The sequence below is a fragment of the Escherichia sp. 10290 genome (assembly GCF_030295155.1).
In the GTDB taxonomy this organism is placed as follows: domain Bacteria; phylum Pseudomonadota; class Gammaproteobacteria; order Enterobacterales; family Enterobacteriaceae; genus Escherichia; species Escherichia coli_F.
The window spans coordinates 3,964,969-4,425,383 of the sequence record NZ_AP025741.1 but is presented as its reverse complement, the minus strand read 5'-3'; the positions used below and the strand labels follow the sequence as shown (position 1 = coordinate 4,425,383).

Sequence of the window (460,415 nt, the reverse complement as noted above, 5' to 3'; positions counted from 1 at the left end):
TTCCCGATGTGCAACAAAGATAAGTAAGAGGCGGCTATGTCTGAGAAAACTTTTCTGGTGGAAATCGGCACTGAAGAGCTGCCACCAAAAGCACTGCGCAGCCTGGCTGAGTCCTTTGCTGCGAACTTTACTGCGGAGCTGGATAACGCTGGCCTCGCACACGGCACCGTTCAATGGTTTGCTGCTCCGCGTCGTCTGGCGCTGAAAGTAGCTAACCTGGCGGAAGCGCAACCGGATCGTGAAATCGAAAAACGCGGCCCGGCAATTGCTCAGGCGTTCGACGCTGAAGGCAAACCGAGCAAAGCGGCAGAAGGCTGGGCGCGTGGTTGCGGTATTACCGTTGACCAGGCTGAGCGTCTGACTACCGATAAAGGCGAATGGCTGCTGTATCGCGCCCACGTGAAGGGCGAAAGCACTGAAGCACTGTTGCCGAATATGGTTGCGACTTCGCTGGCGAAACTGCCGATCCCGAAACTGATGCGTTGGGGTGCAAGCGACGTGCACTTCGTGCGTCCGGTGCACACCGTGACCCTGCTGCTGGGCGACAAAGTTATTCCGGCTACCATTCTGGGCATTCAGTCCGATCGCGTGATTCGCGGCCACCGCTTTATGGGCGAGCCGGAATTCACTATCGACAATGCTGATCAGTATCCGGAAATTCTGCGTGAGCGCGGGAAAGTCATCGCCGATTACGAAGAACGTAAGGCGAAGATTAAAGCCGATGCCGAAGAAGCGGCGCGTAAGATTGGCGGTAACGCTGACTTAAGCGAAAGCCTGTTGGAAGAAGTCGCTTCGCTGGTGGAATGGCCGGTTGTGCTGACCGCAAAATTCGAAGAGAAATTCCTCGCGGTGCCGTCTGAAGCACTGGTTTACACCATGAAAGGTGACCAGAAATACTTCCCGGTGTATGCGAACGACGGCAAACTGCTGCCGAACTTTATCTTCGTTGCCAATATCGAATCGCAAGATCCGCAGCAAATTATCTCTGGTAACGAGAAAGTCGTTCGTCCACGTCTGGCGGATGCCGAGTTCTTCTTCAACACCGACCGTAAAAAACGTCTGGAAGATAACCTGCCGCGCCTGCAAACCGTGTTGTTCCAGCAACAGCTGGGTACACTGCGCGACAAAACTGACCGCATCCAGGCGCTGGCTGGCTGGATTGCTGAACAGATTGGCGCTGACGTTAACCACGCAACCCGTGCGGGCCTGCTGTCCAAGTGCGACCTGATGACCAACATGGTCTTCGAGTTCACCGACACCCAGGGCGTTATGGGGATGCACTACGCGCGTCACGATGGTGAAGCGGAAGATGTCGCAGTGGCGCTGAACGAGCAGTATCAGCCGCGTTTTGCTGGTGATGACCTGCCGTCTAACCCAGTGGCTTGTGCGCTGGCTATTGCTGACAAGATGGATACCCTGGCGGGTATCTTCGGTATCGGCCAGCATCCGAAAGGCGACAAAGACCCGTTTGCGTTGCGTCGTGCCGCGCTGGGCGTGCTGCGCATTATCGTTGAGAAGAACCTCAACCTCGATCTGCAAACACTGACTGAAGAAGCGGCGCGTCTGTACGGTGATAAGCTGACTAACGCCAACGTGGTTGATGACGTTATCGACTTTATGCTCGGTCGCTTCCGCGCCTGGTATCAGGACGAAGGTTACACCGTTGACACCATCCAGGCGGTACTGGCGCGTCGTCCGACTCGTCCGGCTGATTTCGATGCCCGAATGAAAGCGGTATCGCACTTCCGAACCCTGGATGCGGCGGCAGCACTGGCGGCGGCGAATAAGCGTGTATCTAACATTCTGGCGAAATCTGACGAAGTGCTGAGCGACCGCGTGAATGCCTCTACTCTGAAAGAGCCGGAAGAAATTAAACTGGCGATGCAGGTTGTGGTGCTACGTGACAAGCTAGAGCCGTACTTTGCTGAAGGTCGTTACCAGGATGCGCTGGTCGAACTGGCTGAGCTGCGTGAACCGGTTGATGCCTTCTTCGATAAAGTGATGGTCATGGTTGATGACAAAGAATTGCGAATCAACCGTCTTACCATGCTGGAGAAACTGCGCGAATTATTCCTGCGAGTTGCGGATATTTCGCTGTTGCAGTAATAACGTCGTTATTAAAAAGCCTGCCATCTGGCAGGCTTTTTTATCGCTAAATAATAGAGCAACCTTTAATAATCTTCTGCTGAATAAAGATTGTCTCATATATTAATTTTATGAGATTTTTTAGGATTATATCAAAGAGAAGAAAAGAACTTATTAAGCTAGAATAGCCACAGGTGCTTGAGACTGTTTGTCTCAGGTATTCACCGAAAGGCAGACAGAGAAAAGCCCCACCTGACTATAAATCAAAGTGAGGCCCCTCTATGCATAGACACCATAAGGTTAGCCTCTTACTCGTTGGAAATCAACACAGGAGGCTGGGAATGCCGCAGAAATATAGATTACTTTCTTTAATAGTGATTTGTTTCACGCTTTTATTTTTCACCTGGATGATAAGAGATTCACTGTGTGAATTGCATATTAAACAGGAGAATTATGAGCTGGCGGCGTTTTTAGCCTGCAAATTGAAAGAGTAAGAGTCTTCGGCGGGAAGTTATTCCCGCCTTTCTTACGGCGTTGCGCATTCTCATTGCACCCAAATTTATTCTTCACAAAAATAATAATAGATTTTATTACGCGAACGATTATTTATTTCCTGAATAAACAAATAAAAAAATCCCCGCCATTTGGCAGGGATCTTAGATTCTGTGCTTTTAAGCAGAGATTACAGGCTGGTTACGTTACCAGCTGCCGGGCCTTTAGCGCCGCTTTCGATGGTGAAGGACACTTTCTGACCTTCGTCCAGAGATTTGTAACCATCGTTCTGGATAGCAGAGAAGTGTACGAACACGTCTTTAGAACCATCGTCAGGAGTGATGAAGCCGAAGCCTTTGTCAGCGTTGAACCATTTTACGATACCAGTCATTTTACCGGACATAGTGTATTACCTTTAATAATTAATTGTGCCTTTCGGCGATATGGCGTGCTTTACAGATTTTGAAGCGTTAAAGGAAATGCACACTACGAGGGGTATCAACGATAACTCTTGAAGGGACTTGCCTTACTACACTGCTTTAATGGTCTGTACGTCAAACCGTTGAAGTGCATTAAGCCACGCATTGGTGGGTGATGCAACAATTATTTTTCATATTTATGATTAATCGGTTGGAAAACGGTCCTGTCATCAGGACCGTAAACAGCAATAAAGTGGATAAAAGTCTATTCCATCAACTGCTTACTTAACGCTGGGTTAGCTTGAATCAGACGCATCAATTTTAGTTCGGCACTTGAAGGCTTAACGCGTCGGGATTCCCATTCCTTTACCATGGCGACGGTAACGCCCAAAACCCGAGCGAAATCATCGATTTTTAACCCCGTACCTTTACGTAACTGCTCAATCTCGGTACAGGACGTTGTTCTATGCGTCAGAGTAATCTTCTGCGTTTCATCTTTAAAAACAATCTGTTCCAGGCTGCTCAACAGCTCATGCATGGGATCTTTATATTCCATTGAAAACTCCTCAAATCACACTGCGGGATCGTGAATTGCATCGAAGCTCATTAAGAATAGTCGGGAAAAGCAGACACAGCGGGAGTAAGGCAGGGCATGCTCTGCCTGTGATTCGATTCAGCCTTATACTTAGCGTGACTTATAGCGACCTAACGATCTGATAAATGCCGATATATCTTTTACCACTCCGGGATTGTAAAGATTTCGAAAATATGGCGTTCTGTAAAGACGTAAATCTCTGGCTAGAAAAAAGGCAACTGCAATGTCATTTTTTAACAATGAAACAACAAATTAACCTTGTTTCGTTTTCTCCATTATTTTACCAGGAAGATTACGTAGAAAGGGTATCCTGCAAGCCTGTCCTGGACTATCCTTGTCACGTCAGACACGCGTGTGTCGTTGTGCGCTTTTTTTGGGTGAAAGGAGTAAGAAAATGGCGACAGGAAAGTCCTGCTCTCGCTGGTTTGCGCCTCTTGCGGCGTTATTAATGGTAGTTAGCCTGAGTGGGTGTTTTGATAAAGAAGGCGATCAGCGTAAAGCGTTTATCGACTTCCTGCAGAATACAGTGATGCGTAGCGGTGAACGTCTACCAACCCTGACTGCCGATCAGAAAAAACAGTTTGGTCCTTTTGTCTCTGATTACGCGATTCTGTATGGTTATTCACAGCAGGTGAATCAGGCGATGGATTCCGGTCTGCGCCCGGTTGTAGACAGCGTTAACGCAATTCGCGTACCGCAGGATTACGTTACGCAAAGCGGCCCACTGCGTGAAATGAACGGTTCTCTGGGTGTGCTGGCGCAACAGCTGCAAAATGCGAAGTTGCAGGCCGATGCTGCGCACTCTGCGCTAAAACAGAGCGATGACCTGAAACCGGTCTTTGATCAGGCATTCACCAAAGTGGTAACGACGCCAGCTGATGCTTTGCAACCGTTGATTCCGGCGGCACAAACTTTCACGCAACAACTGGTGATGGTTGGAGACTACATTGCTCAGCAAGGTACTCAGGTGAGTTTTGTCGCAAATGGCATCCAGTTCCCGACTTCGCAGCAGGCAAGTGAATATAACAAACTGATTGCGCCATTACCGGCACAGCATCAGGCGTTTAATCAGGCCTGGACTACAGCAGTCACTGCAACCCAATAAAGAGTAAAAGCCCGAGCGATTATCGGGCTTTACTTCCCGCAGTCGCGGTTAGTCCGCGACGTGCGGATTCACACAGTTCTTCTCAACCTTTCCTTGTAACGCATCAATCAAGTTATCCACGGCACAGGCAGCCATGTCATAACGCGTCTCATGAGTGGCTGAACCAATATGCGGTACCGCGACGACATTTGCCATTGAGAGCAACGGCGAATCTACAGACAGTGGCTCTTGTTCGAAGACATCCAGCCCGGCGGCGTGAATTTCCCCTTTCTGCAATGCAGCAATCAGTGCATTTTCATCTACCACCGGGCCACGTCCGGCATTAATGAAAATGGCGGAGGATTTCATTTTGGCGAAATGTTCTGCGCCAAACAGATGATGCGTTTCATCAGTTAACGGCAGGATCAGGCAAACGAAATCTGACTCTTGTAACAGTGTATCCAAATCGCAGTAGCGGGCGTTGAAGCGTTCTTCTGCTTCTTTATGGTGGCGGCGCGCGTTATAGAGGATGGGCATATTGAAGCCAAAGTGCGCACGTTGTGCCAGCGCCATGCCGATCCGTCCCATCCCGACAATGCCCAGTGTTTTATGGTGAACGTCAGTGCCGTACCAGTCCGGGCCTATGCTCGCGGTCCATTCGCCTGCTTTTACCCGTTCTGCTACCTCCACAACCCGACGAGCGGTAGACAACACCAGCGCCATCAGCGTATCGGCGACGGTTTCTGTTAATACGGTTGGCGTGTGCATCAGCAGAATTTTTCGGGCGGTAAGCGCATCGACATCAAAATTGTCATAGCCTACGGAGATCGTTGAAGTGGCCCGCAGTTTTGGCATTTTTTCCAGTAATGCGGCGTCAACGTTTTCATTTGAACCCAGCAAGCCTTCGGCGTCGGCAAAAATTGCTGCATTTTGTTCGACGGTTTGTGGGCTGAGGTTTGCCACCTGATGAACGGTGAAATGCTCTTGCAGGCGTTGCAGTAAATCATCAGGTAAGGCTTTGTAGAGGATAACGGACGGCTTCATTCTTCTCTCCATTCACTGATAAGGCGATCACCTTAGCCTGAAATATGATGAAGGAAAACTGAAGAATGCCAGGTGATTTTTGCATCACCTGGCATGAAAGGGATTACAGCGGGCTTAAGGTAATTTCTACACGGCGGTTTTGCGCCTTACCTTCTGCGGTGCTGTTGCTGGCGATTGGGTTAGCCGGGCCAAGGCCCTGAGTACGGATGCGGCTGGCGTCCACGCCCTGGGTGATCAACGCGCTGGCAACAGAATCCGCACGCTGCTGGGAGAGACGCATGTTCAGGTCGTGACCACCCGTGCTGTCGGTATAACCAATCACGTTAACCGCCGTTTTCGGATACTCTTTCAGCACCATTGCCACGCCGGTTAGGGTGTTAGCGCCTGCCGGTTTCAGGGTCGCGCTGCTGCTGTCGAAGGTTACATTGTTCGGCATATTGAGGATAATGTTATCCCCGCTGCGGGTTACGCTAACACCAGTGCCGCGCATTTTGTCACGTAGCTTCGCTTCCTGCACATCCATGTAATAACCAACGCCGCCGCCCAGAGCTGCACCCGCTGCTGCGCCAATCAGCGCGCCTTTACCGCGATCTTTCTTCGAAGAAGAGAGCGCACCAATACCCGCGCCAACGAGAGAGCCCAGACCTGCACCGATAGCAGATTTACCTGCTTCGCGTTCACCTGTGTAAGGGTTAGTGGTGCAGCCAGATACCGCCAGAGCGCCACTCACTACGGCGGCAATAAGATAAACACGTTTCTTCATTGTTAATCCTTAATAACCTTTTTATTCTTTGCCACGGGTTCCGTGGCGGGAGATTATGCCGCGTGAACATGAAGATTATTCCTGGGAATACTCGGAAATTTGTAAGTAATATTTAACTGCTCAATACATCTAATCTTTCAGGAGCCTTCGGTTTGGCCAACTCATCCTCACGTTATTCTGTTCTTACTGCCGCTCACTGGGGGCCCATGCTGGTTGAAACCGACGGCGAAACCGTGTTTAGCTCGCGTGGCGCGTTAGTCACAGAAATGAAAAACTCCTTGCAGAGTGCGGTTCGCGACCAGGTTCACAGCAAAACACGGGTACGATTTCCAATGGTGCGCAAGGGCTTTCTCGCGTCACCGGAAAACCCGCAAGGCATTCGTGGGCAGGATGAATTTGTTCGCGTGAGTTGGGATGAGGCGCTGGATCTCATCCATCATCAACATAAACGCATTCGTGAGGCTTATGGTCCGGCATCGATTTTTGCTGGTTCCTACGGCTGGCGTTCAAACGGCGTGCTGCATAAGGCCTCGACATTATTACAACGCTATATGGCGCTGGCAGGCGGTTATACCGGGCATCTGGGGGATTATTCGACCGGTGCAGCACAGGCGATCATGCCGTATGTCGTGGGGGGCAGCGAAGTTTATCAACAGCAAACCAGTTGGCCGTTGGTATTGGAACATAGCGATGTCGTGGTGCTATGGAGTGCTAACCCACTCAATACGCTGAAAATTGCGTGGAATGCATCCGATGAGCAGGGGCTTTCTTACTTTTCCGCACTGCGTGACAGCGGGAAAAAGCTGATCTGCATTGATCCAATGCGATCGGAAACCGTCGATTTCTTTGGCGATAAAATGGAGTGGGTGGCACCGCACATGGGCACCGATGTTGCGCTGATGCTGGGGATCGCCCATACGCTGGTGGAAAATGGCTGGCACGACGAAGCGTTTCTGGCGCGTTGCACCACAGGTTATGACGTCTTCGCCTCTTATTTGCTGGGCGAGAGTGACGGAATAGCGAAAAATGCCGAATGGGCGGCAGAGATTTGTGGGATTAACGCAGAGAAAATCCGCGAACTGGCGGCTATTTTTCATCAAAATACCACCATGCTGATGGCTGGCTGGGGAATGCAGCGCCAGCAGTTTGGTGAGCAAAAACACTGGATGATCGTCACCCTGGCAGCAATGTTAGGGCAAATCGGCACGCCTGGCGGGGGCTTTGGTCTTTCTTACCATTTTGCCAATGGTGGTAACCCTACGCGCCGCGCTGCGGTGCTTTCATCTATGCAGGGCAGCTTGCCAGGTGGCACCGATGCGGTAGATAAAATCCCTGTAGCCCGTATTGTTGAAGCTCTGGAAAACCCTGGCGGTGCATACCAACACAATGGCATGAACCGTCACTTCCCGGATATTCGTTTTATCTGGTGGGCGGGCGGCGCCAACTTTACTCATCATCAGGATACCAATCGTCTGATTCGTGCCTGGCAAAAACCGGAGCTGGTGGTGATCTCCGAATGCTTCTGGACGGCAGCGGCGAAACACGCCGATATCGTCCTCCCTGCAACCACCTCGTTTGAGCGTAATGACCTCACCATGACCGGCGATTACAGTAATCAGCATCTGGTGCCGATGAAGCAAGTGGTGCCTCCACGTTATGAAGCGCGTAATGATTTTGATGTCTTTGCCGAGTTGAGTGAACGTTGGGAGAAGGGCGGCTGTGCGCGGTTTACGGAAGGAAAAAGTGAGCTGCAATGGCTGGAAACGTTTTATAACGTTGCACGGCAGCGCGGGGCAAGCCAGCAGGTTGAATTGCCGCCATTTGCTGAGTTCTGGGAAGCCAACCAGTTAATTGAGATGCCGGAAAACCCGGACAGCGAGCGGTTTATTCGCTTCGCCGATTTTCGCCGCGATCCGCAGGCGCATCCATTAAAAACCGCCAGCGGCAAGATTGAAATCTTCTCGCAGCGTATTGCCGATTACGCTTATCCGGATTGCCCTGGGCATCCAATGTGGCTGGAGCCGGACGAATGGCAGGGCAATGCCGAACCGGAACAGTTGCAGGTACTTTCTGCTCATCCGGCACATCGTCTGCACAGCCAGCTGAATTACAGTTCTCTGCGCGAATTGTACGCGGTGGCAAATCGTGAGCCTGTCACCATTCATCCTGACGATGCCCAGGCGCGCGGCATACAAGATGGCGATATTGTTCGGTTGTGGAACGCACGCGGGCAAATTCTTGCCGGAGCGGTCATTAGTGAGGGAATTAAACCTGGCGTGATTTGCATTCATGAAGGGGCATGGCCGGATCTGGATTTAACCGCTGACGGTATTTGTAAAAACGGCGCGGTGAACGTTCTGACCAAAGATCTCCCCAGCTCGCGGCTGGGGAATGGCTGTGCGGGTAATACGGCGCTGGCATGGCTGGAAAAATACAACGGTCCGGAACTGACACTTACAGCGTTTGAACCACCGGCCAGCTCATAATCCAGGTGGGTAGTTGGGTTTCATCCTGCCATGCGCAGTCGACAATGTGAAAACCCTGCGCATGGTAAAAATCTATCGCCGGTTGATTTTTTTGATAAACCTCCAGCATCAGATGGGGATGGCGCTGCTGCACATACTGCATTAGCGCCTTACCAATACCGCGTCTGACGGCCTTCGGTGCGACAAACATTGCAGCCAGAAATCGGCCTTCCATAATGCTGACAAAACCGAGAAGCTTACCGTCTTCTTCCCAGACCCAGTTTTGCGCGTTGGCAAGATAGGCATCCCGCACCAGCGGAATGCAATCACGCCAGTAATTCGCTTTTATAAAGGGATGCCCCCAGGTTGTACTTTCCAGCCACAATTCGAGGATCGCGGGGAGTTCTGAACGTTGCGCTTCCCGAATCATGGTTTATTTCCCGGATAGCAACAGCAGCCAACCACATGATCATTCACCAGCCCACATGCCTGCATAAAGGAGTAACAGATTGTGGTACCAACAAACTTAAAACCACGCTTTTTCAGGGCTTTAGATAGAGCGTCGGAGGCGGGCGTAGATGTAGGGATTTCGCTCAACGTTGTGGCTTGTGTCACCTGTGGTTGATGATTGACAAACGACCAAACAAAGTCGGCAAACGGTTCGCCGTTCTGTTCCATTTGCAGGTACGCCCGCGCATTACCAATAATTGCCTGAATTTTCCCGCGATGGCGGATAATCCCGGCGTCCTGTACCAGTCTTTCGACGTCCTCTTCCTGCATTGCTGCGACTTTCATCGGATCGAACTGATGAAAGCAGGCGCGATAGTTTTCGCGTTTTTTGAGGACGGTGATCCACGATAACCCTGCTTGTTGCCCTTCAAGGCAGATCATTTCGAACAGTTTTTTACTGTCAGTTTCAGGCACGCCCCACTCATTATCATGGTAGGCAATATAAAGCGGGTCCTGACTCACCCAGCCGCAACGTTCCATACTTTCCCTCGCTATGTACCCGATCGTAAAAATTTCAGCCGCTTTTCTTGACGCATCGGTGAAAAAGTCAATATTTAATACAGGGCTACTATGCCCGATATCCTTCATACAATGACAATAATATTGCCGAATTCGGCTCTTCCCTGGAGTCGTGTTAATGATCATAAAAAAAAGCGGTGGTCGCTGGCAGTTAAGCCTGCTGGCGAGCGTGGTAATCAGTGCCTTTTTTCTCAACACAGCTTACGCCTGGCAACAAGAATATATCGTTGATACGCAACCCGGACATTCCACAGAGCGCTACACCTGGGATAGCGATCATCAACCTGATTACAACGATATTCTGTCGCAACGTATTCAAAGTAGCCAAAGGGCGCAGGGACTGGAAGTCAATCTGGCGGAAGAAACCCCTGTGGATGTGACCAGCAGTATGAGTATGGGCTGGAATTTTCCTTTATATGAACAGGTTACAACCGGCCCGGTCGCGGCATTACATTACGATGGTACAACCACCTCGATGTATAACGAGTTTGGCGACAGTACTACTACACTGACTGATCCGTTATGGCATGCCAGCGTGAGTACCTTAGGCTGGCGTGTTGACTCCCGGCTTGGCGATCTCCGACCCTGGGCGCAAATCAGCTATAACCAGCAATTTGGCGAGAATATCTGGAAGGCGCAATCAGGCTTAAGCCGGATGACGGCGACAAACCAGAACGGCAACTGGCTGGATGTCACGGTAGGTGCTGATATGTTGCTCAATCAAAATATTGCCGCCTACGCTGCGTTATCTCAGGCAGAAAATACCACGAACAATAATGACTATCTGTATACGATGGGGGTTAGTGCCAGATTTTAACGTTATAGATACAATTGAAACCCATAAATAACAACTAATGTGGCGATAGTGGGGACTAACTTACTAAATAATAAATTTGGTGAATAATTGTCGAGTCATTCATTCCTGAACTAATGCATTTCATTCCGTTCTGATGGCATTTCATGCCGTTTTTCCCCAGGCATAAAGTGCACTTCGTTATGGTTGTCGGCAGAGATTTTTCCTTTTTATTACTGCAGGAATACTGCCATGACACCTTCAAATTATCAGCGTACTCGCTGGCTGACACTCATCGGTACTATCATTACCCAGTTTGCCCTGGGGTCGGTTTATACCTGGAGTCTGTTTAACGGCGCGCTTTCTGCCAAGCTGGGGGCTCCGGTAAGCCAGGTTGCTTTCTCTTTCGGCTTGTTAAGTCTGGGGCTGGCAATTTCGTCTTCTGTTGCGGGCAAATTGCAAGAACGTTTTGGTGTTAAACGCGTCACTATGGCTTCCGGCATTTTGCTGGGATTAGGTTTCTTCCTGACAGCACATTCCAACAACCTGATGATGCTGTGGTTAAGCGCCGGTGTGTTGGTTGGTCTGGCGGATGGTGCGGGCTACCTGCTGACGCTCTCAAACTGCGTGAAGTGGTTCCCGGAGCGTAAGGGACTCATCTCTGCTTTCGCTATTGGTTCTTATGGACTTGGTAGTCTGGGTTTCAAATTTATCGATACGCAACTGTTGGAAACGGTCGGTCTGGAAAAAACCTTTGTTATTTGGGGCGCGATTGTACTGGTGATGATTGTCTTTGGCGCAACATTAATGAAAGATGCGCCGAAGCAGGAAGTGAAAACCAGCAATGGTGTGGTGGAGAAGGATTACACGCTGGCAGAGTCGATGCGTAAACCGCAGTACTGGATGTTAGCAGTTATGTTCCTGACCGCCTGCATGAGTGGCCTGTATGTGATTGGCGTGGCGAAAGATATCGCTCAAAGTCTGGCGCATCTTGATGCAATTTCCGCAGCCAATGCTGTGACGGTTATTTCCATCGCCAACCTTTCTGGTCGTCTGGTGCTGGGCATTCTGTCTGACAAAATCGCCCGTATCCGTGTTATCACCATTGGTCAGGTCATTTCGCTGGTGGGCATGGCGGCCCTGCTGTTTGCACCATTGAATGCAGTGACGTTCTTTGCAGCGATTGCCTGCGTGGCATTTAACTTCGGCGGCACTATCACGGTGTTCCCGTCACTGGTCAGTGAGTTCTTCGGCCTAAATAATCTGGCAAAAAACTACGGTGTGATTTACCTCGGTTTCGGTATCGGCAGCATTTGTGGTTCGATTATCGCTTCACTGTTTGGCGGATTCTATGTGACTTTCTACGTGATTTTCGCCCTGCTGATTCTGTCACTGGCGCTTTCTACGACGATTCGCCAGCCAGAGCAGAAAATGTTGCGTGAGGCGCATGGCTCCCTTTAATGACCTGCCGCGAGCTACTGGGCTTTAGCCTTAGTGTGAATCAAACGCTTCAACGCAATGTATAAACAATGACGCGTAAAATTTGGGCCAGTGAACTGGCCCTTTTTACTGCTTTTTGTAACGCTAAAGTCTCTTTTCAAACTTGCATTTTTGTAAATTTGTGCTTCATGCACACTCTTTCCCCACACTTTTTCCCTTTGCTGTGGTCTACTTATTCGCGCGTGTAGATTTTACTTATCTGACTACCTCCGCACTTTTCCCCTGCCGGGCCTGAAAAGCCACTAAGCAGGGTGTTATCACCTGTTTGTCCAGGGTTTGTTTGCATGAGATACATCAAATCGATTACACAGCAGAAGCTGAGCTTTTTGCTTGCAATCTATATTGGCCTTTTTATGAATGGCGCGGTTTTTTACCGCCGCTTCGGCAGCTATGCGCACGATTTTACCGTCTGGAAAGGCGTTTCTGCTGTTGTTGAACTGGTCGCTACCGTACTGGTGACCTTCTTTTTACTGCGTCTGCTTTCGCTGTTTGGCCGCCGCAGCTGGCGAATTCTGGCATCGCTGGTGGTGCTCTTTTCTGCAGGTGCCAGCTATTACATGACTTTCCTTAATGTGGTCATTGGTTATGGCATCATCGCATCCGTCATGACCACCGATATCGATCTGTCAAAAGAAGTTGTTGGTCTGAACTTTATTCTCTGGTTAATCGCCGTAAGCGCATTACCTCTTATCCTTATCTGGAATAACCGCTGTCGCTACACCTTGCTCCGACAACTGCGAACCCCAGGGCAACGTATTCGGAGTCTGGCGGTCGTCGTACTGGCAGGTATTATGGTTTGGGCACCGATTCGTTTGCTGGATATCCAGCAGAAGAAAGTGGAGAGGGCGACAGGTGTTGATTTGCCGAGTTATGGTGGCGTTGTCGCGAACTCTTATCTGCCATCAAACTGGCTTTCGGCGTTAGGTCTTTATGCCTGGGCGCGGGTCGATGAATCTTCCGATAACAATTCTCTCCTTAACCCTGCGAAGAAGTTTACGTACCAGGCTCCACAAAACGTTGATGATACATATGTCGTTTTCATTATTGGTGAAACCACGCGCTGGGATCATATGGGCATTTTCGGCTATGAACGCAATACCACACCGAAACTGGCTCAGGAGAAAAATCTGGCGGCGTTTCGTGGCTATTCTTGTGACACGGCGACCAAACTTTCTCTGCGTTGCATGTTTGTGCGTCAGGGTGGAGCAGAAGATAATCCGCAGCGCACATTAAAAGAACAGAACATTTTCGCGGTATTGAAGCAGTTAGGATTCAGTTCTGATCTCTACGCTATGCAAAGCGAAATGTGGTTCTACAGCAACACGATGGCAGACAACATTGCTTATCGTGAGCAGATTGGTGCGGAGCCACGTAACCGTGGCAAGCCGGTAGATGATATGTTGCTGGTAGACGAAATGCAGCAATCGCTGGGGCGCAACCCGGATGGCAAGCATCTGATCATTTTGCATACCAAAGGTTCGCACTTTAACTACACCCAGCGTTACCCGCGCAGCTTTGCGCAGTGGAAGCCGGAATGTATTGGTGTTGATAGCGGCTGTACCAAAGCGCAGATGATCAACTCCTATGACAACTCGGTGACCTATGTGGATCACTTTATCTCCAGCGTGATTGATCAGGTTCGCGATAAGAAAGCGATTGTGTTCTACGCAGCTGACCACGGTGAGTCAATTAACGAACGCGAGCACCTGCACGGCACACCGCGTGAACTGGCACCGCCGGAGCAGTTCCGCGTACCGATGATGGTCTGGATGTCGGATAAATATCTGGAAAATCCAGCCAACGCGCAGGCATTTGCGCAGTTGAAAAAAGAAGCTGATATGAAAGTGCCACGCCGTCACGTAGAGCTGTACGACACCATCATGGGTTGTCTTGGCTATACTTCACCGGACGGTGGTATTAACGAAAACAACAACTGGTGTCACATCCCGCAGGCGAAAGAGGTCGTGGCTAACTAAGAGGCCTGCTGACTTTCTCGCCGATCAAAAGGCATTTTGCTATTAAGGGATTGACGAGGGCGTATCTGCGCAGTAAGATGCGCCCCGCATTCGGTGATTGGCGCAGCCTGGTAGCGCACTTCGTTCGGGACGAAGGGGTCGGAGGTTCGAATCCTCTATCACCGACCAAATTCGAAAAGCCTGCTCAGCGAGCAGGCTTTTTTGCATTTGAAGCCCATGAGGATGAGAACCTCCGGGGGCGGGGAGGTTCGACTCGAGCGAAGCGAGAGAACGTTGCGCCAGCAACGGCCCGCAGGGCGAGCCACGAAGTGGCGAGTAATCCTCTATCACCGACCAATTTAGAAAAACCAGCCTACGGGCTGGTTTTTTGCTTTCTGCGGCCTGAAGAGGATGAGAACTTCCGGGGGCAGGGAGGTTCGACTCCAGCAAAGCGAGAGAACGTTGTGGCAGCAACGGCCCGCAGTGGCGAGTAATCCTCTGGCACCGACCAAATCTGAACGTAGGCCTGATAAGACGCGTCAGCGCCGCATCAGGCAACGGCACCGCACTTATTGTCGGATGCGGCGTGAACGCCTTATCTGACCGACACACCACATATTTCCCTGCCAAATTTGCGCCCCACATCTCACTATCCATTAACGGATTTGTGACAGAATCCATTGTCTTTTTTTATATTTGCTTAAATCTTTTTTTGCGTTACTTATGGCTGGCGCTGGTATTTTCCGCTGTGCGTTTTAGCGTTCATGGTATTAATCGCTCAGATATCCATCTTTTCCTCAGATTTTTTTCATTAAATGCATAAAACTTAATCACCAAATGTTGCTAAATATTAAGCTGATTGTTCTGGTTATGTTGGCGTAGCACAAATTTCTCTGCTGCAAATAGCTGTTTGAAGTTTTTTTAATCTTTGTTTGTGGATTCTCACCGTTGGTGTAAATCCCGGTTGGCTGTATTGACGTTTTCACATTCTGTTGACAGATTGTAGGTCACGAGGGGCATTTTATGGAGGATCCGCACTGTTACACTGATGTTAATTAGTACGGCATCCCCACCTCATAACGTTGACCCGACCGGGTAAAAAACAAAAAAGGTCAGGCAGCGACAACCCACTGCAAAGGGTTAAAACAACAAACATCACAATTGGAGCAGAATAATGCGTATTTCCTTGAAAAAGTCAGGGATGCTGAAGCTTGGTCTCAGCCTGGTGGCTATGACCGTCGCAGCAAGTGTTCAGGCTAAAACTCTGGTTTATTGCTCAGAAGGATCTCCTGAAGGGTTTAACCCGCAGCTGTTTACCTCCGGCACCACCTATGACGCCTCTTCCGTACCGCTTTATAACCGCCTGGTTGAATTTAAAATCGGCACCACTGAAGTGATTCCGGGCCTCGCTGAAAAGTGGGAAGTCAGCGAAGACGGTAAAACCTATACCTTCCATCTGCGTAAAGGTGTGAAGTGGCATAACAACAAAGAATTCAAACCGACGCGCGAACTGAATGCCGATGACGTGGTGTTCTCGTTCGATCGTCAGAAAAACGCACAAAACCCGTACCATAAAGTTTCTGGCGGTAGCTACGAATACTTCGAAGGTATGGGCTTGCCGGAGCTGATCAGCGAAGTGAAAAAGGTGGACGACAACACCGTTCAGTTCGTGCTGACTCGCCCGGAAGCGCCGTTCCTTGCTGACCTGGCAATGGACTTCGCCTCTATTCTGTCAAAAGAATATGCTGACGCGATGATGAAAGCCGGTACGCCGGAAAAACTGGACCTTAACCCAATCGGCACCGGCCCGTTCCAGTTACAGCAGTATCAAAAAGATTCCCGTATCCGCTACAAAGCGTTTGATGGCTACTGGGGCACCAAACCACAGATCGATACGCTGGTCTTCTCTATTACCCCTGACGCTTCCGTGCGTTACGCTAAATTGCAGAAAAATGAATGCCAGGTGATGCCGTACCCGAACCCGGCAGACATCGCCCGCATGAAGCAGGATAAATCCATCAACCTGATGGAAATGCCGGGGCTGAACGTCGGCTATCTCTCGTATAACGTGCAGAAAAAACCACTGGATGACGTGAAAGTTCGCCAGGCACTGACCTATGCGGTGAACAAAGACGCGATTATCAAAGCAGTGTATCAGGGCGCGGGCGTATCAGCGAAAAACCTGATCCCGCCAACCATGTGGGGCTATAACGATGATGTTCAGGACTACACCTACGATCCTGAAAAAGCGAAAGCCTTGCTGAAAGAAGCGGGTCTGGAAAAAGGCTTCTCTATCGACCTGTGGGCAATGCCGGTACAACGTCCGTATAACCCGAACGCTCGTCGCATGGCAGAGATGATTCAGGCAGACTGGGCGAAAGTCGGCGTACAAGCGAAAATCGTTACCTACGAATGGGGTGAGTACCTCAAGCGTGCAAAAGATGGCGAGCACCAGACGGTAATGATGGGCTGGACTGGCGACAACGGGGATCCGGATAACTTCTTCGCTACCCTGTTCAGCTGCGCTGCCTCTGAACAAGGCTCCAACTACTCAAAATGGTGCTACAAACCGTTTGAAGATCTGATTCAACCGGCGCGTGCTACCGACGACCACAACAAGCGTGTTGAACTGTACAAACAAGCACAGGTCGTGATGCACGATCAGGCTCCGGCACTGATCATCGCTCACTCCACCGTGTTTGAACCGGTACGCAAAGAAGTTAAAGGCTATGTGGTTGATCCATTAGGCAAACATCACTTCGAAAACGTCTCTATCGAATAATTAAAAGCCATACAAGGTTGATGGCAAACGCAAAACTGCCGGATGCGCTCCGCTTATCAGGCCTACGAGAGTTCTGCAATGTATTGAGTTTGCACGATTTTGTAGGTCGGATAAGGCGTTCACGCCGCATCCGGCATGACCAAAGCGTACTTTGTCAACAATCTGCATACCCGGTGGTGCTGTGCCTTTAAGTGCAGCGCCATCCGGCAGCAATACTTAATTCCTTGTCCTATAAGGGCGGGAATTGATTTGTGAGCAATACAGACTCGCAGTTCCAGGCTGCGGGTCACTACAGAGAATCCGGGTTATGTTGCAGTTTATTCTCCGACGTTTGGGACTCGTCATCCCCACGTTTATCGGTATTACCCTTCTCACATTTGCCTTTGTCCACATGATCCCGGGCGATCCGGTGATGATCATGGCGGGCGAACGTGGGATCTCTCCAGAGCGTCACGCGCAATTGCTGGCAGAACTCGGCTTGGATAAACCGATGTGGCAGCAGTATCTCCATTACATTTGGGGCGTAATGCACGGTGATTTAGGCATTTCGATGAAAAGCCGAATTCCGGTATGGGAAGAGTTCGTGCCGCGCTTCCAGGCCACGCTGGAACTTGGCGTCTGCGCGATGATTTTTGCGACCGCGGTCGGTATTCCGGTTGGTGTGCTGGCTGCGGTTAAACGCGGTTCTATTTTCGATCACACGGCGGTTGGTCTGGCGCTGACCGGCTACTCCATGCCGATCTTCTGGTGGGGCATGATGTTGATCATGCTGGTTTCAGTGCACTGGAACCTGACGCCCGTCTCTGGTCGCGTGAGCGACATGGTGTTCCTCGATGACTCCAATCCGTTAACCGGTTTTATGCTGATCGACACCGCCATCTGGGGTGAAGACGGCAACTTTATTGATGCTGTCGCCCATATGATTTTGCCCGCCATTGTGCTGGGTACTATCCCGCTGGCGGTCATTGTACGTATGACGCGCTCCTCGATGCTGGAAGTGCTGGGCGAGGATTACATCCGCACCGCGCGTGCCAAAGGGCTGACCCGCCTTAGGGTGATTATCGTCCATGCGCTGCGTAATGCCATGCTGCCGGTGGTGACCGTTATCGGCCTGCAGGTGGGAACATTGCTGGCAGGCGCGATTCTGACCGAAACCATCTTCTCGTGGCCCGGTTTGGGGCGCTGGTTGATTGACGCGCTGCAACGCCGCGATTATCCGGTAGTGCAGGGAGGCGTATTACTGGTGGCGACGATGATTATCCTCGTCAACCTGCTGGTCGATCTGCTGTACGGCGTGGTGAACCCGCGTATTCGTCATAAGAAGTAAGGGGACATCATGTCACAGGTTACTGAAAATAAAGTGATTAGCGCACCGGTGCCGATGACCCCGTTACAGGAGTTCTGGCACTATTTTAAACGCAATAAAGGCGCGGTCATCGGGCTGGTTTACGTCGTCATCGTGCTGTTTATCGCGATCTTTGCCAACTGGATTGCACCCTATAACCCAGCGGAACAGTTCCGCGATGCACTGCTCGCCCCGCCAGCCTGGCAAGAAGGCGGCAGTATGGCGCACTTGCTGGGCACCGATGACGTAGGTCGTGATGTGCTGTCGCGGCTGATGTACGGCGCGCGCTTGTCGCTGCTGGTTGGCTGTCTGGTAGTGGTGTTATCGCTGATTATGGGCGTTATTCTCGGCCTGATCGCTGGTTACTTTGGCGGCCTGGTCGATAACATCATCATGCGCGTGGTCGATATCATGCTGGCGCTGCCAAGTCTACTGCTGGCGCTGGTGCTGGTGGCGATTTTCGGCCCGTCGATTGGTAACGCCGCGCTGGCGCTAACCTTCGTTGCGCTGCCGCACTATGTGCGCTTAACCCGCGCCGCCGTGCTGGTGGAGGTGAATCGCGATTACGTCACCGCGTCTCGCGTGGCAGGTGCTGGGGCGATGCGTCAGATGTTTATTAACATCTTCCCGAACTGCCTTGCGCCGCTGATTGTTCAGGCGTCGCTCGGTTTCTCTAACGCCATTCTCGATATGGCTGCTCTTGGTTTCCTTGGCATGGGAGCGCAGCCGCCAACACCGGAGTGGGGCACCATGCTCTCCGATGTGTTGCAGTTCGCGCAAAGCGCCTGGTGGGTCGTAACCTTCCCCGGTCTGGCGATCCTGCTGACGGTGCTGGCATTTAACCTGATGGGTGACGGTCTGCGTGACGCGCTCGATCCCAAACTGAAGCAGTAAGAGGTTCGAGATGGCGTTATTAAATGTAGATAAATTATCGGTGCATTTCGGCGACGAAAGCGCACCGTTCCGCGCCGTAGACCGTATCAGCTACAGCGTGAAACAAGGCGAAGTGGTCGGAATTGTGGGTGAGTCTGGCTCCGGTAAGTCGGTCAGTTCACTGGCGATTATGGGGCTGATTGATTATCCGGGCCGCGTGATGGCAGAAAAGCTGGAGTTTAACGGCCAGGATTTGCAGCGTATCTCGGAAAAAGAGCGCCGCAACCTGGTGGGTGCCGAAGTGGCGATGATCTTTCAGGACCCGATGACCAGCCTCAACCCGTGTTACACCGTAGGTTTCCAGATTATGGAAGCAATTAAGGTGCATCAGGGCGGTAATAAGAGCACTCGCCGTCAGCGGGCGATTGATCTGCTGAATCAGGTCGGTATTCCCGATCCGGCATCGCGTCTGGATGTTTACCCACATCAGCTTTCTGGCGGCATGAGCCAGCGTGTGATGATCGCCATGGCGATTGCCTGTCGGCCAAAACTGCTGATTGCTGATGAGCCGACCACCGCGCTGGACGTGACCATTCAGGCACAAATCATCGAACTGCTGCTGGAGCTGCAGCAGAAAGAGAACATGGCGCTGGTATTGATTACCCATGACCTGGCGCTGGTGGCGGAAGCGGCGCATAAAATCATCGTCATGTATGCCGGTCAGGTGGTGGAAACGGGCGATGCGCACTCTATCTTTCATGCGCCGCGTCATCCGTATACTCAGGCATTGCTGCGTGCGCTGCCGGAATTTGCTCAGGACAAAGAACGTCTGGCGTCGTTGCCTGGCGTCGTTCCTGGCAAATACGACCGTCCGAATGGCTGCCTGCTTAACCCGCGTTGCCCCTATGCCACTGACAGATGCCGCGCTGAAGAACCGGCGCTGAATATGCTCGCTGACGGGCGTCAGTCCAAATGCCATTACCCACTTGATGATGCCGGGAGGCCGACACTATGAGTACGCATGAGGCCACCTCGCAACAACCGCTGTTGCAGGCTATCGACCTGAAAAAACATTATCCGGTGAAGAAAGGCATGTTCGCGCCGGAACGTCTGGTTAAAGCGCTGGACGGCGTTTCGTTCAACCTTGAACGTGGCAAAACGCTGGCGGTAGTAGGTGAATCTGGCTGCGGTAAATCGACCCTCGGTCGGCTGCTGACGATGATCGAAACACCTACCGGCGGCGAACTGTATTACCAGGGGCAGGATCTGCTCAAGCACGATCCGCAGGCGCAGAAGTTGCGTCGACAGAAAATCCAGATCGTCTTCCAGAATCCCTATGGCTCGCTGAATCCGCGTAAAAAAGTCGGGCAAATTCTCGAAGAGCCGCTGCTGATCAACACCGGTTTAAGCAAAGAACAGCGTCGGGAAAAAGCGTTGTCGATGATGGCGAAAGTCGGCCTGAAAACCGAGCATTACGATCGCTATCCGCACATGTTCTCCGGCGGTCAGCGTCAGCGTATCGCCATCGCCCGTGGTCTGATGCTCGACCCGGATGTGGTGATTGCCGATGAACCGGTTTCCGCGCTGGACGTTTCAGTGCGTGCGCAGGTGCTGAATCTGATGATGGATTTGCAGCAGGAGTTGGGGCTGTCTTATGTCTTTATCTCGCACGACCTGTCGGTGGTGGAGCACATTGCTGATGAAGTGATGGTGATGTACCTGGGCCGCTGCGTGGAGAAGGGAACGAAGGAGCAAATCTTCAATAACCCGCGTCATCCGTACACCCAGGCGCTACTCTCCGCGACGCCGCGCCTGAACCCGGACGATCGCCGCGAGCGCATCAAGCTCACCGGTGAACTGCCAAGCCCGCTCAATCCACCGCCGGGCTGCGCGTTTAACGCCCGCTGTCGTCGGCGCTTCGGCCCCTGCACCCAGTTGCAGCCGCAGCTAAAAGACTACGGCGGTCAACTGGTAGCTTGTTTTGCTGTTGATCAGGATGAAAATCCGCAGCGGTAACTCACAAAACCGGGGCCATGCGCTCCGGTTTACTCAATCAGCTTCAACAGTGGCGACAAGCATAACAAAATGCCGTACAGCAGAATCATCCAGGCTTTAAACCCGCGAAGTTTTTCCAGTTGTGAGACTTTATAGATCAGGAAAAATGGAATGAGGCACGACACAATGCCATATAACGGGCTTCCCAACTGAAAGAACACCAGCACCGATACACGAAACGAAACCCAAATCGTCAACGTAATGACGATAAAAGCGCAGATCGCCAGAGTCAGCATGCGTGAGTTAATTTTCTGGGTATCAATAATTCGGCTTAACAGATTGAGAATAATGCCTTTAATGGCCTCGTGGAAACCGAGATAAATGCCAAAGAATGCGGTCAGTACGGCAAAGATATTCAGCACCGTAGAGGTGATATGAATGATATGCCCAGGGATCACCTGCGCGGCCAGTGCCAGTGCCGAGATATTTTGTTCAAAGGCAGAAACGGCTTCTTCGTGGCTAATTGAGAAGGTAAACGAAAAGGCAAAAAACAGGATCACCGCGATGAGCGTGACATAACTAATTCGGTGGGTACGCAGCGCGAGCCGGGTTGCCAGTACTTTATCCGCTTCCCGTTTACGATAGGCAATATTCATTGGGTTAAGTACCTGAATAAATACCGCAGAAAAGAAGCAAAAGGGAATGGTAAGCAGGACATCGCGGAAAAAGACGGAGGCTTGCGGGAAGGCGGTTATATTGGCGAAATTCCAGTGCGGGATCATCGCAAAACCGAACACGACGATAATCCCTACTTTGACCACCACCATTGGCCCGGAAATCTTAAACAGTAATCGTTCACCACCAGACGCAATTGCCACCAGTACGGCGAAAATGGCGACTTTATAAAGTAGAGATTGTGAAAGATCGGCATCGGTTAAACCGAAGGTTTTCAGGTACGAGGCGCTGTCGAAAACCACGGAGAGAGAGTAGATAAAAATCCCGTGGATAATCATCAAAAAGTAGATAACCCCGAGGAAAATTCCCCAGTTCTTCCCCAGGTAATGACTGATAATATCGGTGTAGTCATTACAGGAATCGCTTTCAGAAAGGGTTTTTAAATAAATGTCCTGCACTACCCAGGTGGCAGGATAAGCAATGATCGCTGCGGTAATAAATACCCAAATTCCCTTCAAGCCAATTTGTACTGGCATCAGCACGGTTCCGGCACCAATCGCCATGCCTATGCATAATAAAACCCAGCCGAAGTCGTAGCGTGTAAACGGCATTTTCTGATCGTGTTTCGGTAGTGTGTTGTGCTGCATAAAGTCCTGTCCAGAAAGAAGTCGGCCTCGCAAAAATGAATAAACCCAGTTTCTCTTGCGCAACAGGTGGAGAAGTCGAATACGCAGTATGTAAAAAATGAGGCAATAGATTCACTGGGGAGGTCGCGAGGAGGCGCAATTCTACAAAATTGCGCATTTCACTACCAGTCTGGAGTCAGCCCGGATATGAACTGCAACTATTGCAAATAAAGAAATTAAGCTGGAAGGCATCACGCAATGAGGAAGATTGCCGGGTGCTGACGGTAAAAAGCAATCGTAAAATCAGCGGCAAGCCGGAAAGGTTCCGGTGAGGCGCAATGTTGCGGGGGCTTAATCCCTGGTGGCATTGGTTGCTGGAGAGAGAAAACCCCCGCACGTTGCAGATATTCACCTGACAACATCACGGGGGCTAATCTTGAACCTAGACCACTCAAGAATAGCCGCGAAACGTTGTCATTACAACACAGGCGGCTATATGACGCTCGCAGAACTGGGCATGGCCTTCTGGCATGATTTAGCGGCTCCGGTCATTGCTGGCATTCTTGCCAGTCTGATCGTGAACTGGCTGAACAAGCGGAAGTAACGTGTCAGACGGGCGTCAGGCTGCCGTAATGGCAATTTGCGCCCGGACCAGGCCGCAGGGATAAAACTCTGCGGCCTTTTTCGTAAGAAAAATGCAACGGTTGCAAGCGGATAATATTCTGCGGAATGCGCAGCACAGAGTGAAGAAGTGATGGATTCTGGAACAGAAAAACAGTCGTAGAATCAGCGGCAAGCCGGAAGGGTTCCGGTGAGGCGCAATGTTGCGGGGGCTTTATCCCTGGTGGCATTGGTTGCTGGAGAGAGAAAACCCCCGCACGTTGCAGGTATGCACCTGACAACATCACGGGGGCCATTCTTGCATCCAAACAATACAAGAATAGCCGCGAAACGTTGTCATTACAACAGAGGCGGCTATATGACGCTCGCAGAACTGGGCATGGCCTTCTGGCATGATTTAGCGGCTCCGGTCATTGCTGGCATTCTTGCCAGTCTGATCGTGAACTGGCTGAACAAGCGGAAGTAACGTGTCAGACGGGCGTCAGGCTGCCGTAATGGCAATTTGCGCCCGGACCAGGCCGCAGGGATAAAACTCTGCGGCCTTTTTCGTAAGAAAAATGCAACGGTTGCAAGCGGATAATATTCTGCGGAATGCGCAGCACAGAGTGAAGAAGTGATGGATTTCGACGAACAAAAATGGCCGTAGAATCAGCGGCAAGCCGGAAGGGTTCCGGTGAGGCGCAATGTTGCGGGGGGCTTTATCCCTGGTGGCATTGGTTGCTGGAGAGAGAAAACCCCCGCACGTTGCAGGTATGCACCTGACAACACCACGGGGGCCATTCTTGCATCTAGACCATTCAAGAATAGCCGCGAAACGTTGTCATTACAACAGAGGCGGCTATATGACGCTCGCAGAGCTGGGCATGGCCTTCTGGCATGATTTAGCGGCTCCGGTCATTGCTGGCATTCTTGCCAGCATGATCGTGAACTGGCTGAACAAGCGGAAGTAACGTGTCAGACGGGCGTCAGGCTGCCGTAATGGCAATTTGCGCCCGGATCAGGCCGCAGGGATAAAACTCTGCGGCCTTTTTCGTAAGAAAAATGCAACGGTTGCAAGCGGATAATATTCTGCGGAATGCGCAGCACAGAGTGAAGAAGTGACGGATTCCGGAACAGAAAAACAGTCGTAGAATTAGCGGCAAGCCGGAAGGGTTCCGGTGAGGCGCAATGTTGCGGGGGCTTTATCCCTGGTGGCATTGGTTGCTGGAGAGAGAAAACCCCCGCACGTTGCAGGTATGCACCTGACAACATCACGGGGGCTAATCTTGAACCCAAACAACTCAAGAATAGCCGCGAAACGTTGTCATTACAACAGAGGCGGCTATATGACGCTCGCAGAACTGGGCATGGCCTTCTGGCATGATTTAGCGGCTCCGGTCATTGCTGGCATTCTTGCCAGTCTGATCGTGAACTCGCTGAATAAGTGGAAGTAACGTGTCATGCGGGCGTCAGGCTGCCGTAATGGCAATTTGCGCCCGGATCAGGCCGCAGGGGTGAAACTCTGCGGCCTTTTTCGTTCTTATTGCGGGTAAGGCACCCAGTCGCCGCCGTTCAGGCGAACGTACGGTTTATCCTGGTATTGAATAACTACTGCATTTGAGTTCTCGGAGACCGGTGCTGTTTGTGGCAACCCACTGGTGAGTTTTTTCCAGTCAACATTGTCTTCGGTGAAAATCTTACCATCAAGAACGCGAACCACCAGATCGGAGATAGCCAGGAAGCTGCTCGGTTGGTTGATGACAATCGGTGCCCCCTGATGTGGTGCCTTCATGCCGAAGAATTTCACCCCAACGGGGACGTCTGTGATAGACGGGCTAGGGATATCACGTAGGCCAGATACCTGCATTCTGTCGCCCTTCAGCGCGCCACCGTGTTCCGGCACCACTACCACCATCACTTTACGACCCGATTTCTCCAGTTCAGTAAAGAAGGCGTCCAGCTCATCAAAGAATTTCTGCGCTCGCGCTTTGTAATCCGCTGTTTTGCTGACGCCCGGATAATGGTTGCCGTCATGCAGTGGAAGCGTGTTGTAGAACGTGGCACTACGGCTGTTTTTATCTTTTTCGGTAACGTCCAGCCAGCGGTTAAGCACGGCGGTATCGTCATAAACCGGCGAACCATCAAAGCCCAACAAAATAACCGGCAGATTTGTTTGATCCATCAATTCGGTCTGCATGCCGCCATTTTCGCGAACTTCTTTCAAAAAACCGCCGAACTGGCCGTTATGTCCCATCATCAGGTGCTGGGTAAAGCCCAGTTTCGACAGGTTATCAAACAGATAGCAGTCGTTATTTGCCGGTTGATACAGATTAGTGTGCGAAGTCTGCCCGCAGCTGGCGCGCAGTAAACGGATCGCCGCCGGGCCACTGTAGGAGGTGGCGGAGTTAAAGTTCTTGAACTCAATATCGAAATGCGACCACAGCGGATGCGACATCAACCCGGCGGCTTCAATATCCGACCAGGAAAGCGAACAGATATTAATCACCAGTAGTTCAAATGGCTGAGCATCAGCGGGCAGCGAAGACGGGAAGGTCGATTTACGTTTCGCCTCCGCGTTATAGAAATTATTCAGCCAGGCGTTAAGGTTCGCCGTTGTTGGCGGTGCAGTTTGTGCGGGCATATCACCCACTACCGGTGCGCCACCCGTCGCCGCAACGGTTGCCGCTGCGTTACCACCCGTCGTTGTTACAGTGGTCGTCGGTTGACCGGCAGGCCACAAGGAGAAACTTGGTCCCGCCAGGGTAAGTACGTTCAGCCATAGCAGAATGGCAACCACAAAAACGGTAATGCGAATCCATTGTGACAGGAATAACCAGGCCACTAATAAAACAAAAATGGCCCCAATCATCTGCCAGTTAATAAAGCGTGTGACAAGGTCGATTAAATAATCGGTACTGAACCCCGCCACCTGCGAACCCTGGCTCATTATGCTTTCCGGGCCAGGCAACCAGGTGTCATGCCAGAACAAAGCAAAGCCGATCGGCAGGGCAATCCAGTGGCGTAAGCGATGCAGGCTGTAGCGCGGAATGGGCATCAGCAGAAACGCGGCAAACACCAGATTGAGGAGCGGATGGAAGTTAAGATATCCCGCCCACAACAGGCCGAACTTAACCAGAAAATAGAAGTTCCAGCCGGAAAGGCCGCGCCAGTATTGCCAGAGGGAAGAAGGCATGGCGGTATTTTGCGTAAATTGAGTCATTTTTTGGTTGCCCTGGCTTTTTCCGTGCGGCGTAACGTCCCGGCCGGTTTAACATAACGAGGTTTAGCAAAGAACAAACGTAAGGTGTCGCGAATGCGTCGCAAAGAGTGCCGCGCCAGATAGCCCAGCGGGAAAAATATCAGTGCGCAAACGACAATAATTTCAATGATATCGCTGATGGTCATCATGATGAGCGCTCCACAGCATCATCTAACAGTCGCATTGGTTCTGGTATTCTTCGCCAGTGGCGACCATCGTGCTCGGCATTGATGACCGGTTTAGAACTTTGCGTTAAAGGCAGCGGCATGCCCCATTGTTCTGGGGCAAGCAGGCGCATCTGCACCAGCTCGGCACTGATTTGATCATCTTCAAACCAGACCATACGGTTTGAGAAAATGTCGCCAGTCGGCAATGGGAAAATATGATTCAACGCGGTATCCAGATCGTTAATCCGACAGAATGAGAGAAACAGCACCAGCCGATTACCGCCAATGGTCATGATATCGCCGGTACGGTTAGGGCGACACAGCGTCAGGGCTTGCTCAACGCGGATACCCGGTACCGGACGTAGGGCAACCAGAACGCCTTTACCATGTGCAGGCAAGAGAGGGTTATTCATCATGTTGTTAACGGCATTACAGAACACATCCCACTTCTGGAAACCACGCAGTTTGAGCGGCTGGGTCATTGACAGCAAGGTAGTGATATCTTCCGGCACATAGCGACTAAACTTCTGCCCTTGCACGCTTTCGATCATCGTCAGACAGCGGGAGAGTGGCGCATTCCACGGGATAACCATATTTGCACCGCAGGCCAATAATAAACGTTCATCGGTGGCGCGCAGGCTTGCAGTATTTTCCCGTACGAGGATTTTCATCGCACTACCGCGCTGGCGACGCAGAGTATGAATGCTGCGGGCCAGTGGCTCGATTTGCGCATTTTGCTGTAAAGAAAAGACCACCGTCGCCGCCTGAGCTGTACGGGCTTCATTGAACAGAACTTCGTTATTGTTGAACAGTTGCCAGTGTTCCGATAGGGGCGGTGCACCTTCCAGTACAGCAACATTACTCAGAATGCGTTTTTCGTCGCTGCGTGGTTGGATCTCCGCCTCTTCGCTTTGAACTAATGTCCAGATACCATTTTGTTGCTGAACGCTAAGCTGCTGACGGGCGCTGACCCCTTTTTCGTTGCACCAGAAGGCAATATCCAGCAAATGTTGGTCGCCCTGAAAACGCAAACTGGCAAGACCAAAAAGTGAACGGTATTCCTCAAGCAACAATGAAAATTGTTTATCGTTATTATTTCCGGGATTAATTACCAAAAGCGAACAATGGTTTAACCTGCTCCATTTATTCATTTTATCCAACCATGAGCGAAGCCGCTCGGCAGGAATGTTTTGCCATGCGTTATTTGCGCAAACAAGAATAAAAAGGTAATTATTGGGATCAATAGAACACTGCAAATCACGGGCCAAATAGTATAGACCTTTTTCATGATTTAGCATTGAAAATAATTTTATTTTTTCCGGCCCTTGAGAATCATCTAATTGAAAGATTTTCGCCGGATCGCTGTCCATGCTAATGACCGCGACGTGTGCGGTTTCAGCCTGGGATGCAATTGTTTGATTCGCCAGACTGATAGCATCTTCATGGCGATCGACGTTAAACCACCAGACGCCGCCTGCTGGCATATGTCGCAGCTCATCCCATAATGATGAGATACCGATAGAGAATACAGGGTCCACAATGTCCCTCATGTCATCATTTTGTCTGATTATCAGTTTACTAGCGAAAGCTAAGAAATAAACCTACCATTGAAATTAAAACTTATCAGATTTAGCATGTGAATCAATTTAGCAGGTCACAAGACGTGTGATTTTAGTCTTTTCGTTTTTAACTTTTTTTGTTGCGTAACGGAAAGTCAAAAAGTGAGCAAATTCCCGTCTCGCCGTAAACAATAAACCGGCGAAATGCTCACGGTTAGAATTGTCTCATGAACGGTGCGGTTATTTCATAGGGATCAAGCAAATGAATAACAATGAACCAGATACTCTGCCTGATCCCGCGATAGGCTATATCTTCCAGAATGATATTTTGGCGTTAAAGCAGGCATTTTCACTGCCTGATATTGATTATGCCGATATTTCCCAACGCGAACAGTTGGCCGCGGCATTAAAACGCTGGCCGTTGCTGGCAGAGTTTGCGCAACAAAAGTAGGGGATTGGTGAATGGCCGTACTGGGATTGCAGGGGGTGCGGGGAGGCGTGGGGACAACAACCATCACTGCCGCATTAGCCTGGTCATTACAAATGTTGGGAGAAAATGTCCTGGTGGTCGATGCCTGCCCGGACAATTTGTTGCGCCTGTCATTTAACGTTGATTTTACCCACCGTCAGGGCTGGGCCAGAGCCATGCTGGACGGTCAGGACTGGCGTGACGCCGGGTTGCGCTATACCTCGCAGCTCGATTTGCTGCCTTTTGGTCAGTTATCCATTGAAGAACAAGAAAATCCTCAGCACTGGCAAACCCGGTTGAGCGATATTTGCTCCGGCTTACAGCAACTCAAAGCTAGCGGGCGTTACCAGTGGATTTTGATCGACTTACCGCGTGATGCCTCACAGATAACCCACCAGTTGCTGAGTTTGTGCGATCACTCGCTGGCAATCGTCAATGTGGATGCCAACTGCCATATCCGGCTGCATCAGCAGGCGCTGCCGGATGGCGCGCATATTTTGATTAATGACTTCCGTATCGGCAGTCAGGTTCAGGACGATATTTACCAGCTTTGGTTGCAAAGCCAGCGCCGATTACTGCCAATGCTCATTCATCGTGATGAAGCGATGGCTCAATGCCTGGCGGCTAAGCAACCAGTCGGTGAATACCGCAGTGATGCGCTGGCGGCTGAAGAGATACTGACGCTGGCTAACTGGTGCCTGTTGAACTATTCCGGGCTGAAAACGCCAGTCGGGAGTGCATCATGAGTATCCTGACCCGGTGGTTGCTTATCCCGCCGGTCAACGCGCGGCTTATCGGGCGTTATCGCGATTATCGTCGTCACGGCGCGTCGGCTTTCAGCGCGACGCTCGGCTGTTTTTGGTTGATCCTGGCCTGGATTTTTATTCCGCTGGAGCACCCGCGCTGGCAGCGTATTCGCGCAGAACATAAAAACCTGTATCCGCATATCAACGCCTCGCGTCCGCGTCCGCTGGACCCGGTCCGTTATCTCATTCAAACATGCTGGTTACTGATCGGTACATCGCGCAAAGAAACGCCGAAACCGCGCAGGCGGGCAATTTCAGGTCTGCAGAATATTCGTGGCCGTTACCATCAATGGATGGACGAGTTGCCTGAGCGCGTTAGCCATAAAACACAGCATCTTGATGAGAAAAAAGAACTCGGTCATTTGAGCGCCGGGGCGCGGCGGTTGATCCTCGGTATCATCGTCACCTTCTCACTGATTTTGGCATTAATCTGCGTTACCCAGCCGTTTAACCCGCTGGCGCAGTTTATCTTCCTGATGCTGCTGTGGGGTGTAGCACTGATCGTACGACGAATGCCGGGACGCTTCTCGGCGCTGATGTTGATTGTGCTGTCGCTGACTGTTTCTTGCCGTTATATCTGGTGGCGCTACACCTCTACGCTGAACTGGGACGATCCGGTAAGTCTGGTGTGCGGGCTTATACTGCTGTTCGCTGAAACGTACGCGTGGATTGTGCTGGTGCTCGGCTACTTCCAGGTGGTATGGCCGCTGAATCGTCAGCCGGTGCCATTGCCGAAAGATATGTCGCTGTGGCCGTCGGTGGATATCTTTGTCCCGACTTACAACGAAGATCTCAACGTGGTGAAAAATACGATTTACGCCTCGCTGGGTATCGACTGGCCGAAAGACAAGCTGAACATCTGGATCCTAGATGACGGCGGCAGGGAAGAGTTTCGCCAGTTTGCACAAAACGTGGGGGTGAAATATATCGCCCGTACCACTCATGAACATGCGAAAGCAGGCAACATCAACAATGCGCTGAAATATGCCAAAGGCGAGTTCGTGTCGATTTTCGACTGCGACCACGTACCAACGCGATCGTTCCTGCAAATGACCATGGGCTGGTTCCTGAAAGAAAAACAGTTGGCGATGATGCAGACGCCGCACCACTTCTTCTCACCGGACCCGTTTGAACGCAACCTCGGGCGTTTTCGTAAAACGCCAAACGAAGGCACGCTGTTTTATGGTCTGGTGCAGGACGGCAATGATATGTGGGATGCCACTTTCTTCTGCGGTTCCTGTGCGGTGATTCGCCGTAAGCCGCTGGATGAGATTGGCGGTATTGCCGTCGAAACGGTAACCGAAGATGCGCATACTTCTCTGCGTCTGCACCGTCGTGGCTACACTTCAGCGTATATGCGTATTCCACAGGCGGCGGGGCTGGCGACCGAAAGTCTGTCGGCGCATATCGGCCAACGTATTCGCTGGGCGCGTGGGATGGTGCAAATCTTCCGTCTTGATAACCCGCTCACCGGAAAAGGACTGAAGTTTGCTCAGCGGCTGTGCTACGTCAACGCCATGTTCCATTTCTTGTCGGGCATTCCACGACTGATCTTTCTGACTGCGCCGCTGGCGTTCCTGCTGCTGCATGCCTACATCATCTACGCGCCAGCGTTAATGATTGCTCTGTTTGTGCTGCCGCATATGATTCACGCCAGCCTGACCAACTCGAAGATTCAGGGTAAATATCGCCACTCTTTCTGGAGCGAAATCTACGAAACGGTACTGGCGTGGTATATCGCACCACCGACGCTGGTGGCGCTGATTAACCCGCACAAAGGCAAATTTAACGTCACCGCCAAAGGTGGACTGGTGGAAGAAGAGTACGTCGACTGGGTGATCTCACGGCCCTACATTTTCCTGGTATTGCTCAACCTGGTCGGTATTGCGGTCGGTATCTGGCGTTACTTCTACGGCCCGCCAACCGAGATGCTCACTGTCATCGTCAGTATGGTGTGGGTGTTCTACAACCTGATTATTCTCGGTGGTGCGGTAGCGGTATCGGTAGAAAGCAAACAGGTTCGCCGATCGCACCGCGTGGAGATGACGATGCCCGCGGCAATTGCCCGCGAAGATGGTCACCTCTTCTCGTGTACCGTTCAGGATTTCTCCGACGGTGGTTTGGGGATCAAGATCAACGGTCAGGCACAGATTCTGGAAGGGCAGAAAGTGAATCTGTTGCTTAAACGCGGTCAGCAAGAATACGTCTTCCCGGCCCAGGTGGCGCGCGTGATGGGTAATGAAGTTGGGCTGAAATTAATGCCGCTCACCACCCAGCAACATATCGATTTTGTGCAGTGTACGTTTGCCCGTGCGGATACATGGGCGCTCTGGCAGGACAGCTATCCGGAAGATAAGCCGCTGGAAAGTCTGCTGGATATTCTGAAGCTCGGCTTCCGTGGCTACCGCCATCTGGCGGAGTTTGCGCCTTCTTCGGTGAAGGGCATATTCCGTGTGCTGACTTCTCTGGTTTCCTGGGTTGTATCGTTTATTCCGCGCCGCCCGGAGCGGAGCGAAACGGCACAACCATCGGATCAGGCTTTGGCTCAACAATGATGATAACGCGATGAAAAGAAAACTATTCTGGATTTGTGCAGTGGCTATGGGGATGAGTGCGTTCCCCTCTTTCATGACGCAGGCGACGCCAGCAACGCAACCACTGATCAATGCTGAGCCAGCTGTAGCCGCCCAGACGGAACAAAATCCGCAGGTGGGGCAAGTGATGCCGGGCGTGCAGGGCGCTGATGCCCCCATCGTGGCGCAGAACGGTCCTTCGCGTGATGTGAAGCTGACCTTTGCGCAAATTGCGCCACCGCCGGGCAGCATGGTGCTACGTGGCATTAACCCGAACGGCAGCATTGAGTTTGGTATGCGCAGCGATGAAGTGGTGACGAAGGCGATGCTCAACCTCGAATACACGCCATCGCCATCGTTACTGCCTGTCCAGTCGCAGTTAAAGGTTTATCTCAATGATGAACTGATGGGCGTGCTGCCAGTGACCAAAGAACAGTTGGGTAAAAAAACGCTGGCACAAATGCCAATTAACCCACTGTTTATTACCGACTTCAACCGTGTGCGGCTGGAGTTTGTCGGTCATTATCAGGACGTGTGCGAAAACCCGGCCAGCACCACGCTTTGGCTGGATGTTGGGCGGAGCAGTGGACTGGATCTGACCTATCAGACCCTGAATGTGAAGAATGATCTGTCACACTTCCCGGTACCATTCTTTGACCCGCGTGATAACCGCACCAACACCTTGCCGATGGTCTTTGCGGGTGCGCCGGATGTTGGGCTGCAACAAGCATCTGCCATTGTCGCCTCGTGGTTTGGTTCGCGTTCTGGCTGGCGTGGGCAGAACTTCCCGGTGCTCTATAACCAACTGCCGGATCGCAATGCCATCGTTTTTGCCACTAATGACAAACGCCCGGACTTCCTGCGCGATCATCCGGCGGTAAAAGCCCCGGTGATTGAGATGATCAACCATCCACAGAATCCTTACGTCAAACTGCTGGTGGTCTTTGGTCGTGACGACAAAGACCTGTTGCAGGCAGCGAAAGGTATCGCTCAGGGTAACATTCTGTTCCGTGGTGAAAGCGTGGTAGTGAATGAAGTGAAACCGCTGCTACCGCGTAAGCCGTACGATGCGCCGAACTGGGTGCGTACCGATCGTCCGGTCACCTTTGGTGAACTGAAAACCTATGAAGAACAGTTACAATCCAGCGGTCTTGAGCCAGCAGCGATTAACGTTTCGCTAAACCTGCCGCCGGATCTCTACCTGATGCGCAGTACCGGCATTGATATGGATATCAACTATCGCTACACCATGCCGCCGGTGAAAGACAGTTCGCGGATGGATATCAGCCTGAATAACCAGTTCCTGCAATCCTTCAACCTGAGCAGTAAACAGGAGGCGAACCGCCTGCTGCTGCGTATTCCGGTATTACAAGGTTTGCTGGATGGCAAAACGGATGTCTCTATTCCGGCGCTGAAACTGGGCGCGACCAACCAGTTGCGGTTCGACTTTGAGTATATGAACCCGATGCCGGGCGGTTCGGTGGATAACTGTATTACCTTCCAGCCGGTGCAGAATCATGTGGTGATTGGTGACGACTCCACCATCGACTTCTCGAAGTATTACCACTTCATCCCGATGCCGGATCTACGCGCCTTTGCTAACGCGGGCTTCCCGTTCAGCCGGATGGCGGATCTGTCACAAACCATCACCGTGATGCCGAAAGCGCCTAACGAAGCACAGATGGAAACCTTGCTGAATACCGTTGGCTTTATCGGTGCGCAGACGGGCTTCCCGGCGATTAACCTGACGGTGACCGATGATGGCAGCACCATTCAGGGCAAAGATGCCGACATCATGATTATCGGTGGTATCCCGGACAAACTGAAAGACGACAAGCAGATCGACCTGTTGGTGCAGGCGACCGAAAGCTGGGTGAAAACGCCGATGCGCCAGACCCCGTTCCCCGGCATTGTGCCGGACGAGAGCGATCGCGCGGCAGAAACTCAATCAACGCTGACCTCTTCCGGTGCGATGGCAGCGGTGATTGGCTTCCAGTCGCCGTATAACGACCAGCGTAGCGTGATTGCGCTGCTGGCAGATAGCCCACGCGGTTATGAAATGCTTAACGATGCGGTGAACGATAGCGGCAAACGCGCCACCATGTTCGGCTCGGTCGCGGTGATCCGCGAGTCCGGTATCAATAGCCTGCGTGTTGGCGACGTCTATTACGTTGGCCATCTGCCGTGGTTCGAACGCTTATGGTATGCGCTGGCAAACCATCCGATTCTGCTGGCGGTGCTGGCGGCAATCAGCGTCGTGCTGCTGGCCTGGGTACTGTGGCGTTTGCTGCGTATTATCAGCCGTCGTCGTCTTAACCCGGATAACGAGTAATTGAAGATGAATGTGTTGCGTAGTGGACTCGTGACGATGCTGCTGCTGGCTGCCTTTAGTGTTCAGGCTGCCTGCAACTGGCCTGCCTGGGAGCAGTTCAAAAAGGATTACATCAGTCAGGAAGGGCGCGTCATCGACCCCAGCGACGCGCGCAAAATCACCACCTCCGAAGGGCAAAGTTACGGCATGTTCTTTGCCCTGGCGGCTAACGACCGTGCAGCTTTCGATAATATTCTCGACTGGACGCAGAACAATCTCGCTCAGGGTTCTTTAAAAGAACATTTGCCCGCCTGGCTGTGGGGCAAGAAAGAGAACAGTAAGTGGGAAGTGCTGGACAGCAATTCGGCCTCTGATGGTGATGTCTGGATGGCCTGGTCGTTGCTGGAGGCGGGGCGTTTGTGGAAAGAGCAGCGTTATACCGACATCGGCAGCGCGTTGTTAAAACGTATTGCGCGGGAGGAAGTGGTGACGGTGCCTGGGCTGGGTTCCATGTTGTTGCCGGGCAAAGTGGGATTTGCAGAGGATAACAGCTGGCGTTTTAACCCCAGCTACCTGCCGCCGACGCTGGCGCAGTATTTCACCCGCTTTGGCGCGCCGTGGACTACGCTGCGCGAAACCAATCAACGTTTATTGCTGGAAACCGCCCCGAAAGGCTTTTCGCCAGACTGGGTGCGCTATGAGAAAGACAAAGGCTGGCAGCTAAAAGCCGAAAAAACATTGATCAGCAGCTACGACGCTATCCGTGTTTACATGTGGGTAGGCATGATGCCTGACAGCGATCCGCAAAAAGCGCGGATGCTCAACCGGTTTAAACCGATGGCGACATTCACCGAGAAAAACGGCTATCCGCCGGAAAAAGTCGATGTGGCTACGGGGAAAGCGCAGGGTAAAGGACCGGTCGGTTTTTCTGCCGCCATGCTGCCCTTTTTACAAAACCGCGATGCACAGGCCGTTCAGCGCCAGCGCGTGGCCGATAACTTTCCCGGCAGCGATGCCTATTACAACTATGTGCTGACCCTGTTTGGACAAGGCTGGGATCAACACCGTTTCCGCTTCTCGACAAAAGGTGAGTTATTACCTGACTGGGGCCAGGAATGCGCAAATTCACACTAAACATATTCACGCTTTCCCTCGGTCTGGCCGTCATGCCGATGGTCGAGGCAGCACCAACCGCTCAGCAACAGTTGCTGGAGCAAGTTCGGTTAGGCGAAGCGACCCATCGTGAAGATCTGGTGCAACAGTCGTTGTATCGGCTGGAACTTATTGATCCGAATAACCCGGACGTCGTTGCCGCCCGTTTCCGTTCTCTGTTACGTCAGGGCGATATTGATGGCGCGCAAAAACAGCTCGATCGGCTGTCGCAGTTAGCGCCGAGTTCAAATGCGTATAAATCGTCGCGGACCACAATGTTACTTTCTACGCCGGATGGTCGTCAGGCACTGCAACAGGCAAGATTGCAGGCGACTACCGGTCATGCAGAAGAAGCTGTGGCGAGTTACAACAAGCTGTTCAACGGTGCGCCGCCGGAAGGTGACATTGCCGTCGAGTACTGGAGTACGGTGGCGAAAATTCCGGCTCGCCGTGGCGAAGCGATTAATCAGCTAAAACGCATCAATGCGGATACGCCGGGCAATACGGGCCTGCAAAACAATCTGGCGCTATTGCTGTTTAGTAGCGATCGGCGTGATGAAGGTTTTGCTGTACTGGAGCAGATGGCGAAATCGAACGCCGGGCGCGAGGGAGCCTCTAAAATCTGGTACGGGCAGATTAAAGACATGCCTGTCAGCGATGCCAGCGTGCAGGCGCTGAAAAAATATCTCTCTATCTTTAGTGATGGCGACAGCGTAGCTGCTGCGCAATCGCAACTGGCAGAACAGCAAAAACAGCTGGCCGACCCTGCTTTCCGCGCTCGTGCGCAAGGTTTAGCGGCAGTGGACTCTGGCATGGCGGGTAAAGCCATTCCCGAACTACAACAGGCAGTGCGGGCGAACCCGAAAGACAGTGAGGCACTGGGGGCGCTGGGCCAGGCGTATTCTCAGAAAGGCGATCGCGCCAATGCGGTGGCGAATCTGGAAAAAGCCCTCGCACTGGACCCGCACAGCAGCAACAACGACAAATGGAACAGTCTGCTGAAAGTAAACCGCTACTGGCTGGCGATCCAGCAGGGTGATGCCGCGCTGAAAGCCAATAATCCTGACCGGGCAGAACGCCTGTTCCAGCAGGCGCGCAGTGTCGATAACACCGACAGCTATGCGGTGTTGGGGCTGGGCGATGTGGCGATGGCGCGAAAAGATTATTCCGCCGCCGAACGCTATTACCAGCAGACGCTGCGCATGGACAGCGGCAATACCAACGCCGTGCGCGGGCTAGCGAATATTTACCGCCAGCAATCGCCAGAAAAAGCCGAAGCGTTTATCGCCTCGCTCTCTGCCAGCCAGCGGCGCAGCATTGATGATATCGAACGTAGCCTGCAAAACGATCGTCTGGCACAGCAGGCAGAGGCACTGGAAAAACAGGGCAAATGGGCGCAGGCAGCAGCACTTCAGCGGCAACGACTGGCACTGGACCCCGGCAGTGTATGGATTACTTACCGACTTTCGCAGGATCTCTGGCAGGCCGGACAACGCAGCCAGGCCGATACGTTAATGCGCAATCTCGTGCAGCAGAAGCCGAACGACCCGGAGCAGGTTTACGCTTACGGGCTGTACCTTTCAGGTCACGACCAGGACAGAGCGGCACTGGCGCATATCAACAGCCTGCCGCGTGCCCAGTGGAACAGCAATATTCAGGAGCTGGTTAATCGGCTGCAAAGCGACCAGGTGCTGGAAACCGCTAATCGCCTGCGAGAAAACGGTAAAGAGGCAGAAGCAGCAGCGATGCTGCGCCAGCAACCGCCTTCCTCGCGTATTGATCTGACGCTGGCTGACTGGGCGCAACAACGACGTGATTACGCTGCTGCCCGTGCTGCATATCAGAATGTCCTGACGCGGGAGCCAACTAACGCTGATGCCATTCTTGGCCTGACGGAAGTGGATATCGCTGCCGGTGACAAAGCGGCGGCACGTAGCCAACTGGCGAAACTGCCTGCCTCCGATAACGCCTCCCTGAACACACAGCGGCGCGTGGCGCTGGCGCAGGCGCAGCTTGGCGATACCGCAGCGGCGCAGCAGACGTTTAACAAGCTGATCCCGCAGGCAAAATCTCAGCCACCGTCGATGGAAAGCGCGATGGTACTGCGCGACGGTGCGAAGTTTGAAGCACAGGCGGGCGATCCAACGCAGGCGCTGGAAACCTACAAAGACGCGATGGTTGCATCCGGTGTGACCACGACGCGTCCGCAGGATAACGACACCTTTACCCGGCTGACTCGTAACGACGAGAAAGATGACTGGCTGAAACGCGGCGTGCGCAGCGATGCGGCAGATCTCTACCGCCAGCAGGATCTTAACGTCACCCTCGAGCACGATTACTGGGGGTCGAGCGGCACCGGTGGTTACTCCGATCTGAAAGCGCACACTACCATGTTGCAGGTGGATGCGCCGTATTCTGACGGGCGGATGTTCTTTCGCAGTGATTTCGTCAATATGAACGTCGGCAGTTTCTCCACTAATGCCGATGGCAAATGGGATGACAACTGGGGCACCTGTACATTACAGGACTGTAGCGGCAACCGCAGCCAGTCGGATTCCGGTGCCAGCGTGGCGGTCGGCTGGCGAAATGACGTCTGGAGCTGGGATATCGGCACCACGCCGATGGGCTTCAACGTGGTGGATGTGGTCGGCGGCATCAGTTACAGCGATGATATCGGGCCGCTGGGTTACACAGTTAACGCCCATCGTCGGCCCATCTCCAGTTCTTTGCTGGCCTTTGGCGGGCAAAAAGACTCCCCAGGCAATACCGGGAAAAAATGGGGCGGCGTGCGTGCCGACGGCGTGGGGCTAAGCCTGAGCTACGATAAAGGTGAAGCAAACGGCGTCTGGGCATCGCTTAGCGGCGACCAGTTAACCGGTAAAAATGTTGAAGATAACTGGCGCGTGCGCTGGATGACGGGCTATTACTATAAGGTCATCAACCAGAACAATCGCCGCGTGACAATCGGCCTGAACAACATGATCTGGCATTACGACAAAGATCTGAGTGGGTACTCACTCGGTCAGGGCGGTTACTACAGCCCGCAGGAATACCTGTCGTTTGCCATTCCGGTGATGTGGCGTGAGCGGACAGAAAACTGGTCGTGGGAGCTGGGGGCGTCTGGTTCGTGGTCGCATTCGCGCACCAAAACCATGCCGCGGTATCCGCTGATGAATCTGATCCCGACTGACTGGCAGGAAGAAGCTGCGCGGCAATCCAACGATGGCGGCAGCAGTCAGGGCTTTGGCTATACGGCGCGGGCATTACTTGAGCGTCGCGTCACATCCAACTGGTTTGTCGGTACGGCAATTGATATCCAGCAGGCGAAAGATTACGCGCCCAGCCATTTCCTGCTCTACGTACGTTATTCCGCCGCCGGATGGCAGGGTGACATGGATTTACCGCCGCAGCCGCTGATACCTTACGCCGACTGGTAAGTTTTCAGATAGCGCCTCTCTTAATGCCGCTGCGATCGGGTATACTCGGGCGGCAATCTGGGATTTCCGGGGGGAGACAATTTGCGCGTAAGTCGCTCGTTAACAATCAAGCAGATGGCAATGGTGGCAGCCGTTGTCCTGGTGTTCGTTTTTATTTTTTGCACCGTTTTGCTGTTCCATCTGGTCCAGCAGAATCGCTATAACACGGCTACGCAACTGGAAAGCATTGCTCGCTCTGTCCGCGAACCCTTATCTTCTGCCATTTTGAAAGGCGATATTCCCGAAGCGGAAGCTATTCTTGCCAGCATTAAACCGGCAGGCGTGGTCAGCCGTGCCGATGTGGTGCTGCCTAACCAGTTCCAGGCGCTGCGTAAAAGTTTTATTCCAGAGCGTCCGGTGCCGGTAATGGTTACTCGCATGTTTGAGCTACCGGTGCAAATCTCGCTGGGCGTTTACTCGCTGGAACGTCCGGCAAACCCGCAGCCAATTGCCTATCTGGTGCTACAGGCGGATTCCTTCCGCATGTATAAGTTCGTGATGAGCACCCTCTCAACGTTAGTGACCATTTACTTACTTTTGTCGTTAATATTGACGGTGGCGATTAGCTGGTGCATTAACCGCCTGATTTTGCATCCGTTACGCAATATTGCTCGTGAACTTAACGCCATCCCAGCCCAGGAGCTTGTTGGTCACCAACTGGCATTACCACGTCTGCATCAGGACGATGAAATCGGTATGCTGGTGCGCAGTTACAACCTCAACCAGCAATTGCTGCAGCGCCATTATGAAGAACAGAACGAAAATGCGATGCGCTTCCCGGTGTCGGATTTGCCGAACAAAGCCTTGCTGATGGAGATGCTGGAGCAGGTTGTCGCGCGTAAACAAACCACCGCGCTGATGATTATCACCTGTGAAACCCTGCGTGATACTGCGGGCGTGCTGAAAGAGGCGCAACGAGAAATTCTGCTGCTGACGCTGGTGGAAAAACTCAAATCGGTACTGTCGCCACGTATGATCCTCGCGCAGATTAGTGGTTATGACTTTGCTGTCATTGCCAACGGTGTACAGGAGCCGTGGCATGCTATTACTTTAGGTCAGCAAGTGCTCACTATCATGAGCGAGTGCCTGCCGATTGAACGTATTCAACTCCGTCCGCACTGTAGCATTGGCGTGGCGATGTTCTACGGCGATCTCACCGCCGAACAGCTTTACAGTCGCGCTATTTCTGCGGCATTTACCGCTCGCCATAAAGGTAAGAATCAGATTCAGTTCTTTGATCCGCAGCAGATGGAAGCCGCCCAACAGCGGTTGACGGAAGAGAGCGATATCCTTAATGCACTGGAAAATCATCAGTTTGCGATTTGGTTACAGCCACAGGTCGAGATGACCAGCGGTAAACTGGTCAGTGCGGAAGTGTTACTGCGTATCCAGCAACCGGATGGCAGTTGGGATCTGCCGGATGGCTTAATCGATCGCATTGAGTGCTGTGGGCTGATGGTTACCGTCGGTCACTGGGTGCTGGAAGAGTCCTGCCGACTGCTTGCTGCCTGGCAAGAGCGCGGCATTATGCTGCCCTTGTCGGTAAACCTCTCGGCGCTGCAACTGATGCACCCGAATATGGTGGCGGATATGCTGGAGCTGTTAACCCGCTATCGCATTCAGCCGGGAACGCTGATTCTGGAAGTGACAGAAAGCCGACGTATTGACGACCCTCATGCAGCGGTGGCAATCCTCCGCCCGTTGCGTAATGCCGGCGTTCGGGTGGCGCTGGATGATTTCGGCATGGGCTACGCAGGGCTGCGTCAGCTGCAGCATATGAAATCGTTGCCAATCGACGTGTTAAAAATCGACAAAATGTTTGTTGAAGGCTTGCCGGAAGATAGCAGCATGATTGCTGCAATTATCATGTTGGCGCAAAGCCTGAACTTACAAATGATTGCCGAAGGCGTGGAGACTGAAGCACAACGCGACTGGCTGGCAAAAGCGGGCGTTGGTATTGCCCAGGGCTTCCTTTTTGCTCGCCCACTCCCTATTGAAATCTTCGAAGAGAGTTACCTGGGAGAAAAGTAGCTACCCCAAACTGATTACAAAACTTTAAAAAGTGCTGGTTTGTGCGAGCCAGCTCAAACTTTTTAACCTTTTTGTTTCAATTATGATCCAGGTACATTTCTGTGATGTTGTCTGGGTGTTATTTTAAGGCCGCAGGTACCCCATAACCTTACAAGACCTGTGGTTTTACTAAAGGACACCCTATGAAAACCTCTCTGTTTAAAAGCCTTTACTTTCAGGTCCTGACAGCGATAGCCATTGGTATTCTCCTTGGCCATTTCTACCCTGAAATAGGCGAGCAAATGAAACCGCTTGGCGACGGGTTCGTTAAGCTCATTAAGATGATCATCGCTCCTGTCATCTTTTGTACCGTCGTAACGGGCATTGCGGGCATGGAAAGCATGAAGGCGGTCGGTCGTACCGGCGCAGTCGCACTGCTTTACTTTGAAATTGTCAGCACCATCGCGCTGATTATTGGTCTTATCATCGTTAACGTCGTGCAGCCTGGTGCCGGAATGAACGTCGATCCGGCAACGCTTGATGCGAAAGCGGTAGCGGTTTACGCCGATCAGGCGAAAGACCAGGGCATTGTCGCCTTCATTATGGATGTCATCCCGGCGAGCGTCATTGGCGCATTTGCCAGCGGTAACATTCTGCAGGTGCTGCTGTTTGCCGTACTGTTTGGTTTTGCGCTCCACCGTCTGGGCAGCAAAGGCCAACTGATTTTTAACGTGATCGAAAGTTTCTCGCAGGTCATCTTCGGCATCATCAATATGATCATGCGTCTGGCACCTATTGGTGCGTTCGGGGCAATGGCGTTTACCATCGGTAAATACGGCGTCGGCACACTGGTGCAACTGGGGCAGCTGATTATCTGCTTCTACATCACCTGTATCCTGTTTGTGGTTCTGGTACTGGGTTCAATCGCTAAAGCGACTGGTTTCAGTATCTTCAAATTTATCCGCTACATCCGTGAAGAACTGCTGATTGTACTGGGGACTTCATCTTCCGAGTCGGCGCTGCCGCGTATGCTCGACAAGATGGAGAAACTCGGCTGCCGCAAATCGGTGGTGGGGCTGGTCATCCCGACAGGCTACTCGTTTAACCTTGATGGCACATCGATATACCTGACAATGGCGGCGGTGTTTATCGCCCAGGCCACTAACAGTCAGATGGATATCGTTCACCAAATCACGCTGTTAATCGTGTTGCTGCTTTCTTCTAAAGGGGCGGCAGGGGTAACGGGTAGTGGCTTTATCGTGCTGGCAGCGACGCTCTCTGCGGTGGGCCATTTGCCGGTAGCGGGTCTGGCGCTAATTCTTGGTATCGACCGCTTTATGTCAGAAGCTCGTGCGCTGACTAACCTGGTCGGTAACGGCGTAGCGACCATTGTTGTTGCTAAGTGGGTGAAAGAACTGGACCACAAAAAACTGGACGATGTGCTGAATAATCGTGCGCCGGATGGCAAAACGCACGAATTATCCTCTTAATCTCACCACTTATGCCCGCACTCCCTTCCCCGAGTGCGGGTGTTTGCGCATAATTGACCCCTGTGCCTGAACTTACCACCTGGGTGAGTTCAGGTTTATTTCACTTCTTCCGTGACATTTTCATGTTCTTGCGGTCTAACACGAAGTGTTTTTAATGTCATTTAGACTGACCGACAACGGGCAGTTTTTTATTACCAGGATAGTTGATCAGGGGTTCACATGCAGGGCACAAAAATTCGACTTTTAGCGGGCGGTTTGCTGATGATGGCCACTGCTGGCTATGTGCAGGCAGATGCGCTCCAGCCTGATCCAGCATGGCAACAGGGGACGCTTTCCAACGGTTTACAGTGGCAAGTGCTGACCACGCCCCAGCGTCCCAGCGATCGCGTTGAAATTCGCCTGCTGGTTAATACCGGTTCGCTCGCCGAAAGTACACAACAGAGCGGTTACAGTCACGCCATCCCTCGTATTGCGTTAACGCAAAGCGGTGGCCTTGACGCAGCACAGGCGCGTTCATTGTGGCAGCAGGGGATCGACCCTAAACGCCCGATGCCGCCGGTAATTGTCTCTTATGACACCACGCTGTTTAATCTGAGTTTGCCCAATAACCGTAACGACTTGCTGAAAGAAGCGCTCTCTTATCTGGCAAATGCCACTGGCAAACTGACCATCACACCAGAAACCATCAACCACGCGCTGCAAAGTCAGGACATGGTGGCCACCTGGCCTGCCGATACTAAAGAGGGCTGGTGGCGCTATCGTCTGAAAGGATCAACCTTGTTAGGTCACGATCCTGCCGATCCGCTGAAACAACCCGTTGAAGCGGAAAAGATTAAAGATTTCTATCAGAAATGGTACACCCCGGATGCAATGACGCTGCTGGTGGTGGGAAACGTGGATGCGCGCTCGGTTGTCGACCAAATCAACAAAACGTTTGGCGAACTGAAAGGCAAACGTGAAACACCGGCTCCGGTGCCGACGCTTTCTCCGCTGCGTCCTGAAGCGGTGAGTATTATGACCGATGCGGTACGTCAGGACCGGTTATCTATCATGTGGGATACGCCGTGGCAGCCAATTCGTGAATCAGCCGCACTGCTGCGCTACTGGCGTGCGGACCTGGCCCGTGAGGCGCTGTTCTGGCACGTTCAGCAAGCGTTAAGCACCAGTAACAGCAAAGACATCGGTCTTGGATTTGACTGCCGTGTGCTGTATCTGCGTGCGCAGTGTGCCATCAACATCGAGTCACCAAACGACAAGCTGAACAGCAACCTTAATTTGGTAGCGCGTGAGCTAGCGAAGGTTCGCGATAAAGGTCTGCCGGAAGAAGAGTTCAATGCGTTAGTGGCGCAAAAGAAACTGGAGCTGCAGAAACTGTTTGCCGCCTATGCGCGAGCTGATACCGATATTTTGATGGGGCAGCGGATGCGTTCGTTGCAAAATCAGGTCGTTGATATCGCGCCGGAGCAATATCAGAAACTGCGCCAAGATTTCCTTAATAGTCTGACGGTAGAGATGTTAAATCAGGATCTGCGCCAGCAGTTGTCGAACGATATGGCGTTAATTCTTCTGCAGCCGAAAGGCGAGCCAGAATTTAACATGAAAGCGTTGCAGGCGGCCTGGGATCAAATCATGGCCCCATCTACTACTGCTGCCACAACCTCTGTTGCCACGGATGACGTACATCCTGAAGTGACGGATATTCCACCCGCACAGTAATGCCTGATGGTGATGAGTTAGCACAACCATCAGGTATTTATGGATGAGCTGGATAGAGGGGTAACACTTTATCCAGCCTTTTGCATATGCTGCTTTTACGCAGGCATCGCCTCACGCGGGATAATCGCGCCGCGATACTGAATAACGGTACTTGCGGTCAGGTGCCCGCGTTTCGCCGCATTTTCCGCACTGCCGCCCGTCAAACGTACCGCCAGATAACCGGCACTGAAAGAGTCGCCAGCTGCGGTGGTATCGATCACTTTTTCTTTCGGCAGTTTCACCGCCGGAACATCCACTAACCCTTCGCCAGCAATGGACACCAGGCAAGAATCCGCCCCGCGTTTCACCACCACTTCTTTCACGCCCGCGTTATGGGTGCGCGCAATGACGTCTTCCACCGGCTGTTGACCCCACAGCGCGTCTTCATCGTCCAGCGTCAGGAAGGCGATATCCGTGCATTCCAGCATTTGCTGGTACACCTGCTGTGTCTCTTCTTTGCTGGCCCACAGGCGCGGACGATAGTTATTGTCGAAAATTACTTTTCCGCCGTTGGCGCGGCATCCGCGCAACAAAGAAAGCAGTTTCTCGCGGCTGGTCGGGCTTAAGATCGCCAGGCTAATCCCGCTCAGGTAGAGATAATCGAAATTCGCCAGCTCTTCGCAAATCGCCGCAGATTGCTCGCTCTCCAGCCAGAATTTGGCGGCGGCTTCGTTACGCCAGTAGTAGAACGTACGTTCGCCGGTGCTGTCGGTTTCAATGTAGTAAAGGCCCGGCAGACGGTTTTCCATCCGTTGGGTCAGGGAAGTATCAACGTTCTCGCCGTGCCAGGCGTCCAGCATTTGCTGGCTAAAACTGTCCGTTCCCAGCGCCGTTACGTAATGAACGGTTAATGCCGCAGGATCGACCTGACGGGCGATATAGACGGAAGTGTTCAGGGTATCGCCGCCGAAACCGCGCTTAACGTCCGCGCCTTTCTCGGAAAGCTCAATCATGCATTCGCCAATCACGGCAATCTTTTTGGACATAGTCGTGAACCTGATCTGTAAAAATTAGCGTTAGTTTGCGCTGTGGTGGTTTGCTGGTCAACCATATTAAAACAGTGTTCCATTATTTTTTTGAGCCAGAACGTATTCCTGAAAGATTCCGTTGTGGAGTGGGGAAATTTAACCCGGCCAGGCGGTAAAGTTCTGCCCTTACGCGCCGATAATCTTTGTCGAGTCCGGGCAGCATCACTTTTAAACACAGGACATCTTTGATGATAAGGCAGGTTATCCAGCGAATAAGCAACCCTGAAGCAAGCATCGAGAGCTTGCAGGAACGGCGTTTTTGGTTGCAGTGTGAGCGTGCTTACACCTGGCAGCCGATCTATCAAACCTGCGGACGGTTAATGGCCGTGGAGCTATTAACGGTGGTCACGCATCCCTCGAACCCTTTACAACGTCTGCCGCCGGATCGCTATTTTACTGAAATCACCGTCAGCCATCGGATGGAGGTTGTGAAAGAGCAGATTGATTTGCTGGCGCAAAATGCCGACTTCTTTGTCGAGCACGGCCTGCTGGCATCGGTCAATATTGATGGTCCTACGCTCATCGCCCTGCGTCAGCAACCAAAAATCCTGCGCCAGATTGAGCATCTTCCCTGGCTGCGTTTCGAACTGGTAGAACACATCCGCCTGCCAAAAGACTCAACCTTTGCCTCGATGTGTGAATTTGGTCCGCTGTGGCTGGATGATTTCGGCACTGGGATGGCGAATTTCTCTGCGCTAAGTGAAGTACGTTACGACTACATCAAAATCGCCCGTGAGCTGTTTGTGATGCTGCGTCAGTCACCGGAAGGACGCACGCTCTTTTCTCAGCTTTTACATCTCATGAATCGCTATTGTCGCGGGGTGATTGTCGAAGGTGTGGAAACGCAGGAAGAGTGGCGCGATGTACAAAATTCGCCTGCATTTGCTGCACAAGGCTGGTTTCTTTCACGCCCGGCACCGATAGAAACGCTGAATTCGGCAGTTCTGGCGCTATAAGCTGCCTCATTTTCTGCCTGGCTGGACTATCTTTAGGACTGGCACAGGAAGAAATATGAGGAAGCGAATGATGAGCAAGGCAGGCAAAATAACCGCTGCGATTTCAGGGACTTTCTTGTTGTTGATTGTCGTGGCGATCATTTTGATTGCAACATTTGACTGGAATCGACTCAAACCGACCATCAACCAGAAAGTCTCTGCGGAGTTGAATCGTCCATTCGCTATCCGTGGCGATCTGGGCGTGGTGTGGGAGCGGCAAAAACAAGAAACCGGCTGGCGCAGCTGGGTGCCGTGGCCTCATGTGCATGCAGAAGACATCATTCTTGGCAATCCGCCGGATATTCCCGAAGTAACAATGGTGCATTTGCCGCGGGTAGAAGCGACGCTGGCCCCGCTGGCGTTGCTGACCAAAACGGTCTGGCTACCGTGGATAAAACTGGAGAAGCCCGACGCGCGTCTGATTCGTCTCTCTGAAAAGAACAATAACTGGACCTTTAATCTCGCCAATGATGACAACAAAGACATGAATGCAAAGCCGTCTGCGTGGTCGTTTCGACTGGATAATATTCTGTTCGATCAAGGGCGGATCGCTATTGATGACAAAGTAAGCAAAGCGGATCTGGAAATTTTTGTCGATCCGTTAGGCAAGCCGCTGCCGTTCAGTGAAGTTACCGGATCGAAAGGTAAAGCGGACAAAGAAAAGGTGGGCGATTACGTTTTTGGTCTGAAGGCGCAGGGACGTTATAACGGTGAACCGCTCACGGGCAAAGGTAAAATCGGCGGTATGCTGGCACTACGCGGCGAAGGTACACCGTTTCCGGTACAGGCTGATTTCCGCTCCGGGAATACTCGCGTCGCTTTTGATGGCGTCGTGAATGACCCAATGAAGATGGGCGGTGTCGATTTACGGCTTAAATTTTCTGGCGATTCGCTGGGTGATCTCTATGAACTGACGGGTGTTCTGCTGCCCGATACCCCGCCGTTTGAAACGGATGGTCGGCTGGTAGCGAAAATCGACACTGAAAAATCGTCGGTCTTTGATTATCGCGGTTTTAATGGGCGCATTGGCGATAGCGATATCCACGGTTCTCTGGTCTACACCACCGGCAAGCCACGACCAAAACTGGAAGGTGATGTCGAATCGCGGCAATTGCGGCTGGCAGATTTAGGGCCATTGATTGGCGTTGATTCTGGAAAAGGTGCAGAAAAGTCGAAACGGTCTGAGCAGAAGAAAGGCGAAAAAAGCATTCAGCCTGCGGGCAAAGTGCTGCCTTATGACCGCTTCGAAACCGATAAATGGGACGTCATGGATGCCGATGTCCGCTTCAAAGGTCGGCGCATTGAACATGGTAGTAGCTTGCCGATTAGCGATCTCTCTACCCATATCATTCTCAAAAATGCTGACCTGCGCCTGCAACCGCTGAAATTTGGCATGGCGGGAGGCAGCATTGCGGCGAATATTCATCTGGAAGGCGATAAAAAGCCGATGCAAGGACGGGCTGATATTCAGGCCCGTCGGCTGAAACTGAAAGAACTGATGCCCGATGTAGAACTGATGCAGAAGACGCTGGGGGAAATGAACGGTGACGCGGAACTACGCGGTAGCGGTAACTCGGTGGCGGCGCTTTTAGGCAACAGTAACGGCAACCTGAAACTGTTGATGAATGACGGGCTGGTGAGCCGCAACCTGATGGAGATTGTCGGCCTGAATGTCGGCAACTACATTGTCGGTGCGATATTTGGTGATGATGAGGTGCGGGTGAACTGCGCGGCGGCGAATCTGGATATTGCCAACGGTGTGGCGCGTCCGCAGATTTTTGCTTTTGATACTGAGAATGCGTTGATCAATGTTACCGGCACGGCAAGTTTTGCTTCGGAGCAACTGGATTTGACTATCGATCCAGAAAGTAAAGGGATTCGGATTATCACACTGCGTTCGCCGCTGTATGTGCGTGGGACATTTAAAAATCCGCAGGCTGGGGTGAAAGCCGGACCGTTGGTTGCTCGCGGAGCCGTCGCGGCGGCACTGGCAACGCTGGTAACACCGGCGGCGGCGTTACTGGCGCTGATCTCACCTTCCGAAGGGGAGGCTAATCAGTGTCGGACGATTTTGTCGCAGATGAAGAAGTGATGGAAACTGCCGGATGCGGCGTGAACGCCTTATCCGGCCTACAAATCCTTGCGAATTCAATATATTTTATGGAAATTCAGGCCTGATAAGCGTAGCGCATCAGGCTTTTCACTCTTATTACAACGATTGATGTCGCGTCTCATGGGTCAGCAGCAGGGCGATTAAGGTCAAGCCAGCCATCGCCGCCAGATATAACCCCACCGCACCTAACCCGTAGTTAGTCTGCAACCAGGCTGCGATATATGGTGCAACGGAAGCCCCGAGAATCGACGCTACGTTGTAAGAGAACGATGCTCCGGTGTAACGCACTTCTGTCGGGAACAGCTCTGGTAACAGCGCGCCCATCGGCCCGAAGGTCAGTCCCATCAGACTTAACCCCAGCAGCAGGAAGGCAAAAACCAGAATCGGGTTGCCAGAACCGAGCAGCGGGTTAAAGGCGAACAGCGCGAACAGGATGATCAGCGTGGTGATGATTACCATGCTTTTACGGCGACCAAAGGCATCAGCCAGTAATCCGGCGACTGGCACCATCACGCCAAAACCAATCACTGCCATCATCAGCATCCACAACACTTCGTTACGCGGCAGGCCAAGCCCAACTGGCGCGGCGGCGGTACTAAAGGTCATTGAGTAGACCGTCATGATGTAAAACAGCGTATAGGTTGCCAGCATAATGAACGTACCCAGTACGGTTACGCGAACATGTTTGGTCAGCAGCGTACCCAGCGGGATCTTCACCTGTTTTTTCGCTTTAGCGACTTTCTCAAACACCGGCGACTCATGCAGCGACACGCGAACATACAGGCCGATAATGACCAGCACCGCCGAGAAGATAAACGGCACGCGCCAACCCCAGCTCATAAACTGCTCGTCGGTCAGTAGCCAGGAAAGCAGTAAGAAAGTGCCGTTGGCAAAGAAGAAGCCAATCGGTGCGCCCAGCTGCGGGAAGGAGCCGTACAGCGCGCGTTTACGCGGTGGGGCGTTTTCTGTCGCCAGTAGCGCCGCACCGCCCCATTCGCCGCCTAAACCCAGACCCTGACCAAATCGAGCCAGCGCCAGCAACAGCGGGGCGAAAATACCAATCGTGGCGTAACCCGGCAGCAGACCAATCACCACGGTCGAAATCCCCATCGTTAGCAACGAGGCGACCAGCGTCGCTTTACGCCCAACGCGATCGCCAAAATGACCAAAGACGGCAGAGCCAATAGGGCGCGCGACGAAGGCGATGGCGAAGGTGGCAAGCGACTGTAGCGTTGCTGCCGTAGGATCGCCCTGCGGGAAGAAGATATGCGGAAACACAATAACGGCCGCAGTGGCGTAAATATAAAAGTCGAAGAACTCAATGGCCGTGCCAATGAGAGAGGCGACAAGGACTTTATTACGCGAGTTGATCGGCGTGTATTCTTGCTCGTGGTCGAGTGTTGTGGCTGTTGCTTGCATAATCTTTTCTTATTTTTTGGCTAACGAATAGCCATATTACGCACAGCAAAAGTGATATTTCAATGTGTAACAAATCGCGGAGTTGGTCGAAAATCAGCCAAAAAGGGAATAATGTTTAAGCTGGTGATTTTTCTTCTATGAAATGCTTCACATAATTTCATAAATGGTGGATAAAACTGGTTTTAGGTTAAATAAAAGTTACCAACTGGATTTATATGCTGGAGTAATGAGTTGGAATGAAATTGTTTGCTCCTAAGAGATGACAGAAAAGGCTCTGGGGAAGAGTTTAAGTGGTTATGTGCGCATGATAGCCGGATGCGATGCTGGCGCATTTTATCCGGCCTACGGGGAGCCAGGCCGAATAAATTCGTAGGCCGGATAAGGCGTTACGCTGCATCCGGCATATTTTAAGACTGCGTTTTCCCCGGCATTCTCGGGTCGTCTTTGTATTCGGCGGTGGCAATCCACGCCGCGCAAAACAGCGTCAGACGAGCGAAGAAGTAGAAAAACGCCATCAGTCCCAGCACGGAGCCAAATGCTGCGCCAGACGGAGATTTCATCAGCGATGGCAGTGTGTAGGTCATCACGATTTTAATCACTTCAAAACCTATAGCAGCAAGAAATGTTCCGCGAATTAGCGCTTTTTTGCGCGGACGGTGGCGCGGCAATCGCCAAAAGATCCAGAAGAAAAGCAGATAGTTGGCGAAGATGGAAATCGCAAGACCAATCAACCGCCACGTTGGTTTCAGCCACTCAATGCTGTTCAGGTGCAGGGCGCTAATAATCATTTGCTGCGCCGAACCGGCAACCGAGGTGATCGAAAGCGTCACAATGAGCGCAATCAACAAACCAATCAGCGAAATAAAATCACGCAGATATTTAACCCAAAATTTTTCCTGATCCTGTGGCGAACGTTCCCAGACATCGCGCGATTGAGCGCGAATCGCTTCACGCAGGTTACCCATCCAGTTGATGCCGGAATAAAGCGCCACCGCCAGGCCGACAAGCCCTACCGTCGTACGCTGTTGAACGGCGGTATTGATGGTGTTTTTCAATGTAGCTGCCAGCGTCGGATCGCTAATATTTTGCAGAATTTTGTCGAAGATATCCTGCAGCAGCATCGGATGGGAGGCCAGAACGAAACCAGCGGCGGCAAACGACACCATCAAAATCGGAATCATCGACAAAAATGAGAAATAGGTGATAGCCGCACCAAACTGATTACCCAGCCGATCGTTAAAGCGTTCAGTCGCGCGAATCAGGTGCGCAATAATCGGTTGGCGTTGGACTTTTTCGGCAGTAGTGGTGACGGTTTCCAGCGCCTGGCTAACTTTGCCGCCTTTCTCGCTATTATCCAACTGCTTAATCGGCTCGTGCTCCAGATCCTGGGTGGGACGTTTGATCTCGTTTTCCTGCGTCATCCGCTCTTTTGTCCTTCTGTCGTGGTCATTCTTAAAAAGTATAGTCGGTCAGTCCAGGTACTCTTTCATTACGCCAGCCAGCCACTGCATAAACAGGTTTACACGCCGGGAAAGCTCCCGACGCTGCGGATAAACCAGCGAAAGGGAGAGCGGCTCGGCACGGTAGCCAGGTAATACTTCAATAAGCCGCCCGGCACGCAGGGCTTCGCGCACGGCAATGCGCGGGATCTGAATAATCCCCAGACCGGCAAAACCGGCGGCGAGATAGTTTTCGCTACTGTTTACCGTCAACATGCCGCCAGACTTAAACCACTGGACGCCATTAACGCTGGCAACCTCAAAACCTAACGGATGTACACTCAGGTGGGGTGTGTAACGCACTATTGCGTGTGAAGTCAGATCGTCGGGGCTTTGTGGATAACCAAAGCGTGTCAGATAGTGTGGACTGGCACAGTTGACCATGGTTAGTTTGCCGAGGGGACAGGCGATAACACCATCTTCCGATAACGCGCCAGTGCGTATCACGCAATCAAAACCATCATGAAGAATATCTACCGGACGGTTATGGCTACTCAGTTCCAGCTCAATTCCCGGATGCTGATAGAGAAATTCCGACAGGCGCGGCAGTAACAGGCTTTTCGCGATTCCTGGTGGGATGTCGATGCGTAATTTACCGCTGATACTGGTGGCATCCTGTTGAAACAGACCGTCCAGTTCGTTGAGATTACTCAACACATCTTTTGCCCGTTGATAATAGGTCATGCCTTCTGGCGTGAGTTTGACCCGTCGCGTGGTGCGCTGGAGAAGCTGGGTGCCAAGTTGATGTTCCAGTGCCTGTATCTGGCGCGAAACACTTCCTTTTGGCAAAGCAAAGAAATCCGCTGCGCGGGAAAAACTTTCCAGCTCCGCGACTTTGATGAACAACTGCATTGCGTGAATTTTATCCATTTCTTTGACCGATTGTTGTTCACATCGAAACAGTAACGCGCATATCGCATTGTTTATTGTTTTTTCTAACATCTAATGCCGGGTTTCACAATGTTGTCATGACGAATGTGGCGATTTCTCAGTAGGAAAAGGGGAGAATAGCTTTATGAGAAAGGTGAATCCCCTTAAACAGAGCGTATTTTTCAGCGATTCCCTTTAAAGTGAATAGAGGACGTATTGGCTATTTGTGCTTATTTTTGTCTCATTGCCGTTTGTTATTTTGGCTTGTGGTCGCGGAATTTCATTTTTAATTGCATGCGTACTAGCCATCAATATAAGGAAATCCTCAAAATTGTTTTAAATAGTGCCCTCGACATGTAATTTCAGGCGTTTAGCTGTAACTATTTATATCGGTAACTATTTTCTACGCGTCATCTCTGTAGAATGGCCACCGCCAAATGGCGAATTCTTATTTTTTCTCGCGGGTAATACCCTTCCACTACTTAAGTCTTTTTAACGTATTCAGGTGGAGATTCAGTTATGCAAATAGTCATGTTTGACAGGCAGTCAATATTTATTCATGGAATGAAAATCAGTTTACAGCATCGTATTCCAGGAGTGAGTATTCAGGGGGCCAGTCAGGCAGACGAGTTATGGCAAAAGCTGGAAAGTTACCCTGAAGCCTTAGTGATGCTCGATGGCGATCAGGATGGTGAGTTTTGCTACTGGTTGCTGCAAAAAACCGTGGTGCAATTTCCTGAGGTTAAGGTGTTAATTACGGCGACGGATTGCAACAAACGGTGGTTACAGGAAGTTATTCATTTTAATGTGCTGGCCATTGTGCCTCGTGATTCAACCGTCGAGACATTTGCGTTGGCGGTCAATAGTGCGGCGATGGGGATGATGTTTCTGCCTGGAGACTGGCGAACGACGCCGGAAAAGGACATTAAAGATCTCAAATCGTTAAGCGCCCGCCAGCGGGAGATTTTAACCATGTTAGCGGCGGGCGAATCAAATAAAGAGATCGGCAGGGCGCTGAATATCAGTACCGGAACGGTGAAAGCGCATCTGGAATCACTGTATCGCCGTCTGGAAGTCAAAAATCGCACCCAGGCGGCAATGATGTTAAATATCTCCTCCTGAAGAGGATAATTTTACAGCCAGCAGGAAGTTAGCGGCTGGCTGTAAAAATATTATGGTTCGCCGTACAAACCAATTAAACGGCGTACCACACCATTAGTCCAGCCAAACCCATCCTGCAACGGATACTCGCCACCGCCGCCTTCGCGGGGAACACCATCGGCAATATGGTATTTCTCGATCAGTTTGTGCTGTTCCAGATAGAACTGATTCACCGTCTTCAGCCAGCTGCGCGCGATTTCATCACCCAGAAGGTCATCGCCGTACATTTTAAACCCCTGAATCGCCATCCATTGTAATGGTGCCCAGCCGTTAGGTTTATCCCACTGTTCACCGGTTTCGTACTCGCTTGCCAGAATCCCGCCAGGCGTAAGTAACCGACTGCGCACGGCGTTTGCCAGACGATCGGCCTGTTCATGGTTCGCCATACCGACATAGAGCGGCACAATGGCGGCAGCGGAAAAGAGCGCCAGTTGTTCGCGTCGCCAGTCGTAATCGCGGTAGATACCGTTTTCATCATCCCAGAGGTAACGGTTTACCGCATCGCGACGGGCACTGGCCTTCTGGCGGAACAGTGCTTCTGTCTCTTTCTCGCCTTTCAGCGCCGAGATGTTGGCGATGGCGCTCTCCAGTTTAAACAGGAAGGCATTCAGATCGATGGGGATGAACTGGGTGGTACGAATGCTCGCCAGACGACCGGTATCACGCAGCCAACGGGAAGAGTAATCCCAACCGGAGGCCGCCCCCGCGCGTAAATCGCGGTACACCTCGTTAGGCGGGCGACCAGAATGTTTCGCGGTTTCAACGTCCTCAAGCCAGGATTCGTCACGCGGCGTGTCGCGATCGTCCCAGTAACGGTTGAGCAGCGAGCCGTCGGGCATCCGCACAACATGGCGATAGGCCTGATTAGGGATCAACGATTCTGCGCCGTCCATCCAGAAGGCATATTCCATTTTCAGATGGTCGAGATAGCGGCGCGCGCCGCGTACACCATCTTCTTCAAACAACTCCACCATCAGCGCAAAAACCGGTGGTTGCGAGCGGCTCAAATAATAGGTGCGGTTGCCGTTGGGGATGTGACCATAGTTTTCGATCATCCAGGCGAAGTTATCGGCCATGCATTTCAGCAAATCTTCCCGACCACTTTCCGCCAGCCCCAGCATGGTGAAATAGGAATCCCAGTAGTAGGTTTCGCTAAAACGGCCCCCTGGAACAATGTAAGACTGTGGCAGCGCCAGCAGGGAAGACCACGGAATGTGATCTTGCGGTTCGCGGGTAAGCACCGGCCACAGCTGGTCGATATGTTCTTTCAGGGAATTTTGCGGGTCCGATACATACTCGCTGGAGTAGGTCTCCGGCAGCCAGAAGTGATTTTCAACAAACTTGCGCAAGTCAAAATCACGATGACGGCGCACTTTACGATAGCGGATTAAAATATCCAGCGGGTCCATTTTGGGTGCGCAGTCGGGAAAGGTTTTACTGTCGGGGAAAATTTTCGCCGACTGAACATGCTCGAACAGTTCGAGATAGCGATCGGCAGGCGTCAGCGCATCAGAGGCGGGCAGCCCTTCAATCATCTCGGGTTCTGGTTCTGCCTCGATCATCTCATCCAGTTTTAATTCATACGGGTCCAGTTCATAGCAGAGATCGACCTCGATCATCAGTTCGTCTGGATTAGAGTTTTGAATTTTCTGATTGAGCATAAGGATCCGACCTCCGAAATTCGTCGCTAATTATCGGGCTTTTCTTTAAGGGTAGTCATTCGCTCCGCCTGGTGGGCGACAAAGCGTGCGGTGGATCACGTTTATTAACTTGTCAAAAAATATAACGCACTAATATCAATAGAATTTATAAAAATACGGATTCCTTGTTGTTTTTCATTTTCAGAACATTCAATCCTGCTCTCGCCGCAATCATGATATGCCATTCCTGCTCTGTATAATAGGCGCAGGCTATCTTATTGATAGTTTATATTCATGTAATTGATTGATTCCTATCAAAAAGCGTATTTCCCTGTTTTTTATGATGGCTTTGTCTCGCAGAGACGTTTGCAGCATTCTGGAAAATTTTCTGGGTCACAATAACTCACCACCGTGAGGGAAGAATAATGAAAATGGTCTCACGTATTACCGCGATCGGCCTGGCTGGCGTCGCGATTTGCTATTTAGGGTTATCTGGTTATGTGTGGTACCACGATAATAAACGCAGTAAACAGGCCGATGTTCAGGCATCTGCTGTCAGTGAAAATAATCAGGTTTTAGGTTTTCTTCGCGAAAAAGGATGCGACTATTGTCATACGCCTTCGGCAGAATTACCCGCCTATTATTATATTCCTGGCGCGAAACAGTTGATGGATTACGACATTAAGCTTGGATATAAATCTTTTAACCTCGAGGCCGTGCGTGCGGCTCTGTTGGCAGATAAACCCGTTTCGCAAAGCGATCTGAATAAGATTGAATGGGTGATGCAGTATGAAACTATGCCGCCAACGCGTTACACCGCGCTACACTGGGCGGGTAAGGTGAGTGATGAAGAGCGGGCGGAAATACTTGCCTGGATTGCAAAACAGCGCGCGGAATATTACGCCAGTAATGATACTGCTCCGGAGCATCGCAATGAACCGGTGCAGCCTATTCCGCAAAAACTACCTACCGATGCGCAAAAAGTGGCGTTGGGTTTTGCGCTGTATCATGATCCCCGTTTATCGGCTGATAGCACCATTTCATGTGCACATTGCCATGCGTTAAATGCGGGTGGCGTTGATGGCAGAAAAACGTCGATTGGTGTTGGTGGTGCCGTTGGACCGATTAACGCACCGACGGTATTTAACTCAGTATTTAACGTTGAGCAGTTCTGGGATGGTCGTGCGGCAACATTGCAGGATCAGGCGGGTGGACCGCCGTTGAACCCGATTGAAATGGCGTCGAAATCCTGGGACGAAATTATTGCTAAGCTGGAAAAAGATCCGCAGCTTAAAGCGCAGTTCCTCGAAGTCTATCCGCAAGGTTTCAGTGGCGAAAATATTACTGATGCTATTGCTGAATTTGAGAAAACATTAATTACGCCGGATTCCCCATTTGATAAATGGTTGCGTGGAGATGAGAATGCGCTGACGGTGCAACAGAAAAAAGGCTATCAATTATTTAAAGATAATAAATGTGCAACTTGTCATGGTGGTATTATTCTCGGCGGACGTTCTTTCGAGCCGTTGGGGCTGAAAAAAGACTTTAACTTTGGGGAAATTACGGCGGCGGATATTGGTCGTATGAATGTTACTAAAGAAGAGCGTGATAAATTGCGTCAGAAAGTACCCGGTTTACGTAACGTTGCTTTAACGGCACCGTACTTCCATCGCGGTGACGTGCCGACGCTGGACGGGGCGGTAAAACTGATGCTGCGCTATCAGGTAGGCAAAGAGCTGCCGCAGGAGGATGTGGATGATATCGTAGCTTTCCTGCACAGTCTGAACGGGGTATACACGCCGTATATGCGGGATAAACAATAATTAATTTGATCGCCCGAACAGGAATGTTTGGGCGATTTTTATTACGACAATAAAGTCTGTTTTTAATATTATCATGTTAAATGTTTATATTATAAAAAGTCGTTTTTCTGCTTAGGATTTTGTTATTTAAATTAAGCCTGTAATGCCTTGCTTCCATTGCGGATAAATCCTACTTTTTTATTGCCTTCAAATAAATTTAAGGAGTTCGAAATGGACCAGAAGCTGTTAACGGATTTCCGCTCAGAACTACTCGATTCACGTTTTGGCGCAAAGGCCATTTCTACTATCGCGGAGTCAAAACGATTTCCGCTGCACGAAATGCGCGATGATGTCGCATTCCAGATTATCAATGACGAATTATATCTTGATGGCAACGCTCGTCAGAACCTGGCCACTTTCTGCCAGACCTGGGACGACGAAAACGTCCATAAATTGATGGATTTGTCGATCAACAAAAACTGGATCGACAAAGAAGAATATCCGCAATCTGCAGCTATCGACCTGCGTTGCGTAAATATGGTTGCTGACTTGTGGCATGCGCCTGCGCCGAAAAATGGTCAGGCCGTTGGCACCAACACCATTGGCTCTTCCGAGGCCTGTATGCTCGGCGGGATGGCGATGAAATGGCGTTGGCGCAAGCGTATGGAAGCCGCAGGCAAGCCAACGGATAAACCTAATCTGGTGTGCGGCCCGGTACAAATCTGCTGGCATAAATTCGCCCGTTACTGGGATGTGGAGCTGCGTGAAATCCCTATGCGTCCCGGTCAGTTGTTTATGGATCCGAAACGCATGATTGAAGCCTGCGACGAAAACACCATCGGCGTGGTGCCGACTTTCGGTGTGACCTACACCGGTAACTATGAATTCCCGCAACCGCTGCACGATGCACTGGATAAATTCCAGGCCGACACCGGTATCGACATCGACATGCACATCGACGCCGCCAGCGGTGGCTTCCTGGCACCGTTCGTCGCCCCGGATATCGTCTGGGACTTCCGCCTGCCTCGTGTGAAATCGATCAGTGCTTCAGGCCATAAATTCGGTCTGGCTCCGCTGGGCTGCGGCTGGGTTATCTGGCGTGATGAAGAAGCGCTGCCGCAGGAACTGGTGTTCAACGTTGACTACCTCGGTGGTCAGATTGGGACTTTCGCCATCAACTTCTCCCGTCCGGCGGGCCAGGTGATTGCACAATACTATGAGTTTCTGCGCCTCGGTCGTGAAGGCTATACCAAAGTACAGAACGCTTCCTACCAGGTTGCCGCTTATCTGGCGGATGAAATCGCCAAACTGGGGCCGTATGAGTTCATCTGTACCGGTCGCCCGGACGAAGGCATCCCGGCGGTTTGCTTCAAACTGAAAGATGGTGAAGACCCGGGATACACCCTCTACGACCTCTCTGAACGTCTGCGCCTGCGCGGCTGGCAGGTTCCGGCCTTCACCCTCGGCGGTGAAGCGACCGATATCGTGGTGATGCGCATTATGTGCCGTCGCGGCTTCGAAATGGACTTTGCTGAACTGTTACTGGAAGACTACAAAGCCTCCCTGAAATACCTCAGCGATCACCCGAAACTGCAGGGTATAGCCCAGCAGAACAGCTTTAAACATACCTAATAACATAATGTTGTAAAAACCGAATGCCCCGACCTTCAAAAACAGGTGGGGCATTCGGTTACTTATTAATGCAATAATATATTGGCTGTTTATTCATCGTGTTGATAAGATATATGTTATATGAATGTTATTAAGGGTGGCGAGACCGTTTAATATCACAATAAGGGATTATTTGCTTACTAATAATTCCTCTGCGTTTTAAACGTCTTTTTTTGTATTATAAATCCAGTTATCCAGCCCGACTATCATCACACATCATCATCCTGTTTTCCCGCTTCGTTTAAATTTATTTATCAATCAATTTGACTTAAGAGGGCGGCGTGCTACATTAATAAACAGTAATATGTTTATGTAATATTAAGCCGACTATGCAATCACTACATGGTAATTGTCTAATTGCGTACGCAAGACATAAATATATTCTCACCATGGTTAATGGTGAATATCGCTATTTTAATGGCGGTGAACTGGTTTTTGCGGATGCAAGTCAAATTCAAGTGGATAAGTGTGTCGAGAATTTTGTATTAGTTTCAAGGGACACGCTTTCATTATTTCTCCCGATGCTCAAGGAGGAGGCATTAAATCTTCATGCACATAAAAAAGTTCCTTCGTTACTCGTTCATCACTGTACCAGAGATATTCCTGTTTTTCAGGAGGTTGCGCAACTATCGCAGAATAAGAATCTGCGCTATGCAGAAATGCTCCGTAAAAGAGCATTAATCTTTGCGTTGTTATCTGTTTTCCTGGAGGACGAGCAGTTTATACCGCTGCTTCTGAACGTTTTGCAACCGAACATGCGAACACGAGTTTGTACGGTCATCAATAATAATATCGCCCATGAGTGGACATTAGCCCAAATCGCCAGCGAGCTGTTGATGAGTTCAAGCCTGTTAAAGAAAAAATTGCGCGAAGAAGGTACGTCATATTCACAGTTGCTTACTGAGTGTAGAATGCAACGTGCTTTGCAACTTATTGTTATACATGGTTTTTCAATTAAGCGAGTTGCAGTGTCCTGTGGTTATCACAGCGTGTCGTATTTCATTTACGTTTTTCGAAATTATTATGGGATGACGCCCACAGAGTATCAGGAGCGATCAGCACAAGAATTGCCGAACCGTGACTCGGTGGCAAGTATTGTTGCGCAAGGGAATTTTTACGGTACTAACTATTCTGCGGAAGAAATAAGATTATAGTTTTTACCCAGACATAAAAAAAACCCGGCATAGGGGACCGGGAAGAGGATAGTCTGCCGTCTCCAGACTAATAAACCGTTATAACACTCCCTGTTGGCACGGGAAACTTTGTGCTCTCAGTAAGTTAAATATAACTTTTACTGGAGATAAGATCAGCCATTTTTTTATAAACATAAGCTATGCGCTGTGTGAAAATATATTCTTCTTGCATTTTCTTATTATCAATTAACTGTTATGTCAAACTACTTTTTGGATAACTTTTGGTCCTACCAAATATGGCAGTTTATGCACGAAGAAGCGGTCTGGCATCATTTCATTAGTATACTGAAATTGAAATAATCGCAGTAATGAAATATAAGGGATAGTCATGACTCATGTCTGCTCGGTGATCCTCGTTCGTCGTTCATTGGATATTCATCATGAACAGCAAAAAATATCGTTGCACAACGAAAGTATTCTACTGCTGGATAAAAATTTGGCAGACGATTTTGCGTTTTGTTCACCGGATACACGACGACTGGATATCGATGAGCTGACAGTTTGCCATTACTTACAAAATATTCGTCAGTTACCGCGCAATTTAGGGTTACATAGCAAAGACCGTTTGTTAATTAACCAGTCCCCGCCCATGCCTCTGGTGACGGCGATTTTTGATAGTTTCAATGAATCCGGAGTAAATTCGCCGATACTGAGCAATATGCTCTACCTTTCCTGTTTATCTATGTTTTCTCATAAGAAAGAACTAATCCCCTTACTTTTCAATAGTATCAGCACTGTTTCAGGAAAAGTTGAACGCCTTATTAGCTTTGATATCGCTAAACGTTGGTATCTACGCGATATCGCGGAAAGAATGTATACCAGCGAGAGTCTCATCAAAAAAAAGTTGCAGGACGAAAATACCTGTTTCAGTAAAATATTACTCGCTTCCAGGATGTCGATGGCCAGACGATTACTCGAGTTACGTCAAATTCCTCTACATACTATTGCGGAAAAATGTGGGTATAGCAGTACGTCGTACTTTATAAACACATTTCGACAATATTATGGTGTAACGCCACATCAGTTTGCGCAACATTCGCCAGGTACCTTTTCCTGACATATTTCGCATTTGAATATTGGTCAGGATCTCACACGTGCTTCATGTGAAACTCTTCCCTGATGATTTCTGCCGGGCTACCGGCTAGTTCTCTTTCGCAGTATGCCAGGCGGTATAGGTATTTTCAGGAGGAAAAGACTCGGCATGTTTGGGATTATTAAGCTGACAATTCATACGATTACGGGAATGTGGGTCAGTATTGTGCTGTTCAAATTGATGACGAATGGCTGGAGTGGTTTTTACTTTCAGTGCTGTGTACTAAGCCTGGTATTCCTGACGGTTAGCTGGTTGTTGAGTGGTGAATGGTTAGCAGGAAAGAGTAAGGCTGAACCCTCACGTTCAACCTTACTCTCATTTACACGTTACGCTTTTTTAAAGCGGGCAAAGAGATGTTCCACTACAACGAAAAAGACTGGAACGAAGTAAATGGCCAGCACTGTTGCGGCAAACATCCCGCCCATCACGCCGGTACCTACCGCGTTTTGCGCGCCGGAACCGGCACCGTGGCTGATTACCAGCGGCAACACGCCGAGAATAAAGGCCAGAGAGGTCATCAGGATTGGGCGTAAACGCATCCGCGCCGCTTCGATGATTGCCTCTATCGGCGTTTTCCCTTCTTTCTGCATCATCTCAACGGCAAATTCGACGATCAGGATGGCGTTCTTGGCGGAAAGCCCGATGGTAGTCAGCAAACCAACCTGGAAGTAGACGTCATTACTTAAGCCGCGCAGATCGGTGGCCAGTAATGCGCCAACGACACCTAACGGTACAACCAACATCACCGAGAACGGAATTGACCAGCTCTCATAAAGTGCGGCAAGGGCGAGGAACACCACGACCAGTGAAATGGCATACAGCGCGGGAGCCTGGTTTGAGGATAACGCTTCCTGATACGACAGTCCGGTCCACGAGTAGCCGACGCCTGCCGGAAGTTTAGCGACCAGGTCTGCCATAAATTTCATAGCGTCACCGGTACTTTTCCCGGCCGCCGCTTCACCTAAAATCTCCATTGACGGGATGCCGTTGTAGCGTTCCAGTCGCGGTGAACCATAGGTCCATTCGGTAGACGAATAGGCCGAAAGCGGTGCCATCGTGCCAGAGGCGTTGCGTACATACCACTGGTTGATGTTATCCGGCAACATACGGAACGGCGTGCCTGCCTGGACATACACTTTTTTCACCCGCCCCTGGTTGAGGAAGTCGTTCACGTAGCTGCTGCCGAAGGCGGTGGAAATTGTCTGGTTGATATCAGACAGCGCCACACCCATTGCCTCGGCTTTCGCGGCGTTGACGTTCACTTTGAACATCGGCGTATCTTCCAGTCCGTTCGGGCGTACCCCGGTGACCTGATTCGGTGATTGCGCTGCCAGTGATAATAGCTCGTTTCGCGCCTGGGTCAGTTTTTCGTGCCCCAGGTTACCGTTGTCCAGCAGTTCCATATCAAAACCTGACGCGGTACCCAGTTCAGCCACCGCGGGTAAGTTGAACGGGAAGACGACGGCTTTATTGATACTGCTTAACGCAATCATTGCCCGCTGAATGATCGCGGTAACCGAGTTTTCCTCACCGACACGTTCAGACCACGGTTTGAGGCTGATAAACGCCAGACCGTTGTTTTGCCCCTGGCCACTGAAGCCAAAGCCGCCAACGGTAAACACCGACTGAACATTATCTTTCTCTTTTGTCAGATAATAATCAGTCACCTGTTGCAGCACTTTCTTGGTGTTAACCATGGTTGCACCGGAAGGTAACTGCGCGGTGGTCATAAATACCCCCTGATCCTCTTCTGGTAAGAAAGAGGTCGGCGTACGCAGGAACAGCACCGCCATCCCGGCGCAAATCAGCAGGTAGACCACCATGTAGCGACCGGTACAACGCAACAGCGAGCGGGTGCTGTCGGTATAGTGATGAGTCGATTTTTCAAACAGCGTGTTGAAGCGTGCGAACAGGGCGTTAGGTTTGTGACCGCCTTCCGGCGCGGCTTTCAGAATGGTGGCGCACAGGGCAGGGGTCAGGCTCATTGCCACAAATACTGAAAGCAGCATCGAGGAGATCAGCGTGATGGAGAACTGTCGGTAGATCTCCCCGGTTGCACCGCTCATAAAGGCCATCGGCATAAACACTGCGGAAAGAACAACGGCAATCCCGACCAGCGCACGTTGGATCTGCCCCATCGATTTATGCGTCGCTTCCTTCGGCGGTAGTTTATCTTCCGCAATGACACGCTCGACGTTCTCCACCACCACGATGGCGTCATCCACCAGTAACCCTATCGCCAGCACCATCCCGAACATAGTTAACGTGTTGATGGTGAAACCGACCGCCGACAAGATCGCAAACGTCCCGAGAATAACCACCGGTACGGCAATCGTCGGGATGATTGTGGCGCGGAAATTCTGCAAAAACAGATACATGACCAGGAAGACGAGGATGATAGCCTCAACCAGCGTTTTGAAAACTTCCTGAATAGAAATTTTGATAAACGGTGTGGTGTCGTAAGGATAAACCGTCTTCAGGCTTGCGGGGAAATAAGCCGATAAACGGTTCAGCTCCTCTTTCACCGCTCGCGAGGTATCCAGGGCGTTTGCTCCGGTAGCCAGTTTGATGGCGATCCCGGCAGCAGGTTTGCCGTTATAGCGCGCCACGGTGGAATAATCTTCCGCCCCAAGTTCGACGCGGGCGACATCACGCAGCAGTACTTGCGAACCATCTTGCTGAACTTTCAACAGGATTTTGCCAAATTCTTCCGGCGTTTGCAGACGCGTCTGCACAATGATCGAGGCGTTCAGTTGCTGGTCTGCCGCCTGTGGCATGCCACCCAGTTGACCACCAGAAATCTGGTTGTTTTGCACCTTAATCTGGGAAATAACATCGGAAGGTACCAGGTTGTATTTATTGAGTTTTTGCGGGTCCAGCCAGATACGCATGGCATACTCGGAACCAAAGAGTTGTACGCTACCAACGCCCGCGGTACGGCTTAGCGGGTCTTTGATATTAGACGCTACATAGTCCGCGATATCGTACTGGTTGAGACTGCCGTTATCAGAAATAAACGCCGCTACCATCAGGATATTACTGCTCGACTTATCGACGCTAATACCCTGCTGCTGCACCGCTTCAGGTAATGAAGGCATAGCGAGTTGCAGTTTATTTTGCACCTGAACCTGCGCGATATCAGGCGATGTCCCCGTCTCGAAGGTCAGAGTGATGGAGGCATTACCCGCCGCATCGCTGGTTGAAGACATGTACATCAGGCCATCAAGCCCATTCATATTTTGCTCAATCACCTGAGTGACCGAGTCTTCTACCGTTTGCGCATCGGCACCCGGATAGGTTGCGCTGACGGTAATGGTTGGTGGCGCAATCTGCGGATATTGCGCAACCGGTAAGTTCATGATCGCCAGACCACCTGCAAGCATCATAATAATGGCAAGTACCCAGGCAAAAACCGGGCGATCAATAAAATAGTTAGCCATGAAAGTCCCCTTAAGCCTGCAACGTTATTGTTTCGATTCGGTGCTGGCGTTTTCCTGGCTGGAGGAAATTGCACGTGCTTTGATACCCGGATGAATACGTTGCAAACCGGAAACGATCACCCGATCGCCAGCCTGCAAGCCAGAGGTGACAACCCACTGGTCACCGATGGCTTTGCTGGCTTCGATTTCGCGTAGCTGCACGACATCGTCTTTATCCAGAATGAGTGCCGTTGCTTTACCCTGGGCGTTGTGGGTGACGCCTTCCTGCGGCACCAGTAATACATTCTGGCGGCTACCTTCATCCACTAATGCCGTGACATACATACCTGGCAGCAAATCACCATTGGGATTGGGGAAAATTGCCCGTAAGGTCACGGACCCCGTGGTTTCATCCACCGTCGGGTCGGAGAATTTCAGCGTGCCGGTCTGGCTGTAACGTTTACCATTTTCCAGATTGAGCTGTACTGGCGTACTGCCCTGAACCTGTTTGATTTGTCCACTGGCGACCTCTTCTTTCATGCGCAAAAAATCCTGCACCGACTGCGTGAGATCGACATAAATCGGGTCCAGACGTTGCACGGTAACCAGTGAATCGGCTTGATTAGCGGTAACGAGTGCGCCGACGGTCACCGATGATTTTCCGCTGACGCCCGTAATCGGCGAGGTGACATTCGCGTATTGCAGGTTGATAGTCGCCTGTTCAACAGCCGCTTTGGCGACGGTGACATTGGCTTCTGCTTCATTCAGCTGGGTGCGTGCGGTGTCGTAATCCTGACGGCTAACGTAGTTGGTCTTCAGCAATGATGCCTGGCGGTTAAAGGTGATGCGGGCATTGCTGGCGGTTGAGAGTGCTTTCGCCAACGAGCCTTTGGCGGAGTTTAGATCGGCCTGTAAAGGCGCAGGATCAATCTGATACAGCGAATCGCCCTGGTTCACTTTATCGCCTTCGATAAAGTTGCGTTTAATGATAATACCGCCCACCTGGGGGCGTATCTCGGCAACTTCATAAGGAACGGTTCTACCGGGCAATTCGCTCAACACATTGACCGAACCGGGGGAGAGTGTGACGACACCGACCTCAGGCGTCATGGCGGCGGCGTTTTCCGTCGATTTGTCATCGCAGGCGGTGAGCATCGCGCCGCAGAATAACAACGGTATTAACAGTTTTCTTCTTCTGTTCATTTTAGTCCCTGAAAATTCTTGAGATATAACGGTTCTTTAAATTGCGCGCGAGGAGAGGTATGAGGGATTTACAGACCAGCGGCATAGTGGGGTTGTCAGCCAGTAAGATGGGATGCAAGCACAGTGATCGACATGGTGAGGTCAACGACAAAAAAAATGTTGCCGTTCTGCCAACAGTTCCTGCCAGCATTCGGGCAACGAAGGGTTCTACTGGTGGATACACATACCAGGGGAATAAAGTCGTTTTCGCCTCTCCTTTAGTCATCACCGGGGATAATGAAATCAGCATCTGCATCCCTCTTCATGCCTGCCATCATTTTCAGTTAATTATGTCCTGACTAAAAATAAGATGTGATACCCAGGGTGACGATGTCGCTCATACGTCTTAGTTTCAGCTTGTACATAATGTTGAATTTCTGAATCTTTAATGTTTGTTGCGAAATATTGAGCGTTGACGTGATATTGCTTTCGTTTTTGTTTTTCAGAATTAGCTGCATAATTTTGAACTGATTATGTGAAAAACATAATTGTGAATTCTTATGAGGCAAGTGTTTACCATAAGTAATCTCAAGAAGATTTTTGATACTTTCTTTGCGGCTGACAAAATAAATAGGCGCTTTAGCTTTTAGTTTACTGATGTGATAAGGTGCCAAAACAATAATTCTCTCGGCGTCTAATTTCTCCAGAAATTTAATCGCTTCTTCATCAAGGATATGGTTGTGATAGGTATCAATGATAACCTTGAAGGGTTTATTACCTACTTTTTTGATCTCTGACAGGGAATTGATTTTTATCATTTCGTGATTATCTTTCAACTGCCAAAAGCCCTGTAAAAGAAAAGAATCTTTCGTCATGAGAAAAATCATAACTTACTCCTTAGCCGTTATCGTTTCGAACATGTCATCCTTTTCATTATTTACATCCCTGTCCGAATCGTTGTTCAATATAGTAAACGCCTATAAGAACCTTGCCCTTCGTGAACTAATACGTCTATTAACACTAATCAATACTTCAGATTTATCCATCACGCACTCCATATATTGATCCTAAGTAAAATTCCTGGTTGTTATCAGATTGTAAGCTGCAAACAAAAAATTAACGTTTGCGGATTACTGCCCAAGAATAAGTTATCAATAACCAGTTTGTGATCTCTGAAGAATATTACTAAAGTTAAAATGTAATCCGATTTAAATATCGAGTCTCCTTGTTTCGACTTAAGCTGGCAATTGGATTGCCAGCTTTCTTTTAACGCATTGAAATTACCTGAGTAAATAACTCATTCATGTCTTCAGGTTTTTATATAGCGTCTGGAGACACGGATATTTATGCAATGTAATCAACGCCAGTTGCAAAAAAATGAACCCGGATTACTTATTTAACCGCCCATAGCATCAACGTTTACGGAACTCTTTGTTCACTTTCCCACAGCACTTTTAAAACATTAAACCTGACTACGGAAAATATCAGCCATGATAATGTTTGAAATGGCTAATTTGCCATGCAATGAAAAAAATCAGATAAAATTCAGTAGGTTGAAATACTCATCAGCAGGTAATTATTTCAATGATAGCGCGCAATTGATCTAAAATGCTGTGTAGCGGAGAGAGTATTAATTGGATCATAGTCACATCAAGTGACTATGATCCAGGTGGCAATAGGGATAATTATTGCTTTTTAACAAACAAACTGGCGAAGCTGAACAGGCTAGCGGCGCTAAATATCAGTTCAATTCCCACTAGTGTGGAAACCAGCGTTACAGAAACCATCGGCGTTGCACCAAGGAATATCCAGGCAATGACGATATCCAGCACACCAATAACGAGCTGTAGCCAACTGCCTTTCATTGAACGCTGACGATACCAACTCATCAGACGAATAACTCCTGCCACACAGAACAAACCGGCAATAAATGCCGCAATGGCAAAAATGCCCAGCTCCGGTGCGCGGATGAAGAAATAGCCGATCAATAAATAGGCGACTGCGACGAGGAAACCGGATAATACCGGCCAGAAATTATGACTGCGGTTGCTGAATAGCCCGACAATAAGCGCAATGCCCGAGCAGATTAATAATGCACCCACTACTGTGCTTAAAATGTCGCCAGAGACGAACGGAAAACTGATACACAGCAACCCGACGATAAACAGCAGCACGGCAATAAACTGGATTGCTCTGCGATGTTTTTTAAGCATCTCCAGATCAAACTTCAAAATTGTTGCCTTATCTATATATAACATAGAACCACCCTATAAAATTAAGAAGAAAATCCCCTGCTATCAATCTATGCCAAAAACGCGTCTAAGAATGCAGTCGATTTAATAAAAATTTCCTAATTACAGTATCTGATGCATCTGTAACTTATTGTATTGAAATAAAAATATCTGATTTTGATATTTTCCATCAACATGACATATACAGAAAACCAGGTTATAACCTCAGTGTCGAAATTGATTCGTGACGGCTCTTTCACTTTATAGTTGAGGATATTACGATGAAAAAAGTATTAGGCGTTATTCTTGGTGGTCTGCTTCTTCTGCCAGTTGTGAGCAATGCAGCGGATGCGCAAAAAGCAGCTGATAACAAAAAACCGGTCAACACCTGGACCTGTGAAGATTTTCTGGCTGTGGACGAATCCTTCCAGCCAACTGCAGTTGGTTTTGCTGAAGCACTGAACAATAAAGATAAACCAGAAGATGCGGTTTTAGATGTTCAGGGTATTGCAACCGTAACCCCAGCGATCGTTCAGGCTTGTACTCAGGATAAACAAGCCAACTTTAAAGATAAAGTTAAAAGCGAATGGGACAAAGTTAAGAAAGATATGTAATTCCGGGAATACGTTACATCGTACTTCCTTGCATATTGAACAGGTAGGAATACCTTCTTCAAAAGCAGCTATTCCTTCTGTTCATATTTAATCTCTATATTGAATGGGTTACAAAATGAATATTTCATCTCTCCGTAAAGCGTTTATTTTTATGGGCGCTGTAGCGGCTTTGTCACTGGTGAACGCACAATCTGCGCTGGCAGCCAATGAATCCGCTAAGGATATGACTTGCCAGGAATTTATTGATCTGAATCCAAAAGCAATGACACCGGTTGCGTGGTGGATGCTGCATGAAGAAACAGTTTATAAAGGTGGTGATACTGTTACTTTAAATGAAACCGATCTTACTCAAATTCCTAAAGTGATCGAATACTGCAAAAAAAATCCGCAGAAAAATTTGTATACTTTCAAAAATCAAGCATCTAATGACTTGCCGAATTAATGGGGCACAAGTAAAAAGGAGTAGCAAGTTGAGCCATCTTGCTGCTCCTTTTTGCATTTTTATATGACAGCAGAATTTATTATACGTCTTATACTCGCGGCAATTGCCTGTGGCGCTATTGGCATGGAAAGGCAAATGCGCGGCAAAGGAGCAGGGTTACGCACACATGTATTAATTGGCATGGGAAGCGCCCTGTTTATGATTGTTTCGAAATATGGTTTTGCTGACGTGCTGTCTTTAGATCACGTCGGACTGGACCCCAGCCGTATTGCTGCTCAGGTAGTGACGGGTGTTGGGTTTATCGGTGCGGGTAACATTCTTGTTCGTAACCAAAATATTGTGGGTCTGACGACGGCAGCCGATATCTGGGTGACTGCCGCCATTGGTATGGTTATTGGTAGCGGTATGTACGAACTGGGTATTTATGGTTCAGTGATGACCTTGCTGGTGCTGGAAGTCTTTCATCAATTAACCTTCCGCCTGATGAATAAAAATTACCATTTACAGCTGACATTAGTGAACGGTAATACGGTATCAATGCTCGACTGGTTTAAGCAGCAAAAAATAAAAACGGATTTAGTTTCGTTGCAGGAAAATGAAGATCATGAAGTGGTCGCCATTGATATCCAGCTTCATGCCACGACGTCGATAGAAGATCTGTTGCGATTATTAAAAGGTATGGCAGGGGTGAAAGGCGTTTCAATTAGCTAATCTGTGTGGTAGCGAAATCACACTCGCCACCCTACTGGAAATTCACACCAGATAATCAATATGCTGATGGCGTACCAACTCATTGATCCGCTTAAGATTGAGGATCATCATGATATTGTGTTTATGGCAGTAGAACGTTTTTAGCGATATTTTCAGTTTCTCCAGAATATCTTCCGTTGTCATTTGATTCGCAATGCAGCTTAGAACCTGATGCTGCTTGCGCGAAAGGGACACATCCGCTTCAGGCACAGAGCAGTAACTGCCATTGATGAGTGCGACAAAGTCGATGATGGTGATAGTTCGCGGAACAAAGGTCACCGGTACTTTCCCCAGGCAGCGTTTAATATTAAAGGGAGAGAAAATAATCACATGGACAGGTTTTAATCGTTCAATCTGAGTGAGCAAATTAGAATGAAATACATTATTCATTAATGTATCAATAATGACGAAGGCATGCTGATGCAACATTACGTCGATCTCTTCTTCGTTCTGTATATGAACGACATTACCTTTGCTCAGAATGTTTTTCATCGCAGTGAAGAACATCGTATCCCTGGTAATTATAAGAAACATAACCGACTCCTGGTGCGGACATTAACTTTATAATCAGTTTGCCAAAGGTAATTAACAGGACAGGGCTTATAATAATAATAGTTAGCTGGCTGTGTATTAATTTAATGTAATGCATGATGCAGATGCTGAGAAAGCATCTGCATCTCTCGGTGGTGTTATTTGACCAGCTCAGGTGTTACTTGACTCACCGCATTGGTGTAGTAAGGCGCGCCCCAGCCCGGTTCCGGCCAGAATGCACCATAGCCGTAATCCCACAGGTTATAGGTGGTATTAACCACTTCTCTCAAATGCCACACCTGGATTCCCTGCATATTCACTTCCAGGAAGTTATACGGGACTTTATTGATAAAGCCAGGTTGTTCACCCTGAATGGTACCGAGGATGGTAACAAAGTGATTACGATAGTTCACTGGATCAAGGAAGCCGCTTTGTCTGGCGAGCAGTCGGCCCTGATAGTTGGCTTCAATATCAGGCTTCGCATAGCTATCCAACGGTAATACAGCGATTTCTAACAACGTATCCGTTTTGCCATTGATAACGTTGATAACCTTCCCGCCAAAGCGCGCTTGTTGACCAACATATAACCCCGGCTGGTTATGAACAGCAACAAAACTTTTTTGAATATCAGGTTGGTTATTGCCTTTGATATTTTGCGGAATTGAACTACATGCGGCAAGCAAAAATGAAAGGCTGAGGATGAGTGCACCTTTTGTCATGTTCATGTTACTATCCTTATCAACAAATATTAAAACCATAATAGATATTTCTTTATAGTTTTCATCTGATTCTGAGGCGATATGCCTGATAGTAACGTAAACCTGTCTGATGTTTATATCCCTTCTGTTTAGTTTTATTCTGTTAATTTTGGGGCGTGACATGAGTATCCATCGCCCCATAAAATAGCCTTTTTTTAAAGGTACATAAAATCTATTTTTATTCAATACTTATAAAGCGCTAATGTTCAATATTATGGGATTATATTCTGGTAATGATTTGATAAGCGAATTCTTTTGCCAGTTGGTATTTCTATTTCCACCCCATAATTTATAGTTTTTTCATCAGGTAGCGATCTCTTTAAATAAGGTGCGTATGACATTTTTTTAGGATGAAACGTATCGTGTTGAAATATTTCGAATTGATATTCAGACATTTCTGCCCATGTTTGAATTTTATTGTATCGGGAGAGTGTCGTAAAGGCTTTAACTTGCTTATAACATTGTTTTTGGAATTCTTGCTGATATTTTATTATGTCGTTGTATGAAAGATTATTTACCCTGGTTTCTAATAATTCTATTATTGTCGAAGCAATTTCCGCTTTTGCTCTTAAAGAGTTGTCATTAATGGTTAATAATGTTGAAAATAAACCATTGATTTGTTTGTCAACATATTGTTCATCTTTATGTAATTTTGTGATAGGGTTTTCCTTATGTGAAAAAATAGTATCAAATAAATTTGCGTCAGTGAAGTTTACATTAAGTAGATCTTCGAAATAAAACCTTGACAAGGTTAGAACGAACCCGGACAGGTCCTGTCCTGTCATATTGAAATCAATAAAGTTGGTTCCAGCAAAGACTTTCATCCTGTTTTCATTTTTACTGTGCTCAATATACAACCTTGTCATTTTTTGGTACAAGCGTTGAATATCTTTTATATCAGTTGGTAGATCAGTTCGTTGCCCAGAAAAATTTTTATTTTCGGAAGAAACGGTTTGGACACTGAATCTTACTGGTATTCCCTCTTCTACGAGAATTTTAGTTATGATTGGCTTATTGGGCTTAGGATTAAAGACAACAATGATTTTAGATTCAGAGTTTTTATTCTTTTCGTATCTAATGTTATTAATCTGATTAAGTATTGATTGTGTCTGTTGCGTAAGTGGTGTCGAACTTATCGTTTCAATGTTATTAATAAGTTTTACAAGTTGAGCCACAACTTTTGAGTAGTCTGCATTTGTATATGTGGTGTTCGTGTGGCACGCATTAATTTGTTGGAGTTGTTGTTTCGCTAAATCAAATTGTTCAGCGTTATATCCTTCTTCAGACAATGAAAAATTAACGGGTTGCTGTTCTTCCTGATTATCACAAGGCCACATCGGTGTGTTTGGTGTTTTAACATTGTCGGTATCTGTTGTGCGGTTATAAATATCGCCGTGATATGTGTTTATCATACCTGGGGTAAAGTCAATTGACATAACATTCCTTATTGTTCATCTATTTCGCTAAATTTTTGCAAATCGGAGAATTAGAACAGGAATGGATTTTCTTCTACGCGGAAATAAACACAATGCGTCATATCTTCCTGATATAATTACCTTTAACTTCCCTTTCATTTCCACCCGGTAATATTTGTGTATAAAAAAAGGGCAGTGATAGTATCGTAAAGGAAAACATTAACAACTATCAAAAAGCGCTCATTTTAAAAAGTTATGATGTTCTCCGATAGTGTGTGAAGTGATATTTTTGTGATGTTTTAGATGTGTAATAATGAACCAGGTTGAAGTGTATTTAAAAATGTGTTGTATTGGCGACTGAAATCTGCCCTTTAAAAGGGGGGATAGCACTGAGACAAAGAGGCATTGCTTCTCCGATAAAATGTCAGAGAAGCATGATTGCGTGGTGATTGTCGATTGATGACTTACTGACGGATCCGTCATCATTCTCAAAGCATTAGTTAAGTTATTTGTGATTTTTAAGGATTATCCTATCTATGATTTTCTACTCAGAAGGATAAGACACTCACAATGCTCCTTATAGTTTACTGCTGGCATCTATTTAAAATAGCATTTGAGTCAAATAGCCCATCAAGATAGCCATACCTAAGATAACCGTCAGGAATGCAACTATCATCGGTATTCTGAACATTGATTTAAGTAATATCACTTCCGTCAGGCTTGCTCCGGCACTGCCGATGATTAATGCCATTAATGCTCCCGGACCCATTCCTTTTGTCATCAGAACAGATGCCAGAGGGATAACCGCCTCTGCCCGGATATACAGCGGGATTCCGACAACGGCGCTCAATGGGATGGCGAAGGGATTATCTGCCCCTGCATGAGCGGCAATCCACTCTGAGGGAATAAAGCCATAAATAAAAGAGCCTATTAATACCCCTAACAAAAGATATGGCAGTACATCTTTAAACTGTTGCAACGCATCTTTGGTGGCTAGTTTTATGGGATTAATACTTACCACAGCTTTGGTACTGCAACAGTTTACTACAGGTTTCTCAATGGCTTTAGCCGCTGGACTACAGCAACTCACTTTTATTGGCGTATAAGTCGTCCCCGGCGAAGTTTTGGCTGGAGAGCAACAATTTGCTGATGAGCTTTTACTGGCAATGATATGACGTTCAAATCTCAGAGAATCCAGGATAATACTGGCAAGTACGGAGACGCCGGCGGCGATAATCGCGTACAACAAGGTAACTTTCCAACCAAAGGTCACCCACATTAACCCGACGATAATGGGATTAAGTAACGGTGAAACAAATAAAAAAGTGAGAGTCGGACCAAACCCGGCTTTCGCTGACAACAATCCACGTAGCATGGGTATTGTCGAGCAACTACAGAACGGGGTAACGGCTCCCAACAGAGCAGCCAGGAGATAGCCTCTCCCTTTTCTGGCCCCCATCATCTGCTGGATTTTATGGTCTGGCACCTTTTGTCTTATCAGGCTGACACCGGCACTAATCACTATAAACAGCAAAGAAAGCTCGACGGCGAGAAACACAAACATCTCTGCGGCATCTTGCAGCATCGCAAGCCAACTACTCATAAGTAACCTCATTGAATAAAACTATATTTCCAGAATAATCGAAATAAAGTTCAGATCAAGATATTTCTGGTATTATCGAAATATCAACCAGACAGAGGGGGTGACACATGCAATTGGAAGAGGTCGCTAAGGCACTGAAAGAGTTAGGTCATCCGACCCGTTTGTTCATATTTAAGCATCTGGTCAAAGCGGGGGAACAAGGTTTGCCGGTCGGTGAGTTGCAAAAGCAGCTTGGGATACCCGGCTCTACACTCAGTCACCATATTTCAGCACTGGTATCGGTAGGGTTGGTCAAACAAAACCGTGAGAGTCGGACGCTGATGTGTGTTTCGCAATACGCAATGCTGGAAGCGATAATTGAATTCTTACGTGAGGAGTGCTGCGTAAACAGCAAAACAGATAGCGAAGGAGCCACGAAGAACAAATAAGGGGGCATATCCCCCTATAGTTATTTCAGGCGTTTACCCGCTTCATCAACCACTTTCTCGCCATCTTCCTTGGTGAACGCGCCTTGTTGCGCATCTGGCAGAATTTCCAGCACGACTTCTGAAGGGCGGCACAGGCGAGTTCCCAGCGGCGTCACCACAATCGGGCGATTAATCAGAATCGGGTGCTGAAGCATAAAGTCGATTAACCGATCGTCAGTAAATTTATCTTCTGCAAGGCCCAGTTCCTCATACGGCTCGACGTTTTTACGCAACAGCGCGCGTACGGAAATCCCCATATCGGCAATGAGTTTGACCAGCTCATCGCGCGTTGGCGGTGTTTCCAGATAATAGATAATGGTCGGTTCTGTACCGCTGTTGCGGATCATCTCCAGCGTATTACGCGACGTGCCGCAGGCCGGGTTGTGATAAATAGTAATGTTGCTCATATCAGTATCTCATTACGATGTGAAAGAGAGACGAAGCGCCAGCGCGGTAAGCGTCACAAACAGCACCGGCAGGGTCATGATAATCCCTGTACGGAAGTAATATCCCCAGCTGATAGTCATATTCTTCTGCGAAAGTACGTGCAGCCATAGTAGCGTTGCCAGGCTACCAATCGGTGTAATTTTCGGCCCCAAATCGCAGCCAATCACGTTGGCATAAACCATCGCTTCTTTGATGACACCAGATGCCGTGCTGCCATCAATGGACAACGCGCCAACCAGTACCGTCGGCATATTGTTCATAATAGAAGAGAGGAAGGCGGTGAGGAATCCGGTGCCGAGTGTCGCCGCCCACAGGCCGTGATCCGCCAGCACGTTGAGTACTCCAGAAAGATATTCCGTTAGTCCGGCATTGCGCAGGCCATAAACCACCAGATACATGCCGAGCGAGAAGATGACAATCTGCCAGGGGGCACCGCGCAGCACTTTACCCGTATTAATCGCATGACCGCGTTTAGCGACGGCAAATAATATCAGCGCGCCCACTGCCGCAATGGCGCTTACCGGAATGCCGAGCGGTTCCAGGACGAAAAATCCCACCAGCAGAAGCAGTAAAACAACCCAGCCAGTTTTGAAGGTGGCAGGATCTTTAACCGCTTCTACGGGAGATTTAAGCAGCGCCATGTCGTAGTTCTGCGGAATATCTTTGCGGAAATAGAGATGCAACATCACCAGGGTAGCCAGTATTGCAGCGATATCCACCGGCACCATCACCGAGGCGTATTCGCGAAAGCCGAGGCTAAAGAAATCTGCCGAAACGATATTCACCAGATTGGAGACAATAAGCGGCAGGCTGGCGGTATCGGCAATGAATCCGGCCGCCATAACAAACGCCAGCGTAGTGCCTTTGCTGAACCCTAAAGCCAGCAGCATGGCGATGACAATCGGCGTCAAAATAAGCGCCGCGCCATCATTGGCAAACAGGGCCGCAACGGTAGCACCGAGCAGGACAATCCAGGTAAACAGCAAGCGACCGCGCCCATTGCCCCAGCGTGAGACGTGCAGCGCCGCCCATTCAAAAAAGCCGGACTCATCCAGCAGCAGGCTGATGATAATGACGGCAATAAACGCAGCCGTCGCGTTCCAGACGATATTCCACACCACCGGAATATCGCCCGGATGGACCACGCCAGTAACTAACGCCAGTACGGCGCCCAGTGTCGCACTCCAGCCGATGCCTAAACCTTTCGGCTGCCAGATAACCAATACGATGGTCAGGACAAAGATAGCGCCCGCCAGTAACATCATGCCTCCTGGATAAAACACATTCGAATATTCATATGTGTTTAGATAAATTTTTTAACTACAAATATTCTTACTGTCTGCGGAACAATTTTGTCTGGCGAGGTTACGGACAATCACCTGAACCTTTTCCTGTTCGCATCGCCAGGCCTGCTCAATAATTTTCGCCGCCCATGCTGGAATATGCGGCGATAAACGGTAATGAACCCACTTTCCTTGCTTGCGGTCCAGCAATAGCCCACTTTCACGCAGTAATGCCAGATGGCGGGAGATCTTGGGCTGCGACTGATCGAGGGCAGTGCACAGATCGCAGACGCATAACTCTCCCAGTTCGCTGAGCAGTAAAACGATGCCCAGACGGGTTTCATCGGCAAGAATTTTGAAGAGTTGGATGGGTAACAGAAATGACATATTGCGCTCCTGATTGTTGCACTTAGTGTCTCTCTTCGAAGCGGATAAGTCAAAAACATATATGTTTTAACGAATGCATAAGTGCAAAAGTAAGTAATAGGTGTGAATTTTGAGTTGGGTATTCATTTGAAAGGAAGGCTGAATCAGGATGTAAAAAAACCGACTTTGCGTCGGTTTTTTACTCTTCAGCCAGAGTTGGTGGCTCTGGCTGGAGTGAGAATGCCCACATCTAACGGTTCAATACTATTAGCCAGTGGCTAACATTGCAAGCGTTAGCGATTTCTTCAGCTGGCGAAGGGACAGTTTGCTATACATGGTGGTGAAAGAGGATTGATATACTTTCATCGGGTCGCTGCCGTACCAAGCCTTGTCCGAATCCGGACGTAAAAAAACCGACTTACGTCGGTTTTTTTACTCTTCAGCCCTGAGTTGGTGGCCCTGGCTGGAGTGAGATAGCCATCATCTAACACATCAATGCTAATACCATACTGAAACTATTGCAAGGACATGCTGGTTTTATAACCCGCAAGTACTGTATGATTATCCAGTTGGCTCTGAGGCATTTTCACTCTGGCAATGCGCATAAACGCTTTCAAAGTCCTGATCAGTGGTACGGGTGGTGCCGTTAACTGATGCTCTGGCCGGAGTGAGATAGTCGTCATCTAACAATGAGGCATGCGCCGTGACAGGCAGTGGATGAGTAAGCGGATGCATTCTCACTCCATCGCATGGAGAAAACGGGTGATTGATAAAGCAATCATCGTTCTTGGGGCGTTAATTGCGCTGCTGGAACTGATCCGCTTCCTGCTTCAGCTTCTGAACTGATAGCGGAAACGTAACTAAGGGCAAAGAGCACACCACTCTTTGCCCTTTAACATTTAACGCATGGTAACGAACTCTTCTGCCGCCGTTGGGTGAATGGCGACGGTATTGTCGAAGTCTTTTTTGGTTGCGCCCATCTTCAGCGCCACTGCGAAGCCCTGCAACATTTCATCCATACCAAAGCCAATGCCATGAATACCGACAATCTTCTCTTCCGGTCCAACGCACACCAGCTTCATGCGGCACGGCTGGCGGTGAGTGGTGACGGCGGTATACATCGCGGTGAAAGAGGATTTATACACTTTCACCTGATCGTCGCCGTATTGCTCGCGCGCCTGCGGTTCCGTTAAACCAACAGTCCCAATCGGCGGATGGCTGAAGACCACGGTCGGAATATTGCTGTAATCCAGATGCTCATCCGGCTTGTTATTAAACAGGCGTTCAGAGAGGCGGCGGCCTGCTGCAACTGCCACCGGTGTCAGTTCCACTGCGCCCGTGTTATCGCCCACCGCGTAAATACCTTCAACGCTGGTATTTTGATATTTATCGACGACGATATAGCCTTTTTCGTTGGTTTTTACGCCAGCGGCTTCGAGGTTAATGTTGTCATTGGCAGGCTCGCGACCAATCGCCCAAATCAGGCAATCCACCGTTTCACTGCGACCATCTTCCAGCTCCAGCGTCAGGCTGCCATCGGCATTTTTCACTACCGCTTTCGGGATGGCGTTGGTGTGCAACTGCGGACCTTCGGCGTTCATCACTTCGACCAGCGTTTCAGAGATCATCGGGTCGAAGCTGCGCAGCGGCGCATGTTTACGAACAAACAGATGCGTTTTCGCGCCGAGGCCGTTAATCACGCCCGCCAGTTCAACGGCGATGTAACCCGCGCCAACAACCGCTACACGCTCTGGCAAAGCAGGAAGGGCGAAGAAGCCATCGGAATCAATACCGTATTCCACGCCCGGAATATCCGGGTGGCTCGGGCGACCGCCGGTGGCGATCAGGATATGATCGGCCGTGATGGTTTCGCCGTTTACTTCAATTGTTTTGGCATCAACGAAGCGGGCAAAGCCTTTGATTACATCAACGTTATTTTTACCGAGCACGTTTTCATAGGAGGTATGAATACGGTCGATATAGGCGGTACGGCTGGCGATCAACGTTTCCCAGTTGAACTTATTGATGGTGGTATCGAAACCATAATCCGGGCCGTACATGTGGATCGCTTCACGGATTTGCGCCGCGTGCCACATCACTTTTTTCGGCACGCAGCCAACATTCACGCAGGTGCCGCCCAGTTCTTTGGCTTCAATCAGCGCGCATTTCTGACCGTACATAGCCGCGCGGTTGATGGAGGCGATACCGCCGCTGCCGCCGCCGATGGCGATGTAATCATAGTGTTTAGTCATGACATATTGTCCTTATCGTTGATTACCGCGATTGTAGCGCGAGACGTAATAGGTGCCAGCGATGGCTGCAATTACTCTGGCACGATCCAGCTTACGGTGGCATGCCCGGTGCCAGCCGGAACCAGTTTGCTGTGCAACCACGGCAACACGTTATTCATCTGCTGTTCCAGTTTCCACGGCGGGTTAATCACAATCATGCCGGAAGCGGTCATGCCACGGCGATCGCTGTCTGGCAGTACCGCCAGTTCAATTTGCATAATCTTGCGAATACCGGTCGCTTCCAGCTCGTGGATCATGCGCTTGATTTGCTGACGCAGCACCACTGGATACCACAGCGCGTAGACGCCTGTGGCAAAACGTTTATATCCCTCGTTAATGCCGCTGACCACCGCCTGATAGTCGGTTTTCATTTCATACGGCGGGTCGATAAGGATTAAACCACGGCGAGAAACCGGCGGCAGCTTGGCTTTAAGCTGCTGGAAACCGTCGGCTTTTTCCACACGCGCACGGCTGTCTTTCTGAAATTCAGCACGCAGCAACGGGTAATCGCTCGGGTGCAGCTCGGTCAGTTGCAGACTGTCCTGCTCGCGCAGTAGCTGGCGAGCAATCAACGGCGAACCTGGGTAGTAACGTAACTGCCCGCTACGGTTAAAATGTTCCACCACGCTGATGTACGGTTCCAGCTCCGCAGGCAGATCGTCCTGCTGCCAGATACGGGCGATACCTTCGAGATATTCGCCGGTACGCTCGGCATGTTCACTGCCTAACTGATAACGCCCCGCACCCGCGTGGGTATCCAGATAGAGAAACGGTTTATCTTTCTCTTTCAGTGACTCGATGATCAGGCTCTGAACGGTATGTTTAAGGACGTCGGCGTGGTTGCCAGCGTGAAAGCTGTGGCGATAACTGAGCATGGGTAAAGGTGTTCCGGTAAGTAAAAATCGGCCCGTATTCGGGGCGCACAAAAGCCTATCAGGACAGTATACCGAAAAGAGGCCGTCGCCGCGAAAGCGTAACGTTTCTCATTGAAATTCACTACACTTAACCCCATGCTACACACATTATGTAAAGCGCCTGTTGAGCGCTTCCTTAACCTCTTTAACCAGGACTGCGCTAATGACGAATCCGTTACTGACTCCCTTTGAATTGCCTCCGTTTTCTAAAATTCTCCCGGAACATGTCGTTCCAGCCGTGACGAAGGCATTGAATGACTGCCGCGAAAATGTGGAGCGCGTAGTAGCGCAAGGGGCACCGTACACCTGGGAAAATCTCTGCCAGCCGCTGGCGGAAGTAGACGATGTGCTGGGGCGTATCTTCTCCCCGGTCAGCCACCTGAACTCGGTGAAAAATAGCCCGGAACTGCGTGAAGCCTACGAACAAACCCTGCCACTGCTGTCGGAATATAGCACCTGGGTAGGGCAACATGAGGGGCTGTATAAAGCGTACCGCGACCTGCGCGATGGTGATCATTACGCCACGCTGAATACGGCGCAGAAGAAAGCGGTTGATAACGCCCTGCGTGATTTTGAACTCTCTGGCATCGGTCTGCCGAAAGAGAAACAGCAACGCTACGGCGAAATTGCTACCCGTCTTTCCGAGCTGGGCAACCAGTACAGCAACAACGTCCTTGATGCGACGATGGGCTGGACCAAACTCGTTACCGACGAAGCGGAACTGGCGGGTATGCCAGAAAGCGCGCTGGCGGCGGCAAAAGCCCAGGCCGAAGCGAAAGAACTGGAGGGCTACTTGCTGACGCTGGATATCCCAAGCTATTTGCCGGTAATGACCTACTGCGACAACCAGGCCTTGCGTGAAGAGATGTATCGCGCTTACAGCACTCGCGCTTCCGATCAAGGCCCGAACGCCGGTAAGTGGGATAACAGCAAGGTGATGGAAGAGATCCTCGCGCTGCGTCACGAACTGGCGCAACTGCTGGGCTTTGAAAACTACGCCTTTAAATCCCTTGCCACTAAAATGGCAGAAAACCCGCAGCAGGTGCTTGATTTCTTAACCGATCTGGCAAAACGCGCCCGTCCGCAGGGTGAAAAAGAGCTGGCACAGCTGCGCACCTTCGCCAAAGCCGAATTTGGCGTCAATGAGTTGCAGCCGTGGGATATCGCTTACTACAGCGAAAAACAAAAACAGCACCTCTACAGCATCAGCGACGAACAGCTGCGTCCGTACTTCCCGGAAAACAAAGCGGTTAACGGCTTGTTTGAAGTGGTGAAACGTATTTACGGCATCACCGCCAAAGAGCGCAAAGATGTTGATGTCTGGCATCCGGATGTCCGTTTCTTCGAACTGTATGACGAGAACAACGAACTGCGCGGCAGCTTCTACCTCGACCTGTATGCCCGTGAAAACAAGCGTGGCGGGGCGTGGATGGATGACTGCGTAGGCCAGATGCGTAAAGCCGACGGTTCGCTGCAAAAACCGGTCGCGTACCTGACATGTAACTTCAACCGCCCGGTGAATGGTAAACCAGCGCTGTTTACCCATGACGAAGTAATCACGCTGTTCCACGAGTTCGGTCATGGTCTGCATCATATGCTGACCCGCATTGAAACCGCCGGTGTATCCGGGATCAGCGGGGTACCGTGGGATGCGGTCGAACTGCCGAGCCAGTTTATGGAAAACTGGTGCTGGGAGCCGGAGGCGCTGGCGTTTATCTCCGGTCACTATGAGACTGGCGAACCGCTGCCGAAAGAACTGTTGGATAAAATGCTGGCGGCGAAGAACTACCAGGCGGCGCTGTTTATTCTGCGTCAGCTGGAGTTCGGCCTGTTCGATTTCCGTCTACATGCAGAATTCCGTCCGGATCAGGGGGCGAAAATCCTCGAAACTCTGGCAGAAATCAAGAAACTGGTTGCCGTGGTACCGTCTCCGTCCTGGGGCCGCTTCCCACATGCATTTAGCCACATCTTTGCTGGTGGTTATGCGGCAGGTTACTACAGCTACCTGTGGGCCGATGTGCTGGCGGCAGATGCCTTCTCGCGTTTTGAGGAAGAGGGCATTTTCAACCGTGAAACCGGACAGTCGTTCCTCGACAACATTCTGAGCCGTGGTGGTTCAGAAGAGCCGATGGATCTGTTCAAACGCTTCCGTGGTCGTGAACCACAACTGGATGCGATGCTGGAGCACTACGGCATTAAGGGCTGATCATTCAGTGAAAATCTGCTTAATTGATGAAACAGGCACCGGAGACGGTGCCTTATCTGTTCTGGCGGCTCGCTGGGGGCTGGAACATGATGAAGACAACCTGATGGCGCTGGTGTTAACACCGGAGCATCTGGAACTGCGCAAGCGTGATGAGCCAAAACTTGGCGGCATCTTTGTTGATTTTGTTGGCGGAACGATGGCGCACCGTCGCAAATTTGGCGGTGGACGCGGTGAGGCGGTGGCGAAAGCGGTGGGCATTAAAGGCGATTATTTGCCGGACGTAGTAGACGCTACCGCAGGACTGGGGCGCGATGCCTTTGTGCTGGCTTCGGTCGGCTGTCGTGTGCGGATGCTGGAGCGTAATCCAGTCGTTGCCGCGCTGCTCGACGACGGCCTGGCGCGTGGTTATGCGGATGCGGAAATCGGCGGCTGGTTGCAGGAGCGTTTGCAATTAATTCACGCCTCCAGCCTGACGGCGCTGACTGATATTACCCCACGCCCGCAGGTGGTCTATCTCGACCCGATGTTCCCGCATAAGCAGAAAAGCGCGCTGGTGAAAAAAGAGATGCGCGTGTTCCAGTCGCTGGTGGGGCCGGATCTCGACGCTGATGGATTGCTGGAGCCTGCACGCTTGCTGGCGACCAAACGCGTGGTGGTAAAGCGCCCGGACTACGCGCCGCCGCTGGCGAATGTCGCCACGCCAAACGCGGTTGTCACCAAAGGGCATCGCTTTGATATTTATGCAGGTACGCCGGTGTGAAAGTAAAGCAGGGTAGTGTTATTGCTACCCTGTGTTCTGCAAGAATAATTAATGGCTTTCCGGCGTCTCAATCATGCGTTTCAGCCACGGCACCATCAACAGCATCACTACTGCAACGCCTAGCGTGACCAGACCAATCTTACCAAACACGTTGGTATAGACAGGCAACGTCTCAAGCGGATCGGTAATGTTGTCTGGTACTGCGGTAAATGTTGCCACATAGCCGCCCAGCAAGAACGCGGCAGCTTGCGTCAGGAACCACATCCCGAGAATAAAGCCCATCAAATGCTGCGGCACCAGGGCAGCAATCATCGCCAGGCCAAGGGCACTAATAAACAGTTCACCTAAACTCTGGAATAAGTAAACCAGCACGATAAACCATGGCGATGTCAGCCCTTGTGCATCAGCAAACCACATTCCCGCAGCGGCGGCTGTAAGAAAGCCCAGCGAGCACATAAACATGCCGAGAGTAAATTTCATCGGCATCGAGAGGTCTTTGCCTTTGTTACCCAGATGCGTGTAAATGCCTGCCAGTATTGGGCTGGCGAGTACCACCCAGAACGGGTTAAGCGCCTGGAAGCTGACCGGGTTGATGGAAAAGCCGAGAATTTCATGATGCACGTTGTTGATGGCAAAGAAGTTCAGCGACGTTGGCATCTGGGCGTAGAGAATGTAAAACACCACCGCTTCGAGCATCAGAACAAAGGCGACAAACATTTTATTACGCCCGGTTTTATCCAGCTTGAATGCCTGACGAAAGAAGATGATGGTGACGACGATGGAGAGAACAATCAGCACCAGATTGGCGACTTCTACGTTGTGCATCAGCCATGCACAGACGAAGATCATCACCACGCTGCCAAGTAACACGTACAACAGTTTGCTGAAGCTCATCGGGCGGAAGTCGGGTTCAGAACCAATGTCTTTCACCATTCCACGACAGGCGATGTAAACCAGTAGCGCGATAATTAACCCCGCACCGCACAGGTTGTAGGTGACTGAATAGCCGAATCTATCAGCGATCACAGGGGCCAACGATAACGCTATCAACGAGCCGATATTGATCGACATATAGAACAGGGTGAATGCGCCATCAAGCCGCGGATCTTTCGGTGGATAGCACTTCGAAAGCAAGCTGGCAGGGTTAGCTTTAAACAGGCCGTTACCGACAGCGATAGTCCCCAGGGCGATGAAAATCAGGTCAGGCTTAAGTAGCGACATGCCGGTCATGAAGTAGCCAATCGCCAGCACAAGTGCTCCGAGAACAATGGTGCGTTTGGTCCCCAGCAGGTGGTCGCCGACATAGCCGCCAATGGAAATGAGGCCATAGACCAGCGCAGCAAACGCACCAAAAGTGACAAAAGCCTGCTCTTGCGAGAATCCAAGCTGTTTAACGAAGAAAACCGCCAGTACGCCCTGCACGCCGTAGTAGCCGAATCGCTCCCATAACTCGACAAAAAAGATCATGAAAAATGGGCGAGGTTGCTGCAGCATCCCCATGGGTGTTGTTGTATTCATATTTATTAACCTTCCAATACCATCCTGAAAAGTATGAACGCGTAAGGGATAACGCGCGAAAAAGTTTACATCTGTCAGAGATTCTTAATATTGATGCGGTGAATAGATTAATACACTATTACAACAGAAAATAACCAGCTGATCACACTAATGATGGAAAATATGATGGTGTTAAATGTTGTATTGGCTGGGGATTTTGATTGCGTACGCAGATCGTAGGCCAGATAAGGCGTATACGCTGCATCAGGTAACAAGGCGCGCCAAAAAGCAAAACGCCCGCATATGCGGGCGTTCAGGCACACGTCGTGGAGGGAAGATTATTCTTCTTCGTCGCGCAGCGGAACAATCAGCATATCAACGTGAACGGTGTTGATCAGCTGACGTGCGGAAGACATCAGTTTGCTCCAGAAGTCCTGGTGGTGACCACAAACCACCAGATCCATATCGTATTTCTTGATTGCATCGACCAGAACCTGGCCCAGATCGCCGCTGCCGCTCAGGGTTTCAGTGATTGGGTAGCCTGCATTAGTGGAAAGCTCGGTCAGCGCATGATGTGTCTCTTCAGAGATGCGTTTCTGCATATCACCCAGATTCACATCAATAAGCCCGGTGTATAGGTCAGAGTAGTTTACATCTACGTGGATCAGAGAAACTTTCGCATTGTAGGGGCGAGCCATAGAGACTGCTTTCTCTACCAGAACTTTGCTTTCCGGGGAGAGATCGACCGCGATGAGAATGTGTTTATAAGCCATAGTGTTACTCCTTCCATAAAGTTGTCGATGACTGGCCAGCTAGCGTTTCTTGTGCCGTTACGTCACCCGCGTCCTGCGAACTACGTGCGCGGGGCTAACCCAGCCGTAAAGATTCAGTGTTAAGACCATCCTTACCTTATAGCGACCCGGATGATCCGTCAATCCGCCTTGCTTACCCGTTAGATAAACAAATTTTCGGCATGAATATATTGATAGTGGTTAACCTTCTGGAAAAAAAACAACCTGATCTCCTACACTATCTATAGAGCCGCTCGGATGTTGGTCACCACAAAAGCGGTTTCTCCAGGACCTGGTGTTAACTGATTGGCAGCGTATCGGGAGCGGTAGCCCCGGGGTGGAACTCCGCGGGCAGGTCGCCGGGGAGGAGGTATGATAAGCACCGTCGCATTATTTTGGGCTTTATGTGTCGTTTGCATTGTTAACATGGCGCGCTATTTCTCATCACTACGCGCGTTGTTAGTGGTACTGCGTAACTGCGATCCATTGCTCTATCAATATGTTGATGGAGGGGGCTTTTTTACCTCACATGGCCAACCCAACAAACAGGTGCGTCTCGTTTGGTATATCTATGCCCAACGTTATCGCGATCATCACGATGATGAGTTTATTCGCCGCTGTGAGCGGGTGCGTCGGCAGTTTATTCTGACCAGCGCATTGTGTGGTCTGGTGGTGGTCAGCCTGATTGCATTGATGATTTGGCATTAAGCACTTCAGCAAAAATAACGCATAAAAAAAGCGGGCCAGCAAACTGACCCGCTCGAGACTGATTACAAACGCAAAATTGCCTGATGCGCTACGCTTATCAGGCCTTGTATTATCCCTCCTGTGCAGAGAAAATCGGCCAGTTTTCTCTGCCTGCAGTCCGCATGCCGTATCGGGCCTTAGGTTTTCAACCTGTTGCGTAGATTTATGCAGCGGACTGCCTTTCTCCCAAAGTGATAAACCGGACAGTATCATGGACCGGTTTTCCCGGTAATCCGTATTTGCAAGGTTGGTTTCACGATGGAACATGAACTTCATTATATCGGTATCGACACCGCTAAAGAGAAACTGGATGTCGATGTGTTGCGTCCTGATGGTCGTCATCGCACCAAAAAATTCGCTAACACCACTAAAGGGCACGATGAGCTGGTGAGATGGCTGAAGGGTCACAAGATTGACCATGCGCATATCTGCATCGAAGCGACCGGCACCTATATGGAACCTGTCGCAGAGTGCCTTTACGATGCAGGTTACATAGTGTCAGTCATTAATCCTGCGTTGGGTAAAGCTTTCGCTCAGAGTGAAGGACTGCGTAACAAGACTGATACCGTGGATGCGCGCATGCTGGCAGAGTTCTGTCGTCAGAAGCGCCCTGCAGCCTGGGAAGCGCCTCACCCGCTTGAACGCGCGTTGCGTGCCCTGGTAGTACGCCACCAGGCGCTGACAGATATGCACACGCAGGAACTGAACCGCACTGAAACGGCGCGGGAAGTCCAGAGACCGAGCATTGATGCTCACCTTCTGTGGCTTGAAGCAGAGCTGAAGCGTCTTGAGAAGCAGATAAAAGACCTGACAGACGATGATCCGGATATGAAACACCGCAGGAAACTGCTGGAAAGTATCCCGGGTATCGGAGAGAAAACATCTGCGGTATTACTGGCTTATATAGGTCTGAAGGACCGCTTCGCCCATGCCAGACAGTTCGCCGCTTTTGCGGGTCTGACACCACGGCGTTATGAATCAGGCAGTAGTGTGAGAGGGGCAAGCCGGTTGAGTAAAGCCGGACATGTGTCGCTTCGCAGGGCGTTGTATATGCCTGCAATGGTAGCCACCAGTAAGACTGAGTGGGGACGGATGTTCCGTGACCGTCTGACGGCTAATGGCAAGAAAGGAAAGGTGATTCTTGGCGCGATGATGCGCAAGCTGGCACAGGTGGCGTATGGAGTGCTGAAGTCAGGCGTGCCGTTCGATGCGTCACGGCATAATCCGGTAGCTGCGTAAAAATCGCGGAAGGGATGAAAAAAACAGCGCCTGACGGCGCTGTGTCTGGCATGCCTGCAATCTGGGAAACCAGGGTAGAAAAAAACTTGCAGGCCATAACAGTATCTACATAATCTCTGCAATCTATTGAATTTGCATGTTTTTGTAGGCCGGATAAGGCGTTCACGCCGCATCCGGCATGAACAAAGCGCACTATGTCAACAATCTGAAGCGGGCCAGCTGACCCGCTCGTTTTTGTGTGTGCGATTACAGGAACTGCAAGGAGAGCCAGTACAGCCCGCCGGAAAGCAGTACCGCAGCCGGAAGGGTAAACACCCAGGCCATCAGAATGCTGGTCACGGTTTTACGCTGTAAGCCGCCGCCATCTACCACCATCGTCCCCGCGACAGAAGAGGAGAGTACGTGGGTAGTGGAAACCGGCATCCCGGTATAACTCGCCAGGCCGATAGACACTGCCGCAGTCATCTGGGCAGACATCCCCTGAGCGTAGGTCATGCCTTTCTTACCGATTTTCTCACCGATAGTCGTTGCCACACGACGCCAGCCAATCATCGTACCGATACCTAACGCCAGCGCGACCGCCATGATGATCCACACCGGCGCATACTCGATGGTGCTAAGCATGTCGGACTTCAGTTTCTTCAACAGGCGCTGATCGTCAGCACTCACGCCTGGCATCTTCACCACTTTGTCGATAGTGTCAGAAACGCACAGCATAATGCGGCGCATCTGGCTACGTTGATCAAGCGACAGCTTGTCGTAGCTTTCCACATCAGTAGTCAACATGCCTTTCAGGCGGTTGAGCGCGTTAATGGTATTCGACGGATGGCAATGGAACTCCGCAGGTTGCGTTGCGCCAGCTTCCGGAGCCGGTACTAACTGATCAGCACCGGTAGCCTGTTTCAGCAGCGCAGGGTGCTGCTCAAAGTAAGCTTCCACGTTGTTGATGGCATCACGGGTACGGGTGATTTCGTAGCCAGTGGCATTCATATTCACCACGAAGCCTGCTGGCGCGACGCCAATCAATACCAACATAACCAGACCAATGCCTTTCTGACCATCGTTCGCGCCGTGCGAAAACGCCACGCCGATAGCGGAAAGGATCAGCGCAATACGCGTCCAGAACGGCGGCTTTTTCTTGCCGTCTTTCTTTTCACGCTCCGCTGGGGTCAGGTGGATACGGGCGCGTTTCTTGGTGCCGCTCCAGTAGCGGCGCAGCAAGAAAATCAGACCGCCAGCAAACACCAGGCCGACAATAGGGGAAACGATCAGAGAACCGAAAATACTTAATACTTTCGGGATATTGAGTGCATCCACCACTGACGTCCCGGTCATCAACGCATTGGTTAAACCAATCCCGATGATCGCGCCAATCAGCGTATGAGAGCTGGATGCAGGTAAACCAAAGTACCAGGTACCCAGGTTCCAGATAATCGCCGCTAATAACATAGAGAACACCATGGCAAGGCCATGAGACGATCCCATATTAAGCAGCAGATCCGTCGGCAGCATATGCACAATGGCATAGGCAACACTCAGACCACCCAGCAAAACACCCAAAAAGTTGAACACCGCCGCCATAACCACGGCGAGCTGAGAACGCATCGCGCGGGTATAGATAACGGTTGCCACGGCGTTGGCTGTGTCATGGAAACCATTGATGGCTTCGTAGAACAGCACAAAAGCCAGTGCAAGCAATAATAACAGCCCGGTATGCAAATCCAGGCCAGCAAACAAATGTAGCATAGGACGTTACGCCATTTTGAGGACATGAACGCGGCGCATTATCAGTGACTTTCGCGGCGCGGGCAAAGTGAAATATAGACTTTTTTTGATTTGCCTCCTGTATGGATTTCACTCAAAAAATAATTATCTTATATAATTCAGGCAAATACTTCCTTTTAGTAATATTGATGCTGGTGCGACCACTGAGGAATCTTTACAATTCACGCCCGTTTTTTCTTAGAGGAGCGCAACGTGGAAAGGTTTGATGCCATTATTATAGGCGCTGGTGCGGCGGGTATGTTCTGTTCTGCGCTGGCAGGTCAGGCAGGACGCCGGGTTCTGCTGATCGATAATGGTAAAAAACCAGGGCGCAAAATCCTCATGTCTGGCGGTGGGCGCTGCAACTTTACCAACCTTTATGTCGAACCGGGCGCTTATCTGAGCCAGAATCCGCATTTTTGTAAGTCTGCACTCGCGCGTTTTACCCAGTGGGATTTCATTGATCTGGTCAATAAACACGGCATTGCCTGGCACGAGAAAACGTTAGGGCAACTCTTCTGTGATGACTCCGCGCAGCAGATTGTCGACATGCTGGTGGCTGAGTGCGAGAAGGGCAATGTGACCTTCAGATTGCGAAGCGAAGTGCTGAGTGTGGCGAAGGATGAAACAGGCTTCACGCTTGAACTGAATGGCATGACCGTCGGTAGCGAAAAAATGGTCATCGCGACCGGTGGGCTGTCAATGCCGGGGCTGGGGGCATCGCCGTTTGGTTATAAGATTGCCGAACAATTTGGCCTCAACGTGCTGCCGACCCGCGCGGGTCTGGTGCCATTCACTTTGCATAAACCGTTGCTCGAGGAGTTACAGGTGCTGGCGGGTGTGGCGGTACCTTCCGTGATTACAGCTGAAAACGGCACCGTTTTCCGTGAGAACTTACTCTTCACCCATCGCGGCTTGTCTGGACCGGCAGTGTTGCAGATTTCCAGCTACTGGCAACCGGGTGAATTTGTCAGCATTAATCTGCTACCGGATGTGGACCTCGAAACCTTCCTGAATGAACAGCGTAACGCACATCCGAATCAAAGCCTGAAAAACACACTGGCGGTTCATCTACCGAAGCGGTTGGTTGAACGCTTACAACAACTCGGGCAAATCCCGGATGTCTCGCTAAAACAGCTCAACGTACGTGACCAACAGGCACTGATTAGCACATTGACCGACTGGCGTGTGCAGCCGAACGGCACTGAAGGCTATCGCACTGCCGAAGTGACGCTCGGCGGCGTGGATACCAACGAACTCTCTTCACGGACGATGGAAGCGCGTAAAGTGCCTGGGCTGTACTTCATCGGTGAAGTGATGGACGTCACTGGTTGGCTGGGAGGCTATAACTTCCAGTGGGCGTGGTCGAGTGCGTGGGCTTGTGCGCAGGATTTGATTGCAGCGAAGTCGTCCTGACCTATTACCTAAAGATGAAAATTATTAGAGCCGCATTAAAAATGAGCTAATTTTGATAGTGGCTATCTTGTGATTATTTTCTAATAAGCCCGTGAACTGAAACCCTCCATGCTTAAAATAAGGTGGGGGAATGGTGATTAAAAATCGACCGAAGTCCAGATCTTTATAAAATATGAACAGGTTGAAAAAAGACAGTAACTTTACTGTTTTTTATACTTAACCATCAATGTTAAGTTATTTCATGATACCTAAGAAAAACCAGCGTTACGCAATTGGTCGACGCTGGTTTTATCCGGTACGTTGCAATTATTTTTTAGCAGAACCTGCTTCTAATATTGAAACGATTGAGAACAACGTAAAGCATACCGCTCCCAAACCGACCAGAACCCGCGAAGGAATAAAATATCCCATGTCGGTCTGCGCCATTTCCGCAAGAAACGATGCCAGGAAAAGGCAAAACAGGCAGGTGAAGACGGGAATCATCGGAATTCTGTTGGCTAACGAACAGGTACGTCTCCAGACCAGTGCCAGTAGCCAGACTTTTGAGAATATGCTGTAACAGATCATTCCAAGGCAAATGAGAATAATGCCGGGAGCCAGCCGAGCGCTTGCATCGGAACTGACTAAGACGTATATGCCCTGCAGCACCGTGATTGAGCCGAGAAAAATAACCCAATAACACCACAGCCAGTGCTCTTTGGATGAGAACGTATTACGTGTTTGATGGACGATTGTGGCTACAAGGCCAATGAGACAGGCACAGATTGCGGTTAACCCAAGCAATACGTGACCGGCGACATAATGTGGGGTTATGTCGGCACTGCGTAACAGCGTTATCGACCAAATGAAACCGAGCAGGGTGAGTAATACGGGAACGGCAATGAGGCAATTACCGATTAATGAAGAATAAGCCTGTACCGGCGTTCCGTCGCTTTTGCTCCCCGATGCATTTTTGGGAATGAGCAGAAAGTGACCGGATGACGCTGCCACTGTCGATACACAGGCGGCAATCATACCAACGCCGAAAATCACATGACCGGCGACAAACTCGTCTGCCATCACATCATTGCCTGCTAACAGTGCCCAACCCCATATCATGGTGATAATTGACCCCGCATAGCCAATAATGGGGAACAGTGTATTGTAAAACGTATTAACGCCGCGCGTGAGCTGCGAAATGATAATAAATGCGGTAGTGAATAATGCCAGGCATATGGCTGCCAGAGAAATCAGCACATGACCCGCGACGAAATACTCGCTTTGCCCTGAACTTTCCAGCACAAAGCCACCTAACGCGATACAAATTAACCCCATAATCAAGGGGATTAATTTGAAAAGCCACCCGATATATATGTTCACTTTAAACTCCTCAGGTATCCCTGCTAATATCGAAATGTGCATTAATGATAATTTCAGCCTGTTAATAAAATGACGAGATATCATTAAAGACAAATGCATAGCATAACTATAGCTGGGTTTACTTTGCCGAGTGCCACTTTTCAGCGTTCAAAAGGCCATGGTAAATAAATATTTATCCTAAGATTAATTCTTATTCTGTAGTTCTTTACAATTATCTTCCAGGGAGGGATTATTTTTCATTATTGGTAAAAGACCGGATAGTCTCGGTGTTTAAAATCAGCGAACATATAATTATTATTGTTTTATATCGTCGTAAATATGTCTTTCAGACATGTATCGTTTATTTTGTAACAAACAATTCAAAAATATCATAGGTTATTTATGAAAGCAATTCATAATCTGATTGGAAACAACTCCTTAAGCCATGAATATAAGCATTCAGATAAAGTTAACAATCATCAACACCATGGCGAGGTTGATAAAAAACATCTTTCAAAGACAGTTGAAGTTAATATACTGGATAAATTTTCGCAAATAGGTAACAATGCAGGCCTGCATATCATCTATTTCCTGCAATATGGTCACTGGAATGTAAATGACTATTTTCATCAGACGGTGAAAACATCGCTTTACAATAGTGAACCTTCTATAGATATCCAAGAATATAATAGTTTCGCCAACATGGATACTGACACGTTTATCTTTACAATTATACCAGACAATAACCATGTGTTAAAATTATCATCTCCCATAACCGTTACGATTGAGCGTAGGGATGGTTATTATTTTATTAATTTCTCCGGAGATAAATCAGACATAATTTATAAAGTTGATGGGCTTTCTATCATATCTGAAAATTTCTTTACTCTTCTTAGCGGTAATTTTAAACCTGACTGGCGTTGGGATGTCTCTACTGAGATGCTCACTAAGGAAAAGTTTGATAACTATGTTAAATCTGTGTTTTCAGAAATAGATTTTTATAAACACTGTGGTGTGATTAACCCACAAAATATGAACACGGCTTATTTTGGCGATACAGATGGAAGAGTAGGCGCTATACTTTATGCATTGCTCGTTTCAGGGCATATAGGCATCCGGGAAGAGGGGTGGAGTTTAATATGTGAATTATTAAATCACGAAAATATGGCTTCATCTGCATACGAAAAGAAAAAAATGGGAGAGCTCTACGCTTTATTAAATGCAAGAGACATGATCTTGAATAAGTTGCATAATCATGTTTTTTTAAAAGGCGATGCGATTACTCCTTGTATTTTCCTTGGAGATCATACAGGCGACAGGTTTAGTACTATTTTTGGAGATCAATATATCCTTACTTTGCTAAATTCTATGCAAAATATGGAGGGTAATAAAGATAGTCGTATAAATAAAAATGTCGTCGTTCTGGCTGGAAATCATGAAATCAATTTTAATGGTAACTATAGTGCACGACTAGCAAATCATAGACTCTCCGCCGGTGATACATATAACTTAATTAAAACGCTTGATGTTTGTAATTATGACCCAGAAAGGAAAGTTTTAACCAGTTAGACTGGCCCCCTGAATCTCCAGACAACCAGTATCACTTAAATAAGTGATAGTCTTAATACTAGTTTTTAGACTAGTCATTGGAGAACAGATGATTGATGTCTTAGGGCCGGAGAAACGCAGACGGCGTACCACACAGGAAAAGATCGCAATTGTTCAGCAGAGCTTTGAACCGGGGATGACGGTCTCCCTCGTTGCCCGGCAACATGGTGTAGCAGCCAGCCAGTTATTTCTCTGGCGTAAGCAATACCAGGAAGGAAGTCTTACTGCTGTCGCCGCCGGAGAACAGGTTGTTCCTGCCTCTGAACTTGCTGCCGCCATGAAGCAGATTAAAGAACTCCAGCGCCTGCTCGGCAAGAAAACGATGGAAAATGAACTCCTCAAAGAAGCCGTTGAATATGGACGGGCAAAAAAGTGGATAGCGCACGCGCCCTTATTGCCCGGGGATGGGGAGTAAGCTTAGTCAGCCGTTGTCTCCGGGTGTCGCGTGCGCAGTTGCACGTCATTCTCAGACGAACCGATGACTGGATGGATGGCCGCCGCAGTCGTCACACTGATGATACGGATGTGCTTCTCCGTATACACCATGTTATCGGAGAGCTGCCCACGTATGGTTATCGTCGGGTATGGGCGCTGCTTCGCAGACAGGCAGAACTTGATGGTATGCCTGCGATCAATGCCAAACGTGTTTACCGGATCATGCGCCAGAATGCGCTGTTGCTTGAGCGAAAACCTGCTGTACCGCCATCGAAACGGGCACATACAGGCAGAGTGGCCGTGAAAGAAAGCAATCAGCGATGGTGCTCTGACGGGTTCGAGTTCTGCTGTGATAACGGAGAGAGACTGCGTGTCACGTTCGCGCTGGACTGCTGTGATCGTGAGGCACTGCACTGGGCGGTGACTACTGGCGGCTTCAACAGTGAAACAGTACAGGACGTCATGCTGGGAGCGGTGGAACGCCGCTTCGGCAACGATCTTCCGTCGTCTCCAGTGGAGTGGCTGACGGATAATGGTTCATGCTACCGGGCTAATGAAACACGCCAGTTCGCCCGGATGTTGGGACTTGAACCGAAGAACACGGCGGTGCGGAGTCCGGAGAGTAACGGAATAGCAGAGAGCTTCGTGAAAACGATAAAGCGTGACTACATCAGTATCATGCCCAAACCAGACGGGTTAACGGCAGCAAAGAACCTTGCAGAGGCGTTCGAGCATTATAACGAATGGCATCCGCATAGTGCGCTGGGTTATCGCTCGCCACGGGAATATCTGCGGCAGCGGGCTTGTAATGGGTTAAGTGATAACAGATGTCTGGAAATATAGGGGCAAATCCACCAGTCATCACGGAATAATAAGAAATGAAGAAAATGAATGTTATTGTCTCGGTGCTTTGCAGGTTCCATTTAAACAGATGAAAAATCCTACTGATCCTGAGGAATTAGCTAATATATTTAATAAAAAACATAAAGAATATATGGATGATCCTCTATTCCATCTAATCCGAAGCAATATTATGAAACCCACAGATTTATATGCTGATTATTTTAATAACACTACTGATTTCAGACCAACACGTAATCATATCTTCATATGTGGAGAGAAACTCAAATGCGAAGACCCCAGAAAATACATTAGACAAAAATATGGCCATCATGGGCTCGGGGTAGATCAGAATCAACTATTTGATAATGGTATTATGGGTCTAAATTCCCGGAAGAAAGTACGTGATAAAAATAATGAAATAATTTATTTATCAGGGCTTAGTTGTTTTCAATCTCATTAAAATTCCATGAATACTGTGGTATGTCTTATTAATCCTGAAAGTATTTCATAGGTTTTCTTAATCGATTGTAGAGGTATGTTCTGATAACGCCTCTACAATCTCTAGGGATTTTGTCTACTTTGAGATAAGAAATTTCATATTATGCCTTAAGGCTGAATGATTTGTGCAAAATATAATTGTTTTTCCATCGAACATGAGGTGTATGTCATAAGATTAAATATTAACTACGTATTCCTCGCAGTGAATAGCATGAGGTAAAAAATGAAAATTGGAGCTGTGACCGGTACTCACGACAGTACTATGACAATCCCCGCAAATGATATTATGCAAGATCATGTTACCAACTTCACTAAAGAACTGTTTGGGTATATAGCAAATGGCTTAGATGATGACATATCAAGTATTGCCAGGACAATGCTCGGTGAAGTTGTGGAAAAAATAGATGACTGGCAAATAGAACGTTTCCAACAATCTTTTCAAGATGACAAGATTTCATTTTCCATACAGACGTATCAATCAGAAAAATATAGTATGCTATCGGGCATGCGTGTTCATATCCTACGCAGGAATAATAGTTATCAGTTTATTGTGACAATTAATGGAAAAAATTACGGTTGCCCTCTTGATAACATAGAAATAAATTGGCGCAGCATTGTTTGTTTTCTTAATGCCATGACAGAAGATGGTAATATGAATGATATTGTAGTTACTGAGTCGTACAAACCCCTCTGGGACTGGAAAACTTCGCAATACAATATATTTGATATTAAATTCGAAACAGTAATAAAGGCCCATTTTGCTAATAGAGTCTATTTCTCAAATTGTTCACCCGTTGATCCTACAAGTACCAGACCGACCTATTTCGGTGATACTGATGGCTCAGTCGGTGCCGTTTTGTATGCGCTTACTGCAACAGGTCATTTGGGTATTATGGCTGAAGGAGAAAATTTCCTTAGTCAGTTGCTTAATATAGAAGATGAAGTTCTCAACGTATTGCTAAGGGAGAACTTTAATGAGCAACTTGACACTAATGTTAATACAATAATCAGTATTCTGAACAGAAGAGATATAGTTTTAGAAAGTCTTCAGCCTTATTTGGTTATTAATAAAGGCGCAGTGACGCCATGTACGTTTCTGGGTGACCAAACCGGCGATCGGTTTAGTAATATCTGTGGCGATCAATTTATCATCGATTTGTTAAAACGCATAATGAGTATCAATGAAAATGTTCATGTATTAGCTGGAAATCATGAAACAAATTGCAATGGTAACTATATGCAGAACTTCACGCGCATGAAACCACTTAATGAAGATACCTACGCTGGGATAAAAGATTATCCTGTCTGTTTCTATGACCCCAAATATAAAATAATGGCAAATCATCATGGGATAACTTTCGACATACAACGCGAACGTTACATTTTAGGTCCGATAACAGTCTCTAAAGATGAAATGACCAATGTTCTCGATCCGGTCGAATTAGCGGCAATCATTAATAAAAAGCATCATACCATAATTAATGGTAAAAAATTTAAAATTAGCCGGGCCATCTCTTGTCAATCTTTTAATCGTTATTTTTCCATCTCGACAGATTACAGGCCCAAACTTGAAGCACTATTAGCATGCTCACAAATGTTAGGTATAAATCAAGTTGTTGCACATAACGGTAATGGTGGAAGAGAACTCATAGGTGAAAGGGGGGCTGTTTTAGGTCTGAACGCCCGTGACAGTAAACATGCCGGAAGGATGTACAGTATGCATAATTGCCAAATTAATCCTGGTGCAGGGCCTGAGGTAACCGCTCCCTGGACGTCTTACCAGCATGAAAAAAACAGAAATGAACTTATGCCTTTGAGTAGAAGGCGCACGCTGTTACAGCTTTGAACCATAGACAACATGAATATTAATGTTACTATCTGGTTGAGACTGTTGATAAAACGTAAAAAGGAATGCTCTGTTCCTGCAACTGAACAGGCGTGAAACGCTATCCAACAGGATGGATACCGTTTTATCAGCCAGTTTTATAGATCACACTTATGAGTATGCGTGTTTCATTTACGGCCAGGAATGCTGATGATGACAACATTACTACCCGTTTTCACTAAGCCTTCCCCATTGGCGCTCAATGCTCTGTGCGCTGGTCGTATTTGCCGTTTCCTTCTTATCCCGGATGGATGAATCCGCTGAACGTCGTTCGGTGGCAGTTGTAACACGCGTCTTTTGCTTACAGGGATTATGGCGGGTCGATTATGGATAAGAGTAAGCGCCATCTGGCGTGGTGGGTTGTCGGGTTACTGGCAGTGGTTGCTGTCGTGGCGTGGTGGCTGTTGCGCCCGGCAGGTGTGCCGGAAGGCTTTGCCGTCAGCAATGGGCGTATTGAAGCGACGGAAGTGGATATCGCCAGCAAAATTGCCGGGCGTATCGACACCATTCTGGTGAAAGAAGGCCAGTTTGTTCGTGAAGGTGAAGTATTGGCGAAGATGGATACTCGCGTGTTGCAGGAACAGCGACTGGAAGCCATCGCGCAAATCAAAGAAGCACAAAGCGCCGTTGCCGCCGCGCAGGCTTTGCTGGAGCAACGGCAAAGTGAAACTCGTGCCGCGCAGTCACTGGTTAATCAACGCCAGGCCGAACTGGACTCCGTGGCTAAACGTCATACGCGTTCCCGCTCACTCGCCCAACGAGGGGCTATTTCTGCGCAACAGCTGGACGACGACCGTGCCGCCGCCGAAAGCGCCCGTGCTGCGCTGGAATCGGCAAAAGCCCAGGTTTCGGCTTCTAAAGCGGCTATAGAAGCGGCACGTACCAATATCATTCAGGCGCAAACGCGCGTCGAAGCGGCACAAGCCACTGAGCGGCGCATTGCCGCAGATATCGATGACAGTGAACTGAAAGCCCCGCGTGACGGACGCGTGCAGTATCGGGTTGCCGAGCCTGGGGAAGTGCTGGCAGCAGGCGGTCGGGTGCTAAATATGGTCGATCTCAGCGACGTCTATATGACCTTCTTCCTGCCAACTGAACAGGCGGGCACGCTGAAACTGGGCGGCGAAGCCCGGCTGATCCTCGATGCCGCGCCAGATCTGCGTATTCCTGCGTCCATCAGCTTTGTCGCCAGCGTCGCCCAGTTCACGCCAAAAACCGTCGAAACCAGCGATGAGCGGCTGAAACTGATGTTCCGCGTCAAAGCGCGTATCCCACCGGAATTACTCCAGCAACATCTGGAATATGTCAAAACCGGATTGCCGGGCGTAGCGTGGGTGCGGGTGAATGAAGAACTTCCGTGGCCTGACGACCTGGTGGTGAGGTTGCCGCAATGACGCATCTGGAACTGGTTCCCGTCCCGCCTGTCGCGCAACTGGCGGGCGTGAACCAGCATTATGGAAAAACCGTTGCGCTGAACAATATCACTCTCGACATTCCGGCCCGCTGTATGGTCGGGCTGATTGGCCCGGACGGCGTCGGGAAGTCGAGTTTGTTGTCACTGATTTCCGGTGCCCGCGTCATTGAGCAGGGCAACGTGATCGTGCTGGGCGGCGATATGCGCGACCCGAGGCATCGCCGTGACGTCTGCCCGCGCATTGCCTGGATGCCGCAGGGACTGGGCAAAAACCTCTACCACACCTTGTCGGTGTATGAAAACGTCGATTTTTTCGCCCGCCTGTTCGGTCACGACAAAGCGGAGCGGGAAGTCCGAATTAATGAGCTGCTGACCAGCACCGGGTTAGCACCGTTTCGCGATCGTCCGGCAGGTAAACTCTCCGGCGGGATGAAGCAAAAGCTGGGGCTGTGCTGTGCGTTAATCCACGACCCGGAATTGTTGATTCTTGATGAGCCAACAACGGGGGTTGACCCGCTCTCTCGCGCCCAGTTCTGGGATCTGATCGACAGTATTCGCCAGCGGCAGAGCAATATGAGCGTGCTGGTTGCCACCGCCTATATGGAAGAGGCGGAACGCTTCGACTGGCTGGTAGCGATGAATGCCGGAGAAGTACTGGCGACTGGCAGCGCCGAAGAGCTGCGGCAGCAAACGCAAAGCGCCACGCTGGAAGAAGCATTTATAAATCTGTTACCGCAAGCACAACGGCAGGCGCATCAGGCGGTAGTGATCCCACCGTATCAACCTGAAAACGCAGAGATTGCCATCGAAGCGCGCGATCTGACCATGCGTTTTGGTTCCTTCGTTGCCGTTGATCACGTCAATTTCCGCATTCCACGTGGGGAGATTTTTGGATTCCTTGGTTCGAACGGCTGCGGTAAATCCACCACCATGAAAATGCTTACTGGACTGCTGCCTGCCAGCGAAGGTGAGGCGTGGCTGTTCGGGCAACCGGTTGATCCAAAAGATATCGATACCCGCCGTCGGGTGGGCTATATGTCGCAGGCGTTTTCGCTCTATAACGAGCTCACCGTGCGGCAAAACCTGGAGTTACATGCCCGTTTGTTTCACATTCCGGAAGCGGAAATTCCCGCGCGAGTGGCTGAAATGAGTGAGCGTTTTAAGCTCAACGACGTTGAAGATGTTCTGCCGGAGTCATTGCCGCTCGGCATTCGCCAGCGGCTTTCGCTGGCGGTGGCGGTGATTCATCGCCCGGAGATGTTAATCCTCGATGAGCCTACTTCTGGCGTCGATCCGGTGGCGAGGGATATGTTCTGGCAGTTAATGGTCGATCTTTCGCGCCAGGACAAAGTGACCATTTTCATCTCCACCCACTTTATGAACGAAGCGGAACGCTGCGACCGCATCTCACTGATGCACGCCGGAAAAGTGCTCGCCAGCGGTACACCGCAGGAACTGGTTGAGAAACGCGGAGCCGCCAGTCTGGAAGAGGCATTTATCGCCTATTTGCAGGAAGCGGCAGGGCAGAGCAACGAAGCCGAAGCGCCGCCCGTGATACACGACACCACCCACGCGCCGCGTCAGGGATTTAGCCTGCGCCGTCTGTTTAGCTACAGCCGCCGCGAAGCACTGGAATTGCGCCGCGATCCGGTCCGTTCGACGCTGGCGCTGATGGGAACGGTGATCCTGATGCTGATAATGGGTTACGGCATCAGTATGGATGTGGAAAACCTGCGCTTTGCGGTGCTCGACCGCGACCAGACCGTCAGTAGCCAGGCGTGGACGCTCAATCTCTCCGGTTCCCGTTACTTTATCGAACAGCCGCCGCTCACCAGTTATGACGAGCTTGATCGTCGGATGCGTGCGGGCGATATCACGGTGGCGATTGAGATCCCTCCCAATTTCGGGCGCGATATCGCGCGTGGTACGCCTGTGGAACTCGGTGTCTGGATCGACGGTGCGATGCCCAGTCGTGCCGAAACGGTAAAAGGTTACGTGCAGGCCATGCACCAGAGCTGGATACAGGATGTGGCGAGTCGGCAATCCACGCCCGCGAGCCAAAGCGGGCTGATGAATATTGAGACACGCTATCGCTATAACCCGGACGTAAAAAGCCTGCCAGCGATTGTTCCGGCGGTGATCCCGCTGTTGCTGATGATGATTCCGTCGATGTTAAGCGCCCTTAGCGTAGTGCGGGAAAAAGAGTTGGGGTCGATTATCAACCTTTACGTGACCCCCACCACCCGCAGCGAATTTTTACTTGGCAAACAGCTACCGTACATCGGGCTGGGAATGCTGAACTTTTTCCTGCTCTGCGCCCTGTCGGTATTTGTATTTGGCGTACCGCATAAAGGCAGTTTCCTGACGCTCACCCTGGCGGCGTTGCTGTATATCATCATCGCCACCGGAATGGGGCTGCTGATCTCCACCTTTATGAAAAGCCAGATTGCCGCCATTTTCGGTACGGCGATTATCACGTTGATCCCGGCGACGCAGTTTTCCGGGATGATCGATCCGGTAGCTTCGCTGGAAGGTCCAGGACGTTGGATCGGCGAGGTTTACCCTACCAGTCATTTTCTGACTATCGCCCGCGGGACGTTCTCGAAGGCGCTGGATCTGACGGATTTATGGCAACTTTTTATCCCGTTGCTGATAGCCATTCCACTGGTGATGGGCTTAAGCATCCTGCTGCTGAAAAAACAGGAGGGATGATGCGCCATTTACGCAATATTTTTAATCTGGGTATCAAAGAGTTGCGCAGTCTGCTCGGTGATAAAGCGATGCTGACGCTGATTGTCTTCTCGTTTACGGTGTCGGTGTATTCGTCAGCGACCGTTACGCCAGGATCGTTGAACCTCGCGCCGATCGCCATTGCCGATATGGATCAATCGCAGTTATCGAACCGGATCGTTAACAGCTTCTACCGCCCGTGGTTTTTGCCCCCGGAGATGATCACCGCCGATGAGATGGATGCCGGGCTGGACGCCGGGCGCTATACCTTCGCGATAAATATTCCGCCTAATTTTCAGCGTGATGTCCTCGCCGGACGTCAGCCGGATATTCAGGTGAACGTCGATGCCACGCGCATGAGCCAGGCATTCACTGGCAACGGTTATATCCAGAATATTATCAACGGTGAAGTGAACAGCTTTGTCGCGCGCTACCGTGATAACAGCGAACCGTTGGTATCGCTGGAAACCCGCATGCGCTTTAATCCGAACCTCGATCCCGCGTGGTTTGGCGGGGTGATGGCGATCATCAACAACATTACCATGCTGGCGATTGTGTTGACCGGATCAGCGCTGATCCGCGAGCGTGAACACGGCACGGTGGAACACTTACTGGTGATGCCGATAACGCCGTTTGAGATCATGATGGCGAAGGTCTGGTCGATGGGGCTGGTGGTGCTGGTGGTATCGGGATTATCGCTGGTGCTGATGGTAAAAGGCGTGCTGGGCGTACCGATAGAAGGCTCTATCCCGCTGTTTATGCTGGGCGTGGCGCTCAGTCTGTTTGCCACTACGTCAATCGGTATTTTTATGGGGACGATAGCGCGTTCGATGCCACAACTGGGGCTGTTGGTGATTCTGGTGCTGCTGCCGCTGCAAATGCTTTCTGGTGGATCCACGCCGCGCGAAAGTATGCCGCAGATGGTGCAGGACATTATGCTGACCATGCCGACGACACACTTTGTCAGCCTCGCGCAGGCCATCCTCTACCGGGGTGCCGGATTCGAAATCGTCTGGCCGCAGTTCCTGACGTTGATGGCAATTGGCGGCGCGTTTTTCACCATCGCGTTGCTGCGATTCAGGAAGACGATTGGGACAATGGCGTAATTACGGGGTTAATCTTCCTTCGGCAAGCACTGCAAATGCCCATGCCGCACGCCGCGCTGGGCGATAACGTCATCGGCAAAATGCTGCACGTCGCCCATGTCACCTTTCAACACGGCGATTTCCAGGCAATCGTCGTGATTGATATGTACATGCAGCGTGGCGACTGAGAGGTCGTGGTGATGATGCTGTGTGGAGACAATACGGCTGGCTAAGTCGCGTTTTTCGTGTTCATACACATACGACAGCACCGCGAAACCTTGTGTGCCGTGCTGCTGGGTGGCCTCCTGCGCCAGAGCGCTACGCAAAATATCGCGGATAGCTTCGGAACGGTTGTTATAACCACGACGCTGGCTCAGGCTGTCCAGCGTCTCCAGTAAATCGTCATCAAGGGTGATGGTGACTCGTTGCATTGACTTAAACCTTTTCTGTGGCGCGACGGCGCACGGGGAATGCGGGTAATACCGCGTTTTGTAGCACACGTCCGGCGTCAGAGGAAAAGGTTAATTTATCTCCCACCACCTGGGTTTCGACAATTTGCCCGTTATCCATCACCATCACCCGCTGACAGAAGCGCTCCACCAGACGTAAGTCGTGGGTGATAAACAGGCAGGCGGTGCCAAACTGCTGTTGTAGCTTTTTCAGCAGGCGAATGACGCCCGCCTGTAACACGAGATCAAGGTTAGAAACGGCTTCATCCAGAATCAGCAGTTTCGGTTCGACCGCCAGCGCGCGAGCCAGGCAGACGCGCTGGAGCTGACCGCCGCTTAACTGCGGTGGGCGTTTGTCTAGAACGCTGTCATCGAGATCGACCGCCTTCAGCATTTCGCTGGCACGCGCCAGTTGTTCCGATTTTTTCAGCGATAGCAGGTGGCGCATCGGTTCACGCAGGATCTCGCGCACGGTTTTGCGCGGATTCACGGCGCTGATGGAGTCCTGAAATACCATCTGAATATCGCGGCGGAATGCTTTACGCTGGGCGCGATTGAGCTTTGCCAACGATTCGCCGCGCCAGCTAATATTCCCTTGTGAGGGAGACTCTAAGCCTACCAGCAGCCGCGCGAGAGTGCTTTTTCCGCAGCCGCTGCGTCCCAGCAGGGCGACGGTTTCACCGCTTTTCAGGGTCAGCGAAACGTTATTGAGCACTGCCTGATGCTGGTGCTTACCGCTGAATCCACCGTGTGCGTACTGGTGTGAAAGGTCGGAGACGTTAAGTAAAGTCATGATGCCAGCTCCATACCATAAAGCGCGAGGTGAGCAGAAACCAGGCTGCGCGTTACCGCATGTTTGGGGGCATTAAACAGCGTTTCGACATCGCCCTGCTCAACAATCTTACCGTGAGACATTACCGCCACATCGTCTGCCAGACGTGCTACCACGCCCATATCATGGGTAACCAGCAGCATTCCCGGCGCTTGTTTTTGCATAATGCTTTCCAGCAGATCCAGAATGCGCGCTTGCGCCACTACATCAAGGTCGGTGGTCGGTTCATCGGCGATGATAAACGGTGATTCACATAGCACAGCCATCGCAATCATCATGCGCTGCAACATGCCGCCGCTCATCTCGAACGGGTACAGCTTCAGCACGCGTGCGGCGTTTTCCAGCCCTACCGCTTCTATGGCAGCGGTAAGCGTGGCGTCATCGGCGGGTTTCCCCAGTGCCTGGCAAGTTTCCCGCGCGTGCGTGAGCATGGTGTGCAGCGGATTGAAGGCACTGCGCGGGTTCTGCATGATAGTAGCAATTTTGATACCGCGCAGGGCGCAGGGAGAAACCGGTTTGCCATCGGCCAAAATTTCCCCCGCCGTCTGGCGAACGCCAGCGGGCAGAATGCCCAGCGTCGCGGCACAGGTCAGCGACTTCCCGCTGCCACTACCGCCGACTAACGCCAGCACGCGTCCGCGTTGCAGGGTTAACGATACGCCGTGTACCAGCGGTTGCGCGGCCTGTAGCGCGATATTACGTAGTTCAATCTGTTGCGGCATTAGTGTGCGTGCTCCGTCACCAGATGAGGGTCCAGATGATCGCGCAGTGCGTCACCCACCAGGTTAAAGGCCATCACGCTGATAAACAGCGCCAGTCCCGGCCAGAACATTTGCAGCGGCTGGGTCCAGATATACTGACGTGCATCGTTAATCATCACGCCCCATTCGGCGGTCGGGGCGGTCACGCCGAGACCGAGGAAGGACATCCCCGCGACGTGTAGCATCATATGGCCGATATCCAGCGTCGCCAGCACCAGCAGTGAAGGGATCACCGCGCCCGCCAGATGATCGATAAACACCCGCACATGGCCCGCGCCAGAAAGCCGTGATGCCAGCACAAACTCGCGCTGGCGCAGTGAAATCACCAGACTGCGCACCATGCGCGCGTACCACGCCCAGTGCGACAGGGCGATGGCGATAATTACGTTGGTCAACCCGGTGCCGAGCACGCCAACCATAAAGAACGACAGAATCGAGGTCGGGAAGGTCATAAACATATCCGCGACGCGCATGGTGGCCTGATCAACGCGCCCGCCAATCAGCCCGGCGCTGCCGCCAATAATCAGCCCTAATGTCAGCACCAACAGCAGGCAGGCCATTACCGAGCCAAGCGACACACGGGTCGCCGCCATCAGCCGTGAGAAAATATCGCGTCCTAAGTGATCGGTGCCCAGCCAGTGCTGTGCATCCGGAGAAAGCAGACGCGACGGCAAATCAATGACCTGGGGATCGTATGGCAGCCACCACTGGCTGGTGAGCGCAATCAGTGCCAGCAGGGCGATAATGATGAGCGCCAGGCGTACCGACCAGCGAGAAGAGAGGAAAAAGTTCACGCGTGCGCTCCTTCATGACGACGAATGCGCGGGTCCAGCGCGGCGTTGAGCAAATCGACAATCAAATTACAGACCACAAAAACCACCACCATCATCAGCGTAAAGCATTGGATCACCGGATAGTCACGGTTGAAAATCGCCGACACCGCATAGCGCCCGACGCCCGGCCAGGCAAAGATGTTTTCGATAATCATCGTCCCGCCAATCAGTTCGCCAATGTGCATCCCCACGGCGGTGATCATCGGCAGCGAGGCATTGCGCAGGATATGGCGGCGTTCGGTCTGTTTGTCGTTCAGGCCGCGCAGTCGCGCCCAGGTCACATGACGCTGACCCGCGACGTCCAGCATACTGGCGCGCAGCAGACGCGCGTTAATCGCCAGCGACATAAAAGCGATGGAAACCGCAGGCAAAATGATATGCTGCCAGCCGCCGTAACCCATCGCGGGCAGCCATTGCAGATACACAGAAAATGCCATCACCAGTAAAAACGCCAACCAGAAGTTAGGCATCGACACGCCAAGAAACGCGATAAAACGCACGGCGAAATCCGGCAGGCGGTCGCGATGGCGCGCCGCCCAGATGCCGAGCGGCACGGAAGTGAGCAGAATTAACACCAGCGCCGCGCCCGCCAGTTCCAGCGTGGCGGGCAGGAAGGTCAGCATATCGTCCAGCACCGGGCGTTGGCTGGCGAATGAGATACCAAAGTCAAGATGCAGCGCTTTCCACAACCAGGTTCCGTACTGCACGTACAACGGTTGATCCAGCCCCAGCATGGTGCGGGTAGAAGCCAGCATTTCCGGCGTCGGCGGTAGGTTAGACAGACGCAGATAATCGAGCGCCGGGTCGCCGGTGCCGAGGCGCAGCATCAGAAAAATGATCACCGAGGCGGCGAGCACCATCGGGATCAGCAGCAGAAAGCGGCGTAATACATAACGCAACATTAAGGTTTCACCGGTTTAATCTGTTCGAACGGGATTTCGGTGGCGATCGGCGCGTAGGGGATGTTACCCAGTTCCGGTTTTGAAACCACCATCATTGAGATATAGCTGATAGGCAGATAAACCGCCTCGTCATGCAGACGGGTCAGAATGTCGCGATACAGTGCCTGACGTTGGGTTTCGTCGTGTGTCGCCAGCACTTCGCCGATCTCTTTATCAATCAGCGGCTTGTCGGCTAAACCTTGCTGTGCCTGGAAGTCAGCGTGCGACGGTACGCGCATTGAACTCAGGAAGGCGTGTGGATCGTATGGCGCGCCCCAGGTACGGTGGAAAATCATGCCAAAACGACCGTCGCGTTGACGAGCATAGATACTGCTCTCTTCTTCGCCGATCAGCGTGACATCCGCGCCAATCTGGCGCATATCAGCCTGAATGATTTCGGCCATTGATTTGCTTAACGCATCGGTGCCGATGAACGACAGTTCAATGCGCAGCGGCTGACCATTTTTCTCGCGGATATCTTTGCCTGCGGGCAGCGTCCAGCCTGCTTGTTCCAGCAACGCTTTCGCTTTCTGCGGATCGTACTGGCGCGGTTTCAGGCCGAGATTGGCATAGGGCACGGAAGGGGCAAACAGGGTGTCGGCGACCTGCTGGGTGCCATACAACGCGTTATCGATCAGCGATTTTTTGTTTACCGCGTAATTGAGCGCTTCACGTACGGCCAGTTCGTTGGTGGGGGCTTTGGCGGTATTAAGCGCCAGCATCACGGTTTCGATCGGCTGTGACAGTTGGGTGTGGTAGGCCGGGTTCTGGCTAAAGCGGGCGAAGGTATCGAGCGGCAATAGCCCTTCATTACCGTATAGCAGATCGATATCGCCAGTTTCAAACGCCACCGCGCGGGTGGTCGGGTCCGGGATCACGTTAAAAGTGATCTTCTTCATCGCCGGCTTTTCGCCCCAGTAGTTTTCGTTACGGACGAAGACATCGTACTGATTCAGTTTCGATTCCTGCAAAACCCACGGCCCGGTGCCAATCGGCGCTTTAATCCCATTCATGGTTTCATGGTTTTTAAACTGCGAGGGGGCGATAAAGCGGAAAGGGCGGGGCAGGGCCAGTTCTTGCAGGAAAGGGTAGTAGGCGCTTTTCAGGGTGATTTGCAGCTCGGTTTTACTGAGAGCTTTGACATCAACAATCTGGTTTGCCAGCTCCAGCCAGGCGTGACGTTGACGGTTGTCGAGCACAGCGCGGAAGTTTTCTGCCGCGGCCTCTGCATCAAACGGTTCACCGTTAGAGAATTTCACATCATCACGCAGGGTGAAGGTCCAGGTTTTGCCATCTTCTGAATGGGTCCAGCTTTTTGCCAGCCACGGGATCACCGAACCGTCTGCCTGATATTTCACCAGTGGTTCATAAACCATGCTCTGGGCGAACATCTGGTTGGGTGTGTAAAGGTGCGGGTTTAGTGGCCCGACATTCACCGGCCAGGCGGTGGTGATTTCATCTGGTGCAGCGGCATGGACGATAAAAGACGCACAAGCCAGCAGCGCAAATAGAGTGCGGCGGAGTGTGGAGAGCATGGTAACCCCAATGGATTAAAATAGATGGCGGAAATAAGTATGACGATTTTAAGTATTCGTCATACTGATAACCTGTTCTGGATCAATAGATGGGCAGTCGGATGGGCTGGTCAGTTAACTGAATCGATCCATTGCACACTGTCGGCGGTGAGCGTAAAGGGAGTAGGGGTGCAGATCGCCAGACTTAAATTTTCAAGCTGACAATGGCTGACTGACAGCGAGGACTGATAGGTGCTGTCTACGCTGACGATTTGCCAGGCGCTGCCGCCACGTTGTTTAACGATGGCTTCTTTGCGTGTCCAGATGCGCCAGAACATTTCCAGTTGCTGATCTGGATGCACGGCGTCCATCTCGGCATGTTCTCCGAGGCTGAACACTGCGTTCGCCAGCCAGCGCCAGTTGGCACGCGGGCGAATCACTTCGATATCGCAGCCGACTTCGCCTTCATCGCTCAACAGTAGGGCAATATCGTCACCGCTATGGCTTAAGTTGAACCATAGCGGCGTTTCCGATGCGAATGCGGGTTTGCCTTGTTCACCGTAGATGATGTCCGGTAGTGGAGAAAGCGTGTGTGAAAGCAATGCACGCCCCGCCAGCCAGCGTTCGCGCCGTGGGCCTTGCGGTGCTTTATCGCGTAAAGCCGGTGGCAGTGGAGCTGCGCTTAAGGTCGAAACTTTCCCCAGAACTATCCGATACATATCAGGGCCAACGTTTAATGGAAAATGAAAGTGCGTATCGTATCACTTGTCGCCTCATCCCGGTAACCGACTTTTCGGTCTGCCCGGCCCCAGTAAGATCGCCAGTTTGCTACCGCCTTTGGTGGTTTCCATCCAGATTTTACACACGCTGGTTAATGGTACCGAAAGTAGCATCCCTACCGGGCCGAGCAGCCATCCCCAAATTAACAATGAAAGAAATACCACCATGGTGGACATCCCCAGGCGATGGCCCATCATCCGTGGTTCTAAAATATTGCCGATGACCATATGGACCACTAAAAACAATGCGCCGACCAGAATACATTCGTAAACGCCATTAAACAGCAGCACCTGAATCATTGGCGGTACGGCGGAAATTACCGCGCCGATATTGGGGACGTAGTTAAGCAAAAACGCCAGTACCGCCCACATCAGCGCAAACTGTACGCCCATAAGTTCCAGCCCCAGCCAGACGATAATGCCTGTCCATAAACTTAGCAGTGTTTTCAATGCCAGATAGTGCGAAACACCTTTTAAGGCGCGGTGTAGCCCGGCGATGTGAATCTGTGGATTATTCAACGCAAAACGCATTTTGTAGGGGACGTGGCGTACTTCAAACAGCATGAAAACTACGGTCATCACCAGCAAAAGTACGCTCGCCATTGCCCCGGAAAGCCCGGTCATTAGCGCCGTGGTGAAGGTAACCACTTTTTCCGAGTCCATCCGCTGCAGCATTCGCTCCGGCGACATATGCAAATTAAGAAAAGGCAACATCTCCTGCAATTTAAAAAGTTTGCGCGTCAGCTCCTTATTAAACTTCGGCAGCATAGAGATAAATTCGTTAAACGATGCCGCCAGTACGCCGACCAGCGCGGTTAGTGCGATCAGCATCACCACCACCACAATCGTAATGGCAACGGGGCGTTGTACTCCGCGACGAATAAACCAGGTGACGAGCGGGTTGAGGACGATGGCAAAAAACAGCGCCAGTAACAGTTGCACAATGATATCTGCCGCTGCGTGAATGCCCGCGAGGATCACTACCAGCGAGGCCAGTTTAAGCAGAATGTGCATGCCCGTTTTATCGGGTTGAGGGGTTTCCATTGGGGCTTCCTTGTGACTTTTTGTATTAAGTGTAGCGGGAGTCACGCCAGCAATATTCTGATTCTTACTGCTGATTTTCACGTCAGCACGTGGTAAAAATGAAACACTGTTGTAAAAATGTGGTGATCCTCATGCCCGAACCCGTAGCCGAACCCGCGCTAAACGGATTGCGCCTGAATTTGCGCATTGTCTCCATTGTCATGTTTAACTTCGCCAGCTACCTCACCATCGGGTTGCCGCTCGCTGTATTACCGGGCTATGTCCATGATGTGATGGGCTTTAGCGCTTTCTGGGCAGGATTGGTTATCAGCCTGCAATATTTCGCCACCTTGCTGAGCCGCCCTCATGCCGGACGTTACGCCGATTTGCTGGGACCCAAAAAGATTGTCGTCTTCGGTTTATGCGGCTGCTTTTTGAGCGGTTTGGGGTATCTGACGGCAGGATTAACCGCCAGTCTGCCCGTCATCAGCCTGTTATTACTGTGCCTGGGGCGCGTGATCCTTGGGATTGGGCAAAGTTTTGCCGGAACGGGATCGACCCTATGGGGCGTTGGCGTGGTTGGTTCGCTGCATATCGGGCGGGTGATTTCGTGGAACGGCATTGTCACTTACGGGGCGATGGCGATGGGTGCGCCGTTAGGTGTCGTGTTTTATCACTGGGGCGGCTTGCAGGCGTTAGCGTTAATCATTATGGGTGTGGCGCTGGTGGCCATTTTGTTAGCGATCCCGCGTCCGACGGTAAAAGCCAGTAAAGGCAAACCACTGCCGTTTCGCGCGGTGCTTGGGCGCGTCTGGTTATACGGCATGGCGCTGGCGTTGGCTTCTGCCGGATTTGGCGTTATCGCCACCTTTATCACATTGTTTTATGACGCTAAAGGCTGGGACGGTGCGGCTTTTGCGCTGACGCTGTTTAGCTGTGCATTTGTTGGAACGCGATTGTTATTCCCTAACGGCATAAATCGTATCGGCGGCTTAAATGTGGCGATGATTTGCTTTAGCGTTGAGATAATCGGCCTGCTACTGGTTGGCGTGGCGACTATGCCGTGGATGGCGAAAATCGGCGTCTTACTCGCGGGGGCGGGGTTTTCGCTGGTGTTCCCGGCATTGGGCGTAGTGGCGGTAAAAGCGGTTCCGCAGCAAAATCAGGGGGCGGCGCTGGCAACTTACACCGTATTTATGGATTTATCGCTTGGCGTGACCGGACCACTGGCTGGGCTGGTGATGAGTTGGGCGGGCGTCCCGGTGATTTATCTGGCGGCGGCGGGACTGGTCGCAATCGCGTTATTACTGACGTGGCGATTAAAAAAACGGCCTCCGGTGGAAGTACCTGAGGCCATCTCATCATCTTAAAACTTACTGAATAACCAGCGTATTAATGATGTTTTCTGCGGTGGTCTGTGCTTTTTGCTGATCGTCAGCTGGCAGCGTAATTTGCATGGTCAGCAGTTGATTACCCACATTACCCAGAATAACGGAAGAGTACGCCGTCTGGCCTTTCGCGGAGATAATGCTGTCTAACTGCTGCATTTTGTGACCTTTCAGCTCAATGGCTTTATTGGTTACCACTTGCAGCTGCGGATCGCGGCTACGTTGCTGATCTTCCAGGCGCTTCGCCAGCACCGCCAGATCTTCTTTCGGATCATCGCCCATGATGACGATGACTGCTTTTTGCCCGGTGGCGTCGGACCAGACATGCATGTTATTAGCCTGCGTTCCCAGCTTACCGCTCTGGTCGGTCATATCCGCTGGCAGCGAGAAACTTAACTTGCCATCAAGCAGGTTGACGGGATTCCCGGTAGCGTTACTTTCCGCGACCGAACCCTGCGCCGTAGCGTTAGTGTCTTTATCATCACAGGCCGCAAGCCCCATAACCAGCAGGCCAATTCCGACATATTTAACCAGATTGCGCATTGACTTCTTCCTTTCGATAAACGGCCATAACGGCTCATTCATCCATCTTATCACAACTCTGATAACGAACCTTTAACTCGCCTGCAAAGCGTTGATTTCGGATTTATCTGCCAGTCTTTTCAACAGCATATTGAGTAATACGCCATACATTGGCAGGAAGAAAACGATACTGATTAACACTTTGAAACAGTAATCGACCAGCGCGATTTCCATCCAGTGTTCGGCCATAAAGGCATCTGGGCTGCGCCAGAAGGCAATGAAGAAGAAGGCCAGCGTGTCGCTGACGTTACCAAACAGGGTGGAAGCCGTCGGTGCCAGCCACCAGCGACGACTCTGACGCAGGCGGTTAAAAACGTGCACGTCGAGGATTTGCCCCAGCGCGTAGGCCATGAAACTGGCGGTGGCGATACGGGCGACAAACAGGTTGAAGTGGGCGAGCGCGCCGAATCCCTGCCAGGAACCCATATAGAACAGCGACGAGATGACGTAGGAGATCAGTAACGCCGGGATCATCACCGCAAAGATGATACGACGGGCCAGCGGTGCGCCAAAAATACGCACAGTCAGGTCGGTAGCAAGGAAAATAAACGGAAAGCTAAACGCGCCCCAGGTGGTATGGAAACCAAAAATGGATACGGGAAGCTGAACCAGATAGTTACTGGAGGTGATCACCAACAGATGAAATAACGATAACCAGAACAACGCCTTATAGCGTTGAGTTTGCGAGAAAACGTTCATATTGTACCTTTTTGATTAACCATTGGGGTGAGGGAACCCAATACGTACGACACGTCTGTTACCTTAACATAATAACGTGCTGACCCTTTTTTCGAGCCGCCGCATGATACTGCTTTACGTTGACAATGCAATGGTTAATTTTCACGCAATCGTTAACCTGGTTTGCTTACGGACTCACAGGGCGTAAACTAGCGCCGTTTTTTTATGTGATGAGAAGAAAATGACCGATCTCTTTTCCAGCCCTGACCACACACTCGACGCACTTGGCCTGCGCTGCCCGGAACCAGTAATGATGGTGCGCAAAACTGTGCGCAATATGCAGCCAGGTGAAACGTTGCTGATTATTGCTGACGATCCGGCGACGACACGCGATATTCCTGGGTTTTGTACCTTTATGGAACACGAACTGGTTGCGAAAGAGACCGATGGACTGCCTTATCGTTATTTGATTCGCAAATCGGGGTAAGGTGGATCAGGCTAGCGGACCGATCGCGCTCAATTTTGCGGCTTGCAACCGGTTTGTAGGACGGATAAAACGTTCAAGCTGCATCTGGCGATACGGTGCACAATGCCTGATGCGACGCTGTCGCGTCTTATCATGCCTACGAGTTCGATGCCCTGTGTAGGCCAGATAAGGCGTTTACGCCGCATCCGGCACGCAAACGTAATGGAATGCACAAATGGATTATTTAATTCCAGTTTGTCTGGTATTGCTGGGATTGCTCGCGATCTTCACCCCCAATTGGCTGATCCCTGTTTTTATCGTCGTGGGGGGATGGCTGGGGGTACTTGCCTGGGGTTGGCTCTGGCTAATGATTTTTTTACCTTTACTTAACGGTGTCGGGCTTGCTTATGCCCTGTGGTTGATGTTCAAAAGGCCATCCATAGCATCCCGCTTGGTTGCTGCATGCTGTGTTATCTCCGTCATTCTGATGTTAGCGCTTTATTATGCTTTCCTGACTATGCCGCCGTTCCCGCCTCAGCACTAAGCCTGATAGCCAGAGGCTATCAGGCAACACTTTTACTTCCTGCGCAACAATCTTAACGCATTCGCTGTCACCAGCACCGTCGCACCCGTATCTGCCAGCACCGCCAGCCATAGTCCGGTCATCCCTAACAGCGTTGTGACGAGGAAGATCCCTTTCAGCCCCAGCGCAATGGTGATGTTCTGGCGGATATTGGCGTGAGTGGCGCGTGCCAGTTCAATCATCTGCGCCAGGCCGCGCAGGTGGTTATGGGTTAATGCTGCGTCGGCGGTTTCCAGCGCCACATCTGTGCCACTGCCCATTGCAATCCCTATGGCGGCAGCTTTCATGGCGGGCGCGTCGTTAATACCGTCACCGACCATCGCCAGAGGCGCATGTTGATTCAGCTCGGTCACCGCTTTGACTTTATCTTCTGGTAATAGGCCCGCTTTAAATTCCAGCCCCAGTTCACCGGCGATTGCCGCCGCTGCGCGTGGATTATCGCCAGTGAGGATCACTCCTTTGACGCCCAGGGCGCTCAGTTCGCTGATGGCAGTTGCGGCGTCGGCGCGCAGGGTATCCTGCAATGCAATGACACCCAGCACTTCATCGTTACGCACCACCAGTACTACCGTTTGCCCGGCGCTTTCCAGTTCGTTAATTAAACCAGCAAATGCAACAACCGGATGTTTTCCGGCAGCGCATATCAACACGCGCTCGCCGTTAATCAGTGCTTCAATACCAGACCCGACCAGCGCCCGCTGTGATTCGGCGGCAGGAATGGTTAGCGCAGCGACCTGTGCTTCACGCACAATGGCCTGCGCCAGTGGATGCGTCGCGCCTTGTTCTACCGCCGCTGCCAGCGACAGCAGTTCAGATTCACTAATCCCCGTTGCCGGATGAATCGCGGTAACGCGCGGTTTACCGACGGTCAGCGTACCGGTTTTATCAAACGCCACCTGGGTAACACGACCTAGTTGTTCCAGCGCCGCACCGCCTTTAATCAACGCCCCACGACGCGCTGCTGCCGCCAGCCCGGAGGTAATCGCCGCAGGTGTTGAGATCACCAGCGCACACGGGCAGCCAATCAGCAGCAGCGTCAGCCCTTTATAAATCCACTCTTGCCAGCTGGCGGCAAACAGCAGCGGCGGCACCAGAGTTACCAGCAGAGCGACCGCCATAATCGCTGGCGTGTAAATACGGCTGAAACGGTCGATAAACCGCTCAATCGGCGCGCGGCGCTCTTCGGCTTCTTCGATCAGTTTCAGAATGCGGTCAATGGCGCTGGCACCCGGTTCTGACAACACTTCCAGGGTAACCAGACGGTCTACGCTGGTGGCGCCTGCAGGAACTTTATCACCCGTCGCGCGCTCCACCGGAATGGATTCGCCGGTCAGGGCGCTTTCATCAAAACTGGCAAAGGGCGAGAGCAGTTTACCGTCGGCAGGTAAACGCCCACCTGCCGCAACTTCGATAACATCGCCCGGACGCAGGCTGTTAATTGCTACCTCTTCACGCTTGCCATTACGCAGGCGCGTGGCGGTTTCCGGTTTCAGCGCCATTAACGCGCTGACCCCTTGACGTGCGCGGCTGGCGGCCCAGCCTTCCAGTCGTTCACCAATCAAAAATAGCAGCAACACCATCGCAGCTTCGGCGGTTGCGCCAATAAACAGCGCGCCAATGGCGGCTACGCTCATTAACGTTTCAATGGCGAAGTAGCTGCCAGATTTGATCAGTCGTAATGCCTGGCGCGCAATCGGGTACAGCCCAACCAGCGTGGTCGCGATAAACGCCAGTTGCCCGAACGGATGATTAAACTGCTCCAGACCCCAGCTGATTGCCATCAACACGATTAGCGTAATCAGCGGCAGATTCTCTTTCAGGCGTGATTCTTGTTGTTCGTCGGCGGACTGTTCATCGCGCAGGGAATAGCCCGCTTTTTGCACCGCAGATTCAACCTGGGCACGGATGTCATTGTCGGCATCCACCACCAGTTTTTCGGTGGCGAACAACACCTGCACCTGATTCACGCCTGCAAGCTGGCGCACGGCATTTTCTACCTTGCGCGCACAGGCGGCGCAGTCCATGCCGCTGACTTTCCAGCTATAGCGGGTGCCGGAGACGTTTTCAGAGAGCGTTGGCGTGCTGGAACATGCGCCGTCGCAGCAACAGTCGTTGGCGTTCTGAACCGTGGTTAGCGGTTTGAACGCGGCAAATTGAGGGGCTTTCTTGCCGTGATTGTCAGGAGTCGACATGGCATCCTCCGGTTAAGTTTTTCTCATTAACCGAAGGATACACTCTGGAGTCGACTCCAGAGTCAAGTTTTATCAGAGATACAGCGAGCGGACGATGAGGAAGTGACCGGCAAAATAACAAGCGGCGGCAATCGCGTGGTCCGCACGGAAGCGTCGGCGATAGTGGCTACCCAGCCAGACAAAGTTACTGATAAACAGCAACGAAGCGCCGACAAATGCAGAAAGTGCCGGAGCGGTTGGACGGAAGAACCACAGTTCACCTGCCAGCCATACCATCACCAGCGTCATGCCGATAAACGTGCAGATAGGCCAACGATACTCTTCCAGACGCGTCCAGATAATCGCCAGTAACAGCGCACCCAGCACCAGCAACACCAGCGGCAAAGGCCAGAAGAAAGAGAGCGTCATCTGGCTGGCGAAATAGATGGTGTACAGCAGGTGCGAGAGGAAAAATGCGCCGATGGCATACATCAGACGTTGACGTGGCAACAGGGTTAGCGCATCGCCCAGCAGTGAGGCGCACAATCCCGCCAGCACCAGATAGCTAATGGCGTCGAACATCGGCGCTTGCCAGGCCAGCAACAGCAGGAGAAGAAGGGTTAATGGTTTAAATACCCAGCGTTGCCAGGTTGGCCCACGATACGATGCATCCACAGATAGCCATGCGGAAAGACAGACAGCGATAAACGACCAAAGCATCTTAGTTCCTTGAATTCGTTATTTTTTCGTAAGCGGAATGCCTACGGTCTTGCTTCCAGTTTAGTGGCGAGGGTGGACGGATGACAACACCATAACTGGCAGGGTATGCTTAATTCCGCATTTTCCGATGAGGGATAAAGATGAGCAAACCACCTCTTTTCTTTATTGTTATCATTGGCTTAATTATCGTCGCCGCATCGTTTCGTTTTATGCAACAACGACGGGAAAAAGCTGATAATGATATAGCGCCACTCCAGCAAAAGTTGGTGGTGGTGAGCAATAAGCGGGAAAAACCGATTAACGATCGCCGTTCGCGCCAGCAGGAAGTGACACCGGCAGGTACCAGCATGCGCTATGAGGCGAGCTTCAAACCGCAAAGCGGAGGAATGGAACAGACCTTTCGCCTCGACGCCCAGCAGTACCATGCCCTGACAGTGGGCGATAAAGGTACGCTGAGCTATAAAGGAACGCGCTTTGTCAGCTTTGTTGGCGAACAATAAGGTTATTTTTTAACTTTAAATTTCTTCTGCCAGACCAGCAGTTCAAACACGCCGAAAAGGAAAATGCGCACCTTTTCGGCGGTGGTCATCTGCGGGCCATCTTTCGGCAAAGTGGATTTCAATAGCGCCAGCTGCATACCATGCATCAGCACGGTAAAAATCAGCGCCACGTTAACGAAAATATTCAGCGGACGCGGGAAGGGATGCACCAGGTTGAGGATTAAAAATCCCCAAACGCAGAGCATTAACAAACGTCCAATATTAATCAACATCACTTTCTCCTTGTGCTTCGCGTTGATACAGCCGATAAGCCACCTGACCCGCCACTTTTTCCCGATGTAATGACCAGTTCGCCGGAACAGTGGGCAGACCGTTTTCGACTTCGCTTTCGACATAAATCAGGGCTTCGTCAGCCAGCCAGCCGTTATCTTCCAGTAAATTTATCGTCTCTTCTAACAAGCCACGGCGGAACGGTGGATCGACAAACACGATATTATGCGGTGTGCCTTTTTGCGCCAGGAATGACATCGCGTTGCTGTTCACCACGCGTGCATTGCCTGCTTTTAGTGTCGCCAGATTCTTAATTAACTGCTGAGAAACCGCGCGATCCATCTCAATCAACGTGGCCCCCGCAGCGTAGCGCGATAACGCTTCCAGCCCCAGCGCGCCGCTCCCGGCGAAGCAATCCAGACATTGGGCATCAACAATGACCGGAGCCAGCCAGTTAAACAACGTTTCGCGTACGCGGTCTGTGGTGGGGCGCAGACCTGGGCTATCAGGAACCGGGAGTTTACGGCCTCGCCACTGCCCGCCAATAATGCGGATTTGGCCGCTGCCGGAATGATTCGGTTTTTTCATGATAAATTGCTCAATCCGCCATATAACACATACTTGCAGGCGGTGATGTGAATTAAGTTAAGTGATAGACTATTTCATCATTTTTTTAGCTGCTATGTACATAGCGTTAACGCTGTGCCATGAAGCAACAGCGAGGAGTGTAGTCGCAAATGGCGAAAGAAAAAAAACGTGGCTTTTTTTCCTGGCTGGGCTTTGGTCAAAAAGAGCAGACCCCGGAAAAAGAGACAGAAGTCCAGAACGAACAACCGGTTGTAGAAGAAATCGTTCCGGCGCAAGAGCCTGCGAAGGCTTCTGAACAAGCCGTTGAAGAGCAGCCGCAGGCGCATACTGAAGCCGAGGCGGAAACTTTTGCTGCCGACGTTGTGGAAGTTACTGAACAGGTTGCTGAAAGTGAAAAAGCGCAGCCTGAAGCTGTTGCTGAACCGGAAGTTATTACTGAGCCGGAAACGATAGTTGAAGAAACGCCAGCGTCAGTCATTGAACCTGAAGTTACGCCAGAGCCTGTGGCTATCGAGCGTGAAGAGCTGCCGTTGCCGGAAGACGTCAAAGCCGAAGAGGTTTCGCCAGAAGAGTGGCAGGCCGAAGCGGAAACCGTAGAGATTGTCGAAGCGGCGGAAGAAGAAGCGGCTAAAGACGAAATCACCGACGAAGAGCTGGAAGCACAGGCGCTGGCTGCCGAAGCGGCAGAAGAGGCGGTGATGGTGGTTCCTCCGGCAGAAGAAGAGCAGCCGGTGGAAGAAATCGCTCAGGAGCAGGAAAAACCGACCAAAGAAGGTTTCTTCGCGCGCCTGAAACGCAGCCTGTTAAAAACCAAAGAAAACCTCGGTTCCGGATTTATCAGCCTGTTCCGCGGTAAAAAAATCGACGATGATCTGTTTGAAGAATTGGAAGAGCAATTGCTCATCGCCGATGTGGGCGTGGAAACCACGCGTAAAATTATCACCAATCTGACAGAAGGTGCGACCCGCAAGCAGCTTCGTGATGCCGAGGCGCTCTATGGCCTGCTGAAAGAAGAGATGGGTGAGATACTGGCGAAAGTCGATGAACCGCTGAACGTTGAAGGTAAAACGCCATTCGTGATCCTGATGGTGGGCGTCAACGGTGTGGGTAAAACCACGACGATTGGTAAGCTGGCGCGTCAGTTTGAGCAGCAGGGTAAATCAGTGATGCTGGCGGCGGGCGATACTTTCCGTGCAGCAGCGGTTGAACAGCTTCAGGTCTGGGGGCAGCGTAATAATATTCCGGTGATTGCCCAGCATACCGGTGCGGATTCTGCTTCTGTTATCTTCGACGCCATTCAGGCCGCTAAAGCGCGTAACATCGACGTTCTGATTGCCGATACCGCCGGGCGCCTGCAGAACAAATCGCACTTGATGGAAGAGTTGAAGAAAATCGTCCGCGTGATGAAGAAACTCGACGTTGAAGCTCCGCATGAAGTTATGCTGACTATCGACGCCAGTACCGGGCAGAATGCAGTAAGCCAGGCCAAACTGTTCCACGAAGCCGTTGGCTTAACCGGCATCACGCTAACGAAACTGGACGGCACGGCGAAAGGCGGGGTAATTTTCTCGGTGGCTGACCAGTTTGGTATCCCTATCCGCTACATTGGTGTCGGCGAACGTATTGAGGATTTGCGTCCGTTTAAAGCGGACGACTTTATAGAGGCACTTTTTGCCCGAGAGGATTAACAATGATTCGCTTTGAACATGTCAGCAAGGCTTATCTCGGTGGGAGACAGGCGCTGCAGGGCGTTACGTTCCATATGCAGCCGGGTGAGATGGCGTTTCTGACCGGTCATTCCGGCGCAGGGAAAAGTACCCTCCTGAAGCTGATCTGTGGGATTGAGCGGCCCAGCGCCGGGAAAATCTGGTTTAGCGGCCATGACATCACGCGTCTGAAAAACCGTGAAGTTCCGTTTCTGCGCCGCCAGATTGGCATGATTTTCCAGGATCACCATCTACTGATGGACCGTACTGTCTACGATAACGTGGCGATCCCGCTGATTATCGCCGGTGCCAGCGGTGACGATATTCGTCGTCGTGTATCGGCGGCGCTGGATAAAGTCGGGCTACTGGACAAAGCGAAGAACTTCCCTATTCAGCTTTCCGGCGGTGAACAACAGCGTGTTGGCATTGCCCGCGCGGTGGTGAACAAGCCCGCGGTACTGCTGGCGGATGAACCGACCGGTAACCTTGACGACGCGTTGTCAGAAGGAATTCTACGTCTGTTTGAAGAATTCAACCGCGTTGGGGTAACCGTATTGATGGCAACGCACGACATCAACCTGATTTCGCGGCGTTCCTATCGCATGCTCACCCTGAGCGATGGTCACTTGCATGGAGGCGTGGGCCATGAATAAGCGCGATGCAATCAATCATATCCGGCAGTTTGGCGGGCGTCTGGATCGCTTCCGTAAATCGGTCGGCGGCTCTGGCGACGGCGGTCGTAATGCGCCGAAACGCGCGAAATCCTCGCCAAAACCGGTAAACCGCAAAACTAACGTTTTCAACGAACAGGTGCGCTATGCCTTCCACGGCGCATTGCAGGATCTGAAAAGCAAACCGTTCGCCACGTTTTTAACGGTGATGGTTATTGCCATCTCTCTGACGCTGCCCAGCGTCTGTTATATGGTGTACAAAAACGTTAACCAGGCGGCGACGCAGTATTATCCGTCACCGCAAATCACCGTTTATCTGCAAAAAACGCTGGACGATGACGCCGCTGCGGGCGTGGTGGCACAGTTGCAGGCCGAGCAAGGTGTAGAGAAAGTAAACTATCTTTCTCGTGAAGACGCACTGGGCGAGTTCCGTAACTGGTCTGGTTTTGGTGGTGCGCTGGATATGCTGGAAGAAAACCCGCTTCCGGCAGTGGCGGTGGTAATCCCGAAACTCGATTTTCAGGGGACCGAGTCACTGAATACCTTGCGCGATCGTATCACCCAGATCAACGGCATTGACGAAGTGCGAATGGATGACAGCTGGTTTGCCCGTCTGGCGGCGTTGACCGGGCTGGTCGGGCGCGTTTCGGCAATGATCGGCGTATTGATGGTGGCGGCAGTGTTCCTCGTCATCGGTAACAGTGTGCGTCTGAGCATCTTTGCTCGCCGTGACTCCATTAACGTACAGAAACTGATTGGTGCGACAGATGGTTTCATCCTGCGCCCATTCCTGTACGGTGGCGCATTGCTGGGATTTTCTGGCGCATTGCTGTCATTAATTTTGTCGGAAATTCTGGTCCTGCGTTTGTCTTCGGCGGTTGCGGAAGTGGCACAGGTTTTCGGAACGAGGTTTGATATCAATGGCTTATCTTTTGATGAATGCCTGCTATTGCTGCTGGTATGCTCGATGATTGGCTGGGTGGCAGCCTGGCTTGCCACGGTACAACATTTACGCCACTTTACGCCTGAATAATAAAAGCGTGTTATACTCTTTCCCTGCAATGGGTTCCGTAGCAGGGAAAGAGACCCCGTTGTCTCTTCCCGGTATTTCATCTCTATGTCACATTTTGTGCGTAATTTATTCACAGCGTTGCATTGAACTTGTGGATAAAATCACGGTCTGATAAAACAGTGAATGATAACCTCGTTGCTCTTAAGCTCTGGCACAGTTGTTGCTACCACTGAAGCGCCAGAAGATATCGATTGAGAGGATTTGAATGACTGACAAAATGCAAAGTTTAGCTTTAGCCCCTGTTGGCAACCTGGATTCCTACATCCGGGCAGCTAACGCGTGGCCGATGTTGTCGGCTGACGAGGAGCGGGCGCTGGCTGAAAAGCTGCATTACCATGGCGATCTGGAAGCAGCAAAAACGCTGATCCTGTCTCACCTGCGGTTTGTTGTTCATATTGCTCGTAATTATGCGGGCTATGGCCTGCCACAGGCGGATTTGATTCAGGAAGGTAACATCGGCCTGATGAAAGCAGTGCGCCGTTTTAACCCGGAAGTGGGTGTGCGCCTGGTCTCCTTCGCCGTTCACTGGATCAAAGCAGAGATCCACGAATACGTTCTGCGCAACTGGCGTATCGTCAAAGTTGCGACCACCAAAGCGCAGCGCAAACTGTTCTTCAACCTGCGTAAAACCAAGCAGCGTCTGGGCTGGTTTAATCAGGATGAAGTCGAAATGGTGGCCCGTGAACTGGGCGTAACCAGCAAAGACGTACGTGAGATGGAATCGCGTATGGCGGCACAGGACATGACCTTTGACCTGTCTTCCGACGACGATTCCGACAGCCAGCCGATGGCTCCGGTGCTCTATCTGCAGGATAAATCGTCCAACTTTGCCGACGGCATTGAAGATGATAACTGGGAAGAGCAGGCGGCAAACCGTCTGACCGACGCGATGCAGGGTCTGGATGAGCGTAGCCAGGACATTATCCGCGCACGCTGGTTGGACGAAGACAACAAGTCCACGTTGCAGGAACTGGCTGACCGTTACGGTGTTTCCGCTGAGCGTGTGCGCCAGCTGGAAAAGAACGCGATGAAAAAACTTCGCGCTGCTATTGAAGCGTAATTACCGCTGTTAAGCAGAGAACCCTGGATGAGAGTCCGGGGTTTTTGTTTTTTGGACCTCTACAATAATCAATTACCCCCTCCGACAAAACGCCAATCCCCACGCAGATTGTTAATAAACTGTCAAAATAGCTATTCCAATATCATAAAAATCGGGTATGTTTTAGCAGAGTATGCTGCTAAAGCACGGGTAGTCATGCATAAAACGAAATAAAGTGCTGAACAACAACATCACAACACACGTAATAACCAGATGAATGGGGATTCTCAGGATGAATATAAAGGGTAAAGCGTTACTGGCAGGATGTATCGCGCTGGCATTCAGCAATATGGCTCTGGCAGAAGATATTAAAGTCGCGGTCGTGGGCGCAATGTCAGGTCCGGTGGCCCAGTACGGTGACCAGGAGTTTACTGGCGCAGAGCAGGCGGTTGCGGATATCAATGCTAAAGGTGGTATCAAAGGCAATAAACTGCAAATCGTAAAATATGACGATGCCTGTGACCCGAAACAGGCGGTCGCGGTGGCGAACAAAGTCGTTAACGACGGCATTAAATATGTGATTGGTCACCTCTGCTCTTCATCAACGCAGCCAGCGTCTGACATCTACGAAGACGAAGGCATTTTAATGATCACCCCAGCAGCAACCGCACCAGAGCTGACCGCCCGTGGCTATCAGCTGATCCTGCGCACCACCGGCCTGGACTCCGACCAGGGACCGACGGCGGCGAAATATATTCTTGAGAAAGTGAAACCGCAACGCATTGCTATCGTTCACGACAAACAGCAGTACGGCGAAGGTCTGGCGCGTGCAGTGCAGGACGGCCTGAAGAAAGGCAATGCTAACGTGGTGTTCTTTGACGGCATCACCGCCGGGGAAAAAGATTTCTCAACGCTGGTGGCGCGTCTGAAAAAAGAGAATATCGACTTCGTTTACTACGGCGGTTATCACCCGGAAATGGGGCAGATCCTGCGTCAGGCACGCGCGGCAGGGCTGAAAACTCAGTTTATGGGGCCAGAAGGCGTGGCTAACGTCTCGCTGTCTAACATTGCGGGCGAGTCAGCTGAAGGGTTGCTGGTAACCAAGCCGAAGAACTACGATCAGGTTCCGGCGAACAAACCAATTGTTGACGCGATCAAAGCGAAAAAACAGGACCCAAGCGGCGCGTTCGTCTGGACCACCTACGCCGCGCTGCAATCTTTGCAGGCGGGCCTGAATCAGTCTGACGATCCGGCTGAAATCGCCAAATACCTGAAAGCGAACTCCGTGGATACCGTGATGGGGCCGCTGACCTGGGATGAGAAAGGCGATCTGAAAGGCTTTGAGTTCGGCGTATTTGACTGGCACGCCAACGGCACGGCGACCGATGCGAAGTAATCATTAATCGGCAACTTTGGGTTGCCGCCAAATTGCTAATATCGAGTACGCATGCTTCATGCCGGATGCGGCGTAAACGCCTTATCCGGCCTACAAGATCCAAAGAAATCAGTAAATTGCAGCACACATTGTAGGCCTGATAAGCGTAGCGCATCAGGCAATTTCTCGTTGGTCATCACTTTTGAAATCAAACTTGACGATTAACGCTTCTCCCAGCCGCCCTGTTGTGCCGTAAACCCCAGCGCCTGCATAAACGCCGTCATCACGCCGCGATCTTCCACGCCTGCATCCGCCATCCACCAGCCTGAAACGCCAGGATTGTTACGCAAAACCTCTTCCAGCAGATATTGCCCCACACCGCGACGTCGGGTGACTTCCCGCACGCGCAGGGAATCCAGTGCCCCCTCGGTGCCGTTTAAGGTTACCCGCACGGCCGCGAGCAGGCGCTCGTTAAAACGCGCGGCGTAGATGCGGTGGTTATCGTCAACCTGTAAAGAGGAAGGGGAGTACTCCGGCCAGATCTTTTGCAGATCAATCCGGTCCTGGTCGCTAAAGTGTTCTAAACGAATGATGGTCAGCTTCATGGGAAACCCGTGTAAATCACAAAAGTGGAACCAGTGTAGCGAAATAATTTAATCGGAGGCTTTCTCTTTTTTATTTCTTTTGGCAGGTGATTAATTTTTTAACAGCAATAATTACAAATTAAAAACATTAGAGAATGAAAAATGTCCAGCATAATCCCCTGAATGGTAGTGAATTATTCCGCCCTTTGTACCGTTATTTTATGCTGACAACGGCGCTTTTTTCTGTTTATCTATCAATAAATTCAGAATATTATCTGTTCTTAATCGACTGAAAAATAGGGATTTTAATCGCTATTATCACAAAACACTGCGCTAAACCCTTAATCAGACAGGCAAAAACAGTGCAGTATAAAAAAAGTACAGTCTGATTTGTTAACACATAAAAACAAAGCAACACAACATCACGAATGGGGATTTTTGACTATGAAACGGAATGCGAAAACTATCATCGCAGGGATGATTGCACTGACAATTTCACACACCGCTATGGCCGACGATATTAAAGTTGCCGTTGTCGGCGCGATGTCCGGTCCGATTGCCCAGTGGGGCGATATGGAATTTAACGGCGCGCGTCAGGCGATTAAAGACATTAATGCCAAAGGGGGAATTAAAGGCGATAAGCTGGTGGGCGTGGAATATGACGACGCCTGCGACCCGAAACAAGCCGTTGCGGTCGCCAACAAAATCGTTAACGACGGCATTAAATACGTTATTGGTCATCTGTGTTCCTCCTCTACTCAGCCTGCTTCAGATATCTACGAAGACGAAGGTATTTTGATGATCTCGCCGGGGGCGACCAACCCGGAGCTGACCCAACGCGGTTATCAACACATCATGCGGACTGCCGGGCTGGACTCTTCCCAGGGGCCAACAGCGGCAAAATACATTCTTGAGACGGTGAAGCCCCAGCGCATCGCCATCATTCACGACAAACAACAGTATGGCGAAGGGCTGGCGCGTTCGGTGCAGGACGGATTGAAAGCAGCCAATGCCAACGTCGTCTTCTTCGACGGTATTACCGCTGGTGAGAAAGATTTCTCCGCGCTGATCGCCCGCCTGAAAAAAGAAAACATCGACTTCGTTTACTACGGCGGTTACTACCCGGAAATGGGGCAGATGCTGCGCCAGGCCCGTTCCGTTGGCCTGAAAACTCAGTTTATGGGGCCGGAAGGGGTGGGTAATGCGTCGCTGTCGAACATTGCCGGTGATGCCGCCGAAGGTATGTTGGTCACTATGCCAAAACGCTATGACCAGGACCCGGCAAACAAAGGCATCGTTGATGCGCTGAAAGCAGACAAAAAAGATCCGTCCGGACCTTATGTCTGGATCACCTACGCGGCGGTGCAATCTCTGGCGACTGCCCTTGAGCGTACCGGCAGCGATGAGCCGCTGGCGCTGGTGAAAGATTTAAAAGCTAACGGTGCAAACACCGTGATTGGGCCGCTGAACTGGGATGAAAAAGGCGATCTTAAGGGATTTGATTTTGGTGTCTTCCAGTGGCACGCCGACGGTTCATCGACGGCAGCCAAGTGATCATCCCACCGCCCGTGAAATGCGGGCGGTTTTAGAAAGGTTACCTTATGTCTGAGCAGTTTTTGTATTTCTTGCAGCAGATGTTTAACGGCATCACGCTGGGCAGTACCTACGCGCTGATAGCCATCGGCTACACCATGGTTTACGGCATTATCGGCATGATCAACTTCGCCCATGGCGAGGTTTATATGATCGGCAGCTACGTCTCTTTTATGATCATCGCCGCACTGATGATGCTGGGCATTGATACCGGCTGGCTGCTGGTGGCGGCGGGATTCGTCGGCGCAATCGTCATTGCCAGCGCCTATGGCTGGAGTATCGAACGTGTGGCTTACCGCCCGGTGCGTAACTCTAAGCGCCTGATTGCGCTCATCTCGGCAATCGGCATGTCTATCTTCCTGCAAAACTACGTCAGCCTGACTGAAGGTTCGCGCGACGTGGCGCTACCCAGCCTGTTTAACGGTCAGTGGGTTGTGGGCCATAGTGAAAACTTCTCTGCCTCTATTACCACCATGCAGGCGGTGATCTGGATTGTTACCTTCCTCGCCATGTTGGCGCTGACAATTTTCATCCGCTATTCCCGCATGGGGCGCGCCTGTCGTGCTTGCGCGGAAGACCTGAAAATGGCGAGCCTGCTTGGCATCAACACTGACCGGGTGATTGCGCTGACCTTTGTGATTGGCGCGGCGATGGCGGCGGTGGCAGGTGTGCTGCTCGGTCAGTTCTATGGCGTAATTAACCCCTACATCGGCTTTATGGCCGGGATGAAAGCCTTTACTGCTGCGGTACTCGGTGGGATTGGCAGTATTCCGGGAGCGATGATTGGCGGCCTGATCCTGGGGATTGCGGAAGCGCTCTCTTCTGCCTATCTGAGTACGGAATATAAGGATGTGGTTTCATTTGCCCTGCTGATTCTGGTGCTGCTGGTGATGCCGACCGGTATTCTGGGTCGCCCGGAGGTAGAGAAAGTATGAAACCGATGCATATTGCAATGGCGCTGCTCTCTGCCGCCATGTTCTTTGTTCTCGCGGGCGTCTTTATGGGAGTGCAACTGGAGCTGGACGGCACCAAACTGGTGGTCGATACGGCTTCAGACATCCGATGGCAGTGGGTGTTTATTGGCACTGCGGTGGTCTTTTTCTTCCAGCTTGTGCGACCTGCGTTTCAGAAAGGGCTAAAAAGCGTTTCCGGGCCGAAGTTTATTCTGCCCGCGATTGATGGCTCCACGGTGAAGCAGAAACTGTTCCTCGTGGCCCTGCTGGTGCTTGCGGTGGCGTGGCCGTTTATGGTGTCGCGTGGGACGGTGGATATCGCCACCCTGACCATGATCTACATTATCCTCGGCCTCGGGCTGAACGTGGTGGTGGGGCTGTCTGGCTTACTGGTACTGGGTTACGGTGGTTTTTACGCCATCGGCGCTTACACCTTTGCCTTGCTCAATCACTATTACGGTCTTGGCTTCTGGACCTGTTTGCCGATTGCCGGGTTGATGGCGGCGGCGGCGGGATTCCTGCTCGGCTTCCCGGTGTTGCGTTTACGTGGCGACTATCTGGCGATCGTTACTCTCGGTTTCGGCGAAATTGTGCGCATATTGCTGCTCAATAACACGGAAATCACCGGCGGTCCGAACGGAATCAGTCAGATCCCGAAACCGACTCTCTTCGGACTCGAGTTCAGTCGCACCGCCCGCGAAGGCGGCTGGGATACGTTCAGCAATTTCTTTGGCCTGAAATACGACCCGTCCGATCGCGTCATCTTCCTCTACCTGGTGGCGTTACTGTTGGTGGTGTTAAGCCTGTTTGTCATTAACCGCTTACTGCGAATGCCGCTGGGCCGCGCGTGGGAAGCGTTGCGTGAAGATGAAATCGCCTGTCGTTCGCTGGGCTTAAGTCCGCGTCGTATCAAGCTGACCGCCTTTACCATCAGCGCCGCGTTTGCGGGTTTTGCCGGAACGCTGTTCGCGGCACGTCAGGGATTTGTCAGCCCGGAATCCTTCACCTTTGCCGAATCGGCGTTTGTGCTGGCGATAGTGGTGCTCGGTGGTATGGGCTCGCAATTTGCGGTGATTCTGGCTGCAATTTTGCTGGTGGTGTCGCGAGAGTTGATGCGTGATTTCAACGAATACAGCATGTTAATGCTCGGTGGTTTGATGGTGCTGATGATGATCTGGCGTCCGCAGGGCTTGCTGCCCATGACGCGCCCGCAACTCAAGCTGAAAAACGGCGCAGCGAAAGGAGAGCAGGCATGAGTCAGCCATTATTATCTGTTAACGGCCTGATGATGCGCTTCGGCGGCCTGCTGGCGGTGAATAACGTCAATCTTGAACTGTACCCGCAGGAGATCGTCTCGTTAATCGGCCCTAACGGTGCCGGAAAAACCACGGTTTTTAACTGCCTGACCGGTTTCTACAAACCCACCGGCGGCACTATTTTACTGCGCGATCAGCATCTGGAAGGTTTGCCCGGCCAGCAAATCGCCCGCATGGGCGTGGTGCGCACCTTCCAGCATGTGCGTCTGTTCCGTGAAATGACGGTGATTGAAAACTTGCTGGTGGCGCAGCATCAGCAACTGAAAACCGGGCTGTTCTCCGGCCTGTTGAAAACGCCTTCTTTCCGCCGCGCCCAGAGCGAAGCCCTCGACCGTGCCGCAACCTGGCTTGAGCGCATTGGTTTGCTCGAACACGCTAACCGTCAGGCGAGTAACCTGGCCTACGGTGACCAGCGCCGTCTGGAGATCGCCCGCTGCATGGTAACGCAGCCGGAGATTTTAATGCTCGACGAACCAGCGGCAGGTCTTAACCCGAAAGAAACCAAAGAGCTGGATGAGCTGATTGCCGAACTGCGTAACCATCACAACACCACTATTTTGTTGATTGAACACGATATGAAACTGGTGATGGGGATTTCAGACAGAATTTACGTGGTCAATCAGGGGACGCCACTGGCAAACGGTACGCCTGAGCAAATCCGTAATAACCCGGACGTGATCCGTGCCTATTTAGGTGAGGCATAAGATGGAAAAAGTCATGTTGTCCTTTGACAAAGTCAGTGCCCACTACGGCAAAATCCAGGCGCTGCATGAGGTGAGCCTGCATATCAATCAGGGCGAAATTGTCACGCTGATTGGCGCGAACGGGGCGGGGAAAACCACCTTGCTCGGCACGTTATGTGGCGACCCGCGCGCCACCAGCGGGCGAATTGTGTTTGATGATAAAGACATTACCGACTGGCAGACGGCGAAAATCATGCGCGAAGCGGTGGCGATTGTCCCGGAAGGACGTCGCGTCTTCTCACGCATGACGGTGGAAGAGAATCTGGCGATGGGCGGCTTTTTTGCTGAACGCGACCAGTTCCAGGAGCGCATAAAGTGGGTCTATGAACTGTTTCCACGTCTGCATGAGCGCCGTGTTCAGCGGGCGGGCACCATGTCCGGCGGTGAGCAGCAGATGCTGGCGATTGGTCGCGCGCTGATGAGCAACCCGCGTTTATTGTTGCTTGATGAGCCATCGCTCGGTCTTGCGCCGATTATCATCCAGCAAATTTTCGACACCATCGAGCAACTGCGCGAGCAGGGGATGACTATCTTCCTCGTCGAGCAGAACGCCAACCAGGCGCTAAAGCTGGCAGATCGCGGCTATGTGCTGGAAAACGGTCATGTCGTGCTTTCCGATACCGGCGACGCGCTACTGGCGAATGAAGCGGTGAGAAGTGCGTATTTAGGCGGGTAATAACACGTTGATTGATAAGGAGTCAAAAGACTCCTTTGAGACAGGTTACAAATGTAAAATTGCCTGATGCGCTGCGCTTATCAGGCCTACTGGGTGAGTTGCAATATATTGAATTTGCACGATCTTGTAGGCCGGATAAGGCGTTTACGCCGCATCCGGCATGAAACGATGAGCAATCTGTAGAGTTTGATTCAGACCTTCTATTTTTCCCGCTTATCCGTGCCCCATCTCCCAATTTCCCTCACCTACGCCGTCACTGCCTTGTCATCTTTCTGACACCTTACTATCTTACAAATGTAACAAAAAAGTTATTTTTCTGTAATTCGAGCATGTCATGTTACCCCGCGAGCATAAAACGCGTGAATTCGCGCATTCGGTACAACAAGAGAGATAAACGATGAAACCGTTACATTATACAGCTTCAGCACTGGCGCTCGGACTGGCGTTAATGGGGAATGCACAGGCAGTGACGACCATTCCGTTCTGGCATTCTATGGAAGGGGAACTGGGTAAAGAGGTGGATTCTCTGGCCCAACGTTTTAACGCCGAAAACCCGGATTACAAAATTGTACCGACCTATAAAGGCAACTACGAACAGAATTTAAGTGCGGGGATTGCCGCATTTCGTACCGGCAACGCGCCTGCTATTTTGCAGGTTTATGAAGTTGGCACCGCCACCATGATGGCGTCGAAAGCCATTAAACCGGTGTATGACGTGTTTAAAGAGGCGGGGATTCAATTCGATGAGTCGCAGTTTGTGCCGACGGTTTCAGGTTACTACTCCGACAGCAAAACCGGTCACTTACTCTCCCAGCCGTTCAACAGCTCGACTCCCGTTCTCTATTACAACAAAGACGCCTTCAAGAAAGCGGGGTTAGACCCGGAACAGCCGCCGAAAACCTGGCAGGATCTGGCAGACTATGCCGCGAAACTGAAAGCCTCTGGTATGAAGTGCGGCTACGCCAGCGGCTGGCAGGGCTGGATCCAACTGGAAAACTTTAGCGCCTGGAACGGTCTGCCGTTTGCCAGCAAAAACAACGGCTTTGACGGCACGGACGCGGTGCTTGAGTTCAACAAGCCGGAGCAGGTGAAACACATCGCCATGCTCGAAGAGATGAACAAGAAGGGCGATTTCAGTTACGTAGGGCGTAAGGATGAATCTACCGAGAAGTTCTATAACGGTGATTGCGCGATGACGACCGCCTCTTCGGGTTCTCTTGCCAACATTCGCGAGTACGCCAAATTCAACTACGGCGTAGGCATGATGCCATACGACGCCGACGCGAAAGATGCGCCACAAAACGCCATTATCGGCGGAGCCAGCCTGTGGGTGATGCAGGGCAAAGATAAAGAAACTTACACCGGCGTGGCGAAGTTCCTCGACTTCCTCGCGAAGCCAGAAAACGCTGCCGAGTGGCATCAGAAAACCGGTTATCTGCCAATCACCAAAGCGGCGTATGACCTGACCCGTGAGCAGGGCTTTTACGAGAAAAACCCAGGGGCGGATACCGCGACGCGTCAGATGCTGAACAAGCCGCCGTTGCCGTTCACCAAAGGGCTGCGTCTGGGCAATATGCCGCAGATCCGCGTGATTGTGGATGAAGAGCTGGAAAGCGTGTGGACCGGTAAGAAGACGCCACAGCAGGCGCTGGATACCGCTGTTGAGCGTGGGAACCAGTTACTGCGCCGCTTTGAGAAATCTACGAAGTCTTAACCAGTGAAATGTCGGATGCGTTTCGCTTATCTGACCTGGCATCGCGTGTAGGCCGGATAAGCGAAGCGCATCCGGCACAGTTCAGGAATTAACCGTAATGTCATCATCCCGTCCGGTGTTCCGCTCGCGCTGGCTGCCTTATTTGCTGGTCGCGCCGCAGCTTATCATCACCGTTATCTTTTTTATCTGGCCTGCGGGCGAAGCGTTGTGGTACTCGCTACAAAGCGTCGATCCGTTTGGCTTTTCCAGCCAGTTTGTCGGCCTGGATAACTTCGTCACGCTGTTTCATGACAGCTACTATCTCGACTCCTTCTGGACGACGATAAAATTCAGCACCTTTGTCACGGTCAGCGGTTTGCTGGTGTCGCTGTTCTTCGCGGCGCTGGTGGAGTATATCGTGCGCGGCAGCCGTTTCTATCAAACCTTAATGCTGCTGCCGTATGCCGTGGCTCCCGCCGTTGCCGCCGTATTGTGGATCTTCCTGTTTAACCCTGGTCGCGGGCTGATCACTCATTTTCTCGCTGAGTTCGGCTACGACTGGAACCATGCGCAAAACAGCGGTCAGGCAATGTTCCTGGTGGTGTTTGCCTCAGTATGGAAGCAAATCAGCTACAACTTTCTGTTCTTCTATGCCGCGCTGCAATCCATTCCCCGTTCGTTGATTGAAGCCGCAGCCATCGACGGTGCAGGCCCGATTCGCCGCTTCTTTAAGATTGCGCTGCCGCTTATCGCCCCGGTGAGCTTCTTCCTGCTGGTGGTGAACCTGGTGTACGCCTTCTTCGATACCTTCCCGGTGATCGACGCCGCCACGTCCGGCGGGCCAGTACAGGCCACCACGACGCTGATTTATAAGATCTACCGCGAAGGCTTTACCGGACTGGATTTGGCTTCATCTGCCGCGCAGTCGGTGGTGTTGATGTTCCTCGTCATCGTGCTGACGGTGGTGCAGTTCCGCTATGTTGAAAGCAAGGTGCGTTACCAATGATTGAGAACCGTCCGTGGCTGACAATATTCAGCCATACCATGCTGATCCTCGGGATCGCGGTGATCCTCTTCCCGCTGTACGTGGCGTTTGTCGCGGCGACGCTGGATAAACAGGCCGTCTACGCCGCGCCGATGACGCTCATCCCCGGCACGCATCTGCTGGAAAATATCCACAACATCTGGGTGAACGGGGTAGGCACAAATAGCGCGCCGTTCTGGCGGATGTTGCTTAACAGCTTCGTGATGGCGTTCAGCATTACGCTCGGCAAAATTACCGTCTCGATGCTCTCGGCATTTGCCATTGTCTGGTTTCGTTTTCCGCTGCGTAACCTCTTCTTCTGGATGATTTTTATCACCCTTATGCTGCCGGTTGAAGTGCGTATCTTCCCGACAGTAGAAGTCATCGCCAACCTGAAAATGCTTGACAGCTACGCTGGTTTAACGCTGCCGCTGATGGCCTCTGCGACCGCTACTTTCTTGTTCCGCCAGTTCTTTATGACGCTGCCGGATGAGCTGGTGGAAGCGGCGCGGATCGACGGTGCATCACCAATGCGTTTCTTTTGCGACATCGTTTTTCCGCTGTCGAAAACCAATCTGGCGGCGCTGTTTGTGATCACTTTTATTTACGGCTGGAACCAGTATTTGTGGCCGTTGTTGATTATTACCGATGTTGATCTCGGCACCACCGTGGCAGGAATCAAAGGGATGATCGCTACAGGCGAAGGCACCACGGAATGGAATTCGGTGATGGCGGCGATGTTGTTAACGCTTATCCCTCCGGTGGTGATTGTTTTAGTGATGCAGCGTGCCTTCGTGCGCGGCCTGGTCGATAGTGAGAAATAAGATGGCAGGACTGAAATTACAGGCAGTAACCAAAAGCTGGGATGGCAAAACCCAGGTCATTAAACCGCTGACCCTTGATGTGGCGGATGGCGAATTTATCGTGATGGTCGGGCCGTCTGGCTGCGGGAAATCCACGCTGCTGCGCATGGTTGCCGGGCTGGAGCGGGTCACCGAAGGCGATATCTGGATTAACGACCAACGCGTGACCGAAATGGAGCCGAAAGATCGCGGGATTGCGATGGTGTTCCAGAACTACGCGCTTTATCCGCATATGAGTGTCGAAGAAAACATGGCGTGGGGGCTGAAAATTCGCGGCATGGGCAAGCAACAAATTGCCGAGCGTGTTAAAGAAGCGGCGCGCATTCTGGAGCTGGACGACCTGCTCAAGCGCCGTCCGCGTGAGCTTTCTGGCGGTCAGCGTCAGCGTGTAGCGATGGGCCGCGCGATTGTGCGCGATCCGGCGGTGTTCCTGTTTGATGAGCCGCTCTCTAACCTCGATGCCAAGCTGCGCGTGCAGATGCGCCTTGAGCTGCAACAACTGCACCGTCGCCTGAAAACGACTTCACTCTACGTTACTCACGATCAGGTTGAGGCGATGACGCTCGCTCAGCGGGTTATGGTGATGAACGGCGGCGTTGCCGAACAGATTGGCACGCCAGTTGAAGTCTACGAAAAGCCCGCCACTCTGTTTGTGGCGAGTTTTATCGGCAGTCCGGCGATGAACCTGCTGACAGGCCGCGTGAATAACGAAGGCACGCATTTCGAACTGGATGGCGGTATCGCGCTACCGCTAAACGGTGGCTACCGTCAGTATGCCGGGCGTAAAATGACTCTTGGCATTCGCCCGGAACATATTGCGTTAAGCTCGCAGGCAGAAGGCGGCATACCGCTGGTGATGGACACGCTGGAGATCCTCGGCGCAGATAACCTGGCGCACGGACGCTGGGGCGAACAGAAGCTGGTGGTGCGACTGGCGCATCAGGAGCGCCCGACGACAGGCAGCACGCTGTGGCTGCATCTGCCGGAAAATCAGCTGCATCTTTTTGATGGTGAAACAGGACAACGAGTATGAGTAACTGGCCTTATCCCCGCATCGTCGCCCACCGTGGCGGCGGTAAACTGGCCCCGGAAAACACCCTGGCGGCAATCGACGTTGGGGCAAAATACGGTCATAAGATGATCGAATTTGACGCGAAGTTATCGAAAGATGGTGAGATCTTCCTGCTTCATGACGACAATCTCGAACGCACCAGCAACGGCTGGGGCGTCGCGGGCGATCTGAACTGGCAGGATTTACTGCGCGTGGATGCAGGCAGTTGGTACAGCAAAGCGTTTAAAGGTGAGCCGCTGCCGTTGCTTTCGCAGGTGGCGGAACGCTGCCGTGAACATGGGATGATGGCAAATATTGAAATCAAACCCACCACTGGCACTGGTCCATTAACGGGCAAAATGGTATCGCTGGCGGCGCGCGAACTGTGGGCTGGTATGACGCCGCCGCTGCTGTCATCGTTTGAGATTGATGCTTTAGAAGCCGCACACCAGGCTGCACCGGAACTGCCGCGCGGTTTGTTGCTGGATGAGTGGCGCGACGACTGGCGCGAACTGACCACGCGGCTGGGCTGCGTCTCTATTCATCTCAATCATAAGTTGCTCGATAAAGCGCGAGTGATGCAGTTGAAAGACGCTGGATTACGGATTCTGGTTTATACCGTCAACAAACCCCAGCGTGCGGCAGAGTTGCTGCGCTGGGGCGTGGATTGCATCTGTACCGATGCGATTGATGTGATTGGCCCGAACTTTACGGCCCAATAGTTTTCAACGGAATATCAGGCTGCGGCGTGCTGGGCTGATTCAGCATGTCGCCGTTTCTCCTCTCCGGCAACATATGCTGCTGATTCAACGAACTATCCGGATTACGGTTGCTGTTTAACATCCCGCCGTTGGTGTTGGGCAGCATTTGCTGCCGGGCGGGATTTAGCTCCCCCGGCTGTGACTGCAATACCCGCTGCGAGTTGCTATTAAGCTGATTTTCTAAATGCTGCTGTTGTAATTGCGTCTGAGTTTTCAGTTGCTGATTCAGCATCCCTTTTTGCTGGATTTGCTGCGTTTGCATTTGAGTTTGCATCCGCTGCTGGCTGGGGATCTGATACCCCGGCTGGTTAGGGTTGTTCAGAGTATTAATGGGCTGTGCAAAGCCGACAAAAGGCAGGAGTGCCGTCAAAAGCAGAAGTCGTTTCATCGCGTATCCTCCTCTGAAGATATTCTTTAAGTTTACTCCTTTCCTGCAATCATCAGGATTAATTCAGAGTTATATACCAGGCTTAGCTGGGGTTGCCCCTTAATCTCTGGAGTATAACGATGATAAAACCGACGTTTTTACGCCGGGTGGCTATTGCTGCTCTGCTCACAGGAAGTTGTTTTAGTGCTGTCGCCGCGCCACCTGCGCCGCCGCCAGTCTCGTATGGCGTGGAGGAGGATGTCTTCCATCCGGTACGCGCGAAGCAGGGGATGGTAGCATCTGTGGACGCCACTGCCACTCAGGTGGGGGTAGATATCCTTAAGCAGGGCGGGAATGCCGTTGATGCTGCCGTGGCAGTGGGCTACGCGCTGGCGGTAACACATCCGCAGGCAGGGAATCTGGGCGGCGGCGGTTTTATGCTGATCCGCACTAAAGATGGCAATACCACCGCCATCGATTTCCGCGAAATGGCACCCGCCAAAGCGACCCGCGATATGTTCCTTGATGATCAGGGCAACCCGGACAGCAAAAAATCTCTCACTTCGCATCTTGCTTCTGGCACACCCGGTACGGTAGCGGGCTTCTCGTTGGCGCTGGAGAAATACGGCACCATGCCGCTGAACAAAGTTGTGCAGCCTGCGTTTAAACTGGCACGCGATGGTTTTATCGTTAACGATGCGCTGGCAGACGATCTCAAAACCTACGGCAGTGAAGTGCTACCAAATCACGAAAACAGCAAAGCTATCTTCTGGAAAGAGGGCGAACCGCTGAAAAAGGGCGACAAGCTGGTACAGACGAATCTGGCAAAGAGCCTGGAGATGATTGCCGAAAACGGCCCGGATGAATTCTACAAAGGCACGATAGCGGAACAGATCGCCCTGGAGATGCAGAAAAACGGTGGCTTGATCACTAAAGAAGATTTAGCGGCCTATAAAGCGGTCGAACGTACACCAATAAGTGGCGATTATCGCGGGTATCAGATTTACTCCATGCCACCGCCATCCTCCGGCGGGATCCATATCGTACAGATCCTCAATATTCTGGAAAACTTCGATATGCAGAAATACGGCTTTGGCAGCGCCGATGCGATGCAAATCATGGCAGAAGCGGAGAAATACGCCTACGCCGACCGCTCGGAATATCTTGGCGACCCGGATTTTGTCAAAGTACCGTGGCAGGCGCTGACCAATAAAGCCTATGCCAAATCTATTGCTGATCAAATCGATATCAATAAAGCGAAGCCATCCAGCGAAATTCGCCCCGGCAAGCTTGCGCCTTATGAGAGTAATCAAACTACCCATTACTCTGTAGTGGATAAAGACGGTAACGCGGTGGCGGTGACCTATACGCTGAACACCACCTTCGGTACGGGTATTGTCGCGGGTGAGAGCGGTATTCTGCTTAATAATCAGATGGATGATTTCTCCGCCAAACCGGGCGTACCGAACGTTTACGGGCTGGTGGGTGGTGATGCTAACGCTGTCGGGCCGAATAAACGCCCGCTGTCGTCGATGTCACCAACCATTGTGGTCAAGGATGGTAAAACCTGGCTGGTCACCGGAAGCCCAGGTGGTAGCCGGATTATCACCACTGTGCTGCAAATGGTGGTGAACAGCATCGATTATGGCATGAATGTCGCCGAAGCGACCAATGCGCCGCGTTTCCACCATCAGTGGTTGCCGGACGAGCTGCGTGTCGAGAAAGGATTTAGCCCGGATACGCTCAAGCTGCTGGAAGCAAAAGGTCAGAAAGTGGCGCTAAAAGAGGCGATGGGCAGTACACAAAGCATTATGGTTGGGCCGGACGGCGAATTGTATGGCGCTTCCGACCCACGTTCGGTAGATGATTTAACGGCGGGGTATTAATATCTTAAGCCCTCTCCCGGTAGGTGAGGGCTTTTAGATTACAAATTCTCTATTTCACCCGCGCCATATAATACGCATCGACATATTCGCCATTACGAAAAGCGTAATTTTTGCCGGTACCTTCTATGAGAAATCCGAATTTTTTATAGACTGCGATTGCCGGGGCGTTATCCGCAAACACCGTCAACTCAATACGATCTATCCGTAACCAGTTGTCGCACATTTCAATCAATTCGCGGATCAGGGCGCTGGCGATGCCACGGTTGTGCCAGCGGGAGTCAACACAGATACCAAAAGTTGCAACATGACTGCGACGTGGGCCTTGATAAGCTTCCACGAAAAGATGACCCACCACGATACTATCAATGCAGGCAACCAGTTGTTTAAATCCCTGGCGATCTTTCAATCTTTCTGGCCACCAGCCTTCCGAAGGATGAGGTAGTTGTAGCGTGTTGTAATACACCTCCGGCTGGGCGTGAATTTGCCTGATGGCCTCGTAATCCCGTGTTTCTGCGTGGCGTATTACTATCTCACTCATTCCTTTGTCCTCTTTGGGGTAAATGTCCCTTTCAACATCATTGACTTTCAAATGCGAGTCAAATGCATTTTTTTGCAAAAAGTGTTGGACAAGTGCGAATGAGAATGATTATTATTGTCTCGCGATCAGGAAGACCCTCGCGGAGAACCTGAAAGCACGACATTGCTCACATTGCTTCCAGTATTACTTAGCCAGCCGGGTGCTGGCTTTTTTTTTGATCTTTCGTTTTCAATTTATCCACGGGAAGTGCTTGTGATCGTTATGCGCACTCCAGTAGGAACCACGTCCGCTTTGCGCTAAGGTGTAAATAATCACCTTAAAAAGGACGAAATCATGGTCATCAACTGCGCCTTTATTGGCTTCGGCAAAAGCACCACCCGTTACCATCTGCCGTATGTACTTAACCGCAAGGATAGCTGGCATGTCGCGCATATTTTTCGCCGCCATGCGAAGCCGGAAGAACAGGCCCCCATTTACTCTCATATCCATTTCACCAGCGATCTCGACGAAGTACTAAACGATCCCGATGTTAAGCTGGTTGTTGTCTGCACCCATGCGGACAGCCACTTCGAGTACGCGAAGCGCGCGCTGGAGGCTGGGAAAAATGTGCTGGTCGAAAAACCGTTTACTCCGACGCTTGCCCAGGCGAAAGAACTTTTTGCGCTGGCGAAAAGTAAAGGGCTGACCGTCACGCCGTATCAGAATCGTCGCTTTGATTCCTGTTTTCTGACGGCGAAAAAAGCGATTGAAAGCGGCAAGCTGGGAGAGATTGTTGAAGTGGAAAGCCATTTTGACTATTACCGCCCAGTGGCAGAAACCAAACCTGGACTGCCGCAGGATGGCGCGTTCTATGGCCTTGGTGTGCATACGATGGACCAGATTATCTCGCTGTTCGGTCGCCCGGATCACGTCGCTTATGACATCCGCAGCCTGCGTAATAAAGCCAATCCTGACGACACCTTTGAAGCGCAGCTATTTTATGGCGATCTAAAAGCCATCGTCAAAACCAGCCATCTGGTGAAAATCGATTATCCGAAATTTATCGTTCATGGGAAGAAAGGTTCGTTTATTAAATACGGTATCGACCAGCAGGAAACCAGCCTGAAGGCTAACATTATGCCCGGCGAACCGGGATTCGCGGCGGATGATTCGGTCGGTGTGCTGGAGTATGTCAATGACGAGGGCGTGACGGTCAGAGAAGAGATGAAGCCAGAGATGGGCGATTACGGACGCGTTTATGATGCGTTGTACCAAACCATCACCAGCGGGGCGCCAAATTACGTCAAGGAATCTGAAGTTCTTACCAATCTGGAAATCCTTGAACGCGGTTTTGAGCAAGCCTCTCCCTCCACAGTGACTCTTGCGAAGTAAGTTTGATGACCTCTCGAATAGTTCAATTTTTTTGAACAGAGGGGTCAATTTTCACCCTCTATCATCCCAGGCGGATCGGGTCCACACTAAGCCCATCGAAATCATTCAGGGGGCGAATACAAATGATCTACTTACGCAAAGCAAATGAACGTGGTCATGCAAATCATGGCTGGCTGGACTCCTGGCATACTTTCTCTTTTGCCAACTATTACGACCCGAACTTTATGGGCTTCTCCGCGCTGCGCGTGATTAACGACGACGTGATTGAAGCAGGGCAGGGCTTCGGCACTCACCCGCATAAAGATATGGAAATTTTGACCTACGTGCTGGAAGGTACTGTTGAGCATCAGGACAGCATGGGCAATAAAGAGCAGGTTCCGGCGGGCGAGTTCCAGATTATGAGTGCGGGTACGGGTATTCGTCACTCAGAGTACAACCCAAGCAGCACCGAGCGTCTGCATCTGTATCAGATCTGGATCATGCCAGAAGAAAACGGTATTACGCCGCGTTATGAACAGCGTCGCTTTGATGCCGTACAGGGCAAACAACTGGTGCTCTCGCCGGATGCGCGTGATGGTTCATTGAAAGTGTATCAGGATATGGAACTGTACCGCTGGGCGCTGGTAAAAGATGAGCAGTCGGTGCATCAGATTGCCGCTGAACGCCGCGTCTGGATTCAGGTAGTGAAAGGTAATGTCACCATTAACGGCGTAAAAGCTTCGACCAGCGATGGTCTGGCAATCTGGGATGAGCAGGCAATCTCCATCCACGCTGACAGCGACAGCGAAGTGTTACTGTTCGATCTGCCTCCGGTTTAAAACTTAACGGCATTTTTGAAGCCTGCCTTTTTGCGGGCTTCATCGCTCGCCCCGGTCGCGTGCTGATGTACGCGACCGGGGTTTTGTCGCGTCTTTAGCACAATGCGATGCAATTGATTTAGTGTATATCTAATAATTATAAACAAGCACTGTTTTCTCCGGGAAGGTTCTGATGCGTCCGTGTTAAACTAAGAGAATCTATCTCTTTTGTACCTTCAGGACGATGAAAAAGAAAAGACCCGTACTTCAGGATGTGGCTGACCGTGTTGGCGTGACCAAAATGACGGTCAGCCGTTTTTTACGCAACCCGGAGCAGGTTTCCGTCGCTCTACGTGGCAAGATTGCCGCCGCTCTTGATGAACTGGGTTATATTCCCAATCGCGCACCCGATATCCTCTCTAACGCCACCAGCCGGGCGATTGGAGTCCTGTTACCTTCACTCACCAACCAGGTTTTCGCTGAAGTATTACGCGGTATCGAAAGCGTCACGGACGCACACGGTTATCAGACGATGCTGGCGCACTACGGTTATAAACCGGAAATGGAGCAAGAACGCCTCGAATCAATGCTTTCCTGGAATATCGACGGACTTATTCTCACCGAACGTACCCACACGCCCCGCACCTTAAAGATGATTGAAGTAGCGGGTATTCCGGTGGTGGAGCTGATGGACAGTAAGTCGCCGTGCCTCGATATCGCCGTCGGTTTTGATAACTTTGAAGCGGCACGCCAGATGACCACCGCCATTATTGCTCGCGGGCATTGTCACATTGCCTATCTCGGCGCACGCCTCGACGAACGTACTATCATCAAACAGAAGGGATATGAGCAGGCGATGCTGGATGCAGGCCTGGTGCCGTATAGCGTGATGGTCGAGCAATCTTCTTCTTACTCTTCCGGTATTGAACTGATTCGCCAGGCGCGGCGGGAATATCCGCAGTTGGATGGCGTATTTTGTACTAATGATGACCTGGCGGTCGGCGCGGCGTTTGAATGTCAGCGTCTGGGGCTGAAAGTTCCTGACGATATGGCGATTGCCGGTTTCCACGGTCATGACATTGGTCAGGTGATGGAGCCACGGCTGGCGAGCGTGCTGACGCCGCGTGAGCGGATGGGCAGCATTGGCGCTGAGCGCCTGCTGGCGCGTATTCGTGGCGAATCTGTGACACCGAAAATGTTAGATTTAGGTTTCACCTTGTCACCGGGCGGATCTATTTAAGCTCACAAATTTGAAGTAGCTCACACTTATACACTTAAGGCACGGATGGATATTGCTTCTGTTTTTGTCCGGCTGGACAATGTTACCGATAACAGTTACCCGTAACATTTTCTGATTCTTGTATTGTGGGGGCACCACTTTGAGCACGACTAACCATGATCACCACATTTACGTCTTGATGGGCGTATCGGGCAGCGGCAAATCTGCAGTCGCCAGTGAAGTGGCGCATCAACTTCATGCCGCGTTTCTTGATGGCGATTTCCTCCATCCGCGCTGCAATATCGAAAAAATGGCGTCTGGCGAACCGCTGAACGACGACGATCGCAAACCATGGTTACAGGCGCTTAACGACGCCGCGTTTGCCATGCAGCGCACCAATAAAGTGTCGCTGATCGTCTGTTCTGCACTGAAAAAGCACTATCGCGACCTGCTGCGTGAAGGTAATCCGAATCTCTCTTTCATCTACCTGAAAGGCGATTTTGATGTAATTGAAAGCCGTCTGAAAGCGCGCAAAGGCCATTTCTTTAAAACCCAAATGCTGGTGACGCAGTTTGAAACGCTGCAGGAGCCGGGTGCGGACGAAACCGATGTACTGGTGGTGGATATCGATCAACCGCTGGAAGGTGTTGTGGCAAGCACCATTGAGGTTATTAATAAAGGCAAATAAGTAGTGACTACATTAACGCTTGTTTTAACAGCAGTAGGGTCTGTTTTACTGCTGCTGTTTTTAGTCATGAAGGCGCGTATGCACGCTTTCCTGGCTTTGATGGTGGTGTCTATGGGGGCTGGCCTTTTTTCCGGTATGCCGCTCGATAAAATCGCAGCGACGATGGAAAAAGGGATGGGAGGCACCCTCGGCTTCCTGGCGGTAGTTGTCGCCCTGGGAGCCATGTTTGGCAAGATCTTACATGAAACCGGCGCAGTCGATCAGATTGCCGTCAAAATGCTCAAATCCTTCGGTCACAGTCGTGCGCATTATGCCATTGGCCTTGCGGGTCTGGTCTGTGCGCTACCGCTGTTCTTTGAAGTGGCGATTGTTCTGCTGATTAGCGTTGCTTTCTCAATGGCGCGCCACACCGGTACGAACCTGGTGAAACTGGTAATCCCATTATTCGCAGGCGTGGCGGCAGCGGCGGCGTTCCTGGTGCCGGGGCCTGCGCCAATGCTATTGGCATCGCAGATGAACGCTGACTTTGGCTGGATGATCCTGATTGGCCTGTGTGCGGCAATCCCGGGAATGATTATTGCCGGGCCGCTGTGGGGTAATTTCATCAGCCGCTACGTGGAGCTGCATATTCCTGACGATATCAGCGAACCGCATCTCGGCGAAGGCAAAATGCCGTCCTTCGGATTCAGCCTGTCGCTGATCCTGCTGCCGCTGGTGGGGCTGAAAACCATTGCCGCGCGTTTTGTGCCGGAAGGCTCTACCGCTTACGAATGGTTCGAGTTTATCGGTCATCCGTTTACCGCAATTCTGGTCGCTTGCCTGGTAGCAATTTACGGCCTGGCGATGCGTCAGGGTATGCCGAAAGACAAAGTGATGGAGATTTGCGGTCACGCGCTGCAACCGGCGGGGATTATTCTGCTGGTGATTGGTGCAGGCGGCGTGTTCAAACAGGTGCTGGTTGACTCTGGCGTAGGTCCGGCGCTGGGCGAAGCGTTAACCGGCATGGGCCTGCCGATTGCCATCACCTGCTTCGTGCTGGCAGCTGCAGTGCGCATCATTCAGGGTTCTGCCACCGTTGCCTGTTTAACGGCGGTAGGACTGGTGATGCCGGTTATTGAACAACTGAACTACTCCGGTGCGCAAATGGCGGCGCTGTCGATTTGTATCGCCGGTGGTTCGATTGTTGTCAGCCACGTTAACGACGCCGGTTTCTGGTTGTTCGGTAAATTTACCGGCGCGACCGAAGCCGAAACGCTGAAAACCTGGACCATGATGGAAACCATCCTCGGCACCGTTGGTGCCATCGTCGGGATGATTGCGTTCCAGCTGTTGAGTTAAGTTTGTTCGCCCGGTAGTTGTGACGCTACCGGGCTCTTTTCGAAAAACTCTCCTCGTTACCCCTTCATCCACATTCGAATGCCGTCAAGGAACATCTGAGTTGCCATCATCACCAGAATCAATCCCATCAGGCGTTCAAGTGCATTCACCCCTTTCTCGCCCAGCAGACGTAAAAATAGCGAAGACTGTAGCAGGATGACAAAGGTGCCACCCCAGGCCAGCAGCAGAGCAATTACCAGATGTCCCATCTGATTCGGGTACTGATGAGACAGCAACATCAGCGTGGCGAGAATAGTCGGCCCGGCGACTAACGGAATTGCCAACGGCACGATAAACGGCTCTTCACCTGCCGGAAGCCCGCTGCTATTTCCTGAAGCACTGGGGAAAATCATCTTAATGGCGATCAGAAACAGAATGATGCCGCCAGAAATGGAGACGGTTTCTGCCCGCAGGCTAAGAAATGCCAGAATTTTCTCACCCGCAAACAGGAACACCAGCATCACCAGGAGAGCAATAAGCAACTCTCGCACCATGATTGCCCGCCGTCTTTTCGGTTCAGTATGTTTCAGTACGGACATGAAAATAGGTAGGTTTCCGAGCGGATCCATAATCAGGATCAATAAAACTGCTGCAGAAATGATTTCATTCATAACTCAAATTCCCTGATAATTGCCGCGGACTTTCTGCGTGCTAACAAAGCAGGATAAGTCGCATTACTGATGGCTTCGCTATCATTGATTAATTTCACTTGCGACTTTGGCTGCTTTTTGTATGGTGAAAGATGTGCCACGAGGAGACCGGCACATTTATACAGCACACATCTTTGCAGGAAAAAAACGCTTATGAAAAATGTTGGTTTTATCGGCTGGCGCGGTATGGTCGGCTCCGTTCTCATGCAACGCATGGTTGAAGAGCGCGACTTCGACGCCATTCGCCCTGTCTTCTTTTCTACTTCTCAGCTTGGTCAGGCTGCGCCGTCTTTTGGCGGAACCACTGACACACTTCAGGATGCCTTTGATCTGGAGGCGCTAAAGGCCCTCGATATCATTGTGACCTGTCAGGGCGGCGATTATACCAACGAAATCTATCCAAAGCTTCGTGAAAGCGGATGGCAAGGTTACTGGATTGACGCAGCATCATCTCTGCGCATGAAAGATGACGCCATCATCATTCTTGACCCCGTCAATCAGGACGTCATTACCGACGGATTAAATAATGGCATCAGGACTTTTGTTGGCGGTAACTGTACCGTAAGCCTGATGTTGATGTCGTTGGGTGGTTTATTCGCCAATGATCTTGTTGATTGGGTGTCCGTTGCAACCTACCAGGCCGCTTCCGGCGGTGGTGCGCGACATATGCGTGAGTTATTAACCCAGATGGGCCATCTGTATGGCCATGTGGCAGATGAACTCGCGACCCCGTCCTCTGCTATTCTCGATATCGAACGCAAAGTCACAACTTTAACCCGTAGCGGTGAGCTGCCGGTGGATAACTTTGGCGTGCCGCTGGCAGGAAGTCTGATTCCGTGGATCGACAAACAGCTCGATAACGGTCAGAGCCGCGAAGAATGGAAAGGGCAGGCGGAAACTAACAAGATCCTCAACACATCTTCCGTAATTCCGGTAGATGGTTTATGTGTGCGTGTCGGGGCATTGCGCTGCCACAGCCAGGCATTCACTATTAAATTGAAAAAAGATGTGTCTATTCCGACCGTGGAAGAACTGCTGGCTGCGCACAACCCGTGGGCGAAAGTCGTTCCGAACGATCGGGAAATCACTATGCGTGAGCTAACCCCAGCTGCCGTTACCGGCACGCTGACCACGCCGGTAGGCCGCCTGCGTAAGCTGAATATGGGACCGGAGTTCCTGTCAGCCTTTACCGTGGGCGACCAGCTGCTGTGGGGGGCCGCGGAGCCGCTGCGTCGGATGCTTCGTCAACTGGCGTAATCTTTATTCATTAAATCTGGGGCGCGTTGCCGCCCCTGTTAGTGCGTAATACAGGAGTAAGCGCAGATGTTTCATGATTTACCGGGAGTTAAATAGAGCATTGGCTATTCTTTAAGGGTGGCGGAATACAAGAGTATTTACAGCCTTACCTGAAGTGAGGACGACGCAGAGAGGATGCACAGAGTGCTGCGCCGTTCAGGTCAAAAAAATGTCACAACCAGAAGTCAAAAATCCAGTTGGATGGGGTGACACAATAAAACAGGAAGACAAGCATGTCCGATCGTATCGATAGAGACGTGATTAACGCGCTAATTGCAGGCCATTTTGCGGATCCTTTTTCCGTACTGGGAATGCATAAAACCACCGCGGGACTGGAAGTCCGTGCCCTTTTACCCGACGCTACCGATGTGTGGGTGATTGAACCGAAAACCGGGCGCAAACTCGCAAAACTGGAGTGTCTCGACTCACGTGGATTCTTTAGCGGCGTCATTCCGCGGCGTAAGAATTTTTTCCGCTATCAGTTGGCTGTTGTCTGGCATGGTCAGCAAAACCTGATTGATGATCCTTACCGTTTTGGTCCGCTAATCCAGGAAATGGATGCCTGGCTATTATCTGAAGGTACTCACCTGCGCCCGTATGAAACTTTAGGCGCGCATGCAGATACTATGGATGGCGTCACGGGTACGCGTTTTTCTGTCTGGGCTCCAAACGCCCGCCGGGTCTCGGTAGTCGGTCAATTCAACTACTGGGACGGTCGCCGTCACCCGATGCGCCTGCGTAAAGAGAGCGGCATCTGGGAACTGTTTATCCCTGGGGCGCATAACGGTCAGCTCTATAAATACGAGATGATTGATGCCAATGGCAACTTGCGTCTGAAGTCCGACCCTTATGCTTTCGAAGCGCAAATGCGCCCGGAAACCGCGTCTCTTATTTGCGGGCTGCCGGAAAAGGTTGTGCAGACTGAAGAGCGCAAAAAAGCGAATCAGTTTGATGCGCCAATCTCTATTTATGAAGTTCACCTGGGCTCCTGGCGTCGCCACACCGACAACAATTTCTGGTTGAGCTACCGCGAGCTGGCCGATCAACTGGTGCCTTATGCTAAATGGATGGGCTTTACCCACCTCGAACTGCTGCCCATTAACGAGCATCCGTTCGATGGTAGTTGGGGTTATCAGCCAACCGGCCTGTATGCGCCGACCCGCCGTTTTGGTACCCGCGACGACTTCCGTTATTTCATTGATGCCGCACACGCAGCTGGTCTGAACGTGATTCTCGACTGGGTGCCAGGCCACTTCCCGACCGATGACTTTGCGCTTGCCGAATTTGATGGCACGAACTTGTATGAACACAGCGATCCGCGCGAAGGCTACCATCAGGACTGGAATACGCTGATCTACAACTATGGTCGCCGTGAAGTCAGTAACTTCCTTGTCGGTAATGCACTTTACTGGATCGAACGTTTTGGTATTGATGCGCTGCGCGTCGATGCTGTGGCATCAATGATTTATCGCGACTACAGCCGCAAAGAGGGGGAGTGGATCCCGAACGAATTTGGCGGGCGCGAGAATCTTGAAGCGATTGAATTCTTGCGTAATACCAACCGTATTCTTGGTGAGCAGGTTTCCGGTGCGGTGACAATGGCTGAGGAGTCTACCGATTTCCCTGGCGTTTCTCGTCCGCAGGACATGGGCGGTCTGGGCTTCTGGTACAAGTGGAATCTCGGCTGGATGCATGACACCCTGGACTATATGAAGCTCGACCCGATTTATCGTCAGTATCATCACGGTAAGCTCACCTTCGGGATGCTCTACAACTACACTGAAAATTTCGTCCTGCCGTTGTCGCATGATGAAGTGGTCCACGGTAAAAAATCGATTCTCGACAGGATGCCAGGCGACGCATGGCAGAAATTCGCTAACCTGCGCGCGTACTATGGCTGGATGTGGGCATTCCCGGGCAAGAAACTGCTGTTCATGGGGAACGAATTTGCCCAGGGCCGCGAGTGGAACCATGACGCCAGCCTCGACTGGCATCTGCTGGAAGGCGGCGATAACTGGCACCACGGTGTCCAGCGTCTGGTGCGCGATCTGAACCTCACCTACCGCCACCATAAAGCGATGCATGAACTGGATTTTGACCCGTACGGTTTTGAATGGCTGGTGGTGGATGACAAAGAACGCTCGGTGCTGATCTTTGTGCGTCGCGATAAAGAGGGTAACGAAATCATCGTTGCCAGTAACTTTACTCCGGTGCCGCGTCATGATTATCGCTTTGGCATTAACCAGCCGGGTAAATGGCGTGAGATCCTCAATACCGATTCCATGCACTATCACGGCAGTAATGCAGGCAATGGCGGCACGGTACACAGCGATGAGATTGCCAGCCACGGTCGTCAGCATTCACTAAGCCTGACACTACCACCGCTGGCCACTATCTGGCTGGTTCGGGAGGCAGAATGACACAACTCGCCATTGGCAAACCCGCACCCCTCGGCGCGCATTACGACGGTCAGGGCGTCAACTTCACACTTTTCTCCGCTCATGCCGAGCGGGTAGAACTGTGTATCTTTGACGCCAATGGCCAGGAACATCGCTATGACTTGCCAGGGCACAGTGGCGACATTTGGCACGGTTATCTGCCGGATGCGCGTCCGGGTTTGCGTTATGGTTATCGCGTTCATGGCCCCTGGCGACCCGCCGAGGGACATCGCTTTAACCCGGCGAAGTTGTTGATTGATCCTTGCGCGCGGCAAATTGACGGGGAGTTTAAAGATAACCCGCTGCTGCACGCAGGTCATAATGAACCTGACTATCGCGACAACGCCGCCATTGCGCCGAAATGTGTAGTGGTGGTTGATCACTATGACTGGGAGGATGATGCCCCGCCGCGCACGCCGTGGGGCAGCACTATCATTTATGAAGCCCATGTCAAAGGATTAACGTATCTGCACCCGGAGATCCCCGTCGATATCCGCGGCACTTATAAAGCCCTGGGGCATCCGGTGATGATCAACTATTTGAAACAGTTGGGCATTACTGCGCTGGAGTTGCTGCCGGTGGCACAATTTGCCAGCGAACCACGCCTGCAACGTATGGGGTTAAGTAACTACTGGGGCTATAACCCGGTAGCGATGTTTGCGCTGCATCCGGCGTATGCCTGCTCGCCAGAAACGGCGCTGAATGAGTTTCGCGATGCAATCAAAGCACTGCATAAAGCGGGTATCGAAGTCATTCTTGATATCGTGCTTAACCATAGTGCGGAACTGGACCTCGACGGTCCGTTATTCTCTCTGCGTGGGATCGACAACCGTAGCTATTATTGGATAAGAGAAGACGGTGATTATCACAATTGGACAGGCTGTGGCAACACGCTCAATTTGAGTCATCCGGCGGTGGTGGATTATGCCAGCGCCTGCCTGCGTTATTGGGTAGAAACCTGCCACGTCGATGGTTTCCGTTTTGATCTGGCAGCAGTCATGGGCCGTACGCCTGAGTTTCGTCAGGATGCGCCGTTGTTTACCGCAATTCAGAACTGCCCGGTGCTCTCGCAGGTGAAGTTAATTGCCGAACCGTGGGATATTGCGCCTGGTGGTTATCAGGTGGGAAATTTCCCGCCATTGTTTGCTGAGTGGAACGATCATTTCCGTGATGCTGCCCGTCGTTTCTGGCTGCATTATGATTTGCCTCTGGGGGCGTTTGCCGGGCGTTTTGCTGCCTCCAGCGATGTTTTTAAACGTAATGGTCGTCTGCCGAGTGCCGCGATTAATCTCGTCACCGCGCATGACGGTTTTACGCTTCGCGACTGCGTTTGCTTCAACCATAAACACAATGAAGCAAACGGAGAAGAAAATCGCGACGGGACCAACAACAATTACAGTAACAATCATGGTAAAGAAGGATTAGGCGGTACTCTTGACCTGGTTGAACGGCGGCGCGACAGCATTCACGCCCTGTTAACAACGTTGTTGCTCTCCCAGGGTACGCCGATGTTACTGGCCGGTGACGAACATGGTCATAGCCAGCATGGCAATAACAATGCCTACTGTCAGGATAATCAATTAACCTGGTTGGACTGGTCGCAGGCAAGCAGTGGTTTAACCGCATTTACCGCCGCGTTAATCCATCTGCGCAAGCGCATTCCCGCTTTGGTGGAGAATCGCTGGTGGGAAGAAGGCGACGGCAATGTCCGTTGGCTAAATCGATATGCTCAACCTTTAAGCACGGATGAGTGGCAAAACGGGCCGAAACAGCTGCAAATTCTGCTCTCGGATCGCTTTTTGATCGCAATTAACGCCACGCTTGAGGTAACAGAGATTGTTTTACCTGCTGGGGAGTGGCACGCCATTCCCCCATTCGCTGGAGAGGATAACCCAGTGATTACGGCTGTCTGGCAGGGACCTGCACACGGATTGTGTGTGTTCCAGAGATGATAAAAAAGGAGTTAGTCATGGTTAGTTTAGAGAAGAACGATCACTTAATGTTGGCGCGCCAGCTGCCATTGAAATCTGTTGCCCTGATACTGGCGGGAGGACGTGGTACCCGCCTGAAGGATTTAACCAATAAGCGAGCAAAACCGGCCGTACACTTCGGCGGTAAGTTCCGCATTATCGACTTTGCACTGTCTAACTGCATCAACTCCGGGATCCGTCGTATGGGCGTGATCACCCAGTACCAGTCCCATACTCTGGTGCAGCACATTCAGCGCGGCTGGTCATTCTTCAATGAAGAAATGAACGAGTTTGTCGATCTGTTGCCAGCGCAGCAGAGAATGAAAGGGGAAAACTGGTATCGCGGCACCGCAGATGCGGTCACGCAAAACCTCGACATTATTCGCCGTTACAAAGCGGAATATGTGGTGATCCTGGCGGGCGACCATATCTACAAGCAAGACTACTCGCGTATGCTTATCGACCACGTCGAAAAAGGCGCACGTTGCACCGTCGCTTGTATGCCTGTACCGATTGAAGAAGCCTCCGCATTTGGCGTTATGGCGGTTGATGAGAACGATAAAATTATCGAATTCGTTGAAAAACCCGCTAACCCGCCGTCAATGCCGAACGATCCGAGCAAATCTCTGGCGAGCATGGGTATCTACGTCTTTGACGCCGACTATCTGTATGAACTGCTGGAAGAAGACGATCGCGATGAGAACTCCAGCCACGACTTTGGTAAAGATTTGATTCCCAAAATCACCGAAGCCGGTCTGGCCTATGCGCACCCGTTCCCGCTCTCTTGCGTACAATCCGACCCGGATGCCGAGCCGTACTGGCGCGATGTGGGTACGCTTGAAGCTTACTGGAAAGCGAACCTCGATCTGGCATCAGTGGTGCCGGAACTGGATATGTACGATCGCAATTGGCCAATTCGCACCTACAATGAATCATTACCGCCAGCGAAATTCGTGCAAGATCGCTCCGGTAGCCACGGGATGACCCTTAACTCACTGGTTTCCGGCGGTTGTGTGATCTCCGGTTCGGTGGTGGTGCAGTCCGTTCTGTTCTCGCGCGTTCGCGTGAATTCATTCTGCAACATTGATTCCGCCGTATTGTTACCGGAAGTATGGGTAGGTCGCTCGTGCCGTCTGCGCCGCTGCGTCATTGATCGTGCTTGTGTTATTCCGGAAGGCATGGTGATTGGTGAAAACGCAGAGGAAGATGCACGTCGTTTCTATCGTTCAGAAGAAGGCATCGTGCTGGTAACGCGCGAAATGCTACGGAAGTTAGGGCATAAACAGGAGCGATAATGCAGGTTTTACATGTATGTTCAGAGATGTTCCCGCTGCTTAAAACCGGCGGTCTGGCTGATGTTATTGGGGCATTACCCGCAGCACAAATCGCAGACGGCGTTGACGCTCGCGTACTGTTGCCTGCATTTCCCGATATTCGCCGTGGCGTAACCGATGCGCAGGTGGTATCTCGCCGTGATACCTTCGCAGGGCATATCACGCTGTTGTTCGGCCATTACAACGGGGTTGGCATTTACCTGATTGACGCGCCGCATCTCTATGATCGTCCGGGAAGCCCGTATCACGATACCAACTTATTTGCCTACACTGACAACGTATTGCGTTTTGCGCTGCTTGGGTGGGTTGGGGCAGAAATGGCCAGCGGGCTTGACCCATTCTGGCGCCCTGATGTGGTGCATGCGCACGACTGGCATGCGGGCCTTGCGCCTGCGTATCTGGCGGCGCGCGGGCGTCCGGCGAAGTCGGTGTTTACTGTGCACAACCTGGCCTATCAAGGCATGTTTTATGCACATCACATGAATGACATCCAATTGCCATGGTCATTCTTTAATATTCATGGGCTGGAATTCAACGGACAAATCTCTTTCCTGAAGGCTGGTCTGTACTATGCCGATCATATTACGGCGGTCAGCCCGACCTACGCTCGCGAGATCACCGAACCGCAGTTTGCCTACGGTATGGAAGGTCTGTTGCAGCAGCGTCACCGTGAAGGGCGTCTTTCCGGCGTACTAAACGGCGTGGACGAAAAAATCTGGAGTCCAGAGACGGACTTACTGTTGGCCTCGCGTTACACCCGCGATACGTTGGAAGATAAAGCGGAGAATAAGCGCCAGTTACAAATCGCAATGGGGCTTAAGGTTGACGATAAAGTGCCGCTTTTTGCAGTGGTGAGCCGTCTGACCAGCCAGAAAGGTCTCGACCTGGTGCTGGAAGCCTTACCAGGCCTTCTGGAGCAGGGCGGACAGCTGGCGCTACTCGGCGCGGGTGATCCGGTGTTGCAGGAAGGTTTCCTTGCCGCGGCTGCGGAATATCCCGGACAAGTGGGCGTTCAGATTGGCTATCACGAAGCATTTTCGCATCGCATTATGGGCGGCGCGGACGTCATTCTGGTGCCCAGCCGTTTTGAACCGTGCGGCTTAACGCAACTTTATGGATTGAAGTACGGTACGCTGCCGTTAGTGCGGCGCACCGGTGGGCTTGCTGATACGGTTTCTGACTGTTCTCTTGAGAACCTTGCAGATGGCGTCGCCAGTGGGTTTGTCTTTGAAGATAGTAATGCCTGGTCGCTGTTACGGGCTATTCGACGTGCTTTTGTACTGTGGTCTCGTCCTTCACTGTGGCGGTTTGTGCAACGTCAGGCTATGGCAATGGATTTTAGCTGGCAGGTCGCGGCGAAGTCGTACCGTGAGCTTTACTATCGCTTGAAATAGTTTTCAGGAAACGCCTATATGAATGCTCCGTTTACATATTCATCGCCCACGCTTAGCGTAGAAGCTCTTAAGCATTCTATCGCTTACAAGCTGATGTTTACGATTGGCAAGGACCCGGTCGTCGCCAATAAACATGAATGGCTGAACGCAACATTATTTGCTGTGCGCGATCGTCTCGTGGAGCGCTGGTTACGTTCAAACCGTGCCCAGTTGTCGCAAGAAACGCGTCAGGTTTACTACCTGTCGATGGAATTTTTGATTGGCCGTACGCTTTCCAACGCCATGTTGTCACTAGGAATTTACGAAGATGTACAGGGCGCACTGGAAGCGATGGGATTAAATCTCGAAGAGCTGATTGATGAAGAAAATGACCCGGGCCTCGGTAACGGTGGTCTGGGACGTCTGGCGGCTTGCTTCCTCGATTCTCTGGCGACGTTAGGGTTGCCGGGGCGTGGTTACGGTATCCGTTATGATTACGGTATGTTTAAGCAGAACATCGTTAACGGTAGCCAGAAAGAGTCGCCAGACTACTGGCTGGAATACGGTAACCCGTGGGAATTCAAACGCCACAACACGCGCTATAAAGTCCGTTTTGGTGGTCGCATTCAGCAGGAAGGTAAAAAAACGCGCTGGATCGAAACCGAAGAGATTCTGGGAGTGGCTTACGATCAGATTATCCCAGGTTACGACACCGACGCGACCAACACGCTGCGTTTGTGGAGTGCGCAAGCCAGTAGCGAAATTAACCTCGGTAAATTCAACCAGGGTGACTACTTCGCGGCAGTGGAAGATAAAAACCACTCCGAAAACGTATCCCGCGTACTGTATCCGGACGACTCCACCTACTCCGGGCGTGAACTGCGTCTGCGTCAGGAATATTTCCTGGTTTCTTCGACCATCCAGGACATTTTAAGTCGCCATTATCAGTTGCATAAAACCTACGATAACCTGGCGGATAAAATCGCGATTCACCTCAACGACACCCACCCGGTGTTGTCGATTCCTGAGATGATGCGTCTGCTGATTGATGAGCATCAATTTAGCTGGGACGACGCATTTGAAGTGTGTTGTCAGGTCTTCTCCTACACCAACCACACGCTAATGAGCGAGGCGCTGGAAACCTGGCCGGTTGATATGCTGGGTAAAATTCTGCCGCGTCACCTGCAGATCATCTTTGAAATTAACGACTATTTCCTGAAAACCTTGCAGGAACAGTATCCGAACGATACCGACCTGCTGGGACGGGCGTCGATCATTGATGAATCCAACGGTCGTCGCGTGCGTATGGCCTGGCTGGCGGTTGTGGTGAGCCACAAGGTTAACGGTGTATCAGAATTACACTCTAACCTGATGGTGCAGTCGCTATTTGCTGATTTTGCGAAAATCTTCCCTGGACGTTTTACCAATGTCACCAATGGTGTGACCCCGCGTCGCTGGTTAGCGGTAGCGAACCCATCGCTTTCAGCCGTTCTGGACGAACACCTGGGCCGTAACTGGCGCACCGACCTTAGTTTGCTGAGTGAGCTGCAACAGCACTGTGATTTTCCGATGGTCAACCATGCGGTGCATCAGGCGAAGCTGGAGAACAAAAAGCGTCTGGCGGAGTATATCGCCCAGCAGCTGAATGTGGTGGTAAATCCGAAAGCGCTGTTCGATGTGCAAATCAAACGTATTCACGAATACAAACGTCAATTGATGAATGTGTTGCACGTGATCACCCGCTATAACCGCATCAAGGCCGACCCGGATGCGAAGTGGGTACCGCGCGTGAATATTTTTGGCGGTAAGGCGGCTTCAGCCTATTACATGGCGAAGCACATTATCCATTTGATCAATGACGTAGCGAAAGTGATCAACAACGATCCGCAGATTGGCGACAAGCTGAAAGTCGTGTTCATCCCGAACTACAGCGTTAGCCTGGCACAGTTGATCATTCCGGCGGCCGATCTATCTGAACAGATTTCTCTGGCAGGGACGGAAGCTTCCGGCACCAGTAATATGAAGTTTGCACTTAACGGCGCGCTGACTATCGGTACGCTGGACGGTGCGAACGTCGAGATGCTGGATCATGTCGGTGCTGACAATATCTTTATCTTTGGTAACACTGCGGAAGAAGTGGAAGAACTGCGTCGTCAGGGCTACAAACCGCGTGAATACTACGAGAAAGATGAGGAGCTGCATCAGGTGCTGACGCAAATCGGCAGCGGTGTATTCAGTCCGGAAGATCCGGGGCGCTATCGCGATCTGGTTGATTCGTTGATCAACTTCGGCGATCACTACCAGGTACTGGCGGATTATCGCAGCTATGTCGATTGTCAGGATAAAGTCGACGAACTTTACGAGCTTCAGGAAGAGTGGACCGCAAAAGCGATGCTGAACATTGCCAATATGGGCTACTTCTCTTCTGACCGTACAATCAAAGAGTACGCTGATCATATCTGGCATATTGATCCAGTGAGATTGTAAGTTCACTAAAAAATAGAACGGGGCCAAATCGGTCCCGTTTTTTTTCGCCTTTATTTCGGAGAAGTGTCCAGAGGGGCAAGGGGACTCGGGGGAGTATAATTTCGCCATTCAGAAAGAATGGAAAGAATAATGCAAAACAAAAAATGGATTTTGACCTCGCTGGTAATGGCTTTTTTCGGCATCCCCATACTGGCGCAATTTTTGGCAGCGGTTATTGCCATGCTGGGGGCCGGGCTTGCCGCTATTCTTGAGGCTTGCAATTTACTCTTTACGCCAACAATTTATCTTCTACTCAACGTCTTTATGCTGACGCTGGGGGCGATAATCCTATTTTTCTCTGGTCGCGTGTGGGCCGGTGATAGCGCACCAGAAAACAGAGAAATAGCCGTCTGGCGGCAATGCTTTTTTCTTTTACCTGCACTGTTAACTCTGGTTGGCTGGATAATCACGCTACATCTGGCAGATTATCAATTTCGCCAAATGGGAGCAGGTTGGTTGGCAGAGCTTATGCTCCCCTGGCTGGGAGTTTTGTTAGTCTCATTAGTCGGAGGTGAGTTCTGGTGGATAGTCATTATACCCGTTGGTGCGCATATTAGTTTTTCACTGGGGTATGGCTGGCCGACCAGATATCCTTTAACCGGCACGTACGGGTTACGTTGCCGTAATTCCCTCCTGTTTATCCTTCTCATGCTTGGTTTTATCGCTGGTTATCAGGCTTATTTATATAAACAGATTAATCCCGGCGTCGGTGTGCGTGAAAATATTGATATCTGGGCCTGGCGACCCGATAAACTCAATAATCAACTGCCGCCACTGCGTGGTAAACCGCAAATTCAGTTTACACAAAACTGGCCGCGACTCGATGGTGCTACAGCGGCGTACCCAATTTATGCTTCTGCCTTTTATGCGTTGAGCGTTATACCGGAAGATTTCCACACTTGGGAATATCTGGAGAACTCTCGTACCCCCGATGCATATAACAGGATTGTTAAAGGTGATGCCGATATTATTTTTGTGGCGCAACCTTCCGGTGGGCAGAAAAAACGCGCAGAGGAATCGGGCGTCACTTTGAACTACACTCCTTTCGCCCGTGAAGCATTCGTTTTCATCGTCAATGCGGATAACCCGGTTAATTCCCTGACTGACCAACAGGTGCGTGACATCTTCAGTGGCGCAATTACCAACTGGCGCACGGTTGGCGGTAACGATCAGGAGATCCAGACCTGGCAACGCCCGGAAGACTCTGGCAGCCAGACAGTGATGCAATCGCAGGTCATGAAAAATGTCCGCATGATCTCGCCGCAGGAAACCGAAGTGGCAAGCATGATGGAGGGAATGATTAAAGTTGTTGCCGAATACCGTAATACAAACAACTCAATAGGCTACACCTTCCGCTATTACGCAACACAAATGAACGCCGATAAAAATATAAAACTGCTAGCTATTAACGGTATTGCACCGACTGCGGAAAATATTCGTAACGGCAAATATCCGTATATCGTCGATGCCTTTATGGTAACGCGGGAAAATACTACGTCAGAAACACAAAAACTGGTCGAATGGTTTTTAACGCCGCAGGGGCAGAGTCTGGTGGAAGATGTGGGTTATGTACCGTTGCATACAACAATGAAATAACTTTTGAGAGAACGGAATCAGCGCGATGAATAAATTCATAGGCGTTTTACTGCTAGGTGCGGTTTTACTGGCGGGATGTGTCGACCGGGAAGGGTACTATAACAGCGTCAGGGAAGAAGAAAGCCATGGACTGACGTCTCTGCGGGGGCAACCAGAATTACGTTACAGCGATGATTGGTCAAGATGGCCGAGAGTGTACGGCGCTACAGCCTTATACCCGCTGTATGCTTCCGCGTATTATGAATTAGTACCCGAGCCAAAAGATAAGGATCGAACCTCGCTGGCCTGGCAGGCGTATGGTTTGCAACAAACCCGAACAGCTGAAGCCTACGATAGTCTGATCAAGGTTACCGCGACGGTTATTTTTGTTGCACAACCGTCGGAAGGACAGAAAAAACGTGCAGAAGAAGCAGGCGTTAAACTGAAATATACCGCTTTCGCCCGCGAAGCCTTTGTCTTTATCGTTGATATCAAAAACCCGGTTAATTCACTTAGCGAACAGCAGGTCAAAGACATTTTTAGCGGTAAAGTGAGTCGCTGGAATAAAGTGGGCGGCGGTGACGAAAGTATAAAAGTCTGGCAGCGGCCAGAAGATTCTGGAAGCCAAACGGTTATGAAGGGACTGGTTATGCAAGATACTCCAATGCTGCCAGCCAAAAAATCCACTGTTATCGATCTTATGGGCAGTTTAATTACCGAAGTCGCCGACTACCAAAACACAACATCTTCCATTGGATACACCTTCCACTATTACGTCACGCGTATGAATGACAATATGCTCAAAATGCGCAAACAGATCAAACTGCTGGCTATAAATGGCGTTGCACCTACAGAGGAAAATATCCGTAACGGCACTTATCCGTACATAATTGATGCTTATATGGTGACGCACGAAAACCCTACGCTGGAAACGCAGAAATTCGTCGACTGGTTTTTAAGCCCGCAGGGACAGCAATTGGTAGAGGATGTGGGCTATGTGCCGATTCATGACGCATCATACGAATCATCAGTGCAATAATGATGAATAAAATCAGACTTTATATTCCTCCGTTAATTCTTGGTTTTTTTATTGTGCCGTTGTTGGTGTGGCCGACGGTGGTTGCGCTGGCTGCTTCTGTTATCACGCTGAGTTTTCTGGGAGAGATACTGTTCTCTATCCCGCTCATGATCAGGCATATTTCGCTTCTGCAATTACAACTATGGTTATCGGCTGAATATGCGCTTTTCTGCTGTGCAATGGTGGGCGTTGGTTGGCAATTTGCGCGCAGAACGCCACCTGAATCGAAAAGCAGACTGCATTGTTGGCTGGTATTTGCACCGGTTTATTTCTGGTTGCTCCTGTGGAATATCATTTTCTATGTCGCGCCAGCGAATATTGCGTTGCTGGAGAATATGCGCAGTTTCTTTCTGACAGTTGTCTGGCTCCCACTAAATTTTTCACCATTTTGGTCCCAACCGTGGATTGACTTTGTCGGTCCAATAAGCGCACAGCTTGGTTTTGCGTTGGGATATTATTGCCAGTGGCGTAGCAAAAATAGAAGCCAGATACGGAAGTGGAGTGAGTGGGGAACGTGCCTGAGTTTTGTTACGTTGGGTATGATGGCGTGGGCTTTGCGGTAATTCCCTGACTCAAAAAGTAGGTCAGATTGTTGACAAAGTGCGCTTTGTTCATGCCGGATGCGACATGAACGTCTTATTGGCCTACAAGACCATGCAAATTCAATATATTGCATAAGCCACGTAGATACTGTTATGGCCTGCAAGTTTTTTTCTACCCCGGTTTCCCAGATTGCAGGCATGCCAGACACAGCGCCGTCAGGCGCTGTTTTTTTCATCCCTTCCGCGATTTTTACGCAGCTACCGGATTATGCCGTGACGCATCGAACGGGACCCCTGACTTCAGCACGCCATACGCCACCTGTGCCAGCTTGCGCATCATCGCGCCGAGAATCACCTTTCCTTTCTTGCCATTAGCCGCCAGACGGTCGCGGAACGCCCGTCCCCACTCAGTCTTACTGGTGGCTACCATTGCAGGCATATACAACGCCCTGCGAAGCGACACATGTCCGGCTTTACTCAACCGGCTTGCCCCTCTCACACTACTGCCTGATTCATAACGCCGTGGTGTCAGACCCGCAAAAGCGGCGAACTGTCTGGCATGGGCGAAGCGGTCCTTCAGACCTATATAAGCCAGTAATACCGCAGATGTTTTCTCTCCGATACCCGGGATACTTTCCAGCAGTTTCCTGCGGTGTTTCATATCCGGATCATCGTCTGTCAGGTCTTTTATCTGCTTCTCAAGACGCTTCAGCTCTGCTTCAAGCCACAGAAGGTGAGCATCAATGCTCGGTCTCTGGACTTCCCGCGCCGTTTCAGTGCGGTTCAGTTCCTGCGTGTGCATATCTGTCAGCGCCTGGTGGCGTACGACCAGGGCACGCAACGCGCGTTCAAGCGGGTGAGGCGCTTCCCAGGCTGCAGGGCGCTTCTGACGACAGAACTCTGCCAGCATGCGCGCATCCACGGTATCAGTCTTGTTACGCAGTCCTTCACTCTGAGCGAAAGCTTTACCCAACGCAGGATTAATGACTGACACTATGTAGCCAGCATCGTAAAGGCACTCTGCGACAGGTTCCATATAGGTGCCGGTCGCTTCGATGCAGATATGCGCATGGTCAATCTTGTGACCCTTCAGCCAGCTCACCAGCTCATCGTGCCCTTTAGTGGTGTTAGCGAATTTTTTGGTGCGATGACGACCATCAGGACGCAATACATCGACATCCAGTTTCTCTTTAGCGGTGTCGATACCGATATAATGAAGTTCATGTTCCATCGTGAAACCAACCTTGCAAATACGGATTACCGGGAAAACCGGTCCATGATACTGTCCGGTTTATCACTTTGGGAGAAAGGCAGTCCGCTGCATAAATCTACGCAACAGGTTGAAAACCTAAGGCCCGATACGGCATGCGGACTGCAGGCAGAGAAAACTGGCCGATTTTCTCTGCACAGGAGGGATAATACAAGGCCTGATAAGCGTAGCGCATCAGGCAGTTTTTTGTTTATCATCAGTCTCAGGTCAGATTGAAATCTGACCTGGCCACATTACGTTAATTTACGACGCCAGCGACAACCTCTGCTGCGTATACTCCCCTAGCCACTGACTCACACGGGATTGTTGCTGCGCATTCAGCCACATGCCTTGTTTTGTGCGACGCCACAGGGCATCGTCGGCGCGGCGGACCCATTCGTGATCCACAAGGTATTTCAGCTCCGCTTCGTAGAACTCATGACCGAAATCCTCCCCAAGATCGCTTACCGCCCCCGCATTGCCGAGCAGCAGCTCGCTGTTGCTGCCGTAAGTGCGCGCGTAGTGACGTGCCAGCGATTCAGTCAGGAACGGGTAACGGCGGCGCAGGCGGGCGGCATAATCGTCGCGATCGCCTTCAATGGCACCACCCGGCAGCACGCTCTCTTTCGTCCACGCCGGGCCAATGCCCTGATAATACGGCGTCAGTTTTTCCAGCGCGTGCTCCGCCAGTTTGCGGTAGGTGGTCAGCTTACCGCCGAATACCGATAACAGCGGAGCTTTGCCGTTTTCATCATGGATATCAAGGGTGTAATCACGGGTAATGGCCTGCGGCGAATCAGATTCATCATCACACAGCGGACGCACACCGGAGTAGGTCCAGACGATATCGTCCCGGCTTAACTGCTTTTTAAAGTGCGTGTTATACACTTTCAGCAGGTAATTGATTTCACTCTCTTCAATCTTCACTGCTTTTGGATCACCTTTGTATTCCACATCGGTGGTGCCGATGATGGAAAACTCGTCCATCCACGGGATCACGAAGACAATACGTTTATCTTCGTTTTGCAGAATGTAGGCTTGCTTCTGGGTATGCACACGCGGCACGACAATATGGCTGCCTTTGATCAGGCGAATGCCATAAGGTGAGGGTAGATGCATCCCGTCGTCGAAGAACTGCTTCACCCACGGGCCGGTGGCGTTCACGAGGCCGCGCGCTTGCCAGCTATATTTTTTGCCGGTATCGATATCTTCCGCTTCCACAATCCACAGGCCGTTTTCGCGGCGAGCAGAAGTGGCACGAGTACGGGTAAGCACTTCACCGCCTTTACGCACCACCATCTGGGCGTTGGCGAGTACCAGACGGGCGTCGTCTACCCAACAGTCGGAATATTCGAATCCGCGCTTAATTTCCGGTTTTAACACTGAATTTGCGCCAAAACGCAAACCGGTTGATCCCGGCAGGCTGGTGCGTTTACCCAGATGATCGTACATAAACAGACCAATACGGATCATCCACGCCGGACGCAGATGCGGGCGATGCGGCAGGCGAAAACGCATCGGGAAAGCGATATGGGGAGCCATTTTCAGCAACACTTCACGTTCAGCCAGCGCCTCGCTGACCAGGCGGAATTCATAGTGCTCAAGGTAGCGCAGGCCACCATGAATGAGTTTTGAACTGGCGGAAGAGGTCGCACAAGCGAGATCCTGCGCCTCCAGCATCAGCACGGATAAACCGCGTCCAGCGGCGTCTGCCGCGATACCAGCACCATTGATGCCGCCACCTATCACAATCAGATCTTTGGTTTCCATGCTGCCCTCATTCACTTTCGTTAAAGCTCATAAATGTTCGTTATCGAACATATTAGCAAAGAATCGCGCTTTGGGTAACATTGAAAAAACATTTTAGAGTGATATGTATAACATTATGGCGTTTATCTGCCGCTTCGACGTAAACTGTGCGGTAAATTTGCCCACTTGTTTGTAAAGAAAGAGAGACGCATGGATCAGTTCGAATGTATTAACGTTGCCGACGCGCACCAGAAGTTGCAGGAAAAAGAGGCGGTGCTGGTCGATATTCGCGATCCACAGAGTTTCGCAATGGGGCATGCGGTGCAGGCTTTCCATTTAACCAACGACACATTGGGCGCGTTTATGCGTGATAACGACTTCGATACGCCAGTCATGGTGATGTGTTACCACGGTAATAGCAGCAAAGGCGCGGCGCAGTATCTGCTACAACAGGGCTACGATGTGGTCTACAGCATTGATGGCGGCTTTGAAGCCTGGCAGCGTCAGTTTCCTGCAGAGGTGGCGTACGGCGCGTAACGCTTTATACTGTCCCCTTTTGTGTGGAATAAGCGACAGCAACGATGTTGATGATTACCTCTTTTGCTAACCCCCGCGTGGCGCAGGCGTTTGTTGATTACATGGCGACGCAGGGTGTTATCCTCACGATTCAACAACATAACCAAAGCGATGTCTGGCTGGCGGATGAGTCCCAGGCCGAACGCGTGCGGGCGGAGCTGGCGCGTTTTCTCGAAAACCCGGCAGATCCTCGTTATCTGGCGGCCAGCTGGCAGGCGGGCCATACCGGCAGCGGCCTGCATTATCGCCGTTATCCCTTCTTTGCTGCCTTGCGTGAACGCGCAGGTCCGGTGACCTGGGTGATGATGATCGCCTGCGTGGTGGTGTTTATCGCCATGCAAATTCTCGGCGATCAGGAAGTGATGTTATGGCTGGCCTGGCCATTCGATCCGACACTGAAATTTGAGTTCTGGCGTTACTTCACCCACGCGTTAATGCACTTCTCGCTGATGCATATCCTCTTTAACCTGCTCTGGTGGTGGTATCTCGGCGGTGCGGTGGAAAAACGCCTCGGTAGCGGTAAGCTAATTGTCATTACGCTTATCAGCGCCCTGTTAAGCGGCTATGTGCAGCAAAAATTTAGCGGGCCGTGGTTCGGCGGGCTTTCTGGCGTGGTGTATGCACTGATGGGGTACGTCTGGCTACGCGGCGAACGCGATCCGCAAAGTGGCATTTACCTGCAACGTGGGTTAATCATCTTTGCATTGATCTGGATTGTCGCCGGATGGTTTGATTTGTTTGGGATGTCGATGGCGAACGGAGCACACATCGCCGGGTTAGCCGTGGGTTTAGCGATGGCATTTGTTGATTCGCTCAATGCGCGAAAACGAAAATAATTCCAGGGATTTATAAATGAAACAAACACAACGTCACAACGGTATTATTGAACTGGTTAAACAGCAGGGTTATGTCAGCACCGAAGAACTGGTGGAACACTTCTCCGTCAGTCCGCAGACTATTCGTCGTGACCTCAACGAGCTGGCGGAGCAAAACCTGATCCTGCGTCACCATGGCGGCGCGGCACTGCCTTCCAGTTCAGTTAACACGCCGTGGCACGATCGTAAGGCCACCCAGACCGAAGAAAAAGAGCGTATTGCCCGCAAAGTGGCGGAGCAAATTCCTAACGGCTCGACGCTATTTATTGATATCGGCACCACGCCGGAAGCGGTGGCGCACGCGCTGCTTAATCACAGCAATTTGCGCATTGTGACCAACAATCTCAACGTCGCTAACACGCTGATGGTAAAAGAAGATTTTCGCATCATTCTTGCAGGTGGCGAATTACGCAGCCGCGATGGTGGGATCATTGGCGAAGCGACGCTCGATTTTATCTCCCAGTTCCGCCTTGATTTCGGGATTCTGGGGATCAGCGGCATCGATAGCGACGGCTCGCTGCTGGAGTTCGATTACCACGAAGTTCGCACCAAACGCGCTATTATTGAAAACTCGCGCCACGTTATGCTGGTTGTCGATCACTCGAAATTTGGCCGTAATGCGATGGTCAATATGGGCAGCATCAGCATGGTCGATGCCGTCTACACCGACGCCCCGCCACCAGCGAGCGTGATGCAGGTGCTGACAGACCATCATATTCAGCTGGAGCTGTGCTGATCCTGCACGGCTTCCCACGTCAGACCAAAACGCGCCAGGTATTTGCGTAGCCGATCCGCGTCGTTGACGCTGGCTTTGCCCTGGCGCGAAACATCAAAGAGTTCACGCCCGGCAGCGGAAAGCGATTTTGCCTGACGGCAGATAGCGATAACGTGTTCCAGTTGCAGCCGATCAAAGAGGTCGATGTTTTCCGCTTCAGCGCCCAGTAGCTGTGTAAGCACGGAAGGGCGGCTCTCCTGCCAGTTATAGCGCAGACGGTTTATCTCATCTTCTACGGTTTCAAGGGTGATACGCCCACTATCGGCAAACGTCGCCATGCGTGTGACGCTGGCAGAAAGCTCGCGAAAGTTACCGCGCCATGTTGCCTGGGGAGATGTCGCAAAGGCCAGCCAGGCGCGCCTCGCTTCGGTGTTAAAACGCACGCTGTCGCCGGTGAGTGAGGCGTGGCGCTCCACTTCATAATCCAGGTTCGGTTCAATATCTTCCTGGCGCTGGCGTAGCCCCGGCAGGGTGAAGGTCCAGAGATTGATCCGCGCGTACAGGTCTTCGCGAAATTTGCCTTCGGCAACCAGCTGACGCAAATCGCGCACCGTTCCGGCGATCAGCTGAAAATCACTGCTCACCTGGCGATCGCTACCAAACGGGTAAAAGGTTTTCTCTTCAATGGCTTTCAGCAACATCGCCTGTTCGTCTGCGCCCAGTTCGCCAATCTCATCAAGAAACAACATGCCACCGTTGGCGCTGCGTAATAATCCTTCACGAGATTCCCGCGCCCCGGTGAACGCGCCTTTCACATGACCAAACAGCGCGGACATGGCGGTATCGCCACGCAGAGTGGCGCAGTTCACTTCCACAAACTCGCCGCTAAACTGATGCCTCGCCTGTTTTAACTCGAAGATGCGTCGTGCCAGAAACGACTTTCCCGCACCGGTTGGGCCGTTGAGCAGGATCGGCGCGCGGGATCTAATCGCCACTTTTTCGATCTGCTCAATCATGCGGTTGAAATGGGAGTTACGCGTGGCAATGCCGGATTTGAGGAAATCGAGGGTTTGCTGGCGTTCTTCGGCAAAGCGGCTGGCAATAGCGTTATAACGGCTTAAATCGAGATCGATAATCGTCACCGCACCAGGGCTGTTGGGCTGTTCTTTTTTACGCGGTGGCGAAGATTGTATTAACCTGGCGGGCAGGTAACGCGCTTCCGCCAGCAGAAACCAGCAAATCTGCGCGACGTGGGTACCGGTGGTGATGTGAATTAAATAGTCTTCTTTATCAGGTTCGAACGCGTAACCACGGGCGAAATCATGCAGGCAGGCGTAAACCTCCTCGAAATCCCACGGGTTATGCAGTTCAATCTCAACGCTCACCACTTCTGTTTCTGGCGAAACATTGGCGATATCGCGTTTAAGCGTTTCAAACAGCGAGCGTCGTGCAACAATTCCAGTCGATTGATGACTAACGATTCTTGCTGACATAGACAGAGTGACGGACGCCATTTCGACCATCGCTGACTGCCGCGCCCGGCATAATCCAGTACGGTGCCGACAAAGCCAAAAGCCACTGTTTTACGCATCTTAGATATCCTTATAAAAGACGATATTTCATTATCGGTAAATTGGCTTCGTGGAAAATCTCCGTTTACGGACTGGAAGATTTTATCTATTTAAAAACAATGAATTAAAAAATTAATCTGCTTATTTAATTTTCTGGCACGACGGTTGCAATTATCAGGACAGCAAACAACGAAAAGAGAAAAACAAAATGAATTACGAATTACTGACCACTGAAAATGCCCCGGTAAAAATGTGGACCAAAGGCGTGCCGGTAGAGGCCGATGCGCGTCAGCAACTTATTAATACGGCGAAGATGCCGTTTATTTTCAAACATATTGCGGTAATGCCGGATGTACACCTGGGTAAAGGTTCCACCATTGGTAGCGTGATCCCAACCAAAGGAGCGATTATTCCGGCGGCGGTGGGGGTAGATATCGGTTGTGGAATGAACGCACTGCGAACTGCGTTAACGGCGGCTGACCTGCCTGAAAACCTGGCGGAGCTGCGTCAGGCGATTGAAACTGCCGTGCCGCACGGACGTTCCAATAATCGTAGCCGTCGTGATAAAGGCGCATGGGAGCATCCGCCTGTTAACGTCGATGCTAAATGGGCCGAGCTGGAAGCTGGTTATCAGTGGTTAACGCAAAAATATCCGCGTTTCCTTAACACTAATAACTATAAACATCTGGGAACGCTGGGAACGGGTAACCACTTTATTGAAATCTGCCTTGATGAGTCGGACCAGGTGTGGATTATGCTGCACTCCGGTTCACGCGGAATTGGTAATGCCATCGGGACTTACTTTATCGATCTGGCACAAAAAGAGATGCAGGAAACGCTTGAAACGTTGCCATCGCGTGACCTGGCGTACTTTATGGAAGGTACGGAATACTTTGATGATTACCTGAAAGCGGTGGCCTGGGCGCAGCTTTTTGCCAGCCTTAACCGCGATGCGATGATGGAAAATGTGGTAACGGCGTTGCAGAGCGTTACGCAGAAAACGGTAAGACAGCCACAAACGCTGGCGATGGAAGAGATCAACTGTCACCACAACTATGTGCAAAAAGAACAGCACTTTGGCGAAGAGATCTATGTGACGCGTAAAGGCGCGGTGTCTGCGCGTGCTGGTCAATATGGAATTATTCCCGGTTCGATGGGGGCGAAAAGCTTTATTGTCCGTGGGCTGGGAAATGAAGAGTCGTTCTGTTCGTGCAGCCACGGTGCCGGGCGGGTAATGAGCCGTACTAAAGCGAAAAAACTGTTCAGCGTGGAAGATCAAATTCGTGCCACCGCGCATGTGGAATGCCGTAAAGATGCCGAAGTGATCGACGAAATCCCGATGGCGTATAAAGATATCGACGCGGTGATGGCGGCACAAAGCGATCTGGTGGAAGTTATCTACACCCTGCGTCAGGTGGTGTGTGTAAAAGGATAAATGATGAAAAGGATGATTGCGCTGGATGGCGCACAGGGCGAAGGCGGCGGGCAGATCCTGCGTTCGGCACTGAGTCTGTCGATGATAACCGGCAAGCCATTTACCATCACCGGCATTCGCGCCGGGCGGGCGAAACCGGGGCTGTTGCGCCAGCATCTGACGGCTGTAAAGGCGGCGACGGAAATTTGCGGAGCAACGGTGGAGGGCGCGGAGCTGGGGTCGCAGCGTCTGGTCTTCCGGCCCGGTACCGTGCGCGGTGGCGACTACCGCTTTGCTATTGGTAGCGCCGGAAGTTGCACGCTGGTACTACAAACGGTACTGCCCGCGCTGTGGTTTGCCGATGGTCCTTCGTGTGTTGAAGTGAGCGGAGGTACCGATAACCCGTCGGCCCCGCCTGCGGATTTTATCCGCCGGGTGCTGGAGCCGCTGCTGGCGAAAATGGGAATTCATCAGCAAACCACATTATTACGCCACGGTTTTTATCCTGCCGGAGGCGGCGTGGTGGCGAAGGAAGTCTCGCCCGTGGCATCGTTTAACACCTTGCAACTTGGCGAGCGCGGGAACATTGTGCAGATGCGTGGAGAGGTGCTACTGGCTGGTGTGCCACGCCATGTCGCTGAGCGTGAAATCGCTACGCTGGCGGGTAGTTTTTCCCTGCATGAGCAAAATATTCATAACCTGCCGCGCGACCAGGGGCCGGGTAATACCGTCTCGCTGGAAGTCGAAAGTGAAAATATCACTGAACGCTTTTTTGTCGTCGGTGAAAAGCGAGTCAGTGCCGAGGTGGTCGCGGCACAGTTAGTGCAAGAAGTTAAACGCTACCTTGCAAGCCCGGCGGCGGTGGGGGAATATCTCGCCGACCAGCTGGTACTGCCAATGGCGCTGGCGGGGGCGGGAGAATTTACGGTCGCCCATCCCTCATGCCATCTGTTGACCAATATCGCGGTGGTGGAGCGTTTTTTGCCAGTGCGGTTTAGTCTGACTGAAGCAGACAGCGTAACGCGGGTGAGCATTGAATGATGCAGAGATGTAAGCCGGATCCGACGTATTATCCGGCTAAACTCACACCCCATATCCCATCATCTTCAGCAGTTTCTGCGCGTGTTGTACCGCGGCCTGACGGTGGGCGACACCGAGTTTTTGGTACAGATTGCGGATATGCGTTTTGATGGTGGTTGCCGCCACTTCCAGCTCGCCTGCAATTTGTTCATTGCTGTAACCGGAGTAAATCAGCCCCAATACCTGCCATTCGCGTTGGGTCAGCGGGCTGGTACGGATCAATTCTGGTACTTCCGGATGATTTAGCAGACGTTCAACGAAATTCTCATCAAAATGGGCGAATTTATGCCGATGATGTTGATTTATTTCCCGCAGAATACGCTGTGCACGGTGCTGTTCCAGCTCAGGCAACGTATTGAGTTGAATCAGTTGGCGTAACTGTTGCGCCATCGCTTCGCCTTCGATGACAAAGTGACTGATAAATCCGGTACGATTCGCCAGTTTTAATGCCTCCAGCAACACACGCTGGGCATCATTTTTGCGACCGGCCTGCCAGTATAGTTGATTAAGCAGCAACAGGTTACGGTTGAGATCGCTCATTAACCGCAGACTGCGGGCGTTTTCATTGAGTTCTTCAAGAACAATTTCTGCCGGTTCAAACTCGCCCAGCAATATTTGTGCACGGGCGATGTTGCGCCATTGACCTTGCAGGAAGTGGTTATTCGCAAACTCCGGTTTGGCTGTGTGACGCAACCAGTTAGCGGCGGCAGCTTTGTCGCCGGTCATTTGCCAGTAAATGACCCGGACTTTGTTGGCGTTAGAGATCCAGTCGCTGTGATATTTGCCATTTCCCAGCAGGTTTTCCAGACGATTCAGTTGGCTACGGGCGTTATCCAAATCACCTCGGGCCAGCGAGCATTGAATCAACATTGCCAGGCACTGGAGCTGTTGCTGTGGCTGATAAGACGACAAAACTTCAATCCCGCTGCGTGCCGATGCTTCGGCTTCGTCCAGCCGTGCCCAGGCCCATAACAGTTGTGCTCGGATACGTACCAGAAATTCATGCATTGGCAGCTGTTCCAGATGCTGCTCGTTGATCAGCTGGAATGCTTTTTCCTGCGTTTCCCACGCGGTTTGCAGGAAACCCTGAGCAAACAGAATTTCGCTTTGCTGGATTAAACTCCACAAAGCGTAGTGCCAGACATCGTGCTGGCGTGCCATCTGTTCGGTTTGCTGCATTAACGCCAGCGAGCGGGTCAGTTCCCCTTTGCAGTGCAATACTTCACCCAACACCGAAGTTGCTACAATGCGGCTGTAGAACCAGCCGGGAGGCAGTTCTTCCAGTGCCAGTTTTGCCAGCCGTTCAGCTTCATCCGGGTTACCATCGTTAATTGCCACCTGGGCGCGCAGAGCATTAAATTCTGCGTGCATAGTGCCTTCTCTGATGTCTTTGATTTCATGTTCAGCACGAGCCAGCAGGGTGTTTACTTCGCCGTAGCGATGCTGGCTTTGCATCAGCCACGCTTGTAATAACACCAACTGCGGATTTTCCAGCAAACTCTCCCATGGCAGGGCTTTAAGTGACTCTTCAAGTAGCGAAAGTTCGCTGTGGTTGAACAAACTCCAGGCGTGATTAAGCAGAATATCGCGCAGCATCAGCGCATCGCCTGCCGCCAGTGCATGATGAATCGCTTCGCTGGGGAATCCCTGGGCCATCCAGCTTTCTGCGGCGGCACTGTGGATTTTCGGCAGCTCCGCCGCCAGTTCCCACTGGCAGCGCTGGCGCAGGAAGTTGCCAAACAGCGGGTGATAGCAGAACCACTCGCCGCTATCATCCATCCGCTGTAAAAACAGCCCCTGACGCTCAATCTCTTCGAGGCGCATTTGCCCGTTTTCTTCGCCGGTCACACGAGTGATGAGTGCATCGTTCATTGAGCGCAAAATGGCGCTTTTCAACAGAAAATGGCGCGTTGCGAGATCGACGTTGTCCAAAACCTCATCGACCAGATAATCCGAAAGATGACTGGCATTGATTCCCGCCAGGCGACGTGCCGACTTATGGGCTGAGTGGGTATTCTGCCGGGCGGAGAGGGCAATTAACTGTAGCGCAGTCGCCCAACCGGAAACGTCATCGCAAATCCGACTGCTTTCTGCGGCTTCAATCGGCGATGACAGGCGGCAATCAAAAAACTGCTTCGCTTCCTGGTGGGTAAACGCCAGTTGCTGACTGCCAATTTCCAGCAGTTGGTCGCGAACACGCAGATTGGCAATGCCCAGTTGCGGAAGATTGCGTGACAGCACCACCAGGGTGAGATTTTCTGGTTGATGGCGAATAAAGAAGCGCATTGACTCGTGGATCACCGGATTAGTGATCAGATGGTAGTCATCGATGACCAGATAAAGTGGGCTATGCCATTCCGCCAGCTCAATGAAAAGCTGGGCAAAGAGTGACGTCAGGCTGGCATATTGCCGTTTTTGCGCCATCGTCTCACAAATCGCACAGTGACCGTTGGTTGCCTGTTGCACGGCGGCAATGAAATAGCTGGCGAAACGCTCTTGCTGGTTATCGCCCTCATCCAGCGAGTACCAGCCCAAATCGTTTTTGCCTGCCGCCCATTGAGAAATGAGCGTGGTTTTTCCGTAGCCCGCAGGACTCGTGATCAGCGCCAGCCGGAAGTTGTTCGCGCCGGAAAGTTTAGCCAGCAGGCGCTCACGAACCACGGTATGGTCGAGTCGAACCGGACGACTTAATTTTGACGGAATCAGCATAGTTAATCACTTCACTGTGGAAAATGAGGAAATATTATTTTTTTTGCGCTTCGTAATTAATGGTTATAAGGTCGGCCAGAAACCCTTCTAATGCAAGCGATGACGTTTTTTTATGTGTCTGAATTTGCACTGTGTCACAATTCCAAATGTTTATTAACAACTCACCTAATAACGACGCTGATGCAGCGAGAATACTGGGTTTTACGGTATTTTCCTCATGTTCATCAGTTTCATTTAAGCAAGGGAGTCTTCTCAATTCCTGATGAAAGAGCCATCTAAAAAGAGGATCTTAATAAACCTATTAAGAATGAGATGGAGCAAACTGGATGTTTTACTTATGAAACTGTTTCACTCCTTTACTTAATTTATAGAGTTACCTTCCGCCTTTTGAAAATACACAACGGCCATTTTTTGCACTTAGATACAGATTTTCTGCGCTGTATGGCATTGATTTGCTGCTAATCCTGTGGATTGCACTAGGTTTAAGTGGTCGAGATCACATTTCCTTGCTCATCCCCGCAACTCCTCCCTGCCTAATCCCCCGCAGGATGAGGAAGGTCAACATCGAGCCTGGCAAACTAGCGATAACGTTGTGTTGAAAATCTAAGAAAAGTGGAACTCCTATGTCACAACCTATTTTTAACGATAAGCAATTTCAGGAAGCGCTTTCACGTCAGTGGCAGCGTTATGGCTTAAATTCTGCGGCTGAAATGACCCCTCGCCAGTGGTGGCTGGCAGTGAGTGAAGCCCTGGCGGAAATGCTACGTGCCCAGCCATTCGCTAAACCGGTGGCCAATCAGCGACATGTTAACTACATCTCAATGGAGTTTTTGATTGGACGCCTGACGGGTAACAACCTGTTGAATCTTGGCTGGTATCAGGATGTACAGGATTCGTTGAAGGCTTATGACATCAACCTGACTGACCTGCTGGAAGAAGAGATCGACCCGGCGCTGGGTAACGGTGGTCTGGGACGTCTGGCTGCGTGCTTCCTCGACTCAATGGCAACTGTCGGTCAGTCTGCGACGGGTTATGGTCTTAACTATCAATATGGCTTGTTCCGCCAGTCTTTTGTCGATGGCAAACAGGTTGAAGCGCCGGATGACTGGCATCGCGGTAACTACCCGTGGTTCCGCCACAACGAAGCACTGGATGTGCAGGTAGGAATTGGCGGTAAAGTGACGAAAGACGGACGCTGGGAGCCGGAATTTACCATTACCGGTCAAGCGTGGGATCTTCCCGTTGTCGGTTATCGTAATGGCGTGGCGCAGCCGCTGCGTCTGTGGCAGGCGACGCATGCGCATCCGTTTGATCTGACAAAATTTAACGACGGTGATTTCCTGCGTGCCGAACAACAGGGCATCAACGCGGAAAAACTGACCAAAGTTCTCTATCCAAACGACAACCATACTGCCGGTAAAAAGCTGCGCCTGATGCAGCAATACTTCCAGTGTGCTTGTTCGGTAGCGGATATTCTGCGTCGCCATCATTTGGCGGGGCGTAAACTGCACGAGCTGGCAGATTACGAAGTTATTCAGCTGAACGATACCCACCCGACTATCGCGATTCCAGAGCTGCTGCGCGTGCTGATTGATGAGCATCAGATGAGCTGGGATGACGCCTGGGCCATCACCAGCAAAACTTTTGCTTACACCAACCATACCCTTATGCCAGAAGCGCTGGAACGCTGGGATGTGAAGCTAGTGAAAGGCTTACTGCCGCGCCACATGCAGATTATTAACGAAATCAATACTCGCTTTAAAACGCTGGTGGAGAAAACCTGGCCGGGCGATGACAAAGTGTGGGCCAAACTGGCGGTGGTGCACGACAAACAGGTGCATATGGCGAACCTGTGTGTAGTTGGCGGTTTCGCGGTGAACGGTGTAGCGGCGCTGCATTCAGATCTGGTGGTGAAAGATCTGTTCCCGGAATATCACCAGCTGTGGCCGAACAAATTCCATAACGTCACCAATGGTATTACCCCTCGTCGCTGGATCAAACAGTGCAACCCGGCACTTGCGGCTCTGTTGGATAAATCACTGGAAAAAGAGTGGGCTAACGATCTCGATCAACTGATCAATCTGGAAAAATTCGCTGATGACGCGAAATTCCGTCAGCAATATCGCGAGATCAAGCAGGCGAATAAAGTCCGTCTGGCGGAGTTTGTGAAAGTTCGTACCGGTATTGAGATCAATCCTCAGGCGATTTTCGATATTCAGATCAAACGCTTGCATGAGTACAAACGTCAGCACCTGAATCTGCTGCATATTCTGGCGTTGTACAAAGAGATTCGTGAAAACCCGCAGGCTGACCGCGTACCGCGCGTCTTCCTCTTCGGCGCGAAAGCGGCACCGGGCTACTACCTGGCGAAGAATATTATCTTTGCGATCAACAAAGTGGCTGATGTGATCAACAACGATCCACAGGTTGGCGATAAGTTGAAGGTGGTGTTCCTGCCGGATTATTGCGTTTCGGCGGCGGAAAAACTGATCCCGGCGGCGGATATCTCCGAACAAATTTCGACTGCAGGTAAAGAAGCTTCCGGTACCGGCAATATGAAACTGGCGCTCAATGGTGCGCTTACTGTCGGTACGCTGGATGGTGCTAACGTCGAAATCGCCGAAAAAGTTGGTGAAGAAAATATCTTTATTTTTGGTCATACCGTGGAACAAGTGAAGGCAATTCTGGCCAAAGGCTACGACCCGGTGAAATGGCGGAAGAAAGATAAGGTGCTGGACGCAGTATTGAAAGAGCTGGAAAGCGGTAAATACAGCGACGGCGATAAGCATGCCTTCGACCAGATGCTGCACAGTATCGGCAAACAGGGCGGCGATCCGTATCTGGTAATGGCGGATTTCGCAGCCTATGTAGAGGCACAAAAGCAGGTGGATGTGCTGTACCGCGACCAGGAGGCCTGGACTCGCGCGGCGATCCTCAATACCGCCCGCTGCGGTATGTTTAGCTCGGATCGCTCTATTCGCGATTATCAGGCTCGTATCTGGCAGGCAAAACGCTAAGGAAGCTCGATGGAAAGCAAACGTCTGGATAATGCCGCGCTGGCGGCGGGGATCAGCCCCAATTACATCAATGCCCACGGTAAACCGCAGTCGATTAGCGCCGAAACCAAACGGCGTTTGCTTGACGCGATGCATCAACGTATCGCCACGAAAGTGGCGGTAACGCCAGTCCCGAATGTCATGGTCTATATCAGCGGCAAAAAAATGCCGATGGCGGTGGAGGGCAGCGGCGAGTATAGCTGGCTGCTGACCACTGAAGAAGGAACGCAGTACAAAGGCCATGTAACGGGGGGCAAAGCGTTCAATTTACCGACGAAGTTGCCGGAAGGTTATCACACGTTGACACTCACCCAGGACGACCAGCGCGCGCATTGTCGGGTGATTGTCGCCCCGAAACGCTGTTACGAACCGCAGGCGTTGCTGAATAAACAAAAACTGTGGGGCGCCTGCGTCCAGCTTTATACGCTGCGATCGGAAAAAAACTGGGGTATTGGGGATTTTGGCGATCTCAAAGTGATGCTGGTGGATGTGGCAAAACGTGGCGGGGCTTTCATCGGTCTGAACCCGATTCATGCGCTCTATCCGGCAAATCCGGAAAGTGCCAGTCCGTATAGCCCGTCTTCTCGTCGCTGGCTAAATGTGGTTTATATCGACGTTAACGCCGTCGAAGATTTCCATCTTAGCGAAGAGGCTCAGGCCTGGTGGCAGTTACCGACCACGCAACAGACGCTGCAACAGGCACGGGATGCCGACTGGGTCGATTACTCCACCGTTACTGCGCTGAAAATGACAGCATTGCGGATGGCGTGGAAAGGTTTTGCGCAACGTGATGATGAGCAGATGGCCGCGTTTCGCCAGTTTGTTGCAGAGCAGGGCGACAGCCTGTTCTGGCAGGCGGCGTTTGACGCGTTACATGCCCAGCAAGTGAAAGAAGACGAAATGCGCTGGGGCTGGCCTGCATGGCCAGAGATGTATCAGAACGTGGATTCACCAGAAGTGCGTCAGTTCTGCGAAGAACATCGTGATGACGTCGATTTTTATCTCTGGTTGCAGTGGCTGGCTTACTGCCAGTTTGCCGCCTGCTGGGAGATAAGCCAGGGCCATGAAATGCCGATTGGCTTGTACCGTGATCTGGCGGTTGGCGTAGCAGAGGGTGGAGCAGAAACCTGGTGCGACCGGGAGTTGTATTGCCTGAAAGCGTCGGTGGGCGCACCGCCGGATATCCTCGGCCCGTTGGGGCAGAACTGGGGATTGCCGCCGATGGATCCGCATATCATCACCGCGCGTGCCTATGAACCGTTTATCGAGCTGTTGCGTGCCAATATGCAAAACTGCGGCGCGTTGCGAATTGACCATGTGATGTCGATGCTGCGTTTGTGGTGGATACCGTATGGCGAGACGGCAGATCAGGGCGCGTATGTTCACTATCCGGTAGATGATCTGCTCTCGATTCTGGCACTCGAAAGTAAGCGCCATCGCTGCATGGTGATTGGTGAAGACCTCGGCACTGTACCGGTAGAGATTGTCGGTAAACTGCGCAGCAGCGGTGTGTACTCCTACAAAGTGCTCTATTTCGAAAGTGACCACGAGAAGACATTCCGCGCGCCGAAAGCGTATCCGGAGCAGTCGATGGCGGTTGCGGCGACACACGACCTGCCTACACTGCGTGGCTACTGGGAGAGCGGGGATTTAACACTGGGCAAAACGCTGGGGCTGTACCCGGATGAAGTGGTATTGCGCGGTCTGTATCAGGATCGCGAACTGGCGAAGCAAGGGTTACTGGATGCACTGCATAAACATGGTTGCCTGCCAAAACGTGCGGGGCATAAGGCATCGTTAATGTCGATGACGCCGATGCTTAATCGTGGTTTGCAACGTTATATCGCTGATAGTAACAGTGCTCTGTTAGGGCTACAGCCAGAAGACTGGCTGGATATGGCCGAACCGGTAAATATTCCCGGAACCAGTTACCAGTATAAAAACTGGCGACGTAAGCTTTCTGCAACGCTTGAGTCGATGTTTGCCGATGATGGCGTGAACAAGTTGCTGAAGGATTTGGACAGACGGCGCAGAGCGGCTGCGAAGAAGCAGTAGAGAGCGGTTGATGCCGGATGCGATGCATCCGGCAGTCAGTGTTATCAAATCACCATATTCAGCAGCAGACAGCCTACCAGACCGCACACCGAGATAATGGTTTCCAGCATCGACCAGGACTTGATGGTCTCGCCGATAGTCAGGTTAAAGTACTCTTTGAACAGCCAGAAGCCCGGATCGTTCACGTGAGAGAAAATCACACTACCGGAACCAACCGCAATAACCATCAGTTCCGGGCTAACACCCGTCGTTGCAATTAGTGGTGCCGCGATACCCCCCGCAGTGATTGCCGCAACGGTTGCGGAACCCAGCGCGATACGCAGTACGGCGGCAATCGACCAGGCCATCAGCAGCGGAGAAATGTTGGTTTCGTGCATCATGGAAGCAATGTATTTGTCCACGCCGCTGTCTACCAGCACCTGCTTGAACGCACCGCCACCACCGATGATCAACAGCATCATCGCGATGATTTTGATGGAAGAAACCAGCGTGTCGTTAATCTGATCCATTGAACGACCACGGTTCAGACCAAAGGTGAACATCGCAATCAGCACGGCAATCAGCGTTGCCATTACCGGGTCACCGAGGAACTCCGCCACCGGCAGGAAAGCGTGACCTTTCGGCAGGATCATTTCGGCAATTGCACGCATCGCCATCAGCACAACCGGCACCAGAGAAGTCCAGACGCTGACGCCAAAGCTTGGCATCTCTTCTTCGCTGAAGGTTTTCGCGCTGTACAGACCTTCCGGGATTGGCTTATCGATACCTTTCAGCACGCGAGCGTAAACCGGACCCGCGAGAATAACGGTCGGGATTGCCAGAATAGTTCCGTACAGCAGGGTCTTACCCATATCGGCATTGAAAATGGTGGCAATCGCAGTTGGGCCCGGATGTGGCGGCAGGAAGCCGTGGGTCACAGACAGCGCAGCCGCCATTGGTACACCAACATACAGCAGCGGAATATTCGCGGAAGCCGCGATGGTAAACACCAGCGGCAGCATTAGCACGAAGCCCACTTCATAGAACAGGGCAAAACCGACAGTAAAACCGGTTAAAACTACCGCCCATTGGATGTGTTTTTTACCAAATTTGGCAATCAGCGTGGTGGCGATACGTTGTGCACCACCGCAGTCTGCCAGCATTTTGCCCAGCATCGCGCCAAAACCCATGATCAGGGCAAGGCTACCGAGCGTCCCGCCGACACCAGCTTTGATGGAGCCAATAACTTTATCCAGCGGCATTCCCTGCATTAATCCAACAGCAAGCGCCACGAGGACGAGAGCGATGAATCCGTTCATTTTGAAGCGGATCATCAGGAGCAACAACAAGATTACACCGATAGCAACAATGACTAATGGCATGATTTACCTGGCCTTTCATTTGTTATGGGTAACGTCAATTTTCTGACGACAAACTCTAATTATCCCAATCGGGAACAGAGATATTGCGGCACCACGACTGATACCCACTAAAACTAATTATTGTAGTCAGATGTCAGGAGTATGTTTGGTACCCACGTGAATGATACGGGTAACATCTGGCGTTTGAGAATCACCAGAGCGGGGTAAATTTAAATTATGAGAGGTTGGTCATATTATCGCGGGGAAACGTATGGACTGGATTTGCCGAGGCAATGTAGCGCCAACGCCTGGCAGACGGCCCGATAAGACGCTTTAGCGTCGCATCGGGCAATCTATAAAAGAGAGGATAACTTAGTAGTAAGAGTGTTCGCCGCGCTGGTGTTCGGTGAGATCGCGTACACCTTTCAGCTCCGGGAATTCGTTCAGCAGCTGCTTTTCGATCCCTTCTTTCAGCGTCACATCGACCATTGAACAACCGTTACAACCGCCGCCAAATTGCAGAATGGCGTAACCGTCTTCGGTGATTTCCATCAGCGAAACGCGACCACCGTGACCGGCAAGCTGTGGGTTGATCTGCGACTGCAGCATATACTCCACGCGCTCCATCAGCGGCGCATCGTCAGCTACTTTGCGCATTTTGGCGTTTGGGGCTTTCAGCGTCAGCTGAGAACCCAACTGGTCGGTAACAAAGTCGATCTCTGCATCTTCCAGGTAAGGCGCGCTTAACTCATCAACATACGCGGTCAGCAGGTCAAATTTCAGGGCAGTGTCGGTGGCTTCCACAGCGTCCGGCGGACAATAAGAAACACCACATTCAGCGTTAGGCGTGCCAGGGTTAATCACAAATACGCGGATTTGTGTCCCTTCTTCCTGATTTGCCAGCAGTTTGGCAAAGTGCGCTTGTGCAGCATCGGAAATACGGATCATAGTAATGGCCTAATAGTTGACTATTTTAGTTGGTTATAATACGCCCATCATCGAGGCTCTACAAGGTTCGACAAAGGCACCAGACCTGGACAGTCGCCGCACCATTGCGTAAAAGCAACTGCGCAATCTCTGCGACGGTACTTCCGGTGGTAACGACATCATCCACTATCACCATATGGCGACCTTGCACCGGCAATTCAAGGCGAAAGGCATTTTTCAGGTTGCGTTTGCGCAGCCGGGCGCTAAGAAAATGCTGGGTCGCAGTGGCCCGTGTACGTGTGACGGCTTCGCTATCCCATTGGCAGTGCAACCAGCGTGATAACGGCTGACACAGCAAATCGCTCTGATTAAATCCCCGACGCCAGTGACGCCGCTGCCATAACGGCACGCTGATGATGCGGTCCGGCAATTGCAAACCGGTGGCGCGACGAGCGTGTAAGACTTCCAATAGTAACAGACGTGACAGGGCGCTGGCGATTTCGCAACGCCGGGAAAACTTAAGCTGGTGGATGAGCGGACTTAACGGTGGTGCATAGTCGGCAACCGTGACCAGTCTTTGCCACGGCGGTGGTTTTTGCAGGCAGCGACCACAGGGAAGATGGGAGTGTGTTGCGGGTAATCCACATTGTGGGCATAACGTTTTATCTGTACGGGTGGCGCGAGAGCATACCGAACAAATCCCCCAATGACCTAACGCCAGGGGCATTCGGCATAGCCAGCATAATCCCGGTACTGTTAGCATATGTTCATCCTTGTAAGTAAAAAGAGAACAATAGCGGATGAATAACATCTGGTGGCAGACCAAAGGTCAGGGGAATGTTCATCTTGTGCTGCTGCACGGATGGGGACTGAATGCCGAAGTGTGGCGTTGCATTGATGAGGAACTTAGCTCGCATTTTACGCTGCATCTCGTTGATCTGCCCGGCTTCGGGCGCAGCCAGGGATTTGGTGCGATGTCACTTGCTGATATGGCTGAAGTCGTGCTGCGACAAGCGCCGGACAAAGCTATCTGGTTAGGCTGGAGTTTGGGCGGACTGGTGGCAAGCCAGATTGCGTTAACCCATCCCGAGCGGGTTCAGGCGCTGGTCACCGTGGCGTCGTCGCCATGTTTTAGTGCTCGTGACGATTGGCCGGGGATAAAACCGGACGTGCTGGCTGGTTTCCAGCAGCAACTCAGTGAAGATTTTCAGCGTACGGTGGAGCGGTTCCTGGCGTTACAAACCATGGGTACTGAAACGGCACGCCAGGATGCGCGAGCGCTGAAGAAAACCGTTCTGGCGCTGCCGATGCCGAAGGTTGACGTGCTCAATGGTGGGCTGGAAATACTGAAAACGGTCGATCTCCGCCAGCCGCTGCAAAACGTGTCCATGCCGTTTTTGCGATTGTATGGCTATCTCGATGGTCTGGTGCCGCGCAAAGTGGTGCCGATGCTGGATAAACTCTGGCCACACAGCGAGTCGTACATCTTCGCCAAAGCGGCCCATGCGCCGTTTATTTCGCATCCGGACGAGTTTTGTCACCTGCTGGTGGCGTTGAAGCAGAGGGTGTAGACAGCTGTTGAAATGGCGAGACAGAACTTTACTGGCTCGCCGCAGCCAACTCCTCTTCTGACACCCCGGTAAAACGCATGATGTCCGCAAGAGGGACTCCGGATTCAAGCATTATTTTGGCTATATGCAAGGCTTTGGATTGTTCCCCTTCTTGCCGCAATCTTTCCGCAATAGTCATTAAACTCTCCTTGTGTTTCGGTGAACGTTCGGCCACACCATCGATAAAATCATTAAAACGTACTGCATCGCCAGTTTGCAGTATGTAATTAAACAGCCCTTTGATTTGTCTGTCATTAGCGTATCCACTACTTAATAAGCAGGCCATTTGCTCTACCAGCCCCATCAGGTCGCGTTGACGTATATGTTTTTGGATTAACTCCAGCAGCGCCATACGTCGGTGCTGCATGATTTCATCATCAGGCATGACAGTGACATCAATCAGCGGGAATGCAGAGGCATAAAGCTGTCTGGCCAGTTTGGGATCGGCGAAACAATCCAGCCAACACAGTGAATAGGGATATGGGCTTTCAATGCCGTGGTAAAACAACAATGGCACCACCATCGGCAACGTTTTGTATCCGGCATCCAGGTGATTTTGCATTGCGGCAATGGCGTAACGCATCATGCGAAATGCGATCAGTTTGTTTGAGGTGCTTTGATGTTCAATCAGACAATAGATATATCCCGGTCCTTGTTCCGTTTTCACCGACCACAGCACGTCGGAATAGCTTTCACGCAGATCGTCATCAATAAAGCTGCTCGACTCCAGCTTGAGGGTTTTCATATCACAGAGCGCGTGAATAGGTGCCGGTAAATGGAACGCAAGAAAATCGCGCGCCGTCTCCGGTTGGCGTAAAAAGAGTTTGAACAGCGCATCGTGTGGGGTGGAACTCTGCTTTTTGCTCATGGCGTTCCTTCACCTGTTGTTTGAATGCCGCGACTCTACGCGCCACTCCACACCTGTGCATTAGCGAGTTTTCATCCCTGCGAGACGCTTTCAGAGGAACTTACGTTGTACTGCAAGAGTTGCATTTTTATGGAAAGCCGCACGCAAAAAAGCCCGGTTGCAAACGCATACCGGGCTTTCAAAACAGGTAGTAAAACAAGGTTAACGTAACGCCCACCACTCACGCAGACAGGCTTTGCCTTCCGGGCAGCTTTTACAACTGCCAGAGAGGCAGCCGTCAGGTTCTTCCTGAATCCGCACGGCTTTGCCCATACTTTCCAGCTGTTGCAGCATGGCGTTAATCATTGGCTGCGGGGTGTTCAGTGTCTGGCTTATCTGGGCCGCTTCCATACGGCCCCGTAATGCCAGCAAATCACGCACCTGAATGAGCGAAGCCATTGCTGTATCCTTAGTGGCAATCGCCAGTGGTGCTGGCTGCACAGCAACTGCTTACCGATTTGCGTGTTGCCAGCAGTTCGATATCGACCCGGCTACGTGCGCGACGCAGCAAACCGATGACCACGATGTTAAACAGGATAACCGCCAGAATGCATACCAGACTGTAAGTTGGATGCTGGCTGTAGCTGGCGACCTGGTAGAACAATGTTGCCAACGAGTAAGCGATATTTAGCCCCCACAGGATGGAGAAGCCCATCCAGCCACGGCTTGATTCACGGGCGATGGCCCCCATCACCGAGATACACGGTACATACAGCAGAACGAAAATCAGGTAGCTGTAAGCAGCTGCTGCGCTTCCAAATTTCTGATCCATCACGCCCATCGCTCCGGTACCCATTTCACCGTCGCCTTTGCTCGCTTCAATGGGGTTCATCAGTACGCTAAGACTGAAGGTGTCTTTCAGACTCTGCCAGGTTTCATCTACCGCGCTGAATAGCTCTTCACCGAGGTTAAATTCCGCCGGATTGAACTCTTCGTCCTGAATATTTTCTGCGGTGTAGAGGGTGTTGAGCGTACCCACCACCACTTCTTTCGCCATTGCGCCCGTGAACAGGCCAACCGTTGCCTGCCAGTTATCTTCATGTACACCAATCGGCTTGAAAACTGGGGTGATCACCCGGCTGACAGAAGCCAGTGCCGAGTCGTTGATGTTATCGACGATTTTCCCGCTCAGAGAGAAGCTGTTGAAAGCGCTCAGGAAAATGCTGACGATGATAATCACTTTACCAGCACGCAGAACGAAGCCTTTCAGACGCTGCCAGGTCTGGATAATCAGGCTTTTAACGTGTGGTACATGGTAGACCGGTAGCTCCATGACAAACGGCGTCGCTTCACCGCGCATGATGGTGTACTTGAGCATCAGGCCAGTCAGCACCGCCATCACAATACCGAGCATATACAGCGAGAAGACCGCCAGCGCACCGTTCTGCCCGAAGAAGGCAGCCGCGAATACGGCGAAGATAGCCAGACGCGCGCCGCAGGACATAAACGGTGCCATCATGATGGTCATCAGACGTTCACGCGGTGCATCAAGCGTACGTGCGCCCATTACCGACGGTACGTTACAACCGAAACCAACGATCAGCGGTACAAAGGATTTCCCGGGCAAGCCCAGCGCCTGCATCAGACGGTCCATCACAAACGCCGCACGCGCCATATAGCCGGAGTCCTCGAGGAAGGAGAGGAACAGGTACATCATGCCGATCTGTGGCACCAGTGGCAGAACGGTGTTAATACCGCCACCCAAGCCCTGGGCGAGGAAGATAGTCAGCCAGTCCGGGAAGTGGAGCGTGTAGCCAATCCACTGAATACCATGCACAAATAGCGCCACGGAGCCGACGTCAAACAGCGGCTGTAACGCCCCGCCGATGTTGATAGCCAGCAGGAACATCAGGTACATCACAAAGAGGAAAATCGGCAGACCGAGGAAACGGTTGAGCACGATTTTATCTACCGCAGTGGTGAAACGGCTGGGTTCTGCCGTCAGGGTGTTGCTTACCACATCACAGATGGCAGCAATGCACTGGTAACGCGCATCGGCAATGTGCAGCGCCGGATCGTCCATCTCATTACGCAGACGGGCGAGGGCGGCATCAAGATGCTGCGACGCTTCACCGGCGTAGGCGCGGCTGTAGATATCGCCTTCCAGCATTTGCAGGCCCAGCCAGCGACGTTGTTTGAGCGGGATGTCGGAAGGCATCACTTTTGCCAGTGAATCTGCTTCGTTGAGCAGCGGCTGTGCGTAATGCACCAGTTCCACATTCTCGTTAGCTTTATAGCGATCAATCGCCAGCTTGAGCGCTTCAATACCGCGACCACGAGTTGAAACCAGCGGGATCACCGGGCAGCCAAGACGCGCCGACAGAGCATCAATTTCAATGCGAATATTTTGCTTCTCGGCAATGTCGAGCATGTTCAGCGCCACGATGCAGGGAATGCCGAGTTCCAGCAGTTGTAGCGTCAGGTACAGGTTACGCTCAAGGTTAGACGCATCCACCACGTTAATCAGCAGGTCAGCGTCGCCACTCAAAATGTAGTGACAGGCGATTTGCTCATCGAGCGAGGTCTGCGATGAGATGGTGGTCAGAGAATAGGTGCCGGGGAGGTCCACCAGCGTGACCTGATGATCGGTGGTGGAGAATTGCCCTTCTTTACGTTCGACGGTAACGCCAGCCCAGTTACCTACACGCTGACGTGCGCCAGTGAGCTGGTTAAATAAGGTTGTCTTGCCAGAATTTGGATTACCAATTAAGCCAATGGTTAATTTTTTCATTGTTGTTATCACCGTATTAACAGGAAACCGCTTCCACTTCTAATAAGGCCAGATCTTTTTTGCGTAATACCAGGCTCACACGACGGGTTTCGATATGAATGGGGTCGCCAAGTGGAGCGACGCGCACCACATTAAAAGAGGAGCCAGGTAACATGCCAAGAGAAAGCAGTTTTTGGCGATATGCCGGGCTGATTTCACGGGAAAAGCCAGTGATTTTCCACGCAGTATCTGGAGTGTATTGCATAGGTGCCTACTTGTTTCTCATTAACTGGATAACTACCTCATGGGGCGTTTGACAGCGACATGAGACCAGATGATTTGCCAACGAAGGAGAGATTAAATAATCAACAACACAATGATAATGAGAATGGTTTCTATCAGCAATACTTAAAATGTGTGCGAATGTTGGTTTAGATAATAATCTGCGTGAATGTTGATGTGGCTCAAGGTTATATCGCAGCGAAAATATAATTCGAATGGCGAATTATCAGGGCGGGTTAATGTTTAATTAAGGTTTCATTTGTTAATGAAGTGATAAATATTGACGAAATATAGTGTGAGTTTGGTTGTGGAATAAAAATGCCGGAGATATTCTCCGGCATTTTTATGTCAGGCATGGCGTTCGTTGCCAGATGCGGCGTGAACGCCTTATCTGGCAGGTTTACGTTTGTCTATCAGGGCGTTTAACGTTTTTTGCCCATTGCTGCCGCCAGCGCATCCATCATTGCGCTATTACCGGCAGGCTGCGCTTCACGCCCGCGCGGTTTGGCTGCCGGGCGGTTGTTTTGCGGGCGTTCATTACCGCCCCCGCGACGGGCGTTGGTTTCGCCAGGCTGCTCGTCCAGACGCATAGTCAGGGCGATACGTTTACGCTGAAGATCCACTTCCAGCACTTTCACCTTCACAATGTCGCCCGCTTTCACCACGGTATGCGGATCTTCCACAAACTTGTTCGACAATGAAGAGATGTGAACCAGGCCGTCCTGATGTACGCCAATATCAACAAAAGCACCAAAATTGGTGACGTTGGTCACCGCACCTTCGAGGATCATACCCGGTTGCAGGTCGTTCATTGTCTCGACGCCATCGGCAAACTGGGCGGTTTTAAATTCCGGACGCGGATCGCGACCCGGTTTTTCCAGCTCTTTGATGATGTCAGTTACCGTCGGCACACCGAATTTCTCATCAGTAAAGTCAGACGCTTTCAGGTTACGCAGTTCGCTGCTGTTACCCATCAGATCTTTCAGTGCCTGCTGTGTTGCTGCCAGAATGCGTTCCACCACCGGATAGGCTTCCGGGTGAACAGTAGAGGCGTCCAGCGGGTTGTCACCGTGGTTAATGCGCAAGAAGCCTGCGCACTGCTCGAAGGCTTTTGGCCCCAGGCGGCTCACTTTTAACAGTTGCTGGCGGTTCTGGAACTGGCCGTTCTCATCGCGCCAGGCCACAATGTTTTGCGCCATCATGCGCGTCAGGCCCGCCACTCGGGTTAACAGCGGAACGGAAGCGGTGTTGAGATCGACGCCAACGGCGTTTACGCAGTCTTCTACTACTGCATCCAGTTTGCGGGCCAGCTGCGTCTGGCTGACGTCATGCTGATACTGACCTACGCCGATAGATTTCGGATCGATTTTCACCAGCTCCGCCAGCGGATCCTGCAAACGACGGGCGATAGACACCGCGCCACGCAGCGAAACATCGAGATCCGGGAACTCCTGCGCCGCCAGTTCGGAAGCCGAGTAAACCGACGCGCCTGCTTCGCTGACGATCACTTTCTGTGCGGTCACTTTCGGAAACTGCTTCTGAACGTCGAGATAGAAACGCTCGGTTTCGCGGGAAGCCGTACCGTTACCGATTGCCACCAGTTCAACGTTATGTTTTTCACACAAGGCAGCAACGGTCATCGCTGCTTTTGCGGCTTGTCCGGTGTGCGGATAAATGGTGTCGGTCGCCACCAGTTTACCCGTCGCATCGACTACCGCTACTTTTACCCCGGTACGCAGACCCGGATCGAGGCCCATCGTTGCACGCAGTCCGGCAGGGGCCGCCATCAGAAGATCGTGCAGGTTACGGGCAAAGACGTTGATTGCTTCATCTTCCGCGCGTTCACGCACTGTGCCCATCAGTTCGGTTTCCAGATGCATCAGCACCTTGATGCGCCACGTCCAGCTCACCACGCCTTTGCGCCAGCTATCCGCCGGGGCATTGTTCAGGCGCAGGCCAAGGTGATCCATGATGATTTGCTCGCAGTAGCTCTCTTTTGGCGGTTCGTCGAACTGCGGATCGGCATTCAGCGAAAGTTGGAGTACGCCTTCGTTACGCCCACGGAACATCGCCAGCGCGCGGTGAGAAGGCACCGTTGACAGCGGTTCGTGATGATCGAAATAGTCGCGGAATTTCGCCCCTTCCTCTTCTTTACCGTTCACCACCGTAGAAACCAAATGCGCGTTCTTCCACAGATAATCACGCACTTTCGCCAGCAGCGCGGCATCTTCGGCAAACCGTTCCATCAGGATATAGCGCGCGCCGTCCAGCGCGGCTTTGGTATCTGCTACGCCTTTATCGGCATCAACATATTGTGCAGCGGCGACTTCTGGCGTGTGCGACGGATCGTTCCACAGTAGGTCGGCCAACGGCTCAAGCCCTGCTTCAATGGCGATTTGCCCGCGGGTGCGGCGTTTAGGTTTGTAGGGCAGGTAGAGGTCTTCGAGTTCGGTTTTACTTAAGGTGGCGTTGATAGCATTCGCCAGTTCGTCGGTCAGTTTGCCTTGCTCGGAAATGGACTTGAGGATTGCCTGACGTCTCTCTTCCAGCTCGCGCAGATAGCTCAGACGCGTTTCCAGATTACGCAACTGCGTGTCATCCAGACCGCCGGTGATTTCCTTACGATAACGTGCGATAAACGGCACAGTATTCCCTTCGTCAAGCAGGCGAACGGCAGCGTCAACCTGTTCCGGGCGCGCCTGAATTTCACCCGCAATAATGCGGCAGAACGAATCATTCATCATGGTTTGAGTTCATCTTTTCGGATCAAAAATCAGGGGATAGTTATACGGACTGGCTGGCAAAAATGCCAGCCATCGGCAGGAGGTTAAGACTCTTCCTTACGGTTTCACGTACTCGATAGCATTAACATACCAGCTCGCTTCCCCGGCAGGGGTATTGACCACTGCCAGATCGCCCACTTCTTTTTTCAGCAATGCGCGGGCCATTGGGGAATCGATAGAGATGTAATCTTTACGGCCAAAAATTTCATCGTAGCCGACAATGCGAAAACGGTGAGTCACGCCATCGTCGTTTTCAATCTCCACCCATGCGCCAAAAAAGACTTTGCCTTCCTGTTGCGGGGAGTAATCGACGATTTTGAGATTTTCCATGCATTTAGTGAGATAGCGCACGCGACGGTCGATTTCACGCAGACGCTTTTTATTATACTGATAGTCAGCATTTTCGCTGCGGTCGCCCAGACTTGCAGCCCAGGTCACTTTTTTTGTGACCTCCGGGCGCTCTTCACGCCAGAGATAATTTAGCTCTTGTTTGAGTTTTTCATACCCTTCCCGGGTAACCAGGGGCGTTTTCATCTCGTTGATTCCCTTTGTCTGTTTGATAATGCGCACATTGGGTATAACGTGATCATATCAACAGAATCAATAATGTTTCGCCGAATAAATTGTATACTTAAGCTGCTGTTTAATATGCTTTGTAACAATTTAGGCTGAAATTCATACCAGATTTAGCTGGTGACGAACGTAAGCTTTTTTAAGAATACACGCTTACAAATTGTTGCGAACCTTTGGGAGTACAAAGAATGCAAGAGAACTACAAGATTCTGGTGGTCGATGACGACATGCGCCTGCGTGCGCTGCTGGAACGTTATCTCACCGAACAAGGCTTCCAGGTTCGAAGCGTCGCTAATGCAGAACAGATGGATCGCCTGCTGACTCGTGAATCTTTCCATCTTATGGTACTGGATTTGATGTTACCTGGTGAAGATGGCTTGTCGATTTGCCGACGTCTTCGTAGCCAGAGCAACCCGATGCCGATCATTATGGTGACGGCGAAAGGGGAAGAAGTGGATCGTATCGTTGGCCTGGAGATTGGCGCTGACGACTACATTCCAAAACCGTTTAACCCGCGTGAACTGCTGGCCCGCATTCGTGCGGTGCTGCGTCGTCAGGCGAACGAACTGCCGGGTGCGCCGTCACAGGAAGAGGCGGTAATTGCTTTCGGTAAGTTCAAACTCAACCTCGGGACGCGTGAAATGTTCCGTGAAGATGAGCCAATGCCGCTCACCAGCGGTGAGTTTGCGGTACTGAAGGCGCTGGTTAGCCATCCGCGTGAGCCGCTATCCCGCGATAAGCTGATGAACCTTGCCCGTGGTCGTGAATACTCCGCAATGGAACGTTCCATCGACGTGCAGATCTCGCGTCTGCGCCGCATGGTGGAAGAAGATCCAGCGCATCCGCGTTACATTCAGACCGTTTGGGGTCTGGGCTACGTTTTCGTGCCGGACGGTTCTAAAGCATGAGGCGATTGCGCTTCTCGCCACGAAGTTCATTTGCCCGTACATTATTGCTCATCGTCACCTTGCTGTTCGTCAGCCTGGTGACGACTTATCTGGTGGTGCTGAACTTCGCGATTTTGCCGAGCCTCCAGCAGTTTAATAAAGTCCTCGCGTACGAAGTGCGTATGTTGATGACCGACAAACTGCAACTGGAGGACGGCACGCAGTTGGTTGTGCCTCCCGCTTTCCGTCGGGAGATCTACCGTGAGCTGGGGATCTCTCTCTATTCCAACGAAGCTGCCGAAGAGGCAGGGCTGCGTTGGGCGCAACACTATGAATTCTTAAGCCATCAGATGGCGCAACAACTGGGCGGCCCGACGGAAGTACGCGTTGAGGTCAACAAAAGCTCGCCTGTCGTCTGGCTGAAAACCTGGCTGTCGCCCAATATCTGGGTACGCGTGCCACTGACCGAAATTCATCAGGGCGATTTCTCCCCGCTGTTCCGCTATACGTTGGCGATTATGCTATTGGCGATAGGTGGGGCGTGGCTATTTATTCGTATCCAGAACCGACCGTTGGTCGATCTCGAACACGCTGCCTTGCAGGTGGGTAAGGGGATTATTCCGCCGCCGCTGCGTGAGTATGGCGCTTCGGAGGTGCGTTCCGTTACCCGCGCCTTTAACCATATGGCGGCTGGTGTTAAGCAACTGGCGGATGACCGCACGTTGCTGATGGCAGGGGTAAGCCACGACTTGCGCACGCCGCTGACACGTATTCGTCTGGCGACCGAGATGATGAGCGAGCAGGATGGCTACCTGGCAGAATCGATCAATAAAGATATCGAAGAGTGCAATGCCATCATTGAACAGTTTATCGACTACCTGCGCACCGGGCAGGAGATGCCGATGGAAATGGCGGATCTCAACGCAGTGCTCGGTGAGGTGATTGCTGCCGAAAGTGGCTATGAGCGGGAAATTGAAACCGCGCTTTACCCCGGCAGCATTGAAGTGAAAATGCACCCGCTGTCGATCAAACGTGCAGTGGCGAATATGGTGGTGAACGCTGCTCGTTACGGCAACGGCTGGATTAAAGTCAGCAGCGGCACGGAGCCGAATCGCGCCTGGTTCCAGGTAGAAGACGACGGTCCGGGAATTGCGCCGGAACAGCGTAAGCACTTGTTCCAGCCGTTTGTCCGCGGCGACAGTGCGCGCACCATTAGCGGCACGGGATTAGGCCTGGCAATTGTGCAGCGTATCGTGGATAACCATAACGGCATGCTGGAGCTTGGCACCAGCGAACGGGGTGGGCTTTCCATTCGCGCCTGGCTGCCAATGCCGGTAACGCGGGCGCAGGGCACGACAAAAGAAGGGTAAATAAAACGGGAGGAGAAGGAGCCTCCTGTTTTATTTTGTGCACTCAGTATCTACTGAATGAATACGGTTTCAGACATCGGCACCATACGAAGTAAAGTGTACTGTAAGCTGATTGCAGGCTAGCGTATCCTGATTAGTAAAGGCACACTAAAGGAATAGCTTGATGCAACTTACCAACGAAGAACAAGCACAGATTGCTCGTATAAAAGAAAAAATCCCACGCATTGCCGCACTGGATCCTGAATGTAAGTTATTCGGTTCTGAAGGTTGGAAATATCAATGGCCGAAGCCTGCCAGCGAGGCGGAAATAGCTTCCTGGGAGAAAAAACATAGCGTCACTTTGCCACGGGAATATCGAATTTTTCTTCGCTATATCGCTAATGGCGGTCCGGCACATGCCTACGGTCTTGAATCTTTAGGCGGTACAGATATTTATGGCGATATAACAAAAGAAAGCCCTGTACCGCTTTATATGACGCAGCAGGATGTTGATGTGTTGAATGCTGGCCGTACAGAAGATGATGAAGAATATAGTTTTTTTGACGGCGCATTGACCATTCTCACCCTGGGATGTACTTATGATATTTGCCTGGTGGTGACGGGGCAGTATCGCGGAAGGTTAATGCTGACTGATGGTGATGAAGATTATCCGTTTGATTTTATATATGATAAAAATTTCCTCAACTGGTATGAACGCTGGCTGGACGATTTTATTGCTGGCATGAGTATGAAGGGTTTCGATAGAAGTTTGCCAGGAACGCAAATTCAACTGCGTGAGTGGTTTTTAACTGAGAAAATCCCGGATTTACGTAGATCCATTTTATTCTCGCTATGCCGTTTTCCACAGATAGAACCCGAAACTTTTGCCCTTTGGGAACATGTTTGCCGCACAGAGAATGATAAAGAATTGTGTGAAGAGGCATTCACAAGATTACGCCAAAAAAAAGGTTCTTGTGCTGCAGATATTTTTCGACTCTATTTTACAATGCCAGGTGAATTACGTGATATTGCTATTAAAGATCTCCGTTTTGCCTGTAGAGATAGTGTGGTGAATATTGAGGATTATATTCATTCACTGTTAATAATAATGCCTGAACTTGACGATGACACTCTATCCTCAGCTGTCTTTGCTATACGAGAAACAGAGTATAATAAATATGATACTTTTCTGCCGCTTCTCGAACGTATCACTGATGACCGTCAGCAAACATTATTGTGGGCGATGAGTAAGGCGCCTGATTTCAATGAAAGCCGAGGATTCGTTGAGTTGGTATTACCGCTTTTTGCATCATCAAAGATGGAGAATGTAAGGAAGGCTATTTTGTTGCTCATTGAAGTTAAAGATAATCGTATTCCACCATTGGTTGATGAAGCTGCAACTCGTTTCCCTGAACTGACCATTTTACGAGAAAACTACTATCTCAGGACGTGGGGACATAAGCCATAAATTAATGGTTCAGAAATGATCTAACGCGGAGAAAAATATGATCAGGGAACATATTCAGCAAGCGATAAATAATAGGTTAGCATTTGATGGCCCATTCAATGTTGTTCCTGAACCTGCAAGCACTGCGTTTGATGGCCGGATCCCGACATTGAAAAACGGTGTCTGGCAGAAGGCCAGCCCTATGTTGCAGGCGCGTTTTGCACATTGTGGACGTTGGTTAAGCGCTACACATGGAAGCTGGCTAAGTATAAGTGACATGGAAACGCTTTGGCAGGAACACATAGAAGATACGTTTCTTGATGAAATCAAAATGAATGCTGTAGCTTCAAGTGATAATTGGGATAACCATGCCTTGGGACTATTTCGTTCTCATCGCCTGTCACTTTTTGCCGGTAGTGATTACAGTTATGAAATGGTTTTTCTCCTTTGGCTAGATAGTACCGTTGAGCCAGAGGTCTGGGTTTATGACTGCAATGGGGAATCACGTTATAAAGATCTTAATGATTACCTGAATGCATATATTAATGATGACGTAAGCGCCTGTGAGCGCTCCTGGCGAGTAGAATGAATAGCCCCCCTTGCCCCTTTGATCCACAAACCGCACATTACCTCGGTACAGTGCAAATCCACTACAGCCCAACCACCTTCAACGCTGCCGTTAAGCATTATACCTGTTACATTAAAAAGCGTTTTAAAGGGTTTAAATGGGGAATTGGAACCGCTGGCTTATTGGCTATATTGCCCATGATCCCACAATGGTTGAAACCTTCTCATGACTTTAAACTCAACGCAATCAGTACGTTAATTCTTCTATTAATGTTGCCACTCCTCTTATCAATGTTCCTGTTAATCAGCAGAAGAATTAACGATTTTAAGTCAAAAACAAAGCAAGTTACTTTTACGAAACCCGTGCGTTATGCGTTTTATTTCGAGGGGATTGTTTTTTATGAATCTCATCAGCAGGGCATACTTCGCTGGGAAGATTTGTATAGCATTGACTATGAAGAAGATTATTTGTGGCTTTTTCTGCATTTACCGAAGAGTTTTCCCAGAGAAGCGACGAAAGCGTTTTGCGATATTTTCATTCCCGCCAGCGCGATAAAAGCGCAGCCTGAACTGGATACGTTTTTTCGTGAAACACGCCACTCGCTGGATTATCTGTTTGTCCCGTTTAATTCTGACAGAAAATAAAAAATCCCCCGTATCTGGTGAAACGGGGGATTTCGTCGCTTAACTTATCGGATTACAGTTTTGGACCAGCCGCTACCAGCGCGGCACCCGCAGGGGTGTCGGTGTATTTATCGAAGTTGTCGATAAACAGTTTCGCCAGCGTTTCAGCTTTTTCCTGCCACTGTTCCGGAGAAGCGTAGGTGTTACGCGGATCGAGGATTTTAGTGTCTACGCCCGGCAGTTCAGTCGGGATCGCCAGGTTAAACATCGGCAGAGTGAAGGTTTCTGCGTTATCCAGCGAACCGTTGAGGATAGCGTCGATAATGGCGCGGGTATCTTTAATGGAGATACGTTTGCCAGTACCGTTCCAGCCAGTGTTAACCAGATATGCCTGCGCACCCGCCGCTTGCATACGTTTCACCAGCACTTCTGCGTACTGAGTTGGGTGCAGCGACAGGAACGCCGCGCCGAAGCAAGCGGAGAAGGTTGGCGTCGGTTCGGTGATGCCACGTTCAGTACCGGCCAGTTTGGCGGTGAAGCCAGAGAGGAAGTGGTACTGAGTTTGATCGGCAGTCAGGCGAGAAACCGGCGGCAGCACACCAAAGGCGTCTGCGGTCAGGAAGATAACTTTAGTTGCGTGGCCCGCTTTGGAAACCGGTTTAACGATGTTATCGATGTGATAGATCGGATAAGAAACGCGGGTGTTCTCGGTTTTTGAACCATCGTCAAAATCGATAGTGCCATCTTCACGTACGGTGACGTTTTCCAGCAGCGCATCGCGACGGATAGCGTTGTAGATTTCAGGTTCCGCTTCTTTCGACAGCTTGATGGTTTTCGCGTAGCAGCCGCCTTCGAAGTTAAACACGCCGTCGTCATCCCAGCCATGCTCGTCATCGCCAATCAGGCGACGTTTCGGGTCGGTGGAAAGGGTGGTTTTACCGGTGCCGGAAAGACCAAAGAACACCGCAACATCGCCTTTCTCGCCAACGTTGGCGGAGCAGTGCATAGAAGCGATACCTTTCAGCGGCAGCAGGTAGTTCATCATTGAGAACATCCCTTTCTTCATTTCGCCGCCGTACCAGGTGCCACCAATCAGCTGCATGCGCTCGGTCAGGTTAAACGCCACGAAGTTTTCGGAGTTCAGACCCTGTTCTTTCCACTGCGGGTTAGTGCACTTCGCACCGTTCATAACGATAAAGTCTGGTTTGAAACCTGCCAGCTCTTCATCGCTCGGGCGAATAAACATGTTTTTGACAAAATGCGCCTGCCAGGCCACTTCGGTGATGAAACGGACGGAAAGACGAGTATCCGGGTTCGCACCACAGAAAGCGTCGACAACGAACAGACGTTTGCCGGAAAGCTGTTTGGTCACCAGGCCTTTAAGATGCTGCCAGGTTTCCGGAGAGAGAGGTTTGTTGTCGTTCTTACCTTTGCCTTTATCAGCCCACCAGAAGGTATCGCGAGTGGTATCGTCACGGACGATATACTTATCTTTTGGTGAACGACCGGTGAAGATCCCGGTATCGACGGCAACGGCACCCAGATTAGTTAACACCCCGCGCTCATAACCTGTCAGGCTCGGATCGAGCTCTTCCTGATACAGCAGGTCGTAGCTTGGGTTGTAAACGATATCATGTACGTCACTGATACCATAAGCCTCGAGTTCTTGCGGGGTCAAACCATTGTTAACGCGCATTTCACTGCTCCTTAGCCAATATGTATTGCCTGAATAGTAAAGTCTTTTTGGGGGTGTTAACCGCGACAAGGCTCATAGATTTACGTATCTGGAGAAATTCATATTTGACAAAAAACTCCGTGATTCCTGTCACGAAACGGTTGCTATTATCGCAGAAATAGCATTTTAGGTGTGGAAAATGTTCTTAAAAGGTTAAATCTTGGTTTATATGGCGGGAATATTGTGAGTGGAATCGCATTCCTGAATGAAATTGATGCAAATTCAATCAGTAAAGTATCGATTCACCACGCTAACTTTTTTTGATTATTTTCTGAAAAAAGCAAAATAGTACTGCCCGGATGCGATAATTAATCCACCTTTTGATTCTGGATAACTAACATGGATAACGTTGAACTTTCACCCGCAACACGCTGGGGGATGATTGCTACCGGATTACTTCAGGGTCTAGTTTGCTACCTACTGATCGCCTGGCTTTCCGGAAAAAATCACAGTTGGATTGTTTATGGCGTGCCTGCGACCGTCGCGTTTTCATCCGTTTTACTCTTCTCCGTGATCTCCTTTAAACAGAAGCGCCTTTGGGGATGGCTGGCGCTGGTGTTTATTGCCACGCTGGGAATGAGCGGCTGGCTGAAGTGGCAAACTGATGGCATGAACCCCTGGATAGCTGAAAAGGCGCTTTGGGATTTTGGTTGCTATCTGCTGCTGATGGCAATGTTGTTGCTACCGTGGATACAACAAAGCCTTCGCATCCGCAATGACAGTAGCCGCTATCGCTATTTTTACCAGTCAGTATGGCATAACGTACTTATATTACTGGTGATTTTTCTCGCCAATGGCCTGACGTGGCTGGTACTTTTACTGTGGGGCGAGTTGTTTAAACTTGTTGGCATCACGTTTTTCAAAACGCTCTTTTTTGCAACCGACTGGTTTATTTATCTCACGTTAGGTCTGGTTACCGCACTGGCGGTGATCCTCGCGCGTACACAGTCACGTTTAATCGACTCTATTCAAAAGTTGTTCACGTTAATCGCCACGGGGTTGCTGCCGTTAGTATCATTGCTAACCCTGATGTTTATCATCACCCTGCCGTTTACGGGCCTGAGCGCGATTTCTCGCCACATCTCCGCCGCCGGGTTGCTGTTGACGCTGGCCTTTTTGCAATTGATTTTAATGGCTATTGTCCGCGATCCGCAAAAAGCGTCACTTCCCTGGACGGGGCCGTTGCGTTGCCTGATTAAAACCGCTCTGCTGGCTGCTCCGCTGTATGTGTTCGTCGCCGCCTGGGCGTTATGGCTGCGGGTCGCTCAGTACGGCTGGACTGTCGACCGCTTGCAGGGCACGCTGGCGGTGCTGGTGTTACTGGTATGGTCGCTGGGGTATTTTGTCAGTATCGTCTGGCGTAAAGGGCAAACCCCTCTTGTTCTTCAGGGCAAAGTGAACCTTGCGGTTTCGTTATTGGTGTTGGTAATACTGGTGCTTCTTAATTCGCCGGTGCTGGATAGTATGCGCATTAGTGTGAACAGTCATATGGCACGTTATCAGAGCGGCAAGAACACGCCAGATCAGGTAAGTCTCTACATGCTCGAACAGAACGGTCGCTATGGACGTGCGGCGCTTGAGTCGCTGAAAAGCGATGCCGAGTATATGAAAGACCCGAAACGCGCACGGGATCTGCTGATGACGTTAGATGGAGAGCAACATCTTCAGGAACAGGTATCGGAAAAAGTATTAGCCGAAAATGTGTTAATTGCCCCAGGCTCTGGCAAACCGGATACGGCATTCTGGTCGGCCTTAATCCAGGATCGCTATAACGTGATGACCTGTATTGAAAAAGACGCCTGCGTACTGGTCGAGCAAGATCTGAATAGTGATGGTCAGGCGGAGCGGATCCTGTTTGCTTTTAATGATGACAGAGTCATTGTCTATGGCTTTGACTCAGATAGAAAAGAATGGGACGCGCTTGATATGAGTTTACTTCCGAACGAAATAACGAAAGAAAAATTACTCACAGCTGCGAAGGATGGAAAGCTGGGGACGAGGCCGAAAGCGTGGCGCGATCTGACGGTAGATGGTGAAACGCTAGAAATAAACTTAAGCAAATGACAATGCTTTTATCGGATACGACGCTTTATCTTACCAACAATAACTTGCGAATTATTGCGTAGGCCTGGTAAGCGCAGCGCATCAGGCCATTACGTCGTAAAATCCGGCAGAGCACTCTCTGCCGGACATACTCATTAATGAACTTGCGGATCTGCCGGAGACGCGTTGTTGCGGATTTCAGCAATATCCATCGCATTGAACAGATAGTGGTTACCGCAGTAATCACAATGCATGTCAATTTCGCCATCTTCCGCCAGGATACTATCGACTTCTTCATCCGGCAGCGTTTTTAGCGCGTCGGCGCAACGTTCACGCGAACAGGTGCATTTGAACTCCACATCCTGCGGATCGTAAACCGTCACCTCTTCTTCGTGATACAAACGCCACAACACTTCGTTTGCCGGTAAGGTCAGCAGTTCTTCGGTTTTGATGGTTTCGGTTAGCGTTGCCAGGTGGTCAAAGTCGTCCTGCTGGGCATTTTGCGCAGGCATTACCTGCAACAACATACCGCCTGCAGCCGGTTTGCCGTCTACGTCGCCGGTGCGAATAAACAGGCGCGTCGGCAGCTGTTCAGAACGCATAAAGTAATCTTCCAGGCAGGCCGCCAGGGTATCACCTTCCAGACCCACCACGCCCTGATAGCGTTCGCCTTTGCTCGGAGTAATGGTGATCACTACGTAACCATTGCCCACTAGCGTTTTCAGGTCGGCATTTTCTGGAATTTCGCCCTGCACGCGCGCCACACCGCGCATCTGCTGGTTGTTGTTACCATTAATAACCGCCAGATTCATCGGTCCGTCGCCTTGCAGTTGTACGGTGATATCACCATCAAACTTCAGCGTAGCGGTTAACAGGCTGGTCGCAACCAGCAGTTCTGCCAGCACGTTTTTAACGGGCTGCGGATAATCGTGATTCTCAAGGATCTGTTGCAGGGTTTCCGAAACGGTTACCAGTTCGCCGCGTACGGCAAAGTTTTCAAACAGATAGCGATGTAATTGGTCATGTTGCGGCATAATCATCTCTCTTGCAGGTGACAGTTATTCACTGTCGCCGTGTTTAAATCGTAACAGGTCGCGGCGCTCTTTTTTGTCCGGGCGTCGGTCCGGGTGCGGCATGGTTAAGGCATTAAGTTTACGTGCCAGCGCCATTTTTTCGCGTTTCTCTACACTTTCTGCAGTCTCTTCATACAGCAAGACTGCCTCGCTGGCGGGGCGACGCTGTTCAGTAATCGCCTTTACAATCACCGTTCGTTCGTCATTTCCCTGGCGCAGAGTGAGCGTGGCATTCAGCTCGACGATTTTGCTTGGCTTGCTGCGCTGCCCATTGTAGTGCACCTTACCGCCTTCGATCATTTCGCGGGCCAGCGCGCGGGTTTTATAAAAACGGGCGGCCCATAGCCATTTATCCAGTCGAACCTCAACAGCAGGTTTTTCTTTCATGGCGTCTCCTTCACATTAGCGAGGGGATCAGGCGGCGGTAGTCATTCAGTGACGGATGGTGCTGATACTGTTTCTCGGCAATCCCGGAGTCAGGATTAGTCACGCCGAGGCAGTAACGAATACCAAATTGTGCGGCAGCATCGAGAATCGCTTCGCTGTCATCAATAAACAGCGTTCTTTCAGCTTTCAGACCCGTAGCTTCGGCCACCGCATGCCATAACCGCTGATCCTCTTTCGGATAACCAAATGTGTGGGTGGAAAGTAATAAATCAAGGTGTGCGTCCAGACCGGTATGCTCAAGTTTTACCGCCAGGTTATGCGGATGAGCATTGGTGAGCAAAATTCGTTGCTTACCACTGGCTTTCAGTGCCTCAAGAAACGGAATGGTATCTTCACGCAGCACGGCACGCGGTCCCATCTCAGTGGTCATCGCACAGATATCCAGACCCAGTTGCTCACTCCAGTAATCAAGACAGTACCAGTTTAGCGTATGCTGCACGTCGTGATATTGCTGGCGCATATAGTCCATCGCTTCCTGTGGTGTGACCCCGTTTTTCGCCCCCCATGTTTCAGGCACCAGCTTTTGCCAGAAATAGTTATCGAAGGCGAGGTCGAGCAACGTACCGTCCATATCCAGCAGAACGGTATCTACGTCCTGCCAGGCAATGTTGATATGCATGAGGGAAATCTCCAGAGTGAAGCAATTTGCGCGACAGGGTAGCATAACCTGCCGCGCAAACGTGTTATTCGATAAGGCTTTCTGAAGGGGTGATCAGTTGCGGGTTCAGGCAGCTTTCATAATAGGCCTGAATCTCCATCATGCGAGTGCGATGACGCTGGTAACGACGCCATGCCTGTACGCCATTATAGATGGTGCTGCCCAGCATCGTCAGTAGCAAAAGTGTGGTGCTGAGATAGCGCCACAGGCCGGAACGATCCGGGATCGGATGAAGGCCTATATGCTGCGTACCATTGGCGTCGGTGAAGATTTTTGTGACGATGCCTTCGGCGTTAAACGGTGTATGCATCAGCATTTGCGCCAGTTTCTGGAAAGCGTTCCACTGTTCTTGCGGCGGGTAGTCGTAAAGTGATGTTGAAGGCCAGGGTTGATCAACAAAATCGCTGCCTTCGTCGCTGACAATCAGGAATCCGCCGGGGGCCGGACTGTTTAGTGATTGTGCCGCTCGCGCCGTTTCATGCGTGATAAACGGCGCGGTGGAGGTCGCCACCAGGTTATCCAGCGATTCCGCACTCACTGGGCGTAATAACACATTCACGCCATCGAGTTTCCCGGCGTTAGCGCGTTTAACCAGCGCGTCCCAGTCTTTACTGTTGCCGAGATTGACCAGCGCATTTTTCAGTCGCACACAATCATCTTTGGCAGAACAAAGATCCGCTGTCTTCAGTACGATATCGCCAAAATCATCAAGCAATACCATGCCGGATTTTTGAATTGCTGAACGTAATGAGGCGCTGACGCGAGATTCATCTTCCGGCTTTGGATGTAACTGGCGGTTAACTGCTTCGGTCAATGCCGTCGCTTTGTTGACCAGTTCAGATTCCGGTAATGGTAATGAACGGGCGTCATTCCAGATGATCTGCGAGCAGTCAAACGGTAAAAAAGGTGAGTTGGTTTTCGCGCTCCAGGTACCGGAAGTGCGAATATTACACATTCCCGTACCGCTAATACGCAATGTATCGCCAACCCGCACGCCAGCGTCAGCCAGTTGTTTCACGCTGGTGGCTTCAATGGTCTGCGCGCCTTTCATCCACGAGAGGGTGAATTTCAGCGGCATATCCAGCGGGATCCAGAATAACAGCATAAACAGCACCAGTAGCGAGCCCGCAGCGATAATCGTACTGCGCAGCCAGTGCTGTAACGGAAAGTTTTTTACTTCATCATGCAGCGAAAGATATCGCCCCTGACGCACTACGTGGCGGTCGAGATAGATATCGATATCGGTTTGTTGGCCGAGATCCTGAGCAATGTAGGGCTGCCAGTGTGCGGGATAGACCAGGTCGATAATACCGAGTGAAATATTGTTGATCTGTTCCTGATCGTTTTCGCCAAACAATCCCCAACGACGGGGTGTACCGCGCAGACAATGAATTTCCCGCAGGGAGGATTTTGCCGGGGGCGCGAATAGCCCCCACAGTCCTGCGCCCAGCAGCAGTAACGCGCCGCCTGCCAGCCACGGAACAAATACATCCGGGGTAATCAGGCAGAAAAAGAACATCAGGAAGGAGGCGACAATCAGCAACGCTTCGCGCAGCCCGCGCGGACGACTTAGCGCATACTCTTCGTGCGTTTCTTTGCGAATATTGAGTAGCTCGATTTGCTCACTCTCTTCCCCGCGAATAGACGCCTGTGTTGACGGAACAGGTTGCAAGGCATAGCCGCGAGTTTCCTGCATGTACTCCTGCAGCGTATGACCGTTTAGTGAAATAACCAGCGGCAGCGAATCGGTATGAATCAGTTCAACGCTATTCTCATCGTTGATGTACTGCTCCCAGAAAGGGGGCAGGTGGACTTCTACCGAATCGAGGTAGTAACGCCATTTATTCGGATCGTCGGTAGAGATGCCGTAACGCGTGATAGCGTGTGTCAGCATCATGACGTTGTTGCTTTCGGCATTCAGCGCCAGAGAGACCGGTGCCGCGCTGGCTCCCGTTGGGCCAGGCACCTGTAATACCTGCGTCAGGCTCTCAAGATAATTTTCAACGGCGCTACGTTCTTCAGGTGTGAGTTTACGCGTTTGCGCATCCGCGAAGGCGTTGGTCCAAGGCAGCTGACGCCGTCTGGATCGCACTTTTATCAGCCATCCCGCAAGTAGTGAGCAGGCCAGCAAAGCAGCTAAAAAAATCACAATGGTGCTCATGCTTTCCCCATCTTACTTAGTCTGTCAGGCGTGGTCAGTCGCACCGGACACAATACATGATTCTGCGGTTGGCTATCGGCAAGCGTGGAGTTTAACTTGAGCATCATTAAGCACATCACAGTAACCGCTGATCATAGCAAACCCTCTGAAGGCGGAATATCAGCAAATTCCTGGAGTTATTTCAACCTATTGACTTTTAATTTGATTTGAGGATGATTATTTAATAAGTTACATAAATGTAAATAACATGCAATTCACATTGCCGAAAGCGTGTCCGATATCGCACAATAACCGCTGATTTCACAGCATAGATCCCACGATGAGCAAATCATTACAAAAACCCACCATTCTGAATGTTGAAACTGTAGCCCGTTCACGACTGTTTACCGTCGAAAGCGTGGATCTGGAGTTCAGCAATGGCGTGCGGCGTGTTTATGAACGAATGCGTCCAACCAACCGGGAAGCGGTGATGATTGTGCCGATTGTGGACGATCACCTGATCCTGATCCGCGAATACGCAGTGGGAACGGAATCCTACGAATTAGGTTTTTCGAAAGGATTAATTGATCCGGGTGAAAGCGTCTACGAAGCCGCTAACCGCGAGCTAAAAGAAGAGGTTGGATTTGGTGCGAACGATCTGACTTTTTTGAAGAAGCTCAGCATGGCACCGTCTTACTTTTCCAGCAAAATGAATATCGTGGTAGCGCAAGATCTCTACCCGGAATCGCTGGAAGGCGATGAGCCAGAGCCGCTACCACAGGTGCGCTGGCCGCTGGCGCATATGATGGATTTGCTGGAAGATCCTGACTTCAACGAAGCACGTAATGTCAGCGCACTGTTCCTCGTGCGCGAGTGGTTGAAGGAGCAGGGGCGAGTGTAAATGCGTGAAGTTTGCCTGATGCACAATGCTTATCAGGCCTGCGAGACTCCTGCAATATATTGATTTTTCTCGATATTTTCAGACGGATAACGTGTTCACGCCGTATCCGGTATAAATAAAGTGACACTTTGTCAGCAAACAGAAAAAGGCGCCGAAGCGCCTTTTTAATCAGAACAATTCCTGTGCCTCGCCATTATCGATAATGGTCGTTCCCACCTCGTGCACCGCCTGTTGTGTCGGCTGTGTACCTTCGATGAAATACTCTTCGCGGCTGTTGCCACCATTAGCTAACTGCCCGGTGCTGCGATCGATATTCACCGTCACAATACCCGGCGGCGGCGTCAGCGGCTGTTCCGGCACGCCTTCAAGAACGGCTTTCATATAAGCGTCCCATGCAGGCTGGGCACTCTTGGCACCGCCTTCGTAACCTGAGATCTGATCTTTAATCGCTCCGGAAGCCGTTGTATGACCGAGATTACGACGGTGATCATCAAAGCCAATCCAGACCGAGGTCACAACGCCCGGACCGTAACCCGAAAACCACGCATCTTTCGAACTGTTAGTGGTACCGGTTTTCCCGCCGATATCGCGACGCTGCAAATCACGACCTGCACGCCAGCCGGTACCCTGCCAGCCTGGCTCACCAAAGATATTGGTGTTCAAAGCACTCTTAATCAGGAATGCCAGCGGAGTGTTGATGACGTGCGGTGCGTACTCCTGCGCGCCAGTCTTCGCGACTAACGCCTGATTCGCCTGCTCCAGCTGCGGCATTGGTACAGAAACATTCTGCTGCTCGCGGGAGATAGCGACATCTTCAACATCGTTATTTTCCAGCACGTTCGATTTCTGCGTATCACCGTAAATCACCGGAATATCGCATTCCGGGCAGGCTACTTTCGGTTTCGCTTCGAAAATCACGCCGCCCTGATCGTTTTCAATTTTGCTGATAAACCACGGGTCCACCAGGAAGCCGCCGTTCGCCATTACCGCGTAGCCGCGCGCCACCTGCATTGGGGTGAAGGACGCTGAACCCAGCGCCAGCGATTCGGTGTGGACAATGTTTTGCGCCGGGAAGCCGAAGCGTTGCAGATATTCTGCAGCGTAGTCGACGCCCATCGCCCGCATTGCGCGTACCATCACCACGTTTTTCGACTGGCCCAGTCCCTGACGTAAGCGAATTGGACCGGCATACTGTGGTGGTGAGTTCTTCGGCTGCCAGTCAGAACCGGCACCTGCATCCCAGCGGGAAATTGGCACATCGTTCAACATACTTGCCAGCGTCAGACCTTTATCCATCGCCGCGGTGTAGAGGAACGGTTTGATGTTGGAACCTACCTGACGCAGTGCCTGGGTGGCGCGGTTAAACTTGCTCTGATTGAAATCAAAGCCACCGACCAGCGCCATAACGGCACCGTTTTGCGGATTGATCGACACCAGCGCCGAGTTCACTTCCGGCACTTGTGCCAGCCACCATGCATCGCCAACCTGACGAACCCAGATTTGCTGACCCGTTTGCAGAACATCGGTCACTTTACGCGGCGTCGGTCCCTGCTGAGTATCCGAACGGTAAGGACGCGCCCAGCGAACGCCTTCCATACTCAATGCGACGGTCGACCCGTCCGCCAGCATCGCCGTCGCTTCCTGAGGATTGGCGCTGGTGACTGCGGCAGGCAGCAGCGGACCATAGGTCGGCAGCGCCTTCAGCGTATCGGTAATCTTGTTGTTATCCCACGCCGATTCGCCCACTTTCCACAGCACATTTGCCGGGCCGCGATAGCCGTGGCGCATGTCGTAGTCCAGCACGTTATTACGTACCGCCTGCTGTGCGGCCTGCTGCACTTTGCGGGTGATGGTGGTGTAAATGCGATAACCGTCTTCATAGGCACTTTCGCCATAACGGTTATACATCTCCTGGCGCACCATTTCGCTCAGGTACGGCGCAGAGAAAGCAATCTCCGGCGCGTGATAGTTAGCGTTAATCGCCTCAGTGCGTGTCTGATCGAACTGTTGTTGGGTGATATACCCTTCATCCAGCATCCGCGACAGTACGACGTTACGCCGCGCGACGGCACGATCCATTGAGTAGAGCGGATTAAAGGTGGAAGGCGCTTTCGGCAGCCCGGCTATCACCGCCATTTCGTTCAGCGTCAGTTGGTCGACCGTTTTACCGAAATAGACTTGTGCCGCAGCACCGACACCATAGGCGCGGTAACCGAGGTAAATCTTGTTCAGATAAAGCTCGAGGATCTCGTCTTTCGTCAGCAACTGTTCAATGCGAATCGCGAGGAAGACTTCCTTAATCTTACGCATCAGCGTGCGTTCTGGACTGAGGAAGAAGTTTCTCGCCAGCTGCTGGGTAATGGTACTCGCCCCTTGTGACGCGTGGCCGGAGAACAGCGCCACACTTGCCGCACGGAAGATCCCCACCGGGTCAACGCCGTGATGCTCGTAGAAGCGGCTGTCTTCCGTCGCGATAAAGGCTTTCACCATCTCCGGCGGGATTTGATCCAACGTAACCGGGATACGACGTTTCTCACCGTATTGAGCAATCAGCTCGCCATCGGCGCTGTAAATCTGCATCGGAATTTGCAGGCGAACATCTTTTAATGTCGCCACATCCGGCAGTTGTGGCTCGATGTAGCGGTATAGGCCATAAATCGAGCCTGCTCCCAGCAGAATGCAACAGACTGCAAGGATCAAAAAATACTTTACGAACTTCACTGGAAATTTCCCATTTAGTTTCATTTGGGCAGTTTATAAACAAACGCGCGGTAGTATAAAGGCAAGCCAGACGCATTGATATACCCGTCAGAGTGACGGGTGATAAGGAGATCATCACAATGGCATTTAAGATCTGGCAAATTGGTTTGCATTTACAACAGCAAGAAGCGGTGGCGGTTGCGATCGTGCGGGGCGCAAAAGAATGCTTTTTGCAACGCTGGTGGCGGTTGCCGCTGGCGAACGACATAATCAAAGATGGGCGGATTGTCGATGCACAGCGGCTGGCTAAAACGTTGTTACCGTGGAGTCGCGAACTGCCGCAGCGTCATCACATTATGTTGGCGTTTCCCGCCAGTCGCACATTACAGCGGTCATTTCCGCGCCCGTCGATGTCCCTTGGTGAGCGGGAGCAAACGGCCTGGCTGTCCGGGACGATGGCCCGCGAGCTGGATATGGATCCGGACTCCCTGCGCTTCGATTACAGCGAAGACTCACTCAGTCCCGCCTATAACGTGACTGCCGCGCAAAGCAAAGAGCTGGCAACGCTGCTTACTTTGGCAGAAAGGTTGCGTGTTCATGTTAGTGCGATCACCCCGGATGCCAGTGCATTACAGCGATTCCTGCCTTTTTTACCTTCTCATCAGCAATGTCTGGCCTGGCGTGATAACGAACAGTGGCTGTGGGCGACGCGCTATAGCTGGGGGCGCAAACTGGCGGTGGGGATGACTAGCGCGAAGGAGCTGGCGGCAGCGTTATCCGTTGATCCCGAAAGCGTCGCGCTATGTGGCGAAGGCGGATTTGACCCGTGGGAGGCGGTTTCTGTTCGTCAGCCGCCGCTACCGCCGCCAGGTGGAGACTTTGCCATCGCGCTGGGGCTGGCGCTAGGGAAGGCGTACTGATGAACCCGCCAATTAATTTTTTGCCCTGGCGACAGCAACGCCGGACCGCTTTTCTTCGTTTCTGGTTGCTGATGTTCGTTGCGCCTCTGCTGCTGACCGTCGGGATAACGCTAATATTGCGTCTGACAAGCAACGCCGAAGCTCGCGTAGATGCCGTTTTGCTTCAGGCGGAACAACAACTCGCCCACAGCTTACAAATAACGAAACCACGTTTGCTGGAGCTCCAACAAATTCGTGAGCAGCGTTTGCAAAGGCAGCGCCAGCGACAATTTACCCGTGACTGGCAATCTGCGCTGGAAGCACTGGCGGCGCTTTTACCCGAGCACGCCTGGCTGACAACGATAAGCTGGCAGCAGGGAACGCTGGAGATCAAGGGGCTAACAACAAGCATTACCGCGTTAAACGCGCTGGAAACGTCACTCCGCCAGGATGCTTCTTTTCATCTCAATCAGCGGGGGGCCACGCAGCAGGATGCGCAGGGACGCTGGCAATTTGAGTATCTGTTAACAAGGAAGGTTAGCGATGGACATGCTCTTTGACTGGTGGTTCGCCACATCACCCCGCCTCCGCCAGCTTTGCTGGGCATTCTGGTTGATGATGTTAGTTACGCTCATTTTTCTGTCATCGACACACCAGGAAGAGAGCGACGCATTAATTCGACTACGGGCAAGTCATTACCAGCAGTGGGCCGCACTGTATCGCCTGGTAAACACCACTCCCTTCAGTGAGGAAAAAACGCAGCCCTTTTCGCCACTGGATTTTCAGTTATCCGGCGCGCAACTGGTTTACTGGCATCCATCCGCGCAGGGAGGTGAGTTGGCGTTGAAAACGCTGTGGGAAGCAGTGCCGTCGGCATTTACACGGCTGGCAGAGCGCAACGTCAGCGTGAGCCGTTTTTCGTTAAGCGTGGAAGGTGATGACCTTTTGTTCACGCTACAACTGGAGACGCCGCATGAGGGTTAAACGCTGGTTGTTGGCAGGTATTGCATTGTGCCTTTTAACCGGTATGCGTGACCCTTTTAAACCGCCGGAAGATCTATGCCGGATTAGCGAACTTAGCCAGTGGCGCTATCAGGGGATGGTAGGGCGAGGCGAGCGCATCATCGGTGTAATAAAAGATGGGCAAAAAAAATGGCGACGGGTGCAGCAAAACGATGTGCTGGAAAACGGCTGGACGATCTTACAGCTAACGCCAGACGCACTAACGCTGGGAACCGGGACAAACTGCGAACCGCCACAATGGTTGTGGCAACGGCAAGGAGATACAAATGAAGCAATGGATAGCCGCACTACTGTTGATGCTGATACCCGGCGTACAGGCGGCAAAGCCGCAAAAAGTGACGCTGATGGTGGATGACGTTCCGGTAGCTCAGGTGTTGCAGGCGCTGGCTGAACAGGAGAAGTTGAACCTGGTGGTGTCGCCAGACGTCAGCGGTACGGTGTCGTTACATCTAACAGATGTTCCCTGGAAGCAAGCACTACAAACTGTAGTGAAAAGCGCCGGACTGATAACGCGTCAGGAGGGCAACATTCTCTCGGTGCATTCCGTTGCCTGGCAGAATGACAATATCGCCCGTCAGGAGGCGGAGCAGGCGCGGGCGCAGGCAAATCTGCCGCTGGAAAATCGCAGTATAACCCTGCAATACGCCGACGCGGGAGAACTGGCGAAAGCGGGGGAGAAGCTACTGAGTGCCAAAGGGAGTATGACCGTCGATAAACGCACCAATCGCCTTTTGCTGCGAGATAACAAAGCGGCGTTAAGCGCGCTTGAACAGTGGGTAGCGCAAATGGATCTGCCGGTCGGGCAGGTTGAGCTGTCGGCGCATATTGTCACCATTAATGAAAAAAGTTTGCGTGAGTTAGGCGTGAAATGGACGTTGGCTGATGCGCAACAAGCTGGTGGCGTTGGGCAAGTCACCACGCTTGGCAGCGACCTCTCCGTAGCGACGGCGACAACGCATGTCGGTTTTAACATTGGACGCATCAACGGACGTTTACTGGATCTTGAGCTTTCCGCGCTCGAACAAAAACAGCAGCTGGATATTATCGCCAGTCCGCGTCTGCTGGCCTCACATCTTCAGCCTGCCAGCATTAAACAGGGGAGCGAAATTCCATATCAGGTTTCCAGCGGGGAAAGTGGCGCGACGTCGGTGGAATTTAAAGAGGCCGTCCTGGGGATGGAAGTTACGCCCACGGTGTTACAAAAAGGTCGCATCCGGCTGAAATTACACATCAGCCAGAACGTTCCGGGGCAGGTGCTACAGCAGGCCGATGGCGAAGTGCTGGCGATTGATAAGCAGGAGATCGAAACGCAGGTCGAGGTCAAAAGCGGAGAAACGTTGGCGCTGGGTGGCATTTTTACCCGTAAAAATAAATCGGGTCAGGATAGCGTACCGTTGCTTGGCGACATTCCCTGGTTCGGGCAATTATTTCGTCATGACGGAAAAGAAGATGAACGACGCGAGTTAGTGGTGTTTATCACGCCACGACTGGTTTCCAGTGAGTAAACAGCCGTAAAAGCGGTAATGTTTTTACGCTGAACGTGTTTCATCTATTTGACGCGCGCAGGTATTTAGCATACAAGGAGTACCGATTTGAGAGTTGGTGCTCTTCGCTGCCTGCGTTCCATGATGATGATTTATCATTCAGGCGGCATTTTGCTGTCTTTTTTACGCTAATCTTACCCGGTGATTTATCGCCAGAGCGGTGGTAGCAAGGCAGCGCGCTTGCAGCGACCAGATATGCAGAGGGATGGGTGATTTATTCAGTTGCCAAACCCGCTGGAGTATTGAGATAATTTTCAGTCTGACTCTCGCAATATCTTATGAGGTTTCAGTTCATGTCCTGCGGCGCTCTCTGAGCGAAGCGGGTTTATCATTAACGAATAGTCTTAGTAGTACCGAAAAAATGGCAGAGAAACGCAATATCTTTCTGGTTGGGCCTATGGGTGCCGGAAAAAGCACTATTGGGCGCCAGTTAGCTCAACAACTCAATATGGAATTTTACGATTCCGATCAAGAGATTGAGAAACGAACCGGAGCTGATGTGGGCTGGGTTTTCGATTTAGAAGGCGAAGAAGGCTTCCGCGATCGCGAAGAAAAGGTCATCAATGAGTTGACCGAGAAACAGGGTATTGTGCTGGCTACTGGCGGCGGCTCTGTGAAATCCCGCGAAACGCGTAACCGTCTTTCCGCTCGTGGCGTTGTCGTTTATCTTGAAACGACCATCGAAAAGCAACTTGCACGCACGCAGCGTGATAAAAAACGCCCGTTGCTGCACGTTGAAACACCGCCGCGTGAAGTTCTGGAAGCGTTGGCCAATGAACGCAATCCGCTGTATGAAGAGATTGCCGACGTGACCATTCGTACTGATGATCAAAGCGCTAAAGTGGTTGCAAACCAGATTATTCACATGCTGGAAAGCAACTAATTCTGGCTTTATATACACTCGTCTGCGGGTACAGTAATTAAGGTGGATGTCGCGTTATGGAGAGGATTGTCGTTACTCTCGGGGAACGTAGTTACCCAATTACCATCGCATCTGGTTTGTTTAATGAACCAGCTTCATTCTTACCGCTGAAATCGGGCGAGCAGGTTATGTTGGTCACCAACGAAACCCTGGCTCCTCTGTATCTCGATAAGGTCCGCGGCGTACTTGAACAGGCGGGTGTTAACGTCGATAGCGTTATCCTCCCTGACGGCGAGCAGTATAAAAGCCTGGCTGTACTCGATACCGTCTTTACGGCATTGTTACAAAAGCCTCATGGTCGCGATACTACGCTGGTGGCGCTTGGCGGCGGCGTAGTGGGCGATCTGACCGGCTTCGCGGCGGCGAGTTATCAGCGTGGTGTACGTTTCATTCAAGTCCCGACGACGTTACTGTCGCAGGTCGATTCCTCCGTTGGCGGCAAAACCGCGGTCAACCATCCCCTCGGTAAAAACATGATTGGCGCGTTCTACCAGCCTGCTTCAGTGGTGGTGGATCTCGACTGTCTGAAAACGCTTCCCCCGTGTGAGTTAGCGTCGGGGCTGGCAGAAGTCATCAAATACGGCATTATTCTTGACGGTGCGTTTTTCAACTGGCTGGAAGAGAATCTGGATGCGTTGTTGCGTCTGGACGGTCCGGCAATGGCGTACTGTATTCGCCGTTGTTGTGAACTGAAGGCAGAAGTTGTCGCTGCCGACGAGCGCGAAACCGGGTTACGTGCTTTACTGAATCTGGGACACACCTTTGGTCATGCCATTGAAGCTGAAATGGGGTATGGCAATTGGTTACATGGTGAAGCGGTTGCTGCGGGTATGGTGATGGCGGCGCGGACGTCGGAACGTCTCGGGCAGTTCAGTTCTGCCGAAACGCAGCGTATTATAACCCTGCTCACGCGGGCTGGGTTACCGGTCAATGGGCCGCGCGAAATGTCCGCGCAAGCGTATTTACCGCATATGCTGCGTGACAAGAAAGTCCTTGCGGGAGAGATGCGCTTAATTCTTCCGTTGGCAATTGGTAAGAGTGAAGTTCGCAGCGGCGTTTCGCACGAGCTTGTTCTTAACGCCATTGCCGATTGTCAATCAGCGTAACAACAAGAAAGGTCAGGCCGCTTATCAAGCGGTCTATTAGCTTCAGGTTAATTGCAACGTGGTAAGCATTAACCTTTTAGTGGGGTGTTAAATGGATGAATTCAAACCAGAAGACGAGCTGAAACCCGATCCCAGCGATCGTCGTACTGGTCGTTCTCGTCAATCTTCTGAGCGTACTGAACGTGGCGAACCGCAGATCAATTTTGATGATATTGAACTTGATGACACTGACGATCGCCGTCCGACTCGTGCGCAAAAAGAGCGCAATGAGGAACCGGAAATCGAAGAAGAAATTGACGAATCCGAAGATGAAACCGTGGATGAAGAGCGCGTAGAACGTCGTCCGCGTAAGCGCAAAAAAGCAGCCAGTAAACCCGCTTCTCGTCAGTATATGATGATGGGCGTCGGCATTCTGGTTCTCCTGCTGTTGATCATCGGTATCGGTTCTGCGCTAAAAGCCCCCTCGACCTCTTCCAGCGATCAAACCGCGTCTGGCGAGAAGAGTATTGATCTTGCTGGCAATGCGACCGATCAGGCGAATGGCGTGCAGCCAGCGCCGGGAACCACGTCTGCGGAAAATACTCAGCAGGATGTTTCTCTGCCGCCGATCTCTTCTACGCCGACTCAAGGGCAAACCCCGGCGGCAACGGATGGTCAACAACGTGTTGAAGTGCAGGGTGACCTGAACAATGCGCTGACCCAGCCACAAAATCAGCAACAGTTGAATAATGTGGCGGTCAATTCCACGTTGCCGACTGAACCCGCGACGGTCGCGCCTGTTCGCAATGGCAATGCATCGCGTGACACGGCGAAAACGCAAACCGCTGAACGTCCGGCCACTACGCGTCCAGCTCGCCAGCAGGCGGTGATTGAACCGAAAAAACCGCAAGCAACCGTGAAAACGGAACCGAAGCCGGTAGCACAGACGCCGAAGCGTACTGAACCAGCTGCTCCTGTGGCGAGCACGAAGGCACCGGCTGCGACCTCTACGCCAGCACCAAAAGAGACCGCAACTACGGCTCCAGTACAGACGGCATCCCCGGCGCAAACCACGGCAACACCAGCCGCTGGAGGGAAGACCGCAGGTAATGTTGGTTCGTTGAAATCGGCACCGTCCAGCCATTACACTCTGCAGCTGAGCAGTTCCTCTAACTACGACAACCTGAACGGTTGGGCGAAGAAAGAGAATCTGAAAAACTACGTTGTCTATGAAACGACGCGTAATGGTCAGCCGTGGTATGTCCTGGTTTCTGGCGTGTACGCTTCGAAAGAAGAGGCGAAAAAAGCGGTATCTACATTGCCAGCAGATGTCCAGGCCAAAAACCCGTGGGCGAAACCGCTGCGTCAGGTACAGGCCGATCTGAAGTAATCAAGGTTATCTCCCGCAATGGTTTATCATCGCGGGAGTTGCCTGAAGCGCTGGATGCTGTCGGAGCTTTCTCCACAGCCGGAGAAGGTGTAATTAGTTAGTCAGCATGAAGAAAAATCGCGCTTTTTTGAAGTGGGCAGGGGGCAAGTATCCCCTGCTTGATGATATTAAACGGCATTTGCCCAAGGGCGAATGTCTGGTTGAGCCTTTTGTAGGTGCCGGGTCGGTGTTTCTCAACACCGACTTTTCTCGTTATATCCTTGCCGATATCAATAGCGACCTGATCAGTCTCTATAACATTGTGAAGATGCGTACTGATGAGTACGTACAGGCCGCACGCGAGCTGTTTGTTCCCGAAACAAATTGCGCCGAGGTTTACTATCAGTTCCGCGAAGAGTTCAACAAAAGCCAGGATCCGTTCCGTCGGGCGGTACTGTTTTTATATTTGAACCGCTACGGTTACAACGGCCTGTGTCGTTACAATCTGCGCGGTGAGTTTAACGTGCCGTTTGGCCGCTACAAAAAACCCTATTTCCCGGAAGCAGAGTTGTATCACTTCGCTGAAAAAGCGCAGAATGCCTTTTTCTATTGTGAGTCTTACGCCGATAGCATGGCGCGCGCAGATGATGCATCCGTCGTCTATTGCGATCCGCCTTATGCGCCGCTGTCTGCGACCGCCAACTTTACGGCGTATCACACAAACAGTTTTACGCTTGAACAACAAGCGCATCTGGCGGAGATCGCCGAAGGTCTGGTTGAGCGCCATATTCCAGTGCTGATCTCCAATCACGATACGATGTTAACGCGTGAGTGGTATCAGCGCGCAAAATTGCATGTCGTCAAAGTTCGACGCAGTATAAGCAGCAACGGCGGCACACGTAAAAAGGTGGACGAACTGCTGGCTTTGTACAAACCAGGAGTCGTTTCACCCGCGAAAAAATAATTCTCAAGGAGAAGCGGATGAAACAGTATTTGATTGCCCCCTCAATTCTGTCGGCTGATTTTGCCCGCCTGGGTGAAGATACCGCAAAAGCCCTGGCAGCTGGCGCTGATGTCGTGCATTTTGACGTCATGGATAACCACTATGTTCCCAATCTGACGATTGGGCCGATGGTGCTGAAATCTCTGCGTAATTATGGCATTACTGCCCCTATTGATGTGCATCTGATGGTGAAACCGGTCGATCGCATTGTGCCAGATTTCGCTGCCGCTGGTGCCAGCATCATAACCTTTCATCCAGAAGCCTCCGAGCATGTTGACCGCACGCTGCAACTGATTAAAGAAAATGGCTGTAAAGCGGGGCTGGTATTTAACCCGGCGACACCGCTGAGCTATCTGGATTACGTGATGGATAAGCTGGATGTGATCCTGCTGATGTCCGTCAACCCTGGTTTCGGCGGTCAGTCTTTCATTCCTCAAACACTGGATAAACTGCGCGAAGTACGTCGTCGTATCGACGAGTCTGGCTTCGACATTCGACTGGAAGTGGACGGCGGCGTGAAGGTGAACAACATTGGCGAAATCGCTGCGGCAGGTGCCGATATGTTCGTCGCTGGTTCGGCCATTTTCGATCAGCCAGACTACAAAAAGGTCATTGATGAAATGCGCAGTGAACTGGCAAAGGTAAGTCATGAATAAGTTTGAAGATATTCGCGGCGTCGCTTTTGATCTCGATGGTACGCTGGTGGACAGTGCTCCTGGTCTGGCTGCTGCGGTAGATATGGCGCTGTATGCGCTGGAGTTGCCCGTCGCAGGTGAAGAACGCGTTATTACCTGGATTGGTAATGGCGCAGATGTTCTGATGGAGCGTGCATTGACCTGGGCGCGTCAGGAACGTGCGACTCTGCGTAAAACAATGGGTAAACCGCCCGTTGATGACGACATTCCGGCAGAAGAACAGGTACGTATTCTGCGTAAACTGTTCGATCGCTACTATGGCGAGGTTGCCGAAGAGGGGACGTTTTTGTTCCCGCACGTTGCCGATACGCTTGGCGCATTGCAGGCAAAAGGCCTGCCGCTAGGTCTGGTCACCAACAAACCGACGCCGTTCGTCGCGCCACTGCTCGAAGCCTTAGATATCGCAAAATACTTTAGCGTGGTCATTGGCGGCGATGATGTGCAAAACAAAAAACCGCATCCGGACCCACTGTTACTGGTGGCTGAGCGGATGGGCATTGCCCCACAACAGATGCTGTTTGTTGGCGACTCACGCAATGATATTCAGGCAGCAAAAGCAGCCGGTTGCCCTTCAGTTGGCTTAACCTACGGATATAACTACGGCGAGGCTATCGATCTTAGCCAGCCTGATGTAATTTATCAGTCTATCAATGACCTTCTGCCCGCATTAGGGCTTCCGCATAGCGAAAATCAGGAATCGAAAAATGACTAAGCCCATCGTTTTTAGTGGCGCACAGCCCTCAGGTGAATTGACCATTGGTAACTACATGGGTGCGCTGCGTCAGTGGGTAAACATGCAGGATGACTACCATTGCATTTACTGTATCGTTGACCAACACGCGATCACCGTGCGCCAGGATGCACAGAAGCTGCGTAAAGCAACACTGGATACGCTGGCGTTGTATCTGGCTTGTGGTATCGATCCTGAGAAAAGCACCATTTTTGTTCAGTCCCACGTGCCGGAACATGCGCAGTTAGGCTGGGCACTGAACTGCTATACCTACTTCGGCGAACTGAGCCGCATGACGCAGTTTAAAGATAAATCTGCGCGTTATGCCGAGAATATCAACGCGGGTCTGTTTGATTATCCGGTGCTGATGGCGGCGGATATTCTACTGTATCAAACCAATCTGGTGCCGGTGGGTGAAGACCAGAAACAGCACCTGGAACTGAGCCGCGATATCGCTCAGCGTTTTAACGCGCTGTATGGCGATATTTTTAAAGTACCGGAGCCGTTTATTCCGAAATCTGGCGCGCGCGTAATGTCGCTGCTGGAGCCGACCAAGAAGATGTCCAAGTCTGACGATAACCGCAATAACGTTATCGGCCTGCTGGAAGATCCGAAATCGGTAGTGAAGAAAATCAAACGCGCGGTCACTGACTCCGACGAGCCGCCGGTAGTTCGCTACGATGTGCAGAATAAAGCGGGCGTTTCCAACCTGCTGGATATTCTTTCTGCGGTAACTGGCCAGAGTATCCCGGAACTGGAAAAACAGTTCGAAGGCAAGATGTATGGTCATCTGAAAGGCGAAGTGGCTGATGCCGTTTCCGGTATGCTGACTGAATTGCAGGAACGTTATCACCGTTTCCGCAACGATGAAGCCTTCCTGCAACAGGTGATGAAAGACGGCGCGGAAAAAGCCAGTGCACACGCTTCTCGTACGCTAAAAGCGGTGTACGAAGCGATTGGATTTGTGGCGAAGCCGTAATTTAACATTAATGCCAAAAACCGGGGGAACCCGGTTTTTTTATCCTCTTTTTGCAATAATCCGAAAAAATGTGAAGCGCCTCGCCATTTTCATATCTCACAGTTGCCACTTATCTTCAATTTAATGAAGATATAAATATTCACTTTATTGAAAATTTACTATGCGTCGAACGTTTATCAAAAAAGAAGGCGTCGTCATCACGACACTGGCCCGTTATTTGTTGGGTGAAAAGTGCGGTAATCGACTGAAAACCATAGATGAACTGGCAACTGAATGCCATTCATCGGTTGGTCTGACACAGGCCGCGTTGAAAACGCTGGAATCAAGCGGAGCGATACGGATAGAACGCCGTGGGCGCAATGGCAGTTATCTGGTGGAAATGGATAACAAAGCGCTGCTGAGTCATGTGGATATCAATAACGTTGTGTGTGCCATGCCTTTGCCCTATACCCGCTTGTACGAAGGTTTAGCAAGCGGGCTGAAAGCCCAGTTTGATGGCATTCCTTTTTACTATGCGCATATGCGCGGCGCGGATATTCGCGTGGAGTGTTTGCTTAACGGTGTCTATGACATGGCGGTGGTTTCCCGACTGGCGGCAGAAAGTTATCTCACGCAAAAAGGCTTATGCCTCGCGCTGGAGTTGGGGCCGCATACCTACGTTGGTGAGCATCAGTTGATTTGCCGTAAAGGGGAGTCTGCAAAGGTGAAACGCGTGGGGCTGGATAACCGTTCGGCGGATCAGAAAATTATGACCGATGTCTTTTTTGGCAGTAGCGATGTAGAACGTGTCGATCTCTCATATCACGAGAGTTTACAACGCATTGTTAAAGGCGATGTCGATGCGGTGATCTGGAATGTGGTAGCGGAGAGCGAACTGGCCATGCTGGGATTAGAAGCGATGCCACTGACGAACGATCTGCGATTTTTACAGGCTACTGAAGCCGTGATACTAACGCGTGCCGATGATTACCCAATGCAACAACTGCTGCGTGCAGTGGTTGATAAACAGGCCCTGCTTGCCCATCAACAACGAGTGGTGAGTGGGGAACAGGAACCCAGTTATTAAATGAAAGGCATCTGAAATGGAAACCAGACTCAACCTGCTTTGCGAGGCAGGCGTTATTGATAAGGACATCTGCAAAGGCATGATGCAGGTCGTCAAGGTACTGGAAACCGAATGCCATTTGCCAGTGCGCAGCGAGCAAGGAATGATGGCGATGACACATATGGCGAGCGCACTGATGCGCAGTCGCCGTGGTGAAGAAATAGAGCCGCTGGATAACGAATTGCTGGCAGAGCTGGCGCAATCCAGCCACTGGTCAGCCATTTTACAATTGCATCAGGTGTTGTTGAAGGAATTCGCACTGGAAGTTAACCCGTGTGAAGAAGGCTATTTGCTGGCCAACCTTTATGGATTATGGATGGCTGCTAACGAAGAGGTTTGAGGCTCCCGACAAATCCACGTCGCACAACCTAAATATTCAAAAAAATGAATATTTAATTCAAGGAACAGAAACGAGGCAACAAGATGTTTGTAGAAGCATTGAAACGCCAGAACCCGGCACTGATTTCCGCCGCACTAAGATTGTGGCAACAGGGCAAGATCGCCCCGGACAGTTGGGTAATCGACGTCGATCAGATACTGGAAAACGGTAAGCGGCTGATTGAGACGGCGCGGCTTTACGGCATTGAACTGTATCTGATGACCAAGCAGTTTGGTCGTAATCCGTGGCTGGCAGAAAAACTGCTGGCGCTGGGTTACAGCGGCATTGTGGCGGTGGATTACAAAGAGGCACGAATCATGCGCCGCGCAGGTTTACCGGTGGCGCATCAGGGGCATCTGGTACAAATCCCTTGTCATCAGGTTGCTGACGCCGTTGAACAGGGCACCGACGTCATCACCGTGTTTACACTCGACAAAGCGCGGGAAGTTTCTGCGGCAGCGGTGACGGCCGGGCGGGTCCAGCCTGTGCTGCTCAAAGTTTATAGCGACGATGATTTTCTTTATCCGGGGCAGGAGAGCGGTTTTGCACAGCATTCGCTGCATGAGGTGGTTGCTGAAATCCAGAAACTACCGGGGTTACATTTAGCCGGATTAACCCATTTCCCTTGCCTGCTATGGGATGAGGCTGCCGGGAAAGTTTTGCCAACACCGAACCTCCAGACGCTGGTCAATGCTCGTAACCAACTTCTGAAGTCTGGAGTTGTACTTGAGCAATTAAACGCGCCTTCAGCGACCAGCTGCACTTCGCTGCCATTACTGGCGGAATACGGTGTGACTCATGCCGAACCCGGCCATGCGCTGACGGGGACGATTCCGGCAAACCAGCAGGGCGACCAACCTGAACGTATCGCCATGCTTTGGCTGAGCGAAATTTCCCATCACTTCCGTGGCGACAGCTACTGCTACGGCGGCGGTTATTACCGTCGTGGTCACGCGCAACATGCGCTGGTGTTTACGCCAGAAAATCAAAGCATTACTGAAACATATCTCAAAGCCGTAGATGACAGCAGTATCGACTACACCCTGCCGCTGGCAGGCGAGCATTCGGTAAGCAGTGCTGTGGTGCTCTGCTTTCGCACGCAGATTTTTGTCAGCCGTAGCGATGTGGTGCTGGTATCGGGTATTCAGCGCGGCGCGGCAGAAATTGTGGGGCGTTATGACAGCCTCGGTAACCCTCTGGAGGCGTAATGGCGCGATTTGTGGTGTTAGTGATTGATAGCTTTGGCGTAGGCGCAATGAAAGATGTCACGTTGGTGCGCCCACAGGATGCCGGGGCGAATACCTGTGGTCACATCCTGAGCCAGTTGCCGCATTTGCAGCTACCAACGCTGGAGAAAATGGGGCTAATCAACGCATTAGGTTATGCGCCAGGCGATATGCAGCCGTCAGACTCCGCAACCTGGGGCGTGGCAGAGTTGCAACATGAAGGTGGCGACACCTTTATGGGGCATCAGGAAATTTTAGGCACGCGCCCGTTACCGCCGCTGCGGATGCCCTTTCGCGATGTGATTGACCGTGTTGAACAGGCATTAGTCACCGCTGGCTGGCGGGTTGAGCGCCGTGGCGAAGAGTTGCAATTTCTGTGGATTAATCAGTCGGTTGCCATTGGCGATAACCTCGAGGCGGATTTAGGCCAGGTCTATAACATCACCGCCAATCTCTCTGCGATCTCTTTTGACGACGCAATCAAAATTGGTCGTATCGTGCGTGAGCAGGTACCGGTCGGTCGGGTCATTACATTTGGCGGCCTGTTAACCGACAGCCAGCGCATTCTCGATGCGGCTGAAAGTAAAGAAGGGCGCTTTATTGGCATAAATGCGCCGCGTTCTGGCGCTTATGACAATGGCTTCCAGGTCGTACATATGGGCTACGGCGTCGATGAAAAAGTGCAGGTGCCGCACCAACTGCATCAAGTGGGCGTGCCCACGGTGCTGGTGGGTAAGGTGGCAGATATCGTCAGCAATCCTTATGGCGTGAGCTGGCAAAACCTGGTGGATAGCCAGCGGATTATGGATGTCACCCTTGACGAATTTAACACGCATCAGACGGCGTTTATTTGCACCAATATCCAGGAAACCGACCTCGCTGGTCACGCAGAAGACGTCGCACGTTATGCCGAACGTTTGCAGGTCGTTGACCGTAACCTTGTCCGGCTTGTTGAGGCGATGCAGCCAGATGATTGCCTGGTCGTGATGGCGGATCACGGTAACGATCCGACCATTGGTCACAGCCACCATACCCGTGAAGTAGTGCCAGTGCTGGTTTATCAGCAAGGGCTGGTCCACACGCAACTCGGTGTGCGCACCACGCTTTCTGATGTGGGGGCTACCGTGTGTGAATTTTTCCGTGCGCCACCGCCACAAAATGGTCGCTCTTTTCTTTCCTCCCTCCGGTTTGCAGGAGACACCCTATGAGTTTTGATCCGACGGGCTTCACCCTCGCCCATGAGCATCTGCATATTGATCTCTCCGGCTTTAAAAACAACGTGGACTGCCGCCTTGATCAGTATGCGTTCATTTGCCAGGAGATGAACGACCTGATGGCACTGGGGGTGCGTAATGTGATTGAGATGACCAACCGTTACATGGGGCGCAATGCACAATTTATGCTCGATGTAATGCACGAGACGGGGATCAACGTGGTGGCCTGCACCGGTTATTACCAGGACGCGTTTTTCCCGCAACATGTGGCGACCCGCAGTGTGCAGGAACTGGCGCAGGAGATGGTCGATGAAATTGAACAGGGTATCGATGGCACGGAGCTGAAAGCCGGGATCATCGCGGAGATCGGCTCCAGCGAAGGAAAGATTACGCCGCTGGAAGAGAAAGTTTTTATTGCCGCCGCGCTGGCACATAACCAGACCGGACGCTCGATCTCCACGCATACGTCGTTCAGCACGATGGGGCTGGAGCAATTGGCTCTGTTGCAAGCCCACGGAGTTGATCTTTCGCGCGTCACCGTTGGTCACTGCGATCTGAAAGACAACCTCGACAACATTTTGAAGATGATCGATCTCGGCGCCTATGTACAGTTCGACACCATTGGCAAGAACAGTTACTACCCGGACGAAAAGCGCATTGTGATGCTTCATGCGCTACGCGACCGTGGGTTGCTGAACCGCGTCATGCTGTCGATGGATATTACGCGCCGCTCTCATTTAAAAGCCAACGGTGGTTATGGCTATGACTATTTATTAACCACCTTTATTCCGCAATTGCGCCAGTCAGGATTCAGTCAGGCCGATGTGGATGTGATGTTACGTGAAAATCCCTCTCAATTTTTCCAATAAGGACAGACTCATGAAAAAGATTGGTGTTGCAGGCTTACAGCGTGAGCAGATTAAAAAAACCATTGAAGCGACGGCTCCTGGCTGTTTTGAAGTTTTCATTCATAACGACATGGAAGCGGCGATGAAGGTGAAATCCGGGCAACTGGATTACTACATCGGCGCGTGTAATACCGGTGCGGGCGCGGCATTGTCGATTGCCATCGCGGTGATTGGCTATAACAAAAGTTGCACCATTGCCAAGCCGGGCATTAAAGCGAAAGACGAGCATATCGCCAAAATGATCGCCGAAGGGAAAGTGGCGTTTGGGCTTTCCGTTGAGCACGTCGAACATGCGATTCCGATGCTGATTAACCATCTGAAATAAAAGGCACGACTATGGATCTGTATATTCAGATTATCGTGGTGGCGTGCCTGACGGGTATGACATCGCTTCTGGCGCATCGCTCGGCAGCCGTTTTTCATGACGGTATCCGCCCGATCCTGCCGCAACTGATTGAAGGCTATATGAACCGTCGTGAGGCGGGGAGTATCGCTTTTGGTCTGAGCATTGGTTTTGTGGCCTCGGTGGGGATCTCTTTTACCCTGAAAACCGGGTTGCTCAACGCATGGTTACTCTTTCTTCCTACCGATATCCTCGGCGTACTGGCGATAAACAGCCTGATGGCGTTTGGCCTTGGTGCACTCTGGGGCGTACTGATCCTCACCTGCCTGCTGCCGGTAAACCAGCTGCTGACCGCGCTACCGGTGGATGTATTAGGTAGTCTGGGGGAATTAAGCTCGCCAGTGGTTTCAGCTTTTGCACTGTTCCCGTTGGTGGCGATTTTCTACCAGTTTGGCTGGAAGCAAAGTCTGATCGCCGCCGTGGTAGTGTTGATGACCCGTGTGGTGGTAGTGCGCTATTTCCCGCATCTCAATCCGGAATCCATCGAAATCTTTATTGGCATGGTGATGCTGCTGGGGATCGCGATAACTCACGACCTGCGTCATCGTGATGAAAATGATATTGATGCCAGCGGGCTTTCGGTGTTTGAAGAACGCACGTCGCGGATTATCAAAAACTTACCGTATATCGCCATCGTAGGGGCGCTGATTGCCGCAGTTGCCAGCATGAAGATTTTTGCTGGTAGTGAAGTGTCGATCTTCACCCTGGAGAAAGCATATTCCGCAGGCGTTACACCGGAGCAATCGCAAACGCTGATCAACCAGGCGGCGCTGGCGGAATTTATGCGCGGGCTGGGCTTTGTGCCGTTGATTGCCACCACCGCGTTAGCAACAGGTGTGTATGCCGTTGCGGGCTTTACCTTTGTTTATGCGGTGGGCTATCTCTCTCCGAATCCGATGGTTGCGGCGGTATTAGGCGCAGTGGTTATTTCGGCAGAAGTCCTGTTACTTCGTTCGATCGGCAAATGGCTGGGACGCTACCCATCGGTACGTAATGCGTCGGATAACATCCGTAACGCCATGAATATGCTGATGGAAGTGGCTCTGCTGGTCGGTTCTATTTTCGCAGCAATTAAGATGGCGGGCTATACCGGATTCTCCATCGCGGTTGCCATTTACTTCCTCAACGAATCCCTGGGCCGTCCGGTACAGAAAATGGCGGCACCGGTCGTAGCCGTAATGATCACCGGCATCCTGCTGAATGTTCTTTACTGGCTTGGTCTGTTCGTTCCGGCTTAAGGAAGGTACCTATGAAGACGTTTCCTTTGCAAAGCCTGACGCTTATTGAAGCGCAGCAAAAGCAGTTTGCGTTGGTGGATACGATTTGCCGTCATTTTCCCGGCAGCGAGTTTCTTACACGCGGGGATTTAGGCTTAACGCCAGGGCTGAATCAACCGCGTATTACTCAGCGTGTGGAGCAGGTGCTGGCTGATGCGTTTCATGCGCCAGCGGCGGCGCTGGTACAGGGCGCAGGTACTGGAGCGATTCGTGCGGCGCTGGCAGCTTTGCTCAAACCGGGGCAGCGTCTTCTGGTGCATGACGCGCCGGTTTACCCGACGACTCAGGTCATTATTGCGCAGATGGGGCTGACGCTTATCACTGCTGATTTTAATGACCTGTCGGCACTGAAGCAGGTCGTCGACGAGCAACAACCAGATGCCGCGCTGGTGCAGCATACGCGCCAACAGCCGCAGGACAGCTATGTGCTGGCAGATGTGCTGGCAACATTGCGTTCGGCTGGCGTTCCTGCGTTAACCGATGACAATTATGCGGTGATGAAGGTGGCTCGAATTGGCTGCGAATGCGGCGCGAATGTTTCGACATTCTCCTGTTTCAAGCTGTTTGGACCAGAGGGTGTTGGCGCAGTGGTAGGTGATGCCGATGTTATTAACCGGATCCGCGCCACGCTCTATTCCGGCGGCAGTCAGATCCAGGGCGCACAGGCGCTGGAAGTATTGCGTGGTCTGGTGTTTGCGCCAGTCATGCACGCGGTGCAGGCGGGGGTATCTGAACGGTTGCTGGATTTACTTAACGGTGGCGCGGTGGCGGAAGTTAAAAGCGCCGTTATTGCCAATGCGCAGTCGAAGGTGTTGATTGTGGAGTTTCATCAACCGATTGCCGCCAGAGTGCTTGAAGAGGCGCAAAAGCGCGGCGCGTTGCCTTACCCGGTCGGCGCAGAGTCAAAATATGAAATCCCGCCGCTCTTTTATCGACTTTCCGGAACGTTTCGTCAGGCGAATCCGCAATTAGAACATTGTGCAATTCGCATTAACCCGAATCGCAGCGGTGATGAGACGGTATTGCGGATTTTGCGCGAGAGTATTGCCAGCGTTTAATTCTGGGAACGATGTTTTCGCAGAGGATGGAGAAAAATACGCCCTCGGAAAATTCAGAGGGCGTTAGCTCATTAAATCGGTGTTAGCCGATTTCTGTCAGAGACTTACTGTGCAGTAGGACCGCAACCGCCAATGATTTTAGAAATAGAAATTGCCGGGTGCAGCAGGTAGTCGTAAGAGCAGTTCTTATCACGGTTTTCAATATGACCAGTACATGCAGTTAACGTAGCCAGTACTGCACCTACCAGTGCAACTTTAATAAATTTGTTCATTTACATTCCCTATGTATTATATATTAATTAATATTCATTGATTATATGAATATAAGCGGACTGCTCATAAAGAACGATACAGGAATATTTAATTGGCGTCAGTGAGTGAATGACTTAATTTTGTAAGTCGCTGTAACGGTGAATATAATCCATTAGCAAATGATATTTATTAAGAGGGTATGCTTTATTTGCTGAATATATAAAAAGAGTGATAAAGAGGGCCAGAATTATCTGGCCCGGGTAAAATTAATGGTTAGAGAACCAGTTCAATTTATCGCGCAGGCCAACGACCCGACCAATAATAATTAATGAGGGACTGTTCATTTGCTGCGCCAGCTCGCCCAGTTGCGTGAGCGTACCGTCAATCACGCGTTGCGTTACCGCCGTACCGTTTTCGACAATCGCCACCGGCATTTCGCAAGGCATTCCGTGTTCAATCAGTTTTTGCTGAATGGTCGCGGCCTGATTAAGCCCCATATAGAACACCAGCGTCTGTTTTTCGGCTGCCAGGTTTTCCCAGTCCAGCTCGCCACCGGTTTTTAAGTGTCCGGTAATTAAGCGTACGCTCTGAGCATAATCGCGATGCGTGAGCGGAATGCCCGAATAGGCAGAGCAACCAGACGCTGCGGTAATACCTGGAACCACCGAGAACGGAATGCCTGCATTGCACAGTGTTTCCAGCTCTTCGCCACCACGGCCAAAAATAAACGGATCGCCGCCTTTCAGCCGCACCACGCGTTTGCCTTTTTGCGCTTCCCGCAGCAGGATCTGGTTAATCTCTTCCTGCGGTACGCAGTGGTATCCCGCGCGTTTGCCGACGAAAACGCGATCAGCATCGCGGCGTACCAGATTCATAATATCGTCAGAAACCAGACGGTCGTAGACCACCACATCTGCCTGCTGAATTTGTTGCAGTCCTTTTAGTGTCAGCAGACCGGCATCGCCCGGACCTGCGCCAACCAGCACCACTTCACCGCGATGATCGAGCGGTTCATTGATTAACTGTTCGGTCGTTTCGGTAATGGCTTTCTGATCGTTGTTCGCCAGCGACTGCGCCAGGCGATCATTAACGAACAGTTTTTCCCAGAAACGGCGACGTTCACCCATCGTGGCGAACTGTCGTTTGACCCGACCGCGTAACTGCCCCGCATATTTTGCTACCTGGCCGAGATGCAGCGGCAGCAGTGATTCAAGTTTTTCGCGCAACAGTCGCGCCAGAACCGGAGAGGTGCCGCCAGAGGAGACCGCTACCATGAGCGGGGAGCGGTCAATAATCGACGGCATAATAAAGCTGGCGGCTTTCGGCGCATCGACCACGTTACAGAAGATACGACGAGATTCGGCGGCTTCGCTGACACGCTGGTTAAGCGCGTCATCATCCGTCGCCGCAATTGCCAGCCAGCAGGTGTCGAGAAGGCTTTCATCAAATGGCCCTTCGACGAGGGTTAACATGCCTGCATCTGCCCATGCGGTGAACTGTGGAATAAACGCTAATGCATTCACCGTTAAGCGAGCACCTGCGTCTAACAGCAACCTTGCTTTGCGTTCCGCGACATCACCACCGCCGACAATCAAACAGTCGCGGTCGCGTAATTGGCAAAATATAGGCAAATGATCCACGTAAAAACCCCTTAATAATTAACCGGCAGCCGTTTCAGTTTGATTAAATTTGTCCGCAACCGGACGATTAGCTTTCGGCGTAGCATACCAATAACCCAATCCCATGAATACGGCACCCGATAAAGTATTACCCAGCGTCACCCACAGCAGGTTATGACCAATACCCGCCAGCGTGTAGGCTTCGCTGTGGTTGCCGAACCATGAGAGCGCGAACAGCGTCATGTTAGCGATGGAGTGCTCGTAACCGGACGCAATAAACGCCAGCAGACACCACCAGATTGCGATAAATTTCGCCGCGCCTTCAGTACGCAGTGCCATCCAGATTGCCAGACAAACCAGCCAGTTACACAATGCGCCTTTGAAGAACAGTACCATTGCCGGTGCGGTGGTTTTAGCCAGCGCGACGGAGTGAACAATACTGGTATCTACTGGCAAAAGGCTACCACCGCCCCAGCTATAAAGCATGGCAACAAAGACGGAACCGACCAGGTTACCCAGCCAGGTTTGCGGCAGGATTGCCCACATTTGCCCGTGGCTAATGGTGCCCGCTTTCACCCCAAAGGTGAGGAACATGGTGTGTCCGGTGAACAGTTCAGAACCGGCGATAATGACCAGCGTTAAGGCGATACCAAAGGTCGCGCCCATCACCAGAGGACGTACGGACGGATCGAGCAAATTACCGAGCGTGAAAATCAGGATGATCCCCAGCCCCACATACGCGCCCGCCATCGCGGAGCTTACCCAGAAGCCGAGCGGGTTATTTGCCGACAGGCGTGCAATGCGCGCAGCGTTAGCCGCACACTTATTAATAGTGTCTGTAAACATTTGATTATCCTTTAAAAAATAAAAACAAAAAATAAAACAAAAAGTTTAAAAAATGTCCTGCAATATACTTAAGGTCATTACAGGACAATGCAAAAAGGGGAGGCATTGCGCCTCCCGTTAAAACAATTAACCGCGTAGCTGTACCACGCCGTCTTTCACTCGTGCCTCGTAATGCTTGACGGAAAACTGTTCATCTTCCATGCATAAACCGTCGCTTAAGCGAAAACGCTGTTTTTTCAGCGGACTGGCGGCCCACAGCTCGCCCTGGTGTTCCGCAATCAGCCCGCGTGACAGCACGCTGGATTCGAAGAACGGATCGATGTTGCTGATCGCAAACACCTGGTCGCTGTGATACGGGCGGAAAATCGCTACCTGCTCGTCACCTAACAGCGCGCAGACGCCGGTTTCAGGCAGGATGTCATCAATTTTGCAGATGTCTTTCCACTGGCTCATGCGTTGTCCTCCACCAGAGTTACCGGGATACGTTCATACGGCGTTGCCGGACGGTGCTGTTCGCGCTCTGGCACCATCTGCACGTTCGGGTCACGCTTGTCGCTGTTGATGAAGTGTTTGAAGCGAATCTGCGCGGACGGTGTATTGACCGTTTCAGTCCACTCACACACTACCGCTTCACGCAGGCGCGCCATCTCTTCTTCCAGATGTGCGTTCAGCCCCAGCTTGTCGTCAATGATCACCGCTTTCAGGTAATCGATGCCGCCTTCGAGGTTTTCTAACCACGGTGCGGTACGCGTCAGTTTGTCGGCAGTACGGATGTAGAACATCATGAAGCGGTCAAGATATTTGATCAGCGTTTCGCGATCGATATCCGCTGCCAGCAGATCCGCATGACGCGGTTTCATGCCGCCGTTACCGCACACATACAGGTTCCAGCCTTTTTCGGTGGCGATAATACCTACGTCTTTACCCTGAGCTTCTGAACATTCACGGGTACAGCCGGAGACACCGAACTTCATTTTGTGCGGCGTACGGATGCCTTTGTAGCGGTTTTCCAGTTCCACGCCGAGGCCGACGCTGTCGCCAACGCCATAGCGGCACCAGGTGCTACCCACGCAGGTTTTCGCCATACGCAGTGCTTTCGCATAGGCATGACCGGTTTCGAAACCTGCTTCAATCAGCTGACGCCAGATCTCCGGCAGATCGTCTTTCTGTGCGCCAAACATCGCCAGACGCTGGGAGCCGGTGATTTTGGTGTAGAGATTAAATTCACGCGCGATACGACCCACTGCCATCAGCCCTTCTGGGGTGATTTCACCACCCGGAGAACGCGGGATCACCGAGTAGGTGCCGTCTTTCTGGATGTTAGCGAGGAAGTTGTCGTTAGAATCCTGCAGCGGAGTATGTTCCGGCTTCAGAATGTATTCGTTCCAGCAGGAGGCCAGCAGCGAACCGACGGTCGGTTTACAAACCTCACAACCGTAGCCTTTACCGTGTTTCGCCAGCAGTTCTTCGAAGGTTTTAATGCCTTCAACGCGGATCAAATGGAACAGTTCCTGACGCGAATAAGCAAAGTGTTCGCACAGGTTATTGTTAACTTCGATACCCTGTTTTGCCAGTTCCGCGTTCAGTACCTGAGTGACCAGCGGGATACAGCCACCGCAGCCAGTACCCGCTTTGGTTTCGGCTTTCAGCGCCGCAACGGTGTGGCAGCCTTTGTTGATGGCAGCAATCAGATCGCCTTTGGTGACGTCGAAGCAGGAGCAGATTTGCGCGCTGTCCGGCAGTTTATCAACACCAATAGACGGCTTGCCGCTACCTGAGTGCGCCGGCAGGATCAGGGAATCCGGGTTTTCCGGCAGTTCGATTGCGTTCAGCACCAGTTGCAGCAGGTTACCGTAGTCGCTGGTATCACCCACCAGTACTGCACCGAGCAGGGTTTTGTTGTCTTCGCTGACAATCAGGCGTTTGTAGATCTCTTTACTTTCGTCGAGGTAAACGTAGCTACGTGCGCCAGGCGTGCGACCGTGAGCATCGCCAATACCGCCTACGTCTACGCCAAGCAGTTTCAGCTTGGCGCTAAGGTCAGCACCTTCAAAGGCGTTTTCGCTACCGAGAATATGGTCAACGGCGACCTGCGCCATTTTGTAGCCAGGTGCTACCAGACCAAATACACGGTTGTTCCAGCTTGCGCATTCACCGATGGCGTAGATATCTGGATCGGAAGTCTGGCAGGAATCATTAATGACGATACCCCCACGAGGAGCAACGTCCAGACCACACTGGGTTGCCAGCTTATCGCGCGGACGGATACCGGTAGAGAAGACGATAAAGTCGACTTCCAGTTCGCTGCCGTCGGCAAAACGCATGGTTTTACGCGCTTCGACACCTTCCTGCACAATCTCAAGAGTGTTTTTGCTGGTGTGAACGCGTACACCCATGCTTTCGATTTTGCGACGCAATTGCTCGCCGCCCATCTGATCAAGCTGTTCCGCCATCAGCATAGGGGCAAATTCGATAACGTGGGTTTCAATGCCTAAGTTTTTCAGCGCGCCAGCGGCTTCCAGACCTAACAGGCCGCCGCCAACAACGGCACCGCGCTTACTGCGACGGGCGCAGGATTCAATGGCGTTGAGGTCTTCAATGGTGCGATAGACAAAGCAGTCCTGAGTATCAGAACCTTTGATTGGCGGGATCCACGGATAGGAACCGGTCGCCATGATCAGCTTGTCATAAAAAACGGTACGTCCGGCGCTGGAGTGAATCACCTTCTCCTGACGGTTGATGGTGATAGCGCGTTCGCCGACCAGAACTTTAATACCGTGTTTTTCGTAAAAGCCTTCGCGCACCAGCGACAGCTCTTCGGCGGTGTGGTGAGAGAAGTAAGACGAGAGGTGTACGCGGTCATAAGCGATGCGCGGTTCTTCACAGAAAACGGTAATATCAAAGTTGGCCGCATCAGATTTATCAAGAAGATCTTCGATAAAGCGATGGCCGACCATACCGTTACCGATAATTGCGAGTCTGACTTTGCTCATTTTTGCCTCGATTTCTTTTCTATTACCGCCTACCTTAACGATTCAGCAACCCCGCTTATTGATGTAAATCAAATTCACCTTTATATACTCCTTAAGAGGTATATTGCTGATTTGTATAAATTTTCTTAAGTCACGGAATTGTCTGACATTTCATTCGTGTGCAAAAAATAGACAAAATGAAAGGGTTTATAGAAATAGACGTACGTAGCGGGGTAAGTGAGGAAAAGGCCGGACGACGATAGCGCCGCCCGGCATGAGCAATTAATGAGAGGTCAGGGTGTTATGCTGACGGTGACGGCTGACGAAACCTAACAGGAAGCACATCACAAAGACGACAGCGTACAGACCGTTTGCCGTCAGCAGCGCCGCCTTTGGACCGCTATGTTCAACAATCGGGCCGGTAACGACAAAGGTCAGCATGGTACCGATGGTCCCGCAGGTCAGGACAAAGTTAACCAGTTTTGGTGACGGTACTTTGGTTTGCTGTGAACCCAGGGTGATGATGGTGGTATAGATCGCGCTGGAGAAGAAGCCCAGGGCGAGAATTGACCACGCCATATGTGCCGGTGTTCCGGTGTTAAAGACGTACATTAGAATCGCAGCCAGACCGGCCAGTACGGTCAGAATACGTTGCAAATCAAAGAAGCGAAGAATAAAGCTGAACGCCCACATGCCGACCATATAGGACATCCAGAAGTTACTCACCAGCGTACCTGCGTCGTTCAGGCTCATGCCCAGGCCTTTGGCATACTCTGGTACCCAGGAGATAAAACCTAACTGACCGAGGATGTAGCACAGCGCCGCAACAGAGAGAAACAGCACGCCGATCCCCCATTTTTCTTTCGCTACCGGAGCATCCGTTTTTGGTGCATGTTTGCCCAGTGCCGGAAACTCACAGCCGAAGGTCAGAATAAAAATAGCGACGTAAACCAGCCCGATGCAGGCATAAACCCAGTACCACTCAATGCTGCGCGCCAGCAGAAACGCGGCGATCATTGGGAAAATCATCCCTGCCATACTGAAGAAGGAGTCGGTAAATAACAGGCGAGAACCGCGCTGACGCCCTTCATACATTTGTGTTATCAGGAATGTACCAATCGACATAGTGATACCGCTGACCACCCCGAGAATGAACATCGCTGCCGAGAAAAGCGCCAGGCTGTGGCTAAACATCAAACCAGCAACCGCTAGCACCATCAGGAGAAAGCCAAAACGTAACTGCGTTTTTAACGGGACGATTTCCATCAGCCAGGCATTGAGGAAGATAGAGATTAAAATGCCAGCATTGAGGAAGGTGAAGGTGTTACTCATACTGGAAACAGGCAGATTGAAATAATCGGCGATATTTCCCATCACCATCCCGGTGACAATAACCAACGCACCCGTCAGTGCGTAGGAGAGAAAGCTAATCCATGTGAGCTTGATGCGATTGCTGTTAGTCATGATTGGCCTGCGTTCAAAAATAAAATGGCATAGCGGGATATGCCGCGAGCGGGCGATTTTAGGTGATTTTGTGATCTGTTTAAATGTTTTATTGCAATCGGTTGCTAAATTGCATTTTAAGGGTGATTTTGATCACGGAATAAAAAGTAATCGTCAGGTTACATATATTTCAGATACGTAAAATTAGGTAAAGGGATGGCCTTGTTCTTGAAGGCTATTTAGAATCTCTTCACTTGCTTTTTTTCTGCTCTGTTTGTTAAGGAAATCTCATGTTCAAATCGACCCTGGCGGCGATGGCTGCTGTTTTCGCTCTTTCTGCTCTTTCTCCCGCAGCAATGGCAGCGAAAGGGGACCCGCACGTATTGTTGACAACCTCAGCTGGTAACATTGAACTGGAGCTTAATAGCCAGAAAGCGCCAGTGTCAGTGCAAAACTTTGTCGATTATGTGAACAGTGGTTTTTATAACAACACCACCTTTCACCGCGTCATTCCTGGCTTTATGATTCAGGGCGGCGGTTTCACCGAGCAGATGCAGCAGAAAAAACCAAACCCGCCAATCAAAAATGAAGCCGATAACGGCCTGCGCAACACGCGTGGCACCATCGCGATGGCGCGTACCGCTGACAAAGACAGCGCCACCAGCCAGTTCTTTATCAACGTTGCCGATAACGCCTTCCTCGACCACGGTCAGCGTGATTTCGGTTACGCGGTATTTGGTAAAGTGGTGAAAGGCATGGACGTTGCCGATAAGATTTCCCAGGTGCCGACTCATGACGTTGGTCCGTACCAGAATGTGCCGTCAAAACCGGTAGTTATCCTTTCCGCTAAAGTCCTGCCGTAATGATTTCTCGCGCGGGCAATCTTGCCCGCGCTTCTGCTCTCCCGGCGTAACCCGGATTTGCCGCTTATACTTGTGGCAAATGGACACGTTCAGGGAGGCATCAAGTGAAGAAACTCACCGATAAGCAAAAGTCCCGTCTCTGGGAGCTTCAGCGTAATCGTAATTTCCAGGCCAGTCGCCGTCTTGAAGGCGTCGAGATGCCTTTAGTTACTCTTACTGCCGCAGAGGCTTTAGCGCGCCTTGAAGAGCTGAGGAGGCACTATGAGCGATAAATTCGGCGAAGGGCGCGATCCGTATCTTTATCCTGGCCTTGATATCATGCGGAACCGGCTGAACATCCGCCAGCAACAGCGGCTGGAACAGGCCGCTTACGAAATGACGGCGCTGCGTGCTGCGACCATTGAGCTTGGTCCGCTGGTGCGCGGTTTACCGCATTTGCGCACTATCCATCGCCAGCTGTATCAGGATATTTTCGACTGGGCGGGGCAACTGCGTGAAGTTGATATTTATCAGGGCGATACGCCGTTCTGCCACTTTGCTTATATCGAAAAAGAGGGCAATGCCCTGATGCAGGATCTGGAGGAAGAAGGGTATCTGGTTGCCCTGGAGAAAACGAAGTTCGTCGAGCGGCTGGCACACTACTATTGTGAAATCAACGTCCTGCATCCCTTCCGGGCGGGAAGTGGTCTGGCACAGCGGATCTTCTTCGAGCAACTGGCGATTCATGCTGGTTATCAACTGAGCTGGCAGGGTATTGAAAAAGAGGCCTGGAATCAGGCAAATCAGAGTGGGGCAATGGGGGATCTCACTGCGCTGCAGACGATATTTAGCAAAGTGGTAAGCGAAGCCGGGGAATCTGAGTAAAATAGCGCGGTTCTTTCGTACCGGAGCCGCCATGATCCTGCTTATTGATAACTACGATTCTTTCACCTGGAACCTCTACCAGTACTTTTGTGAACTGGGGGCCGACGTGTTGGTTAAGCGCAACGATGCGTTAACGTTGGCGGATATCGACGCCCTGAAACCGCAAAAAATTGTTATCTCACCTGGACCCTGTACGCCGGACGACGCAGGGATCTCCCTTGACGTTATTCGCCACTACGCCGGGAGTTTGCCGATTCTTGGCGTCTGCCTCGGTCATCAGGCAATGGCGCAGGCATTTGGTGGCAAAGTTGTGCGCGCAGCAAAGGTGATGCACGGCAAAACCTCGCCGATCACACATAACGGTGAGGGCGTATTTAAGGGGCTGGCAAATCCACTCACCGTGACACGCTACCATTCGCTGGTGGTGGAGCCTGACTCATTACCGGAGTGCTTTGAAGTGACGGCCTGGAGCGAAACCCGCGAGATTATGGGGATTCGCCATCGCCAGTGGGATCTGGAAGGCGTGCAGTTCCATCCAGAAAGTATTCTCAGCGAACAAGGACATCAACTGCTGGCTAATTTCCTGGAACGCTGATTTCTGATTGCCATTTAGTGATTTTTTATGCATATTTTGTGATTATAATTTCACGTTGAGTTATGCGTAACAGGGTGATCATGAGATGGCAATTGAACAAACAGCAATTACACGCGCGACTTTCGATGAAGTGATCCTGCCGATTTATGCTCCGGCAGAGTTTATTCCGGTAAAAGGTCTGGGCAGCAGAATCTGGGATCAGCAAGGCAAGGAGTATGTCGATTTCGCGGGTGGCATTGCAGTTACGGCGTTGGGCCATTGCCATCCTGCGCTGGTGAACGCGTTAAAAACCCAGGGCGAAACTCTGTGGCATATCAGTAACGTTTTCACCAATGAACCGGCGCTGCGTCTTGGTCGTAAACTGATTGAGGCAACGTTTGCCGAACGCGTGGTGTTTATGAACTCCGGCACGGAAGCTAACGAAACAGCCTTTAAACTGGCACGCCATTACGCCTGTGTGCGTCATAGCCCGTTCAAAACCAAAATTATCGCCTTCCATAACGCTTTTCATGGTCGCTCGCTGTTTACCGTCTCGGTGGGCGGGCAACCAAAATATTCCGATGGCTTTGGGCCAAAACCGGCAGACATCATCCACGTTCCCTTTAACGATCTCCACGCAGTGAAAGCGGTGATGGATGATCACACCTGTGCGGTGGTGGTTGAGCCGATTCAGGGCGAGGGCGGCGTGACGGCTGCGACGCCAGAGTTTTTGCAGGGCTTGCGCGAACTCTGTGATGAGCATCAGGCATTATTGGTGTTTGATGAAGTGCAGTGCGGGATGGGGCGGACCGGCGATTTGTTTGCTTACATGCACTACGGCGTGACGCCGGATATTCTGACCTCTGCCAAAGCGTTAGGCGGCGGCTTCCCGATTAGCGCCATGCTGACTACGGCGGAGATTGCTTCTGCGTTTCATCCTGGTTCTCACGGTTCCACCTACGGCGGTAATCCACTGGCCTGTGCAGTAGCGGGTGCGGCGTTTGATATCATCAATACCCCTGAAGTGCTGGAAGGCATTCACGCGAAACGCCAGCGTTTTGTGGACCATTTGCAGAAGATCGATCAGCAGTACGATGTGTTTAGCGATATTCGCGGTATGGGGCTGTTGATTGGCGCAGAGCTGAAACCACAGTACAAAGGTCGGGCGCGTGATTTCCTGTATGCGGGTGCCGAGGAAGGCGTAATGGTGCTGAATGCCGGGCCTGATGTGATGCGTTTTGCGCCATCGCTGGTGGTGGACGATGCGGATATCGATGAAGGGATGCAACGTTTCGCCCACGCAGTGGCGAAGGTGGTTGGGGGTAAATAAGACGCATCAGGCAAAAGATGTCGGATGCGGCGTGAACGCTGTATCCGAAGGTAGCCTGTATTACGCCTTCGAATCCCGCAACTTGCGACTCAGCCAAATCCCATGATGTGGTCGCTGACGCCATGCCATCGACGAAATGGTGTGCATGGTGTTCAGATGACCAATAACCCGCTGTAAATGCTGCTCCAGTGTGCCTGCTGCACCTTCGTGCGGCTGCATCTCCGGCGCATCCATGATATTGGCATCGCCAGAACTACCTGGTTCGTCATACTCCAGTCGCTGCTGACAACGCTGAATGGCGATTTCACAAGACTGTAAATACTCTTGTGCCAGTTCAGGTGGCAATGCCCGGTGTTCCCGCGCCAGCGTGGTCATGGCATTAATATGCTCAACAATAAACTGGCTGTGCGTCACCCACAGTTTCATATCTGCCAGATAATGGCTGTTGAATGCCGGTTCCTGCATCGCCTGATTCAATGAGTTATACAGAGTGTTATGCGCCTGATTCACCCGCATTCGCTGCCAGGCCAGTGGCGTTGGTTGCGGATCTTCACTCAGAATCAAACGAATCGCTTCCTGATAGGCTTCTAAAGCATCATGGGCGTTTTTACGCAATAACCCGCTCTGCCACTGCGGCCACAGCCAGACAGTTCCGCCGAAAGCAATCAAACAACCAATAATGGTGTCAATAAGACGCGGAAGAATGTACTGCTCACCGTTCAGCCACAACAGTTGCAGGGTATACACTGCGGTAATAGTAAAACCGACCGTCGCCCAGCCGTAGTTTTTGCGCAATATCAGGTAGCTGGCGAGGGTGGTAATCAGCATCAACGTCAGGGTGTAACCTTCGGGAATTTTAAAGTGCAGGGCAACGCCCGCAATGATTAACCCGACCACGGTTCCCACAGAACGATTCACAATCCTCAGACGGGTTGCGCCATAGCCATTTTGCGTCACCAGCAATACCGTCATCAGGATCCAGTACGACTTCGGCAGATGCAGCGCGGTACCCATCAGGCTGGCAACACTTAACATCACACTCAGTCGTCCAGCATTGCGTAGCGCCGGAGATTTCAGTGACAGATAACTTTTCAGTGCCGGCAGTAACGGCATTCGCCGCTGTTTATCGGCCAGTAAGTCACGGGCATAGAGCGGTTTTTGGGTGCGCAGCACGCGGGCGATGCGGCTGAAGTGCCAATAGCAGAATTGCCCAACCGGATTATCCGGATGCTGGCGGGCGATTTTTTCCAGTGCGCCAATTTGTTTTTCCATCGTAAAGCGCGTCGGCAGGCGATGGTAAAGAATGTCATCAGCCAGCACGCGCAGGCGAGTGGCGACAGTTTGCGCATTCCAGCGGATAACTTCTTCTGCATGGCTACGCTCGACCAGCTTTTGCACCTCTTCCGGCTGATGCAAGCTGACCGAAATATGTTCCTGTAAATCCAGCGCCTCCTGGAAAATACGCAGCATCCGCTTGTAGTCAGTATTATTTTGCGCGGAAAGCATATGCATTTGCTGATAGCACTGAGTAATTAAATCGACCGCTTTTTGCTGGCGCACCAGCAGTGGTGGCAATGCTTTTTCAGGATCGGTGTGCTGGGTAAGCAGGCTGTATTTGGCTTCACAATAATCTGCCAGTTCACGGTACAGCAGACTTAGTGACTCGCGTAGCGGTTGTTCGCGCCAGAGCCAGAACCAAAACCAGTTAAACAGTCCGTACCACAACGTGCCCAGCGCATAGATCAGCAACGGTTCCCAGACTGGCATGTATCCCGCCAGACTGAGGGTAAAAATGGCGGCGAGCAGCGATGCGGGAAGCAATTTTGCGTGCAATGGCCCCAGCTCAGCAGTGACACCAAGCACCAGCGTTAACCCGGTCAGCAAAAAGGGCAGGGGAACATCTTTTGCCAGTAGTAGCTGTGTCAGCAAGCTACAGGAGGCAAACAGTGACGCACCAATGATTAAGCGTTTGAAAAAACGTTTATGAGGCGTATCAAGGCCCGCAATATTGCAACAGGCTGGAACGAGGGAGAAGAGCAGACCGAATCGTAATTCGCCAAGCATTAACCCAACGGCCACGGGCAAACATAGCACTAGCGTTTGTCGTAGTGCATAGTTGATATCGGGGTGATAAATCAGTCTGCGCCACATCGGGGGAAACAAAATGGCGCGCTACTCAGTAACGCGCCACTCCGACGGGATTAACGAGTGCCGTAAACGACGATGGTTTTACCGTGTGCGGAGATCAGGTTCTGATCTTCCAGCATCTTCAGAATGCGTCCCACGGTTTCACGAGAACAGCCGACAATCTGACCAATTTCCTGACGGGTAATTTTGATTTGCATACCGTCCGGGTGAGTCATAGCATCCGGTTGTTTTGCCAGGTTCAGCAGAGTCTGTGCAATGCGGCCCGTCACGTCGAGGAACGCCAGGTTGCCCACTTTCTCTGAAGTGACTTGCAGACGACGCGCCATCTGTGCAGACAGACGCATCAGAATGTCCGGGTTTACCTGAATCAATTGGCGAAATTTTTTGTACGAAATTTCAGCCACTTCACAGGCGGTTTTCGCACGTACCCATGCGCTACGTTCCTGGCCTTCTTCAAACAGGCCCAGTTCGCCAATAAAATCACCCTGATTCAGATAGGAGAGGATCATTTCTTTACCCTCTTCATCTTTGATCAGCACTGCCACAGAGCCTTTAACGATGTAGTACAGCGTTTCCGCTTTTTCACCCTGGTGAATAAGCGTGCTCTTGGATGGGTACTTATGAATGTGGCAATGAGACAAGAACCATTCGAGAGTCGGGTCTGTTTGCGGTTTGCCAAGCACCATGCGCGGTTATCCTCTGTTATAAGCTTTCTCCAGAGCCAGAAAACGCCGCTGTCTCTGGATTGCCGAAATTGTGCTTCCCGCTACCTGGGAAGGGGCTATCAACTGTACTGCACGGTAATGTGACGTCCTTTGCATACATGCAGTACATCAATGTATTACTGTAGCATCCTGATTGTTTTAGCATAGCTTTCGCTTTGTGTCTCCTGGTGTCTCGCTTCAGCATGACCCAGGTCGCCTTCCGTTGCGCGATTTGGTTAGTACGCGTACTCTGTCAGGAAAATTGACGCAGTGGAGTAGCAAAAATGCAAGCGCGAGTGAAGTGGGTCGAAGGGTTAACTTTTCTGGGCGAATCCGCCTCTGGTCACCAGATTTTAATGGATGGCAACTCAGGCGATAAAGCACCAAGTCCGATGGAAATGGTGTTGATGGCGGCGGGTGGTTGCAGTGCCATCGATGTGGTTTCTATCCTGCAAAAGGGGCGTCAGGATGTGGTCGATTGTGAAGTTAAATTGACCTCTGAACGCCGCGAAGAGGCACCACGCCTGTTTACGCACATTAATCTGCATTTTATCGTCACCGGTCGCGACCTGAAAGACGCAGCAGTTGCGCGTGCGGTTGATCTCTCTGCCGAGAAATATTGCTCAGTAGCGTTAATGCTGGAAAAAGCGGTAAATATTACTCACTCGTATGAAGTGGTGGCCGTGTGATTTAATGTCAGGAGTACGATGCCGGATAATTGTTTATCCGGCATATTAGCAGAGTTACTCGATTTTCTTTCCTTCCATCAATCGTTGCACCAGTGGCAGCATAATTAACTCCATTGCCAGACCCATTTTGCCGCCCGGTACCACTAATGTATTGATGTGGGAAATGAATGAGCCCTGTAACATCGCCAGCAGCCAGGGGAAATCGATCCCTTCCAGATTACGAAAATGGATCACCACAAAGCTTTCATCCAGTGATGGAATGCCCTTTGCCGCGAACGGGTTTGAGGTGTCGACAGTGGGAACGCGCTGGAAGTTAAGATGGGTGCGGGAAAACTGCGGCGTGATGTAGTTGATATAGTCTTCCATTGAACGCACTACTGAGTCCATCACCGCTTCTCGTGAGTGCCCGCGCTCGCTGGTGTCGCGGATCAGTTTTTGAATCCACTCAAGGTTAACGATAGGCACTACGCCGACCAGTAAATCCACATGCTGCGCAACGTTATGATGTGGCGTGACGACGCCACCGTGTAGCCCTTCATAAAACAGTACATCAGTGGGTTCCGGTAAAGGTTGCCATGGGGTGAATGTTCCCGGCACCTGATTCCACGGTACGGCTTCGTCGTACGTATGCAGATATTTGCGTGATTTTCCTTTGCCGCTCTGACCGTATTCAATGAAGGTTTGTTCCAGCAGGCCGAAGTCGTTCGCTTCGGGGCCAAAGTAGCTGATATGCCGCCCGGCATCACGCGCCTTGCGGATCGCCATGTCCATTTCCGGGCGCGTGTAACGGTGAAAACTGTCGCCTTCCACCTCAGCTGCATGCAGATTTAACTGCGCGAATATTTTACGAAACGCGAGACTGGTGGTGGTGGTCCCCGCGCCGCTGGATCCTGTTACCGCAATGACCGGATGTTTGGCAGACATAGTAACTCCATGACTTAGCTATCATTATTATCTCGTCCGCCGACGGCTGCAGGTTATTCACGAAACTGACTGCGCGGCATGATATTGACCGTTTCGTGCAGCTCCGACCATACCAGCACCGCTTCTCCGCACTGTAGCTGGCGTTTGACGTCGGCGACTTTCTGTTCAAGTGTACGCTCATGTTCACCATAATCGGTGCCTTCGCGTAACACAAAACTTTCAATTAAATTTTCCAGCGTTTCGGGGGAGAGTTCTTGCCACGGAATCAACATGATTTCGCCTCCAGATACGTTGTTAACCAGTCAGGAATGCGTGACTCCAGCCACATTTGCGGATGAAATAATGTACCGCCAAGAAAGCCAACATGACCACCATGTTCAGTCAGTTGATACTCCACCTGCGGGGGGAGATTTTCCGGTTTCGGGATCACCTGATGATCCATAAACGGATCGTCTTTGGCGTGAATAATCAGTGTCGGTTTGGCGATCTGGTTCAGCATCGGCATGGCGCTACACTGACGATAATAGTCGATAGCGTCAGCGTAGCCGTGAATTCTGGCGGTGATCAGATCGTCAAATTCACGGATGCGACGTACCGATTTTAACTGTGCGAGATTAATCGGCAGCGTACCGGGATAGGCTGCCAGTTTGCGCGCAGCATTGGCTTTTAACAGGTTCAGCAAGTAACGCTGATAAACGCGGGAAAAGCCCTTTTCCATATGATAACTACAGGCTTCCAGCATAAATGGCGCGGAGACAATTACCGCTGCATCAATCGGGAGGTTATTACCTTCTTTTGCCAGCAAACAGGCGAGCATATTACCGCCGAGCGAATAGCCGACGGCAGCCGTTGGCGCATGTCCAAATTCGCGCTGCAGCCAGCGTAAAAACCAGCTGGCGTCTTCGGTTTCGCCCGAATGGTAAATGCGGTGCATACGGTTTGGTTCACCGCTGCATCCGCGAAAATGCATCACCACGCCCAGCCAGCCGCGTTTTTGCGCCGCCTCGACCAGACCGTGGGCGTAAGGGCTATTGAGGCTGCCCTCCAGCCCGTGAAACACCACTAAACGCGGTTTCTGTTTCGCCTGGGCAGGGTCTTCACTCCATGCGAGATCGACAAAATCGCCGTCGGGCAACTCCAGTCGCTGCCAGTGCGGGGTGAATTTCACCTTGCGACGAAACAGACGCGGCAGCATGGTTTGCAGATGACAATTGCTAAAGCCGCGCATAGGGGTGAATTCAGCACTGCTGCTGAATTCATTGGCATCGGTCGTCGTTATCTGCGCCATCAGTTGCTTTGGCCTTCCAGCAGCATCTGCTCAAGCTGCTCCTGGGCTTCCAGCCACGCCATTTCGCACTCTTCCAGGCCGGATTTGGCGCTGGCTTGCTGTTGCAGGCAGGCGGTCAACTCCGCTTTACGGCTTTGATCGTACAGTTCGCTGTCGCCGAGTTTCTCTTCCGCCTGCGCCAGTTGCGCGTTCAGCTTCTCCATCTCTTTTTCCAGACGGGCGATTTCTTTACGCAGTGGCTGGGTTTGCGCACGCAGCTCCGCTTCCCGACGCTTCTGGTCTTTACGTGCCTGGGCGCTGTTCGCGTTCTCTTTTGGCGCGTCGTCGGTCTGGTTTTCCTGCTTTTGAACGTCGCTCAACCACTGTTGATAATCTTCCAGATCGCCGTCGAACGGTTCGACTTTACGATCGTGAACCAGATAGAGATCGTCAGTGGTGGAACGCAACAAATGGCGGTCGTGCGAAACGACAACCAATGCGCCTTCAAACTCGATCAACGCTTCAGTCAGTGCCTGGCGCATGTCGAGGTCAAGGTGGTTAGTCGGTTCGTCGAGCAGCAGTAGATTCGGACGCTGCCAGACGATTAATGCCAGCACCAGACGGGCTTTTTCCCCACCGGAGAAACGGCGCGTTTCTTCCGTCACTTTATCGCCCTGGAAACCAAAGCCACCGAGGTAATCACGTAGTTTTTGTTCTAGTTCCTGCGGTGCTAAACGTGCCAGATGTTGAATAGGCGATTCGTCGGCGCGCAGGTATTCAAGTTGATGCTGGGCGAAGTAACCGAGTTTGATCCCTTTCGCCAGGCCAATTTCACCGCTGACAGGCGCAAGTTCTCCGGCTAACAGTTTGATTAATGTCGATTTACCCGCGCCATTGCGGCCTAACAGACCAATGCGCGAACCTGGCACCAGATTCAGTTTAATCGAGTCGAGAATAATGCGATCGCCATAACCTGCGCTGACCTTTTCCATTTTCAACAACGGATTAGGCAGGCTTTCCGGCGCGCGGAAGCTAAAACGGAACGGGTTGTCGACGTGCGCTGGGGCAATCAGCTCCATACGCTCGAGCATCTTAATACGACTCTGGGCCTGCTTCGCTTTGGTGGCTTTGGCACGGAAACGGTCGATATAACTTTGCAGATGTGCCACGCGCTCTTGCTGGCTTTCATACATCGCCTGTTGCTGCGCCAGACGGGTGGCGCGCTGTACTTCAAACGAGCTGTAGTTGCCGGTGTACTCGAACATGTTTTGTTGTTCGATATGAATAATTTTATCAACAATCGGATCGAGGAAGTCGCGGTCGTGGGAGATCAGGATCAGCGTGCCCTGATAGCTCTTCAGCCATTTTTCCAGCCAGATAACAGCATCGAGATCGAGGTGGTTAGTTGGTTCGTCGAGCAGCAGCAAGTCTGAACGGCAAATCAGCGCCTGGGCGAGGTTGAGACGCATACGCCAGCCACCGGAGAAATCACTTACCGGGCGCTCCAGTTGTTCATTGCTGAAACCGAGGCCGTGCAGTAGGCTGGCGGCGCGGGAGCGAATACTCCATGCGTCAATAGCATCCAGCTTGCCATGAATGGTCGCAATGGCGTGCCCGTCGTTACGTTCGTTGGCGTCGTGTAGCTGCGCTTCCAGTTGACGATATTCACGGTCGCCGTCAATGACATATTCCAGCGCCGCTTGCGGTAGCGCTGGTGTTTCCTGATTCACCCACGCCAGTTGCCAGCTTCCTGGAAAGGTGTAGCTGCCGCCGTCGGCGCTGATTTCATTTTTCAGCAATGCCAGCAGGGTAGATTTACCACAGCCGTTTTTACCCACCAGGCCAACTTTCTGCCCGGGGTTGATGGTGGCGGTGGCATTATCCAGCAGGACGCGCACGCCGCGACGAATTTGTAACGAGGAGAAAACAATCATAAGGCGCCGTATGTTCAGACTATGTTAACTTATCATTATGATAATGTAATGTATGGGCGAGCTGCCGCACCGGGCGCAATGGTAGCCCAAAACAGCGACTATACACAAAAACCATACCGGGAGGGGGATGATGTCTCAGCCAGCGAAAGTTTTGCTGCTGTATGCCCATCCGGAATCTCAGGACTCGGTGGCAAACCGGGTACTGCTTAAACCGGCCACGCAGCTCAGCAATGTTACCGTGCACGACCTTTATGCACACTATCCCGATTTTTTTATTGATATCCCCCGTGAGCAGGCATTACTGCGCGAGCACGAGGTGATTGTCTTTCAGCACCCTCTTTATACCTATAGCTGCCCGGCGCTACTGAAAGAGTGGCTGGATCGGGTATTAAGCCGTGGTTTTGCCAGCGGGCCGGGAGGAAACCAACTGGCGGGAAAGTACTGGCGTAGCGTGATTACCACCGGCGAGCCGGAAAGTGCTTACCGTTATGACGCATTGAATCGCTACCCGATGAGCGATGTTCTGCGCCCCTTTGAGCTGGCGGCGGGCATGTGCCGGATGCATTGGTTAAGTCCCATCATTATTTACTGGGCGAGACGGCAAAGCGCACAGGAGCTGGCGAGTCACGCCAGAGCCTACGGTGACTGGCTGGCAAATCCGCTGTCTCCAGGAGGCTGCTGATGGAAGGTTCCGATTTTTTACTCGCAGGAGTGCTGTTTCTCTTCGCGGCGGTGGCTGCGGTGCCGTTGGCATCGCGGCTGGGTATTGGCGCTGTGTTGGGATATTTGCTGGCAGGGATTGCAATTGGCCCGTGGGGGCTAGGGTTTATTAGCGACGTCGATGAGATCCTCCACTTTTCGGAACTCGGCGTGGTGTTCCTGATGTTTATCATCGGCCTTGAGTTGAATCCCTCCAAGCTTTGGCAACTGCGGCGTTCGATTTTTGGCGTAGGCGCGGCACAGGTGCTGTTAAGCGCGGCGTTGCTGGCGGGATTATTGATGCTGACGGATTTCGCCTGGCAGGCGGCGGTGGTCGGTGGCATTGGCCTTGCGATGTCTTCCACTGCAATGGCGTTGCAATTGATGCGTGAGAAAGGGATGAATCGCAGCGAATCTGGACAGCTAGGTTTTTCGGTTTTGCTGTTTCAGGATCTGGCGGTGATCCCGGCGCTAGCGTTAGTACCGCTGCTGGCGGGATCGGCAGATGAACATTTTGACTGGATGAAGATCGGCATGAAGGTGCTGGCGTTTGTTGGCATGCTGATTGGTGGGCGCTATTTACTGCGTCCGGTATTCCGTTTTATTGCAGCTTCTGGTGTGCGGGAAGTGTTCACCGCCGCGACACTGCTGCTGGTGTTGGGTTCCGCATTGTTTATGGATGCGCTGGGGTTGTCGATGGCGCTCGGTACGTTTATTGCGGGCGTGCTGCTGGCGGAAAGTGAATATCGCCATGAGCTGGAAACGGCTATCGATCCGTTCAAAGGCTTGCTGCTCGGACTGTTTTTTATCTCTGTCGGCATGTCGCTCAACCTTGGAGTGCTTTATACCCATCTGTTGTGGGTAGTGATAAGCGTGGTTGTGCTGGTGGCGGTGAAAATTCTCGTGCTGTATTTGCTGGCGCGGCTGTATGGCGTGCGTAGCTCAGAGCGGATGCAGTTTGCTGGCGTGTTGAGTCAGGGCGGCGAGTTTGCCTTTGTCCTCTTTTCTACCGCTTCTTCACAACGCTTATTCCAGGGCGACCAGATGGCGCTATTGCTGGTGACGGTGACGCTTTCCATGATGACCACGCCGCTGCTGATGAAGCTGGTGGATAAATGGCTATCCCGCCAGTTTAACGGACCGGAAGAAGAAGACGAAAAACCGTGGGTCAACGATGATAAACCCCAGGTCATAGTCGTGGGCTTCGGACGTTTTGGTCAGGTGATTGGTCGTTTGCTGATGGCAAATAAAATGCGCATTACTGTGCTGGAGCGGGATATCAGTGCTGTTAACCTGATGCGCAAATATGGCTACAAAGTTTATTACGGCGACGCCACGCAGGTAGCTCTTTTACGTTCTGCGGGTGCAGAGGCCGCAGAGTCAATCGTCATTACCTGTAACGAACCGGAAGACACCATGAAGCTGGTGGAGATTTGCCAGCAACACTTCCCGCATTTGCATATTCTTGCGCGAGCGCGCGGACGTGTGGAAGCGCATGAGTTATTACAGGCAGGGGTGACGCAGTTTTCTCGTGAGACATTCTCCAGTGCGTTAGAGCTGGGGCGCAAAACGCTGGTCACGCTTGGCATGCATCCGCATCAGGCACAGCGGGCACAACTGCATTTTCGTCGCCTGGATATGCGAATGTTGCGGGAGCTCATACCGATGCATGCCGATACCGTACAAATTTCTCGCGCCAGGGAAGCCCGACGCGAACTGGAAGAGATTTTCCAGCGTGAAATGCAACAAGAACGACGCCAGCTGGATGGCTGGGATGAATTTGAGTAGAGGATAACGATGGCAATCCGAAAACGTTTTATTGCGGGAGCAAAATGCCCGGCCTGTCAGGCGCAGGATTCAATGGCGATGTGGCGCGAAAATAATATTGATATTGTTGAATGCGTTAAGTGCGGACACCAGATGCGAGAAGTCGACAAAGAAGCCCGCGATCATGTTCGCAAAGATGAGCAAGTGATCGGGATTTTTCATCCGGACTAGCGATATGCGCCGAGATTTTTTAAGCTAGTGAGTACACGGCTGCAGAATTCCGCTACAATCTGCGCCACTATTCTTCCCATGCTCAGGAGATATCATGAAAGTAGCAAAAGACCTGGTGGTCAGCCTGGCCTATCAGGTACGTACAGAAGACGGTGTGTTGGTTGATGAGTCTCCGGTGAGTGCGCCGCTGGACTACCTGCATGGTCACGGTTCCCTGATCTCTGGCCTGGAAACGGCGCTGGAAGGTCATGAAGTTGGCGACAAATTTGATGTCGCTGTTGGCGCGAACGACGCTTACGGTCAGTACGACGAAAACCTGGTGCAACGCGTTCCTAAAGACGTATTTATGGGCGTTGATGAACTGCAGGTTGGTATGCGTTTCCTGGCTGAAACCGACCAGGGTCCGGTACCGGTTGAAATCACTGCGGTTGAAGACGATCACGTCGTGGTTGATGGTAACCACATGCTGGCCGGTCAGAACCTGAAATTCAACGTTGAAGTTGTGGCGATTCGCGAAGCGACTGAAGAAGAGCTGGCTCATGGCCACGTTCACGGTGCGCACGATCATCACCACGATCACGACCACGACGGTTGCTGCGGTGGTCATGGCCACGATCACGGTCATGAACACGGTGGCGAAGGCTGCTGCGGCGGTAAAGGTAACGGCGGTTGCGGTTGCCACTAATACCGAAAAAGTGACAAAAAAGCGGGGAATCCCCGCTTTTTTTACGCCTCAATAATGTGGCGGTGGCGTTTCTTCAGCCTGCGACGCGATGTTCGACGGCTGGCTGGCTTTTAGCTTCTCGGTCAGCAGACGCAGATGATCGCGCAGTTTCGCCATCTCCATTTCATGAGCGGTCACCGTGACGTTCAGTTCTTCAATGGTGATTTCCTGAAAAGCCAGTCGGCTCTCCAGCTCTGCCAGGCGTGCTTCCAATGATAAATCCTGCATGATTCACCTCTTTTGTCGAATGGTCGCCGCGGATTCTACTTAACTTTGCTGCCCGAGACAGCACTCATTTCGCGGTCATCGAAACTAATTTAAACAAAAAGAGTCTGAAAATAGATGATAATAGGGCGTGTCTGTATGTAGATTTGTTCGACAACGCTTTATAGTACCCTTCTGATAATAGTTAACCCTGGGGTGAGATGCCCCGATCCTGGAGATATGGATGAAATCACTGTTTAAAGTAACGCTGCTGGCGACCACAATGGCCGTTGCCCTGCATGCACCGATCACTTTTGCTGCTGAAGCTGCAAAACCTGCTACAACTGCTGACAGCAAAGCAGCGTTCAAAAATGACGATCAGAAATCAGCTTATGCACTGGGTGCTTCGCTGGGTCGTTACATGGAAAACTCTCTTAAAGAACAAGAAAAACTGGGCATCAAACTGGATAAAGATCAGCTGATCGCGGGTGTTCAGGATGCATTTGCTGATAAGAGCAAACTCTCCGACCAAGAGATCGAACAGACACTGCAAGCATTCGAAGCTCGCGTGAAGTCTTCTGCTCAGGCGAAGATGGAAAAAGACGCGGCAGATAACGAAGCGAAAGGTAAAGAGTACCGCGAGAAATTTGCCAAAGAGAAAGGTGTGAAAACCTCTTCAACTGGTCTGGTTTATCAGGTAGTAGAAGCCGGTAAAGGCGAAGCACCGAAAGACAGCGATACTGTTGTCGTGAACTACAAGGGTACGCTGATCGACGGTAAAGAGTTCGACAACTCTTACACCCGTGGTGAACCGCTCTCTTTCCGTCTGGACGGTGTTATTCCGGGTTGGACAGAAGGTCTGAAGAACATCAAGAAAGGCGGTAAGATCAAACTGGTTATTCCACCAGAATTGGCTTACGGCAAAGCGGGTGTTCCGGGGATCCCACCGAATTCTACCCTGGTGTTTGACGTAGAGCTGCTGGATGTGAAACCAGCGCCGAAGGCTGATGCAAAGCCGGAAGCTGATGCGAAAGCCGCAGATTCTGCTAAAAAATAAGCATTAAGAACCGCCGCCTGACCAGGCGGCGGTTTTTTTATTACAGGCCGGATATAATTAGTGCTGGAAAGCGGAACCTCCGCTGTATTAATTTAGTTACCCGCATCATTAATGAGCCTGCCCTGAAAAGTTAACGACAGGCTCCTGAAAAGGAGTGTTTTTTTTCATGTCCAGGTCGCTTTTAACCAACGAAACCAGTGAGTTGGATTTACTGGATCAACGTCCTTTCGACCAGACCGATTTTGATATTCTGAAATCCTACGAAGCGGTGGTGGACGGGTTAGCGATGCTTATTGGCTCCCACTGTGAAATCGTTTTGCACTCTTTGCAGGATCTAAAATGTTCAGCCATTCGCATTGCTAACGGTGAACATACAGGCCGGAAGATTGGTTCGCCAATTACCGACCTGGCGCTACGTATGCTGCACGATATGACGGGAGCGGATAGCAGCGTTTCTAAATGCTACTTTACTCGCGCCAAAAGCGGCGTATTAATGAAGTCCCTGACTATCGCGATTCGTAACCGCGAACAGCGTGTAATTGGTCTGCTGTGCATCAATATGAATCTTGATGTTCCCTTCTCGCAGATTATGAGCACTTTTGTGCCGCCAGAAACCCCGGATGTCGGTTCAAGCGTCAACTTTGCCTCTTCTGTTGAAGATCTGGTTACCCAAACGCTGGAGTTCACCATCGAAGAAGTGAATGCCGATCGCAATGTTTCTAATAACGCCAAAAATCGTCAGATCGTGCTAAATCTCTACGAGAAAGGGATCTTCGATATTAAAGATGCGATCAACCAGGTTGCTGACCGCCTGAACATCTCCAAACACACTGTCTATCTCTACATCCGCCAGTTCAAGAGCGGTGATTTCCAGGGGCAAGATAAGTAATGCGTTTTGCCATCGTGGTGACCGGACCAGCATACGGTACGCAACAGGCGAGTAGTGCTTTTCAGTTTGCGCAGGCGCTGATAGCAGAAGGCCATGAACTAAGCAGCGTCTTTTTCTATCGGGAAGGGGTCTATAACGCTAACCAATTGACCTCACCGGCAAGCGACGAATTTGACCTTGTGCGCGGCTGGCAACAACTGAATGCGCAACATGGTGTGGCGCTGAATATCTGCGTAGCGGCAGCGTTACGCCGCGGTATCGTCGATGAAACTGAAGCAGGAAGGCTGCGATTGGCCTCGTCAAACCTTCAGCCGGGATTTACCTTAAGTGGACTTGGCGCGCTGGCGGAAGCCTCGCTGACCTGTGACAGGGTGGTACAGTTCTGATGAAACGAATTGCGTTTGTTTTTTCTACTGCGCCTCATGGTACCGCTGCAGGCCGGGAAGGTTTAGATGCTTTACTGGCAACTTCCGCATTAACTGACGATCTGGCTGTCTTCTTTATTGCTGATGGCGTTTTTCAGCTGTTGCCAGGACAAAAGCCCGATGCAGTGCTGGCGCGTGATTACATTGCCACTTTTAAATTGTTGGGTCTGTACGACATTGAACAGTGCTGGGTTTGTGCGGCTTCACTGCGCGAACGCGGGTTAGATCCGCAGACCCCCTTTGTTGTCGAAGCCACGCCGCTCGAAGCAGATGTCTTACGCCGCGAACTCGCCAACTACGATGTTATTTTGAGGTTTTGAGGCGTTTATGCTGCACACATTACATCGTTCACCCTGGCTGACGGATTTTGCTGCGCTGTTGCGTCTACTCAGTGAAGGCGACGAACTGCTATTATTGCAAGATGGTGTAACTGCCGCAGTTGACGGTAACCGCTACCTTGAAAGTCTGCGTAATGCCCCCATTAAGGTCTATGCCCTGAACGAAGACCTTATTGCCCGCGGTTTGACTGGTCAAATTTCGAACGACATCATTCCCATTGACTATACTGATTTCGTCAGACTTACGGTTAAGCACTCCAGCCAGATGGCCTGGTGATGGCGGGATCGTTGTATATTTCTTGACACCTTTTCGGCATCGCCCTAAAATTCGGCGTCCTCATATTGTGTGAGGACGTTTTATTACGTGTTTACGAAGCAAAAGCTAAAACCAGGAGCTATTTAATGGCAACAGTTAACCAGCTGGTACGCAAACCACGTGCTCGCAAAGTTGCGAAAAGCAACGTGCCTGCGCTGGAAGCATGCCCGCAAAAACGTGGCGTATGTACTCGTGTATATACTACCACTCCTAAAAAACCGAACTCCGCGCTGCGTAAAGTATGCCGTGTTCGTCTGACTAACGGTTTCGAAGTGACTTCCTACATCGGTGGTGAAGGTCACAACCTGCAGGAGCACTCCGTGATCCTGATCCGTGGTGGTCGTGTTAAAGACCTCCCGGGTGTTCGTTACCACACCGTACGTGGTGCGCTTGACTGCTCCGGCGTTAAAGACCGTAAGCAGGCTCGTTCCAAGTATGGCGTGAAGCGTCCTAAGGCTTAATGGTTCTCCGTTAAGTAAGGCCAAACGTTTTAACTTAAATGTCAAACTAAACTCGTAGAGTTTTGGACAATCCTGAATTAACAACGGAGTATTTCCATGCCACGTCGTCGCGTCATTGGTCAGCGTAAAATTCTGCCGGATCCGAAGTTCGGATCAGAACTGCTGGCTAAATTTGTAAATATCCTGATGGTAGATGGTAAAAAATCTACTGCCGAATCTATCGTATACAGCGCGCTGGAGACCCTGGCTCAGCGTTCTGGTAAATCTGAACTGGAAGCATTCGAAGTAGCTCTCGAAAACGTGCGCCCGACTGTAGAAGTTAAGTCTCGCCGCGTTGGTGGTTCTACTTATCAGGTACCAGTTGAAGTCCGTCCGGTTCGTCGTAATGCTCTGGCAATGCGTTGGATCGTTGAAGCTGCTCGTAAACGCGGTGATAAATCCATGGCTCTGCGCCTGGCGAACGAACTTTCTGATGCTGCAGAAAACAAAGGTACTGCAGTTAAGAAACGTGAAGACGTTCACCGTATGGCCGAAGCCAACAAGGCGTTCGCACACTACCGTTGGTAATCCCTTCGGAGTTTTAGTCACCAGGCGGGCGCTTCCAGTAAGCAGCCCGCTTTGGGCTACTTAAATTGAACGCCTAAAAGATAAACGAGGAAACAAATGGCTCGTACAACACCCATCGCACGCTACCGTAACATCGGTATCAGTGCGCACATCGACGCCGGTAAAACCACTACTACCGAACGTATTCTGTTCTACACCGGTGTAAACCATAAAATCGGTGAAGTTCATGACGGCGCTGCAACCATGGACTGGATGGAGCAGGAGCAGGAACGTGGTATTACCATCACTTCCGCTGCAACTACTGCATTCTGGTCTGGTATGGCTAAGCAGTATGAGCCGCATCGCATCAACATCATCGACACCCCGGGGCACGTTGACTTCACAATCGAAGTAGAACGTTCCATGCGTGTTCTCGATGGTGCGGTAATGGTTTACTGCGCAGTTGGTGGTGTTCAGCCGCAGTCTGAAACCGTATGGCGTCAGGCAAACAAATATAAAGTTCCGCGCATTGCGTTCGTTAACAAAATGGACCGCATGGGTGCGAACTTCCTGAAAGTTGTTAACCAGATCAAAACCCGTCTGGGCGCGAACCCGGTTCCGCTGCAGCTGGCGATTGGTGCTGAAGAACATTTCACCGGTGTTGTTGACCTGGTGAAAATGAAAGCTATCAACTGGAACGACGCTGACCAGGGCGTAACCTTCGAATACGAAGATATCCCGGCAGATATGGTTGAACTGGCTAACGAATGGCACCAGAACCTGATCGAATCCGCAGCTGAAGCTTCTGAAGAGCTGATGGAAAAATACCTGGGTGGTGAAGAACTGACTGAAGAAGAGATTAAAGGTGCTCTGCGTCAGCGCGTTCTGAACAACGAAATCATCCTGGTAACCTGTGGTTCTGCGTTCAAGAACAAAGGTGTTCAGGCGATGCTGGATGCGGTAATTGATTACCTGCCATCCCCGGTTGACGTACCTGCGATCAACGGTATCCTGGACGACGGTAAAGACACTCCGGCTGAACGTCACGCAAGTGATGACGAGCCGTTCTCTGCACTGGCGTTCAAAATCGCTACCGACCCGTTTGTTGGTAACCTGACCTTCTTCCGTGTTTACTCCGGTGTGGTTAACTCTGGTGATACCGTACTGAACTCCGTGAAAGCTGCACGTGAGCGTTTCGGTCGTATCGTTCAGATGCACGCTAACAAACGTGAAGAGATCAAAGAAGTTCGCGCGGGCGACATCGCTGCTGCAATCGGTCTGAAAGACGTAACCACTGGTGACACTCTGTGTGACCCGGATGCGCCGATCATTCTGGAACGTATGGAATTCCCTGAGCCGGTAATCTCCATCGCAGTTGAACCGAAAACCAAAGCTGACCAGGAAAAAATGGGTCTGGCTCTGGGCCGTCTGGCTAAAGAAGACCCGTCTTTCCGTGTATGGACTGACGAAGAATCTAACCAGACCATCATCGCGGGTATGGGCGAACTGCACCTCGACATCATCGTTGACCGTATGAAGCGTGAATTCAACGTTGAAGCGAACGTAGGTAAACCGCAGGTTGCTTACCGTGAAACTATCCGCCAGAAAGTTACTGATGTTGAAGGTAAACACGCGAAACAGTCTGGTGGTCGTGGTCAGTATGGTCATGTTGTTATCGACATGTACCCGCTGGAGCCGGGTTCAAACCCGAAAGGCTACGAGTTCATCAACGACATTAAAGGTGGTGTAATCCCTGGCGAATACATCCCGGCCGTTGATAAAGGTATCCAGGAACAGCTGAAAGCAGGTCCGCTGGCAGGCTACCCGGTAGTAGACATGGGTATTCGTCTGCACTTCGGTTCTTACCATGACGTTGACTCCTCTGAACTGGCGTTTAAACTGGCAGCTTCTATCGCCTTTAAAGAAGGCTTTAAGAAAGCGAAACCAGTTCTGCTTGAGCCGATCATGAAGGTTGAAGTAGAAACTCCGGAAGAGAACACCGGTGACGTTATCGGTGACTTGAGCCGTCGTCGTGGTATGCTCAAAGGTCAGGAATCTGAAGTTACTGGCGTTAAGATCCACGCTGAAGTACCGCTGTCTGAAATGTTCGGATATGCAACTCAGCTGCGTTCTCTGACCAAAGGTCGTGCATCATACACCATGGAATTCCTGAAGTATGATGAAGCGCCGAGTAACGTTGCTCAGGCCGTAATTGAAGCCCGTGGTAAATAAGCCTAAGGGTTAATACCAAAGTCCCGTGCTCTCTCCTGAAGGGGAGAGCACTATAGTAAGGAATATAGCCGTGTCTAAAGAAAAATTTGAACGTACAAAACCGCACGTTAACGTTGGTACTATCGGCCACGTTGACCACGGTAAAACTACTCTGACCGCTGCAATCACCACCGTACTGGCTAAAACCTACGGCGGTGCTGCCCGTGCATTCGACCAGATCGATAACGCGCCGGAAGAAAAAGCTCGTGGTATCACCATCAACACTTCTCACGTTGAATATGACACCCCGACCCGTCACTACGCACACGTAGACTGCCCGGGGCACGCCGACTATGTTAAAAACATGATCACCGGTGCTGCTCAGATGGACGGCGCGATCCTGGTAGTTGCTGCGACTGACGGCCCGATGCCGCAGACTCGTGAGCACATCCTGCTGGGTCGTCAGGTAGGCGTTCCGTACATCATCGTGTTCCTGAACAAATGCGACATGGTTGATGACGAAGAGCTGCTGGAACTGGTTGAAATGGAAGTTCGTGAACTTCTGTCTCAGTACGACTTCCCGGGCGACGACACTCCGATCGTTCGTGGTTCTGCTCTGAAAGCGCTGGAAGGCGACGCAGAGTGGGAAGCGAAAATCCTGGAACTGGCTGGCTTCCTGGATTCTTACATTCCGGAACCAGAGCGTGCGATTGACAAGCCGTTCCTGCTGCCGATCGAAGACGTATTCTCCATCTCCGGTCGTGGTACCGTAGTAACCGGTCGTGTAGAACGCGGTATCATCAAAGTTGGTGAAGAAGTTGAAATCGTTGGTATCAAAGAGACTCAGAAGTCTACCTGTACTGGCGTTGAAATGTTCCGCAAACTGCTGGACGAAGGCCGTGCTGGTGAGAACGTAGGTGTTCTGCTGCGTGGTATCAAACGTGAAGAAATCGAACGTGGTCAGGTACTGGCTAAGCCGGGCACCATCAAGCCGCACACCAAGTTCGAATCTGAAGTGTACATTCTGTCCAAAGATGAAGGCGGCCGTCATACTCCGTTCTTCAAAGGCTACCGTCCGCAGTTCTACTTCCGTACTACTGACGTGACTGGTACCATCGAACTGCCGGAAGGCGTAGAGATGGTAATGCCGGGCGACAACATCAAAATGGTTGTTACCCTGATCCACCCGATCGCGATGGACGACGGTCTGCGTTTCGCAATCCGTGAAGGCGGCCGTACCGTTGGCGCGGGCGTTGTTGCTAAAGTTCTGGGCTAATTACACGTTAATTAGTTTCGAATTAAAAAGGGCGCTTCGGCGCCCTTTTTGCTGCCCGTAATTTGAGCTCGAAATATTTAGTCGTAATTTCACTCGCTGAACTATGGCGCAAATTAAACTGTGCTATTGTAATCATAACCATTCTCATTTACACTTTGCGCAGAATTTGAACGGGAGCAATCATGTACGTTTGTTTGTGTAATGGTGTAAGTGACAAAAAAATTCGCCAGGCAGTCCGTCAGTTTCATCCGCAATCTTTCCAACAATTGCGTAAGTTTATTCCTGTGGGAAATCAATGCGGTAAGTGCATTCGCGCCGCGCGCGAAGTGATGCAGGACGAGTTGATGCAGATGCCAGAATTTAAAGAGATTGCCTGAAGCCCACGCTTATTTTTTGACATCCCGCTAGCCCCATCTACGCTCTAATAGTGGAAGCGGAGGGACTATAAAATGAAAGGTGATGTTAAAATCATAAATTATCTCAATAAACTATTGGGAAATGAGCTTGTCGCAATCAATCAGTATTTTCTCCATGCCCGGATGTTTAAAAACTGGGGCCTGATGCGTCTCAATGACGTCGAATACCATGAATCTATTGATGAGATGAAACACGCTGATAAATATATCGAGCGTATTTTGTTTTTAGAAGGAATCCCTAACTTACAGGATTTAGGCAAACTGGGGATTGGTGAAGATGTCGAGGAGATGCTGCAATCCGACCTGCGATTAGAACTGGAAGGCGCGAAGGATCTCCGTGAGGCTATCGCGTATGCCGACAGCGTTCATGACTATGTTAGCCGTGATATGATGATCGAGATCCTTGCCGATGAAGAAGGTCATATTGACTGGCTCGAAACTGAGCTGGATCTCATCGGTAAAATCGGTTTACAAAATTACCTGCAATCACAAATAAAAGTTAAAGATTAACGGCCTGCCAGCAAACTATCCCAGCCTACAACGAAACCCGCAGCCGCCAGAAATGGCCCAAACGGCAGCGGGTTTTTTAATGACTCTTTTCCTCTCATGAGCAGACCAATAACTACGGCTCCGCAAGCGAATGAGGCAGCAAGGAAAACCAGTCGTGGCAAGAAGGTCCATGTATGCCAGGCACCAAGGGCGGCGAGAAACTTCACATCACCATAGCCTAATCCTTCTTTATGACGCAGTATGCGATACCCCCAGTAAATGACAGCGAATGTGCCGTAACCAATAATCGCCCCCCATAACGCATCGGCTAAACCGTCAGGATTACAAATCTGATAGAACAAAAGACCTGACCAGAGTAACGGGCACGTAAATCTGTCAGGTAACAAGCCATGATTTGCATCCCAGAAAAAAAGTAGGGCTGATAAACAAGCGTACAAAATCAGAAAGGGAAGGGTAGTGTCCATAAAACATCCTCTGTAATTGGAGTATCACCATCGAATAACTGCGGATGCTCAGCAACAGAGAAATCGCTGATTTGTTAACCTGATTCCGGTGAAAAACGCTATCTTCACAACCTTACAAATTTCGTGGAATGCAGCTCGCAATCTGCGCGTTGCGATTAATTTCTACCCGATGCTTGCGTCAGGCTCAGATTTGCGTATAATGCGCGGGCTTGTCGTAGTTGACAGCAGGTTCAATCTGAACCTCAGTTAGCCGAATTTGGCTACCTAACAATGCTCCCAATCGGGGAGCTACGTAAGAACGGTTACACTCTCCCATCAATCGTAATGGGTCTGAGGAGTAATCATTTTCGTTTATAAAATAATTGGAGCTCTGGTCTCATGCAGAACCAAAGAATCCGTATCCGCCTGAAAGCGTTTGATCATCGTCTGATCGATCAAGCAACCGCGGAAATCGTCGAGACTGCCAAGCGCACTGGTGCGCAGGTCCGTGGTCCGATCCCGCTGCCGACACGCAAAGAGCGCTTCACTGTTCTGATCTCCCCGCACGTCAACAAAGACGCGCGCGATCAGTACGAAATCCGTACTCACTTGCGTCTGGTTGACATCGTTGAGCCAACCGAGAAAACCGTTGATGCTCTGATGCGTCTGGATCTGGCTGCCGGTGTAGACGTGCAGATCAGCCTGGGTTAATCAGGTCATTGAGCGATTGAGAGGTTGAAACAATGATTGGTTTAGTCGGTAAAAAAGTGGGTATGACCCGTATCTTCACAGAAGACGGCGTTTCTATCCCAGTAACCGTAATCGAAGTTGAAGCAAACCGCGTTACTCAGGTTAAAGACCTGGCTAACGATGGCTACCGTGCTATTCAGGTAACCACCGGTGCTAAAAAAGCTAACCGTGTGACCAAGCCTGAAGCTGGCCACTTCGCTAAAGCTGGCGTAGAAGCTGGCCGTGGTCTGTGGGAATTCCGCCTGGCTGAAGGCGAAGAGTTCACTGTAGGTCAGAGCATTAGCGTTGAACTGTTTGCTGACGTTAAAAAAGTTGACGTAACTGGCACCTCTAAAGGTAAAGGTTTCGCAGGTACCGTTAAGCGCTGGAACTTCCGTACCCAGGACGCTACTCACGGTAACTCCTTGTCTCACCGCGTTCCGGGTTCTATCGGTCAGAACCAGACTCCGGGCAAAGTGTTCAAAGGCAAGAAAATGGCAGGTCAGATGGGTAACGAACGTGTAACCGTTCAGAGCCTTGACGTAGTACGCGTTGACGCTGAGCGCAACCTGCTGCTGGTTAAAGGTGCTGTCCCGGGTGCAACCGGTAGCGACCTGATCGTTAAACCAGCTGTGAAGGCGTAAGGAGATAGCAATGGAATTAGTATTGAAAGACGCGCAGAGCGCGCTGACTGTTTCCGAAACTACCTTCGGTCGTGATTTCAACGAAGCGCTGGTTCACCAGGTTGTTGTTGCTTATGCAGCTGGTGCTCGTCAGGGTACTCGTGCTCAGAAGACTCGTGCTGAAGTAACTGGTTCCGGTAAAAAACCGTGGCGCCAGAAAGGCACCGGCCGTGCGCGTTCTGGTTCTATCAAGAGCCCGATCTGGCGTTCTGGTGGCGTGACCTTTGCTGCTCGTCCGCAGGACCACAGTCAAAAAGTTAACAAGAAGATGTACCGCGGCGCGCTGAAAAGCATCCTGTCCGAACTGGTACGTCAGGATCGTCTGATCGTTGTCGAGAAGTTCTCTGTAGAAGCGCCGAAAACTAAGCTGCTGGCACAGAAACTGAAAGACATGGCTCTGGAAGATGTGCTGATCATCACCGGTGAGCTGGACGAAAACCTGTTCCTGGCTGCGCGCAACCTGCACAAGGTTGACGTACGCGATGCAACTGGTATCGACCCGGTTAGCCTGATCGCCTTCGACAAAGTCGTAATGACTGCTGATGCTGTTAAGCAAGTTGAGGAGATGCTGGCATGATTCGTGAAGAACGTCTGCTGAAGGTGCTGCGTGCACCGCACGTTTCTGAAAAAGCGTCTACTGCGATGGAAAAATCCAACACCATCGTACTCAAAGTTGCTAAAGACGCGACCAAAGCAGAAATCAAAGCTGCTGTGCAGAAACTGTTTGAAGTCGAAGTCGAAGTCGTTAACACCCTGGTAGTTAAAGGGAAAGTTAAACGTCACGGACAGCGTATCGGTCGTCGTAGCGACTGGAAAAAAGCTTACGTCACCCTGAAAGAAGGCCAGAATCTGGACTTCGTTGGCGGCGCTGAGTAAGTCGGAGGAGTAATACAATGGCAGTTGTTAAATGTAAACCGACATCTCCGGGTCGTCGCCACGTTGTTAAAGTGGTTAACCCTGAGCTGCACAAGGGCAAACCTTTTGCTCCGTTGCTGGAAAAAAACAGCAAATCCGGTGGTCGTAACAACAATGGCCGTATCACCACTCGTCATATCGGTGGTGGCCACAAGCAGGCTTACCGTATTGTTGACTTCAAACGCAACAAAGACGGTATCCCGGCAGTTGTTGAACGTCTTGAGTACGATCCGAACCGTTCCGCGAACATCGCGCTGGTTCTGTACAAAGACGGTGAACGCCGTTACATCCTGGCCCCTAAAGGCCTGAAAGCTGGCGACCAGATTCAGTCTGGCGTTGATGCTGCAATCAAACCAGGTAACACCCTGCCGATGCGCAACATCCCGGTTGGTTCTACTGTTCATAACGTAGAAATGAAACCAGGTAAAGGCGGTCAGCTGGCACGTTCCGCTGGTACTTACGTTCAGATCGTTGCTCGTGATGGTGCTTATGTCACCCTGCGTCTGCGTTCTGGTGAAATGCGTAAAGTAGAAGCAGACTGCCGTGCAACTCTGGGCGAAGTTGGCAATGCTGAGCATATGCTGCGCGTTCTGGGTAAAGCAGGTGCTGCACGCTGGCGTGGTGTTCGTCCGACCGTTCGCGGTACCGCGATGAACCCGGTAGACCACCCACATGGTGGTGGTGAAGGTCGTAACTTTGGTAAGCACCCGGTAACTCCGTGGGGCGTTCAGACCAAAGGTAAGAAGACCCGCAGCAACAAGCGTACTGATAAATTCATCGTACGTCGCCGTAGCAAATAATTTTAGAGGATAAGCCATGCCACGTTCTCTCAAGAAAGGTCCTTTTATTGACCTGCACTTGCTGAAGAAGGTAGAGAAAGCGGTGGAAAGCGGAGACAAGAAGCCCCTGCGCACTTGGTCCCGTCGTTCAACGATCTTTCCTAACATGATCGGTTTGACCATCGCTGTCCATAATGGTCGTCAGCACGTTCCGGTATTTGTAACCGACGAAATGGTCGGTCACAAACTGGGTGAATTCGCACCGACTCGTACTTATCGCGGCCACGCTGCTGATAAAAAAGCGAAGAAGAAATAAGGTAGGAGGAAGAGATGGAAACTATCGCTAAACATCGCCATGCTCGTTCTTCTGCTCAGAAGGTTCGCCTTGTTGCTGACCTGATTCGCGGTAAGAAAGTGTCGCAGGCTCTGGATATTTTGACCTACACCAACAAGAAAGCGGCTGTACTGGTCAAGAAAGTTCTGGAATCTGCCATTGCTAACGCTGAACACAACGATGGCGCTGACATTGACGATCTGAAAGTTACGAAAATTTTCGTAGACGAAGGCCCGAGCATGAAGCGCATTATGCCGCGTGCAAAAGGTCGTGCAGATCGCATCCTGAAGCGCACCAGCCACATCACTGTGGTTGTGTCCGATCGCTGAGACTCTGGAGACTAGCAATGGGTCAGAAAGTACATCCTAATGGTATTCGCCTGGGTATTGTAAAACCATGGAACTCTACCTGGTTTGCGAACACCAAAGAATTCGCTGACAACCTGGACAGCGATTTTAAAGTACGTCAGTACCTGACTAAGGAACTGGCTAAAGCGTCCGTATCTCGTATCGTTATCGAGCGTCCGGCTAAGAGCATCCGTGTAACCATTCACACTGCTCGCCCGGGTATCGTTATCGGTAAAAAAGGTGAAGACGTAGAAAAACTGCGTAAGGTCGTAGCGGACATCGCTGGCGTTCCTGCACAGATCAACATCGCCGAAGTTCGTAAGCCTGAACTGGACGCAAAACTGGTTGCTGACAGCATCACTTCTCAGCTGGAACGTCGCGTTATGTTCCGTCGTGCTATGAAGCGTGCTGTACAGAACGCAATGCGTCTGGGCGCTAAAGGTATTAAAGTTGAAGTTAGCGGCCGTCTGGGCGGCGCGGAAATCGCACGTACCGAATGGTACCGCGAAGGTCGCGTACCGCTGCACACTCTGCGTGCTGACATCGACTACAACACCTCTGAAGCGCACACCACTTACGGTGTAATCGGCGTTAAAGTGTGGATCTTCAAAGGCGAGATCCTGGGTGGTATGGCTGCTGTTGAACAACCGGAAAAACCGGCTGCTCAGCCTAAAAAGCAGCAGCGTAAAGGCCGTAAATAAGGAGCGTCGCTGATGTTACAACCAAAGCGTACAAAATTCCGTAAAATGCACAAAGGCCGTAACCGCGGTCTGGCGCAGGGTACGGATGTTAGCTTCGGCAGCTTCGGTCTGAAAGCTGTTGGCCGTGGTCGTCTGACTGCACGTCAGATCGAAGCAGCACGTCGTGCTATGACCCGTGCAGTTAAGCGTCAAGGTAAGATCTGGATCCGTGTGTTCCCGGACAAACCGATCACTGAAAAGCCGCTGGCAGTGCGTATGGGTAAAGGTAAAGGTAACGTGGAGTATTGGGTTGCCTTGATTCAGCCGGGTAAAGTCCTGTATGAAATGGACGGTGTTCCGGAAGAGCTGGCCCGTGAAGCATTCAAGCTGGCAGCAGCGAAACTGCCGATTAAAACCACCTTTGTAACTAAGACGGTGATGTAATGAAAGCAAAAGAGCTGCGTGAGAAGAGCGTTGAAGAGCTGAACACCGAGCTGCTGAACCTGCTGCGTGAGCAGTTCAACCTGCGTATGCAGGCTGCAAGTGGCCAGCTGCAACAGTCTCACCTGTTGAAGCAAGTGCGTCGCGATGTCGCACGCGTTAAGACTTTACTGAACGAGAAGGCGGGTGCGTAATGACCGATAAAATCCGTACTCTGCAAGGTCGCGTTGTTAGCGACAAAATGGAGAAATCCATTGTTGTTGCTATCGAACGTTTTGTGAAACACCCGATCTACGGTAAATTCATCAAGCGTACGACCAAACTGCACGTACATGACGAGAACAACGAATGCGGTATCGGTGACGTGGTTGAAATCCGCGAATGCCGTCCGCTGTCCAAGACTAAATCCTGGACGCTGGTTCGCGTTGTAGAGAAAGCGGTTCTGTAATACAGTACACTCTCTCGATACGAATAAACGGCTCAGAAATGAGCCGTTTATTTTTTCTACCCATATCCTTGAAGCGGTGTTATAATGCCGCGCCCTCGATATGGGGATTTTTAACGACCTGATTTTCGGGTCTCAGTAGTAGTTGACATTAGCGGAGCACTAAAATGATCCAAGAACAGACTATGCTGAACGTCGCCGACAACTCCGGTGCACGTCGCGTAATGTGTATCAAGGTTCTGGGTGGCTCGCACCGTCGCTACGCAGGCGTAGGCGACATCATCAAGATCACCATCAAAGAAGCAATTCCGCGTGGTAAGGTCAAAAAAGGTGATGTGCTGAAGGCGGTAGTGGTGCGCACCAAGAAGGGTGTTCGTCGCCCGGACGGTTCTGTCATTCGCTTCGATGGTAATGCTTGTGTTCTTCTGAACAACAACAGCGAGCAGCCTATCGGTACGCGTATTTTTGGGCCGGTAACTCGTGAGCTTCGTAGTGAGAAGTTCATGAAAATTATCTCTCTGGCACCAGAAGTACTCTAAGGAGCGAATCATGGCAGCGAAAATCCGTCGTGATGACGAAGTTATCGTGTTAACCGGTAAAGATAAAGGTAAACGCGGTAAAGTTAAGAATGTCCTGTCTTCCGGCAAGGTCATTGTTGAAGGTATCAACCTGGTTAAGAAACATCAGAAGCCGGTTCCGGCCCTGAACCAACCGGGTGGCATCGTTGAAAAAGAAGCCGCTATTCAGGTTTCCAACGTAGCAATCTTCAATGCGGCAACCGGCAAGGCTGACCGTGTAGGCTTTAGATTCGAAGACGGTAAAAAAGTCCGTTTCTTCAAGTCTAACAGCGAAACTATCAAGTAATTTGGAGTAGTACGATGGCGAAACTGCATGATTACTACAAAGACGAAGTAGTTAAAAAACTCATGACTGAGTTTAACTACAATTCTGTCATGCAAGTCCCTCGGGTCGAGAAGATCACCCTGAACATGGGTGTTGGTGAAGCGATCGCTGACAAAAAACTGCTGGATAACGCAGCAGCAGACCTGGCAGCAATCTCCGGTCAAAAACCGCTGATCACCAAAGCACGCAAATCTGTTGCAGGCTTCAAAATCCGTCAGGGCTATCCGATCGGCTGTAAAGTAACTCTGCGTGGCGAACGCATGTGGGAGTTCTTTGAGCGCCTGATCACTATTGCTGTACCTCGTATCCGTGACTTCCGTGGCCTGTCCGCTAAGTCTTTCGACGGTCGTGGTAACTACAGCATGGGTGTCCGTGAGCAGATCATCTTCCCAGAAATCGACTACGATAAAGTCGACCGCGTTCGTGGTTTGGATATTACCATTACCACTACTGCGAAATCTGACGAAGAAGGCCGCGCTCTGCTGGCTGCCTTTGACTTCCCGTTCCGCAAGTAAGGTAGGGTTACTAAATGGCTAAGCAATCAATGAAAGCACGCGAAGTAAAACGCGTAGCTTTAGCTGATAAATACTTCGCGAAACGCGCTGAACTGAAAGCGATCATCTCTGATGTGAACGCTTCCGACGAAGATCGTTGGAACGCTGTTCTCAAGCTGCAGACTCTGCCGCGTGATTCCAGCCCGTCTCGTCAGCGTAACCGCTGCCGTCAAACAGGTCGTCCGCATGGTTTCCTGCGGAAGTTCGGGTTGAGCCGTATTAAGGTCCGTGAAGCCGCTATGCGCGGTGAAATCCCGGGTCTGAAAAAGGCTAGCTGGTAATTGTCACCAATTGAATCACGGGAGTAAAGACAGATGAGCATGCAAGATCCGATCGCGGATATGCTGACCCGTATCCGTAACGGTCAGGCCGCGAACAAAGCTGCGGTCACCATGCCTTCCTCCAAGCTGAAAGTGGCAATCGCCAACGTGCTGAAGGAAGAAGGTTTTATTGAAGATTTTAAAGTTGAAGGCGACACCAAGCCTGAACTGGAACTTACTCTGAAGTATTTCCAGGGCAAAGCTGTTGTAGAAAGCATTCAGCGTGTCAGCCGCCCAGGTCTGCGCATCTATAAACGTAAAGATGAGCTGCCGAAAGTTATGGCGGGTCTGGGTATCGCAGTTGTTTCTACCTCTAAAGGTGTTATGACTGATCGTGCAGCGCGCCAGGCTGGTCTTGGTGGCGAAATTATCTGCTACGTAGCCTAATCGGAGGAAAAAATGTCTCGTGTTGCTAAAGCACCGGTCGTTGTTCCTGCCGGCGTTGACGTAAAAATCAACGGTCAGGTTATTACGATCAAAGGTAAAAACGGCGAGCTGACTCGTACTCTCAACGATGCTGTTGAAGTTAAACATGCAGATAATACCCTGACCTTCGGTCCGCGTGATGGTTACGCAGACGGTTGGGCACAGGCTGGTACCGCGCGTGCCCTGCTGAACTCAATGGTTATCGGTGTTACCGAAGGCTTCACTAAGAAGCTGCAGCTGGTTGGTGTAGGTTACCGTGCAGCGGTTAAAGGCAATGTGATTAACCTGTCTCTGGGTTTCTCTCATCCTGTTGACCATCAGCTGCCTGCGGGTATCACTGCTGAATGTCCGACTCAGACTGAAATCGTGCTGAAAGGCGCTGATAAGCAGGTGATCGGCCAGGTTGCAGCGGATCTGCGCGCCTACCGTCGTCCTGAGCCTTACAAAGGCAAGGGTGTTCGTTACGCCGACGAAGTCGTGCGTACCAAAGAGGCTAAGAAGAAGTAAGGTAACACTATGGATAAGAAATCTGCTCGTATCCGTCGTGCGACCCGCGCACGCCGCAAGCTCCAGGAGCTGGGCGCAACTCGCCTGGTGGTACATCGTACCCCGCGTCACATTTACGCACAGGTAATTGCACCGAACGGTTCTGAAGTTCTGGTAGCTGCTTCTACTGTAGAAAAAGCTATCGCTGAACAACTGAAGTACACCGGTAACAAAGACGCGGCTGCAGCTGTGGGTAAAGCTGTCGCTGAACGCGCTCTGGAAAAAGGCATCAAAGATGTATCCTTTGACCGTTCCGGGTTCCAATATCATGGTCGTGTCCAGGCACTGGCAGATGCTGCCCGTGAAGCTGGCCTTCAGTTCTAAGGTAGAGGTGTAAGATGGCTCACATCGAAAAACAAGCTGGCGAACTGCAGGAAAAGCTGATCGCGGTAAACCGCGTATCTAAAACCGTTAAAGGTGGTCGTATTTTCTCCTTCACAGCTCTGACTGTAGTTGGCGATGGTAACGGTCGCGTTGGTTTTGGTTACGGTAAAGCGCGTGAAGTTCCAGCAGCGATCCAGAAAGCGATGGAAAAAGCCCGTCGCAATATGATTAACGTCGCGCTGAATAACGGCACTCTGCAACACCCTGTTAAAGGTGTTCATACGGGTTCTCGCGTATTCATGCAGCCGGCTTCCGAAGGTACCGGTATCATCGCCGGTGGTGCAATGCGCGCCGTTCTGGAAGTCGCTGGGGTTCATAACGTTCTGGCTAAAGCGTATGGTTCCACCAACCCGATTAACGTGGTTCGTGCAACTATCGATGGCCTGGAAAATATGAATTCTCCAGAAATGGTCGCTGCCAAGCGTGGTAAATCCGTTGAAGAAATTCTGGGGAAATAAACCATGGCAAAGACTATTAAAATTACTCAAACCCGCAGTGCAATCGGTCGTCTGCCGAAACACAAGGCAACGCTGCTTGGCCTGGGTCTGCGTCGTATTGGTCACACCGTAGAGCGCGAGGATACTCCTGCTATTCGCGGTATGATCAACGCGGTTTCCTTCATGGTTAAAGTTGAGGAGTAAGAGATGCGTTTAAATACTCTGTCTCCGGCCGAAGGCTCCAAAAAGGCGGGTAAACGCCTGGGTCGTGGTATCGGTTCTGGCCTCGGTAAAACCGGTGGTCGTGGTCACAAAGGTCAGAAGTCTCGTTCTGGCGGTGGCGTACGTCGCGGTTTCGAGGGTGGTCAGATGCCTCTGTACCGTCGTCTGCCGAAATTCGGCTTCACTTCTCGTAAAGCAGCGATTACAGCCGAAGTTCGTCTGTCTGACCTGGCTAAAGTAGAAGGCGGTGTTGTAGACCTGAACACGCTGAAAGCGGCTAACATTATCGGTATCCAGATCGAGTTCGCGAAAGTGATCCTGGCTGGCGAAGTAACTACTCCGGTAACTGTTCGTGGCCTGCGTGTTACTAAAGGCGCTCGTGCTGCTATCGAAGCTGCTGGCGGTAAAATCGAGGAATAAGTAGCAGATGGCTAAACAACCGGGATTAGATTTTCAAAGTGCCAAAGGTGGCTTAGGCGAGCTGAAACGCAGACTGTTGTTTGTTATCGGTGCGCTGATTGTGTTCCGTATTGGCTCTTTTATTCCGATCCCTGGTATTGATGCCGCTGTACTTGCCAAACTGCTTGAGCAACAGCGAGGCACCATCATTGAAATGTTTAACATGTTCTCTGGTGGTGCTCTCAGCCGTGCTTCTATCTTTGCTCTGGGGATCATGCCGTATATTTCGGCATCGATCATTATCCAGCTGCTGACGGTGGTTCACCCAACGTTGGCAGAAATTAAGAAAGAAGGGGAGTCTGGTCGTCGTAAGATCAGCCAGTACACCCGCTACGGTACTCTGGTGCTGGCAATATTCCAGTCGATCGGTATTGCTACCGGTCTGCCGAATATGCCTGGTATGCAAGGCCTGGTCATTAACCCGGGCTTTGCATTCTACTTCACCGCTGTTGTAAGTCTGGTCACAGGAACCATGTTCCTGATGTGGTTGGGCGAACAGATTACTGAACGAGGTATCGGCAACGGTATTTCAATCATTATCTTCGCCGGTATTGTCGCGGGACTCCCGCCAGCCATTGCCCATACTATCGAGCAAGCGCGTCAAGGCGACCTGCACTTCCTCGTGTTGCTGTTGGTTGCAGTATTAGTATTTGCAGTGACGTTCTTTGTTGTATTTGTTGAGCGTGGTCAACGCCGCATTGTGGTAAACTACGCGAAACGTCAGCAAGGTCGTCGTGTCTATGCTGCACAGAGCACACATTTACCGCTGAAAGTGAATATGGCGGGGGTAATCCCGGCAATCTTCGCTTCCAGTATTATTCTGTTCCCGGCGACCATCGCGTCATGGTTCGGGGGCGGTACTGGTTGGAACTGGCTGACAACAATTTCGCTGTATTTGCAGCCTGGGCAACCGCTTTATGTGTTACTCTATGCGTCTGCAATCATCTTCTTCTGTTTCTTCTACACGGCGTTGGTTTTCAACCCGCGTGAAACAGCAGATAACCTGAAGAAGTCCGGTGCATTTGTACCAGGAATTCGTCCGGGAGAGCAAACGGCGAAGTATATCGATAAAGTAATGACCCGCCTGACCCTGGTTGGTGCGCTGTACATTACCTTTATCTGCCTGATCCCGGAGTTCATGCGTGATGCAATGAAAGTACCGTTCTACTTCGGTGGGACCTCACTGCTTATCGTTGTTGTCGTGATTATGGACTTTATGGCTCAAGTGCAAACTCTGATGATGTCCAGTCAGTATGAGTCTGCATTGAAGAAGGCGAACCTGAAAGGCTACGGCCGATAATTGGTCGCCCGAGAAGTTACGGAGAGTAAAAATGAAAGTTCGTGCTTCCGTCAAGAAATTATGCCGTAACTGCAAAATCGTTAAGCGTGATGGTGTCATCCGTGTGATTTGCAGTGCCGAGCCGAAGCATAAACAGCGCCAAGGCTGATTTTTTCGCATATTTTTCTTGCAAAGTTGGGTTGAGCTGGCTAGATTAGCCAGCCAATCTTTTGTATGTCTGTGCGTTTCCATTTGAGTATCCTGAAAACGGGCTTTTCAGCATGGAACGTACATATTAAATAGTAGGAGTGCATAGTGGCCCGTATAGCAGGCATTAACATTCCTGATCATAAGCATGCCGTAATCGCATTAACTTCGATTTATGGCGTCGGCAAGACCCGTTCTAAAGCCATCCTGGCTGCAGCGGGTATCGCTGAAGATGTTAAGATCAGTGAGCTGTCTGAAGGACAAATCGACACGCTGCGTGACGAAGTTGCCAAATTTGTCGTTGAAGGTGATCTGCGCCGTGAAATCAGCATGAGCATCAAGCGCCTGATGGATCTTGGTTGCTATCGCGGTTTGCGTCATCGTCGTGGTCTCCCGGTTCGCGGTCAGCGTACCAAGACCAACGCACGTACCCGTAAGGGTCCGCGCAAACCGATCAAGAAATAATCGGGGTGATTGAATAATGGCAAAGGCACCAATTCGTGCACGTAAACGTGTAAGAAAACAAGTCTCTGACGGCGTGGCTCATATCCATGCTTCTTTCAACAACACCATCGTGACTATCACTGATCGTCAGGGTAACGCGTTGGGTTGGGCAACAGCCGGTGGTTCCGGTTTCCGTGGTTCTCGCAAATCCACTCCGTTTGCAGCTCAGGTTGCAGCAGAGCGTTGCGCTGACGCCGTGAAAGAATACGGCATCAAGAATCTGGAAGTTATGGTTAAAGGTCCGGGTCCAGGCCGCGAATCTACTATTCGTGCTCTGAACGCCGCAGGTTTCCGCATCACTAACATTACTGATGTGACTCCGATCCCTCATAACGGTTGTCGTCCGCCGAAAAAACGTCGCGTATAACGCCTCGTTTTCCAGGTTTGTTGGAGAAAGAAAATGGCAAGATATTTGGGTCCTAAGCTCAAGCTGAGCCGTCGTGAGGGCACCGACTTATTCCTTAAGTCTGGCGTTCGCGCGATCGATACCAAGTGTAAAATTGAACAAGCTCCTGGCCAGCACGGTGCGCGTAAACCGCGTCTGTCTGACTATGGTGTGCAGTTGCGTGAAAAGCAAAAAGTTCGCCGTATCTATGGTGTGCTGGAGCGTCAGTTCCGTAACTACTACAAAGAAGCAGCACGTCTGAAAGGCAACACCGGTGAAAACCTGTTGGCTCTGCTGGAAGGTCGTCTGGACAACGTTGTATACCGTATGGGCTTCGGTGCCACTCGTGCAGAAGCACGTCAGCTGGTTAGCCATAAAGCAATTATGGTAAACGGTCGTGTTGTTAACATCGCTTCTTATCAGGTTAGTCCGAATGACGTTGTAAGCATTCGTGAGAAAGCGAAGAAGCAGTCTCGCGTGAAAGCCGCTCTGGAGCTGGCTGAGCAGCGTGAAAAGCCAACCTGGCTGGAAGTTGATGCTGGCAAGATGGAAGGTACGTTTAAGCGTAAGCCGGAGCGTTCTGATCTGTCTGCGGACATTAACGAACACCTGATCGTCGAGCTTTACTCCAAGTAAAGCTTAGTACCAAAGAGAGGACACAATGCAGGGTTCTGTGACAGAGTTTCTAAAACCGCGCCTGGTTGATATCGAGCAAGTGAGTTCGACGCACGCCAAGGTGACCCTTGAGCCTTTAGAGCGTGGCTTTGGCCATACTCTGGGTAACGCACTGCGCCGTATTCTGCTCTCATCGATGCCGGGTTGCGCGGTGACCGAGGTTGAGATTGATGGTGTACTACATGAGTACAGCACCAAAGAAGGCGTTCAGGAAGATATCCTGGAAATCCTGCTCAACCTGAAAGGGCTGGCGGTGAGAGTTCAGGGCAAAGATGAAGTTATTCTTACCTTGAATAAATCTGGCATTGGCCCTGTGACTGCAGCCGATATCACCCACGACGGTGATGTCGAAATCGTCAAGCCGCAGCACGTGATCTGCCACCTGACCGATGAGAACGCGTCTATTAGCATGCGTATCAAAGTTCAGCGCGGTCGTGGTTATGTGCCGGCTTCTACCCGAATTCATTCGGAAGAAGATGAGCGCCCAATCGGCCGTCTGCTGGTCGACGCATGCTACAGCCCTGTGGAGCGTATTGCCTACAATGTTGAAGCAGCGCGTGTAGAACAGCGTACCGACCTGGACAAGCTGGTCATCGAAATGGAAACCAACGGCACAATCGATCCTGAAGAGGCGATTCGTCGTGCGGCAACCATTCTGGCTGAACAACTGGAAGCTTTCGTTGACTTACGTGATGTACGTCAGCCTGAAGTGAAAGAAGAGAAACCAGAGTTCGATCCGATCCTGCTGCGCCCTGTTGACGATCTGGAATTGACTGTCCGCTCTGCTAACTGCCTTAAAGCAGAAGCTATCCACTATATCGGTGATCTGGTACAGCGTACCGAGGTTGAGCTCCTTAAAACGCCTAACCTTGGTAAAAAATCTCTTACTGAGATTAAAGACGTGCTGGCTTCCCGTGGACTGTCTCTGGGCATGCGCCTGGAAAACTGGCCACCGGCAAGCATCGCTGACGAGTAACCAGATCACAGGTTAAGGTTTTACTGAGAAGGATAAGGTCATGCGCCATCGTAAGAGTGGTCGTCAACTGAACCGCAACAGCAGCCATCGCCAGGCTATGTTCCGCAATATGGCAGGTTCACTGGTTCGTCATGAAATCATCAAGACGACTCTGCCTAAAGCGAAAGAGCTGCGCCGCGTAGTTGAGCCGCTGATTACTCTTGCCAAGACTGATAGCGTTGCTAATCGTCGTCTGGCATTCGCCCGTACTCGTGATAACGAGATCGTGGCAAAACTGTTTAACGAACTGGGCCCGCGTTTCGCGAGCCGTGCCGGTGGTTACACTCGTATTCTGAAGTGTGGCTTCCGTGCAGGCGACAACGCGCCGATGGCTTACATCGAGCTGGTTGATCGTTCAGAGAAAGCAGAAGCTGCTGCAGAGTAATCTGAAGCAACGTAAAAAAACCCGCCCCGGCGGGTTTTTTTATACCCGTAGTATCCCCACTTATCTACAATAGCTGTACTCTTTTTGTTCATCCCCTGGAGTATTTATGTGGTTACTTGACCAGTGGGCAGAGCGTCATATTACTGAGGCACAATCCAAAGGTGAGTTTGATAATCTTCCGGGAAGTGGCGAGCCATTGATTCTGGATGATGATTCACACGTGCCACCGGAATTACGTGCGGGGTATCGCTTGCTGAAGAATGCCGGTTGCTTACCGCCAGAACTTGAGCAGCGGAGGGAAGCAATACAGCTTCTGGATATCCTCAAAGGTATCTGTCACGATGATCCGCAATATCAAGAGGTTAGTCGTCGATTGTCATTACTGGAGTTAAAGCTGCGACAAGCAGGATTGAGTACCGATTTTTTACGCGGCGATTATGCTGACAAGTTGTTGAATAAAATCAATGATAACTAGTGGAGTATGTATGTATCGCATTGGTGAGCTGGCAAAAATGGCGGAAGTAACACCCGACACAATACGTTATTACGAAAAGCAGCAGATGATGGAGCATGAAGTACGTACCGAAGGTGGGTTTCGCCTGTATACCGAAAGCGATCTCCAGCGATTGAAATTTATCCGCCATGCCAGACAACTTGGTTTCAGTCTGGAGTCGATCCGCGAGTTGCTGTCGATCCGTATCGATCCTGAGCACCATACCTGTCAGGAGTCAAAAGGCATTGTGCAGGAAAGATTGCAGGAAGTCGAAGCACGGATAGCCGAGTTGCAGAGTATGCAGCGTTCCCTCCAACGCCTTAACGATGCCTGTTGTGGGACCGCCCATAGCAGTGTTTATTGCTCGATTCTTGAAGCTCTTGAACAAGGGGCGAGTGGCGTTAAGAGTGACTGTTGATTTTTTACACTGGCAGGATTACACTCGCGCCGTTAAATAACCAATTGGAGTTTTTATGAGCCGATATCAGCATACTAAAGGACAGATAAAAGATAATGCGATTGAAGCATTGCTACATGATCCTTTATTCCGACAGCGTGTAGAGAAAAATAAGAAGGGGAAAGGTAGTTACATGCGAAAAGGAAAACATGGCAATCGGGGAAACTGGGAGGCCAGTGGCAAGAACGTAAATCACTTTTTTACCACTGGCCTTCTGCTTTCAGGGGCTTTTTAAGAGCGGTTATTCTGCTCTTTCAGCAAATCACGGATCTCGGTCAGTAATACTTCTTCTTTAGTTGGTGCAGGTGCAGCTGCTGGTTCTTCTTTTTTCCGATTCAGTTTATTGATTAGCTTAATCGCCATAAAGATGGCAAAGGCCACAATCAGAAAATCAAAGACGTTTTGAATGAAGACACCGTAATGCATAACGACTGCTGGGATATCCCCTTGCGCATCGCGTAGCGTGACAGCAAACTGTTTAAAGTCGATCCCACCAATTAATAAACCCAGCGGCGGCATGATGATATCTGCAACCAGTGAAGAGACAATCTTACCGAAGGCCGCACCGATAATGACACCCACTGCCAAATCCACCACATTTCCGCGCATTGCAAATTCGCGAAATTCTTTAATAATGCTCATGTTATTCTCCCTATAAAGCCGACAATCATAAGTCTAACAAATGTTAAGCTATTTTCCTGCCGGGAATGAATTTAATTAATCCTTGAAAAAAAAAGGGAAATAATAAGGCGCCAGAAGACGCCTTATTAATTACAAGAAGAAAGGACTTGGCTGGAAGAGACGTTCGACGTCGGTAATAAACTTTTTGTCCGTCAGGAACATAATTACATGATCGCCTTGCTCAATACGCAGATTGTCATTGGCAATCATCACATCATTGCCGCGTACTACAGCACCAATAATCGTTCCTGGTGGTAGCTTGATTTCATCAATGACTCTGCCCACAACGCGTGAGGTGCTTTCATCACCGTGAGCAACAGCTTCAATAGCTTCTGCAACACCGCGGCGCAATGAGGAAACACCAACAATATCGGCTTTTCGCACGTGACTAAGCAACGCAGAAATAGTTGCTTGTTGTGGTGAAATCGCAATATCGATCACGCTCCCCTGAACCAGATCCACATAAGCGCGACGCTGGATCAATACCATCACCTTTTTCGCACCCATACGTTTGGCAAGCATGGCGGACATGATATTGGCTTCGTCATCGTTGGTGACGGCAATAAACAGATCAACTTGATCGATATGTTCTTCGGCTAGCAGTTCTTGATCCGACGCATCACCAAAAAAGACGATCGTATTCTGCAACTTTTCCGCCAGTTCGGCAGCGCGCTGCTGATTACGTTCGATGAGTTTAACGCTGTAATCTTTTTCCAGACGACGCGCCAGCCCTGCACCGATATTACCGCCGCCAACCAGCATGATCCGCTTATACGGTTTTTCCAGACGTTGCAATTCACTCATCACCGCGCGGATGTGTTGCGAAGCGGCAATAAAGAACACTTCATCACCAGCTTCAACAATGGTCGAACCTTGCGGACGAATAGGGCGATCGTGGCGGAAAATGGCTGCCACACGAGTATCGATATGCGGCATATGTTCGCGCATGGTCGAAAGTGCATTACCAATCAGTGGGCCGCCATAATAGGCTTTAACCACAGCCAGGCTGACTTTACCCTCAGCGAAGTTCACTACCTGCAGCGCGCCGGGATACTCAATCAGTCGGTAAATATTATCGATAACCAGCTGCTCTGGTGCGATCAGATGATCAATCGGTACAGCATCTGAATGAAATAGCTTATCGGCATCGCGCACGTAGTCTGGTGAGCGGATACGAGCGATGCGATTAGGGGTGTTGAAAAGTGAGTAGGCTACCTGGCAGGCAACCATATTGGTTTCATCTGAACTGGTTACAGCAACCAGCATATCGGCGTCGTCGGCACCTGCCTCCCGCAATACGCGTGGATGAGAGCCATGCCCCTGCACGACCCGCAGGTCAAATTTATCCTGCAAGGTCCGCAGACGCTCACCGTTGGTATCGACAACAGTAATATCGTTGTTCTCGCCAACCAGGTTTTCCGCCAGTGTGCCGCCAACCTGGCCGGCACCCAGAATGATAATTTTCATCAGTCGCGACCCGTTATCTCATCACTTTTTGATTAGCTTAGCGTAAAAGAAGCCGTCGCCCTCTTCGGCACCAGGCAGATTTTGCTTACCCGGTTGCTCTGGTGTTCCTGTTTCGCAAAGTTCGGCATCAGCGGTACGTTGCAAAAAGGCTTTAATCTGCAGGCTATTCTCTTCCGGTAACACCGAACAGGTGGCATAGACCAGGGTTCCTCCGGATTTTAAATGTGACCAGATGGCGTCGAGAATTTCAGACTGCAACTGCGCGAGTTCTGGGATATCGCGATCGCGGCGTAACCATTTAATATCCGGATGGCGACGAATCACACCGGTTGCTGAACAAGGCGCATCTAATAAAATGCGATCAAACTGTTGCTCGCCACACCATTGGGAAGGGTAGCGGCCATCACCTTGTTTCACGGTCGCCTTCATACCAAGGCGTTTTAAATTGTCGTAAACGCGAGAGAGGCGCTGTTCGTCAATATCAACCGCAAGAACCTGCGCTTCTGGTGCCACCTCAAGGATATGCGTTGTTTTACCGCCGGGGGCAGCGCAAAGATCCAGAATGTGTTCACCGTTTTGTGGCGCAAGCCAGGCCATGCAACCTTGTGCTGATGCATCCTGAACGGTAACCCATCCTTCTTCAAAACCTGGTAGCACATGAACAGGTGCAGGTGTTTCCAGCCGTACAGCATCAGGGTAATCCGCATGCGGGAAACCTTTCATTCCTGCTTCATCCAGCAATGCAAGCCAGCTGTCGCGGGAATGATGCGTACGATTAACGCGCAGCCACATTGGCGGACGCTGGTTATTGGCTTCAATGATGGATTGCCATTGCTCTGGATACGCTTTTTGCAGACGCTTCAGCAACCAGGAAGGATGCAGATAACGTGCATCACTGGCATTAAACTCGGCTAATAACTCTTCTTGCTGACGCTGGAACTGGCGTAATACGCCGTTAATCAACCCTTTAAGTTGCGGACGCTTAATTGCGACAGCACCTTCAACCGTTTCAGCCAGCGCAGCATGAGGTGGAATGCGGGTATAAAGCAGTTGATACAAACCAACCATAATCAGGTAATGCACAGTGCGCTGTTTGCCGGTCATCGGACGGGCCATTAACTTATTAATCAGCCAGTCTAACTGTGAAAGCGTACGCAGTACGCCAAAGCACAATTCTTGAAGAAGTGCTTTGTCTTTATCGGAAACTTTTTGCTGGAGCGGTGGCAGAATGTTGCTTAATGATTGCCCTTGCTCGACGACTTGTTCAACGGCCTGTGCCGCCATGCTACGTAAATTACGTTGTTTTTTCATAAGTATAAAAATGCCCGGCAAGACCGGGCTTAGAAGAGTGGACTATCAGACCAGACGGTTGCCCGGAACAAACCATTCCCGACGAGAATTCAGGAGGTCTTGCGCGCTCATCGCTTTCTTACCCGCAGGTTGTAACGAGAGCAGGTTCAGGATGCCACCACCCGTCGCAACCTGAATGCCTTGTTTATTGGCTTCAAGGATCGTTCCTGGTGCAGCGTTGGTTGCCGTATCAATGACCGACGCTTTCCAGACTTTAACCGGCTGTCCTTCAATTTCCAGCCAGCTCATTGGCCATGGATTGAAAGCGCGAACGCAGCGTTCAAGCTGCGCTGCCGAAAGCGACCAGTCAATACGCGCTTCTTCTTTACTCAACTTTTCGGCGTAAGTGACAAGAGTTTCGTCCTGAACTTCTGGTTTCGCCGTGCCGTCTGCCAGTTGTTTCAATGTGGTGATAAGCCCTTGTGGGCCAAGCTCTGCCAGCTTGTCGTACAGCGTACCACTGGTATCTTCTGCAGTAATCGGGCAGGAGAGCTTATAGAGCATGTCACCGGTGTCTAAACCAACATCCATTTGCATAATGGTCACACCAGTTTCTGCATCACCCGCCCATAGTGAGCGTTGGATTGGTGCAGCACCGCGCCAGCGTGGCAGCAGTGAACCATGAACGTTGATACAGCCAAGACGCGGCATCTCCAGCACAGCTTTCGGCAGAATTAAACCATAGGCGACGACGACCATAACATCAGCCTGCAGGTCGGCGACCAGTTGCTGGTTTTCTTGTGGACGCAGGGAAACAGGTTGAAAAACGGGCAGACCTTTTTCCTCAGCCAGAACTTTAACCGGGCTGGGCATCAGTTTTTTACCGCGTCCTGCCGGTCGGTCTGGCTGGGTGAACACGCCAACGACGTTATGACCAGAAGACAACAGCGCGTCGAGATGACGCGCTGCAAAGTCAGGTGTACCCGCAAAAATAATACGTAGTGATTCTGACACGTTAATTCTTATCCTTAAGCCCGGGCTTTCAGACGATCCAGTTTTTCAACTTTCTGACGAATACGTTGTTGTTTCAGCGGTGACAGATAATCCATAAACAGTTTGCCGACCAGGTGATCCATCTCATGCTGAATACAGATGGCTAACAGACCGTCTGCTTCCAGTTCAAATGGTTTACCGTCGCGGTCCAGGGCGCGAATTTTAACTTTCTCTGCGCGTGGCACTAAAGCACGTTGTTCAGGGATCGACAGGCAACCTTCTTCAATGCCTGTTTCGCCGCTTTTTTCTAAAAGCTCCGGATTGATTAACACCAGCCGTTCGTCACGGTTTTCCGAAACATCAATAACAATGATACGTTGATGGATATCAACCTGGGTTGCCGCCAGGCCAATACCTTCTTCTGCGTACATCGTCTCGAACATATCATCGACGATACGCTGAATTTCTGCATTCACTTCTTCTACCGGTTTAGCAACTTTGCGAAGCCGCTCGTCCGGAATATGTAACACTTGCAAAACTGACATAAATCTCCAGAGATGTGTTCAGGAGTTAGAAAGATTATTTCTTCTATTCTAGACAAATCCCCCTCTGATTGACAGCATCACTGACCAATCGCAAAGATTGCTAAGACTGCTTATGGCAGGGAGATAAGGATGGTCGATACAGAAATTTGGCTGCGTTTAATGAGCGTCAGCAGCTTGTACGGCGATGATATGGTCCGTATAGCTCACTGGCTGGCAAAACAGTCGCATATTGATGCGGTTGTATTGCAGCAAACAGGGCTTACATTGCGGCAGGCACAACGCTTTCTTTCATTTCCGCCAAAGAGTATTGAGAGCTCACTTTGTTGGTTGAATCAACCAAACCATCATTTAATCTCAGCGGATAGTGAATTTTATCCTTCCCAACTTCTGGCGACAGCAGATTACCCCGGTGCGCTGTTTGTTGCTGGAGAACTGCGCGCATTGCATTCATTTCAGCTTGCTGTAGTGGGGAGTCGGGCGCATTCATGGTATGGCGAACGCTGGGGACGATTATTTTGCGAAACTCTGGCGACGCGTGGAGTGACAATTACGAGTGGACTGGCGCGAGGAATCGATGGTGTGGCGCATAAAGCGGCCTTGCAGGTGAATGGCGTCAGCATTGCTGTATTGGGGAATGGACTTAATACCATTCATCCCCGCCGCCATGCCCGGCTGGCTACCAGTCTGCTTGAACATGGCGGAGCTCTCGTCTCGGAATTTCCCCTCGATGTTCCACCTCTTGCTTACAATTTCCCGCGAAGAAATCGCATTATCAGTGGTCTAAGTAAAGGTGTACTTGTGGTGGAAGCTGCTTTGCGCAGTGGTTCGCTGGTGACAGCGCGTTGTGCGCTTGAACAGGGGCGAGAAGTTTTTGCCTTGCCAGGTCCAATAGGGAATCCGGGAAGCGAAGGGCCTCACTGGTTAATAAAACAAGGTGCGATTCTTGTGACGGAACCGGAAGAAATTCTGGAAAACTTGCAATTTGGATTGCACTGGTTGCCAGACGCGCCTGAAAATTCATTTTATTCACCAGATCAGGAAGACGTGGCATTGCCATTTCCTGAGCTCCTGGCTAACGTAGGAGATGAGGTAACACCTGTTGACGTCGTCGCTGAACGTGCCGGCCAACCTGTGCCAGAGGTAGTTACTCAACTACTCGAACTGGAGTTAGCAGGATGGATCGCAGCTGTACCCGGCGGCTATGTCCGATTGAGGAGGGCATGCCATGTTCGACGTACTAATGTATTTGTTTGAAACCTATATTCACACAGAAGCTGAGTTGCGTGTGGATCAAGACAAACTTGAACAGGATCTTACCGACGCAGGATTTGATCGAGAAGATATCTACAATGCACTGCTTTGGCTGGAAAAGCTTGCGGATTATCAGGAAGGACTGGCAGAACCGATGCAACTGGCCTCTGATCCACTCTCCATGCGTATTTATACCCCTGAAGAGTGTGAAAGACTGGATGCCAGCTGCCGTGGTTTTCTGCTTTTCCTTGAGCAAATTCAGGTGCTTAACCTTGAAACCCGTGAAATGGTGATAGAGCGAGTGCTCGCGCTGGATACCGCTGAGTTCGACCTGGAAGACCTGAAATGGGTAATCCTGATGGTGTTGTTCAATATTCCGGGCTGCGAAAATGCGTACCAGCAAATGGAAGAATTACTCTTTGAAGTGAATGAAGGTATGCTGCATTAATCATTTCTTTAATTCAGCATAAGTTGTTATGGCGAAATCAGCACTGTTCACGGTGCGTAATAATGAGTCCTGCCCAAAGTGCGGGACTGAACTGGTTATTCGATCCGGGAAACACGGTCCGTTTCTTGGATGCTCACAGTATCCGGCGTGTGACTACGTCCGTCCTCTGAAATCTTCAGCGGATGGACATATCGTCAAAGTTCTGGAGGGACAGATTTGCCCTGCATGCGGCGCAAATCTGGTCTTACGCCAGGGGCGCTTTGGTATGTTTGTTGGTTGCAGTAACTATCCTGAATGCGAACATACCGAACTTATCGATAAACCGGACGAAACAGCAATTACATGTCCTCAATGTCGGACGGGCCATCTGGTCCAGCGCCGCTCCCGTTATGGCAAAACATTTCATTCCTGTGATCGCTACCCGGAGTGTCAATTTGCCATTAACTTCAAACCTATAGCCGGAGAATGCCCTGAGTGTCATTATCCGCTACTCATCGAAAAGAAAACCGCGCAGGGTGTAAAACACTTTTGTGCCAGTAAACAATGTGGAAAGCCGGTTTCGGCGGAATAATAACGTGAATAATAACCTGCAAGGAGACGCTATCGCAGCTGCGATAGATGTCCTCAATGAAGAACGTGTCATCGCCTATCCCACGGAAGCCGTTTTCGGTGTCGGGTGCGATCCTGATAGCGAAACAGCAGTGATGAGACTGTTGGAACTAAAACAGCGTCCGGTTGATAAGGGGCTGATTTTAATCGCGGCAAATTACGAGCAGCTTAAACCCTATATTGATGACTGCATGCTGACTGATGCGCAGCGTGAAACCATTTTTTCTCGCTGGCCAGGTCCCGTCACCTTTGTCTTTCCCGCGCCTGCGACAACACCGCGCTGGTTGACAGGCCGCTTTGATTCGCTTGCTGTACGAGTCACCGACCATCCGTTGGTGGTTGCTTTGTGCCAGGCTTATGGTAAACCGCTGGTTTCTACCAGTGCCAACTTGAGTGGATTGCCGCCTTGTCGAACAGTAGACGAAGTTCGCGCACAATTTGGCGCAGCGTTCCCGGTTGTGCCTGGTGAAACGGGAGGGCGTTTAAATCCTTCAGAAATCCGCGATGCCCTGACGGGTGAACTGTTTCGACAGGGGTAACATAATGGAAAACTATGCTGTTTTTGGTAATCCAATAGCCCACAGCAAATCGCCATTCATTCATCAGCAATTTGCTCAGCAATTGAATATTGAACATCCCTATGGGCGCGTGCTGGCACCTATCAATGATTTCATTAACACACTGAACGCTTTCTTTAGTGCTGGTGGTAAAGGAGCGAATGTGACGGTGCCTTTTAAAGAAGAGGCCTTTGCCAGAGCTGATGAACTTACTGAACGGGCAGCGTTGGCTGGTGCTGTTAATACCCTCAAGCGGTTAGAAGATGGACGCCTGCTGGGTGACAATACCGATGGCGTAGGCTTGTTAAGCGATCTGGAACGTCTGTCTTTTATCCGCCCAGGTTTACGTATTCTACTCATCGGCGCTGGTGGGGCGTCTCGTGGTGTATTACTTCCACTCCTTTCTCTGGACTGCGCGGTGACAATCACTAATCGGACGGTATCCCGCGCGGAAGAGTTGGCTAAATTGTTTGCGCACACGGGCAGTATTCAGGCGTTGGGTATGGACGAACTGGAGGGGCATGAGTTCGATCTCATTATTAATGCAACATCCAGTGGCATCAGTGGTGATATTCCCGCGATCCCGGCATCGCTCATTCATTCAGGCATGTGTTGCTATGACATGTTCTATCAGAAAGGAAAAACACCTTTTCTGGCATGGTGTGAGCTGCGAGGTTCAAAGCGTAATGCGGATGGATTGGGGATGCTGGTGGCACAGGCGGCTCATGCCTTTCTTCTCTGGCACGGTGTTCTGCCTGACATAGAACCAGTTATAAAGCAATTGCAGGAGGAGTTGTCCGCGTGAATCAGGCCATCCAGTTTCCGGACAGGGAAGAGTGGAACGAGAGTAAAAAATGCGTTTGTTTTCCCGCTCTTGTAAATGGTATGCAGCTCACTTGCGCTATTACTGGAGAGAGTCTGGCGAACCGCTTTGCAGGAGATACGCCAGAACAGTGGTTAGCGAGTTTTCGTCAGCATCGCTGGGACCTGGAAGAAGAAGCAGAAAGCTTGATTCAGGATCAAAGCGAAGATGATCAAGGTTGGGTTTGGTTACCCTGATCCAGATACTCGTCCTTCCATTTCACGTAGTTATTCGCGGAATAGCGTAATCCGGCCTTCTCTTCATCACTTAACGGGCGGATCTGTTTGACGGGGCTACCGAGATACAGATATCCGCTCTCCAGCCGTTTATTTTGTGGTACCAGGCTACCCGCACCAATCATCACATCATCTTCTACTATTGCACCATCAAGTAAAATTGATGCCATCCCAACCAACACTCGATTGCCAATGGTACAGCCGTGGAGCATCACCTTATGACCAACAGTGACATCTTCGCCAATGGTTAATGGGTTGCCATCTGGGTTGTATGAGGACTTATGGGTGACATGCAACATACTGCCATCCTGGATATTGGTGCGTGCTCCAATCTGTACATAATGTACATCACCACGAATCACAACGAGTGGCCAGATCCCCACATCATCAGCCAAACGAACGTCACCGATCACTACACTACTATCGTCGATCATTACGCGCTGACCGATTTGTGGAAAAAGATCGCGGTATGGGCGTAAAACATCAGACATACTTACCTCAACAATAAATGATTTACTAATGACTTTGGGTGCATTATTGGCCTTGTGCAAGTCTTTTAGTATGCAAAAAAGCACCGTTTTGTGTGCGAATGCAGCAAAAAGGGTGAAAAAACAACAAACAGAAAAAAAGATCAAAAAAGTACTTGTGCAAAAAAATGGGATCCCTATAATGCGCCTCCGTTGAGACGACAATGTGAAACACTTCACAAGATGGTCGGAACAACGAAGAGAAAAAATCCTGAAATTCAGGGTTGACTCTGAAAGAGGAAAGCGTAATATACGCCACCTCGCGACAGTGAGCTGAAAGCCGCGTCGCAACTGCTCTTTAACAATTTATCAGACAATCTGTGTGGGCACTCGAAGATACGGATTCTTAACGTCGCAAGACGAAAAATGAATACCAAGTCTCAAGAGTGAACACGTAATTCATTACGAAGTTTAATTCTTTGAGCATCAAACTTTTAAATTGAAGAGTTTGATCATGGCTCAGATTGAACGCTGGCGGCAGGCCTAACACATGCAAGTCGAACGGTAACAGGAATCAGCTTGCTGATTTGCTGACGAGTGGCGGACGGGTGAGTAATGTCTGGGAAACTGCCTGATGGAGGGGGATAACTACTGGAAACGGTAGCTAATACCGCATAACGTCGCAAGACCAAAGAGGGGGACCTTCGGGCCTCTTGCCATCGGATGTGCCCAGATGGGATTAGCTAGTAGGTGGGGTAACGGCTCACCTAGGCGACGATCCCTAGCTGGTCTGAGAGGATGACCAGCCACACTGGAACTGAGACACGGTCCAGACTCCTACGGGAGGCAGCAGTGGGGAATATTGCACAATGGGCGCAAGCCTGATGCAGCCATGCCGCGTGTATGAAGAAGGCCTTCGGGTTGTAAAGTACTTTCAGCGGGGAGGAAGGGAGTAAAGTTAATACCTTTGCTCATTGACGTTACCCGCAGAAGAAGCACCGGCTAACTCCGTGCCAGCAGCCGCGGTAATACGGAGGGTGCAAGCGTTAATCGGAATTACTGGGCGTAAAGCGCACGCAGGCGGTTTGTTAAGTCAGATGTGAAATCCCCGGGCTCAACCTGGGAACTGCATCTGATACTGGCAAGCTTGAGTCTCGTAGAGGGGGGTAGAATTCCAGGTGTAGCGGTGAAATGCGTAGAGATCTGGAGGAATACCGGTGGCGAAGGCGGCCCCCTGGACGAAGACTGACGCTCAGGTGCGAAAGCGTGGGGAGCAAACAGGATTAGATACCCTGGTAGTCCACGCCGTAAACGATGTCGACTTGGAGGTTGTGCCCTTGAGGCGTGGCTTCCGGAGCTAACGCGTTAAGTCGACCGCCTGGGGAGTACGGCCGCAAGGTTAAAACTCAAATGAATTGACGGGGGCCCGCACAAGCGGTGGAGCATGTGGTTTAATTCGATGCAACGCGAAGAACCTTACCTGGTCTTGACATCCACGGAAGTTTTCAGAGATGAGAATGTGCCTTCGGGAACCGTGAGACAGGTGCTGCATGGCTGTCGTCAGCTCGTGTTGTGAAATGTTGGGTTAAGTCCCGCAACGAGCGCAACCCTTATCCTTTGTTGCCAGCGGTCCGGCCGGGAACTCAAAGGAGACTGCCAGTGATAAACTGGAGGAAGGTGGGGATGACGTCAAGTCATCATGGCCCTTACGACCAGGGCTACACACGTGCTACAATGGCGCATACAAAGAGAAGCGACCTCGCGAGAGCAAGCGGACCTCATAAAGTGCGTCGTAGTCCGGATTGGAGTCTGCAACTCGACTCCATGAAGTCGGAATCGCTAGTAATCGTGGATCAGAATGCCACGGTGAATACGTTCCCGGGCCTTGTACACACCGCCCGTCACACCATGGGAGTGGGTTGCAAAAGAAGTAGGTAGCTTAACCTTCGGGAGGGCGCTTACCACTTTGTGATTCATGACTGGGGTGAAGTCGTAACAAGGTAACCGTAGGGGAACCTGCGGTTGGATCACCTCCTTACCTTAAAGAACTGTGCTTTGCAGTGCTCACACAGATTGTCTGATGAAAATGAGCAGTAAAACCTCTACAGGCTTGTAGCTCAGGTGGTTAGAGCGCACCCCTGATAAGGGTGAGGTCGGTGGTTCAAGTCCACTCAGGCCTACCAAATTTGCACCGCAAATTTGAAGAGGTTTTAACTACATGTTATGGGGCTATAGCTCAGCTGGGAGAGCGCCTGCTTTGCACGCAGGAGGTCTGCGGTTCGATCCCGCATAGCTCCACCATCTCTGTAGTGATTAAATAAAAAATACTTCAGAGTGTACCTGCAAAGGTTCACTGCGAAGTTTTGCTCTTTAAAAATCTGGATCAAGCTGAAAATTGAAACACTGAACAACGAAAGTTGTTCGTGAGTCTCTCAAATTTTCGCAACACGATGATGAATCGAAAGAAACATCTTCGGGTTGTGAGGTTAAGCGACTAAGCGTACACGGTGGATGCCCTGGCAGTCAGAGGCGATGAAGGACGTGCTAATCTGCGATAAGCGTCGGTAAGGTGATATGAACCGTTATAACCGGCGATTTCCGAATGGGGAAACCCAGTGTGATTCGTCACACTATCATTAACTGAATCCATAGGTTAATGAGGCGAACCGGGGGAACTGAAACATCTAAGTACCCCGAGGAAAAGAAATCAACCGAGATTCCCCCAGTAGCGGCGAGCGAACGGGGAGGAGCCCAGAGCCTGAATCAGTGTGTGTGTTAGTGGAAGCGTCTGGAAAGGCGCGCGATACAGGGTGACAGCCCCGTACACAAAAATGCACATGCTGTGAGCTCGATGAGTAGGGCGGGACACGTGGTATCCTGTCTGAATATGGGGGGACCATCCTCCAAGGCTAAATACTCCTGACTGACCGATAGTGAACCAGTACCGTGAGGGAAAGGCGAAAAGAACCCCGGCGAGGGGAGTGAAAAAGAACCTGAAACCGTGTACGTACAAGCAGTGGGAGCCTCTTTATGGGGTGACTGCGTACCTTTTGTATAATGGGTCAGCGACTTATATTCTGTAGCAAGGTTAACCGAATAGGGGAGCCGAAGGGAAACCGAGTCTTAACTGGGCGTTAAGTTGCAGGGTATAGACCCGAAACCCGGTGATCTAGCCATGGGCAGGTTGAAGGTTGGGTAACACTAACTGGAGGACCGAACCGACTAATGTTGAAAAATTAGCGGATGACTTGTGGCTGGGGGTGAAAGGCCAATCAAACCGGGAGATAGCTGGTTCTCCCCGAAAGCTATTTAGGTAGCGCCTCGTGAATTCATCTCCGGGGGTAGAGCACTGTTTCGGCAAGGGGGTCATCCCGACTTACCAACCCGATGCAAACTGCGAATACCGGAGAATGTTATCACGGGAGACACACGGCGGGTGCTAACGTCCGTCGTGAAGAGGGAAACAACCCAGACCGCCAGCTAAGGTCCCAAAGTCATGGTTAAGTGGGAAACGATGTGGGAAGGCCCAGACAGCCAGGATGTTGGCTTAGAAGCAGCCATCATTTAAAGAAAGCGTAATAGCTCACTGGTCGAGTCGGCCTGCGCGGAAGATGTAACGGGGCTAAACCATGCACCGAAGCTGCGGCAGCGACGCTTATGCGTTGTTGGGTAGGGGAGCGTTCTGTAAGCCTGCGAAGGTGTACTGTGAGGTATGCTGGAGGTATCAGAAGTGCGAATGCTGACATAAGTAACGATAAAGCGGGTGAAAAGCCCGCTCGCCGGAAGACCAAGGGTTCCTGTCCAACGTTAATCGGGGCAGGGTGAGTCGACCCCTAAGGCGAGGCCGAAAGGCGTAGTCGATGGGAAACAGGTTAATATTCCTGTACTTGGTGTTACTGCGAAGGGGGGACGGAGAAGGCTATGTTGGCCGGGCGACGGTTGTCCCGGTTTAAGCGTGTAGGCTGGTTTTCCAGGCAAATCCGGAAAATCAAGGCTGAGGCGTGATGACGAGGCACTACGGTGCTGAAGCAACAAATGCCCTGCTTCCAGGAAAAGCCTCTAAGCATCAGGTAACATCAAATCGTACCCCAAACCGACACAGGTGGTCAGGTAGAGAATACCAAGGCGCTTGAGAGAACTCGGGTGAAGGAACTAGGCAAAATGGTGCCGTAACTTCGGGAGAAGGCACGCTGATATGTAGGTGAAGCGACTTGCTCGTGGAGCTGAAATCAGTCGAAGATACCAGCTGGCTGCAACTGTTTATTAAAAACACAGCACTGTGCAAACACGAAAGTGGACGTATACGGTGTGACGCCTGCCCGGTGCCGGAAGGTTAATTGATGGGGTTAGCGGTAACGCGAAGCTCTTGATCGAAGCCCCGGTAAACGGCGGCCGTAACTATAACGGTCCTAAGGTAGCGAAATTCCTTGTCGGGTAAGTTCCGACCTGCACGAATGGCGTAATGATGGCCAGGCTGTCTCCACCCGAGACTCAGTGAAATTGAACTCGCTGTGAAGATGCAGTGTACCCGCGGCAAGACGGAAAGACCCCGTGAACCTTTACTATAGCTTGACACTGAACATTGAGCCTTGATGTGTAGGATAGGTGGGAGGCTTTGAAGTGTGGACGCCAGTCTGCATGGAGCCGACCTTGAAATACCACCCTTTAATGTTTGATGTTCTAACGTAGGCCCCTTATCGGGGTTGCGGACAGTGTCTGGTGGGTAGTTTGACTGGGGCGGTCTCCTCCTAAAGAGTAACGGAGGAGCACGAAGGTTGGCTAATCCTGGTCGGACATCAGGAGGTTAGTGCAATGGCATAAGCCAGCTTGACTGCGAGCGTGACGGCGCGAGCAGGTGCGAAAGCAGGTCATAGTGATCCGGTGGTTCTGAATGGAAGGGCCATCGCTCAACGGATAAAAGGTACTCCGGGGATAACAGGCTGATACCGCCCAAGAGTTCATATCGACGGCGGTGTTTGGCACCTCGATGTCGGCTCATCACATCCTGGGGCTGAAGTAGGTCCCAAGGGTATGGCTGTTCGCCATTTAAAGTGGTACGCGAGCTGGGTTTAGAACGTCGTGAGACAGTTCGGTCCCTATCTGCCGTGGGCGCTGGAGAACTGAGGGGGGCTGCTCCTAGTACGAGAGGACCGGAGTGGACGCATCACTGGTGTTCGGGTTGTCATGCCAATGGCACTGCCCGGTAGCTAAATGCGGAAGAGATAAGTGCTGAAAGCATCTAAGCACGAAACTTGCCCCGAGATGAGTTCTCCCTGACCCTTTAAGGGTCCTGAAGGAACGTTGAAGACGACGACGTTGATAGGCCGGGTGTGTAAGCGCAGCGATGCGTTGAGCTAACCGGTACTAATGAACCGTGAGGCTTAACCTTACAACGCCGAAGATGTTTTGGCGGATTGAGAGAATTTCAGCTTGGATCCAGAGTCCGAAGGATTTTGCGCTGAGACAAGGCGGCAAATGAAGCGAAGGAAGGAGCATACTGAAGTATGTGACTGATTTTCGCGAATGCAGCCAACGCAGTATCAGCACAAAAGACACAGGACAGAGCACAGGAATTTGCCTGGCGGCCGTAGCGCGGTGGTCCCACCTGACCCCATGCCGAACTCAGAAGTGAAACGCCGTAGCGCCGATGGTAGTGTGGGGTCTCCCCATGCGAGAGTAGGGAACTGCCAGGCATCAAATTACGAAGAATGGCACTGACCTTTGAGGCAGTTCACTACTCGATAAGAGAGTAGGACAAAAGCGAAAGCTTTTGAACGTTGCGAAGCAACGGCCCGAAGGGTGAATCGCGAAGTGATTCATAAACTGCCAGGCATCAAATTAAGCGTGCTGATATGGCTCAGTTGGTAGAGCGCACCCTTGGTAAGGGTGAGGTCCCCAGTTCGACTCTGGGTATCAGCACCACTTTTTAGGTTAAAGTTCGGCAGATTAGAAAAGAATTTGTCTGGCGGCAGTAGCGCGGTGGTCCCACCTGACCCCATGCCGAACTCAGAAGTGAAACGCCGTAGCGCCGATGGTAGTGTGGGGTCTCCCCATGCGAGAGTAGGGAACTGCCAGACATCAAATAAAACAAAAGGCTCAGTCGGAAGACTGAGCCTTTTGTTTTATCTGTTGTTTGTCGGTGAACACTCTCCCGAGTAGGACAAATCCGCCGGGAGCGGATTTGAACGTTGCGAAGCAACGGCCCGGAGGGTGGCGGGCAGGACGCCCGCCATAAACTGCCAGACATCAAATCAAGCGAAAGGCCATCCGAAAGGATGGCCTTTTTGCGTTTCGAATCCATGTACAATTTAATGGATAACCTGCGATAAAAATGCCCTCGTACGCTCCGATTTAGGATGCGCAAAAAATTCATCAGGTGTAGCTTGTTCCACTATCTCCCCACGATCCATAAAAATCACCCGATCAGCGACGGTTCGCGCAAATCCCATCTCGTGCGTTACGCACAACATTGTCATACCCGACTGCGCCAGCCCAATCATCGTATCCAGCACTTCTTTTACCATCTCCGGATCGAGCGCCGATGTGGGCTCATCAAACAACATAATTTTCGGCTTCATACACAGCGAGCGCGCAATGGCAACACGTTGCTGCTGACCACCAGAAATCTGTCCTGGAAACTTCTGGGCATGTTCGGCAATTCTCACCCGCTCAAGGTAATGCATCGCCAGAGCTTCAGCCTCTTTCTTAGGCATCTTGCGTACCCAAATCGGTGCCAGGGTACAGTTCTGTAGAACGGTCAGATGAGGGAAGAGATTGAAATGCTGAAAGACCATTCCCACTTCCTGCCTGACGCGCTCAATATTGCGGATATCTTCATTAAGTTCGATGCCATCCACCACGATCCGTCCCTGTTGATGTTCTTCCAGATGATTAATACAACGAATGGTTGTCGATTTACCGGAACCAGAAGGGCCACACAGAACGATCCGTTCTCCCGGTTGCACGGTTAAATTTATATTTTTCAAAACATGGAATTGTCCATACCATTTATTGACGTTTTCCAGCGTAATCATCGCGTTAGCAGGTTGCAGTAAAATTTGGCTCATAGTGTCCTCAATGCGGTGTACGCCCGGTGTTAAAACGTTTTTCCAGATGTTGGCTATAACGTGACATGCTGAAACAGAAGATCCAGTAAATCAGTGCGGCGAAAACATAACCTTCCGTCGACATACCCAACCAGGCGGGATCAACGGTTGCCTGCTGAACGCTACTGAAAAGATCGAACAACCCGATGATGATCACCAGGCTGGTATCTTTGAAGAGTGCGATGATGGTATTTACCAGCCCAGGAATCACCAGCTTCAACGCCTGTGGCAAAATAACCAGCCCCTGGGTTTTCCAGTAACCCAACGCCAGCGACTCTGCCGCTTCATATTGCCCTTTAGGCAGCGCCTGTAATCCGCCTCGCACGACTTCCGCAACATATGCTGACTGAAACAGGATCACGCCAACCAGCGCGCGGATCAATTTGTCGATACTGGTGCCTTCTGCCATAAACAACGGCAGCATGACCGAAGACATAAACAGAACGGTAATCAGCGGTACACCGCGCCAGAACTCGATAAAAATGACCGATAAGATACGCACAATCGGCATATGGGAGCGGCGACCTAACGCCAGTAAGATCCCCCACGGCAGCGCCCCCGCAATCCCAACTGATGCAATAATTAAAGTGAGCGTCAGCCCGCCCCATTGCCGGGTTTCAACCCGCTCAAGACCAAGAAACCCGCCATACATCAGCCACCAGACAATCAGTGGGTAAATCACCGCCCATACCGCAATATAGCGACCGCGATGCGGGAGTATTTTCCAGAACATTGGTGCGATAGAAACAAGGCCAATCAGTAATGCCAGGTTAATTCGCCAGCGTTGGTCGTGTGGGTAGAGCCCATACATAAACTGACCGAATCGTTCGTGGATGAAGACCCAACAGGCACCTGCTTTTGTGCAGTCGGCACGCGTTGAGCCAACCCAATTAGCCTGCAAAAATGCCCAGTTCAGCAACGGTGGGATCAGTTCCCACATCAACCATATGCAGCCAATAGTCAGCAGGCTATTGCTCCAGCTGGAGAACAGATTTTTTCGCACCCACACCATCGCGCGGCTTGAGTTATGGCTCGCCGGGCGCGGGGGATGAGACAGCAATACTTTTGTCATCATGACTCCTTAGCGTTCAACGATCGCGATGCGGCGGTTATAGATATTCATCAGCAGCGAGATAGTCAGGCTGATAATCAGATAGACCGACATGGTCATGGCTATCGTCTCGATGGCTTGCCCCGTCTGGTTCAGCACGGTGCCAGCAAACAGCGAAACCATATCGGGATAGCCAATAGCGGCGGCAAGAGAGGAGTTTTTGACGATGTTGAGATACTGGCTGGTTAACGGTGGAATAATCACCCGCAGTGCCTGGGGAATAATGACCTGGCGTAGCGTAACCGGGTTGGGTAATCCCAGTGACCGAGCAGCTTCATGTTGACCATAAGGCACTGCCTGGATCCCAGCGCGGATAATCTCGGCGATAAATGCAGAGGTATAAACCGAAAGTGCCAGCGTTAAGGCTGCCAGTTCAGGAATTAAAACCATCCCGCCACGGAAGTTAAAGCCTCGTAGGGCTGGAACATCCCAGTGTAGTGCTGCGCCAAAAAGCCATTGCGCCAGTAAAGGCAAACCGATGATCAACACAACGGCGACCGGCCAGGTTCGGCGCAATTGTCCGGTCTTTATCTGGTACGTTTTATTAAAACGGAATATTCCAACAGAAATGGCTATAGCAATAACAACAGTCAGGATAAACGCAATAAATCCGTCTCCCAGCTGCGGCGACGGAATATAAAGCCCACGATTGCTTAAAAAGGCCAGATCAAACGCACTCACTGCCTGGCGTGGTCCGGGCAAATTGCGCAACACGGCAAAGTACCAGAAGAAGATTTGCAGTAGCGGCGGAATATTACGGAAGATCTCAATATAAATTGTGGAAAGCTTTCGTAGCAGCCAGTTATCCGAAAGTCGTGCCAGACCGATAAAGAAGCCCAGAACAGAAGCGAATACAATACACAATGCAGAAACCAGCAGCGTATTGAGTAAGCCAACAATGAAAACGCGTCCGTAGGTATCACCCTGCTGGTAATCGATCAAATGCTGGACAATACCGAAGCCAGCGCCGCGATCCAGAAAGGCAAAACCCGAAGTAATGCCACGATTACTGAGATTCGTCACAGTGTTGTGAAATAGCCAACCAACAATGCCGACAACAGCAACAACGGCAAGGATCTGGAATAACCAGGCGCGAACCGTAGGGTTGGCAAAGGAGAGTGAGCCTTTAACGGTTGAGCGGCGATGAGACATAGAAACCTCGGAAAGCATAACGCTGAAGAGAGCGCCGCCGTAGCGACGCTCGTTACCTCACACCGACTTAACGCACGGGCGGCGCGTACTGAATACCGCCGTTATTCCAGAGATTATTTTGCCCACGTTTAATCTTCAGGGGGCTTTCTGAACCTACGTTACGCTCAAAAATTTCCGAGTAATTACCCACCTGTTTGATGATGTTGTAAGCCCATTTATTATCCAGCTTCAGATCTTTACCGTAATCGCCCTCTTTACCCAGCAGATGCGCCATATCAGGCGTTGCAGGATTAGCCGCTTTTTCATCAACGTTTTGCGAATTAACGCCCATCTCTTCAGCATTCAGCATGGCGAAAAGCGTCCAGCGCACTATAGAGAACCATTCATCATCGCCACGACGAACTACCGGCCCAAGCGGTTCTTTAGAGATAACTTCCGGTAAAACAATCCATTCAGCTGGGTTGCTTAATTTGATGCGCAGGGCATACAGTTGTGATTGATCCGAGGCCAGCGTATCGCAGCGGCCAGATTCCAGTGCCTTCGCGGATTCGTCAGAGCGATCGAAAGTCACTGGTGTGTACTTCATATTGTTTGCCTTGAAGTAATCGGCGACGTTGAGTTCGGTATCAGTACCCGCCTGAATACAGACTGTTGCGCCATCCAGTTCTTTCGCGCTTTTTAATCCCGCTTTATCGTGCGTCAGGAAACCAATGCCGTCATAATAAGTGACGCCAGTAAATGCCATTCCCATACCGGCATCGCGAGAGGAAGTCCAGGTCGTATTACGGGAGAGCAAATCCACCTCCCCTGACTGTAAAGCCGTGAAGCGTTCTTTTGCAGTGAGCGGGGTATATTTCACTTTCGTGTCGTCACCAAATACAGCTGCCGCAACACCACGACAAACATCTACATCAATACCTGAAAACTTACCGTCAGCATCGGCATAAGAGAACCCAGGTAATCCATCACTGATCCCGCATTGCACAAAACCTTTTTTCTGAACGGCATCAAGCGTCGCGCCAGCATGCGCCTGATTTGCAACGGCAAGCAGCACGCTGGCGGCAGCCAGTGTGGCTATCATCATCTTTTTCATAATGCTTCCTGTGAGGCGAAAATTATCGTTATAGGACGTTTGGGAAACGTCTTTTACCTGTCTGTGGCCATCCTCTTATAAGCAAAAGTAGTGCCAGCTTTTGCGCACGATTTCGCGTCGCAATAAGCTGAGTGTAGACAGGAAATAATAAAAACAGCGCCCCGCAATGGTGCGAAAATGAAACATGCGCCACATTTTGGCGCAAAATATTTACGCATTTTTTACTAAGCAGAATAATGATTGTTAGCGTGAGTATATTTCTGGTAGGAAGTGTGAAAATTAAATTGATGCGTTATTTCGAAAGCAGCGAAATAACGCGATATAACATGCTAAATCAGCAGGGAATTACCCAGCAGAATATAGCAATATTTTATCTTATGGAGAGATACTGTATCGTTAAACAGAGCGCGGTACTCCGCGCCCTGTTCAGTTATTTCGACAGAGCGATGATCCCCATCGTCAGGCCAGCAACAGCTGCTGCCCCGCCAGCAATAGCCCCAGCCGTTTCCCAGTTATCCTGAGTCGTGCCTTTCATACAGGTATTGGTGTGAACCAGTCGACCCTGATCGTCATAAACCGGAACGCAGGGCGAATCGTGAGCACAGCCCGCCAGCAATGCGGTGAGCAATGCTACAGGAATTAATCTTTTCATGGTGTTACCTCAGTAATAAACGCTAACGCTTAATAAGTTAACTCTCTTATTAACGAGCTGAATGCCATTTTATCACTGGAGGTTATAAATCTTGCGGCATGAATAATGACAAATTATGTGAATTGTAAAAATAGTGAAGGGAGCGGGAACTATAGAAAGTTTTTAAAGAGTGAGTAGAAGAATATCTTATTAATTTTTATGGGTTTCACTGAAAATAATAAAGGCACCCGAAAGCGCCTTTATGTTTCTGATTTATCCTTTAAAGCAACGGCGGATAACCACAAAGAACACCGGCACGAAGAAGATTGCCAGCAACGTTGCAGAGACCATCCCGCCCATTACCCCGATACCCACTGCGTTCTGCGCGCCACTGCCGGCACCGTTACTGATAGCTAGCGGTAATACGCCGAGAATAAAGGCGAGAGAGGTCATCAGGATAGGACGCAGACGCATACGTACTGCCACCAGTGTCGCTTCAACAACACCTTTACCCTCTTTCTCCATGAGATCTTTAGCGAACTCAACAATCAAAATAGCGTTTTTGGCCGACAAGCCAATTGTCGTTAGCAAGCCCACCATAAAGTAGACGTCATTTTTTTGATTAAAGAGTGTCGCCGCCAGTAGCACGCCGACAATCCCTAACGGCACGACTAACATAACCGAGACAGGAATTGACCAGCTTTCATAGAGTGCAGCAAGGCACAGGAAAACAACCACAAAGGAAATTGCTACCAGAGCGGGAGCTTGGTTGCCCGATAAGCGTTCCTGATATGACATACCCGTCCAGTCATAACCAATGCCAGCTGGTAATTGTGATGCAAGGTTTTCCATCAACGCCATGGCATCGCCGGAACTGGTTCCTGGCGCGGCTTCCCCCTGAATCTCCATTGACGGCAGACCGTTGTAGCGCTCCAGTCGCGGAGAGCCATACACCCAATGTGCAGTGGTAAAGGCAGAGAATGGCACCATTTCGCCGTTGGCGCTGCGGACATAAAGTTTATCGACATCTTCTGGCAGCATACGGAATTTGGCATCCGCCTGAACATACACCTTTTTCACGCGACCACGGTCAATGAAGTCGTTAACGTAAGTCCCACCCAACGCCGTTGAAATGGTCTGATTGATGTCAGAAAGTGAAACACCTAATGCCTGCGCCTTTTCCTGGTCAACTTCCAGTTTAAACTGCGCGGTGTCTTCCAGACCATTAGGACGCACGCTGACTAAGCTGGCAGGATGTTGCGCCGCCATGCCAAGCAACTGGTTACGGGCCTGGGTCAGGGCATCGTGACCCAGCCCAGCCTGATCAATTAACTCAAAGTCGAAACCCGTTGCCGTGCCCAGTTCAACAATGGCTGGCATATTGAATGGAATGACAAAACCGTCGCGGATCTTGCCCAATTCCATTTTGGCACGATGGATTACCGCTTCCGCACTGTTTTCGTCACCACTACGCTCTTCCCACGGTTTCAGACTGACGAAAGCCATACCGGCGTTTTGTGCCTGGCCGCTGAAGCTAAAGCCGTTAACCGTAAAGACACTTTCTACGTTCGCTTTCTCGTTCTTCAGATAGTAATCCGTCACTTGATCCAACACTTTTTGCGTCCGCTCTTGCGTCGCGCCAGCGGGTAACTGAATCATAGTCAGAAAGACACCCTGATCCTCTTCAGGTAAGAAGGAAGACGGAAGACGTAAAAACAACACCACCATTCCAGCAACAATTAGTGCATAGATCAGTAAATATCGTCCTGTGGAACCGAGGATTTTGCCGACGCTGTTGGTGTAGTGGTTAACGCTATGATCGAAGGTGGTATTAAACCAGCCGAAGAAACCGCCCTTATTTTCGTGATGCTCAGCAGAGACGGGTTTGAGCAGTGTTGCACATAACGCTGGGGTAAGAATCAATGCCACCAGAACAGAAAGCGCCATTGCCGAAACGATGGTGATAGAGAACTGGCGATAAATGGCCCCAGTAGAACCGCCGAAGAATGCCATCGGAATAAATACCGCTGACAGCACCATCGCGATACCCACCAGTGCGCCCTGGATTTGCGACATTGATTTTTCCGTCGCTTCTTTTGGCGGGAGCTTATCCTCCATCATCACGCGCTCGACGTTCTCCACCACCACTATCGCATCATCGACGAGCAGCCCGATGGCAAGCACCATCCCGAACATAGTTAGTGTATTGATGGAGTAACCAAAAGCGGCGAGGATGGCAAACGTCCCTAACAACACCACGGGTACCGCAATGGTGGGGATCAGCGTTGCTCGCATATTCTGCAAGAACAGATACATCACCAGGAACACCAGCATAATGGCTTCGAACAGCGTTTTTACCACTTCGTGAATAGAAAGCTGGACGAATGGTGTGGTGTCATAAGGGTAGAGAACCTTCATTCCCTGCGGGAAGAATGGCTGTAATTCCGCCAGTTTTGCCTTAATGGCTTTCGCGGTATCGAGAGCATTCGCGCCGGTTGCCAGCTTAATACCCAGGCCCGCCGCCGGTTTACCGTTGATGCGAGCGATAACGTTATAGTTTTCACCGCCAAGTTCAACCCGTGCGACATCTTTCAGGCGTACCACCGAGCCGTCACTGTTTACGCGCAGGGTCACTTTGCCGAATTCTTCCGGATTTTTTAACCGCGTCTGAGCAATAATCGAGGCGTTCAACTGTTGCCCTGGTAACGCTGGCGTTCCGCCCAACTGTCCGGCAGCGATCTGATCGTTCTGTACCTTCAACTGGTTAATCACATCAACCGGCGTCAGTTTATATTTGTTTAGCAGATCGGCGTCCAACCAGATACGCATCGCATACTGTGCGCCGAAAAGCTGTACATCACCGACGCCATTCAGACGGCTAAGCGTATCTTTAACGTTAGAGGCCACATAGTCCGAGATATCGTCCTGTGTGGTGCCTGGGTTATCAGAGACAAAGCCCGCCACCATCAAATAGCTGCTACTGGACTTTTCAACACTGATCCCCTGCTGCTGTACCTCCTGCGGCAGCAACGGCGTGGCGAGCTGGAGTTTGTTCTGCACCTGCACTTGCGCGATATCAGGATCGGTCCCGGACTGGAAGGTAAGGGTAATTGTCACGCTACCGGCGGAATCGCTGGTGGAGGACATATACATCAGGTTATCGATACCATTCATATTCTGTTCGATAACCTGCGTCACCGTATCCTGCACGGTCTGCGCATCAGCGCCCGGATAGTTTGCCGAAACAGAAACCGCAGGCGGCGCAATGGTCGGGTACTGGGCGACGGGCAATTGTAGGATCGCCAGTGCGCCCGCCATCATCAGAATAATGGCCAGCACCCATGCAAATATCGGTCGTCGAATAAAAAAGTTTGCCATGTCAGATTGCCTTACTTCGATGCAGTATCTGCGGGGGTATCGGTAGTGGCTTTAACCTGCTCTCCCGGACGCGCTTTTTGCAGGCCGCTGACAATGACTTGATCGCCAGATTTCAGCCCTTCGCTAATCAACCATTTATCGCCAATCGCCTGGCTGGCAACGACAGGGCGCGCTTCAACCTGACTTTTATCGTTAACAATCAGCACGGTAGCATCACCACGCGGTGTGCGACTAACGCCCTGTTGCGGGATAAGAATGGCGTCAGGTTGAACGCCTTCATCAATCCGTGCGCGCACAAACATACCTGGCAAAAGCGTATGTTGCGGGTTAGGGAAGACGGCACGTAGGGTTATGGATCCGGTGCTTTCATCAACGGTCACATCGGAGAATTGCAACGTACCTTTCAGGGGATAGGTTTGACCGTTTTCCATGACCAACTCTACGTTGCTGGTGGCGTTTTCCTTATGCAAATTTCCTTGCTCTACGGATTGCTTCAGCCTCATAAAGTCGTTGCTGGATTGGGTCACATCAACATAGATAGGATCGAGCTGCTGGACAGTCGCCAGTTCAGTCGTTTGCCCATTAGTGACAAGAGCGCCTTCGGTCACAGTAGATTTGCCGATACGTCCACTAATTGGCGCAGTCACTTTGGTATAAGCGAGATTGATGCGAGCGCTTTCGACCGTGGCTTTTGCGGCAATCACGGCGGCATCGGCCTGGCGAGCATCAGCAATGGCCTGGTCGTACTCCTGCTGACTGATGTATTTCGTACCCACGAGCGGAACGTAACGTTTTACCGTCAAATGCGCGATGGCGGCGGCGGCTTCACTTTTCGCCAGTTCGCCTTTCGCGCTGTCATAACTTGCCTGATAGGTCGCGGGATCGATCTGGTACAGAGACTGGCCTGCTTGCACATCGCTGCCTTCAGTGAAATTGCGACTCAGTACGATCCCGCTAACCTGTGGGCGAACTTCGGCTATACGGTAAGCATTGGTGCGGCCTGGTAATTCAGTCTTAACTTCTAACGGGGCCGTTTTCACAATATGAACGGTAACCTGCGGTTCACCGACGTGAGCTTTCTCTTCTCCCTTATCGTTACAACCGGCGATTAAAGCCGCGGAGATCAGAATAAAGGAGGGCAGGAGGAAAAACCTGGCATGTTTCGTCATTACTATTCCTCAAAAAACCAAAAGCGCGTTATTTACCCAAAAAGGCAACGCGTTAACTCGCAGAAAGAAAAATACAGTTCGCTATCCTACAAATTATCATTCGTCGATGTAAGGAATAGTTATGAATACTGGCGTCTCAAGGCACATAAACACAAAAAAAGATTAATATTCTACTGTTTTATTTTGACGCGGGTTGAAAGAGGTAGAATCAAATCCTCGTAAATTGAAATATATATTGATAGAGTGAATGTATTTTAGGTAAATAATAAACGTTATTTATTTGACGATTTATAGCAACTCAATATTAGCCTCTCGTATAAATATACATTAGGTGATAGATTAACCTTCGCTATTTTCTCATCCTGTGTCGAATATATTTATTTCCTGAATAATTAATCATGGCAAAAAGAACCAAAGCTGAAGCCCTGAAGACCCGGCAAGAACTGATTGAAACTGCCATCGCCCAGTTTGCGCAGCATGGCGTAAGCAAGACGACGCTCAACGACATTGCCGACGCCGCTAACGTTACGCGTGGCGCTATCTACTGGCACTTCGAGAACAAGACCCAACTGTTTAATGAGATGTGGTTGCAACAGCCTTCATTGCGGGAGTTAATCCAGGATCACTTGACTGCTGGGTTAGAGCATGACCCGTTTCAGCAATTGCGTGAAAAATTGATTGTTGGCTTGCAATATATTGCCAAAATTCCCCGCCAGCAGGCGTTGCTGAAAATCTTATATCACAAATGTGAATTTAATGATGAGATGCTGGCAGAGGGAGTGATACGCGAAAAGATGGGCTTTAATCCGCAGACTCTCCGCGAAGTATTGCAGGCATGTCAGCAACAAGGTTGTATAGCAAATAATCTCGATTTAGATGTTGTGATGATTATTATTGATGGTGCCTTCAGCGGAATTGTTCAAAACTGGTTAATGAATATGGCGGGTTATGATCTTTATAAACAAGCACCCGCACTGGTCGATAACGTATTAAGAATGTTCATGCCAGATGAAAACATAACGAAATTAATTCATCAAACGAATGAATTAAGTGGCATATAAATTCACATTCTGTCCTGAAAATTCAGTTCGTCACAGTTAACCAGTTTTAGTGGATTAACTGAGTTCATATTGCGGCATTTGTCTGTTTCTGTTGCCAGCAGTTCAATCCACTGCATCAGTAAAGTATCAAACAGAAAAACGAAGACAGCGAAAACGACGAGCCACCAATACTTGCGAATCATTACCTGAGCCTGTGCATGTTTAACCAAGTCTGGCAGGAAATATACACGAAATGAATAATCTGAAAACCAGGCTTACACTTCCTTTACTTTGCAATGAGATCGGGGTCAACTTCGCTTAACCGGCTTCGTTTTGACAGGTTGCCGGTCTTTCTTTTTTTCACTTTCGCCAGTTCTTCCGCAGAGTAATGCGACGTGACATCCAGCCGTCGAAGCCCCATTTTGATGTACTCGCTGTTGATCTCAATACCAATGAATTTTCGCCCGCTGGCGGCGGCTACGGCACCGGTAGTAAAGCTACCGGCAAACGGGTCGAGAACGATATCGCCTGGGTTGGAAGAGGCGAGAATAATGCGTTTCAGTAAGGCTTCCGGTTTTTGCGTCGGGTGATTCTCATATTCATCCATCAAATAACGCACGCGCGGAAAATCCCAGACGTTACCCGGTACTTTTTGATGATTGTAAGGCTGTGGAGGATTTTTGCGATAATCGATCAACGCGCGCTGCGATCCGGTTTTGGCTTCTACCAGAATAGCATCACCGTTGAACGTGTAGTTCTTTGCGTCTTTCACCATCATCAGGATGGGTTCGTACATGGAGCCGTAGTGTTTTTTCGCCTGCACTCCAGAACTGTCATATGACCAGACGATGCGACTTTTGATGGTAAAAAGCTTGCGGCACTGGAGATCGATAAAGGGCATGTTTTCCGTGCTGTTCATGATGTACATGCTGCCCTGCTTTTTCAGAACGCGGTGGCACTCTGCAATCACTTCAAACAGCCAGTCGATAAACAGATCTTCTTTCCAGGCTTCGATCAGACCATCAAAATTTTTACCGATGTTATACGGTGGGTCGGCAAAGATCAGATCTACACTTTCGGCGGGGATCTTTTTAAGTTCGGTTAATGCATCACCCTGGATGATGGTCTTTGCTTCATTACCAAATCGGGTCGGTTCACATCCTGTTCTCATGGTCACTCCCTTTGTGACACCTATAAAAAAGGCGCTTCCCCATGCCGAGTAGCGCCTTTTTAATCAAGCATTTAGCTAACCTGAATTAGTTCATGCCGTATTTTTTCAATTTTTTACGCAGCGTACCACGGTTGATGCCCATCATCAGCGCAGCACGGGTCTGATTACCACGGGTGTATTGCATCACCATGTCCAACAGGGGCTGTTCTACTTCAGCCAGTACCAGCTCATAGAGGTCATTCACATCCTGACCGTTCAGTTGAGCAAAATAGTTCTTCAGTGCCTGTTTAACCGAGTCACGCAGGGGTTTTTGGGTTACCTGATCCTGAGAGTTAACGGTAGAAACGGTCAGTACGTCAGAATTTACGCGTTGTTCGAACATAGTTCTGTCAGCTCTTTATTTCTGTTTACGCAAAATTTTCGAAGTATGCCTCCAACGCCTCCAGCTGTTCGCTGGCATCCTCAATGGCGTTGAATGTGCGCCGAAACTGGTCATTTGGAGCGTGTTCCTGGAGATACCAGGAAACGTGTTTACGTGCAATTCGGTACCCTTTTGCCGGACCATAAAAGTCATGCAGTTCCCGAACGTGCGCGCAAAGCAAGCGCTTAACCTCTGCCAAAGGCAGCGGGGGCAGCAACTCCCCAGTGTCCAGATAATGCTGGATTTCCCGAAAGATCCAGGGTCTTCCCTGAGCTGCGCGGCCTATCATCAGGGCATCCGCCCCTGTATAGTCGAGCACAGCTCTGGCTTTAAGCGGGTCAGTAATGTCGCCATTCGCGATAACCGGAATGGAAACTTTCTGCTTAACTGCCCGAATACTGTCGTACTCAGCTTCTCCATTGAACAAACAGGCGCGTGTACGGCCATGAATGGTCAGAGCCTGAATGCCACAGTCTTCAGCCAGTTGGGCAATCTCTTCGCAGTTACGGTGTTCCGGCGCCCAGCCGGTGCGAATCTTCAGGGTAACAGGAACGTCCACTGCATTGACGACCTCGGTAAGGATCGATTTAACGACATCCGGGTACTGCAAGAGGGCTGAACCTGCGAGCTTGCGATTCACTTTTTTAGCCGGGCAACCCATATTGATATCAATAATCTGGGCACCGCTTTCCACGTTAATACGTGCTGCATCTGCCATTTCTTTCGGATCGCTACCAGCAATTTGCACGGTGCGAATACCGGGTTCATCAATGTGCACCATCCGTAAACGAGATTTGTCGCTTTCCCAAACCTGTGGGTTAGAAGACATCATCTCGGATACTGTCAATCCGGCTCCCATCTCGTAGCACAACGTCCGAAAAGGTCTGTCTGTAATGCCAGCCATGGGCGCTGCGATCAGGCGATTTCTGAGCTGATATTGTCCGATGCGCATGAGTTAAGAAATGACCATACTGTGACTGCAAGGCGGCGTATATTACGCATTTTTTGCACGAGATGAAAGGCCAAACTTTGACCAATCCTCTGAGATGGATCAAAGAATTGCATTTAAAATGAGCTTGGCGCGATAATTACTCATAAAAATCATTATATTAGAAAATAGTGACTAAAATTTACACTCCAAGAAATTTGAGTAAGTTCTCAATTTTTCTTTATGAATGAAAATTTTGGCACGCAAATTTGCGTAAATAATCGGCAAATTAACGTGCCTTTTGTGACCTTGCTCGCACTTCGCCTTGCGTCACCATACGGCGATGCGAAAGTTAATTCTTACGACCGGTAATGCGGCACCACTCTTCTTTTTCCACGACCGGGTCCAGAGCGAAGCTGTCGGCATAAGCTTCACAAACGCTCTCTGCCTGGCTTGCCAGAATACCGGAAAGGCCCAGCAAGCCACCTGAAACCGGCAGGACGCTGATTAACGGTGCCAGTTCACGTAATGGGCCTGCAAGGATGTTAGCGACCACCACGTCGGCTTTCATTTCTTCTGGCTGATCTTTAGGTAGGTAGAGTTCCAGACGGTCAGAAACGCCATTACGTTCGGCGTTGTCGCGGCTGGCCTGAATCGCCTGCGGATCAATATCAATACCAATGGCTTTTGCTGCACCCAGTTTCAGCGCCGCGATAGCCAGAATGCCGGAACCGCAGCCAAAGTCGATGACTGTTTTACCGGTTAAATCGAGGCTGTCGAGCCATTGCAGGCACAGAGAGGTAGTTGGATGAGTCCCTGTACCAAACGCCAGACCTGGGTCTAACATTACGTTGACGGCGTTTTCGTCCGGCACATCACGCCAGCTTGGGCAGATCCACAGTCGTTCACCAAAGCGCATCGGGTGGAAATTATCCATCCATTCGCGCTCCCAGTCTTTATCTTCCAGTTGTTCGATTTTGTGCGCGAAGCCTGCGCCGAGCAGCGGATGATTCTCCAGAATCGCCACTACTTCATTCATGTCGGTTTCAGCATCGAACAGACCAATCACATCGGTGTCGCCCCACAGGCGCGTTTCGCCCGGCAGCGGCTCAAATACAGGCGTATCGTGGGTATCCTGAAAAGTGATAGAAACGGCACCCGCTTCCATCAGCGCATCGCTAAGATCTTCCGCGTTCGCGCCGGTAGTGTTCAGTTTCAGTTGGATCCAAGGCATGGCAAAACTCTTTATTTATCAGTAGTCAAAACGGTAGCTTGCGGGACGGATGTACCGAAACGGTTTCCGACCAGGAAAGCCAGCAAACTTAGTAGTAACGAGGGCACGATAGGGTGGAAGCCCAGGTACTGAATATTCAGCGTCGCGAGTACGGCATACAGTACGCCGCCAACGATCATCGCACTTAGCGCGCCTTTGGCGTTGGCGCGTTCCCAGTAAAGACCCAGCACCAGCGGCCACAGGAAAACGGCTTCCAGCCCACCGAAGGCCAGCAAATTCAGCCAGATGATCATTTCTGGCGGCTTCCAGGCGGCAAGCAGCAGCAACGCACCGAGAACCAACGTGATCACCGCCGACATCCGCTTCAGACGCGTCTCGTTTTGCATTTGATCCGGACGGATATTCAGATAGAGATCTTTAATGATCGTAGCGGAACTTTGCAGCAACTGGGCATTGATCGTCGACATGATCGCAGCCATAGGTGCAGCCAGGAAGATCCCGGCAGCAAACGGTGGCAGCACTTTTACCATCAACGTCGGGATCACCAGGTCCGGTACGGTGAGATCGGGGATCACCGCCCGACCTAACGCTCCGGCCAGGTGCATACCGAACATCAGGATTGCGACCACAATCGTACCGATGATGATCCCCCGATGTACGGCTTTGCTGTCTTTATAAGAGATACAGCGCACCGCAGTATGCGGCAGGCCAATAACGCCAAAGCACACCAGCACCCAGAACGACGTCATAAAGGCAGGCGACAGAATATCGTCAGCGCCTTGTGGCGTAACCAGTTGCGGATCGATGGTTTGCAGCGTCTCTACTGCATTGCCTAAGCCGCCAGCAGCATGGACCACGCCAATAAGCAGCACAATGGTGCCAATCAGCATCACCAGCCCTTGCATGGTGTCGTTCAGCACGCTGGCGCGAAAGCCGCCAAAGGCGGTATACAACGCAATGCTGATACCGAAAATCAGCAGGCCGGTTTCATAAGGAATACCCGCCGCGGTTTCCAGCAGGCGCGCACCGCCGATAAACTGCACGGTCATCGCACCAACGAACGCAACCAGCAAACTCAAACTCGCCAGCCATACCAGAAGACGACTCTGGTAGCGGGCAAACAGCATATCGTTCAGCGTCACCGCATTGTAGCGGCGCGCGAGAATCGCGAACTTCTTGCCGAGAATACCGAGCGAAAGCCAGACCGCAGGTAGCTGAATCATCGCCAGCAATACCCAACCCAGGCCGTATTTATAAGCAGCTCCTGGCCCGCCGATAAACGAACTGGCACTGATATAGGTCGCGGTGAGCGTCATCGCCAGCACAATACCGCCCATAGAACGGCTGCCGAGGAAATACTCATTAAGGAAGGTGCCGGTGTTCCGTTTACGCATCGCATAAACTGAAATCCCGAACACCACCACCAGATAGGCGACCAGCGGTAGAATCACTTCAAGCTGCATCGTCATCCTCCAGTGGGATATCGCGATAGATAAATTTCACCATCGCCCAGCACAGTCCAATAAACAGCAGCGGCGTCAGGATGCAGGCCATCTCAAACCAGCGTGGAAAGCCGGTAAAACCGGGGGTAACGCCAGGTAAGTAAGCGGCTACTAACCATACCGCCAGATACAAAAGGGTCAGCCCCAGCGCCCAGCGCGCCTCTTTATGGGCCTGAACAAAACGAGTGTCCATTTTTTGTCCCTGATGGGTGAAGAAAGCGGGGATTGTACCTTATGGGGGTTGTCGATCCCCAGTAATAAAAAAGGCCGGAAAATCCGGCCTTTTGACGCTTTTGCAGTCTTATTTTTCCTGAAGACCGAGTTTTTTCTCCAGATAGTGGATGTTAGTGCCACCATGCTGGAAGTTCTCGTCATTCATGATGCGAATCTGCAGATCAACGTTGGTTTTGATACCATCGATGATCAGCTCCTGCAGCGCATTCTTCATGCGGGCAATCGCCACGTCACGGTTTTCACCGTAGCAAATCAGCTTACCGATCATTGAGTCATAGTACGGCGGTACGGTGTAGCCCGCGTAGATATGAGACTCCCAACGCACGCCAAAACCGCCAGGTGCATGGAAACGGGTGATTTTGCCCGGACTTGGCAGGAAGGTGTTCGGATCTTCGGCGTTAATACGGCATTCCACCGCATGGCCGCGAACGTGAACTTCTTCTTGCTTGATCGACAGTGGCTGACCAGCAGCAATACGCAGTTGTTCTTTGATCAGGTCAACACCGGTGATCATTTCAGTAACCGGGTGTTCTACCTGAATACGGGTGTTCATTTCGATGAAATAGAACTCGCCGTTTTCGAACAGAAACTCGAAAGTACCTGCACCGCGATAGCCGATATCAACACACGCTTTAGCACAACGTTCACCGATGTAGCGACGCAGTTCCGGGGTAATGCCCGGTGCTGGCGCTTCTTCGACCACTTTCTGGTGACGACGCTGCATAGAGCAGTCACGTTCCGCCAGATAGATAGCGTTGCCCTGACCGTCCGCCAGTACTTGGATCTCGACGTGGCGAGGATTTTCCAGGTATTTCTCCATGTAAACCATGTCGTTATTGAAAGCGGCTTTCGCTTCCGCACGGGTCATGGAGATGGATTGCGCCAGTTCAGCGTCGCCGCGTACTACACGCATACCACGACCGCCGCCGCCGCCGGAGGCTTTGATAATCACCGGGTAACCAATGCGTTTTGCAATGGCGCGGTTTTTATCCATATCGTCGCCCAGCGGGCCGTCAGAACCCGGTACGCAAGGAACGCCCGCTTTTTTCATCGCGGCGATTGCGGATACTTTGTCACCCATCAGGCGAATGGTGTCTGCTTTCGGGCCGATGAAGATAAAGCCGGAGCGTTCAACCTGCTCGGCAAAATTGGCGTTCTCGGAGAGGAAGCCGTAACCCGGATGGATTGCTACTGCGCCGGTGATTTCAGCGGCGCTGATGATTGCCGGGATGTTCAGATAACTTTTTACTGACGGAGCAGGACCGATACAGACCGTTTCGTCTGCCAGTAATACGTGTTTTAGATCGCGATCCGCACTGGAGTGCACAGCGACAGTCTTGATGCCCAGTTCTTTACAGGCACGAAGAATACGCAATGCAATCTCGCCGCGGTTGGCAATAACAATTTTATCCAGCATGTTCGCCTCGTTACTCGATGACGACCAGCGGCTCGTCAAATTCTACCGGTTGTCCACTTTCGACCAGAATTGCTTTCACGGTACCGGATTTGTCCGCTTCGATCTGGTTCATCATTTTCATGGCTTCAACGATGCACAGGGTATCGCCCACGTTGACTTTCTGACCCACTTCGATGAACGCTTTTGCGTCCGGGCTTGGGGTGCGGTAGAAAGTACCAACCATCGGGGAACGTACGATGTGACCACTGATTTCCGCTGCTGCTGGCGCTTCCATGGAAGGAACGGTCGCCGGAGCGGCTGCGTTAGATTGAGCTGGCTGCTGCATCATTGGTGCAGCGTAAGCTTGTTGCATCACAGGGAAACTTGCGGCAGGAGCTGCACGGCTGATGCGTACTGACTCTTCGCCTTCTGAGATTTCCAGTTCGGAGATGCCTGATTCTTCAACCAGCTCGATCAGTTTTTTAATCTTACGAATATCCATGAGTGGGTTCCGTACTCTTTGTTTAGTGTGATTGTGACAGGCGTTTCACCGCCGTCTGTAAAGCGTATGCCCCGACAGCTGTATGCATAGCGATAAATTCCAGCAGGCCGGGACGCCGGTCTATTTTGCCCCAGAGTGTCAATGTTAGACTTGACGGACATTGTGCAGCGATCTGCTGCTATCCTCCGGCAAAAAACAAAATATACCTTCGTTGCGCCAATGTCACCTTTTCCGCAGCGCAAAAACTGCGTCAGGGAGGACGAGGTCGCACATTATAACGATTTCGTAGCAATTGGCAGCTAAATACTGGTCTTATCAGGGAAGATAATCAACAGCTAACATGTAAATAACCTTCAACACCGTGTAATTTGCAACAAGCCGCACAATTCACGAAATTAGCGCTATCGTCGACGGAACTTCTTATAACGTAAGGCTAAAAGCTGTAAAGCCAGCTCTGCGAAGATGAGGGGCTGCAATGAGATGATCCTCACAGACCACAAATAATGTAGGGATGTCAGGATCGCGGCAAGATAGACGACATTACGCAGCGGTTGCTGGTGATTACTCAATTTTCACGGCATCGTCTGGATAAACGTGAATGCTAAAGCACGCAAAATCAACAAACTGACAATGCTCAGCATCAAATACGTTCGAGTGGTTAATTTGTAGGCAAATAAAATCAGATTATTCACCCCATGGTACCAGAAATCAGTAACAGGTTAAGCGTAGCGTCGCCCAGGCAAAGCACCATAAACCTAACAGGCGACGGAGGCGTATCAATAATGGCTGTTTAGTGGAGTAACAGTGCGCATCAATTTATGGTCAGTCGAAATCATGACTTTCCAGTTTGGATGATGTTGTACAACTTCATGACCAAGATGTTCGACGAAAGCTGTCCGGCTAACCGCTTTTCCCGTTAACCGATTGAATAATGATTTCAAAATGAGTTCCCTCTCTTATTAATCCTTGCTAAATGGTTAGTTAATCTTCACCAGCGTGCGACCCTGGATCTGGTTATTAATGATGGCTTCGGCAAATTTTGGTGCTTCTGCCAGAGATATCTCTTTTGCTGCCTGGGTATAGAATGATTCCGGTAAATCGGCGACCAGTCGCTGCCAGGCTTGTGCGCGGCGTGCTGGTGGCGTCATCACTGAATCCACCCCCTGTAAACGGACATTACGCAGAATAAATGGCATGACCGTGGTTGGCAGAGTAAAACCACCCGCCAGACCACAGGCCGCCACGCAGCCGCCGTAATTCATTTGCGCCAGCACTTTCGCCAGCACTTTGTCGCCAACGGTGTCAATTGCCCCAGCCCAGAGTTGTTTTTCCAGAGGACGGGATTCGGCAAACTCATCGCGAGGGAGAATACGGCTGGCACCTAAACTTTTCAGATATTCATGGGTACTTTCGCGACCGGAAACGGCAACGACCTGATAACCCAACTTATGCAGCAGCGCCACGGCGGTACTGCCGACGCCACCACTGGCACCCGTTACGACAATCTCGCCGTCCTGCGGGCGAACACCGGCATCTTCCAGCGCCATCACACACAGCATGGCGGTAAAACCGGCAGTACCGATAATCATTGCTTTACGCGCGTCCAGCCCTTGCGGCATGGCAACCAGCCAGTCACCTTTCACTCGCGCCTGCTCCGCCAGCCCACCCCAGTGGTTTTCACCAACGCCCCAGCCAGTGAGTAATACGTCCTGACCGGCATGAAAACGCGGATCTTCGCTGGTGCGTACAGTTCCGGCAAAATCGATCCCAGGAATCATCGGAAAATTACGGATGATTTTTCCCTTACCGGTAATTGCCAGCGCATCTTTGTAGTTCAGGCTCGACCAGTGAACATCAACCGTGACATCGCCCTCCGGCAGGCGACTTTCGTCCAGAGTCTGTACCGATGCGAGAGTTTTGCCGTCCTGCTGTTCTAAAAGTAACGCCTGCATAAGTGGTCCTCATGTGCATGATGGATTGGAAAATAATTTCTGAAGACTATACTCGCTAATGGAAAAGCAAAGCCGATGAAGCGCAATAAATTGCGAGATAAATCTGATTTGCTAGTATGCCCGCTTCCTCACTATCGGAGTTAACACAAGGATGAGATTAACGACGAAATTTTCGGCCTTTGTTACGCTGCTCACCGGGTTAACAATTTTTGTGACTTTGTTGGGCTGTTCGCTAAGTTTCTACAACGCCATTCAGTATAAGTTTAGTCATCGCGTTCAGGCGGTGGCGACGGCGATTGATACCCACCTTGTGTCGAATGACTTCAGCGCATTAAGGCCACAAATTACCGAATTAATGATGTCAGCAGATATCGTTCGTGTAGACCTGCTGCATGGTGATAAACAGGTTTATACCCTCGCCAGAAATGGTAGTTATCGTCCGGTTGGCACCAGCGATCTGTTTCGCGAACTGAGCGTTCCGTTGATAAAGCATCCGGGGATGTCGCTGCGTCTGGTTTATCAGGATCCGATGGGCAACTATTTCCATTCGTTGATGACCACCGCGCCGCTCACGGGGGCGATTGGCTTTATCATTCTTATGCTCTTCCTGGCGGTACGCTGGTTACAACGGCAACTTGCCGGGCAAGAATTGCTGGAAACCCGGGCTACTCGTATCTTAAACGGTGAGCGTGGCTCTAATGTGTTGGGAACCATCTATGAATGGCCGCCCAGAACCAGCAGTGCGCTGGATACGCTGCTTCGTGAAATTCAGAACGCACGCGAACAACACAGCCGTCTTGATACGCTGATCCGCTCTTATGCCGCCCAGGACATGAAAACCGGCCTCAATAACCGACTCTTCTTCGATAATCAGTTAGCAACGTTACTGGAAGATCAGGAGAAAGTAGGTACCCACGGGATCGTGATGATGATTCGTCTACCGGATTTCAATATGTTGAGCGATACCTGGGGGCACAGCCAGGTTGAAGAACAGTTCTTCACTCTGACGAATCTGCTGTCGACATTTATGATGCGCTACCCTGGCGCACTGCTGGCGCGTTACCACCGCAGTGATTTTGCTGCGCTGTTGCCGCACCGGACGTTAAAAGAGGCTGAGAGCATAGCCAGTCAGTTAATCAAAGCCGTCGATACCTTGCCGAACAATAAAATGCTCGATCGCGACGATATGATCCACATTGGTATCTGTGCCTGGCGTAGTGGTCAGGATACCGAGCAGGTAATGGAACATGCAGAGTCTGCCACGCGTAATGCGGGATTGCAGGGCGGCAATAGCTGGGCTATTTACGATGACTCGTTGCCTGAAAAAGGACGCGGTAATGTTCGCTGGCGTACGCTTATCGAGCAAATGCTGAGTCGCGGCGGCCCGCGCCTTTATCAAAAACCTGCGGTTACTCGCGAAGGTCAGGTTCATCATCGCGAACTCATGTGCCGCATCTTCGATGGTAATGAAGAGGTTAGCTCGGCGGAGTATATGCCGATGGTCTTGCAGTTTGGCTTATCGGAAGAGTATGACCGCCTGCAAATCAGCCGTCTTATTCCACTATTGCGTTACTGGCCGGAGGAAAATCTGGCGATTCAGGTTACCGTTGAGTCGCTGATTCGCCCGCGTTTTCAGCGTTGGCTGCGCGATACGTTAATGCAATGTGAAAGATCGCAACGAAAACGCATAATTATTGAACTTGCAGAGGCCGATGTAGGTCAACATATCAGTCGTTTACAACCTGTTATTCGTTTAGTGAATGCTTTAGGGGTGCGGGTAGCCGTCAACCAGGCTGGTTTGACGCTGGTAAGCACCAGTTGGATCAAAGAACTTAATGTTGAGTTACTCAAGCTCCATCCGGGGCTGGTCAGAAACATTGAGAAGCGAACGGAGAATCAGCTGCTGGTTCAAAGCCTGGTGGAAGCCTGCTCCGGGACCAGCACCCAGGTTTACGCCACCGGCGTGCGTTCGCGAAGCGAGTGGCAGACCCTGATTCAGCGCGGTGTTACAGGTGGGCAAGGGGATTTTTTCGCGTCCTCACAGCCACTTGATACTAACGTGAAAAAATATTCACAAAGATACTCGGTTTAACCTGCCGTTTAATCCGTTTTCACGTAGAATAACGCGCGCTGCGTCTCATGGGAGTGTGCTTGTCTGCTCGCCAGATTGTTGCAGCACATATGCAGATGAATGACCTTACGCGGTTGCAAACAGGCGAGGAATGCTGCTGATGCATTAAGCCTTTCTGGACTCAGGCAGAGATTTGTAACAAAGGAAACGAACTGCACTAATTTTCACCGTAGCAGATGATTTTTGCGCCTTGTCGCTGCTGCGTGTGGTTGGTAAAGTAAGCGGATTTTCTTTTCCGCCCCAGCTTTCAGGATTATCCCTTAGTATGTTGAAAAAATTTCGTGGCATGTTTTCCAATGACTTGTCCATTGACCTGGGTACTGCGAATACCCTCATTTATGTAAAAGGACAAGGCATCGTATTGAATGAGCCTTCCGTGGTGGCCATTCGTCAGGATCGTGCCGGTTCACCGAAAAGCGTAGCTGCAGTAGGTCATGACGCGAAGCAGATGCTGGGCCGTACGCCGGGCAATATTGCTGCCATTCGCCCAATGAAAGACGGCGTTATCGCCGACTTCTTCGTGACTGAAAAAATGCTCCAGCACTTCATCAAACAAGTGCACAGCAACAGCTTTATGCGTCCAAGCCCACGCGTTCTGGTTTGTGTGCCGGTTGGCGCAACCCAGGTTGAACGCCGCGCAATTCGTGAATCCGCGCAGGGCGCTGGTGCCCGTGAAGTCTTCCTGATTGAAGAACCGATGGCTGCCGCAATTGGTGCTGGCCTCCCGGTTTCTGAAGCGACCGGTTCTATGGTGGTTGATATCGGTGGTGGTACCACTGAAGTTGCTGTTATCTCCTTGAACGGCGTGGTTTACTCCTCTTCCGTGCGCATTGGTGGTGACCGTTTTGATGAAGCTATCATCAACTATGTGCGTCGTAATTACGGTTCTCTGATCGGTGAAGCCACCGCAGAACGTATCAAGCATGAAATCGGTTCGGCTTACCCGGGCGATGAAGTCCGTGAAATCGAAGTTCGTGGCCGTAACCTGGCAGAAGGTGTTCCACGCGGTTTTACCCTGAACTCCAACGAAATCCTCGAAGCACTGCAGGAACCGCTGACCGGTATTGTGAGCGCAGTAATGGTTGCACTGGAACAGTGTCCGCCGGAACTGGCTTCCGACATCTCCGAGCGCGGCATGGTGCTCACCGGTGGTGGCGCACTGCTGCGTAACCTTGACCGTTTGTTAATGGAAGAAACCGGCATTCCAGTCGTTGTTGCTGAAGACCCGCTGACCTGTGTGGCGCGCGGTGGCGGCAAAGCGCTGGAAATGATCGACATGCACGGCGGCGACCTGTTCAGCGAAGAGTAATCGGATACAGGCAGGGGAAGCGTCTGTTTACCCTGCCTGGTCTGATACGAGAATACGCATAACTTATGAAGCCAATTTTTAGCCGTGGCCCGTCGCTACAGATTCGCCTTATTCTGGCGGTGCTGGTGGCGCTCGGCATTATTATTGCCGACAGCCGCCTGGGGACGTTCAGTCAAATCCGTACTTATATGGATACCGCCGTCAGTCCTTTCTACTTTGTTTCCAATGCTCCTCGTGAATTGCTGGATGGCGTATCGCAGACGCTGGCCTCGCGTGACCAACTAGAACTTGAAAACCGGGCGTTACGTCAGGAACTGTTGCTGAAAAACAGTGAACTGCTGATGCTTGGACAATACAAACAGGAGAACGCGCGTCTGCGCGAGCTGCTGGGTTCCCCGCTGCGTCAGGATGAGCAGAAAATGGTGACTCAGGTTATCTCTACGGTTAACGATCCTTATAGCGATCAAGTTGTTATCGATAAAGGTAGCGTTAATGGCGTTTATGAAGGCCAGCCGGTCATCAGCGACAAAGGTGTTGTTGGTCAGGTGGTGGCCGTCGCTAAACTGACCAGTCGCGTGCTGCTGATTTGTGATGCGACCCACGCGCTGCCAATCCAGGTGCTGCGCAACGATATCCGCGTAATTGCAGCCGGTAACGGTTGTACGGATGATTTGCAGCTTGAGCATCTGCCAGCGAATACGGATATTCGTGTTGGTGATGTGCTGGTGACTTCCGGTCTGGGCGGTCGTTTCCCGGAAGGCTATCCGGTGGCGGTTGTCTCTTCCGTAAAACTCGATACCCAGCGCGCTTATACTGTGATTCAGGCGCGTCCGACTGCGGGACTGCAACGTTTGCGTTATCTGCTGCTGCTGTGGGGCGCGGATCGTAACGGCGCTAACCCGATGACGCCGGAAGAGGTGCATCGTGTTGCCAATGAACGTCTGATGCAGATGATGCCGCAGGTATTGCCTTCGCCAGACGCAATGGGACCAAAGTTACCTGAACCGGCAACGGGGATCGCTCAGCCGACCCCGCAGCAACCGGTGACAGGCACAGTTGCTCCGGCTGCTACTGCGCCTGCTGCGCCGACACAGCCTGCTGCTAATCGCTCTCCACAAAGGGCTACGCCGCCGCAAAGTGGTGCTCAACCGCCTGCGCGTGCGCCGGGAGGGCAATAGTGGCGAGCTATCGTAGCCAGGGACGCTGGGTAATCTGGCTCTCTTTCCTCATTGCGCTGTTGCTGCAAATCATGCCCTGGCCGGATAACCTGATTGTTTTCCGGCCAAACTGGGTGTTACTCATCTTGTTGTATTGGATCCTGGCCTTGCCTCATCGCGTAAATGTGGGCACAGGTTTTGTGATGGGTGCCATACTGGATCTGATCAGCGGCTCGACGCTTGGCGTACGCGTATTGGCGATGAGCATCATTGCTTACCTGGTGGCGCTGAAATACCAGCTTTTCCGCAACCTCGCATTATGGCAGCAGGCGCTGGTCGTCATGTTGCTTTCGCTGGTGGTGGATATTATTGTTTTCTGGGCAGAGTTTTTAGTGATTAACGTCTCTTTCAGACCGGAAGTGTTCTGGAGTAGTGTAGTCAATGGAGTGCTCTGGCCGTGGATTTTCTTGCTGATGCGTAAAGTCCGTCAGCAGTTTGCAGTGCAATAAAGGTTTCTATGACTTCTCTGTATTTAGCTTCCGGTTCTCCGCGTCGTCAGGAGTTACTTGCGCAACTTGGCGTGACCTTTGAACGTATTGTTACGGGCATTGAGGAGCAGCGTCAGCCGCAGGAGAGCGCGCAGCAATATGTTGTGCGTCTGGCGCGCGAGAAAGCACAGGCGGGTGTCACGCACACGGCGCAGGATCTCCCGGTGCTGGGGGCGGATACTATCGTTATCCTGAATGGAGAAGTGCTGGAGAAACCGCGCGACGCAGAACATGCGGCGCAGATGTTGCGCAAATTATCGGGCCAGACCCATCAGGTGATGACGGCAGTGGCGTTGGCCGACAGTCAGCACATTCTCGATTGCCTGGTGGTCACCGATGTGACGTTCAGAACGTTAACAGACGAAGACATCGCGGGCTATGTCGCCAGCGGAGAACCGTTAGATAAAGCAGGTGCATACGGTATTCAGGGGTTGGGTGGCTGTTTTGTCAGGAAGATAAATGGCAGCTACCACGCCGTAGTCGGCTTACCGCTGGTTGAAACGTATGAATTATTAAGTAATTTTAACGCACTGCGTGAGAAAAGGGATAAACATGACGGCTGAATTGTTGGTAAACGTAACGCCTTCGGAAACGCGAGTGGCGTATATTGATGGCGGTATTCTGCAGGAAATTCATATTGAACGTGAGGCGCGACGCGGAATAGTAGGCAATATCTACAAGGGTCGTGTAAGTCGTGTACTTCCGGGTATGCAGGCGGCTTTTGTAGATATTGGGCTGGATAAAGCCGCGTTTCTTCATGCATCCGACATCATGCCGCATACTGAGTGTGTGGCGGGTGAAGAGCAAAAGCAATTCACGGTGCGCGACATCTCGGAACTGGTCCGTCAGGGGCAAGATCTGATGGTGCAGGTGGTGAAAGATCCGCTTGGTACTAAAGGTGCGCGCCTGACCACCGATATCACTCTGCCATCTCGCTATCTGGTTTTTATGCCAGGTGCTTCTCATGTTGGGGTTTCCCAACGTATCGAAAGCGAATCCGAACGTGAACGCCTGAAAAAAGTGGTCGCAGAGTATTGCGACGAGCAGGGCGGGTTTATCATCCGTACAGCAGCGGAAGGGGTTGGCGAGGCTGAACTGGCTTCCGATGCCGCTTATCTGAAACGTGTCTGGACCAAAGTTATGGAGCGTAAAAAGCGCCCGCAGACCCGTTATCAGCTGTACGGCGAACTGGCGTTGGCGCAGCGTGTTCTGCGTGATTTCGCTGACGCCGAGCTGGACCGCATTCGCGTTGACTCGCGCCTGACTTACGAAGCATTGCTGGAGTTTACTTCGGAGTACATTCCCGAGATGACCAGCAAGCTGGAGCATTACACCGGACGCCAGCCGATTTTCGATCTCTTTGATGTCGAAAACGAAATCCAGCGAGCGCTGGAACGCAAAGTAGAACTGAAATCCGGTGGTTATCTGATTATCGACCAGACCGAAGCGATGACCACCGTGGACATCAATACCGGAGCGTTTGTCGGTCATCGCAATCTGGACGACACCATTTTCAATACCAATATTGAAGCGACGCAGGCTATCGCTCGCCAGTTACGGTTGCGCAATCTGGGCGGGATTATCATTATTGATTTCATCGACATGAATAATGAAGATCACCGTCGCCGCGTGTTGCATTCGCTGGAGCAGGCGTTGAGCAAAGACCGGGTGAAAACCAGCGTTAATGGTTTTTCGGCGCTGGGGCTGGTGGAGATGACGCGTAAACGCACCCGCGAAAGCATTGAGCACGTACTATGTAACGAATGCCCAACCTGCCACGGTCGCGGAACGGTGAAAACCGTGGAAACGGTATGCTATGAAATCATGCGCGAGATTGTTCGTGTACACCATGCTTACGATTCCGACCGTTTCCTGGTCTATGCTTCTCCGGCAGTAGCCGAAGCCTTGAAAGGCGAAGAGTCACACTCGCTGGCGGAAGTGGAAATTTTCGTTGGCAAACAGGTTAAAGTACAAATTGAACCGCTCTATAACCAGGAGCAGTTTGACGTCGTAATGATGTAAACAGATGCTGGGCCGCCATCCGGCAAAGGGTTTTTGAGTCACATTTTTAGCAGACAAGGAGTGACGGGTGAGGCGATTGCCGGGGATTTTACTGCTTACTGGAGCCGCGCTCGTTGTGATCGCTGCCCTGCTGGTTAGCGGCCTGCGTATTGCTTTACCGCATCTTGACGCCTGGCGTCCGGAAATCCTTAACAAAATAGAATCCGCGACTGGCATGCCGGTAGAAGCCAGTCAGCTCTCAGCCAGCTGGCAGAATTTTGGCCCGACGCTTGAAGCACACGACATCCGTGCAGAACTAAAAGATGGCGGCGAATTTTCGGTTAAACGCGTTACGCTGGCGCTGGATGTCTGGCAAAGCCTGTTACATATGCGCTGGCAGTTTCGTGATCTCACTTTCTGGCAGCTGCGCTTTCGCACCAACACTCCTATCACCAGCGGTGGTGGTAATGATAGCCTGGAAGCCAGTCACATCAGCGATCTGTTTCTTCGTCAATTCGACCATTTCGATCTCCGTGACAGCGAAGTCAGTTTCCTGACGCCATCCGGTCAGCGTGCTGAGCTGGCGATTCCACAACTCACCTGGCTAAACGATCCACGTCGACACCGTGCGGAAGGCCAGGTAAGCCTCTCCAGCCTTACCGGACAGCACGGCGTGATGCAGGTGCGCATGGATCTGCGTGATGACGAAGGGCTGTTAAGCAACGGTCGTGTCTGGCTCCAGGCGGATGACATCGACCTGAAGCCGTGGCTGGGTAAATGGATGCAGGACAATATTGCGCTGGAAACGGCACAGTTCTCCCTTGAAGGCTGGATGACGATCGATAAAGGCGATGTAACCGGCGGCGACGTCTGGCTGAAACAGGGCGGTGCCAGCTGGTTGGGTGAGAAGCAAACGCATACGCTGTCGGTGGATAATCTGACTGCGCACATTACGCGTGAAAATCCGGGCTGGCAGTTCTCTATTCCCGATACACGGATCACGATGGACGGTAAACCCTGGCCGAGTGGAGCATTGACGCTGGCCTGGATACCGGAACAGGACGTTGGCGGCAAAAACAATAAACGCAGTGACGAACTTCGGATTCGCGCCAGTAATCTGGAGTTGGCTGGACTGGAAGGCATACGCCCGCTGGCCGCGAAACTTTCACCTGCGTTGGGTGAGGTTTGGCGCGCCACACAACCGAGCGGCAAGATAAACACGCTGGCGCTGGATATCCCGCTTCAGGCAGCAGACAAGACCCGTTTTCAGGCATCGTGGAGCGATCTGGCCTGGAAGCAATGGAAATTATTGCCAGGTGCGGAACACTTCTCCGGGACGCTTTCCGGCAGCGTAGAAAATGGTTTGCTTACCGCGTCGATGAAACAGGCGAAGATGCCTTACGAAACGGTATTCCGTGCACCACTGGAAATCGCCGACGGCCAGGCAACTATAAGCTGGCTGAACAATGACAAAGGTTTCCAGCTGGATGGGAGTGATATTGACGTTAAAGCCAAAGCCGTCCATGCGCGCGGCGGTTTTCGTTACCTGCAACCTGCTAACGATGAACCCTGGCTGGGTATTCTGGCTGGCATCAGTACCGATGATGGTTCACAAGCCTGGCGCTATTTCCCGGAAAACTTGATGGGTAAAGACCTGGTTGATTACTTAAGTGGCGCGATTCAGGGCGGTGAAGCGGATAACGCGACGCTGGTTTATGGTGGCAATCCGCAACTCTTCCCCTATAAACACAACGAAGGTCAGTTTGAAGTGCTGGTGCCGCTGCGCAACGCGAAGTTTGCCTTCCAGCCGGACTGGCCTGCATTAACTAACCTTGATATTGAACTGGACTTTATTAACGACGGTTTATGGATGAAAACCGATGGCGTTAATCTGGGCGGCGTGCGCGCGAGTAATCTCACCGCAGTGATCCCTGACTACTCGAAAGAAAAACTGCTGATTGACGCTGAAATTAAAGGTCCGGGTAAAGCCGTTGGCCCTTACTTTGATGAGACACCGCTGAAAGATTCTCTGGGTGCGACCCTGCAAGAACTCCAGCTCGACGGCGATGTGAATGCTCGCTTACATCTTGATATCCCGCTGAACGGCGAACTGGTAACCGCGAAAGGTGATGTGACGCTGCGTAATAACAGTCTGTTTATCAAACCACTCGACAGCACCCTGAAAAATTTGAGCGGTAAATTCAGCTTTATCAATGGCGATCTGCAAAGTGAACCACTGACAGCAAGCTGGTTTAATCAGCCGTTGAACGTGGATTTTTCCACCAAAGAAGGGGCAAAGGCCTACCAGGTCGCGGTGAATCTCAACGGTAATTGGCAACCAGCGAAAACCGGCGTTCTGCCTGCAGCGGTGAACGAAGCATTGAGTGGCAGCGTGGCGTGGGATGGTAAAGTGGGCATTGTTCTGCCTTATCATGCTGGCGCGACGTATAACGTAGAGCTAAACGGTGATCTGAAGAATGTGAGCAGTCACTTACCTTCACCGTTAGCCAAACCCGCTGGCGAATCGCTGCCGGTTAACATTAAGGTCGATGGCAACCTCAATAGCTTTGAATTAACCGGACAGGCTGGTGCGGATAACCATTTCAATAGCCGCTGGTTGCTCGGTCAAAAGCTGACGCTCGACCGTGCTATTTGGGCGGCAGACAGTAAAACGCTCCCGCCGTTGCCGGAACAAAGTGGTGTTGAACTCAATATGCCGCCGATGAATGGTGCCGAGTGGCTGGCCCTGTTCCAGAAAGGTGCGGCGGAGAGTGTCGGTGGTGCAGCGAGTTTCCCACAACACATAACGTTACGTACGCCTATGTTGTCGCTGGGAAATCAGCAATGGAATAACCTGAGTATTGTTTCGCAACCGACGGCAAATGGCACCCAGGTTGAGGCGCAAGGGCGTGAAATCAACGCCACGCTGGCGATGCGTAATAACGCGCCGTGGCTGGCGAATATCAAATATCTTTATTACAACCCGAGCGAGGCGAAAACTCGTGGTGATTCAACGCCGTCATCACCTTTCCCGACAACGGAGCGCATTAACTTCCGTGGCTGGCCGGACGCACAAATACGATGCGCAGAGTGCTGGTTCTGGGGGCAAAAATTCGGTCGTATTGACAGTGATCTCACCATTTCTGGCGATACATTAACGCTGACCAATGGACTGATTGATACCGGTTTTTCGCGGCTCACTGCCGATGGTGAATGGGTTAACAATCCGGGAAATGAACGCACCTCGCTGAAAGGAAAACTGCGCGGGCAGAAAATTGATGCCGCCGCAGAATTTTTTGGTGTCACGACGCCCATACGCCAGTCGTCATTTAATGTGGATTACGATTTACACTGGCGCAAAGCACCCTGGCAGCCAGATGAGGCGACGTTGAATGGCATCATTCATACTCAACTGGGTAAAGGCGAAATTACCGAAATCAATACCGGACATGCCGGGCAATTGCTGCGCTTATTGAGCGTAGATGCCCTGATGCGTAAGCTGCGTTTTGATTTCAGAGACACTTTTGGCGAAGGGTTCTATTTTGACTCTATTCGCAGCACCGCGTGGATTAAAGACGGCGTTATGCACACCGACGACACGCTGGTGGATGGCCTGGAAGCGGACATCGCTATGAAAGGGTCGGTAAATCTGGTACGTCGCGACCTGAATATGGAAGCGGTTGTCGCACCAGAGATTTCTGCGACGGTGGGTGTGGCTGCGGCCTTTGCGGTTAACCCCATTGTTGGCGCGGCAGTGTTTGCCGCCAGTAAAGTGCTGGGGCCGCTGTGGAGCAAAGTCTCCATTTTGCGCTATCACATTTCGGGTCCGCTGGACGATCCGCAAATCAACGAAGTGTTGCGCCAACCGCGTAAAGAAAAAGCGCAATGATTTGACGAGGGCGCGTAATTGCCCCAATCTCATATGATAATCGTTGCCAAAGGCCAACGAGCCGGAACATAACCGTAGGCCGGATAGGGCGTTCACGCCGCATCCGGCAGCCGTAAAAAATCCTCTACTGCAGTAACTAACGAGTAGCAAAAACGATGAGTCTGAACCTGGTAAGTGAACAATTGCTAGCGGCGAACGGCCTGAAACATCAGGACTTGTTCGCGATCCTCGGTCAACTGGCCGAACGTCGCCTTGATTATGGCGATCTCTATTTTCAGTCGAGCTATCACGAATCCTGGGTTTTAGAAGACCGCATTATTAAAGATGGTTCTTACAACATCGATCAGGGTGTTGGTGTGCGTGCAATCAGCGGTGAAAAAACCGGATTTGCTTACGCAGACCAAATCAGCCTGCTGGCGCTGGAACAGAGTGCGCAAGCGGCGCGCACCATCGTCCGTGATAGTGGTGATGGCAAAGTACAGACGCTGGGCGCGGTAGAGCATAGCCCGTTGTATACCTCGGTAGATCCGCTGCAAAGCATGAGCCGTGAAGAGAAGCTGGATATCCTGCGTCGAGTCGATAAGGTTGCCCGCGAAGCGGACAAGCGCGTACAGGAAGTGACTGCCAGCCTCAGCGGCGTTTATGAATTAATTCTGGTTGCGGCCACCGACGGCACGCTGGCGGCGGATGTCCGTCCGTTGGTGCGTCTTTCCGTGAGCGTTCTGGTCGAAGAAGATGGCAAACGCGAACGCGGTGCCAGTGGCGGCGGCGGTCGTTTTGGTTATGAGTTCTTCCTTGCCGATCTCGACGGTGAAGTCCGTGCGGATGCGTGGGCAAAAGAAGCAGTGCGTATGGCGTTGGTCAATCTTTCTGCCGTTGCTGCACCAGCGGGCACCATGCCGGTAGTACTTGGCGCAGGTTGGCCGGGCGTGCTGTTACATGAGGCGGTGGGTCACGGTCTGGAAGGCGACTTCAACCGCCGTGGTACTTCGGTCTTTAGTGGTCAGGTCGGGGAGTTGGTGGCTTCAGAACTGTGTACCGTGGTTGATGACGGCACGATGGTCGATCGCCGTGGTTCGGTGGCGATTGATGACGAAGGTACGCCAGGCCAGTACAACGTGCTGATTGAGAACGGCATTCTGAAAGGCTACATGCAGGATAAGCTCAACGCGCGTTTGATGGGAATGACGCCGACTGGCAACGGTCGCCGTGAATCCTACGCTCATCTGCCGATGCCGCGTATGACCAACACCTATATGCTGCCGGGTAAATCGACCCCGCAGGAAATTATTGAATCCGTTGAGTACGGTATCTATGCACCGAACTTTGGTGGCGGTCAGGTGGATATTACATCCGGCAAATTCGTTTTCTCCACCTCAGAAGCGTATCTGATTGAAAACGGTAAAGTAACGAAGCCGGTGAAAGGCGCGACGTTGATTGGTTCCGGTATCGAAACCATGCAGCAGATTTCGATGGTGGGCAATGACTTGAAACTGGATAACGGCGTAGGTGTCTGTGGTAAAGAAGGGCAGAGTTTGCCGGTTGGCGTGGGCCAGCCAACGTTGAAAGTTGATAACCTGACTGTTGGCGGTACCGCGTAATCTATCCAGGCAGGTAAGCGCCGCATCAGGCATTGGTTGCCGGATGCGGCATAAACGCCTTATCCGGCCTCCGCACATGAACTACTTCTCTTTCCCGCGCCCGTGCATCTCCTGAAACAATTTACCGACCTCAACAAAATAATCCGTTAGCGAGTTGATCACGACTTGTACCTTCAGCGGCAGCTTATCTTTTTCGGTATATAACGCATAAACCGGGCGTGGATCTGACTGGTAACGTGGTAGCAGGATCTCGAGTTCCCCGCGATTGATCTCGTTGATCACCCACATCAGCGGCACGTAGGCGATCCCAGCGCCTGCAGTCAGCCAGCGCACCAGCGTCATCGGATCATTAGTCACAAATCTCCCTTGCGGGATCAGGCGAGTCGAGATCCCTTCCGGTGCGATCAGTTCAAATTCATTGTCGGGTCGCACGCTGTATTCAAGCCATGAGTGACTACTTAAATCGGCGGGTTTTTCCGGTATGCCGTATTGTGTGAGATAACTTTTTGCGGCGCACACCACCATTGGCATCGCGCCCAGACGGCGGGAAAACAGGCTGGAATCTTGCAACGCGCCGACGCGGATCACCACATCCAGACCGTCGGCAATCAGGTCGGGGGCAGGAATTCCGGTAACCAGATTAACGCTCAAACCTGGGTATTCTTTCAGCATCTTGGCTGTTAGCCCGGCGAGAACATTTTGTGCCATAGTTGAAGAACAGCCAATGCGCAGCGTCCCGATGGGGGTGTTATTGAAGGCATACAGTTGCTCATGAACATCCTGCACTTCATGAAGCATCCGACGGCAGCCCTGGTAGTAAATTCTACCGGCTTCGGTCAGGCCAATGCTGCGTGTGCTACGGTTTAACAGCTTTACCTGCAACTCATCTTCCAGTTTTGACACCGTCTGACTGATGGACGAAACGCTCATCTGTAGCTGTCTGGCGGCGGCGGTAAAAGAGCCAAATTCAACTACTTTGGCAAACACCGACATGCGTTTTAGTCGTTCCATTATTCACTCTGACTTAAAAGTGATTTAGATCACATAATATAGATAACAGCATAACAGTTACGTTAATATATTAAATATCAATCTACAGCAATGTTGCTCTCGCCCGGCTTTCCATGCCCTTCTCTGCGGCGACAGATGCTGAAAATAATAACGCCTGCTCTCTCTATACAACCAAGGTCAACATGAGTCTGTTTCCCGTTATCGTGGTGTTTGGGCTGTCCTTCCCACCGATATTTTTCGAATTGCTTTTATCACTGGCGATTTTCTGGCTGGTGCGCCGGGTACTTGTGCCAACAGGTATCTACGACTTTGTCTGGCATCCGGCGTTGTTCAACACCGCGCTCTATTGCTGCTTGTTTTATTTGATATCGCGACTGTTCGTTTGAGGTTGAAGTGAAAACACTAATAAGAAAATTCTCCCGTACGGCCATCACGGTCGTATTAGTCATTCTGGCCTTCATCGCAATTTTTAATGCCTGGGTCTATTACACCGAATCCCCGTGGACGCGTGACGCGCGCTTTAGCGCTGACGTCGTTGCGATCGCGCCGGACGTTTCTGGACTCATTACCCAGGTGAATGTTCATGATAACCAGCTGGTGAAAAAAGGACAGGTACTGTTCACCATCGACCAGCCGCGTTATCAAAAGGCGCTTGAGGAAGCGCAAGCCGATGTTGCTTATTATCAGGTACTGGCACAGGAGAAACGCCAGGAGGCCGGACGTCGTAACCGTCTCGGTGTGCAGGCGATGTCTCGCGAAGAGATCGATCAGGCCAACAACGTACTACAAACGGTTCTGCATCAGTTAGCGAAAGCGCAGGCGACCCGCGATCTGGCAAAACTGGATCTTGAACGCACGGTGATCCGCGCGCCAGCAGATGGCTGGGTGACCAACCTCAACGTCTATACCGGTGAGTTTATTACCCGTGGATCAACGGCGGTTGCGCTGGTGAAACAGAACTCCTTCTATGTACTGGCCTATATGGAAGAAACTAAGCTGGAAGGGGTGCGCCCTGGGTATCGTGCAGAGATCACGCCGCTTGGCAGTAACAAAGTGCTGAAAGGGACTGTTGATAGTGTTGCTGCTGGGGTCACCAACGCCAGCAGCACGCGTGACGACAAAGGGATGGCGACCATCGACTCTAACCTTGAATGGGTGCGTTTGGCGCAACGTGTTCCGGTTCGTATTCGTCTCGACAACCAGCAAGAGAACATCTGGCCTGCGGGCACCACTGCTACAGTGGTGGTCACTGGCAAACAAGATCGCGACGAAAGCCAGGATTCGTTCTTCCGTAAAATGGCCCATCGCCTGCGTGAGTTTGGTTAATCACGATGGGTATTTTCTCCATTGCTAACCAACATATTCGCTTTGCGGTAAAACTGGCGACCGCCATTGTACTGGCGCTGTTTGTTGGCTTTCACTTCCAGCTGGAAACGCCACGCTGGGCGGTACTGACAGCGGCGATTGTTGCCGCCGGTCCGGCCTTTGCTGCGGGAGGTGAACCGTATTCTGGCGCTATTCGCTATCGTGGCTTTTTGCGCATCATCGGCACATTTATTGGCTGTATTGCCGGACTGGTGATCATCATTGCGATGATCCGCGCACCATTATTGATGATTCTGGTGTGCTGTATTTGGGCCGGTTTTTGTACCTGGATTTCCTCGCTGGTACGAATAGAAAACTCCTATGCGTGGGGGTTGGCTGGTTATACCGCGCTGATCATTGTGATTACCATTCAGCCGGAACCGCTTCTTACGCCGCAGTTTGCCGTCGAACGTTGTAGCGAGATCGTTATCGGTATTGCGTGTGCAATTATGGCGGATTTGCTCTTTTCTCCGCGATCGATCAAACAAGAAGTGGATCGAGAGCTGGAAAGTTTGCTGGTCGCGCAATATCAATTAATGCAACTCTGTATCAAGCATGGCGATGGTGAAGTTGTCGATAAAGCCTGGGGCGATCTTGTGCGACGCACCACGGCGTTACAAGGTATGCGCAGCAACCTGAATATGGAATCTTCCCGCTGGGCGCGGGCCAATCGACGTTTAAAAGCGATCAATACGCTATCGCTGACGCTGATTACCCAATCCTGCGAAACTTATCTTATTCAGAATACGCGCCCGGAATTGATCACTGATACTTTCCGCGAATTTTTTGACACGCCGGTAGAAACCGCGCAGGACGTCCACAAGCAGCTCAAACGCCTGCGGAGAGTTATCGCCTGGACCGGGGAACGGGAAACGCCTGTCACCATTTATAGCTGGGTCGCGGCGGCAACGCGTTATCAGCTTCTCAAGCGCGGCGTTATCAGTAACACAAAAATCAACGCTACTGAAGAAGAGATCCTGCAAGGCGAACCGGAAGTCAAAGTAGAGTCAGCCGAACGTCATCATGCGATGGTTAACTTCTGGCGAACCACACTTTCCTGCATTCTGGGGACGCTTTTCTGGCTGTGGACGGGCTGGACTTCCGGCAGTGGTGCAATGGTGATGATTGCGGTAGTGACGTCACTGGCAATGCGTTTGCCGAATCCACGCATGGTGGCGATCGACTTTATTTATGGGACGCTGGCGGCGCTGCCGTTAGGGCTACTCTACTTTTTGGTGATTATCCCTAATACCCAACAAAGCATGTTATTGCTGTGTATTAGCCTGGCAGTGCTGGGATTCTTCCTTGGCATTGAAGTACAGAAACGGCGATTGGGCTCGATGGGGGCGCTGGCCAGCACCATAAACATTATCGTGCTGGATAACCCGATGACTTTCCATTTCAGTCAGTTTCTCGACAGCGCATTAGGGCAAATCGTCGGCTGTGTGCTCGCGTTCACCGTTATTTTGCTGGTGCGGGATAAATCGCGCGACAGGACTGGACGTGTACTGCTTAATCAGTTTGTTTCTGCCGCTGTTTCCGCGATGACTACCAATGTGGCACGTCGTAAAGAGAATCACCTCCCGGCACTTTATCAGCAGCTGTTTTTGCTGATGAATAAGTTCCCAGGGGATTTGCCGAAATTTCGCCTGGCACTGACGATGATTATCGCGCACCAGCGCCTGCGTGATGCGCCGATCCCGGTTAACGAGGATTTATCGGCGTTTCACCGGCAAATGCGCCGCACAGCAGACCATGTGATATCTGCCCGTAGCGATGATAAACGTCGTCGGTACTTTGGCCAGTTGCTGGAAGAACTGGAAATCTACCAGGAAAAGCTACGCATCTGGCAAGCGCCACCGCAGGTGACGGAACCAGTACATCGGCTTACGGGTATGCTCCATAAGTATCAACATGCGTTGACCGATAGTTAAGTCAAAACCGACGCCAAAAGCGTCGGTTTTTTCATGGCTATACTTAGCAATGAACGGCAGAACTCGCCGCGAAACGTGACGGTGGCAACAGATGAATATTTATACCTTTGATTTTGATGAGATTGAGAGTCAGGAGGATTTTTATCGCGACTTTAGCCAAACCTTTGGTCTGGCAAAAGATAAAGTACGCGATCTCGACTCTCTATGGGATGTGTTAATGAACGATGTCCTGCCGCTACCACTTGAGATTGAATTTGTTCATCTGGGAGAGAAAACGCGTCGCCGTTTTGGCGCGTTAATATTGCTGTTTGATGAGGCAGAGGAAGAGCTGGAAGGGCATTTGCGTTTTAATGTTCGTCATTAGCGCAAAAAAAAGCCCCCGAACCGGGGGCAATATCGTCGGACAAGACGATGAGGGTTTATTTGTACAGTTCAGCCGTAGCGTGCCAGGTGTCACCGCTACGAGCTTCAGTAATCTGGTAGGCCGTTGCGCCTTTCTCTTCCGCTTTTTTGTTCAGCATTTCACGCATATCCATTGGCGAAGACGCCACACCACTTACGGATACGGTCCCGATTGCTTCACGATTTTGTGCTTGTGCAGCATCAATGGAGTCGGCAGCGAATGCACCGAAAGAGAGAACAGAAAGTACGCTTAATGCAGCAACAGTGGTTTTGATTTTCATGATTTTTACCTCGACATAATCTTTTAGCTGGGCCTTTGTTTCGTGACCCATATCACAAAATCAAGTATACACTAATTATTGAACTAATTAATACCACGCTAACTGTTTCAGTTGATACTAAGTGTTAAAAGTGTGAGTTTTAATAACAAAAAAGAATTAAAAACACGGTTATTTATTATTAATTCTATTATTTTCAATTAGATAATGAATTTTGCATAATGTGCTTTTTTTAACTCATGTATTCATTATGTGAATGATATGTCGCGTTAAAACGCACTATTCGTTAAATTAATCGTAGGAGAAAGCAGGGGGATGAGAGGGAAAAGCAACATTTTCCCCGCCGCCAGAAGCGACGGGGCAGAGATTAAAGCTCCTGGTCGAACAGCTCTAAAATCGCTTCGTACAGGTCTTTGACGGTGAAACCGTTAGCAGGGGTAGTAAAGATGGTGTCATCGCCAGCGATGGTGCCCAGAATACCTTCTGCTTTGCCCAGTGAGTCCAGCAGGCGAGCAATTAACTGCGCCGCGCCAGGGCTGGTATGAATCACGACAACTGCATCGTTGTAGTCTATATCCAGCACCAGATTCTTCAATGGACTGGAGGTAGTTGGTACACCCAGTTCAGCTGGCAGGCAGTAAACCATTTCCATTTTGGCATTGCGTGTACGTACAGCACCAAACTTGGTCAACATCCGCGAGACTTTAGACTGATTAATATTGTCAAAGCCTTGCTCCTGCAACGCGGCGACGATTTCGCCCTGGGAGCTAAATTTCTCTTCTTTAAGTAATGCTTTAAATGCTTTAACTAGTTCTTCTTGCTTAGCCGAGCTTCGCATAAGTCACCCGATATGGTGGTTGATACAACATTATTGTGCATACAGATGAATTTTTATGCAAACAGTCAGCCCTGAAGAAGGCTGAAATAATGTTATGAAAGAGCGGGATTTTATCAAATTTCGTTATTGAGAAACATGCCTGCGTCACGGCATGCAAATTCTGCTTAAAAGTAAATTAATTGTTATCAAATTGATGTTGTTTTGGCTGAACGGTAGGGTATATTGTCACCACCTGTTGGAATGTTGCGCTAATGCATAAGCGACTGTTAATTACGTAAGTTAGGTTCCTGATTACGGCAATTAAATGCATAAACGCTAAACTTGCGTGACTACACATTCTTGAGATGTGGTCATTGTAAACGGCAATTTTGTGGATTAAGGTCGCGGCAGCGGAGCAACATATCTTAGTTTATCAATATAATAAGGAGTTTAGGATGAAAGTCGCAGTCCTCGGCGCTGCTGGCGGTATTGGCCAGGCGCTTGCACTACTGTTAAAAACCCAACTGCCTTCAGGTTCAGAACTCTCTCTGTATGATATCGCTCCAGTGACTCCCGGTGTGGCTGTCGATCTGAGCCATATCCCTACTGCTGTGAAAATCAAAGGTTTTTCTGGTGAAGATGCGACTCCGGCGCTGGAAGGCGCAGATGTCGTTCTTATCTCTGCAGGTGTAGCGCGTAAACCGGGTATGGATCGTTCCGACCTGTTTAACGTTAACGCCGGCATCGTGAAAAATCTGGTACAGCAAGTTGCGAAAACCTGCCCAAAAGCGTGCATTGGTATTATCACTAACCCGGTTAACACCACAGTTGCGATTGCTGCTGAAGTGCTGAAAAAAGCCGGTGTTTATGACAAAAACAAACTGTTCGGCGTTACCACGCTGGATATCATTCGTTCCAACACCTTTGTTGCGGAACTGAAAGGCAAACAGCCGGGCGAAGTTGAAGTGCCGGTAATTGGCGGTCACTCTGGTGTTACCATTCTGCCGCTGCTGTCACAGGTTCCTGGCGTTAGCTTTACCGAGCAGGAAGTGGCTGAACTGACCAAACGTATCCAGAACGCGGGTACTGAGGTGGTTGAAGCGAAAGCCGGTGGCGGGTCTGCAACCCTGTCTATGGGCCAGGCTGCTGCACGTTTTGGTCTGTCTCTGGTTCGCGCACTACAGGGCGAACAAGGCGTTGTCGAATGTGCCTACGTTGAAGGCGACGGTCAGTACGCACGTTTCTTCTCTCAACCGCTGCTGCTGGGTAAAAACGGCGTGGAAGAGCGTAAATCTATCGGCACCCTGAGCACATTTGAACAGAACGCGCTGGAAGGTATGCTGGATACGCTGAAGAAAGATATCGCCCTGGGCGAAGAGTTCGTTAATAAGTAATTGATTAGCGGATAATAAAAAACCGGAGCACAGACTCCGGTTTTTTGTTTTGAGCGCACGACTTAATTGGTTGCCGGATATTCCTGAATGGTGACCTGCAGCGTTAACTGCTTATCATCACGCATCACTACAACCGGGATCACCGAGCCAGGGCGAATTTCCGCCACCTGATCCATCGTCTCCAGAGCAGAGATGGCCGGTTTGTTATCCACCGAAATAATCAAATCATTGACCTGAATACCCGCATTCGCCGCCGGGCCGTCAGGTGACACTTCATTAACCACGATCCCTTGCAGTTGATCTATACCACCGCCCTGCGCGTGCAGTGGTGCGATCTCACGTCCGCCGATACCAATGTAGCCGCGGATCACGCGACCATCGCGGATCAGCTTATCCATAATTTTGGTTGCTAACTGGAAAGGAATCGCAAAGCCGATGCCTTCCGGCGTTTCGCCATCGTTACTCTTATCAAACGACAGCGTGTTAATGCCCATCAGTTCGCCCAGCGAGTTCACCAGTGCGCCGCCAGAGTTACCGTGGTTAATGGAAGCATCGGTTTGCAGGAAGTTTTGCCGCCCGGTCGGGTTCAGACCAATTCGACCCGTGGCACTAATAATCCCCTGGGTAATGGTCTGCCCGAGGTTGTACGGGTTACCGATCGCCAGGACCACGTCACCAATGTGCGGTACGCGACGTGCATTGATTGGAATGGTAGGTAAACCGCCAGTGGCATTAATTTTAAGTACCGCCAGATCGGTTAGAGAGTCAGATCCCACCAGCAATGCTTCAAATACACGTCCATCTTGTAAGGCGACGATGATCTGATCGGCGTCGTTGATGACGTGTTTATTGGTGATGATATAACCGCGTTGATCCATGATTACACCGGATCCCAGGGTGCGGATCTCAAGCTGGTTGTGAGAGTTGGTGTTCAAACCACGGTTGTAAACGTTAACCACCGCTGGCGCGGCGCGGCGAACCGCCAGATTATAGCTGGCAGGCGTCTCATCGGTACTGTCAAATTGCGGAGTGGAAAGCGGGTTAAGGCTGCGCAGCGAAGGCATGGCAACCAGCAGAATAGCGCCGACAATTAATCCAATCGCAACGGAACGTAAGAGCTTCACAAACATGATGGAGGCGTCATTAAAAAAGGGAACGGCAGCAGCATACCACGAGTTAACCGGACATCACACGTCAGCCTGATGCCCGGTTTACGACATTAACGCATCAGCAAATAGATGCTTTCATTGCCGCGTACAATTTGCAGGGCGATGATGGCCGGTTTTGCCGCCAGCACTTTACGCATTTCAGCAATCGAGTTCACCCGATCGCGGTTGACACCAATGATCACATCGTCTTTTTGCAAGCCTGCCTGAGCAGCTGGGCTTCCTTTGACAACCTCATCGATCTTAATACCTTTGCCGCCATCTTTTAGCTGACCATCGCTCAACGTTGCACCTTCCAGCGCTGGCGTGATCATTTCAGCACTGGCTGACGAAGAGGTACTGGTATCGAGCGTCACTTCTACTTCCAGTGGTTTGCCATTACGCAGCAGGCCGAGCTTTACTTTCGTGCCCGGCTCGGTGGTTGCGATACGAGAGCGCAACTCAGCAAAGCTATTCAGTGGTTTGCCGTTGAGGCTGGTAATAATATCGCCCGCTTTGACGCCCGCTTTTGCCGAGCCAGAACCTGGCAGCACTTCGCTGACAAACGCGCCACGCTGTACGTCAAGGTTGAAGGCTTTGGCGATATCGGCACTCATCTCGGTGCCTTTGATGCCTAACAGACCGCGTTTGATTTCACCAAAGTCGATAAGCTGCTGCGCCAGTGTTCGCGCCATATTACTGGGGATGGCAAATCCAATCCCGACGCTCCCACCGCCAGGCGCAAGGATTGCAGTGTTGATGCCAATTAACTCACCGTTAAGGTTTAACAGTGCACCGCCGGAGTTACCGCGGTTAATGGAAGCATCTGTCTGGATAAAGTTTTCAAGACCTTCAAGATTCAACCCGCTGCGGCCTAATGCGGAAACAATGCCAGAGGTGGCGGTTTGCCCAAGGCCAAATGGGTTACCGACCGCCACGGCAAAATCACCGACGCGCAATTTATCGGAGTCGGCAATAGCGATTTGCGTTAATTTGCTCGGGTTTTGAATTTGCAACAGGGCGATATCGCTCTGGTCATCGCTACCAATCAGTTTTGCATCAAACTCGCGCCCATCATTGAGCTGAATACTGATTTTCTGTGCCTGATTAATCACATGGTTGTTAGTCAGCACATAGCCTTTACTGGCGTTGATGATGACACCGGAGCCTAAACCTTCGAAAGGTTGTGCAGGTTGATCCGGTAAATCATCACCAAAAAACTTTTTGAATTCTTCCGGGATTTTCTGTCCCTGACTGGCCGTTCCTTCCACTCGTACGCTCACCACTGCCGGAAGCACTTTTTCTAGCATTGGAGCCAAACTGGGGAGGGGGGCCTGATCGGCAACCTGGCCTGGAATCGACGCAACGGCCTGAAATGACGCCGAGAGAGTTAACCCGACACTTAACGCTAATGCACTCAACAGCTGGGTTTGTTTTTTCATTATTCCTGCTCTCGTACCTGAATGATAAGAAAAGAGATTCAAAACAGTTTGATGTTATTGAATTTTCAGACGGCTAACAATGAGACACCAGATTAAATGATAGTCGGGGGAGGGAAAGAAGAGGAGGGCGCAATGGCTGCGCCCGAAAAATAAATTAGTCGCGCTTCGCGCCAGTACGCAGCAGGCCTGACGCGCCTTCAGAATAGTCGCGTGGCATTTGCACCGGTGCCTGATCGTTGCTGGCTTCAGACTCTGCCAGACGATTACGGAACGGGTTTGCTTCAGCAGACAGTTCCGGCAGCAGGCTGCTGGAGCTTTTCGCCATGTGTTGATACAGCTGGCGATAGTCGTGCGCCATGGTATCCAGTAATTCCGCGCTGCGGGCAAAGTGGCTAACCAGCTCTTCGCGATACTCGTCCAGTTCAGCTTTATTCTTTTCCAGTTCGTACTGCAACGCCTGTTGCTGGCGTAGTTTACGATTACCAAAACGCATGGCCACAGCACCAATAATGATGCCGACGACTAACCCAATTAGCGCATATTCCCAGGTCATGAACATCTCCCGTTGTCTTTTGTTTCCGTAGGGTGTTGGCTTCAGGCTCCATGCCTGCGGCTGATTATGCCACTATAACCGTTAATTCCACAGAAGTGGAATCCCGACTGCATATCGCGTAGTGTAGAACGGCCTTTTTTTCGTCAACCGTGAACAACGGCGCACCGATTATTCAAGGAATAACAATAAGATCATGCAAAGCGTTACCCCAACATCGCAATACCTGAAGGCGCTCAATGAAGGCAGCCATCAACCCGACGACGTTCAAAAAGAGGCCGTCAGCCGCCTGGAAATTATTTATCAGGAACTCATCAATAGCACGCCTCCAGCCCCCAGGACGAGTGGGCTAATGGCGCGGGTCGGTAAACTGTGGGGTAAACGCGAAGACACAAAGCATACGCCAGTGCGTGGCTTATATATGTGGGGCGGGGTAGGACGCGGGAAAACCTGGCTGATGGACCTTTTCTATCAAAGCCTGCCGGGAGAGCGGAAACAGCGTCTGCACTTTCACCGTTTTATGCTGCGGGTACATGAAGAGCTAACTGCTTTGCAGGGGCAGACCGATCCGCTGGAAATTATTGCCGATCGCTTTAAAGCAGAAACTGACGTGCTCTGTTTTGACGAATTTTTTGTTTCTGATATTACCGATGCCATGCTACTTGGCGGCCTGATGAAAGCCCTGTTCGCCCGCGGTATTACCCTGGTAGCGACGTCAAATATTCCGCCGGACGAACTTTATCGAAATGGCCTGCAACGTGCGCGTTTTTTGCCTGCAATCGATGCCATTAAACAGCATTGTGATGTAATGAACGTGGACGCCGGTGTTGATTATCGACTGCGTACGCTCACTCAGGCGCACCTGTGGCTTTCGCCACTCAACGATGAAACCCGGACGCAAATGGACAAACTGTGGTTGGCGCTGGCGGGGGCGAAACGAGAAAATTCACCGACGTTAGAAATCAACCATCGGCCATTGGCGACAATGGGCGTCGAGAACCAGACGCTGGCGGTCTCTTTTACTACGCTGTGCGTCGACGCCCGTAGTCAGCATGACTATATTGCGCTCTCACGCCTCTTTCACACGGTCATGTTGTTTGATGTACCAGTTATGACGCGGTTGATGGAGAGCGAAGCGCGGCGCTTTATTGCGCTGGTGGATGAGTTTTACGAGCGCCATGTCAAATTAGTGGTGAGTGCAGAAGTGCCGCTGTATGAAATTTATCAGGGCGATCGGCTGAAGTTTGAGTTCCAGCGTTGCCTGTCACGTCTGCAAGAGATGCAAAGCGAAGAGTATCTGAAGCGCGAGCATTTGGCGGGTTAAAACCTGCCACAAATCACAAAAAGGGGTCGATCTTTGACCCCGACTTCTCTATAATCCTGCGACCCCACGTTACAAGAAAGTTTTTTTCCCAAAACTTTTTGTGTGCTGGCATAGGCTATTCGAAGGGGTAGGTTTGCCGGACTTTGTCGTGTGAACCTCAACAATTGAAGACGTTTGGGTGTTCACCAACGTGTAACTATTTATTGGGTAAGCTTTTAATGAAAACTTTTACAGCTAAACCAGAAACCGTAAAACGCGACTGGTATGTTGTTGACGCGACCGGTAAAACTCTGGGCCGTCTGGCTACTGAACTGGCTCGTCGCCTGCGCGGTAAGCACAAAGCGGAATACACTCCGCACGTAGATACCGGTGATTACATCATCGTTCTGAACGCTGACAAAGTTGCTGTAACCGGCAACAAGCGTACTGACAAAGTGTACTATCACCACACCGGCCACATCGGTGGTATCAAACAAGCGACCTTTGAAGAGATGATTGCTCGCCGTCCTGAGCGTGTGATTGAAATCGCGGTTAAAGGCATGTTGCCAAAAGGCCCGCTGGGTCGTGCTATGTTCCGTAAACTGAAAGTTTACGCGGGTAACGAGCACAACCACGCGGCACAGCAACCGCAAGTTCTTGACATCTAATCGGGATTATAGGCAATGGCTGAAAATCAATACTACGGCACTGGTCGCCGCAAAAGTTCCGCAGCTCGCGTTTTCATCAAACCGGGCAACGGTAAAATCGTAATCAACCAACGTTCTCTGGAACAGTACTTCGGTCGTGAAACTGCCCGCATGGTAGTTCGTCAGCCGCTGGAACTGGTCGATATGGTTGAGAAACTGGACCTGTACATCACTGTTAAAGGTGGTGGTATCTCTGGTCAGGCTGGTGCGATCCGTCACGGTATCACCCGCGCTCTGATGGAATACGACGAGTCCCTGCGTTCTGAACTGCGTAAAGCTGGCTTCGTTACTCGTGACGCTCGTCAGGTTGAACGTAAGAAAGTCGGTCTGCGTAAAGCACGTCGTCGTCCGCAGTTCTCCAAACGTTAATTGGCTTCTGCTCCGGCAGAAAACAATTTGCGAAAAAAACCCGCTTCGGCGGGTTTTTTTATGGCTAAAATCTGAATCAGCGTAAAAAAAGGAATGTTGATTTTTGCTGTCGCCTGACAGACAGAAAACAAAAACCACATCGCCGATAAGGGACTAAGTCAACCATTTCAGACTAAAGCGCATCTCTTTTTCCCCATTTCCGGCATCGACTCACCACAAAGGTCACAAAATCTGGTAAACTATCATCCAATTTTCTGCCCAAATGTCGGGTATTGCTCATTTTTTGTTTGATTTTCGAACAAAGAGAGTCGTTCCTTACTGGGTAACACAACTTCTGACTGGCCACCTGGTGGCTGGTAGCAGTAAAAATTCTGACTATACCTGGAGGTTTTCATGGCTGTCGCTGCCAACAAACGTTCGGTAATGACGCTGTTTTCCGGTCCTACTGACATCTATAGCCATCAGGTCCGCATTGTGCTGGCTGAGAAAGGTGTAAGTTTCGAGATCGAACACGTGGAAAAGGACAATCCGCCTCAGGATCTGATTGACCTCAACCCGAATCAGAGCGTTCCGACCCTGGTGGATCGTGAGCTGACCCTGTGGGAATCTCGCATCATTATGGAATATCTGGATGAGCGTTTCCCGCATCCGCCACTGATGCCTGTTTACCCGGTAGCTCGCGGTGAAAGCCGTCTGTACATGCATCGCATCGAAAAAGACTGGTACACGCTGATGAACACCATCATCAACGGTTCAGCTTCTGAAGCAGATGCCGCACGTAAGCAACTGCGCGAAGAACTGCTGGCGATTGCGCCGGTCTTCGGTCAGAAGCCGTACTTCCTGAGCGATGAGTTCAGCCTGGTCGATTGCTACCTTGCTCCGCTGCTGTGGCGTCTGCCGCAACTGGGCATCGAGTTCAGCGGTCCGGGTGCGAAAGAGCTGAAAGGCTATATGACCCGCGTCTTTGAACGTGACTCTTTCCTTGCTTCTTTAACTGAAGCAGAACGTGAAATGCGTCTGGGCCGGAGTTAATCTGTATGGATTTGTCACAGCTAACACCACGTCGTCCCTATCTGCTGCGTGCATTCTATGAGTGGTTGCTGGATAACCAGCTCACGCCGCACCTGGTGGTGGATGTGACGCTCCCTGGCGTGCAGGTTCCTATGGAATATGCGCGTGACGGGCAAATCGTACTCAACATTGCGCCGCGTGCTGTCGGCAATCTGGAACTGGCGAATGATGAGGTGCGCTTTAACGCGCGCTTTGGTGGCATTCCGCGTCAGGTTTCTGTGCCGCTGGCTGCCGTGCTGGCTATCTACGCCCGTGAAAATGGCGCAGGCACGATGTTTGAACCTGAAGCTGCCTACGATGAAGATGCCAGCATCATGAATGATGAAGAGGCATCGGCAGACAACGAAACCGTTATGTCGGTTATTGATGGCGACAAGCCAGATCACGATGATGACACTCATCCTGACGATGAACCACCGCAGCCACCACGCGGTGGTCGACCGGCATTACGCGTTGTGAAGTAAAATGAAAACAGGCCCTGGCGGCCTGTTTTGTCTTTTTAATCGCTTAATAAAATAGCGTGATAGTGGCAATCATATTCACCACGAAACCGACTGACATGGGGATCGCTGTCCGCTTCACTACCGCAAAAGGCGAAACGCCTGCAATTCCTGACGTAACGACCACCACCGCAGTAATCGGCGAAACAGCGCGCGCTAGCGTCGTGGCAAAATGCATCGGCATAATCATTACAACCGCTGGTACATGTAGTCCGGCTGCGATATTCGGAATAAGACTGGCAAATGACATAAATGGCGCATTGCCTGAGCCCATCACAATGGCACAAATGGCAATGACCAGCGCCATAATAATCATCACGCCAATACCGCCCAGACCAGAATGCTCCGCCCCCCTGATAACCGCATCGACAGTGCCAATCGTCGTTAAGCCTTTCGCAAATATTTCACCCGCGACCACCAGCGTTACCACGTTGGCAAACTGCGTACCCATGCCGTCAAAAAACGCCTGCACATTGTCCATTGTTTCGCGCAAATTATGCTTGCGGAAAAACTCAACAAACATCGTCACCGTCAAACTCAGTAACATCACCACCACCAGATGCAGTTCTGACTGCATCAGTCCAGCGTGGGCGAGGAACAGCGAGCCGAGCATCAGGATTAACGGCATCACCGGTAAAATGGCGTAATAGAGCGGCGGGACATTATCGAGAGCTTTTTGCTCCGCCTGCTCGTGATTGATATTTTTATCTTTTTTGTCAAAAGCGCGTTGCACGAAAAAGTGAGAGATCGCTACCGAGATAATGACGCAAGAGGCGACCGGAAGCTGGTAGTGGAAGAAGTAAGTGGCAATTTTCATTCCTGCCACCTGGGCCGCAAAAATAGAGTTCGTTTCCAGAATCCCCCACTCAATGGACATCGTGGTTGCGATAACTGCCACCGCAGAGAGTCGACTTACTCCCAGACTCACTAGTGTTGGAAATAAGGTGACCATCAGCAACATACCCAGACCGGAGGCGCTGGTAATAAACTGCGCCATGATTTGGCCGATAACGTAAGTTGCCGACAGAATAAGATACGGCGAGCGAATGAGTTTTAACGGGCGGCTTAACAAGCTCACCATCGCCCGACTGGCTCCTATGCGCTCCATGTAGCGGGCATACCCGCCCACAGCCATAATCGACAACCCTAACCCGGCAATGCGGTTGGACAGCATGCGCAGGATTTCATTATAAATATCGACGATCAAGTAGCCGCTGCTTTTGGCGGGATCGAGTACTCCACCGAACCCTAACCAGACACCGCACATCATCAGGAAGATACCTGCGGCAGCCAGCACCACTTGAGGTTTGTAGTTTTTCAGGATCAAATAGCCCATCGTCATTAATACGATGACAGATATAATTATGCCGAACATTGTTGAACTCCGTGTCAAAAGAAAACGGTCAATCCCATAAACGGCAGATTGAAAACAGTGATGTTATATTTTTTGCAAGGCTATTTATGGTGTTGGTGTCGTATTTTTTAATTCTGGATGAGGCGATTTTTCATTATAAAATATGCATTTATGATTATTTTGTAAGAACATATTCGTAATATTCATAATGCTTGTGAATAGTCTTATGAATAATTCATTCAGGATGTTTTTATCGGCGTTACACTAATTTTCGCAATAGTTAATTATTACGTTAATTATGATAATAATGAGACACAAAGAGAAAAAACCGCCATTTCCCCCTACTTTCAATCCTGTGATAGGATGTCACTGATGATGTTAATCACACTGACCTTACAGAATGGGCCTTATGAACGCATTTGATTCGCAAACCGAAGATTCTTCACCTGCAATTGGTCGCAACTTGCGCAGCCGCCCGCTGGCGCGTAAAAAACTCTCCGAAATGGTGGAAGAAGAGCTGGAACAGATGATCCGCCGTCGTGAATTTGGCGAAGGTGAACAATTACCGTCTGAACGCGAACTGATGGCGTTCTTTAACGTCGGGCGTCCTTCGGTGCGTGAAGCGCTGGCAGCGTTAAAACGTAAAGGTCTGGTGCAAATAAACAACGGCGAACGCGCTCGCGTCTCACGTCCTTCTGCGGACACCATCATCGGCGAGCTTTCCGGCATGGCGAAAGATTTCCTTTCTCATCCTGGCGGGATTGCCCATTTCGAACAATTACGTCTGTTCTTTGAATCCAGCCTGGTGCGCTATGCGGCTGAACATGCCACCGATGAGCAAATCGATTTGCTGGCAAAAGCACTGGAAATCAACAGTCAGTCGCTTGATAACAACGCGGCATTCATTCGTTCAGACGTTGATTTCCACCGCGTGCTGGCGGAGATCCCCGGTAACCCAATCTTTATGGCGATCCACGTTGCCCTGCTCGACTGGCTGATCGCCGCACGTCCAACCGTGGCTGATCAGGCTCTGCACGAGCATAACAACGTTAGCTATCAACAGCATATTGCGATCGTTGATGCGATCCGCCGCCACGATCCCGATGAAGCCGATCGCGCGTTGCAATCGCATCTCAACAGCGTCTCTGCTACCTGGCACGCCTTCGGTCAGACCACCAACAAAAAGAAATAATGCCACTTTAGTGAAGCAGATCGCATTATAAGCTTTCTGTATGGGGTGTTGCTTAATTGATCTGGTATAACAGGTATAAAGGTATATCGTTTATCAGACAAGCATCACTTCAGAGGTATTTATGGCAACGAATTTACGTGGCGTAATGGCCGCACTCCTGACTCCTTTTGATCAACAACAAGCACTGGATAAAGCGAGTCTGCGTCGCCTGGTTCAGTTCAATATTCAGCAGGGCATCGACGGTTTATACGTGGGTGGTTCTACCGGCGAAGCCTTTGTACAAAGCCTTTCCGAGCGTGAACAGGTACTGGAAATCGTCGCCGAAGAGGCGAAAGGCAAGATTAAACTCATCGCTCATGTAGGTTGCGTCAGCACTGCTGAAAGCCAACAGCTTGCGTCTTCAGCCAAACGTTATGGCTTCGATGCCGTCTCCGCCGTCACGCCGTTCTACTACCCTTTCAGCTTTGAAGAACACTGCGATCACTATCGGGCAATTATTGATTCGGCGGATGGGTTGCCGATGGTGGTGTACAACATTCCGGCGTTAAGCGGCGTTAAACTGACCCTGGATCAGATTAACACTCTGGTTACGTTGCCTGGTGTCGGCGCGCTGAAACAGACCTCTGGCGATCTCTATCAGATGGAGCAGATCCGTCGTGAACATCCGGATCTGGTGCTCTATAACGGTTACGACGAAATCTTTGCTTCTGGTTTGTTGGCGGGCGCTGATGGTGGTATCGGCAGTACTTACAACATTATGGGCTGGCGTTATCAGGGTATCGTGAAGGCGCTGAAAGAAGGCGATATCCAGACCGCGCAGAAGCTGCAAACCGAATGTAATAAAGTCATTGATTTACTGATCAAAACGGGCGTATTCCGCGGCCTGAAAACGGTCCTGCACTATATGGATGTCGTTTCTGTGCCGCTGTGCCGCAAACCGTTTGGTCCGGTCGATGAAAAATATCTGCCAGAACTGAAGGCGCTAGCCCAGCAGTTGATGCAAGAGCGCGGGTGAGTTGTTTCCCCTCGCTCGCCCCTACCGGGTGAGGGGAAATAAACGCATCTGTACCCTACAATTTTTATACCAAAGCGTGTGGGCATCGCCCACCGCGGGAGACTCACAATGAGTACTACAACCCAGAATATCCCGTGGTATCGCCATCTCAACCGCGCACAATGGCGCGCATTTTCCGCTGCCTGGTTGGGATATCTGCTTGACGGTTTTGATTTCGTTTTAATCGCCCTGGTACTCACCGAAGTACAAGGTGAATTCGGGCTGACGACGGTACAGGCGGCAAGTCTGATCTCCGCAGCCTTTATCTCTCGCTGGTTCGGCGGCCTGATGCTTGGCGCTATGGGCGACCGCTACGGGCGTCGTCTGGCAATGGTTACCAGTATCGTTCTCTTCTCGGCCGGGACGCTGGCCTGCGGCTTTGCGCCAGGCTACATCACCATGTTTATTGCTCGTCTGGTCATCGGCATGGGGATGGCGGGTGAATACGGTTCCAGCGCCACCTATGTCATTGAAAGCTGGCCAAAACATCTGCGTAACAAAGCCAGTGGTTTTCTGATTTCAGGCTTCTCGGTGGGTGCCGTCGTTGCCGCTCAGGTCTACAGCCTGGTGGTTCCGGTCTGGGGCTGGCGTGCATTGTTTTTTATCGGCATCTTACCAATCATCTTTGCTCTCTGGCTGCGTAAAAACATCCCGGAAGCGGAAGACTGGAAAGAGAAACACGCAGGTAAAGCACCAGTACGCACAATGGTGGATATTCTCTACCGTGGTGAACATCGTATCGCCAATATCGTGATGACACTGGCGGCGGCCACTGCGCTGTGGTTCTGCTTCGCCGGTAACCTGCAAAATGCCGCAATCGTCGCTGTACTCGGGCTGTTATGCGCCGCAATCTTTATCAGCTTTATGGTACAGAGTACGGGCAAACGCTGGCCAACGGGCGTAATGCTGATGGTGGTCGTGTTGTTTGCTTTCCTCTACTCATGGCCGATTCAGGCGCTGCTGCCAACGTATCTTAAAACTGAACTTGCTTATAACCCGCATACTGTCGCCAATGTGCTGTTCTTTAGTGGCTTTGGTGCGGCGGTGGGGTGCTGCGTCGGTGGCTTCCTCGGTGACTGGCTGGGAACCCGCAAAGCGTACGTTTGCAGTCTGCTGGCCTCACAGCTGCTGATTATTCCGGTATTTGCGATTGGTGGCGCAAACGTCTGGGTGCTCGGTTTGTTACTGTTCTTCCAGCAAATGCTTGGACAAGGGATCGCCGGGATCTTACCGAAACTGATTGGCGGTTATTTCGATACCGACCAGCGTGCAGCGGGGCTGGGCTTTACCTACAACGTTGGCGCATTGGGCGGCGCACTGGCCCCAATCATCGGCGCGTTGATCGCTCAACGTCTGGATCTGGGTACTGCGCTGGCATCGCTTTCGTTTAGCCTGACGTTCGTGGTGATCCTGCTGATTGGGCTGGATATGCCTTCTCGCGTTCAGCGTTGGTTGCGCCCGGAAGCGTTGCGTACTCATGACGCTATCGACGGCAAACCATTTAGCGGTGCCGTACCGTTTGGCAGCGCTAAAAACGATTTAGTCAAAACCAAAAGTTAATCCTGTTGCCCGGTCCTGGACCGGGCCTTTTGCTAAGGGAAGATGTATGTCGTTACTTGCACAACTGGATCAAAAAATCGCTGCTAACGGTGGCCTGATTGTCTCCTGCCAGCCGGTTCCGGACAGCCCGCTCGATAAACCGGAAATCGTCGCTGCTATGGCATTAGCGGCAGAGCAGGCGGGCGCGGTTGCCATTCGCATTGAAGGTGTGGCAAATCTACAAGCCACGCGTGCGGTGGTGAGCGTGCCGATTATCGGGATTGTGAAGCGCGATCTGGAGGATTCTCCGGTACGCATCACGGCCTATATTGAAGATGTTGATGCACTGGCGCAGGCGGGTGCGGATATCATCGCTATTGATGGCACCGATCGCCCGCGCCCGGTTCCAGTTGAAACACTGCTGGCGCGTATTCACCATCACGGTTTACTGGCGATGACCGACTGTTCAACGCCGGAAGACGGCCTGGCTTGCCAAAAGCTGGGAGCCGAAATTATTGGTACTACGCTTTCTGGCTATACCACGCCTGAAACGCCAGAAGAGCCAGACCTGGCACTGGTGAAAACATTAAGCGACGCCGGATGTCGGGTGATTGCCGAAGGGCGTTACAACTCGCCTGCTCAGGCGGCGGATGCGATGCGACACGGTGCATGGGCGGTAACGGTCGGTTCTGCTATCACGCGTCTTGAACACATTTGTCAGTGGTACAACACAGCGATGAAAAAGGCGGTGCTATGACTACACTGGCGATTGATATCGGCGGTACTAAACTTGCCGCCGCGCTGATTGGCGCTGATGGGCAGATCCGCGATCGCCGTGAACTTCCTACGCCTGCTAGCCAGACACCAGAAGCCTTGCGTGAAGCCTTAGCCGTATTAGTCTCTCCGTTGCAAGCTCACGCGCAGAGGGTTGCTATCGCTTCAACCGGAATTATTCGCGACGGCAGTTTATTGGCGCTAAATCCGCATAATCTTGGTGGATTACTACACTTTCCGTTAGTCAAAACACTGGAGCAGCTTACCGATTTGCCGACCATTGCCATTAACGACGCGCAGGCCGCAGCATGGGCAGAGTATCAGGCGCTGGAAGGCGATATAACCGAGATGGTGTTTATCACTGTTTCCACTGGCGTCGGCGGCGGTGTAGTGAGCGGCGGCAAACTGCTTACCGGCCCTGGAGGTCTGGCGGGGCACATCGGGCATACGCTTGCCGATCCGCATGGTCCAGTCTGCGGCTGTGGACGCACAGGTTGCGTGGAGGCGATTGCTTCTGGTCGCGGCATTGCGGCGGCAGCGCAAGGGGAGTTGGCTGGTGCGAATGCGAAAACTATTTTCACGCACGCCGGGCAGGGCGATGAGCAGGCGCAGCAACTGATTCACCGCTCCGCACATGTGCTGGCAAGGCTGATCGCTGATATTAAAGCCACAACTGATTGTCAGTGCGTAGTGGTCGGTGGCAGCGTTGGTCTGGCAGAAGGGTATCTGGCGTTGGTGGAGACGTATCTGGCGCAGGAGCCAGCGGCATTTCATGTTGATTTACTGGCGGCGCACTACCGCCATGATGCAGGTTTACTTGGGGCTGCGCTGTTGGCCCAGGGAGAAAAATTATGATGATGGGTGAAGTACAGTCATTACCGTCTGCCGGATTACATCCTGCGTTACAGGACGCGTTAACGCTGGCATTAGCTGCCAGACCGCAAGAAAAAGCGCCGGGTCGTTACGAATTACAGGGCGATAATATCTTTATGAATGTCATGACGTTTAACACTCAATCGCCCGTCGAGAAAAAAGCGGAATTGCACGAGCAGTACATTGATATCCAGCTGTTATTAAACGGTGAGGAACGGATCCTGTTTGGCATGGCAGGCACTGCGCGTCAGTGTGAAGAGTTCCACCATGAAGATGATTACCAGCTTTGCAGCGCCATTGAGAACGAGCAAGCCATCATCTTAAAACCGGGAATGTTCGCCGTGTTTATGCCGGGAGAACCGCATAAACCAGGATGCGTTGTCGGCGAACCTGATGAGATTAAAAAGGTTGTGGTGAAGGTTAAGGCTGATTTAATGGCTTAAAACTTAGTTCGTTTTAAAGATTCTGCAGACACTGTCTGCAGAATTCGAAACCGCTGAAATTAACGGCGTCTATAGCCTTCCTCTAGCACCGCTTGTGTTCGAACGAGTTCATCCGCGAGTCGTTTTTCATCAGGTAGTTGCATCTTATATTCGCTTGCCAGAACGGTGTTAGGCAAACCAGCCAGTGCATAATGTGCTTCTCCGACTCCTTTTTCTGCACAGAGAACCAGACCGATGGGCGGATTTTCATCCGGTAGCGTCCAGTGCTCTTTGGCGTAGTTGAGATACATATTCATCTGTCCGGCATCGCTATAGCTGAATTTGCCCACTTTTAGATCGACGATTAGCAGGCAGCGTAAACGGCGGTGGAAAAACAGCAGATCGACACGAAACCAGTTGTCATCAATGCGTAACCTTCGCTGTCGACCAACAAAGGCAAAATCATCCCCAAGTTCCAGCATGAAATCCATCAGGTGGTTGATCAGCGCCTCCTCAAAATCGGATTCTGAGTATTCATCTTTCAATTCCAAAAATTCGAGCACAAAGGGATCGCGTATCGCCTGTTGCGGAAGAATATGCGTCTCGGCAGGGGCGTGTTGTTGCAGCATGGCTGATTTGTCATATGACAGTAGTGTCCGCTCATAAAATTGGGTCGCAATTTGCCGCTCTAGCTGGCGGACAGACCAACCACAGCGGAGCGCCTCTTTTTCATAAAAGCTGCGGGCGTCAGCGTTTTTAACGGAAAGTAGACGGACGTAGGTGGACCAGGGCAGTGGGAAGGATTTGGCAGACAGCGTCTGCCAAATCTTTGCCGATGGGAATTCTGCAGACGGTGTCTGCGGAATTCCCAATGGTGTTAATTCGCCAGACACTGTCTGGCGAATTTCAACATGTTGAAAAAAGAGGTAAAAAAGCCTCATTTGGCGTAAGTTTTTTGCAGAGAACCCACGCTTATACCTTAGACTTAAATCCTTTGAGAGCCGTTTGATAAGCTGTGCACCATAAGCCGCTCTGGCCTCGCCGCCTTGTTCAAATTCGACAATCCGTCGACCAATTTCCCAGTATGTCGCGGTCATTAACGCGTTAACGCTACGTACCGTTTCCGTGCGGGCGCTATCGACCAGGTGAATAATACCGTCGTGGATTTGCTGGTAGCCTGCTGTGGTTCCTTCTGAGAGCGATTCCATTATCTGTCCCTTTATATGGCGCTGCGTTGAATAATGGGATCAGCTATACGCCGGGCATCTGCCGGTAACAATCCAGGTGGGCTTGTTACATGGGTTTTCTTCACGTTATGCGAGGCGCTTTCCAGCAATTGTGCTGTAACGTTGTGCTGAAGATGAAGCAAATAAAAAGGCCGGAGCGGGCGCATCCGACCAGAATTTTCAGGAAGTTTCTCTTGCTGTCACTACGCCATTTTGCGCAGCCCACAGATTCACATCTTCCTTACGAATGGCGGCGGCCATCATGCCGGGGAATAAATCAGGGGTACAGGCAAAGGAGGGAATACCCATGGCGGCGAGTTTTCCTGCCAGTGACCGGTCGTAAAACGGTGCGCCTTCGTCGCTTAAGGCCAGCAGGGTAACCACCTGTACGCCGGACTGAATCAACTCACTGGCGCGTTGCAACAGATTGCGTTCCACACCACCTTCGTAGAGGTCGGAAATCAGCACCAGAATGGTATTACGCGGATCGCGAATCAAAGACTGGCAGTAACCTACCGCGCGGTTGATGTCGGTGCCGCCGCCCAGCTGCACGCCAAACAGCAGCTCTACCGGATCGTCGAGCTTCTCTGTCATATCAACCACTGCGGTGTCGAAAACCACCAGATGCGTTTTTACCGCCGGGAGCGATGCCATTACTGCGCCAAAAATACTGGAATAGACCACCGAGGAGGCCATCGACCCACTCTGGTCGATACATAAAATGATCTCCTTTTGCGTGCGTTGAGACTTGCGCCCGTAGCCGATTAACGTTTCAGGAACAATACTTTTGTACTCTTCCTGCCAGTGGCGCAGGTTGGCGCGAATGGTGCGCTGCCAGTCAATTTCCGCGTGGCGCGGGCGACGATTACGTACCGCACGATTAAGAGCGCCGCTTACCGCGCTACGCATTGGCTCTTCAAGCTGTTTCATCAATTGCTCGACAACTTTACGCACCACAATCCTGGCGGTTTCTTTGGTTTTGGCCGGAATTACGCCATTCAGCGACATCAGCGTGGAGACCAGATGAACATCAGGCTGGACGTTTGCCAGCATCTCTGGCTCCAGCAACATACTGTGCAAATTAAGACGTTCAAAGGCGTCTTTTTGCATCACCTGAACCACAGAAGAGGGGAAATACTGGCGAATATCACCCAGCCAGCGAGCGACTTTGGGTGACGATCCACCCGTGCCGCCGCGTAATCCATGTTTACCGTCTGGCTGATAGAGCGCCGCCAGCGCGGCATCAATCGCGGACTCTCTGGCATCCAGCGCCACGTTACAGGCATTGTCGGCATCTTCTCCAAGGATCAGACGCCAGCGGCGCAGCCGTTCCATCTCGTTACTCGACATGATTTTCCCTTTCGTGTGGTGGCAAAGCCAGAATGCGGCGCAGTAGCGGCAGCATTAACGCGGCACGCTGTTCATCCCATATACCGCTGGTCTCTTCTTGCTGCGCGACACGCTCGCCCTGCGCGGCGCGTTCGCCTAACTGGCGGCGTTCCGGGCTGGAAAAACGGCCGAATGTCCGCCGCAGCATCGGCAGGATCCGGGTGAAGTGATTGTCGTTCAGGCCGCTTAGCCAGGCATCGATCAACTGCCATAATTCGCTATTGTGCAGTAGCACCATCGCGCTGTCGTTGAGGAAACCTTCCGCCCATGCGGCACTTTCCGCCGGGGGATTGGCTGGCGATAGCGCCAGGTTCATCAGCGTGGTGATCCGTTCTGTCGTTAACGTTTGCAGATCAAACAACAGGCGCGTCGCCGTTCCGCGAAGCAGCGCGTGTGCGGTACTGCCCTCTGCCAGCACCATCAACGCCTGCAACCAGCCCGCCAACAGATCTTCGTTATCCAGCAACCGCAGCGCGGCGTGAGCGTCGATAACTTTTTCTCTCATACTGGCGGCGCTGTCGTCGTTGAGCGCCGAACAGGCACCGGGTAGGGCGATGGCGGCGCGCGGGGCGAGGCTCATCAGTACCTGCATTACCATACCAGAGTCGGTCTGGCGCACGTTGCCGTAGCGGACAATCGCCACCAGCGGTGCCAGGGCTTCCAGCAACTGTTCGATATTGCCCTGAGTGGCAGCCAGTGATTCCAGTGTATTGGCGATGGGGGCAATCGCGGCCTGTAAATCGGCCAGTAGCACTTGTTGGATAAGCTTTGCCAGTTCCGGCAGCGTGCTGGCGTATTGCGCCCTCACAATGGCATAGCGGGAGCTGGCCTGCTCAATGCTGTTACCCCAACGGCTGGCGGTAATGATGTTCATTGCCAGTGCCGGTTCCCAGCGCAGCGACCAGACTTCGTGGAACGTCCCTTTGCTGTTATTTCCTTGTCCAGCCAGACGGCCCCAGGAAATGTCGAGTAAGGTCAGGCGATGCAGTAAATGGCTACGCGCCAGATCGCCGGGTTTGCGCAGATCAAGATCCAGCACTTTTTCGCTGGCTTCTGCCTTCAGGCGCAGCGTTTTTTGCTGTTGCGTAATGTCGCGTTGGAGCGGCACGACGGGCGTATCATCCGGTACGCTTCCCAGCGCGTCGCCGACAATTAACTTCTGGCGAATCATCTGCATTGGCGCGCTTTCGCCCATACACACTACGGTTTGCAGCGCTTCGCAAAGTTCGTCAAGCCCCGGCTGCGGGTGATGGCGCATAATCGCCAGCGTCTGCGCCAGCCGCGCCGCTTCGATAATGTGGGCGCTGGAACAGTCGAGATCGGCTTCGCGAAACAGCCTTGCCGCGCGTGACAGCCAGCCGATATCGCGGTGAGAAGCGCCCTGATAACGCCACAGATGATCGTACCATTCCGGTGACACCACCCCTGCGCCATAACCGCTGGCGCGGCTTAACGCCTCGTAGCTCCAGGGCGTCCAGGCTGCCGCGACCTTGCACTTCGGCAAATTTTTCAGCAGTTCGTTATCATTCTTTGCGGGCGGCAGGTTTTCCAGCGCCGGAACGTGCCACGCACCGCAGACTACCGCGATGCGCGAGAAGCCCTCTTTTTTCGCCTGACGTAGCGTCTTGCGCATATACGCTTCACGCAGTTGATCTCTGGCTGAGTTTCGGGCTTCGGGAGTTGCCTGGCGTAGGGCAATCATCGCCTCGCGAATCGCCTCGAACAGAGACAAATCATCTTCGCGTTCCTCTACTCTGTGGCTCCACCAGCTTTCCCCATCGGTGTAACCGGCGGCGCGGCCCAGCCAGTCCAGCGGATCGCCGTCGGGACTGGCTTCAACGGCATCATCGTCATCGCTCTCTTTTTCGTCATCAAGCGCGAACTGATGACTGATGGGCAAGTCCATAAAGCGCACGGCGATATTTTGCTCAAAACCATAGCGCAGCGCCTGCCATTCCGGGGAGAACGCCGCAAAGGGGTAAAACGCGGCGTGATGTGAGTCGTCCGGGGCATAAATCAGTAGCGCGACCGGCGGTTGCATCTGTTCATGCTGCATGAAAGGCAGGATGGATTCGCCGTCGGGCGGCCCTTCCACCAGCAGGCAGTCGGGCTGTAGCGTCTCCAGCGCCTTTCGCAGGCTGCGCGCGCAGCCAGGGCCATGGTGACGGATGCCAAACAAATGAACGGTTTGTTCAGTCATAGTGGTTGCCTTGCTGATTACACAATTTCGCGGCAGGCGCGATAGAGATCGTTCCAGTCGCTGCGCTCTTTGACGATAGTTTCCAGATATTCACGCCATACCACGTCGTCCTGCACGGGATCTTTTACCACCGCGCCGATAAGGCTTGCGGCGATATCCCGCGGATGCAGCACGCCGTCGCCAAAATGGCCCGCCAGCGCCATACCGTTGTTGATAACGGAGATCGCCTCCGCGGTGCTGAGAGTACTGGTTGGCGACTTAATTTTCGTTTTGCCGTCAACCGTCAGGCCGTTTCGCAGTTCGCGGAAGATTTGCACGACTCGCTGGATCTCTTTAAGCGCTGGCGGTTTGGCAGGAAGTGCCAGCGCCTGACCCAGTTCGGCGACGCGGCGAGTGACAATGTTAATCTCTTCTTCTTCGCTGGCGGGTACGGGCAAAATGACCGTGTTGAAACGACGTTTAAGCGCGGAAGAAAGCTCGTTAACGCCTTTATCCCGGTTGTTGGCGGTGGCGATAACGTTAAAGCCGCGCGTCGCCTGGACCTCTTCATTCAGTTCGGGGATAGGCAGCGTTTTTTCCGACAGGATCGTGATCAGCGTGTCCTGAACATCAGCAGGAATACGCGTCAGCTCTTCTACGCGTGCAATCTGCCCGCGCGCCATCGCCCGCATCAACGGACTTTCTACCAGCGCCAAACGTGACGGACCTTTAGAGAGCAACTCCGCGTAGTTCCAGCCATAACGCATTTGTTCTTCACCGGTGCCTGCGGTGCCCTGAATAATTAACGTTGAGTCGCCGCTGATGGCAGCCGCCAGATGTTCAGATACCCAGGATTTCGCAGTGCCGGGTACGCCATACAACAGCAGTGCGCGATCGGTTGGCAGCGTGGCAACGGCGGTTTCGATAATCCGCCGGTTGCCGATATATTTCGGCGTGACCTCAAAGCCATTTTCCAGCTGCCCGCCCAACAGATAGGTGGCGACGGACCATGGAGAAATGGCCCAGTTTTCCGGGCGCGGATGAGTATCGTTTTTTTGCAGCTCATCCAGTTCTTCAGCAAATTGTTGTTCGGCATGTCGGCGTAAAACGGCGGCAGTAGCGGTAGCATTCATAAAGTGGTTTCTCCGACAAAAAGCGAATTAAGTTGAATTCGGTTCGCCAGCGCGGCGCTCAGGGCAGTAAAGGCTGCCTCGCAATAAGGCGTTTGTTGTGCGTCGTGCGGCCACTTGTCAATGACATCATTGAGGACTTCGGGGGCCAGCAGGCAGGCGAAATCACTCATCACATGGCGCAGGGCGTAGTCAAAGCGCGCGGAATCATATTTCACCCAACGGTGTAGCTCCGTGACCATTTGCTGGCTCAGGCGCAGGCTAAAGAGCGACGCATCCAGCGGTAACAGGCTGATGTAGCGATGTAAATGTTCGCCGCCCACCACTGAGAACAATGACCGTAACATCGGCTCGTGTTCTTCTACAGGCAGACATTGCAAAAGCTCAAAGGCGTTAATCTTCACGCCTGCAGGATGATGAATGCTCATTCCGACGGGCAGCATGGCGAGAAACGCCTGCGCCCACTGCGGATTTTTTTCGCGCAGTACGGCGTGATACCAGGCGCGCAGTAGCGCCTTCTGCCAGTCGGTTTTCCCGGCCCAGCGCAGCAGTTCAACGGGGGTAGCCTGCAGTTGCGTTTGCCACCAGTCGAGCGGAACCGCTGCAACTATCTGATACAGCCACCATGCGCGCTGGCCCAACTTTTCGCCTTTGGGCTTAGTTTCTTCCAGCGCATCGGCCTTCCACTCTGGTAAGAACGCCTCCGGGGCATCAAGGGCGACGTGCAGCATTTTTTCTTTGCCGGATAAGCCTTTTAGCCTTTCAAGTAAGGTCTCAGGAGCGGGGGATGAACTGAGCAACGGCGCTAACCGAGACTTCATGCGCGAGATCCAGGCGCTTTCCGGCAGACAACACAGTAACCGTGCCGCAGTTTGCCGCACCTCTTTGCTGCGATCGGATAATGTCTGTTCCAGAAAGGCTTCGTCGTGTTGGGAGATCTCCACTTCCAGCACAGCCAGCAGCTGTGCGCGTTCGCGGGCATCCAGCGAACTCATCTCCTGCGCCAGCCGATCGCGACCCTGTTCCGGGGCGCGAATGCGCATTTGCGTCAGATATTGCAGACGCTGTTCGGACGTGCCGTGCAGCCACATTTCTTCATCCAGCGGAGCGTCAACGGAGGCAAGAAAATAGCGCCAGTCGGCGTTAATTTGCGCCAGCCAGCGCCCGCGAGCGCCGAGGACATTGGGCAGAATGCCGCGTATTGATGGATTTTGTACGCCGTAATTCAGCAGTGCCGGTAACAGCAGGGGCGGAGAAAGAAGCTGACGCTGGACCAGGTGATCAAGCGCTGACCACAGTAAACGCGGCGGCCCTTCTGCCAGCAACAGATGCAGCAGTCCCGCAAAAGCCGGGTTGTTTATTGGCTCGGCATTTTCTTTATCGATTTCCGGCAGCGGTGCGGGGTCAATCGCCTGCGGCACCCAGCCAGCCAGATGGCAGAGCGCCAGAACGCCCGCCGAGCGCAGTAGCTGTTGCTCTGCGGATGTGTTATTCGCCAGTTCAGACAGTAACAGCCCAATCTCACTTTGCGACGCCGACGGTGTGAACGCTTTTTTGTCTGTGCCGAGTAGCGCTGTGCGGGTTAAATTTTGCCATTCGTTCATTGTGCGCCTCCGGTTGCCCAAATCACGCTACCGGCAAGCCAGGCGCTACAGGGCGTCAGCTGCTGACCATCCCATTCCCCCATTAGCATAAACGGCGCGCCGCCGCTGGCCGCCAGTAACCGCCAACCCTCGTCCGACGACAGGTGCGTCGGTAAGTGCTGGCCCTGTGTCGAGACGAATCGCCAGCCGCTCTCGTGCGGGTAAATCAATATTTCGCTTACTCGCAGCGGCAGAGGCCATTGCCAGGGATTCGCGCTAAGCCGCTGCGCCATGTCATGCAGCGCGTCCGGGAGGGGTAATTCTGCAAGCGGGAATCTTTCACCGCGGGTAAACGGCTCCACAATCCGCGCCCGTAGCGGTGATGCGCCAGGGAAAAAGGCAAGCGCGCCCTGGCAGACTTGCCCGGTGATAAAGTGCTGGGGAAAGTTTTTACCACCGTGTGAATAGTCCAGCAGTAGCGCGGTGCGGTGGCTCTTTTCTCCGTACAGCCAGACCCGGCGTCGCCACAGATTATTCTCTTCTTGCGCGCTTTGGCCTAAGACCTGCCAGTTATCAAGGCAGGTTAGTCCGTCAGCGATGTCATGTTTATCCGGGGTTATTCCCAATGCTGCATGGAGATCGCTAAGTTGTGCCGGGGATAACATTTGTTGCTGGCGCCAGGCGTCAATAATCAGCTGTAGCTGCCCCAGTTCTTTGCACAGGCTCGATGGCCATACCTCGGCGGTAGTAAAAAGAGTGGTCAGATTGTTCAGGCGAGCGGCAATTCCCGGTAGTTGAGCGTCGACCATGCGGGCGGCGATCCCGGCAAAAGGCAACTGTTGTGCAGAGATCTGCGCCAGACCGTGGCGGATCAGGTCGTGCATCCACTGTTCGAGGAAATCCAGCCCCGCCGTCATTTTTTGGTTGCGTGCCGCTTCCCGTTTGGCGGCAGCCTGCGGGTCGGCAGCTTTTGCCTCAGCCTGCTCTTTCTTTTCTTCTTTGCGAACCGCTCGCTGCTGGCGCGAGGTTAGCCACTCGCTTACCCATTCCGGCGGCTCGCCAGCGGTGAAACTTGCGGTGTGTTGCACCTGGAGCAAAAGCAACGCAAGGCTATGTTTACAGGGGAATTTACGGCTGGGGCAGGAACATTTACAGGCCAGATCCTGCCTGTCGACCCGTACCTGATAAGGGCGGGAGCCGCTGCCTTTACATTCTCCCCAGAACGCGGTCTCGCTATATCCCAGCGTCGGCCATTTTGCGGGGGCAACCAGGCCACGAGCCGCTTTAACCGAGGCGTCATCGGGCGCCAGGGCTTGCACTGATTCAACGGTCAGTTCCATTACAATTCTCTATTGGCGTGGGGAAATCGATGGGGTCAAGGAGGCGTTAAGCAAAGCAGGAGGAGACTGTTTTCCGTAACAGCGTATTGCGCGTCCATCGCAAATTTGTAGTGAGTATAGCGGGCGGTAAATTCAGGAAACAATGGCGGATAGCGGAAAGTGTAGTTTTTCGGAAAAAGATAACTTTATCCCGTGTAACCCGTTTTAAGCGGGCTACACGGGAGGCTGCAATTTAAACTTCCAGCCAGTTCATAATCCCATCTGCCGCTTTACGGCCTTCAGCGATTGCGGTAACGACCAGATCGGAACCACGGACGATATCGCCGCCAGCAAAGATTTTCGGGTTGCTGGTCTGGAAAGCGTTGTCGCTGCCTTCCGGGGCGATGATGCGGCCTTGCGAATCCAGCTCGACGCTGTGTTTTGCCAGCCATTCCATGCTGTGTGGACGGAAACCAAACGCCATGATCACCACATCTGCCGGAACGATATGTTCGGATCCTGCCACGATCTCTGCGCGGCGACGGCCTTTGGCATCCGGTTCGCCCATTTCTGTGCGCACCATTTTCACGCCGCTGACTTTGCCGTTGCCGTTCACTTCAATACCCAGTGGCTGGACGTTGAATTTGAACTCAACACCTTCTTCCCGCGCGTTTTTCACTTCGCGGCGGGAACCCGGCATGTTCTCTTCATCACGACGATAGGCACAGGTAACGTGCTTTGCCCCCTGGCGCACGGAAGTACGCACGCAGTCCATCGCGGTATCGCCACCGCCAAGTACCACCACGCGTTTGCCTTCCATGCTGACGAACGGTTCTTCGCGAGTTTCACCAAAGCCCATTAACTGTTTGGTGTTGGCGATAAGGAACGGCAGCGCTGCGTACACGCCATCGGCGTCTTCGTTTTCCAGTCCGCCGCGCATTGACTGATAAGTCCCGACGCCAAGGAACACGGCATCGTAATCACTCAGGAGATCGTCCAGCTGTACGTCGCGGCCCACTTCGGTATTGAGTTTGAATTCAATACCCATGCCGGTGAATATTTCACGGCGGCGCGTCATCACTTCTTTTTCCAGCTTGAAGGCCGGAATACCGAAGGTCAGCAGGCCGCCGATTTCCGGGTGACGGTCGAAGACGACCGCTTTTACGCCGTTGCGCGTCAGGACATCCGCACACGCCAGACCCGCCGGGCCTGCGCCGATAATCGCCACTTTTTTACCGGTTTGCTTCACGCCGGACATATCCGGACGCCAGCCCATTTCGAACGCTTTATCATTGATATAACGCTCAATGTTGCCGATGGTCACCGCGCCAAACTCATCGTTCAGCGTGCAGGAACCTTCGCACAGACGGTCCTGCGGGCAGACACGTCCGCAAACTTCCGGCAGGGTATTGGTCTGATGCGACAGTTCTGCCGCTTCAAAAATACGCCCCTCGTTGGCGAGCTTCAGCCAGTTCGGGATGTAGTTGTGTACCGGGCATTTCCACTCGCAGTATGGGTTGCCGCACGATAGGCAGCGGTCAGCCTGCGCTTTGGCCTGGCCTTCGGAAAACGGCTCGTAAATTTCAACAAACTCAATTTTGCGGATCTTCAGCGGTTTCTTTGGCGGATCAACGCGCTGCAGGTCGATAAATTGATAAACATTCTGACTCATTGTTGCTACCCCTTACTGCGCCTGCACGCGCAACTCTGCTGCGCTACGACTACGGTGACCCAGCAGTGCTTTTACATCACTGGACTTCGGTTTAACCAGCGCAAATTTCGTGGCGAAGGTTGACCAGTTAGCCAGAATCTCTTCACCACGCTGGGAACCGGTATGCTGAACATGCTCGGTGATAAGACCACGCAGATGCTCTTCATGGATCGCCAGGGAGTCAACGCTTAAGACCTCGACCAGTTCCGGGTTAACGCGTTTGCGGAAATCGCCGCTTTCATCGAGAACGTAAGCGAAGCCGCCGGTCATGCCCGCGCCGAAGTTAACGCCGGTTTTACCCAGAATACAGACAATACCGCCCGTCATATATTCACAGCCGTTGTCGCCAATGCCTTCTACCACGGTGATAGCACCGGAATTACGCACGCCGAAACGTTCACCCGCGCGGCCTGCGGCATACAGACGACCACCGGTCGCGCCATACAGGCAGGTATTGCCGATAATGCTTGCTTCATGGCTGCGGAAGGCTGAGCCAACCGGAGGACGAATGGCGATTAAGCCGCCCGCCATGCCTTTACCGACATAGTCGTTGGCATCACCGGTCAGGTACAGTTCCACGCCGCCCGCGTTCCACACACCGAAGCTCTGGCCTGCGGTGCCGTTGAAGTACGCTTTAATCGGATCGGCTGCCAGCCCCTGATCGCCGTGCGTCTGGGCGATATAGCCCGAAAGCGATGCACCCACGGAACGGTCGGTGTTGCGAATATCGAACCAGAAGGTTTTGCTCTGACGCTCATCGACAAACGGTTTTGCCTGTTGCAGCAACTGCGCGTTTAGCAGGCCATTATCAAACGGCGGGTTGTTTTCGGTACAGTAGAGCGCCTTACCTGGATGCGGCTCGGCAGTCTCCAGCAGCTTCGACAGCGCCAGTTTCTGCTGTTTGGCGGTGAAACCGTCCAGCTCTTTGAGCAGGTCGGTACGGCCAATCAGATCCACCAGGCGCGTTACGCCCAGTTGCGCCATCAGCTCGCGGGTTTCACGGGCGATAAATTCAAAGTAGTTGGTCACTTTGAACGGTAAGCCGTGATAGTGGTTCTTACGCAGTTTGTCATCCTGAGTTGCTACACCGGTGGCGCAGTTGTTCAGGTGGCAGATTCGCAGGTATTTACAGCCGAGCGCCACCATCGGGCCAGTGCCGAAGCCGAAGCTTTCTGCGCCGAGAATCGCCGCTTTGATGATATCGACACCTGTTTTCAGGCCGCCATCGACCTGCAAACGGATCTTATGACGCAAGCCGTTGGCAACCAGCGCTTGTTGTGTTTCAACAAGCCCCAGTTCCCACGGGCAGCCTGCGTATTTCACCGATGAAAGCGGACTTGCGCCAGTGCCGCCGTCATAGCCTGCGATGGTGATTAAATCGGCATAAGCTTTCGCTACACCTGTGGCGATGGTACCAACGCCCGGTTCGGACACCAGCTTCACGGAGATCATCGCTTTCGGGTTGACCTGCTTGAGGTCGAAAATGAGCTGCGCTAAGTCCTCGATAGAGTAGATATCGTGGTGCGGCGGCGGGGAGATCAGCGTCACTCCGGGCACCGAATAGCGCAGTTTGGCGATGTAAGGAGTGACTTTGTCGCCCGGCAACTGACCGCCTTCGCCCGGCTTCGCGCCCTGGGCGACTTTAATCTGAATGACGTCAGCATTGACCAGGTACGCCGGAGTAACGCCGAAGCGACCAGAAGCCACCTGCTTGATGCGCGACACTTTGTTAGTGCCGTAGCGCGCCGGATCTTCACCCCCTTCACCGGAGTTCGAGTTACCGCCGATGCTGTTCATCGCTTCCGCCAGCGCCTCGTGGGCTTCCGGGCTTAACGCGCCGATAGACATCGCAGCAGTATCGAAGCGTTTAAACAGTTCGCTTGCCGGTTCAACATCAGCAATGTTGACCGCGTTTTCACCCGGTGTAATTGCCAGCAGATCGCGCAGCGTGGTTGCCGGACGTTCATTAACCAGCTTCGCGTATTCCTGATAGTCGCTATACTCGCCGCTCTGTACCGCCTGTTGCAGCGTGCGCACCACGTCCGGGTTGTAGGCGTGGTATTCGCCACCGTGCACATATTTCAATAGGCCGCCCTGGCTGATGGGCTTGCGCGCCAGCCAGGCACGTTTCGACAGATTCAGCAGATCCTGCTGGAAGTCTTCAAAGCTTGCCCCACCAATGCGGCTGACCGCCCCCTGGAAGCACAGGCCCACTACATCATCGTGCAGACCGACCGCTTCGAACAGTTTCGAGCAGCGGTAAGACGCGATGGTGGAGATGCCCATTTTGGACATGATTTTGTACAAGCCTTTGTTGATGCCGTTACGGTAGTTGAGCATCACGGTACGATAATCTTTGGCAATCGCGTGGGTGTCTACCAGGCGGCCCAGCGTTTCATAGGCCAGGTACGGATAAATAGCCGTCGCGCCGAAGCCCAGCAACACGGCGAAGTGGTGCGGGTCGCGGGCGCTGGCGGTTTCGACGATGATGTTGGCATCGCAACGCAGGCTTTGATCGACCAGACGAGTCTGGATCGCGCCAACCGCCATTGGGGCCGGAACCGGCAGGCGATCTTTAGCGATATTCCGGTCGGAGAGCACCAGCAGCACGGTGCCGCTACGTACCATTTTTTCGGCTTTGTCGCACAGCTCTTTGACCGTCGATTCGAGCGTGGTTTTAGTGACGTCAAAGGTGATATCCAGTGTATCTGCGCGGTAGTGCTCCTCTTTCATCGTCGTGAGCTGTTTGAAATCGGAGTAGAGCAGAATCGGCGATTTAAAACTTAAACGGTGCGCCTGGCCCTCTGCTTCACAGAAGACGTTCATTTCACGCCCGATGCTGGTGGCGAGCGACATAACATGCGCTTCACGCAGTGGGTCGATTGGCGGGTTGGTGACCTGGGCAAATTGCTGGCGGAAGTAATCGTAAATAATGCGCGGCTGACTGGAGAGCACGGCGAATGGGGTGTCGTCGCCCATCGAACCGACCGCTTCCTGACCGTTTTCACCCAGTACGCGAATTACGGAGTCCAGCTCTTCCGCGCTGTAGTTAAACTGTTTCTGGTAGCTGGCAAGCGTGTCGTCGTCCAGTTCGCGGCTACCCACTTCTTCATCGGGCAGATCTTCAAACGGTACCAGACGGCGGACGTTTTTCTCCATCCACTCTTTATATGGATGGCGGCTTTTCAGATCGTCATCGGTTTCTGCCGAGTGCAGAATACGCCCACTGCGGGTGTCGATAACCATCAGTTCGCCTGGCCCCACGCGGCCTTTTTCGACCACTTCGTCAGGCTGATAATCCCAGATACCGACTTCAGAGGCGCAGGTGATGAGCTTATCTTTGGTGATGACGTAGCGCGCCGGACGCAGACCGTTACGGTCGAGGTTACAGGCAGCAAAACGACCATCGGACATCACGATGCCCGCCGGGCCATCCCACGGCTCCATATGCATGGAGTTAAAGTCAAAGAAGGCACGCAGTTCCGGGTCCATATCCGGGTTGTTCTGCCAGGCGGGTGGTACTAACAGACGCATGGCGCGGATGATATCCATCCCGCCCGCCAGCAGCAGTTCCAGCATGTTATCCATGGAACTGGAGTCAGAGCCGGTTTCGTTGACGAACGGCGCGGCGTCGTGCAGGTCAGGGATCAGCGGTGTCTGGAATTTATAGGTACGCGCGCGCGCCCATTGGCGGTTACCGGTGATGGTGTTGATTTCACCGTTATGCGCCAGGTAGCGGAACGGCTGTGCCAGCGGCCAGCGCGGTACGGTGTTAGTGGAGAAGCGCTGGTGGAACAGGCAAATGGCCGATTCCAGACGCAGGTCCGCAAGATCCAGGTAGAAGCGCGGCAGATCCGCCGGCATACACAGACCTTTATAGATGTTCACCAGATTCGACAGGCTACAGACGTAGAAGTCTTTGTCAGCTTCGAGACGCTTTTCAATGCGGCGGCGGGCGATAAACAGACGGCGCTCCATATCGCGCGGACGCCAACCTGCCGGGGCGTTCACAAAAATTTGCTCAATGCGTGGCAGAGAGGAGAGGGCGATTTCACCCAGCACGCCTTCGTTAGTGGGGACATCACGCCAGCCGACAATCGACAACGTTTCGCGTTGCAGCTCTTCTTCAACGATGCGGCGTGCGGTCGCGGCGAGTTCAGGATCTTTATTCAGGAAAAGCATCCCGACGGCGTAGTTTTTCGCTAAACGCCAGCCTCGCTCCTGCGCAACAATGTGAAAAAAGCGATCCGGTTTTTGTAACAGCAAGCCGCAACCGTCACCGGTTTTACCATCGGCGAGAATCGCGCCACGGTGCTGCATGCGGGCCAGTGCGTGTATTGCAGTACGCACTACCTTGTGGCTAGGTTCGCCTTCTATGTGGGCGATCAGGCCGAAACCACAGTTATCCCTCTCAAGGGATTTATCGTACAACATATCGTGAACCTCCCCCAGGCTCTGCGGGAACCCCACTTCCGAACCGCTGCGCACGGGCACAGAAAGAGCGTGGCGACGGGGTTTGCGTTTCATACGCGCGCCTCGCATTCGCCCCCTTGTTGTCCTTTTCGCATCGATTAATACGGTGAAGAGGGGATCTCAATTACTGCATAAATATGATGAGCAGGCTGCTCATCCAGAAAGCTTCCAGCGGATTTCCAACTTATCGGGAAAGCTGATACAGGTCAAATGGCAAGCTTATTGGTACAGAAATGTGCTTTAGCGCAAAATTCTTTATTAATTCATTGAAATTAAAAAGGATTTGTTAATTAAGTTGAAAAGAGGCGTCGTTAGGGAAGCAGTCATTTCCTGACTGTCATAAAGGCGTGTTAACCCTTATCCTGCCTTGAACTGATGAGAAAACCAGCATTTTATACTGCCTTAATTGGTAATGACGTTTCATGCTACTGTTTTTGCCTAAAATCCATAAGGAGATAAAAAAATCTGACACAAGATAAGCAAAAGTGATTTATGTGATTATGCATGAAATTTCGGTAATTTTGATTGATTATGCAATTGATAAAAGCAGGCTGGGACGATTGATCCAGGTCATCGCCGAATTGAGCTAAAAATGGCAGGCTTTGGCCTCTTTTCAAGGCGCGGTCTATCAGATTATGCAGTTACAGAAATTAGTCAATATGTTTGGTGGTGATCTCACCCGTCGTTATGGGCAAAAGGTGCATAAGCTGACGCTGCACGGCGGTTTTAGCTGCCCTAACCGTGACGGTACCATCGGGCGTGGTGGCTGCACATTCTGTAATGTTGCCTCGTTTGCCGATGAAGCGCAGCAGCATCATTCCATTGCCGAGCAACTGGCGCACCAGGCGAATTTAGTTAACCGCGCTAAACGCTATCTGGCCTACTTTCAGGCGTATACCAGCACCTTTGCCGAAGTTCAGGTGCTGCGTTCTATGTATCAGCAGGCGGTGAGCCAGGCCAATATTGTCGGTTTGTGTGTTGGTACCCGCCCGGACTGCGTGCCGGATGCGGTGCTGGATCTGCTTTGCGAATATAAAGACCAGGGCTACGAAGTGTGGCTGGAGCTGGGGCTACAAACCGCCCACGACAAAACGCTGCATCGCATCAATCGCGGTCATGATTTTGCCTGCTATCAGCGCACGACGCAGCTGGCGCGTGAGCGCGGGCTGAAGGTGTGTTCTCACTTAATTGTCGGCCTGCCTGGAGAAGGGCAGGCTGAATGTTTGCAAACGCTGGAGCGAGTGGTTGAAACCGGCGTGGACGGCATAAAGCTGCATCCGCTACATATAGTAAAAGGCAGCATTATGGCGAAAGCCTGGGAAGCGGGGCGTTTGAACGGTATTGAACTGGACGATTACACGCTCACTGCCGGAGAAATGATTCGCCATACGCCACCGGAAGTGATCTACCACCGCATTTCCGCCAGCGCCCGTCGCCCGACGCTGCTTGCTCCGCTGTGGTGCGAAAATCGATGGACGGGAATGGTCGAGCTGGATCGCTATCTGAATGAACATGGCGTACAGGGATCGGCGCTGGGACGTCCGTGGCTACCTCCAACGGAGTAGGCCATTGAGGGGAATTCCGCATTTCTCACACAATTTATAACGTAACTGTCAGAATTGGGTATTATTGGGGCAGGTTGTCGTGAAGGAATTCCCTAATGAAGCAAATTCGTCTGCTGGCGCAGTATTATGTTGACCTGATGATGAAGTTAGGTCTGGTGCGCTTCTCAATGTTGCTGGCGCTGGCCCTCGTCGTTCTTGCCATTGTGGTACAAATGGCAGTGACCATGGTGCTGCATGGTCAGGTCGAAAGCATTGATGTTATTCGTTCTATCTTCTTTGGTTTGCTGATTACGCCGTGGGCGGTCTACTTTCTATCGGTGGTCGTCGAGCAACTGGAGGAGTCACGACAACGTCTGTCACGGCTGGTGCAAAAACTGGAGGAGATGCGCGAGCGCGATTTGAGCCTCAACGTTCAGTTAAAAGATAATATTGCCCAGCTAAATCAGGAAATTGCCGTTCGTGAAAAAGCGGAAGCAGAACTGCAGGAAACCTTCGGCCAACTGAAAATTGAAATTAAAGAGCGCGAAGAGACACAAATTCAGCTCGAGCAGCAATCCTCATTCTTACGTTCCTTCCTTGATGCTTCACCCGACCTGGTTTTTTATCGTAACGAAGATAAAGAGTTTTCCGGCTGTAACCGCGCGATGGAGCTGCTGACCGGAAAAAGCGAAAAACAACTGGTTCATTTAAAACCTGCTGATGTTTACTCACCGGAAGCCGCTGCGAAAGTCATTGAAACCGATGAAAAAGTGTTCCGTCATAATGTGTCACTGACCTATGAGCAGTGGCTGGATTATCCCGACGGACGCAAAGCCTGCTTTGAAATCCGTAAAGTGCCGTACTACGACCGCGTGGGTAAACGTCACGGTTTAATGGGTTTTGGTCGCGACATTACCGAGCGTAAGCGGTATCAGGATGCACTTGAACGCGCCAGCCGCGACAAAACAACGTTTATCTCCACCATCAGTCACGAATTGCGTACACCGCTGAACGGTATCGTCGGCCTGAGCCGCATTCTGCTGGATACTGAACTTACCGCTGAGCAGGAAAAATATCTCAAAACCATCCATGTTTCTGCCGTCACGCTGGGGAATATCTTCAACGATATTATCGACATGGATAAGATGGAACGGCGCAAGGTCCAGCTTGATAATCAGCCGGTTGATTTCACCAGCTTCCTTGCCGACCTGGAAAATCTCTCCGCATTGCAGGCGCAACAGAAAGGATTGCGCTTTAATCTGGAGCCGACGCTGCCATTACCGCATCAGGTCATTACCGACGGGACGCGTTTACGGCAGATCCTGTGGAATCTCATCAGTAACGCCGTCAAATTCACCCAGCAAGGCCAGGTTACCGTGCGCGTGCGCTACGATGAAGGCGATATGCTGCATTTTGAAGTGGAAGACTCTGGTATCGGCATTCCGCAGGATGAGCTGGATAAAATCTTCGCCATGTATTACCAGGTGAAAGACAGTCATGGCGGTAAACCTGCCACTGGCACCGGTATTGGTCTGGCCGTTTCTCGTCGTCTGGCGAAAAATATGGGCGGCGATATTACGGTTACCAGCGAACAGGGCAAAGGTTCCACCTTTACGTTGACGATCCACGCACCATCGGTGGCTGAAGAGGTCGATGATGCGTTTGACGAAGACGATATGCCTTTACCGGCGCTGAATGTGCTGCTAGTAGAGGACATTGAACTGAACGTGATTGTCGCGCGTTCTGTGCTGGAAAAATTAGGAAACAGCGTTGATGTCGCCATGACCGGCAAGGCGGCGCTGGAGATGTTTAAACCGGGTGAATACGACCTGGTGTTGCTGGATATTCAGTTGCCAGATATGACCGGGCTGGATATCTCTCGTGAACTGACGAAGCGATATCCGCGCGAGGATTTACCACCGCTGGTAGCCTTAACCGCTAACGTGCTGAAAGACAAACAAGAGTACCTCAATGCTGGAATGGATGATGTGCTGAGTAAGCCGCTTTCTGTTCCGGCGCTAACCGCGATGATCAAGAAATTCTGGGATACCCAGGATGATGAGGAGAGTACGGTGACGACAGAAGAGAACAGTAAATCAGAAGCATTGCTCGATATTCCCATGCTGGAACAGTATCTCGAACTTGTAGGACCGAAGTTGATCACCGATGGGTTAGCGGTGTTTGAGAAGATGATGCCGGGATATGTCAGCGTGCTGGAGTCGAATCTGACGGCGCAGGATAAAAAAGGCATTGTTGAGGAAGGACATAAAATTAAAGGTGCGGCGGGGTCAGTGGGGTTACGCCATCTGCAACAGCTGGGTCAGCAAATTCAGTCTCCTGACCTTCCAGCCTGGGAAGATAACGTCGGTGAATGGATTGAAGAGATGAAAGAAGAGTGGCGTCACGACGTAGAAGTACTGAAAGCGTGGGTGGCAAAAGCTACTAAAAAATGACCCCGGCTAGACCGGGGTGCGCGAATACTGCGCCAACACCAGGGAAATCTTGGCTGCGCCGTAAATTATTATGATGAGTTACAAGGGCACAGCACTGTTTTTCAGGCCGCACGCAGTTAAGATAGCAAAACTTAAATGATTTGTTACATGAATCAGTTAAATGTGTGATGCGTAGCATTTTTATTAAAAAAATTAATGTGTTTCAGTCAATTGCGAAAGGATGATCACAATGAAGAAAATTGGCGTAATTCTGAGCGGATGCGGCGTCTATGACGGTTCTGAAATTCATGAAGCGGTGTTGACGTTGTTAGCTATTTCACGCAGCGGTGCGCAGGCGGTCTGCTTTGCACCGGATAAGCAGCAGGTTGATGTTATCAACCATTTAACTGGCGAAGCGATGACGGAAACGCGCAATGTGCTGATTGAAGCGGCACGAATAACGCGCGGTGAAATCCGTCCTCTGGCTCAGGCCGATGCCGCTGAACTGGATGCGTTGATTGTGCCGGGGGGGTTTGGCGCGGCGAAGAATTTAAGCAATTTTGCCAGTCTTGGTAGCGAATGCACCGTTGACCGTGAATTAAAGGCGCTGGCACAAGCGATGCATCAGGCCGGAAAACCGCTTGGTTTTATGTGTATTGCCCCGGCGATGCTGCCGAAAATTTTCGATTTCCCGCTGCGTTTGACCATCGGTATTGATATCGATACCGCAGAAGTGCTGGAAGAGATGGGCGCGGAGCATGTGCCGTGTCCTGTCGATGATATCGTGGTTGATGAAGACAATAAGATTGTCACCACCCCGGCATATATGCTTGCGCAGAACATTGCAGAAGCGGCGAGCGGCATTGATAAGCTGGTTTCCCGCGTGCTGGTTCTGACTGAATGAGTAAAAGCCGCTTAACGGTGTTTAGTTTCGTTCGCCGTTTTCTTCTACGGTTAATGGTTGTCCTCGCCGTTTTCTGGGGCGGGGGCATCGCGTTGTTTAGCGTTGCGCCTGTTCCTTTCTCAGCGGTAATGGCCGAGCGACAAGTCAGCGCCTGGCTGCATGGCAATTTTCGTTACGTGGCACATTCTGACTGGGTCAGTATGGATCAAATCTCGCCGTGGATGGGACTGGCGGTGATTGCCGCAGAAGATCAGAAGTTTCCTGAGCACTGGGGCTTTGATGTCGCTTCCATTGAGCAAGCCCTGGCGCACAACGAGCGCAATGAAAACCGTATTCGCGGCGCATCAACGATTTCTCAGCAAACAGCCAAAAATCTCTTTTTATGGGATGGACGTAGCTGGGTACGAAAAGGGTTGGAAGCCGGATTAACGCTGGGGATAGAAACAGTCTGGAGCAAAAAGCGTATCCTGACGGTTTACCTGAATATCGCCGAATTTGGCGACGGTGTGTTTGGCGTCGAAGCTGCGGCACAACGTTATTTCCACAAACCCGCGAGCAAACTTACCCGGTCGGAAGCTGCGTTACTGGCTGCCGTATTACCTAATCCACTGCGTTTCAAAGTCTCCGCGCCATCGGGCTATGTGCGTAGCCGTCAGGCGTGGATTTTACGGCAGATGTATCAGTTAGGCGGTGAGTCGTTTATGCAACAACACCAGCTGAATTAAGCTTCGCGCGAAGTGAGGGCCAGCGTTTTGCTCTCACGTGGTTGCAGATCTTTCTGTAGGGCAATAGCCAGTGCCGGCTGGGCGATAAACCGTTTCCATAACCGCTCTTGCTTTCGCTGACAACACCACTTTGACCAGGTCGCCAGTGGAATCAACGTGCTTTCACCAATGTTGTCGCAGACGACGGGGATAACCTCTGACTCACTGATGCGGTGACAGAGGATATTCTGCGGCTTCAACGACATCGTCACGATATGGTTATCCTGCAAATAACGTTTCAGCTGTTTCAGTAACTGGCGCAGCTGTGCAACGTCTTCTTCGTAACGGCATTGTTCTGCAAATTCGGTCAGCGTAACGGAGGGCTTACCGTCGAAATCGGCAATCACATCGTAGACATAACCCGTTCCGCAATCCGTCTCCACGGTACCGTGATAGCGCGGTATTCCACTCCAGTCTTTTAACCGGCGACCAAGATGCGCGTAATACTTTAACTCACGGCGGATCTCTTTATCACCACCATCACCACGGTGGTAGACAATCTTGATACAGCGTTGGGCATCTTCCGGATGCGCATAGCATTTCCGATGTCTTCCGGTGCCCAGGGGATTTTGTTCAGATAAGCGAATCATACCATCTCCTGGAAATATTTTCTGACGATCTCCAGTATGGTCGAATAACTTAAACAAAACCTAAACAATGCCTCTTAAGGTTTTCTTAAGGTTCTTCTGAAAGTGAAAAGCGCACAAAATGTACAATTTCCGTCATTAATAACGATTTCAGTACGCGCTTTTTTTATTGTCGGGGGGAGCTTGAAGGGATTTGTATGTCAAAGTGATGAAAATTAATCTTCATCAAAACCAGAGTTAAAGAGGGCGATAACGGCGGCCAGTGCTTCCTCTTCCTGTGGACCGGTCGCTTCGACTTCAATCTGCCGTCCTTTGGCAGAATCCAGCATCAGCAGCGCAATAACGCTGTTGGCTTCAGCTTCAGTGCCTTCATCGTTACGTAACAGCACTTCAGCGTCAAAACCCTGCATTAATTCAAACAGCTTCATTGCAGGCCGGGCATGCATGCCCAGCTTGTTTGTGATTTCAACAGTTTGCTTGACGGTCATGGTTTACGTTTTTCCAGCGTACGATGGCGTGACTGGACGTTTTTACCGCGTGAACGGAAGTAGTCTGCCAACTGCTCTGCAATATACACCGAACGGTGCTTCCCGCCAGTACAACCAATGGCGACCGTCAGGTAGCTACGGTTGTTGGTTTCCAGCATAGGTAACCATAGCTCAAGATAGCTTCGCGTCTGGTAAATAAAATTGTGTACTTCTGTGTGGCGGTCGAGGAACGCGGCGACAGGCTTATCAAGACCTGTCATCGGACGCAGTTTTGGATCCCAGTGCGGGTTCGGCAAGAAGCGCACGTCAAAGACGTAATCTGCATCGATAGGGATACCGTGTTTGAAGCCGAAAGACTCAAAGACCATGGTCAGTTCGCGTTCACGTTTACCCAGTAAACGGGTACGCAACATTTCTGCCAGCTCGTGAACGGACATTTCTGAGGTATCGACAATCAGATCCGCTCGCGAACGCAGTGGTTCCAGTAGATCGCTTTCTTTGTCGATAGCACTTTCCAGCGACAGGTTTTTGCTGGAAAGCGGATGCAGGCGGCGCGTGTCACTGTAACGACGAATTAAGGTATTACGGTCGGCATCCAGGAACAGGAGTTGCGGTGAGAAAGCGTCAGGTAGGTTACTCATCGCCTGTTCGAATATTTCTGGTGACTCCGGCATATTACGAACATCAATGCTGACGGCGGCAGAAATCTCGCGATCGGCCAGAGTTCGAGCCAGATCGGGTAACAACACTACGGGGAGGTTATCCACGCAGTAAAAACCCATATCTTCCAGAGCACGAAGGGCGACAGATTTACCTGAACCTGAACGTCCGCTGACGATCATCAGTACCATGTACTGTTTCTCCTCACAACGTCTAAAAGAGACATTACCGAATAACTACGCTTCATCCGGAGTACCTTCGGTATCCGTAATGATTTGATACAGCTCTTCATCGCTCTGGGCTGCGCGTAAACGGCGGCAGATGGTTTTATCCGCCAGACGTTTCGCTACCAGCGACAGAGTATGCAGGTGCGTTTTGGTTTGGTCAGCTGGAACCAGCAACGCAAACAGTAAATCTACCGGTTGGTTGTCAATGGCATCGAAAGCTATGGGCGTTTCGAGCTGAACGAAAACGCCAACGGCGCGCAGAGTATCTTCTTCCAGTTTGCCATGCGGAATGGCTATACCATTGCCGATACCGGTACTGCCCATTTTTTCCCGCGTCAGGATAGCTTCAAAAACCACCTGAGGCGGCAGGCTAAGTTGTTTCGCCGCCAGCTCGCTGATGATTTCCAGGGCGCGTTTTTTGCTCTGACAGTGGACGCGGCTTCGCGTACATTCCCTGTTAAGAACAGTGCTAAGCTGTAGAGTTGTATCATTATTTGTCATAATTTCACCTAAGAACCTGCTCACTCAAACGGTGGAACAGGTTCGGAGCATTAACTGTACAAATGGCCCGTTGTGCCGCACAACAGGCCGCCATGCACATGCTAATTGCCCGGACAATTAGTGTTGTTTCAGTTTATCTTTATGTTTGGTCAACTGGCGTGCCAGCTTATCAATTAAGCCATCAATGGCAGCGTACATGTCCTGACCTTCCGCGCTGGCATGAATTTCACCACCGTTTACATGCAGTGTTGCATCTGAGGTATGGGTGACTTTCTCCACTTTCAGAACAACATAGACCTGGTTGATTCGGTCAAAATATTGCTCAAGTTTGGCAAATTTAGCAGTAACAAATTCGCGCAGTGCCTCGGTGATCTCGACGTTATTTCCGGTAATGTTGAGCTGCATAGTGTCTTCCTTATCGGTTGGGTCAAACGAGCTGTTTACGCTGGTTTGACGGCGGAATGGATAAAGACTCTCGGTACTTCGCAACAGTGCGGCGTGCCACCATGATACCTTGTTCTGACAGCAAAGAGGTTAACTTGCTGTCGCTTAGCGGTTTCGCTGGGTTTTCCGCCGCGATTAATTTCTTCACCAGCGCACGAATTGCCGTTGAGGAAGCTTCGCCGCCGCCCTCGGTATTGACGTGACTGGAAAAGAAATACTTCAGTTCAAAAATGCCTCGTGGACTATGCAGGTATTTTTGCGTGGTCACGCGAGATATCGTCGATTCATGCATTTCGACAGCCTGGGCGATATCGGCCAGTACCATCGGTTTCATATATTCTTCGCCTTGCTCAAAGAAGGCTTGCTGCTGTTCAACGATACAGCGACTCACGCGTAGTAGCGTATCGTTACGGCTTTCCAGACTCTTGATCAACCATTTGGCATCCTGCAGATTGCTGCGGATAAACTGGCTGTCACCGTCGTTGCGCGCGTTATTGCACATCGAGGCGTAGTGCTGGTTGATTTGCAGACGCGGAATGCTGTCGCTGTTGAGTTCTACTATCCAGTGACCGTTATGCTTACGCACCAGTACATCTGGAATGACATACTCCGGTTCGCCAGTCTGGATCGACTGTCCGGGGCGTGGATCGAGCGACTGGATCAGATTGACGGCTTCTTTCAGCACATCTTCTTTCAGTCGCGTGACGCGCATTAAGGTACGGAAGTCGTGATTGGCTAACAGATCGAGATGATCGCTAATGATCAGTCTCGCCTCTTCCAGCCACGGCGTAGTTTTATCGAATTGGGAGAGTTGGATCAGCAGGCAGTCACGCAGATCTTTCGCCGCTACGCCGACCGGATCAAACCGTTGGATCCGCTTCAGGACGGCTTCAACTTCATCGATGTCGATTTCTTCATCGCCCATACTTTCGAGAATATCTTCCAGCGGAACAGTCAGATAACCGGTGTCATCAACGGCATCGACGATAGAGGTAGCAATAGCGCGGTCAGTGTCGGAAAACGGTGTCAGCTCGACTTGCCACATCAGGTAATCTTGCAAGGTCTGCGTTGTTTCGCCCTGATAGACCGGCAGCTCGTCGTCAATGTAGTCACCGCTGGTGCCGGAGGGTGTACCAGCGGTGTAAATGGTGTCCCAACTGGCATCGAGCGGCAGCTCTTCCGGCATCTCTTTTTGTTCGAGCGCGTCGGCGGTGTCCAGTGTTTCACTGTCTTGCGTTTCGCGGGTGTCGATTTCTTCATGAGTGTCGATTTGCTCAAGCAGCGGATTACTCTCCAGCGCCTGCTGTAGCTCCTGCTGAAGTTCCAGCGTCGACAACTGCAACAGACGAATAGCCTGTTGGAGCTGTGGCGTCATCGCCAGTTGTTGGCTAAGCCTGAGTTGCAAACCTTGCTTCATGTTCAGAATCGTACTCTCCTGATAAAACGTCGCAAACTTCTACCCTATCAGAGTCTGAAGTCTTCCCCAAGGTATACACGCTTAACATGTTCGTCTTGTAAGATTTCTGTAGGCGTGCCGTGGGCGATCAAATGCCCCTGACTGACGATATAAGCGCGTTCACAAACCGCCAGCGTTTCACGCACGTTATGGTCGGTGATCAGCACGCCCAGGCCGCTGTCGCGCAAGTGCTCAATGATGCGTTTGATGTCGATAACCGAGATCGGGTCAACCCCGGCAAACGGTTCATCAAGCAGAATAAATTTCGGATTCGCAGCCAGTGCTCGGGCAATTTCTACACGGCGACGTTCACCCCCGGAGAGTGACTGCCCCATGCTGTCACGCAGGTGTTCGATGTGAAACTCTTCCATCAGCTCGTTCGCGCGGTCTTCACGTTGTTCAGCAGACAAGTCGTCACGAATTTGCAGTACCGCCATCAGGTTATCGTAAACGCTGAGGCGACGAAAAATGGAGGCTTCCTGCGGCAGATAGCCGATACCGCGGCGCGCGCGCGCATGCAGAGGCAGCAGACTGATATCGTCATCATCAATAATGATATTGCCCGCATCGCGCGGCACAATGCCAACAACCATGTAGAAAGTGGTGGTCTTACCGGCACCGTTTGGCCCCAGCAGACCGACAATTTCCCCGGAGTTGACGGTCAGGCTGACGTCTTCTACCACGCGGCGGCCTTTATAGGCTTTTGCAAGGTTCTTTGCAGTTAATGTTGCCATAACGAATTAATTACCCTTCTTCTGTGCCGGGGTCTGGCCTTTGTTGTTTTTGTCCTGCAGCTGCGACGGCACCAGAACGGTGGTTACGCGCTTGCCTTTGTCGCTGAACGCCTGCATTTTCTGCTCTTTCACCAGGTAAGTGATCTTATCACCCTTAATGTTGCTATCGACCTGCTGCAGATAAGCATTACCCGTCAGAACGACAAAATCTTTTGCCAGTTCGTAGTGCATCTGGGAAGCGTGACCTTCAACGGGTTTACCGTTGTCCTGCATCTGGTAGAACGTTGCCGGTTTACCGTAGCCGTCAATCACTTCTTTACCTTGTTCGCCGCCCGGACGGGTAACGACCACTTTGTCGGCATTAATTTTGATGGTGCCCTGGGTGACGATGACATTACCGGTAAAGGTAACCACGTTGCCTTGCATATCAAGAGATTGCTGGTCCGATTCAATGTGGATCGGCTGATCAGTGTCTCCGGTTACGGCAAATGCCGGAATGCTGGCGGCCAGAAGTGAGCTGGCAAGCACAAGATTAAGGCTGAGTTTGTTTGTTTTGAATTTCATAGGATGTTCTAACCTTTTCAATCAGCTCGGCGTTCTTGCTGCGTAAGTTGCCGCGCATTTTCAGACCGCTGGAGTTAAATGTTGTTCCGTATAACGTGACAAGGTCTTCAGAGGTAACATCCTGCGTCACCAGATTGATCTGCGCGTTATCCGTCGTGATTCTGCGAAGTTGAGAGTCCGGCACGAGTGCGTTGACTTCAACGTGTCCATATAAATAGAGCATCCGGTCATTGGTCAGCTTGGCTTTATCTGCTTTTACGGACCATGTCGGGATTTTATCCTTATCAAACGTGGTAAGTACCGGCTGCGTAAACCACGAAACGGCCTGATCGGAATAATATTCAACGTGTTGAGCAATCAATCGATAGCTTAGTGCCCCTTCTGGGTTATAGACGAGCGTGTCCGTATGCTCGCTTTTATAGGTGGGATCATTGTTGTTGACGACCACCTGGGCGGTATCGTCTTTTTCGGCCATATTAATGCCGATCATCACCAGAACCGCCAGTGATAGCACAATGATAACCCAACGTCTGGCTTTACTCATATCGATTGCCCTTTGGCTTCATCCAGTTTGCCCTGCGCCAGGAGTAATAAGTCGCAAACTTCTCGCACTGCGCCACGACCGCCAGCAATGCGCGTTACGTAATCGGCGCGCGGGAGCAACAGTGGATGCGCATCGGCCACGGCGATGCTTAAACCCACTTTTTCCATTACCGGCCAGTCAATGAGATCATCGCCGACATAAGCCACATTTTCCGGGGCAATTGCCAGTTTTTCCAGCAGATCGCTAAAGGCGATCAGTTTGTTTGACTGCCCCTGATACAAGTGAGTGATCCCCAATGTGGCACAACGATCTTCTACCAGTTTAGCCTTTCGCCCGGTAATGATAGCGACTTCAATATCAGAGGTGAGCGCACAACGAATGCCATAACCGTCACGAACGTTGAACGCTTTCAGCTCTTCGCCATTATTGCCCATATAAATCAGGCCATCTGACAGTACGCCATCGACATCGAGGATCAGCAGACGAATGTTCTCTGCTTTTGCCATAACGTCGGCGCTGACAGGGCCGTAACAGGTCGCAAGCGACGCACCTGCTTTGCTCATTGTTGTTTATCCTTGAATCTTTACACTACGCCTGCACGCAGTAAATCATGCATATGTAACACACCGAGTAAATGGTCGCCATCGGCAACCATCACGGAGGTGATATGGCGGGACTGCATTAAGTTCAGTGCCTCAACGGCCAGAATGCCAGGGCGTACACGTATTCCCCCCGGCGTCATCACATCGGCAATACTTAACTGACGAACATCCACACCCATATCGAAGACACGGCGTAAATCACCGTCGGTAAAGATGCCTTCAATCATCATATTGTCATCGCAAATGACCGTCATACCAAGATTTTTGCGGGTAACTTCCAGCAACGCGTCGCGCAGGCTGGCCGTTTTCTTAACATGCGGGATCTCATCGCCCGTATGCATAATATCGTTTACGCGCAGCAGAAGTTTACGACCCAGTGCGCCGCCGGGGTGTGAGAGCGCAAAATCTTCAGCAGTAAAGCCGCGTGCTTTTAACAGCGCGACAGCGAGCGCATCGCCCATAACCAGCGTGGCGGTCGTGCTGCTGGTCGGTGCCAGCCCTAACGGACAGGCTTCTTTCGCTACTTTAACACACAGATGCACATCTGCGGCGCGCGCCATGCTGCTCTCCGGGCGACCGGTGATGCAGATTAACGGCACGTGAAGACGCTTAAGCACTGGAATTAAGGCCGTGATTTCGCTGGATTCACCGGAGTTAGAGATAGCAATCACCACGTCCTGCGGGGTGACCATACCCAAATCACCATGAGCAGCTTCACCTGGATGGACGAAAAATGAAGGTGTACCAGTGCTGGCAAACGTTGCCGCCATTTTGCGCCCAATATGCCCCGATTTCCCCATCCCCATGACGACAACTTTCCCTTTACACCAGAACATCTTTTCACAGGCAAGCGTGAAATTCTGATTGATGTATTGATCAAGCTCCGCCAGGCATTCACGTTCAATCGCCAGGACTTCTTTACCTGCTTGCTGAAAGTCAAAACCCGGTTGTAACTCTACGTGCGACATAATACGTTTCCAGTTATTCAACGAGTATTGGCGATAACCAGTACAACATCGCCAGCCATACGATAAATCCGCCAGTTAATAATACCCCTACACCACGGCCCGGTTGCTGGGAGCGCCGCCAGCACAGCAACGCAAAAATAATGCTCACCAGCAACATCACGCTGTAGTCACGACTGTACGCCAGTGGATCAATCTCTCCAGGCGTTATCAGCGCGGGTAAACCCAACACGATGACAATATTAAAAATGTTTGCGCCAATGATATTCCCGACAGCAATGTCGTTTTCACCTTTGCGAACCCCCGCGATTGCGGTTGCCAGTTCTGGCAGACTGGTTCCGATAGCGATTGCCGTCAGACCCATCGTCAACTCGCTGATGGCAAAGTAATTCGCCAGCACCGTGGCGTTATCAACCACCATCCGCGTGGCCACTGGCATGATGATCAGCGCAATGCCGAGCCATAAAAACGCGACGGGCAATCCGCCTTCACGCGGCAGCTCTGCAAGCTGCTCTCTGGTCAGGCTGTCAGTCCCCTGACGTTCAGCCAGACGTGCAAGTTTAACAATGAACAGCAGCCATAGCACAGCCAGAAAGAGGAGAAAGATACCATCGCTGCGACTAAGTTGTCCGTCATAGAGTACGGAACCGGCCACCACACTGACCAACAACATTAAGGGTAATTCGCGGCGCAGAACATCGGAATGGACGGTAAAAGGACGTACCAGCGCAGCCAGACCGAGGATCAGCAAAATATTGATAATGTTTGATCCGAGGGCTACACCAACGGCTAAATCGCGTTGTTCGTGCAGTGATGCGGCAAGCGAAACGATGATTTCTGGTAACGATGTGCCAATACTGACCACCGTCATGCCGATGATCAGTGGCGGTATGCCAAAGGATCGGCAAAGAATGGACGCGGCAAATACCAGGCGGTCGGCACTGTAAACGACCAAAAGTAAACCAACAATTAACAGTGCCGTAGCTAAAAGCATCTAACGTCCTTTCTTCAGGTATACTCGCCGGTCCGCTGAAGATTTTCAGAAAGCCGTAACGGATTCTTAATTTTGACTTTATGCGGCTAAAAAGTAAAACAAATGCCAGCTTTCGCTAACCACGGCGGGTAATATTCTGTAAATATGTTGGGTTCAAGGTTAAATTGAGCGCCATGCTTAGAAAATCAACGCAAGACGAAGGGTGAATTATGGAGCAGTCTGTGGCGAATTTAGTCGATATGCGCGATGTCAGTTTTACGCGTGGCAATCGCTGCATCTTCGATAATATTTCCCTGACCGTGCCGCGAGGGAAGATCACGGCGATCATGGGACCATCGGGCATCGGTAAAACGACGCTACTCCGTCTGATTGGCGGGCAAATCGCACCAGATCATGGTGAGATCCTTTTCGATGGTGAGAATATTCCGGCGATGTCTCGTTCGCGCCTGTATACAGTGCGCAAACGGATGAGCATGTTGTTTCAGTCCGGGGCGTTGTTCACAGATATGAACGTATTTGACAACGTTGCCTATCCACTACGCGAACATACCCAACTTCCCGCACCTTTGTTGCATAGCACAGTGATGATGAAGCTGGAGGCCGTGGGGCTGCGCGGAGCGGCTAAACTGATGCCTTCTGAACTTTCCGGAGGGATGGCGCGGCGTGCAGCGCTGGCGCGAGCAATTGCGCTGGAGCCGGATCTCATCATGTTTGATGAACCCTTTGTTGGGCAAGATCCTATCACCATGGGCGTACTGGTGAAGCTGATTTCTGAGCTGAACAGCGCGCTGGGCGTGACCTGCGTGGTGGTTTCTCACGATGTGCCGGAAGTGTTAAGTATTGCGGATCACGCCTGGATCCTGGCGGACAAAAAAATTGTCGCTCATGGCAGCGCCCAGGCGTTGCAGGCGAATCCTGATCCGCGCGTACGTCAGTTTCTGGACGGGATAGCTGACGGGCCTGTTCCGTTCCGCTATCCTGCCGGCGATTATCACGCTGATCTTTTACCAGGGAGTTAAGCCACTCATGCTGTTAAATGCGCTGGCGTCGCTCGGACATAAAGGGATTAAAACCCTGAGAACGTTCGGGCGGGCCGGGTTAATGTTATTCAATGCGCTGGTCGGCAAACCGGAATTTCGCAAACATGCGCCGCTGCTGGTGCGCCAGCTCTATAATGTCGGCGTCCTGTCGATGCTGATTATTGTGGTTTCTGGCGTGTTCATCGGAATGGTGTTGGGGCTGCAAGGTTATCTGGTTCTGACCACTTATAGTGCGGAAACCAGTCTGGGTATGCTGGTGGCGTTATCGCTACTGCGTGAACTGGGGCCGGTGGTTGCCGCGTTGTTGTTTGCCGGGCGTGCTGGTTCGGCGCTAACCGCAGAAATCGGCCTGATGCGCGCTACAGAGCAACTCTCCAGTATGGAGATGATGGCGGTGGATCCGTTGCGTCGGGTTATTTCTCCCCGTTTCTGGGCTGGGGTTATTTCATTACCACTGTTGACGGTTATCTTCGTCGCCGTGGGGATCTGGGGCGGATCTCTGGTCGGCGTCAGTTGGAAAGGCATTGATAGCGGGTTCTTCTGGTCGGCAATGCAAAATGCCGTCGACTGGCGTATGGATCTGGTCAATTGTCTGATTAAGAGCGTGGTGTTCGCCATCACGGTGACGTGGATTTCGTTGTTTAACGGCTACGACGCCATCCCGACGTCTGCCGGGATTAGCCGGGCAACCACTCGCACCGTTGTCCACTCGTCTCTGGCTGTTCTGGGGCTGGATTTTGTGCTGACCGCATTGATGTTTGGGAATTGAGTTCATGCAAACGAAAAAAAATGAAATTTGGGTGGGTATCTTTTTATTAGCAGCACTGCTGGCGGCGCTGTTTGTTTGCCTGAAGGCGGCGAACGTGACGTCCATACGTACTGAACCGACCTATACGCTTTATGCGACGTTCGATAACATTGGCGGCCTGAAAGCGCGCTCTCCGGTCAGCATTGGTGGCGTTGTTGTGGGCCGGGTGGCGGATATTACGCTGGACCCGAAAACCTATCTGCCACGCGTAACGCTGGAAATTGAACAACGTTATAACCACATTCCTGATACCAGTTCGCTGAGCATCCGTACTTCCGGCCTGCTGGGGGAACAATATCTGGCATTAAACGTCGGTTTTGAAGACCCGGAACTGGGGACTGCTATCCTGAAGGATGGCGATACAATCCAGGACACTAAGTCTGCGATGGTGCTGGAAGATCTCATTGGTCAGTTCCTTTACGGTAGTAAAGGCGATGACAATAAGAATAGTGGCGATGCGCCAGCTGCTGCGCCAGGTAATAATGAAACCACTGAACCTGTGGGTACAACGAAATAATTTCAGGAGAACCGACGCATGTTTAAACGTTTAATGATGGTCGCTTTGCTGGTGATTGCACCGCTGAGTGCGGCAACCGCGGCAGACCAGACCAATCCGTATAAGCTGATGGACGAGGCGGCGCAGAAAACGTTCGATCGCCTGAAGAATGAGCAACCGCAAATTCGGGCCAACCCGGATTATCTGCGTACCATTGTTGATCAGGAACTGCTGCCATACGTTCAGGTGAAATACGCCGGGGCTCTGGTTCTGGGCCAGTATTACAAGAGTGCGACTCCCGCCCAGCGTGATGCTTACTTTGCCGCTTTCCGTGAGTATCTGAAGCAGGCTTACGGTCAGGCATTGGCGATGTATCATGGTCAGACTTATCAGATCGCGCCAGAACAGCCTCTGGGTGATAAAACCATTGTGCCTATTCGCGTGACCATTATTGACCCGAATGGCCGCCCGCCGGTGCGTCTGGACTTCCAATGGCGTAAAAACTCCCAGACGGGCAACTGGCAGGCTTACGACATGATTGCAGAGGGTGTCAGCATGATCACCACCAAACAAAATGAGTGGGGGACGCTGCTGCGTACCAAAGGTATCGACGGCCTGACTGCGCAACTGAAATCGATTTCTCAACAGAAAATCACTCTGGAAGAGAAAAAGTAATGAGCGAGTCACTGAGCTGGATGCAGACGGGTGACACGCTGGCGTTATCCGGAGAGCTGGATCAGGACGTTCTGCTACCGCTTTGGGAAATGCGTGAGGAGGCGGTGAAGGGGATTACCTGCATCGATCTTAGCCGTGTATCCCGCGTTGATACAGGTGGACTGGCGCTGCTGCTCCATCTTATCGATCTGGCGAAAAAGCAGGGCAACAATGTGACGCTTCAGGGGGTAAACGACAAAGTGTATACCCTGGCGAAATTGTATAATTTGCCTGCTGATGTTCTGCCTCGTTAAATTTTTTCAGGCCGGATAAGGCGTTAACCGCCTGTCCGGCAAACCTGCCTGCAAGTTGAGCCTTGTCTGATTTATCAGCGAGGCTTTTTGCTTATTTATGCCAGCGCAACTTTGCTCTAAGATGTTTCGCTGGTTTATTAACTGATGATTGAAGATCCCATGGAAAATAATGAAATTCAGAGCGTGTTGATGAACGCTCTCTCCCTCCAGGAAGTCCACGTTTCCGGCGATGGCAGCCACTTTCAGGTTATTGCCGTGGGTGAGTTGTTTGACGGCATGAGTCGGGTTAAAAAACAGCAGACGGTCTATGGCCCGCTGATGGAATATATTGCGGATAACCGCATTCATGCTGTGTCGATCAAAGCGTATACCCCTGCGGAGTGGGCGCGCGATCGCAAACTGAACGGCTTTTGAGCTATGGGCGATTCGCCGGTAGCGGATATGAATTGTTAACTGAGAACAAACTAAATGGATAAATTTCGTGTTCAGGGGCCAACGAAGCTCCAGGGCGAAGTCACAATTTCCGGCGCTAAAAATGCTGCTCTGCCTATTCTTTTTGCCGCACTACTGGCGGAAGAACCGGTAGAGATCCAGAACGTCCCGAAACTGAAAGACGTTGATACATCAATGAAGCTGCTAAGCCAGCTGGGTGCGAAAGTAGAGCGTAATGGTTCTGTGCATATTGATGCCCGCGAGGTTAATGTATTCTGCGCACCTTACGATCTGGTTAAAACCATGCGTGCCTCTATCTGGGCACTGGGGCCGCTGGTAGCGCGCTTTGGGCAGGGGCAAGTTTCACTGCCTGGCGGTTGTACGATCGGTGCGCGTCCGGTTGATCTACACATTTCTGGCCTCGAACAATTAGGCGCGACCATCAAACTGGAAGAAGGTTACGTTAAAGCTTCCGTCGACGGTCGTCTGAAAGGCGCACATATCGTGATGGATAAAGTCAGCGTTGGCGCAACGGTGACCATCATGTGTGCTGCAACCCTGGCGGAAGGCACCACGATTATTGAAAACGCAGCGCGTGAACCGGAAATCGTCGATACCGCGAACTTCCTGATTACGCTGGGTGCGAAAATTAGCGGTCAGGGCACCGATCGTATCATCATCGAAGGTGTGGAACGTTTAGGCGGCGGTGTCTATCGCGTGCTGCCGGATCGTATCGAAACCGGTACTTTCCTTGTGGCGGCGGCGATCTCTCGCGGCAAAATTATCTGCCGTAACGCTCAGCCAGATACTCTTGACGCCGTGCTGGCGAAATTGCGTGACGCTGGAGCGGACATTGAAGTCGGCGAAGACTGGATTAGCCTGGATATGCATGGCAAACGGCCGAAAGCTGTTAACGTACGTACCGCGCCGCATCCGGCATTCCCGACCGATATGCAGGCCCAGTTCACACTGCTGAACCTGGTGGCAGAAGGCACCGGATTCATCACCGAAACGGTCTTTGAAAACCGCTTTATGCACGTACCAGAGCTGAGTCGTATGGGCGCGCATGCCGAAATTGAAAGTAATACCGTTATTTGTCACGGTGTTGAAAAACTTTCTGGCGCACAGGTTATGGCAACCGATCTACGTGCTTCAGCAAGCCTGGTGCTGGCTGGTTGTATTGCGGAAGGGACAACGGTGGTTGATCGTATTTATCACATCGATCGTGGCTACGAACGTATTGAAGACAAACTGCGCGCTTTAGGTGCAAATATTGAGCGTGTGAAAGGCGAGTAATCGTCCGAGAGCTGGCAGCCCCGTTCGCGGGGCTACCGCCAGACCACTCATTTTTTCGGTTTAGTGTAGCTACGCATCAACTGCGTTCTGTCGATAAACTCATGGGTCTGCGGATCATGGTAGCGTGATGGCCAGATAACCCAGGGGTCAGTTCCCAGTGCTTTCGCAATAATCATCTCTCCTTTCGGCCATGGGCGCGATAATGCGTTCGCCAGCGTTGAGGAACTCAAACCATTTCTACGAGATTCCGCCGCCATTGACGTTCCTTTCTTGCGTAAACCCGCAATGATGTCAGCGGGATGCCAGTCAATGAAATTACTTTCCATCTTTCCTCACTCCTTAAGTTAGTCGCTTTCATTCAGAACACTTCTTCTGTCGAGCATCACTATACTCCTGATGGCCTATTGCTCTAAAAAGTTCCTGTAAAGAGTGTGAATATTCAGAATATATAAAGATACATACACTGGTTTTTCAGGCGTTATTACGCTGAATAAGTGTTTTTATGGAACTTATTGGAATCATCCCGCGCACTGCGCGGGATGAGGGGGAGGGGATTAACGATCGCGTTGAACAGCGATGTGCGCGAGGCCGATGAGTGCTTCTCGCCACGGGGTGTCCGGGAGCACCTGTAACGCTGCGATGGCTTTGTCTGCTTCTTCCTCGGCACGCTGACGCGTCCATTCAAGAGAGCCACAAGCGTTCATTGCTTCCAAAACCGGTTCCAGAAGATGACGACCGTTACCCTGTTCGATGGCGGTACGGATCATCTGCGCCTGTTCAGGTGTGCCATGATGCATCGCATGCAGCAGCGGCAGCGTTGGTTTACCTTCGTTCAGATCGTCGCCGACGTTTTTACCCAACTGTTCGCCATCGGCATTGTAATCGAGCAAATCGTCGATCAACTGGAAAGCGGTGCCGAGATAACGCCCATAATCTTGCAGGCCTTTCTCCTCCTCCGGCGAACAACCTGCCAGAATCCCGGAACACTGCGCGGCAGCCTCAAACAGACGCGCGGTCTTGCTGTAGATAACGCGCATGTAGTTTTCTTCGGTGATGTCCGGGTCGTTAACGTTCATCAGTTGCAGAACTTCACCTTCTGCGATGACGTTTACGGCTTCAGACATCACTTCCAGCACTTTGAGCGAACCGAGGCTGGTCATCATCTGGAACGCGCGGGTATAAATAAAATCGCCTACCAGCACACTGGCAGCATTGCCAAACGCAGCGTTGGCGGTAGCTTTACCCCTGCGCATATCTGATTCATCCACTACGTCGTCGTGTAGCAGAGTCGCCGTGTGGATAAATTCGATCAGGGCTGCAATGGTGACATGCGCATTTCCCTCATAGCCAACAGCTCGTGCAGCCAGTACAGCAATCATCGGACGAATACGTTTACCGCCGCCGCTGACGATGTAATAGCCTAACTGATTGATCAGTTGGACGTCGGAATTAAGCTGCTCGAGAATTGCCGCATTAACACCCGCCATATCTTGCGCGGTTAACTCATTGATTTTTTCTAAATTCATCGCAAAAGCCGGGCTTTTCGCCCCGATTACCTTACTGTGAACAAAGGCAACTTAGGGTTTATGGTTAGGAATATAGGGTGATTGTACTGAAAAAATGGCACAGATAAACGTTACCGTACAAGTTGTGTTTTTTTTCTTCGTGTATTGACTGTAGCACTTGTCAAAGGCGTGCGTTTTGCGTAATATTCGCGCCCTATTGTGAATATTTATAGCGCACTCTGAATCATTGAAAAGGTGTGCGCGGAAGCGGAGTTTTATATGTACGCGGTTTTCCAAAGTGGTGGTAAACAACACCGAGTAAGCGAAGGTCAGACCGTTCGCCTGGAAAAGCTGGACATCGCAACTGGCGAAACTGTTGAGTTCGCTGAAGTGCTGATGATCGCAAACGGTGAAGAAGTCAAAATCGGCGTTCCTTTCGTTGATGGCGGCGTAATCAAAGCTGAAGTTGTTGCTCACGGTCGTGGCGAGAAAGTTAAAATCGTTAAGTTTCGTCGTCGTAAACACTATCGTAAGCAGCAGGGCCATCGTCAGTGGTTCACTGATGTGAAAATTACTGGCATCAGCGCCTAAGACCTGAGGAGAGATTTCAAATGGCACATAAAAAGGCTGGCGGCTCCACACGTAACGGTCGCGATTCAGAAGCTAAACGCCTGGGCGTTAAGCGTTTCGGTGGCGAATCCGTTCTGGCGGGTAGCATCATCGTTCGTCAACGTGGTACCAAATTCCACGCAGGCGCTAACGTAGGTTGCGGTCGTGACCACACTCTGTTTGCTAAAGCAGACGGTAAAGTGAAATTCGAAGTTAAAGGCCCGAAAAACCGTAAATTTATCAGCATCGAAGCTGAATAAGTTTTTCGCGTCCCGGTAACGGATGAAAGCCCCGCAACACGTTGCGGGGCTTTTTACATTCGATAACCGGTAAAAATTCGCATCGTGCGGCGTTAACTCGCAAATGCGTTTTGTAGGGAATACGGTATGAAGCAGCAGGCAGGCATTGGCATTCTTTTGGCGCTCACTACCGCAATTTGCTGGGGTGCGTTGCCAATCGCAATGAAGCAGGTGCTGGAGGTGATGGAACCTCCGACAATCGTGTTTTACCGTTTCTTGATGGCGAGTATTGGCCTTGGTGCCATTCTTGCGGTGAAGAAGAGGTTGCCGCCATTACGCGTGTTTCGTAAGCCACGCTGGTTGATTTTGTTGGCAGTGGCGACCGCCGGGCTGTTTGGGAACTTCATCCTGTTCAGCTCATCCTTGCAATACCTGAGTCCGACCGCTTCGCAGGTGATTGGGCAACTCTCGCCAGTTGGCATGATGGTTGCCAGCGTATTTATCCTGAAAGAGAAAATGCGCAGCACCCAGGTAGTGGGGGCATTGATGCTCCTGAGCGGCCTGGTGATGTTTTTTAACACCAGTCTGGTTGAGATATTTACAAAGCTCACCGATTACACCTGGGGAGTTATTTTTGGGGTCGGTGCGGCGACGGTTTGGGTGAGTTATGGCGTAGCGCAGAAGGTTTTATTGCGTCGGCTGGCCTCACCGCAGATCCTGTTTTTGCTGTACACTTTATGTACAATTGCGCTCTTCCCTCTGGCAAATCCTGGAGTGATAGCGCAGCTTAGCCACTGGCAGCTCGCATGTTTAATTTTTTGCGGACTGAATACATTGGTAGGATATGGCGCCCTGGCGGAAGCGATGGCTCGCTGGCAGGCAGCGCAGGTGAGCGCGATCATCACGCTCACCCCACTGTTTACGCTGTTTTTTTCAGATCTTTTATCACTGGCCTGGCCCGATTTCTTCGCCAGACCGATGTTAAACCTTTTAGGTTATCTCGGTGCGTTTGTCGTGGTTGCGGGCGCGATGTATTCCGCCATTGGTCATCGTATTTGGGGCGGATTACGTAAGCATACAACGGTGGTATCGCAACCCCGCGCAGGCGAATGATTTACGGAGAATAAAATGAAGTTTGTTGATGAAGCATCGATTCTGGTCGTTGCAGGTGATGGCGGTAATGGTTGCGTGAGCTTCCGCCGCGAAAAGTATATTCCGAAAGGCGGCCCGGATGGCGGCGACGGCGGTGATGGTGGTGACGTCTGGATGGAAGCCGACGAGAACCTGAACACGCTGATCGATTATCGTTTTGAAAAATCTTTCCGTGCAGAACGCGGTCAGAACGGCGCAAGCCGCGATTGTACCGGTAAGCGCGGTAAAGACGTCACGATTAAAGTGCCGGTAGGTACGCGTGTTATCGATCAGGGTACCGGTGAAACCATGGGCGATATGACCAAACACGGTCAGCGTCTGCTGGTTGCCAAGGGCGGCTGGCACGGTCTGGGCAATACCCGCTTCAAATCGTCCGTTAACCGTACGCCACGGCAGAAAACCAACGGTACGCCGGGCGATAAGCGCGAGCTGCTGCTGGAGCTGATGCTGCTGGCTGACGTCGGTATGCTGGGAATGCCGAATGCGGGTAAATCGACCTTTATCCGCGCGGTCTCGGCGGCTAAACCGAAAGTGGCGGATTATCCGTTTACCACTCTGGTACCGAGCCTGGGTGTGGTTCGTATGGATAACGAAAAGAGCTTCGTTGTTGCCGATATTCCAGGACTGATTGAAGGCGCTGCGGAAGGCGCAGGTCTGGGCATTCGCTTCCTGAAACACCTGGAACGTTGCCGCGTCTTGTTGCACCTCATCGATATCGATCCGATTGACGGTACCGATCCGGTTGAAAACGCGCGTATTATTATCAGCGAGCTGGAAAAATACAGCCAGGATTTGGCGGCAAAACCACGTTGGTTAGTCTTCAACAAGATCGACCTGCTGGATAAGGCAGAAGCTGAAGAGAAAGCCAAAGCGATCGCGGAGGCGCTGGGCTGGGAAGATAAATATTATCTGATCTCTGCGGCGAGCGGACTGGGCGTGAAAGATCTCTGCTGGGATGTGATGACTTTTATCATTGAAAACCCAGTTGTGCAGGCCGAAGAAGCGAAACAGCCAGAGAAAGTCGAATTCATGTGGGATGATTATCACCGTCAGCAGCTTGAAGAGATTGCTGAAGAGGATGATGAAGACTGGGATGACGACTGGGACGAAGACGACGAAGAAGGCGTTGAGTTCATTTACAAGCGTTAATCAGCTAAACCCCGGCCATGTGCCGGGGTTTCTCTTTAGACTAATTATTCTGATAAATATCTTTATACAAACGGCTTTCAAAACGCACTAACGGAATGCGGCGATTACGCTGAGCCGCGGGTTCTACCGCATAGCCAGAAAGATATTGTACAAACGCCATTCGTTGCCCGCTCGCTGTGGTAATGAATCCCGCCAGGTTATATACCCCCTGCAAAGAACCGGTTTTTGCTGAGACCTTTCCGTCCACGCCAGCCTGATGCAGGCCCGCACGGTACTGCAAAGAGCCGTCATAGCCTGCCAGCGGCAGCATAGAGATAAAGTTAAGTTCATTGTCATGTTGGGCAATGTATTGCAGCACCTGCATCATGGTGGCAGGTGCAATCAGGTTATGCCGCGAAAGCCCTGAACCATCGGCAATAATCGTGTTACCAATATCGATACCAGCTTGCTGACGCAGGATCTGACGTACGGCATCCGATCCGGCCCGCCATGTTCCGGGCACATTGAAGCGCGCATGGCCTATCATGCGGAAAACCGTATCGGCAATCATGTTGTCTGACTTTTTCAGCATAATCTTAAGCAGATCGTGCAACGGGGCCGACTGTTTACTGGCAACTACCGTTCCGGGTTCATTAACCTGAGTCTGGCGCAGTAGTGTTCCGCTCCAGGTGATACCTGCCTGTTTTAACTCATCTTTCAGAATTGCACCGGCATAGCTGGCTCCATCCTGTATGGCAAAAGCCAACGGGAGCGGCTCAGAACGTTGTGGCAGGCATCCGGTCAGCGTAAAGCGGTTCAGGTCGCCTGGCACCACATCCAGCTCGCAATATTGCGCTTCGGCAGAACCACGGGGGAGGGTGCGTACCTGGCTGAACATCGTAACAGGGTAATAAGATGCCACGCGTATAAAGGCCATATCACCGGGTTTTTGGGCACTGTAGAGCGAGACGGAGAAACAGTTGCGGTCAACTATGGCGGCGGCAGGCGGAGCGCTAAAGCATTGTGTCATGTCATTCCACGGCCAGCCGGGGGCTTTATCGTGGCTGGCAAAAATGGAGGTGTCTATCAACACATTACCATCAATTTGGTTGACGCCAGATTTTTTCAAAGTCGTGACCATATTGCGAATATCCTGACGTTTTAACGTCGGATCGGCACCAAATCGCGCCACTAAGTCACCCTTGAGTACGCCGTTTTCCACATTGCCTTTGGTTTCAAGCGTAGTGGTAAAACGAAAATCGGGGCCGAGTTGAATCAACGCCGCCAGCGCAGTAATCACTTTCTGCGTACTCGCGGGCAACGCCATCTGCTGGCTGTGGTAATCAATAGCGGGGGCCGACGCGCCGACTTTTTGCACCATCAGGGCAAGGTTGGCACCAGCGGGAAGTTGAGTAATGTACTCATCAACATTTGCGGCCTGAACACTGAACGCTATACAGCTGGTCAATCCGATGATAAATCTGGAAAATCGCATAATCTCGCGCTAACAACCTGGAATCGAGCCGTCATACTACGGCGCAACGCCCTATAAAGTAAACGATGACCCTTCGGGAACTTCAGGGTAAAATGACTATCAAAATGTGAATTGTAGCTGACCTGGGACTTGTACCCGGGTCGGTATTTTTTTGCTTCTGGTCCCGGTGAGGAGTTATGCCGGGCAGGCCGAACAGCTGGGGTGGGTGGAGACTCGCCCCATCAGGAATATTCAAGAGGTATAACAAATGCAAGCTATTCCGATGACCTTACGCGGCGCTGAAAAATTACGCGAAGAGCTGGATTTTCTGAAATCTGTGCGCCGTCCTGAAATTATTGCTGCTATCGCGGAAGCGCGCGAGCATGGCGACCTGAAAGAAAACGCCGAATACCACGCAGCTCGTGAACAGCAGGGTTTCTGCGAAGGTCGTATCAAAGATATTGAAGCCAAACTGTCGAACGCCCAGGTGATTGATGTCACCAAAATGCCTAACAATGGGCGCGTTATTTTTGGTGCTACCGTAACGGTGTTGAATCTGGATTCTGACGAAGAGCAGACTTATCGCATCGTTGGCGATGACGAAGCTGACTTTAAACAGAACCTGATTTCTGTAAACTCGCCTATTGCCCGTGGCCTGATCGGCAAAGAAGAAGATGATGTTGTGGTCATCAAAACGCCGGGCGGCGAAGTAGAATTTGAAGTAATTAAGGTGGAATACCTGTAAGAATTACCCAATACTCAAGATGTTGATGTATTGTAAAGAAAGGAAAAAGGCCGCTATGCGGCCTTTTATCAACGAACAGAGCGTGGCATTTTGCTCTCCTGCCTGCGGAAAACCCCTCGTTTTACACAGCAAATGTGTGTAACTTTAGGATAATCTTAGCGCGGCAGCGAGATTTTACGTTCTTTAGTTGGGCGATAAAGCACCAGCGTTTTACCGATGACCTGTACATTACAGGCGCCGGTTTCGCGCACGATAGCTTCCACGATCAAGGTTTTAGTTTCGCGATCTTCGGTGGCGATTTTCACCTTGATGAGTTCATGGTGCTCTAACGCTTGTTCAATCTCGGCCAGTACCCCTTCGGTCAAACCATTACTGCCAAGCAGAACAACTGGCTTGAGCGGATGTGCCAGACCTTTCAGGTGCTGTTTTTGTTTAGTACTCAGATTCATCGTATTTTTTGCTTACGTTGGGATTGAAAACGGGTCATTCTACCGCCATCTCCCATATATCACCAAATAGGCGCGTAAAAATTTACGCAATTGGTTACGATGAGTTATCCCCATGGGAAAGTTAAATGACAGGTAAGAAGCGTTCTGCCAGCTCCAGCCGCTGGCTTCAGGAACACTTTAGCGATAAATATGTTCAACAGGCACAGAAAAAGGGGTTACGTTCCCGTGCCTGGTTTAAACTTGATGAAATACAGCAAAGTGACAAACTCTTTAAACCGGGAATGACGGTTGTCGACCTTGGTGCTGCTCCGGGTGGTTGGTCACAATATGTGGTCACCCAAATTGGCGGCAAAGGCCGCATCATCGCTTGCGATCTTTTACCTATGGATCCTATCGTTGGTGTGGACTTTCTTCAGGGCGATTTTCGTGATGAACTGGTGATGAAAGCACTGCTGGAGCGCGTTGGCGACAGCAAAGTCCAGGTTGTCATGTCCGATATGGCACCAAACATGAGCGGAACACCGGCGGTGGATATCCCCCGTGCCATGTATCTGGTGGAACTGGCGTTAGAAATGTGTCGTGATGTATTAGCGCCAGGTGGCAGTTTTGTAGTGAAGGTGTTCCAGGGCGAAGGTTTCGATGAGTATCTAAGGGAAATTCGCTCCCTGTTTACGAAGGTCAAAGTTCGTAAGCCGGACTCTTCTCGTGCACGTTCGCGGGAAGTGTATATTGTAGCGACCGGGCGTAAACCCTAACCGGGAGATTTCAGACGAAAGTTTGAAAGATGCTGGATATAGAGTATCCTGACGCTGTTTTTAACACAGTTGTAATAAGAGGTTAATCCCTTGAGTGACATGGCGAAAAACCTAATACTCTGGCTGGTCATTGCCGTTGTGCTGATGTCAGTATTCCAGAGCTTTGGGCCCAGCGAGTCTAATGGCCGTAAGGTGGATTACTCTACCTTCCTACAAGAGGTCAATAACGACCAGGTTCGTGAAGCGCGTATCAACGGACGTGAAATCAACGTTACCAAGAAAGATAGTAACCGTTATACCACTTACATTCCGGTTCAGGATCCGAAATTACTGGATAACCTGTTGACCAAGAACGTCAAGGTTGTCGGTGAACCGCCTGAAGAACCAAGCCTGCTGGCTTCTATCTTCATCTCCTGGTTCCCGATGCTGTTGCTGATTGGTGTCTGGATCTTCTTCATGCGTCAAATGCAGGGCGGCGGTGGCAAAGGTGCCATGTCGTTCGGTAAGAGCAAAGCGCGCATGCTGACGGAAGATCAGATCAAAACGACCTTTGCTGACGTTGCGGGCTGCGACGAAGCAAAAGAAGAAGTTGCTGAACTGGTTGAGTATCTGCGCGAGCCGAGCCGCTTCCAGAAACTCGGCGGTAAGATCCCGAAAGGCGTCCTGATGGTCGGTCCTCCGGGTACCGGTAAAACGCTGCTGGCGAAAGCGATTGCAGGCGAAGCGAAAGTTCCGTTCTTTACTATCTCCGGTTCTGACTTCGTAGAAATGTTCGTCGGTGTGGGTGCATCCCGTGTTCGTGACATGTTCGAACAGGCGAAGAAAGCGGCTCCGTGCATCATCTTTATCGATGAAATCGACGCCGTAGGCCGCCAGCGTGGCGCAGGTCTGGGCGGTGGTCACGATGAACGTGAACAGACTCTGAACCAGATGCTGGTTGAGATGGATGGCTTCGAAGGTAACGAAGGTATCATCGTTATCGCTGCGACTAACCGTCCGGACGTTCTCGACCCGGCGCTGCTGCGTCCTGGCCGTTTCGACCGTCAGGTTGTGGTTGGCTTGCCAGATGTTCGCGGCCGTGAGCAGATTCTGAAAGTTCACATGCGTCGCGTACCATTGGCACCCGATATCGACGCGGCAATCATTGCCCGTGGTACTCCTGGTTTCTCCGGTGCTGACCTGGCGAACCTGGTGAACGAAGCGGCACTGTTCGCTGCTCGTGGCAACAAACGTGTTGTGTCGATGGTTGAGTTCGAGAAAGCGAAAGACAAAATCATGATGGGTGCGGAACGTCGCTCCATGGTGATGACGGAAGCGCAAAAAGAATCGACTGCTTACCACGAAGCAGGTCACGCGATTATCGGTCGCCTGGTGCCGGAACACGATCCGGTGCACAAAGTAACGATTATCCCGCGCGGTCGTGCGCTGGGTGTGACCTTCTTCTTGCCTGAGGGCGACGCAATCAGCGCCAGCCGTCAGAAACTGGAAAGCCAGATTTCTACGCTGTACGGCGGTCGTCTGGCTGAAGAGATCATCTACGGGCCGGAACATGTTTCTACCGGGGCGTCCAACGATATTAAAGTTGCGACCAACCTGGCGCGTAACATGGTTACCCAGTGGGGCTTCTCTGAGAAACTCGGTCCGCTGCTGTATGCGGAAGAAGAAGGTGAAGTGTTCCTCGGTCGTAGCGTAGCGAAAGCGAAACATATGTCCGATGAAACGGCACGCATCATCGACCAGGAAGTGAAAGCACTGATCGAGCGTAACTATAATCGTGCGCGTCAGCTTCTGACCGACAACATGGATATTCTGCATGCGATGAAAGATGCTCTCATGAAATATGAGACTATCGACGCACCGCAGATTGATGACCTGATGGCACGTCGCGATGTACGTCCGCCAGCGGGCTGGGAAGAACCAGGCGCTTCTAACAATTCTGGCGACAATGGTAGTCCAAAGGCTCCGCGTCCGGTTGATGAACCGCGTACGCCGAACCCGGGTAACACCATGTCAGAGCAGTTAGGCGACAAGTAAGTTCCCGCATTAGATGACTGTATTTGTACTGAAAACCCCGGGGCGTGCTCCGGGGTTTTTTCTTATCAATTCATACCAGGGATAACATCATGAAACTCTTTGCCCAGGGCACTTCACTGGACCTTAGCCATCCTCACGTAATGGGGATCCTCAACGTTACGCCTGATTCCTTTTCGGATGGCGGCACGCATAACTCGCTGATAGATGCGGTGAAACATGCGAATCTGATGATTAACGCTGGCGCGACGATCATTGACGTTGGTGGCGAGTCCACGCGCCCAGGGGCGGCGGAAGTTAGCGTTGAAGAAGAGTTGCAACGTGTTATTCCTGTGGTTGAGGCAATTGCTCAACGCTTCGAAGTCTGGATCTCGGTAGATACTTCCAAACCAGAAGTCATCCGTGAGTCAGCGAAAGTTGGTGCTCACATTATTAACGATATTCGCTCCCTTTCCGAACCTGGCGCTCTGGAAGCTGCTGCAGAAACCGGTTTGCCAGTTTGCCTGATGCATATGCAGGGAAATCCAAAAACCATGCAGGAAGCCCCGAAGTATGACGATGTCTTTGCGGAAGTGAATCGCTACTTTATTGAGCAAATAGCACGTTGCGAGCAGGCGGGTATCGCAAAAGAGAAATTGTTGCTCGACCCCGGATTCGGTTTCGGTAAAAATCTCTCCCATAACTATTCATTACTGGCGCGCCTGGCTGAATTTCACCATTTCAACCTGCCGCTGTTGGTGGGTATGTCACGAAAATCGATGATTGGGCAATTGCTGAACGTGGGGCCGTCCGAGCGCCTGAGCGGTAGTTTGGCCTGTGCGGTCATTGCCGCAATGCAAGGTGCGCACATCATTCGTGTTCATGACGTCAAAGAAACCGTAGAAGCGATGCGGGTGGTGGAAGCCACTCTGTCTGCAAAGGAAAACAAACGCTATGAGTAATCGTAAATATTTCGGTACCGATGGGATTCGTGGTCGTGTAGGGGATGCGCCGATCACCCCTGATTTTGTACTTAAGTTGGGTTGGGCCGCCGGTAAAGTGCTGGCGCGCCACGGCTCGCGTAAGATCATTATTGGTAAAGACACGCGTATTTCTGGCTATATGCTGGAGTCAGCACTGGAAGCGGGTCTGGCGGCTGCGGGCCTTTCCGCACTCTTTACAGGCCCGATGCCTACACCTGCCGTGGCTTATCTGACGCGTACCTTCCGCGCAGAGGCCGGGATTGTAATTTCTGCATCGCATAACCCATTCTACGATAACGGCATTAAATTCTTTTCTATTGACGGTACTAAGCTGCCGGATGCAGTTGAAGAAGCCATCGAAGCGGAAATGGAAAAAGAGATCAGCTGTGTTGATTCGGCAGAACTGGGTAAAGCCAGCCGTATCGTTGATGCTGCGGGTCGCTATATCGAGTTTTGCAAAGCCACGTTCCCGAACGAACTTAGCCTCAGTGAACTGAAGATTGTGGTGGATTGCGCAAATGGCGCGACTTATCACATCGCGCCGAACGTGCTGCGTGAATTGGGGGCGAACGTTATCGCTATCGGTTGTGAGCCGAACGGCGTAAACATCAATGCCGAAGTGGGGGCAACTGATGTTCGTGCGTTACAGGCGCGCGTACTGGCTGAAAAAGCAGATCTTGGTATCGCCTTTGACGGTGACGGCGACCGTGTGATTATGGTTGACCATGAAGGCAATAAAGTCGATGGCGACCAGATTATGTATATCATCGCGCGCGAAGGTCTGCGTCAGGGCCAACTGCGTGGTGGCGCGGTGGGTACATTGATGAGCAACATGGGGCTGGAACTGGCGCTGAAACAGTTAGGAATTCCATTTGCGCGCGCGAAAGTGGGTGACCGCTACGTACTGGAAAAAATGCAGGAGAAAGGCTGGCGTATCGGTGCAGAGAACTCTGGTCATGTGATCCTGCTGGATAAAACCACAACCGGTGACGGCATCGTTGCTGGTTTGCAGGTGCTGGCGGCGATGGCGCGTAACCATATGAGCCTGCACGATCTTTGCAGCGGCATGAAAATGTTCCCGCAGATTCTGGTTAACGTGCGTTACACCGCAGGTAGTGGCGATCCGCTGGAGCATGAATCAGTCAAAGCCGTGACCGCAGAAGTTGAAGCGGCGCTGGGCAGCCGCGGACGTGTGCTGTTGCGTAAATCCGGCACCGAGCCATTAATTCGCGTGATGGTGGAAGGCGAAGACGAAGCGCAGGTGACTGAATTTGCACACCGCATCGCTGATGCAGTAAAAGCCGTTTAAAACAGTAGAAGGCTGGCTAAAAAGGCGGCGATTGTCGCCTTTTTTCTCAGCGAACACATCGGTTTTGCTGTTTTTTTCCGCAGTTGATACAATGCGATAAAATTGCCCTTGCGAAGGTCATTCGCTTTGGTTAGTATTCACACCCGCTTCAGTGGGAAAGATTAAAAACTCCCGCTTTATTGGTTGAAGCATTGGTACGCGGCAACTCCGCAAGGAACAGGTTGATTATGTACGAAGCTCTTTTAGTAGTTTTCCTTATTGTGGCAATTGGCCTTGTTGGTCTGATCATGCTGCAGCAAGGTAAAGGCGCTGATATGGGAGCCTCCTTCGGAGCAGGCGCTTCCGCTACGCTGTTTGGTTCAAGTGGTTCTGGTAACTTCATGACCCGCATGACGGCGCTGCTGGCAACGTTATTCTTCATCATCAGTCTGGTGCTGGGTAACATCAATAGCAACAAAACCAATAAAGGTAGTGAATGGGAAAACCTGAGTGCGCCGGCCAAAACCGAACAAACTCAGCCAGCTGCTCCGGCTAAGCCGACCAGCGATATCCCGAACTAAAAAGTAGTATCCGTGCCGAGGTGGTGGAATTGGTAGACACGCTACCTTGAGGTGGTAGTGCCCAATAGGGCTTACGGGTTCAAGTCCCGTCCTCGGTACCAAATTCCAGAAAAGAGACGCTGAAAAGCGTCTTTTTTCGTTTTGGTCCTGGTCTGAGGAATGGTTGTCAGGTATCTGTATCTCGTCCAGTTGCTTTACTCGTAGCTGGTTCTTTGAAACGATGGTGCCGGTACGCCTTAGTTATAAACTTTTCCCTACTGCTGACATAATTGGCACTTTATTGTGTCAACTCCAGTTCCGGTACGAATACGGATATGTTTACTTCTCGATAAACCATCCTGCTCCTGTCAGTATAACTACTGATGGCTACGTTCTGCGTAATGTTTAGAGACGCATTGATAATGTTATTTAATTACTGAGAACAATGGCCGCATCATTTAAAAAGAAAAAACTAACAGTGTTTCGGTCTGATATGGATCAGCGTTGAAAAACATGTCTGATATAAAATTGAACATTGTTGATAATTGTTTATATTGGTTGTGAACTTGGATTTCTGGATGACAGTATTCAACAAATTTGTTAGAAGTTTTAAATCTCATTGGTTGTTGTATCTTTGTGTTATTGTTTTTGGTATTACGAACTTAGTCGCCTCTTCCGGAGCGCATATGGTTCAGCGATTGCTGTTCTTCGTTCTGACCATCCTGGTTGTTAAACGTATATCATCCCTTCCGCTTCGCCTGCTTGTTGCCGCATCATTTGTGTTACTGACAGCGGCAGACATGAGTATTAGCCTCTATTCATGGTGTACCTTTGGTACAACTTTCAATGATGGATTTGCGATTAGTGTGCTGCAGAGTGATCCGGATGAAGTTGTCAAAATGCTGGGGATGTATATCCCTTATCTATGTGCTTTTGCCTTTTTATCCCTTCTTTTTTTGGCAGTAATAATAAAATATGATGTTTCCTTGCCGACGAAAAAAGTGACAGGAATATTATTGCTGATTGTCATTTCGGGCAGTTTATTTTCCGCTTGTCAATTTGCTTATAAAGATGCAAAAAATAAAAAAGCGTTCAGTCCATATATACTAGCGTCGCGATTTGCTACCTATACACCGTTTTTCAATCTCAATTATTTTGCTTTAGCAGCGAAAGAGCATCAAAGATTACTCTCAATTGCAAACACGGTGCCGAATTTTCAATTATCAGTCAGGGATACAGGTATTGATACCTACGTGTTGATTGTGGGGGAGTCTGTACGTGTCGACAATATGTCTTTGTATGGATATACACGCTCTACGACACCGCAAGTCGAAGCACAAAGAAAACAGATCAAACTGTTTAATCAAGCAATAAGCGGTGCACCTTACACTGCGCTGTCGGTTCCCCTTTCTTTAACTGCTGATTCTGTTTTGAGTCATGACATTCATAATTACCCGGACAACATTATTAATATGGCTAATCAAGCAGGATTTCAGACTTTCTGGCTAAGCTCGCAATCCGCTTTTCGGCAGAATGGTACAGCAGTTACCAGTATCGCCATGCGCGCCATGGAAACAGTCTATGTCAGAGGATTTGATGAATTGTTGTTGCCGCATTTATCGCAAGCGTTACAGCAAAAGACGCAGCAAAAGAAACTGATTGTTCTTCATTTAAATGGAAGCCATGAACCGGCTTGTAGCGCCTATCCGCAATCCAGCGCCGTGTTTCAACCACAGGACGATCAGGATGCCTGCTATGACAACTCCATTCATTACACAGATAGTTTGCTAGGTCAGGTTTTTGAATTATTAAAAGATCGCCGAGCCTCGGTCATGTATTTTGCCGACCATGGCCTGGAACGCGACCCGACGAAGAAGAACATTTATTTTCATGGAGGCAGGGAGGCCAGCCAGCAGGCATATCATGTTCCGATGTTTATCTGGTATAGCCCCGTTCTTGGGGATGGCGTGGATCGCACAACGGAAAACGATATCTTTTCCACTGCTTACAATAATTACCTTATTAATGCGTGGATGGGGGTAACAAAGCCGGAACAGCCGCAAACGCTGGAGGAAGTGATTGCACACTATAAAGGAGATTCACGGGTTGTAGATGCAAACCATGATGTTTTCGATTTTGTGATGCTAAGAAAGGAGTTTACTGAGGATAAGCAAGGTAACCCCACCCCTGAAGGGCAGGGTTGATGTCGAATTACTGGCCTTTATTTTCCAGATTCTCCACCTGCGGCACGCCCGAAGCGGCAGAGGAGGAGAGCAGGCCAGTTTTGGCATAACCGAAAAGTTTCTCGCGGGTATCGGTGATATCCAGGTTGCGCATGGTCAGTTGACCGATACGATCATCTGGCGAGAACACCGAGTCGCCTTTTTCCATCGTCAGACGCTCTGGCTTGTAGGTCAGATTGTCAGAGACGGTATTAAGGATGGAGTAATCGTTCCCGCGGCGCAGTTCCAGGGTAACTTCACCAGTGATCTGGCTGGCAACCCAGCGTTGCAGGGAGTCACGCAGCATCAGCGCCTGGGAGTCAAACCAACGTCCCTGGTACAGCAGACGGCCCAACTGACGACCATGTGCATGATACTGCTCAATGGTGTCTTCGTTGTGAATACCAGTAAGCAGACGTTCATACGCAATGTGCAGCAGCGCCATCCCCGGAGCCTCGTAAATACCACGGCTTTTCGCTTCGATGATACGGTTTTCAATCTGGTCGCTCATGCCCAGGCCGTGACGACCGCCGATGCGGTTAGCTTCCAGCATCATTTCTACGTCGTCGCTAAAGGTTTTACCGTTCAGCGCCACTGGATGACCTTGCTCAAAGCGTACTGTGACTTCTTCTGCCGGGATCTTCACGCTCTCATCCCAGAACTTCACGCCCATAATCGGGTTGACGATTTTGACGCTGGAGTTGAGGTATTCCAGATCCTTCGCTTCATGCGTTGCACCAAGCATGTTGGAGTCCGTGGAGTAGGCTTTTTCGACAGACATTTTGTAGTCGAAACCGCAGGCAATCATAAATTCAGACATTTCATGACGACCGCCCAGTTCATCAATAAAGTCAGTATCAAGCCACGGTTTGTAAATCTGCAGTTCAGCATTGGTCAGCAGACCGTAACGATAGAAACGTTCGATATCGTTTCCTTTATAGGTGCTGCCGTCACCCCAGATATTCACGCCATCTTCTTTCATGGCAGCAACCAGCATGGTGCCGGTCACGGCGCGGCCCAGCGGCGTCGTGTTGAAATAGGTCAGGCCGCCAGTGGTGTTATGAAATGCGCCACACTGAATAGCGGCAATACCTTCGGCCACCAGTTGTTTGCGGCAGTCGATCAGACGTGCGTTCTCCGCGCCGTATTCCATGGCACGACGAGGGATCGCATCATAATCCTCTTCGTCTGGCTGGCCCAGATTTGCAGTATATGCATAAGGAACCGCTCCCTTTTGTCGCATCCACAGCAGTGCGGCACTGGTGTCCAGACCGCCGGAAAAAGCGATACCAATACGTTGACCTACCGGGAGATGCTTGAGAATCGTCGTCATAAAATAACACCCTGCTTAATTAACTGATGATGAGCCTGGATTTCCGCTCTCACTGAATTTTTATGCAAAATAAATGAGTTTTCATTTAATCATCTTTTATCGGTGACAGGAAGAGTTTAGTGTGTTTTTTGTAAAATAATGCGCTTAAGGAGGAGCAGTAGAGGGCAAAAGTATTCGACAAACGAAAGTGAACTGGATATTCATTCACGCGATTAGCAATAAATGTTGACAAAATGTGGCGTGGATCACTATAATGCCTGCAGATTTTACGTCCCGTCTCGGTACACCAAATCCCAGCAGTGTTTGCATTTTTTACCCAAAACGAGTAGAATTTGCCACGTTTCAGGCGCGGGGTGGAGCAGCCTGGTAGCTCGTCGGGCTCATAACCCGAAGGTCGTCGGTTCAAATCCGGCCCCCGCAACCACTTTCCCTTAGAGTCCTTTTTCAAATATACTGTGAAGACTTCGGCCTTCGTAGTGGGATTTGAAAAAATCCTTCTGGAAAGTGCTCCAGACCGCAGTTGCGGTTATAGGGTTCAGTTATATAAAGCCCCGATTTATCGGGGTTTTTTGTTATCTGACTACAGAATAACTGGGCTTTAGGCCCTTTTTTTATGTCTTGGGGGTGGGCTTGTCCACATTAGAGCAAAAATTAACAGAGATGATTACTGCGCCAGTTGAGGCCCTGGGTTTTGAACTGGTTGGCATCGAGTTTATTCGCGGTCGCACATCCACACTGCGCATCTATATTGATAGTGAAGATGGCATCAATGTTGATGATTGTGCTGATGTGAGCCACCAGGTAAGTGCTGTGCTGGATGTCGAAGATCCCATCACCGTTGCTTATAACCTGGAAGTCTCCTCACCGGGTCTCGATCGCCCACTGTTCACGGCTGAACACTACGCCCGTTTCGTCGGAGAAGAGGTGACTCTGGTTCTCCGTATGGCGGTACAAAACCGTCGTAAATGGCAGGGCGTTATCAAAGCGGTAGACGGTGAAATGATCACAGTTACCGTCGAAGGTAAAGATGAAGTGTTCGCGCTGAGTAATATCCAGAAGGCGAACCTGGTTCCCCACTTTTAATAGTCTGGATGAGGTGAAAAGCCCGCGATGAACAAAGAAATTTTGGCTGTAGTTGAAGCCGTCTCCAATGAAAAGGCGCTGCCTCGCGAGAAAATTTTCGAAGCGTTGGAAAGCGCGCTGGCTACAGCAACCAAGAAAAAATACGAACAAGAGATCGACGTTCGCGTACAAATCGATCGCAAAAGCGGTGATTTTGACACCTTCCGTCGCTGGCTGGTAGTTGATGAAGTCACCCAGCCAACGAAAGAAATCACTCTTGAAGCTGCGCGCTTTGAAGATGAAAGCCTGAATCTGGGCGATTACGTTGAAGATCAGATTGAGTCTGTTACCTTTGACCGTATCACCACCCAGACGGCAAAACAGGTTATTGTGCAGAAAGTGCGTGAAGCCGAACGTGCGATGGTGGTTGATCAGTTCCGTGAACACGAAGGTGAAATCATCACCGGCGTGGTGAAAAAAGTAAACCGCGACAACATCTCTCTGGATCTGGGCAACAACGCTGAAGCCGTGATCCTGCGTGAAGATATGCTGCCGCGTGAAAACTTCCGCCCTGGCGACCGCGTTCGTGGTGTGCTCTATTCCGTTCGCCCGGAAGCGCGTGGCGCACAACTGTTCGTCACCCGTTCCAAGCCGGAAATGCTGATCGAACTGTTCCGCATTGAAGTGCCGGAAATCGGCGAAGAAGTGATTGAAATTAAAGCAGCGGCTCGCGACCCGGGTTCTCGTGCGAAAATCGCGGTGAAAACCAACGATAAACGTATCGATCCGGTAGGTGCTTGCGTAGGTATGCGTGGCGCGCGTGTTCAGGCAGTTTCTACTGAACTGGGCGGCGAACGTATCGATATCGTCCTGTGGGATGATAACCCGGCGCAGTTCGTGATTAACGCAATGGCACCGGCAGATGTTGCTTCTATCGTGGTGGATGAAGATAAACACACCATGGATATCGCCGTTGAAGCCGGTAATCTGGCGCAGGCGATTGGCCGTAACGGTCAGAACGTGCGTCTGGCTTCGCAACTGAGCGGTTGGGAACTCAACGTGATGACCGTTGACGACCTGCAGGCTAAGCATCAGGCAGAAGCGCACGCAGCGATCGACACCTTCACCAAATATCTCGACATCGACGAAGACTTTGCGACTGTCCTGGTAGAAGAAGGCTTCTCGACGCTGGAAGAACTGGCCTATGTGCCGATGAAAGAGCTGTTGGAAATCGAAGGCCTTGATGAGCCGACCGTTGAAGCACTGCGCGAGCGTGCTAAAAATGCACTGGCCACCATTGCACAGGCCCAGGAAGAAAGCCTCGGTGATAACAAACCGGCTGACGATCTGCTGAACCTTGAAGGGATAGATCGTGATTTGGCATTCAAACTGGCCGCCCGTGGCGTTTGTACGCTGGAAGATCTCGCCGAACAGGGCATTGATGATCTGGCTGATATCGAAGGGTTGACCGACGAAAAAGCCGGAGCACTGATTATGGCTGCCCGTAATATTTGCTGGTTCGGTGACGAAGCGTAATAAACTGTAGCAGGAAGGAACAGCATGACAGATGTAACGATTAAAACGCTGGCCGCAGAGCGACAGACCTCCGTGGAACGCCTGGTACAGCAATTTGCTGATGCAGGTATCCGGAAGTCTGCTGACGACTCTGTGTCCGCACAAGAGAAACAGACTTTAATTGACCACCTGAATCAGAAAAATTCAGGCCCGGACAAATTAACGCTGCAACGTAAAACCCGCAGCACCCTTAACATTCCTGGTACCGGTGGAAAAAGCAAATCGGTACAAATCGAAGTCCGCAAGAAACGCACCTTTGTGAAACGCGATCCGCAAGAGGCTGAACGCCTTGCTGCGGAAGAGCAGGCGCAGCGTGAAGCGGAAGAGCAAGCCCGTCGTGAGGCAGAAGAATCGGCCAAACGCGAGGCGCAACAAAAAGCTGAACGTGAGGCCGCAGAACAAGCTAAGCGTGAAGCCGCTGAACAAGCGAAACGTGAAGCTGCGGAAAAAGACAAAGTGAGCAATCAACAAGACGATATGACTAAAAACGCCCAGGCTGAAAAAGCCCGCCGTGAGCAGGAAGCTGCAGAGCTCAAGCGTAAAGCTGAAGAAGAAGCGCGTCGTAAACTCGAAGAAGAAGCACGTCGCGTTGCTGAAGAAGCACGTCGTATGGCGGAAGAAAACAAATGGACTGATAACGCGGAACCGACTGAAGATTCCAGCGATTATCACGTTACTACTTCTCAACATGCTCGCCAGGCAGAAGACGAAAGCGATCGTGAAGTCGAAGGCGGCCGTGGCCGTGGTCGTAACGCGAAAGCAGCGCGTCCGAAGAAAGGCAACAAACACTCTGAATCAAAAGCTGATCGTGAAGAAGCACGCGCAGCAGTACGTGGCGGTAAAGGCGGAAAACGTAAAGGTTCTTCGCTGCAGCAAGGCTTCCAGAAGCCAGCTCAGGCCGTTAACCGTGACGTTGTGATTGGCGAAACCATCACCGTTGGTGAACTGGCGAACAAGATGGCGGTTAAAGGTTCTCAGGTCATCAAAGCGATGATGAAACTGGGCGCAATGGCAACCATCAACCAGGTTATCGATCAGGAAACCGCACAGCTGGTTGCTGAAGAGATGGGCCACAAGGTTATCCTGCGTCGTGAAAACGAGCTGGAAGAAGCGGTAATGAGCGACCGTGACACAGGTGCTGCGGCTGAACCGCGCGCGCCGGTTGTGACCATCATGGGTCACGTTGACCACGGTAAAACCTCTTTGCTGGACTACATTCGTTCAACGAAAGTGGCCTCTGGCGAAGCGGGCGGCATTACCCAGCACATTGGTGCATACCACGTTGAAACTGAAAACGGCATGATCACCTTCCTGGACACCCCGGGGCACGCCGCGTTTACTTCAATGCGTGCACGTGGTGCGCAGGCAACGGACATCGTAGTCCTGGTTGTTGCTGCCGACGACGGCGTAATGCCGCAGACCATCGAAGCAATTCAGCACGCGAAAGCGGCAGGCGTGCCGGTTGTGGTTGCAGTGAACAAGATCGACAAACCAGAAGCCGATCCAGATCGCGTTAAGAACGAACTCTCCCAGTACGGCATCCTGCCGGAAGAGTGGGGCGGTGAAAGCCAGTTCGTACACGTGTCTGCGAAAGCAGGTACCGGTATCGATGAACTGCTGGACGCTATCCTGTTGCAGGCAGAAGTTCTGGAACTGAAAGCGGTACGTAAAGGTATGGCGAGCGGTGCGGTTATCGAATCCTTCCTCGATAAAGGTCGTGGTCCGGTTGCTACCGTTCTGGTACGTGAAGGTACTCTGCACAAGGGCGACATCGTTCTGTGTGGTTTCGAATACGGTCGTGTTCGCGCAATGCGTAACGAAATGGGTCAGGAAGTGCTGGAAGCAGGTCCGTCCATTCCAGTTGAAATCCTTGGCTTGTCCGGTGTTCCGGCAGCGGGTGACGAAGTTACCGTAGTGCGTGACGAGAAGAAAGCACGTGAAGTTGCACTGTATCGTCAGGGCAAATTCCGTGAAGTTAAACTGGCACGTCAGCAGAAATCGAAACTCGAGAACATGTTCGCTAACATGACCGAAGGCGAAGTTCACGAAGTGAACATCGTTCTGAAGGCAGACGTTCAGGGTTCCGTGGAAGCGATCTCCGACTCCTTGCTGAAACTGTCTACTGACGAAGTTAAAGTGAAGATCATCGGTTCTGGCGTAGGTGGTATCACCGAAACCGACGCTACCCTGGCTGCGGCGTCCAACGCCATCCTGGTTGGTTTCAACGTACGTGCTGATGCCTCTGCACGTAAAGTGATTGAAGCGGAAAGCCTGGATCTGCGTTACTACTCCGTCATCTATAACCTGATCGACGAAGTGAAAGCGGCGATGAGCGGTATGCTGTCTCCGGAACTGAAACAGCAGATTATCGGTCTGGCGGAAGTTCGTGATGTGTTCAAATCACCGAAATTTGGTGCCATCGCAGGTTGTATGGTTACTGAAGGTGTGGTTAAACGTCACAATCCGATCCGCGTTCTGCGCGACAACGTGGTTATCTACGAAGGCGAGCTGGAGTCCCTGCGCCGCTTCAAAGATGACGTTAACGAAGTCCGTAACGGTATGGAATGTGGTATCGGCGTTAAGAACTACAACGACGTCCGCACTGGCGATGTGATCGAAGTATTCGAAATCATCGAGATCCAACGTACCATCGCTTAAGGTTTTTAGGGTTCTATGCGGGATAAGGCGTTTACGCCGCATCCGGCATGGATTGCCTGATGCGACGCTGGCGCGTCTTATCAGGCTACGTGAACAGCCCTTCTAACTGAAATTAATTTTAAAAAGGGGCTAACAGCCCCTTTTTTGTCAGGAGAATTTATTATGGCGAAAGAATTTGGTCGCCCGCAGCGCGTAGCGCAGGAAATGCAAAAAGAGATCGCTCTCATCCTGCAACGCGAAATTAAAGATCCTCGTCTGGGCATGATGACCACCGTTTCCGGTGTCGAAATGTCTCGTGACCTGGCGTATGCAAAAGTATATGTGACGTTCCTTAACGACAAAGATGAAGACGCGGTTAAAGCGGGCATCAAAGCGTTGCAGGAAGCTTCTGGTTTCATCCGCAGCCTGCTGGGGAAAGCGATGCGCCTGCGTATCGTGCCGGAACTGACCTTCTTCTACGACAACTCTCTGGTTGAAGGGATGCGCATGTCAAACCTGGTGACCAGCGTGGTCAAACATGACGAAGAACGTCGTGTTAACCCGGACGACAGCAAGGAGGACTAATGAGTCGTCCTCGTCGTCGCGGTCGCGACATTAACGGCGTTTTGTTGCTGGATAAACCGCAGGGGATGTCCAGCAACGATGCGCTGCAAAAAGTGAAACGGATTTATAACGCCAACCGTGCCGGGCATACCGGTGCGCTGGACCCGCTGGCGACCGGCATGCTGCCGATTTGCCTCGGGGAAGCCACCAAGTTTTCCCAGTATCTGCTGGACTCTGACAAACGCTATCGGGTGATTGCGCGTCTTGGACAGCGTACCGATACTTCTGATGCCGACGGACAAATCGTTGAAGAACGTCCGGTAACCTTTAGTGCAGAGCAACTGGCGGCGGCACTGGATACTTTCCGTGGTGATATCGAACAGATCCCATCGATGTATTCAGCACTGAAATACCAGGGCAAAAAACTGTACGAATATGCGCGTCAGGGAATTGAAGTCCCGCGTGAAGCACGCCCGATTACCGTTTATGAATTGCTGTTTATTCGCCACGAAGGCAATGAACTGGAGCTGGAAATTCACTGCTCAAAAGGCACCTATATCCGCACTATCATTGACGATCTCGGCGAAAAACTCGGCTGTGGCGCGCATGTTATTTACCTGCGTCGCCTGGCTGTAAGTAAATATCCGGTTGAACGGATGGTGACTCTGGAACATCTGCGTGAACTGGTTGAGCAAGCCGAGCAGCAGGATATTCCGGCAGCGAAGTTACTTGATCCATTACTGATGCCAATGGACAGTCCAGCTTCGGACTATCCGGTGGTGAATCTTCCGTTAACGTCTTCTGTTTACTTCAAAAATGGTAACCCGGTTCGTACATCCGGTGCGCCGCTGGAAGGACTGGTTCGCGTTACAGAAGGTGAGAATGGCAAGTTTATCGGTATGGGCGAAATTGACGATGAAGGCCGCGTTGCGCCTCGTCGCCTGGTGGTTGAATACCCGGCGTAATGTTAACCGTCTTGCGATAACAAGTCGCTACGAGTAGAATACTGCCGCTTAACGTCGCGTAAATTGTTTAACACTTTGCGTAACGTACACTGGGATCGCTGAATTAGAGATCGGCGTCCTTTCATTCTATATACTTTGGAGTTTTAAAATGTCTCTAAGTACTGAAGCAACAGCTAAAATCGTTTCTGAGTTTGGTCGTGACGCAAACGACACCGGTTCTACCGAAGTTCAGGTAGCACTGCTGACTGCACAGATCAACCACCTGCAGGGCCACTTTGCAGAGCACAAAAAAGATCACCACAGCCGTCGTGGTCTGCTGCGCATGGTTTCTCAGCGTCGTAAACTGCTCGACTACCTGAAACGTAAAGACGTAGCACGTTACACCCAGCTCATCGAGCGCCTGGGTCTGCGTCGCTAATTCTTGCGAGTTTCAGAAAAGGGGCCTGAGTGGCCCCTTTTTTCAAACTGACGGCAGCAATTCACTGGAAACTAATGTATTGTTGCTATGAATGATCTTCCGTTGCAGAGGTTCGCGCGGCTAATGAGAGGCTTTACCCACATTGGGCTGGGTTAGGGTTGTCATTAGTCGCGAGGATGCGCAGAAGATCGGGTATTAACACCAGTGCCGTAAGGTGCTGTCTAAGAAAGAGAAAGGATATTACATTGCTTAATCCGATCGTTCGTAAATTCCAGTACGGCCAACACACCGTGACTCTGGAAACCGGCATGATGGCTCGTCAGGCTACTGCCGCTGTTATGGTTAGCATGGATGACACCGCGGTATTCGTTACCGTTGTTGGTCAGAAAAAAGCCAAACCAGGTCAGGACTTCTTCCCGCTGACCGTTAACTATCAGGAGCGTACCTACGCTGCTGGTCGTATCCCGGGTAGCTTCTTCCGTCGTGAAGGCCGCCCAAGCGAAGGTGAAACGCTGATCGCGCGTCTGATTGACCGCCCTATTCGCCCGCTGTTCCCGGAAGGCTTCGTCAACGAAGTTCAGGTTATCGCCACCGTGGTTTCTGTTAACCCGCAGGTTAACCCGGATATCGTTGCGATGATTGGTGCTTCCGCAGCACTTTCTCTGTCTGGTATTCCGTTCAATGGTCCGATTGGTGCTGCCCGCGTAGGTTACATCAATGACCAGTACGTACTGAACCCGACTCAGGACGAGCTGAAAGAGAGCAAACTGGACCTGGTTGTTGCCGGTACAGAAGCTGCCGTGCTGATGGTTGAATCTGAAGCTGAACTGCTGAGCGAAGACCAGATGCTGGGCGCAGTGGTGTTCGGTCATGAACAACAGCAGGTTGTTATTCAGAACATCAATGAACTGGTGAAAGAAGCCGGTAAACCGCGTTGGGATTGGCAGCCGGAGCCGGTAAACGAAGCGCTGAACGCGCGCGTTGCTGCGCTGGCTGAAGCTCGTCTGAGCGATGCTTATCGCATCACCGACAAACAAGAGCGTTATGCGCAGGTTGATGTCATCAAATCTGAAACCATCGCGACGCTGCTTGCTGAAGACGAAACCCTGGACGAAAACGAACTGGGTGAAATTCTGCACGCTATCGAGAAAAATGTTGTTCGTAGCCGCGTACTGGCAGGCGAACCGCGTATCGACGGTCGTGAAAAAGATATGATCCGTGGTCTGGATGTGCGTACTGGCGTGCTGCCGCGTACTCACGGTTCTGCGTTGTTCACCCGTGGTGAAACGCAGGCACTGGTTACCGCAACGCTGGGTACTGCACGTGACGCACAGGTTCTTGATGAACTGATGGGCGAACGTACTGACACCTTCCTGTTCCACTACAACTTCCCTCCGTATTCCGTAGGTGAAACTGGCATGGTCGGTTCTCCGAAGCGTCGTGAAATTGGTCACGGTCGTCTGGCGAAGCGCGGCGTGCTGGCAGTAATGCCGGATATGGACAAATTCCCGTACACCGTACGTGTAGTGTCTGAAATTACCGAATCCAACGGTTCTTCTTCTATGGCTTCCGTGTGCGGTGCGTCTCTGGCGCTGATGGACGCAGGTGTGCCAATCAAAGCTGCTGTTGCGGGTATCGCAATGGGTCTGGTGAAAGAAGGCGACAACTACGTTGTACTGTCTGACATTTTGGGCGACGAAGATCACCTGGGCGATATGGACTTCAAAGTTGCGGGTTCCCGCGACGGTATCTCTGCACTGCAGATGGATATCAAAATTGAAGGTATCACCAAAGAGATCATGCAGGTTGCGCTGAATCAAGCTAAAGGTGCGCGTCTGCATATCCTGGGCGTCATGGAGCAGGCGATCAACGCGCCGCGTGGTGATATCTCTGAGTTTGCACCGCGTATCCATACCATCAAGATCAATCCGGACAAGATCAAAGACGTTATCGGTAAAGGCGGTTCTGTTATCCGTGCCCTGACCGAAGAAACTGGCACCACCATCGAAATCGAAGATGACGGTACTGTGAAGATCGCAGCGACCGACGGCGAGAAAGCGAAACACGCTATTCGTCGTATCGAAGAAATCACCGCAGAAATCGAAGTGGGTCGCGTCTACAATGGTAAAGTGACCCGTATCGTTGACTTTGGCGCGTTTGTTGCCATCGGCGGCGGTAAAGAAGGTCTGGTCCACATCTCTCAAATCGCCGACAAGCGTGTTGAGAAAGTGACCGACTACCTGCAGATGGGTCAGGAAGTACCGGTGAAAGTTCTGGAAGTCGATCGCCAGGGCCGTATCCGTCTGAGCATTAAAGAAGCGACTGAGCAGTCTCAACCTGCTGCAGCACCGGAAGCTCCGGCTGCTGAACAGGGCGAGTAAGGTTGCCATTTGCCCTCCGCTGCGGCGGGGGGCTTTTAACCGGGCAGGACGCCTTGTTAGCAACCGGGAACAGGACGTTCATTCAACCGTGGTCTTCGGGAGTGGGAAATGAAGCCTTTTTTGCGCTGGTGTTTCGTTGCGACAGCACTTACGCTTGCAGGATGCAGTAATACTTCCTGGCGTAAAAGTGAAGTCCTCGCGGTACCATTGCAACCGACTTTGCAGCAGGAAGTGATTCTGGCACGTATGGAACAAATCCTTGCCAGTCGGGCTTTAACCGATGACGAACGCGCACAGCTTTTATATGAGCGCGGAGTGTTGTATGATAGTCTCGGTCTGAGGGCATTAGCGCGTAACGATTTTTCGCAAGCGCTGGCAATCCGACCGGATATGCCTGAAGTATTCAATTACTTAGGCATATATTTAACGCAGGCAGGCAATTTTGATGCTGCCTATGAAGCGTTTGATTCTGTACTTGAGCTTGATCCAACTTACAACTACGCGCACTTGAATCGCGGGATCGCATTATATTACGGCGGTCGTGACAAGTTAGCGCAAGATGATCTGCTGGCGTTTTATCAAGACGATCCCAATGATCCTTTCCGTAGTCTGTGGCTTTATCTCGCCGAGCAGAAGCTCGATGAGAAGCAGGCTAAAGAAGTGTTAAAACAGCACTTCGAAAAATCGGATAAGGAGCAGTGGGGATGGAACATTGTCGAGTTCTACCTGGGCAACATTAGCGAACAAACGTTAATGGAAAGGCTCAAGGCGGACGCAACGGATAACACCTCGCTCGCTGAGCATCTCAGTGAAACCAACTTCTATTTAGGTAAGTACTACCTAAGTCTGGGGGATTTGGACAGCGCCACGGCACTGTTCAAACTGGCGGTTGCCAACAACGTTCATAACTTTGTTGAGCACCGATACGCATTGTTGGAATTATCGCTCCTGGGCCAGGACCAAGATGACCTGGCAGAATCGGACCAGCAATAGCTGACGTACACATCAGCCCGTAATCTTTTTTGATTGCCATCACCTTAACGGGTGAGGGCGTTGTTGTTCGTTAATACACCTACTTTGAGCCGGTTCACACTTTTCAATGAAAATTGCTGATCAATTTCATGATGAGTTATGTAGACTGGCCGCCATTAATTTTGAGGCACACGTACTACATGGCTGAATTCGAAACCACTTTTGCAGATCTGGGCCTGAAGGCTCCTATCCTTGAAGCCCTTAACGATCTGGGTTACGAAAAACCATCTCCAATTCAGGCAGAGTGTATTCCACATCTGCTGAATGGCCGCGACGTTCTGGGTATGGCCCAGACGGGGAGCGGAAAAACTGCAGCATTCTCTTTACCTCTGCTGCAAAATCTTGATCCTGAGCTGAAAGCACCACAGATTCTGGTGCTGGCACCGACCCGCGAACTGGCGGTACAGGTTGCTGAGGCAATGACGGATTTCTCTAAACACATGCGCGGCGTAAACGTGGTTGCCCTGTACGGCGGCCAGCGTTATGACGTGCAATTACGCGCCCTGCGTCAGGGGCCGCAGATCGTTGTCGGTACTCCTGGCCGTCTGCTGGATCACCTGAAACGTGGCACTCTGGACCTCTCTAAACTGAGCGGTCTGGTTCTGGATGAAGCTGACGAAATGCTGCGCATGGGCTTCATCGAAGACGTTGAAACCATTATGGCGCAGATCCCGGAAGGTCATCAGACCGCTCTGTTCTCTGCAACTATGCCGGAAGCGATTCGTCGCATTACCCGCCGCTTTATGAAAGAGCCGCAGGAAGTACGCATTCAGTCCAGCGTGACTACCCGTCCTGACATCAGCCAGAGCTACTGGACTGTGTGGGGGATGCGTAAAAACGAAGCGCTGGTACGTTTCCTGGAAGCGGAAGATTTTGATGCGGCGATTATCTTCGTTCGTACTAAAAACGCGACTTTGGAAGTGGCAGAAGCTCTTGAGCGTAACGGCTACAACAGCGCTGCACTGAACGGTGACATGAACCAGGCGCTGCGTGAGCAGACTCTGGAACGCCTGAAAGATGGTCGTCTGGATATCCTGATTGCGACCGACGTTGCGGCCCGTGGCCTGGACGTTGAGCGTATCAGCCTGGTAGTTAACTACGATATCCCGATGGATTCTGAGTCTTACGTTCACCGTATTGGTCGTACCGGCCGTGCGGGGCGTGCTGGTCGCGCACTGCTGTTCGTTGAGAACCGCGAGCGTCGTCTGCTGCGCAACATTGAACGCACTATGAAGCTGACCATTCCGGAAGTAGAACTGCCGAACGCAGAGCTGCTGGGCAAACGCCGTCTGGAAAAATTCGCCGCTAAAGTACAGCAGCAGCTGGAAAGCAGCGATCTGGATCAATACCGTGCACTGCTGAGCAAAATTCAGCCGACTGCAGAAGGTGAAGAGCTGGATCTCGAAACTCTGGCAGCCGCACTGCTGAAAATGGCACAGGGTGAACGTACTCTGATCGTGCCGCCAGATGCGCCGATGCGTCCGAAACGTGAATTCCGTGACCGTGATGACCGTGGTCCGCGCGATCGTAACGACCGTGGCCCGCGTGGCGACCGTGAAGATCGTCCGCGTCGTGAACGTCGTGATGTTGGCGATATGCAGCTGTACCGTATTGAAGTGGGCCGCGATGATGGTGTTGAAGTTCGTCATATCGTTGGCGCGATTGCTAACGAAGGCGACATCAGCAGCCGTTACATCGGTAACATCAAGCTGTTTGCTTCTCACTCCACCATCGAACTGCCGAAAGGTATGCCGGGTGAAGTGCTGCAACACTTTACGCGTACTCGCATTCTCAACAAGCCGATGAACATGCAGCTGCTGGGCGATGCACAGCCGCATACTGGTGGTGAGCGTCGTGGTGGTGGTCGTGGTTTCGGTGGCGAACGTCGTGAAGGCGGTCGTAACTTCAGCGGTGAGCGCCGTGAAGGTGGTCGTGGTGATGGTCGTCGTTTCAGCGGCGAACGTCGTGAAGGCCGCGCGCCGCGTCGTGATGACTCTACTGGTCGTCGTCGTTTCGGTGGTGATGCGTAATTCGCTGACCCGCAGAACTCTGCCGTAAAGTAAAATATACAGCCCCGATTTTAACAATCGGGGCTTTTTTTCTGTCTTTTGTACTCGTGTACTGGTACAGTGCAATGCATAACAACGCAGTCGCACTATTTTTCACTGGAGAGAAGCCCTCATGGCAACACTAACCACCACCCAAACGTCACCGTCGCTGCTTGGCGGCGTGGTGATTATCGGCGGCACCATTATTGGCGCAGGGATGTTTTCTCTGCCTGTGGTCATGTCCGGGGCGTGGTTCTTCTGGTCAATGGCGGCGCTGATCTTTACCTGGTTCTGTATGCTGCATTCCGGCTTGATGATTCTGGAAGCTAACCTGAATTATCGAATCGGTTCGAGTTTTGACACCATAACCAAAGATTTGCTAGGCAAAGGCTGGAACGTGGTCAACGGCATTTCCATTGCCTTTGTGCTCTACATCCTGACTTACGCCTATATTTCTGCCAGCGGTTCGATTCTGCATCACACCTTCGCGGAGATGTCGCTGAATGTTCCGGCACGAGCTGCAGGTTTTGGTTTTGCGCTACTGGTGGCGTTTGTGGTGTGGTTGAGCACCAAAGCCGTCAGCCGGATGACGGCGATTGTGCTGGGGGCGAAAGTTATTACCTTCTTCCTCACTTTCGGCAGTTTGCTGGGGCATGTGCAGCCTGCGACATTGTTTAACGTCGCGGAAAGCAATGCGTCTTATGCACCGTATCTGTTGATGACCCTGCCGTTCTGTCTGGCCTCATTTGGTTATCACGGTAACGTGCCGAGCCTGATGAAGTATTATGGCAAAGATCCGAAAACTATCGTGAAATGCCTGGTCTACGGTACGCTGATGGCGCTGGCGCTGTATACCATCTGGTTGCTGGCGACGATGGGCAACATCCCTCGTCCGGAGTTTATCGGCATCGCCGAGAAGGGCGGTAATATTGATGTGCTGGTACAGGCGTTAAGCGGCGTGCTGAACAGTCGTAGTCTGGATCTGCTACTGGTCGTGTTCTCAAACTTTGCGGTAGCGAGTTCGTTCCTCGGCGTAACGCTGGGTTTGTTTGACTATCTGGCAGATCTGTTTGGTTTTGACGACTCTGCCCTGGGCCGCTTTAAAACGGCGTTGCTGACCTTTGCACCGCCTGTCGTGGGTGGCCTGCTGTTCCCGAACGGATTCCTGTACGCTATTGGTTATGCTGGCTTAGCGGCTACCATCTGGGCGGCAATTGTTCCGGCGCTGTTGGCCCGCGCATCGCGTAAACGCTTTGGCAGCCCGAAATTCCGTGTCTGGGGCGGCAAGCCGATGATTGCACTGATTCTGGTGTTTGGCGTTGGCAACGCACTGGTGCATATTTTATCGAGCTTTAATTTGCTGCCGGTGTATCAGTAATCAGCGGTGCCTTATCCGACATTTCTGCTGCCTACACAATGCCTGATGTGCTTCGCTTATCAGGCCTAGGTAGGACAGCGTTGCCAGCTCGGATAAGGCTTCCCACGTTAAAACACACTATCCCAGTAACTCTTCCTTAACATCCATCGCCAGCTCAAACGAATGCAGGCGCGCCTGGTGATCGAAAATCTGCCCGTTAACCATAATCTCATCCGCGTCGGTTTCGCGCAGGATCGACTGCAAACCATGACGCACTTTCGCTTTATCACCCACCAGCGACATATTCAGCGCCTGCTGCACGCCATACTGCTCAGACGGTGACCAGAACTGATCCATATTTTGAATCGGTGGCGGCAGTTGCCCGGTTTCACCGCGGCGCAGCTTCACAAAGGCTTGCTGCATTGAGGTAAACAGAAATTCAGCGTCGCGGTTGCTGTCGGCGGCGATAATATTGATGCACACCATCGCGTACGGTTTCTCCAGCCGCGCTGACGGTTTGAAGTTACTGCGATAAAGATGCAGCGCCTGGAACAGCATATCCGGTGCGAAGTGTGAGGCAAACGCGAACGGCAGACCAAGCTGCGCCGCCAGTTGTGCACTGTAAAGACTGGAGCCTAATAACCACACGGGGATTTTCTCGCCATAGCCCGGTACAGGGCGCACATGCGGATTGGGATCACGGGCGTCAAACCAGTCCACCAGCTCCGCGACATCGCGGGGGAAATTATCAATATCGCCGCTCATATGGCGACGTAGTGCCATCATTGTCCGTTGGTCACTACCTGGCGCACGACCCAGCCCCAAATCGATTCGCCCCGGATAGAGCGTATTGAGCGTACCGAACTGTTCGGCAATCACCAACGGTGAGTGGTTTGGTAACATCACGCCGCCAGACCCCAGATGCAGCGTGGTGGTATTTGCCGCCAGATAGCCAATCAATACTGATGTTGCAGCACTGGCAATGCCAGTCATATTGTGGTGTTCCGCCAGCCAGTAGCGATGATAGCCGCGCTTTTCAGCCAGACGGGCGAGGTCGAGAGAGTGGGAGAACGCTTCTCGCGCTGAAGAACCTTCGGGGATGGGGGCCAGATCGAGTAGCGAAAACGCAATGGTTTTATCAGTCATAACAGCTCACTTTGTTACCGATTAATCTTTAATACTGCATTAAAGGGTAGTTAAAGTTGTTAACAAAGTGAGCTATTTGCTTAGGCTTGCAGTTCCAGCCCAGCCAGCCGTCTCCAGTAGCCATTACAGTCGCTGTTTGCCGTCAACGGGAGTGGTGCAGCGCCATTTTCATTAGCGCGGAAGGCGTCGAGCATCGCGAAAGTGTCAGTACCCTGCGGTGACAGGCGGACCACATCAACCAGCCCCTGCATGGATGCCAGCTCGTTACCGAGGTTGTACACGTAGCCGCTCATGGTCTGAATGCCATTGAGCACAAACACTTGTTGGTTTTCCTGCGACAGCACGTTGCGCCCGTTCGGATACTTAATGCAGCAGGTTTCACACTCATCTTTTGGGCGGTCTTCCGAACGCGCGGTAAAGCAGCGGGCGGAGTAGGCCAGCGGCAGATGACCGTAGCTCAAGACTTCCACTTCAAACTGGTTGCGAATGCCCAGCTCATCGCACTGATTAAGCAGATTCACCAGCCAGTCGCGGGAAAGTTCCACCGGCATACACCAGCGCATCATTCCCTGTTTGAGCAATATTTTCAGCGTCACCGCGTTGTAGCAGTTCAGAGCGTGTCCGGCGACGAACGGCAGTTTGCGCTCAGCGCACATATTCACCACGCCGAGATCGCTGGCTTCAATCAGAAACTCACCGTTCTCAACATAGCGTTTCAGTTCGCCCAGTTCGGAGGATGCCTGCACCAGCGCCAGCGTGGAGAGCACAATCTGCTTGCCACTTCCGGCGAGCGATTTTGCCATCTCCAGCCAGTCGCCAACTTTGGTTGCCCGGCGTTTGCTACAGACCGCTTCACCGAGATAAATCACGTCTGCGCTGCTGGCGGCGGCCTGCTGATAAAAATCTTCCAGCGTCTCTTTTGGCCAGTACCACAGCACCGGCCCTAAGGAATATTTCATTACTTTTCTCACTGCCATTTACGGTGATACGCGCCAAGAGTGGTTTGTGTGCCTTCGGACATCGACCCGAGCGTCTCCATCCACGCGCTTTGCGGCACGAAGTTTTGCGGATCGGCCTTACAACGGTCGATAGCCTGACGCCAGACTTTCGCTACCTGGCTGACATACGCAGGGCTACGCTGGCGGCCTTCAATTTTCACCGAAGCGATATTCGCCGCCATTAACTCCGGCAGTAGCTCAAGGGTATTGAGACTGGTTGGTTCTTCCAGCGCATGATAGCGCTCGCCGTCCACCAGATAACGCCCTTTACACAGCGTCGGATAACCTGCGTTTTCGCCGTCCTGATAACGGTCGATCAGCACTTCGTTCAGGCGGGATTCCAGCCCCTGCGGCGTTTGCTGCCAGCGCACGAAACGGGCCGGAGAACATGCCCCCACGGTGTTGGGCGACTCACCCGTCAGATACGACGACAGATAGCAACGACCTTCCGACATAATGCACAGACTGCCGAAAGCGAACACTTCCAGCGGTACAGGCGTGACCCGCGCCAGTTGTTTCACCTGATGAATCGATAACACGCGCGGCAGCACCACGCGGGCAACGTCAAAATGGCGATGATAAAAGTGAATCGCCTCTTCATTGGTCGCCGAAGCCTGCACTGACACATGACGCTCAATATGCGGGTATCGCTGGGCGGCGTACTCCAGCATGGCGAGGTCGGCGAGGATCAGCGCGTCGGCACCCAGCTGCGCCGCCATATCCACGGCGCGCTGCCAGCGGGCGTAACCGTCCGGATGCGCAAAAGTGTTAATCGCGATGTGAAGTTTGCGGCGATGTTGATGGACAAAACTCACCGCTTCCTGCAATTTTTTCTCGGTAAAGTTAAGGCCGGCGAAGTGACGGGCATTGGTATCATCTTTTAGCCCGATATAAACAGCATCTGCGCCGTTTTCGATGGCCGCCTTAAGCGCCGGGAGATTTCCGGCAGGGCAGAGCAGCTCCATAATTTTTCCTGAAGGGTGCGCTATCAAAACGCAAAAATGTTAACGAACTGGGATTTTAGTTAACCTTGCAGCGACAATTTTTGATTTAAGGCAGTTAAAGTTGTATTGGTGGTAGCAGCAATTTCATATGGAATTGTTGATTTATACCGCTATGTTATTTTTCTGATATGGCAAAATAGGATGATTGTTGAAACAGGGAGTAAAACTCGTGTTGGATAAACTGCGTTCCCGTATTGTGCATTTGGGGCCATCTCTGTTGAGTGTACCGGTAAAACTGACGCCATTTGCGCTAAAACGCCAGGTTCTTGAGCAGGTCTTAAGCTGGCAATTCCGCCAGGCGCTGGATGATGGCGAGCTGGAGTTTCTTGAAGGCCGCTGGTTAAGTATTCATGTGCGTGATATTGACCTGCAATGGTTTACCTCGGTGGTGAATGGCAAACTGGTCGTTAGCCAGAACGCGCAAGCTGATGTGAGTTTTAGTGCCGACGCCAGCGATCTTCTGATGATTGCGGCGCGTAAACAAGATCCGGACACGCTCTTCTTCCAACGTCGGCTGGTGATTGAAGGCGATACGGAGCTGGGGTTATATGTGAAAAACCTGATGGACGCCATTGAATTGGAGCAAATGCCGAAAGCCTTACGCATGATGCTGCTGCAACTGGCGGATTTTGTTGAGGCGGGAATGAAAACCGCGCCTGAAACCAAACAGACATCGGTAGGTGAACCATGCTAATTCGAGTAGAAATTCCCATTGATGCGCCGGGTATTGATGCCCTGCTGCGTCGTTCATTCGAAAGCGATGCGGAAGCGAAGCTGGTTCACGATCTGCGTGAAGATGGCTTTCTGACGCTGGGGCTGGTGGCGACAGATGACGAAGGTCAGGTCATTGGCTATGTGGCATTTAGTCCGGTTGATGTGCAGGGCGAAGACCTGCAATGGGTCGGCATGGCACCGCTGGCGGTAGATGAAAAATACCGTGGACAGGGGCTGGCACGCCAACTGGTCTATGAAGGACTCGATTCGCTTAATGAGTTCGGCTATGCCGCAGTGGTGACGCTGGGCGATCCGGCGCTGTACAGCCGTTTCGGCTTTGAACTGGCGGCGCATCACGATCTGCGTTGTCGTTGGCCGGGCACTGAAAGCGCCTTCCAGGTACATCGTTTAGCGGATGATGCGCTGAACGGCGTAACCGGTCTGGTTGAGTATCACGAACACTTCAATCGCTTTTAATCTCCGGGGTTTGCAGGCTGCTCAACAGTTCTGCAAACCCTGCGCCTTCCGCTACCAGACGCTCTTTTTGCCGTTTGGTCAGTTGCTTGATGCGATATTCCATCCGTAACGCCAGCGAGCGGTCGCCCACTGGCGCGGAAAACGCCAGCGTCAGTTCTCCTTTCCCGCGCAGTGCTTTCGCCCCTTTTCCGCTTTGGTGCTGCTGATAGCGGCGTTCAACATCCGTGGTGATCCCGGTATAAAGCTTATTGTCGGCGGTACGGATCAAGTAAAGAAACCAGGGTGTCATCGTCTGCGTCACATGTTAAGGTCAGGCCCACAGTATAAAAGAGAACAGCTATGGAAACACTCACCGCCATCAGCCGTTGGCTGGCAAAACAACATGTTGTCACCTGGTGTGTGCAGCAGGAAGGGGAATTGTGGTGCGCCAATGCCTTTTATCTTTTTGATGCACAGAAAGTTGCCTTCTACATTTTGACGGAGGAAAAAACGCGTCACGCGCAGATGAGTGGGCCGCAGGCGGCAGTTGCTGGAACGGTAAACGGTCAGCCGAAAACGGTAGCGTTAATTCGCGGTGTGCAGTTTAAAGGTGAGATCCGCAGACTGGAAGGTGAGGAAAGCGACCTTGCGCGCAAGGCGTATAATCGTCGCTTTCCGGTTGCCAGAATGCTGTCGGCGCCGGTGTGGGAAATCCGGCTTGATGAAATCAAATTCACTGACAACACGCTGGGCTTTGGTAAAAAAATGATTTGGCTACGTAGCTCAGGCACCGAGCAGGCGTAACGCCTCGCGGTTAAACGCGGGCAAATCGTCCGGTGTCCGACTGGTAACCAGCTGATCTTTATCGACCACCACTTCCTGATCGTAAAATTCCGCGCCCGCGTTTTTAACATCAATCACAATCGGTTTAACCGCGGTCAGTTTGCGTCCCCGAATCACATCGGCGCTGATCAGCAGCTGCGGACCGTGGCAAATGGCAAACACCGGTTTGCCGCTATTCACAAAATCACGGGTAAAGGTGACAAAACGGTTGTCGCCACGCAGATAATCCGGTGAATGGCCGCCCGGTAGCAGCAGGGCATCAAACTCCGCTGGCGTCACTTCATCGATGGATTTATCGATGGTCACGCTGGCTTCTCCTTTTTTCCCTTTCACCGTTTTACCCGCTTGTTTTTCAATGGTAATCACTTCGTGTCCGGCTTTACGGAACTCGTCTGCGGGTGAAGTAAATTCTGAATCCTCAAATTCATCAGTGATTAAAACGGCAATTTTCTTACTCATGCTTCCTCCGCGTTGTTGCATTGGATGAGGCGAATTTCTCACAATCGGGGATAATTACCTCATGGTCTATTAAGCCTGGTGCATGAGCCGGGGAGCGCAAGGCAGACAATTCTGTAAAGGAGCGAAGATGAGTCAGGTACTGATTACAGGCGCAACGGGGCTGGTGGGCGGTCACCTGCTGCGGATGTTGATTAACGAACCGAAAGTTAACGCTATTGCTGCACCGACGCGACGTCCGTTGGGAGATATGCCAGGAGTGTTCAATCCCCATGATCCGCAACTGACCGACGCGCTGGCACAGGTCACCGATCCCATCGACATTGTGTTTTGTTGTCTCGGCACCACGCGGCGGGAAGCGGGGAGCAAAGAAGCGTTTATTCATGCCGATTACACGCTGGTTGTGGATACCGCATTAACCGGACGGCGACTGGGTGCTCAGCATATGCTGGTAGTCAGTGCTATGGGGGCCAATCCCCACTCGCCGTTTTTCTATAACCGCGTCAAAGGGGAGATGGAAGAAGCGTTAATCGCCCAGAACTGGCCGAAACTGACCATTGCCCGTCCGTCGATGTTGCTGGGCGATCGCAGCAAGCAGCGGATGAACGAAACGCTTTTTGCACCGTTGTTTCGTCTGCTACCGGGTAACTGGAAATCCATTGATGCGCGAGACGTGGCGCGGGTCATGCTGGCAGAGGCGATGCGGCCTGAGCATGAAGGTGTGACTATTTTAAGCTCTTCAGAATTACGCAAAAGAGCTGAATAATTATTCCCAAGAATTGATAGTGAGCGTAATATTCACGCGCTCAATTATCATAACTAATTCCTGGGGAATGCTATGACTGGTCAGTCTTCATCTCAGGCGGCAACGCCCATTCAGTGGTGGAAACCCGCGCTTTTCTTTCTCGTTGTCATTGCTGGTCTCTGGTATGTGAAATGGCAACCTTACTACGGCAAAGCGTTTACCGCCGCCGAAACTCACAACATCGGTAAATCAATACTCTCACAGGCGGATGCTAATCCGTGGCAGGCGGCGTTGGATTACGCGATGATCTATTTCCTCGCGGTATGGAAAGCGGCGGTGCTGGGAGTGATCCTCGGGTCGTTGATTCAGGTGCTGATCCCTCGTGACTGGCTGCTGCGTACGCTTGGGCAATCGCGCTTTCGCGGCACGCTGCTGGGAACGCTGTTTTCGCTGCCGGGCATGATGTGTACTTGCTGTGCGGCACCGGTCGCGGCGGGGATGCGTCGCCAACAGGTGTCGATGGGCGGGGCGCTGGCATTCTGGATGGGCAATCCGTTGTTAAATCCGGCGACGCTGGTGTTTATGGGTTTTGTCCTCGGCTGGGGCTTTGCGGCGATTCGTCTGGTGGCGGGACTGGTGATGGTGTTGCTGATTGCGACCCTGGTGCAAAAATGGGTGCGTGAAACACCGCAAACACAGGCACCGGTCGAAATTGATATGCCGGAAGTGCAGGGCGGATTCTTTAGCCGCTGGGGTAGGGCGCTATGGACGCTTTTCTGGAGTACGATCCCGGTATATATCCTTGCCGTACTGGCGTTGGGTGCCGCTCGCGTCTGGTTATTCCCCCATGCCGATGGTGCTGTCGATAACAGCCTGATGTGGGTGATTGCGATGGCGGTAGCGGGATGCTTGTTTGTCATTCCCACGGCAGCAGAAATTCCGATTGTACAAACGATGATGCTGGCAGGTATGGGAACCGCTCCGGCGCTGGCATTGTTGATGACGCTTCCTGCTGTAAGTTTGCCGTCGCTGATAATGTTGCGTAAAGCGTTCCCGGCGAAAGCCTTATGGCTGACGGGTGCGATGGTGGCGGTGTCTGGTGTGATTGTCGGCGGGCTGGCGCTGTTGTTCTGATTTGAGGGAAAACATGTCGGATGCGGCGTAAACGCCTTATCCGACCTACGGTTTGCATCGTTGCAGGCCTGATAAGACGCGGCAAGCGTCGCATCAGGCAACGGCAGTCGGATGCGGCGCAGGCGCCTTATCCGACCTACGGTTTGTGTCGTGTAGGCCTGATAAGACGCGGCAAGCGTCGCATCAGGCATTACAAGGTGCTGCTATTTAATAAACGTAAACGCTGTGGTTACACGTTTTACGCCGCTCACCCGACTGGCAATATCTGCCGCCGCTTTCGCTTCACGTTCAGTCACCAGCCCCATCAGGAACACTTCACCGTTTTCGGTGGTCACTTTCACGTTGGACGATTTCACCAGGTCGCTGGTTAAGAGCTGCGAACGCACTTTGGTGGTGATCCACGTATCGTTAGACGCTTCGCCCAGACCAATCGGCTGGCCCTGACGAATCTCGTTATACACTTCGTTGGCACCGTCTACGCCCATAGCAATCTGTTTGGCGCGAGCCGAAAGTTCAGCGTTTGGTGACTGCCCAACCAGCAGCACTTTGCCCTGATAGGCCGTTACATTAATGCGTGCTTCTTTCTTGATTTGTTCGTCTTTCGACAATGCGCTGTTCACGCGCACTTCCAGGGTTCCATCATCCACCTGGGTGCCGACACTGCGTGGGTCAGTTGCGGCTTTTGTACCCACAGCCGCGGTGCCCACTACGGCGGCAGCAACGCAACCTTGCAACAGCAGTGCGGAAATAAGGACTGCGATTGGCGATAATGCCTTCATGTATTCTCCTTAAACATCCTGGTGAGGGAAAAGCGTGTTATCGATCAGATCGCACAAGCAATTTACCGTCAGCATATGCATTTCCTGAATGCGAGCACTACGATGCGAAGGAATGCGGATCTCCACATCCTGTGGCCCTAACAACCCTGCAAGTTCACCGCCGTCATAGCCAGTCAATGCCACAATGGTCATATCACGCGTAACAGCAGCTTCTACTGCTTTTACGATATCGCGGCTGTTGCCACGGGTGGAAATGGCTAACAACACATCTCCCGCATGCCCCAGCGCCCGCACTTGTTTTGCATACACTTCATCATGTAAGCGATCGTTGGCAATCGCCGTTAAGACAACATTATCAGTATTTAGTGCAATGGCAGGTAAGCTGGGCCGCTCCGTTTCGAATCGGTTGATCATGCTGGCAGCAAAATGCTGTGCATTGGCAGCGGAAGTTCCATTACCACAACAGAGGATTTTGTTGCCATTGAGCAGAGACTGAACCAGCGTCATGGCTGCACGGGAGATGGCATCCGGAAGCGCCTCTGCTGCCGCAATTTGAGTTTGAATGCTTTCAGTGAAGCAAGCTTTAATTCGTTCTTGCACGCTAATCCTTAAACCTTAATTATGAGTGGTCATTAAAGGCATCCTTAATCCACTCAACTTCATTCCCGGTGAAGGCTACCACATCGAACCGGCAATCCACAGTATCAAAACTCCCATTATGACGCGCGAGCCACAAGCGGGCAGTCTGTAATAATTTGTGTTGTTTGCTGCGGGTCACACTGGCTGCCGCACCACCGTAAAGGGCTGAGCGGCGGTAACGCACCTCGACAAAAACGGTGGTCCTGCCTTCACGCATTATCAGATCGATCTCGCCGCCACGCTCGTTCACGTTAGCGGCGACAAACCGCAGTCCTTTGCTCTCCAGCCAGCGACGCGCTTGTGCCTCCCACGCATCGCCGGTCTGTTTAGTGGTTAACTGGCGGGGACTACCTGACCTTGTTGGTACTGTAGCCATGATAACTTCCTGTTAATTACGCAATCCGGGTTAGCCGTCAGACTTCCGGTATTACCGTTGATTTCGAAACCCTGAACCTGGCGCATCTGTGAGAAATGATTTGCCAACGACCAGGCATCAACGCCCATCGCATACATGCGAGCCAGCGAATAATCGTTATTCACCGCACTGAGCGCCTGCTGCATTAATGGCAGATTACCGCCCGCCAGCATCGGGATTTCGCTATATTGCAAACCTTCCATTTCCAGACGGAAATCCGGACCCGCGGTGCCTTGTGCGCTTCGGGAGCTTGCGTACAGCGTTGCACCGCTCTGGCTACCGTTACGCATGGCGATCATCGGTTTGATAAAAGCGATTTCACCCGGCGTTGCCACAATGTACACCGCATCGACACGACCGCCATTATTGGTGAACTGGTCATCGGTTGGCGTGGTTTGCAGCGTTGGATTGTTGGTCGTCATGCCGGAGTCGGTTGTTTCTCTGGGAGTAATCGGGCTACCGGTTAAAGCGATACCAGAACCACCGTTAACTCCCGCGCGTAATTCGCTGGTGGAACCAAATTTTTGTTGCAGAACGGTGCCGCCGCCCAGCTTCTGCCACTCTTGCGCAAACGCATTGGCTACGCGATCGCCCAGCGAACTGCGAGGGATCAGCACCAGTGGCGCTTGTTTACCCTGGTCACGAATATGACGCGCTGCATCGCGCGCTTCGTCTTCCGGTGAAAGCGCGAAGTAACAAATATTGACGCGGTTTTCGATATTTTCTGGCTGGTTCAGTGCCAGCACGTTCAGCGGGGTGTTGCTTTTCAGTAACTCTTCAACGTTATTTTTCAGCAACGGACCGACCACAATACTCGCGCCATCCTGCTGAACCTGGTTGAGGATCTGGCTAAGCGGTTGTGATGAGGTATCATAAATTTTCAGCTCTGCGGATGGATTCGCGGGGGCGCTTACCGCCGCAGTGTTTGCCGCCGGGGCGCTTACAGGCACTGGTTGAGCCGCGGTTTCTTCGCCTGTCAGATCGCTAACCGAGGCTTGTGCCGGGCTGGCAACGCCGTCAACAGTTTGCTGCTGGGGTTGTTCTGCAACGTCTGCGATTGGTGCGGCAGTTGCCTGTGCCGCCACTGGCTGAGTGCCGATATTTTTCGCCGCTTCAAAGCCTTGCTGAATAGTGCGGCCAAATACCGCTGCCTGGCCATTCAGTGGCAACAGCAGGGCTATTTTGTTGGTTGACGCTGGTTTAAATGCTTTTACGTTTACCAACTGCGTAGGCAGCATTTTCGCGCCCGGGTTGTTCGGATAACGTTTCTGCCAGTCGGCGATCCCAGCTTTCATCATGTCGGGATCGTTACGGTTATCAAACCAGACGCGCTGCAGATCAAGCCAGCCTTGCAGAATATTTTCGTCGGCGTTGATCACCAGCGTATTCGCCTGGTCCTGAGTCATGGAGGAGAGTGCCTGCCATGTAGCATCAATATTCTGTTGCTTTTCTTTCGCGCCGAGCAGGGGTTCCTGAGCAATTAAGGCGCGCAGTAAATCAATGGAAGGACGCCCCTGACTGGCATCGATTTTTGCCTGCCAGTAACGCGCCTGCTGGTTTTGATCTAAATCGGCAGGTGTGATTTTCGCCAGCAGGGTTTGTGCGCCAGCAAAATCTTTCTGCGCCAGCTTAATTTCTACTGCCAGAAGAGTTTTCTCGCGACGCTGGTAATCGTTCAGTTCCTGCGGCAGCTGGTTAAACAGCTCCACCGCCTGCCCGGTTTTACCTTCTTTCACCAGTGCACGAATGGCGAGTAATTGCCAGTTGATCCTGGTATCATCAGCGCTTTGCTGCATCTGCTGAAGATAAAAGGCAGAATCAGCCTGCGCCGTGCCCTGCATATAGGCAGTGGACTGATCGGGAGTATGGGTGCCACAACCGGCGAAAATCAGGGCTGCCAGAACAACAGGCAGACAACGCGCGGCTTTCAAACGAGAAAATGTTGAGGGTACCATAATGTATCCAGTGATATTTTTTTTACGCAATGCTCAATATTAAATCGGCAATACGGACGACACAATGAAACAACACCAATCGGCGGATAATTCTCAGGGCCAGCTTTACATTGTACCGACGCCAATCGGCAATCTGGCAGATATCACCCAGCGTGCGTTGGAGGTTTTACAGGCCGTTGATCTGATTGCCGCCGAGGATACGCGTCATACCGGTTTACTGCTGCAACATTTTGGAATTAACGCCAGGTTGTTCGCCTTGCACGACCATAACGAACAACAGAAAGCCGAAACGTTACTGGCGAAGCTGCAGGAAGGGCAAAACATTGCGCTGGTGTCCGATGCCGGAACGCCACTGATTAACGATCCCGGCTATCATCTGGTGCGTACCTGCCGAGAAGCGGGGATTCGCGTGGTGCCACTACCGGGGCCGTGTGCTGCTATCACTGCATTAAGTGCTGCGGGTTTACCATCCGATCGTTTTTGTTATGAAGGCTTTTTACCTGCCAAATCAAAAGGCCGCCGTGATGCGCTAAAAGCCATTGAAGCGGAGCCGCGCACGCTGATTTTTTATGAATCCACCCACCGTCTGTTAGATAGCCTGGAAGATATCGTTGCTGTGCTGGGTGAGTCCCGTTACGTGGTGCTGGCGCGTGAGCTCACCAAAACCTGGGAAACCATTCACGGCGCGCCCGTTGGCGAGCTGCTGGCGTGGGTAAAAGAAGATGAAAACCGTCGCAAAGGCGAAATGGTGCTGATTGTTGAAGGCCATAAAGCGCAGGAAGAAGACTTACCCGCCGATGCCCTGCGCACGCTGGCGCTGTTGCAGGCAGAACTGCCGCTGAAAAAAGCGGCGGCGCTGGCAGCAGAAATTCACGGCGTGAAGAAAAATGCGCTGTATAAGTATGCGCTGGAACAGCAGGGGGAGTGATTACAGGCGTCGCAGCAAGAATAGAGCTGCAACGCCTACACCGGGCGATTTAACGACGACACATCTCATCAATCATGCATGTGAAATAGTTATGCAGCCATAAAAACGAAGCCGGGATAGCGGTAGAGACTTTAGCCGTGAGAAAACGTTCTGTCGCATCCTGCTTTCCTTCGCCAGTTATCAGTAACAAAACTTCGCGGGCATTGAGAATATCCTTCAGGCCTAAAGTGATCCCACGAGTCACGGGACGGCCCGCGGTTTTTAACATCTCATGTTGTTGCGTTCTGGTATCAAGCTGGCTGATATGGCTTGCTGGTTGCAGACTTTCTCCCGGTTCGTTCAGCCCAAGATGGCCGTTTTTTCCCAATCCGAGAACGCATAAATCCAGACCGCCTTTGCGCGCAATCAGGTTCGTTACCCGTTCGCACTCTGTCTCATTTATCTCTTCAGAGCGAAAGCTGATGAGCTGGTCTTCACGTAGCCCCAGCGGCTGCACGATATGCTGTTGAAGGAAAGTTTCGCAGGTGCCAGGCATTGTTAATGGCAGATCCACCCATTCGTCGAGCTTCACGAAGGTTAGTTGGCTGACATCAACCTGCTGCTGGTGGATTTTTTCTACCAGATAATGATACGTCAGTAATGGTGTGGCTCCGGTCGCCAGGCAAATCACGGCATCCGGTTTGCTACGGATCACGGCCAATAAATATTCGCTGGCACGTTCACTTAACGCCGTATAGTTTTCAACTTGTTGAAGGGTTTGCACAGGATGAAATTCCTTTAGTAAAGAGGCACCACCAGACGCAGTGCCTCGTTCCATTTACAAAATGCCGAATGCGGAACAAACAATAGAGAGCACAAAAGTCACGCCGATTAACAGCACCGGATGCGCTTTTTTCACCCGCAGGAAGTAATACATCAACAGGGTGTAGGCCATCGGTAAAATGTTCGGGAAGACTTTATCGAAGAAATCCTGCTGCAGCGCGACGCTGTGGGTACTGTCGATGGCAAACGATGTCACCACGTTAATATGCACATACGAAGCGATCAGCCCGCCGATTACCGTGATCCCGAGGATGGTTGCCGAACGAGCAATCATCTGCGAGTTCTCTCGCACTTTATCGATCGCCTTCACGCCGACTGAATAACCGACGTGGGTCCAGCCGACGCGCAGGAAGAAGATAAGCAGGTAAACGGCGAAAAATAGAATCGGCCCCAGCAGGTTTCCCTGACTGGCAAACGATGAGCAAATCCCCGCCATAATCGGCAACAAAGTAAACCAGAAAATCGCATCACCAATCCCGGCGATTGGGCCAAACAGCGCCACTTTGAGGCCTTTAATGGTGTCGCGGTTTTCTCCTTTTTCTTCCATCGAAATTAATAACCCCATCAGGAATCCGACCAGATTCGGGTGAGTATTAATAAATTCGAGGTTATCTTTCATCGCCGCGCTTAGGCCCGGTTTGTCGTCCTTATAAATCTTTTTCAGGAGCGGCAACATCGCCCAGGTAAAACCGCCCGCCTGCATCCTTTCGTAGTTAAAGCTCGCTTGCAGGAGTGACGAACGAAAGCCCAGACGGGTGATATCTTTTTTACTGATTTCAGATCCCATTGCTGTAGTCCTCTTCTTCATTTTTACTGGCAACGGGCTGCGGTTGCGCTTGCTGCCGGGATTTCGCATTGAAAAACTCATACACCGCAAAGCCTGCGCCCAGTACGGCAACCGGCAACAGGTTGCTGACCTGGATGTAGCAAACAAACAGGAAACCGGCGATCAGGTAAGGGATATATTGCGCTTTGAACATTACGCGCAGCAGCAAGCCAAAACCAACGGCAGGCAGAATGCCGCCAGCCACTTCAAAGCCGTGGGTCAGCCAGGCGGGCATCGCTTTCACCAGCGCCTGCATCGCCCCTTGCGCCAGGTAAGTACAGAGGAAAGCAATCACCGCATACGCTGAAGCGACGATGAGCATCGTTGTCCAGTTAAGTCGGGAAAACGCTGCTGTATCCGCCTCTTTCGCACAATTATCAGCTTTGGTCATAAATAATGAGAATGCCGAATAGAAGAACAGAATGACGTACTGCATTAACAAACTAAACGGCAGACCAAGGCCAATTGCCGTTTTGGCATCGACGCCCGTAGACCATGCAATGACGGTAGTCATCAGACCCGCCATAATTGGGTTGGGCGGCTGTACACCACCTGCGGGGGTTAATCCGGCGAAAGCCAGTTCTGTTAGGCCACCGGTAATTAAGCCAGTCTGAATATCACCGAGAATAGCACCTGTAAGGGTACAAACGATTATCGGGCGGAATAAAAATAAGGCTTCCAGCCAAAAATCAATCCCCAGAACGAAAACTAACGCCGCCAGGGATAATCCCTGAATTAGGGTTATTTCATGCATTTTTATTACCTCAAACCAGTATTAAGGCGATTTTAAATTTAGTCAGGGATTTGTTCTTTTTGATCGCCGGGGACGTCCTGAATAAAAATATTCACACCGCGTTGTTTAATAAAGCGTAAGTCCGTGAGATCCTGGTCATCGACATAAACTTTACTGCTGATTTGCTTTTTACCTTCCGAGAAATGCATATTGCCGACGTTGACATCTTTCAGGTCAATGCCACCTTCTATCAATTTACGTACCGTTTGTGGCGTACGGCAAATCAGGAAGATCTTCTGATGCGGTGCAGCTTTGCCGATGACGTTAATGGTTTTTTCGATAGTAAAGAAACGAATGCCAAAGCCGTAGGTTTCCGCGGTAATACCCATTAATTTCTGTTGAATATCATCGTTAGCGACAACATCATCCACGACCACCAGCAGATTTGCACCGATGGTAGATGTCCAGGTCACACCAACCTGACCGTGAACCAGACGGTTATCAATACGGGTTAAGAGAATATTTGGACTGCTCATTGTGTAATCCTCACCATAAAGTTGAATAATATAATTTTTTTAAATATATTATTGTTGCGATATTTTACTGATGTATTTATTAAGGTTTAGTTATCTCCTTTACCATTAAGGCACTCCCCGATATTAATCGGGAAGTACATTGGGATAAATCATAAAAAACTAATGATTATGCTGAAATTCGATTCGCTGAACCACAGACATTAATTTTATTTCTGACAACTTCTTTCATCGCATCCATACCGACGCGCATATAATAACGAGGATCATTACCCTGCGGATTTTCCGCAAACCAGGCTTTAACCGCGCCAGCGAAAGCTATTTTTAATTCTGTGGCAACGTTTACTTTTGTGACGCCAAGTTCAATAGTGCGGCGGACAAATTCATCTGGAACATCGCTGGCACCATGCAGCACCAGAGGAACATCTACCACTTCACGAATTTCCGCCAGTCGCTGGAAATCAATCTTCGGCGTTTTGCTGTATAAGCCGTGCGCCGTACCAATCGCTACCGCCAGGCTGTCGACGCCAGTCAGTTCGACAAAGCGTTTAGCTTCTTGTGGATCGGTCAGGAATGCACTTTCGGCGTCAACGCTCATGTCATCTTCAACACCGCCCAGGCGGCCCAGTTCTGCTTCCACGCTGCAATCCTGTGAGTGGCAGAAGTCGACAACCGATTTCACCAGCTTCACGTTCTCGTCAAACGGGAAGTGGCTGCCGTCGATCATCGCACTGCGCACGCCTGCGTGGACTTTACGGCGAATATCATCCAGCGATTCGTGGTGGTCGAGATGCAGCGCCAGTGGCATGTTGTAGGTTGTGGAATAGGCGCTACACAGGGCGTAGATCTCTTCCAGCGCGATATGTTTAAAGGTCCCCGGCGTCCCGGCGAGGATCACCGGCGATCGCATTTCACTGCACACTTCGAGGATCGCCTGGATCGTCTCGGCGTTATGAATGTTAAAAGCAGGCACCGCGTAGCCATTGGCCTGGGCGTCCTGTAACAGATATTTGGTGGAGATAATGCTCATAATGCGATCCTCTTATGCCTGCCACGGATGAATGATTACGCCTTGCACCACGCGGTTAACGGTGCCGCTGGCTGATGGGGTATCCGGCGTATTGCCCATGTGCAGCGATTGCATCAGTGCAAATGTCTGGGCGTACATCAGGAAGCAAAATGCCTGCTCAACGTCGATAAAGTGACGGGACGGCGGCAGGATGATATGTGGACCGGCGGTAATAACGTCGTTGCTTTCCGCGGCGATAGCGATTACGCGCATTGCCTGGTTGTCACGGCGGAGTTCTGCCAGCAGATCAAGATCATACTGACGCGTATAGGGGTGGCTGGAGACAAACACCACCACCAGCGTTTCGTCATCGACCAGTGATTTAGGCCCATGACGGAATCCGGTCGGGGAATCATAAAAGGCCGCCAGTTTACCCGCCGTTAGTTCAAGCACTTTCAGCGCCGACTCGCGTGCTGCACCCTGTAATCCACCACTGCCGAGATAAACGATCCGTTTCCACGGTGCGTAACCAAACACACCTTCGCTGAAATCGCCCAGTGAGGTCAGGATCGCCTGGCAACGATCCGCTACGTCGCGGAAGGTCTGGCTATTGATTGTCTCAGGTGCGAAAACCGCGAGGCAGCTGGCCATCATAGTGGTAATGCTGCTTGTCATCGCAAAGCCGCGATCGTGCGTTTCTGCGGGCATCAGCAGGGCAAACGCGTTGTCGCTGTTGATCGCGTTTTGGTAAAGAGCGCCCGCTTCGTTGCAGGTGATCGGCAGGTGATAGCATTCCGGTACAAACTGATTCGCCAGTTCCACGGCGGCGACGCTTTCCGGGCTGTTGCCGGATCGACCGAAGGAGATCATCAGCAGCGGATGAGCTGGATTCAGGTAGTCCATCGGATTGGTGACCAGATCGGTGGTTGGTACGGCGCTGAAGTTTTTACCGGTATGGCTGGCGAGCCACGGCGCGATGATGTCACCGATAAATGCCGAGGTTCCGGCTCCGGTCAGGATGATCCGCAGATTCTCTTTGCGCAGTAACGGTTCAAGGAAGTTATTGAGCGCGGAACGTAGCGCGTCGATGTTGGTGAGTGAACGGATCCATGCGCGAGGCTGATGGCGGATCTCTTCTTCAGTCCATGTGCCGGTGGTGGCGGCCGCTGGGGTGTAATTTTCTGGCATAACTCAATCCTTAGTCTGATGAACTTGACTTCCGGCATTGCAGGTTTCGCTTGCCTTTCGTTTCATTTCACTTGGTGATTCGTTTCGTTGATTAAAATCTATAGAAAAGAAATCGAAAGTTCAATGGAGAAAAAAGAAATAAAACGAAATTTGTGATCGTTGAAAGAAAAGACAAGGGAAGATTAAAGGATTGCGTGATGACGTCGCTATGTGTACCGATTGCTGGAAGCGGCGTACCGTTAGAGCGGATAAGACGCGCCAGCGTCGCATTCGACACCACTGCACAGATTAAAACGAAAGAAAAAGAAAGGCCTTACGGGGGAAGTGAAGGCCCAATAAAGGAGCAAATCATCAAAACGAAGCTAATTGACCCTGAATCCAGATTTGTTGCACATGCAGTCCGCTATCCAGCGCAACGACGCTGGCGCGTTTGCCCGGTTTAAGTGATCCCAAAACACCATCAACACCCAGCATTCGCGCCGGATGCAGCGACGCCATATGGATGGCTTCCGCTGGCGTTACGCCCGTCAGCTCGACCATATTGCGAACAGCCGCATCAACAGACAGCGTACTGCCCGCCAGTCCACCGGACGCGGTACGGACAACGCCGTCGTGCATCTGCACCTCTTCACCACATAACGTATAGCGACCATCCGGCATCCCGGCTGCCTGCATCGCGTCGGTGATGAGCACGATTCTCTCTTTCGCACAGCAACAACACAGCGACATCGCCGCCGGATGTACATGATGACCATCGGCTATCAGTTCCAGCCAGGCGCGCTTGTCCGTTAATCCTGCGCCAACCATTCCCGGTTCGCGGTGATGTAAACCTGTCATCCCGTTATAGCAATGCACCAGGCCGTCGGCACCAGCGTCAAACGCGGCGCGGGTTTGTTGCCAGGTTGCTGCGCTATGTCCCAGCATTACCCGCACGTTCTGCTGTTTAAGATGACGAATGGCTTGTAACGCGCCCGTTTTTTCCGGTGCCAGCGCCACCACGCGCAAGGTATGCCGTGAAACAGCAATCAATTGATCCAGCTCGGCAATTTCCAGCTCGCGAAACAGCTCCGGCGGATGTGCGCCTTTATTCTGCGGCGTGAAGTACGGTCCTTCGAGATAACTCCCCAGCACTTGCGCACCAGGTCCACCGCGCTGGCAGCGTAGAGCAATACGTTCCAGCGCCGCATGAATGGTATTAAGCGGCGCGGTTACGGTAGTCGGCAACCAACTGCCGACACCTTCCCGTGCCTTGTGCATTGCCAGCTTGTCGAGCACATCCGGCGCGTCATCCATAACATCAACGCCCGCACCACCGTGTACATGGGTATCGATATAAGCGGGGCAGAGCAGTTCCGCATCGCGTTCAGCCACGCCCACTGGAATCGGTTCGATTGCTGCAATTACACCGTCAGCAATATGCAACTGATGATCATCAAGCCAGCCCTCCTCAGTCAGCAGCCTTCTGGCGCGCAGAACGTGTGTCATATTCCTTCCTCGACCGGACATTCTTCATGGCAGCGGCCTAACTCGTCCACCAGACTGGTCAGCCCACGGTGTCCACTCTCCAGCGCCTGTACACGGAATTCTTCACCGCTTAACCCTTCGCGCTCCAGCACCATTTCCAGTAACAGTTGCAAATTGGTGCCGGTGATCACTTCATAGCCCGGTTTTTGCATCGCCAGCGTTGAAGCCACGCGAAACGGTGTGCCGCCCAGCAAATCTGTCAGAAAAACAATGCCGTCTTCACAATCCAGTTTGGCAATGGCTTCTTCAAGCTGCGATGTAAGCAGCGCAGTGCTTGAGGTTTCCGGAAAATCAATGGCGATAAACTGCGACTGCTCGCCGAGGATTTGCTTCATTGCTTTTTCCATGCCGCTGGCAAATCCGCCATGCCCTGTCAAAATAATACTTAACATCTAATACCTCATTGTATTTAAAGGAAATGACAGAATTTACCGACGATGCCAAGAACCACGGTAACCGCAATCAGGCGCAGCGGACTCCAGCCGCGGCGTACCAGCCAGAACATGGTCAGGGTGTAGACCAGCGGTAAGAAGGCAGGCATCAGTTTGTCGATAACGTCAGCCTGCAGCTTAACCACTGCGTCGCCCGCCGTGATTTCCAGCGTGGTGCTTAAACGAACATAGGTTGCCACCAGCGCGCCGATCACCGTCATCCCAACGATAGACGCTGCATGGCCGACTTTTTTGGTATTCGCTTTAATGAGTGGGATCGCCGCCACGCCCATGCGGTAAGCATAATGCGCCAGACCAAAACGCAGCCCCAGGTGTACCACGTTGAACAGCACAATAAAGACGACTGCGCCAAGAATAGAGCCTTGCAATGCCAGACTGGCACCAATCCCGCCACAAATCGGCAGTAACGTTAGCCAGAACATGGCATCGCCAATCCCGCCGAGCGGCGCACCGACGGCAATTTTGGTGCTCTGAATACTGTTAACGTCCTGCTTAGAACGCTCCATCGCGAGGATAATGCCAATAACAAACGTCACCAGAAATGGATGGGTATTGAAGAAACCCATATGTCCCTTCATGGCGCGCGCCAGGTCGCGTTTATTAGTGTGGATCTTTTTCAGAGCAGGCAGCAGACCGTACAACCAGCCGGAAGCCTGCATACGCTCGTAGTTAAAAGACGCTTGTAACAGCATGGAACGCCAGGCGACGCGGTTGATATCTTTTTTTGTTAGCTCCGCGCCAATGCTCTGATCTTCGTATACGTTTTCATTGACGCCTGTCAGTAGTGTCTCTTCATTTTCGCTGACGTTCGGCAGGGTGGTTTGATTAGATGCCATCTTCAAATTCCTCTTTCTGTGCCGCAGGTTGAGTCGGTTCAGGAGATTTACGCAGCAGGTCGATCAGCGCCATCGCCAGCGCGGCGGCAGCAATAGCCAGCACCGGTAACTTGAGCCAGGCGGCGGCAACGAAGCCCAGGATGAAGTAGGGGATATAGACGTTTTTCATCATGATTTTCAGCAGCACGGCAAAACCGATTGCTGGCATGATGCCGCCCGCGACGCCAAGGCCGTCGATTAACCGTTGCGGCAGGACATCAATGATGGTTTTTGCATGCTCCGCGCCGAAGTAGATAGGCAGGAAAGCGCAGAGAAAATAGAACGTGCCGAGTGCCAGCAATGCCAGATAGTTCACGCGTTCAATGCCGCGAGTATCGGCGTTCTCCGCCATCCGGTCGCAGCGGGACATCACGCCAGACATCACCGAGAACAGGAAGGTAATCCCCATCTGTACTGCGACAGCGAAAGGTACGGCGACACCGACCGCGACATCCGGTTTCACACCAGTAGTAATGGCAAATGCCGTGCCGACGATAGTTCCGATAATCACGTTAGGCGGCTGTGCGCCCGCCAGTGGTGCCAGCCCCATCCACACCAGTTCCAGCGTACCGCCGGTTAAAATACCGGTATGCAGATCGCCAAGCACCAACCCAACTAACGGGCCGAGGACCACCGGGCGGTGCATATGGGTCAAGCCGTTAAACATATCCAGGCCAGCGATAAAGGCGATAATGCCCAACGCAAATGCCTGCAACAGACTGATTTCCATAATGAATCCCTCAAAGTAATTTAAAGAGGTCCACAGCAGGTTCTGTCGGAACGCCCTGAACGAAGCATTCCACCCCAGCGGCTTTCAGGCCGTTAAATGCCGCGATATCGCTCGCATCCACAGAAACCGTTTTGGCAATTTGCTGCTTGCCATTGGCATAGTGCATGTTGCCAACGTTAATGCGACTCACCGGGACCCCACCTTTAACCAGCGTCAGGAAATCGGCAGGTGTTTTACAAACCAGCAGAATTTTCTGCCGATCGGCGGCGCGGTGGATGTTGTCGATCACTTTTTGCAGCGTCCAGAAACGTACGGCGATCCCTTCTGCCAGTACCATTTCCATCAGGTTTTGTTGTACCGGATCTTCGGCAACCTCGTCATTGGCTACCAGCACCAGATTTGCCCCCGCGAATCCGACCCACTGAACGCCGACCTGACCGTGAATCAAGCGTTCATCAATCCGGCTTAAAACAATATTTGGCATAGCGTGTTCCTCTTTGTTTTGCTTATTGGCCTTCACAGGCTGTGTGGTACTGCGCCAGGATGTCCTGAATATGGTTGATAATGAGTTCCCGTGGCGTTGGCTGCAGCTCGCCGGAGCGAACTTTCACGTATTGCAGCGGCAGGTACTGACTGATGAGCGGCAGCGGAATCGGTGAATCCGCCAGATTACGAACCAGATGAGCGAAAGCGTCATCAATCTGGCTGTCCGGCCAGTAATAGCGCACGCGATCCGAGTAGCTATAACCACGCGCCAGGCGACGTGCGTTGCCGTCACCGTGGTAGTGGCTTTGCCAGTATTCCGGGCGGTCGAGCATCACGTTTTCCAGTACCTGACGCAGACCGGAACAGGCTTTCGCTGGCACCAGTTCTTCTTCAATCGCTGCCAGTGAAAACAGTGCTTCACGCAGGGCGAAGGTCAGCGCTGGGCCAACTTTCAGAATGGAAAAGTGGTCAATCACCAGCTGGCGCAGCGATTGCGGCGTTTGATAATCGGTAGAGTGCGCTTCGAAAATCAGCGTTTCGTAGTTTTCGACCATCTGGCTTAAGGCGGTCGCTTTAGCTGGCTGATAATCAATAACGTTGGTGTGATCGAATTCGACGCCGGGTTGTACCACCAGAGCAATGATGCGTGGCCAGATGGCATTCAGACCTTGCTTTTCAAAGGCGTGACGATGGGCTTCCAGCGTGGCGCGGGCGGCATCCGGCGTGGTGACCGCCAGCTCGCTTAAGGTTTCATGCGCGCCGCCAGGTACCGGCACTTCGGTACCAATGACATAGACCAGATCGGCTTCGCCAAAGTGTTCACGGCAGGTTTCTTCCGCGACTTTAGCCAGTCGGGCGGCGCGTTCAGCCACGATGTCATCGGTTAAGGGAACCGGATCGTCCTGACAGGACATGCTGCAATCAAGGTGAATTTTTTTGAATCCTGCCGCCACGTAGCTTTTAATCAAATCATCGGCATTGGCCATCGCCTGAGCTGCAGGCAGGTTTTGCCAGCGGTTTGGCCCCAGATGATCACCACCCAGAATCAACGCGTCTTGTGGGAAATTCAATGAGTCGGCGAGCTGACAAACAAAGCCGCGAAAATCGGCGGGTGTCATTCCGGTATAACCGCCGAACTGGTCCACCTGATTGGATGTCGCTTCAATCAGTAACGGTGTTTGGTTTGCACTGGCGTAGCGGATTGCAGCTTCCAGCACCAGCGGGTGTGCGGAACAAACGGCATAAATCCCATTTGTTTTGCCCTCTTTGTGCTGCCTCACCATTTCTGTCAGATGTTTCACTTTCCTCTCCAGTTCAGATTGCTGCGATATTAATCTTTCGTTTTGTTTCAGTTGATACTGCGTCATGGTGAGATAAAAATAAAACGAAAGATAATAGTTTTCTGATCTGATTCACAAAAGAAACATAATGAAAGTCACTGAAACGAGAGTAGCTTGCGTCAATGGGCAAGGTGGGCTTGCATTTGCTCAATAGAAAGGCGTTAATAGACAAAACGAAATGAAACGAAAGTTTTACGAAAGGACTTACTATGAGTAATACCGACGCTTCAGGCGAGAAGCGAGTGACAGGCACCAGCGAGCGACGAGAACAAATCATTCAGCGCCTGCGACAGCAAGGGAGTGTGCAGGTTAACGATCTGTCGGCATTGTATGGCGTATCTACTGTGACGATCCGCAACGATCTGGCGTTTCTGGAAAAGCAGGGGATCGCTGTGCGGGCCTATGGCGGCGCGTTGATCTGCGATAGCACGACGCCGTCAGTCGAGCCATCAGTGGAAGATAAAAGCGCGCTGAACACTGCGATGAAACGCAGCGTTGCGAAAGCTGCCGTTGAGTTGATTCAGCCAGGTCATCGGGTGATCCTCGATTCCGGGACCACCACTTTTGAGATTGCTCGTCTGATGCGCAAGCACACTGACGTAATTGCGATGACCAATGGTATGAACGTAGCCAATGCACTGCTGGAAGCAGAAGGCGTTGAACTTCTTATGACCGGCGGGCATCTGCGGCGTCAGTCGCAATCTTTTTACGGCGATCAGGCTGAACAATCGCTACAAAATTACCACTTTGATATGCTTTTTCTCGGCGTAGATGCGATCGATCTGGAGCGCGGCGTCAGCACGCATAATGAAGATGAAGCCCGTTTAAACCGTCGGATGTGCGAAGTTGCGGAACGGATCATTGTGGTCACCGATTCCAGTAAGTTCAACCGTTCCAGTTTACATAAGATCATTGATACTCAACGTATCGACATGATCATTGTTGATGAAGGCATTCCTGCGGATAGTCTGGAAGGACTGCGAAAGGCTGGGGTTGAAGTGATTCTGGTCGGGGAGTGAGAAAGGGGGCCCGCTGGTCAACACCAATGTGTTCGGCGGGCATTGTGAACACCATCAATGGTTTTCTTCTGTCTCTTGGGTGAGGCTTTCCCAGCCGGCAGGAGGATGTCCTCTTTTTAACATTTTACTGAATACGGTATAGGCATCTGTTTTTTTACCGTAGGTGCGCAGCGTGTTTTCATCGTTCATCCATCCCAGAATGATGACTTTCTCTTTTTCACTGTAACGAAAGAAGAGACGATAGCGACCAGCACCAAATTTTACCCGTGACCAGTCTTTATTTTTCCCAGAGCCTAACGACTTGCCATGACGGAATGCCGGTGATGATGGATTGACCGTGATATGCTCCTCAATCACTTTATGGACCACCGCCAATAACTTTGTGGCAGCTTTTCTCTGATAATTTTCAGGATCTTTTCCCTTTAATGCCTCGACTTCGGCAACTAAAGCATCGTAGGTTTCCTGAAAACAGGGATGAGCATATAGCGCCCAACCATTAACCCTTTGTGGAAAATCCATTATTCGTCGTCGCCAATCTCATCGTCAATGTTGACGTCCATGCCAGCGACAAGTTTCTTTCCTTGTTGAATGTCGAATGGACGAGTTTTTTGCGGGTTATTCTGGATATCTGCATCCAGAAAACGCAAAAATGCATTCATAGTATGATCCTCCTGTTCATCTCCCAGTCGGCACATAAATACTTGCCCACCAGGCAGAATTTCGTAATGAATGCTGTCCAGGCCTGGCTTCAGTTTTAAGGCCTCACGCACTGGCGCGGGGATAGTTGTTTGTCCGCGTATCGTGACCTTTGATTCAGTGGTCAGTACAGCGTTAGAGCGAGCATTAGCGGGCATTATTTACTGTCCTTTTACAGCCTGTTTTCTGCTCAAATTATAAGCTTGAACTAAGGTAATGCAAATGCATTATTAATGGATGTGTGGACTTTAAACAATAAAAACATGGCACTAAGGCCATGTTTTGCGAGGGACGTTCCAAAAGAAATCAAGTCACCGGTGCCGGGTTAAACACCGCCAGCTGGTTATGCAGTCCCCATTGATCTGAGAAGGTTTTCTTCTTCCCGCTGGCGACGTCGAGAATAAAATGGAACAATTTCCAGCCCACCTCTTCAATAGTTTCTTCGCCGGTAGCGATGGTGCCCGCATTAATATCCATTAAATCAAACCAGCGGTTCGCCAGCTCGGTGCGGGTCGCCATTTTAATGACGGGTACCGCCATCAGGCCGTACGGCGTACCACGGCCGGTCGTAAACACTTGCACGGTAATCCCCGAAGCCACCTGTTGCGTGCCACAGACAAAATCGCTGGCTGGCGTCGCAGCGTAAATTAATCCGCGTTTAGTCGGGCGTTGACCGGGCGACAGCACTTCAACAATTGCACTTTTACCCGATTTAGCAATGGAGCCGAGCGCTTTCTCCACCACATTTGCCAGACCGCCTTTCTTGTTGCCCGGCGAAGGGTTGGCGCTGCGGTCGGTTTTTCCCATATTGAGATAGTTATCGTACCACTCCATCTCCTCCAGCAGCCGTTTGCCGACCTCTTCGTTCACTGCGCGCGGCGTCAGCAGATGGATCGCGTCACGCACTTCTGTGACTTCCGAGAACATCACCGTTGCACCGCAGCGCACCAGTAGATCAGATGCATAACCCACGGCTGGATTTGCCGTTACGCCAGAAAACGCATCGCTGCCACCGCACTGCATGCCGACAACCAGTTCTGAAGCCGGACAGGTTTCTCGCTGACGTTGATTCAGTTTTTGTAGATGGCGTTCGGCGACCTGCAAAATATCCTCGACCATGGACTGAAAACCGACATGCTTTTCATCCTGCAAACTGACAATGCTGGCGCTTTCTACTGGAATAGCTTGCACATCATCCGTTCCAGTCAGCAGGCGTTCAGGCTGCAACTTTTCACAACCCAGACCAATCACCATTACTTCGCCGCCAAAGTTAGGGTTCAGCGAAATATTGTGAATGGTACGAATAGGCACAACTGCCGCCGGTGCGTTAATCGCCACGCCACAACCGTACAAATGATTCAGCCCCACCACGCCATCGACGTTCGGGTATTTCGGTAGCAGATCGCGTTCAATGATTTTTACTACATAGTCCACCACGCCTGCCACACAGTGGACGCTGGTGGTGATGCCGAGCAGGTTTTTGGTGCCCACGCTGCCATCGGCATTGCGATAGCCCTCAAAGGTGTATCCTTCCAGTGGCGGTAAGGGGGCCGGGACTTTAGTTGCCAGTGGCAGCGTGTGTAACGGTGGCGCTTCCGGTAGTACAACCATTGATTCGTCGATCCAGCTTCCGCGTGGGATTGCGCGCACGGCGTAACCAATCACTTCACCATAACGAATAATTTCACCATTAGCCGGAATGTCCAGCAATGCGACTTTATGCCCCTGGGGAATATGTTCAATTAATTCCAGCCCATCCGGAAAACGCGTTCCTGCTTTCAGGCCATTATCATTAACAATAATTGCCACATTATCTGTGTCGTGAACTTTTATATAAAACGCAGTTGGCGTTTCTTGTCTGATTTCGATGTTGGCCATTGTGCAATATTCTCCAGCCAGGGGTTATTAAAATGAGGACCTGGTCTCATTTAAAAATAAATGACTTCATTGGGTGAAATAAGAATGTCAGGAGTTTAAACGCAGAAATGTGATCAATGTCAATCATTTCAGGGATTGCAGTGCCGCCCGGCAGGGTAAAGAGCAAATCTGTGCTTTAGCGCGCAACCTTATGTGCATATGCTCAAAATAATATTTAAATAGTAATAATTAAATTAGCATTTGCACAATGATTATTATTCTCTCGCTGCTTATACTAATTCCTGAGTTCATTGTCGTAACGGCATAAATAAAACTCATAAATAACACCTTCCCCATAATAATAAAAATCAGCATAAGTACCCGAGGTAAATAAAATGATTCTGGACACCGTTGACGTAAAAAAGAAAGGCGTGCATACCCGCTATTTAATATTACTGATTATTTTTATTGTTACCGCCGTTAACTACGCCGATCGTGCAACGCTGTCTATTGCTGGTACCGAAGTGGCAAAAGAGTTGCAGTTAAGTGCGGTTTCGATGGGTTACATCTTTTCTGCTTTTGGCTGGGCCTACTTGCTGATGCAAATCCCCGGCGGCTGGCTGCTTGATAAGTTTGGCTCGAAAAAAGTTTACACCTACAGCCTCTTTTTCTGGTCGCTATTCACCTTCCTGCAAGGCTTTGTTGATATGTTCCCGCTGGCCTGGGCAGGGATCTCCATGTTCTTTATGCGCTTTATGCTCGGCTTCTCGGAAGCGCCATCATTCCCGGCGAACGCCCGTATTGTCGCCGCCTGGTTCCCGACGAAAGAACGTGGTACTGCCTCCGCCATCTTTAACTCGGCGCAATATTTCTCGCTGGCGCTCTTTTCGCCTCTGCTTGGCTGGCTGACTTTCGCCTGGGGATGGGAGCACGTCTTTACCGTTATGGGGGTGATTGGTTTTGTGCTGACGGCGCTGTGGATCAAGTTGATTCATAACCCGACAGATCACCCACGTATGTCTGCGGAAGAGCTGAAGTTTATATCTGAAAATGGCGCGGTGGTCGATATGGACCACAAAAAGCCGGGCAGCGCGGCAGCAAGCGGTCCCAAACTGCATTACATCAAGCAATTGCTCTCTAACCGCATGATGTTGGGCGTATTTTTCGGACAATATTTTATCAACACCATCACCTGGTTCTTCCTCACCTGGTTCCCGATTTATCTGGTGCAGGAAAAAGGCATGTCGATTCTGAAAGTGGGTCTGGTCGCCTCGATTCCGGCACTGTGTGGTTTTGCGGGCGGCGTGCTGGGAGGTATCTTCTCGGATTATCTGATCAAACGCGGTTTGTCCCTGACCCTGGCACGTAAGCTACCGATTGTGCTGGGAATGTTGCTGGCTTCCACCATCATCTTATGTAACTACACCAATAACACCACGCTGGTGGTCATGCTGATGGCGCTGGCCTTCTTTGGCAAAGGATTTGGCGCGCTGGGCTGGCCGGTGATTTCTGACACCGCGCCGAAAGAGATAGTTGGCCTCTGCGGCGGCGTCTTTAACGTCTTTGGAAATGTTGCCTCCATTGTCACTCCACTGGTGATTGGCTACCTGGTAAGTGAACTGAACTCCTTCAATGCAGCACTGGTTTTCGTGGGATGTTCAGCGCTGATGGCGATGGTCTGCTACCTCTTCGTAGTTGGCGACATTAAACGTATGGAATTGCAGAAATAAGCAAAGGTATAAGCGATGAATAACGATGTTTTCCCGAATAAATTCAAAGCCGCACTGGCTGCGAAACAGGTACAAATTGGTTGCTGGTCAGCACTCTCTAACCCGATTAGCACTGAAGTTCTTGGTTTGGCTGGGTTTGACTGGCTGGTGCTGGATGGCGAACATGCGCCAAACGATATCTCCACGTTTATTCCGCAGTTAATGGCCCTGAAAGGCAGCGCCAGCGCGCCAGTAGTGCGAGTGCCGACCAACGAGCCGGTAATTATAAAGCGTCTTCTGGATATCGGTTTCTATAACTTCCTGATTCCTTTTGTAGAAACAAAAGAGGAAGCAGAGCAGGCGGTGGCATCAACCCGTTATCCACCGGAAGGCATTCGCGGCGTCTCCGTTTCTCACCGCGCCAATATGTTTGGCACCGTGGCGGATTATTTCGCTCAGTCGAACAAGAACATCACCATTCTGGTCCAGATAGAAAGTCAGCAGGGCGTAGATAACGTCGATGCCATTGCCGCTACCGAAGGTGTAGACGGTATCTTCGTCGGCCCCAGCGATCTGGCTGCGGCATTAGGCCATCTCGGCAATGCCTCGCACCCGGATGTACAAAAAGCAATCCAGCATATTTTTAACCGTGCCAGTGCGCACGGCAAACCCAGCGGTATCCTCGCGCCGGTCGAAGCCGATGCGCGTCGTTATCTGGAATGGGGCGCGACGTTTGTGGCTGTCGGCAGCGATCTCGGCGTCTTCCGCTCTGCCACTCAGAAACTGGCTGATACCTTTAAAAAATAACCACCACCGCAACAAGAGAGATGATTGATATGACTATGAAAGTTGGTTTTATTGGCCTGGGGATTATGGGTAAACCAATGAGTAAAAACCTTCTGAAAGCAGGTTACTCGCTGGTGGTTGCTGACCGTAACCCAGAAGCTATTGCTGACGTGATTGCAGCAGGTGCAGAAACAGCTTCTACGGCTAAAGCGATCGCTGAACAGTGCGACGTCATCATAACCATGCTGCCAAACTCCCCTCATGTGAAAGAGGTGGCGCTGGGTGAGAATGGCATTATTGAAGGCGCGAAGCCAGGTACGGTATTGATCGATATGAGTTCTATTGCACCGCTGGCAAGCCGTGAAATAAGCGAAGCGCTGAAAGCGAAAGGCATTGATATGCTGGACGCCCCGGTGAGCGGCGGTGAACCGAAAGCCATCGACGGTACGCTGTCAGTGATGGTGGGCGGCGACAAGGCTATTTTCGACAAATACTATGATTTGATGAAAGCGATGGCGGGTTCCGTGGTGCATACCGGGGAAATCGGTGCAGGTAACGTCACCAAACTGGCAAATCAGGTCATTGTGGCGCTGAATATTGCCGCGATGTCAGAAGCGTTAACGCTGGCAACCAAAGCGGGCGTTAACCCGGATCTGGTGTATCAGGCAATTCGCGGTGGACTGGCGGGCAGTACCGTGCTGGATGCCAAAGCGCCGATGGTGATGGACCGCAACTTCAAGCCGGGCTTCCGTATTGATCTGCATATTAAGGATCTGGCAAATGCGCTGGATACTTCCCACGGCGTCGGCGCGCAACTGCCGCTCACAGCTGCGGTTATGGAGATGATGCAGGCACTGCGTGCCGATGGTTTAGGAACGGCGGATCATAGCGCCCTGGCGTGCTACTACGAAAAACTGGCGAAAGTCGAAGTTACTCGCTAATGACGTCGTGCCCGGATGGCGTATTGCAATCCGGGCCTGGAATCCAGGCCGAATAAGAGAAACGCCCTCCGGCGTCATGTGGTAACAGGCATAGGTATGAAAATCGTAATCGCCCCAGACTCTTATAAAGAAAGTTTATCTGCCAGCGAGGTTGCGCAGGCCATAGAAAAAGGATTTCGGGAAATTTTTCCTGATGCACAGTATGTTTCCGTTCCGGTTGCCGACGGTGGTGAAGGAACGGTGGAAGCCATGATTGCAGCCACCCAGGGGGCTGAACGTCACGCCTGGGTTACAGGGCCGCTGGGCGAGAAAGTGAATGCCAGTTGGGGGATCTCCGGCGATGGCAAAACCGCGTTTATCGAAATGGCGGCGGCCAGTGGGCTGGAACTGGTACCTGCGGAAAAACGCGATCCACTTGTGACCACTTCACGCGGTACTGGCGAGTTAATCCTGCAGGCGCTGGAGAGCGGCGCGACAAACATTATTATCGGCATTGGCGGCAGCGCCACCAACGACGGCGGCGCAGGCATGGTGCAGGCGCTGGGGGCGAAATTATGCGATGCCAACGGCAATGAAATTGGTTTTGGCGGCGGTAGCCTTAATACTCTGAATGATATTGATATTTCCGGCCTCGATCCGCGCTTAAAAGATTGTGCTATTCGCGTCGCTTGTGATGTCACCAATCCGCTGGTGGGCGATAACGGCGCATCGCACATCTTTGGCCCACAAAAGGGAGCCAGTGAAGCGATGATTGTCGAGCTGGACAATAACCTCTCTCACTATGCCGATGTCATTAAAAAAGCGCTGCATGTTGATGTGAAAGATGTCCCCGGCGCAGGAGCTGCGGGCGGTATGGGCGCGGCGCTGATGGCGTTTCTTGGTGCGGAACTGAAAAGTGGTATTGAAATCGTCACGACGGCGCTGAATCTGGAGGAACATATTCACGATTGTACGCTGGTGATCACCGGTGAAGGGCGTATTGACAGCCAGAGTATACACGGCAAGGTTCCGATTGGCGTCGCAAACGTGGCGAAAAAGTACCATAAACCGGTGATTGGCATTGCGGGTAGCCTGACCAATGATGTTGGCGTTGTACATCAGCATGGCATTGATGCGGTCTTCAGCGTATTGACCAGTATTGGTACGTTGGACGAAGCATTCCGCGGGGCTTATGACAATATTTACCGTGCTTCACGTAATATCGCCGCGACACTGGCGATTGGAATGCGCAACGCGGGGTGACAAGGGCGCGCAAACCCTCTATACTGCGCGCCGAAGCTGACCAGACAGTCGCCGCTTCGTCGTCGTCCTCTTCGGGGGAGACGGGCGGAGGGGAGGAAAGTCCGGGCTCCATAGGGCAGGGTGCCAGGTAACGCCTGGGGGGGAAACCCACGACCAGTGCAACAGAGAGCAAACCGCCGATGGCCCGTGCAAGCGGGATCAGGTAAGGGTGAAAGGGTGCGGTAAGAGCGCACCGCGCGGCTGGTAACAGTCCGTGGCACGGTAAACTCCACCCGGAGCAAGGCCAAATAGGGGTTCATAAGGTACGGCCCGTACTGAACCCGGGTAGGCTGCTTGAGCCAGTGAGCGATTGCTGGCCTAGATGAATGACTGTCCACGACAGAACCCGGCTTATCGGTCAGTTTCACCTCTTCAACGAAAACCCGCCAGTGCAAACTGGCGGGTTTTTGCTTTTGAGGAGGGTGGTCGGAAAGATGAACGTCTTATCTGGCCTACAAAACAACGAAAATTTAATATATTGCACAGAGGAAATGTAGGCCTGATAAGCGTAGCGCCTCAGGCAATTTTGTGTTTATCATCAGTCTCGAACCTGCTTCGGCAAGCTTTTACTTTTGGTGCAGACGGAAAGATGAACGAGTATCTAAGCTATTAATAATAGACTTTGCAAGAAATCATTACATTTATATTTCATTTAAAAGATCGTAATCATACGTATATTCTTTGCTAATAAAACGACACTCGTTGAAGCTAAATTCATCGTCTGAAAAGGAATTGTCAACAGAATCTCTCTCTTCCTCCAGGCTATTATCTGAAAGCAAGTCGTTTGAGTTAGTGTAATCTAGGTTGTAATCGACAGTATAATTAATTTCTGGATCGGTTTGGTAATCATTTTTTTTGACGCAATCATATTCTTCAATAATTTTGTCGATATAATCATATGCTTTTTCTAATGAGAAGTTTTTCATCTCTGGTAATTTAACTTTGCTCAAATAATTATTAATTTTTGAGGAATTTTTATATATGCTTTTTGTTAATTCTTTTTCTAATTTGTCTGTTATATTTGCTGTTGGTATGGATTTTATAATCGCATATCTCATGATTTTTAATTGATCTTCGGTTAAATCTCCAAGCTCATTTAAACAACTTTCGACAAAGTTGATTTTTTCTCTGGAATAATCATCGCTGATACTTGTTAACGCTGGGGTGATTTTTAATAAAGAATTCCATGAGATAGTACCATTGTGTGTCGAACGCATAAAATTTATATTGTACATATTGGTTTTAGTAAACTTTGTTGCAAACAATGTAAAGGGATCTAAAGTCGCGTAAGCCATATGTTTATTTGAAAAATCATAACCAGTTAAATCGACGTTATGCAAGTCCAGATAGGATAAATCTATTACGTCGCCTGCTCCAGAGCTAAAGATTACATTTAGTCTTCTGATTTCATTATAAATTTCCTTTAATGAACAATTTATGTTCATGATGTCTGTTGAAATTTTTTTGTTATTTAACGGTTCACAAATTATAAGTTCGCAAGTATTGTCTGATCGTTGCGTTATTTGGGCATTATAACCTAAAAAGTCTATGCGAAGAGACGAGTTATTATAAAGTATTACATTTTTTAAGTATGCTAATTCTTGTTGAAAATCACCATCGATAATACATGTTCCACCTGGTTGCAACGCGCAGATTAACGTGAGCATTTGATTAGAAGTCTGTTTTAGTTTTACTACACCTGGTGCTAGTGCTTTGAGGTCATTTATTATGGGGGTTTCAGGAATGTCATTCATTTTTATACGTACTAAATCATTACCTAAGTCATTACCTATTGATGAAACCGGGAACATTATTTTATCCTTTTTAAATAATCAATGAGAATCATGATTAAAATGATCTGGTGAAAAAAAGAGAATTTGCCAACAATCTGAAACATTGTCAGTTTTATTAAAATGATTAAATTCCGTTAAGATAACTTCTTTTTGCGTGAACTTTGCGCAAAACTTAAAAATTGTCTCCTTGATACACTCCAGATCTTTTCTATTGATGGCTGAACAAGTACATTTTTCGCCAAAAGGTGAAAATGTGCCTACATCTAAAGTTTGTATTATATAATCATCATTTACTCCTGTAGAAATATCTATGATGAATGGACTTCTATTTTCCGGTTGGATTCGGATCATTACAGAAGAAACATCACCTTTATAGACATTCAATGCAGTAATCGCAGATAATATTCTCCGCAATTCATTGCTTATGCTGTAAATTTCATTAACGTCATTTGTCGATATAATCTCGGCAAATTTTATTTTTACCTTCCAATAATCAATGTTTCTATTATAAGTGTTAACAGTTTCGTACATTGGTGGTATCGAAGGGGGTAAAAAATGTGAAACCGAATAACCTTTCATTGATGCCTGCCTTGTCTTCATGACAAACAATAATCAATGCTTATTTTCCTTGCACGGTTCGCTCACAACTATCAAAAAACGCTCAATTACCCGGCATTACAGTCAACGAAGCAAAATTCTGTGGTCTACAACGATGTAAAGCACAACGAAAATCCTCCTTGTTCTCTTATTCTGATCGTATAGCGATGAACATCAATTATTCGTTTTGTGATCCTCAACACAAAATGCTATTTAGTAACTATGGTGACAGTAGAAACGAGGGGAAACGATTGCATTCACAAAATGACGTCCTGTAAGAAGGGTGAAAGTTGATGTTAATCAATTGTTCGAGATGATCAATATCTGTATTCGAAATTTTAAAACATTGATAAAATAAATGTTTGCCCTCCAACAAATAGCGAGAAAAAATGTGACGTGCCGCATTATTTATCGCTGAAAATGATTTATTTATAATAAAATTTGATAACTTGCTCATAAAATTTAACTCAAAATTTGCCTGGTAATTATCCGCTAATTGCTTGAAATATGGTCGCGGCTGCTTTTTTTTATTAACCACATAACGAATGATGTTATCGCCATAAAATATGGTTATCCCTGTCATTTTTTTTGACAAAAATCAGGGTTTATGCTGATTTATATACTTTAACTTATTGATATATAAAAGAATTTAATTGATACAGTGATATCCAGAAAAGTATTGAAAGTTAATTTGTGAGTGGTCGCACATATCCTGTTCATTTCATTTTGATACACTTCATGCCGTCAATGAGGTTATTAACGTAGGTAGTTATGAGCACTATTCTTCTTCCGAAAACGCAGCATCTGGTAGTCTTTCAGGAAGTCATTAGAAGTGGCTCTATCGGCTCGGCTGCAAAAGAATTAGGGTTAACTCAACCCGCCGTCAGTAAAATCATTAACGATATTGAAGACTATTTTGGTGTGGAATTAGTGGTGCGGAAAAATACCGGTGTAACATTAACACCTGCCGGTCAATTGTTACTCTCCCGTTCCGAATCCATTACCCGTGAAATGAAAAATATGGTTAATGAGATAAGCGGTATGTCTTCTGAGGCGGTGGTGGAAGTCTCATTCGGTTTTCCTTCATTGATTGGTTTTACTTTTATGTCCGGGATGATCAACAAGTTCAAAGAGGTGTTTCCGAAAGCGCAGGTTTCTATGTATGAAGCGCAACTGTCTTCGTTCTTACCGGCAATCCGCGACGGTCGACTGGATTTTGCGATTGGTACGTTAAGCGCAGAAATGAAGCTTCAGGATTTACATGTTGAGCCGCTGTTCGAGTCCGAGTTTGTGTTGGTAGCCAGTAAGTCCCGAACATGCACCGGCACCACCACGCTGGAGTCGTTGAAGAACGAACAGTGGGTGTTGCCACAAACCAATATGGGGTACTACAGCGAGCTGCTCACCACGTTACAAAGAAATGGCATCAGTATTGAAAACATCGTTAAAACCGACTCAGTTGTGACAATTTATAATCTTGTTCTCAATGCTGATTTCTTAACTGTAATTCCTTGTGATATGACATCACCTTTTGGTTCAAATCAATTTATTACTATTCCGGTTGAAGAAACATTACCTGTGGCACAATATGCCGCGGTATGGTCGAAAAATTATCGTATTAAAAAAGCAGCATCGGTTTTGGTGGAATTAGCCAAAGAGTATTCATCTTATAATGGGTGTAGACGAAGGCAATTAATTGAAGTTGGTTAGTTATTTGTTTTTATTTAAACATAAATAATCCACCTGTCTGTTTTGCAGGTGTCGGTTACGGTTACCTACATATTTAATTCAGGCTAAGAGGTTTTATAATGCATATTACATACGATCTCCCGGTTGCTATTGATGACATCATTGAAGCAAAACAACGACTGGCTGGGCGAATTTATAAAACAGGCATGCCTCGCTCCAACTATTTTAGTGAACGTTGCAAAGGTGAAATATTCCTCAAATTCGAAAACATGCAGCGTACCGGTTCATTTAAAATTCGTGGCGCATTTAATAAATTAAGTTCACTGACCGATGCGGAAAAACGTAAAGGTGTAGTGGCCTGCTCTGCGGGCAACCATGCGCAAGGGGTCTCGCTCTCCTGCGCGATGCTGGGTATCGACGGTAAAGTGGTGATGCCAAAAGGCGCGCCGAAATCCAAAGTAGCGGCAACGTGCGACTACTCCGCTGAAGTTGTTCTGCACGGCGACAACTTTAACGACACTATCGCTAAAGTGAGCGAAATTGTCGAAACGGAAGGCCGTATTTTTATCCCACCTTATGATGATCCGAAAGTGATTGCCGGTCAGGGAACGATTGGCCTGGAAATTATGGAAGATCTCTATGATGTCGATAATGTGATTGTGCCAATTGGCGGTGGCGGTTTAATTGCTGGTATTGCGGTAGCGATTAAATCAATTAACCCGACTATTCGTGTTATTGGCGTACAGTCAGAAAACGTTCACGGCATGGCGGCTTCTTTCCACTCCGGAGAAATAACCACGCACCGAACTACCGGCACCCTGGCGGATGGTTGTGATGTCGCCCGCCCGGGTAATTTAACTTACGAAATCGTTCGTGAATTAGTCGATGACATCGTGCTGGTCAGCGAAGACGAAATCAGAAACAGTATGATTGCCTTAATTCAGCGCAATAAAGTCGTCACCGAAGGCGCAGGCGCTCTGGCATGTGCTGCATTATTAAGCGGTAAATTAGACCAATATATTCAAAACAGAAAAACCGTCAGTATTATTTCCGGCGGCAATATCGATCTTTCTCGCGTCTCTCAAATCACCGGTTTCGTTGACGCTTAATTAATTCGTTGAGGATAGGATATGAGTACTTCAGATAGCATTGTATCCAGCCAGACAAAACAATCGTCCTGGCGTAAATCAGATACCACATGGACGTTAGGCTTGTTTGGTACGGCAATCGGCGCCGGGGTGCTGTTCTTCCCTATCCGCGCAGGTTTTGGCGGACTGATCCCGATTCTTCTGATGTTGGTATTGGCATACCCCATCGCATTTTATTGCCACCGGGCGCTGGCGCGTCTGTGTCTTTCTGGCTCTAACCCTTCCGGCAACATTACGGAAACGGTGGAAGAGCATTTTGGTAAAACTGGCGGCGTGGTTATCACGTTCCTGTACTTCTTCGCGATTTGCCCACTGCTGTGGATTTATGGCGTTACTATTACCAATACCTTTATGACGTTCTGGGAAAACCAGCTCGGCTTTGCACCGCTGAATCGCGGCTTTGTGGCGCTGTTCCTGTTGCTGCTGATGGCTTTCGTCATCTGGTTTGGTAAGGATCTGATGGTTAAAGTGATGAGCTACCTGGTATGGCCGTTTATCGCCAGCCTGGTGCTGATTTCTCTATCGCTGATCCCTTACTGGAACTCTGCAGTTATCGACCAGGTTGACCTCGGTTCGCTGTCGTTAACCGGCCATGACGGTATCCTGATCACTGTCTGGCTGGGGATTTCCATCATGGTTTTCTCCTTTAACTTCTCGCCAATCGTCTCTTCCTTCGTGGTTTCTAAACGTGAAGAGTATGAGAAAGATTTTGGTCGCGATTTCACCGAGCGTAAATGTTCACAAATCATCTCTCGCGCCAGTATGCTGATGGTTGCAGTGGTGATGTTCTTTGCCTTTAGCTGCCTGTTTACGCTGTCTCCGGCGAATATGGCTGAAGCGAAAGCGCAGAATATTCCAGTGCTTTCTTATCTGGCTAACCACTTTGCGTCCATGACCGGTACCAAAACAACGTTTGCAATTACACTGGAATATGCAGCTTCCATTATCGCACTCGTGGCTATTTTCAAATCTTTCTTCGGTCACTATCTGGGGACGCTGGAAGGTCTGAATGGTTTGATTCTGAAGTTCGGTTATAAAGGTGACAAAACCAAAGTGTCGCTGGGTAAACTGAATACTCTCAGCATGATTTTCATCATGGGCTCCACCTGGGTTGTTGCCTACGCCAACCCGAACATCCTCGACCTGATTGAAGCTATGGGCGCGCCGATTATCGCATCCCTGTTGTGCCTGTTGCCGATGTATGCCATCCGTAAAGCGCCGTCTCTGGCGAAATACCGTGGTCGTCTGGATAACGTGTTTGTTACCGTGATTGGTCTGCTGACCATCCTGAACATCGTATACAAACTGTTTTAATCCGTAACTCAGGATGAGAAAAGAGATGAATGAATTTCCGGTTGTTTTGGTTATTAACTGTGGTTCGTCTTCGATTAAGTTTTCCGTGCTCGATGCCAGCGACTGTGAAGTATTAATGTCAGGTATTGCCGACGGTATTAACTCGGAAAATGCATTCTTATCCGTAAATGGGGGAGAGCCAGCACCGCTGGCTCACCACAGCTACGAAGGTGCATTGAAGGCAATTGCATTTGAACTGGAAAAACGGAATTTAAATGACAGTGTGGCCTTAATCGGCCACCGTATCGCCCACGGCGGCAGTATTTTTACCGAGTCTGCCATTATCACCGATGAAGTCATTAATAATATCCGTCGCGTTTCTCCACTGGCACCCCTGCATAATTACGCCAATTTAAGTGGTATTGAATCGGCGCAGCAATTATTCCCGGGCGTAACTCAGGTGGCGGTATTTGATACCAGTTTCCACCAGACGATGGCGCCGGAAGCTTATTTATACGGCCTGCCGTGGAAATATTATGAAGAGTTAGGTGTACGCCGTTATGGTTTCCACGGCACGTCGCACCGCTACGTTTCCCAGCGCGCGCATTCTTTGCTGAATCTGGCGGAAGATGACTCCGGCCTGGTCGTGGCGCATCTTGGCAATGGCGCGTCAATCTGCGCAGTTCGCAACGGTCAGAGTGTTGACACTTCAATGGGAATGACGCCGCTGGAAGGCTTGATGATGGGTACCCGCAGTGGTGATGTCGACTTCGGGGCGATGTCCTGGGTCGCCAGCCAAACCAACCAGAGCCTGGGTGACCTGGAACGCGTAGTGAATAAAGAGTCGGGATTATTAGGTATTTCCGGTCTTTCTTCGGATTTACGTGTTCTGGAAAAAGCCTGGCATGAAGGTCACGAACGCGCGCAACTGGCAATTAAAACCTTTGTTCACCGAATTGCCCGTCATATTGCCGGACACGCAGCCTCATTACGTCGCCTGGATGGAATTATATTCACCGGCGGAATAGGAGAAAATTCAAGTTTAATTCGTCGTTTGGTCATGGAGCATTTGGCTGTATTAGGCGTAGAGATTGATACAGAAATGAATAACCGCTCTAACTCCTTTGGTGAGCGAATTGTTTCTAGTGAAAATGCGCGTGTCATTTGCGCCGTTATTCCGACTAACGAAGAAAAAATGATTGCTTTGGATGCCATTCATTTAGGCAAAGTTAACGCGCCCGCAGAATTTGCATAATTTAGTTGAAGTATTGTAGAGAGATTATTTTTCATGAAGGTAGATATTGATACCAGCGATAAGCTGTACGCCGACGCATGGCTTGGCTTTAAAGGTACGGACTGGAAAAACGAAATTAATGTCCGCGATTTTATTCAACATAACTATACACCGTATGAAGGCGATGAATCTTTTCTCGCCGAAGCGACGCCAGCCACCACGGAATTGTGGGAAAAAGTAATGGAAGGCATCCGTATCGAAAACGCGACTCACGCGCCGGTTGATTTCGATACTAATATTGCCACCACCATTACCGCTCATGATGCGGGATATATTAACCAGCCGCTGGAAAAAATTGTTGGCCTGCAAACAGATGCACCATTAAAGCGCGCGCTGCATCCGTTCGGCGGTATTAATATGATTAAAAGCTCATTCCACGCATATGGCCGTGAAATGGACAGTGAATTTGAGTACATCTTTACCGATCTGCGTAAAACCCATAATCAGGGCGTATTTGATGCGTACTCACCGGATATGCTGCGCTGCCGTAAATCGGGTGTACTGACTGGTTTGCCAGACGGTTATGGTCGTGGGCGTATTATCGGTGACTACCGCCGCGTAGCGCTTTACGGCATCAGTTATCTGGTACGTGAACGCGAACTGCAATTTGCCGATCTCCAGTCTCGCCTGGAGAAAGGCGAAGATCTCGAAGCCACTATCCGTCTGCGTGAGGAGCTGGCGGAACATCGTCGTGCGCTGTTGCAGATTCAGGAAATGGCGGTGAAATACGGTTTTGATATCTCCCGTCCGGCGCAGAATGCGCAGGAAGCGGTGCAGTGGCTCTACTTCGCTTACCTGGCGGCAGTGAAATCACAGAACGGCGGCGCAATGTCTCTTGGCCGTACGGCATCGTTCCTCGATATCTACATTGAGCGCGACTTTAAAGCTGGCGTGCTCAATGAGCAGCAGGCACAAGAACTGATCGACCACTTCATTATGAAGATCCGTATGGTGCGCTTCCTGCGTACGCCGGAATTTGATTCGCTGTTCTCTGGCGACCCGATCTGGGCGACGGAAGTGATCGGTGGGATGGGGCTGGACGGTCGTACGCTGGTGACCAAAAACTCTTTCCGTTATCTGCACACCCTGCACACTATGGGGCCAGCACCGGAACCAAACCTGACCATTCTGTGGTCGGAAGAATTACCGATCGCCTTCAAAAAATATGCCGCACAGGTGTCTATCGTCACCTCTTCCTTGCAGTATGAAAACGACGATCTGATGCGTACTGACTTCAACAGCGACGATTACGCGATTGCCTGCTGCGTTAGCCCGATGGTGATTGGTAAGCAAATGCAGTTCTTTGGTGCACGCGCTAACCTGGCGAAAACGCTGCTCTACGCAATTAACGGCGGGGTGGACGAGAAGCTGAAGATTCAGGTCGGCCCAAAAACAGCACCGCTGATGGACGACGTGTTGGACTACGACAAAGTGATGGACAGCCTCGACCACTTTATGGACTGGCTGGCGGTGCAGTACATCAGCGCGCTGAACATCATCCACTACATGCACGACAAGTACAGCTACGAAGCCTCGCTGATGGCGCTGCATGATCGTGATGTCTATCGCACTATGGCGTGTGGCATCGCGGGCCTGTCAGTGGCGACGGACTCCCTGTCTGCCATCAAATATGCCAGCGTGAAACCAATCCGTGACGAAAACGGCCTGGCGGTGGATTTCGAAATCGACGGTGAATATCCGCAGTACGGCAACAACGACGAGCGCGTAGACAGTATTGCCTGCGACCTGGTTGAACGCTTTATGAAGAAAATTAAAGCGCTGCCAACCTATCGCAACGCCGTCCCTACCCAGTCGATTCTGACTATCACTTCTAACGTGGTGTACGGGCAGAAAACCGGTAACACGCCGGACGGTCGTCGCGCCGGAACACCGTTCGCACCGGGCGCTAACCCGATGCACGGTCGTGACCGTAAAGGTGCCGTGGCCTCGCTGACGTCGGTGGCGAAACTGCCGTTCACTTACGCCAAAGACGGTATCTCGTACACCTTCTCAATTGTCCCGGCGGCGTTGGGCAAAGAAGATCCAGTACGTAAAACCAACCTTGTCGGCCTGCTGGATGGGTATTTCCACCACGAAGCGGATGTCGAAGGCGGTCAACACCTCAACGTCAACGTAATGAATCGGGAAATGCTGCTGGATGCCATCGAGCACCCGGAAAAATATCCTAACCTGACAATCCGTGTCTCTGGCTACGCCGTGCGCTTCAACGCACTGACCCGTGAACAGCAACAAGATGTTATTTCACGTACTTTTACCCAGGCGCTCTGACGCCGGAGGATGTATGAAAAAGATTATCGAAACGCAACGTGCCCCAGGCGCAATCGGCCCTTATGTTCAGGGTGTTGATTTAGGCAGCATGGTCTTCACCTCCGGGCAAATTCCGGTGTGCCCGCAGACAGGTGAGATCCCGGCTGATGTGCAAGATCAGGCGCGTTTAAGCCTCGAAAACGTCAAAGCGATCGTGGTTGCTGCCGGGCTGAGCGTGGGTGATATCATCAAGATGACCGTGTTCATCACCGATCTGAATGATTTTGCCACCATCAATGAAGTCTATAAGCAGTTCTTCGATGAGCATCAGGCGACCTACCCGACCCGGAGCTGTGTGCAGGTCGCGCGTTTGCCGAAAGATGTGAAGCTGGAAATTGAAGCCATCGCAGTACGTAGTGCGTAAAGCCTCGTGAGCGGGACGGTCGCAAGGTCGTTCCGCTCCACTTCACTGAACGGCAATCCGAGGGTGTGGATATGATTAGTGCATTCGATATTTTCAAAATTGGGATTGGACCCTCCAGTTCGCATACCGTGGGGCCGATGAATGCCGGAAAAAGTTTTATTGATCGGCTGGAAAATAGCGGCTTATTAACCGCGACGAGCCATATTATGGTCGATCTGTACGGGTCGTTGTCACTGACGGGCAAAGGCCATGCCACGGATGTCGCCATCATCATGGGACTAGCAGGAAACAGTCCGCAGGATGTTGTTATTGATGAGATCCCTGCATTTATTGAGTTAGTGACGCGCAGCGGGCGGTTGCCGGTGGCTTCTGGGGCGCATGTTGTTGATTTTCCTGTAGCAAAGAACATTGTTTTCCATCCTGAAATGTTGCCTCGTCATGAGAACGGGATGCGGATTACTGCCTGGAATGGGCCGAAAGAGCTATTAAGCAAAACTTACTACTCAGTCGGTGGCGGATTTATCGTTGAAGAAGAACACTTCGGTCTGTCGCACGCTGTCGAAACCCTCGTACCTTACGATTTTCACTCAGCAGGTGAACTGCTGAAAATGTGTGATTACAACGGCCTGTCTATTTCTGGCCTAATGATGCACAACGAGCTGGCGCTGCGCAGCAAAGCGGAAATTGATGCCGGGTTTGCCCGTATCTGGCAAGTGATGCACGACGGCATTGAACGCGGGATGAATACCGAAGGCGTGCTGCCAGGACCGCTTAATGTGCCTCGTCGTGCCGTTGCGTTGCGTCGCCAGCTGGTTTCCAGCGATAACATCTCTAACGATCCGATGAACGTCATCGACTGGATCAACATGTACGCGCTGGCAGTGAGTGAAGAAAACGCAGCCGGTGGGCGCGTAGTAACAGCGCCGACCAATGGGGCGTGCGGCATTATTCCGGCTGTGCTGGCTTATTATGATAAGTTCCGTCGCCCAGTAAATGAGCGGTCGATTGCCCGCTATCTACTGGCAGCGGGGGCTATTGGCGCGCTGTATAAAATGAACGCTTCCATCTCTGGCGCGGAAGTCGGCTGTCAGGGGGAAATTGGCGTGGCCTGTTCAATGGCGGCGGCAGGGTTAACTGAACTACTGGGCGGCAGTCCGGCGCAGGTATGCAATGCGGCGGAAATTGCGATGGAGCATAACCTTGGGCTGACCTGCGATCCGGTTGCCGGACAGGTACAAATCCCGTGCATTGAACGTAATGCCATTAATGCCGTGAAAGCAGTAAACGCTGCGCGGATGGCGATGCGCCGCACCTCGGCACCGCGTGTTTCACTCGATAAAGTGATCGAGACGATGTATGAAACCGGCAAAGATATGAACGATAAATACCGCGAAACATCACGCGGAGGACTGGCCATTAAAGTGGTCTGCGGTTGACATTGCTGTCAGCTTTCATCCTTGGGTGCACAAATGTGCACCTTTTTTTTGTGATCTGCCGCAAATAGAGAATGAATATTCTCTTGCGGTTAATTTAGTAGAAAATTCTTATCCATCTCCGTTATTTCAAAGTCTTGATTGTGAAGATTTTCTCTGACCTCGCGCGTATCATTTCCTTATTCTAATAACTCGCCTGCAAAAATGTAGACCGCATATCGCCTTGATGCGGCTCGGAAAAAAATAATAAGCCCTACAAAATATTGAGCGAGAAATTATGGAAATTGCATCGAATAAAGGCGTCATTGCAGACGCTTCGACCCCGGCAGGTCGTGCTGGAATGAGTGAGAGCGAGTGGCGAGAAGCGATCAAATTCGACAGTACTGACACCGGCTGGGTGATTATGAGTATCGGGATGGCGATTGGCGCAGGGATTGTTTTTCTCCCGGTGCAGGTCGGTTTGATGGGATTGTGGGTATTTTTGCTCTCATCGGTGATTGGTTACCCAGCAATGTATCTGTTTCAGCGGTTGTTTATTAATACGCTGGCAGAATCACCAGAGTGTAAAGATTACCCCAGCGTCATCAGCGGTTATTTAGGTAAAAACTGGGGCATCCTGTTAGGTGCGCTCTATTTCGTGATGCTGGTGATCTGGATGTTCGTCTATTCCACTGCCATCACCAACGATAGTGCTTCCTACCTGCATACCTTCGGCGTGACGGAAGGGTTGCTGTCAGACAGTCCCTTTTATGGTCTGGTACTGATTTGCATTCTGGTGGCGATCTCCTCACGCGGCGAGAAATTGTTATTCAAAATTTCGACGGGGATGGTGCTGACCAAGCTGCTGGTGGTTGCGGCGCTGGGCGTGTCGATGGTCGGAATGTGGCATCTGTACAACGTCGGTTCGCTGCCGCCGCTGGGGCTGCTGGTGAAAAACGCCATTATTACGCTGCCGTTTACCCTGACGTCGATTCTGTTTATCCAGACGTTAAGCCCGATGGTGATCTCTTATCGCTCACGGGAAAAATCCATTGAAGTGGCGCGGCATAAAGCATTGCGGGCAATGAATATCGCGTTTGGCATTTTGTTTGTCACCGTCTTTTTCTACGCCGTGTCGTTCACGCTGGCGATGGGACATGACGAAGCGGTAAAAGCCTACGAGCAGAATATTTCCGCGCTGGCAATTGCCGCACAGTTTATTAGCGGTGACGGCGCAGCGTGGGTGAAAGTGGTCAGCGTCATTCTTAATATTTTTGCCGTAATGACTGCATTCTTTGGTGTCTATTTAGGTTTTCGCGAAGCAACGCAAGGGATCGTAATGAACATCCTGCGTCGTAAGATGCCCGCCGAGAAGATTAACGAAAATCTCGTTCAGCGCGGCATCATGATTTTCGCCATTTTGCTGGCCTGGAGCGCCATCGTACTGAACGCACCGGTGTTGAGCTTCACCTCTATCTGTAGCCCGATTTTCGGCATGGTAGGGTGCCTGATCCCGGCGTGGCTGGTTTACAAAGTACCGGCATTGCACAAATACAAAGGGATGTCTCTGTACCTGATTATCGTCACTGGTTTGTTGCTTTGTGTATCTCCGTTCCTGGCATTTTCTTGATTTACCTGAAATTTTAAGGTTTTTATTATGTTTGATTCGACTTTAAATCCGTTATGGCAGCGTTACATCCTCGCCGTTCAGGAGGAAGTAAAACCGGCGCTGGGATGTACTGAACCGATTTCACTGGCGCTGGCGGCGGCGGTTGCTGCGGCAAAACTGGAAGGTCCGGTTGAACGTGTAGAAGCCTGGGTTTCGCCAAATCTGATGAAGAACGGTCTGGGCGTCACCGTTCCTGGCACGGGAATGGTGGGACTGCCGATTGCGGCGGCGCTGGGCGCGTTAGGTGGGAATGCCAATGCCGGGCTGGAAGTGCTGAAAGACGCAACTGCGCAGGCAATTGCCGATGCCAAAGCACTGCTGGCGGCGGGGAAAGTCTCAGTTAAGATCCAGGAACCTTGCGATGAAATCCTCTTCTCACGCGCCAAAGTCTGGAACGGTGAGAAGTGGGCGTGTGTCACCATCGTCGGTGGGCATACCAACATTGTGCATATTGAGACGCACAATGGCGTGGTGTTTACCCAGCAGGCCAGTGTAGCAGAGGGCGAGCAAGAGTCGCCACTGACGGTGCTCTCCAGAACGACGCTGGCTGAGATCCTGAAGTTCGTCAATGAAGTGCCGTTTGCGGCGATCCGCTTTATTCTCGATTCTGCGAAGTTAAATTGTGCGTTATCGCAGGAAGGCTTGAGCGGTAACTGGGGGCTGCATATTGGCGCGACGCTGGAGAAACAGTGTGCACGCGGTTTGCTGGCGAAAGATCTCTCTTCATCCATTGTGATTCGTACCAGCGCGGCATCCGATGCGCGTATGGGCGGCGCTACGCTTCCGGCAATGAGTAACTCCGGCTCGGGTAACCAGGGGATCACTGCAACAATGCCTGTGGTGGTGGTAGCAGAACACTTCGGGGCCGATGATGAACGGCTGGCGCGTGCGCTGATGCTTTCGCATTTGAGCGCGATTTACATCCATAACCAGTTACCGCGTTTGTCTGCGCTTTGTGCCGCAACGACCGCAGCAATGGGGGCCGCCGCCGGGATGGCATGGCTGGTGGATGGGCGTTATGAAACCATCTCGATGGCGATCAGCAGTATGATCGGCGATGTCAGCGGCATGATTTGCGATGGTGCGTCCAACAGCTGCGCGATGAAGGTTTCGACCAGTGCTTCGGCTGCGTGGAAAGCAGTGTTAATGGCGCTGGATGATACCGCTGTGACCGGTAATGAAGGTATTGTGGCGCATGATGTTGAGCAGTCGATTGCCAACCTGTGTGCGCTGGCAAGCCATTCGATGCAGCAAACGGATCGGCAGATTATCGAGATTATAGCGAGCAAGGCCAGATAAACACCTGGTTTTGGGTATCGTGTCGGATGCGATGCTGGTGCATCTTATTTGGCCTACGAGTTGTGCAATTTGTTGATGTTGCTGGTTTTGTAGGCCGGATAAGGCGTTTACGCCGCATCCGGCAACCTGTCTTTACGCGGTAGCTTCATCCTCGGCTAAACGCGTTTCAGCATCCGCGACAATGGCTTCCAGTTCGCTCAACATCTCTTCATAGCCAAAATTATTGGCGGTGCGAGCCGGTTCCTTCGCCACCACGGGCTTCACCGGCTGACGCTTTTTGGCCGATTTTTTACTCATCTTCATCTCCCTGTAAAAACAACTAGACAGGCAAATCTATCAGCAAAGCGCGCAGTGGGGAATCGGCAACCAGCGTAATGTTAGCCTCGTCACGAATAAACGCCCCATCACCGCAGGTCAGCACCGCTTTCTCTTCATGATGCGTAAGCGCATGAAATTGCCCGTGAATCGATTGCAAATACGCGCGTGGCCCATGCAACTGGAAATTCGCACTTTCGCCTTTGTCTAGCACGATATGATGCAGCCACACTTGCTGGCGCAACTGCAGGCTTCCCATCGCCCCCTCTGGCGAGGCGATTAATTGCTGCTTGCCCATATCAAGCGCCAGTTTTTGAATCAGCGGATTCTCTCGCTGCGGGCAGGCATCCAGCCAAAGCTGCATCCGTGTTAACGGTTTGTCTTTGCTGAGATTGTGTTCGCTATAGCTGATACCCGGCTGGGTAGAGAGCAGCAACGCTTCACCTGCGTAGGCCTGAATATGATTGCCTTCGCTGTCGCGATACTCAGCTTCTCCATCCAGAATCACATTTAAAATATCGACTTTGGGATAGGTTCGTGGCTGAAAGGCGGCACCTGGGGCCAGAACTTCCTGGTTAAGCACACGCAGGGAGGCATAACCTAACAATTTCGGGTCGAAGTAGTGTCCAAAGGAAAAAGTATACCGGGCCTGCAACCATCCGTAGTCTGCTTGTCCACACTGCCTGGCAGTTCGGGTAGTAATCATAATTCTTGACCTCTCTTTACTTCCTTTTATGGTAAGGGGCTGGACGCTACATTGTTAGCCAGATATTCTGCCCGGTATGTTCAAATTTCCTGAATGAGAACGAAATGGCCAAAGAAAGGGCATTAACGCTGGAAGCACTACGGGTTATGGATGCGATCGATCGCCGGGGCAGTTTTGCGGCGGCGGCGGATGAGCTGGGACGCGTGCCTTCCGCACTTAGCTACACCATGCAAAAACTGGAAGAAGAGCTGGATGTGGTGTTGTTTGACCGCTCGGGCCATCGCACCAAATTCACCAATGTCGGGCGAATGTTGCTGGAGCGAGGGCGCGTTTTGCTGGAAGCCGCAGATAAACTGACTACCGATGCGGAAGCCCTCGCGCGCGGTTGGGAAACGCATCTCACCATTGTGACTGAGGCGCTGGTACCGACACCCGCCTTTTTCCCGTTAATCGACAAATTGGCGGCAAAAGCCAATACCCAACTGGCAATCATCACTGAAGTGCTGGCAGGGGCGTGGGAACGGCTGGAGCAGGGGCGGGCGGATATTGTTATCGCGCCGGATATGCATTTTCGCTCCTCGTCGGAGATCAACTCGCGCAAACTCTATACCTTAATGAACGTCTATGTTGCCGCGCCAGATCACCCGATTCATCAAGAGCCAGAACCGCTCTCTGAAGTGACGCGTGTGAAATATCGTGGTATTGCGGTGGCGGATACCGCTCGTGAGCGCCCGGTATTGACCGTACAGCTGCTGGACAAACAGCCGCGCTTAACGGTGAGTACAATTGAAGATAAACGTCAGGCGTTACTGGCGGGGCTTGGCGTGGCGACGATGCCGTATCCGATGGTTGAAAAAGATATTGCGGAAGGACGGTTGCGTGTCGTCAGCCCGGAATCGACCAGCGAGATCGATATTATTATGGCCTGGCGTCGTGACAGTATGGGGGAAGCGAAATCCTGGTGTCTGCGGGAAATACCCAAACTTTTTAGCGGAAAATAATATTTGTTATTTTTAATAAAAAGGGGCGAAATATCGCCCCAATTCTAAGATTAATTTGAACCAAACTTCGGATCGTTTCCGTAACGATTGCTGCCAGAATTGCCTTCTAAACAGGCAAATACAAACAGAACTAACCAGCCAATGACCGGTACCAGATAGAGAAGCGCCCACGCACCTGAACGGTCAGTATCGTGCAGACGACGAACGCACAGAGCAATGACCGGAATGATTGTTGCTGCCAGGTAAATGAGAGAAAGGAATGGAAACTCTAAACCTAAAATCAATTGAATGACATTGATAATAGCGCCGACGATGGCGTTAATCAGAGTAAACATCCAGTACTCTTTACGACGTGCACGACCAGAGAAACCAACATAATTTTTTAATACGGCTAAATACCACTGCATAAAAACATCCCTTTAATTAAAAGTTGCGAAAGTCTATTCCGGGGATGGAGTAAATGCTATTCGTATCTTTCTTTTTCGGATGTTATAAAGGTTTTGATATTTAAGATAAATACATGGCCGTTTTTTATATGTAATTTATATAACGACATTGAAATAATTTAAATAAACATTAGTAGATTATTTATTCATCAACATGATGATAAAAGCCGGATGAGTCAGACATCCGGCGAGGAGATTTGTTTTAAGGTTCCAGTTTTGGATCTGGTCCAAAGCGGTTTTCGCCTGGCGTACCCGCCTGACAGTTAAAGACGATGATAATAAGCCAGCCGATAAACGGGATTAAGAACAACAGTGCCCACCATGCCGAGCGGTCGGTGTCGTGCAGGCGGCGGAACTGAACTGCCCACCATGGTAAAAACACCAGAATACCGTAGATTGTCGTCAGGATGCCTTCGCCACCGGCACGTTGCCAGCTGGATTTGCCCCTATATTTCCAGACATCTGTTATCACTTAACCCATTACAAGCCCGCTGCCGCAGATATTCCCGTGGCGAGCGATAACCCAGCGCACTATGCGGATGCCATTCGTTATAATGCTCGAACGCCTCTGCAAGGTTCTTTGCTGCCGTTAACCCGTCTGGTTTGGGCATGATACTGATGTAGTCACGCTTTATCGTTTTCACGAAGCTCTCTGCTATTCCGTTACTCTCCGGACTCCGCACCGCCGTGTTCTTCGGTTCAAGTCCCAACATCCGGGCGAACTGGCGTGTTTCATTAGCCCGGTAGCATGAACCATTATCCGTCAGCCACTCCACTGGAGACGACGGAAGATCGTTGCCGAAGCGGCGTTCCACCGCTCCCAGCATGACGTCCTGTACTGTTTCACTGTTGAAGCCGCCAGTAGTCACCGCCCAGTGCAGTGCCTCACGATCACAGCAGTCCAGCGCGAACGTGACACGCAGTCTCTCTCCGTTATCACAGCAGAACTCGAACCCGTCAGAGCACCATCGCTGATTGCTTTCTTTCACGGCCACTCTGCCTGTATGTGCCCGTTTCGATGGCGGTACAGCAGGTTTTCGCTCAAGCAACAGCGCATTCTGGCGCATGATCCGGTAAACACGTTTGGCATTGATCGCAGGCATACCATCAAGTTCTGCCTGTCTGCGAAGCAGCGCCCATACCCGACGATAACCATACGTGGGCAGCTCTCCGATAACATGGTGTATACGGAGAAGCACATCCGTATCATCAGTGTGACGACTGCGGCGGCCATCCATCCAGTCATCGGTTCGTCTGAGAATGACGTGCAACTGCGCACGCGACACCCGGAGACAACGGCTGACTAAGCTTACTCCCCATCCCCGGGCAATAAGGGCGCGTGCGCTATCCACTTTTTTGCCCGTCCATATTCAACGGCTTCTTTGAGGAGTTCATTTTCCATCGTTTTCTTGCCGAGCAGGCGCTGGAGTTCTTTAATCTGCTTCATGGCGGCAGCAAGTTCAGAGGCAGGAACAACCTGTTCTCCGGCGGCGACAGCAGTAAGACTTCCTTCCTGGTATTGCTTACGCCAGAGAAATAACTGGCTGGCTGCTACACCATGTTGCCGGGCAACGAGGGAGACCGTCATCCCCGGTTCAAAGCTCTGCTGAACAATTGCGATCTTTTCCTGTGTGGTACGCCGTCTGCGTTTCTCCGGCCCTAAGACATCAATCATCTGTTCTCCAATGACTAGTCTAAAAACTAGTATTAAGACTATCACTTATTTAAGTGATACTGGTTGTCTGGAGATTCAGGGGGCCAGTCTACCAGCCTAACATTTTATCCAGTAGCCCCAGCACGAACGTAAAGATGATGTTGACCAGAATAAACATCCAGTACTCTTTGCGCCGCGCACGACCCCGGAAACCGACATAATTTTTTAGTACTTTCAGATACCAGTCCATTTTTGCCTCAATTTTGCTCAATCACTTGTTTTTAAAGCAGCAAATTAAGAATAGACGTGAATGAAATGGCAGTAAATATTATCTCGATGAATTAATAAGGCGCTGTGAAGGATAAGGGCAAGCGCAAAATTGCCAGATGCGCTACGCTTATCTGGCCTGCGCGGTCATTGCAATATATTGAATATACAATGTTTTGTAGATCAGATAAGGCGTTCACGCCGCATCCGACATGAACAACACGCACTTAGCTAATTATCAGAGGCACCTCGTAAGGTGCTTTTTTTTAACCGAAGCGAACATCTCGTCCGTGCGGTTCATCGAGATCCTGCCACGGACCAATTGAAATAATCCCCGTAGGGTTGATGGTCTTATGGCTGCGGAAGTAGTGATTACGGATGTGAGCGAAATTGACGGTTTCGGCAATCCCTGGCATCTGGTAGATATCGCGCAGGAAGCCGTACAAGTTAAGGTAATCGCTGATACGGTGCTTATCGCACTTGAAGTGGGTGACATACACCGGATCAAAACGCACCAGTGTGGTCCACAGGCGAATATCGGCTTCGGTTAGCTGGTTGCCGGTCAGGTAACGATGCTGACCTAAAATCTGTTCCAGCCGCGCCAGCGATTCAAACACTTTCACCACTGCCTCGTCGTAGGCTTGCTGGCTGGTGGCAAAACCGGCTTTATACACGCCATTGTTAACGGTGTCGTAAATCCAGCCGTTAAGTTCGTCAATTTTCGGTTGCAGGGCTGGTGGGTAGTAATCTCCAGCTTTCGCACCCAGCGCATCAAACGCGGTATTGAACATGCGTATGATTTCTGCTGATTCGTTGCTGACGATGGTGTGGTTCTTTTTGTCCCACAGTACGGGAACAGTAACTCGTCCGCTGTAGTGTGGATCGGCGTGGAGATAAAGCTGATACAGAAATTCATGTTGATAGAGCGTGTCGCCGGTTGCTCCCGGAAAACTGTCATCAAAGGTCCAGCCGTTTTCCAGCATCAGCGGGTTCACTACGGAAACGGAAATAAACGGTTCCAGTCCTTTGAGCTTACGCATGATCAGTGTGCGGTGCGCCCACGGGCAGGCGAGTGAAACATAGAGATGATAACGATCTTTCTCTGCGGCAAAACCGCCTTTGCCAGTGGGGCCTGGCGCGCCATCGGCAGTGAGCCAGTTACGAAATGCGGAAGCTGAACGTTGAAATTTACCGCCGGTGGATTTGGTATCGTACCAGGTGTCATGCCAGACGCCGTCAATCAGTTGACCCATTTTTCTCTCCTCCAATAGCAAAAACGAGGAGCGTTTCTCCTCGTTTGAGACTGATGGCAAACGCAAAACTGCCTGATGCGCTATGCTTATCAGGCCTACGAGGTTTCTGCAATGTATTGAATTTGCATGTTTTTGTAGGCCGGATAAGGCGTTCACGCCGCATCCGGCATGAACAACGCGCACTTTGTCAACAATCTGAAACGAGGAGTGTTCCCCCTCGTTTTTTATCGTTAAGTATAGCGCGTACTTACCACTTTTTATTCAACAGACGGTCGATGCTATACGCGCCCGGACCGGTAATCGCCAGCAGCAGGAATCCGCCAGAAATAGTCAGGTTTTTCATAAACATCAGCGAGTTCATGCCTTCTGCAAAATTGCTGTGAAATAAAAATGCCGTCAGCAGCGTAAAGCCCGCAGTAAACAGGGCAGTGGTACGTGTCAGGAAACCGAACAGGATTGCCAGACCACCACCAAACTCAAGCAGAATCACCAGTGGCAACATAAAGCCAGGGACACCCATCGCTTCCATATATTGTTGCGTACCCGCGTAGCCAGTAATTTTTCCCCAACCTGCCGTAATAAACAGAATCGGCATTAAAATGCGTGCGACCAGTACCCCAACATCTTCTAATTTTTTCATCTTACTCTCCACTGCGCCGCTCAGGCTGCTGATTGTTTTTTTGTGCAAGGGCGCGGTATTAGCGTCGTTGCTTTCGATGGAGAGAATCATAAACGTGGCGAAGCGTGATTGTTAGCAAGGAAAACTGTCAAATATTTTCAAAAAATTTGAGGAATAAGGCCGGAATGTCTCCGGCCAGAGAGGAAGTTAACCGCGAAGCTGTTGTTGCTTGAGGGTTGTTTTCACCAGACGCCAGGCGCTCCATACACCAAAACCGCGTCTGGCCCAGCGGACCAGCATATTGGGATGACGAATCGTCCAGATAGCCATCACACTACTGCCAACCAGCGCCCAGGAGCGCAGACTCAGCAGCATATTCCAGCGACGATCATAAGCGCCTGTCGCCTCCAGCCATTCACGACGACTGGCGGAAAGATCCAGCCGTTGTTGCTGGATCTGGCTAAGCAGTTGCGCCTTACGTCGTTCACGTTCGACTTTACTGCTCACGGGACTCCTCCTCGAGCAGTTGCCGATCGTTTGCCAGCTCATGGCGCGTATGGCGCAGTAAGGTGGATTTACGCGATTTACGTAACGTCCAGATACCGCCAATGAGTGCCAGTAGCAGCAACACCACGGTGGTGGCAATCATCGCATTCAGGCGATATTGCGGATCAACCGCCCAGATAATCAGCACCATCAGGCTCATAAGACCAAATGCAGCGAAAAGCATCGTCAGGCCCAGCATCAGTAAAAGCTGAAAGAGATTGGCTTTTTCCTCTTCCAGCTCCACCACCGCCAGCCGCAGACGTGTCTCCACCATTTCAACCATGATGGAAACAATTCGCTGCCCGATGCCCAGAACGCTTTTACCGGGCCCTTGCGCGTGATGAGTGTCCGCCATAATTAACGACGCGACAGCAGAACGCCGAGCACTACACCGATTGCAGCGCCAATGCCCACGCCCGTCCATGGATTTTCACGCACATACTCATCGGCACGCGCCGCCGCGACACGGGTTTGTTTGGCAATGGCATCACCGGTTTCACCCAGGCGATAACGGCTCTGTTTCAGTGCCTGCTCCGCTTTGCTACGAATCTTACTCAACTCTTCTTTCGACTTCTCGCCAGATGAGCTAAGCACCTCTTCCAGCGTATCGGAAAGGGATTTCAACTCAGCACGCAGATGTTCCGTAGTGTGTTCTTTCGACATAGTTTTCTCCAGGTGAGTAAGTAGTGACTATTGTGAGTTAGTAGTCGCGCGCTTCCAGCTTTTTCAGCTCTTCCTGCGCTTCTGCCAGTTTCCGTTCGCGTTTGGCAATCTTATCGGCATCGCCTTTTTGCTTCGCCTCGGCTAAATCTTGCTGGCGTTCCGCCACCTCATCTTTCTGCTTTGCGATTTTCTTCTGATGATCGGCACGCAGCTGGCTATCTGAACAGTTGGCCCGGACTTCACTCAGGGCTTTATTCAGACCGTCAATACGATTCTGGTTTTGGTGTTTTTCGGCATAGCTGATCTCCTTAAGGATATTTTGCTCCTTTTCCTGACACAGGGTAGTGGCATAACTACCGGTACTAAGAGCAAAAAGAGAAACAGCTAAAGCGATGCGGTATTTCATTCTTGAACCTTCCATTGTGATTCGGACCTATTACAAAGGAACGATTGTCCAGACAACGAAGCGGTAGTGTTAACCACCGCCTCATTAATCATAGACAGTTACGGTGAAATCACCAAAGTGAGTGATCTGTTTCGGATAACAGGAAGTTATCCGAAGCGATGAGAGTTATCCCGCAATCGGGTTAGCCATTGCATAGCCTGACTATTATTGTCCTGCTGCGCAATGATGTAGCCATGGGGCAATGTTCTGTCGAGAACCGCTTTTGCTGCGGCACTCTGGTCGCTGGAGTCAAACGTAATTAACAGAGTGTCGTTTTTAGGGGTGATGCTTTTGAAGGGGATGCCGTGAGCGTCAAGGTGATGCCAGATTGAAAAACCGTCTGGCATCGTTGTGCCTTGATGAACGGCACGAATCGCCAGCGTAGACTCTTGCTGGCGAACCGCGGACCAGGCCAGCAACAGCGTGCCGACCAGAAGTAAAACAGCGCCGGACCAGGTTAGCTGGCGAAGCGACATGCGAGGTATTTGCATCCCTTACCCCCGATTTCCATATTTCTTTTTCCATAACACGACCAGAGAACCTGCCAGGCCAAACACCAGCAGCACCACCGGGAGCAGCATCAGGCATGACATCAGCTGGTCCTCGTACTTTAAAAATACCGGCGTTTTGCCGAGCATGTAACCCAGAGTTGTCAGGATTAATACCCACAGCAGACCGCTCATCCAGTTGAAGAACTGAAAGCGCGCGTTATTCAGCCCTGATAACCCGGCAATCGTCGGCAGCAGTGTTCTGACAAACGCAATAAAGCGACCAATTAACAGCGCCGATAAACCGTGTTTATGAAAAAGATGGTGTGCGCGTTGATGATAATGCGCGGGTAAATGAGATAGCCAGTTTTGTACGGTGCGGGTATTGCCCAGCCATCGCCCCTGAATATAGCTGACCCAGCAGCCGAGGCTGGCGGCAACGGTCAGTAGCAGAATCGTTTGCGGATAGCCCATCGCGCCTTTCGCAATCAATACGCCGACCAACACCAGTAAACTGTCGCCCGGTAAAAAGGCCGCCGGAAGCAAGCCGTTTTCAAGGAACAAAATTACAAATAAAACAAAATAGAGCATGCCAATCATCGACGGATTGGCCAGGGTTTCAAAATCCTGCGCCCACAGGGCTTGCAGCAATTGGGTCAAAAGTTCCATTCATTATTCCTGGTGAATCGGTTAACGCCACGCTGGTTTTAAAAGATGCACTACCGCAATGTTATTGCTGTTTTGGTATGTTCTGCGGGTTTGATACATCAACACAGCCTGAACTATTCCCTGTTAAATCGTGAGATAAGAAAGCATTCAAAAGCATAAATTCAAATTGAATCTAATTGTAACAAAGGTCAACGTTGTTCGTTATCAAAATTACATGTCCGTGGAGTCTGATTTTGCTGAATGCAGGGGAGGGTGGCGAGAGGATTTACACAGGCTGACACTTTATACTTTTCGCTTACCGACGAGGCAAACAGGCGCGTCGTTGCGCCTGCCGAATGGGGATTTCATTTGCTGCCGCTGGTGGCCGTATCAAGATGCACAACGGGATTTTCGGCGAACAGATAGCGGTCGGCATTGAACTCGAAATCGTCGCTGGTTTCGTTAAATAACATGATCTTGGTGTTTTCCAGATGCTGCCACATTGCCAGCTTCGCGGCATGGGGATCTTTACGAATTAACGCTTTGAGGATCTGATCGTGGTCATCGCACCAGTTATCGACAGTACGGGCATCAATATGCTCGTGCAGTTTTTTCCAGTATGGGTTATGGCTACGTTGGGTCCACATTTTTTCAACGATGGCTGCCAGGGCGGAGTTCTGCGTCGCCAGGGCAACCTGAATATGGAACTGCAAATCCCACTCGGAATCACGGAAGCATTGTTCGCCGCGCGCCTGCTCCTGGATGGCCATCAGTTTCATGATGTCCTGTTTGGTTACCTGGGTCGCTGCGAACTCGGCAATATTACTTTCGATGAGCTGACGTGCCTGAAGCAGCTCAAACGGACCGTAATTGGCGAATTCCATATTAGTGTCAGCTGATTGCTGATGGCGCGGCTGGTTGGAAACCACATGAATACCCGAGCCTTTACGCACCTCCACATAGCCTTCAACTTCAAGCATGATGATGGCTTCACGAACCACGGTGCGACTGACGTTCTTTTCATCGGCAATAAAGCGTTCAGCAGGCAGTTTATCACCCACCAGATAGACGCCCTGTTCGATGCGCTCTTTCAGATCAGCGGCAAGTTGTTGATACAAACGGCGTGGTTCAGTGATTTCCATATGCGCTCCAGGCATGATACGGCAGACTATATTTGTTATACCACTTTTGCGAGTTTAGCTCTACTCGCAGTGATGAAAAAGCCGCCTGAGAAGGCGGCTTTGAAGGGAAACTAAAACTTACACGAAGCCTTAATGTTGCGGTGCGGGATCGTTATGTGATTCCTGCGCCACCTCAATCGCCGGTTTGTTCTGCAACACAGTCCAGATAACCAGCGCACCCAGCAGGTCGAATACTGCCAGAACTGCGAACAGCGGGCTGAAGCCGATGGTGTCAGCCAGTGCACCGACTACCAGTGCAAACAGCGTACTTGCCAGCCATGCGGACATCCCGGTTAAACCGTTCGCCGTCGCCACTTCGTTACGACCGAACACGTCAGAAGAGAGCGTAATCAGTGCGCCAGACAGGGCCTGGTGAGCAAAACCACCGATACACAGCAGCATAATCGCGACATACGGGTTAGTGAACAGACCGATCATCCCTGGGCCAATCATCAGCACCGCACCCAGCGTTACTACCATCTTACGGGAAACGATCAGGTTCACGCCAAACCAACGCTGGAACAGCGGCGGCAGGTAACCACCGAGGATACAACCAAGGTCAGCAAACAGCATCGGCATCCAGGCGAACATCGCGATCTCTTTCAGGTTAAAGCCGTAAACTTTAAACATGAACAGCGGGATCCACGCGTTAAAAGTACCCCAGGCAGGTTCAGCCAGGAAACGCGGTAGCGCGATACCCCAGAACTGACGGTTACGCAGGATCTGACCAACGGACATTTTCTTCGCTGTGTCAACCTGGTGCTGGGCTTCCTGACCATTAATAATGTAGTCACGTTCTTCATCGGTCAGATGTTTCTGGTCGCGCGGATGCTTGTAGAAAATCAGCCATGCCATCGCCCAGATAAAGCTCAGCGCACCGGAGATGATAAATGCCATCTGCCAGCTGTGCATCACGATTGCCCATACCACCAGCGGCGGCGCAATCATCGCACCAATCGAAGAACCTACGTTAAAGTAGCCGACCGCGATGGAACGCTCTTTTGCCGGGAACCATTCGGAACTGGCTTTCAGACCCGCCGGGATCATCGCCGCCTCTGCAGCACCTACCGCACCACGAGCAACCGCCAGGCCACCCCAGCTACCTGCCAGCGCGGTTGCGCCACAGAACACAGCCCACAGTACAGCAAACATTGCGTAACCGATTTTCGTACCCAGCACATCCAGTACATAACCTGCTACCGGTTGCATGACCGTATAAGCAGCAGAATAGGCTGCGATGATATAGGAATACTGTTGGGTGGAGATGTTTAACTCTTCCATCAGAGTTGGCGCAGCTGCCGCCACAGTGTTACGCGTCAGGTAACCAAGCACGGTGCCGAGCGTCACCAGTGCGATCATATACCAACGTAACCCTTTAATTTTACGCATGTAAAACCTCATCGTTTTGTTATATCCGCAGGAAGCGCGGCCATCATCCCGCCAGAGGCTGAAGATGTTAGTTACGACCGGGTAACCGAAAAAAAACCGGCACGCCCCGAACGTTGCCATGAAAGTTTCGTGCTAATTCGGCTTCCGTACCGGTTAACCCGATTCATCTAACAAATGAATGAATCGGCAATTTGCATTCCGTCGACTTATGATTTGCGACGGCAGAAAGATAACTTGTCATACAACTTTAAAAGGTGAGAGCCATCACAAATGTGGGAATATTTGTAGGGACATTACCTGATGACAGCGAGGCCAGTACTGGCGCGGCTTGCAGCGAGATTTACCACTTTGAGAGTAATTTTTTTAACTACGTTTATTGATCTATCTCACGAAAATATCTTCGGACTCTGGAAATTGGTGTGATAACTTTGTCAGCATCGCACCATAAGCAAGCTAGCTCACTCGTTGAGAGGAAGACGAAAATGACTCCGTTTATGACTGAAGATTTCCTGTTAGATACCGAATTTGCCCGCCGTCTGTATCACGACTACGCAAAAGACCAGCCGATTTTCGATTACCATTGCCATTTGCCGCCGCAGCAGATTGCGGAAGACTATCGTTTTAAAAACCTGTATGACATCTGGCTGAAAGGTGATCACTACAAATGGCGTGCTATGCGCACTAATGGCGTGGCTGAGCGTCTGTGTACCGGTGATGCGTCTGACCGTGAAAAATTTGACGCCTGGGCGGCGACCGTTCCGCACACTATCGGCAACCCGTTATACCACTGGACGCACCTCGAACTGCGTCGTCCATTTGGTATTACCGGCAAATTGCTTTCCCCGTCTACCGCTGACGAAATCTGGAACGAATGTAACGAACTGCTGGCGCAGGATAATTTCTCTGCGCGCGGCATCATGCAGCAGATGAACGTGAAAATGGTCGGCACCACCGACGATCCGATCGATTCTCTGGAGCATCACGCAGAGATCGCCAAAGACGGCTCTTTCACCATTAGAGTGCTGCCGAGCTGGCGTCCGGACAAGGCCTTCAACATCGAACAGGCGACCTTTAACGACTACATGGCGAAGCTGGGCGAAGTTTCCGATACCGACATTCGCCGCTTTGCTGACCTGCAAACTGCCCTGACTAAACGTCTGGATCACTTCGCCGCTCACGGCTGTAAAGTGTCTGACCACGCGCTGGACGTGGTGATGTTTGCTGAAGCGAACGAAGCGGAACTGGACAGCATTCTGGCGCGCCGTCTGGCAGGCGAAACCCTGAGCGAGCACGAAGTGGCACAGTTCAAAACTGCGGTGCTGGTGTTCCTTGGTGCCGAATACGCACGTCGCGGCTGGGTACAGCAGTACCACATCGGCGCACTGCGTAATAACAACCTGCGTCAGTTCAAACTGCTGGGGCCGGATGTAGGTTTTGATTCCATCAACGACCGTCCGATGGCAGAAGAGCTGTCTAAGTTGCTGAGCAAGCAGAACGAAGAAAACCTGCTGCCGAAAACCATTCTCTACTGCCTGAACCCGCGCGATAACGAAGTGCTGGGCACCATGATCGGTAACTTCCAGGGCGAAGGTATGCCGGGCAAAATGCAGTTCGGTTCCGGCTGGTGGTTTAACGATCAGAAAGACGGTATGGAACGTCAGATGACCCAACTGGCGCAGCTCGGTCTGCTGAGCCGCTTTGTCGGTATGCTGACTGACAGCCGTAGCTTCCTGTCATACACCCGTCACGAATACTTCCGCCGCATTCTGTGCCAGATGATTGGCCGCTGGGTGGAAGCGGGCGAAGCACCGGCGGACATCAACCTGCTGGGCGAGATGGTGAAAAATATTTGCTTTAACAATGCGCGTGACTACTTCGCCATTGAACTGAACTAAGGTCTGGGGTTGATATGCAATACATCAAGATCCATGCGCTGGATAACGTCGCGGTTGCTTTAGCAGATTTGGCGGAAGGCACAGAAGTCAGTGTCGATAACCAAACTGTCACGCTGCGCCAGGATGTTGCTCGTGGACATAAATTTGCGTTAACGGATATCGCAAAAGGGGCCAACGTCATTAAATATGGCCTGCCGATTGGTTATGCATTGGCGGATATTGCGGCGGGGGAACACGTTCACGCCCACAATACGCGCACGAATCTCAGCGATCTGGATCAGTATCGCTATCAACCTGATTTTCAGGATCTGCCTGCGCAAGCGGCAGATCGTGAAGTGCAGATCTATCGTCGCGCTAACGGCGATGTCGGGGTGCGTAATGAGCTGTGGATCCTGCCAACCGTGGGTTGTGTTAACGGCATCGCGCGGCAGATCCAGAACCGTTTCCTGAAAGAGACCAACAACGCCGAAGGTACTGACGGCGTGTTCCTCTTCAGCCACACCTACGGCTGCTCGCAGCTGGGCGACGATCACATCAATACCCGCACCATGCTGCAAAATATGGTGCGCCACCCGAACGCGGGCGCAGTGCTGGTGATTGGCCTGGGTTGTGAAAACAACCAGGTTGCCGCATTCCGTGAAACGCTGGGCGATATCGATCCTGAACGCGTTCATTTCATGATCTGCCAACAGCAGGATGATGAGATCGAAGCCGGGATCGCGCATTTGCATCAGTTGTATAACGTAATGCGCAACGACAAACGTGAGCCGGGCAAACTCAGCGAACTGAAGTTTGGTCTGGAATGCGGTGGTTCTGACGGTCTTTCTGGTATTACTGCTAACCCAATGCTGGGGCGTTTCTCTGATTACGTCATTGCTAACGGCGGCACTACCGTACTGACCGAAGTGCCGGAGATGTTCGGCGCAGAGCAGTTGCTGATGGACCATTGTCGTGACGAAGCAACGTTTGAAAAACTGGTCACTATGGTCAACGACTTCAAGCAGTACTTTATTGCCCATGACCAGCCTATCTACGAAAACCCATCGCCGGGGAACAAAGCGGGCGGTATCACCACGCTGGAAGACAAATCACTTGGCTGTACCCAGAAAGCGGGTTCCAGCGTCGTGGTTGACGTGCTGCGTTAC

General features: G+C 51.3%; 440 protein-coding genes, 6 tRNA genes, 4 rRNA genes, 3 other RNA genes and 5 pseudogenes (2 of these 458 only partly in view). 274 read left to right on the top strand and 184 right to left on the bottom strand.

Going from position 1 to position 460,415, the window contains the following annotated elements:
* The 3 genes from glyQ to hokA form a co-directional block, all read left to right on the top strand.
* Window positions 1–27 carry the 3' portion of a glycine--tRNA ligase subunit alpha gene (glyQ, locus tag QUE74_RS22320; protein WP_001168544.1) on the top strand. It extends 885 nt beyond the left edge of the window, so only the last 27 of its 912 coding nucleotides appear in the window; its start codon lies beyond the left edge, outside the window; its stop codon occupies window positions 25–27.
* 9 nt (window positions 28–36) lie between these two features.
* Window positions 37–2,106 (top strand): glycine--tRNA ligase subunit beta, encoded by a 2,070-nt coding sequence (gene glyS, locus QUE74_RS22315; protein ID WP_001291793.1) that lies wholly within the window; start codon window positions 37–39, stop codon window positions 2,104–2,106.
* A gap of 320 nt (window positions 2,107–2,426) precedes the next feature.
* Complete coding sequence (gene hokA, locus QUE74_RS22310) at window positions 2,427–2,579, top strand: type I toxin-antitoxin system toxin HokA (protein ID WP_001135731.1); 153 nt, start codon at window positions 2,427–2,429, stop codon at window positions 2,577–2,579.
* Here hokA and QUE74_RS22305 read toward each other — a convergent pair.
* The 3 genes from QUE74_RS22305 to QUE74_RS22295 all read right to left on the bottom strand — a co-directional run bounded on the left by QUE74_RS22305 (window position 2,556) and on the right by QUE74_RS22295 (window position 3,552).
* Complete coding sequence (locus QUE74_RS22305) at window positions 2,556–2,627, bottom strand: hypothetical protein (protein ID WP_213045172.1); 72 nt, start codon at window positions 2,625–2,627, stop codon at window positions 2,556–2,558. The two genes, hokA and QUE74_RS22305, sit on opposite strands and share 24 nt — an antisense overlap.
* Before the next feature lie 140 nt (window positions 2,628–2,767).
* The gene (cspE, locus tag QUE74_RS22300; protein ID WP_000014594.1) at window positions 2,768–2,980 is read right to left on the bottom strand and encodes a transcription antiterminator/RNA stability regulator CspE; all 213 of its coding nucleotides are present in this window, start codon (window positions 2,978–2,980) and stop codon (window positions 2,768–2,770) included.
* Between the two features lie 281 nt (window positions 2,981–3,261).
* Window positions 3,262–3,552, bottom strand: coding sequence for an HTH-type transcriptional regulator (locus QUE74_RS22295; RefSeq protein ID WP_001355023.1), 291 nt, complete (start codon window positions 3,550–3,552; stop codon window positions 3,262–3,264).
* Between the two features lie 433 nt (window positions 3,553–3,985).
* Here QUE74_RS22295 and QUE74_RS22290 point away from each other — a divergent pair, with 433 nt between their 5' ends.
* Window positions 3,986–4,696 carry a DUF3053 domain-containing protein gene (locus tag QUE74_RS22290; RefSeq protein WP_000190516.1) on the top strand — a complete coding sequence of 237 codons (711 nt, stop codon included), beginning with the start codon at window positions 3,986–3,988 and terminating at the stop codon, window positions 4,694–4,696.
* Window positions 4,697–4,744: 48 nt separating this feature from the next.
* Here the strand turns inward: QUE74_RS22290 and ghrB are convergent, their stop codons facing one another.
* Window positions 4,745–5,719, bottom strand: a complete 975-nt coding sequence (ghrB, locus tag QUE74_RS22285; protein WP_000805014.1) for a glyoxylate/hydroxypyruvate reductase GhrB — start codon at window positions 5,717–5,719, stop codon at window positions 4,745–4,747.
* Window positions 5,720–5,822: 103 nt separating this feature from the next.
* Window positions 5,823–6,482, bottom strand: a complete 660-nt coding sequence (locus QUE74_RS22280; RefSeq protein ID WP_000747625.1) for an OmpA family lipoprotein — start codon at window positions 6,480–6,482, stop codon at window positions 5,823–5,825.
* A gap of 152 nt (window positions 6,483–6,634) precedes the next feature.
* Between QUE74_RS22280 and bisC the strand changes: the two genes are divergently transcribed.
* Window positions 6,635–8,968, top strand: a complete 2,334-nt coding sequence (gene bisC / locus QUE74_RS22275; RefSeq protein WP_000013990.1) for a biotin sulfoxide reductase — start codon at window positions 6,635–6,637, stop codon at window positions 8,966–8,968.
* Here the strand turns inward: bisC and QUE74_RS22270 are convergent.
* Window positions 8,937–9,377 carry an N-acetyltransferase gene (locus QUE74_RS22270; RefSeq protein WP_000617470.1) on the bottom strand — a complete coding sequence of 147 codons (441 nt, stop codon included), beginning with the start codon at window positions 9,375–9,377 and terminating at the stop codon, window positions 8,937–8,939. The two genes, bisC and QUE74_RS22270, sit on opposite strands and share 32 nt — an antisense overlap.
* Window positions 9,374–9,937: a DNA-3-methyladenine glycosylase I gene (tag, locus tag QUE74_RS22265; RefSeq protein ID WP_000438936.1), complete on the bottom strand. Its 564-nt coding sequence runs from the start codon at window positions 9,935–9,937 to the stop codon at window positions 9,374–9,376. Before tag ends, QUE74_RS22270 begins: the two co-directional genes overlap by 4 nt.
* Before the next feature lie 157 nt (window positions 9,938–10,094).
* Between tag and QUE74_RS22260 the strand changes: the two genes are divergently transcribed.
* From QUE74_RS22260 to dppF, 11 genes are all read left to right on the top strand, one after another.
* Window positions 10,095–10,793: an autotransporter outer membrane beta-barrel domain-containing protein gene (locus QUE74_RS22260; protein ID WP_000584474.1), complete on the top strand. Its 699-nt coding sequence runs from the start codon at window positions 10,095–10,097 to the stop codon at window positions 10,791–10,793.
* Window positions 10,794–11,021: 228 nt separating this feature from the next.
* Window positions 11,022–12,230: an L-lactate MFS transporter gene (locus QUE74_RS22255; protein WP_000189051.1), complete on the top strand. Its 1,209-nt coding sequence runs from the start codon at window positions 11,022–11,024 to the stop codon at window positions 12,228–12,230.
* Window positions 12,231–12,553: 323 nt separating this feature from the next.
* Complete coding sequence (gene eptB / locus QUE74_RS22250) at window positions 12,554–14,245, top strand: kdo(2)-lipid A phosphoethanolamine 7''-transferase (RefSeq protein ID WP_001269242.1); 1,692 nt, start codon at window positions 12,554–12,556, stop codon at window positions 14,243–14,245.
* A gap of 91 nt (window positions 14,246–14,336) precedes the next feature.
* Window positions 14,337–14,413, top strand: a tRNA-Pro gene (locus QUE74_RS22245).
* A 34-nt stretch (window positions 14,414–14,447) separates the two neighbouring features.
* Window positions 14,448–14,581, top strand: a non-coding RNA gene (locus tag QUE74_RS22240) — RtT sRNA.
* 33 nt (window positions 14,582–14,614) lie between these two features.
* Window positions 14,615–14,735: non-coding RNA, RtT sRNA (locus QUE74_RS22235), on the top strand.
* A gap of 663 nt (window positions 14,736–15,398) precedes the next feature.
* Entirely contained in the window at window positions 15,399–17,006 is a 1,608-nt protein-coding gene (dppA, locus tag QUE74_RS22230; RefSeq protein WP_001222892.1) for a dipeptide ABC transporter substrate-binding protein DppA, read from the top strand.
* 307 nt (window positions 17,007–17,313) lie between these two features.
* Window positions 17,314–18,333 carry a dipeptide ABC transporter permease DppB gene (gene dppB, locus QUE74_RS22225; protein WP_000938853.1) on the top strand — a complete coding sequence of 340 codons (1,020 nt, stop codon included), beginning with the start codon at window positions 17,314–17,316 and terminating at the stop codon, window positions 18,331–18,333.
* 9 nt (window positions 18,334–18,342) lie between these two features.
* Window positions 18,343–19,245 (top strand): dipeptide ABC transporter permease DppC, encoded by a 903-nt coding sequence (dppC, locus tag QUE74_RS22220; protein WP_000084664.1) that lies wholly within the window; start codon window positions 18,343–18,345, stop codon window positions 19,243–19,245.
* A 10-nt stretch (window positions 19,246–19,255) separates the two neighbouring features.
* A complete protein-coding gene (gene dppD, locus QUE74_RS22215; RefSeq protein ID WP_001196492.1) occupies window positions 19,256–20,239 on the top strand; it encodes a dipeptide ABC transporter ATP-binding protein in 984 nt (327 codons plus the stop codon).
* Window positions 20,236–21,240, top strand: a complete 1,005-nt coding sequence (gene dppF / locus QUE74_RS22210; protein ID WP_000103575.1) for a dipeptide ABC transporter ATP-binding subunit DppF — start codon at window positions 20,236–20,238, stop codon at window positions 21,238–21,240. Before dppD ends, dppF begins: the two co-directional genes overlap by 4 nt.
* A 29-nt stretch (window positions 21,241–21,269) precedes the next feature.
* Here dppF and QUE74_RS22205 read toward each other — a convergent pair whose 3' ends face one another.
* Entirely contained in the window at window positions 21,270–22,541 is a 1,272-nt protein-coding gene (locus QUE74_RS22205) for an SLC5/6 family protein (RefSeq protein WP_001355021.1), read from the bottom strand.
* A gap of 475 nt (window positions 22,542–23,016) precedes the next feature.
* On the opposite strand from QUE74_RS22205, the gene QUE74_RS22200 reads away from it, so the two are divergent.
* The 4 genes from QUE74_RS22200 to QUE74_RS22185 all read left to right on the top strand — a co-directional run bounded on the left by QUE74_RS22200 (window position 23,017) and on the right by QUE74_RS22185 (window position 24,574).
* Window positions 23,017–23,124 carry a type I toxin-antitoxin system toxin Ldr family protein gene (locus QUE74_RS22200; RefSeq protein ID WP_000170738.1) on the top strand — a complete coding sequence of 36 codons (108 nt, stop codon included), beginning with the start codon at window positions 23,017–23,019 and terminating at the stop codon, window positions 23,122–23,124.
* A 375-nt stretch (window positions 23,125–23,499) separates the two neighbouring features.
* Window positions 23,500–23,607: a type I toxin-antitoxin system toxin Ldr family protein gene (locus QUE74_RS22195; RefSeq protein WP_000170738.1), complete on the top strand. Its 108-nt coding sequence runs from the start codon at window positions 23,500–23,502 to the stop codon at window positions 23,605–23,607.
* Window positions 23,608–23,983: 376 nt separating this feature from the next.
* On the top strand, window positions 23,984–24,091 hold the full coding sequence (locus tag QUE74_RS22190) for a type I toxin-antitoxin system toxin Ldr family protein (protein WP_001295224.1): 108 nt from the start codon (window positions 23,984–23,986) through the stop codon (window positions 24,089–24,091).
* A gap of 375 nt (window positions 24,092–24,466) precedes the next feature.
* Window positions 24,467–24,574, top strand: coding sequence for a type I toxin-antitoxin system toxin Ldr family protein (locus tag QUE74_RS22185; RefSeq protein WP_000170737.1), 108 nt, complete (start codon window positions 24,467–24,469; stop codon window positions 24,572–24,574).
* Between the two features lie 86 nt (window positions 24,575–24,660).
* Here the strand turns inward: QUE74_RS22185 and bcsG are convergent, their stop codons facing one another.
* The 3 genes from bcsG to bcsE are packed head-to-tail and all read right to left on the bottom strand — an operon-like array spanning window position 24,661 to window position 28,096.
* Window positions 24,661–26,340 carry a cellulose biosynthesis protein BcsG gene (bcsG, locus tag QUE74_RS22180; protein WP_000191597.1) on the bottom strand — a complete coding sequence of 560 codons (1,680 nt, stop codon included), beginning with the start codon at window positions 26,338–26,340 and terminating at the stop codon, window positions 24,661–24,663.
* Entirely contained in the window at window positions 26,337–26,528 is a 192-nt protein-coding gene (gene bcsF, locus QUE74_RS22175; protein ID WP_000988308.1) for a cellulose biosynthesis protein BcsF, read from the bottom strand. Before bcsF ends, bcsG begins: the two co-directional genes overlap by 4 nt.
* Window positions 26,525–28,096 carry a cellulose biosynthesis c-di-GMP-binding protein BcsE gene (gene bcsE, locus QUE74_RS22170; RefSeq protein WP_001204923.1) on the bottom strand — a complete coding sequence of 524 codons (1,572 nt, stop codon included), beginning with the start codon at window positions 28,094–28,096 and terminating at the stop codon, window positions 26,525–26,527. The genes bcsF and bcsE overlap by 4 nt, the downstream gene beginning before the upstream one ends.
* Before the next feature lie 271 nt (window positions 28,097–28,367).
* On the opposite strand from bcsE, the gene bcsR reads away from it, so the two are divergent.
* The 9 genes from bcsR (at window position 28,368) to QUE74_RS22125 (ending at window position 44,108) form a co-directional block, all read left to right on the top strand.
* Window positions 28,368–28,556, top strand: coding sequence for a cellulose biosynthesis protein BcsR (gene bcsR, locus QUE74_RS22165; protein WP_001063314.1), 189 nt, complete (start codon window positions 28,368–28,370; stop codon window positions 28,554–28,556).
* 11 nt (window positions 28,557–28,567) lie between these two features.
* A complete protein-coding gene (gene bcsQ / locus QUE74_RS22160) occupies window positions 28,568–29,320 on the top strand; it encodes a cellulose biosynthesis protein BcsQ (protein WP_000279529.1) in 753 nt (250 codons plus the stop codon).
* Window positions 29,317–31,935, top strand: a complete 2,619-nt coding sequence (gene bcsA, locus QUE74_RS22155) for a UDP-forming cellulose synthase catalytic subunit (protein ID WP_000025851.1) — start codon at window positions 29,317–29,319, stop codon at window positions 31,933–31,935. The genes bcsQ and bcsA overlap by 4 nt, the downstream gene beginning before the upstream one ends.
* 10 nt (window positions 31,936–31,945) lie before the next feature.
* Window positions 31,946–34,285: a cellulose biosynthesis cyclic di-GMP-binding regulatory protein BcsB gene (bcsB, locus tag QUE74_RS22150; RefSeq protein WP_001355017.1), complete on the top strand. Its 2,340-nt coding sequence runs from the start codon at window positions 31,946–31,948 to the stop codon at window positions 34,283–34,285.
* Between the two features lie 6 nt (window positions 34,286–34,291).
* Entirely contained in the window at window positions 34,292–35,398 is a 1,107-nt protein-coding gene (bcsZ, locus tag QUE74_RS22145; protein ID WP_001353587.1) for a cellulose synthase complex periplasmic endoglucanase BcsZ, read from the top strand.
* The gene (gene bcsC / locus QUE74_RS22140; protein WP_001225138.1) at window positions 35,380–38,853 is read left to right on the top strand and encodes a cellulose synthase complex outer membrane protein BcsC; all 3,474 of its coding nucleotides are present in this window, start codon (window positions 35,380–35,382) and stop codon (window positions 38,851–38,853) included. The genes bcsZ and bcsC overlap by 19 nt, the downstream gene beginning before the upstream one ends.
* Before the next feature lie 81 nt (window positions 38,854–38,934).
* Window positions 38,935–40,923 carry a biofilm formation regulator HmsP gene (hmsP, locus tag QUE74_RS22135; protein ID WP_001266332.1) on the top strand — a complete coding sequence of 663 codons (1,989 nt, stop codon included), beginning with the start codon at window positions 38,935–38,937 and terminating at the stop codon, window positions 40,921–40,923.
* A gap of 182 nt (window positions 40,924–41,105) precedes the next feature.
* Window positions 41,106–42,392: a C4-dicarboxylate transporter DctC gene (gene dctA / locus QUE74_RS22130; RefSeq protein WP_000858214.1), complete on the top strand. Its 1,287-nt coding sequence runs from the start codon at window positions 41,106–41,108 to the stop codon at window positions 42,390–42,392.
* Between the two features lie 219 nt (window positions 42,393–42,611).
* A complete protein-coding gene (locus QUE74_RS22125) occupies window positions 42,612–44,108 on the top strand; it encodes a M16 family metallopeptidase (protein WP_001163147.1) in 1,497 nt (498 codons plus the stop codon).
* A 95-nt stretch (window positions 44,109–44,203) separates the two neighbouring features.
* On the opposite strand, the gene kdgK is transcribed toward QUE74_RS22125, so the two are convergent.
* Window positions 44,204–45,133, bottom strand: coding sequence for a 2-dehydro-3-deoxygluconokinase (gene kdgK, locus QUE74_RS22120; RefSeq protein ID WP_000037564.1), 930 nt, complete (start codon window positions 45,131–45,133; stop codon window positions 44,204–44,206).
* A 230-nt stretch (window positions 45,134–45,363) separates the two neighbouring features.
* Here kdgK and pdeH point away from each other — a divergent pair, with 230 nt between their 5' ends.
* Window positions 45,364–46,131, top strand: coding sequence for a cyclic-guanylate-specific phosphodiesterase (gene pdeH / locus QUE74_RS22115; RefSeq protein WP_001353592.1), 768 nt, complete (start codon window positions 45,364–45,366; stop codon window positions 46,129–46,131).
* A gap of 70 nt (window positions 46,132–46,201) precedes the next feature.
* A complete protein-coding gene (locus QUE74_RS22110) occupies window positions 46,202–48,262 on the top strand; it encodes an AsmA family protein (RefSeq protein WP_001361032.1) in 2,061 nt (686 codons plus the stop codon).
* Window positions 48,263–48,379: 117 nt separating this feature from the next.
* On the opposite strand, the gene QUE74_RS22105 is transcribed toward QUE74_RS22110, so the two are convergent.
* The 3 genes from QUE74_RS22105 to QUE74_RS22095 all read right to left on the bottom strand — a co-directional run bounded on the left by QUE74_RS22105 (window position 48,380) and on the right by QUE74_RS22095 (window position 52,071).
* Window positions 48,380–49,702, bottom strand: a complete 1,323-nt coding sequence (locus QUE74_RS22105; protein WP_001149003.1) for an MFS transporter — start codon at window positions 49,700–49,702, stop codon at window positions 48,380–48,382.
* A gap of 407 nt (window positions 49,703–50,109) precedes the next feature.
* A complete protein-coding gene (gene yhjD / locus QUE74_RS22100; RefSeq protein WP_000191251.1) occupies window positions 50,110–51,123 on the bottom strand; it encodes an inner membrane protein YhjD in 1,014 nt (337 codons plus the stop codon).
* 48 nt (window positions 51,124–51,171) lie between these two features.
* Window positions 51,172–52,071, bottom strand: a complete 900-nt coding sequence (locus QUE74_RS22095) for a LysR family transcriptional regulator (protein ID WP_001355013.1) — start codon at window positions 52,069–52,071, stop codon at window positions 51,172–51,174.
* Between the two features lie 519 nt (window positions 52,072–52,590).
* On the opposite strand from QUE74_RS22095, the gene QUE74_RS22090 reads away from it, so the two are divergent.
* Window positions 52,591–53,193, top strand: coding sequence for a helix-turn-helix transcriptional regulator (locus tag QUE74_RS22090; protein WP_001167663.1), 603 nt, complete (start codon window positions 52,591–52,593; stop codon window positions 53,191–53,193).
* Between the two features lie 50 nt (window positions 53,194–53,243).
* Here QUE74_RS22090 and QUE74_RS22085 read toward each other — a convergent pair whose 3' ends face one another.
* Entirely contained in the window at window positions 53,244–54,893 is a 1,650-nt protein-coding gene (locus QUE74_RS22085; protein WP_000934242.1) for an alpha,alpha-trehalase, read from the bottom strand.
* A 404-nt stretch (window positions 54,894–55,297) separates the two neighbouring features.
* On the opposite strand from QUE74_RS22085, the gene ccp reads away from it, so the two are divergent.
* The 4 genes from ccp (at window position 55,298) to gadW (ending at window position 60,595) form a co-directional block, all read left to right on the top strand.
* A complete protein-coding gene (gene ccp, locus QUE74_RS22080) occupies window positions 55,298–56,695 on the top strand; it encodes a cytochrome c peroxidase (RefSeq protein ID WP_000784845.1) in 1,398 nt (465 codons plus the stop codon).
* Window positions 56,696–56,905: 210 nt separating this feature from the next.
* Window positions 56,906–58,306 (top strand): glutamate decarboxylase, encoded by a 1,401-nt coding sequence (gad, locus tag QUE74_RS22075; protein ID WP_000372240.1) that lies wholly within the window; start codon window positions 56,906–56,908, stop codon window positions 58,304–58,306.
* Window positions 58,307–58,674: 368 nt separating this feature from the next.
* Complete coding sequence (gene gadX, locus QUE74_RS22070) at window positions 58,675–59,499, top strand: acid resistance transcriptional activator GadX (RefSeq protein ID WP_001191077.1); 825 nt, start codon at window positions 58,675–58,677, stop codon at window positions 59,497–59,499.
* 367 nt (window positions 59,500–59,866) lie between these two features.
* Window positions 59,867–60,595 carry an acid resistance transcriptional activator GadW gene (gene gadW / locus QUE74_RS22065; RefSeq protein ID WP_000150009.1) on the top strand — a complete coding sequence of 243 codons (729 nt, stop codon included), beginning with the start codon at window positions 59,867–59,869 and terminating at the stop codon, window positions 60,593–60,595.
* A gap of 362 nt (window positions 60,596–60,957) precedes the next feature.
* Here the strand turns inward: gadW and mdtF are convergent, their stop codons facing one another.
* Both mdtF and mdtE read right to left on the bottom strand, forming a co-directional pair.
* Window positions 60,958–64,071 carry a multidrug efflux pump RND permease MdtF gene (gene mdtF, locus QUE74_RS22060; protein ID WP_000024902.1) on the bottom strand — a complete coding sequence of 1,038 codons (3,114 nt, stop codon included), beginning with the start codon at window positions 64,069–64,071 and terminating at the stop codon, window positions 60,958–60,960.
* 24 nt (window positions 64,072–64,095) lie between these two features.
* Window positions 64,096–65,205 carry a multidrug transporter subunit MdtE gene (mdtE, locus tag QUE74_RS22055; protein ID WP_311023917.1) on the bottom strand — a complete coding sequence of 370 codons (1,110 nt, stop codon included), beginning with the start codon at window positions 65,203–65,205 and terminating at the stop codon, window positions 64,096–64,098.
* A gap of 107 nt (window positions 65,206–65,312) precedes the next feature.
* Between mdtE and QUE74_RS22050 the strand changes: the two genes are divergently transcribed.
* Window positions 65,313–65,591 carry a hypothetical protein gene (locus QUE74_RS22050; protein WP_001205315.1) on the top strand — a complete coding sequence of 93 codons (279 nt, stop codon included), beginning with the start codon at window positions 65,313–65,315 and terminating at the stop codon, window positions 65,589–65,591.
* On the opposite strand, the gene gadE is transcribed toward QUE74_RS22050, so the two are convergent.
* Both gadE and hdeD read right to left on the bottom strand, forming a co-directional pair.
* Window positions 65,592–66,119, bottom strand: coding sequence for an acid resistance transcriptional activator GadE (gene gadE / locus QUE74_RS22045; RefSeq protein ID WP_000576690.1), 528 nt, complete (start codon window positions 66,117–66,119; stop codon window positions 65,592–65,594). It abuts the gene before it with no gap.
* 798 nt (window positions 66,120–66,917) lie between these two features.
* Window positions 66,918–67,490, bottom strand: coding sequence for an acid-resistance protein HdeD (gene hdeD, locus QUE74_RS22040; RefSeq protein WP_000965671.1), 573 nt, complete (start codon window positions 67,488–67,490; stop codon window positions 66,918–66,920).
* A 254-nt stretch (window positions 67,491–67,744) separates the two neighbouring features.
* Here hdeD and hdeA point away from each other — a divergent pair, with 254 nt between their 5' ends.
* The 3 genes from hdeA (at window position 67,745) to QUE74_RS22025 (ending at window position 69,230) form a co-directional block, all read left to right on the top strand.
* A complete protein-coding gene (hdeA, locus tag QUE74_RS22035; RefSeq protein WP_000756553.1) occupies window positions 67,745–68,077 on the top strand; it encodes an acid-activated periplasmic chaperone HdeA in 333 nt (110 codons plus the stop codon).
* Window positions 68,078–68,192: 115 nt separating this feature from the next.
* On the top strand, window positions 68,193–68,519 hold the full coding sequence (gene hdeB / locus QUE74_RS22030) for an acid-activated periplasmic chaperone HdeB (protein ID WP_001298717.1): 327 nt from the start codon (window positions 68,193–68,195) through the stop codon (window positions 68,517–68,519).
* Window positions 68,520–68,582: 63 nt separating this feature from the next.
* On the top strand, window positions 68,583–69,230 hold the full coding sequence (locus tag QUE74_RS22025; RefSeq protein WP_001296814.1) for an MgtC/SapB family protein: 648 nt from the start codon (window positions 68,583–68,585) through the stop codon (window positions 69,228–69,230).
* A 42-nt stretch (window positions 69,231–69,272) separates the two neighbouring features.
* Here the strand turns inward: QUE74_RS22025 and QUE74_RS22020 are convergent, their stop codons facing one another.
* The 4 genes from QUE74_RS22020 to QUE74_RS22005 all read right to left on the bottom strand — a co-directional run bounded on the left by QUE74_RS22020 (window position 69,273) and on the right by QUE74_RS22005 (window position 73,576).
* Window positions 69,273–69,803, bottom strand: coding sequence for a helix-turn-helix transcriptional regulator (locus QUE74_RS22020; RefSeq protein ID WP_000478615.1), 531 nt, complete (start codon window positions 69,801–69,803; stop codon window positions 69,273–69,275).
* 155 nt (window positions 69,804–69,958) lie between these two features.
* Window positions 69,959–70,525, bottom strand: coding sequence for an outer membrane lipoprotein Slp (gene slp, locus QUE74_RS22015; protein ID WP_001057453.1), 567 nt, complete (start codon window positions 70,523–70,525; stop codon window positions 69,959–69,961).
* A gap of 245 nt (window positions 70,526–70,770) precedes the next feature.
* Window positions 70,771–71,994: a hypothetical protein gene (locus tag QUE74_RS22010; protein ID WP_000020655.1), complete on the bottom strand. Its 1,224-nt coding sequence runs from the start codon at window positions 71,992–71,994 to the stop codon at window positions 70,771–70,773.
* Between the two features lie 580 nt (window positions 71,995–72,574).
* Window positions 72,575–73,576: a permease gene (locus QUE74_RS22005; protein ID WP_001355011.1), complete on the bottom strand. Its 1,002-nt coding sequence runs from the start codon at window positions 73,574–73,576 to the stop codon at window positions 72,575–72,577.
* Between the two features lie 107 nt (window positions 73,577–73,683).
* Here QUE74_RS22005 and QUE74_RS22000 point away from each other — a divergent pair, with 107 nt between their 5' ends.
* On the top strand, window positions 73,684–74,004 hold the full coding sequence (locus QUE74_RS22000) for an ArsR/SmtB family transcription factor (protein ID WP_001175591.1): 321 nt from the start codon (window positions 73,684–73,686) through the stop codon (window positions 74,002–74,004).
* Between the two features lie 20 nt (window positions 74,005–74,024).
* On the opposite strand, the gene arsC is transcribed toward QUE74_RS22000, so the two are convergent.
* The 4 genes from arsC to QUE74_RS21980 form a co-directional block, all read right to left on the bottom strand.
* On the bottom strand, window positions 74,025–74,450 hold the full coding sequence (gene arsC, locus QUE74_RS21995) for a glutaredoxin-dependent arsenate reductase (protein WP_000065787.1): 426 nt from the start codon (window positions 74,448–74,450) through the stop codon (window positions 74,025–74,027).
* A 12-nt stretch (window positions 74,451–74,462) separates the two neighbouring features.
* Window positions 74,463–75,752 carry an arsenite/antimonite:H(+) antiporter ArsB gene (arsB, locus tag QUE74_RS21990; protein ID WP_000922644.1) on the bottom strand — a complete coding sequence of 430 codons (1,290 nt, stop codon included), beginning with the start codon at window positions 75,750–75,752 and terminating at the stop codon, window positions 74,463–74,465.
* A 54-nt stretch (window positions 75,753–75,806) separates the two neighbouring features.
* The gene (gene arsR, locus QUE74_RS21985) at window positions 75,807–76,160 is read right to left on the bottom strand and encodes an As(III)-sensing metalloregulatory transcriptional repressor ArsR (protein ID WP_000008961.1); all 354 of its coding nucleotides are present in this window, start codon (window positions 76,158–76,160) and stop codon (window positions 75,807–75,809) included.
* A 540-nt stretch (window positions 76,161–76,700) separates the two neighbouring features.
* Window positions 76,701–76,874 carry a hypothetical protein gene (locus QUE74_RS21980; protein WP_001355010.1) on the bottom strand — a complete coding sequence of 58 codons (174 nt, stop codon included), beginning with the start codon at window positions 76,872–76,874 and terminating at the stop codon, window positions 76,701–76,703.
* A 27-nt stretch (window positions 76,875–76,901) separates the two neighbouring features.
* Here QUE74_RS21980 and dinQ point away from each other — a divergent pair, with 27 nt between their 5' ends.
* Entirely contained in the window at window positions 76,902–76,985 is an 84-nt protein-coding gene (gene dinQ / locus QUE74_RS21975; RefSeq protein ID WP_001295215.1) for a damage-inducible type I toxin DinQ, read from the top strand.
* A gap of 53 nt (window positions 76,986–77,038) precedes the next feature.
* Here dinQ and gorA read toward each other — a convergent pair whose 3' ends face one another.
* Window positions 77,039–78,391, bottom strand: coding sequence for a glutathione-disulfide reductase (gorA, locus tag QUE74_RS21970; protein ID WP_000160796.1), 1,353 nt, complete (start codon window positions 78,389–78,391; stop codon window positions 77,039–77,041).
* Window positions 78,392–78,462: 71 nt separating this feature from the next.
* Window positions 78,463–79,305, bottom strand: a complete 843-nt coding sequence (rlmJ, locus tag QUE74_RS21965) for a 23S rRNA (adenine(2030)-N(6))-methyltransferase (protein WP_001355009.1) — start codon at window positions 79,303–79,305, stop codon at window positions 78,463–78,465.
* 202 nt (window positions 79,306–79,507) lie between these two features.
* On the opposite strand from rlmJ, the gene prlC reads away from it, so the two are divergent.
* A complete protein-coding gene (prlC, locus tag QUE74_RS21960; protein ID WP_001355008.1) occupies window positions 79,508–81,550 on the top strand; it encodes an oligopeptidase A in 2,043 nt (680 codons plus the stop codon).
* A gap of 7 nt (window positions 81,551–81,557) precedes the next feature.
* Complete coding sequence (gene rsmJ, locus QUE74_RS21955; protein WP_000686622.1) at window positions 81,558–82,310, top strand: 16S rRNA (guanine(1516)-N(2))-methyltransferase RsmJ; 753 nt, start codon at window positions 81,558–81,560, stop codon at window positions 82,308–82,310.
* A 48-nt stretch (window positions 82,311–82,358) separates the two neighbouring features.
* On the opposite strand, the gene dtpB is transcribed toward rsmJ, so the two are convergent.
* Window positions 82,359–83,828, bottom strand: coding sequence for a dipeptide/tripeptide permease DtpB (gene dtpB / locus QUE74_RS21950; protein WP_001098654.1), 1,470 nt, complete (start codon window positions 83,826–83,828; stop codon window positions 82,359–82,361).
* 165 nt (window positions 83,829–83,993) lie between these two features.
* Between dtpB and QUE74_RS21945 the strand changes: the two genes are divergently transcribed.
* Entirely contained in the window at window positions 83,994–84,047 is a 54-nt protein-coding gene (locus QUE74_RS21945; RefSeq protein ID WP_212591402.1) for a hypothetical protein, read from the top strand.
* Window positions 84,048–84,145: 98 nt separating this feature from the next.
* On the opposite strand, the gene uspA is transcribed toward QUE74_RS21945, so the two are convergent.
* Window positions 84,146–84,580 carry a universal stress protein UspA gene (uspA, locus tag QUE74_RS21940; protein WP_000323571.1) on the bottom strand — a complete coding sequence of 145 codons (435 nt, stop codon included), beginning with the start codon at window positions 84,578–84,580 and terminating at the stop codon, window positions 84,146–84,148.
* A gap of 390 nt (window positions 84,581–84,970) precedes the next feature.
* On the opposite strand from uspA, the gene uspB reads away from it, so the two are divergent.
* Together uspB and QUE74_RS21930 are read left to right on the top strand one after the other, a co-directional pair.
* A complete protein-coding gene (gene uspB, locus QUE74_RS21935; RefSeq protein ID WP_000626187.1) occupies window positions 84,971–85,306 on the top strand; it encodes a universal stress protein UspB in 336 nt (111 codons plus the stop codon).
* Window positions 85,307–85,603: 297 nt separating this feature from the next.
* A complete protein-coding gene (locus tag QUE74_RS21930) occupies window positions 85,604–86,584 on the top strand; it encodes an IS110-like element IS621 family transposase (RefSeq protein WP_000399529.1) in 981 nt (326 codons plus the stop codon).
* 246 nt (window positions 86,585–86,830) lie between these two features.
* Here QUE74_RS21930 and pitA read toward each other — a convergent pair whose 3' ends face one another.
* The gene (pitA, locus tag QUE74_RS21925) at window positions 86,831–88,330 is read right to left on the bottom strand and encodes an inorganic phosphate transporter PitA (RefSeq protein WP_000902780.1); all 1,500 of its coding nucleotides are present in this window, start codon (window positions 88,328–88,330) and stop codon (window positions 86,831–86,833) included.
* A 231-nt stretch (window positions 88,331–88,561) separates the two neighbouring features.
* Here pitA and QUE74_RS21920 point away from each other — a divergent pair, with 231 nt between their 5' ends.
* Window positions 88,562–89,764 carry a BaiN/RdsA family NAD(P)/FAD-dependent oxidoreductase gene (locus tag QUE74_RS21920; RefSeq protein WP_000439154.1) on the top strand — a complete coding sequence of 401 codons (1,203 nt, stop codon included), beginning with the start codon at window positions 88,562–88,564 and terminating at the stop codon, window positions 89,762–89,764.
* 306 nt (window positions 89,765–90,070) lie between these two features.
* Here the strand turns inward: QUE74_RS21920 and QUE74_RS21915 are convergent, their stop codons facing one another.
* Window positions 90,071–91,123: a DUF2776 domain-containing protein gene (locus tag QUE74_RS21915; RefSeq protein WP_001028909.1), complete on the bottom strand. Its 1,053-nt coding sequence runs from the start codon at window positions 91,121–91,123 to the stop codon at window positions 90,071–90,073.
* A 381-nt stretch (window positions 91,124–91,504) separates the two neighbouring features.
* Here QUE74_RS21915 and QUE74_RS21910 point away from each other — a divergent pair.
* The 8 genes and pseudogenes from QUE74_RS21910 to QUE74_RS21875 form a co-directional block, all read left to right on the top strand.
* Window positions 91,505–92,668, top strand: a pseudogene (locus QUE74_RS21910) (DUF4049 domain-containing protein); the annotation flags it as partial.
* Between the two features lie 91 nt (window positions 92,669–92,759).
* A protein-coding gene (locus QUE74_RS21905; RefSeq protein WP_088895425.1) for an IS3-like element IS2 family transposase occupies window positions 92,760–93,988 on the top strand; the annotation gives its coding sequence in 2 pieces (ribosomal slippage) (window positions 92,760–93,075 and window positions 93,075–93,988; 1,230 coding nt in all).
* Between the two features lie 10 nt (window positions 93,989–93,998).
* Window positions 93,999–94,448, top strand: a pseudogene (locus QUE74_RS21900) (DUF4049 domain-containing protein); the annotation flags it as partial.
* Window positions 94,449–94,709: 261 nt separating this feature from the next.
* Window positions 94,710–96,332: a DUF4049 domain-containing protein gene (locus QUE74_RS21895; protein WP_000689574.1), complete on the top strand. Its 1,623-nt coding sequence runs from the start codon at window positions 94,710–94,712 to the stop codon at window positions 96,330–96,332.
* A 189-nt stretch (window positions 96,333–96,521) separates the two neighbouring features.
* Window positions 96,522–96,626 carry a hypothetical protein gene (gene yhiY, locus QUE74_RS21890; RefSeq protein ID WP_213054493.1) on the top strand — a complete coding sequence of 35 codons (105 nt, stop codon included), beginning with the start codon at window positions 96,522–96,524 and terminating at the stop codon, window positions 96,624–96,626.
* 71 nt (window positions 96,627–96,697) lie between these two features.
* Window positions 96,698–97,765, top strand: a complete 1,068-nt coding sequence (locus QUE74_RS21885; protein ID WP_000361518.1) for an HlyD family secretion protein — start codon at window positions 96,698–96,700, stop codon at window positions 97,763–97,765.
* Window positions 97,762–100,497 carry a ribosome-associated ATPase/putative transporter RbbA gene (rbbA, locus tag QUE74_RS21880; RefSeq protein WP_000149088.1) on the top strand — a complete coding sequence of 912 codons (2,736 nt, stop codon included), beginning with the start codon at window positions 97,762–97,764 and terminating at the stop codon, window positions 100,495–100,497. The genes QUE74_RS21885 and rbbA overlap by 4 nt, the downstream gene beginning before the upstream one ends.
* Window positions 100,497–101,621, top strand: a complete 1,125-nt coding sequence (locus tag QUE74_RS21875) for an ABC transporter permease (protein WP_001314210.1) — start codon at window positions 100,497–100,499, stop codon at window positions 101,619–101,621. The genes rbbA and QUE74_RS21875 overlap by 1 nt, the downstream gene beginning before the upstream one ends.
* Window positions 101,622–101,629: 8 nt before the next feature.
* On the opposite strand, the gene nikR is transcribed toward QUE74_RS21875, so the two are convergent.
* From nikR to QUE74_RS21835, 8 genes are all read right to left on the bottom strand, one after another.
* Window positions 101,630–102,031 carry a nickel-responsive transcriptional regulator NikR gene (gene nikR / locus QUE74_RS21870; protein ID WP_001190062.1) on the bottom strand — a complete coding sequence of 134 codons (402 nt, stop codon included), beginning with the start codon at window positions 102,029–102,031 and terminating at the stop codon, window positions 101,630–101,632.
* Window positions 102,032–102,035: 4 nt separating this feature from the next.
* Window positions 102,036–102,842, bottom strand: a complete 807-nt coding sequence (nikE, locus tag QUE74_RS21865) for a nickel import ATP-binding protein NikE (protein WP_000173700.1) — start codon at window positions 102,840–102,842, stop codon at window positions 102,036–102,038.
* Window positions 102,839–103,603: a nickel import ATP-binding protein NikD gene (nikD, locus tag QUE74_RS21860; protein WP_001136246.1), complete on the bottom strand. Its 765-nt coding sequence runs from the start codon at window positions 103,601–103,603 to the stop codon at window positions 102,839–102,841. Before nikD ends, nikE begins: the two co-directional genes overlap by 4 nt.
* Window positions 103,603–104,436 (bottom strand): nickel ABC transporter permease subunit NikC, encoded by an 834-nt coding sequence (gene nikC, locus QUE74_RS21855; protein WP_001008972.1) that lies wholly within the window; start codon window positions 104,434–104,436, stop codon window positions 103,603–103,605. Before nikC ends, nikD begins: the two co-directional genes overlap by 1 nt.
* Window positions 104,433–105,377, bottom strand: a complete 945-nt coding sequence (gene nikB / locus QUE74_RS21850; protein WP_000947080.1) for a nickel ABC transporter permease subunit NikB — start codon at window positions 105,375–105,377, stop codon at window positions 104,433–104,435. Before nikB ends, nikC begins: the two co-directional genes overlap by 4 nt.
* Window positions 105,377–106,951, bottom strand: coding sequence for a nickel ABC transporter substrate-binding protein (nikA, locus tag QUE74_RS21845; protein ID WP_000953373.1), 1,575 nt, complete (start codon window positions 106,949–106,951; stop codon window positions 105,377–105,379). The genes nikB and nikA overlap by 1 nt, the downstream gene beginning before the upstream one ends.
* A 110-nt stretch (window positions 106,952–107,061) precedes the next feature.
* Entirely contained in the window at window positions 107,062–107,649 is a 588-nt protein-coding gene (gene acpT, locus QUE74_RS21840) for a 4'-phosphopantetheinyl transferase AcpT (protein ID WP_000285762.1), read from the bottom strand.
* Window positions 107,650–107,703: 54 nt separating this feature from the next.
* Window positions 107,704–108,753, bottom strand: coding sequence for an AI-2E family transporter (locus QUE74_RS21835; protein ID WP_001353619.1), 1,050 nt, complete (start codon window positions 108,751–108,753; stop codon window positions 107,704–107,706).
* A gap of 98 nt (window positions 108,754–108,851) precedes the next feature.
* On the opposite strand from QUE74_RS21835, the gene QUE74_RS21830 reads away from it, so the two are divergent.
* A complete protein-coding gene (locus tag QUE74_RS21830; protein WP_001322923.1) occupies window positions 108,852–110,102 on the top strand; it encodes an MFS transporter in 1,251 nt (416 codons plus the stop codon).
* Between the two features lie 3 nt (window positions 110,103–110,105).
* Here QUE74_RS21830 and dcrB read toward each other — a convergent pair whose 3' ends face one another.
* Together dcrB and QUE74_RS21820 are read right to left on the bottom strand one after the other, a co-directional pair.
* Window positions 110,106–110,663, bottom strand: a complete 558-nt coding sequence (gene dcrB / locus QUE74_RS21825; protein ID WP_001245295.1) for a phage sensitivity protein DcrB — start codon at window positions 110,661–110,663, stop codon at window positions 110,106–110,108.
* Window positions 110,664–110,735: 72 nt separating this feature from the next.
* Window positions 110,736–111,401 carry a 7-cyano-7-deazaguanine/7-aminomethyl-7-deazaguanine transporter gene (locus QUE74_RS21820; protein WP_001100467.1) on the bottom strand — a complete coding sequence of 222 codons (666 nt, stop codon included), beginning with the start codon at window positions 111,399–111,401 and terminating at the stop codon, window positions 110,736–110,738.
* 220 nt (window positions 111,402–111,621) lie between these two features.
* On the opposite strand from QUE74_RS21820, the gene tusA reads away from it, so the two are divergent.
* Both tusA and QUE74_RS21810 read left to right on the top strand, forming a co-directional pair.
* Window positions 111,622–111,867 carry a sulfurtransferase TusA gene (gene tusA / locus QUE74_RS21815; RefSeq protein WP_000130623.1) on the top strand — a complete coding sequence of 82 codons (246 nt, stop codon included), beginning with the start codon at window positions 111,622–111,624 and terminating at the stop codon, window positions 111,865–111,867.
* Between the two features lie 214 nt (window positions 111,868–112,081).
* Window positions 112,082–112,390 carry a hypothetical protein gene (locus QUE74_RS21810; protein ID WP_000385061.1) on the top strand — a complete coding sequence of 103 codons (309 nt, stop codon included), beginning with the start codon at window positions 112,082–112,084 and terminating at the stop codon, window positions 112,388–112,390.
* A gap of 32 nt (window positions 112,391–112,422) precedes the next feature.
* Here the strand turns inward: QUE74_RS21810 and zntA are convergent, their stop codons facing one another.
* Together zntA and QUE74_RS21800 are read right to left on the bottom strand one after the other, a co-directional pair.
* Window positions 112,423–114,621, bottom strand: coding sequence for a Zn(II)/Cd(II)/Pb(II) translocating P-type ATPase ZntA (gene zntA / locus QUE74_RS21805; RefSeq protein ID WP_000106584.1), 2,199 nt, complete (start codon window positions 114,619–114,621; stop codon window positions 112,423–112,425).
* Between the two features lie 72 nt (window positions 114,622–114,693).
* The gene (locus tag QUE74_RS21800; RefSeq protein ID WP_000964715.1) at window positions 114,694–115,320 is read right to left on the bottom strand and encodes a lysoplasmalogenase; all 627 of its coding nucleotides are present in this window, start codon (window positions 115,318–115,320) and stop codon (window positions 114,694–114,696) included.
* 140 nt (window positions 115,321–115,460) lie between these two features.
* Here QUE74_RS21800 and QUE74_RS21795 point away from each other — a divergent pair, with 140 nt between their 5' ends.
* Window positions 115,461–115,820: a DUF2500 domain-containing protein gene (locus QUE74_RS21795; protein WP_000042869.1), complete on the top strand. Its 360-nt coding sequence runs from the start codon at window positions 115,461–115,463 to the stop codon at window positions 115,818–115,820.
* A 2-nt stretch (window positions 115,821–115,822) separates the two neighbouring features.
* On the opposite strand, the gene QUE74_RS21790 is transcribed toward QUE74_RS21795, so the two are convergent.
* Together QUE74_RS21790 and rsmD are read right to left on the bottom strand one after the other, a co-directional pair.
* A complete protein-coding gene (locus tag QUE74_RS21790) occupies window positions 115,823–116,092 on the bottom strand; it encodes a DUF1145 family protein (protein ID WP_001295207.1) in 270 nt (89 codons plus the stop codon).
* Entirely contained in the window at window positions 116,082–116,678 is a 597-nt protein-coding gene (gene rsmD / locus QUE74_RS21785) for a 16S rRNA (guanine(966)-N(2))-methyltransferase (protein WP_000743195.1), read from the bottom strand. Before rsmD ends, QUE74_RS21790 begins: the two co-directional genes overlap by 11 nt.
* A 149-nt stretch (window positions 116,679–116,827) precedes the next feature.
* On the opposite strand from rsmD, the gene ftsY reads away from it, so the two are divergent.
* The 5 genes from ftsY (at window position 116,828) to livJ (ending at window position 122,562) form a co-directional block, all read left to right on the top strand.
* Window positions 116,828–118,366 (top strand): signal recognition particle-docking protein FtsY, encoded by a 1,539-nt coding sequence (gene ftsY, locus QUE74_RS21780; protein ID WP_001040621.1) that lies wholly within the window; start codon window positions 116,828–116,830, stop codon window positions 118,364–118,366.
* A gap of 2 nt (window positions 118,367–118,368) precedes the next feature.
* On the top strand, window positions 118,369–119,037 hold the full coding sequence (ftsE, locus tag QUE74_RS21775; protein WP_000617723.1) for a cell division ATP-binding protein FtsE: 669 nt from the start codon (window positions 118,369–118,371) through the stop codon (window positions 119,035–119,037).
* Window positions 119,030–120,088 (top strand): permease-like cell division protein FtsX, encoded by a 1,059-nt coding sequence (gene ftsX, locus QUE74_RS21770; RefSeq protein ID WP_001042007.1) that lies wholly within the window; start codon window positions 119,030–119,032, stop codon window positions 120,086–120,088. The genes ftsE and ftsX overlap by 8 nt, the downstream gene beginning before the upstream one ends.
* 244 nt (window positions 120,089–120,332) lie before the next feature.
* Entirely contained in the window at window positions 120,333–121,187 is an 855-nt protein-coding gene (gene rpoH / locus QUE74_RS21765) for an RNA polymerase sigma factor RpoH (protein ID WP_000130217.1), read from the top strand.
* 271 nt (window positions 121,188–121,458) lie between these two features.
* Entirely contained in the window at window positions 121,459–122,562 is a 1,104-nt protein-coding gene (livJ, locus tag QUE74_RS21760; RefSeq protein ID WP_001021996.1) for a branched chain amino acid ABC transporter substrate-binding protein LivJ, read from the top strand.
* Between the two features lie 200 nt (window positions 122,563–122,762).
* On the opposite strand, the gene panM is transcribed toward livJ, so the two are convergent.
* Complete coding sequence (gene panM / locus QUE74_RS21755) at window positions 122,763–123,146, bottom strand: aspartate 1-decarboxylase autocleavage activator PanM (protein WP_000778764.1); 384 nt, start codon at window positions 123,144–123,146, stop codon at window positions 122,763–122,765.
* A gap of 423 nt (window positions 123,147–123,569) precedes the next feature.
* Between panM and livK the strand changes: the two genes are divergently transcribed.
* The 10 genes from livK (at window position 123,570) to ugpQ (ending at window position 133,759) form a co-directional block, all read left to right on the top strand.
* Complete coding sequence (gene livK, locus QUE74_RS21750; protein ID WP_001353622.1) at window positions 123,570–124,679, top strand: high-affinity branched-chain amino acid ABC transporter substrate-binding protein LivK; 1,110 nt, start codon at window positions 123,570–123,572, stop codon at window positions 124,677–124,679.
* A gap of 47 nt (window positions 124,680–124,726) precedes the next feature.
* Window positions 124,727–125,653: a high-affinity branched-chain amino acid ABC transporter permease LivH gene (gene livH, locus QUE74_RS21745; RefSeq protein ID WP_286331858.1), complete on the top strand. Its 927-nt coding sequence runs from the start codon at window positions 124,727–124,729 to the stop codon at window positions 125,651–125,653.
* The gene (livM, locus tag QUE74_RS21740; RefSeq protein WP_000803807.1) at window positions 125,650–126,927 is read left to right on the top strand and encodes a branched chain amino acid ABC transporter permease LivM; all 1,278 of its coding nucleotides are present in this window, start codon (window positions 125,650–125,652) and stop codon (window positions 126,925–126,927) included. Before livH ends, livM begins: the two co-directional genes overlap by 4 nt.
* The gene (gene livG, locus QUE74_RS21735) at window positions 126,924–127,691 is read left to right on the top strand and encodes a high-affinity branched-chain amino acid ABC transporter ATP-binding protein LivG (RefSeq protein ID WP_000082101.1); all 768 of its coding nucleotides are present in this window, start codon (window positions 126,924–126,926) and stop codon (window positions 127,689–127,691) included. Before livM ends, livG begins: the two co-directional genes overlap by 4 nt.
* 1 nt (window position 127,692) lies before the next feature.
* Entirely contained in the window at window positions 127,693–128,406 is a 714-nt protein-coding gene (gene livF, locus QUE74_RS21730; protein WP_000416895.1) for a high-affinity branched-chain amino acid ABC transporter ATP-binding protein LivF, read from the top strand.
* A gap of 397 nt (window positions 128,407–128,803) precedes the next feature.
* On the top strand, window positions 128,804–130,120 hold the full coding sequence (gene ugpB, locus QUE74_RS21725) for a sn-glycerol-3-phosphate ABC transporter substrate-binding protein UgpB (protein ID WP_000803190.1): 1,317 nt from the start codon (window positions 128,804–128,806) through the stop codon (window positions 130,118–130,120).
* Between the two features lie 97 nt (window positions 130,121–130,217).
* On the top strand, window positions 130,218–131,105 hold the full coding sequence (ugpA, locus tag QUE74_RS21720) for a sn-glycerol-3-phosphate ABC transporter permease UgpA (RefSeq protein ID WP_000099289.1): 888 nt from the start codon (window positions 130,218–130,220) through the stop codon (window positions 131,103–131,105).
* Window positions 131,102–131,947, top strand: coding sequence for a sn-glycerol-3-phosphate ABC transporter permease UgpE (gene ugpE / locus QUE74_RS21715; RefSeq protein ID WP_000572164.1), 846 nt, complete (start codon window positions 131,102–131,104; stop codon window positions 131,945–131,947). The genes ugpA and ugpE overlap by 4 nt, the downstream gene beginning before the upstream one ends.
* A gap of 1 nt (window position 131,948) precedes the next feature.
* Window positions 131,949–133,019, top strand: a complete 1,071-nt coding sequence (gene ugpC, locus QUE74_RS21710; protein WP_000907775.1) for a sn-glycerol 3-phosphate ABC transporter ATP binding protein UgpC — start codon at window positions 131,949–131,951, stop codon at window positions 133,017–133,019.
* Entirely contained in the window at window positions 133,016–133,759 is a 744-nt protein-coding gene (ugpQ, locus tag QUE74_RS21705) for a glycerophosphodiester phosphodiesterase (protein WP_000073567.1), read from the top strand. Before ugpC ends, ugpQ begins: the two co-directional genes overlap by 4 nt.
* Here ugpQ and QUE74_RS21700 read toward each other — a convergent pair.
* On the bottom strand, window positions 133,746–134,186 hold the full coding sequence (locus QUE74_RS21700) for a DUF2756 family protein (RefSeq protein ID WP_000826138.1): 441 nt from the start codon (window positions 134,184–134,186) through the stop codon (window positions 133,746–133,748). The genes ugpQ and QUE74_RS21700 overlap by 14 nt on opposite strands.
* 119 nt (window positions 134,187–134,305) lie before the next feature.
* Here QUE74_RS21700 and ggt point away from each other — a divergent pair, with 119 nt between their 5' ends.
* Window positions 134,306–136,051: a gamma-glutamyltransferase gene (gene ggt / locus QUE74_RS21695; protein ID WP_000595122.1), complete on the top strand. Its 1,746-nt coding sequence runs from the start codon at window positions 134,306–134,308 to the stop codon at window positions 136,049–136,051.
* A gap of 49 nt (window positions 136,052–136,100) precedes the next feature.
* On the opposite strand, the gene yhhY is transcribed toward ggt, so the two are convergent.
* Window positions 136,101–136,589, bottom strand: a complete 489-nt coding sequence (gene yhhY / locus QUE74_RS21690; protein WP_001355005.1) for an N-acetyltransferase — start codon at window positions 136,587–136,589, stop codon at window positions 136,101–136,103.
* Window positions 136,590–136,922: 333 nt separating this feature from the next.
* On the opposite strand from yhhY, the gene QUE74_RS21685 reads away from it, so the two are divergent.
* The 5 genes from QUE74_RS21685 (at window position 136,923) to gntU (ending at window position 142,002) form a co-directional block, all read left to right on the top strand.
* A complete protein-coding gene (locus QUE74_RS21685; RefSeq protein WP_000236296.1) occupies window positions 136,923–137,960 on the top strand; it encodes an oxidoreductase in 1,038 nt (345 codons plus the stop codon).
* A 122-nt stretch (window positions 137,961–138,082) separates the two neighbouring features.
* Window positions 138,083–138,778, top strand: coding sequence for a quercetin 2,3-dioxygenase (gene yhhW / locus QUE74_RS21680; RefSeq protein WP_000639821.1), 696 nt, complete (start codon window positions 138,083–138,085; stop codon window positions 138,776–138,778).
* Window positions 138,779–139,001: 223 nt separating this feature from the next.
* Window positions 139,002–139,997 carry a gluconate operon transcriptional repressor GntR gene (gntR, locus tag QUE74_RS21675; protein WP_000730248.1) on the top strand — a complete coding sequence of 332 codons (996 nt, stop codon included), beginning with the start codon at window positions 139,002–139,004 and terminating at the stop codon, window positions 139,995–139,997.
* Between the two features lie 139 nt (window positions 139,998–140,136).
* Window positions 140,137–140,664 (top strand): gluconokinase, encoded by a 528-nt coding sequence (gntK, locus tag QUE74_RS21670; protein WP_000108321.1) that lies wholly within the window; start codon window positions 140,137–140,139, stop codon window positions 140,662–140,664.
* Between the two features lie 3 nt (window positions 140,665–140,667).
* A complete protein-coding gene (gene gntU / locus QUE74_RS21665; protein ID WP_000210105.1) occupies window positions 140,668–142,002 on the top strand; it encodes a gluconate transporter in 1,335 nt (444 codons plus the stop codon).
* Between the two features lie 56 nt (window positions 142,003–142,058).
* On the opposite strand, the gene yhgN is transcribed toward gntU, so the two are convergent.
* On the bottom strand, window positions 142,059–142,652 hold the full coding sequence (yhgN, locus tag QUE74_RS21660) for an NAAT family transporter YhgN (RefSeq protein WP_001002544.1): 594 nt from the start codon (window positions 142,650–142,652) through the stop codon (window positions 142,059–142,061).
* A gap of 192 nt (window positions 142,653–142,844) precedes the next feature.
* Between yhgN and asd the strand changes: the two genes are divergently transcribed.
* The 9 genes from asd (at window position 142,845) to QUE74_RS21610 (ending at window position 156,844) form a co-directional block, all read left to right on the top strand.
* On the top strand, window positions 142,845–143,948 hold the full coding sequence (gene asd / locus QUE74_RS21655) for an aspartate-semialdehyde dehydrogenase (RefSeq protein ID WP_000799946.1): 1,104 nt from the start codon (window positions 142,845–142,847) through the stop codon (window positions 143,946–143,948).
* Window positions 143,949–144,220: 272 nt separating this feature from the next.
* Complete coding sequence (gene glgB / locus QUE74_RS21645) at window positions 144,221–146,407, top strand: 1,4-alpha-glucan branching enzyme (protein ID WP_001283722.1); 2,187 nt, start codon at window positions 144,221–144,223, stop codon at window positions 146,405–146,407.
* A complete protein-coding gene (glgX, locus tag QUE74_RS21640) occupies window positions 146,404–148,377 on the top strand; it encodes a glycogen debranching protein GlgX (RefSeq protein WP_000192514.1) in 1,974 nt (657 codons plus the stop codon). Before glgB ends, glgX begins: the two co-directional genes overlap by 4 nt.
* A 17-nt stretch (window positions 148,378–148,394) precedes the next feature.
* A complete protein-coding gene (gene glgC, locus QUE74_RS21635) occupies window positions 148,395–149,690 on the top strand; it encodes a glucose-1-phosphate adenylyltransferase (protein WP_000253975.1) in 1,296 nt (431 codons plus the stop codon).
* Window positions 149,690–151,123 (top strand): glycogen synthase GlgA, encoded by a 1,434-nt coding sequence (gene glgA / locus QUE74_RS21630; RefSeq protein ID WP_001197646.1) that lies wholly within the window; start codon window positions 149,690–149,692, stop codon window positions 151,121–151,123. Before glgC ends, glgA begins: the two co-directional genes overlap by 1 nt.
* Window positions 151,124–151,141: 18 nt before the next feature.
* Entirely contained in the window at window positions 151,142–153,589 is a 2,448-nt protein-coding gene (glgP, locus tag QUE74_RS21625) for a glycogen phosphorylase (protein ID WP_000993460.1), read from the top strand.
* Window positions 153,590–153,715: 126 nt separating this feature from the next.
* Window positions 153,716–155,224, top strand: coding sequence for a PstS family phosphate ABC transporter substrate-binding protein (locus tag QUE74_RS21620; protein ID WP_123058995.1), 1,509 nt, complete (start codon window positions 153,716–153,718; stop codon window positions 155,222–155,224).
* 25 nt (window positions 155,225–155,249) lie between these two features.
* Window positions 155,250–156,242, top strand: a complete 993-nt coding sequence (locus QUE74_RS21615) for a PstS family phosphate ABC transporter substrate-binding protein (protein WP_001031831.1) — start codon at window positions 155,250–155,252, stop codon at window positions 156,240–156,242.
* A complete protein-coding gene (locus QUE74_RS21610; protein ID WP_000981269.1) occupies window positions 156,242–156,844 on the top strand; it encodes a hypothetical protein in 603 nt (200 codons plus the stop codon). The genes QUE74_RS21615 and QUE74_RS21610 overlap by 1 nt, the downstream gene beginning before the upstream one ends.
* 229 nt (window positions 156,845–157,073) lie before the next feature.
* Here the strand turns inward: QUE74_RS21610 and QUE74_RS21605 are convergent, their stop codons facing one another.
* Complete coding sequence (locus QUE74_RS21605) at window positions 157,074–158,054, bottom strand: IS110-like element IS621 family transposase (protein ID WP_000399629.1); 981 nt, start codon at window positions 158,052–158,054, stop codon at window positions 157,074–157,076.
* 282 nt (window positions 158,055–158,336) lie between these two features.
* Window positions 158,337–159,842 (bottom strand): glycerol-3-phosphate dehydrogenase, encoded by a 1,506-nt coding sequence (glpD, locus tag QUE74_RS21600; protein WP_000448126.1) that lies wholly within the window; start codon window positions 159,840–159,842, stop codon window positions 158,337–158,339.
* A gap of 189 nt (window positions 159,843–160,031) precedes the next feature.
* Here glpD and glpE point away from each other — a divergent pair, with 189 nt between their 5' ends.
* The 3 genes from glpE to QUE74_RS21585 are packed head-to-tail and all read left to right on the top strand — an operon-like array spanning window position 160,032 to window position 162,008.
* On the top strand, window positions 160,032–160,358 hold the full coding sequence (gene glpE, locus QUE74_RS21595; RefSeq protein ID WP_000371928.1) for a thiosulfate sulfurtransferase GlpE: 327 nt from the start codon (window positions 160,032–160,034) through the stop codon (window positions 160,356–160,358).
* A gap of 44 nt (window positions 160,359–160,402) precedes the next feature.
* On the top strand, window positions 160,403–161,233 hold the full coding sequence (gene glpG, locus QUE74_RS21590; protein ID WP_000928723.1) for a rhomboid family intramembrane serine protease GlpG: 831 nt from the start codon (window positions 160,403–160,405) through the stop codon (window positions 161,231–161,233).
* A 16-nt stretch (window positions 161,234–161,249) separates the two neighbouring features.
* Window positions 161,250–162,008 carry a DeoR/GlpR family transcriptional regulator gene (locus QUE74_RS21585; protein WP_000815098.1) on the top strand — a complete coding sequence of 253 codons (759 nt, stop codon included), beginning with the start codon at window positions 161,250–161,252 and terminating at the stop codon, window positions 162,006–162,008.
* On the opposite strand, the pseudogene rtcR reads toward QUE74_RS21585, so the two are convergent.
* Window positions 161,990–163,578, bottom strand: a pseudogene (gene rtcR, locus QUE74_RS21580) (DNA-binding transcriptional regulator RtcR). The gene QUE74_RS21585 and the pseudogene rtcR sit on opposite strands and share 19 nt — an antisense overlap.
* Window positions 163,579–163,766: 188 nt before the next feature.
* Here rtcR and rtcB point away from each other — a divergent pair.
* Together rtcB and rtcA are read left to right on the top strand one after the other, a co-directional pair.
* Complete coding sequence (gene rtcB / locus QUE74_RS21575; RefSeq protein ID WP_001105449.1) at window positions 163,767–164,993, top strand: RNA-splicing ligase RtcB; 1,227 nt, start codon at window positions 163,767–163,769, stop codon at window positions 164,991–164,993.
* 3 nt (window positions 164,994–164,996) lie between these two features.
* Complete coding sequence (rtcA, locus tag QUE74_RS21570; protein ID WP_001355001.1) at window positions 164,997–166,013, top strand: RNA 3'-terminal phosphate cyclase; 1,017 nt, start codon at window positions 164,997–164,999, stop codon at window positions 166,011–166,013.
* Window positions 166,014–166,055: 42 nt separating this feature from the next.
* Here the strand turns inward: rtcA and malT are convergent, their stop codons facing one another.
* The gene (malT, locus tag QUE74_RS21565; protein ID WP_000907017.1) at window positions 166,056–168,761 is read right to left on the bottom strand and encodes an HTH-type transcriptional regulator MalT; all 2,706 of its coding nucleotides are present in this window, start codon (window positions 168,759–168,761) and stop codon (window positions 166,056–166,058) included.
* Window positions 168,762–169,384: 623 nt separating this feature from the next.
* Here malT and malP point away from each other — a divergent pair.
* Window positions 169,385–171,778, top strand: coding sequence for a maltodextrin phosphorylase (malP, locus tag QUE74_RS21560; protein ID WP_000081880.1), 2,394 nt, complete (start codon window positions 169,385–169,387; stop codon window positions 171,776–171,778).
* Between the two features lie 9 nt (window positions 171,779–171,787).
* Complete coding sequence (gene malQ / locus QUE74_RS21555) at window positions 171,788–173,872, top strand: 4-alpha-glucanotransferase (protein WP_000444298.1); 2,085 nt, start codon at window positions 171,788–171,790, stop codon at window positions 173,870–173,872.
* A 44-nt stretch (window positions 173,873–173,916) separates the two neighbouring features.
* Here malQ and gntT read toward each other — a convergent pair whose 3' ends face one another.
* The 3 genes from gntT to gntX form a co-directional block, all read right to left on the bottom strand.
* Window positions 173,917–175,233: a gluconate transporter gene (gntT, locus tag QUE74_RS21550; RefSeq protein WP_001131758.1), complete on the bottom strand. Its 1,317-nt coding sequence runs from the start codon at window positions 175,231–175,233 to the stop codon at window positions 173,917–173,919.
* Window positions 175,234–175,584: 351 nt separating this feature from the next.
* Complete coding sequence (gene nfuA, locus QUE74_RS21545) at window positions 175,585–176,160, bottom strand: Fe-S biogenesis protein NfuA (RefSeq protein ID WP_000619389.1); 576 nt, start codon at window positions 176,158–176,160, stop codon at window positions 175,585–175,587.
* Between the two features lie 58 nt (window positions 176,161–176,218).
* Window positions 176,219–176,902, bottom strand: a complete 684-nt coding sequence (gene gntX / locus QUE74_RS21540; RefSeq protein WP_001355000.1) for a DNA utilization protein GntX — start codon at window positions 176,900–176,902, stop codon at window positions 176,219–176,221.
* A 37-nt stretch (window positions 176,903–176,939) separates the two neighbouring features.
* Between gntX and bioH the strand changes: the two genes are divergently transcribed.
* Window positions 176,940–177,710, top strand: coding sequence for a pimeloyl-ACP methyl ester esterase BioH (gene bioH / locus QUE74_RS21535; RefSeq protein WP_001060062.1), 771 nt, complete (start codon window positions 176,940–176,942; stop codon window positions 177,708–177,710).
* 28 nt (window positions 177,711–177,738) lie between these two features.
* Here bioH and rpnA read toward each other — a convergent pair whose 3' ends face one another.
* The 6 genes from rpnA to greB all read right to left on the bottom strand — a co-directional run bounded on the left by rpnA (window position 177,739) and on the right by greB (window position 184,965).
* Window positions 177,739–178,617 carry a recombination-promoting nuclease RpnA gene (gene rpnA, locus QUE74_RS21530; RefSeq protein ID WP_000039089.1) on the bottom strand — a complete coding sequence of 293 codons (879 nt, stop codon included), beginning with the start codon at window positions 178,615–178,617 and terminating at the stop codon, window positions 177,739–177,741.
* A gap of 201 nt (window positions 178,618–178,818) precedes the next feature.
* A complete protein-coding gene (gene feoC / locus QUE74_RS21525) occupies window positions 178,819–179,055 on the bottom strand; it encodes a [Fe-S]-dependent transcriptional repressor FeoC (protein WP_000157586.1) in 237 nt (78 codons plus the stop codon).
* A gap of 10 nt (window positions 179,056–179,065) precedes the next feature.
* Complete coding sequence (feoB, locus tag QUE74_RS21520) at window positions 179,066–181,387, bottom strand: Fe(2+) transporter permease subunit FeoB (RefSeq protein WP_000737014.1); 2,322 nt, start codon at window positions 181,385–181,387, stop codon at window positions 179,066–179,068.
* 16 nt (window positions 181,388–181,403) lie between these two features.
* Window positions 181,404–181,631 (bottom strand): ferrous iron transporter A, encoded by a 228-nt coding sequence (gene feoA, locus QUE74_RS21515; RefSeq protein WP_001200455.1) that lies wholly within the window; start codon window positions 181,629–181,631, stop codon window positions 181,404–181,406.
* 439 nt (window positions 181,632–182,070) lie between these two features.
* Window positions 182,071–184,392, bottom strand: coding sequence for a Tex family protein (locus QUE74_RS21510; RefSeq protein ID WP_000980750.1), 2,322 nt, complete (start codon window positions 184,390–184,392; stop codon window positions 182,071–182,073).
* Between the two features lie 96 nt (window positions 184,393–184,488).
* Entirely contained in the window at window positions 184,489–184,965 is a 477-nt protein-coding gene (gene greB / locus QUE74_RS21505; RefSeq protein ID WP_000856744.1) for a transcription elongation factor GreB, read from the bottom strand.
* A gap of 227 nt (window positions 184,966–185,192) precedes the next feature.
* On the opposite strand from greB, the gene ompR reads away from it, so the two are divergent.
* From ompR to QUE74_RS21480, 5 genes are all read left to right on the top strand, one after another.
* Complete coding sequence (gene ompR / locus QUE74_RS21500) at window positions 185,193–185,912, top strand: osmolarity response regulator transcription factor OmpR (RefSeq protein WP_001157751.1); 720 nt, start codon at window positions 185,193–185,195, stop codon at window positions 185,910–185,912.
* Window positions 185,909–187,261 (top strand): two-component system sensor histidine kinase EnvZ, encoded by a 1,353-nt coding sequence (gene envZ / locus QUE74_RS21495; protein ID WP_001253705.1) that lies wholly within the window; start codon window positions 185,909–185,911, stop codon window positions 187,259–187,261. Before ompR ends, envZ begins: the two co-directional genes overlap by 4 nt.
* A gap of 163 nt (window positions 187,262–187,424) precedes the next feature.
* The gene (locus tag QUE74_RS21490; protein WP_001177604.1) at window positions 187,425–188,708 is read left to right on the top strand and encodes an SMI1/KNR4 family protein; all 1,284 of its coding nucleotides are present in this window, start codon (window positions 187,425–187,427) and stop codon (window positions 188,706–188,708) included.
* Between the two features lie 37 nt (window positions 188,709–188,745).
* Window positions 188,746–189,276 carry a hypothetical protein gene (locus QUE74_RS21485; RefSeq protein ID WP_000617564.1) on the top strand — a complete coding sequence of 177 codons (531 nt, stop codon included), beginning with the start codon at window positions 188,746–188,748 and terminating at the stop codon, window positions 189,274–189,276.
* A gap of 50 nt (window positions 189,277–189,326) precedes the next feature.
* Window positions 189,327–189,899 (top strand): hypothetical protein, encoded by a 573-nt coding sequence (locus tag QUE74_RS21480; RefSeq protein ID WP_248698354.1) that lies wholly within the window; start codon window positions 189,327–189,329, stop codon window positions 189,897–189,899.
* Between the two features lie 52 nt (window positions 189,900–189,951).
* Here the strand turns inward: QUE74_RS21480 and pckA are convergent, their stop codons facing one another.
* Window positions 189,952–191,574, bottom strand: coding sequence for a phosphoenolpyruvate carboxykinase (ATP) (pckA, locus tag QUE74_RS21475; protein ID WP_001298201.1), 1,623 nt, complete (start codon window positions 191,572–191,574; stop codon window positions 189,952–189,954).
* Between the two features lie 378 nt (window positions 191,575–191,952).
* On the opposite strand from pckA, the gene QUE74_RS21470 reads away from it, so the two are divergent.
* Complete coding sequence (locus tag QUE74_RS21470; protein WP_000370869.1) at window positions 191,953–193,677, top strand: DUF4153 domain-containing protein; 1,725 nt, start codon at window positions 191,953–191,955, stop codon at window positions 193,675–193,677.
* Window positions 193,678–193,811: 134 nt separating this feature from the next.
* Here the strand turns inward: QUE74_RS21470 and hslO are convergent, their stop codons facing one another.
* The 4 genes from hslO to igaA form a co-directional block, all read right to left on the bottom strand.
* Window positions 193,812–194,690 carry an Hsp33 family molecular chaperone HslO gene (hslO, locus tag QUE74_RS21465; protein ID WP_001361008.1) on the bottom strand — a complete coding sequence of 293 codons (879 nt, stop codon included), beginning with the start codon at window positions 194,688–194,690 and terminating at the stop codon, window positions 193,812–193,814.
* Between the two features lie 24 nt (window positions 194,691–194,714).
* A complete protein-coding gene (gene hslR / locus QUE74_RS21460; RefSeq protein ID WP_000660487.1) occupies window positions 194,715–195,116 on the bottom strand; it encodes a ribosome-associated heat shock protein Hsp15 in 402 nt (133 codons plus the stop codon).
* Between the two features lie 10 nt (window positions 195,117–195,126).
* On the bottom strand, window positions 195,127–195,795 hold the full coding sequence (gene yrfG / locus QUE74_RS21455) for a GMP/IMP nucleotidase (protein WP_001353628.1): 669 nt from the start codon (window positions 195,793–195,795) through the stop codon (window positions 195,127–195,129).
* A 64-nt stretch (window positions 195,796–195,859) separates the two neighbouring features.
* Entirely contained in the window at window positions 195,860–197,995 is a 2,136-nt protein-coding gene (gene igaA / locus QUE74_RS21450; RefSeq protein ID WP_000104562.1) for an intracellular growth attenuator protein IgaA, read from the bottom strand.
* Between the two features lie 319 nt (window positions 197,996–198,314).
* Between igaA and nudE the strand changes: the two genes are divergently transcribed.
* Window positions 198,315–198,875 carry an ADP compounds hydrolase NudE gene (nudE, locus tag QUE74_RS21445; RefSeq protein ID WP_000045742.1) on the top strand — a complete coding sequence of 187 codons (561 nt, stop codon included), beginning with the start codon at window positions 198,315–198,317 and terminating at the stop codon, window positions 198,873–198,875.
* Window positions 198,876–199,043: 168 nt separating this feature from the next.
* Here the strand turns inward: nudE and mrcA are convergent, their stop codons facing one another.
* Window positions 199,044–201,596, bottom strand: coding sequence for a peptidoglycan glycosyltransferase/peptidoglycan DD-transpeptidase MrcA (gene mrcA / locus QUE74_RS21440; protein WP_001301905.1), 2,553 nt, complete (start codon window positions 201,594–201,596; stop codon window positions 199,044–199,046).
* Between the two features lie 119 nt (window positions 201,597–201,715).
* Here mrcA and hofM point away from each other — a divergent pair, with 119 nt between their 5' ends.
* The 20 genes from hofM to QUE74_RS21340 all read left to right on the top strand — a co-directional run bounded on the left by hofM (window position 201,716) and on the right by QUE74_RS21340 (window position 219,394).
* A complete protein-coding gene (hofM, locus tag QUE74_RS21435; RefSeq protein WP_001354999.1) occupies window positions 201,716–202,495 on the top strand; it encodes a DNA utilization protein HofM in 780 nt (259 codons plus the stop codon).
* Complete coding sequence (locus QUE74_RS21430) at window positions 202,495–203,034, top strand: PilN domain-containing protein (RefSeq protein WP_001069344.1); 540 nt, start codon at window positions 202,495–202,497, stop codon at window positions 203,032–203,034. Before hofM ends, QUE74_RS21430 begins: the two co-directional genes overlap by 1 nt.
* The gene (gene hofO / locus QUE74_RS21425) at window positions 203,018–203,458 is read left to right on the top strand and encodes a DNA utilization protein HofO (protein WP_000367369.1); all 441 of its coding nucleotides are present in this window, start codon (window positions 203,018–203,020) and stop codon (window positions 203,456–203,458) included. Before QUE74_RS21430 ends, hofO begins: the two co-directional genes overlap by 17 nt.
* Window positions 203,448–203,852 (top strand): DNA utilization protein HofP, encoded by a 405-nt coding sequence (hofP, locus tag QUE74_RS21420; RefSeq protein WP_001264139.1) that lies wholly within the window; start codon window positions 203,448–203,450, stop codon window positions 203,850–203,852. Before hofO ends, hofP begins: the two co-directional genes overlap by 11 nt.
* Complete coding sequence (gene hofQ, locus QUE74_RS21415) at window positions 203,764–205,002, top strand: DNA uptake porin HofQ (protein ID WP_000815999.1); 1,239 nt, start codon at window positions 203,764–203,766, stop codon at window positions 205,000–205,002. Before hofP ends, hofQ begins: the two co-directional genes overlap by 89 nt.
* Before the next feature lie 400 nt (window positions 205,003–205,402).
* A complete protein-coding gene (aroK, locus tag QUE74_RS21410; RefSeq protein WP_000818618.1) occupies window positions 205,403–205,924 on the top strand; it encodes a shikimate kinase AroK in 522 nt (173 codons plus the stop codon).
* A gap of 56 nt (window positions 205,925–205,980) precedes the next feature.
* Window positions 205,981–207,069: a 3-dehydroquinate synthase gene (gene aroB, locus QUE74_RS21405; RefSeq protein ID WP_063080522.1), complete on the top strand. Its 1,089-nt coding sequence runs from the start codon at window positions 205,981–205,983 to the stop codon at window positions 207,067–207,069.
* Window positions 207,070–207,160: 91 nt separating this feature from the next.
* Window positions 207,161–208,438, top strand: coding sequence for a cell division protein DamX (damX, locus tag QUE74_RS21400; protein WP_000343231.1), 1,278 nt, complete (start codon window positions 207,161–207,163; stop codon window positions 208,436–208,438).
* A 106-nt stretch (window positions 208,439–208,544) separates the two neighbouring features.
* The gene (dam, locus tag QUE74_RS21395; protein WP_000742143.1) at window positions 208,545–209,381 is read left to right on the top strand and encodes an adenine-specific DNA-methyltransferase; all 837 of its coding nucleotides are present in this window, start codon (window positions 208,545–208,547) and stop codon (window positions 209,379–209,381) included.
* Window positions 209,382–209,398: 17 nt separating this feature from the next.
* Window positions 209,399–210,076, top strand: coding sequence for a ribulose-phosphate 3-epimerase (rpe, locus tag QUE74_RS21390; protein WP_000816280.1), 678 nt, complete (start codon window positions 209,399–209,401; stop codon window positions 210,074–210,076).
* Window positions 210,069–210,827 (top strand): phosphoglycolate phosphatase, encoded by a 759-nt coding sequence (gene gph, locus QUE74_RS21385; protein ID WP_001031720.1) that lies wholly within the window; start codon window positions 210,069–210,071, stop codon window positions 210,825–210,827. Before rpe ends, gph begins: the two co-directional genes overlap by 8 nt.
* On the top strand, window positions 210,820–211,824 hold the full coding sequence (gene trpS, locus QUE74_RS21380) for a tryptophan--tRNA ligase (RefSeq protein WP_000165543.1): 1,005 nt from the start codon (window positions 210,820–210,822) through the stop codon (window positions 211,822–211,824). The genes gph and trpS overlap by 8 nt, the downstream gene beginning before the upstream one ends.
* A 160-nt stretch (window positions 211,825–211,984) precedes the next feature.
* A complete protein-coding gene (gene yhfZ, locus QUE74_RS21375) occupies window positions 211,985–212,890 on the top strand; it encodes a GntR family transcriptional regulator YhfZ (protein WP_001254794.1) in 906 nt (301 codons plus the stop codon).
* 16 nt (window positions 212,891–212,906) lie between these two features.
* Window positions 212,907–213,269 carry a hypothetical protein gene (locus QUE74_RS21370; protein ID WP_000450045.1) on the top strand — a complete coding sequence of 121 codons (363 nt, stop codon included), beginning with the start codon at window positions 212,907–212,909 and terminating at the stop codon, window positions 213,267–213,269.
* Between the two features lie 83 nt (window positions 213,270–213,352).
* Window positions 213,353–214,516 (top strand): YhfX family PLP-dependent enzyme, encoded by a 1,164-nt coding sequence (locus QUE74_RS21365; protein WP_000497315.1) that lies wholly within the window; start codon window positions 213,353–213,355, stop codon window positions 214,514–214,516.
* Complete coding sequence (locus QUE74_RS21360) at window positions 214,516–215,742, top strand: phosphopentomutase (RefSeq protein ID WP_000090638.1); 1,227 nt, start codon at window positions 214,516–214,518, stop codon at window positions 215,740–215,742. Before QUE74_RS21365 ends, QUE74_RS21360 begins: the two co-directional genes overlap by 1 nt.
* The gene (locus tag QUE74_RS21355) at window positions 215,739–216,617 is read left to right on the top strand and encodes a phosphotriesterase-related protein (RefSeq protein ID WP_000006969.1); all 879 of its coding nucleotides are present in this window, start codon (window positions 215,739–215,741) and stop codon (window positions 216,615–216,617) included. The genes QUE74_RS21360 and QUE74_RS21355 overlap by 4 nt, the downstream gene beginning before the upstream one ends.
* A gap of 10 nt (window positions 216,618–216,627) precedes the next feature.
* Window positions 216,628–216,981 (top strand): DUF2620 domain-containing protein, encoded by a 354-nt coding sequence (locus QUE74_RS21350; RefSeq protein WP_000719728.1) that lies wholly within the window; start codon window positions 216,628–216,630, stop codon window positions 216,979–216,981.
* 11 nt (window positions 216,982–216,992) lie between these two features.
* Window positions 216,993–218,297, top strand: a complete 1,305-nt coding sequence (locus QUE74_RS21345; protein ID WP_000366881.1) for a YhfT family protein — start codon at window positions 216,993–216,995, stop codon at window positions 218,295–218,297.
* Between the two features lie 11 nt (window positions 218,298–218,308).
* Entirely contained in the window at window positions 218,309–219,394 is a 1,086-nt protein-coding gene (locus QUE74_RS21340) for an aminotransferase class I/II-fold pyridoxal phosphate-dependent enzyme (protein ID WP_000847200.1), read from the top strand.
* A 104-nt stretch (window positions 219,395–219,498) separates the two neighbouring features.
* Here the strand turns inward: QUE74_RS21340 and QUE74_RS21335 are convergent, their stop codons facing one another.
* The 6 genes from QUE74_RS21335 to tsgA form a co-directional block, all read right to left on the bottom strand.
* The gene (locus QUE74_RS21335; RefSeq protein ID WP_001031834.1) at window positions 219,499–219,666 is read right to left on the bottom strand and encodes a YhfL family protein; all 168 of its coding nucleotides are present in this window, start codon (window positions 219,664–219,666) and stop codon (window positions 219,499–219,501) included.
* Between the two features lie 246 nt (window positions 219,667–219,912).
* Window positions 219,913–221,286 carry a siroheme synthase CysG gene (gene cysG / locus QUE74_RS21330; RefSeq protein WP_000349877.1) on the bottom strand — a complete coding sequence of 458 codons (1,374 nt, stop codon included), beginning with the start codon at window positions 221,284–221,286 and terminating at the stop codon, window positions 219,913–219,915.
* A gap of 18 nt (window positions 221,287–221,304) precedes the next feature.
* Complete coding sequence (nirC, locus tag QUE74_RS21325; protein ID WP_000493563.1) at window positions 221,305–222,111, bottom strand: nitrite transporter NirC; 807 nt, start codon at window positions 222,109–222,111, stop codon at window positions 221,305–221,307.
* Window positions 222,112–222,237: 126 nt separating this feature from the next.
* Window positions 222,238–222,564, bottom strand: coding sequence for a nitrite reductase small subunit NirD (gene nirD / locus QUE74_RS21320; protein WP_286331835.1), 327 nt, complete (start codon window positions 222,562–222,564; stop codon window positions 222,238–222,240).
* A complete protein-coding gene (gene nirB, locus QUE74_RS21315; protein WP_000049210.1) occupies window positions 222,561–225,104 on the bottom strand; it encodes an NADPH-nitrite reductase large subunit in 2,544 nt (847 codons plus the stop codon). Before nirB ends, nirD begins: the two co-directional genes overlap by 4 nt.
* Window positions 225,105–225,365: 261 nt before the next feature.
* Window positions 225,366–226,547 carry an MFS transporter TsgA gene (gene tsgA / locus QUE74_RS21310; RefSeq protein WP_000185227.1) on the bottom strand — a complete coding sequence of 394 codons (1,182 nt, stop codon included), beginning with the start codon at window positions 226,545–226,547 and terminating at the stop codon, window positions 225,366–225,368.
* A 269-nt stretch (window positions 226,548–226,816) separates the two neighbouring features.
* On the opposite strand from tsgA, the gene ppiA reads away from it, so the two are divergent.
* The 5 genes from ppiA to argD all read left to right on the top strand — a co-directional run bounded on the left by ppiA (window position 226,817) and on the right by argD (window position 230,157).
* Window positions 226,817–227,389 (top strand): peptidylprolyl isomerase A, encoded by a 573-nt coding sequence (gene ppiA, locus QUE74_RS21305; RefSeq protein ID WP_000477231.1) that lies wholly within the window; start codon window positions 226,817–226,819, stop codon window positions 227,387–227,389.
* A gap of 104 nt (window positions 227,390–227,493) precedes the next feature.
* Entirely contained in the window at window positions 227,494–227,661 is a 168-nt protein-coding gene (gene ficA / locus QUE74_RS21300) for a FicA/YhfG family antitoxin (RefSeq protein WP_000736860.1), read from the top strand.
* Window positions 227,651–228,253 (top strand): putative adenosine monophosphate-protein transferase Fic, encoded by a 603-nt coding sequence (locus QUE74_RS21295; protein WP_001280635.1) that lies wholly within the window; start codon window positions 227,651–227,653, stop codon window positions 228,251–228,253. The genes ficA and QUE74_RS21295 overlap by 11 nt, the downstream gene beginning before the upstream one ends.
* Window positions 228,254–228,284: 31 nt before the next feature.
* The gene (gene pabA, locus QUE74_RS21290; RefSeq protein WP_000601833.1) at window positions 228,285–228,848 is read left to right on the top strand and encodes an aminodeoxychorismate synthase component 2; all 564 of its coding nucleotides are present in this window, start codon (window positions 228,285–228,287) and stop codon (window positions 228,846–228,848) included.
* Window positions 228,849–228,933: 85 nt separating this feature from the next.
* A complete protein-coding gene (gene argD, locus QUE74_RS21285) occupies window positions 228,934–230,157 on the top strand; it encodes a bifunctional acetylornithine/succinyldiaminopimelate transaminase (protein ID WP_000963762.1) in 1,224 nt (407 codons plus the stop codon).
* Between the two features lie 60 nt (window positions 230,158–230,217).
* On the opposite strand, the gene QUE74_RS21280 is transcribed toward argD, so the two are convergent.
* The gene (locus QUE74_RS21280) at window positions 230,218–232,308 is read right to left on the bottom strand and encodes a YccS/YhfK family putative transporter (protein ID WP_001354998.1); all 2,091 of its coding nucleotides are present in this window, start codon (window positions 232,306–232,308) and stop codon (window positions 230,218–230,220) included.
* Between the two features lie 50 nt (window positions 232,309–232,358).
* Window positions 232,359–232,991 (bottom strand): cAMP-activated global transcriptional regulator CRP, encoded by a 633-nt coding sequence (gene crp, locus QUE74_RS21275; RefSeq protein WP_000242755.1) that lies wholly within the window; start codon window positions 232,989–232,991, stop codon window positions 232,359–232,361.
* 302 nt (window positions 232,992–233,293) lie between these two features.
* Here crp and QUE74_RS21270 point away from each other — a divergent pair, with 302 nt between their 5' ends.
* The gene (locus tag QUE74_RS21270; RefSeq protein WP_001148909.1) at window positions 233,294–233,698 is read left to right on the top strand and encodes an OsmC family protein; all 405 of its coding nucleotides are present in this window, start codon (window positions 233,294–233,296) and stop codon (window positions 233,696–233,698) included.
* A 54-nt stretch (window positions 233,699–233,752) separates the two neighbouring features.
* Here the strand turns inward: QUE74_RS21270 and QUE74_RS21265 are convergent, their stop codons facing one another.
* The 4 genes from QUE74_RS21265 to QUE74_RS21250 are packed head-to-tail and all read right to left on the bottom strand — an operon-like array spanning window position 233,753 to window position 237,823.
* Window positions 233,753–234,622 (bottom strand): phosphoribulokinase, encoded by an 870-nt coding sequence (locus QUE74_RS21265; RefSeq protein ID WP_001274672.1) that lies wholly within the window; start codon window positions 234,620–234,622, stop codon window positions 233,753–233,755.
* 53 nt (window positions 234,623–234,675) lie between these two features.
* A complete protein-coding gene (locus QUE74_RS21260) occupies window positions 234,676–234,894 on the bottom strand; it encodes a YheU family protein (protein ID WP_000907089.1) in 219 nt (72 codons plus the stop codon).
* Window positions 234,888–235,910: a hydrolase gene (locus QUE74_RS21255; RefSeq protein ID WP_000057367.1), complete on the bottom strand. Its 1,023-nt coding sequence runs from the start codon at window positions 235,908–235,910 to the stop codon at window positions 234,888–234,890. Before QUE74_RS21255 ends, QUE74_RS21260 begins: the two co-directional genes overlap by 7 nt.
* On the bottom strand, window positions 235,910–237,823 hold the full coding sequence (locus QUE74_RS21250) for an ABC transporter ATP-binding protein (protein WP_000634783.1): 1,914 nt from the start codon (window positions 237,821–237,823) through the stop codon (window positions 235,910–235,912). The genes QUE74_RS21255 and QUE74_RS21250 overlap by 1 nt, the downstream gene beginning before the upstream one ends.
* A 130-nt stretch (window positions 237,824–237,953) precedes the next feature.
* Here QUE74_RS21250 and kefG point away from each other — a divergent pair, with 130 nt between their 5' ends.
* From kefG to slyD, 4 genes are all read left to right on the top strand, one after another.
* Window positions 237,954–238,505, top strand: a complete 552-nt coding sequence (gene kefG, locus QUE74_RS21245; protein ID WP_000081823.1) for a glutathione-regulated potassium-efflux system ancillary protein KefG — start codon at window positions 237,954–237,956, stop codon at window positions 238,503–238,505.
* Window positions 238,505–240,310 (top strand): glutathione-regulated potassium-efflux system protein KefB, encoded by a 1,806-nt coding sequence (kefB, locus tag QUE74_RS21240; protein ID WP_000399115.1) that lies wholly within the window; start codon window positions 238,505–238,507, stop codon window positions 240,308–240,310. Before kefG ends, kefB begins: the two co-directional genes overlap by 1 nt.
* 9 nt (window positions 240,311–240,319) lie before the next feature.
* Window positions 240,320–240,520, top strand: a complete 201-nt coding sequence (locus QUE74_RS21235) for a YheV family putative zinc ribbon protein (protein WP_001007734.1) — start codon at window positions 240,320–240,322, stop codon at window positions 240,518–240,520.
* A 94-nt stretch (window positions 240,521–240,614) separates the two neighbouring features.
* Window positions 240,615–241,205: a peptidylprolyl isomerase gene (slyD, locus tag QUE74_RS21230; RefSeq protein ID WP_000861334.1), complete on the top strand. Its 591-nt coding sequence runs from the start codon at window positions 240,615–240,617 to the stop codon at window positions 241,203–241,205.
* 48 nt (window positions 241,206–241,253) lie between these two features.
* Here the strand turns inward: slyD and QUE74_RS21225 are convergent, their stop codons facing one another.
* Window positions 241,254–241,472, bottom strand: a complete 219-nt coding sequence (locus tag QUE74_RS21225) for a protein SlyX (RefSeq protein WP_001153615.1) — start codon at window positions 241,470–241,472, stop codon at window positions 241,254–241,256.
* 220 nt (window positions 241,473–241,692) lie between these two features.
* On the opposite strand from QUE74_RS21225, the gene fkpA reads away from it, so the two are divergent.
* The 11 genes from fkpA to bfr all read left to right on the top strand — a co-directional run bounded on the left by fkpA (window position 241,693) and on the right by bfr (window position 249,893).
* Window positions 241,693–242,505: an FKBP-type peptidyl-prolyl cis-trans isomerase gene (gene fkpA / locus QUE74_RS21220; protein ID WP_000838261.1), complete on the top strand. Its 813-nt coding sequence runs from the start codon at window positions 241,693–241,695 to the stop codon at window positions 242,503–242,505.
* A gap of 166 nt (window positions 242,506–242,671) precedes the next feature.
* Window positions 242,672–243,394 (top strand): helix-turn-helix transcriptional regulator, encoded by a 723-nt coding sequence (locus QUE74_RS21215; RefSeq protein ID WP_000091466.1) that lies wholly within the window; start codon window positions 242,672–242,674, stop codon window positions 243,392–243,394.
* Complete coding sequence (tusD, locus tag QUE74_RS21210) at window positions 243,394–243,780, top strand: sulfurtransferase complex subunit TusD (protein WP_001209691.1); 387 nt, start codon at window positions 243,394–243,396, stop codon at window positions 243,778–243,780. Before QUE74_RS21215 ends, tusD begins: the two co-directional genes overlap by 1 nt.
* Window positions 243,780–244,139, top strand: coding sequence for a sulfurtransferase complex subunit TusC (tusC, locus tag QUE74_RS21205; RefSeq protein ID WP_000820715.1), 360 nt, complete (start codon window positions 243,780–243,782; stop codon window positions 244,137–244,139). Before tusD ends, tusC begins: the two co-directional genes overlap by 1 nt.
* 7 nt (window positions 244,140–244,146) lie before the next feature.
* Window positions 244,147–244,434, top strand: a complete 288-nt coding sequence (tusB, locus tag QUE74_RS21200; protein ID WP_000903377.1) for a sulfurtransferase complex subunit TusB — start codon at window positions 244,147–244,149, stop codon at window positions 244,432–244,434.
* Window positions 244,435–244,559: 125 nt separating this feature from the next.
* Window positions 244,560–244,934, top strand: coding sequence for a 30S ribosomal protein S12 (gene rpsL, locus QUE74_RS21195; RefSeq protein WP_000246815.1), 375 nt, complete (start codon window positions 244,560–244,562; stop codon window positions 244,932–244,934).
* A 96-nt stretch (window positions 244,935–245,030) separates the two neighbouring features.
* Window positions 245,031–245,501: a 30S ribosomal protein S7 gene (gene rpsG, locus QUE74_RS21190; RefSeq protein WP_001138043.1), complete on the top strand. Its 471-nt coding sequence runs from the start codon at window positions 245,031–245,033 to the stop codon at window positions 245,499–245,501.
* A 96-nt stretch (window positions 245,502–245,597) separates the two neighbouring features.
* The gene (fusA, locus tag QUE74_RS21185) at window positions 245,598–247,712 is read left to right on the top strand and encodes an elongation factor G (protein ID WP_000124703.1); all 2,115 of its coding nucleotides are present in this window, start codon (window positions 245,598–245,600) and stop codon (window positions 247,710–247,712) included.
* Window positions 247,713–247,782: 70 nt separating this feature from the next.
* Window positions 247,783–248,967 carry an elongation factor Tu gene (tuf, locus tag QUE74_RS21180; RefSeq protein WP_000031783.1) on the top strand — a complete coding sequence of 395 codons (1,185 nt, stop codon included), beginning with the start codon at window positions 247,783–247,785 and terminating at the stop codon, window positions 248,965–248,967.
* A gap of 182 nt (window positions 248,968–249,149) precedes the next feature.
* Window positions 249,150–249,344 (top strand): bacterioferritin-associated ferredoxin, encoded by a 195-nt coding sequence (bfd, locus tag QUE74_RS21175; protein ID WP_000289090.1) that lies wholly within the window; start codon window positions 249,150–249,152, stop codon window positions 249,342–249,344.
* A 72-nt stretch (window positions 249,345–249,416) separates the two neighbouring features.
* Window positions 249,417–249,893 (top strand): bacterioferritin, encoded by a 477-nt coding sequence (bfr, locus tag QUE74_RS21170; protein WP_000675515.1) that lies wholly within the window; start codon window positions 249,417–249,419, stop codon window positions 249,891–249,893.
* Here bfr and QUE74_RS21165 read toward each other — a convergent pair.
* On the bottom strand, window positions 249,890–250,357 hold the full coding sequence (locus QUE74_RS21165; protein WP_000381754.1) for a prepilin peptidase: 468 nt from the start codon (window positions 250,355–250,357) through the stop codon (window positions 249,890–249,892). The two genes, bfr and QUE74_RS21165, sit on opposite strands and share 4 nt — an antisense overlap.
* A gap of 378 nt (window positions 250,358–250,735) precedes the next feature.
* On the opposite strand from QUE74_RS21165, the gene rpsJ reads away from it, so the two are divergent.
* The 31 genes from rpsJ to arfA all read left to right on the top strand — a co-directional run bounded on the left by rpsJ (window position 250,736) and on the right by arfA (window position 265,575).
* Window positions 250,736–251,047: a 30S ribosomal protein S10 gene (gene rpsJ / locus QUE74_RS21160; protein WP_001181004.1), complete on the top strand. Its 312-nt coding sequence runs from the start codon at window positions 250,736–250,738 to the stop codon at window positions 251,045–251,047.
* Between the two features lie 32 nt (window positions 251,048–251,079).
* Window positions 251,080–251,709, top strand: coding sequence for a 50S ribosomal protein L3 (rplC, locus tag QUE74_RS21155; RefSeq protein ID WP_000579833.1), 630 nt, complete (start codon window positions 251,080–251,082; stop codon window positions 251,707–251,709).
* A gap of 10 nt (window positions 251,710–251,719) precedes the next feature.
* A complete protein-coding gene (gene rplD, locus QUE74_RS21150; RefSeq protein WP_000424395.1) occupies window positions 251,720–252,325 on the top strand; it encodes a 50S ribosomal protein L4 in 606 nt (201 codons plus the stop codon).
* Window positions 252,322–252,624 carry a 50S ribosomal protein L23 gene (gene rplW / locus QUE74_RS21145; protein ID WP_000617544.1) on the top strand — a complete coding sequence of 101 codons (303 nt, stop codon included), beginning with the start codon at window positions 252,322–252,324 and terminating at the stop codon, window positions 252,622–252,624. Before rplD ends, rplW begins: the two co-directional genes overlap by 4 nt.
* Before the next feature lie 17 nt (window positions 252,625–252,641).
* Window positions 252,642–253,463, top strand: a complete 822-nt coding sequence (rplB, locus tag QUE74_RS21140) for a 50S ribosomal protein L2 (RefSeq protein ID WP_000301864.1) — start codon at window positions 252,642–252,644, stop codon at window positions 253,461–253,463.
* 16 nt (window positions 253,464–253,479) lie between these two features.
* Entirely contained in the window at window positions 253,480–253,758 is a 279-nt protein-coding gene (gene rpsS / locus QUE74_RS21135) for a 30S ribosomal protein S19 (RefSeq protein WP_001138117.1), read from the top strand.
* A gap of 14 nt (window positions 253,759–253,772) precedes the next feature.
* Window positions 253,773–254,105 carry a 50S ribosomal protein L22 gene (gene rplV / locus QUE74_RS21130; RefSeq protein WP_000447529.1) on the top strand — a complete coding sequence of 111 codons (333 nt, stop codon included), beginning with the start codon at window positions 253,773–253,775 and terminating at the stop codon, window positions 254,103–254,105.
* A gap of 17 nt (window positions 254,106–254,122) precedes the next feature.
* Window positions 254,123–254,824, top strand: coding sequence for a 30S ribosomal protein S3 (gene rpsC / locus QUE74_RS21125; RefSeq protein WP_000529945.1), 702 nt, complete (start codon window positions 254,123–254,125; stop codon window positions 254,822–254,824).
* Between the two features lie 12 nt (window positions 254,825–254,836).
* Window positions 254,837–255,247 (top strand): 50S ribosomal protein L16, encoded by a 411-nt coding sequence (rplP, locus tag QUE74_RS21120; protein ID WP_000941212.1) that lies wholly within the window; start codon window positions 254,837–254,839, stop codon window positions 255,245–255,247.
* Window positions 255,247–255,438 carry a 50S ribosomal protein L29 gene (rpmC, locus tag QUE74_RS21115; RefSeq protein ID WP_000644741.1) on the top strand — a complete coding sequence of 64 codons (192 nt, stop codon included), beginning with the start codon at window positions 255,247–255,249 and terminating at the stop codon, window positions 255,436–255,438. Before rplP ends, rpmC begins: the two co-directional genes overlap by 1 nt.
* On the top strand, window positions 255,438–255,692 hold the full coding sequence (gene rpsQ, locus QUE74_RS21110; protein WP_000130100.1) for a 30S ribosomal protein S17: 255 nt from the start codon (window positions 255,438–255,440) through the stop codon (window positions 255,690–255,692). The genes rpmC and rpsQ overlap by 1 nt, the downstream gene beginning before the upstream one ends.
* A gap of 164 nt (window positions 255,693–255,856) precedes the next feature.
* Window positions 255,857–256,228, top strand: coding sequence for a 50S ribosomal protein L14 (gene rplN / locus QUE74_RS21105; RefSeq protein WP_000613955.1), 372 nt, complete (start codon window positions 255,857–255,859; stop codon window positions 256,226–256,228).
* Window positions 256,229–256,238: 10 nt separating this feature from the next.
* Window positions 256,239–256,553: a 50S ribosomal protein L24 gene (gene rplX, locus QUE74_RS21100; protein ID WP_000729185.1), complete on the top strand. Its 315-nt coding sequence runs from the start codon at window positions 256,239–256,241 to the stop codon at window positions 256,551–256,553.
* 14 nt (window positions 256,554–256,567) lie between these two features.
* A complete protein-coding gene (gene rplE, locus QUE74_RS21095) occupies window positions 256,568–257,107 on the top strand; it encodes a 50S ribosomal protein L5 (protein WP_001096200.1) in 540 nt (179 codons plus the stop codon).
* Between the two features lie 14 nt (window positions 257,108–257,121).
* Window positions 257,122–257,427, top strand: a complete 306-nt coding sequence (gene rpsN / locus QUE74_RS21090) for a 30S ribosomal protein S14 (protein WP_001118930.1) — start codon at window positions 257,122–257,124, stop codon at window positions 257,425–257,427.
* 33 nt (window positions 257,428–257,460) lie between these two features.
* A complete protein-coding gene (gene rpsH / locus QUE74_RS21085) occupies window positions 257,461–257,853 on the top strand; it encodes a 30S ribosomal protein S8 (protein WP_000062611.1) in 393 nt (130 codons plus the stop codon).
* Window positions 257,854–257,865: 12 nt separating this feature from the next.
* Window positions 257,866–258,399, top strand: a complete 534-nt coding sequence (gene rplF, locus QUE74_RS21080) for a 50S ribosomal protein L6 (RefSeq protein ID WP_000091945.1) — start codon at window positions 257,866–257,868, stop codon at window positions 258,397–258,399.
* 9 nt (window positions 258,400–258,408) lie between these two features.
* The gene (rplR, locus tag QUE74_RS21075; RefSeq protein ID WP_000358960.1) at window positions 258,409–258,762 is read left to right on the top strand and encodes a 50S ribosomal protein L18; all 354 of its coding nucleotides are present in this window, start codon (window positions 258,409–258,411) and stop codon (window positions 258,760–258,762) included.
* 14 nt (window positions 258,763–258,776) lie between these two features.
* Window positions 258,777–259,280, top strand: coding sequence for a 30S ribosomal protein S5 (gene rpsE, locus QUE74_RS21070; RefSeq protein ID WP_000940121.1), 504 nt, complete (start codon window positions 258,777–258,779; stop codon window positions 259,278–259,280).
* A 3-nt stretch (window positions 259,281–259,283) separates the two neighbouring features.
* Complete coding sequence (gene rpmD, locus QUE74_RS21065) at window positions 259,284–259,463, top strand: 50S ribosomal protein L30 (RefSeq protein ID WP_001140433.1); 180 nt, start codon at window positions 259,284–259,286, stop codon at window positions 259,461–259,463.
* Window positions 259,464–259,466: 3 nt separating this feature from the next.
* Complete coding sequence (gene rplO, locus QUE74_RS21060; RefSeq protein ID WP_001238917.1) at window positions 259,467–259,901, top strand: 50S ribosomal protein L15; 435 nt, start codon at window positions 259,467–259,469, stop codon at window positions 259,899–259,901.
* A 7-nt stretch (window positions 259,902–259,908) separates the two neighbouring features.
* Window positions 259,909–261,240: a preprotein translocase subunit SecY gene (gene secY / locus QUE74_RS21055; protein ID WP_001118861.1), complete on the top strand. Its 1,332-nt coding sequence runs from the start codon at window positions 259,909–259,911 to the stop codon at window positions 261,238–261,240.
* Between the two features lie 31 nt (window positions 261,241–261,271).
* Entirely contained in the window at window positions 261,272–261,388 is a 117-nt protein-coding gene (rpmJ, locus tag QUE74_RS21050; RefSeq protein WP_000868187.1) for a 50S ribosomal protein L36, read from the top strand.
* A 146-nt stretch (window positions 261,389–261,534) separates the two neighbouring features.
* Window positions 261,535–261,891 (top strand): 30S ribosomal protein S13, encoded by a 357-nt coding sequence (rpsM, locus tag QUE74_RS21045; RefSeq protein ID WP_000090775.1) that lies wholly within the window; start codon window positions 261,535–261,537, stop codon window positions 261,889–261,891.
* A gap of 16 nt (window positions 261,892–261,907) precedes the next feature.
* On the top strand, window positions 261,908–262,297 hold the full coding sequence (rpsK, locus tag QUE74_RS21040) for a 30S ribosomal protein S11 (protein ID WP_001029684.1): 390 nt from the start codon (window positions 261,908–261,910) through the stop codon (window positions 262,295–262,297).
* A gap of 33 nt (window positions 262,298–262,330) precedes the next feature.
* Window positions 262,331–262,951, top strand: a complete 621-nt coding sequence (gene rpsD / locus QUE74_RS21035) for a 30S ribosomal protein S4 (protein ID WP_000135224.1) — start codon at window positions 262,331–262,333, stop codon at window positions 262,949–262,951.
* 25 nt (window positions 262,952–262,976) lie between these two features.
* Window positions 262,977–263,966 (top strand): DNA-directed RNA polymerase subunit alpha, encoded by a 990-nt coding sequence (locus QUE74_RS21030; RefSeq protein WP_001162094.1) that lies wholly within the window; start codon window positions 262,977–262,979, stop codon window positions 263,964–263,966.
* A gap of 40 nt (window positions 263,967–264,006) precedes the next feature.
* Window positions 264,007–264,390 (top strand): 50S ribosomal protein L17, encoded by a 384-nt coding sequence (gene rplQ, locus QUE74_RS21025; protein WP_001216368.1) that lies wholly within the window; start codon window positions 264,007–264,009, stop codon window positions 264,388–264,390.
* 106 nt (window positions 264,391–264,496) lie between these two features.
* Window positions 264,497–264,865: a DnaJ family domain-containing protein gene (locus QUE74_RS21020; protein ID WP_000266528.1), complete on the top strand. Its 369-nt coding sequence runs from the start codon at window positions 264,497–264,499 to the stop codon at window positions 264,863–264,865.
* Between the two features lie 10 nt (window positions 264,866–264,875).
* Complete coding sequence (gene zntR / locus QUE74_RS21015; protein WP_000285606.1) at window positions 264,876–265,301, top strand: Zn(2+)-responsive transcriptional regulator; 426 nt, start codon at window positions 264,876–264,878, stop codon at window positions 265,299–265,301.
* Between the two features lie 55 nt (window positions 265,302–265,356).
* On the top strand, window positions 265,357–265,575 hold the full coding sequence (arfA, locus tag QUE74_RS21010; RefSeq protein ID WP_000092702.1) for an alternative ribosome-rescue factor ArfA: 219 nt from the start codon (window positions 265,357–265,359) through the stop codon (window positions 265,573–265,575).
* On the opposite strand, the gene mscL is transcribed toward arfA, so the two are convergent.
* From mscL to def, 5 genes are all read right to left on the bottom strand, one after another.
* Window positions 265,572–265,982 carry a large-conductance mechanosensitive channel protein MscL gene (gene mscL / locus QUE74_RS21005; RefSeq protein ID WP_000022442.1) on the bottom strand — a complete coding sequence of 137 codons (411 nt, stop codon included), beginning with the start codon at window positions 265,980–265,982 and terminating at the stop codon, window positions 265,572–265,574. The genes arfA and mscL overlap by 4 nt on opposite strands.
* A 129-nt stretch (window positions 265,983–266,111) precedes the next feature.
* Window positions 266,112–267,488 carry a Trk system potassium transporter TrkA gene (gene trkA / locus QUE74_RS21000; protein ID WP_000691382.1) on the bottom strand — a complete coding sequence of 459 codons (1,377 nt, stop codon included), beginning with the start codon at window positions 267,486–267,488 and terminating at the stop codon, window positions 266,112–266,114.
* Between the two features lie 21 nt (window positions 267,489–267,509).
* Complete coding sequence (gene rsmB / locus QUE74_RS20995) at window positions 267,510–268,799, bottom strand: 16S rRNA (cytosine(967)-C(5))-methyltransferase RsmB (RefSeq protein WP_001354995.1); 1,290 nt, start codon at window positions 268,797–268,799, stop codon at window positions 267,510–267,512.
* 45 nt (window positions 268,800–268,844) lie between these two features.
* Window positions 268,845–269,792 carry a methionyl-tRNA formyltransferase gene (fmt, locus tag QUE74_RS20990; RefSeq protein WP_000004461.1) on the bottom strand — a complete coding sequence of 316 codons (948 nt, stop codon included), beginning with the start codon at window positions 269,790–269,792 and terminating at the stop codon, window positions 268,845–268,847.
* Between the two features lie 14 nt (window positions 269,793–269,806).
* Window positions 269,807–270,316 (bottom strand): peptide deformylase, encoded by a 510-nt coding sequence (gene def / locus QUE74_RS20985; protein ID WP_000114984.1) that lies wholly within the window; start codon window positions 270,314–270,316, stop codon window positions 269,807–269,809.
* 129 nt (window positions 270,317–270,445) lie between these two features.
* Here def and dprA point away from each other — a divergent pair, with 129 nt between their 5' ends.
* The 6 genes from dprA to QUE74_RS20955 are packed head-to-tail and all read left to right on the top strand — an operon-like array spanning window position 270,446 to window position 274,240.
* Window positions 270,446–271,570, top strand: coding sequence for a DNA-protecting protein DprA (gene dprA / locus QUE74_RS20980; protein WP_000228564.1), 1,125 nt, complete (start codon window positions 270,446–270,448; stop codon window positions 271,568–271,570).
* Entirely contained in the window at window positions 271,542–272,015 is a 474-nt protein-coding gene (gene smg / locus QUE74_RS20975) for a DUF494 family protein Smg (protein ID WP_000460672.1), read from the top strand. Before dprA ends, smg begins: the two co-directional genes overlap by 29 nt.
* A 28-nt stretch (window positions 272,016–272,043) precedes the next feature.
* Entirely contained in the window at window positions 272,044–272,586 is a 543-nt protein-coding gene (locus QUE74_RS20970) for a DNA topoisomerase family protein (RefSeq protein WP_001129728.1), read from the top strand.
* A 4-nt stretch (window positions 272,587–272,590) separates the two neighbouring features.
* Window positions 272,591–273,163 (top strand): L-threonylcarbamoyladenylate synthase type 1 TsaC, encoded by a 573-nt coding sequence (gene tsaC / locus QUE74_RS20965; protein ID WP_001353637.1) that lies wholly within the window; start codon window positions 272,591–272,593, stop codon window positions 273,161–273,163.
* Between the two features lie 4 nt (window positions 273,164–273,167).
* Window positions 273,168–273,986: a shikimate dehydrogenase gene (gene aroE, locus QUE74_RS20960; protein WP_000432883.1), complete on the top strand. Its 819-nt coding sequence runs from the start codon at window positions 273,168–273,170 to the stop codon at window positions 273,984–273,986.
* Complete coding sequence (locus tag QUE74_RS20955) at window positions 273,983–274,240, top strand: DUF1488 family protein (RefSeq protein ID WP_001070585.1); 258 nt, start codon at window positions 273,983–273,985, stop codon at window positions 274,238–274,240. Before aroE ends, QUE74_RS20955 begins: the two co-directional genes overlap by 4 nt.
* Here the strand turns inward: QUE74_RS20955 and QUE74_RS20950 are convergent.
* On the bottom strand, window positions 274,216–274,770 hold the full coding sequence (locus tag QUE74_RS20950) for a gamma carbonic anhydrase family protein (RefSeq protein ID WP_001286209.1): 555 nt from the start codon (window positions 274,768–274,770) through the stop codon (window positions 274,216–274,218). The genes QUE74_RS20955 and QUE74_RS20950 overlap by 25 nt on opposite strands.
* Window positions 274,771–275,242: 472 nt before the next feature.
* Here QUE74_RS20950 and QUE74_RS20945 point away from each other — a divergent pair.
* The 7 genes from QUE74_RS20945 (at window position 275,243) to rrf (QUE74_RS20915) (ending at window position 280,823) form a co-directional block, all read left to right on the top strand.
* Window positions 275,243–276,784 (top strand): 16S ribosomal RNA (locus tag QUE74_RS20945).
* 68 nt (window positions 276,785–276,852) lie between these two features.
* Window positions 276,853–276,929 (top strand) — tRNA-Ile (locus QUE74_RS20940).
* Between the two features lie 42 nt (window positions 276,930–276,971).
* Window positions 276,972–277,047 (top strand) — tRNA-Ala (locus tag QUE74_RS20935).
* A gap of 183 nt (window positions 277,048–277,230) precedes the next feature.
* A 23S ribosomal RNA gene (locus QUE74_RS20930) occupies window positions 277,231–280,135 on the top strand.
* Between the two features lie 188 nt (window positions 280,136–280,323).
* Window positions 280,324–280,439 (top strand): 5S ribosomal RNA (gene rrf, locus QUE74_RS20925).
* A gap of 153 nt (window positions 280,440–280,592) precedes the next feature.
* Window positions 280,593–280,668, top strand: a tRNA-Thr gene (locus QUE74_RS20920).
* A 39-nt stretch (window positions 280,669–280,707) separates the two neighbouring features.
* A 5S ribosomal RNA gene (gene rrf, locus QUE74_RS20915) occupies window positions 280,708–280,823 on the top strand.
* The 16S, 23S and 5S rRNA genes sit together here with 3 tRNA genes alongside, the layout of an rRNA operon.
* Before the next feature lie 231 nt (window positions 280,824–281,054).
* Here rrf (QUE74_RS20915) and QUE74_RS20910 read toward each other — a convergent pair.
* The 7 genes from QUE74_RS20910 to acrE all read right to left on the bottom strand — a co-directional run bounded on the left by QUE74_RS20910 (window position 281,055) and on the right by acrE (window position 290,386).
* Window positions 281,055–281,813, bottom strand: coding sequence for an amino acid ABC transporter ATP-binding protein (locus QUE74_RS20910; RefSeq protein ID WP_000078347.1), 759 nt, complete (start codon window positions 281,811–281,813; stop codon window positions 281,055–281,057).
* Window positions 281,814–281,820: 7 nt separating this feature from the next.
* Window positions 281,821–282,924 carry an amino acid ABC transporter permease gene (locus tag QUE74_RS20905; RefSeq protein ID WP_001298587.1) on the bottom strand — a complete coding sequence of 368 codons (1,104 nt, stop codon included), beginning with the start codon at window positions 282,922–282,924 and terminating at the stop codon, window positions 281,821–281,823.
* A 9-nt stretch (window positions 282,925–282,933) separates the two neighbouring features.
* Window positions 282,934–284,115: an amino acid ABC transporter permease gene (locus QUE74_RS20900; RefSeq protein WP_001354994.1), complete on the bottom strand. Its 1,182-nt coding sequence runs from the start codon at window positions 284,113–284,115 to the stop codon at window positions 282,934–282,936.
* Between the two features lie 67 nt (window positions 284,116–284,182).
* Window positions 284,183–285,208: an amino acid ABC transporter substrate-binding protein gene (locus QUE74_RS20895; RefSeq protein WP_000738584.1), complete on the bottom strand. Its 1,026-nt coding sequence runs from the start codon at window positions 285,206–285,208 to the stop codon at window positions 284,183–284,185.
* Between the two features lie 430 nt (window positions 285,209–285,638).
* Window positions 285,639–285,860, bottom strand: coding sequence for a putative periplasmic lipoprotein (locus tag QUE74_RS20890; RefSeq protein ID WP_000825639.1), 222 nt, complete (start codon window positions 285,858–285,860; stop codon window positions 285,639–285,641).
* A gap of 252 nt (window positions 285,861–286,112) precedes the next feature.
* The gene (gene acrF / locus QUE74_RS20885; protein WP_001273249.1) at window positions 286,113–289,217 is read right to left on the bottom strand and encodes a multidrug efflux RND transporter permease subunit AcrF; all 3,105 of its coding nucleotides are present in this window, start codon (window positions 289,215–289,217) and stop codon (window positions 286,113–286,115) included.
* Between the two features lie 11 nt (window positions 289,218–289,228).
* Complete coding sequence (acrE, locus tag QUE74_RS20880; protein WP_000160362.1) at window positions 289,229–290,386, bottom strand: multidrug efflux RND transporter periplasmic adaptor subunit AcrE; 1,158 nt, start codon at window positions 290,384–290,386, stop codon at window positions 289,229–289,231.
* Between the two features lie 398 nt (window positions 290,387–290,784).
* Here acrE and acrS point away from each other — a divergent pair, with 398 nt between their 5' ends.
* Window positions 290,785–291,447: a multidrug efflux transporter transcriptional repressor AcrS gene (gene acrS / locus QUE74_RS20875; protein ID WP_001129502.1), complete on the top strand. Its 663-nt coding sequence runs from the start codon at window positions 290,785–290,787 to the stop codon at window positions 291,445–291,447.
* Between the two features lie 2 nt (window positions 291,448–291,449).
* On the opposite strand, the gene QUE74_RS20870 is transcribed toward acrS, so the two are convergent.
* From QUE74_RS20870 to acuI, 10 genes are all read right to left on the bottom strand, one after another.
* On the bottom strand, window positions 291,450–291,629 hold the full coding sequence (locus tag QUE74_RS20870) for a DUF2556 family protein (protein ID WP_001295275.1): 180 nt from the start codon (window positions 291,627–291,629) through the stop codon (window positions 291,450–291,452).
* 83 nt (window positions 291,630–291,712) lie between these two features.
* Window positions 291,713–292,597, bottom strand: coding sequence for an adenine-specific DNA-methyltransferase (gene yhdJ, locus QUE74_RS20865; protein WP_001258940.1), 885 nt, complete (start codon window positions 292,595–292,597; stop codon window positions 291,713–291,715).
* An 85-nt stretch (window positions 292,598–292,682) separates the two neighbouring features.
* A complete protein-coding gene (gene fis, locus QUE74_RS20860; protein ID WP_000462905.1) occupies window positions 292,683–292,979 on the bottom strand; it encodes a DNA-binding transcriptional regulator Fis in 297 nt (98 codons plus the stop codon).
* A gap of 25 nt (window positions 292,980–293,004) precedes the next feature.
* Complete coding sequence (gene dusB, locus QUE74_RS20855; RefSeq protein WP_001219652.1) at window positions 293,005–293,970, bottom strand: tRNA dihydrouridine synthase DusB; 966 nt, start codon at window positions 293,968–293,970, stop codon at window positions 293,005–293,007.
* Between the two features lie 328 nt (window positions 293,971–294,298).
* Entirely contained in the window at window positions 294,299–295,180 is an 882-nt protein-coding gene (gene prmA / locus QUE74_RS20850; RefSeq protein ID WP_001145840.1) for a 50S ribosomal protein L11 methyltransferase, read from the bottom strand.
* Window positions 295,181–295,191: 11 nt separating this feature from the next.
* On the bottom strand, window positions 295,192–296,643 hold the full coding sequence (gene panF, locus QUE74_RS20845; protein WP_001175690.1) for a sodium/pantothenate symporter: 1,452 nt from the start codon (window positions 296,641–296,643) through the stop codon (window positions 295,192–295,194).
* Window positions 296,633–296,875, bottom strand: coding sequence for a YhdT family protein (locus QUE74_RS20840; RefSeq protein WP_000381171.1), 243 nt, complete (start codon window positions 296,873–296,875; stop codon window positions 296,633–296,635). Before QUE74_RS20840 ends, panF begins: the two co-directional genes overlap by 11 nt.
* 108 nt (window positions 296,876–296,983) lie before the next feature.
* Entirely contained in the window at window positions 296,984–298,333 is a 1,350-nt protein-coding gene (gene accC / locus QUE74_RS20835) for an acetyl-CoA carboxylase biotin carboxylase subunit (protein ID WP_000884620.1), read from the bottom strand.
* A gap of 10 nt (window positions 298,334–298,343) precedes the next feature.
* A complete protein-coding gene (gene accB / locus QUE74_RS20830; protein ID WP_000354622.1) occupies window positions 298,344–298,814 on the bottom strand; it encodes an acetyl-CoA carboxylase biotin carboxyl carrier protein in 471 nt (156 codons plus the stop codon).
* A gap of 977 nt (window positions 298,815–299,791) precedes the next feature.
* Entirely contained in the window at window positions 299,792–300,766 is a 975-nt protein-coding gene (gene acuI / locus QUE74_RS20825) for an acrylyl-CoA reductase (NADPH) (RefSeq protein WP_001148459.1), read from the bottom strand.
* Between the two features lie 151 nt (window positions 300,767–300,917).
* Between acuI and csrD the strand changes: the two genes are divergently transcribed.
* The 8 genes from csrD (at window position 300,918) to tldD (ending at window position 313,402) form a co-directional block, all read left to right on the top strand.
* Complete coding sequence (csrD, locus tag QUE74_RS20820) at window positions 300,918–302,858, top strand: RNase E specificity factor CsrD (protein ID WP_001241406.1); 1,941 nt, start codon at window positions 300,918–300,920, stop codon at window positions 302,856–302,858.
* A 304-nt stretch (window positions 302,859–303,162) separates the two neighbouring features.
* On the top strand, window positions 303,163–304,206 hold the full coding sequence (gene mreB, locus QUE74_RS20815; protein ID WP_000913396.1) for a rod shape-determining protein MreB: 1,044 nt from the start codon (window positions 303,163–303,165) through the stop codon (window positions 304,204–304,206).
* A gap of 65 nt (window positions 304,207–304,271) precedes the next feature.
* Complete coding sequence (gene mreC, locus QUE74_RS20810; protein WP_000802517.1) at window positions 304,272–305,384, top strand: rod shape-determining protein MreC; 1,113 nt, start codon at window positions 304,272–304,274, stop codon at window positions 305,382–305,384.
* Window positions 305,384–305,872 carry a rod shape-determining protein MreD gene (mreD, locus tag QUE74_RS20805; RefSeq protein WP_000179409.1) on the top strand — a complete coding sequence of 163 codons (489 nt, stop codon included), beginning with the start codon at window positions 305,384–305,386 and terminating at the stop codon, window positions 305,870–305,872. Before mreC ends, mreD begins: the two co-directional genes overlap by 1 nt.
* An 8-nt stretch (window positions 305,873–305,880) precedes the next feature.
* Window positions 305,881–306,474, top strand: coding sequence for a nucleoside triphosphate pyrophosphatase YhdE (gene yhdE / locus QUE74_RS20800; protein WP_000203103.1), 594 nt, complete (start codon window positions 305,881–305,883; stop codon window positions 306,472–306,474).
* On the top strand, window positions 306,464–307,933 hold the full coding sequence (gene rng / locus QUE74_RS20795) for a ribonuclease G (protein WP_000123197.1): 1,470 nt from the start codon (window positions 306,464–306,466) through the stop codon (window positions 307,931–307,933). The genes yhdE and rng overlap by 11 nt, the downstream gene beginning before the upstream one ends.
* Before the next feature lie 67 nt (window positions 307,934–308,000).
* Complete coding sequence (yhdP, locus tag QUE74_RS20790) at window positions 308,001–311,801, top strand: AsmA2 domain-containing protein YhdP (RefSeq protein ID WP_001253581.1); 3,801 nt, start codon at window positions 308,001–308,003, stop codon at window positions 311,799–311,801.
* Window positions 311,802–311,956: 155 nt separating this feature from the next.
* On the top strand, window positions 311,957–313,402 hold the full coding sequence (gene tldD, locus QUE74_RS20785; RefSeq protein WP_000055909.1) for a metalloprotease TldD: 1,446 nt from the start codon (window positions 311,957–311,959) through the stop codon (window positions 313,400–313,402).
* 81 nt (window positions 313,403–313,483) lie between these two features.
* On the opposite strand, the gene aaeR is transcribed toward tldD, so the two are convergent.
* Complete coding sequence (gene aaeR / locus QUE74_RS20780; protein ID WP_000440317.1) at window positions 313,484–314,413, bottom strand: HTH-type transcriptional activator AaeR; 930 nt, start codon at window positions 314,411–314,413, stop codon at window positions 313,484–313,486.
* A gap of 182 nt (window positions 314,414–314,595) precedes the next feature.
* On the opposite strand from aaeR, the gene aaeX reads away from it, so the two are divergent.
* From aaeX to QUE74_RS20760, 4 genes are all read left to right on the top strand, one after another.
* The gene (gene aaeX, locus QUE74_RS20775) at window positions 314,596–314,799 is read left to right on the top strand and encodes a p-hydroxybenzoic acid efflux pump operon protein AaeX (RefSeq protein WP_000051841.1); all 204 of its coding nucleotides are present in this window, start codon (window positions 314,596–314,598) and stop codon (window positions 314,797–314,799) included.
* A 7-nt stretch (window positions 314,800–314,806) separates the two neighbouring features.
* Window positions 314,807–315,739, top strand: coding sequence for a p-hydroxybenzoic acid efflux pump subunit AaeA (gene aaeA, locus QUE74_RS20770; RefSeq protein WP_000854033.1), 933 nt, complete (start codon window positions 314,807–314,809; stop codon window positions 315,737–315,739).
* A gap of 5 nt (window positions 315,740–315,744) precedes the next feature.
* Window positions 315,745–317,712 (top strand): p-hydroxybenzoic acid efflux pump subunit AaeB, encoded by a 1,968-nt coding sequence (gene aaeB / locus QUE74_RS20765; protein WP_000510927.1) that lies wholly within the window; start codon window positions 315,745–315,747, stop codon window positions 317,710–317,712.
* A 91-nt stretch (window positions 317,713–317,803) separates the two neighbouring features.
* Window positions 317,804–318,076 carry a barstar family protein gene (locus tag QUE74_RS20760; protein WP_001029013.1) on the top strand — a complete coding sequence of 91 codons (273 nt, stop codon included), beginning with the start codon at window positions 317,804–317,806 and terminating at the stop codon, window positions 318,074–318,076.
* Window positions 318,077–318,131: 55 nt separating this feature from the next.
* Here QUE74_RS20760 and yhcN read toward each other — a convergent pair whose 3' ends face one another.
* Window positions 318,132–318,395, bottom strand: coding sequence for a peroxide/acid stress response protein YhcN (gene yhcN, locus QUE74_RS20755; RefSeq protein WP_000695690.1), 264 nt, complete (start codon window positions 318,393–318,395; stop codon window positions 318,132–318,134).
* 364 nt (window positions 318,396–318,759) lie between these two features.
* Window positions 318,760–319,230: a transcriptional regulator ArgR gene (argR, locus tag QUE74_RS20750; protein ID WP_001257846.1), complete on the bottom strand. Its 471-nt coding sequence runs from the start codon at window positions 319,228–319,230 to the stop codon at window positions 318,760–318,762.
* Between the two features lie 434 nt (window positions 319,231–319,664).
* On the opposite strand from argR, the gene mdh reads away from it, so the two are divergent.
* Window positions 319,665–320,603, top strand: a complete 939-nt coding sequence (gene mdh, locus QUE74_RS20745) for a malate dehydrogenase (RefSeq protein WP_001354992.1) — start codon at window positions 319,665–319,667, stop codon at window positions 320,601–320,603.
* 62 nt (window positions 320,604–320,665) lie between these two features.
* Here mdh and degS read toward each other — a convergent pair whose 3' ends face one another.
* The 3 genes from degS to zapG all read right to left on the bottom strand — a co-directional run bounded on the left by degS (window position 320,666) and on the right by zapG (window position 323,743).
* Window positions 320,666–321,733: an outer membrane-stress sensor serine endopeptidase DegS gene (gene degS, locus QUE74_RS20740; RefSeq protein ID WP_000497723.1), complete on the bottom strand. Its 1,068-nt coding sequence runs from the start codon at window positions 321,731–321,733 to the stop codon at window positions 320,666–320,668.
* An 89-nt stretch (window positions 321,734–321,822) separates the two neighbouring features.
* Window positions 321,823–323,190 (bottom strand): serine endoprotease DegQ, encoded by a 1,368-nt coding sequence (gene degQ, locus QUE74_RS20735; RefSeq protein ID WP_001295271.1) that lies wholly within the window; start codon window positions 323,188–323,190, stop codon window positions 321,823–321,825.
* 154 nt (window positions 323,191–323,344) lie between these two features.
* Complete coding sequence (gene zapG, locus QUE74_RS20730; protein WP_001295270.1) at window positions 323,345–323,743, bottom strand: Z-ring associated protein ZapG; 399 nt, start codon at window positions 323,741–323,743, stop codon at window positions 323,345–323,347.
* A 193-nt stretch (window positions 323,744–323,936) separates the two neighbouring features.
* Between zapG and zapE the strand changes: the two genes are divergently transcribed.
* From zapE to sspB, 5 genes are all read left to right on the top strand, one after another.
* The gene (zapE, locus tag QUE74_RS20725) at window positions 323,937–325,064 is read left to right on the top strand and encodes a cell division protein ZapE (RefSeq protein WP_001192341.1); all 1,128 of its coding nucleotides are present in this window, start codon (window positions 323,937–323,939) and stop codon (window positions 325,062–325,064) included.
* A 218-nt stretch (window positions 325,065–325,282) separates the two neighbouring features.
* Window positions 325,283–325,711: a 50S ribosomal protein L13 gene (gene rplM / locus QUE74_RS20720; protein WP_000847559.1), complete on the top strand. Its 429-nt coding sequence runs from the start codon at window positions 325,283–325,285 to the stop codon at window positions 325,709–325,711.
* A gap of 15 nt (window positions 325,712–325,726) precedes the next feature.
* The gene (gene rpsI / locus QUE74_RS20715) at window positions 325,727–326,119 is read left to right on the top strand and encodes a 30S ribosomal protein S9 (protein ID WP_000829818.1); all 393 of its coding nucleotides are present in this window, start codon (window positions 325,727–325,729) and stop codon (window positions 326,117–326,119) included.
* Between the two features lie 393 nt (window positions 326,120–326,512).
* A complete protein-coding gene (sspA, locus tag QUE74_RS20710; protein ID WP_000257293.1) occupies window positions 326,513–327,151 on the top strand; it encodes a stringent starvation protein SspA in 639 nt (212 codons plus the stop codon).
* Window positions 327,152–327,156: 5 nt separating this feature from the next.
* Window positions 327,157–327,654 carry a ClpXP protease specificity-enhancing factor gene (gene sspB / locus QUE74_RS20705; protein WP_000366126.1) on the top strand — a complete coding sequence of 166 codons (498 nt, stop codon included), beginning with the start codon at window positions 327,157–327,159 and terminating at the stop codon, window positions 327,652–327,654.
* A 43-nt stretch (window positions 327,655–327,697) separates the two neighbouring features.
* Here the strand turns inward: sspB and dcuC are convergent, their stop codons facing one another.
* Window positions 327,698–329,065 carry an anaerobic C4-dicarboxylate transporter DcuC gene (dcuC, locus tag QUE74_RS20700; RefSeq protein ID WP_000467031.1) on the bottom strand — a complete coding sequence of 456 codons (1,368 nt, stop codon included), beginning with the start codon at window positions 329,063–329,065 and terminating at the stop codon, window positions 327,698–327,700.
* A gap of 379 nt (window positions 329,066–329,444) precedes the next feature.
* On the opposite strand from dcuC, the gene nanR reads away from it, so the two are divergent.
* The 6 genes from nanR to nanQ all read left to right on the top strand — a co-directional run bounded on the left by nanR (window position 329,445) and on the right by nanQ (window position 334,919).
* The gene (gene nanR, locus QUE74_RS20695) at window positions 329,445–330,236 is read left to right on the top strand and encodes a transcriptional regulator NanR (RefSeq protein ID WP_000523844.1); all 792 of its coding nucleotides are present in this window, start codon (window positions 329,445–329,447) and stop codon (window positions 330,234–330,236) included.
* A gap of 121 nt (window positions 330,237–330,357) precedes the next feature.
* Window positions 330,358–331,251 carry an N-acetylneuraminate lyase gene (gene nanA, locus QUE74_RS20690; RefSeq protein WP_000224719.1) on the top strand — a complete coding sequence of 298 codons (894 nt, stop codon included), beginning with the start codon at window positions 330,358–330,360 and terminating at the stop codon, window positions 331,249–331,251.
* A gap of 108 nt (window positions 331,252–331,359) precedes the next feature.
* A complete protein-coding gene (gene nanT, locus QUE74_RS20685; RefSeq protein ID WP_000108466.1) occupies window positions 331,360–332,850 on the top strand; it encodes a sialic acid transporter NanT in 1,491 nt (496 codons plus the stop codon).
* A 46-nt stretch (window positions 332,851–332,896) separates the two neighbouring features.
* Window positions 332,897–333,586 carry an N-acetylmannosamine-6-phosphate 2-epimerase gene (locus QUE74_RS20680; RefSeq protein ID WP_000054238.1) on the top strand — a complete coding sequence of 230 codons (690 nt, stop codon included), beginning with the start codon at window positions 332,897–332,899 and terminating at the stop codon, window positions 333,584–333,586.
* The gene (gene nanK, locus QUE74_RS20675; protein ID WP_000209045.1) at window positions 333,583–334,458 is read left to right on the top strand and encodes an N-acetylmannosamine kinase; all 876 of its coding nucleotides are present in this window, start codon (window positions 333,583–333,585) and stop codon (window positions 334,456–334,458) included. Before QUE74_RS20680 ends, nanK begins: the two co-directional genes overlap by 4 nt.
* Window positions 334,455–334,919, top strand: coding sequence for an N-acetylneuraminate anomerase (gene nanQ, locus QUE74_RS20670; RefSeq protein WP_000979873.1), 465 nt, complete (start codon window positions 334,455–334,457; stop codon window positions 334,917–334,919). The genes nanK and nanQ overlap by 4 nt, the downstream gene beginning before the upstream one ends.
* Window positions 334,920–334,978: 59 nt before the next feature.
* Here the strand turns inward: nanQ and QUE74_RS20665 are convergent, their stop codons facing one another.
* The 8 genes from QUE74_RS20665 to gltB form a co-directional block, all read right to left on the bottom strand.
* Window positions 334,979–336,106: a PDDEXK nuclease domain-containing protein gene (locus QUE74_RS20665; protein WP_000445121.1), complete on the bottom strand. Its 1,128-nt coding sequence runs from the start codon at window positions 336,104–336,106 to the stop codon at window positions 334,979–334,981.
* 198 nt (window positions 336,107–336,304) lie between these two features.
* Window positions 336,305–337,474, bottom strand: coding sequence for a VWA domain-containing protein (locus tag QUE74_RS20660; protein ID WP_000097505.1), 1,170 nt, complete (start codon window positions 337,472–337,474; stop codon window positions 336,305–336,307).
* Window positions 337,464–339,713 carry a DUF5682 family protein gene (locus QUE74_RS20655; RefSeq protein ID WP_000139766.1) on the bottom strand — a complete coding sequence of 750 codons (2,250 nt, stop codon included), beginning with the start codon at window positions 339,711–339,713 and terminating at the stop codon, window positions 337,464–337,466. Before QUE74_RS20655 ends, QUE74_RS20660 begins: the two co-directional genes overlap by 11 nt.
* A gap of 17 nt (window positions 339,714–339,730) precedes the next feature.
* Window positions 339,731–340,825: an ATP-binding protein gene (locus QUE74_RS20650; protein ID WP_000994483.1), complete on the bottom strand. Its 1,095-nt coding sequence runs from the start codon at window positions 340,823–340,825 to the stop codon at window positions 339,731–339,733.
* Window positions 340,822–342,426 (bottom strand): DUF5691 domain-containing protein, encoded by a 1,605-nt coding sequence (locus QUE74_RS20645; RefSeq protein WP_001007100.1) that lies wholly within the window; start codon window positions 342,424–342,426, stop codon window positions 340,822–340,824. Before QUE74_RS20645 ends, QUE74_RS20650 begins: the two co-directional genes overlap by 4 nt.
* On the bottom strand, window positions 342,423–343,745 hold the full coding sequence (locus QUE74_RS20640; protein ID WP_000424193.1) for an SWIM zinc finger family protein: 1,323 nt from the start codon (window positions 343,743–343,745) through the stop codon (window positions 342,423–342,425). The genes QUE74_RS20645 and QUE74_RS20640 overlap by 4 nt, the downstream gene beginning before the upstream one ends.
* Window positions 343,746–343,977: 232 nt before the next feature.
* Entirely contained in the window at window positions 343,978–345,396 is a 1,419-nt protein-coding gene (gene gltD, locus QUE74_RS20635; protein ID WP_000081683.1) for a glutamate synthase subunit GltD, read from the bottom strand.
* Window positions 345,397–345,408: 12 nt separating this feature from the next.
* Complete coding sequence (gene gltB, locus QUE74_RS20630) at window positions 345,409–349,869, bottom strand: glutamate synthase large subunit (protein WP_032193953.1); 4,461 nt, start codon at window positions 349,867–349,869, stop codon at window positions 345,409–345,411.
* A 674-nt stretch (window positions 349,870–350,543) separates the two neighbouring features.
* Between gltB and mnmL the strand changes: the two genes are divergently transcribed.
* The 4 genes from mnmL (at window position 350,544) to mtgA (ending at window position 355,513) form a co-directional block, all read left to right on the top strand.
* Window positions 350,544–351,473: a tRNA modification radical SAM protein MnmL/YtqA gene (gene mnmL / locus QUE74_RS20625; RefSeq protein ID WP_001354989.1), complete on the top strand. Its 930-nt coding sequence runs from the start codon at window positions 350,544–350,546 to the stop codon at window positions 351,471–351,473.
* Window positions 351,474–351,568: 95 nt separating this feature from the next.
* Complete coding sequence (arcB, locus tag QUE74_RS20620; RefSeq protein WP_000809774.1) at window positions 351,569–353,905, top strand: aerobic respiration two-component sensor histidine kinase ArcB; 2,337 nt, start codon at window positions 351,569–351,571, stop codon at window positions 353,903–353,905.
* Window positions 353,906–354,134: 229 nt separating this feature from the next.
* The gene (elbB, locus tag QUE74_RS20615) at window positions 354,135–354,788 is read left to right on the top strand and encodes an isoprenoid biosynthesis glyoxalase ElbB (protein ID WP_001354988.1); all 654 of its coding nucleotides are present in this window, start codon (window positions 354,135–354,137) and stop codon (window positions 354,786–354,788) included.
* The gene (gene mtgA / locus QUE74_RS20610; protein ID WP_000047076.1) at window positions 354,785–355,513 is read left to right on the top strand and encodes a monofunctional biosynthetic peptidoglycan transglycosylase; all 729 of its coding nucleotides are present in this window, start codon (window positions 354,785–354,787) and stop codon (window positions 355,511–355,513) included. The genes elbB and mtgA overlap by 4 nt, the downstream gene beginning before the upstream one ends.
* Here the strand turns inward: mtgA and yrbL are convergent.
* The 12 genes from yrbL to QUE74_RS20550 form a co-directional block, all read right to left on the bottom strand.
* Window positions 355,510–356,142: a PhoP regulatory network protein YrbL gene (yrbL, locus tag QUE74_RS20605; protein WP_000620388.1), complete on the bottom strand. Its 633-nt coding sequence runs from the start codon at window positions 356,140–356,142 to the stop codon at window positions 355,510–355,512. The two genes, mtgA and yrbL, sit on opposite strands and share 4 nt — an antisense overlap.
* 212 nt (window positions 356,143–356,354) lie before the next feature.
* A complete protein-coding gene (gene npr, locus QUE74_RS20600) occupies window positions 356,355–356,627 on the bottom strand; it encodes a PTS phosphocarrier protein NPr (RefSeq protein WP_000216791.1) in 273 nt (90 codons plus the stop codon).
* Window positions 356,624–357,478 carry an RNase adapter RapZ gene (gene rapZ / locus QUE74_RS20595; RefSeq protein WP_000243741.1) on the bottom strand — a complete coding sequence of 285 codons (855 nt, stop codon included), beginning with the start codon at window positions 357,476–357,478 and terminating at the stop codon, window positions 356,624–356,626. Before rapZ ends, npr begins: the two co-directional genes overlap by 4 nt.
* 45 nt (window positions 357,479–357,523) lie before the next feature.
* Complete coding sequence (gene ptsN, locus QUE74_RS20590) at window positions 357,524–358,015, bottom strand: PTS IIA-like nitrogen regulatory protein PtsN (RefSeq protein ID WP_000183679.1); 492 nt, start codon at window positions 358,013–358,015, stop codon at window positions 357,524–357,526.
* A gap of 117 nt (window positions 358,016–358,132) precedes the next feature.
* A complete protein-coding gene (gene hpf, locus QUE74_RS20585) occupies window positions 358,133–358,420 on the bottom strand; it encodes a ribosome hibernation promoting factor (protein ID WP_001176599.1) in 288 nt (95 codons plus the stop codon).
* A 22-nt stretch (window positions 358,421–358,442) separates the two neighbouring features.
* Complete coding sequence (gene rpoN, locus QUE74_RS20580) at window positions 358,443–359,876, bottom strand: RNA polymerase factor sigma-54 (protein ID WP_000809046.1); 1,434 nt, start codon at window positions 359,874–359,876, stop codon at window positions 358,443–358,445.
* 47 nt (window positions 359,877–359,923) lie between these two features.
* The gene (gene lptB / locus QUE74_RS20575) at window positions 359,924–360,649 is read right to left on the bottom strand and encodes an LPS export ABC transporter ATP-binding protein (RefSeq protein ID WP_000224099.1); all 726 of its coding nucleotides are present in this window, start codon (window positions 360,647–360,649) and stop codon (window positions 359,924–359,926) included.
* Window positions 360,650–360,655: 6 nt separating this feature from the next.
* Window positions 360,656–361,213, bottom strand: coding sequence for a lipopolysaccharide ABC transporter substrate-binding protein LptA (gene lptA, locus QUE74_RS20570; RefSeq protein WP_000669785.1), 558 nt, complete (start codon window positions 361,211–361,213; stop codon window positions 360,656–360,658).
* Window positions 361,182–361,757, bottom strand: a complete 576-nt coding sequence (gene lptC, locus QUE74_RS20565; protein ID WP_000030537.1) for an LPS export ABC transporter periplasmic protein LptC — start codon at window positions 361,755–361,757, stop codon at window positions 361,182–361,184. Before lptC ends, lptA begins: the two co-directional genes overlap by 32 nt.
* Complete coding sequence (gene kdsC, locus QUE74_RS20560; RefSeq protein ID WP_000030014.1) at window positions 361,754–362,320, bottom strand: 3-deoxy-manno-octulosonate-8-phosphatase KdsC; 567 nt, start codon at window positions 362,318–362,320, stop codon at window positions 361,754–361,756. The genes lptC and kdsC overlap by 4 nt, the downstream gene beginning before the upstream one ends.
* 20 nt (window positions 362,321–362,340) lie before the next feature.
* Window positions 362,341–363,327, bottom strand: coding sequence for an arabinose-5-phosphate isomerase KdsD (gene kdsD, locus QUE74_RS20555; protein WP_001295557.1), 987 nt, complete (start codon window positions 363,325–363,327; stop codon window positions 362,341–362,343).
* Window positions 363,328–363,340: 13 nt separating this feature from the next.
* The gene (locus QUE74_RS20550; protein WP_000922855.1) at window positions 363,341–364,318 is read right to left on the bottom strand and encodes a calcium/sodium antiporter; all 978 of its coding nucleotides are present in this window, start codon (window positions 364,316–364,318) and stop codon (window positions 363,341–363,343) included.
* A 209-nt stretch (window positions 364,319–364,527) separates the two neighbouring features.
* Between QUE74_RS20550 and mlaF the strand changes: the two genes are divergently transcribed.
* The 7 genes from mlaF to murA all read left to right on the top strand — a co-directional run bounded on the left by mlaF (window position 364,528) and on the right by murA (window position 369,358).
* The gene (gene mlaF / locus QUE74_RS20545; RefSeq protein WP_000438245.1) at window positions 364,528–365,337 is read left to right on the top strand and encodes a phospholipid ABC transporter ATP-binding protein MlaF; all 810 of its coding nucleotides are present in this window, start codon (window positions 364,528–364,530) and stop codon (window positions 365,335–365,337) included.
* Window positions 365,338–365,344: 7 nt separating this feature from the next.
* Window positions 365,345–366,127, top strand: a complete 783-nt coding sequence (mlaE, locus tag QUE74_RS20540; protein WP_000925795.1) for a lipid asymmetry maintenance ABC transporter permease subunit MlaE — start codon at window positions 365,345–365,347, stop codon at window positions 366,125–366,127.
* Between the two features lie 4 nt (window positions 366,128–366,131).
* Window positions 366,132–366,683: an outer membrane lipid asymmetry maintenance protein MlaD gene (gene mlaD / locus QUE74_RS20535; protein WP_001296448.1), complete on the top strand. Its 552-nt coding sequence runs from the start codon at window positions 366,132–366,134 to the stop codon at window positions 366,681–366,683.
* Window positions 366,684–366,701: 18 nt separating this feature from the next.
* Complete coding sequence (mlaC, locus tag QUE74_RS20530) at window positions 366,702–367,337, top strand: phospholipid-binding protein MlaC (RefSeq protein ID WP_000476484.1); 636 nt, start codon at window positions 366,702–366,704, stop codon at window positions 367,335–367,337.
* Window positions 367,337–367,630 (top strand): lipid asymmetry maintenance protein MlaB, encoded by a 294-nt coding sequence (gene mlaB / locus QUE74_RS20525; protein WP_000004488.1) that lies wholly within the window; start codon window positions 367,337–367,339, stop codon window positions 367,628–367,630. The genes mlaC and mlaB overlap by 1 nt, the downstream gene beginning before the upstream one ends.
* 159 nt (window positions 367,631–367,789) lie before the next feature.
* Window positions 367,790–368,044 carry a BolA family iron metabolism protein IbaG gene (ibaG, locus tag QUE74_RS20520; protein WP_000429656.1) on the top strand — a complete coding sequence of 85 codons (255 nt, stop codon included), beginning with the start codon at window positions 367,790–367,792 and terminating at the stop codon, window positions 368,042–368,044.
* A gap of 54 nt (window positions 368,045–368,098) precedes the next feature.
* Window positions 368,099–369,358, top strand: a complete 1,260-nt coding sequence (murA, locus tag QUE74_RS20515) for a UDP-N-acetylglucosamine 1-carboxyvinyltransferase (RefSeq protein ID WP_000357278.1) — start codon at window positions 368,099–368,101, stop codon at window positions 369,356–369,358.
* 47 nt (window positions 369,359–369,405) lie between these two features.
* On the opposite strand, the gene sfsB is transcribed toward murA, so the two are convergent.
* The gene (gene sfsB, locus QUE74_RS20510; RefSeq protein ID WP_000445413.1) at window positions 369,406–369,684 is read right to left on the bottom strand and encodes a DNA-binding transcriptional regulator SfsB; all 279 of its coding nucleotides are present in this window, start codon (window positions 369,682–369,684) and stop codon (window positions 369,406–369,408) included.
* A 228-nt stretch (window positions 369,685–369,912) separates the two neighbouring features.
* On the bottom strand, window positions 369,913–370,884 hold the full coding sequence (gene ispB / locus QUE74_RS20505) for an octaprenyl diphosphate synthase (RefSeq protein WP_001047331.1): 972 nt from the start codon (window positions 370,882–370,884) through the stop codon (window positions 369,913–369,915).
* A 258-nt stretch (window positions 370,885–371,142) separates the two neighbouring features.
* On the opposite strand from ispB, the gene rplU reads away from it, so the two are divergent.
* The 4 genes from rplU to cgtA all read left to right on the top strand — a co-directional run bounded on the left by rplU (window position 371,143) and on the right by cgtA (window position 374,012).
* The gene (gene rplU / locus QUE74_RS20500) at window positions 371,143–371,454 is read left to right on the top strand and encodes a 50S ribosomal protein L21 (protein WP_000271401.1); all 312 of its coding nucleotides are present in this window, start codon (window positions 371,143–371,145) and stop codon (window positions 371,452–371,454) included.
* 20 nt (window positions 371,455–371,474) lie between these two features.
* Entirely contained in the window at window positions 371,475–371,732 is a 258-nt protein-coding gene (gene rpmA, locus QUE74_RS20495) for a 50S ribosomal protein L27 (RefSeq protein ID WP_000940595.1), read from the top strand.
* A gap of 126 nt (window positions 371,733–371,858) precedes the next feature.
* Entirely contained in the window at window positions 371,859–372,824 is a 966-nt protein-coding gene (locus tag QUE74_RS20490; RefSeq protein WP_000813040.1) for a DMT family transporter, read from the top strand.
* A 15-nt stretch (window positions 372,825–372,839) separates the two neighbouring features.
* Window positions 372,840–374,012 (top strand): Obg family GTPase CgtA, encoded by a 1,173-nt coding sequence (gene cgtA / locus QUE74_RS20485; protein ID WP_000673561.1) that lies wholly within the window; start codon window positions 372,840–372,842, stop codon window positions 374,010–374,012.
* A 40-nt stretch (window positions 374,013–374,052) separates the two neighbouring features.
* On the opposite strand, the gene dacB is transcribed toward cgtA, so the two are convergent.
* On the bottom strand, window positions 374,053–375,486 hold the full coding sequence (gene dacB / locus QUE74_RS20480; protein ID WP_001212631.1) for a serine-type D-Ala-D-Ala carboxypeptidase: 1,434 nt from the start codon (window positions 375,484–375,486) through the stop codon (window positions 374,053–374,055).
* Between the two features lie 247 nt (window positions 375,487–375,733).
* Here dacB and greA point away from each other — a divergent pair, with 247 nt between their 5' ends.
* The gene (greA, locus tag QUE74_RS20475) at window positions 375,734–376,210 is read left to right on the top strand and encodes a transcription elongation factor GreA (RefSeq protein WP_001148001.1); all 477 of its coding nucleotides are present in this window, start codon (window positions 375,734–375,736) and stop codon (window positions 376,208–376,210) included.
* A 155-nt stretch (window positions 376,211–376,365) separates the two neighbouring features.
* On the opposite strand, the gene yhbY is transcribed toward greA, so the two are convergent.
* Window positions 376,366–376,659, bottom strand: a complete 294-nt coding sequence (yhbY, locus tag QUE74_RS20470; protein ID WP_001054420.1) for a ribosome assembly RNA-binding protein YhbY — start codon at window positions 376,657–376,659, stop codon at window positions 376,366–376,368.
* A 125-nt stretch (window positions 376,660–376,784) separates the two neighbouring features.
* On the opposite strand from yhbY, the gene rlmE reads away from it, so the two are divergent.
* The 7 genes from rlmE (at window position 376,785) to QUE74_RS20435 (ending at window position 384,459) form a co-directional block, all read left to right on the top strand.
* Window positions 376,785–377,414 carry a 23S rRNA (uridine(2552)-2'-O)-methyltransferase RlmE gene (gene rlmE / locus QUE74_RS20465; RefSeq protein WP_000145975.1) on the top strand — a complete coding sequence of 210 codons (630 nt, stop codon included), beginning with the start codon at window positions 376,785–376,787 and terminating at the stop codon, window positions 377,412–377,414.
* Window positions 377,415–377,513: 99 nt separating this feature from the next.
* Window positions 377,514–379,448, top strand: coding sequence for an ATP-dependent zinc metalloprotease FtsH (ftsH, locus tag QUE74_RS20460; protein ID WP_001107467.1), 1,935 nt, complete (start codon window positions 377,514–377,516; stop codon window positions 379,446–379,448).
* A gap of 89 nt (window positions 379,449–379,537) precedes the next feature.
* Window positions 379,538–380,386, top strand: coding sequence for a dihydropteroate synthase (gene folP, locus QUE74_RS20455; protein ID WP_000764731.1), 849 nt, complete (start codon window positions 379,538–379,540; stop codon window positions 380,384–380,386).
* Window positions 380,379–381,716 (top strand): phosphoglucosamine mutase, encoded by a 1,338-nt coding sequence (gene glmM, locus QUE74_RS20450; protein ID WP_000071137.1) that lies wholly within the window; start codon window positions 380,379–380,381, stop codon window positions 381,714–381,716. Before folP ends, glmM begins: the two co-directional genes overlap by 8 nt.
* Before the next feature lie 227 nt (window positions 381,717–381,943).
* Window positions 381,944–382,276, top strand: coding sequence for a preprotein translocase subunit SecG (gene secG, locus QUE74_RS20445; protein ID WP_001295556.1), 333 nt, complete (start codon window positions 381,944–381,946; stop codon window positions 382,274–382,276).
* 14 nt (window positions 382,277–382,290) lie between these two features.
* Window positions 382,291–382,377: transfer RNA gene (locus tag QUE74_RS20440), tRNA-Leu, on the top strand.
* A gap of 456 nt (window positions 382,378–382,833) precedes the next feature.
* Entirely contained in the window at window positions 382,834–384,459 is a 1,626-nt protein-coding gene (locus tag QUE74_RS20435) for a phosphoethanolamine transferase family protein (RefSeq protein WP_074394112.1), read from the top strand.
* Between the two features lie 7 nt (window positions 384,460–384,466).
* On the opposite strand, the gene argG is transcribed toward QUE74_RS20435, so the two are convergent.
* A complete protein-coding gene (argG, locus tag QUE74_RS20430) occupies window positions 384,467–385,810 on the bottom strand; it encodes an argininosuccinate synthase (RefSeq protein ID WP_000207675.1) in 1,344 nt (447 codons plus the stop codon).
* A gap of 347 nt (window positions 385,811–386,157) precedes the next feature.
* Here argG and QUE74_RS20425 point away from each other — a divergent pair.
* From QUE74_RS20425 to mtr, 12 genes are all read left to right on the top strand, one after another.
* A tRNA-Met gene (locus tag QUE74_RS20425) sits at window positions 386,158–386,234 on the top strand.
* Between the two features lie 206 nt (window positions 386,235–386,440).
* Window positions 386,441–386,893 carry a ribosome maturation factor RimP gene (gene rimP, locus QUE74_RS20420; protein WP_001300397.1) on the top strand — a complete coding sequence of 151 codons (453 nt, stop codon included), beginning with the start codon at window positions 386,441–386,443 and terminating at the stop codon, window positions 386,891–386,893.
* A gap of 27 nt (window positions 386,894–386,920) precedes the next feature.
* Complete coding sequence (gene nusA, locus QUE74_RS20415) at window positions 386,921–388,408, top strand: transcription termination factor NusA (RefSeq protein ID WP_001031046.1); 1,488 nt, start codon at window positions 386,921–386,923, stop codon at window positions 388,406–388,408.
* Window positions 388,409–388,432: 24 nt separating this feature from the next.
* Window positions 388,433–391,105: a translation initiation factor IF-2 gene (gene infB, locus QUE74_RS20410; RefSeq protein WP_000133052.1), complete on the top strand. Its 2,673-nt coding sequence runs from the start codon at window positions 388,433–388,435 to the stop codon at window positions 391,103–391,105.
* A 162-nt stretch (window positions 391,106–391,267) separates the two neighbouring features.
* Entirely contained in the window at window positions 391,268–391,669 is a 402-nt protein-coding gene (gene rbfA, locus QUE74_RS20405; protein ID WP_001040205.1) for a 30S ribosome-binding factor RbfA, read from the top strand.
* Window positions 391,669–392,613, top strand: a complete 945-nt coding sequence (truB, locus tag QUE74_RS20400) for a tRNA pseudouridine(55) synthase TruB (RefSeq protein WP_000089701.1) — start codon at window positions 391,669–391,671, stop codon at window positions 392,611–392,613. Before rbfA ends, truB begins: the two co-directional genes overlap by 1 nt.
* Before the next feature lie 148 nt (window positions 392,614–392,761).
* Window positions 392,762–393,031, top strand: coding sequence for a 30S ribosomal protein S15 (gene rpsO / locus QUE74_RS20395; RefSeq protein WP_000059466.1), 270 nt, complete (start codon window positions 392,762–392,764; stop codon window positions 393,029–393,031).
* Window positions 393,032–393,276: 245 nt separating this feature from the next.
* Window positions 393,277–395,412 carry a polyribonucleotide nucleotidyltransferase gene (gene pnp / locus QUE74_RS20390; protein ID WP_001298330.1) on the top strand — a complete coding sequence of 712 codons (2,136 nt, stop codon included), beginning with the start codon at window positions 393,277–393,279 and terminating at the stop codon, window positions 395,410–395,412.
* A 108-nt stretch (window positions 395,413–395,520) separates the two neighbouring features.
* Complete coding sequence (nlpI, locus tag QUE74_RS20385) at window positions 395,521–396,405, top strand: lipoprotein NlpI (protein WP_000802080.1); 885 nt, start codon at window positions 395,521–395,523, stop codon at window positions 396,403–396,405.
* A gap of 106 nt (window positions 396,406–396,511) precedes the next feature.
* Window positions 396,512–396,592, top strand: coding sequence for a protein YrbN (gene yrbN, locus QUE74_RS20380; protein ID WP_010723222.1), 81 nt, complete (start codon window positions 396,512–396,514; stop codon window positions 396,590–396,592).
* Entirely contained in the window at window positions 396,585–398,474 is a 1,890-nt protein-coding gene (gene deaD, locus QUE74_RS20375) for an ATP-dependent RNA helicase DeaD (protein WP_001295553.1), read from the top strand. The genes yrbN and deaD overlap by 8 nt, the downstream gene beginning before the upstream one ends.
* 151 nt (window positions 398,475–398,625) lie before the next feature.
* On the top strand, window positions 398,626–399,870 hold the full coding sequence (gene mtr, locus QUE74_RS20370; RefSeq protein ID WP_000224337.1) for a tryptophan permease: 1,245 nt from the start codon (window positions 398,626–398,628) through the stop codon (window positions 399,868–399,870).
* Window positions 399,871–399,987: 117 nt separating this feature from the next.
* Here mtr and QUE74_RS20365 read toward each other — a convergent pair whose 3' ends face one another.
* The 3 genes from QUE74_RS20365 to ubiU form a co-directional block, all read right to left on the bottom strand.
* Window positions 399,988–400,995, bottom strand: coding sequence for a luciferase-like monooxygenase (locus QUE74_RS20365; RefSeq protein ID WP_000130377.1), 1,008 nt, complete (start codon window positions 400,993–400,995; stop codon window positions 399,988–399,990).
* 80 nt (window positions 400,996–401,075) lie between these two features.
* The gene (locus QUE74_RS20360; protein ID WP_001296442.1) at window positions 401,076–401,954 is read right to left on the bottom strand and encodes a U32 family peptidase; all 879 of its coding nucleotides are present in this window, start codon (window positions 401,952–401,954) and stop codon (window positions 401,076–401,078) included.
* 8 nt (window positions 401,955–401,962) lie between these two features.
* The gene (gene ubiU / locus QUE74_RS20355; protein ID WP_001354986.1) at window positions 401,963–402,958 is read right to left on the bottom strand and encodes a ubiquinone anaerobic biosynthesis protein UbiU; all 996 of its coding nucleotides are present in this window, start codon (window positions 402,956–402,958) and stop codon (window positions 401,963–401,965) included.
* A gap of 208 nt (window positions 402,959–403,166) precedes the next feature.
* Between ubiU and ubiT the strand changes: the two genes are divergently transcribed.
* Entirely contained in the window at window positions 403,167–403,691 is a 525-nt protein-coding gene (ubiT, locus tag QUE74_RS20350; protein ID WP_001295552.1) for a ubiquinone anaerobic biosynthesis accessory factor UbiT, read from the top strand.
* Window positions 403,685–404,188: a GNAT family N-acetyltransferase gene (locus QUE74_RS20345; RefSeq protein ID WP_000908554.1), complete on the top strand. Its 504-nt coding sequence runs from the start codon at window positions 403,685–403,687 to the stop codon at window positions 404,186–404,188. The genes ubiT and QUE74_RS20345 overlap by 7 nt, the downstream gene beginning before the upstream one ends.
* Here QUE74_RS20345 and yhbQ read toward each other — a convergent pair.
* Window positions 404,175–404,477, bottom strand: a complete 303-nt coding sequence (gene yhbQ, locus QUE74_RS20340; RefSeq protein WP_000189330.1) for a DNA damage response exodeoxyribonuclease YhbQ — start codon at window positions 404,475–404,477, stop codon at window positions 404,175–404,177. The two genes, QUE74_RS20345 and yhbQ, sit on opposite strands and share 14 nt — an antisense overlap.
* A 50-nt stretch (window positions 404,478–404,527) precedes the next feature.
* Between yhbQ and QUE74_RS20335 the strand changes: the two genes are divergently transcribed.
* A complete protein-coding gene (locus tag QUE74_RS20335; RefSeq protein WP_000449454.1) occupies window positions 404,528–404,971 on the top strand; it encodes a YhbP family protein in 444 nt (147 codons plus the stop codon).
* Here the strand turns inward: QUE74_RS20335 and yhbO are convergent.
* Entirely contained in the window at window positions 404,951–405,469 is a 519-nt protein-coding gene (gene yhbO, locus QUE74_RS20330; RefSeq protein ID WP_000037614.1) for a protein/nucleic acid deglycase, read from the bottom strand. The two genes, QUE74_RS20335 and yhbO, sit on opposite strands and share 21 nt — an antisense overlap.
* Before the next feature lie 127 nt (window positions 405,470–405,596).
* Here yhbO and QUE74_RS20325 point away from each other — a divergent pair, with 127 nt between their 5' ends.
* Both QUE74_RS20325 and QUE74_RS20320 read left to right on the top strand, forming a co-directional pair.
* Entirely contained in the window at window positions 405,597–406,232 is a 636-nt protein-coding gene (locus QUE74_RS20325) for an NAD(P)H-binding protein (RefSeq protein ID WP_001352912.1), read from the top strand.
* A 72-nt stretch (window positions 406,233–406,304) separates the two neighbouring features.
* Window positions 406,305–407,345: a permease gene (locus tag QUE74_RS20320; RefSeq protein ID WP_000147587.1), complete on the top strand. Its 1,041-nt coding sequence runs from the start codon at window positions 406,305–406,307 to the stop codon at window positions 407,343–407,345.
* A 203-nt stretch (window positions 407,346–407,548) separates the two neighbouring features.
* Here QUE74_RS20320 and dolP read toward each other — a convergent pair whose 3' ends face one another.
* Genes dolP through lpoA form a run of 4 tightly spaced genes read right to left on the bottom strand, consistent with a single transcriptional unit; the run spans window position 407,549 to window position 411,133 of the window.
* Complete coding sequence (gene dolP / locus QUE74_RS20315; RefSeq protein WP_000646033.1) at window positions 407,549–408,124, bottom strand: division/outer membrane stress-associated lipid-binding lipoprotein; 576 nt, start codon at window positions 408,122–408,124, stop codon at window positions 407,549–407,551.
* A 9-nt stretch (window positions 408,125–408,133) separates the two neighbouring features.
* On the bottom strand, window positions 408,134–408,724 hold the full coding sequence (gene diaA, locus QUE74_RS20310) for a DnaA initiator-associating protein DiaA (protein WP_001158035.1): 591 nt from the start codon (window positions 408,722–408,724) through the stop codon (window positions 408,134–408,136).
* A gap of 19 nt (window positions 408,725–408,743) precedes the next feature.
* Window positions 408,744–409,139, bottom strand: coding sequence for a YraN family protein (locus tag QUE74_RS20305; RefSeq protein WP_000246844.1), 396 nt, complete (start codon window positions 409,137–409,139; stop codon window positions 408,744–408,746).
* Entirely contained in the window at window positions 409,097–411,133 is a 2,037-nt protein-coding gene (gene lpoA / locus QUE74_RS20300) for a penicillin-binding protein activator LpoA (RefSeq protein WP_000249091.1), read from the bottom strand. Before lpoA ends, QUE74_RS20305 begins: the two co-directional genes overlap by 43 nt.
* 64 nt (window positions 411,134–411,197) lie before the next feature.
* On the opposite strand from lpoA, the gene rsmI reads away from it, so the two are divergent.
* Window positions 411,198–412,061, top strand: coding sequence for a 16S rRNA (cytidine(1402)-2'-O)-methyltransferase (rsmI, locus tag QUE74_RS20295; protein ID WP_000809263.1), 864 nt, complete (start codon window positions 411,198–411,200; stop codon window positions 412,059–412,061).
* A gap of 49 nt (window positions 412,062–412,110) precedes the next feature.
* Here rsmI and QUE74_RS20290 read toward each other — a convergent pair whose 3' ends face one another.
* The 12 genes from QUE74_RS20290 to kbaZ all read right to left on the bottom strand — a co-directional run bounded on the left by QUE74_RS20290 (window position 412,111) and on the right by kbaZ (window position 422,540).
* Window positions 412,111–412,878, bottom strand: a complete 768-nt coding sequence (locus tag QUE74_RS20290) for a galactosamine-6-phosphate isomerase (protein ID WP_072157066.1) — start codon at window positions 412,876–412,878, stop codon at window positions 412,111–412,113.
* Window positions 412,879–413,670, bottom strand: a complete 792-nt coding sequence (gene agaD / locus QUE74_RS20285; RefSeq protein WP_000534360.1) for a PTS galactosamine transporter subunit IID — start codon at window positions 413,668–413,670, stop codon at window positions 412,879–412,881.
* Entirely contained in the window at window positions 413,660–414,463 is an 804-nt protein-coding gene (agaC, locus tag QUE74_RS20280; RefSeq protein WP_000544466.1) for a PTS galactosamine transporter subunit IIC, read from the bottom strand. The genes agaD and agaC overlap by 11 nt, the downstream gene beginning before the upstream one ends.
* A 38-nt stretch (window positions 414,464–414,501) precedes the next feature.
* Window positions 414,502–414,978, bottom strand: a complete 477-nt coding sequence (agaB, locus tag QUE74_RS20275) for a PTS galactosamine transporter subunit IIB (RefSeq protein ID WP_000098012.1) — start codon at window positions 414,976–414,978, stop codon at window positions 414,502–414,504.
* Between the two features lie 166 nt (window positions 414,979–415,144).
* Entirely contained in the window at window positions 415,145–416,005 is an 861-nt protein-coding gene (gene kbaY / locus QUE74_RS20270; protein WP_000022773.1) for a tagatose-bisphosphate aldolase subunit KbaY, read from the bottom strand.
* A 12-nt stretch (window positions 416,006–416,017) separates the two neighbouring features.
* On the bottom strand, window positions 416,018–417,172 hold the full coding sequence (locus QUE74_RS20265) for an AgaS family sugar isomerase (protein WP_001114897.1): 1,155 nt from the start codon (window positions 417,170–417,172) through the stop codon (window positions 416,018–416,020).
* Window positions 417,173–417,523: 351 nt separating this feature from the next.
* Window positions 417,524–418,657: an N-acetylglucosamine-6-phosphate deacetylase gene (nagA, locus tag QUE74_RS20260; RefSeq protein WP_001360988.1), complete on the bottom strand. Its 1,134-nt coding sequence runs from the start codon at window positions 418,655–418,657 to the stop codon at window positions 417,524–417,526.
* Window positions 418,654–419,088: a PTS galactosamine/N-acetylgalactosamine transporter subunit IIA gene (gene agaF, locus QUE74_RS20255; RefSeq protein WP_000948820.1), complete on the bottom strand. Its 435-nt coding sequence runs from the start codon at window positions 419,086–419,088 to the stop codon at window positions 418,654–418,656. The genes nagA and agaF overlap by 4 nt, the downstream gene beginning before the upstream one ends.
* A 17-nt stretch (window positions 419,089–419,105) precedes the next feature.
* A complete protein-coding gene (gene agaE / locus QUE74_RS20250) occupies window positions 419,106–419,984 on the bottom strand; it encodes a PTS N-acetylgalactosamine transporter subunit IID (RefSeq protein WP_001295548.1) in 879 nt (292 codons plus the stop codon).
* A complete protein-coding gene (gene agaW / locus QUE74_RS20245) occupies window positions 419,974–420,753 on the bottom strand; it encodes a PTS N-acetylgalactosamine transporter subunit IIC (protein WP_000406214.1) in 780 nt (259 codons plus the stop codon). The genes agaE and agaW overlap by 11 nt, the downstream gene beginning before the upstream one ends.
* 10 nt (window positions 420,754–420,763) lie before the next feature.
* Window positions 420,764–421,237 carry a PTS N-acetylgalactosamine transporter subunit IIB gene (gene agaV, locus QUE74_RS20240; RefSeq protein ID WP_001354983.1) on the bottom strand — a complete coding sequence of 158 codons (474 nt, stop codon included), beginning with the start codon at window positions 421,235–421,237 and terminating at the stop codon, window positions 420,764–420,766.
* Between the two features lie 22 nt (window positions 421,238–421,259).
* A complete protein-coding gene (kbaZ, locus tag QUE74_RS20235) occupies window positions 421,260–422,540 on the bottom strand; it encodes a tagatose-bisphosphate aldolase subunit KbaZ (protein WP_001360987.1) in 1,281 nt (426 codons plus the stop codon).
* A gap of 248 nt (window positions 422,541–422,788) precedes the next feature.
* Between kbaZ and agaR the strand changes: the two genes are divergently transcribed.
* Window positions 422,789–423,598: an aga operon transcriptional regulator AgaR gene (agaR, locus tag QUE74_RS20230; RefSeq protein ID WP_000072187.1), complete on the top strand. Its 810-nt coding sequence runs from the start codon at window positions 422,789–422,791 to the stop codon at window positions 423,596–423,598.
* Between the two features lie 54 nt (window positions 423,599–423,652).
* Here agaR and yhaV read toward each other — a convergent pair whose 3' ends face one another.
* The 3 genes from yhaV to garD form a co-directional block, all read right to left on the bottom strand.
* A complete protein-coding gene (yhaV, locus tag QUE74_RS20225; RefSeq protein ID WP_000347256.1) occupies window positions 423,653–424,117 on the bottom strand; it encodes a type II toxin-antitoxin system ribonuclease toxin YhaV in 465 nt (154 codons plus the stop codon).
* On the bottom strand, window positions 424,117–424,452 hold the full coding sequence (gene prlF, locus QUE74_RS20220) for a type II toxin-antitoxin system antitoxin PrlF (RefSeq protein ID WP_001296435.1): 336 nt from the start codon (window positions 424,450–424,452) through the stop codon (window positions 424,117–424,119). Before prlF ends, yhaV begins: the two co-directional genes overlap by 1 nt.
* A 148-nt stretch (window positions 424,453–424,600) precedes the next feature.
* Window positions 424,601–426,172 (bottom strand): galactarate dehydratase, encoded by a 1,572-nt coding sequence (garD, locus tag QUE74_RS20215; protein WP_001273739.1) that lies wholly within the window; start codon window positions 426,170–426,172, stop codon window positions 424,601–424,603.
* A gap of 374 nt (window positions 426,173–426,546) precedes the next feature.
* Here garD and garP point away from each other — a divergent pair, with 374 nt between their 5' ends.
* From garP to rnpB, 5 genes are all read left to right on the top strand, one after another.
* Window positions 426,547–427,881, top strand: a complete 1,335-nt coding sequence (gene garP / locus QUE74_RS20210; protein ID WP_000599650.1) for a galactarate/glucarate/glycerate transporter GarP — start codon at window positions 426,547–426,549, stop codon at window positions 427,879–427,881.
* Between the two features lie 15 nt (window positions 427,882–427,896).
* Window positions 427,897–428,667 (top strand): 2-dehydro-3-deoxyglucarate aldolase, encoded by a 771-nt coding sequence (gene garL, locus QUE74_RS20205; RefSeq protein WP_001058227.1) that lies wholly within the window; start codon window positions 427,897–427,899, stop codon window positions 428,665–428,667.
* A gap of 29 nt (window positions 428,668–428,696) precedes the next feature.
* Window positions 428,697–429,587, top strand: a complete 891-nt coding sequence (garR, locus tag QUE74_RS20200; protein ID WP_001303675.1) for a 2-hydroxy-3-oxopropionate reductase — start codon at window positions 428,697–428,699, stop codon at window positions 429,585–429,587.
* A gap of 96 nt (window positions 429,588–429,683) precedes the next feature.
* On the top strand, window positions 429,684–430,829 hold the full coding sequence (garK, locus tag QUE74_RS20195; RefSeq protein WP_001354982.1) for a glycerate 2-kinase: 1,146 nt from the start codon (window positions 429,684–429,686) through the stop codon (window positions 430,827–430,829).
* 32 nt (window positions 430,830–430,861) lie between these two features.
* Window positions 430,862–431,238, top strand: an RNA gene (gene rnpB / locus QUE74_RS20190) — RNase P RNA component class A.
* Between the two features lie 271 nt (window positions 431,239–431,509).
* Here the strand turns inward: rnpB and QUE74_RS20185 are convergent.
* The 3 genes from QUE74_RS20185 to tdcR all read right to left on the bottom strand — a co-directional run bounded on the left by QUE74_RS20185 (window position 431,510) and on the right by tdcR (window position 433,715).
* Window positions 431,510–432,679: a hypothetical protein gene (locus QUE74_RS20185; RefSeq protein WP_000484647.1), complete on the bottom strand. Its 1,170-nt coding sequence runs from the start codon at window positions 432,677–432,679 to the stop codon at window positions 431,510–431,512.
* Between the two features lie 21 nt (window positions 432,680–432,700).
* Window positions 432,701–433,240: a hypothetical protein gene (locus tag QUE74_RS20180; RefSeq protein WP_001352916.1), complete on the bottom strand. Its 540-nt coding sequence runs from the start codon at window positions 433,238–433,240 to the stop codon at window positions 432,701–432,703.
* A 238-nt stretch (window positions 433,241–433,478) separates the two neighbouring features.
* Window positions 433,479–433,715: a transcriptional activator TdcR gene (gene tdcR, locus QUE74_RS20175; protein ID WP_050009867.1), complete on the bottom strand. Its 237-nt coding sequence runs from the start codon at window positions 433,713–433,715 to the stop codon at window positions 433,479–433,481.
* A 314-nt stretch (window positions 433,716–434,029) separates the two neighbouring features.
* On the opposite strand from tdcR, the gene tdcA reads away from it, so the two are divergent.
* The 9 genes from tdcA (at window position 434,030) to cyuA (ending at window position 445,754) form a co-directional block, all read left to right on the top strand.
* Window positions 434,030–434,968 (top strand): transcriptional regulator TdcA, encoded by a 939-nt coding sequence (gene tdcA / locus QUE74_RS20170; protein WP_000104211.1) that lies wholly within the window; start codon window positions 434,030–434,032, stop codon window positions 434,966–434,968.
* A 98-nt stretch (window positions 434,969–435,066) separates the two neighbouring features.
* The gene (tdcB, locus tag QUE74_RS20165) at window positions 435,067–436,056 is read left to right on the top strand and encodes a bifunctional threonine ammonia-lyase/L-serine ammonia-lyase TdcB (RefSeq protein ID WP_000548353.1); all 990 of its coding nucleotides are present in this window, start codon (window positions 435,067–435,069) and stop codon (window positions 436,054–436,056) included.
* 21 nt (window positions 436,057–436,077) lie between these two features.
* Window positions 436,078–437,409 carry a threonine/serine transporter TdcC gene (tdcC, locus tag QUE74_RS20160; protein ID WP_000107721.1) on the top strand — a complete coding sequence of 444 codons (1,332 nt, stop codon included), beginning with the start codon at window positions 436,078–436,080 and terminating at the stop codon, window positions 437,407–437,409.
* A 25-nt stretch (window positions 437,410–437,434) separates the two neighbouring features.
* Entirely contained in the window at window positions 437,435–438,643 is a 1,209-nt protein-coding gene (tdcD, locus tag QUE74_RS20155; RefSeq protein ID WP_001354981.1) for a propionate kinase, read from the top strand.
* A gap of 33 nt (window positions 438,644–438,676) precedes the next feature.
* Window positions 438,677–440,971 carry a 2-ketobutyrate formate-lyase/pyruvate formate-lyase gene (gene tdcE / locus QUE74_RS20150; protein ID WP_000861719.1) on the top strand — a complete coding sequence of 765 codons (2,295 nt, stop codon included), beginning with the start codon at window positions 438,677–438,679 and terminating at the stop codon, window positions 440,969–440,971.
* 13 nt (window positions 440,972–440,984) lie between these two features.
* Entirely contained in the window at window positions 440,985–441,374 is a 390-nt protein-coding gene (locus tag QUE74_RS20145) for an enamine/imine deaminase (protein WP_000719990.1), read from the top strand.
* Between the two features lie 71 nt (window positions 441,375–441,445).
* Entirely contained in the window at window positions 441,446–442,810 is a 1,365-nt protein-coding gene (gene tdcG, locus QUE74_RS20140) for an L-serine ammonia-lyase (protein WP_000622093.1), read from the top strand.
* 274 nt (window positions 442,811–443,084) lie between these two features.
* Window positions 443,085–444,416, top strand: a complete 1,332-nt coding sequence (locus tag QUE74_RS20135) for an SLC5/6 family protein (protein WP_000401598.1) — start codon at window positions 443,085–443,087, stop codon at window positions 444,414–444,416.
* Between the two features lie 27 nt (window positions 444,417–444,443).
* Window positions 444,444–445,754, top strand: coding sequence for a cysteine desulfidase (cyuA, locus tag QUE74_RS20130; RefSeq protein ID WP_000460538.1), 1,311 nt, complete (start codon window positions 444,444–444,446; stop codon window positions 445,752–445,754).
* A 132-nt stretch (window positions 445,755–445,886) separates the two neighbouring features.
* Here cyuA and QUE74_RS20125 read toward each other — a convergent pair whose 3' ends face one another.
* Together QUE74_RS20125 and QUE74_RS20120 are read right to left on the bottom strand one after the other, a co-directional pair.
* The gene (locus QUE74_RS20125; protein ID WP_001306007.1) at window positions 445,887–446,051 is read right to left on the bottom strand and encodes a protein YhaL; all 165 of its coding nucleotides are present in this window, start codon (window positions 446,049–446,051) and stop codon (window positions 445,887–445,889) included.
* A gap of 22 nt (window positions 446,052–446,073) precedes the next feature.
* The gene (locus QUE74_RS20120; RefSeq protein WP_000633564.1) at window positions 446,074–446,775 is read right to left on the bottom strand and encodes a pirin family protein; all 702 of its coding nucleotides are present in this window, start codon (window positions 446,773–446,775) and stop codon (window positions 446,074–446,076) included.
* Between the two features lie 104 nt (window positions 446,776–446,879).
* Between QUE74_RS20120 and yhaJ the strand changes: the two genes are divergently transcribed.
* On the top strand, window positions 446,880–447,776 hold the full coding sequence (gene yhaJ, locus QUE74_RS20115; RefSeq protein ID WP_001041010.1) for a DNA-binding transcriptional regulator YhaJ: 897 nt from the start codon (window positions 446,880–446,882) through the stop codon (window positions 447,774–447,776).
* Window positions 447,777–447,826: 50 nt separating this feature from the next.
* Here the strand turns inward: yhaJ and QUE74_RS20110 are convergent, their stop codons facing one another.
* From QUE74_RS20110 to exuT, 15 genes and pseudogenes are all read right to left on the bottom strand, one after another.
* A complete protein-coding gene (locus QUE74_RS20110) occupies window positions 447,827–448,183 on the bottom strand; it encodes a DUF805 domain-containing protein (protein ID WP_001198783.1) in 357 nt (118 codons plus the stop codon).
* 241 nt (window positions 448,184–448,424) lie between these two features.
* Window positions 448,425–448,655, bottom strand: a pseudogene (locus tag QUE74_RS20105) (DUF805 domain-containing protein); the annotation flags it as partial.
* A gap of 13 nt (window positions 448,656–448,668) precedes the next feature.
* A protein-coding gene (locus QUE74_RS20100; RefSeq protein ID WP_088895425.1) for an IS3-like element IS2 family transposase occupies window positions 448,669–449,897 on the bottom strand; the annotation gives its coding sequence in 2 pieces (ribosomal slippage) (window positions 448,669–449,582 and window positions 449,582–449,897; 1,230 coding nt in all).
* Window positions 449,898–449,988: 91 nt separating this feature from the next.
* A pseudogene (locus tag QUE74_RS20095) lies at window positions 449,989–450,126 on the bottom strand (DUF805 domain-containing protein); the annotation flags it as partial.
* Between the two features lie 283 nt (window positions 450,127–450,409).
* Window positions 450,410–451,396, bottom strand: a complete 987-nt coding sequence (yqjG, locus tag QUE74_RS20090; protein WP_000531181.1) for a glutathionyl-hydroquinone reductase YqjG — start codon at window positions 451,394–451,396, stop codon at window positions 450,410–450,412.
* Window positions 451,397–451,643: 247 nt separating this feature from the next.
* Window positions 451,644–452,036: a DoxX family protein gene (locus QUE74_RS20085; protein WP_000732238.1), complete on the bottom strand. Its 393-nt coding sequence runs from the start codon at window positions 452,034–452,036 to the stop codon at window positions 451,644–451,646.
* Window positions 452,037–452,222: 186 nt separating this feature from the next.
* On the bottom strand, window positions 452,223–452,522 hold the full coding sequence (locus QUE74_RS20080; protein ID WP_000096086.1) for a YqjK-like family protein: 300 nt from the start codon (window positions 452,520–452,522) through the stop codon (window positions 452,223–452,225).
* Window positions 452,512–452,916 (bottom strand): phage holin family protein, encoded by a 405-nt coding sequence (locus tag QUE74_RS20075; RefSeq protein ID WP_000785722.1) that lies wholly within the window; start codon window positions 452,914–452,916, stop codon window positions 452,512–452,514. The genes QUE74_RS20080 and QUE74_RS20075 overlap by 11 nt, the downstream gene beginning before the upstream one ends.
* A 2-nt stretch (window positions 452,917–452,918) precedes the next feature.
* Window positions 452,919–453,224 (bottom strand): ElaB/YgaM/YqjD family protein, encoded by a 306-nt coding sequence (locus tag QUE74_RS20070; protein WP_000031415.1) that lies wholly within the window; start codon window positions 453,222–453,224, stop codon window positions 452,919–452,921.
* Window positions 453,225–453,261: 37 nt separating this feature from the next.
* Complete coding sequence (gene yqjC, locus QUE74_RS20065) at window positions 453,262–453,630, bottom strand: DUF1090 family protein YqjC (protein ID WP_001352920.1); 369 nt, start codon at window positions 453,628–453,630, stop codon at window positions 453,262–453,264.
* Between the two features lie 146 nt (window positions 453,631–453,776).
* On the bottom strand, window positions 453,777–454,160 hold the full coding sequence (mzrA, locus tag QUE74_RS20060) for an EnvZ/OmpR regulon moderator MzrA (RefSeq protein ID WP_001166773.1): 384 nt from the start codon (window positions 454,158–454,160) through the stop codon (window positions 453,777–453,779).
* A gap of 3 nt (window positions 454,161–454,163) precedes the next feature.
* Complete coding sequence (gene yqjA, locus QUE74_RS20055) at window positions 454,164–454,826, bottom strand: DedA family general envelope maintenance protein YqjA (RefSeq protein ID WP_000422149.1); 663 nt, start codon at window positions 454,824–454,826, stop codon at window positions 454,164–454,166.
* 21 nt (window positions 454,827–454,847) lie between these two features.
* Window positions 454,848–454,931 carry a protein YqiM gene (gene yqiM, locus QUE74_RS20050; protein ID WP_211180508.1) on the bottom strand — a complete coding sequence of 28 codons (84 nt, stop codon included), beginning with the start codon at window positions 454,929–454,931 and terminating at the stop codon, window positions 454,848–454,850.
* Between the two features lie 239 nt (window positions 454,932–455,170).
* Window positions 455,171–455,947 (bottom strand): transcriptional regulator ExuR, encoded by a 777-nt coding sequence (gene exuR / locus QUE74_RS20045; RefSeq protein WP_000406496.1) that lies wholly within the window; start codon window positions 455,945–455,947, stop codon window positions 455,171–455,173.
* Between the two features lie 129 nt (window positions 455,948–456,076).
* Entirely contained in the window at window positions 456,077–457,375 is a 1,299-nt protein-coding gene (gene exuT, locus QUE74_RS20040; RefSeq protein ID WP_001298326.1) for a hexuronate transporter ExuT, read from the bottom strand.
* Window positions 457,376–457,857: 482 nt separating this feature from the next.
* On the opposite strand from exuT, the gene uxaC reads away from it, so the two are divergent.
* Both uxaC and uxaA read left to right on the top strand, forming a co-directional pair.
* Entirely contained in the window at window positions 457,858–459,270 is a 1,413-nt protein-coding gene (gene uxaC / locus QUE74_RS20035; protein WP_000187451.1) for a glucuronate isomerase, read from the top strand.
* Window positions 459,271–459,284: 14 nt separating this feature from the next.
* On the top strand, window positions 459,285–460,415 hold the 5' portion of the coding sequence (gene uxaA, locus QUE74_RS20030; protein ID WP_001199369.1) for an altronate dehydratase. 357 nt of this gene lie beyond the right edge of the window; only the first 1,131 of its 1,488 coding nucleotides appear in the window; its start codon is at window positions 459,285–459,287; its stop codon lies off the right edge, out of view.

What these genes read in the sequence shown, in the direction of transcription:
- glyS (WP_001291793.1), top strand. Translation starts at nt 37, where the DNA reads ATGTCTGAGAAAACTTTTCTGGTGGAAATCGGCACTGAAGAGCTGCCA.
- hokA (WP_001135731.1), top strand. Translation starts at nt 2,427, where the DNA reads ATGCCGCAGAAATATAGATTACTTTCTTTAATAGTGATTTGTTTCACG.
- cspE (WP_000014594.1), bottom strand. Translation starts at nt 2,980, where the DNA reads ATGTCCGGTAAAATGACTGGTATCGTAAAATGGTTCAACGCTGACAAA.
- QUE74_RS22295 (WP_001355023.1), bottom strand. Translation starts at nt 3,552, where the DNA reads ATGGAATATAAAGATCCCATGCATGAGCTGTTGAGCAGCCTGGAACAG.
- QUE74_RS22290 (WP_000190516.1), top strand. Translation starts at nt 3,986, where the DNA reads ATGGCGACAGGAAAGTCCTGCTCTCGCTGGTTTGCGCCTCTTGCGGCG.
- ghrB (WP_000805014.1), bottom strand. Translation starts at nt 5,719, where the DNA reads ATGAAGCCGTCCGTTATCCTCTACAAAGCCTTACCTGATGATTTACTG.
- QUE74_RS22280 (WP_000747625.1), bottom strand. Translation starts at nt 6,482, where the DNA reads ATGAAGAAACGTGTTTATCTTATTGCCGCCGTAGTGAGTGGCGCTCTG.
- QUE74_RS22270 (WP_000617470.1), bottom strand. Translation starts at nt 9,377, where the DNA reads ATGATTCGGGAAGCGCAACGTTCAGAACTCCCCGCGATCCTCGAATTG.
- tag (WP_000438936.1), bottom strand. Translation starts at nt 9,937, where the DNA reads ATGGAACGTTGCGGCTGGGTGAGTCAGGACCCGCTTTATATTGCCTAC.
- QUE74_RS22260 (WP_000584474.1), top strand. Translation starts at nt 10,095, where the DNA reads ATGATCATAAAAAAAAGCGGTGGTCGCTGGCAGTTAAGCCTGCTGGCG.
- QUE74_RS22255 (WP_000189051.1), top strand. Translation starts at nt 11,022, where the DNA reads ATGACACCTTCAAATTATCAGCGTACTCGCTGGCTGACACTCATCGGT.
- eptB (WP_001269242.1), top strand. Translation starts at nt 12,554, where the DNA reads ATGAGATACATCAAATCGATTACACAGCAGAAGCTGAGCTTTTTGCTT.
- dppA (WP_001222892.1), top strand. Translation starts at nt 15,399, where the DNA reads ATGCGTATTTCCTTGAAAAAGTCAGGGATGCTGAAGCTTGGTCTCAGC.
- dppB (WP_000938853.1), top strand. Translation starts at nt 17,314, where the DNA reads ATGTTGCAGTTTATTCTCCGACGTTTGGGACTCGTCATCCCCACGTTT.
- dppC (WP_000084664.1), top strand. Translation starts at nt 18,343, where the DNA reads ATGTCACAGGTTACTGAAAATAAAGTGATTAGCGCACCGGTGCCGATG.
- dppD (WP_001196492.1), top strand. Translation starts at nt 19,256, where the DNA reads ATGGCGTTATTAAATGTAGATAAATTATCGGTGCATTTCGGCGACGAA.
- dppF (WP_000103575.1), top strand. Translation starts at nt 20,236, where the DNA reads ATGAGTACGCATGAGGCCACCTCGCAACAACCGCTGTTGCAGGCTATC.
- QUE74_RS22205 (WP_001355021.1), bottom strand. Translation starts at nt 22,541, where the DNA reads ATGCAGCACAACACACTACCGAAACACGATCAGAAAATGCCGTTTACA.
- QUE74_RS22200 (WP_000170738.1), top strand. Translation starts at nt 23,017, where the DNA reads ATGACGCTCGCAGAACTGGGCATGGCCTTCTGGCATGATTTAGCGGCT.
- QUE74_RS22195 (WP_000170738.1), top strand. Translation starts at nt 23,500, where the DNA reads ATGACGCTCGCAGAACTGGGCATGGCCTTCTGGCATGATTTAGCGGCT.
- QUE74_RS22190 (WP_001295224.1), top strand. Translation starts at nt 23,984, where the DNA reads ATGACGCTCGCAGAGCTGGGCATGGCCTTCTGGCATGATTTAGCGGCT.
- QUE74_RS22185 (WP_000170737.1), top strand. Translation starts at nt 24,467, where the DNA reads ATGACGCTCGCAGAACTGGGCATGGCCTTCTGGCATGATTTAGCGGCT.
- bcsG (WP_000191597.1), bottom strand. Translation starts at nt 26,340, where the DNA reads ATGACTCAATTTACGCAAAATACCGCCATGCCTTCTTCCCTCTGGCAA.
- bcsF (WP_000988308.1), bottom strand. Translation starts at nt 26,528, where the DNA reads ATGATGACCATCAGCGATATCATTGAAATTATTGTCGTTTGCGCACTG.
- bcsE (WP_001204923.1), bottom strand. Translation starts at nt 28,096, where the DNA reads ATGAGGGACATTGTGGACCCTGTATTCTCTATCGGTATCTCATCATTA.
- bcsR (WP_001063314.1), top strand. Translation starts at nt 28,368, where the DNA reads ATGAATAACAATGAACCAGATACTCTGCCTGATCCCGCGATAGGCTAT.
- bcsQ (WP_000279529.1), top strand. Translation starts at nt 28,568, where the DNA reads ATGGCCGTACTGGGATTGCAGGGGGTGCGGGGAGGCGTGGGGACAACA.
- bcsA (WP_000025851.1), top strand. Translation starts at nt 29,317, where the DNA reads ATGAGTATCCTGACCCGGTGGTTGCTTATCCCGCCGGTCAACGCGCGG.
- bcsB (WP_001355017.1), top strand. Translation starts at nt 31,946, where the DNA reads ATGAAAAGAAAACTATTCTGGATTTGTGCAGTGGCTATGGGGATGAGT.
- bcsZ (WP_001353587.1), top strand. Translation starts at nt 34,292, where the DNA reads ATGAATGTGTTGCGTAGTGGACTCGTGACGATGCTGCTGCTGGCTGCC.
- bcsC (WP_001225138.1), top strand. Translation starts at nt 35,380, where the DNA reads ATGCGCAAATTCACACTAAACATATTCACGCTTTCCCTCGGTCTGGCC.
- dctA (WP_000858214.1), top strand. Translation starts at nt 41,106, where the DNA reads ATGAAAACCTCTCTGTTTAAAAGCCTTTACTTTCAGGTCCTGACAGCG.
- QUE74_RS22125 (WP_001163147.1), top strand. Translation starts at nt 42,612, where the DNA reads ATGCAGGGCACAAAAATTCGACTTTTAGCGGGCGGTTTGCTGATGATG.
- kdgK (WP_000037564.1), bottom strand. Translation starts at nt 45,133, where the DNA reads ATGTCCAAAAAGATTGCCGTGATTGGCGAATGCATGATTGAGCTTTCC.
- pdeH (WP_001353592.1), top strand. Translation starts at nt 45,364, where the DNA reads ATGATAAGGCAGGTTATCCAGCGAATAAGCAACCCTGAAGCAAGCATC.
- QUE74_RS22110 (WP_001361032.1), top strand. Translation starts at nt 46,202, where the DNA reads ATGAGCAAGGCAGGCAAAATAACCGCTGCGATTTCAGGGACTTTCTTG.
- QUE74_RS22105 (WP_001149003.1), bottom strand. Translation starts at nt 49,702, where the DNA reads ATGCAAGCAACAGCCACAACACTCGACCACGAGCAAGAATACACGCCG.
- yhjD (WP_000191251.1), bottom strand. Translation starts at nt 51,123, where the DNA reads ATGACGCAGGAAAACGAGATCAAACGTCCCACCCAGGATCTGGAGCAC.
- QUE74_RS22095 (WP_001355013.1), bottom strand. Translation starts at nt 52,071, where the DNA reads ATGGATAAAATTCACGCAATGCAGTTGTTCATCAAAGTCGCGGAGCTG.
- QUE74_RS22090 (WP_001167663.1), top strand. Translation starts at nt 52,591, where the DNA reads ATGCAAATAGTCATGTTTGACAGGCAGTCAATATTTATTCATGGAATG.
- QUE74_RS22085 (WP_000934242.1), bottom strand. Translation starts at nt 54,893, where the DNA reads ATGCTCAATCAGAAAATTCAAAACTCTAATCCAGACGAACTGATGATC.
- ccp (WP_000784845.1), top strand. Translation starts at nt 55,298, where the DNA reads ATGAAAATGGTCTCACGTATTACCGCGATCGGCCTGGCTGGCGTCGCG.
- gad (WP_000372240.1), top strand. Translation starts at nt 56,906, where the DNA reads ATGGACCAGAAGCTGTTAACGGATTTCCGCTCAGAACTACTCGATTCA.
- gadX (WP_001191077.1), top strand. Translation starts at nt 58,675, where the DNA reads ATGCAATCACTACATGGTAATTGTCTAATTGCGTACGCAAGACATAAA.
- gadW (WP_000150009.1), top strand. Translation starts at nt 59,867, where the DNA reads ATGACTCATGTCTGCTCGGTGATCCTCGTTCGTCGTTCATTGGATATT.
- mdtF (WP_000024902.1), bottom strand. Translation starts at nt 64,071, where the DNA reads ATGGCTAACTATTTTATTGATCGCCCGGTTTTTGCCTGGGTACTTGCC.
- mdtE (WP_311023917.1), bottom strand. Translation starts at nt 65,205, where the DNA reads ATGCTCACCGCCTGCGATGACAAATCGACGGAAAACGCCGCCGCCATG.
- QUE74_RS22050 (WP_001205315.1), top strand. Translation starts at nt 65,313, where the DNA reads ATGAGGGATTTACAGACCAGCGGCATAGTGGGGTTGTCAGCCAGTAAG.
- gadE (WP_000576690.1), bottom strand. Translation starts at nt 66,119, where the DNA reads ATGATTTTTCTCATGACGAAAGATTCTTTTCTTTTACAGGGCTTTTGG.
- hdeD (WP_000965671.1), bottom strand. Translation starts at nt 67,490, where the DNA reads ATGTTATATATAGATAAGGCAACAATTTTGAAGTTTGATCTGGAGATG.
- hdeA (WP_000756553.1), top strand. Translation starts at nt 67,745, where the DNA reads ATGAAAAAAGTATTAGGCGTTATTCTTGGTGGTCTGCTTCTTCTGCCA.
- hdeB (WP_001298717.1), top strand. Translation starts at nt 68,193, where the DNA reads ATGAATATTTCATCTCTCCGTAAAGCGTTTATTTTTATGGGCGCTGTA.
- QUE74_RS22025 (WP_001296814.1), top strand. Translation starts at nt 68,583, where the DNA reads ATGACAGCAGAATTTATTATACGTCTTATACTCGCGGCAATTGCCTGT.
- QUE74_RS22020 (WP_000478615.1), bottom strand. Translation starts at nt 69,803, where the DNA reads ATGTTTCTTATAATTACCAGGGATACGATGTTCTTCACTGCGATGAAA.
- slp (WP_001057453.1), bottom strand. Translation starts at nt 70,525, where the DNA reads ATGAACATGACAAAAGGTGCACTCATCCTCAGCCTTTCATTTTTGCTT.
- QUE74_RS22010 (WP_000020655.1), bottom strand. Translation starts at nt 71,994, where the DNA reads ATGTCAATTGACTTTACCCCAGGTATGATAAACACATATCACGGCGAT.
- QUE74_RS22005 (WP_001355011.1), bottom strand. Translation starts at nt 73,576, where the DNA reads ATGAGTAGTTGGCTTGCGATGCTGCAAGATGCCGCAGAGATGTTTGTG.
- QUE74_RS22000 (WP_001175591.1), top strand. Translation starts at nt 73,684, where the DNA reads ATGCAATTGGAAGAGGTCGCTAAGGCACTGAAAGAGTTAGGTCATCCG.
- arsC (WP_000065787.1), bottom strand. Translation starts at nt 74,450, where the DNA reads ATGAGCAACATTACTATTTATCACAACCCGGCCTGCGGCACGTCGCGT.
- arsB (WP_000922644.1), bottom strand. Translation starts at nt 75,752, where the DNA reads ATGTTACTGGCGGGCGCTATCTTTGTCCTGACCATCGTATTGGTTATC.
- arsR (WP_000008961.1), bottom strand. Translation starts at nt 76,160, where the DNA reads ATGTCATTTCTGTTACCCATCCAACTCTTCAAAATTCTTGCCGATGAA.
- QUE74_RS21980 (WP_001355010.1), bottom strand. Translation starts at nt 76,874, where the DNA reads ATGCATCCGCTTACTCATCCACTGCCTGTCACGGCGCATGCCTCATTG.
- gorA (WP_000160796.1), bottom strand. Translation starts at nt 78,391, where the DNA reads ATGACTAAACACTATGATTACATCGCCATCGGCGGCGGCAGCGGCGGT.
- rlmJ (WP_001355009.1), bottom strand. Translation starts at nt 79,305, where the DNA reads ATGCTCAGTTATCGCCACAGCTTTCACGCTGGCAACCACGCCGACGTC.
- prlC (WP_001355008.1), top strand. Translation starts at nt 79,508, where the DNA reads ATGACGAATCCGTTACTGACTCCCTTTGAATTGCCTCCGTTTTCTAAA.
- dtpB (WP_001098654.1), bottom strand. Translation starts at nt 83,828, where the DNA reads ATGAATACAACAACACCCATGGGGATGCTGCAGCAACCTCGCCCATTT.
- uspA (WP_000323571.1), bottom strand. Translation starts at nt 84,580, where the DNA reads ATGGCTTATAAACACATTCTCATCGCGGTCGATCTCTCCCCGGAAAGC.
- uspB (WP_000626187.1), top strand. Translation starts at nt 84,971, where the DNA reads ATGATAAGCACCGTCGCATTATTTTGGGCTTTATGTGTCGTTTGCATT.
- QUE74_RS21930 (WP_000399529.1), top strand. Translation starts at nt 85,604, where the DNA reads ATGGAACATGAACTTCATTATATCGGTATCGACACCGCTAAAGAGAAA.
- pitA (WP_000902780.1), bottom strand. Translation starts at nt 88,330, where the DNA reads ATGCTACATTTGTTTGCTGGCCTGGATTTGCATACCGGGCTGTTATTA.
- QUE74_RS21895 (WP_000689574.1), top strand. Translation starts at nt 94,710, where the DNA reads ATGAAAATTGGAGCTGTGACCGGTACTCACGACAGTACTATGACAATC.
- yhiY (WP_213054493.1), top strand. Translation starts at nt 96,522, where the DNA reads ATGATGACAACATTACTACCCGTTTTCACTAAGCCTTCCCCATTGGCG.
- QUE74_RS21885 (WP_000361518.1), top strand. Translation starts at nt 96,698, where the DNA reads ATGGATAAGAGTAAGCGCCATCTGGCGTGGTGGGTTGTCGGGTTACTG.
- rbbA (WP_000149088.1), top strand. Translation starts at nt 97,762, where the DNA reads ATGACGCATCTGGAACTGGTTCCCGTCCCGCCTGTCGCGCAACTGGCG.
- QUE74_RS21875 (WP_001314210.1), top strand. Translation starts at nt 100,497, where the DNA reads ATGCGCCATTTACGCAATATTTTTAATCTGGGTATCAAAGAGTTGCGC.
- nikR (WP_001190062.1), bottom strand. Translation starts at nt 102,031, where the DNA reads ATGCAACGAGTCACCATCACCCTTGATGACGATTTACTGGAGACGCTG.
- nikE (WP_000173700.1), bottom strand. Translation starts at nt 102,842, where the DNA reads ATGACTTTACTTAACGTCTCCGACCTTTCACACCAGTACGCACACGGT.
- nikD (WP_001136246.1), bottom strand. Translation starts at nt 103,603, where the DNA reads ATGCCGCAACAGATTGAACTACGTAATATCGCGCTACAGGCCGCGCAA.
- nikB (WP_000947080.1), bottom strand. Translation starts at nt 105,377, where the DNA reads ATGTTGCGTTATGTATTACGCCGCTTTCTGCTGCTGATCCCGATGGTG.
- nikA (WP_000953373.1), bottom strand. Translation starts at nt 106,951, where the DNA reads ATGCTCTCCACACTCCGCCGCACTCTATTTGCGCTGCTGGCTTGTGCG.
- acpT (WP_000285762.1), bottom strand. Translation starts at nt 107,649, where the DNA reads ATGTATCGGATAGTTCTGGGGAAAGTTTCGACCTTAAGCGCAGCTCCA.
- QUE74_RS21835 (WP_001353619.1), bottom strand. Translation starts at nt 108,753, where the DNA reads ATGGAAACCCCTCAACCCGATAAAACGGGCATGCACATTCTGCTTAAA.
- QUE74_RS21830 (WP_001322923.1), top strand. Translation starts at nt 108,852, where the DNA reads ATGAAACACTGTTGTAAAAATGTGGTGATCCTCATGCCCGAACCCGTA.
- dcrB (WP_001245295.1), bottom strand. Translation starts at nt 110,663, where the DNA reads ATGCGCAATCTGGTTAAATATGTCGGAATTGGCCTGCTGGTTATGGGG.
- QUE74_RS21820 (WP_001100467.1), bottom strand. Translation starts at nt 111,401, where the DNA reads ATGAACGTTTTCTCGCAAACTCAACGCTATAAGGCGTTGTTCTGGTTA.
- tusA (WP_000130623.1), top strand. Translation starts at nt 111,622, where the DNA reads ATGACCGATCTCTTTTCCAGCCCTGACCACACACTCGACGCACTTGGC.
- QUE74_RS21810 (WP_000385061.1), top strand. Translation starts at nt 112,082, where the DNA reads ATGGATTATTTAATTCCAGTTTGTCTGGTATTGCTGGGATTGCTCGCG.
- zntA (WP_000106584.1), bottom strand. Translation starts at nt 114,621, where the DNA reads ATGTCGACTCCTGACAATCACGGCAAGAAAGCCCCTCAATTTGCCGCG.
- QUE74_RS21800 (WP_000964715.1), bottom strand. Translation starts at nt 115,320, where the DNA reads ATGCTTTGGTCGTTTATCGCTGTCTGTCTTTCCGCATGGCTATCTGTG.
- QUE74_RS21795 (WP_000042869.1), top strand. Translation starts at nt 115,461, where the DNA reads ATGAGCAAACCACCTCTTTTCTTTATTGTTATCATTGGCTTAATTATC.
- QUE74_RS21790 (WP_001295207.1), bottom strand. Translation starts at nt 116,092, where the DNA reads ATGTTGATTAATATTGGACGTTTGTTAATGCTCTGCGTTTGGGGATTT.
- rsmD (WP_000743195.1), bottom strand. Translation starts at nt 116,678, where the DNA reads ATGAAAAAACCGAATCATTCCGGCAGCGGCCAAATCCGCATTATTGGC.
- ftsY (WP_001040621.1), top strand. Translation starts at nt 116,828, where the DNA reads ATGGCGAAAGAAAAAAAACGTGGCTTTTTTTCCTGGCTGGGCTTTGGT.
- ftsE (WP_000617723.1), top strand. Translation starts at nt 118,369, where the DNA reads ATGATTCGCTTTGAACATGTCAGCAAGGCTTATCTCGGTGGGAGACAG.
- ftsX (WP_001042007.1), top strand. Translation starts at nt 119,030, where the DNA reads ATGAATAAGCGCGATGCAATCAATCATATCCGGCAGTTTGGCGGGCGT.
- rpoH (WP_000130217.1), top strand. Translation starts at nt 120,333, where the DNA reads ATGACTGACAAAATGCAAAGTTTAGCTTTAGCCCCTGTTGGCAACCTG.
- livJ (WP_001021996.1), top strand. Translation starts at nt 121,459, where the DNA reads ATGAATATAAAGGGTAAAGCGTTACTGGCAGGATGTATCGCGCTGGCA.
- panM (WP_000778764.1), bottom strand. Translation starts at nt 123,146, where the DNA reads ATGAAGCTGACCATCATTCGTTTAGAACACTTTAGCGACCAGGACCGG.
- livK (WP_001353622.1), top strand. Translation starts at nt 123,570, where the DNA reads ATGAAACGGAATGCGAAAACTATCATCGCAGGGATGATTGCACTGACA.
- livH (WP_286331858.1), top strand. Translation starts at nt 124,727, where the DNA reads ATGTCTGAGCAGTTTTTGTATTTCTTGCAGCAGATGTTTAACGGCATC.
- livM (WP_000803807.1), top strand. Translation starts at nt 125,650, where the DNA reads ATGAAACCGATGCATATTGCAATGGCGCTGCTCTCTGCCGCCATGTTC.
- livG (WP_000082101.1), top strand. Translation starts at nt 126,924, where the DNA reads ATGAGTCAGCCATTATTATCTGTTAACGGCCTGATGATGCGCTTCGGC.
- livF (WP_000416895.1), top strand. Translation starts at nt 127,693, where the DNA reads ATGGAAAAAGTCATGTTGTCCTTTGACAAAGTCAGTGCCCACTACGGC.
- ugpB (WP_000803190.1), top strand. Translation starts at nt 128,804, where the DNA reads ATGAAACCGTTACATTATACAGCTTCAGCACTGGCGCTCGGACTGGCG.
- ugpA (WP_000099289.1), top strand. Translation starts at nt 130,218, where the DNA reads ATGTCATCATCCCGTCCGGTGTTCCGCTCGCGCTGGCTGCCTTATTTG.
- ugpE (WP_000572164.1), top strand. Translation starts at nt 131,102, where the DNA reads ATGATTGAGAACCGTCCGTGGCTGACAATATTCAGCCATACCATGCTG.
- ugpC (WP_000907775.1), top strand. Translation starts at nt 131,949, where the DNA reads ATGGCAGGACTGAAATTACAGGCAGTAACCAAAAGCTGGGATGGCAAA.
- ugpQ (WP_000073567.1), top strand. Translation starts at nt 133,016, where the DNA reads ATGAGTAACTGGCCTTATCCCCGCATCGTCGCCCACCGTGGCGGCGGT.
- QUE74_RS21700 (WP_000826138.1), bottom strand. Translation starts at nt 134,186, where the DNA reads ATGAAACGACTTCTGCTTTTGACGGCACTCCTGCCTTTTGTCGGCTTT.
- ggt (WP_000595122.1), top strand. Translation starts at nt 134,306, where the DNA reads ATGATAAAACCGACGTTTTTACGCCGGGTGGCTATTGCTGCTCTGCTC.
- yhhY (WP_001355005.1), bottom strand. Translation starts at nt 136,589, where the DNA reads ATGAGTGAGATAGTAATACGCCACGCAGAAACACGGGATTACGAGGCC.
- QUE74_RS21685 (WP_000236296.1), top strand. Translation starts at nt 136,923, where the DNA reads ATGGTCATCAACTGCGCCTTTATTGGCTTCGGCAAAAGCACCACCCGT.
- yhhW (WP_000639821.1), top strand. Translation starts at nt 138,083, where the DNA reads ATGATCTACTTACGCAAAGCAAATGAACGTGGTCATGCAAATCATGGC.
- gntR (WP_000730248.1), top strand. Translation starts at nt 139,002, where the DNA reads ATGAAAAAGAAAAGACCCGTACTTCAGGATGTGGCTGACCGTGTTGGC.
- yhgN (WP_001002544.1), bottom strand. Translation starts at nt 142,652, where the DNA reads ATGAATGAAATCATTTCTGCAGCAGTTTTATTGATCCTGATTATGGAT.
- asd (WP_000799946.1), top strand. Translation starts at nt 142,845, where the DNA reads ATGAAAAATGTTGGTTTTATCGGCTGGCGCGGTATGGTCGGCTCCGTT.
- glgB (WP_001283722.1), top strand. Translation starts at nt 144,221, where the DNA reads ATGTCCGATCGTATCGATAGAGACGTGATTAACGCGCTAATTGCAGGC.
- glgX (WP_000192514.1), top strand. Translation starts at nt 146,404, where the DNA reads ATGACACAACTCGCCATTGGCAAACCCGCACCCCTCGGCGCGCATTAC.
- glgC (WP_000253975.1), top strand. Translation starts at nt 148,395, where the DNA reads ATGGTTAGTTTAGAGAAGAACGATCACTTAATGTTGGCGCGCCAGCTG.
- glgA (WP_001197646.1), top strand. Translation starts at nt 149,690, where the DNA reads ATGCAGGTTTTACATGTATGTTCAGAGATGTTCCCGCTGCTTAAAACC.
- glgP (WP_000993460.1), top strand. Translation starts at nt 151,142, where the DNA reads ATGAATGCTCCGTTTACATATTCATCGCCCACGCTTAGCGTAGAAGCT.
- QUE74_RS21615 (WP_001031831.1), top strand. Translation starts at nt 155,250, where the DNA reads ATGAATAAATTCATAGGCGTTTTACTGCTAGGTGCGGTTTTACTGGCG.
- QUE74_RS21610 (WP_000981269.1), top strand. Translation starts at nt 156,242, where the DNA reads ATGATGAATAAAATCAGACTTTATATTCCTCCGTTAATTCTTGGTTTT.
- QUE74_RS21605 (WP_000399629.1), bottom strand. Translation starts at nt 158,054, where the DNA reads ATGGAACATGAACTTCATTATATCGGTATCGACACCGCTAAAGAGAAA.
- glpD (WP_000448126.1), bottom strand. Translation starts at nt 159,842, where the DNA reads ATGGAAACCAAAGATCTGATTGTGATAGGTGGCGGCATCAATGGTGCT.
- glpE (WP_000371928.1), top strand. Translation starts at nt 160,032, where the DNA reads ATGGATCAGTTCGAATGTATTAACGTTGCCGACGCGCACCAGAAGTTG.
- glpG (WP_000928723.1), top strand. Translation starts at nt 160,403, where the DNA reads ATGTTGATGATTACCTCTTTTGCTAACCCCCGCGTGGCGCAGGCGTTT.
- QUE74_RS21585 (WP_000815098.1), top strand. Translation starts at nt 161,250, where the DNA reads ATGAAACAAACACAACGTCACAACGGTATTATTGAACTGGTTAAACAG.
- rtcB (WP_001105449.1), top strand. Translation starts at nt 163,767, where the DNA reads ATGAATTACGAATTACTGACCACTGAAAATGCCCCGGTAAAAATGTGG.
- rtcA (WP_001355001.1), top strand. Translation starts at nt 164,997, where the DNA reads ATGAAAAGGATGATTGCGCTGGATGGCGCACAGGGCGAAGGCGGCGGG.
- malT (WP_000907017.1), bottom strand. Translation starts at nt 168,761, where the DNA reads ATGCTGATTCCGTCAAAATTAAGTCGTCCGGTTCGACTCGACCATACC.
- malP (WP_000081880.1), top strand. Translation starts at nt 169,385, where the DNA reads ATGTCACAACCTATTTTTAACGATAAGCAATTTCAGGAAGCGCTTTCA.
- malQ (WP_000444298.1), top strand. Translation starts at nt 171,788, where the DNA reads ATGGAAAGCAAACGTCTGGATAATGCCGCGCTGGCGGCGGGGATCAGC.
- gntT (WP_001131758.1), bottom strand. Translation starts at nt 175,233, where the DNA reads ATGCCATTAGTCATTGTTGCTATCGGTGTAATCTTGTTGTTGCTCCTG.
- nfuA (WP_000619389.1), bottom strand. Translation starts at nt 176,160, where the DNA reads ATGATCCGTATTTCCGATGCTGCACAAGCGCACTTTGCCAAACTGCTG.
- gntX (WP_001355000.1), bottom strand. Translation starts at nt 176,902, where the DNA reads ATGCTAACAGTACCGGGATTATGCTGGCTATGCCGAATGCCCCTGGCG.
- bioH (WP_001060062.1), top strand. Translation starts at nt 176,940, where the DNA reads ATGAATAACATCTGGTGGCAGACCAAAGGTCAGGGGAATGTTCATCTT.
- rpnA (WP_000039089.1), bottom strand. Translation starts at nt 178,617, where the DNA reads ATGAGCAAAAAGCAGAGTTCCACCCCACACGATGCGCTGTTCAAACTC.
- feoC (WP_000157586.1), bottom strand. Translation starts at nt 179,055, where the DNA reads ATGGCTTCGCTCATTCAGGTGCGTGATTTGCTGGCATTACGGGGCCGT.
- feoB (WP_000737014.1), bottom strand. Translation starts at nt 181,387, where the DNA reads ATGAAAAAATTAACCATTGGCTTAATTGGTAATCCAAATTCTGGCAAG.
- feoA (WP_001200455.1), bottom strand. Translation starts at nt 181,631, where the DNA reads ATGCAATACACTCCAGATACTGCGTGGAAAATCACTGGCTTTTCCCGT.
- QUE74_RS21510 (WP_000980750.1), bottom strand. Translation starts at nt 184,392, where the DNA reads ATGATGAATGATTCGTTCTGCCGCATTATTGCGGGTGAAATTCAGGCG.
- greB (WP_000856744.1), bottom strand. Translation starts at nt 184,965, where the DNA reads ATGAAAACGCCCCTGGTTACCCGGGAAGGGTATGAAAAACTCAAACAA.
- ompR (WP_001157751.1), top strand. Translation starts at nt 185,193, where the DNA reads ATGCAAGAGAACTACAAGATTCTGGTGGTCGATGACGACATGCGCCTG.
- envZ (WP_001253705.1), top strand. Translation starts at nt 185,909, where the DNA reads ATGAGGCGATTGCGCTTCTCGCCACGAAGTTCATTTGCCCGTACATTA.
- QUE74_RS21490 (WP_001177604.1), top strand. Translation starts at nt 187,425, where the DNA reads ATGCAACTTACCAACGAAGAACAAGCACAGATTGCTCGTATAAAAGAA.
- QUE74_RS21485 (WP_000617564.1), top strand. Translation starts at nt 188,746, where the DNA reads ATGATCAGGGAACATATTCAGCAAGCGATAAATAATAGGTTAGCATTT.
- pckA (WP_001298201.1), bottom strand. Translation starts at nt 191,574, where the DNA reads ATGCGCGTTAACAATGGTTTGACCCCGCAAGAACTCGAGGCTTATGGT.
- QUE74_RS21470 (WP_000370869.1), top strand. Translation starts at nt 191,953, where the DNA reads ATGGATAACGTTGAACTTTCACCCGCAACACGCTGGGGGATGATTGCT.
- hslO (WP_001361008.1), bottom strand. Translation starts at nt 194,690, where the DNA reads ATGCCGCAACATGACCAATTACATCGCTATCTGTTTGAAAACTTTGCC.
- hslR (WP_000660487.1), bottom strand. Translation starts at nt 195,116, where the DNA reads ATGAAAGAAAAACCTGCTGTTGAGGTTCGACTGGATAAATGGCTATGG.
- yrfG (WP_001353628.1), bottom strand. Translation starts at nt 195,795, where the DNA reads ATGCATATCAACATTGCCTGGCAGGACGTAGATACCGTTCTGCTGGAT.
- igaA (WP_000104562.1), bottom strand. Translation starts at nt 197,995, where the DNA reads ATGAGCACCATTGTGATTTTTTTAGCTGCTTTGCTGGCCTGCTCACTA.
- nudE (WP_000045742.1), top strand. Translation starts at nt 198,315, where the DNA reads ATGAGCAAATCATTACAAAAACCCACCATTCTGAATGTTGAAACTGTA.
- hofM (WP_001354999.1), top strand. Translation starts at nt 201,716, where the DNA reads ATGGCATTTAAGATCTGGCAAATTGGTTTGCATTTACAACAGCAAGAA.
- QUE74_RS21430 (WP_001069344.1), top strand. Translation starts at nt 202,495, where the DNA reads ATGAACCCGCCAATTAATTTTTTGCCCTGGCGACAGCAACGCCGGACC.
- hofO (WP_000367369.1), top strand. Translation starts at nt 203,018, where the DNA reads ATGGACATGCTCTTTGACTGGTGGTTCGCCACATCACCCCGCCTCCGC.
- hofP (WP_001264139.1), top strand. Translation starts at nt 203,448, where the DNA reads ATGAGGGTTAAACGCTGGTTGTTGGCAGGTATTGCATTGTGCCTTTTA.
- hofQ (WP_000815999.1), top strand. Translation starts at nt 203,764, where the DNA reads ATGAAGCAATGGATAGCCGCACTACTGTTGATGCTGATACCCGGCGTA.
- aroK (WP_000818618.1), top strand. Translation starts at nt 205,403, where the DNA reads ATGGCAGAGAAACGCAATATCTTTCTGGTTGGGCCTATGGGTGCCGGA.
- aroB (WP_063080522.1), top strand. Translation starts at nt 205,981, where the DNA reads ATGGAGAGGATTGTCGTTACTCTCGGGGAACGTAGTTACCCAATTACC.
- damX (WP_000343231.1), top strand. Translation starts at nt 207,161, where the DNA reads ATGGATGAATTCAAACCAGAAGACGAGCTGAAACCCGATCCCAGCGAT.
- dam (WP_000742143.1), top strand. Translation starts at nt 208,545, where the DNA reads ATGAAGAAAAATCGCGCTTTTTTGAAGTGGGCAGGGGGCAAGTATCCC.
- rpe (WP_000816280.1), top strand. Translation starts at nt 209,399, where the DNA reads ATGAAACAGTATTTGATTGCCCCCTCAATTCTGTCGGCTGATTTTGCC.
- gph (WP_001031720.1), top strand. Translation starts at nt 210,069, where the DNA reads ATGAATAAGTTTGAAGATATTCGCGGCGTCGCTTTTGATCTCGATGGT.
- trpS (WP_000165543.1), top strand. Translation starts at nt 210,820, where the DNA reads ATGACTAAGCCCATCGTTTTTAGTGGCGCACAGCCCTCAGGTGAATTG.
- yhfZ (WP_001254794.1), top strand. Translation starts at nt 211,985, where the DNA reads ATGCGTCGAACGTTTATCAAAAAAGAAGGCGTCGTCATCACGACACTG.
- QUE74_RS21370 (WP_000450045.1), top strand. Translation starts at nt 212,907, where the DNA reads ATGGAAACCAGACTCAACCTGCTTTGCGAGGCAGGCGTTATTGATAAG.
- QUE74_RS21365 (WP_000497315.1), top strand. Translation starts at nt 213,353, where the DNA reads ATGTTTGTAGAAGCATTGAAACGCCAGAACCCGGCACTGATTTCCGCC.
- QUE74_RS21360 (WP_000090638.1), top strand. Translation starts at nt 214,516, where the DNA reads ATGGCGCGATTTGTGGTGTTAGTGATTGATAGCTTTGGCGTAGGCGCA.
- QUE74_RS21355 (WP_000006969.1), top strand. Translation starts at nt 215,739, where the DNA reads ATGAGTTTTGATCCGACGGGCTTCACCCTCGCCCATGAGCATCTGCAT.
- QUE74_RS21350 (WP_000719728.1), top strand. Translation starts at nt 216,628, where the DNA reads ATGAAAAAGATTGGTGTTGCAGGCTTACAGCGTGAGCAGATTAAAAAA.
- QUE74_RS21345 (WP_000366881.1), top strand. Translation starts at nt 216,993, where the DNA reads ATGGATCTGTATATTCAGATTATCGTGGTGGCGTGCCTGACGGGTATG.
- QUE74_RS21340 (WP_000847200.1), top strand. Translation starts at nt 218,309, where the DNA reads ATGAAGACGTTTCCTTTGCAAAGCCTGACGCTTATTGAAGCGCAGCAA.
- QUE74_RS21335 (WP_001031834.1), bottom strand. Translation starts at nt 219,666, where the DNA reads ATGAACAAATTTATTAAAGTTGCACTGGTAGGTGCAGTACTGGCTACG.
- nirC (WP_000493563.1), bottom strand. Translation starts at nt 222,111, where the DNA reads ATGTTTACAGACACTATTAATAAGTGTGCGGCTAACGCTGCGCGCATT.
- nirD (WP_286331835.1), bottom strand. Translation starts at nt 222,564, where the DNA reads ATGAGCCAGTGGAAAGACATCTGCAAAATTGATGACATCCTGCCTGAA.
- nirB (WP_000049210.1), bottom strand. Translation starts at nt 225,104, where the DNA reads ATGAGCAAAGTCAGACTCGCAATTATCGGTAACGGTATGGTCGGCCAT.
- tsgA (WP_000185227.1), bottom strand. Translation starts at nt 226,547, where the DNA reads ATGACTAACAGCAATCGCATCAAGCTCACATGGATTAGCTTTCTCTCC.
- ppiA (WP_000477231.1), top strand. Translation starts at nt 226,817, where the DNA reads ATGTTCAAATCGACCCTGGCGGCGATGGCTGCTGTTTTCGCTCTTTCT.
- QUE74_RS21295 (WP_001280635.1), top strand. Translation starts at nt 227,651, where the DNA reads ATGAGCGATAAATTCGGCGAAGGGCGCGATCCGTATCTTTATCCTGGC.
- pabA (WP_000601833.1), top strand. Translation starts at nt 228,285, where the DNA reads ATGATCCTGCTTATTGATAACTACGATTCTTTCACCTGGAACCTCTAC.
- argD (WP_000963762.1), top strand. Translation starts at nt 228,934, where the DNA reads ATGGCAATTGAACAAACAGCAATTACACGCGCGACTTTCGATGAAGTG.
- QUE74_RS21280 (WP_001354998.1), bottom strand. Translation starts at nt 232,308, where the DNA reads ATGTGGCGCAGACTGATTTATCACCCCGATATCAACTATGCACTACGA.
- crp (WP_000242755.1), bottom strand. Translation starts at nt 232,991, where the DNA reads ATGGTGCTTGGCAAACCGCAAACAGACCCGACTCTCGAATGGTTCTTG.
- QUE74_RS21270 (WP_001148909.1), top strand. Translation starts at nt 233,294, where the DNA reads ATGCAAGCGCGAGTGAAGTGGGTCGAAGGGTTAACTTTTCTGGGCGAA.
- QUE74_RS21265 (WP_001274672.1), bottom strand. Translation starts at nt 234,622, where the DNA reads ATGTCTGCCAAACATCCGGTCATTGCGGTAACAGGATCCAGCGGCGCG.
- QUE74_RS21260 (WP_000907089.1), bottom strand. Translation starts at nt 234,894, where the DNA reads ATGTTGATTCCGTGGCAAGAACTCTCCCCCGAAACGCTGGAAAATTTA.
- QUE74_RS21255 (WP_000057367.1), bottom strand. Translation starts at nt 235,910, where the DNA reads ATGGCGCAGATAACGACGACCGATGCCAATGAATTCAGCAGCAGTGCT.
- QUE74_RS21250 (WP_000634783.1), bottom strand. Translation starts at nt 237,823, where the DNA reads ATGATTGTTTTCTCCTCGTTACAAATTCGTCGCGGCGTGCGCGTCCTG.
- kefG (WP_000081823.1), top strand. Translation starts at nt 237,954, where the DNA reads ATGTCTCAGCCAGCGAAAGTTTTGCTGCTGTATGCCCATCCGGAATCT.
- kefB (WP_000399115.1), top strand. Translation starts at nt 238,505, where the DNA reads ATGGAAGGTTCCGATTTTTTACTCGCAGGAGTGCTGTTTCTCTTCGCG.
- QUE74_RS21235 (WP_001007734.1), top strand. Translation starts at nt 240,320, where the DNA reads ATGGCAATCCGAAAACGTTTTATTGCGGGAGCAAAATGCCCGGCCTGT.
- slyD (WP_000861334.1), top strand. Translation starts at nt 240,615, where the DNA reads ATGAAAGTAGCAAAAGACCTGGTGGTCAGCCTGGCCTATCAGGTACGT.
- QUE74_RS21225 (WP_001153615.1), bottom strand. Translation starts at nt 241,472, where the DNA reads ATGCAGGATTTATCATTGGAAGCACGCCTGGCAGAGCTGGAGAGCCGA.
- fkpA (WP_000838261.1), top strand. Translation starts at nt 241,693, where the DNA reads ATGAAATCACTGTTTAAAGTAACGCTGCTGGCGACCACAATGGCCGTT.
- QUE74_RS21215 (WP_000091466.1), top strand. Translation starts at nt 242,672, where the DNA reads ATGTCCAGGTCGCTTTTAACCAACGAAACCAGTGAGTTGGATTTACTG.
- tusD (WP_001209691.1), top strand. Translation starts at nt 243,394, where the DNA reads ATGCGTTTTGCCATCGTGGTGACCGGACCAGCATACGGTACGCAACAG.
- tusC (WP_000820715.1), top strand. Translation starts at nt 243,780, where the DNA reads ATGAAACGAATTGCGTTTGTTTTTTCTACTGCGCCTCATGGTACCGCT.
- tusB (WP_000903377.1), top strand. Translation starts at nt 244,147, where the DNA reads ATGCTGCACACATTACATCGTTCACCCTGGCTGACGGATTTTGCTGCG.
- rpsL (WP_000246815.1), top strand. Translation starts at nt 244,560, where the DNA reads ATGGCAACAGTTAACCAGCTGGTACGCAAACCACGTGCTCGCAAAGTT.
- rpsG (WP_001138043.1), top strand. Translation starts at nt 245,031, where the DNA reads ATGCCACGTCGTCGCGTCATTGGTCAGCGTAAAATTCTGCCGGATCCG.
- fusA (WP_000124703.1), top strand. Translation starts at nt 245,598, where the DNA reads ATGGCTCGTACAACACCCATCGCACGCTACCGTAACATCGGTATCAGT.
- bfd (WP_000289090.1), top strand. Translation starts at nt 249,150, where the DNA reads ATGTACGTTTGTTTGTGTAATGGTGTAAGTGACAAAAAAATTCGCCAG.
- bfr (WP_000675515.1), top strand. Translation starts at nt 249,417, where the DNA reads ATGAAAGGTGATGTTAAAATCATAAATTATCTCAATAAACTATTGGGA.
- QUE74_RS21165 (WP_000381754.1), bottom strand. Translation starts at nt 250,357, where the DNA reads ATGGACACTACCCTTCCCTTTCTGATTTTGTACGCTTGTTTATCAGCC.
- rpsJ (WP_001181004.1), top strand. Translation starts at nt 250,736, where the DNA reads ATGCAGAACCAAAGAATCCGTATCCGCCTGAAAGCGTTTGATCATCGT.
- rplC (WP_000579833.1), top strand. Translation starts at nt 251,080, where the DNA reads ATGATTGGTTTAGTCGGTAAAAAAGTGGGTATGACCCGTATCTTCACA.
- rplD (WP_000424395.1), top strand. Translation starts at nt 251,720, where the DNA reads ATGGAATTAGTATTGAAAGACGCGCAGAGCGCGCTGACTGTTTCCGAA.
- rplW (WP_000617544.1), top strand. Translation starts at nt 252,322, where the DNA reads ATGATTCGTGAAGAACGTCTGCTGAAGGTGCTGCGTGCACCGCACGTT.
- rplB (WP_000301864.1), top strand. Translation starts at nt 252,642, where the DNA reads ATGGCAGTTGTTAAATGTAAACCGACATCTCCGGGTCGTCGCCACGTT.
- rpsS (WP_001138117.1), top strand. Translation starts at nt 253,480, where the DNA reads ATGCCACGTTCTCTCAAGAAAGGTCCTTTTATTGACCTGCACTTGCTG.
- rplV (WP_000447529.1), top strand. Translation starts at nt 253,773, where the DNA reads ATGGAAACTATCGCTAAACATCGCCATGCTCGTTCTTCTGCTCAGAAG.
- rpsC (WP_000529945.1), top strand. Translation starts at nt 254,123, where the DNA reads ATGGGTCAGAAAGTACATCCTAATGGTATTCGCCTGGGTATTGTAAAA.
- rplP (WP_000941212.1), top strand. Translation starts at nt 254,837, where the DNA reads ATGTTACAACCAAAGCGTACAAAATTCCGTAAAATGCACAAAGGCCGT.
- rpmC (WP_000644741.1), top strand. Translation starts at nt 255,247, where the DNA reads ATGAAAGCAAAAGAGCTGCGTGAGAAGAGCGTTGAAGAGCTGAACACC.
- rpsQ (WP_000130100.1), top strand. Translation starts at nt 255,438, where the DNA reads ATGACCGATAAAATCCGTACTCTGCAAGGTCGCGTTGTTAGCGACAAA.
- rplN (WP_000613955.1), top strand. Translation starts at nt 255,857, where the DNA reads ATGATCCAAGAACAGACTATGCTGAACGTCGCCGACAACTCCGGTGCA.
- rplX (WP_000729185.1), top strand. Translation starts at nt 256,239, where the DNA reads ATGGCAGCGAAAATCCGTCGTGATGACGAAGTTATCGTGTTAACCGGT.
- rplE (WP_001096200.1), top strand. Translation starts at nt 256,568, where the DNA reads ATGGCGAAACTGCATGATTACTACAAAGACGAAGTAGTTAAAAAACTC.
- rpsN (WP_001118930.1), top strand. Translation starts at nt 257,122, where the DNA reads ATGGCTAAGCAATCAATGAAAGCACGCGAAGTAAAACGCGTAGCTTTA.
- rpsH (WP_000062611.1), top strand. Translation starts at nt 257,461, where the DNA reads ATGAGCATGCAAGATCCGATCGCGGATATGCTGACCCGTATCCGTAAC.
- rplF (WP_000091945.1), top strand. Translation starts at nt 257,866, where the DNA reads ATGTCTCGTGTTGCTAAAGCACCGGTCGTTGTTCCTGCCGGCGTTGAC.
- rplR (WP_000358960.1), top strand. Translation starts at nt 258,409, where the DNA reads ATGGATAAGAAATCTGCTCGTATCCGTCGTGCGACCCGCGCACGCCGC.
- rpsE (WP_000940121.1), top strand. Translation starts at nt 258,777, where the DNA reads ATGGCTCACATCGAAAAACAAGCTGGCGAACTGCAGGAAAAGCTGATC.
- rpmD (WP_001140433.1), top strand. Translation starts at nt 259,284, where the DNA reads ATGGCAAAGACTATTAAAATTACTCAAACCCGCAGTGCAATCGGTCGT.
- rplO (WP_001238917.1), top strand. Translation starts at nt 259,467, where the DNA reads ATGCGTTTAAATACTCTGTCTCCGGCCGAAGGCTCCAAAAAGGCGGGT.
- secY (WP_001118861.1), top strand. Translation starts at nt 259,909, where the DNA reads ATGGCTAAACAACCGGGATTAGATTTTCAAAGTGCCAAAGGTGGCTTA.
- rpmJ (WP_000868187.1), top strand. Translation starts at nt 261,272, where the DNA reads ATGAAAGTTCGTGCTTCCGTCAAGAAATTATGCCGTAACTGCAAAATC.
- rpsK (WP_001029684.1), top strand. Translation starts at nt 261,908, where the DNA reads ATGGCAAAGGCACCAATTCGTGCACGTAAACGTGTAAGAAAACAAGTC.
- rpsD (WP_000135224.1), top strand. Translation starts at nt 262,331, where the DNA reads ATGGCAAGATATTTGGGTCCTAAGCTCAAGCTGAGCCGTCGTGAGGGC.
- QUE74_RS21030 (WP_001162094.1), top strand. Translation starts at nt 262,977, where the DNA reads ATGCAGGGTTCTGTGACAGAGTTTCTAAAACCGCGCCTGGTTGATATC.
- rplQ (WP_001216368.1), top strand. Translation starts at nt 264,007, where the DNA reads ATGCGCCATCGTAAGAGTGGTCGTCAACTGAACCGCAACAGCAGCCAT.
- QUE74_RS21020 (WP_000266528.1), top strand. Translation starts at nt 264,497, where the DNA reads ATGTGGTTACTTGACCAGTGGGCAGAGCGTCATATTACTGAGGCACAA.
- zntR (WP_000285606.1), top strand. Translation starts at nt 264,876, where the DNA reads ATGTATCGCATTGGTGAGCTGGCAAAAATGGCGGAAGTAACACCCGAC.
- arfA (WP_000092702.1), top strand. Translation starts at nt 265,357, where the DNA reads ATGAGCCGATATCAGCATACTAAAGGACAGATAAAAGATAATGCGATT.
- mscL (WP_000022442.1), bottom strand. Translation starts at nt 265,982, where the DNA reads ATGAGCATTATTAAAGAATTTCGCGAATTTGCAATGCGCGGAAATGTG.
- trkA (WP_000691382.1), bottom strand. Translation starts at nt 267,488, where the DNA reads ATGAAAATTATCATTCTGGGTGCCGGCCAGGTTGGCGGCACACTGGCG.
- rsmB (WP_001354995.1), bottom strand. Translation starts at nt 268,799, where the DNA reads ATGAAAAAACAACGTAATTTACGTAGCATGGCGGCACAGGCCGTTGAA.
- def (WP_000114984.1), bottom strand. Translation starts at nt 270,316, where the DNA reads ATGTCAGTTTTGCAAGTGTTACATATTCCGGACGAGCGGCTTCGCAAA.
- dprA (WP_000228564.1), top strand. Translation starts at nt 270,446, where the DNA reads ATGGTCGATACAGAAATTTGGCTGCGTTTAATGAGCGTCAGCAGCTTG.
- smg (WP_000460672.1), top strand. Translation starts at nt 271,542, where the DNA reads ATGTTCGACGTACTAATGTATTTGTTTGAAACCTATATTCACACAGAA.
- QUE74_RS20970 (WP_001129728.1), top strand. Translation starts at nt 272,044, where the DNA reads ATGGCGAAATCAGCACTGTTCACGGTGCGTAATAATGAGTCCTGCCCA.
- aroE (WP_000432883.1), top strand. Translation starts at nt 273,168, where the DNA reads ATGGAAAACTATGCTGTTTTTGGTAATCCAATAGCCCACAGCAAATCG.
- QUE74_RS20950 (WP_001286209.1), bottom strand. Translation starts at nt 274,770, where the DNA reads ATGTCTGATGTTTTACGCCCATACCGCGATCTTTTTCCACAAATCGGT.
- QUE74_RS20910 (WP_000078347.1), bottom strand. Translation starts at nt 281,813, where the DNA reads ATGAGCCAAATTTTACTGCAACCTGCTAACGCGATGATTACGCTGGAA.
- QUE74_RS20905 (WP_001298587.1), bottom strand. Translation starts at nt 282,924, where the DNA reads ATGACAAAAGTATTGCTGTCTCATCCCCCGCGCCCGGCGAGCCATAAC.
- QUE74_RS20900 (WP_001354994.1), bottom strand. Translation starts at nt 284,115, where the DNA reads ATGTCTCATCGCCGCTCAACCGTTAAAGGCTCACTCTCCTTTGCCAAC.
- QUE74_RS20895 (WP_000738584.1), bottom strand. Translation starts at nt 285,208, where the DNA reads ATGAAAAAGATGATGATAGCCACACTGGCTGCCGCCAGCGTGCTGCTT.
- QUE74_RS20890 (WP_000825639.1), bottom strand. Translation starts at nt 285,860, where the DNA reads ATGAAAAGATTAATTCCTGTAGCATTGCTCACCGCATTGCTGGCGGGC.
- acrF (WP_001273249.1), bottom strand. Translation starts at nt 289,217, where the DNA reads ATGGCAAACTTTTTTATTCGACGACCGATATTTGCATGGGTGCTGGCC.
- acrE (WP_000160362.1), bottom strand. Translation starts at nt 290,386, where the DNA reads ATGACGAAACATGCCAGGTTTTTCCTCCTGCCCTCCTTTATTCTGATC.
- acrS (WP_001129502.1), top strand. Translation starts at nt 290,785, where the DNA reads ATGGCAAAAAGAACCAAAGCTGAAGCCCTGAAGACCCGGCAAGAACTG.
- QUE74_RS20870 (WP_001295275.1), bottom strand. Translation starts at nt 291,629, where the DNA reads ATGATTCGCAAGTATTGGTGGCTCGTCGTTTTCGCTGTCTTCGTTTTT.
- yhdJ (WP_001258940.1), bottom strand. Translation starts at nt 292,597, where the DNA reads ATGAGAACAGGATGTGAACCGACCCGATTTGGTAATGAAGCAAAGACC.
- fis (WP_000462905.1), bottom strand. Translation starts at nt 292,979, where the DNA reads ATGTTCGAACAACGCGTAAATTCTGACGTACTGACCGTTTCTACCGTT.
- dusB (WP_001219652.1), bottom strand. Translation starts at nt 293,970, where the DNA reads ATGCGCATCGGACAATATCAGCTCAGAAATCGCCTGATCGCAGCGCCC.
- prmA (WP_001145840.1), bottom strand. Translation starts at nt 295,180, where the DNA reads ATGCCTTGGATCCAACTGAAACTGAACACTACCGGCGCGAACGCGGAA.
- panF (WP_001175690.1), bottom strand. Translation starts at nt 296,643, where the DNA reads ATGCAGCTTGAAGTGATTCTACCGCTGGTCGCCTATCTGGTGGTGGTG.
- QUE74_RS20840 (WP_000381171.1), bottom strand. Translation starts at nt 296,875, where the DNA reads ATGGACACTCGTTTTGTTCAGGCCCATAAAGAGGCGCGCTGGGCGCTG.
- accC (WP_000884620.1), bottom strand. Translation starts at nt 298,333, where the DNA reads ATGCTGGATAAAATTGTTATTGCCAACCGCGGCGAGATTGCATTGCGT.
- accB (WP_000354622.1), bottom strand. Translation starts at nt 298,814, where the DNA reads ATGGATATTCGTAAGATTAAAAAACTGATCGAGCTGGTTGAAGAATCA.
- acuI (WP_001148459.1), bottom strand. Translation starts at nt 300,766, where the DNA reads ATGCAGGCGTTACTTTTAGAACAGCAGGACGGCAAAACTCTCGCATCG.
- csrD (WP_001241406.1), top strand. Translation starts at nt 300,918, where the DNA reads ATGAGATTAACGACGAAATTTTCGGCCTTTGTTACGCTGCTCACCGGG.
- mreB (WP_000913396.1), top strand. Translation starts at nt 303,163, where the DNA reads ATGTTGAAAAAATTTCGTGGCATGTTTTCCAATGACTTGTCCATTGAC.
- mreC (WP_000802517.1), top strand. Translation starts at nt 304,272, where the DNA reads ATGAAGCCAATTTTTAGCCGTGGCCCGTCGCTACAGATTCGCCTTATT.
- yhdE (WP_000203103.1), top strand. Translation starts at nt 305,881, where the DNA reads ATGACTTCTCTGTATTTAGCTTCCGGTTCTCCGCGTCGTCAGGAGTTA.
- rng (WP_000123197.1), top strand. Translation starts at nt 306,464, where the DNA reads ATGACGGCTGAATTGTTGGTAAACGTAACGCCTTCGGAAACGCGAGTG.
- tldD (WP_000055909.1), top strand. Translation starts at nt 311,957, where the DNA reads ATGAGTCTGAACCTGGTAAGTGAACAATTGCTAGCGGCGAACGGCCTG.
- aaeR (WP_000440317.1), bottom strand. Translation starts at nt 314,413, where the DNA reads ATGGAACGACTAAAACGCATGTCGGTGTTTGCCAAAGTAGTTGAATTT.
- aaeX (WP_000051841.1), top strand. Translation starts at nt 314,596, where the DNA reads ATGAGTCTGTTTCCCGTTATCGTGGTGTTTGGGCTGTCCTTCCCACCG.
- aaeB (WP_000510927.1), top strand. Translation starts at nt 315,745, where the DNA reads ATGGGTATTTTCTCCATTGCTAACCAACATATTCGCTTTGCGGTAAAA.
- QUE74_RS20760 (WP_001029013.1), top strand. Translation starts at nt 317,804, where the DNA reads ATGAATATTTATACCTTTGATTTTGATGAGATTGAGAGTCAGGAGGAT.
- yhcN (WP_000695690.1), bottom strand. Translation starts at nt 318,395, where the DNA reads ATGAAAATCAAAACCACTGTTGCTGCATTAAGCGTACTTTCTGTTCTC.
- argR (WP_001257846.1), bottom strand. Translation starts at nt 319,230, where the DNA reads ATGCGAAGCTCGGCTAAGCAAGAAGAACTAGTTAAAGCATTTAAAGCA.
- mdh (WP_001354992.1), top strand. Translation starts at nt 319,665, where the DNA reads ATGAAAGTCGCAGTCCTCGGCGCTGCTGGCGGTATTGGCCAGGCGCTT.
- degS (WP_000497723.1), bottom strand. Translation starts at nt 321,733, where the DNA reads ATGTTTGTGAAGCTCTTACGTTCCGTTGCGATTGGATTAATTGTCGGC.
- degQ (WP_001295271.1), bottom strand. Translation starts at nt 323,190, where the DNA reads ATGAAAAAACAAACCCAGCTGTTGAGTGCATTAGCGTTAAGTGTCGGG.
- zapG (WP_001295270.1), bottom strand. Translation starts at nt 323,743, where the DNA reads ATGACCTGGGAATATGCGCTAATTGGGTTAGTCGTCGGCATCATTATT.
- zapE (WP_001192341.1), top strand. Translation starts at nt 323,937, where the DNA reads ATGCAAAGCGTTACCCCAACATCGCAATACCTGAAGGCGCTCAATGAA.
- rplM (WP_000847559.1), top strand. Translation starts at nt 325,283, where the DNA reads ATGAAAACTTTTACAGCTAAACCAGAAACCGTAAAACGCGACTGGTAT.
- rpsI (WP_000829818.1), top strand. Translation starts at nt 325,727, where the DNA reads ATGGCTGAAAATCAATACTACGGCACTGGTCGCCGCAAAAGTTCCGCA.
- sspA (WP_000257293.1), top strand. Translation starts at nt 326,513, where the DNA reads ATGGCTGTCGCTGCCAACAAACGTTCGGTAATGACGCTGTTTTCCGGT.
- sspB (WP_000366126.1), top strand. Translation starts at nt 327,157, where the DNA reads ATGGATTTGTCACAGCTAACACCACGTCGTCCCTATCTGCTGCGTGCA.
- dcuC (WP_000467031.1), bottom strand. Translation starts at nt 329,065, where the DNA reads ATGTTCGGCATAATTATATCTGTCATCGTATTAATGACGATGGGCTAT.
- nanR (WP_000523844.1), top strand. Translation starts at nt 329,445, where the DNA reads ATGGGCCTTATGAACGCATTTGATTCGCAAACCGAAGATTCTTCACCT.
- nanA (WP_000224719.1), top strand. Translation starts at nt 330,358, where the DNA reads ATGGCAACGAATTTACGTGGCGTAATGGCCGCACTCCTGACTCCTTTT.
- nanT (WP_000108466.1), top strand. Translation starts at nt 331,360, where the DNA reads ATGAGTACTACAACCCAGAATATCCCGTGGTATCGCCATCTCAACCGC.
- QUE74_RS20680 (WP_000054238.1), top strand. Translation starts at nt 332,897, where the DNA reads ATGTCGTTACTTGCACAACTGGATCAAAAAATCGCTGCTAACGGTGGC.
- nanK (WP_000209045.1), top strand. Translation starts at nt 333,583, where the DNA reads ATGACTACACTGGCGATTGATATCGGCGGTACTAAACTTGCCGCCGCG.
- nanQ (WP_000979873.1), top strand. Translation starts at nt 334,455, where the DNA reads ATGATGATGGGTGAAGTACAGTCATTACCGTCTGCCGGATTACATCCT.
- QUE74_RS20665 (WP_000445121.1), bottom strand. Translation starts at nt 336,106, where the DNA reads ATGGAATCGCTCTCAGAAGGAACCACAGCAGGCTACCAGCAAATCCAC.
- QUE74_RS20660 (WP_000097505.1), bottom strand. Translation starts at nt 337,474, where the DNA reads ATGTCGAGTAACGAGATGGAACGGCTGCGCCGCTGGCGTCTGATCCTT.
- QUE74_RS20655 (WP_000139766.1), bottom strand. Translation starts at nt 339,713, where the DNA reads ATGACTGAACAAACCGTTCATTTGTTTGGCATCCGTCACCATGGCCCT.
- QUE74_RS20650 (WP_000994483.1), bottom strand. Translation starts at nt 340,825, where the DNA reads ATGAATGCTACCGCTACTGCCGCCGTTTTACGCCGACATGCCGAACAA.
- QUE74_RS20645 (WP_001007100.1), bottom strand. Translation starts at nt 342,426, where the DNA reads ATGAACGAATGGCAAAATTTAACCCGCACAGCGCTACTCGGCACAGAC.
- QUE74_RS20640 (WP_000424193.1), bottom strand. Translation starts at nt 343,745, where the DNA reads ATGGAACTGACCGTTGAATCAGTGCAAGCCCTGGCGCCCGATGACGCC.
- gltD (WP_000081683.1), bottom strand. Translation starts at nt 345,396, where the DNA reads ATGAGTCAGAATGTTTATCAATTTATCGACCTGCAGCGCGTTGATCCG.
- gltB (WP_032193953.1), bottom strand. Translation starts at nt 349,869, where the DNA reads ATGTTGTACGATAAATCCCTTGAGAGGGATAACTGTGGTTTCGGCCTG.
- mnmL (WP_001354989.1), top strand. Translation starts at nt 350,544, where the DNA reads ATGCAGTTACAGAAATTAGTCAATATGTTTGGTGGTGATCTCACCCGT.
- arcB (WP_000809774.1), top strand. Translation starts at nt 351,569, where the DNA reads ATGAAGCAAATTCGTCTGCTGGCGCAGTATTATGTTGACCTGATGATG.
- elbB (WP_001354988.1), top strand. Translation starts at nt 354,135, where the DNA reads ATGAAGAAAATTGGCGTAATTCTGAGCGGATGCGGCGTCTATGACGGT.
- mtgA (WP_000047076.1), top strand. Translation starts at nt 354,785, where the DNA reads ATGAGTAAAAGCCGCTTAACGGTGTTTAGTTTCGTTCGCCGTTTTCTT.
- yrbL (WP_000620388.1), bottom strand. Translation starts at nt 356,142, where the DNA reads ATGATTCGCTTATCTGAACAAAATCCCCTGGGCACCGGAAGACATCGG.
- npr (WP_000216791.1), bottom strand. Translation starts at nt 356,627, where the DNA reads ATGACCGTCAAGCAAACTGTTGAAATCACAAACAAGCTGGGCATGCAT.
- rapZ (WP_000243741.1), bottom strand. Translation starts at nt 357,478, where the DNA reads ATGGTACTGATGATCGTCAGCGGACGTTCAGGTTCAGGTAAATCTGTC.
- ptsN (WP_000183679.1), bottom strand. Translation starts at nt 358,015, where the DNA reads ATGACAAATAATGATACAACTCTACAGCTTAGCACTGTTCTTAACAGG.
- hpf (WP_001176599.1), bottom strand. Translation starts at nt 358,420, where the DNA reads ATGCAGCTCAACATTACCGGAAATAACGTCGAGATCACCGAGGCACTG.
- rpoN (WP_000809046.1), bottom strand. Translation starts at nt 359,876, where the DNA reads ATGAAGCAAGGTTTGCAACTCAGGCTTAGCCAACAACTGGCGATGACG.
- lptB (WP_000224099.1), bottom strand. Translation starts at nt 360,649, where the DNA reads ATGGCAACATTAACTGCAAAGAACCTTGCAAAAGCCTATAAAGGCCGC.
- lptA (WP_000669785.1), bottom strand. Translation starts at nt 361,213, where the DNA reads ATGAAATTCAAAACAAACAAACTCAGCCTTAATCTTGTGCTTGCCAGC.
- lptC (WP_000030537.1), bottom strand. Translation starts at nt 361,757, where the DNA reads ATGAGTAAAGCCAGACGTTGGGTTATCATTGTGCTATCACTGGCGGTT.
- kdsC (WP_000030014.1), bottom strand. Translation starts at nt 362,320, where the DNA reads ATGAGCAAAGCAGGTGCGTCGCTTGCGACCTGTTACGGCCCTGTCAGC.
- kdsD (WP_001295557.1), bottom strand. Translation starts at nt 363,327, where the DNA reads ATGTCGCACGTAGAGTTACAACCGGGTTTTGACTTTCAGCAAGCAGGT.
- QUE74_RS20550 (WP_000922855.1), bottom strand. Translation starts at nt 364,318, where the DNA reads ATGCTTTTAGCTACGGCACTGTTAATTGTTGGTTTACTTTTGGTCGTT.
- mlaF (WP_000438245.1), top strand. Translation starts at nt 364,528, where the DNA reads ATGGAGCAGTCTGTGGCGAATTTAGTCGATATGCGCGATGTCAGTTTT.
- mlaE (WP_000925795.1), top strand. Translation starts at nt 365,345, where the DNA reads ATGCTGTTAAATGCGCTGGCGTCGCTCGGACATAAAGGGATTAAAACC.
- mlaD (WP_001296448.1), top strand. Translation starts at nt 366,132, where the DNA reads ATGCAAACGAAAAAAAATGAAATTTGGGTGGGTATCTTTTTATTAGCA.
- mlaC (WP_000476484.1), top strand. Translation starts at nt 366,702, where the DNA reads ATGTTTAAACGTTTAATGATGGTCGCTTTGCTGGTGATTGCACCGCTG.
- mlaB (WP_000004488.1), top strand. Translation starts at nt 367,337, where the DNA reads ATGAGCGAGTCACTGAGCTGGATGCAGACGGGTGACACGCTGGCGTTA.
- ibaG (WP_000429656.1), top strand. Translation starts at nt 367,790, where the DNA reads ATGGAAAATAATGAAATTCAGAGCGTGTTGATGAACGCTCTCTCCCTC.
- murA (WP_000357278.1), top strand. Translation starts at nt 368,099, where the DNA reads ATGGATAAATTTCGTGTTCAGGGGCCAACGAAGCTCCAGGGCGAAGTC.
- sfsB (WP_000445413.1), bottom strand. Translation starts at nt 369,684, where the DNA reads ATGGAAAGTAATTTCATTGACTGGCATCCCGCTGACATCATTGCGGGT.
- ispB (WP_001047331.1), bottom strand. Translation starts at nt 370,884, where the DNA reads ATGAATTTAGAAAAAATCAATGAGTTAACCGCGCAAGATATGGCGGGT.
- rplU (WP_000271401.1), top strand. Translation starts at nt 371,143, where the DNA reads ATGTACGCGGTTTTCCAAAGTGGTGGTAAACAACACCGAGTAAGCGAA.
- rpmA (WP_000940595.1), top strand. Translation starts at nt 371,475, where the DNA reads ATGGCACATAAAAAGGCTGGCGGCTCCACACGTAACGGTCGCGATTCA.
- QUE74_RS20490 (WP_000813040.1), top strand. Translation starts at nt 371,859, where the DNA reads ATGAAGCAGCAGGCAGGCATTGGCATTCTTTTGGCGCTCACTACCGCA.
- cgtA (WP_000673561.1), top strand. Translation starts at nt 372,840, where the DNA reads ATGAAGTTTGTTGATGAAGCATCGATTCTGGTCGTTGCAGGTGATGGC.
- dacB (WP_001212631.1), bottom strand. Translation starts at nt 375,486, where the DNA reads ATGCGATTTTCCAGATTTATCATCGGATTGACCAGCTGTATAGCGTTC.
- greA (WP_001148001.1), top strand. Translation starts at nt 375,734, where the DNA reads ATGCAAGCTATTCCGATGACCTTACGCGGCGCTGAAAAATTACGCGAA.
- yhbY (WP_001054420.1), bottom strand. Translation starts at nt 376,659, where the DNA reads ATGAATCTGAGTACTAAACAAAAACAGCACCTGAAAGGTCTGGCACAT.
- rlmE (WP_000145975.1), top strand. Translation starts at nt 376,785, where the DNA reads ATGACAGGTAAGAAGCGTTCTGCCAGCTCCAGCCGCTGGCTTCAGGAA.
- ftsH (WP_001107467.1), top strand. Translation starts at nt 377,514, where the DNA reads ATGGCGAAAAACCTAATACTCTGGCTGGTCATTGCCGTTGTGCTGATG.
- folP (WP_000764731.1), top strand. Translation starts at nt 379,538, where the DNA reads ATGAAACTCTTTGCCCAGGGCACTTCACTGGACCTTAGCCATCCTCAC.
- glmM (WP_000071137.1), top strand. Translation starts at nt 380,379, where the DNA reads ATGAGTAATCGTAAATATTTCGGTACCGATGGGATTCGTGGTCGTGTA.
- secG (WP_001295556.1), top strand. Translation starts at nt 381,944, where the DNA reads ATGTACGAAGCTCTTTTAGTAGTTTTCCTTATTGTGGCAATTGGCCTT.
- QUE74_RS20435 (WP_074394112.1), top strand. Translation starts at nt 382,834, where the DNA reads ATGACAGTATTCAACAAATTTGTTAGAAGTTTTAAATCTCATTGGTTG.
- argG (WP_000207675.1), bottom strand. Translation starts at nt 385,810, where the DNA reads ATGACGACGATTCTCAAGCATCTCCCGGTAGGTCAACGTATTGGTATC.
- nusA (WP_001031046.1), top strand. Translation starts at nt 386,921, where the DNA reads ATGAACAAAGAAATTTTGGCTGTAGTTGAAGCCGTCTCCAATGAAAAG.
- infB (WP_000133052.1), top strand. Translation starts at nt 388,433, where the DNA reads ATGACAGATGTAACGATTAAAACGCTGGCCGCAGAGCGACAGACCTCC.
- rbfA (WP_001040205.1), top strand. Translation starts at nt 391,268, where the DNA reads ATGGCGAAAGAATTTGGTCGCCCGCAGCGCGTAGCGCAGGAAATGCAA.
- truB (WP_000089701.1), top strand. Translation starts at nt 391,669, where the DNA reads ATGAGTCGTCCTCGTCGTCGCGGTCGCGACATTAACGGCGTTTTGTTG.
- rpsO (WP_000059466.1), top strand. Translation starts at nt 392,762, where the DNA reads ATGTCTCTAAGTACTGAAGCAACAGCTAAAATCGTTTCTGAGTTTGGT.
- nlpI (WP_000802080.1), top strand. Translation starts at nt 395,521, where the DNA reads ATGAAGCCTTTTTTGCGCTGGTGTTTCGTTGCGACAGCACTTACGCTT.
- yrbN (WP_010723222.1), top strand. Translation starts at nt 396,512, where the DNA reads ATGAAAATTGCTGATCAATTTCATGATGAGTTATGTAGACTGGCCGCC.
- deaD (WP_001295553.1), top strand. Translation starts at nt 396,585, where the DNA reads ATGGCTGAATTCGAAACCACTTTTGCAGATCTGGGCCTGAAGGCTCCT.
- mtr (WP_000224337.1), top strand. Translation starts at nt 398,626, where the DNA reads ATGGCAACACTAACCACCACCCAAACGTCACCGTCGCTGCTTGGCGGC.
- QUE74_RS20365 (WP_000130377.1), bottom strand. Translation starts at nt 400,995, where the DNA reads ATGACTGATAAAACCATTGCGTTTTCGCTACTCGATCTGGCCCCCATC.
- QUE74_RS20360 (WP_001296442.1), bottom strand. Translation starts at nt 401,954, where the DNA reads ATGAAATATTCCTTAGGGCCGGTGCTGTGGTACTGGCCAAAAGAGACG.
- ubiU (WP_001354986.1), bottom strand. Translation starts at nt 402,958, where the DNA reads ATGGAGCTGCTCTGCCCTGCCGGAAATCTCCCGGCGCTTAAGGCGGCC.
- QUE74_RS20345 (WP_000908554.1), top strand. Translation starts at nt 403,685, where the DNA reads ATGCTAATTCGAGTAGAAATTCCCATTGATGCGCCGGGTATTGATGCC.
- yhbQ (WP_000189330.1), bottom strand. Translation starts at nt 404,477, where the DNA reads ATGACACCCTGGTTTCTTTACTTGATCCGTACCGCCGACAATAAGCTT.
- QUE74_RS20335 (WP_000449454.1), top strand. Translation starts at nt 404,528, where the DNA reads ATGGAAACACTCACCGCCATCAGCCGTTGGCTGGCAAAACAACATGTT.
- yhbO (WP_000037614.1), bottom strand. Translation starts at nt 405,469, where the DNA reads ATGAGTAAGAAAATTGCCGTTTTAATCACTGATGAATTTGAGGATTCA.
- QUE74_RS20325 (WP_001352912.1), top strand. Translation starts at nt 405,597, where the DNA reads ATGAGTCAGGTACTGATTACAGGCGCAACGGGGCTGGTGGGCGGTCAC.
- QUE74_RS20320 (WP_000147587.1), top strand. Translation starts at nt 406,305, where the DNA reads ATGACTGGTCAGTCTTCATCTCAGGCGGCAACGCCCATTCAGTGGTGG.
- dolP (WP_000646033.1), bottom strand. Translation starts at nt 408,124, where the DNA reads ATGAAGGCATTATCGCCAATCGCAGTCCTTATTTCCGCACTGCTGTTG.
- QUE74_RS20305 (WP_000246844.1), bottom strand. Translation starts at nt 409,139, where the DNA reads ATGGCTACAGTACCAACAAGGTCAGGTAGTCCCCGCCAGTTAACCACT.
- lpoA (WP_000249091.1), bottom strand. Translation starts at nt 411,133, where the DNA reads ATGGTACCCTCAACATTTTCTCGTTTGAAAGCCGCGCGTTGTCTGCCT.
- rsmI (WP_000809263.1), top strand. Translation starts at nt 411,198, where the DNA reads ATGAAACAACACCAATCGGCGGATAATTCTCAGGGCCAGCTTTACATT.
- QUE74_RS20290 (WP_072157066.1), bottom strand. Translation starts at nt 412,878, where the DNA reads ATGGAACGAGGCACTGCGTCTGGTGGTGCCTCTTTACTAAAGGAATTT.
- agaD (WP_000534360.1), bottom strand. Translation starts at nt 413,670, where the DNA reads ATGGGATCTGAAATCAGTAAAAAAGATATCACCCGTCTGGGCTTTCGT.
- agaC (WP_000544466.1), bottom strand. Translation starts at nt 414,463, where the DNA reads ATGCATGAAATAACCCTAATTCAGGGATTATCCCTGGCGGCGTTAGTT.
- agaB (WP_000098012.1), bottom strand. Translation starts at nt 414,978, where the DNA reads ATGAGCAGTCCAAATATTCTCTTAACCCGTATTGATAACCGTCTGGTT.
- kbaY (WP_000022773.1), bottom strand. Translation starts at nt 416,005, where the DNA reads ATGAGCATTATCTCCACCAAATATCTGTTACAGGACGCCCAGGCCAAT.
- QUE74_RS20265 (WP_001114897.1), bottom strand. Translation starts at nt 417,172, where the DNA reads ATGCCAGAAAATTACACCCCAGCGGCCGCCACCACCGGCACATGGACT.
- nagA (WP_001360988.1), bottom strand. Translation starts at nt 418,657, where the DNA reads ATGACACACGTTCTGCGCGCCAGAAGGCTGCTGACTGAGGAGGGCTGG.
- agaF (WP_000948820.1), bottom strand. Translation starts at nt 419,088, where the DNA reads ATGTTAAGTATTATTTTGACAGGGCATGGCGGATTTGCCAGCGGCATG.
- agaE (WP_001295548.1), bottom strand. Translation starts at nt 419,984, where the DNA reads ATGGCATCTAATCAAACCACCCTGCCGAACGTCAGCGAAAATGAAGAG.
- agaW (WP_000406214.1), bottom strand. Translation starts at nt 420,753, where the DNA reads ATGGAAATCAGTCTGTTGCAGGCATTTGCGTTGGGCATTATCGCCTTT.
- agaV (WP_001354983.1), bottom strand. Translation starts at nt 421,237, where the DNA reads ATGCCAAATATTGTTTTAAGCCGGATTGATGAACGCTTGATTCACGGT.
- agaR (WP_000072187.1), top strand. Translation starts at nt 422,789, where the DNA reads ATGAGTAATACCGACGCTTCAGGCGAGAAGCGAGTGACAGGCACCAGC.
- yhaV (WP_000347256.1), bottom strand. Translation starts at nt 424,117, where the DNA reads ATGGATTTTCCACAAAGGGTTAATGGTTGGGCGCTATATGCTCATCCC.
- prlF (WP_001296435.1), bottom strand. Translation starts at nt 424,452, where the DNA reads ATGCCCGCTAATGCTCGCTCTAACGCTGTACTGACCACTGAATCAAAG.
- garD (WP_001273739.1), bottom strand. Translation starts at nt 426,172, where the DNA reads ATGGCCAACATCGAAATCAGACAAGAAACGCCAACTGCGTTTTATATA.
- garP (WP_000599650.1), top strand. Translation starts at nt 426,547, where the DNA reads ATGATTCTGGACACCGTTGACGTAAAAAAGAAAGGCGTGCATACCCGC.
- garL (WP_001058227.1), top strand. Translation starts at nt 427,897, where the DNA reads ATGAATAACGATGTTTTCCCGAATAAATTCAAAGCCGCACTGGCTGCG.
- garR (WP_001303675.1), top strand. Translation starts at nt 428,697, where the DNA reads ATGACTATGAAAGTTGGTTTTATTGGCCTGGGGATTATGGGTAAACCA.
- garK (WP_001354982.1), top strand. Translation starts at nt 429,684, where the DNA reads ATGAAAATCGTAATCGCCCCAGACTCTTATAAAGAAAGTTTATCTGCC.
- QUE74_RS20185 (WP_000484647.1), bottom strand. Translation starts at nt 432,679, where the DNA reads ATGTTCCCGGTTTCATCAATAGGTAATGACTTAGGTAATGATTTAGTA.
- QUE74_RS20180 (WP_001352916.1), bottom strand. Translation starts at nt 433,240, where the DNA reads ATGAAAGGTTATTCGGTTTCACATTTTTTACCCCCTTCGATACCACCA.
- tdcR (WP_050009867.1), bottom strand. Translation starts at nt 433,715, where the DNA reads ATGAGCAAGTTATCAAATTTTATTATAAATAAATCATTTTCAGCGATA.
- tdcA (WP_000104211.1), top strand. Translation starts at nt 434,030, where the DNA reads ATGAGCACTATTCTTCTTCCGAAAACGCAGCATCTGGTAGTCTTTCAG.
- tdcB (WP_000548353.1), top strand. Translation starts at nt 435,067, where the DNA reads ATGCATATTACATACGATCTCCCGGTTGCTATTGATGACATCATTGAA.
- tdcC (WP_000107721.1), top strand. Translation starts at nt 436,078, where the DNA reads ATGAGTACTTCAGATAGCATTGTATCCAGCCAGACAAAACAATCGTCC.
- tdcD (WP_001354981.1), top strand. Translation starts at nt 437,435, where the DNA reads ATGAATGAATTTCCGGTTGTTTTGGTTATTAACTGTGGTTCGTCTTCG.
- tdcE (WP_000861719.1), top strand. Translation starts at nt 438,677, where the DNA reads ATGAAGGTAGATATTGATACCAGCGATAAGCTGTACGCCGACGCATGG.
- QUE74_RS20145 (WP_000719990.1), top strand. Translation starts at nt 440,985, where the DNA reads ATGAAAAAGATTATCGAAACGCAACGTGCCCCAGGCGCAATCGGCCCT.
- tdcG (WP_000622093.1), top strand. Translation starts at nt 441,446, where the DNA reads ATGATTAGTGCATTCGATATTTTCAAAATTGGGATTGGACCCTCCAGT.
- QUE74_RS20135 (WP_000401598.1), top strand. Translation starts at nt 443,085, where the DNA reads ATGGAAATTGCATCGAATAAAGGCGTCATTGCAGACGCTTCGACCCCG.
- cyuA (WP_000460538.1), top strand. Translation starts at nt 444,444, where the DNA reads ATGTTTGATTCGACTTTAAATCCGTTATGGCAGCGTTACATCCTCGCC.
- QUE74_RS20125 (WP_001306007.1), bottom strand. Translation starts at nt 446,051, where the DNA reads ATGAGTAAAAAATCGGCCAAAAAGCGTCAGCCGGTGAAGCCCGTGGTG.
- QUE74_RS20120 (WP_000633564.1), bottom strand. Translation starts at nt 446,775, where the DNA reads ATGATTACTACCCGAACTGCCAGGCAGTGTGGACAAGCAGACTACGGA.
- yhaJ (WP_001041010.1), top strand. Translation starts at nt 446,880, where the DNA reads ATGGCCAAAGAAAGGGCATTAACGCTGGAAGCACTACGGGTTATGGAT.
- QUE74_RS20110 (WP_001198783.1), bottom strand. Translation starts at nt 448,183, where the DNA reads ATGCAGTGGTATTTAGCCGTATTAAAAAATTATGTTGGTTTCTCTGGT.
- yqjG (WP_000531181.1), bottom strand. Translation starts at nt 451,396, where the DNA reads ATGGGTCAACTGATTGACGGCGTCTGGCATGACACCTGGTACGATACC.
- QUE74_RS20085 (WP_000732238.1), bottom strand. Translation starts at nt 452,036, where the DNA reads ATGAAAAAATTAGAAGATGTTGGGGTACTGGTCGCACGCATTTTAATG.
- QUE74_RS20075 (WP_000785722.1), bottom strand. Translation starts at nt 452,916, where the DNA reads ATGGCGGACACTCATCACGCGCAAGGGCCCGGTAAAAGCGTTCTGGGC.
- QUE74_RS20070 (WP_000031415.1), bottom strand. Translation starts at nt 453,224, where the DNA reads ATGTCGAAAGAACACACTACGGAACATCTGCGTGCTGAGTTGAAATCC.
- yqjC (WP_001352920.1), bottom strand. Translation starts at nt 453,630, where the DNA reads ATGAAATACCGCATCGCTTTAGCTGTTTCTCTTTTTGCTCTTAGTACC.
- mzrA (WP_001166773.1), bottom strand. Translation starts at nt 454,160, where the DNA reads ATGCAAATACCTCGCATGTCGCTTCGCCAGCTAACCTGGTCCGGCGCT.
- yqjA (WP_000422149.1), bottom strand. Translation starts at nt 454,826, where the DNA reads ATGGAACTTTTGACCCAATTGCTGCAAGCCCTGTGGGCGCAGGATTTT.
- exuR (WP_000406496.1), bottom strand. Translation starts at nt 455,947, where the DNA reads ATGGAAATCACTGAACCACGCCGTTTGTATCAACAACTTGCCGCTGAT.
- exuT (WP_001298326.1), bottom strand. Translation starts at nt 457,375, where the DNA reads ATGCGTAAAATTAAAGGGTTACGTTGGTATATGATCGCACTGGTGACG.
- uxaC (WP_000187451.1), top strand. Translation starts at nt 457,858, where the DNA reads ATGACTCCGTTTATGACTGAAGATTTCCTGTTAGATACCGAATTTGCC.